Source organism: Ruegeria sp. SATB045 (assembly GCF_059613525.1).
This window is the reverse complement of sequence record NZ_JBXWSR010000020.1, coordinates 1-453,456: the sequence shown is the minus strand read 5'-3', so window position 1 is coordinate 453,456 and position 453,456 is coordinate 1. Positions and strand designations below refer to the sequence as shown.

Genomic DNA, 453,456 nt, shown 5'->3' with positions numbered 1-453,456 from the left:
GGGACAAGACCAGATCAACGAAATTTCAAGATGAGACTCTCGATCAAGAGCCGGTAATCAGCTTCGAATGGCCCTTTCAAGCGTCCGGATGCAGAGACGTACCCAGTATGTGCTCGGAGCGATGGATCACGTGATGTGCCTGCCCGACGATCAGCGGATCCGGGTCGCTTACGATGTCATGGTTCTTACCGGGATAGTCCAGCGTCGACAGGAAGTGGCGCATCGTGTTCAGACGGGCACGTTTCTTGTCGTTGGACTTGATGATCGTCCAGGGCGCATCGGCGGTATCGGTGTAGAAGAACATCGCCTCTTTCGCCTCGGTGTAGTCGTCCCACTTGCTAAGGCTCGCCTTGTCGATCGGTGACAATTTCCACTGTTTCAGCGGGTCGGTTTCACGGCTTTTGAACCGGCGCTGTTGCTCTTCCTGCGTGACTGAGAACCAGTATTTGTAAAGCTGAATGCCAGAGCGCACCAGCATCCGCTCAAAATCCGGGGTCTGGCGCATGAACTCCAGATACTCATTGGGCGAACAAAAGCCCATCACCCGCTCAACGCCCGCGCGGTTGTACCAGGAGCGGTCATAAAAGACCATTTCGCCCACGGTCGGCAGTTCCTGAATATAGCGCTGGTAATACCACTGACCCTTTTCTTCCCAGGTGGGTTTGTTCAACGCGACCACACGGGCCTGACGCGGGTTCAGGTGCTCCATGAACCGTTTGATCGTGCCACCCTTTCCAGCAGCGTCGCGGCCTTCAAACAACAACACAAACCGCTGACCCGTCTCTTGCGCCCACAGCTGAACCTTCAGCAACTCGGCCTGCAACTCGGCCTTTTGCGCCTCATACGTCCTACGCGCCATTTTGCGACCATAGGGGTATTTGCCGCTTTCAAAAGCCAGGCGAATTTTCTCGGGACTGGGCGCTGCAGAGGCGGGCACCACAGTAACGGGCGTTTCTGTCTTTTCTATCTGTGCCGCTGTTTCCATTCAGTTTCTCCTTGCTAAGCTTGTTAGATGAAAGGCTAACAGGGACCGGCACTTCGCGCTTTGATTGGTGTCAAATTGCTGTATCTTAGGTGCTCTGTATTTCGATTTCAGACCATAGGGTTAGCCCCATGAACAGCAGGTTTGTCACACTCGACGGTCAGCCGTTTTTTCTACGCGGCTGGGGTGATCCCAATTTGCACACGCTGCTGCTGCTGCACGGCTTTCCAGAATATGGCGGCGCATGGGCCGATCTGGCACCGTACCTCGCCCAGCACTACCATTGTGTTGCGCCGGATCAGCGCGGTTACGGGCAAAGCTGGGTGCCGGAAAGCGTTGGCCACTACACCCTGTCCAACCTGGTGACGGACATGGCCGCACTGATCGAAACGCAGGGCGGGCCTGTAACGGTTCTGGGTCACGATTGGGGGGCTTCGGTGGCCTATGGCCTGGCTATGTTTCGGCCCGAACTGGTCGACCGCCTGATCATCGCGAACGGAGTTCATCCGGTTCCATTTCAGCGCGCCATGGCGGCCGGAGGAGCGCAGTCCGCAGCCTCGCAATATATCAATGACCTGCGCGCCGAGGACGCAGCCGATCGATTTTCAGCCAATAACTTCGCCCTGCTTGAACGTTTCTTCAGATACGGCATGGGGTTGGATTGGTTGTCTGATCATCAGATGCAAGACTATCGCACCGAATGGGGTCGGCCCGGTCGGTTGAACGCTATGTTGAACTGGTATCGCGCTTCTCCTTTGGTGGTGGCCAAACCGGGCGAGCCTTTGACGGACCTGCCCGAGTTGCCGGTAGAGCGCCTGATGGTCCGATGCCCGCATCTGCTTCTTTGGGGACCGGAAGACAAAGCGCTGCTGCCAGAGGCGACCTCTGGGCTCGAAACCTTCGCGCCCGACCTGAAGCGTGTCGACATTCCCGGTGCCGATCACTGGCTGCATCACCAACGACCTGATGCAATGGCGCAGGCAATTCTGGACTGGAGCGGTGCCTGACGGCCTAGCGATGCCCCCAATCCGCCGGGTCCTCGGAGTTGTTGGGCGATAGTCCCAAAACATCCCCATCGGTGTCGCACCCCAGCCCCAGAACAGTGCGGTTGGCATACGAGAAATAGGCGCAGACCTGATTAATCTCGAGTATCTGGCCGTCATCCCACCCCGCCGCGCGTAACGCGTCGATATCTGCTTCTGTCATATCCGCCGGTGCCTGAGTCAACATGCGCGCATAATGCATCCCAGCGACCTGCGCGGCATCCAAAGGGGCGGTATCTGGCGCTTTGGCCTCAATCGCTGCACGAATAGCTTCTGCGCGTGCAGGATCGTCCAGCAAACGCTGTAGACCACTGAAGTGATGCTCGACACAGTATCCACAACGATTCAACGAACTGACCCAGACGCCCAGAACCTCGAGAAACCATTTCGGAATGGTGTTGGCCGAATGGTGCAACACGTTTTTGTACAACGCCATGTGGCCTTCCATCGAATGCGGGCGCAGGGAATGCACCATCATGATGTTGTCAACGTTGTTCCCCGGCCCGGTGACCCGTTCATACAGTTTCTTCAGTCGACCTGTTGCCTGCTCGAAGGGCACCGTCTTGATCCAACTCATTCCACTTCCTTACGATTTTGGTCGCGTCAATCACAGATTGAGTTGTTACCGGCGATGCCCCAGGAGGCAAGCTTCGATTTCAAAGGTGGGGTTAATCCATTTGTCCGACAAAAGTCGTGGCCGACAAGGGCATCACCATGTCCTCTGACCCAAATCGCTGATCCAATGCCTTTGCCATTTCCACCGCGACCTCCTCGGGATCGGCACCGCCGCGCTCTTTTATTTCGTCCACCAAAGGGTTTCCGAACACCAAAGCGCGCGAGAATGCCGCGGGATCCAGGATCTTTTTACTCAACCGTATCGTCTGGAATGTCACATTGTGCCAACCGGCGGCGGACAAGTCAGCCAATACGGCCTGCGGGTCTCCGTAGTGAAACGGAACTTGGTAAAAACCCGGAGGGTCGTCCGGGAAGACCTGCGCAACAACGTCCTGAGCCATCTGCGAAACCGGGTTTTCAGCCATAGAACTCCAGACATTAAAAACGTAACGCCCTCGGGGTTTCAGCGCTCTCGCGGCCTCACGGAACGAGGCGACTTTGTCGGGAAAAAACATCACGCCAAACTGACACACCATCAAATCGAACTTTGGTGTTTCGAATGGCAGTTCCATCGCGTTGACAACGTCAAAACGAACGTTTTCCGAGCTAGAAAACTTAGTCTTGGCAACATCCAACATAGGCGCGTTCAAATCAGTGACCAGCAGGTTTGCTGTTGCAGGCAACTGATCTCGGAGCATTCTGCTGACTATGCCGGTTCCGGCTGCAAGTTCGACCACTTCGCTAGCGGGTTCGCTGCAACATGTCTCGACCAAGTGTTGTGCGTAATCGACGAAAATATTTGGTCCAAGACCAGTGTCATAATATGTCGGAATGTCACCAATAAACTCTGCGGAATTTGCCGTCATCCAATTGCCCCTAGTTGATAGAAAATACAAACTGCCCCCATCTTAGTCGAAAACAGGCCATATACGAAAACCCGCGTGATCCTCGCATTTTTCTACAACACTTCGCGCCCCTCTTCCCCCGGACCACATCACCTGCCATAATGGATAAAACTCAAAAACAAGAGCAGCACCGATGCCCGACGATCTGTTGACGCCTGAAGCGACTTCCACCTATGACGCCTCCTCGATCGAGGTGCTTGAAGGGCTGGAACCCGTTCGCAAACGCCCCGGCATGTATATCGGCGGCACGGATGAGCGCGCGCTGCATCACATGGTGGCCGAAATCCTCGACAACTCGATGGACGAGGCGGTCGCCGGTCACGCCAACCGGATCGAGGTCGAGCTGCACGCAGATTACGCCCTGACCGTGCGCGACAACGGGCGCGGTATCCCAATTGATCCACATCCGAAATTCCCGGACAAATCCGCGCTTGAAGTCATTCTGTGTACCCTGCACGCGGGTGGTAAATTCTCGGGCAAGGCCTATCAGACCTCGGGCGGTCTGCATGGGGTTGGTGCCTCGGTGGTGAACGCCCTGTCGGACTCGATGGTCGTACAGGTGGCGCGGGACAAGACGCTGTTCGAACAACGGTTCTCACGCGGTATCCCCTTGGGACCGGTCGAGAAAATCGGTGCGGCTCCCAACCGGCGCGGCACCACCGTGACATTCCACGCCGATGCCGAAATCTTTGGCCACCACAAGTTCAAACCGGCGCGGTTGTTCAAATCCATCCGGTCCAAGGCCTATCTGTTCTCGGGCGTGGAAATCCGCTGGAAATCCGCCATCGACGACGGCGAAACGCCGACCGAGGCCACGTTCCATTTCCCCGGCGGCCTGTCGGATTACCTCAAGGAGACGATGAACGGCTCGTCCACCTACGCCGAGCAGCCCTTCGCAGGCACCGTGGACTTCACCGAGAAGTTCGGGACACCGGGCAAGGTCGAATGGGCGATCAACTGGACACCTTCGCGCGATGGGTTCATCCAATCCTACTGTAACACCGTCCCCACCCCCGAAGGCGGAACACACGTGGCGGGATTCTGGGCCGCGATCCTCAAGGGGATCAAGGCTTATGGTGAGCTGATCAACAACAAGAAAGCCGCGCAGATCACCCGCGAAGACCTGATCACCGGCGGCTGCGCGCTGGTGTCCTGCTTTATCCGCGAGCCGGAATTCGTCGGCCAGACCAAAGACCGTCTGGCCACGGTCGAGGCCCAGCGACTGGTTGAGAATTCGGTCCGCGACCATTTCGATAACTGGCTGGCCGCGGACACGAAATCTGCCGGCGCGATCCTCGACTTTGTGATACTCCGAGCCGAGGAACGTCTGCGCCGACGAGCCGAGAAAGAGACACAACGTAAATCCGCCACTAAAAAACTTCGTCTTCCCGGCAAGCTGGTGGACTGTAGTAGTTCAACACGGGACGGCACCGAATTATTCATTGTCGAGGGCGACTCGGCCGGTGGCTCGGCCAAAATGGGGCGTGACCGCAAAACGCAGGCCCTGCTGCCTCTGCGCGGCAAAATCCTGAACGTGCTGGGCGCGGCCAGTTCGAAACTGGGCACCAATGCCGAGATCAACGATCTGACCCAAGCGCTGGGTGTGGGCCTTGGCACCAAGTTCAACGTCGACGACCTACGCTATGACAAGGTCATCATCATGACCGACGCGGATGTGGACGGCGCGCATATTGCGTCCTTGCTGATGACATTCTTCTTCACCCAGATGCGGCCCATGATCGACGCGGGCCACCTGTATCTGGCCTGCCCGCCTCTGTATCGCCTGACCCAAGGCGCCAAACGCGTCTATTGCCTGGACGAGGCCGAGCGCGACGAATGGCTGGAAAAAGGTCTGGGCGGCAAGGGCAAGATCGACGTCTCTCGCTTCAAGGGCTTGGGCGAAATGGACGCCAAAGACCTGAAAGAGACCACGATGGACCCGGCCTCGCGCAAGCTGATCCGCGTCACGATTGACGAGGACGAACCCGGCGAAACCGGCGATCTGGTCGAGCGCCTGATGGGTAAGAAGCCCGAACTGCGGTTCCAGTACATTCAGGAGAACGCGCGGTTTGTTGAGGAGTTGGATGTCTAAGACCAGAAACTTACAGCGAGCGAAGGCCCGCCATCGCCGTATTTTGCCGCAGAAAAAAATTGGTGTTTTCGAAATTGCAATTTCCATTAGCACATTGCTCATTGGCATTGGAAGCTTAGCTACGGCGTTTGTTCAAATTCGCCAGCAAAACGAACACCAATTGAGAAACGAACTTCTTGAAAATCCGAATTTCCAAATTCAGAGCGAACTATGGCCCGGCGTGATCGATATCAGCAGCGGCTGGCTTCCCGAAAACGAGTCAATAACTGTCTGGGGCGACACGCGCCACGCTAGGAATTTTAGTATCCAACATATTTCTGTATTGGAAATTAGACTGCGTGGGAGTGGGGAGAACGATGAATATGCATTTCCAATATCCGACTATTTTTATTTCTGCACTATCTCGGCTTACCCAGAGGAACAAAATAAGATATTCCATTGCCAAGGTCAAAGTAACGCGAATTTCAGCAGAAATTTACATGTTGAAAGTAGGTTGAGTGAAGAAACGCAGTATGATTACTTCCAAGTTTCGCACTATTTCCGGATAGACTACGAGAATTTGGCTGGTGCAAAATTTCGGCAATATATTCTTTCTGACCCATTTCGCGTTATTGTAACGGATGATGCACCGATCGTTTTTTCGAAAATGAATGACAAGATCCTGAATGACGAGACTGTGTCTATTAACTATTCTCTAGTGGACATCAAAAATTTAGTTGAAAAGACCAAAGAGCTGGCCTTAGGTGAAATTAACTAACTGCAACTTAATATACACTATCGTCACAGCGGTTAATCCTAAAAGTGTGCAGGCTAGGTGCCGACAATATTTACTCAAAACAACGACAAGAAGTCTGAGGTAGCTATCGTAACAATTCACTTTTTTGAACCAACATTAGAATGTCGGATCCGGCGCGAGCTTTACGCAACGCTCCAAGCATTGGGTATGTGACCAGAACATGTCTGCAAACGCCCTCTACACCCCCTTGCCTAACCCGTTGATCTCGTTCACACTTACCCTCAAAACGTCATTCAAGAGCGATATTTGAGGTTCTCGAGCGTCCAAGACCCAATGAGACCAAGTGATTTTCGAACGGGAGGACGACATGAAGACAGCAACCCTCGGGCTGGCACTGGCATTGCTGGCCAGTCAAGCAACCGCGCAACAAACGCTCAGCACTGCATCGCCAATTCCGGATGGGGCTGAGACCCGGTTTTGCTATTACGCAGGCATGGCCTATTCACAGGACGCTTTTGTCGTGATCTTCGGCGACAATACTGTGACCGACACGATCAGTACCCGTGAAGAGCACCTACTGCGCTGTGTCAAGAACGACGACGGCTCACTCAGCTGGAAACCCCAAAGCAGCTTTCAGATCAGTCGGTGACACCCGGCGTCTGATCCAGCCAATCCGCGATCTGTCCGGCCGGTCCTTCCCAGCCGGGCTCCATAAACAGAAAATGCGCGTGGTTCTCGGCGGGTAGAAAGGTTGCGCGGTCGCCGTAGAGTTTCGCCAACGCGCGGCAGGTGTTGGGGTTCACGGCCCGGTCCTCGGTGCCGGAAACGATCAGGACGGGACAGTCGATCTTGTCGATATCCACCTTCATCGCGTGGTGGTCGTCGAACATCCAAAAGAACATCTCGAACATCACTCGCCCGCTTTCGGGGCCGAGTTGGTCGAACACCTCATGCTGCTGCGCTTCGGGCATTTTATTCAGCGCAAAGGGCGCCATCAGGTCGAAATCAACCCGCATGGGCTGTTTCCAGAATGCCCCTCCCTCCATCAGCGCACGCGGCACGGCGCGCTCATCATCGGTTTCAGGCAACGTCCCCCAGGCAGCGTTCGGGTTGATCAGAACAATGGCACTGGCCAGCCCGCGAGACGCCACCTGCTGCGCCACAACCCCCGCGATGGCGTGGCCGAGCAGCACTGGCTTGCTGTCCAGCCCCTGCACGAATGCGGCGATGTCATCGGCGTAGTCCATGACGCTGGTGTCGGTCAGGCCGGGATCGGGCTCGGCCTTAGGGTCGCCGCCATGGTAGCGCAGCGCAGGGGTGTGAACCGTCCAGCCGCGCGCGCGGAAGAAGCCCGCGTAATCCTCCATACACCACGGCCCGGCAAAGGCCCCGTGGATCAGAACAATCTCTTTGGTCATGAAAATCTCCCTCACCTGCACACAGTATGCGAGGTGAGGGAGCGGGTCTGCAACCCTGTTACAGCGCGGCTTTGAACAGCGCGGTCAGGTTGTCTTCGGTCAGTTCAATCGGGTTGCCGCCACAGGACGGGTCGGTGATCGCGCCTTTGACCAGTTCAGGGATCGACGCTTCGGTCACGCCCAGATCAGAGAGTTTGCGCGGGATGGCAAAGCTGTCGTTGAACTCCTGCACAAAAGCGCGGAAGCCGTCAAAGCCGCCTTCTATGCCCAAATAGGCCGCGGCCTGCTGGAGCCGGTCGGCGATGGCGGGCGCATTGAAGTCCAGCACGGCGGGCATGCAGACCGCGTTGGTGGTGCCGTGATGGGTGTTGAACACCGCGCCAATCGGATGGCTCATCGCGTGGATCGCGCCGAGGCCCTTTTGGAACGCCGTCGCGCCCATTGCCGCTGCGCTCATCATTTGGGCGCGGGCTTCGATGTCGGTGCCATCGGCATAGGCGCGCGGCAGGTAGTCCTTGACCAGCCGCATCCCTTCCAGCGCGATTCCTTGGGACATGGGGTGGTAATGCGGGCTGGAGAACGCCTCAACACAATGGGCAAACGCGTCCAGACCGGTGCCTGCGGTGATGAACTTGGGCATACCCACCGTCAGCTCGGGGTCGCAGATCACGACCGCGGGCAGAACCTTGGGGTGGAAGATGATCTTCTTCGCGTGCGTTTCCGAGTTGGTGATGACGCTGGCGCGACCCACCTCGGACCCCGTCCCGGCGGTGGTCGGCACGGCAATGATCGGTGCGATGGCGTCAGCATCCGCGCGAGTCCACCAGTCGCCGATATCCTCAAAATCCCAAACAGGGCGGGTCTGACCGCACATGAAGGCAACCATCTTGCCAAGATCCAGCCCCGAGCCGCCACCAAAGGCAATCACCCCGTCATGGCCACCCGCATTATAGGCGGCAACCCCGGCTTCGAGGTTCTTTTCATTAGGGTTCGGGTCTACTTCGCTGAACAGCCCTCGTCCCAGCCCTGCGGCCTCGAGGATATCCAGAGTGGCCGTGGTGATCGGCAGATCGGCCAACCCCTTGTCAGTCACCAGTAGTGGGTGTTTCATCCCGGCAGCCGCGCAGGCCTCGGGCAATTCCTTGATCCGGCCAGCGCCGAACTTGATCGCGGTCGGGTAAGACCAGTTTCCAACAAGGCTCATGATGTCACCTTTTTCAGATGGTAGGATTTGGGACGTGTGAGGTTGTGATAGCCGATGACCGACAATCCGCCCCCGCGCCCGGTATTCTTGCAGCCGGTCCAGCACAGGCCCGGGTCCAGGTAATCTGCGCGGTTCATGAACACGGTACCGGTTTCGATCTGGTCCCCCACCCGCGCCGCACGATCCACGTCGCGGGTCCATAGGCTGGCGGTCAGGCCAAACTCGCTGTCATTCATCAGCGCGATGGCTTCTTCGTCCGAGGACACTTTCATGATGCCCACAACCGGGCCAAAGCTCTCATCCCGCATCACGCGCATGTCATGGGTGACATTCGTCAGGATCTGCGGCGTCAGGTAGGCACCGCCATCATCCTCGGCAAAGGTCTTGATATGGGCGACGGCACCTGCCGCGACCGCATCAGAAATCTGCGCGCGTACCTCATCAGCAAAACGAACATTGGCCATCGGGCCGATCGTCGTTTCAGTGTCTAGCGGGTTGCCCAGCTTATAACCCTTTACGACCTCCACCGCCTTGGCGACGAAATCGTCGAACAGGCTCTCATGCACATAAATCCGCTCGATCCCACAGCAGCACTGGCCCGAATTGAACATGGCCCCGTCGATCAACGTATCGACCGCCGCATCCAGATCGGCGTCGTCCATGACATAGCCCGGATCCTTGCCACCCAACTCGGTGCCAACGCCAGTAAATGTGCCTGCCGCTGCGCGTTCCATCGCCTGCCCGCCCCCGACTGAGCCGGTGAAGTTTACGAAATCAAACGCCTTGCCCGCGATCAGATCATTGGTCACGTCATGGCTTAGGAAGACTTTCTGGAACACATCCGCGGGCACTCCCGACGCATGGAACGCCTGCGCCATACGCTCACCCACCAGCAAGGTCTGCGTGGCGTGTTTCAACACCACCGCATTGCCCGCGATCAGCGCAGGCGCAACCGTGTTGATCGCCGTCATGTAGGGGTAATTCCAGGGTGCCACCACAAACACGACCCCGTGCGGGATGCGCTTGATATAGCGTTTAAAGGTCTCATCCTCACCCACGGCGATATCGGCCAGAGCGTCTGAGGCAATTTCGGCCATATGACTGGCGCGCTCATTGAACCCGCCAAACTCACCGCCATAGCGCACCGGTCGGCCCATCATATGCGCAAGCTCTGGAACGATCTCATCATTCATCGCGCCCACAGCAGCCACACCTGCCATCACAAGATCAACCCGCTCCTGCAATGGGCGCGCCGCCCATTCCCCCTGCGCCGCACGCGCCCGCGCGGCGGACTTGAAAGCCGCTTCTGCCGACAGCACTTCACGCTCTGCATAAACCGATCCATCAATCGGCGAGACACATTTCAACATCTGCCCCATCTTCACTCCATTTCCGAAAGAAACAGGATCCCTGCTTCATCTGGCCAAAAATACCTCGGGGAGCGCGAGGGGCTGGCCCCTCGCTTCCACCGCTAAGCCCGCTCAAACCCGCGCGCAATTTCCCAATCGGTCACCACACGCTCGAACTCTTCAATCTCGACCTCTGCCGCGCGGGCGTAGTGATCGACCACGTCATCCCCCAGAGCCGCGCGCAACATGGCCGACCCATGCAACGCATCCCGCGCCGCACCCAGATTGCCGGGGATCATGCCTGTTTCCCCCTGGTAGACGTCGCCCTGTGTCGGAGGCTGCAATTCCAGCGCTTCCTCGATCCCGGCAATCCCTGCAGCCAGCATCCCGGCCATCGCCAAATAGGGGTTCATGTCCGAACCCGGAATCCGGCACTCCACCCGAACCGCCTTGGTGCCATCGCCGCAAAGACGGAACCCCGCCGTGCGATTGTCCACCGACCAGATGATCCGCGTCGGCGCAAAAGTACCCTTCATGAACCGCTTATAGCTGTTGATATAGGGGGCCATAAAATAGGTGTAATCAGCGGCGTATTTCAGCAAACCCGCCATATAGCTTTTCATGATACCCGACATGCCCAGCGGATCTTTTTCATCAAAAAAGGCTGGCACCCCGTCCGCCCAAAGCGACTGATGCACGTGGGACGAGCTGCCGACTTTCTCATGATGCCATTTCGGCAGGAACGTCGCCGCGTGGCCGTGCTGCCAGGCAATCTCTTTCACCGCGTTCTTGGCGATCGAGTGATACTCGGCCGTCTCCATCGCGGGGGCGTATTTGATGTTTAGCTCTTCCTGCCCGGTCTCAGCCTCACCTTTCGAGTTCTCGACCGGAATCCCCGCGTTCCACAGATGGTTGCGGATCGGGCGCATCACATGCTCTTCCTTGGTGGTCTGCAGGATGTGATAGTCTTCGTTATAGCCCGAGATCGGCTCCAGATCGCGAAACCTTTCCTTGCGGATCTGGTCAAAGCTCTTCTCGAACAGGAAAAACTCCAGCTCGGTGGCGCACATGGCGTCATAGCCCATGGCCTTCAGCCGGTTCACCTGCTTTTTCAGGATGGACCGAGGTGCGTGGGGTACTTCCTCATGCGTATGGTGATCCAACACATCGCACATCACCATGGCGGTGCCCTCAAGCCACGGAACCGGGCGCAGAGTGCTTAGGTCAGGCTTCATCACATAGTCGCCGTATCCGCGTTCCCAGCTGGTGGCAGCATAGCCATCGGGCGTCGCCATCTCGAGGTCGGTGGCCAACAGATAGTTGCAGCAATGGGTCTCTTCCCACGCGCCCGCCACGAAATGCCCCGCGTGGAACCGCTTGCCCATAAGACGCCCCTGCATGTCGACCATGCAGACCAGCACGGTATCGACCTCACCGGCTTCGACCTTGGTTTTCAGGTCGTTCAAACGTGCTTCATTGCCCATCCCGTTCATCCTTTGTCACTTTCCGGGACTGTTGTCCCAAGCTCTTGCCCTCGGCCTTAGTCCTCGACCGTTTCGTTATCCATTTCCATCACCAGACGTGTCTCCAGCACCTGCCCGCTTTGGTAGAGGATCGGATAGGCGATGGCGGCGATATGCCCGTGCAGGTCGCGCATGGCGCGCAACGTCTCAAGATGTAGATCACTTGAGGCAAAGCTTTCGGTCTGCCCCCTCTCAAGCCGCTTCAAATGCGCCTTTCGGCTGTTCCGCGACAGGCGCTTAACCTCGGCTTTGTCAAGCACCAAACGGCGGGCGCAATCCATGTCATCCACCAGCAGCACATGACGAGCCAGAGAGAAACTGGCCAGCACCGCCGCGTGCAAATCCTTGAGTTCCTTCCAGCCCTGTGCCGAAAAATCGGTGCGTTCGGTGTGTTTGATCTGCGCAGTTCGGGTCATGCGGTTCGACACCACGTCGCCCGCCGCCTCAAGCCGGATCGCGTATTCGACCAGGCCGCGCGCCGCCTTGATCTGCGCTTTGTTCATGTTCTGGCGCGGCAGTCGGGCAACAAAGCGTCGGATTTCGGTCAGCTGCGCGTTCACCCTCTCATCCTGCTGCCACAGGGCCGAGATCGCATCGCTGTCATCCTGCTCGTAGATATCCAGAACCGGGCGGAACATGCGCTCAACCTGTGTGACCATCTGCAACAGCTCATGCCGGACCGAGGACATCGCAACATTCGCCCCCGAAGCGCTGGGATCGTTCAGTGGGCTAAGCGCGTCCGAGAAGTGGTCCATCGCGTGCGCCTTAACCTCGGGCTCGGGCAGCAGCAGCGCCATCGGTCGCTCCATCCAGTTCACGAACCCTGTGGCCAGCACAAAAACGGCGAGGTTGAATCCGATATGAGCCAGGATCAACGACTGCCCTGCCCACGCGACCATCAACGTCTGATGCGTGCCGGTCACGTTGACCACAATCAGCATCACCAGCGCAGCGCTGCCGCGTAGCAGAAGGTTGGCCAGTGGAATACGACGCGCGGAAACGGTCAGGTCACGGGTCAGCCAGATCGGAATAAAGGCCGAGCCCAGATTGGCCCCAAGAACCAGCGACAGCCCGGCAGCAAAAGGGATGGCTCCAATCTGAACCAGTGTCACGCACATCAGGATCGTCGCAACCGAACTGTGCATGACAAAGGCCAGTACCGCGCCCACGATAAAGGCGCTGAAATAGTCGCTTTCCAGATAGCCCGCGATGGCGGGCAAAAAGGCGCTCTCGCGGATCGGATCAACCGCATCGCGCAAGAACTGCAATGAAACCAGAATGAACGCGATGCCCAGAACAATGCGCCCGATCAGCCGCACATTGGCGCGGTCGGACTTGAGATACAGCCACCCGCCCAGCGCCAACAGCACGGGCTGCAGCCAGCCCAGATCATAAGACAGAACCTGAATGACAAGCGCTGCACCCAGATCCGCGCCCAGCACCCCGGCCAATGCAAGGCCAAAGCTGACCATGCCTGCCGCAGCAAAACCGGTCAGCAAAACTGTAACCGCAGCCGAGCTTTGCAGGATCGTTGCCAGAACCATGCCGGCGCCACCGGCAACAAACGTGTTGGAATGACGCGTCAGCAGCGACTGGAACAATGCGCCAAAACGTCTTTCGATGCCCGTACGGACCAGCCGCACTGCAAACAGCAGCAACATGGTCGCCGCAAAAATCTCGATCAGGAACCCAGCTATCGCCATTGGCCTATACCCCCCTCGCCCGGTTCACGCCAACGCGCGACCAGAATGTTTTTGTCTGTTTCAGAGGCAAGCGTAGCATCAGGGATCGGGGGTCCAGAGGTCCAATACCGGCACGCGACCGAGGCCGCGCGCCGAAATTGTATGGAATTTAGCCGTAGCGATAAGGCCGTCCGGCCTTGAGCATATCGGCGTTATACTGCTTGAAGATTTCGACAACCTTGGCCTTGGTTTCGGATTCAGCCGCGATCTCATCCCAGAAGGCAACGGCGGCCTCTTCGACCTGCGCCCATTCTTCATCGGGGATCGTGGTCAGCTGCATCTTGTCGCCATTGACACGCAGGCTGGCCTCGCCGCCCCAATACCACCACTGACGATAGTAGTGCGACTGGTCACAGCATACGCGGAACAGGGTCTGCAGGTCTTCGGGCAGCTCGTTCCAGCGGTCCATATTGGCAAAGAACGACCCGGCCCATGCACCTGAGATATTGTTAGTCAGGAAATAGTTGGTCACATCGGCCCAACCCACGGTGTAGTCCTCGGTGATGCCCGACCACGCGATGCCGTCCAACTCGCCGGTTTGCACTGCGACCTCGATGTCTTCCCACGGCAGAGTGACTGGCACAACACCGAACTGCGACAGGAAGCGGCCCGCTGTCGGGAAGGTGAAGACGCGCTTGCCCTGCAGGTCGGCCAGGCTGTTGATCGGATCTTTGGTGGCAAAGTGGCACGGATCCCAAGCACCCGCGCTGATGTGCTTGACGCCGACCTTGGAATATTCCTCATCCCAGATCTCGTTCAAGCCGTATTGGTTGAACAGCACCGGCACGTCCAGCGAGTAGCGCGAGGCAAATGGGAAATAGCCGCCGAACACGGTCACATCGGTGGGCGAAGCCATCGAGTCGTCATCTGACTGAACCGCATCAATCGTGCCTTTCTGCATGGCGCGGAACAGTTCTCCGGTGGGAACCAGCTGATCAGCATAGAACAGCTCGATCTGCATCCGGTCACCAGCGATCTTGTTGAACATCTCGATCGCGGGGTCGATCACATGAGCAGCCAGCGCAGGACCGGCATAGGTTTGCATCCGCCATGTGATCGTGCTTTGCGCCAATGCCGGCGCGGCCAGAGGGGCAGCGGCAACGCCGACCCCGGCTGTTTTCAGAAACTTACGTCTTGTTGTCATGTCATTTCCTCTCTGTTGCAGGTTTGCGTGCCTCTTGAGCGGGCATTCTTGTTAATTTCCGTAGACATATCCGGGCAGCCACAGGGCCAGTTCCGGGAAGATCATGATTATCGTCAGCGCCAGCACCATCACCGCCACGAACGGGAAGATCGAGCGATAGATGTCGCGCAGCGTGATCTCGGGCGGGGCCATCGCGCGCATCAGGAACAGGTTATAGCCGAAGGGCGGCGTCATATAGGCGATCTGGGTGGTGATCGTATAAAGCACCCCGTACCAGATCAGGTCAAATCCGAGCACGCCCACCAAAGGCACATAGAGCGGCGCCACGATGACCAGCATTGCTGTGTCGTCCAGAAACGTACCCATGACGATAAAGCTGAGCTGCATCAGGATCAGGATCACCCAGGGCGACAGGCCAAGCTGTTCGGTGAACAGGTTGTCGATGGCTTTCACCGCACCCAGCCCGTCGAACACCGCGCCAAAGCCAAGAGCCGCAAGGATGATCCACATAAACATGCACGAAATCGCCAGTGTCTGCTTGGTGCAGTCTTCGAAAATCTTCCACGTCATGCGGCGTTTCACGACTGACACCACCAGCGCCGTCAGCGCCCCGATGGCCGAGCTTTCCACCAGCGAGGTCCAGCCATTCACAAAGGGCACCATCATAGCGGCAAAGATGATCAGCGGCAGTGCGCCCGCGCCTAGCAGCCGCAGCTTTTCCGCGCGTGGCACTTCATGGGCGTCTTTCATCGCGGGGCCAAGCTCGGGCTGAATGCGACAACGGATCCAGATATAGAGGATGAACATACCCGCCATCAGCAGCCCCGGCACGATCCCCGCCAGCCACAGTTGCCCCACCGGTTGCCGCGCAATCATCGCATAGAGAACCAGCACGACCGAGGGCGGTACAAGGATGCCCAGGCTGGACCCCGCCTGAATGACACCCGTGACCATCGTCTTGTCATAGCCCCGCCGTAGCAGTTCCGGCAGCGCAATGGTCGCGCCAATGGCCATCCCCGCGACGCTCAGCCCGTTCATGGCCGATACCAGCACCATCAGGCCAATCGTGCCAATCGCGAGCCCGCCATTCACCGGACCCATCCAGACATGGAACATCCGGTACAGGTCATCGGCCAGACGGCTTTCCGACAGCACGTAGCCCATGAAAATGAACATCGGTAGCGTCAGCAGCGGATACCACTTCATCAGCTTCATCGCGGCCGAGAACGTGATGTCCTGCCCGCCTGTGCCCCACAGGGCCAGCGCCGCAACAGTGGCGACCGCACCAATCGCGCCAAACACACGCTGACCTGTGAACAGCATCAGCATCATCGACGCGAACATGAAAATGGCGATGTATTCCTGGCTCATGCCCGAGCGACCCCGATTTCCTGCCCGTTGATCCGGGCAATGTCTTTGAAAAATTCCGAAATTGCCTGCAGCAGCATCAGGAAGAAGCCCAGCACCATGATCGCCTTGATCGGCCAGATGTAAGGCCGCCATGCGGTGGACGAGCGTTCTAGCCGCCCGATCTCTTCACTGCCGGTCAACAGACCAGTGAAGTACGAGATCGGGGAATCCCCCCAATATCCAAGGCTATAGGCGGTGGACCCCAGCCCGCCGTAAAACAGCACGCCCAAATACAGGATCAACAGCAGAACGGTGAAGGCGTCGAACCACGCTTTTTTCTTGTGGCTCCAGTTGTGATAGAACAGGTCCATCCGCACGTTCGAGCCCAGCTGGATCGAATACGGCCCGCCCATGATGTAATAGGTCACCATGGCAAACTGCGCCATTTCCAAGGTCCATAGCGATGGCAGGAAGAAGGTTTTCGAGACCGACGACCACAGCAGGATGCCCATCATAACGAACAGACCCCACATCATCACCCGTCCGATCCTGTAATTGACCGCGTCAACAACACGGACATATACGCGCATGGCCCGGATCATTCTGCCGCCCTTTCTTCAAACCCCGAAAGGGTTCGCGATATCCAAGGAACAAGGCAGCCCGCGACCGCATTTTGCTGCTCGGACGTGCGGATCAGATCGTTTCGAACCTCGATCATCACGTTCAGCAAACCATTCGGCAAAGCCTGCGCATCCAGAGTGTGTGCAACACCATCAGCGGCCGAGTATGGCTCGTTCAACATCGTAACATAAGGGTTTTCAACCGCCTTATGCGCCATCATCGCTGCTGCAAACCGGTCATCGGCGCCGTGCAGGATACCCAGTTCGACCTGTCGGCGCTTGCCCAAATAGACCGGAGTGAAACTGTGGACCGTCACCATCAGCTCAAGCGTTCCCCGGTGCTGCAGGATCAGCTTGGAGAGGGCTTGGCGAAACGGTTCGTAGACGCCCTCAATCCGCGCCTGCCGTTGATCCTGCGTCATCCGAGTATTTGCGGGTATGTCGATATCTTCACTGCGCGACGGCATAGCGCCTTTTGCCTCGGGCGGCCGGTTGCAATCATAGACCAACCGGGACACACCACCATGTACCAGCGGTGCGGCCATTTGCACCGACATCCGCTTGGCCACCGCCAAAGCTCCGGGATCCCATGCGATGTGGCTTTCACGTGCCTCAGCACTTAGCCCCATATCCCCCAGAAACGCCGGGATCCGGTTCGACGCGTGCTCGCAGACAAGAACGACTTTTGGCGCACCGTCTGCCATATCCGTGTGAACGACTGTTCCGAAATCCAACCTACTGCCCTGCGATTCCCAAAATCCTCATTGCGGAAAAATTTCCACACAGTCCGATCACCTGTCAATAATTTTCCTGTATAATTTTCTCCACACTTGATCTTGATGAAAAATTATTCACATTATGCCTTTGTCGCATACAGGAGGATCGTTCAGTGCGGGTGACGGACAGGCTGCTGGCCCATCGGGACAAGATGACGCCCTCGGAACGGCAACTGGTCAGTGTTCTGCTGGATGACTATCCAATGGCCGGGCTGGGCAGCATTACCGAATTGGCCAGCACCGCCTCGGTTTCGACCACCACAGTTGCGCGGATGTTGCAAAAGACCGGGTTTGACGGCTATCCGCAATTTCAGGCCGCCCTGCGGGGCGAAGTGAAAGAGATGATCTCGGGGCCCATAGCCAAGCGCGACGTCTGGCAAAACGACTTGCCCGAGGAACACATACTCAACCGCTACTCCCAGCAATCCCTCGCCAATCAAAAGCGCACGATTGATGAGGTCGACCCAGAAGAATTCGACAGTTTTTGCAACCTGTTATCTGATCCCGATCGGCGCATTTTCATCACTGGGGGGCGCATCACGGGTACAATGGCGCAGTACCTGTACCTGCATTTGCAAATGATCCGTCCCGACGTCCGAATGCTACCGGTGGCTGCGTCGTGGACCCATGATCTGCTGGATGTACGCAAAGATGATGTCCTGATCGCGCTGGACGTGCGACGATATGAAAACTCGACCATGTTGATCGGTCAGCTCTGCCAGGAACGCGGGGCCGAGATTGTGCTGTTCACAGACCAGTGGCGTTCCCCCATTCACCGGCTGGCCAAACATACCTTTGCCGCACGGATCGCGGTGCCGTCCGCTTGGGATTCGATGGCGTCAATCCTGACACTGATGGAATGCGCCATCGCCGAGGTTCAAGAACGCCTTTGGGACTCAGTCAAGAACCGCACCGACGAGCTTGAGGCCGCTTTTGACCGCACCAAGCTGTTTCGTAAATTCGGCCAAAGCTCGGGTTCTTAACATCTGAATTTGCTATAATTTACAACTGCCCGTGATCAGTGTTGCCACTTGGGGGCCGCGCGTTCACTTTATGGGCATGAGCTTTATCGCCGATAACCAACTGCCGCTTCTGATCCTGTTCTTTCTGGTCGGACTCGTGGGCACCGGGTTTCTGTTCCGCAAACCTGCGGGGCATCGGGCGTGGAAACTGGCCGATCTGGTTTGGGTCGTGTTGGGCGGTATCGGTGCGTTGGTTGCCGTTTTGGCCGGTCTTTACACCGCCGACAGTTCTCGGTTGGACCGGCAGATCGACGTAGCCTATGCCGCAACCCTGGCCTTTGACCGAGACGCTGCCCGCTTTCGCCTGCGGTTTTGCGATCCGGCCTATGATGATGACATTGGCGTTCTATGCGAAAAGGTGGAGTTCCTATCGGCCTCAACCGCCAGCAACGCTGACCTGCCCCTGTTTATCGCCGTGACCAACGAAGTCGCGCCGCTGCAAGGATTGCACTTCCTATTCGGACGTCAGGCAAAAGACGATATGGACGACGCACGCGCGATGGCCGCAAAGGCCAACGCTTTCGACATTGACCAGTTTCTTGTCTTTACGACCGTTGACGACAAGACCCAGATTGCCATCGACAATATGCGCCGCAAGGTGCCTGCGATAGCCGGTGACTATCTGATCCTTGCCCGAAGCTATGAGGATCTGATTGCGCAGGTCGGAAAGCTGAAGGACGAATGGGAATACCTGCAGGCCAACGCACATATCCTGGTGCTGCAGATTATCGCTTTGTGCCTTGTCAGCTTCGCCGCCCCGTTCCGATTGGGCAAGTCGATCGTAGAATTGCGCACTGCCTTCAGCGCCGATACGCCCGCGCCAGTTTTGCAGGATCTGCCCCCAGAAAATACCGCAACAGAGTCCACAGATTCCGCGCCCCTCGGCGCATCCACCCCGCCTTCTGGTATCGATCCGCGCTCGTAAACGCACGAGAAGGCAATAACGCGACGCCCCGCACCCGGCGCATAAGTGCAACGTCTTCCATGAGGGGTTGATCCGGGAACCCTCCGGCCTGTTCATAAGTCCGTCGCGGGATCAGCAACCCCTGATCCCCATAGGGTAACCCCAACACCCGGCTGCGCAGATTGGCCCATCCAGCAACCCAACCGGGCGCAAATCCCACAGCGCGAAACGCCAGTCGGAAAACCGCTGGCTTGCCTGATCGAAGGTGATCGCCGACAGCTTTGGTCCAACCATCCTCGAGAACCGTGTCGGCATGCAGAACCAGCAGCCACTCGCCTCTCGCCTGTTTGCACCCGCGACGCAACTGCCCGCCACGCGACGCGGCGCCGGTGACGATCTCGGCCCCGGCCTCATCCGCAATCTCCAGAGTTTGGTCGGTGGATCCGCCATCCGTAACGATCAATTCGCGGATCAGCCCGGTGTGCAGTCCTTCCATCAATGCCTGAAGGGTCGCAGGCAAGGTCTCGGCCGCGTTCAAAGTCGGAATGACAATCGAGATCGGTGCTGGCACGTGGATTACCCTCTGGTCTTGTCGGCGCGAACTCCTATATCACGGGACCGAGGGAAAGCACGAGGATACCCCCATGCCCAATCGCCGCATCCTGCGCCTGAGCGGCGCAGACACTGACAGTTTCCTGCAAGGGCTGGTGACAAATGACATCGGCGGGCTTCAGGATGGTCTGGTCTATGCTGCGCTTTTGACTCCGCAAGGCAAATATCTTGCCGATTTCTTCCTCAAGCGCGAAGACGATGCGGTACTGCTGGATGTGGCCGAGATTTTGGCCGAAGGGCTGGTCAAACGTCTTGGGATGTACAAGCTGCGTGCGGACGTCACCATCGAGGAAAGTGGGCTGAACCTGCAGCGAGGCACCGGCCCGGCACCACAAGGTGCCTTACCTGACCCGCGTCACGCTGACATGGGCTGGCGGGCCTACACCGCAGCACCCGAAAGCGATGATGACTCCGATTGGGATGACATCCGCGTTCGCCATTGCATCCCGGAAACAGGCATCGAGCTGACCCCAGAAAGCTATATCCTTGAATCCGGGTTCGAACTGCTGAACGGTGTCGATTTCAAAAAAGGCTGCTATGTCGGGCAAGAGGTTACAGCTCGGATGAAGCACAAAACCGAGCTGCGCAAGGGACTGCGCCACGTGACGGTAGATGGAAGCGCGCCGGTCGGGACTGAAATCTTTGCAAACGGCAAGCCAGTGGGAACCTTGTTCACCCAATCTGGCGGCGCCGGAATTGCCTATCTGCGACTGGACCGCGCCACAGGGGATATGCAGGCCGATCTGGCCAACGTTCGTCTAAGCGATTGAATTGTTGCACAAGCGGCACGGCTGAACTGCGGCACAGCGCGTATAGATTGCACCCCCTACCCTGGCCCTGTCACAATACGGGCAGGTCACAAGACGGGTGCGGGCATGTTCAAACTATATAGGGCAATCTGGCGTGCCAGTGCCGGACGGCAGATCATCCTTATCATTCTTTCGATCGCCGTGGCCGCTCTGGCGGCTGTGCCGCTTGAATTTCAGCGCGACATTATCAATCACCTTACAACCGAAGATGTGAAGGCTGACCGCCTGTTATGGCTAGGGGCCGGTATGATGGCGGTCATTCTGCTAAGCCTCGGCCTGAAATGGGTTCTGGGTTACCGCGCCGGAACACTGGGCGAAGACATGGTCCGCCTGATCCGCCAACGGCTGTTGTTGCGTTCGGCCGATCTGAATGAAACCGGCGAAGATGTGCGTAAGGGCACCATGACCACCGCCATTTCCGCCGAGGCCGAAGAGCTTGGCAAATTCGCAGGTGGTGCCTTTTCTGACCCCGTCGTGCAGATCGGGACGTTGATCAGCGTGATCGGCTATATCTCATCGACGCAACCGGGGCTGGGGCTGATCGCGTTCTCGATGATCGTTCCGCAGATCGTCATCGTGCTGGTTTCACAGCGCAAGGTGAACGTCTTTGTCGCCGAACGAGTCCGCATCCTGCGCAATGCAACCGACCGACTGACCACTGAGCAGATCGAGGAAACCTCGCGCGAGATCGAGACTGAATTCGATTCAATCTATGAAACTCGGCGCAAAATGTTCATCTGGAAACTATCCGCCAAATTCCTGCTGAGCGTCATCAATGGCGCAGGTACTGTTGGCATATTGATGCTGGGTGGCTGGCTGGTCCTAGAAGGCCGCACAGATGTTGGCACTGTGGTCGCTGCGACAAGCGGGTTGGCCCGGATACAGGGACCGACCGCGTTTCTGATCGCCTTCTACCGACAGGTCAGCGCCAACCGCATCAAGTATGAGCTGATGTTGGAACTGTTCGGCCCCAACCCCGAGCAATACCGCCGCATCAAGCGCCGCACATAAAAAAGGCCGCGTATCGTTGCTGACGCGGCCTCTTGGTGATTTCAACGCGGATCAGGCGCGTTCGGAATATTCCATGGTCTCAGTGTTCACCACGATCATCTCATCCTGACCAACAAAGGGGGGAACCATGACCTTGATGCCATTGTCCAGAATGGCCGGCTTGAACGAGTTCGCCGCGGTCTGACCTTTTACGACCGGTTCGGTTTCAACGATCTTGCAGGTCACCTTTTGGGGCAACGAGGCGTTCAGCGCCTCGGATTCGTAGAACTCGACAACAATTGTCATGCCGTCCTGCAGAAAAGGGCGACGCTCACCCAACAGGTCCGATGGCAGTTCGATCTGCTCATAGGTCTCGGAGTCCATGAACACCAGCATCCCGTCGGATTCGTAGAGGAACTGCTGATCCTTCTGTTCCAGCCGCACCCGCTCCACCTTGTCCGCCGAGCGGAACCGTTCGTTCAGTTTCGAGCCGTTGCGCAGGTTGCGCAGTTCGACCTGAGCAAAAGCGCCGCCTTTTCCGGGCTTTACGTGATCAACTTTGACAGCGGCCCAAAGACCGTCATTATGCTCAAGCACATTGCCGGGGCGAATTTCGTTCCCATTTATCTTGGGCATGACATAAATCCTTCACAAACGGTTGATGCGTCAGTTGCGCTTCCTATATCTGGCGGGACAACACGTGGCAAGACAACGAAACCTTGTGTTGCAGGTGCAGCGAGCCATGCAGATGACGCAACGCAACTATGCATATTAGCTGTATCCGAATCACACTTTATCGGTCATAAGGACCGTCACGCCGAAAATGCAAGAGCAAGAACAACAAGGAAAACGAGATGAGAGATTTCGTTGACGGCACCGCCTTTAACAACGAACAAGGCAACCGTGCGCGCAAACTTTTTGCAGCCGTTGTGTTGGCTGCGCTGGATGATGCTATTGCCGATGACAAGAAATATGGCAATGGCCCCGAACAAATTGCCCGCTGGGCACGTTCGCGCGACGGCCGCGAAGTGCTGTCCTGCGCCGGTATCGACCCGAACGAACGGGTTGTGAGCGGCTTAATGGATTTCGTTGGCCGTGGTGTGCGCACCTCGGTTGCACTGTCGCGTGAAGAAAGCGAACGCCGTAACGCTGCTCAGCAGGCCGAAGCCGCCTGACCTAAGCCGCTGTTTCCAAGAAAAAGCGCGCTCGTGCATTGCAGAGCGCGCTTTTCTTTTGGACAGTGGCTATCTCAGAAAAACATCAGCCATTGCCGCGCGACCCATATTTCCGCTCCAAGCAACACCCCAAAGAACATCTTGGTCGAAGCGTCTAACCCGCGCCGCCAGAGTATCACGTAGGATGCCGCACACGCCGTGATCGAGACGGGAACAACCCATTGCGCATGATGGGCACTGTCCCAATAGCTGACCGGGCTATGAAAAACCCAGTTGCTTATCGGCCAAAACTGCGGCCGCCCATCCCCGGCATGCAATACAAAGTCGGTTATCAAATGCAGTAACCCGGCCGAGGCCCCAAGGACCACAGGTCGCGCGCCCACCCACAGCGCCACGACTAAAGCCAACCCCCAAACCAGAAACGAATTGTCGATGGCGAACACTGTTTGCCATGCATCGGAATAGTACAGTTGCCCGAAGACCACCTGCTCGGGGATACCCAGAATGAACAGCGACACACCAGCCATCAGGTAAAGGGACAGATCCGGCAAAACTGATCCGATCAACACTGCGCGCAGAATGCGCCCTTGCGGCGGGCGGGCAAAGAGGGCGGCCCCGATCAAAAGATGGGCAGGTGTGTTCATCCGGTCTTTTCCTCTGCCGTCAAATCGGGTCATGTGCCCGTCAGGTTATAGGAGATCAATCATGGTTCGCGCCATCATGATTCAAGGTACTGGCAGCAATGTGGGCAAATCGGTTCTCGTGGCCGGCCTGGCACGCGCTTATTCACGGCGTGGGCTTAGAGTGGCTCCGTTCAAGCCGCAGAACATGTCGAACAACGCAGCCGTAACCGAAAACGGAGGTGAGATCGGGCGTGCGCAGGCGCTGCAGGCGTGGGCTGCGAACAGGCCAACTCACACCGACATGAACCCGATCCTGCTGAAGCCCGAAACCGACACCGGTGCTCAAATCATCGTTCAGGGTCAAAGGGCGGGCACGATGAAGGCGGGTGACTACCGCAAGGACAAATTCAAGCTGTTGAGCGCCGCGCTGGAAAGCTTTGACCGTTTGTGCGGTGATGCCGACCTTGTCCTGGTCGAGGGCGCAGGCAGTCCGGCTGAAACCAACCTGCGCAAGGGTGATATTGCCAATATGGGATTTGCTTGCGCTGCAGGCGTACCCGTAGTGCTGGTCGGCGACATTCACCGCGGCGGCGTGATCGCGCAGATCGTGGGCACGCAGGCTGTGCTGGATGCCGGTGACCTTGCGATGATCAAGGGCTTTGCAGTGAACCGATTCAAGGGCGATGTGTCCCTGTTCGACGAGGGGCGCGATGACATCGCCGCACGTACCGGTTGGCCATGCCTGGGCGTCGTGCCGTGGTTCCAAGACGCCTGGAAGCTGCCCGCCGAAGACATGATGGACATCCGCTCTCACACCGGTGGGGCATGCAAAGTTGTAGTCCCGCAACTGGAACGCATGGCAAACTTCGACGATCTGGACCCGCTGTCTGCCGAGCCCGGCGTCACGGTCGAGGTCATTCCAGCTGGTCGCCCCCTACCCGGTGACGCGAACCTCGTGCTTTTGCCCGGCAGCAAATCCACCATCGGTGATCTGACCTATTTCCGCGCACAGGGTTGGGACGTTGACCTTTATGCCCATGTGCGGCGCGGGGGGCATGTGCTGGGTCTGTGCGGCGGCTACCAGATGCTTGGCAAGACCATCTCTGACCCCGAGGGCGTGGATGGGCGACCCGGTACTGTCGAAGGTTTGGGTCTTTTGAATGTTGAGACCGTCATGGTCGGACAGAAAAAAGTGACACTCCGAACGGCGCGCGCCCTACCGGGACACGAGCCGGTAACTGGATACGAAATCCACATGGGTCGCACGGATGGCCCCGATTGCGCGCGTGCCTGGCTCGAGGTTGCAGGCCGCGCCGAAGGTGCCACTGATACAACCGGACGCATCCGCGGCAGCTACCTGCACGGCATATTCTCATCAGATGCGTTCCGCGCGCGGTATTTGTCGGAACTAGGCGTAACTTCCGATCTGTCCTATGAGGACGGTGTCGACAAGACATTGGACGCACTGGCCGATCATTTGGAACAGAACATGGACTTGGACCGACTGCTTTCGCTGGCCGAAACACCCCGCAGGGCGTGAGCGTTAGTCGGGCTTGTGTTCCGCCAGCGCGCGGTAGATTTCGCGCCGCACCAGTTTGCGAACGTTGCGCGTGATCCGCTCACCCAATACGCCCTGCAGTTCTTCGCGAACCACCTGTGCGATCAAGTCCCGGAGCGCGTCTTCATCCAGCGGTGTGTGCTCCGTTTTAACGTCTTGCACCGGGTCAGCCTTCGCCGTCACCTTCGGGTCGCGGATGAAAGTGGCTTTGGTTTCCGAGACGAGCGGTGCGTCAGCGGCAATTGCTTCGTCTTCGTCGGCCTCGGCCTGCCAACTCAACGACTGAGTCAAGGTCCCAGCATAGGCATCTTGACCTTCACCGTCAGGTTCCCACTGATCCTCTGTCTTGGCGATCGCCGCCTCCAGCGCTTCGATCTTCGAGCTCAGGCTTTCAACAGGATCGTTTACGTGTTCTGTTGGCTCTTCAATGCGTGGCTCGTTTTCTTTCACTGCGTCGGACGCCCGCAGAACCATGGGCTTCACAGAGACCTCGGCCGCATAGCCTGATACCACCGTATCAGACGGAGTTTCCTTATCGCCTTGGGATTCGCTTACGCGCAAGGAATCGGTCAGAACCAACCGGCCAGGCTTACGCGCACGAGTGGATTGCATGATATCCGGGATTTTGCGGCCTTCTTCGCTTACCAACCGCTTAATAGAGGACAGGACGTCCTCTACATTCCCGTTTGCGACATTGTCCGACATTCTTGAATACCACTCTTTCCTCAGGATTGAGTGTAGCCAAACACTTTCAACCTCACAACAGATAGTCGCGGCGTTTAATCACGCCGCAATGCTTTGAGGACGCGATCCAGATCCTTGCTCTGCCTGCTAACCTGTGCTGGGGCTTTCTTCACCAGATTGTAATAAAGCGTCGGATCATAAATCTGCACCGCAAGACCCAGGCGTTCAGCGGTAAGCAAGCCTTGCGCTTGCAGCAGCTGATATGCCGCCCGCGACCGTTCAGTGCGCGAAGCAACTTCGTTCAACTGCGCATCCAGCAGATCTTGCTGCGCATTAAGCACGTCCAGCGTGGTCCGAGCACCCAATGTTGCTTCTTCGCGGATGCCATCAAAGGCAACTTGCGAGGCCCGAACCTGTTCTGTCGAGGCCCGGAGGCTAGCCGCTGCAGCCTGAAAGTTGGCGTAAGATGCCGAAACACCCTGAGTGATATCCTTTTGGACGTTTAGCAAGTTGGCGCGGGTTGCATCACGTGTCGCCATAGCGCGGCGGACCTGAGCGGCCAACGCACCGCCAGCGTAAATAGGTTGGTTGAAGTTCAACGCGATCCTTGCATCTTCGAGGTCATCATCATTGTCAAAGCTTTCGGTGATACCAGCATCGGCGTTCAGTGACACGTTCGGACCCAAATTGGCCCTTTGCTGCTGAACCAGCAGATCAAAAGCGCGCACTTCATGCTGCGAGGACAAGATCGCCGGGTGGTTGCGTTGCGCAAAAGCAATGGCCTCAGATTCTGAATTGGGAAGGCTCGGCAAATTGGGCTGACCCGCCGTAGCGCCGGGGGCATTACCAACAGCGTTCACATATTCGGCCTGCGCGGTGCTGAGGTTACCGCGCGCGACCGCCAGTTCTGCCTGTGCACTGGCAAGCTGTGCTTCGGACAGCGCCACGTCAGTACGAGTTACTTCACCAACGTCAAATCGGTCCTGCGACGCACGCAGTTCTTCGGCCGAGACTTCGACATCGTTTAACTGAATTTGGACGGTTTCTTCTTGAAGAACTACATCCAGATAAGCGTTCACAGCCCGGAACAAAACGGCTTGTTCGATATCAATCAGATTTTGACGCGTGGACAGAACGATTTCTTGCGCAGACTGTTTGCCCAGCACCGAAAAACCACCATCATAGATCAATTGGCTCAACGTCAGGCCGGTAAAGAAGTTAGTCGGTTCCTGACGGTTCACAACGTCATCAACAGTCGAGCGAGTGTAGTCTTGACTGATTTGCACGGTCCAGTTGATGATCGGCCGCAAAGCTGCCAGCGCAATCGCAACGTCTTCGTCAGCAGCACGCAGCAAAGCCCGGTTCTGCTCGAGCAACCCGCTCGTATTGTATGCCCCGATGAACGCATCCGTCAGATTATCCGCCCAGGCGAACCGCCCGGGTAAAACACTAAGCGCAATTCCGGCCGTCAGCGCCATCGCCTTGACCAGTTTACCTCCCGCTTTGGAACTCATCACGAAATCCTCTCAAATCAAAAATTACGCTGCCCTGTCGACAGTTTGCGTGTTTGTTTTCAACTAATCAAGGCGACAGAAAAAACTATCACGGAATTATAGCGAAAATACACTTTCTGTGGAAAATGCCGCCAAAACCGGTGCATTGGCGTTGAACGCATGACGCCAGGTCACACGGCCATTCGACTTATGACCGATCCGAACGGTGCCCAGTGCACCTTCCATGAACACGCACGCAATTCGACCGTGGTCTTTCAACTGATCAATCAGCCTGTCCGGAATCTGCTCGACCCCTCCTTGCACCATGATCACGTCGTATGGCCCATGCTCGGTCGCGCCTTGCTCGAGCGGCCCGACATGGACGATGGCATTGTCGGCGTCTGCGTCCATAAGAATGGTCTGAGCCTCTGCTGCCAGGTCTTCGTCGTCTTCCACGGCCACGACCAATTCGGCCATCCGCGCTGCAATTGCTGTCGAATACCCCATGGCCGGAGCAATATCCAACACGGCTTCATCATTAGAAATATTCAACACATCCAGCATCTTAGCCAGAGTTCTGGGTTCAAGCATACAGCGACCGTTCCCGAGGTCGATCAGCTCCTCGACATACGCCGCCTCGCGCTGCGAATCCGGGACGAAATTCTCGCGCCGGACGGTAAGCATCGCGTCGATGATAGGAAATTTCGTGACGTCAGAGGGTCGGATTTGCGTGTCAACCATTGTACGGCGACGGGCTGCGAAATCTGTCATTGGATCGCTCGTTCTGTTCCCTAGTGTGCGTGGCTTGTGCCATATCCAGAAGAAACCGGCAACGCCTCAGTGCCTTCAAACTTACGATATCAGGCAATAATTCAGGACAAGAGCACTGCTGTGACAAATAAGCAGACTGAAATTTGCGCCCACCCCTCTGGACGCCCCAGACGAAAGCTGCTAAAACGCCGGTCACACCACGACAAGTATTTGATTTTACTTGAAAAGGCGAGTTGGCGGAGTGGTGACGCAGCGGATTGCAAATCCGTGTACACCGGTTCGATTCCGGTACTCGCCTCCAATAAAATCAATGACTTGCGTCATCCTTACTCTCCTTCACTGCCATTTTTGAAACAACCGTTGAAACTTTCACGTTTCGGTCTTGCTTCGTTCCATTTGATTTCTTGCCTCTTGAGCGCGCTTCGCGAGCTCTCTTTGCCGGATCGGCCCACCGTACTTTTTCAGCATTTCAACGCCTGAATGGCCGGTGACCGCCTTGACCATTTCGTCATCACATCCAGCCAGATAAAGCTCGATCGTCGCATTTTTCCTGAGCCCGTGCGTTTTGTAGTAGCTCGCCTTCTCGTGCTTCATCTTCTTTTTGATAGTGCGCATTTCCTCCGCAACGATCCGGTAACTCACTGGTCGCCCCTTGGCGTCGGTTACAACAGTGCCGTCCGTTCGTGCGAGCCCGTCGAGATGGGTTTTCAGGCGGTCTGTAAGCGGAATCCACAGCGGCTTGTCGGTTTTACCCTGCGTGAAATCGAAACCTTCATCGGAAAAGTGCGCCCACTTCATCTTCACGACATCGCCGATCCGCTGGCCAGTTCCAACGCAAAGTTCATAGACCAGCCGAGCACGATTTGAAGCCAGCGCTTCGAACTCGGCACGAACGTCATCGGGCCAAGGTTCCCAGCCATCGCTTTGCTGCTTGAAAAGCGGTATGCCCTTTGCCGGATTGCCGTGCTCTTTCTTGATGAAGCCGATCAACCGGGCGTGATTCATCAAGACGACCATGACCTGGACAAGATAGTTGGCTTGCCGCCAATGATCCGCATTTGCCCGGTGCAATTCATAAATGTGATGGGTTTCGATCCTGGCCGGGTCTTTGTCGGCCCAGATCTCGCGAATGTGGCTGATATACCGCCGATAGTCGGATCTCGTCCGAGGCTTCAGCTTCTTGTAGGCGTCGCTCTCGTAGTAGCTAAGGATCAACGCCTCAAAATTGCGCTTCACCGGCGCTGGAGCAGGCTTTCCTTTCAGCAGGCGATTGTAGTGATCCCAAAATTCCGGCGTGCCCGCGTCCTCGTGCATCATGACCGAGATACCGCGCGAACGCCGGATGAACCGGAGATACCCCCGGTCATTGTAGACGTATTTGGGCAAGCTCTTGCGAGTCATTCGCCCATTCTCAGATTATTGTTGAGAAAGTCGTCTGCCGCCTCTGGCGCGACCATGTTGGCATCGACGATGACACTGCCATCCGGCTTGATCTCAAATTTTGCCCTCTGCCAACCTGCCTCCCGCGCCTCACGGATGAAGGCGGAGGCTGCCTGTCTCGCCTTTGTCTGTACACTTGCTTTGGTCATATGATCGACACCTCTCTTAATCGTTAACAACGCGCACTATCACCCTGATCCATATTGATATTTCCAACTGATCCGAGTGCGGACCTCCTGTCTTTCGCCGCGCGAATGGCGCGGATCACTTCTGAATTTTGGGAGTTTCCATTGCGATCTGACTCCGCCTTGATCCACTCCTTGAGCTCTTGCGGAAGCCGAAGTTGCATTGGTTTACGACTTTTCATGAAACGCCTCCAGGTTGAAACCACAATCTGTTAGTGGCACTTAGCCACTATTGCGTCAATTGCTTTTTATGGCACAGTGCCACCATGCCAGAACAAAGCTCTCAAAATCAGGATAAATTCATCGTGCGTCTGCCAGACGGCCTGCGCGATCGAATACGCCTCGCGGCCGAGGCCAACCATCGCAGCATGAATGCTGAGGTCGTTGCCCTCCTCGAAGAAAACTATCCGGCCCCTGTACCGGAAAACGTCACCGATCCTGCTGCAAGGCTTCTTTTTTGGCTTGCCAAAAGAATACGACGCAGAACGCCTAAACCGGGCTCAGCGAGAGAGCGCCAAGCGGCGCTGTACGAGAGCATCGCGAGCGACATTACCGCTCGGATGGAGGCGATTCATCAGAGCAATCAGAAAGGCGGCAATGGTTAGCGAATTGAACGTTTAACCTCTAGAATCTGCCGAGAAAAAAATGCCCAAAACACTTTGGCAGCGCACGAAACACGTTGCCTCAACCTATACTTGGACCTTCATAGTTGTGATGGTCCTCAATCAACTGCTATTCTTCGGCTTTTGCCTAAATCCAATTTGTTTGATCGCGGCTATGCCGCATGTTCTTGCTATCACAGTGGCGTTGGGTAGCTGGTTCAACAAAATCAATGGCTGGGGCGGTGGCGACCAAGAAGTGGAGCGATCCCCCCCTTCAACGAGGGTCGTTCCAAAAAGAGTCCCAGCAATTGGGCCCAGTTCAGAGTATTCAGATTGGCGCAGCGCTTGGTCAACATCCATTGAACCGAACAGATGGATCCCCAAAGGTGAAGCCGAGAACATTGTCCGACGCTTTCCACCATTTAAGAACGGGAGCGAAGAAGCTGAACCCACTTCGCAGTATCCGCATTTCCAGAAGGCTCTTGCAAAGGAGTTTGATGCGGCTAACGCCGCTTTTGGGAAAAAACAGAAAGAACGGTTGAGCGATTTTTTTTCGTCAATCGAGCGGAACCCGCTCACCGATGAGCAAATGGATTGCTGTATCTGCATGGACAACGCGCTTCAAATCGTTGCCGCCGCAGGATCCGGTAAAACATCAACTATCGTTGCACGTGTCGGGTATGCCCTAAAGGAAGGCTTGGTCCCACCTCAGGAGATTTTGATTCTTGCGTTCAACCGATCTGTAAAGGACGAACTGGAAGCTCGTATCAAAGAACGCCTTGGTGATTTTCCCAATGTTAATCGCATTAATGTAAAGACATTCAACGCTTTCGGCCTGGAGGTAATCGGAAAGAGCATCGGGCGAAAGCCAAGGTTGGCTGACTGGGTTGAACCAGGCAAAGACATTCAAGCCATCTCAGAAATTGTAGAAGATCTTCGCCAACGCGATCCCCGCTTCCGGCTTGACTGGGATCTATTCAGAACGGTCTACGGTCGCGGCATTGATGAGTGGGACAACCTCAAACAACCGCAAACCGACGTCATAGGTAAAGGCAGCATTCCAACTGCAGACGGGAAACTGGTTAAGAGCCAAGAAGAGCGCATGATCTGCGATTTTCTCTTCTACCACGGCGTGCCGTATGAATACGAAAGAGCATACGAACACGACACTGCCACAGAAGATCACTCCCAATACCATCCTGACTTTTATTACCCCCGCTTGCACCTCTACCACGAGCATTTTGCGCTAGACGCGGATGGCAAGGCACCGGCCCATTTTTCCGGCGATTATGTTTCGGGTGTCCTCTGGAAAAGGGAGCTACACGACGAAAAAGGAACCCAGCTATTCGAAACCACCTCGCATGGCTTGCGAAACGGGAACGACCTAGATCGGCTGAAATCCGAACTGGAGAAACACGGCGAAGTTCTAGTGTTCGACGAAAACCGAAAATCCACCGGCCAAGAGCCAATTCCAACCAAGCAACTAGCCACGACGATCCGTGCTTTCCAGCAGCATGTCAAAAGCAATGGACTGAGCCCAAGGGACTTGCACCAGAAGATTGCTGATCATGAACGTGGTCACCGCGACCGGCTAACGCGCTTCGTTAAACTCTACGAAAGAGTCGCCGAGGAATGGCAGCGGCGTCTTGCTGTCGAAAACTACATCGATTTCGATGACATGTTGCTCGATGCGATCAAGCACCTGAATGAAGGGACATATCAAAGCCCCTTCAACATGGTTCTTGCGGACGAGTTTCAGGATGTTTCTCAGGCTAAGTTGCGTTTACTCAAAGCCCTCATAGAAAGCGCAGGGACTTCGGCAAGCTTGTGCGTTGTTGGCGACGACTGGCAAGGGATCAATCGTTTCGCTGGTGCCGATATTTCCGTAATGACCGGTTTCGCCCAAACATTCCCGAACGCTACACAGCTCACACTAAGCAAAACGTTCCGATGCCCTCAGGTTTTGTGCGAAGCATCCAGCGACTTCATCCAGAAGAATCCCATCCAAATAAGAAAGACCGTTGAAACCACCAACACGTATGAAAGAGCCGGACTTCATACATTTGCAGCTGAGACGATGAGTGGCGCTCTTGCGCGCATCGAGAAAGATCTTAGGCAGCTGCATGGTGCCGCCATAAAAGGCCAGCTTGACGTTCCCGACGGCAACAAAATCACCATCATGCTCTTGGGCCGTTATCACAAGGATAAGCCCGCCAGCTTCAACAGTTGGAAGCGCGCCTATGGCGATCAACTTGAGCTCAGTTATTCTACTGCCCATGCCGCAAAAGGCCTCGAGGCTGACTATGTGATGCTTCTCAATGTCACCGAAGGCTTGATGGGTTTTCCAAGTCAAATCGTTGACGACCCTGCATTGCAGCTCGCGATGCCAGAGCCCGATGACTTCCCACTGGCTGAGGAGCGCCGCCTTTTCTATGTTGCCCTGACACGCGCCCGCCGACAAACGCGCATCTACACATTGCAGGACAAGCCTTCGAGATTTGTCGTCGAGCTAGCCAAAGACGGGCATACCGAGATTAAAAGTGAAAAGGCTACGTTGAAGGTTTGCCCAAAATGCGGGGCTGGCACGCTGAGCCAAAAGAACGGACGATTTGGGCCGTTTGAAGCGTGCAGCGCGCATCCAGAATGTGATTATACCAAACGACTACTTTCGGTTGGTAGAGGCGGCGCTTCTGCGGCGAAATCCATTCGACTAAAAGACCCCATAGCTGAAGGGGCCAAATGTCCTACATGCAATCAAGGCACCATGGTTCTCCGAATGGGGCCAGACGAGAAACCGTTCCTTGGGTGCTCTTCCTTCCCTCGTTGTCGAACAACAGCACAGGTTACCAAACTGCAAAACGGAAACGGAAAAAGGGGCACTGGGCACTAGTAGGCCACCCACTCATATCCATGGTTGCCTTCGTGATCTTCCCATTCGACACCGACCCCGCGCCGCCAATTTGATGACGAACAGCGTCGCGTCGGCAGAACCCATTGTGGGGCGGCGGCTGGTGTCGTGCGTTGCCAGTTGAACTCGCCCTGCGTACCGTAGCTCCCGAGACGCATGTTGTAGCTCTCCGAGCAATCATCGTCGCGACCGCGCTCGCGATGGCTGTAGTGCCGCACATCCCAGACACGGATCGAGCGGACAAAATCGAATTCCAGACCGCTGATGTCGATATCTGCACCGCCTTCAGTTACCTGAGCCTGAATAACTTTGGCGAGTGCCTGGCCATTGTGATTGCTGGCCTCCCGGATCTTCGGGACCGTGCTTTGCAAAGGCGCGCGCACAGAAACGCCCATAGGGCAGCGCCAGATTTGCAAAGGCGGCTCAATCGGCCAAGGCGTGATCCTGCGGATAAACACGGCACGGGCATGGGCACATTCTGCTGACGCAGGCCACCCACCAGCCAGGCAAAGCAGAATTGCGCAGTCAACCTGATAGGCCTTAGCCGCCTGCGGAGCCACGGCTGAGAGCAGAGCCACGACAGCTCCAAGGCTCCAAGTTCTGAAAAGTCTGCACCACATATCAATAAATGCCTTATGATCACATTACTGCATTATTGATACATTACCTCCAACCCTGACCCTCACACCATATGCGAGGTTAGTGTTTGTTAAGCTCGCGCGCTTTTTGTGGAATATATTCCGTAGAGCGGTTCCTATGATCTGGCCGAATACAGGCCATGAAATTGAGGGAACAAGTAGGGCTAAACATCCGGAATCTAAGAAATTCCAAAGGTATGAGCCAAGAACAACTAGCTTTGGCTGCGGACGTGGACCGCAGCTACATCAGCGAGATCGAACTCGCCAAGAATTCAGCATCAATCGATATTCTGGAGCAAATTGCGCTTGCCCTCGATGTTGCCCCAAAGGAATTGTTTAACGAGAGGGGCTAGTTTTGCCCGAACTTGAGAGTGTTCGCACGACGGCCGAAGCCATCGGTCGCATTACGTGTATCAAGACTGGCGAAGAAATCGGTCTGTTGTATCAGTGGGATAACGGCGAGACGCAGGCAGCGTTATACGATGGCGGCCATCCTAAAACACCACTCTGCTCGGATCATTCCACTGAACCGGACCTTGGCGCAAAACGCAGCTAACGGCCGGAACGAGCCCAAATTGCGTATTTCTGCGCGATGAATGAAGGTCTGCAATGCCGTGCTTCACGCCGGTTGCGCGATCCGGGCAATGCGTTGGAACTTCTTGCGATAGGCAGCGGGTGTCATGCCAGTACCGCGTTTGAAAACCCGTCGAAAGGACGCCGGATCGTCATAGCCGATGGCGGCACCCACGTCGTCATTGCTGATCTGGTCCATCTCGAGCATCTGCTTGGCTTCTTCAACCCGCAGCGCCTGCACGTATTCGATTGGGGTAAAGCCCGTGGCCGTTCGGAAGCGCCTTGAAAACGTGCGCGGGTTGAGGCCGGATCGTTCAACCATCTTCTCTACCGGGTTGGCGGTGGCATAATGTTCGGCAATCCATTCCTGACTGTCGGTGATCGGGCCGTCGTTCGATTCCATGGACCGGGTCATCACCGCATAGGGCGACTGGCCCTCGGCATGTCCCCCGATCAGGAACACCTTAGCGGTTTCAATCGCAACCTGATAGCCACAGAAGCGTGCAATCAAGTAGACTACCAAATCATGCCAGGCGCTTACGCCCCCGGCGGTGACGATCCGGTCTTCCTCCGCCGCCAGACACAGCACTGATTCCGTCTGGAACGAAATTTTGGGGAAATGCCGCTGGAACATGTCACGATAGGCCCAATGCGCCGTGGCGCGATGGCCATCCAGCAAGCCTCCCTCGGCCAAGAGCAGCGATCCCGAGCAGACCGACGACAACAGCGCCCCGCCCGCATGCATGGCCTTCAGCCAGGCAATCTCACGCGGGTAGCGTCCGTGCGGCACATCGTAGATCGTAGTGTACATGTCACAGACAATCACCGCATCAGGGTTCTCAACATCGCCGATGGCGGCATGTGGCTCCACCGGGATATTACCAATACAACGGAAAGGCTTTCCATTGGCGGTGACAATCTTCACGTCCAGCAACTCATCCCCCGGTTTGCCAATCACCATATCCAGATAAACAGCCCCCGCCGACAGCAACACATCATAAAGCCCATAAAGCACCGAAGCCGAAGTCTCGGGCGCGGCCAACAACAAGATCTGCGGTTTTTTTGCCATTTTCTCGAATTCCCCCTTTACGCACAAATGTCCAAAATGGCCCGGTTCTGGCCTATCTTCCATAATCATTTGTCCAGTATGCCGCTAAACTGGCAAAATTGCCACTGATCACGCCAAGCCCGATGCGCTACCCTTTCTAAAAATGAAGGAAAGGATTTGATCATGAGCACCCCAGACACACATATTTCCGGCTTTGACGGTGAGCTTCTGACAGCAGGAGCAGACGGCTATGACGCGGCCCGTAGCGTCTGGAACGCGATGATCGACAGGCGGCCCTCGCTGATTGCACGGTGTCGGAATACGCAGGATGTGATTGCAGCTGTGCGCCACGCCGCAGCCCATGATTTGGGCATTTCAATCCGCGCAGGTGGCCATAACGTGGCGGGCCATGCGGTGTGTGACGATGGATTAATGATTGATCTGACGCAAATGCGCGGTGTCAGCGTTGATGCCGACCGGCGCATCGCTTCGGTGGAGGGCGGCGCCCTCTGGGGGGACGTGGACGAGGCCACCCAGGTCCATGGGCTGGCTACTCCTGGGGGATTGATCTCTGATACCGGCGTGGCGGGGCTGACGCTCTCGGGCGGGATCGGTTGGCTACGCGCCAAACACGGGCTGTCGATTGACAACCTTGTGGCGGCGGATGTGGTCACCGCTGATGGCCAACTGGTGCACACTAGCGCAGAAGAGAACCCGGAACTTCTCTGGGCACTCAGGGGCGGCGGCGGCAATTTCGGTGTGGTGACCCGGTTTGAATTCTCCCTGCATCCGACCGGACCCGAAGTGATGTTCGCCGCCCCGATCTATGCCGTGGAAGACGGCTCCGGCCCGATCCGCGCCTGGCGCGATTTCATGCTTAAGCACGACGGGCTGATCGGGTCGCTGTGCGAATTTTCCACCGCAGGCGGCGAGGATTTCCCCGAAGAAAGCTGGGGCAAGCGCGTCTATACACTAGCCTGCGTTTACAACGGCGACGCAGCTGAAGGTGAGGCGCTGATGCAGCCGCTGAGAGAGCTGGGCGACATGGTCACCGATTTCTCGGGTCGGATGGACTATTGCGAGGTCCAGAAGCTATTTGACACGCTGATGCCTGCCGGCGATTTCCGTTGCTACTGGAAGGCGCGCTACCTGACTGACCTGTCCGATGAGATGATTGACCTGGCCATGGCAAATGCCGAGACCGCACCTTCTGAAAACTCAATCTCGTCACTGTGGAATTTTGGCGGGGCTACTGCGCAGGTACCTGCCGATGCCACCGCCTTTGGCGACCGAACCTTTGGCTGGATGTATTCGCTCGATGGTGTCTGGCCCAATGCCGCGGACGACGCCGCCAACATTGCCTGGGCGCGCGATGGCTGGGACAGCGCCGCGCGTTTCGGGCATGAAGGGCGCGCCTATCTCAACTTCCCGGGCCATGGCGAAGACAATGACGCGCTAACCCGTACCACCTTCGGGGCAAACTACCAAAGGCTAGTCAAAGTCAAAACCAAATACGATCCGCAGAACCTTTTCCGGTTTAATCAGAACATCAAGCCGGAGGCATAAGGCATGGGCCGCCCCAACCCGACCCCTGCCACTGACACCGGCACAATTTTCTTAACCGAAGGAGGCACCGAAACTGAAATCATGTATCGCCACGGGTTCGAACTGCCTGAGTTCGCCATGTTCCCGCTGCTGGAAAACCGAAAGGCCGTAGCCGCCATGCGGCAAGTCATGTCAGATATGCTGGACGTCGCCGCCGAATTTGGCCTGTCGTTCATGCTGACCGGGTTGGATTACCGCGCCAGTCCCGATTGGGGGGAAAAGCTGGGCTATTCACCCGCTGGTCTGGCCGAGGCCAATATCGCCAGCATCGAGTTCCTGCGTGATATCGCAAAGCCCTATGCTGGCCAGATCCCGCAACTGCTGATCGGCGGCTGCATCGGGCCGCGTGGCGATGCCTATGGGTTGAACACCGAAATTACCGCCGAAAGCGCTGAAGACTATCATTCGGTGCAACTGGAAACGCTGAAAGCGGCAAACGTGGATTTTGCCTGCGCGGCAACCTTCAACAACATCCCCGAGGCTGTCGGCGTATCCCGTGCTGCAGCGAGGATAGGCGTTCCGCTGACCGTTTCACTGACGCTGGACAGTTCTCATCGGCTACGCTCCGGGCCGACACTGGCGGAAGCCATCCCTGAGATTGACCGTCAGGCCGGGGGCGCCGCGCCGGATTATTACCTACTCAACTGCTCGCACCCGTTGGAATACGAACCAGCATTGACCGAGGGCAACTGGATAAATCGCCTGCGCGGCGTGCGGCCCAATGCTTCCAAGATGGAGAAAATCGCATTGTGCAAACTGGGCCATATCGAAGATGGCAACCCTGTGGAGCTTGGCCAGCAACTGGTCGACCTGCGGGCGCGCTATCCGCATATGGACATCTTTGGCGGCTGCTGCGGCACTGGCCACGTCCACCTTCGCGAGATTGCCCGCGCGCTGGTTTAGGCGGATGAGAAAGCGGCAACGCGGAACAAACCTGCCGTTCGGGCTATAGATTCCGATGACCGGATCGTCCCGCGTTGGCGACCTTCGCGGCAGCTTTGTTGAACGGCAGCTTTCTCTACTTGAGGACGTGTATCATTTCCTCATATCGTTCAGGAAATCCATAACGCGCGCATAGTCCTCGCTGACCTCGCGCGCTTGTTCGAAGACCTCTCGCCGTTGCTGATACATGCAACGGAAGTACCGCTCGACATCGGTAAAATACGTCTCTGCATCGCGCTTCAACAGGTCCGCGTAGGCCTGCACGTCATCGGCATCGGTCGGCATCCAGGGCGGCGCAGGCGGAAGGCAACTGCTCGCGATCGCGGCAGATCCCCAGCTCACAACGACCATAACCGCCCATGTTTGTTTCAAAAGCGCCATATTATCTTGGCTCAGCCACTCCGTTGCAGTAAATTTGTTTCAACGCATGAAGGGAGCAATACTGCAAATTGCACCTATTGATTGCAAGATTATAATATTGTATCGGTTGGGTAGTCCATGAGGGACTGCCGGGCCAATGCACAATTCGGCAAGGCTCGATCCTATGAATTTGATGCAAGACGCCCCCAATGTTGTCAGTGAAGACGGGCTGCGCACGCTGCTTGCCGAGGGTCATTCGGCAGACGTTGTGTGCCGAGTTACGCCCACACGCACAGGTGCTCAGTGGTCCGGAGTTTGGACCGTACATTGCGTCTCGCCAGACGGCGAGACACGCCGCCTGCTCGTCACCGCGCGCAACAACATGGCCGCTCGGGAGTTCAAGACAATCAACGGCTTATCCAGTTTCCTTGCCGGGCTTGGCGTTTCGATCATTTCTATCCCGATGTTCGAAGGCAAGGTCGCCTCGCACACCGTGGACGACGCGAGCTAAGCCACTTGCCGTCCTCGCAGCATTCCTTGCTGCACCCGCCTATTCTGAAGGTTTCGTTCTTTCTATGCGGGCCAATGGCCAGCTGGAGGCCAAAACACCCCAATCAGGTTTTGCGCAAAGCTATGTCGATGGGATCGGCGCGAACCCACCCGAACTGATCGTTTTCGCAGCACCTGAGCCTGAAGTGCCGCGAACTGCACCCGCTCCGGCACTCCCTCGCCCCGAAATCCTCGCATCCCTCGAAAGCACCGCGCATCGATATGGCGGGCACCCCGCGTTGCGTCGCGCGGGTCTATCGGTGACGGAATGGCAGGCCCTCTTCCAAGCCAATATCGAGATCGAAAGCGCCTATCGCCCGAATGCGCGCAGCTCTGCAGGAGCAATCGGCCTCGGGCAGTTGATGCCTGCGACGGCCGCGCAGCTTGGTGTGGATCCGCATGACTGGCAGGCCAACCTCGATGGCTCCGCCCGCTACCTTTTGATGATGCTGGCGCAGTTCGGCACGCCCGAACTCGCGCTTGCCGCCTACAACGCGGGGCCTGACGCGGTCGCGCGCTACGGCGGCATTCCCCCTTACCGAGAAACCCAAAACCACGTGCGCCGCGTCATGGCCGTACGTGATCGACTGACTGGAGCCTCCTGATGCACACACAATTCCGCACGATCCTGTCGCTGGCTCTAGCCAGCTTTATGATTGCCAATCCCGCCTTTGCGCAGAGCATCGACCTCTCGCCGGTGCAGAACCTTCTGCAAGGCATCGTCGACACAATCACCGGCCCCCTGGGTATTGTCATTGGCACTCTGGCTCTGATCGGAGTGTTCCTCTCTTGGCTCTTTGGCATCCTCGACTTCCGCCAAGCCCTCTGGGTACTGGTTGCCATTGCAGGCATCGCAGCTGCGCCGACCATCGTGACCGCGATCTGGGGCGCGTAAAATCGGCATGGCAACGCAAACCCGCCTCTTCCTGGGCCTGATCCGGTCACCGAAGCTCATTGGCTTGCCAATCATGTATGCCATGGCCTGGCTCTTCGGGTTTGTGTTGCTGTTTCTGTGGGTCCAGAGCTGGCCGGTGATCCTTATCGCCGCTCTGGCCTATCCTGCTTTGTGGAGGGCGGCGGATTGGGATCCGGCCTTTCTTGAGGTGATGGTTACAGCGCTGCAGGAGACGCCACCAACCCCGAACCGCAAGATCTATTCGGGGGACAGCTATGCTCCGTGATCCGTCGGATGATCTTGCGATGCTGCCGGATTGGGCGCGCAAAGAACGGCCTATGGCCAGCATGCTGCCCTATGTCAGCCTCGTGAATGACGTAACGATCCGCACGCGCGGCAATGCTTTGTTCCAGTGTATCCGCCTTGATGGCGTCAACAGCATGACCAGTGATGACGCGCATTTGGAGAAGATCCGCGCACTTTTCGCGGCGATCATCGCGCAGATCGGGCCGGAGTACAGTTTCTACGTTCACAAGGTCTCCAAGGCGATTGAGACCGCCTTGCCAACGGTGTCCGAAGAAGGGTTTGCTCAAGCGCTGGACAGCCGTTGGCAAACGGCCATGGCGCGGGCGGGCCTGCGGGACAAAACCCTCACTCTTACTGTGCTGAAGCGTCCTCCCCTCGGCGCGCGGCTGCGCCTGAAGCGCGCAGACTCAATCGCACAGCTGAAGGACCAGACAGCCAAGCAACTTCGCAAGCTCGGGGAGGTCGTTGGGTTTATGCTATCGTCCTTTGCAGAGATGAAACCGCGCCTCCTTGGGGCTGAAAACGGCGAGCTTCTGGGGTTCCTCGGGTCGCTCAACATCGGCCAGGAACGACAGCTCTTCGCAAAATCCCGCTTTGGAATCATTGCCGAGGATGTGGCCAACACCCGCGTCACGTTTCAGGGGCGAGGTTTTGCGCTGGACGATGGGACGGCGGGCAAGCGGTTTGGCACAAGCTTTGCGATCAAGACTTACCCGGCCAAAACCAGCTGCACCATGTTCGATGAGCTGAACCTGCCTGTCGATATGGTGGTCACGCATTCTTTCACGCCGATCAACAGCAATATCATGGCCAGTCGGATCAAGCGCCAACAGCGTCTGATGAAGGCCAGTGATGATGGGGCGATTTCCCTTGCTGAAGAACTGGTAGACGCATTGGACGATCTGGAATCCAAGCGGCTCAGCTTCGGCGATCATCACATGACCGTTACGGTTTTCGCCGAGACCGAAGAAAAGCTGGAAGCAATCGCCGCCGAGGTGCGCAACATCGCGGCCAGTGAAGGGGTTAATCTGGTGAATGAGAGCTTTGCGGCTCGGACCCATTATTTCGCGCAGCATCCGGGCAACGGACAGATGCGCAGCCGCAAGGCCGCCATCACCAACACGAACTTTGCTGATCTCGCGGCGCTACATCGCGGTCAACTGGGCAAGCCGGGTGATAGAGTGCCTTGGGGCAAACCGATAACCCTGTTCCCGACACCTGAACGTTCGGGCTTCCTGTTCAACTATCACGAGACAGGTCAGCCGGACAAAGAACCGACCGGCGGGCATACTTTGATCCTAGGTCGCCCTGGTTCCGGCAAGTCGGTCTTGTCGGCCTTCCTCATGACCCAAGCCCGTCGCTGCGAGGCACGGGTGTTTGTCTTTGATTATCGCATGGGCATGGAAATGGCTGTGCGCGCAAACGGCGGTTGCTACAGCGCGATCACGGCAGGCGAAGCAACAGGTCTCAACCCGCTGCGCACCGAAATCGACGGGCGCGGGCAAGCCTGGCTTTCTGATTGGCTGGCCACGCTGCTGCATCGCGCCGACAAGCCCCTGAGCCCGGTCCAGATCAACCGCATTCAGGAAGTGGTACGCCAGAACGCCGGAGCGAGCGATGCCGCCCTGCGCAACTGGCAGGATTTGGCCTCCCTCTTTGTGGCCGGGGCGGATGAAGGGGATCTGTTTGAGCGGATCCAGGAATGGACCGCAGATGGTCGCTATGGCTGGATCTTCGGGCAAAGCGCTGAGGATACCTTCTCGCTCGATGGAGATGTCGTGGGCTTCGACCTGACCGGCATTCTCGACAGCGAAAGCGAGAAAGAGCGCATGGCAGTGCTGTCCTACCTGTTCCGGCGGGTGGAGCGTGTAATCGAGGACCGCAAGCCGACATTAATCATCATCGATGAGGCCTGGAAAGCACTCGACAACCCGTATTTTGCGGACCGGCTGAGCAACTGGCTGGTAACGGCGCGCAAACAGAACGCGGTTGTCGTGATGATGACCCAATACGCAAGCCAGCTTGAGAAAACCCGCACCGGCAAAACGATTGTCGAGGCCGTGCCGACGCAGCTCCTTCTGCCCAACATCCGCGCCTCGGCCAGCGACTACACCATGCTGGGCCTCACTGAAAAAGAGCTGAGCGTCTTGCTCGGCACAGGCAGTAGTTCCCGTCTGGCGCTGGTGCGCGATGATCAAGGCTCGGTGGTGATCGACGCCGATCTCAGCGCCCTTGGCCCTTACCTCACGATCCTTGGCGGCATGGAAAAAGGCGAAGCGCTGGTTGGTGCGGATTACCGCCAGAACCTCGATTTTTGGAGACAGATTGATGCGTAGACTTTGCGTTCTTACCCTCACCCTTTTGACGCTGACAGCCTGCGCGGAATACCGGCCGTCGGAAGCAAAATGCTTCAATTCGTTTGCCGAAGTCAGCCGCAGCAACTGCAATTTCGAGCTGCTCGGACCGATTGGTGGTCTCGGTGACTAAGCACTGCCTGCATATCTTTGCAGGCTTGGTGTCGCTCGCCGCGCCATTTGCGTTTGCCCAAGGCGTGCCGACCCTTGATGCGGGCATGTTCTTGCAGCGCGAGCGCGTGCTGCAGCAGGGCGAACAAGATCTGGCTCTGCAGCGAGATCGGCTGACCAAAGGAGAAGAGCTTGAAGAGCTCGAGCAAGAACAACTTCAAGCGCTGGAAGACATCCTCAATGCCGCGACGCTGGCCAGCGGGGATACAGGCGCACTGGTCGCAAGCCTGGAAGCTGGTTCATCACCTGAAAGCGCCGCAGACACGCTCTATGGTTCGGTCGACCCGAACCCCGGCGCGGGCCAGATGTTCGGTGATGCCTCGGGATCAATTGAAGAGCTGATCATTCGTGCCGCGCAAGAAACGCACCACATGTCTGGCGTGCGCGCGGCGGGTCTATCGCCCAAGCAGTGGCGCTGCCTCCTGCAGGCGCTGATATGGCAAGAAAGCCGCTTCACCGTCGGAGCGCGGTCCCCTGTCGGCGCGTTCGGCTTGACCCAGATCATGCCCGGCACGGCGCAGGATCTCGGGATCTATCCGGCCTACTATGAAAACCCCTACATCCAGGTCACCGGCGGCGCGCGTTACCTGGCGCAGATGCTGGCCATGTTCGACGGCAACATCATTCACGGGCTGGCCGCCTACAATGCAGGTCCCGGCAACGTGCAGCGCTACGGCGGCGTGCCGCCCTTTGCTGAGACCCAGCATTACGTTCAGGTCATCCCTGAACGCTACAATCTCTACCTTGCCCGCGTGGGCGGCGTCGACGCGCTTGGCACCATTGATCCGGTTTTGCTCGCCAACTCCACGATGAGCCTGACCTCCTTCGGCGCAGGTGTCTATGGCGACTACTCACTGGTCTCGGTGCAAGCGGCCGCCCTGCGCGTGCAGGACATCATCACCCGCATTGGCGAAACCGACGACATTCACGCGGCCATGTCGCTCAACACCTATGCGCGGGCCGAACTCGCCCGCCTAATCGCCATCCGCACGCGCCTCAAGGCCGCCCATACCCGCCCGCTCAGCGCGGCAGAGCTGGCCATGGCGGCCGCGCAGGCCCGCGAAAAAGACTTCATGCAATTCGATCTGGAGGTCCTACGATGATCCGCTTTCTTTCTGTCATCTCCACTTGTGCCCTCTTGGTTGCGTCACCTGCGTCTGCCCAAGGTGTTCCGACAGTCGACACGCGCAACATCGCACAGGAAATTCGCCAGCTGCAGCAGATGCTGGAGGATTTCGGGATCCAGACCGACCAGCTCGACACGCTTCTCGAACAACTCGATCTAGTGCAGCAGCAACTCGACACGCTCAACGAGACCTACGCCGCGCTGACCGGCGCGACGGATATCATCGAAATGGCCATGGGTGGTGATCTCGACGGGCTGCTCGATCAGGAATTCGGAGATCTTCTTGGCACCATCCGGCAAATCCAGAGCGGCGATTTCAGCGGGCTCATCGGCAATGCCGCCCCTCAGATGGAAGGCCGCATGACGCAAGCCCTCGAAGATGCGGGGTTCGACCAAGATACCCTCTCTGACATGGCCAGCAGCGGCAATCCGGGGGCTGAGCGCATTGCCAGCCAGGCGGGCACCGGGGCAGTGATGTCGGCGGCCGCTGAGAACAGCTATGACGAGGCCGCGCAATCCCTCGAACGGGTCGAACAGCTAGTCTCATTGATCCCGGACATGGAAACGCTCAAGGAGGCTGTCGATCACAACACACGCGTTACAGCCGAACTGGCGATTGCCATGACGCGCATGTGGGAACTCGAAGCCATTCAGACCGTCGGCGCGGGCCAGTCCGGCGTGGTGGATGCCGCCACGCTGGCCAAAGAGCGCCGCTACATGGACTTCACCCTGCCAGAGCTGCGCGCGGACTGATCCTATGAACAGTGAGGCAGAAATCATCGAAGAAGAGCTCGTCTACGGCGCACGACGACGCGAGCTCTTGTGGCAGAAACTGGGGCTGACAGGCATGGCGTTTGGCATGGCAGGTTGCCTCGCCGCTGCCCTCGTGGCCCTGTTCGATGTGGACCCGCCGCCCATGATCGTGCCCTTTGATAGCGAAACCGGCATGGCCCTCCCCAATGCCATGGTTGAAGCGGTCTCACTCACGGAACGCCCCGCTATCATCGAAGCACAGGTCTACCGCTATGTCATAGATCGAGAGACATACAACCAGCTCGACAATGATGTGCGTGTGCGGCGGGTCCTGGACCAGTCGGACGGCGCGGCCGCTACAGGACTGCGCGCGCTTTGGACCAGCGGCCATGAGGCCTATCCGCCCGACAGCTACGGCACAGATGCCCGCCTTGAAGTCGAGGTTCTGTCGATCACCCATATCAGCACCAATCGTGCCCAGGTGCGCCTGCGCAAGTGGCTCAACTCGCCGCGCGGCAGTCAAAACGGGCTCTTCACCGCAACGCTTATGTTTGAGTTTCGGCCCGAGAATAGCCGGTCAATTGACGACGTCTGGCAGAACCCCTTCGGCTTCACCGTCACCGAATATGCGATCCGTTCGGATCGTTTGGAGTAACCCATGCGCCGCCTGTTCTTGATCCTCGCCCTCGTTGCACCGCTTGCTGGCACCGCCAATGCCGAAACCCAGCCCCGACAAGGCCCCTATGATGCCCGGGTCAGGCTCGCCACGTATCAAGATGGGCAGGTCTACCGCATCCGCACCAGCCTGACCCACGTGACCAGCATTGAATTCGGCCCAGGCGAGACCATCCGCTCGATCATTGCGGGCGACACCGAGGGCTTCCTTCTGGACGGCGTGCCTGGTGGCCAGGCCTTTGCAATCAAGCCCGTCACACGCGGCGCGCATACAAACATCACCGTCTACACCAACCGGCGAAGCTATTATTTCAACGTCACTGAGGCGAGCTCGCCGACCTTTTACGTTATCCGTTTCACCTATCCTGAGTCCGCTCCCCAACAATCCCGAGTGGCGGCAAGCCAACCTGCAAACCATGCCTATGGCGTCAGCGCACGATCTGAGATCACCCCACGGGAAATCTGGGATGACGGCGCATTCACCTACTTCCGCTTTGCAGCGAATGCGCCGTTGCCCGCGATTTTTCGTTGGTCAAACGGCAATGAGCGCAGCGTGAATGCGCTCGCGCGACCGGATGGAGTGATCCGCGTGTCAGGTGTCAGCGATCGATGGGTTCTCAGGCTTGGCGAGGACGAGATCTGCGTCCAAGAGATGAGCGAGGCAAATCAGAATGAGTGAAACAGCAAATCTTAAGAAACGCCTCGAAGCACCTGAAGGAAAACCACAAAACCGAAAATCGCGACCGTCATTTTTCGCTATCGCCCTAGGCATCGGGGCAATCGCGGCCCTTGGTGGCCTCTTGCTGCTGTTCTCTGGCAGCTCTGAACCCGACAGCCTGGAAACCGCGTCCCCTGATGAGTTCCAAGCGGCCGGACCGGGCTTTGGTGCGCTCGAGCCCGCGCCTGCACCAATTGACACATCCCCACCGCCAGAGCCGGAACCGGCCAGCGACACAGAAGAGCTGCGCGCCCAAATGGACGCTATGCGGGAAGAGCTTGAAGCCCTGCGCAACGCACCTGCACTTGAAGCGCCAACTGTCGACCTCGAGGCACTGGATACCTTGAGCGCAGAGATCGATGCCCTGCGCAGCGAAGCGGCAGCAACGCAAGCCGCTCTGCGCGAAGAGTTGGAAGAACGTGCCCGACAAATCCAGCGACTGCAGAACGATCTTGAGCTCGCACGCCTGGAAACACCGCGCACGCCCGCACCAACCGGCCCCACGGCCGAGGAACTGCGTCTTCAAGAGCTCGAGCGGCGGCGGCAAGCCGAACTTGAGGAACTCCAAGCCCGTATCGCCAGCCCAATCATCGCCTTTGGCGGTTCGGGCAACGGCAACAATGAAACCGCCGCGCAGCAGCGGCGACTTGATGGCGACACAGACTTTATCCGCAACGGCGCTGAACCTGCTGAGGTGACGCAAGCCCAAGTGATCGTGAACCCGTCAAACACGGTTGTTCAGGGCACGATGATCCAGGCTGTGCTTGAGACAGCAATCGACAGCTCGCTCGCCGGTCAGGTCCGCGCGATGGTGTCTGAAGATGTCCACGCCTATGACGGCTCGCGGATCCTGATCCCGCGCGGCGCACGCCTCATCGGGCGGTATCAATCTGGCCTCGATACTGCGCAGCAACGCGTGACCATCGCATGGGACCGGATCATTCTGCCCAGCAACCAGACCGTTGAAATCAGCGCTTTCGGTGGTGATGAACTGGGGCGCTCCGGCACAACTGGTTTCGTCGACAGCCGTTTTGGCACACGGTTCGGATCCGCCGCGCTGATATCTCTGATCAGAGCCTTGCCTGCAGTGGCAGCCCAAAACACCGAAGACGAGATCACCTCTGATGTGCTCGAGAGCATAGGCGAAGACCTGCAAGACAGCGCGCAAAGCGTGATTGGCGAATACCTCTCCGTCTCGCCCGTGATTCATGTCGACCAAGGTGCCCGCGTCACCGTGATGGTCGACCGCGATCTGGAGATTTTCTGATCATGACGGCCAGCTATCTGCAAAGCTCGATGGACAAGATCCCCGAGGCGCGTGATTCAAAGCTGATCGAGCTTTGCATCAACCCCGACGGCACGCTTTGGGCCGAGTTTCGGGGGGATCACTTTATGCGGTCCGTCAATCGACGGCTCTCGCCCAATGAGATCAAAGACCTGGGCAATCAGATTGCTTCCGCCGCGAACACCACGCTCAGCCGGACCAAGCCCATCGTGTCGGTCAGCATCGCCTACCGTGACCGCCCAATCCGAGCGCAGGTCATCCAGCCCCCCGCCGTTGATGGTGGCTATGCGATTTCGCTGCGGTTCTTTGCGGACCTGCCATTGGATCAGATCAAGCTGTCCTACCTGTTCGGCAAAGAACGCAGCAACGAGGGAGCAAGACGGAAGCGCAATGCCGAGCTGCGAGATGTCGTGGCCACCGGCGACATCGACGCCGCGATCAAATTCTGCGTCACCCACAAGCTCAACATGATCGTGTCCGGCGGCACCTCGACTGGCAAGACCGTCACAGCGCGCAAGATCCTCTCCTTCGTGCCCGCCGACGAGCGCATTATCACCATCGAAGAGGCTGCAGAACTGCGTCCAATGCAGCCCAATGTTGTCACACTGATGTCAGACCGCGACGAAGCCACGCGCAGCGCTGATGTCCTGCTGACCTCCACCCTGCGCATGCGGCCGGACCGTATCGTCCTGGGCGAAGTACGCGGCAAAGAGGCCATGACCTTCCTCGAGGCGATCAACACCGGCCATGGTGGCTCACTCACCACGCTGCACGCTGAAACGCCTCAGCTGGCCGTGCAGCGCCTCGCCATCGCCGCCCTGAAAACCGATGTGCCCATGACCTACCAGGACATGAATGACTACATCACCCGCTCGATCGATGTGATCATCCAGGCTGGTCGCCATGAAGGCGCACGAGGCATCACCGAATTCTACCTGCCGGTCGATCCGGCCCATTCAAAGGAAACAGCCCATGTTTGAATACAAGATTGAGCAGATCAACACCGCCAAGACAAAGCCGCCAAAGATCGAAGCGCAGCTGACGGCTCTTGGCCAAGACGGCTGGGAACTGGTATCCGTCGTGCCGGATTTCGACGGCGAACATATCCTGAAGGCCTTCATGAAACGTCGCGTTGGCGCTAGCGCCTAAAGCAGACCGAGGAAGTTCCGATGGGCGTCGTCACCTGGATGGTAGAGACAACCGACAACTTTCTGGAAGACGCGGCCCAAACCACTTTTGGCAACGTTGCCGGTCAGCTTGGCGGCGTAATCGTCGTGGCCTCAACACTCGCTGTGATCGGCGTCTTCCTCAACATGGTGTTGCAGTACAAATCCATGGATGGGCGGACTGCCTTTTGGTTTGCCCTCAAGCTCATGCTCATCTCTCTGTTTGCGATGAACTGGATCCAATTCAACTCGGTGGCCAGCGCACTCATCAATGGACTCGACCAACTCGCGGGCGGCATGGTGGCAGGGCTTGGCGGCGGCGGTGCAGGTGCGTCCTACTTTGCCGAGGCCTTCGACGATCTCATCGAAGAGTTCGGCGACTACCTGAACGCGGCTGGTGACAACATGCATTGGATGGCCGGAGCCCTGATCGGCGCAATAGGTGCATTCCTTCTGGGTGTCATCGGCGCGCTCTGCGGCCTTGTTCTGATTTTCGCGAAGATCATGCTGGCGTTCATGATCGGCATCGCCCCAATCATGATCGCGCTTTCGCTCTTTGATGTCAGCAAGGACTATTTCCATCGCTGGCTGTCGAGCACAGTATCCTACGCGCTCTACCCCCTCGTGATCGCCGGGGTTTTTTCCACCGTTGTCGGCATGTCGCGCTCGCTCATGACCGAGCTCGGAGATCCTTCCGGAGCCAGCAATATCGGCGCGCTGGTGCCCTTCTTCATGATGATGTTCCTCGCAGGCGGCATGATTATCGCCACCCCGCTGATCGTCCGCTCAATCTCAGGCAACTTCATGATGGCCGGACCGCCGAGCATTCCCGGACCGGGCGGCTTCGCCAAAGGCTTAATCGGCACCAAGGGGTCACGGGCGCGGGCACGGTTTGGGACCAGGTCAAATGCCGAGATCGCTGGGGCGGGAATGCGGCAGGCGGGCGGAGCTAGTGTTTTACTGGTTCAAAGGCTTGCTGATAGGGCGAAGCGGTTGGAATGAATCCGGCCCTACGCGGTCATTCGAGTCTGGCCCGACGCATGACCGGTCCCTGCCCAGAGCAGACACCCGATCCACACCTCGGGCGGTCATTCGCTGGATAGGTCTGCAGGACCGAGATAGGCGATGTCAATGCGCCCTTCCTCTTGTGCGACCTGAGCCCGCAACAGCCCGACCCGCCCAGGATTGAGCGCGGCCTTCACTGTGCCAAGCAACTCTCCATCTGGGGCAAATATTTGCGGCTGGCCTGCAATGTGATGGATCTGAACGGGCGAACCAGTAACGGGTTGGACACCATGCCACTCAACGTTCGCCCAGTACCGACGATCGTTCCAGACCAAGCTTTCTGAAGGAGCGAAGCTCTTTGTGAACGCCAGCCAGATATCCCTGGTGTCGGGCGTCGGCCAATCAGGTTGCGCGCTCCACGCGGTGACAGCTTCAGAGTTCAACCATTGGCGAAGCTCTGCACCGGTCAGGAAATTGGTGCCCGTGTCTGTCACGGCTTTGATCGCTGCTAACCGTGAGTTGAAACCGGCTTGAATAAGAATGGCTGCAGATCGGTTGACAGTACCGGTCTCAATCGCTGCAACGGCGTATCCGAGCTCATGATCATCCAAAGCCAACCCAAAATCGCCGACTGTATCGCCGTTAGCAGAGGCGCGAACACGAATGGCTTCCATCGCCCAGGACAGCCGATAGACCAGCACTCCTTCGACGAATTGAAGAGTTTCAGTTTCTTGGCCAACAGCCGTCGCCGCCAGACGTTCGCCTAGAAGCCACGCACGAAGGATGTCACGCCAATTGTCAGGCATCTGTTCCGGCACAAACGGTTGGATTGCGAACACTAGCTCGGCCAGTGCTGTGATGGCCACAATCGCCTCCTCAGATTCACCGCTCAACAAGGCCCCGTTGGCTTGGATAAGCAGGAGGTTCGCATCTGCAGCGATCGCGTCCAGGGCGAGCCCTGTCGAAAGGCCGACACCGGCTAGAAAGTACCCGCGGCGTCCCTGCGCTGTTGATTGGTTCCAGATGAATTGGCTTCGCGACACAAGGCCTGCCCTAAGCACCCGTTGCACATCTTCGTTCTGGCGCAAGAGGCGACGGTGCCAGAGCGAGGACTGGAGAATTGTATCGAGCGCGACTTCGATCTCGGCGTCCGCAATGTCGTCTTCCCCTATCAGGCTGAGGATCGCCGTATCGAGACTGGCGACATGTCTCTCCCAGTCAGCCAGCGCGCGTTCTCGATCCTCCGGGTCTTCATTTGGCACCTCCGGAAAAGTCCAAGCCGCTGCATTGTTGGTTACGTACTCGACGAGCTGGTCGATCTCGCCCCCAACCCGCGCATACATTCGTGTCAACAATGTCCAAACCAAGAGCGCAAGCCCGCTCTCCATGTTGCGAGCGCCCAGATCGTTGATCAGCGCTTCCCAATCTCGTCGCTTCTTGGCGATTCCGTCGAACATCGGAAAGAGGACGACGCCTTCCACATCGACGTAGGCCCGCCCAGCTCGGCCGATAACGTTCTTGAACTCAGAAACATCGATCCGTTCGCGATTGCGGTGCAAAGAATGCATCACGACGGCCGTTGCAGAGAGGTTAAGGCCTTGCGCCAGAGTTGGGGACGAGATTGTCACCTTGAGAACGCCTTCGCGCAGCAGGCGTTCAACTTCCTTTCGGTAAGCGGTGGGGAGTGCGCCATGATGGAGAGCCACTCCCAGGCGCAAGCATTTCAGGATTGCGCTATCGGGTCCCAACCACTCCTCGCCCAAGGCTATCGCTGTGTTCAATGTGCCCGGATCGGCCTCGAAGAGGGATCGAAGTGCACCGCGTTCATGCAGGTCTACGATAACATCGGCGAAAGGCTCGACGCTGCGCCGAATGGGGCAAAAGATCAGAACCGTTTGCCCATCGTCGACCAAGCGCCAGGCCGTCGCCAAACAAAGCTCGCGTTGATTATCGGGAAACAAGCGTGTGCGCCGACGCTTGGGGGGGACCCAGTTTGGTGGGGCTTCCCCTACAATGAAGCGCTGAACCCAAGGTCGTTCTTCGCCAACGCGCAGGTTCAGGCGCGCTGTCGGTGATGACCAGACCACCTCACCAAACCGCAACCTGGTCGGGCGCCATTCGTGCTTGATCACACCGCCCGGTTGGTCACGCCGTAGCCAATCAGAAAAGTCCTCAAGTTGATCTCCGTCCGGTAGGATTGCCGAGAGGCAGACAATTCTCCGCTGATCAGCATCCGGACGCCTAAGGAGCCGTTGGATCTGGACCTCATACCGCACCTCCCGCTCGTTGATGCCAATCATGTGCCCTTCATCAAAGACTAGTAGGCCGACATCATCCAGAAGGGAGGGATCGTTGCGCAAAGCGAAGTCGAGTTTCTCAGGCGTCGCAACCACAATATCGCGTTCACGGATCGCATCTTCGTCAAATCCGCTGACCCCGACACTGCCATACAGGGCCGAGATAGTCTTGCCCAAAGGGCCGAACGTCCTTTGTAGCGTAGTCTCTGTTTGGGCCGAAAGCGCACGCAACGGAGTGACACAGACCACCCTTCGTCCGGAAGCGAGGCAACGCAGTATGCAAAGCTCTGCGATCCGCGTCTTTCCGGCGCTTGTCGGCAGAGACACCACAAGATCATCGGATTGGTCAACTGCTCGGGTGGCTGCCTCGATTTGCGATGGCCAGAGGTCGATCTCGGATTTTGGTCGCTGTTGAAGCGATGCTATGAACAACTCTCGGAGATCTCGCCAATGAACCGCTTCCCCACCCACCGGTTGGATTGGCACTCTCTCGTGAAAGGTGTTCGACCAAAGATCTGTCAGAAGATGAATGGCGATGCGGTGAGACCACCATTGGGGTAGGAGGTTCAATTCGGAGCAGATTGACAGGCTGCCCTCGAGCCTTTCAATTGCCTGATCCAAGAGCGGCTTTTCGCCTCGCTCAATGGCAAGAAGATAAGACGACATCGAGGAAAAGAAGTTGTCGATCAATGCGGTGTCGAGCGCCTCGAAAAGAAAATCGTCACCACCATCAACGAGAAGGTCGGCTGCCTCTTTCTGATCAAGTTGGGCCTGAAGCGCTGCCGCAATGCTGGCATCACTGCCCGAGCCTGAAGCACGGTAATCGAAAACGCTGGTACGCAATGCAGTGAAATCTCGGCGCATCAGCAGAGCAAGGGCGCGTTCAAGAGGCGAAAAGTTCTCGTCGCTCTCAACGATGGTGAGAAGCGAGTACGCCCGCGCCGAAAGGTGGGCGAGATGGTAGCTCGCTGCCGCCATGACGAAATGGAAGTTGCGATTGCTTTCGTTGGGGTCGCCCTTGGCGATGACCGCCTCAAGTGCCGTTGCCGCTTGCTCAAATGCGAGACGCGCCTGTGAAGCGTCCCCTTCAAGTTCACGAAGGCGTAGACCAAGACCTAGAAGGGCATAGCCATATGAGCTCAGATCATAGCTCAAGCGGCTATCGAAGTTGGGCGAGTCTGGCGGTAGAATGCCATTGCGCCAAATAATTGCTCGCGCCTGCCCGCGCGCGATCAGACTGCCGCGAAATCCTGCAGTTGTGGCCTCTGCAATGTCAGCAATGATTGCTTCAGGGGTTGTTGGCATTGGCAATCACCTGATCATAGATAGCACCAATGAACGCCCCGTGACCCTCGACACGCAGGCCAACCCCCCACTGGTTTACTTCCCCAGGATAAGCCTTCAGCGCTGCCGTCAGAAGGGCATTGGGGGCGTTCCCGGAAAACGTGAATAGGAGATGCCGGACATTTCCCAAGGGGATGCCGTGCTTTAGCAGCGCATCGTCGATTGCATCGGCCATTGGCAACTCGTTCAGTTCCAGCAATCGTGCAGAAATGAACGACAATGCGTGCGGGGATGGTAGCCCGCCATCTTTGTCCAGTCCCGTGCGTGCATCATTGAGGACCTGGGCAGTAAGTGCGGCCCTGCTTTTTGCTTCGGTCTTCAGAAAATGAAGGCGCAGGCTTTGGGGATCTTGCAACATCCCAATCACGTCTTCGCCGCGCATAGCCATATTTCGGTGATCTTTCCACCGCAGGCGCTTGATGGGGGCCCTATAGCCACCGCTATGGGCATCAATCCATTCCGTTGCGTATATCTCGCCAAGGTCGCCTGAGCGGATCGCCTTTGTGGTCGGAAGCTTTGCCTCAATCAGCGCGGCGGCCTCCGGTTTGCCAAGCCGCCTCAGGGCACGCGCGACATGTTCTTCTGAGGCATAGTGACATGGCACAATCGTTGCGGTTGCCTGAATGCCCGCATCAAAATGTGCGGCCTGACCCGTCATCACCCTCAGGAAGTGCTCTCCCACTGGAGCGTCCACATGATCGCACCACCCATCAAATAGCGGCATTCGCAACTCACCCTCTAAAATGCGGTATGTATCTAAAAAATCTTACCCGGAACCTTAGCGCAACTCTGTGGGGAACGCCATCCTATCGAAGACAATGATCAGCTGTTTTGACGGCTGAATCGAAGCATCAAAATCTGCATCTGGAAGTGTGCTTCAGCCCCTTGGTCAAATGTTGCAATGATCGCTGTCTACGCATTGCTGCCTTTCATGACTGACGCGGCGAATGGCAGTACACCACCAATTCATCCCCGAGCTGCCTCCTCCATAAATCTCTCCACCCGTGCAGCTCCTGCTTGATACTCGCCCAAACCAGGCTTTTCGCCTGACGCCGGACCCCGCTCTTCATTGGCCAAAGCATCGATCTCTTCGCGCCGTTTCTCACCACCTCCAGAGCCGTCCCCTGAAAACGCTTTCGGCATTTCAAGCGCTCCAATCTTAGCCTCCAGCGCCTTAATCTGTCCTTGCAGGCCGCGCATCTGATCTCCCGCCGAGGGATATGGCAGATCGCCGGTCTGCTTTTCGAAGATCTGTTTGAAGAACCGATCCCCATAGTATTTGATCCGCTTGGCCCGCACGGGCATCTGCGCGTCGACCACCAGAACGATGTCATCAAGATCCATGCGCCGCGCCTCATCCTCGGGCAGCAACGCGGTTTCTTCCGTTCGTTCAGACATGCTGCGCCCAGCAAAAGGGTTGCGACCGACCGAGCGCGAGCGAGTCACAACACGCTTGGTGGTTTTGCCGACGGCTTTGCTGAGCTCTTCGATGGTCTTTTCATCTGAGGGCGTGAGATAGAGCTTGATGCCCGCGTTGCCCTGCAAGGCGCGGCGGGCGTTTTCACCGTAGATCTCATCCAACGCTGGGATCGTCTGCGTTACGATCGCAAGGTTTGCGCGGTAAGATCGCAGGGTTTCGATGCTGTCGAGCACGATCGGCATTTTGCCTAGACGGTTGAACTCATCAAGCATGATCATCACCGGCCAAGGCTCGTCCTTGCCGGGTTCGTGGTCTTGAAGGGATGCGAGCAAGTCCGAGAAGAACAAGCGGATCAGTGGTGCGAGCGGTTTTACCATCAGCGGTTCGACCACGAGATAAACCGAAAACGGCGATTTTCGGATGTCGCGAAAATCGAAGTCTGACGTTGCGGTCGCCCGATCGATGGCGGGGTTGGACCATTGTTTGAGGCCAGATGTCATCAAGAGCGAAAGGTAAGAGGTCAGCGTGTCGTTGTTTGTCGAGGCCATGCGCATGAAAATCAGCTTGGCGGCTGGATTGACCACCTCGTCTGCACGGCGGCGGTACTCTTTCTGCTTGTCTCCGCCTGAAGCGGTGATGCGGTAGATCTCGCCCAGGGTCGGCCGCTTTCGCTCGAAAGCTAAAAGCCCTGCCGCCACGAACAGATCGATGCCGCCATCAAGGAGCCCCTGCACCCGGTCGTTATCAGCTTGCAAGAACAGCGAGGCCAGAAGTTGCAGTTCCATCTGCTGACGGTCGACATTTTCCAGCGCCGATATTCGCAGCACGGGATTGTAGCGGTGCGAGCGGCCGTCCTTCCAATCAGTGGGCGCAAACCGGAACACCTTGTCGCCCTGCGCGGCCCTGTGGCGCGCCGTCGCCTCGAAATTTTCGCCCTTCACGTCCAGCACCACGGCACTGCCCTGATAGGTCAAAAGGTTCGGGATGACGAACCCCGTCGTTTTGCCGCGTCCAGTCGGGGCGACGATCAGGGCATGTGGGAAAACCTTGGACATGACAAAGGGCTTTCGACTCTTCGGCTTGCCCATTTTGCCGAGGACAAAACCATGACCAGGCTTGCCGAAAAAGCCGTTTCGTTTCATCTCAGACATCTGCTGCCAGTGGGTTTCACCGAATTTGGTCAGCGCATCGTTCATCAAAACTGCGCTAAGCAAAACACCTCCCCCGGTGCAGATCCCGACAAGCAAGTGAACGATCTGCATATCGCCTGGATGGGTCGTTCGGAGAACCCCATAGCTGCGCGCCAGCATCAGGAAATCGATATCGGCCCCGACCCCGAACCAGCGGAAGGTCAGAAAGGCCGACGACAGAACATACCCGAACACCGCGCCGAGAAAAGCAAAGCTTATGACGCCGAGTGCGATCCGCGTCTTACCCATGCGTCAGACCCTTTTCGCCGTCGGCATCGACTTGCCGCTCGCGTTGAACATCAATTTCTTCATTGGCGATCTCGTCGAGGACGTGCTCCATGGCCACGCTGTTCGCCAGAGCTGCGTCGCTCTGCAGATAGGCTTTAGCCGCATAGAGCCGGTCCAGGCGGTCTTCGATATGTTCCTCCAGCGCAGTCTCATCGCCAATTGCCAAGTCTGGGGTGTTTTCTTCACCGGCCAGATCCTCCAGTTCGGCCCTCAAGGTCTCGCGCTCCAGATCGCTGCGGAATGGATCTGCGGTTGGGTCGTCCCTCATACGGCTCAGGACTTCAGCAGTGATCGGCGGAAGCCGGTCGGTGATGGCTTCCTGCCGGTCAGACTCCACCGACCCACTATCCTTGAGAACGTCAGCATCGGCCAACAAACGACCCAGATCACTGTGCACCTGGTCAAGGCGGTCGATCGCTTTCTCGAGCTCATCAGCGCGTGACAGGTCAAAGCCTTCCTTGTCGGCAATCGCATTCAAGTCCTGTCCGAGCCATTGCCGCTCCAGCGCGGCATTGCCAGCGCCGATTTCGACACGACGTGTCACCTCCTGCTCGTCAATGCCGGTGCCTCTCAAAGCCTGCTGAAGACGTTCGGCAAGGGCTGGATCCTGCAAAGCGCTTTGGGCGTCGGCCTGAATGTTCGCGGCGGAATAGATCCCACTTTTGGACGCGTCTTCGAGCAAGGTGTGGGACTGCGTCCCCATTGGGCTCAGATGCGACAGTGAACGATAAATGTCGTTCAGCTCATGCTCCAGCGCCGCGCGCCGCTCCAATGGGGCGTCCGCTACGATGCGTTCAGCTTGGTTGATCTTGTCGTGGAAGGCATCCACGACCTCATCAAACGAATGCTGTTCTTCGGCCATGCCATATACCTTTCCATCTGCTTCAATCGGTTTTCCCTGTGCCAAAAGCGTCGCGGCCTTGTCCAAGGCTGCTGCAATGTCGTGCTGGTTCTCGCGCGTGGCTTCGGCCGCTAGACCCCGATAGAGCTGCGCGTTCTGCGCTATTTCTGCCAAGGCACGGTCAAGCTCTGGCCCCACGCGCTCACGCTCGGTCAGCTTCTGGCCGGTGGATTCCGCGCGACGCTGCTCTAAATCGCTTGGCCTCTGCGTCGTGACCCCGCGCTCAAGCTTTCGGGTCGCTTCAAGGCGCAGCCCATAGCGGTCCGACACCTCGACCATAGCCTCGCGAAAACCGTCGTAGTTGAAGTGGTGGCCTTCCTTCAGAAAGAAGAACTCCCCATCCTTGCTGCGCCGGTTCAAAACGATATGCGCGTGCGGGTGATCCCGATCCTCGTGCACGGTCGCGATGTAGTCGAAGTGGCTGCCTTCGCCTTGAAAGAACCGCTCGCAGATCTCGCGCGTGATATCGGCGACATCCTCGCCGTGCGTGCCAATTGGGAAAGCCATCAAGAGATGTGAGGTATGTCCCAGCTTCGGGTGGAACCCCTCATTCCACTGCGCTGAAAACCGGCGCGTGACCTGCTCGATCTCTTTGACTGACAGAACGCTTTGGCCGTCATAGGTGCCACGGCTGTCAATGATGAAGCTCGACTTAGTGGTCAGGTATTCCAACTGGTTGCGCAGCTGCGCTTTGTTGTGTGTGCCGCCATCGCGAATGGCTTTAAAGATCGCGGGTGAATGCCCCATGGCCGCGCGCGCCATCTGCTTTGCGCGGGCGCGCGGGACGCTGCCGCGAATGCGGCTCCAGTCCCGATCGAAGAAGGCCTCCTGCGCGGCGACTACAGCGCTATTCCGGGCCATCGGCAAAGCCCCCCAGAACGCGGGCAACTTCGCCGGACAAAGCGCTGCGTCGCCGCTGCGCCATGTCCTGAACCTGGTCCGCTATGTCGAAGATCAGCCCTGCCAATGCGCGGACCTGACCATGGGCAGAATTGCCATAGGGCGGCGTCTTGCCCTGGCGCTTTGCCTCGTTCAAGCGCTGTGCAATCTGGTTGATGTTGTTGCCAGTGCGATTGAGCGAGGCCGACAGCCCTTGCATCTGATTGGCCAGTTCATCGTCGGGAACGAAGAGATCGTTTGAGGCATGGATCAAACGCCGAAGCCCCTCGGCGCGGCTGGTGATATCATGCCGCGTCAGCACCGCATCAAAGCCTGCCAGCTCCTTTGGCGTGAGCCGGACATTCACCAGTTCGGAGCGCACGCGCGCATCAAGCTTGCGGCTTTGATCGGCCTTCAGGGTGTAGAAGATGCTGCGGGTCGTCACGCCGAATTCACGGGCCAGATCCTCGATTGGCACCCCTTCGGCACGCTTGCGCACGATGGCAAAACGCTGGTTTTGCGTCAGTCGCTTGTGCCGTGGTGCGCGCGGTCGGCCCATGTGAAGTAATCACCCCTATTTCTTGCCAGCATCATACAGGCAGCCCTGTTATGGCATTTCGCCATAATTGATTCAATATTATAATATTGCATCAACTGCCTGTATTCCGTTTGGAGCAGCCATCGGCTGCAACCGCCGGGCAAAGCCCGGCCGCATGCGCAAGGCATGGCACCACTAATCGTGGTTCCACGCCTCAGCATCGCCAAGCAATTGCAGCGCTATTGCGCGGGCCGCGCCTTCGGCTCTGGCATAGGTTTGATGATCGGGCAGCTCGTGCAGATCAAAGGGCTGTTGCGGGTCGTCCGGGGTCTCAACTCGGACATAGATCGCCCAGCCATCGATCAGTGCCGGATCGTCACAATACTCCTCCCCGCCATCGGGCAGAATGCAAAACCCATGTAGGTGCACGCTGGCGCGGCCCTCTCGGGCCGCCTGCCTGATGTCAGAATACTTCATGGCAATCCTCGGCGTGTTCCTCGACGAAAAATTCGTCAGGCTGGCCGTTCAAGCGGGTGCCATCCCGACTGGTCAATCCGATAGCTGACCCATTCCGCGTGAAGGTGATGAGGTATTGCCCGAGGTCATCACGCGTCACCAAATATCCGCTGTTGATCCAGTGAACGCGGTTGCCCGCGTCCAGTGCTGCTTTGATCTCTTCCAAGGTCATCGCAACGCCTCCTCAAGGATTGCGAGAGCCCCAAGACAATCGTCGATATAGGGCTGCTCTTCACCTTCCAGATCGTTCAGCTCCAGCCGGTTCAACACCGCGTAAAGCGTGGCGCGGGCCTCACGGGCAGCGCTACGCAAGCTGACGGTGTCTTCCAGACGTGCCGTCGCAAAATCATCGCTGTGATAGTCAGGTGTCATCGGATTTCTCCCGCCTTGTGCTTCCAACGCGGAGCGATGTCTTTGAACGGCACCATGAAGGGCGGCAGCGCGTCAAAGCCGTTCGAGCATTTGACCACCTTCACCTTGGCGCAATCATCCTCGACGCTGAGGATATCGACGCAGAACACGCCGCCCAAACCCGACGGAACAACGATCTCCTTCAGCTCGTGCCGATGCTTCCCGCAATAGACGCAGGTGCTATAGAGCCCGTCGATGATGTGACCGCCGGTCGCGCGATCACAGTCGCAGGTCCAGAATTTCGGGGGCTGATATTTGTGAGCCATTTGTGGCCTCCTCTTGGGTGCTGCGGTTGGGGCTTGGCTCCCCTTCCGCCGATGGGCTGCACACCGGCCAATCTGATCTGACCGAATACGCATGTATTCGGCGGAACAGAGTGGGTGGGGGCACAGCCCGACCCACGGCCCAGGAGCGGCCAGTCAATGGGTCAAAGCCAGCAACTGGTGCGGCCCGCAGCGCGCCCCGCGCGAGGACACGGGTTGCAGGCTTTGACGACGCGCCCGCGCGGCGCTTGCCCATTGACGGGACGTGACAGGGATGTTGGGCGGACCAATCAAATTGAAAGAAGCCTGAAGGAGGTGAGCGGGCTGAAAGCCAGTCGATCCTCCGCACAGTCCGTTTCTCAGGTCGGCCCGTGCGCAGCAGCACGGGCCACAATTTCTCATCTCGTTAAAGATGCCCGCGCCCCGCCACATGAGGCGGGGCGCAGGTGCTCAAAGCTCAACACCGGCTTTTTGGTTTCCGTCCGGGTCCAGCCAGGAACGGGCCTCGGCGCAATCCGAGCAAATACAGGTGCAACTGCCTTTCACGATAACCGGCGCAAGAAAGATCACCGGATTTGACACGCCGCATTTGCGGCACGTCATCGGAGGCAGGATTGCGGGGCCGCTCATGCTGCGGCCGCTTTCGATTGTCCTGCGGCAGCTAGGACAAAATCGGCTGCCTTCTGCGCCTCGGACGCCGCTCGAAAAATCGCCCGCTTGTCCTCTTTGAGCGCTTTCAACCACCCTTCAACATAGGCGGCGCTTTGGTCGAATTCCGGCGTGACCCCAATCTGCGCACCAAGGAAACAAGCACCGATTTCCGCCACCAGTTCTTCAAAGGCATAGGCCTCACAGTTCGCAAATTTCTTGATCCGCTCCAGCCGCTTTTCGCTACCGGTCCAGTGGATCACCTCATGGGCCAACGTCCCATAATAGCCTGCCGCATTGTGAAACGTGGCAATCGGCGGCATGTGGATGTGGTCTTTGGCGGGGCTGTAAAAGGCGCGCGGGTCGTCGCTGGTGAGGATCTCTGCCCCCGTTCGGCTGAACAACGCCTCAAGCTCAGGATCTTCGACCGTGCCAAGATCTCGCGGGGCCTCGGGCCGGATGTAGTAGTCCTCCGGCAAACCCTCGATCTGATCGGCATTGAACACACGATAGGCGCGCGCATAGGGCAGTTCTTCCTCAATGCCCAATTCGTTCTCTCGGGTGAACGTCCCGTATTTGACCACGGTCGACGACGTTTCACCTTTGCGGACTTGGCCGCTCAGTTCCTGCGCCTGTTTGTAGGTCATCCAGCGGCTGGAAACATACCCGTACTTGGCCGCCATAACCCAGAGCATCAGGATGTTAATCCCGCGATACTCCTCGCCGTTGTGTCGGGCCGGCAGGGCAATACCGGACGCGCTCCCTGTCCACGGCTTGCGCCATGGCGGCGTGCCTGCCTCGATCTCTGCAATAATGGTGTCGGTGACATGGGCATAAACATCAAACTTCGGTGCCATTTGTGGCCTCCTCGATCAAAGTGACGCGGGTGAGGCTGCGCGCCCCCTTCCGCCGATGGGCTGCGCCTCGGCCACCTGATCTGACCGAATACGCATGTATTCGGCGGAACAGAGTGGGAGAGGGCAAAGCCCGACCCACGGCCCTGAACGGGGCTGTCAATCGGCCACATTTGCGAAGAAAATGTCTGCTCCAAAATCAGACACCAATTTGCCGCGCGAGGAATGGCTCGCCTGCGAGACAGGGGAAATTGGTGGCTGAATTTGGGGATGGACTAAGGTTGACCGCCACGGTCAGGGATGTTGGGCGGACCAAACAAAAGTAATGATGTCTGGATCGGGGTGAGCGGGCCCTCGGCCCGTTGAGCCCTGATGCAGTCCGTTTGCAAAAGCCGTCCTCACGGGACGACAATCATGTAATTTCGTGGTTAGAGTGTGCTGTGCAAGAAACTATTAGAATCATGTTTTCAAGGAATAAATCGTGCAAACAGAGGGCTCATTCGGTCGGACAATCCAGCTTTTCCTCGTAGACGGAAAGCCAACCGGGCTGCGAAAAGCGACAATCCATGGTTGGACAGGTTTGCTTTTTGTAAGTGGCGCTTCAGCTTTCGGCGACCTGACCGCTCGTGATGAAGTTGATCGGACCGGCATCTATATCCTATCGGGCCCTGATCCGGAGAAAGCCGGTGCTACCCGCACCTATATTGGCTCCGGAAATTCAGTGGCCGAGAGGATCAAGCAAAGCGCGATCAAAAGAGATTTCTGGGAAACGGCTATCACCATCACCACAAGTGACGATGACCTTTCCAAAGGGCACGCGGAATATCTGGAGGCGCGACTCATAGAGCAAGCCGCCCAGGCAGGCCGCGTCACGTTGGATAACGGCACGCAGCCGGACACCAGCAGGCGGCGACTGCCAGAGGCCGACGTGGCCAACATGGAGCAGTTTCTATCAAACCTACGCATCATCCTGCCCGTAATCGGTCTGGATATGCTCAAGCCACAACCGCGCGCGGTAACACAGACGGCGAAGCCTGTTGACGAGCGGACCGAGGGCGAAGTGCAATTCGAGATCCGCCACAAGAGCGGCGTCAAAGCGACCGCTGTCGAAGAAGATGGTGAATTCGTTGTACTGGAAGGGTCTGAGGCGCTCACCGATACCGGCTATGTCCAACAAAGCTACGGCAGCTTGAAGGAAAAGCTCATTTCCGACGGCACTCTGGTCGCCGACGGCAATCAAAAACTCCGCTTCACGAAACCTTGGTCATTCAACAGTCCTTCAGCCGCCGCTGCTGTCGTCCTGGACCGAAACAGCAACGGACGCCTGGAGTGGAAGGTCAAGGGATCGAAGCAGACGTATCACGACTGGCAACAAGCAGAAGCAAAACAGCCATCGTAGAGCACCCCAACGTCTTGGCTAGACCTGCCCGCCAACACCTTTGAATTTTTCGACAAAAGCTGCAATCTTCTCGAAAACCGTCGTCTTCTTGGTCCGAAACTGCGGATTTAGCGGGCTCATTTTGGGGAGTATGGCATTGAGGTCAGCACCGTTTTCACTTGCAAATTCGCGTTTTATGGAAGCAGAAATATAGCGCCTTGCTGCATCAGAATTTAGATCTTCCGATCTGATAAGCTCTTCTACCTCTTTGCGCTGCTCTGCCTGAGCAAAAGAGAAAAATGCATCGATCACGCCTGCCTTATCATCAATCTGATCAAGATCAGTCTGGTTGATAAAGTCCACAATCAGGCTCTCTTTGGCTCGATTTCCAAGGCTACCGCGAATGACGCGGCGAGCATCCTCAATCAGATCCCCTTTACTCTTCACTTTTTTGTTTTTCTCAAAGATGAGCTCGAGGATGTAGTCGAGGTTGATTTCCTGCGATTTCAGAAGGTCCACTTCGAAAACGACATCATCCCACTCGATGTTGCTTTGTTCTTGCTCTGCCGAAGACTTTTCCCGGCGCAGCCAATCGCGAATGTCGTTGTATGTTGATCTGTAGTCTTGAACTGCTCGGTCTGAAGGCAGTTCTATTACCTCCAGGTCGCGTAGGTCCTCGTCGCGCAAATAGTGCTTTTGCTTGAACTCCTCAACGGCAGCGGCATCCGCTAAATCTAGGCCCTGGTAGGCTTTCAATGCTGAAAACTCGTCGTAATTTCTGAGCACATTCTCAACTCTCAGATACTCACCAAAGAGCTTCGCAAACTCCTTTTTGTCTACTTCTTTGACAATCTCGTCTGGCTTTGGAAAGCGCTCGGTCAACTCCTTCACAACATCAATGAACCCGCGTCGCGCCGCGCCGGTTTCCTGATCAACGAAACCATTCATGTACTCGTCGTAGCTCTTCTCAAGCACGACGTTCTTTGTGTTCTTGTCACCGAACAGCGTGATCGCATCAACGGTCGCTTGCTCAAGGTCCCTGAACGCCACGATATTGCCGAAGGTCTTGGTCGCATCGTAAATCCGGTTGGTTCTGGAAAACGCCTGCATCAAGCCATGGAAGCGAAGGTTTTTGTCGACAAACAAGGTGTTTAGCGTTGGCGCGTCAAAGCCTGTAAGGAACATGCCGACGACAATCAGTAAGTCGATTTCTTTCGAGCGAACCCGGCTGGCAAGATCGCGGTAGTAGTTTTGAAAGCCATTGCTATCGACACCAAAGTTCGTTTTGAAAAAGGAATTGTAATCTTTGACTGCGGCACTCAGGAACTCCTTGGCGCTGCTATTCATCGCTGACACATCGAAGCTCTCGTCTTGAATGTCACCGATCGCATCTTGCTGTTCGTTGGCCGCAAACGAGAAGATCGTGGCGATCTTCAGCGGCTTTTCACTGCCCCCCTGCAGATCGTTCAAGGTTTCATAGTAGAGCTTCGCGGCATCCACACTGCTGACAGCAAACATGGCATTGAACCCACTGCTACCCGCTTGCATCCGGTGGGTTTTTTGACGGAAGTTGTTCAGAATATACTGAGAGACTTCCCGAATACGTTCTGGATGAAGTAGCGCTTGCTTGTTTTCAGCCGCGCTGAGCTTCTTTTCGTCTTGCTCAGTCTCGATGGCTTTGAACCGGGGACGCACATCATTGTAGTCGACCTTGAACTTCAGAACCTTTTCGTCGCGAATAGCATCGGTGATCACATAAGAATGCAGCTCGCGCCCAAACACCCCCGCGGTCGTTTCAGCCCCTAGCGCATTCTCAGGAAAGATCGGCGTTCCGGTAAAGCCAAACTGGTAAAACCGTTTGAACTTCTTCTTCAGATTCTTCTGCGCCTCGCCAAACTGGCTGCGATGACACTCATCGAAAATGAAGACCACCTGCTGGTCATATACCGGCAGGTCACCCTCTGACTTCATCAGGTTGTTCAGCTTTTGGATCGTCGTGACGATGATTTTGTTATCGTCCTTGCCTAAGTTGCGCTTCAACCCGGCCGTGCTGTCGGAACCGTTGACACTGTCAGGGGAAAACCTCTGGTATTCCTTCATGGTCTGGTAGTCGAGGTCCTTACGGTCCACGACGAAGAAGACTTTGTCGATGAAATCCAGCTCGGTAGCCAACCGTGCCGCCTTGAAACTGGTCAACGTTTTGCCGGAACCCGTGGTGTGCCAGATGAAACCACCGCCCTCAGGCTTCCTCCAGTTTTTGGCTTCATATGAGCTTTTGATCTTCCAAAGGATGCGTTCAGTCGCCGCAATCTGGTAAGGCCGCATGATCAGCAAAGTGTCGCTGACATCGAAAACAGAATACTGCAACAGAACGTTCAGCAGCGTACGCTTCTGAAGGAAAGTTGCGGTGAAATCCTTGAGATCTTTGATCAGCTCATTGTCGGACTTTGCCCAGTTCATGGTGAAGTCGAAGCTGTTCTTGTTACGCTTGGTCGTGTTGGCGAAATACCGGGTGTCGGTGCCATTCGAAATCACGAAGAGCTGCAGAAACTTGAACAGGGAATGCTCGCTGTTGAAGCTCTCCTTGCTGTAGCGGTGAATCTGATTGAAGGCCTCCCGGATCGCCACGCCGCGCTTCTTCAGCTCGATCTGCACCAATGGTAACCCGTTGACCAGGATCGTCACGTCATAACGATTGGCGTGGGTGCCGACCTGCTCGAACTGCTTGATCACCTGCAGCTTGTTGCGGGCCATGTTCTTCTTGTCGAAGAGGTAAATGTTCTGGATGCGCCCGTCATCAAAGACGAAATCGTGGATGTAGTCGTCGTGGATTTTGCGGGTTTTGTCGACGATGTTGTCGCTTGGCTTGTCGAGGTAGATCTCGACAAAACGCTTCCATTCATCATCTGAAAACGTGACGTTGTTCAACTGCTCCAGCTGCACGCGGACATTGGCAAGCATGGCATCTGGAGTCGTCAGAGCAGGCAGGAACTCATAGCCCTGATTGACCAGATCCTGCACCAGCTCGCGCTCCAGATCGTCTTCGCTCTGGTAGCGATCGGTAGCGTCCCACTCCCTGGTGTACTTGTCGAGGACGATGTAGTTCTTCGTTTCCGCGATGGTCTTCGTTTTCTCAACCATTTTGTTCATCCTGTTGCCAATAGGCGTAATTGTTCACCAGGTTATCCAATAAGAGCTTCACGGTGTTTTTCTCTGCAGGTGAAGGATCCCTGACCTGCTCATTCGAAAGCGCCGAGTGCGTGAAAGTGTTGATTGCCCTTACGTAGGCATCTTTGCTGCCTTCCACCGTGTCGAGCAGATCGCTCCACCGTGCATAACCCAGGAATCCAGCTGTTTTCTCATAGAGGTTTCGAAGCAGCGTAAAATGGTATCGCTCGACAGCGTTACCAGCGATCGCCTCCTCCAACACCTTCTTCAAATGTAAATGATAGGAAAAACTCTTGTTCGCATCGCCGTATTTGACATTCAGATTGAAGCTCCCGTCTTCCAACCGCTCAAGCAGATAGCAACCTTCCTTTTTGCCCTTCTGTTTGAGATCGAGCTCGTTGTGCAAAACGTTGTAGAACAGAGGGCTATGGGTGGTGATCACGAATTTCAGCTGGGACGGCGCAGCCTTGATCAGCTCCGCCAGGTTCACCGCCAGTTCGATCAAGTGGTTTTCATCAAGCGAGCTGACTGGGTCATCAACAAAAACGTACTGCAGCCCATTGAACTGATCTGTTGGTCGATCACCGACTTCGGCAATGCTGAGAACCGATACCACTTCTTCAAGGAGGGTGAAAAATATGCTCCAGATGAAATTGCTTTCTTCACCCTTGGATATCTTGAAGTTACCGGTTTCCTCATCCCCACCAGCTTCGACCGAGAATGTAACTTCAGAGAAAGCCTTAATAACGATCTCTTTGTCTTGCCCAAGCTCATCTTTGGTTTGAACTGTATATTCTTGGTTGAACGTGGGCGTCAGCTTGTCATTGGCGTATCGCTGAAAGTTCCTGGTGATATTTGGCTCTTGCCCTTGCTCGGCCAAGATCCATTCAGTGAACGTGTTCGGCTGGATCACCAATTTGGCGTTTCCATTGCCTTCCAAGTCATTGTCCCAATAGAACAGGTCCTCGGTGAAAGCGTTGTAATAAAGTATTTTCTCACGCGAGAGCTCGCCTTCCTGACCGTCTTCAGCCTTGGGAGCAATCAGATTTTTTAGGGCACGGGATAACCTGGTTTTTCCGGTGCCATTGAAGGCATAGATCAACTGCACCTTCTTATCGGCTGCATGCAGCTGTTGTGCGATCTCCTCGAGGGTCTGGCTCATCTATGCGGCCTCCTCAGGCTTAGGGAAGCTCAAGAGCAGGTCGCGGTAGTGTTCGTATTGCTGCTGACGTAACTTGATCTCACGCGGCAGGCCTTCGCTCAGCGAAGCGGTCAGCGTGTTGAACTTGTCGAGGATGTTGACGACGCGGTCTTGCTCTTCGGCAGAGGGAACAGGGATCAATATCTTGGCGAGGTTGTCGGCATTAACGCGTCTAACCTTTGCGCCGGTAATGTGAATCCGTTTTTGTTTTTGAAACTGCTCCGTTTGGAAGAAGTAAGCGACAAATTTGGGGTTTAACTTGTGTGAGTAGAAGCATGCGTCGCTGCTAACCGCGATATCCTCATCGCCAAGCCAAGCCACGGCCTTGCAGACGTCTTCATCGTTTTCGCTCGTTGTCGCAATCACCAAATCGCCCGGCTTTGCCATGCGAGCTTTCTTCGCAAACTCTTCTGAAACAAAGCTTTTTGTTGTGTGGGCATAGGTCCCGTAGTGGGTGTAAACCTGACCGTAGTGAATGCAGCCCACTCCGGACTCTGCGAAGTCTTTCTTTTGAAGGCCGCCGCCGCGCGTAAAGGATCCCACCCGCTCGTCACCCATCGGCAAATGCTCAACGTCTTGGCCCTCATAGTCTAGCAATTGCTCTCGATAGTGGTTGTATTGCTGCTTACGGGCCTTAAGCTCGGCTGTCAGCTCGGCTGTCAGCTCGGCTGTCAGCTCGGTGAAGCTATCCAGAATCCGAACAATCTCCGCTTGGATCGCGCGCGATTTCTCTGTGTTCTCGGGGCAAGGGATAGGTATCAGGATCTTAGCCAAGTCTTTTGCAGAGACGTCAATAACCTTTGTTCCCTTCGCATACTTGCGCTTTTCTTTCTCGAAAGCAGGCGTTTGAGTGAAATACGCGAAATACTTCCCCAGCACCGACCTGTTGGGTTTGAATATTGTTGCATGCCCGCCGGTTACGGCCTGCTGTTTTCCAAAATAGACCAGTGGCGTTCCTACATCTTCGAAATTTTCGCTGGTATTGGTAATTACCACATCGCCCGTATCCACTTTTTTCAGGCTTGCAGCGGTCTCCGGTGAAACAAACGAGACGGTTTTTTCAGTTGAAAGCCCATAAAAAGTATAGATTTGGCCGTAGTGGATCGCGGGTACGCCAGTTTCGGTGAAGTCAGACTTCGGCAAACCGTTTCCACGAACCAAATCACCCAGTTCTCCCAACGGCGTCCAGTTGACAGAAGCTCCATCAAGCAGGTTTTCCAGAAAACCCAGCTTGCTCATGCCTCAATCTCCGCGACAATGGCGTCGATGTCTGAGCGCAGCAGATCAATCCTGGCGACCGTGGTCGCAATCTTGGAATTCAGCTCTCTGATATCGACGACTTCGCGGGTATCCTTGGGCTCTACAAATGCGCTGACAGACAGGTTGTATTCTGCTTCAACAATCTTGTCATAGCTCACAGTCTCCGCAACGTGTGGCACGTTCTCCTTGCTGTCGAACATCCTCATGATCTCGGCAATATGCCGGTCTTCCATGATGTTGATGTTCACACCTTTGCGGTAGAACTTCTCACCCGTCGCATCGATGAACTGAACGGCCGTGTCCGTCTTGTTCTTGGCCAGCACCAGGATGTTCACCGCGATGGTCGTACCGAAAAACAGGTTCGGCGCGAGGGCGATCACCGTTTCGACGAAGTTGTTATCGACCAGATACTTGCGGATCTTCTGCTCTGCCCCGCCACGGTAGAAGATGCCAGGGAAGCAAACGATGGCAGCCCGCCCTTTGGCCGACAGGTAGTGCAGCGCATGAAGGACAAAGGCAAAATCGGCCTTCGACTTCGGGGCCAGAACCCCTGCGGGCGCAAAGCGCTCGTCATTGATCAGCGTCGGGTCATCCGCGCCTTTCCATTTCACCGAATAGGGCGGGTTCGACACGATGGCATCAAAGGGCTTGTCATCCTGGAAGTGCGGGTCCTCGAGCGTGTTGCCGTACTGGATGTTGAACTTGTCGTAGTTGATGTTGTGCAGGAACATGTTCATGCGGGCGAGGTTGTAGGTGGTGTAGTTGATTTCCTGCCCGAAGAAGCCGTCTTCGATGATATGTTTCTCGAACTCTTCCTTGGCCTGCAGAAGCAGCGACCCTGACCCCGCCGCCGGATCGTAGATCTTGTTGACGCTGGTCTGCTTGTGCATGGCCAGTTTGGCGATGAGTTTGGACACATGGGTCGGCGTGAAGAATTCACCGCCGGATTTGCCCGCGTTGGCGGCGTAGTTCGAGATCAGGAATTCATAGGCGTCACCGAACAAGTCGCCTTCGTTGTCATCGAACTTCAATGGCAAGCCAGCCACGCCTTTGAGGACCTCAGCCAGTCTTTCGTTCTTCTGTTTGACCGTGCTGCCCAGGCGGTTGCTGGTGGTGTCGAAATCAGCAAAGAGACCATTGATGTCTTGCTCGGACGGGTAGCCACTGGCCGACGCCTCGATCGCTGAAAAGATCTCGGCAAGATCGGTGTTCAGGCTGTCGTTCTTGCTCGCGGTTTTCACCACGTTTTGAAATAGTTGGCTAGGATATATGAAGTAGCCCTTGGTCTTGACTGCATCGACTTTAGCTTCGTCGGGGATGTCTGCGTCGGACATACCCGCATAGTTGATGCTGTCGTCGCCACCTTCGATGTAGTTGGTGAAGTTCTCGCTGATGAAGCGATAGAACAAAGCACCCAGGACAAACTGCTTGAAGTCCCAGCCGTCGACTGCACCACGTACACGGTTTGCTATGCTCCAGATTTCGCGGCGCAATGCCTCAGCCTGTTGTTGCCCGGTCATTTTTGCTCCCCTTCTTGTTTTTGTTCCTGCTCGGTAATCCAGCGGTCGATCTCGCTTTTGCGAAATCGCCACGCGCTTCCCACCTTGAACCCGGGAACCTTGCCCTCAGATGCGAACCGATATGCCGTTTTCTCAGCGATCTTGAGATACTCAGCGAGCTCTTTCACGGTCAAAATGTCTTCGTTGGGCATTTCGAAAATGTCCTCTCTGAGGGATATGGGTTGAAACTAGTTGAAAGGAGGAGAAGCGGCAAGCTTGGCTTCCTAGAGGCCGTCGAGTTCAGCGTGAAGCAGCTCCAGGGCTGCGTTCCAGGGCGGAGAACCCGCCCTGGTGCTGAAGTCATTCGGTCACCGGGTCTTCATCGCGGCGAGGGAAGGCGACCATTTCGACATCGGGGAACATGCTGTGTTTGACGTTGATCGACGTGATTTTGCCGCTGTCGTCGGTGTTGACGAAGAGGACGCCGCAGCGATCCCAGAAGTTCTTGCCGTCTTTTTCACCGGATTTGACGTTCAGTTTCAGAGTTTGAGTAGCCATTTTTTTGATCCTCACTTTGAGTGTTTCGATGAACATGATCAAAGCTGGCACCAAGGGGCTGTCAGCGAGAAAGTTGCCTCGCGAGGAATGCGCTGGCGCAGGGGAAATTTCTTGTTGAAGCGGGGCTTGCACCGCGCCTGCTACGGCTGCCCGCTTATGTTCAGCAATCAGAAACACGGCGTTGAGGATCTGAGTTCGGCACTCCAAAATCGACTGCCACGTCGTAACGCATCAGAATGGCCAAGGACCTCAAAGTCTCGCTGCAGCCGAACGGCTTTCGGTCAATCCAATTCAACAGCGGCCCCAGTTCACGTGCGCGCCAGATCCGCTTCCTCGTGCTCGAAGGCTGTCGCCATCTCCCTGATCTCCCGCTCCGGAGCCCCGAGGGCACGCGCAACTTCACGCCAAGCCATAGTCGCTTCGGTCACCTCGGCAATGATACGATCTGCCTCGCCGCGCTCGAGAAGATAGGAGTCATGCTGCGCGCGGTGCAGGGCGATACTGGCATCCGGATTGTCGTCATCAACGTAGCTCTTGAGCACGCGTGGTTGGTTCGGCACGGGGTTGATGTCGTAGGCTGGTGAAAGGTGCCAGCCGCCACGCCCACGCAGAAATCCGTGATTGCGCATATGGTCATCGAGGTTCGTCACGAGAATGGAAAAGGCAACCCGCCGGTAGAGCTCTTCGCGGTCTTGATCGGGAGTGACGCTTTCTGAGGTGATGATATCGGCCAGGTCCAAATAGCTGTAGCTTTCGCCATCCTTGCCGCCCAGCATCGCCATAGCTGAGATAAACGGGATCCTGCCGTCCTCGTTCCGGTCAAACCGATGGGACAGGAAAACAGGCTTGTCGCCAGCCATCTCAAGCGTGTGATCAGAAACCGTGATTCCGGCGCGCCTTGCGAGCTCCAGTGCGATGGCTTCCCAGCGTTCTACGCAATAAGTGTCCGTCTCTTTCGGGAACTTGGCGACAGAAAGACGGCCGTGCTGGTCAAGGATGCTGGCCTTCGGCCGTGCGCCACCTAGCGAGCTTCCCGGAGCAAACAGCATTTTGAGGTCCTCTGCGGTCTCCTCCCCGCGCAGAACGCGCTGAGACGCATGAAGCAAATCTCCGAGGCTCACCAGCGCAGGCACGCCAATGCCCTCGCGGGCTTGAAACACTCCTTCAACCTTGAAACGCAGCGCACCCAAACGGGTCTCATCATTCACCCCAAGCAGGTAGTCGGTTTCTTGCAGCACTCTCGGACGTCGCCCTTCGGCCTCTGCCATGCGCCCCTCATAGCGCCGCATCACCGTTCTGCCCCAGGTGTCCGGGGCAGAATCCCCGAGTGGCGCAAGCATATCCTGCCCCGCTTCCGGCACGAATTGCCCTCTGACGAGTGGCATGTCCGGCGAAAGCCCGAAGGCATTTTCGTCGGCAAGCCAATCGTCATGATAGGTAAAGGAGACCCGCTCTCGGCCCCGCCCAGCTGTACGGTGGAGCATACCAACCCGTTTCAGCCCCTTCCAGTCGATCCAGACCTCAACCATTTTTTAGTCTCGCACGCTGCGGAAGGTCATCCAAGGCCATCTGCTCACCGACCGGGTCATCCAGATCCCCCCAGCCTTTCAAGAGGCCGAGCGCCTGCAATACGGCAACGTAGGTGCCGATCTTGACTGCAGGGTTACCGCTTTCGATCTTGGCGATGGTCTGCCGCGTTGTGCCAGCACGCTGCGCAACAATCTCAGCGGTCAGTTTGCGGCGCAGTCGTGCAACGCGAATGTTTTCCCCAAGTGTCACGAGCTCCTTACGCGCCGCTCTGGGCATTTTGATCGAAACAGCCATAATGATATCTCCAAGAAACACTAAGCCCCAACTTGTTACACTGAGAAAACATTAATGTCAATTTTCGCCGCTTAACCTGACGATCCAACACCCCAGCTCGCACCAAGGTTTATGTTATCTCTACATAACATCGAGAGAATTAAGGTTACCAGTACGAAACATGGCCTCGTTACCTCACCGCACTCATACAACTCGTCTGCTCGAACGAAACCATTGCGTTGCCTTCCTTCGAAAGTCATGCCTGCAGCCCCGCCGCGCGCACCTGCTCGGGCGTCACCAGTTTTGACGCAATCAAATCTTCGATCTGCCGGTTGGTGATGTGGCGGCACAGGGGATGGCGCTCATGGATCCACTCGGCGAGGCTGGCGCGTCCTTTGGCTTCGGACACTCGCGCTTTCTCACGATCCGCTTGTATCTGGGCCAGTCCCTTCTCCCATCGGCGCATCTTGAACCAGTTGTCTGAGAAGCAGACCTTGCTGCGTGTGTAGCCTTCGCTTTCCTTGGCATAGGCTTTGACCGCCAGCAGAAGGTCATCGGGCTCCACACCGGCTTTCAATGCTGCAGCGATCAAGCGCAGAGTAGTTCGTTTGTCTCGGATCCTGTCTTCGGGATAGGCCGCCAAGATCTTCTCAGATTCAAGATCTTCAACCTCCTCCGCCGCCTCGCGCCTGCGCGTAGGTGGTTTATGGATGGTTTTAGGATGGTTTGGGGTCCACCGTGAACCCCGTACCCCGTTCACCGTGGACCCCGTACCGGGTTCAGGCTGGACGGGGTTCACAGTGACCCCCGTGTCGATGTCGGGCTCAGCCGTGGGCTCGAGCGCGGCCACGCGCTCAAGAACGATGCGGTAAATGACGGTGTAGCCATTCTTGCAGTGCCGCCGCCCCGTCTCGATCAGAATGCCTTCGCGCAGGAAGTCGATGATGGTGCGCTTGACCGTGCTCTCGCTGAGCTCTGTGTGGCGCTGGATCGTCCCTTTGGAACACCAGATGCCAGAGCCGTCATCGCTCGCCTTGTCGGCCAAGAACATGATGATCTGCTTGCGCGCGGCGCTGCCAAAGCGACGCTCGGCGCATTCATTTGCGATGCGCCAGCTCATGATCTCACCGCCATTTGGGTTGAGGTCAGACCGGAAATGCCATATGTTTGGAGACGGAAATATTCTTCTATGCCGTTGAGGTGGGTGGCCGCCCCCTCAGCGGTTTTTCTTTGCCCTTTCGCCAGAGCGGGAGACTGTGAAAAACCGTTTACTTGGGCCTCGTAACCTATTGAAAAGTGACCCTGAACGAAACGAGTCCGTTTACAATTTTCCCCTTTGAAATCAACAAAATTTTCCGGATTGCAAATCCGTGTACACCGGTTCGATTCCGGTACTCGCCTCCATTTAAAAACAATCACTTAGCCGAATTCTTGTAGCTATACGTGAATTTCAAACACGGATATTTGAAATTATAGCGCCGAGCCGCCCCTGCCGCTCTAACTCGCAACGAAAGCGCATGTGTGAAAAATCGAGGCTATTGCCTTCTCTTGACGGGCAAACAAAGGACCAACACACAGACTTCTTAAGCAATATCTCAGCATCCCTGCCGTTGATCGAGAAACAAACGAATGTCCGGTGCAGGACAAACCTGCCATCAGGGAAGCTCCATTGGCCCGACATTTGATTCAAAGCAATGCACGGCGCTGCCTGTCGTGATAGAATTGTAACCTCCACAACGTTATCCCTTTCATTTTTTTGGGATTTTTCGAAGGACGCCAAAATGCATATCGAAGTCAGTACAGATAACAGCATCAAGGGGAGTGAAGCCATCACGGCCCAAATTACGGGATTGGTACAGAACGACCTGGCCTACCTTGCAGAACATATAACCAGAATCGAGGTCCATCTCAGTGATGCCAGCGCCGACAAGTCCGGCCCAGATGATATAAAATGTGTTCTGGAAGCACGGCTCAAAGGCCAGCAGCCTATGGCCGTCACGGATTCGGCCTCGAGTTTAGAACAGGCAACGAGGGGCGCAGCCGGCAAGATGAAAAGCGCACTAGAAAGCACTCTCGGGAAACTAACGGACCGTCGCTAACATATTCGGCATCAATCTTTCATTTCACCGATCGATCTACACCCTCGGGCAATAAGGCATCTGACAATGATGGAGTTAGATTATGACAGACGAAGACAAGCTTTGGGCACTTGAAGAGCGGTTTTGGACGGAAGGCGCTGACAATGCGCGGAAGATGACGACAAAGGGCGCCGTATTTGTTCTCCCTTATCCGCCGGGAATACTTCAAGGCGACACTGTGTGGCGCGAGAGCTTAGTCGCGCAGAGGTGGCGGTCCGTCGTATTTTCGGAGCGCTACTATAAACAAGAAAAGAATGTTACCGTTTTGGCCTACCGTGTCTCAGCAGAACGCGGGGACACACCGATCTACGAAGCCCTTTGCACTTCCACCTACCTGCGGGATGAAGGCAAATGGCTTCGAGTTTTGCACCAACAAAGCCCCATAGCATAACTGTTCCACGGCCGCTGTACAGGCTTGCTGTGCGACTGCGACGTTCCGAACGGTCAACGTCCGATTAGGGCACAGGACGAAGACTTGCTGCCGGTTGAGTACTTCCACGTGGTCTTCACTCTCCCATAGCCGACGTCCCTGTCGGTCGTGGAGGCATGCCCTCGTTTTCAGCAGCATGGATTGACGCCATGTCACGTGCACCTAGACGCGCCGGGTTCCGGTCCAGGACATCCCTGTCAGACTGGGGCGTACCGTGCCCCGAATAGAGATGCCGCATATGTGCTGCAGAGACCCCGTCGGCCTCCATCACGAGGCGCACCATCGGATCAGCCAGTATTTCCTCAAGGAAGAAGTCGGTCAACGCTGTGCCTGTCAGCTTGTCCCTGGCGCGTGCATGGTCCAGGTCGGCAAGGGAAACGGTCAGAGTTCGCGCAAGCCCCGGATGCGATATCCGGGGATGAAGTTTCACCAGGACGGAGGCTTTCCAGGCTGCGGGATCTCGCTGATCCGGAGGTGAAACCAATTCCGTTTCGATCTCGTACTCTCCCGCCGGGAGCGTCTCGTCAAAGCCTGGAACCCTGAACGGCCGGGAAAAAACCGCAACGGTCTTGCTCGTCAATTCTTCCATTAGTATGGTCCTTTGCCTTGTTACTGCGAGTGGTCCGCGCGCCCGTTAAGAATGGGGCGCGTGGCCGGTGCAAATCTCAAGATGTCTTGGATTTCGCTGGTGCTTCCGTGCCGAGGGCCTTGGACTCGTTCTTTTTGGCAGGGGTCTTCGCAGGCTTCGGCTTCATTGCGGCCACAGCCCTGGCAGTCAGGTCCTTGAAGGACATGTCATCGATCCTTTGATTGGCCGACGCCAACTCCCCGTCCATGACGGACCAGGATACCTGGCGCCAGCACTACCTATATGGGGATTGGCGACCCCATTTACGATGGTGCGTCAAAAAGGAAGCCAAGGTCGGTCAAGCCAATTCATCCGTCCAGACCTTGAATTCCGTCAAAGTGTTCTGACCGAAGGTCTGGGTCAGAGGGACATCGGCAGCATCGCGACCGCGCGCGATCAGAATTCTGGCAAACCGCGGCTTGTTATTCCGCGGGTCGAACATGTGCCATTCACCAGCGAGAAAAACCTCCATCCACGCCGCAAAGTCCCCGGACGGATGAGGCAAAGGCTCCCCGATGTCGCTCAGATATCCGGTGCAGTAGCGGGCCGGAATGTTCATGCAGCGACACAAAGCGATGGCAAGATGTGCAAAGTCGCGGCAGACACCCTGTCGCTCGGCCATTGACTGCGATGCGGTGCGCGTCGCTTTCGCCTGCATGTAGTCGAAGCGGACATGCCCATGCACGAAATCGCAGATCGCCTGGACGCGTGACCATCCGGGGTCCGTGGTCTCGAACAGGCGCCACGCCTCTTCCGACAGAAGGTCGGTATCGCAATACCGGCTGCCCTGCAGAAACAAGAGGGTCTCGAACGGCAGATCCTGAACCGCGTGCTGCCGCGCGCCGGGCATGGAGGGATCAGGCTGGCCCGTGTCGCGGAAGATGCCATCCGTCGACAGGCAGAAGTCGCCCTCCGGGGCCACCATCCGCGTACACCAGTTGCCGAAGCCGTCGCGGTAGCTTTCGAGCGGCACGCTCGGCGACGTCACGAGATAATCGGCGCGATCCAGATCGCCAAAACGCGAGTAGTGGACGTTCAGCAGCGCGATCAGCGGCGTCGGCTGAGGGAAGCTGTATCGCAGACGACACCCTATGCTGACGCGCATGCCGGACACACGGCCGCGCCTGGTCATGTCATGATTATCTTGCAAGAATGAGCGTTCCGAGGCATCGGGCCGGTGCATCCTGCGCAAGGACGGGGAAGGCCAGGGACACTATCACTCCAGCCACGATGGCCAGCCTCGAGATCAACCTTGCCAGCGGGTGTCTCATCGCCGCTTGCTCCTTGGCGGACCAGAGTCCGCCGGTTGCCGCGCGAGCCTTCGATAGCCCAAGCGTGAGCGTTCCGGTCAGCCGTCGCGTGGGCGCGGGCGGCGGCGGGGAGCCCCTGGAATTCGATCTGGATGGCATGCCTTCGTTCTCGGCCACCTGGATCGCGAAATCCTGCGGGACTGTCGGACGAGAGCTACCGGTCATCGGGGCGACAATCTGTGCAAGGCCGCAGCGGCAAGAGCATGTTCCTTCTGGTGGTAGTCGCCGCGGAACTTGCCATCGACCTGTACCTCCCAGATGCCGTTCCTTTCGCGCACCTGAACTCCACCGCGCTGCGGTGGCCGGTTCATGGAAGAATCCTGTGCTCCTCTGCCTTTCGGTGACACGGGTTTCTTGTCGGTCAATTTCGGCTCCTTCGCGATGGGCGCGCGCTCCTCTCCGAGAAGCATCACGGCGCGAATGAATTCTTCCGCGTAGTCGTCGGTTTCGCGGTGGTCGTGCTCGCGCTGGGTCAATCTCATCGGTTCCACGAACCGTTCTCTCAAATGATCGATGAACCGCGGCTCCGTACGGGCCATGTAGGCGATCAGAGCTTGCAGGATCCGTTCATGGGCCAGTACACGACGTTCAAGATCGGTTGTCTCTGCTGCCGTCCTGGTAAGATGTTTCACTGATGTCATAGCGTATTGTCCTCCTCGCTGCGTGGTGTGACGCTGGATGTCGTGTGTTCGAGCGAGGCAGGCAGTCCTTCGCCTCGTCGCGATCCAACTCTTGCCATACACCTACCAGCCAAGCGCAAATCGTGTGCTGACGCAGATTAGGGGCACGGAAATTAAGTGGGTGTGTCTCGCTTGGAAGCGGAAAAAAAGCCTGGGCAATCCACGTGCCATGACCAAGAAACTATTGCCCCAGCTCGACATCTGTGCGTGTCACGATTGGCGTCGAGGGGTCTTGCGCTGGTCGGGCCCTGCCGGTTGATGCCACGCCACCGTCGTCCGGGACGCTGCCCGGATCGCGGATTGGGTCTGCCTCGCCCTGCATGCCGCGCAGGAACTGGAACAGATCGCTGTCCGTCGTCAGGACAAGCGTCGTGTCGTCGGAGATCATGTCGCCGTAGGCCTGCATGGTTCGGGTGAAATCGTAGAATTCGACCGAAACGGCATCGACATTGTAGGCGCCCGCATAGATTGCTGCTGCTGCGGCATCGGCGGCACCGCGGATTTCCTCGACGGCGCGATAGGCTTCGGACTGGATCTTGTACAGATCCCGCACCCTGTTGCCTTGAATACGGGCCGCTTCACCGTTGCCTTCGGACAGGAATCTTTCGGCGATCTGCCGGCGCTCCGAGATCATGCGGTCATAGATCTTGGGTCGCACGCTCTCATTGTAGTTTATGCGCTTGAAACGAATGTCGAGAAGCTCAATCCCGAAGACGCGCACCTTCTCCGCCGCCGCCTCGAAGATCTGCTGCTCGACCAGCGCCCGCCCCTTCGTGATGGGAACCAGTGCGCCAATGTCCTGCGCAAGCTCCTGATCAGTCAGAAGCGTGTCCCGAAGCGGCGTCCGGCCCCTGGTCGTGCGCACAATCTCGATGAGTTCGTGCTTGGCGACGGCATTCCGCGTCTCGCTACCGAGGATATCATCGAGGCGCGACTGGGCGCTGCGCTCGTCGCGCAGGCGCAGAAAGTACTGCAGAGGATCGGTGATCTTCCAGCGCGCGAAGAGATCGACCGAGATATAGAGCTTGTCTTTGGTGGGCATGTCCGATGGCGAGCCGTCCCACTCCAGAACCCGGCTGTCGATCCGGTTAACCTCCTGAACGAAGGGGAGTTTTATCTTGAGACCGGCCTCGGTGATCGGCGCGCCGACCGGTTTGCCGAACTGGGTGATGATGGCTTGCTCCACCTCCCCGACCGTGTAGATCGCGGATGACGCAGCGACGACCCCGGCAACCGCGATCCCCGAGGCGATAAGCGAAAGGGTCTTCATGGTTGCTCTCCTGTCTGTCGATCCAGGTTCAAAAGCGGCAGGATGCTTGCCGTGGACCCGTCGACAATGATCTTGGAGCCAATTCCCGGCAGAACATCCTGCAGGGTTTCGATGTAGATCCGGCGCCGGGTAACTTCGGGCGCCAGACGGTATTCCGTCAGGAGCGCCGTGAAGCGTGCCGCATCGCCCTCGGCTTCATTGATCCTCCTCAAGCGATAGCCATCGGCTTCGCGGATCCGCTGGTCCTTTTCGCCTTCGGCTAGAGGTATGACGCGGTTGTATTCGCGGCGGGCCTCGTTGATGATCCGCTCCTTCTCTTGTTGTGCCTGGTTGACCTCGTTGAACGAGGCTTGAACCGGCTGGGGCGGATTGATGTTCTTCAGCTGTACCTGATCGATGCTGATGCCCATCGCGTATTTGGTCGCGAGCGCCTGCATCTTCATCAGGGCTTCGCTTTCGATTTCCTGGCGCCCGACGGTGATCACCTCGTCGACTGTGCGGTCTCCCACAACTTCGCGCATGACGGACTCCGAGACGTAACGCAGGGTCGCGCTCGGCTCACGCACCTCGAACAGAAATTTCCGAGGTTCGGAAATCCGGTACTGCACCACCCACTCCACGAGCGCGGCGTTGAGATCGCCAGTCACCATCTCGGTCTCGCGGCGACCGTCCGTCGGGCTCTGATAGGGATCGGAGGCACCCGGAGTCGTGAACCCGAACTCTTGTTTCAACTGGCGCTTGACCGGGACCAACGTGGTCACGTCGATCCCGAACGGGATCTTGAAGTGCAGCCCTGGAGGGACCTCGGCCGCGTACTTCCCGAACCGTTGGACAATCGCAACGGAGTCGCTCGGCACCGTGTAATATGAGGACCACGCCCCAAATGCCGCAAGCGCAATGGCGGCCCCGATTGCAAGACGCTTCACCGGTGGCAGACCGTCCGGCAGGATGCCGTGCAGCCGATCCCGACCCCGCCTGAGAATTGCGTCAACCTCAGGGGGAACGCGGGTCTGCTTGTTTTTCCAAGGTCCGCGATCTTCCGGTCTATAGTTATCAGAAGGCATCGTAATCTCCTATCTCGGTTTTGGCACTCGGGGCGATGCCTGGCTCGCGCGATTGACGGTGCGACCTGTTTTGCGCCGTCACATCGTCGGCTCTGAACAGCATGCCCTCAGAGGTCCAGTTCCTTCAGGCAGGCTTGCGCAATGTCTCGGTCTGGGGCATCGGATCCTGGCATCGTCGCCCAGCCGGCTGTCATGAGAGCGTCGCGCCTCTGGTAGGTTGAGGCTGCCCGGATCGTTGCAAGCTTGTCCGCCCGAGCCGGGTCTGACCGCGCCATGTCGAGGCAGACCGGTACCATGGAGGCAACGACATCGTCTCGGGACATCGCCATCGCCCTGTCATTCGCTGTTCCGCCGGTCACCCAGCCACCCCACGTGAATCCGACGACACCGACAAAGACAGCACCGATCACGGCACCATAGATGCCGGGTTTGAGCCATTCGGGAGTATTCATGTTCTATCCTCCTGCGGGGAAAGCGCCGCTTCGCTGTGATTGTTCGTTTCGGTTTTGGCCGCATCCCGGCCCAGCGCCTCTTTCAGGTCGCTGTCGGAAATCGCCCGTAACTCTGTACGTCCCGCATGACCGCCCCTTCCGCGCACCGTCAGGTAGGTCGCCGTCCGTCTATAGGCCTCGAAGCTCAGCTCCTGGAGAAGCTCCTCTTCGACGAGAACATCATAGTCTCCCGAAGGCAGATCGCCCGGGTATCCCGGCAAGGTGAACGGGTTTGAAAACGTCACCGTCGATCTGGTCGACCGCATGTTCATCTCTGGTCTCCGCGATGTTGGCAGATCCGTCGCTCACCACTGTTGACGGCCCCTTGGAATGCGGGACGGACCAGTCGAACGATTGAGTGTCTTGTACCTCGGGATCGTCCGACTGGTGCTGACGCATGTTAGTCCCGGGCACCGAACCGGCTGCGACCCCGTCCATTGGGCAGTCGCCCACACTGATCTGAGTAAGGGCGGCGAGACCGACCCGCGCGTATTCTTTGGGAAACAGGAGCGATCTGCGTTCCTGCAACCCTTGAAAGGATTGGCGATGGCCGACAACAATGTTCTCAACCCGCACCCGCCCGAGTTTGATCGGTTTCTCCATGCTACCGTCGGGGAGGACCGGAACGGCTATGCCGTGACTGTGCTCTCCACGCTCGCGCGGCTCGGTCTCGATCCATGGAACGAAACCGCTGAACTGGTCACGCTAGGACACGACGGCGCGCGCGCGCGGTTGGGAACGCTGCTTGCCCGGTTTCAGGATGTTCCCACGCTCGCAAGCGATCATGGCAGGGTCGCACGAGACTTGAGCCAGCTGCTTCCCGAAGGCCGGGCGTCAGGTAGCCTGAAGCGAGCTACCTCGACGGTGACCGGCGACCGCCCGGGGACAAGCGGAGCGATCTGGGCGGTGCTCGCGATTATCGTCCTTCTATTTCAGATGTTCATGGTTGGCGGGTCGGGGTCAGGCGAATGACCGTATCAACCGCGACCGCGAGGAGACCGGCCCATGCGGCACACAAGTCCGGTACGCTTTCTCCACACGAACAGGGCATACTCTGGGACATGGAGGAACAGTTCTGGACCAGCGGTGATGATAGTGCGCGGGCGACGACAGCGACCAACGCAGTCATGGTCTTCCCCTATCCACCCGGCATCCTTCAGGGTGACCAGATCTGGCCCCATCTTCGCGAAAGGACCGGCTGGCATTCCGTTGTCATGGCCGAACGGCGCGTCATGCGGTGTCGTGATATCGCCATTCTCACCTATCGCGTCTCGGCGGAAAAACCCGATGTGCCGATCTACAAGGCCCTCTGTGCCTCAACCTACCTCAACGATGACGACAGATGGCTGAGGATTTCCCACCAGCAAACTGCTTTGGATTGAGACGCGCATGGGCAACCGACCTGCCGCAGGCGTCGAGGCTAACATGCGTCAGTGCGGCGGGGTGCCGACTCCGTTTACGTTAGATGTGCCGCCGAACATTCGGTGGTGCATTTTTCCGAGTACCCCAGAAGCGTGTGGGCGTGTCGATTTCCAAAGCACGGCATGTCGACACGCTTCTTATTCTCGGAACGTCCAGGAAAGGACAATTCCAATGACTCCCGAACAGAACAAGACTGCCGAGAAGATGACCTCCGTAAAAGCCGCGTGGGACAAGGCGCCCGCTGGTCCGAACAAGGACGCGGCGCTCAAGCACTACGAGGCAGCCGAGAAGGCGAACACGGCGAAGAACGACGCCGAGACCAACAAGGAACTTGATGCGGCGAGCGAGAAGCTTTCGTGACATCCGACAACTGATGCAAACCTTGGCCGCCCCTCGCTTTGCGAAGGGCGGCCTTCTCATTTCAGGAGCGGGCCGCTCTGATCCAGATACGCCGGATCGAACTCGGCAAGGTCCACCAGCCCGGCATAGTCGTGAAACGTCACGCGGCCGTCCCGAAAGGTCACCAGTCCGTTCTCGCGAAGCTGCCGCAGGACGCGGTTCACGTGAATCGCACTAAGCCCCAAGGCATCTGCCAGGTGATACTGCGTCAGCGGGCAATCATACCCATCCTCAGTCCCCATTCCTACCAGCGCAAGCCGCGATCCCAGTTCCAGCAGGAAGTGCGCCATGCGGGCGTCAGCATCGCGTCTGCCGATCCCGACGAGATGTTCCACCACCATCGCCTCATCCCTTGACGCCGCCCAGAGTATGGCGGTCGCCAAGCGAGGGGTCTGCGCGAACGCATTAAGAAGGTCGCTCTTCAACACTTCAGCGGCCTCAATTTCCACGATAGGTTCGAAGCTGTGATCCGAGGTGCGCAACAGCAAGCTGCGCAAGCCGAGGAAATCTCCGGGCACCTGAAAATCGACAATCTGGCGTGTCCCGCCAGGCTGGAGCTTGTAGGAACAGACCCAACCTGCGGATAGAATATAGGCGGCCTGAGTCGACTGGCCCTGATGCACCATATCACGCCCCGCAACGAAGGAGCGGCGACGTTGGTGCAGGCGCTCGAGCACATCCAATTCCGCCTTTGACAAAGCGACAAAGGCCGAGAGCTTGCGGGTCAGGGGGCTGTGTTCAACTGATGTCATGTGGCCTCCCGGCGTGTCGTGACCCAAGACGTGACCCAAGAGCAGAAATCGGCTCGGACACTGCTCTGGATCAGTCCAGCATAGAGCAATTCCTGCGAGAAGTATCGATGTATTTGAACCTCACATTCCCGAGGGTTCACGATATCAAGGAAGGAAACCCGGATGTCCACCGCGAGCGAACATGCAGGTCGGGCCGCCCTGTCAATCTGCGAAGCGCTCCTGCTTGCCATGAACGATCTCGGGTTGCTGCCGGAGCACGAGATTGTGGCGGTTCTTCGCGACGCCGCGGCGACCCATGAGAATGCCGTTGGCACTGAACTCGAAATAGAAAGCCACCGGGCCGTCGCCGAATTGATCAACGCGATCATCGCTGGCGGAAACTCGGTTCGACGCTCGTGATGCAATACCGCGGCGGTCTTGATCCGCAATCTCGAAGAATAGCCCCATCAGGTTGTCGCCGCCTTGCACGCATCCAAGCCGGGCATTCGAACAAGGTACTTACGCCCGACAATCCTCGACAAGGAGCACGTCGATGTCATTCACTCCCCTCCACGACCGGGTCCTCGTTCGCCGCATTGAAGGCGACGAGACGACCAAGGGCGGCCTCATCATTCCCGATACTGCCAAGGAGAAGCCTCAAGAAGGCGAAGTTGTCTCCGTTGGTGCGGGGGGAAGGCGCGAGGACGGCGAGCGTAACCCGATGGACGTCAAAGCCGGCGACCGGATCCTCTTTGGAAAATGGTCCGGCTCCGAGATCAAACTCGATGGCGAAGACCTTCTGATCATGAAGGAGAGCGACATTCTCGGCGTGATCGCCTGAGTCCGAAACCTTCCACGTCAACCTCAATCTCAGGAACTCACACCATGTCCGCCAAGGAAGTTCGATTCAGTAACGACGCCCGCGACCGAATGCTGAAAGGCATCAACACGCTGGCAAATGCCGTCAAGATCACCCTCGGCCCCAAGGGCCGAAACGTCATTCTCGATAAATCCTGGGGTGCGCCGCGCATCACCAAGGACGGTGTGACCGTCGCCAAGGAGATCGAGCTGTCGGACCATTTCGAGAATATGGGTGCCCAGATGGTCAAGGAGGTCGCGCAGCGCACGAACGACGAGGCTGGCGACGGAACCACCACCGCAACCGTACTCGCCTATGCGATTGTCCTTGAGGGCATGAAATCGGTTGCGGCCGGCATGAACCCGATGGATCTCAAGCGCGGGATCGACAAAGCCGTCGCTGCGGTCGTGGCCGAGATCAAGACCATGTCCCGACCGGTGGGCGACAGCGACGAGATCGCCAAGGTCGGGGCCATCTCGGCCAACGGGGAAGCCGAGATCGGTCGGCAGATCGCCGACGCGATGGCCAAGGTCGGCAAGGAAGGCGTGATCACCGTCGAGGAAAACAAAGGGTTGGAGACCGAGACCGAAGTGGTCGAAGGCATGCAGTTCGACCGCGGCTATCTGAGCCCCTATTTCATCACGAATGCTCAGAAAATGATCGTCGAGCTGGATGATTGCGTCGTCTTGCTTCACGAGAAGAAGCTGACCTCTCTTGCGTCCATGGTGCCGCTGCTGGAGGCGGTCATCCAAGCCGACAAGCAGCTTCTGATCGTCGCCGAGGACATCGAGGGCGAGGCATTGGCCACCCTGGTCGTCAACAAGCTCCGTGGCGGCCTGAAAGTTGCGGCCGTCAAGGCGCCGGGCTTCGGGGATCGCCGAAAGGCGATGCTTGAGGATCTGGCAGTCCTGACCGGTGGACAACTCATTTCGGCCGAACTCGGGACGAAGCTGGAAACCGTCACGCTGGACATGCTCGGTGCCGCCCAGAAAATCGTTCTCACCAAGGATCACACCACGGTCATCGATGGTGCGGGCGACAAGGCCGGGATCGCTTCTCGTGTCACTCAGATCCGCAGCCAGATCGAGGACACCACCTCCGACTACGACAAGGAAAAGCTGCAGGAACGTCTGGCCAAACTGTCGGGAGGCGTTGCCGTCATCCGGGTCGGCGGGGCAACCGAGATCGAGGTGAAGGAGCGCAAGGACAGGGTCGACGATGCGCTGAACGCCACCCGCGCTGCGGTTCAGGAAGGTGTCGTGCCCGGCGGCGGCGTGGCCCTGGTTCATGCCGGCAAGGTGCTGGCGACGCTGAAGGGCGAGAACGGCGATCAGAATGCCGGCATCAAGATCGTCCGGCGCGCGATCCAGGCACCATTGCGCCAGATTGCCGGAAATGCCGGGGTCGACGGATCGGTCGTCGTTGGCAAGGTCATCGAGAACGACAGCCGGAGCTTCGGTTTCGATGCGCAAGCCGAAGAATACGGCGACATGCTGAAGGCTGGTGTTATCGATCCGACGAAAGTCGTCCGGATCGCACTGGAAAACGCCGCGTCTATTGCCGGGCTATTGATCACGACCGAAGCGATGGTCGCGCAAAAGCCCAAAGAGGGCGGCGCCGGTAACGAAATGGCCGATATGGGTGGAATGGGCGGAATGATGTGAATGGGCGGGGCCTGTGCGCAGGAGCCTCGGGACGAGAAATCACATTCCCGATGGACATGAACGCCGATCTAGTCGGCACAATATTTCACAATAGGAGAAACGGAAATGACCAAAGGTAACAAGAAACGTGGCAACCGCGAAGCAAAGAAACCTAAGAAGGTGAAGGAAAAGGTCGTTGCAACAGCCGACTTCACGAAGGGCAAAACCTTGACCAATCTAGGCGAGCACAAGAAGAAATAGGTAGAGGGCCAAGTGATTGGCTATCACTGAATACGGAGCCTGATGGCGGCAGGAGACGACGCGAATAACACTTTGGCAGAGCTTCCGCTGCGCAAGGCTGCACCTATGAGACGAGAAGCACCGGAGATTTCTTTTTTTTCGCGGAGGCCCGGACGCTTGCCGCCTGAGCCGTCCGGTACGCGGCTGAGGCGCCGACAACTGCTTCTCGTGGTCAACGCATCCGCGTTGCGATGGCATAGGTTCTCACTACCCGAAAAGGTATGCTTCTCCCGTGATCGATACTCATCAAGGCCTGCCCCATGAGGCCGCCGACAGCATAACGAAACCCTTCGCACGCTTCCTGAAGATCGAAGCGGCAGCTGGTAGCCTCCTGCTCCTGGCTGTTCTGCTGGCTTTGGGGCTCGCCAACTCGCCGTGGCAAGAAGGCTTTCTTCGTTTCTGGGAGACCCCCATCGGCCTCACAATTGGCTCGGTGGATTTCACCCGCTCTCTGCGGCACTGGATCAACGACGGTCTGATGACCCTTTTCTTCTTCGTGCTTTCTCTGGAACTCAAGCGCGAGTTGGTGCTGGGCGAATTGCGAAACCCTCGACAGGCAGCCCTGCCGTTCGCAGGCGCCCTGGGTGGCATGGTCGTGCCAGTCTCTCTGTATCTTGTGCTGATGTCCGGCCAGCCCGGCATACATGGCTGGGGAACCGTGATGGCAACCGATACGGCCTTCGTGATCGGGTGCCTGGCGCTCTTCAGAAGCCGGATCCCCTCCACCTTGCGATTGTTCCTGCTGTCTCTGGCCATCTTTGACGACGTCGGTGCAATCCTTGTGGTCGCCTTCGGTTACGGTGAGGCGTTGAACTGGTCGGCTCTCGGATTGGGCTTTCTGGGGATTGGTATCGTCGCAGGCGCGTCGCGCCTCGGGATCAGAAGCGTACCGGTCTATTTCCTTCTGGGAGCGGCAGTCTGGTTATGCTTCGACGCTTCCGGCGTCCACGCGACTATTGCAGGCGTCATTCTGGGCCTGATGACGCCAACGCGCATATGGGTGAGCGATGCCCGCCTGCGTGAGATCCTTGGGCCAGTACTCGCCGTTCCGACCGGCGAACGTCGACAAGGAGATGCCGCAAGCCACCACGACCTGCGTCAAGCCGGCAGAGCGGTCACTGAGTCGCTCTCCCCAGTCGAACGGCTCGAGATGATGCTGCACCCCTGGGTCGGCTTTGCAATCATGCCGATCTTCGCACTGGCAAATGCCGGCATCACGATTCAGGGTGTCGATTTCGTACAACAGGTCTCGCTGGCGATCATTGTCGGCCTCGTGTTGGGAAAACCGATCGGCGTCCTCGGGTTCAGCTGGTTTGCCGTACGATCCGGCCTGGCGCTACTCGCGCCGGGCTTGTCGTGGCCCTTCATTCTGGCCGGCTCTTTTCTGACGGGGATCGGCTTCACGATGTCGTTGTTCATCGCAGGCCTCGCATTCGACAGTTCTGCCCTCAATGCGGCAAAGTTGGGTATTCTCGGCGGATCGGCGCTCTCGGCGATACTCGGCATCTCGCTGCTGATTTGGCACACATTGCGAATGAGGTGACGAAAACACACAGCCGATGCGCTGCGCGACCTCGTTCATGTACCGTTATTGTCCATCGTCGATGTCGACGCCGATCAGTTCTGAGATGCTTTACTGCCCATTGTTGCTGCAACAGCCGACGACGCAGCGCAACGTGCAGCAACTGCCCGTAGGGAAGGGAACACGAATTGGAACGACACGGGAACCGGTATGGGCCTTGGCTGGCTCCGCAGCCTGCTGATCCTCGTATTGGTGGTCTTGGCCATAGAGGCACCGATCAAACATCTTCGACAATTGGCGGAAGCCGGAAAGGGCGCCCCGCCGCCCAGACACCGATCCTATGCTATACTGCGCATGCAGTAGTGAGGGCTGTTTATTGGGCGACCCTTAGGGGTGCAACCTAGGAGGACGAGAATATGAATTGGAACGACATGGGCTTCGGAATGGGTTTCGGGATGGGGTTTGGCTGGCTGTTCGGCCTGTTGATCCTTGTGCTGGTTGTTTTGGCCATAGCGGCACTGATCAAATATCTTCGGAAATAGGAAAAAGGACTTCGCAATGAGCTACACGATCAATCGCGTGATCTCCGGCGCAGGTATCGACGATATTGACTCTCGTGCGCGCACGGCGCTGGCGGATCAGGGTTTCGGCGTGCTGATCGAGATCGAAGTCAAGGCGACGATGAAGAAGAAGCTGGATGTCGAGATGCCTGCCTATCGCATCCTCGGCGCCTGCAATCCGAAGATGGCGCATCACGCCATCGGGATCGAGCCGCGTGTGGGTGCGATGCTGCCGTGCAACGTCATCCTGCGCGAGGCCGAAGATGGCGTCGAGGTCAGCGCCATCGAACCGGTGGCGTCGATGCAGGCGATCGAGAACCGCGAACTTACGGCTGTTGCGGGCCAGGTCCGAGACCTTCTCGCGAAGGCCGTTGCCTCGATCTGAGGTGGGGTTGCGCGCAATCATCCTCGTGGTGATGGCGATCCTCGGGATCGCCGTGCTCGGTGCCTGGCTATTCGCGCCTTCTGCTTTCGACCAAGCACGCGGCCTGATGGACGGCGAGCGTCTGGAAATGCTGGTGGCGCGCGCCGGGATCTGGGGGCCGGTTCTGATCGTCACGCTCATGACCCTCGCAGTCGTAGCCAGCCCGATCCCGAGTGCGCCCATCGCGCTGGCCGCCGGTGCGGCCTACGGGCATGTCTGGGGAACGGTGCAGGTCGTGATCGGCGCCGAACTCGGGGCACTGATCGCGTTCGGCCTCGCGAGAGTTCTGGGGCACGATGTCCTGCGACGGGTCTTTGGTGACCGCGTCGATGCCGGGCTGCTCGGCTCGCAGACCGCGTTGACCGCGACGGTCTTCGCCAGCCGCCTGATGCCGTTCGTGTCTTTCGATATGATCAGCTACGCTGCGGGGCTCAGTCGCCTGCACGCCTGGCGGTTCGCCCTCGCGACGCTGGCCGGCATCATCCCGGCCAGCTTTCTGCTCGCCCATTTCGGCGGCGAGGCGGTCAGCGGAGACTTTGGCCGGGCGACCTGGGCAGTGCTCGGTCTCGGCCTCGTGACGGGCTTACCGCTGCTCTGGGTGGCGATGCGGAAAAAGCCTGAAGAGAGCGTTCGCGACCAAGATTGAATAGGGCTTGACCTTCAAACCGCTGAAGGTCGCAAGCTGAGAAAAAACCGAAAGGCGGACAGACCATGGAACACGATCACCACCACGCGGCACCCGACATGCCATCGGGGGCCGAGACGGCGAAGGACCCGGTCTGCGGGATGACGGTTGCAGTCAGGCCCGATGGACGTCACGCCGAGTTCCAGGGCGAGCCCTTCCATTTTTGTTCGGAGAAATGCCAGACGAAGTTCACGGCGGATCCGTGGTTCTATGCCTCGGGAAGGGCCGCCGGACAAAAGAAGGCCGCACCGGCCAACGTCCAGTACACCTGTCCGATGCACCCCGAGATTGTTCGGGATGCGCCGGGGTCATGCCCGATCTGCGGCATGGCGTTGGAACCGATGGTGCCCTCCGACGAGCCCAGCGAGGAGCTGACAGACTTCACACGCCGGATGTGGATCTCGGCTGCCGCCGCGGTGCCGCTTATTGTCCTGACGATGGGTGAACTGGTGGCGCTGCCGGTGCGCGACTGGATCGGGCACCGGGTTGCGGGCTATCTGGAATTCCTGCTGGCAACACCGATCGTGCTGTGGGCGGCGCTGCCGTTCTTCAAGCGCGGCTGGGACTCGATCGTGAACCGAAGCCCCAACATGTGGACGCTGATCAGCCTCGGCGTGGCGGCGGCCTACCTCTACTCGATTGTTGCTACCTTCCTGCCAGGCGTCTTTCCGGAACAGTATCGGATGGGGCACGGCGTGGGGACGTATTTCGAGGCGGCGGTTGTGATCGTGACGCTAGTCTTCGTGGGCCAGGTTCTCGAACTGCGCGCGCGCGAGCGCACCGGGGATGCGATCCGCGCGCTCCTCAATCTCGCCCCAAAGACTGCGCGGCGTATCCTGCCAGACGGTACCGAATATGACGCGCCGCTGGAAAACATCATGGAGGGAGACCGGCTGCGCGTGCGACCCGGTGATGCGGTCCCGGTCGATGGGACGGTGATCGAGGGCCGGTCGTCGCTTGACGAGAGTATGCTGACGGGTGAGTCGATGCCCGTCGAGAAAGGCCCGGGCGATGCGGTGACCGGAGCGACGATCAACAAGAATGGCTCTCTGGTTATGGAGGCGGGAAAGGTCGGATCCGACACCGTGCTGGCGCAGATCGTCGCGATGGTGTCGAACGCGCGCCGCTCGCGCGCGCCGATCCAGGGTCTGGCTGACCGGGTGTCGGCGGTATTCGTGCCGACCGTGGTCGCCATAGCCGTCGTCGCCTTCATCGTCTGGCTGACCGTCGGCCCCGAGCCCGCGCTGGTCTTCGCGATCGCTTCGGCGGTGTCCGTCCTGATCATCGCCTGTCCCTGCGCGCTTGGGCTTGCGACGCCGATCTCGATCACAACGGCAGCAGGACGCGGGGCGCAGGCGGGCGTGCTGATCAAGGACGCCGAGGCGCTGGAACGCATGGCGGGTGTCGATACGCTCATCGTCGACAAGACCGGCACTCTGACCATGGGTAAGCCGAAGCTGACGGACCTTATGGCGCTTGGCGACATCGCCGAGACCGACCTGCTGTCGCTGGCCGCAGCGCTGGAGCGCGGCTCGGAGCACCCTTTGGCCGAAGCGATCGTCGAGGGAGCCGAGACGCAGAGTGCCCCGCGTCAGGAGGCCACGGACTTCGGTGCCGTCACCGGCAAGGGCGTACAGGGCAGCGTCGGTGGGCTTGCGGTGGCGCTCGGCAACGCGGCGATGATGCGGGAGATGGGTCTGGACACGGGTGCGGCCGACGCGCGCGCCGACACCCTGCGCGCCGAGGGCAAGACGGCGATGTTCGTCGCTTTCGATGGCGCGCTCGTCGGCATCGTGGCGGTCGCCGACCCAATCAAGGACTCGACCGCACAGGCGATCCGCGAACTTCATGCCCAGGGTCTGCGGGTCATTATGGCGACCGGCGACAACGAGCGCACGGCGCAGGCGGTGGCGGGCAAACTCGGGATCGACGAGGTGCGCTCGGGCGTGCTGCCCGAAGCCAAGAAAGACCTGATCGACCAGTTGCGTCGAGAGGGCCACAAGATCGCGATGGCGGGCGACGGGGTGAACGACGCGCCCGCGCTAGCCGCCGCGGACGTCGGCATCGCCATGGGCACGGGCGCGGATGTGGCGATGGAAAGCGCCGGAATCACCTTGCTGGGCGGTGACCTGATGGGCATCGTCCGGGCGCGCAAGCTCGCGCGCGCCACCATGCGCAACATCAAGCAGAACCTGTTCTTCGCCTTCGCCTACAACGCGCTTGGAGTCCCCATCGCAGCAGGACTGCTCTACCCCGTCACCGGCCTTCTGCTCTCGCCGATGATCGCGGCGGCGGCCATGAGCCTGTCCTCCGTCTCGGTGATCACCAACGCCCTACGGCTCAGGCGGGTCGATCTCTGACCCACGCGTCCAAACATGGCACCTCGAAAGGAAAATCCGATGAACCAAGACGCTTTTTCCCGCCGCACGCTCCTGGTCGGCGGAGCTGCACTGGCGGCTGCGCCGCCCTTGAGAGCCCTGGCGCAAGGCGCCGGGCCGGCGATCCACGTGATGGAAGACCCCAGCCGCGGCTGCTGCTCGGCCTGGATCGGGATCCTCGAAAACGACGGTTTCATCGTCACGACCGAAGCGAGCGCCGGTACGCTTCTGATGCGCTACAAGCTGGACAACGGCATCCCGCAGGAGATGGTCTCCTGCCATATGGGTCGCGTGAATGGCTACATGATCGAGGGCCACGTCCCTGTTGCCGACATTCGCCGTCTGCTGGTGGAACGCCCCGACGCGGTCGGCCTCGCAGTGCCCGGCATGCCCTACGGCTCGCTCGGGATGGGGCCGGAAAGCGAGCGCGAGGCCTATGACGTGTTGCTGATCCAGCGCGACGGATCGACCGAGGTGTTCACCAGCTACGCTGCCGCGTGACCTTGAGGCTGCGATTCCGCTTCTGATCAGGGACGAGAACACCGGCGCGCCTGCTCCCGCATCACGGCGTGGTCGCTCAGAATCTCGGCGTGGCGGATCCGTCCGGCAGCAAAGCCAACTCCTTGGTCATTGCTCGTCCCCGATGAACACTATGAGGCCCCGAAGAGTCCAATCTCTGCCAGCGCATCGAAATACCCGCTACGCAGTTCGAAATCACGCGATCTAAACATGAACACACACTGCACACGACACTGATATTCTACCGGAATTGCCACCATCGATCACTGAACAGGCGCATAGCACGTCTTCGAACGACCGCTTCGAACCGGACTACAGACCTTGGTGCAGAGCGCAGCATTCGGCAGTATGGGCTCTCACTTAGCCTTCGCGGCAATCCACCTTAAGGTCCGCATTGCCGCCCATCACATGGAAAATCCGCTGCATCGAATAGAGTGGGGCCTCTGCGACCTGACAATAGCGGCGTTCCCTGGATCCACATACGTGTTGTTGCAGGAACTCGGCCTGCCACTCGATATGATCTACCGACCATAAAACGGAAATATGATCTGCGGATCATACGGCATGAAAGGCAATCGCCCGACGTCGTATGCCAGCAGCAATGGCATCTGCCAATGGCTGTGGAAACCCATCCGGCAAGCCTGCGAGCGTCTTGTCCAAGGCGGGTTCAAGCTCTGTCGCGACGTTCGACAAGACCTCTTCCGCCAGCGCCACACCAAAGCCTGCCGCCTTCGCAGCCTGTAGGAAATGACGCGGCACCACCTCGTTGATCCGGTAGTGTCCGTCGACGGCCATCGCGAGGCGCATCCGGTTCAGGCGGATTTGACCGTCATCCACGGCTTTCTGAGCGCTCAGCACATCGTAGAGTGGGGTCATACGGAACCCGCCAGGGCGCAATGCGATGCTGAAATTCTTTGCGTGCCCGTCTGTCGCTCTCAAAAGCCAAAACAGCACCTGCGCGCGGAAAAACACGCGTCGATCTGCCTCGGGGTCATCACTGCCAGTCAGCAATCCGATCCCTTCGGTGATCCCCGGCCCGCCATCCATTTGGTATTTCTGGCTGGGTGGGACCGATAGTGCCTGACAAAAATCTTCCTGCGGGAGGCGGATTAAGCGGCCATCTTTGGTCCAGCGCCGATCAAACCGCGTCACAACAAGGCTCCGCACGTCTTCGAAGTCGGCGATCTCGACCTGCGCCACATCCAAACCCATGGCGTGGCAGAAGCTCATGCAGAAAAACTCATTCTCAACACTGTCGGACAAATCGATCCCTGCGGGCAGAACGCCGAGTTGGGTCTTGAGAATATGGGTCGTAGGAGTGAGCCCCGATGGACGGATCCACGCGCCCTCATGGCGCAGCAGCGCCGTTTTCTCCTGCGCCCCTGCGATAGAAATGCGGAAGTCGTCTTCCTCGTCTAAGCCAAGGGGGGCATTTGCGAGGTTGCGTAACATATCCGCAATCTGTGCCTCAGATACGGGCTCTCCCTCGAGCACGGCAAACTCTGGAATCTCACCTGAGACGAATTGCAAGGCCCCCACGCAATCGCGGCCGATCTTCTCCAGCATGTGCCACGCGTCCGTGCCGCCCGCACGCACCCGTGCAGCAACGCGTTCTCGTATCGCCTGATTGTCCGGCAGCAGGTTTTCCAAGTAGGCGATAACAGGGCCGCCCTGGTGTGCCTCTTCACTCAAAGGCAGCGAAAGCGAAATGGGCATGGCATGTTCCCATGCCAACCATTCTGGATCATAGGTAAAGCTGATCGCGCCTGAACCAGCGAGACGCAAAGCCCCCACCGTCCGTCCGTTCAGAAGCACTTGCATCGTGCCGCTACGCCCGCGTTTCGCCATCAGAAGATATCCTCGAGCTCAAGCGAGCCACCGCGTTCCACCAATCGGAACTCAAGTCCAAGTGCCGCCATGACAGCGAGCACCGTTGCGAGCTTGGTTCCCGCGTCACCGTTTTCCAGCGACGAAATCGTCGCGACGCGCAAATTCGTGCGCGCGCTGATGTCGCTTTGGGTCCAGCCGCGCGCTTTGCGCGTCCGGCGGAGTGCCTCGCCGATCTGCTCGGCCGTTCGTGCTGTGAGGTCCATGATGCGGCTCCTTTTACGGCACAGCGTAAATGAAAACAAATTACGCTGCAACGTAAATATCTACTTTTTACGCCATGACGTAACAATCGAGCCGCACTTATGCCTGCAGCCCCGCAGCGCGCACCTGCTCGGGCGTCACCAGCTTTGACGCGATCAAGCCCTCAATCTGCCGGTTTGTAATGTGGCGGCAAAGGGGGTGGCGTTCACGGATCCACTCGGCGAGGCTAGCGCGACCTTTGGCTTCGGCCTCTCGCGCATTCTCGCGGTCGGCCTGGATCTGGGCCAGGCCCTTCTCCCACCGGCGCATCTTGAACCAGTTGTCCGAGAAACAGACCTTGCTGCGCGTGTAGCCCTCGCTTTCCTTCGCATAGGCTTTGACCGCTTGCAGAAGGTCATCGGGCTTTACCCCGGCCTTCACGGCGCCTGCCATCAGGCGCAACGTAGTTAGTCGGTCTCGGATCCTGTCTTCGGGATAGGCCGCCAAGATCTTCTCAGATTCAAGATCTTCAACCTCCTCCGCCGCCTCGCGCCTGCGCGTAGGTGGTTTATGGATGGTTTTAGGATGGTTTGGGGTCCACCGTGAACCCCGTACCCCGTTCACCGTGGACCCCGTACCGGGTTCAGGCTGGACGGGGTTCACAGTGACCCCCGTGTCGATGTCGGGCTCAGCCGTGGGTTCGAGCGCGGCCACGCGCTCCAGAACGATACGGTAAATGACCGTATAGCCGTTCTTGCAGTGCCGCCGCCCCGTCTCGATCAGAATGCCTTCGCGCAGGAAGTCGATGATGGTGCGCTTGACCGTGCTCTCGCTGAGCTCTGTGTGGCGCTGGATCGTCCCCTTGGAGCACCAGATGCCCGAGCCATCATCGCTCGCCTTGTCGGCCAGAAACATGATGATCTGCTTGCGCGCGGCGCTGCCAAAGCGGCGCTCGGCGCATTCATTTGCAACCGCCCAACTCATCGAATTATCCCAAGGTTAGAAACGATTTTGTGAGCATTCTGGCACGCAAACAGCGTTGAAACTTTCGCTTTTTGTTCACTTTTTGTCAGGAGGTGTTTTGCACCCATAAGCCGTTGTTTTTGCGACCGTTCTTTCTGGATTGCAAATCCGTGTACACCGGTTCGATTCCGGTACTCGCCTCCATTTTATTCTAAATCATTGACTTAGCCCTGTGGTGCTCGGGTGTGACACAAAGTGGGACACACCTACGATGAAATTGTCATCCTATCTAACCCTCTCAAGACATGGCGTTTATTACTCCCGGTGGCCAATCCCTCCGTCCATAGAACAAAAGCGAACATCTGTAAAAATATCGCTGCTTTAGCGAAAACTACTGGGTTGCCCTCTGCAACGCCCACGTCCTCCGGGATGGATTAAAAACCATAAGTGACAATCTGGATAGCCGAGTGCGCCATTGAACTCAGGGCAACGCTGCGCGCGTTGGCGTGCGCCGATTGATGTTAGGCTTACCGCTTTCAAGCGAAAGTCACAAATACGGTCTTTGATCTGAAAAAAGGACGCTGACTTTCACTAAGACACAAGCGTTTTTCGATGTGCGACTGGAAAAAAGCAACTTGGCATACATGCTTGCACGACCTTGTAGTCGCGAAGTAAGCAGGCGAAATCCTACTGAACGCATAGGCATGAACCAAGCGGGCAGTACCGGATCTACGGAAAACGGGCGGCTCGCGGGAGTGCAAGCTCGTAACTTGCGACATGATTGGCACTTAGTATCTGAACAGGTTTTCCTAGGGTTTGTCTATTGACGATACTTAGGTTTATCCGCACACAAATTGACTGTTGCCCAGGTGGTTCAGGTAGTTCAGTGGCCTGAAAAAGTGGCAGCGAGCCCAACACTCGCCGCCTCTTTTCCAAGCCGGGCAAAGCGTTTTCGCGCAGTGCAATTGCGTCATTCGGCCCGACGTCCCTGAGGAATAACCTCGTATCCGGACGCTTCCGGCTCGTAGTCTTCCATTTCGGACGGGAAGCCGGGGGCCGTGATATCCAGCCCGGTGGCCTCTTCCAACCGCTTGATAATATTAGGTGATAACTCTCGGTCGCCATAGCGGGCGATGCCGTCGTCAAAGATACGCATCATCACCGGGTTGATCTCGAGCGGCACCCCCGCCCGGTCCGCCACATCCTGAAACAGGCCAATGTCCTTTTTCACCAAATCCATCGTGAACGAAATGTCCCGCGAGCCGTTCAGAATGACTTGGCTTTCGGTTTCATGCACGAAGGATGTCCCGGATGAGATCTTGATTGCCTCGTATGTGGTGTTCAGATCCATCCCGGCGGCTTTGGCGGTCACAAGTGCTTCTGCGCAGGTGATCAGGTTGGCGGTGGCGAGGTAATTGGTCAGCACTTTCAACACCGAAGCGGTACCTAGGTCACCGGTATGCAGAACCCGTCGGCCCATGGTGGTCAGAAAGGGCAGTATGCGCTCGAATGTGGCCCGGTCGCAGCCCGCGAAGATCGAGATATTGCCCGTCGCGGCGCGATGACAGCCACCCGATACAGGACAGTCTACCGCTGCGCCGCCACGTTCGATCACCTGGGCGCCCAATCGCTTGACTTCAGCTTCATCAGTGGTGGACATCTCCATCCAGATTTTGCCGGGGCTGACCTCAGGCAGCATCTCCTGCATCACCGCGTCCGATGCGGCAGGTGATGGCAGGCAGGTAATAACCGCGTCGCAATCGCGCATCAGCTGGGCCGGGCTTTCGGCGGCCTTGGCCCCCTGTGACACGAAGCCGTCGACGAGGTCAGAGTTCAAATCATGTACCGTCAGTTCGATCCCGTTGCGCAGCAAAGACCCTGACAGTTTGCCGCCCACATTGCCCAAGCCGATAAAGCCCACCTTCATGCGATACACCTCCTTTTTTGGCGTCGTTTTGTTCATGGCACCATGCCGCCCCACCCAAAGTCATGCCGCCCAGCGACGCTGTCAGGTCGCTTTTAACCCGAGGTGCGAAAGATGTTTGCGACTCGCTTGACAAGGGCCTGCCCGGTGCCGCATGTCCGATCCGTTGGTGTCCATCTGCAGATGGATGAAAAGGGAATGCGTCAGCGGGTCATCCGTCAAACGCAGCCGCCCCCGCGACCGTGACCGGAGAGGGTGCCCAAGCCACTGGCCAGCAAGGCCGGGAAGGCGGGTCATCCGACAGGGCAACCGCCCTGAAATCCGCAAGCCGGGAGACCTGCCAGCACCCGCGATTGAAACCGGACGGGGTGTTCCGGTGCCGGGTCACGCACGACCCGCATGAAACCCCGTCCCCCACGATGAGGATTTAGGGGGATGAGAGACATGACCGAAACCGCTCCGGTCGAGCTGCTGGTTTGCACCACCTGCCGCCGCGGCCTACCCATTGAAGATGACGCCCAACGCCCAGGCACGTTGCTGCACAAGGCATTGGAACAGGCTGAACTGCCCGAGGGCGTGGCGCTGAAGGCTGTTGAATGCCTGTCGAATTGCGATCAGGGCTGTTCCATCGTGCTGCGCGGCGGGCCGGAACGCTGGACCTTTGTCTATGAGAACCTGAACGAAGTCGATCATGTCGACGTGATCGTAGACGGTGCCACCAAGTATCTGGCCACCGAAGACGGTCTGGTCAAATGGCGCGAGCGCCCCGAACATTTCCGCAAAAACTGCGCCTCGCGCATTCCCCCGATTGGAGCCTGACATGTCCACTTTGGAAAAACTCCCCGTTACTGTGATCACCGGCTTTTTGGGTTCGGGCAAGACCACGCTGGTGCGACACCTGATGCAGAACCCGCAGGGCAAGCGTCTGGCCGTTGTGGTCAACGAGTTTGGCGATGTCGGCGTGGACGGCGATATCCTGAAATCCTGCGCCATCCCCGATTGCCCGGCCGAGAACATCATGGAACTGGCCAATGGCTGTATCTGCTGCACCGTGGCCGATGATTTCATCCCCACGATCGAGGCGCTGATGGCGCTGGAGCCGCGCCCCGAGCATATCCTGATCGAAACCTCCGGTCTGGCGCTGCCCAAGCCGCTGCTGAAAGCGTTCGACTGGCCCGATATCCGATCCAAGATCACCGTTGACGGCGTGATCGCGCTGGCCGACGCCGAGGCCGTTGCCGCCGGTCGCTTTGCCCCGAATGTCGCGGCGGTGGATGCCCAGCGTCTGGCCGACGACTCCATCGACCACGAAACGCCTCTGTCCGAGGTGTTCGAGGATCAGATCTCCTGCGCCGACATCATCCTGCTGACCAAGCCTGATCTGGCCGGCCCCGAAGGTGTCGCCAAAGCCAAAGAGATCATCGCCGCAGAGGCCCCGCGCCCTCTGCCGGTCGTCGAAGTGGCCGAAGGCGTTGTGGACGTGCGCGTCGTGCTGGGTCTTGAGGCTGCCGCCGAGGATGACATGGAGGCGCGGCCTTCGCATCATGACGGTCATCACGATCATGAACATGACGATTTCGAAAGCATCATCGTCGAACTGCCGGAACAAACCGACCCGGTGGACCTAGTTGCCAAGATCGAACGTCTGGCCACCGAGCTGAACATCCTGCGCGTCAAGGGCTATGCCGCTGTTCAGGGCAAGCCAATGCGCCTGCTGGTTCAGGCCGTCGGCGCGCGGGTGCGTCACCAGTATGACCGTCCGTGGCAGCCCGGCGAAGAGCGCCGTTCGCGCCTGGTGGTGATTGCCGAGCATGACGACATCAAAGAGGCTGAAATCCGCGACATCCTCGTGGGCGTCACCGAGGCTGCCGAGTAAACCATGCACGTCGTCTTCCGCGAAAGCCACGGGTTAGAGGAATCCGAAACCCCAACCGATCTGGGCCAGAGCCCGGCGGATTTGGTGGTGCTGTCGTTCTCAGACAGCGACCTTGGTGCTTTCGCGGCAGGCTGGCATCGCGGCGGAGGGCCCGAGGGCCGGATGCCGACCCTACGGCTGGCCAATCTGACGGCACTGAAACATCCCCTCTCGGTGGATACCTATGTCGAGCAGACGTTGGAGGGCTCCAAGGGCATCCTGATCCGACTAATCGGCGGGGTGCCCTATTGGTCCTACGGACTGCAGCAGGTTCTATCGCTTGCGCAGACCAAAGGGATTGCTGTGGCCGTGCTGCCCGCCGACGGGCGCGAGGATACGCGGCTGGATGACTATTCGACCCTGCCCGTCTCCACCCTGCGCCGCTTGGCGCATCTTTGCGACACCGGTGGCGAGGTTGCAGCACAAGCCGCTTTGGCGCAGATGGCATTGGCAGCCGGTCTGTATGCGGGCCCGGTGATGGGCGCCAAGTCCTTGCCCGACTGCGGCGCATGGTGCCCGGACCGCGGCGTGATCCCGGCGGAACAGGCGTTTTCCGGGGATGCGAAACGCATCCTCGTCACCTTCTACCGCGCTTATCTGACATCCGCCGACACCGCCCCCGTGGCCGCCCTAATCCGCAGTCTGCGCGCACGTGGATTTGAAGCCGTGGGGCTCTTCGCCCCTTCGCTAAAGACCCCGGCAGCTGCGGACTGGCTGCGCAACACCGTCACCGCGTTGACCCCATCCGCGATCATCAACGCCACCTCCTTCTCGGGTAAAAGCGCATCTGGCACCTCGCCCTTGGACGCCGCCAATGTACCCGTCTTCCAAGTCGCACTGGCCACCTCGCGCCGCAAAGCCTGGGCCGAAGCGGAACGCGGTCTCTCGCCCGCCGACCTCGCCATGCATGTGGTGCTGCCCGAGGTGGACGGGCGGATTTCAGCAGGCATCGCCTCGTTCAAGGAGCCGGGCAAGCGCGACCAGCATCTGGAATATTCCCGCTTTGCCCACCGGGCCGAGGAGGAACGGATCGAGGCCATCCTTGACCGTGTTACCGGCTGGCTGAACTTGCAAGACAAACCCAAATCCGATCAGGTGCCCGCGCTGGTTCTGTCCACCTATCCCGGCAAAGACTGGCAGATGGCCCATGCGGTCGGTCTGGACGCGCTGGCCTCGGCCGAGGCAATGCTGTCCGACCTACAGGCCGAAGGCTATGACACCGCCCCCGCCGAGCCAATTTCTGACGCACTGTTTGACGCGCGGATTGCATGGCCCCTTGCCGACTATCAGGCCGCGCTGGCCGACCTACCCGAACAGCTACGCACCGACCTGCAAACCGTCTGGGGTGCGCCCGAGAGTGATCCCGCTTTCGCGGATGGTGCCTTCCACTTCACCGCGCTGCGCCGGAGCAAAGTTCTGGTCGCACTGCAACCCGAGCGCGGCGCGCCCGAGCTGCGCGATGACGACTATCACGACCTGTCACGCACCCCGCGCCACAGCTATGTCGCCTTCTACCTCTGGCTGCGCAAAAGCCTGCGCACCGACGCGCTGATCCATATCGGTGCCCATGGCACGTTGGAATGGCTGCCCGGCAAATCCGTCGCGCTCTCAGCCGATTGCTGGCCCGAAGCGCTTATCCGCGATCTGCCGGTGATCTACCCTTTCATCGTCAATGACCCCGGCGAGGCCGCGCAAGCCAAGCGTCGGATCGGAGCCGTCACACTGGGCCACATCCCGCCCGCTTTGAAAGAAAGCGGTACACCGGATCGGATGGTACGGCTGGAGTCCCTGCTGGACGAGTTCTCGAACGCCGATGGTCTGGACCCCAAGCGCCGCGACCGACTGCAAGAGGATATCCGCGACGAGGCACAGGCCATCGGGCTGGAGAGCGATCTGGGTCTGGATCAGGCCACCTGCACCGCCGAGGCGATCACCCGCATCGACCGCTTTGTCTGCGACATCAAGGAAAGCCAGTTCGGCGACGGGCTGCACATCTTTGGCCGGGTGCCCGAGGTCACGGGCAATTTCGACCCCGCGCCCTCGGCCCAGTCTGAACACCGCGCATTGATTGATGCGCTGGCCGGAAAGCGGATTGAGGCCGGGCCGTCCGGCTCGCCCTATCGTGGCCGCTCGGACGTGCTGCCGACGGGACGGAACCTTTATACCACCGACCCGCGATCCGTGCCCACGCGCGCTGCCTATACGCAAGGGGTGAAACTGGCCGAAGAACTGGTGCGGCGGCATCTGCAAGAGGAAGGCGATTATCCCAAGGGCCTGATTGTCGACCTCTGGGGCTCGGCCACCATGCGCACGGCGGGTGAGGAATTCGCCATGGCGCTGCACCTGCTGGGCGTCAAACCGGTCTGGGACAAAGGGTCCGAGCGGGTCTCGGGCATTGAGGTTCTGCCGATCACCGATCTCAGCCGCCCACGTTTGGATGTAACGCTGCGTGTTTCGGGCCTGTTCCGCGACGTGTTCCCGACGCTCTCGGCGCTGTACGGTCAGGCGATCCGGGCCTTGTCGGCGCGCGATGAGGCGGCCGACTGGAACCCCTATGCCGGTCAGGAACCCGTTGCTCGCGTCTATGGTCCTGCCCCCGGCAGCTATGGCGTGAACATGACGCAATTGTCGGAAGTCTACACCGACGAGGCGCGCGCGCAGGCGGGTGAAGCATGGCTGGATGCCAGCTCTTACGCGTTGGAGGGCGAGCACATCGCGCAGGACAAGGACGGCATCACCCAGCGCGTCGCCAATGCCGACAGTTTCGTCCACCTGCAGGATCTGACCGAGACCGACCTGCTACTGGCCAATGATTACGCCACGCATGAGGCCGGATTTGCCGCCGCCAAAAAGATCACCGGCGGCACAGCGCAGCTCTATCATCTGGACAACACCAACCCCGACACCCCGCGCGCGCGGACCCTGCCCGAAGAGATCAGCCGCGTGGTCCACGCCCGCGCCGCCAATCCGGGTTGGATCGCCGGGATGCAACGCCACGGGTTCCGGGGCGCAGCCGAGATCGCCGCGACGCTGGATCATATGGCCTCATTCGCGCATCTATCTGGCACAGTCGCGCCGCATCTGTTCGACCTTTACCACGATGCCACGTTGGGCAACGAAGACGTCGACGCTTTTCTGGCCGAGGTCAACCCGAAGGCCCATCAGGCCATGCAGGACCGGTTCCGCGCCTTGCTTGAGGCGGGGCTTTGGAACACACGCCGCAACTCGATTCGCGCCGATCTGGAGGAGCTGGGATGAGCGCTCCCATCGTCCAGGGCTGGTGTCCCGGTGCGCACCGTCCGATGATGTCGGGCGATGGGCTGGTGGTCCGGGTGCGGCCGCGACTGGCCCGTCTGGATGCAACGCAGGCCATGGGTCTGTGCGATCTGGCGGAACGCTTCGGCAATGGCACCATCGACCTGACCAACCGCGCTAACCTGCAGCTGCGGGGTGTGTCCGAGACGAATCATCAATCCCTGCTGGCCGAACTGGCCGCGCTGAACCTGCTGGACGCCGAGCCGGGGATCGAGGTGCGCCGCAACATTCTGGTCTCACCTCTGTACAAAGCCGGAGACCTGACCGCCCGGCTGGCGCAAGAGCTTATTGACCGGCTGGCGGAACTGCCCGCCCTGCCCGCCAAGTTCGGCTTTGCCATCGACACCGGACCTGAGCGCCTGCTGGCTGGGAATTCAGCCGATATCCGGCTGGAAACAGCTCCGGATGGCCTGATCCTGCGCGCCGATGGGGCCGAGACCGGACGTCTGGTCCGAGAACCCGAGGCCATCGACCAACTGATCGCCCTGGCCGCATGGTTCGCCCAAACCTACACGCCCGAGACGCGACGCATGTCACGCGTGGTCTCGGTTCTGCCACCGGAGTGGCAGGGCGCAGCTCCGGGATCTATTGGGCCTCCGTTGCGACCCGGCCCCTGCGATCCGGGAAAGCTCTATGGTGCGGCCTTCGGGCAATTGCCTGCGCACGCACTGAAGGACCTGATCGCGCAAAGCGGGGCCGTTGCCTTACGCGTCACCCCGTGGCGGTTGATCCTGTTGGAGGGCGGGGCGGCGATACCCGCCCCAGCCTTTGTCACAGATGGCACCGACCCGCTGATGATCACCGACGCCTGCCCCGGCGCGCCATATTGCCCGCAGGCACAGGTGGAAACCCGCGACATCGCGCGCGCTTTGGCGGCACGCGTACCGGGCAGCCTGCATGTCTCGGGCTGCGCCAAGGGATGCGCGCGCATAGGCCCGGCCGATGTGACCCTGATCGGCAATGCCGGAAGATTTGATCTTGTCAAACAAGGCTGCGCGGGGGATGAGCCCTGCCAGACCGGCCTGACCGAAGAAACACTTATGAATATGGACTTCACCTGATGCCCTATACTTATGAAACCGATGGCGCGGCGATCTATAAGGAGAGCTTTGCCACCATCCGGTCCGAGGCTGATCTGGCTCGGTTCGACGCCGACGAAGAACAGGTCGCTGTCCGCATGATCCACGCCGCTGGCATGGTGGGGCTGGAGGAGTTCGTGCATTTCTCGCCCGGGTTTGTGGCCGCCGCCCGCGCGGCAATGGAAAACGGCGCACCGATCCTATGTGACGCGCGCATGGTCAGCGAGGGCGTGACCCGGTTCCGTCTGCCCGCCGACAATGAGGTTATCTGCACACTGCATGACGAACGCGTGCGCCCCTTGGCCGCCGAGATGAGCAACACGCGTTCGGCGGCCGCGCTGGAACTGTGGCGCCCACATCTGGACGGTGCCGTTGTCGCCATCGGCAATGCCCCTACTGCCCTGTTCCATCTGCTGAACATGCTGGAAGACACCGACTGCCCACGCCCCGCCGCGATCATCGGCTGTCCCGTGGGCTTTGTCGGCGCGGTCGAATCCAAAGACGCCTTGTGGGAGGCACAGCCGGTACCGTCCTGCATCGTGAAGGGTCGTCTGGGCGGCAGCGCCATCACCGTCGCCGCCATCAACGCCATCGCGAGCCGCGCGGAATGAGCGGCACCATCTATGGCGTGGGTCTCGGCCCCGGCGATCCCGACCTGATGAGCGTGCGGGCTGATCGCCTGCTGCGCAATGCGCGCCATGTGGCGTTTTTCCGCAAGCCAGGTCGCAGTGGGCAGGCGCGCAAAATCGTCAATGGGATGATCCCCGAAAACGCCGTTGAATTCCCGATGGAATACCCGGTCACGACCGAAATCCCATTGACCGATCCGCGCTATAACGAACTGCTTGCAGCGTTCTACGAAGACTGCGCCGCGCATCTGAAGGCGCTGTCTGATAATGGCGAGGATGTGGTGGTTCTGTGCGAGGGCGATCCGTTCTTCTACGGCTCTTTCATGCACCTTTACAATCGCTTGCGCGATAAAACTGATGTTGAAGTCGTACCTGCCATCACTGGCATGTCCGGCGCGTGGACAGCGACAGGTGACCCGATCACATGGGGCGATGACATCCTGACTGTTCTGGCAGGCACGTTGTCCGAAGACGTTCTGGCCCAACAGATGGCGCAGACCGACGCGCTGGTCGTGATGAAGATCGGCCGCAATATTGACAAAGTGAAACGCGCGCTGAAAACGGCAGGGCTGTATGACCGGGCGTGGATCGTCGAATATGCCCAGATGCCCAATCAACGCGTCTGCAAGCTGTCTGAAAACTGCGACGGCATCACTCCCTATTTCTCGATCATCATCGTGCATGGACAGGGGCGCAGACCATGAGCGGCTGGGTCAAGATCGCCGGTCTTGGACCGGGGGATGAGGCGCTAGTGACGCCCGAGGTGACCGCTGCTTTGGCCGAGGCCACGGACGTGGTCGGCTATATTCCGTACGTGGCACGCGTGGCCGAACGCGAAGGACTGACGCTGCACGCCAGTGACAACCGGGTTGAGATCGACCGCTCGCAGCACGCGTTGCAGATGGCTGCGGAGGGCAAACGCGTGGTCGTTGTGTCCTCGGGCGATCCCGGTGTGTTTGCAATGGCGTCGGCAGTGTTTGAGGCGCTGGAGAATGGCCCGTCCGAGTGGCGTAATATCCAGATTGACGTGCTGCCGGGGATTACGGCGATGTTGGCGGCCTCGGCCCGTGCGGGCGCGCCAATGGGGCATGATTTCTGCGCCATCAACCTGAGTGACAACCTCAAGCCGTGGTCCTTGATCGAAAAGCGCCTGCGGCTGGCCGCGCAGGCAGATTTCTCGATGGCGTTTTACAATCCGCGCTCGAAGTCCCGCCCTGAAGGCTTTGTAAAGACGCTGGAAATCCTGCGTGAAGAATGCGAGCCCGAACGGCTGATCCTGTTCGCCCGCGCCGTATCGCGCGCGGATGAGGCCATTCGGATTTCGACACTGGCCGACGCCACACCCGAGATGGCAGATATGCAGACGGTGGTCATCGTCGGCTCGTCCCGCACTCGCGTGATCGAGCGTGACGGCGCGCCGATCGTCTACACCCCGAGGTTCACGCCAGAATGAGCCAGCCAGTCCAGAACCTGAGCGACGCTCGACAGTTCGACCCGCTGCGGCAGGGCCGGACGGTCGATCATCAGCACTGGCAGGCCCAGCGCCCGCGCCGCGTCCAGCTTGGCGCGCGCGCCAAGGCCGCCTGCGTTCTTGGACACGACCAACTGGATCTCATGACGCTGCATCAACGCCTGATCATCGGCCAGAGTGAACGGCCCGCGCGAAACAACCACATCGCAATTAGGCAACGGCAGAGTACCCGGTTCATCGACCAGCCTCAGCAAGTAGCGATGCTGAGGCTGTGTGGCGAACTCCTCAAGATGCATTCGGCCCACGGCCAGAAACACCCGCTGCGGTGCGCCGGACAGGGCGGCCACTGCGCCGTCGATATCCGGAACATGTTGCCAGCGGTCTCCATCCTGTTCCACCCACGCCGGGCGGGTCAGCGCAGCCAGAGGCACCTCGGCCTGATGGCAGGCGGCCACCGCGTTGGCGCTCATCAGCGCGGCAAAAGGGTGCGTGGCGTCGATCACATGGGTTACAGTATGGTCGCGCAGATAGGCGGCCAGACCGGCAACGCCTCCGAACCCGCCCACGCGGACCGGCACCGGTTGCGGGCGCGGATTGTCGACGCGACCAGCATAGGAGTAGGTCGCTGGGATGCCCAGCTCGGCCACGGTTTTGGCCAAGGCGTTGGCCTCGGTGGTGCCGCCAAGGATCAGGAGATGTGTCATGCATGAAGCTCCGTGGCTGACCGTTCTGGGCCTGGGTGAGGATGGGCTTGATGGCCTGTCGCCCGCAAGCCGTCAAGTGCTGGACCGCGCCGAAATCATCATGGGCCCGCCGCGCCACCTGTCGCTGATCCCCGACAGCCAGGCCCAGCGGGTCGAATGGCCGGTGCCTTTTGCCGACGGGCTGCCCGTGCTGACGGGGTTCCGGGGGCGGCCCACCGTGGTGCTGGCCTCGGGCGATCCGTTCTGGTTTGGCGCGGGGTCTGTCATCGCGCGCAATTTCGAAGCCGGGGAATGGACTGCCCTGCCCGGCCAATCGACGTTTTCGCTGGCCGCCGCCCGGCTGGGCTGGCCGCTGGAGGCAACACTGACTTTTGGCCTGCACGCCGCCCCCCTGACCCGGCTGCGCCCACACCTGTCGCCGGGCCTGCGCGCCATCCTGCTGCTGCGCAACGGGGCTGCGGTGACGGAACTGGCGACTTACCTGACCGAGACCGGTTTTGCTGACACCCGCCTGCATGTGATGGAGGCGCTCGGCGGCCCTCGTGAGCGTTCCCGCAGTGTGTCCCTGACCGAGGCGCTGCTGGGCGGGTTCGATCACCCGGTCTGCGTCGCGCTAGAGGTCGCGGGTGATGGGCGCGCACTGCCGAAATCTTCGGGCAAGCCGGATGAGATATTCGAGACTGATGGACAGATCACCAAACGCCCCATCCGCGCCCTGACCCTGTCTGCGCTGGCCCCACAGCGCGGCGAGCATTTGTGGGATATCGGCGGTGGCACCGGCTCGATCAGCATAGAATGGCTTATGTGTGATCCGACACTGACGGCCACCACGATCGAGCCGCGCGCAGATCGTGCCGAGCGTATTCGCCGCAATGCGGATGCGCTGGGACAGGATCGGCTGAGTGTAGTCCACGGCACTGCCCCAGATGACTTGACCGGGCTTGCGTTGCCCGATGTGGTGTTTATCGGCGGCGGATTGAACGCAAACCTTCTGGCATGGTTGCGCGATGCGCTGCCTGAAGGCACGCGGTTGGTCGCTAATGCGGTGACGCTGGAAAGCGAAACGTTACTGGCGCAATGGCACGACGCATTAGGCGGCGACCTTCTGCGGATCGAACTGGCTCAGGCTGCGCCTTTGGGCCCCCGACGCGGTTGGAAATCTGCCTATCCAGTGGTTCAGTGGAGCGTCACGCTATGATCGTCGCCGGCCTTGGCTTTTCCTCAGCCGCGACCGCGGACAGCCTGCGCGCGGCCTTTACGGCTGCCGCCGCACTCCACCCCGTCAGCGCCTTGGCGACCGTCGCGGACAAGGAAGGTCACGCCGCGCTTGCAGAATTCGCCGCCGAAACCGCCCTGCCCCTGCATTTCATCGCACCCGCCGATTTGGCCGGGCAGCGCACGCTCTCTTGCTCGCCCCGCAGCCGCGCCAGTTACGGCACCGGCAGCGTGGCCGAAGCGTCCGCCCTTGCCGCCGCCGGACTGGGCGCGCGGCTGCTTTCACCCCGACAGATATCAGACGACCGGCTGGCCACCTGCGCCATCGCCATCGGAGGACAGACATGACCGTTCATTTCATCGGCGCCGGACCGGGCGCTGCCGACCTGTTGACCCTGCGCGGGCGCGATATCATCGCGTCCTGCCCCGTGTGTTTGTACGCGGGTTCGCTGGTTCCCGAAGAGATCCTGAACCACTGCCCCGAGGGGGCCAAGATCATCAACACCGCGCCGATGGATCTGGATCAGATCATGGCCGAGATCGAAGCCGCGCATAAGGCTGGACAGGATGTGGCCCGACTGCATTCAGGCGATTTGTCGGTCTGGTCCGCCATGGGTGAGCAAATCCGCCGGTTGAAAGAAATGGGTATCCCGGTCAGCGTCACGCCCGGCGTTCCCTCTTTCGCTGCGGCGGCCGCCGCTCTGGGGACCGAACTGACCCTGCCCGGCCTTGCGCAATCGGTGGTGCTGACCCGCACGCCGGGCCGCGCGTCTTCGATGCCCGAGGGTGAGACGCTTGAGAACTTCGCCCGCACCGGCGCTACGCTGGCCATTCACCTGTCCATCGGCAATTTGGACAAGGTCATTGCCGACCTGACCCCGGCCTATGGGGCTGATTGCCCGGTGGCCGTGGTCTATCGCGCCAGTTGGCCCGATGAGCGCATCATCCGTGCCACTTTGGACACCCTGAAAGACGCGTTGGATGAAAGCATCGCACGCACCGCCCTGATCATGGTCGGCCCCGCGCTGGCAGGCGAAGGGTTCGACGAAAGCTGCCTGTATGCCAAGGATTATGACCGCCGCTATCGCCCGCAAAGCGCCGACAGCCCGTGGTCCAGTTGGAGCCCCGAGGATGAATGACGCGATGACTAACCCTCCGGGCCTTTTGATTTCCGCGCCGTCCTCGGGAACGGGCAAGACCACGGTCATGCTGGGCTTGTTACGTGCGCTGGCCGAGGATGGTCTGACCGTTCAACCCTTCAAAAGCGGACCGGATTATATCGACCCAGCCTTTCACCGGGCGGCGGCGGGGCGGGCCTCGTTCAATCTGGACAGCTGGGCCATGGGTGAGCCTCTATTGGACGCGATTTCAGCGCAGGCTGAGGGCGCGGATATTGTGGTCGCCGAGGGTTCGATGGGGTTGTTCGACGGCGTCGCCAAGCCCGGTGAACTGGGTCATGGGTCCAGTGCGGAAACCGCGTTACGGATGGGCTGGCCGGTGGTGCTGGTGCTGGATGTGGGCGGTCAGGCGCAATCGGCGGCGGCGACGGCTTTGGGGTTCAAGATGTATAACCCCGATCTGCCCTTTGCGGGCGTGATTCTGAACCGCTGCGCCAGCCCCCGGCACGAGCGGTTGACGCGGTTGGGAATGGAACGCGCGGGCCTGCCGGTTCTGGGCGTGCTGCCCCGTCGTGGAGACCTGGCCCTGCCCGAGCGGCATCTGGGCCTGATCCAGGCGGTTGAACATCCCGATCTGGAAAGCGCAATTGTGGGCTATGCCGCGTTTCTGCGCGAACATGTCGATCTTGAGGCGATCAAGCGGGCGGCGTCCTCAGGCCCGAGTGGGCCATCGTCCGCCGCGCTGCCGCGGCCCCCGGCGCAACGGATCGCGCTGGCCCGTGATTCTGCGTTTTCGTTTACCTATCCGCATTTGTTGGAAGGCTGGCGCGCGGCTGGGGCCGAGGTGTTGCCGTTCTCGCCCTTGGCCAATGAAGCCCCAGCGGCGGATGCCGATCTGGTTTGGTTGCCGGGTGGATATCCCGAGTTGCATGCAGGCACTCTGGCCGCTGCATCAGTCTTTCAGGAGGGGCTACGGAAACATGCGCGGACCAAGCCCGTTCATGGAGAGTGCGGGGGGTACATGGCGCTGGGACAGGCTCTGATCGATAAAGAGGGTATTTCGCATCAGATGGCGGGGTTGTTGGGGCTGGTGACGTCCTATGAAAAGCGCAAGTTCAATCTGGGCTATCGCCGCGCCGAACTGCTGGCCCCGATGCCCGGCTTTGCCGTAGGCACGGGCCTGCGGGGGCATGAGTTCCACTATTCCTCGATCATCGAGCAACCTGACGCGCCTTTGGCCCGTGTGTTTGACGCAGAAGGGGCCGAAGGGCCGCAGACCGGATCGGTGCGTGGCAACGTGACCGGCACGTTCTTTCACCTGATCGCGGAGGCCTCAGCATGAGTGGGTTTGTTTCGTTCATTGGCTCAGGCCCCGGCGACCCGGAGCTGTTGACGCTGAAGGCTGTGGACCGGATGCAGAAGGCGGATGCGGTGCTGTTTGATGACCTCAGCAGCGGGCCGATCCTGACCCATGCGCGCGACGATGCCGATCTGGTAGGCGTGGGCAAACGGGCGGGCCGCCCCTCGCCCAAGCAGGACCATGTCAGCCGGTTGCTGGTGGATTACGCCCTGACCGGGCAGCGGGTCGTGCGGTTGAAATCCGGCGATGGCGGCATGTTCGGGCGTCTGGAAGAAGAACTGGTGGCCCTGCGCGCGGCTGGGATCGATTACGAGATCATACCCGGCATCCCCTCGGCCGTGGCGGCAGCGGCGGCGGCGGGCATCCCGCTGACCCGCAGGCTGACCGCGCGGCGAGTACAGTTTGTCACTGGTCATGATGTCAGCGGCAAATTGCCCGAGGACCTGAACCTGCCCGCTTTGGCCGACCCGGATGCGACCACCGTCGTCTTCATGGGCAAGCGGACTTTTCCTCTGCTGGTCGAAACGCTGAACGCCCACGGTCTGCCGCTGGAGACGCCAGCACTAATGGCCGAATCCGTCTCGACCCCCGAACAAAAGCTGCATCGCAGTACTGTAGGCGCGCTGTCCGAAAAACTGGCGGACGAGATAGGCACCGCCCCGGCGCTGATCCTTTATGGCCCGCTGGCAGAGTTTGACGATGTTTGACCTGACCTTGATCGGCATCGGCACCGGGAACCCTGACCACGTGACCTTTCAGGGCGCGCAGGCGATCCGCTCGGCGGACCTGATCCTGATCCCCCGCAAGGGCGAGAATAAGGCCGATCTGGCCGGGCTGCGCGAAAAGGTCATTGCGCAGGTGACCGACACGCCGCCGCAGATCGCCTATTTCGACATCCCCAAGCGCCGCTCGGAAGACGGGTATCTGCGCGGGGTGGACGAATGGCACGACGCGATTGCGCTGCGCTGGCGCGAGGCGATTGCCGCCCATCCCGGCGCACTGCACGTGGCGCTGCTGATCTGGGGCGATCCGTCGCTATACGACAGCTCACTGCGAATCGCGGCGCGGTTGGACCCTCAACCGACGACGCGGGTGATCCCTGGCATTACAGCGCTACAGGCGTTGACGGCGGCCCACGCGATTCCGATCAACGATCTGGGTGCCCCCTACATCGTGACCACGGGGCGGCGGATTCGCGACGAAGGGTGGCCGGACGGTGCATCAAACGTGGCGGTCATGTTGGATGGTGAGTGCTCGTTCCAACATCTTCAGATGGCAGATTATGACATCTGGTGGGGGGCTTATGTGGGCATGACTGAAGAAATCCTGATCAACGGCCCTCTGATCGATGTTGCACAGTCGATTCTGGACACCCGAGCGACTGCGCGCGCTGATCATGGGTGGATCATGGATATTTATCTTCTCAAAAAGCGCGTGATCTGACCTAAAACGTCGCAAATGGCGATTGCGCGACAGCAGATGTAACGGCTAAATGAACCTGTCTGGTCCTGTCGGCAATACCGGCAAGCTAAGAGGGAATGTGGTGAGACCGCGCGCGATCGAATCCACAGCCGCCCCCGCGACTGTAAGCGGTGAGCCCTGTTCAACCAGCCACTCCTGAGTTTCAGGGGGAAGGCGAACAGAGGCATCGACCCGCGAGCCAGGAGACCTGCCAGGCACGAATGAAAACACCAACCGTCGGGTGCGACGGTAAAGGAGAACTAAAAATGGCAACTCAAGCAACAACCGCTTCGACCTCACGCGTTGGTATCCTGCCGGTTATGTTCGCTGTGGTTCTGGGCCTTGGTGTCATCACGCTGACCGGCCACGTTCAGGCCGCGGCCCTGCATGACGCAGCCCACGATGTGCGCCACGCGACCGGCTTCCCCTGCCACTAAACCCATGTTAAGCCGTATCCTGACCAGCGCCTTGTTCGCTGGTGCTGCAGCGGGGCTGATTGCCGCCTTGCTGCAGTTGGTCTTTGTGCAACCTGTGTTGCTGCACGCGGAACTGTATGAATCAGGCGAATTGGTCCATTTCGGCGGTGACGTCGTAAGTGCTCACCCCGAGCTGCCGGGAATGTTCTCGGACCTGTTCCGCGATGCGCTAAGCGTCATTTTCACGATGCTTACCTATACCGGTTATGCGCTGATGATGATTGCGCTGATGTCCGTGGCTGAGGGCAACGGCCACAAGATTGACGGGCGCACCGGCGTTTTGTGGGGGCTTGCGGGGTTCATTGCCGTGCACCTCGCACCCGGATTCTCGCTCGCGCCAGAAGTGCCCGGCGTGGCAGCAGCCGATGTCGCTGCGCGTCAGATCTGGTGGTTTGCGACCGTCGCCGCAGCAGGTGTTGCCATGTGGCTGATTGCCTTTGGCGGCACCCTGATCAGCTATGTGATCGCAGCCGCCCTGCTGTTGGCCCCACATCTGATCGGCGCGCCCGAGCCGGACGTGTTTACCGGCCCCGTTCCGACCGAGATCGGCGCGCTGTTTGCCGCACGCGCCTTTGGCATCGGACTGGTAGCCTGGGTTTTGGTCGGGGCATTCGCCGGATACTTCTGGCGACATGAAAGCCAGCGTGCCGAAGCTGCGGCCTGACCAGCACGCTTATGAACACGCCGAGACCAGCTCGGCGTGTTTCTACTACCATCAAGGAACATAAAATGGCACGCTCACTTGCCCTGTTTGCAATCGGCATAGTTTTTGGCAGTGGTGCAGGATTTGTGGTTGCGGCTGCAAATGGCGTCACTTTCGACGGCCATGACCATGGCGATCCCGCACATCACAGTTCGTCTCACGCCGAGGCAGCCGCACACGATCATTCGACTGCCATCAACCTGCCTGCTGGCGCTGATGCTCCGGGGCTTGAGATCGCTCTTACGCCCGATCCTATGGCGGGCTGGAACCTGCATGTCATGCCGCAGAACTTTCGGTTCTCACCACAAAATGCCTCAAAGACCGATGTCGACGGCGAGGGGCATGCACATGTCTACGTAAATGGAGAGAAACTGGCCCGGCTGTACGGTAACTGGATGCATATCGACCATCTGCCGCAGGGCGAGGTCGAAGTCTCGGTCTCTCTGAACGCAAACAGCCACAGCCCGCTGATGGTCGACAACATCCCCGTCAGCGCGGCGGTCACACTACAGGTCGACTAAAGCGCCGGGATACGCGCCCGCAAACACATCCGGAGCCGCCCGCAAGGCCGGGCGTCTTCGATCCAGCCTTTGGGGCTTTCCAGATAGGTCCGGCAGGTCGCCACGATATCATCGGCGTCCGAAGCGACATCGACCCCTGAAAACACATATGACGCCCCGCCATCGGCCTGCAGCGCGATGGCCACGGGTTCAGAGCATCCGCTGAAACAGGCGTGCTGATCGACCGAAACCCTTCCCTCAATCCCCGCGCGGGTCAGGGCGAATTCGACAGCTTTGACCTCAGCCCCGCAATCGCGGGCACCGGCACAGGACGAACATATCAACAGGCGCATCTGATCCAATTCGGACCTCATCGGGTGGCATTTGCCTGTTTCTGGGGGTTTCCGGCCACAGGCGCAATCGGGAAAACGCACAAGATTGTGAGTGCGCCCTGTCCCGCTTTCTGGCATCACAGTCTCAACCCCGTAACAGGAGGCCCCGATGAAAGCCCTTTGGACTGCGATAGCCCTGATAGCGACCCCTGCTTTGGCAGAAGAGCCCCTTTCGGGCTGGGCCAGCTATGCAACCGACAAAAGTTATGACGCGTTGGTTGCCGACACCAAGGATGCCATCAAGGCCAATGGTCTGATCGTGGTCACGCAGGCAGGCCCGACCAAGGCCGCCGCATCGCGCGGGATCACCATCCCCGGCAATCGGGTTATCGGGGCCTTCAACAACGACTACGCCGTGCGCGTGCTGGAAACCTCGGTGAACGCGATGATCGAGGCACCGATCCGCTTTTATGTCACCGAGAATGAGGACGGCACCGCCACCCTGTCCTACAAGACTCCCAGTTTTGTCTTCGCGCCCTACGTTTCTGAGGGCGGAGCCCCCTTACGTGAGATCTCCGAGGAACTAGATGGCAAGTTTCAAGCTGTCGCTGAAACAGCAGTCAAATAGTCACACTGGCGTGATCCGCCTTGCGTCTGGGGCCGTCCTCCGCAATCTGCTGTGAAACAGTTTTTCGGAGCATGACTTATGCAAGACCTCTCGCCCCGCGCAGCGGACCTTCTGGCCCAACGTTTGTACGAGGCCGGATGTCGCCACGCCTTTGGAATGCCCGGTGGTGAGGTTCTGACCCTTGTCGATGCGCTGGAACAGGCCGGGATCACCTTTCATCTGACCAAGCATGAAAACGCCGCCGGTTTCATGGCCGAGGCCGTGCATCACCGCGATGGCGCGCCCGCCATTCTGGTCGCCACCCTTGGCCCCGGTGCGATGAACGGGATCAACGTGGTCGCCAATGCTTTGCAAGACCGTGTGCCCATGATCGTTCTGACCGGATGCGTCGATGCCGATGAAGCGCTGACCTACACCCATCAGGTGATGGATCACGCGCAGGTCTATCGCTCGATCACCAAAGGGACGTTTACACTGACCGCCAAAGGCGCAGACATTATTGCCGATAAGGCGGTTACGTTGGCCAATCAGCCGCGCCCCGGTCCCGTGCATATCGACGTGCCGATCTCGGTCGCGGATACCCGCGTGTCGGGCGTGAAACCGCGCCGCCGCGCCAAGATTGCCTCTGTATCCCCTGCGGGCGACTGCGTCGAGAAAGCCCGCCGATGGGTGTCGCAGGCCGAACGGCCCATCGCAATTGTCGGGCTGGATGTTCTCTATGACGACTCGCGCAACGTGGTGCAGGCATTTCTGGAGCATTTCGACATCCCCTTCGTGACGACATACAAGGCCAAGGGCGTCGTGCCTGAGGATCATCCTCTGTGCCTAGGTGGCGCGGGCCTTTCGCCGCTGGCTGACAAACATCTGGTTCCGCTGGTCGAACAGGCCGATTTGGTGCTGTGTCTGGGCTATGACCCGATCGAAATGCGCCCCGGCTGGCGTGAGATCTGGGACCCAGCGAAAAAGCGCGTGATCGACGTCTCGGCTGTGCCCAATGACCACTACATGCATCAGGCGGGGCTGAATTTGGTGGCCCATACCGGCGAGACGCTGGAGGCCATCGCCAAAGGCACCCCGTCGCGCAAGACATGGCTGGGTGGCGAACCCTCGCAAGTCAAAGCCGCTTTGGCGCAGGCGTTTCCCACGGATGACGACTGGGGGCCCGCGGCGGTTATCGCTGAAACCCGCGCTGCCCTGCCCGCCAACACTCTGGCGACCGCCGACAGCGGCGCGCATCGCATCCTGCTGAGCCAAATGTGGGATTGCTCTGAGGAACGCGGGCTGATCCAGTCCTCGGCCCTGTGCACCATGGGCTGCGCGGTCCCGATGGCGATTGGTCTGAAACTGGCCGAACCCGACCGCCCGGTAATCAGTTTCTCGGGCGATGCAGGGTTCCTGATGGTCGCCGGAGAGCTGTCGACCGCTGCCGAGATGGGGGGAAACCCAATCTTTCTGGTCTTTGTTGATGCCAGCCTTGCGCTGATTGAGCTGAAACAGCGCCAGCGCCAGATGGGCAACACAGGCGTAGATTTCGACCGCCACGACTTTGCCGCCATGGGTCGCGCGTTCGGCGGTAACGGCCACACGGTGCGCAACCGCGAGGAACTGCGCGAGGCGCTGGATGCGGCGGTCAAGGCCGATTGCTTTACCGTCATCGCAGCCGAGATCGACCGTGGAGGTTATGATGGCCGGATCTGAAGGGCCGCTGAAAGGCGTCAAAGTTTTGGACCTGTCCCGTATTCTGGCAGGACCGACCTGCACGCAATTGCTGGGCGATCTGGGCGCCAATGTGATCAAGATCGAAAACCCCGCAACCGGCGGCGATGACACGCGCCAGTGGGGTCCTCCGTATGTGACTGACGCTGATGGCAATGCATCTGATCTGAGCGCCTACTTCATGTCGGCCAACCGTAACAAGAAATCAGTGGCAATCGACATCACAACAGCCGAGGGTCAGGCGGACATCCGACGTCTCGCCTCGCATGCCGATATCCTGATCGAGAATTTCAAACCCGGCGGGTTGGCGAAGTACGGGCTGGACTATGCAACCCTGTCGCAGGAATTTCCCAGCCTCGTTTATTGCTCGATCTCAGGCTACGGACAGGACGGACCAAACGGTTCGAAGCCCGGATATGACCTGATGGCACAGGGTTACGGCGGGATCATGTCTCTGACCGGTGATCCCGAGGGCGCGCCCATGAAAGTGGGCGTTGGCATCGCTGACGTGATGTGCGGCATGTACGCGACCGTCGGCATTCTGGCGGCGCTACGCCACCGGGATCAAACAGGCGAGGGCCAGCAGATCGACCTTGCGCTGGTTGACGCGCAAATTGCATGGCTGATCAATGAGGGCGTAAATTATCTGACTTCGGGCAATGTCCCTCAACGGCGCGGAAACGGGCACCCGAATATCGTACCCTATGACGTCTACCAGACGGCAGACGGGCACGTGATCCTGGCCGTTGGCAACGACAGCCAGTTCAGACGGTTTTGTGACTTCATCGGACAGCCTGACCTGGCGGACGACCCCCGTTTTGCAACCAACCCATCACGTCTGGAACATCGTGATGCGCTGAACGCAATTCTGCGCCCAGCCGTGCAAAACTATGACACTGAAACCGTCATTGCCGAGCTTGAGGCGCGCAAAGTGCCTGTGGGCCCGGTGCAGACGTTGGATCAGGTTTTTGCCACCGATCAGGTCGCCGCAAGGCAGATGCAGATCGCCATGCAAGCCGACCCGGCACAGGTGAATCTGATCGGAAATCCACTGAAACTGTCCAAAACGCCTGTAACATATCGCAGTGCTCCACCGACCTTTGGCGCGGACACTCAGGCCGTTCTGAACGCCGAAAACCCGTTTGAAGACTGAAACACAATGCCTAATTCGGCGGCATGTTGCTGAAACATGCCGTTGAATCGGCGGTTTTTTTCACGTTTTGCACACACAGCATTTCACCAATTCGAGAGGTCGGTCGATACTGATACGACCCCGCTAGAGTCTCTGATAAGTCGAATAATGTACTAGTTCTCAACGGATCGGACCACGAGCATGAAACAAGACGTTTTCGGACAGATGAACACCCTGAGCCATTCGGCAAGCGCCGAGGCATGGGATGGCGTGCTGCTTGGGTTCATGGCGCATGCGGCGGTGACGCCTCAGCATCTGGGAAAAGTCTTGGAGCTTGAGCCGGATTTTGCCCTGGGCCATGCGATCAAAGGTCTGTTCATGGTTCTGCTGGGCCGCCGCGAGATGATGCCAGTCGCCGTCGATGCTCTGGCCGCCGCCAATGCCGCGATGGAGCGTCAACCGGTAACCGCACGCGAACGCCTTTATGTACAAGCGCTGGAGCTGTATCTGTCCGATCTGCCCTCGCAAGCCGTTCAGAAGTTCGAGGAAATCCTGTGCGCCCATCCGCAAGACTCGCTGGCGATGAAGCTTAGCCATGCCACCCGCTTTGTTCTGGGCGACGCCGAAGGCATGCGTCGCTCGATCGAACGTGTGATGCCGGCTTATGAGCCCGATCATGCGGGCCGTGGATATCTGTTGGGCTGCCATTCTTTCGCGCTGGAAGAAACCGGTGCCTATGAAAAAGCCGAGATTGCAGGCCGTCAGGCGCTGTGGATGGTGTCAGATGACGCATGGGGCCTGCACGCGGTGGCCCACGTGCATGAAATGACCGGCAACGCACAGCTGGGTCTGGATTGGCTGGCCGGGCGCGAGGACGCTTGGGCGCATTGTAACAACTTCCGCTATCACGTCTGGTGGCACAAGGCGCTGATGCACCTGGATCTGGGCCAGGTCGATCAGGTGATGGAGTTGTATGACAACTACATCCGTCAGGACAAAACCGACGATTACCGCGATATCTCGAACGCAACCTCGTTGTTGTCCCGTCTGGAACTTGAGGGCGTAAACGTCGGCAATCGCTGGGAAGAACTGGCTGACCTGAGCGCCAATCGCACCGAAGACGGCTGCCTGATCTTTGCCGACCTGCACTATTTGCTGGCTCTGACTGGCGATAACCGGGACGAAGCAACCGGAAAGATGCTGAAACGCATCCAGAAAGACGCCCAACGCAATCAGGGCGACACCCCGATCCGAATGTCCGATCCGGGCATCGCGGCAGCTAAAGGGTTGGAAGCCTTTGGCGACGGCCTATACGGCCAAGCCTTTGATTTCCTTTCGACGGCACGTGACGGAATGCAGATGGTAGGTGGCAGTCACGCGCAACGTGATGTATTCGAGCGCATCACAATTGATTCCGGCCTGCGCGCCGGGCGTCTGGATGCGGTCGAGCGCATCCTAGATGATCGCCGCGCAAAACGGGCCGGTGGCGAGGACAATTACGCCCTTGCGCGCCGCGCATTGATCGACGCGGCACGCGATGACCGGGATGCACAAAGCGTTCCGGCTGAATAACAAAAATAAAAAGACCAAAGAAGGACAGAACACGTATGGCGACAGCATCGCCCGCTTCTGATTTTGCGCCTGTGGCGGCCCAAGCAGCCGCCCCTGCCCGCGTGCGCGACCCGCGGCTGGATTTCTATCGCGGCATCGCGATGTTCATCATCCTGATCGCACACATCCCGAACGACCCTTGGGCCAGATGGATTCCGGCGCGGTTCGGTTATTCAGATGCAACCGAGATTTTCGTGTTCTGCTCGGGCATGGCCTCGGCCATTGCGTTCGGCGGGGCTTTTGCCCGCAAGGGTTGGTGGATGGGGACGGCTCGCGTGGCGTTCCGCATCTGGCAGGTCTACTGGGCGCATATCTGCCTGTTCTTCTTTGTGGCCATGTCGATGGCGGCGCTGGACCAGACAGGTTTCTTCGAGAAAACATACATTTCCTCACTGAACCTCCAGCACTTCTTCAACGATCCTGCGCCACAGATGGTCGGTCTGTTCACGTTGACCTATGTGCCGAACTACTTTGACATCCTACCGATGTATCTGGTGGTTCTGGCGCTGATGCCTGTTTACATGGGCCTGTATCGCATTGGGTTCTGGGCCGTGGCCGCCACGTCGATTGCGATTTGGCTGGTGGCACAAACCGGTGCGCTGGCCCTGCCAGCCGAGCCTTGGTCAGACCGTCAGTGGTTCTTCAACCCCTTCGGCTGGCAGTTGCTGTTCTTTACCGGCTTTGCCTTCATGCGCGGGTGGATCCCTGCCCCCCCTGTATCGAAAACCCTGATCTGGGCTGCCGTACTGTTCCTGATCCTGTCGGCCCCGTTTGGATCGTGGAAGGTCTTCACCTGGATCAACAATGCCGCGCCGGAATTGGGTGCCGTGCTGCGCAAGGGCTGGCCCTTGACCTCGGAACTGCGGGGCAAGACCGAGTTTGGCCTGCTGCGCTATGTTCACTTCCTCTCACTGGCCTATCTGGGCTGGGTCGTCGCGGGTGAGCATGGCCATCGCCTGATCGCAACCGGTCAGGGTGCAGCCGCGAAAGTTTGGGAGTTCCTGCTGACCGTCATCACCAAGGTCGGGCAGCAATCCTTGGCGGTCTTCGTCTTTTCCATGGCAGCAGCGCGCCTGATCGGCGTTGGGCTGGACCTGAGTGGGCGGGATGTTGCCAGCGTCTTCATCGCCAACATGATTGGCTTTGCCATGATCATCGGCGTGGCCTATCTGGCCGGTTGGTTCAAGTCACAGCCCTGGAAGTCAAAAAAATGAATTTCACACGTCGCGCTTTTTTGGCCTCAACTTCGGCGCTTGCTTTCGCTCCGGCCACCTTTGCTGCCGGTGGCGAGGTCCCCTTTGACCGCAATGACGTGATCGCACTGGCCCGTGAACTGGCCAGCCAACCCTATGCCGAGCGTGAAATGGTTCCGCAGGAATGGCAGGACTTGACATATCAACAGTATCGCTCGATCCGGTTCCGGCTGGACCGTGCGCTGTGGTATGAAACCCAGACGCCGTTCAACGTAGATTTCTTTACGCCAGGCCTGTATTTCCCGCGCACTGTTAAGGTTTCAACGGTCGAGGACGGTATGACCACCCCGGTGACGTTCGATCTGTCGATGTTCGACAAATCCGAAGATGTGCCGACCCTGCCCATCGACGACACGCTGGGGTTCTCGGGCCTGCGCCTGCGCACCGAAATGCACCGCCCCGGTAAGACCGATGAGTTCTGCGTCTGGCAAGGCGCCAGCTATTTCCGCGCCATTGGTCTGCACGAGGTTTACGGGCTGTCCGCGCGTGGTCTGGCCCTGAAAACCGGCGATCCGGATGGGGAGGAGTTCCCGGAGTTTATCCGCTTCTGGCTGGAACGCCCCAAACCCGGCCAGCGAAACATGGTCGTGCATGCGCTGATGGACAGCCCCAGCGTGACCGGGGCCTATCGGTTCAACGTCACCGCCGGGGCCGACTGCATCATGGATGTCGAAGCAACGCTCTTCCCCCGCGAAGAGCTGCCCCATGTGGGCATCGCGCCCGGCACCTCGATGTTCCTGTTCGACCAGACCAACCACAGCCGGTTTGACGACTTCCGCCCCGCCGTTCATGACAGCGATGGCTTGATGGTTCGCAATGGCGCCGGTGAGGTGCTGTGGCGGCCTTTGGCCAATCCCACCCGCCTGCAGATTTCGTCGTTCGTGGATACGAACCCACGGGGCTTTGGCCTGATGCAGCGCAAACGCAAGTTCTCGGACTATGCGGATCTTGAGGCGAATTACCACAAGCGCCCCGGCCTGTGGGTCGAACCCAAGGGCGATTGGGGTAAAGGCACCGTGACGCTGGTCGAGATTCCGGCGGATCAGGAGATCTATGACAACATCGTCGCCTATTGGCGCCCGGCCGAGCCCTATGCCGCCGGCAGCCAGATCGACATATCCTATCGTTTGATCTGGGGCGAAGAACCCCAGCGCACGCCCATGCCACGCGTGATCAACACCGCGATGGGCGACAATACCTTCGGCGAAGGACGTCTGGCAGTGATCGATTTTGAGGCCTCGGACCTGTTCGATGACCCCGATGCGATGACCATCTTTGTTGACTCGCCCCATGCCGAAACCTCGGACGGCGTGCTGCAACGTAACCCCGATACCGGCGGCTTGCGGCTGGCCTTCTCGTTTCAGCCGGGCGAGCGGAACCACGTAGAGCTGCGCGCGCAGCTTCTGAAGGACAAACAGCCCGCCTCTGAGGTTTGGCTCTACCGTTGGACCACATGAGCCGCGATCTGCATATCATGCCGCCCGAGGCCCCTCTGGCGATGCCCGCGCAGGATTTCAGCGCCGGGTTTCGGGATGCGCAGGTGCCGAATGGCAAGCGCGCCTCGGCCGGGTTCTGGCGTGCGCTGGCCTTTTCGCCTGCGATGGCGGCCACTCTGGGGCTGCTTTGGGTGATGTCCGACTGGTTCGGGGCCGAAGGGATCAACCTGATCGAAGGCATCCTGCTGACGTTGATCTCGTTTAACTTCTTCTGGATTTCTTTCACGGTCTGCACCGTGCTGCTGGGCATGGTGTCCCTATCGCGGCAGGAACAGCCCAAACGCGAAGGCCGCCCTCAGCCCCTGCGCGTCGCCCTGTTGACCCCGGTCTACAACGAGGTGCCGTGGAACGTGCTGGGCAATGCCCGCACCATGCTGGAGGATCTGAGTAAGCGCGGTGGTCAGCATCACTATGCCATGTTCATCCTGTCCGACACGCGCGACCCCGAGATCGCGGCGCAGGAACAGGCCAGTGTCGAGGCGCTGCGCACGACCCTAGCGCCGGGTCTTGAGCTGTATTACCGCCGTCGTCCTGAAAACACTGACCGCAAGGTGGGCAATATCGCCGATTGGGTCAGCCGCTGGGGGGCTGATTGGGACGCCATGCTGGTGCTGGATGCTGACAGTCTGATGACCGGTCGCGCCATCACCCGCCTGACCGACACTTTGGCACGCGACCCCGGAGCCGGTCTGATCCAGAGCTATCCGCAGCTGATCGGCGCGCAATCGGTCTTTGCCCGGATGCAGCAATTTGCCAACGGCGTGTACGGCATCGCCTTTGCCGAAGGACTGGCCCGTTGGTGCGGGCAAGAAGGCAATTATTGGGGCCACAACGCCATCATCCGCACGCGCGCCTTTGCCTCAAGCGCGGGCCTGCCCAAACTGCGCGCCTTTAATGGTCAGGAAAAGCTGATCATGAGCCACGATTTCGTCGAAGCAGGCCTGCTGCGCCGTGCCGGATGGGCCGTGCGCTTTCTACCCCGTATTCGTGGGTCGTATGAAGAGACGCCCCCTACGCTGATCGACCACGCACTGAGGGATCGGCGCTGGTGTCAGGGCAACCTGCAACACCTGAAATTGCTGGGCTCGACCGGGTTCCGCGCGGTGTCCCGCTTCCACATGTTCCACGGCGCAGTCGGTTATCTGATGTCGCCGCTGTGGTTTGCCCTGCTGGTGATGTGGGCGCTGATCGGTCAGGGTGAGGACGCGTCGGTCCTGTATTACTTTAGCCCCGACAACCCTCTGTTCCCGCAATGGCCCGAGATGTCGGAAACCCGCCATGTGCTGATAATCCTAGTCATGTACGCCATGCTGCTGGCGCCCAAGGTGCTGGGCGTTCTGGCCCTGCCGCTGAGCGGTGTGCGATATGCCGAGTTCGGCGGTGGCTTGAAATTCGTCACCTCGTTTCTTGCCGAAGTGGTGCTGTCAATCCTCTATGCACCCATCCTGATGGTACAGCAGATGATTGCCGTCTTCCGCACCGCCTTCGGTGTTCAAAAGGGGTGGTCTCCGCAGACGCGCGATGGCGGCAGCTATGGCTTGCGCACATTGGTCCTGTGTCACGCACTGGAAACGGTAAGTGGCATTGCGTTGAGTGTGGGCATTCTGTCGGGCCTGGTGTCCATCTGGCTGGCCCCGATAGCGATCAGCCTGGCCTTTGCGATCCCGCTGTCTGCGCTCAGCGGGGTATCTTCGGCCTCTGCGCGCCGCATGGTCGGGATGAGAGAAGACGTCAAGGAACCCGCGATCACCCGGTCTGCCCGCCGTCACAGAGACGAGTTGAAGCGCGTGATCGAGGGCAAAGGCGTGATGACCCCGGCAGAATGATCACCCGCCGGGCAAGCCCTCGTACCAATCCACCATCATATCGGCCCAGCCTTTAGGTACGGTATGTCCGCCTGGGAACAACGCAAATTCCAGCGCGCTGCCATCTACACAACCGCTCCAATAGCGGCGCATAAAGGGGCCCGTGGTCGAAAAACCGCTGGGTTTGGTATCAACGCAGCCATTGGCCAAGCGCCAGATTTCCAGCCCAGCAAAGATATCGCCCTGATGGAACCGGCCCCCACCCAGCAGCCGCCCTTCCAGCGGCACCACATTGTCAATCCAGCCATGGGTATGGAACAGGCGCACCGGACCTTCGCAAGTTTCAGGATGCGGCCGCCAGAACCCGCCTGACACGGGCACGTAGGCCGAAAACGTCTCAGGTGCATCGCAAGCCAGATAATTGACCATGAACCCGCCAGCCGAGAATCCGCCCAAAATTACGCGGTCCCTGTCGATACCAAATCGTTCGGCAGCGTCATCTACCACTTCGGTCAGAAAGGCGGTCTCGTCCCGGTCACCGAAACCGGGATAGAAATTCCAGCTTTTGATTCCGGGGCGGCTTGGTCGTTCCAACCCTTCGGGCGCCATCACGGCATATCCCCGTGCAAGCAGGGGCTTGACCATGCTGCGGTTCTTCATGGTGCCAGTACCGCTGCCCCCGTACCCGTGCAGAAACACGACCAGAGGTGGGTTGTCTGCTTTGGGCAGTTCGATGTGATACGCACCCGAGTCGGTCTGACACGCCCCATCCTGATCCGCGCAAGCGGCATAACTGGCCTGCCCCGCAAATACAGCGGCCACCGCCATCGCGACAGCGCGGATCATTGGCCTGCCTCGTGATATGCGCCGACGGGCAGCCCCGTACGTACCCAACCCGGCCCGGCTGCGGAGCCCAGCATACCTTCCGGCACGTCGATAATATTGGTGAACCCCGCCTCGCTGAGCTTGTTGCTGAGCCGCGCAGACCGCACTCCGCGCGCGCAAATCAGCGCAACCGGCGCGTTCTTGTTCCCGTCGGTCAATTGATCCAACGCTGCAACGAAATCGTCACGACGCATGTCCAGCGGATGGGCCCCTTCGCCCACGCCCGTCGCCTGCCATTCCCGAGGCGTTCGGATGTCCAGCAGCAAAATGTCGCCAGACAGGGCTTGCTGGTGCGCGGCTTCGACACTGAGATGTCCGCCAGCATAGCTGGGCGGGATCAACCGGTATTCCCGGATTGCGAAACCGGTGGCGACGAGCGCACCACCGCCAACCAATACCCACCTGCGGTTTTTGACTGTTTTGTCTGTCACGTCCGACCCTCCTGAACGGTCTTCGACGTTCTATCACACAGAGACAGTCAATTCCGCGCAGAATTTGCGAGTAGGGATCAAGTTCTTGTCAGAGATTTTTTCAAAAAATGCATTTGATTGCGCCCCTAGAACGAAGTGAAAAACTTGCAATAGCTGGACAGTCGAAAAATTTCCCTTACAAAAACAGTAATACATTGACCGCCAAGACCGGAGTATCGCACTTGTCCCTATTCCTCATCGCGGCCCTTCCCTTTCTCGGCGCTGTGTTTCCAGCCCTGCTGATCAGGGCAGGACGAAATGCAGCAGCCTCGGCCGCGGGTTTGACCACGTTTCTGGCCCTTGCTGGTCTGCTGATCCACATTCCGTCTGTTATGCGCGGGGATGTCGTAACCGCTCGGTTCGATTGGATACCCCTTCTGGGCCTGAACGCGAATTTCATGCTGGATGGGCTTGGTTTCCTGTTTGCTCTGCTGATTCTTGGCATTGGTCTGCTGATCATTCTCTATGCGCGGTTCTATCTCTCGCGTGAGGACCCAATGGGTCAGTTCTACACCTATCTGCTGCTGTTTCAGGGCGCGATGGTCGGAATCGTCCTCTCCGACAACATTCTTCTTTTGCTTATCTTCTGGGAGCTTACGTCTTTAAGCTCATTCCTTTTGATCGGTTATTGGAAACATCTGCCCGAAGGCCGTCAGGGCGCACGAATGGCATTGGCTGTCACCGGTTCGGGCGGTCTGGCGATGATCGCCGGGATGCTGATTTTGGGCAATATCGTCGGGTCGTATGACCTGAGCGTGATCCTTCAGAACAAAGAGCTGGTCCAAGCCTCACCCTATTACCTGCCGGCGTTGATCCTGATCCTTCTGGGGTGTTTCACCAAATCGGCGCAGTTCCCGTTCCATTTCTGGCTGCCCCACGCGATGGCCGCCCCGACGCCTGTTTCGGCCTATCTGCACTCGGCCACGATGGTTAAGGCGGGGCTGTTCCTGATGGCGCGGATGTGGCCGGTTCTGGCCGGGACCGATGCGTGGTTCTATATCGTGGCCACCACCGGGCTGGTGACGATGCTGATGGGCGCGGTGATTGCGCTGTTCAAGGATGACCTAAAGGCATTGCTGGCCTTTTCGACCGTGTCGCATCTGGGTCTGATCACCATGCTACTGGGCTTTGGCACCAAATTTGCTGCCGTGGCTGCCGTATTCCACATCATCAACCACGCCACGTTCAAAGCCGCGCTGTTCATGACCGCCGGGATCGTCGATCATGAAACTGGCACGCGCGACGTAAAGCGGCTGGGCGGGTTGCGTCACCTGATGCCAATCACTTTCACGATTGGCACCATAGCGGCCCTGTCTATGGCCGGTCTGCCACCGTTGAACGGTTTCCTGTCGAAAGAAATGATGCTGGAGGAAACCGTCCACACCACCTGGCTGCATTCGCACTACCTGGTGCCTGGGCTGGCCCTTCTGGCGGCGCTGTTTTCGGCAGCCTACTCCTTCCGCTTTGTCAGCCATGTGTTCCTGGGTCCAAAACGCGACGACTATCCTGCGCATCCGCATGATCCACCTGTAGGTCTTTGGCTGGCCCCTGCGTTTTTGATTGTTTTGGTCGTTCTGATCGGCCTGTATTCTGCAGCGATTGTTGGCCCATTGGTCGCCGTGGTTTCCAGCGCGGTGATTGGCGGTGAAAAACTTCCCTACTATTCGCTGAAACTGTGGCACGGATTCACGCCTGCGCTTTACATGTCAGTCGTCGCAACCTTGGGCGGCTTGTTCCTGCTGTCGCAGCATCGCCGGGCGGAAAGCCTTTGGAACGCCCTGCCCCGCCCCGAGGCCAAGGTGATCTTTGAAGCTGTGATCGCAGCGTTGACTGCGCTTAGCCGCCGGATCACGGACTCACTGCATAATGGCGTGATCAGCCGCTATGCCATGATCCTGATCGTGTTCACCGTGGGTTTGGGATACTATGCCTATGCCACAGGCACGATCGGTCCGGTCACCCGCGAACCGCTTAAGCTTGAGATCATTCCGGTCGTCGGCTGGATCTGTCTGGTCACCGCGACACTGGCTATCATGTGGTTCCACCGCAACCGCCTGCTTTCGCTGGTTCTGATCGGCGTCGTTGGTCTGATTGTTTCGATGGCGTTCAACTATCTGTCGGCACCTGACCTTGCGCTGACTCAGATCTCGGTCGAAGTGGTGACAATGATCCTGCTTTTGTTGTCCCTGAACTTCCTGCCCACGGACACACCATGGGATAGCAGCGCGGCGCGGCGGTGGCGCGATGCAGCAATCTCGGTCGGGGCCGGGATCGGTACAGGCGCTCTGGTCTATGCACTGATGTTGCGAGACTTTGCCTTTCCCACAATCTCAGAGTTCCATCTGGCCAATTCCTACAAAGGTGGCGGGGGAACCAATGTGGTCAACGTGATCCTCGTGGACTTCCGAGGGTTTGATACGTTCGGAGAGATCATCGTGCTGGGCATTGCCGCTTTGATCATCTTTGCGCTGACGGAATCCGTTCTAGCGACCAACGTTCGGGCCTATCTGCTGAACCGCAAGCCGCACTGGCCTCAATCCGGGGATTCACATCCTTTGATGATGGTAGTGGTGACGCGTATGATGATGCCCATTGCCCTGATGGTGGGTGCCTACATCTTTTTCCGCGGTCACAACCAGCCTGGTGGAGGGTTCATCGCCGGCCTGATCGTGGCAATCGCCTTCCTGATGCAGTACATGGCCAGCGGCTATACTTGGGCGATCGAGCGTCAGCGGTTCTACTACCACGGCACAATCGGTTGGGGTGTTCTGATCGCTGCGGCAACAGGCATCGGCGCCTGGTTCAATGAACGGCCGTTCCTGACCAGCGACTTCGGCTATATTCACTGGCCCCCGCTCGAAGAGTTCGAGTGGGCAACAGCAATCCTGTTTGATACGGGCGTTTTCCTGGCGGTTTTGGGTGCGGTCATGCTGGCACTGGACAGCCTGTCTCGTTTTGCGTGGCAGCCGGGTATGGCGCAGGAATTCCCAATGGATATCAACCCGCTGCGTGACGATCCGCCAGAAGAAGAACAAGAGAAGGAGCAGGTCTGATGGAAGCGCTGGTTGCCTCTGCCGTAGGCGTCATGACCACTGCCGGGATTTTCCTGATCCTGCGTCGTCGTACATTCCCGGTTATTCTGGGCCTGTCGCTGATCACCTATGCAGTGAACGTGTTTCTGTTTGCCACTGGTCGGTTGGCGCTGAACGCGCCTGCGGTGCTGAACAAATACGAAGATGTCCCTTACACCGATCCACTGCCGCAAGCGCTGGTGTTGACGGCAATCGTCATTTCTTTTGGCATGACAGCGGTGATCGTCATGATCTCGTTATCCGCCTATCTGTCGGCGCGCAATGACCACATCGACATGACCGCGCAAGACAATACCGACCCGGCAGGAGATGACGCATGAACCACTGGATCGTAGCGCCGATCGTCCTGCCCGCGATCCTGGCCCCATTCATCATCATGGTCCTGCGCTACCACCTTGACCTGCAGCGCATCTTCTCTGTCGCTGGAGTGGTGGGCCTGCTGGGGATCGCTCTGACCATCACAGCGCAAGCTGCAGGCGGTGATATCCAGGTTTATGAACTGGGCAATTGGCCTGCACCCTTCGGTATCATTCTTGTGCTGGATAGGCTGTCAGCCATGATGGTCCTGCTGACCGCGCTGCTGGCCCTGCCTATCGTGCTATATGCCATCGCCTCAGGTTGGGACGACAGGGGCAAGCATTTTCACGCGTTGTTTCACTTTCAGCTCATGGGCGTGTGTGGCGCTTTCCTGACGGGTGATGCTTTCAACCTTTTCGTGTTCTTCGAGGTCCTTCTGATCGCGTCCTATGGCCTGATGACCCATGGCGGCGGCGCGGTTCGCCTTAAGGCAGGGGTGCAATACGTCGCCTATAACCTGCTGGGCTCGACCCTGTTCCTGTTCGCGCTGGGCACGCTTTATGCGGTGACAGGCACGCTGAACATGGCAGATATGGCGGTGCGCGTTGCGGAATTGCCTGCCGAGGATACTGCTCTGTTGCGTGTGGGCGCGGTGCTGCTGTTGCTGGTCTTCTGTATCAAAGCCGCTGTTCTGCCACTGCATTTCTGGCTGCCCGCCAGCTATGCCAACGCGCCACTGCCGGTCGCGGCCTTGTTTGCGATCATGACCAAAGTCGGGGCCTATTCGATCCTGCGGATGTATACGCTTGGCTTTGGCCCCGAGGTCGAAGCCACGCAGGGCCTGGTCGGGACTTGGTTGCAACCCGCCGCACTGGTGACGCTGGCCGTCGGAGCGATTGGTATCCTTGGCGCGCAGCACATCGCCCGGATGGTGGCCTTCTGCGCCATCGCCTCGATGGGGACGCTGCTGGTCGCTATCTCGTTGTTCACCGAAGCGGCAACTGGCGCGGCTCTCTACTACGTCTATCACTCGACACTGGCGACCGCCCTAATGTTCCTGGTGGCCGATCTGGTCGTCGAACGTCGCGGCGGGGCGATCGCCCCGACCGCCCCAATGCCGCAAAGCGGGCTGGTCTCGGCCCTGTTCTTCGTCGGTGCGATTGCGTTGGCTGGCATGCCGCCCTTGTCCGGGTTTATCGGCAAGCTGCTGGTACTGGACGCAGCACGGGACGCACCGGACGCAAACGCCATCTGGGCCGTCGTGCTGATCGGGTCCTTCGTGACGATTGTCGGACTGGCCCGTGCCGGGACGCTGATCTTCTGGAAAAGCCACGATGCGCAGCATATCGGCGATGGCAGCCAGGGTGACGTGGCCGAGCAGCCAGCCCCCGAACCCAATCCTGCTCTTGCTCTGACCTCGGTTTTCGGGCTGGTTTTGGGTTTGGTTCTGCTTACTCTTTTTGCCGGCCCTGCCCTGACCTATGCCACGAAAACGGCCGAGCAGCTTTACACGCCTGACGCCTACATCTCAGCTGTATTGGGAGGAGAAGAATGATCAGACTTCTGCGCCGGATTTTCCCCCACCCGCACCTGACGTTTCTTCTGACGGTCGTCTGGGTGTTACTTGCCAACACGGGTTCGTTGAACTCCTTCGTGTTTGGCCTGCTGTTGGGAATTATTATCCCCTTCATCACGCAACCTTATTGGCCCGACCGCCCGAAACTGCGCAACTGGCCAATGATCGCAGAATATATGCTGATTGTGCTGTGGGATATCGTTGTTGCCAACGTCACAGTGGCCATGATCATCCTGTTTAAACGTGACGCGGACCGGAAACCGTGCTGGATCAGTGTCCCGCTGGAGTTGCGCACACCCGAAGCGATCACTGTGCTGGCCGGCACCATCACGATGACCCCAGGAACCGTCAGCAGCGACCTGTCCGCTCAGGGTCACTGTCTTCTGGTTCATTGCCTGGATGCGCCAGACCCGGACGCGGTTCGCGACCAGATCAAACAACGTTACGAGCGGCGGCTGAAGGAGATTTTCGAATGATCGACTTGGCGATACAATTTGCCTTTGTCTGTTTCGGGGCCGCAATCATGATGTGTCTTTGGCGGATCATCACTGCTGATGGCGTGGGTACCCGGGTTCTGGCCTTGGATACGATGGTGATCAATACGATCGCTTTGATTGTGCTTTACGGCCTGTATCTCGGCACCGAGATCTTTTTCGAAGCCGCCATGATCATCGCCATGCTCGGCTTTGTCTCAACCGTGGCCTACGCACGCTTTATGCTGCGCGGCAACATTATTGAATGAGGGCGGAATGACATTCATTTTCGAACTGTTGATCGCCTTCTTTCTGGTTATCTCGGGCATCTTTGGATTTGTCGGCTCGTTTGGGATGATCAAGTTAAAAGACCCGATGTCGCGCCTGCATGCACCGACCAAGGCGACCACTTTGGGGGTGGGCGGCGTTTTGCTGGCCTCAATCTGCCACTCGGTACTTCTGGAAGGCAAGCTGTCCCTTCATGAACTGCTGATCACTCTGTTTTTGTTCCTGACTGCCCCGATCACGGCCCTGTTTATTGCCAAATGGCATATTCACCGCCATGAAAAGCCTGACGATCTGCCGGATGCTGGCGAGGATGAGCTTTGGGCCACCCACGCGGTCGAACAGGTCGAAGACGTCCCGGACCACAGCAAGACCTGATAACCATGCACATGCCTCCGCTGCCCCTGACCCGTGATCTGGTTCTCATTGGCGGAGGCCACACGCATGCGCTGCTACTGCGCATGTGGGGGATGAACCCCCTGCCCGGCGCGCGCGTCACCGTGATCAACCCCGGCCCGACTGCGCCATATTCCGGCATGCTGCCGGGGTTTGTCGCCGGTCACTATGAGCGTTGGGAACTGGATATCGATCTTGTTAAACTGGCCCGTTTCGCAGGCGCGCGAGTTATATTGGGGGCCGTTCAGGGCATCGACAGCAAAAACCGTACCGTCCATGTCCCCGGACGTCCTCCGGTCGCGTTCGATGTGGCGTCGGTGAATGTAGGGATCACCTCTGACATGCCGGCACTGCCCGGTTTTGCCGAACACGCCATCCCCGCGAAACCGCTTGGCCCCTTTGCTGCACAATGGGCGGCCTATCTGGACGGCACCGGCCCTGCCGCTGTTACCGTGATCGGAGGCGGCGTCGCAGGGGTCGAACTGATCATGGCAATGGCCCACGCCCTAAAGGCCAAAGGTCGAACGGCGCAGGTCACTCTGATCGACAATGCGAAAGCTCTGACCGCGACTGGGGAAAAGGCAGCCGCCACTATCCGCCATACCATGGCTGAGCTTGGCGTCGACGTGATCGAAGACGCCGAAATCGACAGGATCGCAAACGATCATGTCGCACTGAAAGACGGGCGCACTGTTCCCGCAGGTTTCGTGACCGGCGCAGCAGGCGCACGCCCTTACAGCTGGATCGCCGACACAGAGCTTGATCTGCAAGACGGGTTCATTTCCGTAAACGGCCAGTTGCAATCCAGCGATCCGGCTATTTTTGCGGCCGGGGATTGCGCCCATCTGTCCGAAAACCCCCGCCCCAAGGCAGGTGTTTATGCAGTCCGCGAGGCGCCAATCCTGTTCAACAACCTCCGAGCCGCGCTTGGGGCCGGAAAAATGCGCCGCTATGCACCCCAAAAAGACTATTTGAAACTAATCTCGTTGGGCGGAAAATCCGCACTGGGGGAGAGGTTGGGAACATCGTTCAGCGGCCCGTTGATGTGGCGTTGGAAAAACCACATCGACCAGTCTTTTATGAACAAATTCCGCAACCTGCCTGAAATGACACAGACTGCTCTACCGGCACAGCACGCGGCTGGACTTGCCGAAGCCGCTGGTGACAAACCCATGTGCGGTGGTTGTGGAGCCAAGGTTGGTCGTGGCGCATTGCGGTCTGCCCTGTCGGCGCTGCCCCGATCGGAAAGGCCAGACGTCTTATCGCTGCCCGGCGACGACGCCGCAATTCTGACAACCGGTGGCACGCGCCAGGTGATGACCTCGGATCATCTGCGGGCTGTGACCGATGATCCGGTAATGATGACCCGTATCGCCGCAGTTCACGCGTTGGGGGATATCTGGGCGATGGGGGCCGCGCCGCAGGCCGCGACGGCAACGCTTATTCTGCCTCGTATGTCTGCTGACCTGCAGCACCGCACGATGGCCGAGATCATGACGACCGCCCATAAAGTGATGCGACAGGCCGGCGCCGAGATCGTTGGCGGGCACAGCTCGATGGGGGATGAAATGACCATCGGCTTCACGTTGACAGGGCTGTGCGAGCGCGATCCGATCACTCTGTCCGGCGCCCGCGCGCAAGACGCCTTGATCCTGACCAAGCCACTGGGCAGTGGTGTCATCATGGCCGCGGAAATGGCGGGGGTGGCCAAAGGTGAATGGGTGGCGCAAGCCTTTGACCAAATGGTTCATCCGCAGGGTGAGGCCGCCCGGCTTCTGGCCGACGCCCATGCAATGACCGATGTGACGGGGTTTGGGCTGGCCGGGCATCTGCTGGGCATGTGCGAGGCCTCGGGGTGTGGCGCGACACTGGATTTGGACGCAATTCCCTTGATGAAAGGCGCGCTGGAACTGACCCGGACCGGCGTGCGCTCGACCCTGTTTGCAGATAACCGAGTCGCGGCTCCGGATTTGCCCGAAGGCGGCAAGGCCGACCTGCTTTTTGATCCGCAAACCGCCGGAGGCTTATTGGCCGCCGTCCGCGCCGAGCACGCCCATGGAATTTGCGAGCGCCTGCGCGCGGCAGGGTATCCAGCTGTGGTGATCGGACAGATTACGGAAACGGCCGGCGTGCGGCTTTCATAGCTGGTCCAAAACCGCTTTGATCTGATCCGCGGCATTGCTCAGACCAACAGCGTCCAATGACGCAGCATCGATACTTGCGATCACGTTCGACACCCGAGTACGGCTGGACTTGGTATAGGCCGGGTCATAGTGCTGCTGCATCAAAGCGCTGGTCAAAGCACGCTTGTCTCCGGCCTCGATCAGTTTGATCCAACCATCGACCACGTCATGGCCCCGGTGGAACCGCAATGGCGACAGGCGATCTTTGAGCCGTTCGGTATCTGCTAGGACATCCTCATAGGCGGACACAAGATAATCCGACCGGGCCGCGATCGATGCCCGCACAAGTATGCGCGATGCATTGCGCAAAGCAGACCAGACCGAGGGCGGCAGGATCAGAGTTCCGATTTTAGACGATTCCGCCTCAACAACGACCGGGCGGCTTGGATCCAGATTGCACAGAGCACAGGCCAGCGCGGATTCGAAGGCCTTTTGACTGGGTTGTCCTCCGGGCATCTCGCCCAGCAAAGATCCTCGATGATTGGCCAAGCCTTCAAGGTCCAGCACTTGAACGCCCTGGGCCTTGAGAAGCGTAAGTAGCTCTGTCTTGGCAGTTCCGGTATAGCCATCCAGCGCATATAGGCAGTGGGGCAACGGATCATCATAGAGGTACCGCTTCACCAGCCTGCGATATGTCCGATAGCCGCCCTCAACCACCTCAGCCCGCCAACCGATCTGTTGCAACATCCAAGTAAACGACCCGGATCGTTGACCGCCGCGCCAGCAATAGACCAGCGGCTTCCAACCGCCTTCGTGATGCGACAGGCTGTTTTCGATATGATTTGCGGCATTTCGGAAGACCAGGGCCGCCCCCAGCTTACGCGCCAGAAATGGGCTTTGCTGAACGTAAATTGTACCGACCCGCGCGCGCTCATCATTGTCCAGAACGGGAAGGCTGATGGCGCCCGGCAGGTGATCCTCGGCGAATTCAGCGGGGCTGCGCACGTCGATCACAGTGTCGAATTCGTGCGCGTAGAGATCGGGCAAACTGTTAAATGTCAAAGCCATGCCAACGATCTATCTTGCGCAAGCGGGCTTGAAAAGGACGGCCGTCATTCGACCAGAGGCTCGATCAGTGACGACCCGCTGGCTCGGTTCGAATTCACGACCGGGTCAACGCGGTGGTATGTCAGGACATCTTCGGCACCCGGCGTCATAAGTCGCGCGGCCCCTTTCCCGGTCTCACCCAGCCACATTGGCCAGTCCTGTTGTTCAAGGATCAATGGCATACGGTGATGAATGGCCCCAAGACGCGTGTTGGCGGGCGTGGTCACGATGGCGCATGTCCCTTGTCGGTTCTCGTCAGAGCCCCAATTCTGCCAGACCCCCGCAAAAGCAATCGGCGCTTGATCCTGACGATGGATATACCATGGCAGGCGGTCACCGTTTGAAGTTTTCGTCCATTCGTAAAACCCTGTCGCTACAATCAGACACCGCCTCTCACGGCAGGCTGCGCGATAGGCAGGTTTTTCAGCCAGGGTTTCTGACCGGGCATTGATTAGCAACGGCCCGGCCGTTTCAGTTTTGTACCAGTGCGGGATAAAACCCCAGCGCAAGGGATCAAGGGTGCGCCCGTCCTGATCCGAGCGGACCACATGCACTTGATTTGTCGGGCAAACGTTAAAGTTGGGCACTGCGGGCAACGTATTCGCGGGCCGCGCTGAAAACAGCTGCGCCATAGCGTCGTTTGGAAGAGTTATTGCAAACCGTCCGCACATAGGAGATGAACCATCAATATTCGTTTCGTTCGGGCAAAGGTTCTCACGGGGTCTCATGCAAAATCAAACAGCGAAAACCATAAAAGGCAAGGCTGTGGCCGCTTTAGAGGCTGGCAAGCTTCAACAGGCACTGAAAAAGGCGCAGTTGGGCCTGAAGAAATTTCCAGCTGACACGGATTTTCACGCCATTTCCGGGTTTGTCCTGACCGAGTTGAAACAGTATCGAAAATCCATTCCACATTTCGTTGAGGCATCCAAACGAAAGCCAAACGATCCCCAGTTTGCGGAAAACCTTGCAAACGCTTTGATGCAGACCGGGCAAATTCCAAAAGCATTGGAGTATGCCGAGCAAAAACTGCAGAAATTTCCCAATAACAAAGAGCTGAGCCGGGTTATTGACGAAATTGAGCTTAAAGGCAGCAACTGGCGTGCCATCATCGACAACGCAACCAAGAAGCTAGAGAGCGACCCGGACAATGCCAGCCTGTTGTCGTCTCGCGCCAGAGCTTATGGGCGCATTGGCTTTGTTGAAGAAAATACGCGCGACATTGCCCGAGCTTTCGAGCTTGCTCCGGACGACGAGAGCATCGCGTTCCAAAAGGCAATCAATTTGCACCAGAGCGGCGACAAGGAAACCGCCGGTGAAATCCTGCGTAAGATTACAGCACAAAACCCCGAGCACGTTTTTTCACTTCTTCAGTTGTCGACAATGGCCAACAAGGACAGTGCGCCCGACTTAATCGAGAAGGTTGAGACAGCCATTGCAAATAGCGAACACAAGCTGTCCGAGCTTGAATTTGCGAAGGCACATTTGCTGTCCAAAACTCAGGGGCTTAACGCTGCGCTGCCTCAATTCGAGCGCGCGAACGCAATTCAACACGAAACAATCCCGTACGATTTCGCGGCAGAAGAGCAAAAGTTCGAAGTGATCACCGGGCAGTTCCGTGAAAACACCGATCTTCCATCCTCTGATATAAGCGAAAGCCCTGTACCAATCTTCGTTCTGGGACAGCCCCGTTCGGGTACGACCTTGATGGAGATGATGCTCAGTTCTGCCCCCGGGGTTGCAGGATGTGGCGAGCTGACGGTGGCCGCCGATCTCTCGCGTGATTTTGAGCAGGCGTCTCATGCTTTCAGCTCGCAAAATGCAAGCGAGTTCGCACAGGACTTTCGCGCCCTGATGCCCCCAATCCCAGAAGGATCGGTCGCGTTTGTCGACAAGATGCCACACAATTTCCAGCGAATTGGATTCTTGCTAGCAGCTTTTCCGAACGCAAAGATCATTAACATGCTTCGGGATCCGCGGGACGTCGGTTTGTCAAAATGGATCAGGCGCTTTCCAGCGGGTGGAATGCGGTATGCTTCAAACCAAAAGGCGATCGCTCATACCGCGAATATGTATCGACGCTACATGACGCATTGGAACACGGTGTTTGGCGACCGAATACTGACAGTCCAATACGAAAAACTGGTCGAAGACCCAAAGACTTACAGCCAACAGGTTGCTGCGTTCTGTGACCTCGAGTGGACCGAGACGATGATGCATCCGGAAGAAAACACCAAGCAGGTCAGGACGGCTAGCATCGATCAGGTGCGTAAGAAGATTTCAACTAAGTCGATCGGCGGTTGGCGCAGCGTATCCGACCACCTTCAGCCGATGTTGCAGGGCCTCGATCCCGAGCTTTGGCCAGAATACGATTTTGACTGACCAAAAAAGGCCGCGCAGCATGGCGCGGCCTTTTCCAATAGTATAACGGGTTACTTCTGCTTGATGCGCCCGTCCAGGTACGGCGTGTAAGGCGCGTTTTCCGCAAGATATTCAGCAGTTACATCCGCCAGGTCCGGGCCATAATCATAGGCGTTCTTGTCATCGCCTTCGAACATGTCATAGCCGTCGCCGCCATTACGGACATAGTTGTTGGTCACGACAAGATAGGTCGCCGCCGGGTCAATCGGGACAAAGCCCCCGTCCTTGGCTACCATCACATCGCTGATACGCCCTTCGTTCGGCGCAACCGCAGGATCCCATGTGAAAGTCATACCGGCCACTTGCGGGAAACGGCCCTTGACCTCTTCTACCTGGCTCACACCGTTTTCCAGCGCATCAATGACGCCCTGACCGCTGATCTGGAAGGTTGAGAGCGTGTTCTGGAACGGCAGCACGGTCAGCACTTCGCCCATGGTCACGTCACCCGGATCAATCGAGGCACGCAAACCACCCGAGTTTGCAATTGCAATCTGCACACCCTGATCGGCAACACGGGCCAGCATGGCATCGGCTACAAGATTGCCCATCTGGCATTCTTGCACTCGGCAGACAGCGCGGTCGCCCTCAATCGCGTCAGCAGCACTTGCCACAACCTTGTTGCGAATCTCGTCCAGCGGCACGGCCAGTTCCGCGATGCGATCCAGCGCCGACTGATCCTCGGTCACAGTGTTGTCCATGATCAGCGGCTCGCCCGCGGCTTCGACCACATTGCCATCGTCGTCAAAGGTCACGTTCAGCTCACCCAGGAATTTGCCATAGGCATAGGCCTGAACGATCTGGACCCCGTTCACCACGGTTGGATAGGGACCCGCCGCCTTGTCCGAGACGTTGGACAGATACGTGTTGGAATGTCCCCCCACGATTACATCGACACCGGTTGTTTCACTGGCTACGCGTTGGTCCACGCCAAAGCCCGAATGGCTGAGTACGATGATCTTGTCCACCCCCTCTCCGGTCAGTCTGTCAACTTCGGCCTGCACCGCCGGGACCGGATCCGAGAAGGTTATGTTCGGGCCGGGTGAGGCCAGATCATGGGTGTCTTCCGGAGTCAGGCCGATCAGGCCGATTTTCTCCCCGCCCACTTCAATCACGGTCGATTTCTTGATCTTGTCGGTCAGCAGCTCTTCGTCTTTGACATCGGCGTTCGACATCAGCACTGGAAAATCGACCGAGTCGATGAAACCACGCAGAACCTCGGGCCCGTCGTCGAATTCGTGGTTGCCCACGGTCATCGCGTCATAACTCAGTTTGTTCATGAACTCAGCCGCGACCTTGCCCTTGTAATAGGTATAGAACAGGGACCCCTGAAATTGGTCTCCGCCATCCACAAGGATCGAGTTCTCGGCACGGCCACGGGCATCGTTCACTGCCGTTACCAAACGGGCCGAGCCACCAAAGCACTCGCCTTCGGCATTGTCTTCGGCGCTGCAGCCGCTGTCATATTTGTTGATGGGTTCGAACCGGGCGTGGAAATCGTTGGTATGCAGGATCGTCAGCTTATATTCGGCTGCTGCCATGCCTGCTGTCAGGCCCAGAACGGCGACCGATGTCAGTAAGCGGGTGAACATGTTCAAACTCCCAATTGTTATTTGTCGTGATCGTGCGCCGTGCCGCGCAAAGAGTCAAAGGGGGAAATCCAGCTTGATTCTACCCGCCGTGCGAGGCATCACGGCCCCATGCTGATTTACAAGATTTTCCGGGCCGACGAATGGGCCGCTTTGCAGTCCGATGGGGCGACGGACGGTGCTCCGATTGATGTCGCAGACGGCTATGTCCATTTCTCGACGGCCGAGCAAGCAGCCGAGACAGCGGCCAAGCATTTCGCCGGGATCGACGGTCTGACCCTGTTGGCCTGCGACGCCGGCGCGATGGGTGACGACCTGAAATGGGAGGTCTCGCGCGGGGGCGCGCTGTTTCCGCATCTCTACCGGCAGATCAGGATGACGGATGTGCATTGGGTCAAGCCTTTGCCTTTTGACGGGCAGGCCCACCAGTTCCCCGAGGAGATGGAATGACCCGCTACGTCGACCCCGAGCGCGCTCAGTTCGAGGCGTTCAAGAATCTGGACCGTGATCATCCGATCGAGATGCTCAATCTGGTGAAATTCCGCGCCAAGGCCGCGTACCCGGATGACCATGATCTGGCCGATGCCGGTCTGACCGGCGCGCAGGCCTATCGCAACTACGGGGCCGAGACGGCCCCGATCATCGCTCGTATCGGCGCGCATATTCTATGGAGCGGCGCGTTTCAAACAACCCTGATCGGCCCGCAGGACGAGGTTTGGGACGCAGTCTTTATTGCCAGCTATCCCTCCGCCCATGCGTTCATGGAAATGGTCACGGACCCGGATTACCAAAAAGCGGTCGTGCATCGTCAGGCGGCGGTGGACACGTCGCGCCTGATCCGTTGCGCTCCGACCCAAAGCAGAGAGAGCTTCGGATGAAACTGACCGAGAAACTGGGCCTTGCCGCCCTGCACCGGATGGATCCGGAAGCCGCGCATGGGATGTCGATAAAGGCGTTGAAAGCGGGCCTTGCCCCTGCGCCCGGTCCTGTGACCTCGTCCCGATTGCGCACGCAGGTGGCTGGGCTTGACCTGCCCAACCCGGTCGGGCTGGCCGCTGGTTTCGACAAGAACGGCGAGGTTCTGACACCCCTGTCTCGCGTGGGCTTCGGGTTTATCGAGGTCGGCGCCGTGACCCCGCGCCCGCAGCCCGGCAACCCCAAACCCCGCCTGTTTCGCCTGAGCGAAGACAAGGCCGCCATCAACCGCTTTGGCTTCAACAACGAAGGCATGGAGGTCATGGCCCAACGTCTGGCGGATCGTCCCAAAGACGCGGTGATCGGCCTGAACCTGGGTGCGAACAAGGACAGCGACGACCGCCCCGGCGATTTTGCCAAGGTGCTGGCCCATTGCGCGGCACATCTGGATTTTGCGACGGTCAATGTTTCGTCCCCCAATACCGAGAAACTGCGCGACCTGCAGGGCAAGGCCGCGCTAAGCGCGTTGCTGGCGGGAGTGATCGAGACCCGCGATGCTCTACCGCGCATCCTGCCTGTGTTCCTGAAGATCGCCCCCGATCTGACCGAAGACGAGCTGCAGGATATCGCCGAGGTCGCTCGCGAAACCGGCGTGGATGCGGTGATCGCCACCAATACCACCCTGTCCCGCGACGGTCTGCGCAGTGTTGACAAGGATCAAGCCGGAGGTCTGTCCGGAGCACCTCTGTTCGACAAATCCACCCGCGTATTGGCGAGATTGAGCCAGTTGACCGACGGCCAGATCCCCCTGATCGGTGTTGGCGGGATCAGCACGGCGGAACAGGCCTATGCCAAGATTTGCGCCGGAGCCTCTGCCGTGCAGTTCTACACGGCGATGGTTTATGGCGGCATTTCACTGGCCGCTGAGATCGCGCAAGGGTTGGACAAACTTCTGGCGCGCGACGGGTTCGACACGGTCGCACAGGCTATGGGCAGCAAACGTGAGGACTGGCTATGATCGAATATTGGCACAACCCCCGCTGTTCCAAATCCCGCGCAGGGCTGGCGTTGCTTGAGGAAAAAGGCGCGCAGGTCGAGGTGCGGAAATACCTTGAAGACGCGCCCTCGGCGGATGAGTTGCGCGCAACACTGGCCCTTTTGAACGTACCCGCCATCGACATGATGCGGACGGGCGAGAAACAGTTCAAGGAACTCGGGCTGACCAAAACCACGTCAGAGGACGCATTGATCGCGGCCATGGCGAAGCACCCGATCCTGATCGAGCGTCCTCTGGCGATCAATGGCGACAAGGCCGCCATCGGCCGCCCGCCCGAGAACCTGCTGGACCTGCTTTAAGCGATCTGCGCCTCAAGCCGGGGATAGCGCCAGCCCAAGGTCAATCCCCGCGCGATGTTCAGAACCATCAACGCGGCCCAAAGGCCGTGATTGCCCAGAGTCGGCACCAGTACGAACAGGACAACCACGTAGATTGCAACCGACTGGATCATCGCGTTGCGCATATCCCGCGTCCAGGTTGCCCCGATATAGATGCCGTCGAACATCCAGCTAGCCACTCCGATCACCGGGGCCAGCGCCGCCCAGATCAGGTATTCTCGCGCGGCCAGACGGACCTCGGGAGAGGTAGACATAAGGTCGATCAGCGCAGGCCCGGCAAGGTAGAATACCGCGCCCAGCGCGAAAGCACCCCCTACCCCCCATTGAGACGCCATGACCGAAGCCCGCCGCAACTGATACCGGTTCCGCGCCCCCACTGCGCCGCCCACCAGTGCCTCGGCTGAAAAGGCAAAGCCGTCCAGCGCAAAGGCGGTGATCTCAAGAAACTGCAGAAGGACCTGATTGGCCGCCAGATTGACGTCGCCCAGATCCGAGCCCACGAACAGAAAGGTGGTGAAAGAGCCCGTCAACAGGACCGACCGGATCATGATATCGGTATTCACCTGCACCATCCGACGCAAACGCGCGGCGTTGAATATGCGGGGCCAGTCGCGCCACTGATTGCCGCCGAACGCGCTGCGACACAGCCACAGACCCAACGCCAGACCGGTCCACTCGGCGATGAGGGTCGCAACAGCGACACCTTCGACACCCCAGCCCAGCCCAAGAACGAACCATAGGTCCAACAGAATGTTCAGCCCGTTCATCCAGATCTGAAGAAGGAACACGCCACGGGTGCGCTCGATAGCAATCAACCAGCCGGTCACGGCATAAAGCGCAATCGTCGCGGGCGCACCCCAGATACGAATTTCAAGGTATGCGCGGGTCAGGGACTCGACCTCGGGACTGGCCGGGGACAGCGCGAAGGCCCCCCAGAACACCCACACTTGCGTAACGATAAAGACAAGACCCGCCGCACCGCCCAGAAGCAGGCCGCGCATCAACAGCGCTCCGGTCTCGGCCGTGTCGCCCGCCCCGCGCGCCTGCGCTGCAAGGCCGGTGGTCCCCATGCGCAAAAACCCGAAGATCCAATAGATCGCAGACAGGATGACAGCACCCATGCCGACGGCTCCGATGGGGGCCGCCTGCCCCATCTGACCCACAACGCCGGTATCGACCGCGCCCAAAATCGGAACGGTTGCGTTTGACAACACGATAGGAAGGGCAATCTTCAGCACCCGTCCATGCGTTATAGGTGCCGAAGCGTCCTGCATGGTGTTCTAGCTATCCTTGGCCTTAGGTTGCGGCATCAGGAAATGCCCCGATGCCTGCGCATAGGGACGCGCGTGGTTGTCCTGCCACGCTTCGACCCTAACCGATGCATAACGCCGCCCCGATCGGCTGACAAAAGCACGGGCATAGGCGTCGCGTGGCAAACCCGATCGCAAATAGTCGACCGTGAAGTCGACCGTTTTTGGAAACCGGATCGACTCGTCCTTGACGATTGCATCGGCGTCCAATTCACCGCTTTCGATACTGGGCAGGAAGTACTCCCAACTCAGCGTGATGACGGCCGTCACTTCGAGAAAAGCGGCAGTGACCCCGCCGTGCAGGGCTGGAAGCAGGGGATTTCCGATCAACTTTTCGTCAAAATTCAGCACTCCGGTCAGCTCGTCCCCGCGCCGGTCGAAGGCAATATTGAGGAACCGAATAAAGGGGACACCATCGACGATCGCGTTCAGTGCCGCATCGCGCCTGTGCTTGACCACCTGCATGGGTTCGGGACGTTGCCGCGCCATCACAAACCCTCCACCGTGAAAGACCCCGAGGCTGTGGCAACAGGCAACTCCTGATCCTCGTCCATCGCGGTCGCGCGCACAAAGGCGACATTGCGGGTCAAGTGGTAGCATGTGGCGTGGGTCGTGATGCTCTGACCCGGCGTCGCAGCCCTCATATAGTCTATTCTCAGGTCAATCGTAGCCGTACCGCCGGGGGCGGCAGGATGGCTCATGACGGCGGCTCCGCAGCACGTGTCTAGTACCGCAAAGACCGCACCTCCGTGAATGACGCCAGTGCGCGGATCGCCGACCAGTTCGGCATTATACGGCATCGTTATTTCAGCCTCGCCATTCCCGATTTTGTTCAGCTTCATACCCAACGCGCGAGCATGCGGAATCGCTTCGATGAACTGGCGCGCGATAGCGGCTTTGTCGACCATCTGCTTGTGTCCTCTTGATTTATCCCTTTATGAGCGTGTGACCCGCAAAAGAGCAAGCCCGCCTGTTGCGCTTGAAGCCGACAGGTCATAGGCTGCCGCAGAGGAGATCAGGAATGTCCGACGACCGTTTGTCATTCAAAGAGATGTGTGCCGAGTTCGATGTGACCCCGCGCACCCTGCGTTACTATGAATATATCGAGCTTTTGCAGCCCGATCGTGAAGGCCGCTCGCGGTTTTACGGTCCGCGCGAATGTGCGCGTATGACGTTGATCATGCGGGGGCGCAAATACGGGTTCCCTCTGGAAGACATCCGGCAGTGGTTGCTGATCTATGAAGATCAGGGGAATCAGGCGCAGATGAAGACGTTTGTCGAGATGGCTGACCTTCAACTGATCGAGCTGAATTCACAGAAACAACAGCTTGACGATGCGATCGACGCCTTGAAACAGATGCGCGATCAGACCGCGAAATCCCTGAACTGATCGCGGCCACCCAGCCCTTCGATATAGTGCTATTCCTTTCGACCCTGCTGTCGCGCTGTTGACTGGCAGGGTTATTTTGTTGCGCCTCCACGCCCCAATCTGGTTGTTTCCGACACTATTCGTGACGTGACGTTACGGCCGCCCAGCCTCAAATCCACTTGACGCAAACGGAAGTTACGTCAACTTATTTGTGACGTAGCGTTTGGATTACGCGAACGCCATCTCCGTGTTGTAAGTGGCGCACAAACTGCGCAACTGAACCACATCAACGCCAGTGAACAAGAGTGCTGAAGCCATGACCGAAGATCTGATGACCATTCGTGAAATGTGCGAGACTTATGATGTCACGCCGCGAACTTTGCGGTTTTACGAGGCCAAGGAACTGCTGTTCCCGATCCGTGAAGGACAGAAACGTCTGTTCACCAAACGTGACCGCGCCCGTCTGAAACTGATCCTGCGCGGCAAGCGTTTTGGGTTCAGCCTCGAGGAAATCCGGCAGTTGCTGGACCTTTATCATGTGGGTGATCAGCAGATGACCCAGATGACCCGCACATTTGAGATCGCCCGTGAACGCTTAGCCGACATGGAAGCACGCCGGGAAGAACTGACCCAGGCGATCGACGATCTGAAAGAACAGTTGCGTTGGGGCGAGAAAGTGATCGCCTCGATGAAAAACGACAAAAAGGCCGCCGAGTAAATCCCGGCGGTCCCAATCACCGGACATTCGAATTTTAAAGGGAGCTTCAAATGCCCGTCTACAACGCGCCAACCAAAGACATGCAATTCATCCTGCACGAAGTGCTGAACGTATCGGGATCGGACATTCCCGGTTACGACGAACTGGACGCGGATTTCACCGCTGCCGTGCTGGAAGAAGCAGGCAAGATTTCATCAAACGTTCTGCATCCGCTGAACGTGGTTGGCGATACTGAAGGCGTTCGCCACGAAAATGGTGTCGTTTATACCCCTACAGGGTTCAAAGACGCTTTCGAGCAAGTCAAAGAAGGTGGCTGGACCGGTCTGGACATGCCCGAAGAGTTCGGCGGCCAGAACATGCCCTACGTGATCGGCAGTGCGGTGGGTGAGATGTTCTCATCCTCGAACCAGGCGTTCACCATGTATCAGGGCCTGACCCATGGCGCGGCCTCGGCCATTCTGGCCCACGGCACCGACGAGCAGAAAGCCACCTACCTGCCCAACATGGTCAGCTGCGAGTGGACCGGCACCATGAACCTGACCGAACCGCATTGCGGCACCGATCTGGGCCTGATGCGCACCAAAGCTGAACCGCAGGACGATGGCAGCTATAAGGTGTCGGGTCAGAAGATCTTTATCTCGGCCGGTGACCACGACTTGGCCGACAATATCATCCATCTGGTTCTGGCCAAAATCCCCGGCGGCCCCGAGGGCATCAAGGGCGTATCGCTGTTCATCGTGCCCAAGTTCATCGTCAACGAAGACGGCTCGCTGGGCGAACGCAACGGCGTTTCGGTCGGCAAAGTCGAAGAGAAAATGGGCATCCACGGCAACTCGACCTGTGTGATGAACTATGACGAAGCCACCGGCTTCCTGCTGGGCGACCTGCACAAAGGTATGCGTGCCATGTTCACAATGATGAACGAAGCGCGTCTGGGTGTGGGTATGCAGGGCCTGGCACAGGCCGAGGCTGCCTATCAGAACGCGGTAGAATATGCCAAGGACCGTCTGCAGGGTCGTGATGTAACCGGCGCCAAGAACCCCGATGGTCCGGCCGATCCACTGATCGTCCACCCCGACATCCGCCGCAGCCTGATGGATCAGAAAAGCTTTACCGAAGGCGCGCGTGCGTTTGCCCTGTGGGGTGCCACGATGATCGACAAGGCGCATCGCGCGCATGACAAAGATGCGGACGGCCTGATCTCGCTGCTGACGCCGGTCATCAAGGGTTTCCTGACCGACGAAGGCTATGACATGACCGTCAAGGCACAGCAGGTTTACGGCGGCCACGGTTATATCGAGGAATGGGGCATGTCGCAGTATACCCGCGACGCCCGCATCGCTATGATCTACGAAGGTGCAAACGGCGTTCAGGCGCTGGACCTTGTGGGTCGTAAGCTGGCCACGGATGGCGGCAAGCACGTGATGGCCTTCTTCGAGATGGTCAAGAATTTCTGCAAGGAAAACGGTGGCCAGAACGAAGCGCTGGACAAGGCGTTCATCGAACCGCTCAAGGCGGCCTCGAAGGATCTGCAGGCGGCCGGCATGTACTTCATGCAGAACGGCGCCAAGAACCCGAACCACGCGCTGGCCGGTTCGAACGACTTCATGCACATGTTCGGCCATGTCTGCCTGGGCCTGATGTGGGCACAAATGGCAAAAGCGGCTTATGCAGCCCTTGACGGCGGCACCTCGGATACCGAGTTCTACCAGACCAAGATTGCCACCGGTCAGTTCTACATGGCCCGTCGCCTGCCGGCTACTGCGCTGCACCTTGCACGCATTCAGACCGGTGCCGACACCGTCATGGCGCTCGAGGCGGCAAGCTTCTGATCTGAAACCGGCTGCGGGGCTGTTCCCGCAGCCGGGTTTTCGAAAGGATAGACATGCCGAAACGTTTTCGACTGACCCGCCGTTTCCCGGTTGCCATGACCGAAGATGGATATCGCCGCCTCAGGGCCTTTTCCCGCGAGGCCGGTCTGGACGAAGGCGAAGCACTGTCTTTCCTGTTTGAAAACTTCAACAGCGTCATTCACGAGGAGAACCTGACGCACCGCTTGCGTATCTTCAATTCGGAACTCGAAGCGCGCAAACGTTAAAGAACCGCAACCGCCCGACACAGGGCGGGCGAAAGCCAACGGCACCACTCGGTCGGGCATACGTTAAGGGAGGCTAAGAATGACCATCAAACTGCACTGTTTCAGCGTCAGCGGAAACTCGTACAAGGCTGCGCTGGCTTTGGAGATGTCCGGGTTGGACTGGGAGCCAATCGAAGTTGATTTCTTTAACGGCCAGACCCGCACACCGGAATACAGGGCGAATGTCAACGCGATGGGCGAAGCGCCCGTCTTGGTGGACGGTGATTTCAGCACCAGCCAGTCTGGTGCCATTCAAGCGTATGTGACCGAAAAGACCGGAAAGTTTGGTGGTAATTCTCGCGCGGAGCGGTACGAAGTTCTGCGCTGGGTTTTGTGGGACAATCACAAGCTCAGCTCAGGAGCTGGAATGACACGATTTTTGATGAATTTCCTTCCCGCAGAGCATCGGAATGCTGACGTCATTGCCTTTAATCAGGGCCGTTTGAAGTCGGCCTATCAAATTCTGAACGCACATCTGGATGGCCGCGACTGGATCGTGGGCGACGGCGTGACCAACGCCGATCTCAGCTGCTGCGGATACCTGTATTACCCCGAGCCCTTCGGCTTTGACCGTTCCGAATGGCCCAATATCGACAAATGGCTGACGCGGCTGTCTGAACAGCCGGGTTGGCAACACCCCTACGACCTGATGCCCGGCCAAGTGCCGGATCGAGCTTAAGGAGAGCATCATGACCGAAGCTTACATCTACGACGCCCTGCGCACACCGCGCGGAAAGGGCCGCAAGGATGGCAGCCTGCACGAGGTAACCTCGGTGCGACTGTCCGCCGTCGCCCTTAACGCCATGAAAGAGCGTAACAACCTGGAAGGCCACGCCGTCGAAGACGTGATCTGGGGCAACGTTACGCAGGTGATGGAACAGGGCGGCTGTCTGGCCCGTTCTGCGGTTCTGGCCTCGGATTTGGATGAATCGATCCCCGGTCTGGCCATCAACCGCTTCTGCGCCTCGGGCATGGAAGCTGTGAATCTGGCCGCCAACCAGATCAAAGGCGGTGCCGGTGACGGCTACATCGCCGGCGGCGTCGAGATGATGGGCCGCGTGGCCATGGGGTCGGACGGTGCGGCGATTGCCGTTGATCCGTCGCTGGCGATGGACACGTATTTCGTGCCGCAGGGGATTTCCTCGGACATCATCGCGACCGAATACGGCTTCAGCCGCGATCAGGCAGACCAGCTGGCGATGGAGTCGCAGCGCCGCGCCGCGCAGGCGTGGGAAGAAGGCCGCTTCGCCAAGTCGATTGTCCCCGTCAAAGACCGCAACGGTCTGACCATTCTGGACCATGACGAATACATGCGCCCCGGCACTGACATGCAGAGCCTCGGCAGCCTGAACCCAGCCTTCCAGATGATGGGCGAGCAGATGCCGGGCTTCGACAAGGTCGCCCTGCTGAAATACCCGCACCTGGAAAAGATCAACCACATCCACCACGCGGGCAACAGCTCGGGCATCGTGGACGGGGCTGCTGCCGTTCTGATCGGCAACAAGGAATTCGGTGAAAAGCACGGCATCAAACCGCGCGCACGGATCAAGGCCACTGCCAAGATCGGTCTGGACCCAACCATCATGCTGACGGGTCCGGTTCCGGTGACCCAGAAAATTCTGGCCGACAATGGCATGCAGATTTCGGACTTCGACCTGTTCGAAGTGAACGAAGCCTTCGCTTCGGTCGTGTTGCGGTTCCAGCAGGCATTTGATGTGGACCCAGAGCTGGTTAACGTCAATGGCGGCTCGATTGCGATGGGTCACCCGCTGGGTGCAACTGGCGCGATGATCATCGGTACTCTGTTGGACGAGCTGGAGCGGCAGGACAAAGAAACCGGTCTGGCCACGCTCTGCATTGCGTCGGGCATGGGTGCCGCGACCATCATCGAGCGGGTCTGATGCCCAAGCTGGATCTCTCTCAGATCCCGTTTATTGGGGGATCGTCCTATCCTGGCAAGCTGGCCGAGGCGACCGCAGGTCGTTTCGTTCAGCGGCTGGGGGATGCGGGCGGTCTGACCCAATATGGGGTCAACATCGTGCGGTTGGAGCCTGCGGGGATGTCCTCGCTGCGGCACTACCACATGGAGCAGGACGAGTTCGCCATTGTGCTTTCCGGCATCTGCACCCTGATCGACGACGATGGTGAGCATGAGATGCAGCCCGGTGATTGTGCGGCCTGGCCCGCAGGTGAGCCCAACGGCCACCACCTTGTAAACAAAACCGATGCGCCCGCGACCTTTCTGGTGGTGGGCACGCGGACCCCGACCGAGACCGGCTTTTATAGCGATATCGACATGATGGTGAAGGACGACGCAGATGGCGAATCCTTCACCCGGAAAGACGGCAGCCCGCTGACGGCTGACCAGATTGGAGACGACGGATGACCGAGTTTACCCTGACCAAAGACGCCGACGGCGTCGGCACGATTACCTGGGATGTTCCCGGCAAATCAATGAACGTGATGTCCTTTGACGGACTGACGCAACTGGACGCCTGTATCGATCAGGCGCTGGCCGATGACGAGATCAAAGGCATCATCATCACCTCGGGCAAGAAGGGTTCCTTTGCCGGCGGCATGGACCTGAACCTGTTGGCCGTGATGAAGGAAGAGGCCGGTGACGATCCCGCCAAAGGCCTGTTCGAAGGCACGATGAAAATTCATGCCCTGCTGCGTAAGATTGAATTGGCAGGCATGGACTTCAAAACCAAGAAGGGCGGCAAGCCGATTTCAGCCGTTCTGCCCGGCACCGCCGCCGGGATCGGCATGGAACTGCCCCTGTCGACCCACCGCATCTTTGCCGGTGAAGATCCCAAAGCCAAATACGGCCTGCCGGAAATCATGGTCGGCATCTTCCCCGGCGCAGGCGGCACCACGCGCATGATCCGCAAGATGGGTACGATTGCTGCAGCGCCGCTGTTGCTGGAAGGCAAGATGCTGGACGTCAAAAAAGCCAAAGGTGCTGGCTATATCGACGAGATCGCCGCCGACCCCATGGCCGCCGCGAAAGAGTGGGTTCTGAACGCCAAGGAGACTGATCTGGTCAAACCTTGGGACGCCAAAGGGTACAAGATGCCCGGTGGTGCCCCCTACCACCCAGCCGGTTTCATGAACTTCGTCGGTGCCTCTGCGATGGTGCACGGCAAAACTCAGGGTGCTTACCCAGCAGCCAAGGCTTTGCTGAGCGCGGTTTATGAAGGCGCGCTGGTCGATTTCGACACCGCCCTGCGGATCGAGGCTCGCTGGTTCACCACTGTGCTGATGAACCCGTCATCAGGTGCAATGATCCGCTCGCTGTTCCTGAACAAAGAGGCACTGGACAAAGGCGCCGTGCGCCCTGCCGGAATCCCCGATCAGTCGGTCAGGAAAGTCGGTGTTCTGGGTGCAGGCATGATGGGGGCCGGTATCGCGCTGGTCTCGATCCAAGCCGGTATGGAGGTTGTCCTGATTGACCGCGATCAGGCTGCCGCGGACAAAGGGAAAGCGTATTCCGAGACCTATCTGGACAAGTCGGTCAAGCGGGGGAAGATCTCAGAAGACAAGAAAGACGTCATGCTGGGCCTGATCACTCCGACACCTGATCTGGAAGAGTTGAAAGGCTGCGATCTGATCATCGAAGCCGTGTTCGAAGACCCCGCCGTCAAAGCCGACATGACCAAAAAGGTCGAGGCGATTATCTCGGACGAATGCATCTTTGCGTCGAACACATCGACTCTGCCGATCACCGATTTGGCCAAGGCCAGCGTGCGCCCTGATCAGTTCATTGGTATCCACTTCTTCTCGCCGGTCGAGAAGATGCTGCTGGTCGAGATCATTAAGGGCAAGGAAACTGGTGATCGTGCGGTTGCCAAAGCGCTGGATTATGTGCGCCAGATCCGCAAAACGCCCATCGTGGTCAACGACGCGCGGTTCTTCTACTGCAACCGTTGCATCATCCCCTACCTGAACGAAGGCGCCCGTATGGTGACCGAAGGTGTCAGCCCCGTGCTGGTCGACAACGCCGCACGTCAGCTGGGCTTCCCGGTGGGACCAATTACCCTGACCGATGAAACCTCGATCGATCTGGGCGCCAAGATCGCCCGCGCCACCAAGGCCGCGATGGGCAATGCCTATCCGGCAAGCAGCGCCGACGATCTGATCTTCTGGATGGAAGAACAGGGGCGTCTGGGCCGCAAGTCCAAGGCCGGTTTCTTTGACTATGACGAAAAGGGCAAGCGTCAGGGATACTGGAAAGGTCTGCAGGACAAATTCCCGCTGGCCGAGGACCAGCCCGATCTGATCGAAGTTCAGGAACGCCTGATGTTCGCTCAGGTTCTGGAAGCCGTCCGTGCGCTGGAAGAAGGCGTAGTGGAAGACATCCGCGAGGCCGATGTTGGCGCGATCCTGGCTTGGGGCTTTGCGCCCTGGTCCGGTGGTCCGCTCAGCTGGGTTGACATCATCGGCGCACCTTATGCGGCCGAGCGTTGCGACCAACTGACGGCGAAATACGGTGATCGGTTCGCCTGCCCGCCGCTACTGCGCGAGATGGCCGAGAAAGGCCAGACCTTCTACGGCCGCTTCGACCCCGAAGCGAAAGCAGCCTGAACTAAAAAACTGGCGCATGTTCTGCATGCGCCAGTTTTCCTGTCTGCGGGTTGGCGCAATGTTGACGTCAAATCAACCCGTGATCATATCCCGAAATCATCAAAGCCGTAGCCGAACTTTTCGATATCTTCGGCACACGCCGCAGCAACAGCAGCGCGCGTCTTTGGCGTGAAATAACCTCGGTAGTCTGCCACACGGTCGGAACGGTTCGATTGTGGCAGCGACAGCCTGAACCCGAGATGTTCGAACAAAGGCTCGGCGTCTTTCTCGAACTGTTCCAAACGGATATACGCGCTGCAGTGCTCGACCCCGTTCGCCAGTGCCATATAGCGTCGCGCCGGGTTGGCTGCGAAAGACCGCGCTGTATCGGCGTGCAGAACGAACTCTGTGAACGGCAGTTTGCGAGCCAGCCCGACCGCAGGGTGCTCGAAGGTTTGGCGCTTTAACCAGTGATAGTAGCTGACCATCCGGTCCCAAGGATTCCGAACCAGAGTGAAGGTGAACATCGACCGAAGTTCGTCCGCGGATACTATCCCGTCGATATCAGACAAAACGCCGTGTTTCCTGAGACGTTCTGCGCCCGTCATCGCCTTTAACCGCTTGCGGCGTCGCAGCGCATTGGGTGTATCGCCCACAAGGATATCATCTTTCATAGCCCGGTCTTCCAAAGCCAAAGACAGCGATGTCCCTCCGCTTTTGGGGATATGAACAAACACGTATCGCCGACCCGTGGAAATGATCATGCGATGGCGTTCTCGGGGGATGTGCGCCCGGCTCTCCAGCCCAATACGGCGCCCGCCGTCGCGATCAGCGCAATCCCTGCGATCTGCATGACGCCGATCGACTGGCCAAAGACAACCCAGGCGAACAGGGGGCCAAAAATCATGACCGAGTATTCGAATACCGCGACATAGGACGGCTCTCCGATCTGATAGGCTTTGATCAGCATGAAAACGGCGATTGTCGATCCAACGGCCTGAACGACGATCCAGGGGATCGCCGGTTGCATCTGCCAAACCCAACCGCGCGTGACGAACCCCGCAGGCCCCTCGGGCGATGTCAGCGGAAACACCGTCAAGGCGATCACACCCGTTGCCCCCGCCAACCCCAAAGTGATGACCATGGCCGCTAAAAGAGCGACGGTGCTTTCCCCTGCGCAGTGACTGCGCGTGATAACAGCGCTCAGCGCATAGAACAGCCCCCCGGCGACAGGTAACAGCGTCTTTACATCGAACTCATACGGGTTCGGTTGCAGTACGCATAAAATGCCGGTGAACCCCAGAAAAACAGCGAAAATACGCCAGGGCCCGATCTTTTGCCCCAGCGCCAGCGTCGATATCAGAAGCACAAAGATCGGCGAGGTAAACAGCCCCGCCAAGGCCTGCGCAATGGGCATCAGGGCCAACGCGCCAAAATAGAACAACATCGCCAACGTGATCAGCACACTGCGCAACATCACAGGCCCCAGACGATTTGGGCGCAACTGCCCGAAACCCAATAGCGACAATCCTACGATCAGCGGCAGCATCAACGCGGCGCGGCTTAGGTGGAACTGCCAAAGGCCGATCGTCTCGGCCAACAAGATCACCACATTATCCACCACCCCAATGATCGCCATCGAGCTTATCATCAGGATCGAGGCCAAGATCGGTGAGGTCTGCGTGTCGGGCGACATGGTATGCCTTGTTGTTAAACCAATAAAGCCTTGCCCCCAAGGCCCTGCACCATCCAGCACATTTACAGAACCAGGCGCAACAGGTTTGCACCACTGGATTTTTGCGTGCTAAACTGACCTCAATCAATAATGAGCAGTTCTCACCGTGATGACGGCCCTGAAACAGTACCAACGGATCGAGGCCACCGGTCTGTGGCGTCCTTCGCCCGACGTTCAACGGCGCGAGGTCGTGGTTTCCATCGGCGAAGCCACACTGACGATCTCGGATTTCAATGACAAGGCGCTGACACATTGGTCCCTGGCGGCGCTGGAACGGCAGAATCCGGGTGGTTATCCGGCGGTCTTCAACCCCGATGGCGACCCGGACGAGACGCTGGAGCTGGAAGAAACCGAAACCACCATGATCGAGGCGATAGACCGTTTGCAACGCGCCATCGACCGCGCGCGCCCGCATCCCGGGCGTTTGCGGTGGCTCAGCGTTGCGGGTGTCATTGTCGCTGTTCTGGCCTTGCTTTTGCTTTGGGTTCCGGTTGCGCTTCAGAACCACGTGGTCTCGGTTGTTCCCGATATCAAACGGCAAGATATCGGTGGTGCAATCCTTGACCGGATCGAGCGCGTATCCGGGCGGGCCTGCACGTCCGAAGATGCGCAAGAGGCGTTAGATCAACTGGCCGCACGCACAGGTGTACGCGAAGTCGTCATCCTTCCGGCGGGCGTGCAAAGCAGTCTCAGCCTGCCGGGCGGGATCGTGTTGTTAAACCGGGCGCTAGTCGAAGATCACGAGGATCCCTCGGTTGCCGCCGGGTACATCATTGCAGAACGCGCACGAACGCAGGCGCAGGATCCACTTGAGGATCTGCTGGACCGCACCGGAGCGGGCACTGCCTTTAGACTGCTGACAACCGGCGAACTGACCCCAGACATCGTGGATGCCTATACCGAAGAGGTCCTGTCAGAGCCCCGCCCTTCCCTGCCGGATGATGACCTGCTGGAGGTCTTTGCCCAAGCCGCTCTGCCCTCGACACCTTTTGCTTATGCCAAGGATGTAACCGGTGAGACGGTGTTGGGCCTGATCGAGGCTGACCCAATGGCAGGCCGTCCCCAACAGCAGGTCCTGCCGGACCGCGATTGGGTCCGGCTGCAGAATATCTGCGGCGGATGATCCGACTTACTTGGTTCCGAACATCCGGTCGCCCGCGTCGCCGAGGCCGGGCATGATATAGCCTTTTGAATTCAGCTCTCGGTCCAGTGACGCCGTTACGATGTGCACGTCCGGATGCGCCTCTTTCATCCGCGCAACGCCTTCGGGGGCAGCCAGCAGGCACAGGAATCGGATATCGGTGGCACCCGCCTCTTTCAGCAGATCAATCGCCGCGGCCGAACTGTTACCGGTGGCCAGCATCGGATCAACCGCGATGACCAGACGGTCTTTCAGCCCCTCGGGCGCTTTGAAATAGTACTGAACGGGTTTCAGCGTTTCCTCATCGCGGTAGAGGCCGACAAAACCCACGCGGGCCGAGGGCACCAGCTCCAGCACCCCATCCAGCATCCCGTTTCCGGCCCGCAGGATCGACACCAGCGCCAGCTTTTTACCAGCCAGGATGGGGGCGTCCATCTCCTCCATCGGAGTTTCGATATGGCGGGTGGTCAGCGGCATCTCACGCGTGACCTCATAGGCAAGCAGCTGAGTGATCTCGCGCAGCAACTGCCTGAAGCTGGCGGTCGAGGTGCCCTTGTCCCGCATGAGCGTCAGTTTGTGCTGCACCAGCGGGTGGTCAACGACGGTCAGGTGTTCGCTCATGTTCTCTCCAGTCTTGTCTTGACCCGCGCGCGGGTCTCTTCATCGCAAAAAGCCGCGTTCAGTGCGGTTTCGTTCAGCGCGGCAAAAACTTCAGCATCCCAGCCGAACGCCTTGCTCAACATCTCATATTCACGCCGCATTGTGGTGTGGAAAAACGGCGGATCGTCCGTGGAAATTGTGACCTTCACACCCGCATCGCGCAATTTGGCAATTGGATGCGCGGCGAAATCGGGGAAAAGCCCCAGTACCACGTTCGAGCCAGGGCAGACCTCAAGCGTGATGTCGCGGTCCACAATCTCGCGGATCAGGTCTGGGTCTTCGGCGGCGCGTACGCCGTGGCCCACACGTTCCACACGCAAGTCTCGAATAGCATCACGCACGCTTTCGGGGCCACCAAACTCTCCGGCATGCGTGGTCAGGCGCAGACCAGCCTCGCGGGCGCAGTCAAAGGACCACTTATAGTCCCCCTGAGCTCCCATAGCCTCATTCCCGCCCATACCAAAGCCAGTGATCCAATCACCAGCGGTTTCCGCTGCACAATGGGCGCTGAGCTTTGCTTTTTCAGGACCGAAATGGCGCACGCAGGTCACGACCCCGCGCAGGGTGATGTCGTATTTGCGCTCGGCCTCATCCGCCGCGTCCTGGATGGCGGTCAGGTAGTCGCGCCAGGCATGCAGGTCTCCGCCGCCGCAGAAATCGGGGCTGAGGAAGGTTTCCGAATAAACCACTCCGTTCGCCGCGCTTTCTTCGAGGATGGCCAGTGTCAGGCGGCGGAAATCCTCGGGCGATTTCAGCACTTCGCAGGCGGCCTCATACACGCTGAGGAAATGGGCGAAATCGCGGAAATCATAGCTGCCGTCGGGTTTGAAAATCCCGCTCAGGTCGATGCGCTTTTCATGGGCCAACTGCCGGATAAAGGCGGGCGGGGCCGCGCCTTCGTGGTGCAGGTGCAATTCGATTTTGGGAAGGTCTGCGACGCTCATAGAAAACTCCGCCCCGGCCCCTGCGCCGGGATGTTCAGGTGGTGTGCGATGCTAGCGGCAATATCGGTGAAATTCACCGCGCCGATCTGGCCCGCGCCTCGCCCGGCGATCAGAACGGGCACCTGTTCGCGCGTATGGTCGGTGCCGATCCAGCTGGGGTCATTGCCGTGGTCGGCGGTCAGCAGCATCAAGTCTCCAGGCCGCAGACGGGCGATGATTGCGCCGATTTCACGGTCAAACCATTCCAACGCGCGGGCATAGCCGCTGATGTCGCGGCGATGGCCGTACAGGCTGTCGAACTCGACAAAATTGGCGAAGGTCAGGCTGCCCTCTTCCGCCTCATCGACCAGATCGGAGAGGTGACGCATCAGCTCGGCGTCCGAGCCTTTGCGCAGCGTGTCGATCCCCTGCATCGAGAAGATATCACCGATCTTGCCGACCGCATGCACGCGCCGCCCGGAATCCTGCGCCCAGTTGGTCAGAACCGGCGCAGGCGGCAGGATGGCGAAATCCTTGCGGTTGGTGGTGCGGGTGAAGCCCTGTTCCGGCGTTCCCACGAATGGTCGCGCGATGACCCGGCCCACTTTCATCTCGTGCAAGCGCGGGGCCAGAGTTCGGCACATTTCCAGCAATCGGTCTAGGCCGAAATGCTCCTCATGCGCGGCGATCTGGAACACGCTGTCAGCCGAGGTATAGCAGATCGGCCAGCCGGTGCGCAGATGTTCGGCGCCCAGGTCTGCAATGATCGCCGTACCCGAGGCGTGGCAATCGCCCAATATGCCGTCGGTTCCTGCAGCCTCGGCGGCGGCCCGGCTGAGGTCGGCGGGAAAGGCTGGTTGCGTATCCGGGAAATAGTGCCAGTCCCAAGGCACCGGCAGCCCGGCCAGTTCCCAATGGCCCGAGGGCGTGTCCTTACCCGGCGAATGTTCCCGCGCGCAGCCCCACAGGCCGGTCGGTTCCGCCCGCAGCCCCGGCGTGTCTGCGCCCGAGGCCAGACGGGTCGCCGCCCCCAGCCCCAACGCATCCAGATGAGGCAAATGCAGCGGGCCCGAGCGCCCATCCTCGGCCCGCCCCTCGGCGCAGGCCTGCGCGATGTGTGCCAGCGTGTTGGCCCCGGTATCGGGCCGATCGCCGTTGAAAAAGTGATCCGCATCCGGCGCGCCACCGATACCGACCGAGTCCATCACGACCAGAAACGCGCGGGTCATGCGGTGATCCTTTCATGCACGATCCCCGGCAGCGAGGGGCTGTCCGGCCCGAGGCTGATCGCTTGCAAGACGGCTTGCGCCGCCTGTTGCGCCGCGTCCTCGCGGGCGGCGTGGATCACGGCCAACGGCGCACCCTTGTCCAGCTTAGCACCCAGCCGGACGATATCGGAAATCCCCACGGCGGGGTCGATCACGTCGCTTTCAACTTGCCGCCCGCCGCCTAGCGCGACGACGGCCAAGCCCAGCGCTTCGCCATCCATCGCAGTGACATAGCCCGTGCTTGGCGCAGGAACTTCAAGAATCACGCTGACCTCGGGCAAGTACCGCGACCAGTTGTCGACGAAATGCAGTGGCGCGCCGACGGCGGCCATCATGCGCCCGAACCTTTCGGCCGCGCGGCCAGAGCGGATAATTTCGGCCAGTTTCTCGCGCCCCTCATCCAAGGTTGCGCACATCCCGGCATCCACCAGCAGCACGCCGCCCAACTCGGCCGAGATTTCGGCCAAGGGCGTATTGCGCCCGCCGGTCATGGCTTTCATGACCTCGCAGATCTCTAACGCGTTGCCCAGCGCCGGTGCCAGAGGTTGGTTCATATCCGTGATCACCGCCGAGGTGCGGCATCCCGCGGCATTCGCGGTCTGGGTCAGGGCCTGTGCCAGATTGCGCGCATCCTCGTGGGTTTTCATGAACGCGCCGCTGCCCACCTTGACGTCCAGCACCAGTGCATCCGGGCTGGCGGCCAGCTTCTTGGACAGGATCGACGCGGTGATCAGGTCGAGGCTTTCCACCGTCGCCGTCACATCGCGGATTGCATAGAGCCGCTTGTCCGCAGGGGCGATCTGCCCCGTTGCACCAACTATGGCCGCGCCGGTTTCGCGCAAAATCTGCGCCAGACGATCTTCGCTGATCTGAGTGGTCACGCCCGGAATCGACTCGAGCTTGTCCAGCGTCCCACCGGTATGGCCCAACCCACGACCCGAGATCATCGGGACATAGGCCCCCATCTCAGCCAGTGCAGGTGCAAGCACCAGACTGACGCTGTCCCCCACCCCTCCGGTCGAGTGCTTGTCGATCACCGGGCCATCCACGTCCCATGTCAGAACGTCGCCGCTGTCGCGCATTGCAACCGTCAGGTCAGCGCGGCCCTGCGCGCCCAGACCGCCCATACAGACGGCCATCGCAAAAGCCCCAGCCTGCGCATCACTGACGCCACCATCAGCCAGACCTTGCGCGAACCAGCGCAGTTCCTCGGCCGTGGGCACCTGACCGCGGCGCAGCTTGGCGTTGATCGAACGGGCGTCCATGGCTCACTCCATATGCGAGGCGCCAAAGGCCCCCGGCAGCAGATCGCCGATGGTGGTTTCCATCTCAGACCCTTCGACCGACGCCAGCGTCACCTTGACTTCGCGCTTGCCGAACTCGGCCAGTTTCTGACGGCACCCCCCGCAGGGCGGCACGGGCTGAGGCGATGAGGCAACCACATAAACCTCGGTCAGTTCCTGCTCGCCTGCGGCAACCATGGCGGCAATCGCCCCTGCTTCAGCGCAGGTGCCTTCGGGATAAGCCACGTTTTCGACATTGCATCCGGAATAAATCACGCCCGAGGCAGATCGGATCGCCGCTCCGACCTTGAAATTGGAATAGGGTGCATAGGCGTTTTCGCGGACTAAGAGGGCTGCGTCTTTCAGGCTCATGGCGATTCCCCAATTTTTGATCATCTGGTCAGAAAAATACTGTTCTAGTGAAACGGCGCGCCAAGGTGAAGCCCCGCGCGCCGCAATTCTTACCCCAGCCGTGTGTTGAACGTGCCGGGCAGCGTTACTTCAAGCAGTTCCACATCATCCGACGGGTCCGACAGGCGCGTCCGCATCCCCGGAGGGATCACAAACGCGTCGCCCTGTTCCAGCGGGTATGGCTCGCGCCCTTCACCCTCTAACGTGACCGCGCCGTTCATTACAAAGGTGAAATGGATATCTGTGTCATGGGCAGCCCATTGCGGATCACCCTGCCCTTTGCGCACGACCTGCACCCCGGCCACGCCCTTGGTGTTTTCCGCAATCGTGGTGTCGCGGCAGATATAGCCCGGCAGGCGAAACGGCACCCAATCCGCGCCCTCGGCCTGATTGAAGACGAACTTCTGCCCCTGCCATTCACGATCGGGGCGGTAGTGCGGGGTGGGTAGGTCCATATCGTGATCGATCTCGGTGACGTGCTCGGCAGGCACGCCGATCTCGATCACCTGCACATTGTCCGAGGCCTCAAGCACGCGGTGACGGATTTCGGGCGGTTGGATAAAGCAATCGCCAGCAGTCAGGCGCATCTTGTCGCCCTGATCCTCGTAGACCACATCCACCCAGCCGTGGATGCAGAAGATCAGTTGGAATCCGACCTTGTGGAAATGCACCATGTCCGGCACCGGTCCACCGTCGGGAATGCGGATATGGCTAGCAATGATGGACCCGCCCAGCCGGTCGGGCACCAGATCACGATAGTGCATCCCGGCGCGACCAATGATCCAAGGGGCCTGATCCTTGAGCCTGCGCACAACGAAAGAATGCACCGTGTCCGGCATGACCATGGGCGGATTCAGCTCATCAATCTCGACCTTTGTTCCGTTCGGGGCCAGTAGGCTGCGCTGTCCGTCGGCAAAGCTGTCGGGGTCATCGGTCAGGATGCGCAACGTGCCGGGGCTTTCCGGCGCGTCCTTTTCAATCCGCAGCCGCAGCCCGTGGCCGGAAAACACCGCCACCCGAGGGTCATCGGCGGGATAGATCATATCCATCCGCATCCCCAGCACCTTGGTAAAAAAGGGGATATCGTCGCGCAGCTCCTGCGTGGGCAGACGAATCTCAGCTTTGGTCTGGTTGTTGGTCATTCACTGTCTCTTCGGTCTTGGCTTTCGGCCATCCGATCAGAACAGCGGCCAGAATGCCAATCGAAAAGAACATCTCAAGCGTTTCTTCCAGCACAAACAGGCGCAGTATCATGGTTTGCGAAATATCCGCGCCCATCATCCCGGACACCTCTTCCAGCAGTTGCGCGACCACTGCCGACATGCCCGCCAGGAAAAACACCAGCAAAAACGGCGCGCGTGCCTTCAAAGCACGCCAACCCGTCGGGACACCGTGCCAGATCAACCCACCCAACACGATCACCGCCAGCACTATGCGCACGGCAGTCATGTCCAGCATCACGTCCAAACCACTGAGGATCGTATGAGGAAAGGTTCCAACCGAGTAGACATCCGCTTCAAGCTCGCGCTCGGCCAACAGAAGACACACGACGCCGATGTACAGGCGCTTGACGCCGGGAAAGCGGTAAAACGCTGCAAAGCCCGCCGCCAGCAAAGCAAAAGCCGAGCCAGTCTCGATCAAGCCGCCCTCTTGGTTGAAACGCGATGCCTGTTCCGGCCAGATAGAGATAACGACCAACACAAGCGCCATTGCGGCCAGAGCAGCAGGAAGCCCAAAGTAAATATGCCCTTTGGAACCAGTCCGGAGATCCTCATTAAAGCTCATGTCTGGCCTTTGTTCTTGCGTCTGAAAGACAGGTTTTCGAAGATGCTCGAAACTAGTTACTTTGAATTGAAATGCAACTCACGCGCTCATGTCGCCGAAAACATGCTGCAAAATGACGTGACGTAGCCAAGCCGGAAAAAATGGTTTAACGGTCAATCAAATTTCGGAACGGAGATAAATCGCCAATGTCTGACACCCCCAGCCTGCGGCAGGCCGCGCTTGACTACCACGCCCACCCAAAGCCCGGAAAGCTAGAGATCAAAGCCACTAAGCCGATGGCCAACGGTCGCGACTTGGCGCGCGCCTACTCACCCGGCGTGGCCGAAGCGAGCCTTGAAATTAAGGCCGACCCCCAAAATGCCGAGCTTTATACGGCGCGCGGCAACCTTGTGGCGGTGGTCTCAAACGGGACGGCGGTTTTGGGACTGGGCAACATCGGTGCGCTGGCCTCAAAACCAGTGATGGAAGGCAAGGCCGTTCTGTTCAAGAAATTCGCTAATATCGACTGTTTCGATATCGAGGTCGATCAGCCCGATCCCGAAAAGCTGGCTGATATCGTCTGCGCGTTAGAGCCCACTTTTGGTGCGATCAACCTAGAAGACATCAAAGCCCCCGACTGCTTCGTCGTCGAGAAAATCTGCCGCGAGCGGATGAATATCCCCGTTTTTCACGACGACCAGCACGGCACTGCCATCGTTGTGGGGGCGGCCGCCAAGAACGCGCTGCACGTTGCCGGCAAATCGTTCGAAGACATCAAAGTCGTCTCGACCGGCGGCGGGGCGGCGGGGATTGCCTGCCTGTCCATGTTGGTCAAGCTAGGCGTCAAGCGCGAGAATATCTGGCTGTGCGATATTCACGGTCTGGTCTACGAAGGCCGCGCCGAGGATATGAATCCGCACAAGGACCAGTTCGCACAGAAATCCGATCTGCGCACGCTGGATGACGTGATCGGGGATGCGGACCTGTTCCTTGGCCTAAGCGGGCCGAATGTGCTCAAGCCCGAGATGGTCGCGAAAATGGCCAGCCGCCCGATCATCTTTGCGCTGGCCAACCCGAACCCGGAAATTCTGCCCGATGCCGCGCGCGAGGTTGCGCCGGATGCAATCATCGCCACGGGCCGCAGCGACTTTCCCAATCAGGTGAACAACGTCCTGTGCTTTCCCTTCATCTTCCGCGGCGCGCTGGATGTTGGCGCAACCGAGATCAACGATGAGATGCAGATCGCCTGTGTCGACGGTATCGCCGAAATGGCCCGCGCCACCACCAGCGCCGAGGCTGCTGCCGCCTACAAGGGTGAACAACTGACCTTCGGTCCCGACTATCTGATCCCCAAACCCTTTGACCCGCGCCTTGTGGGCGTGGTGTCATCCTCGGTGGCTAAGGCCGCTATGGCGAGCGGTGTGGCCAAACGCCCGATTGCCGATATCGAAGCGTATAAAGAACAGCTCAACCAAACCGTTTTCAAATCGGCGCTGATCATGCGACCGGTGTTCGAGGCCGCCTCGGCCGCGTCCCGCAAGATCGTCTTTGCCGAGGGCGAAGACGAGCGCGTCCTGCGCGCAGCCCAAGCTATTTTGGAAGAAACCACCGAGACCCCGATTCTGATCGGTCGTCCCGATGTAATCGATGCCCGATGCGAAAGGCTGGGTCTGACCGTCCGGCCGGGTGAGGATTTCCAGATCGTAAACCCGCAAGACGACCCGCGCTATTATGATTATTGGAATACATATCACGGACTGATGCAGCGCCGTGGCGTTACGCCTGATCTGGCCAAGGCGATCATGCGGACCAACAACACTGCTATTGCCTCGATTGCCGTGCATCGGGGCGATGCAGACAGTATGATCTGCGGAACCTTTGGCGAGTACCGCTGGCACTTGAACTATGTGCAACAAATTTTGAGCGATGGAGACTTACGTCCGCACGGCGCGCTGTCGCTGATGATCCTGGAAGACGGGCCGTTGTTTATTGCTGACACCCATGTTCGGCAACTGCCCTCCCCCGAGGAACTGGCCGAAAGCACAATCGGGGCAGCGCGTCACGTGCGCCGCTTTGGGCTTGAACCCAAAATCGCCTTTTGCTCGCAATCCCAGTTTGGCAATCAGGCGGAAGGGTCAGGCAAACGTCTGCGGGCGGCGCTGGATATTCTGGACTCGGAGCCACGTGACTTTACCTATGAGGGCGAGATGAATCTTGACCTTGCGCTGGACCCCGAGCTGCGCTCGCGCATCTTCCCGAATTCCCGCATGGAGGGTGCAGCGAATGTGTTGATCTTCGCGCATTCCGACGCGGCCAGCGGCGTGCGAAACATTCTGAAAATGAAGGCGGACGGGCTGGAGGTTGGGCCGATCCTGATGGGAATGGGCAACAAGGCGCATATCGTGACGCCATCAATCACCGCGCGTGGGTTGCTGAACATGGCCGCAATAGCGGGTACGCCCGTTACCCACTACGGGTAGTCGTGTAACCTGATCTGTCAATAATTCGAACCGGGCGCCAGCTAAGGCGCCCGGTATGATTCTGAGACTTGTTTGCTCAGCCCTCTTTGCAACTTTGCAAAAATTCCCCACGATACCCACCTTACTGCGCCCAAAAAGTGCATTTGCAAAAATTTGCACCTCTACTTCCAAAGATATGCAAATATTTTGCGATAAAGTGACGCTCCGACTTAAGCGTCGCTTGTCCGTTACCCTTCGGCCACTTTACACAAAGCGCACTGAACTATCGGAGGAGATTATCGTGGCTTACCAGGACGTTTTCGACAGCTGGAAATCCAACCCAGAGGAATTTTGGATGGAGGCCGCCAAAAGCATCGACTGGGTGCGTCCACCGACCAAAGCCCTGTTCGACGACAATGCTCCGCTCTACGAATGGTTCTCGGACGCCCAAGTCAACACATGCTGGAACGCAGTGGATCGCCACGTGGAAAACGGACGCGCCGAGCAGACCGCGATTATCTACGACAGTCCTATCACTCACACCAAGCGCGAGATCTCGTATGTCGAGCTGCGCAATCGCGTCGCGATGCTGGCCGGTGCATTGCGGGCCAAGGGCGTGGAAAAAGGCGACCGGGTCATTATCTACATGCCCATGATCCCCGAAGCGTTGGAGGCCATGCTAGCCTGCGCCCGTCTTGGGGCCGTACATTCGGTGGTCTTTGGAGGCTTTGCCAGCAACGAGTTGGCTGTTCGGATCGACGATGCGAAACCCAAAGCAATCATCGCCGCCTCGTGCGGGATGGAGCCCGGGCGCGTTGTCCACTACAAACCCCTATTGGACGGGGCCATCGATTTGGCCGAGCACAAACCCGATTTCTGCGTTATTTTCCAACGCGAGCAAGAGGTTGCACAACTGATTGAAGGTCGCGACTTCAACTGGCATGGCTTCCAATACGGTGTCGAACCGGCCGAGTGTGTTCCGGTCGCCGGCAACGACCCGGCCTATATCCTCTACACCTCGGGTACGACAGGTGCGCCCAAAGGTGTCGTTCGCCCCACCGCAGGCCATTTGGTGGCGCTGAACTGGACGATGAAGAATATCTACAATGTGGACCCCGGTGACGTGTTCTGGGCAGCATCCGACGTGGGGTGGGTCGTGGGTCACTCTTACATTTGTTACGCGCCGTTGATCCACGGAAACACCACGATCGTGTTCGAAGGCAAGCCGGTGGGCACACCCGACGCCGGTACGTTCTGGCGCGTTATTTCCGAACACAAGGTCAAAAGCTTTTTCACCGCACCAACAGCGATCCGTGCGGTCAAACGCGAGGACCCGCAAGGTGAACTGATCAACAACTACGACATGTCCCATTTGGGCGCGCTTTACCTGGCCGGTGAGCGGGCTGACCCGGACACGATCGTCTGGGCGCAGGATGCACTGAAAGTACCGGTGATCGATCATTGGTGGCAAACTGAAACCGGCTGGCCCATCGCAGGAAACCCGCTTGGGATCGAGGAACTGCCGATCAAACTTGGGTCACCCGCCAAGCCGATGCCTGGTTATGACGTGCAGATCCTGGACGAAGGCGGCCACCCCATGAAAGCCGGAGAGTTGGGCGCAATCGCAGTAAAGCTTCCCCTTCCCCCCGGGACTTTGCCGACACTGTGGAATGCTGAAGAACGGTTCAAAAGCGCGTATCTTGAGCATTTCCCCGGCTACTATGAAACCGGCGACGCGGGCATGATCGATGAGGACGGGTACCTATACATCATGGCCCGCACCGATGACGTGATCAACGTCGCGGGTCACCGCCTGTCTACTGGCGGTATGGAAGAGGTTCTGGCCTCTCACCCCGACGTAGCGGAATGCGCCGTGATCGGCGTAACCGATCAGTTGAAGGGCCAGATGCCGGTTGGCTTCCTTTGCCTGAATGCAGGTTGTGATCGTGACCACGGTGAGGTCGTGCAGGATGTGGTTAAGCTGGTACGCGACAAGATCGGCCCAGTCGCAGCCTTCAAACAGGCTGTTGTGGTGGATCGCCTGCCCAAGACGCGGTCGGGCAAGATCTTGCGCGGGACGATGGTGTCGATTGCCGACAGCAAGGACTACAAAACGCCCGCAACCATCGACGATCCGGCCATTCTGGACGAGATCACAGACGCCCTGAAAACACTCGGCTACGCCCAGAAATAGAGCACAGTGCAGCGCTGCTGCACCCCTGCCCTTGCAACCCGCCTTGGGGCCTCTACAGTCTGACTAAGACAGTGAGGCCCCATGACAATACGTGACTTATGGCGTCTGAACGCCACCGACCTGACGAACCTGACCCGCAAGGGCGAGATCAGCGCGGAAGACGCTATAAAATCCTCGATCGACAGGTTGCATCAGGTCAATCCCGACCTCAATGCCGTCGTCGAAGACCTTAGTACCGAGGCCGTCAGCCATGCGCGTGAACTGGACAATGCAGTCGCCGGGGGCGCGGAACCCGGCCCACTGCACGGCGTGCCTGTCACCATAAAGATCAACGTCGATCAAAGAGGGCATGCAACCACGAACGGCGTCGTTGCTTTAAAGGATGTGATTGCACCCGATGATGCCCCGGTCGTCAGAAATCTGCAAAACGCAGGTGCTATTGTGATCGGCCGTACCAATACACCCGAATTCTCGTTTCGTGCCGACACGGATAACGACCTGCACGGCCGCACGTATAACCCGTGGGGGCGGCATATCTCGCCGGGTGGATCTTCGGGTGGTGCCGGTGCGGCGGTGATGGCGGGGATCGGGGCCTTGGCGCATGGCAATGATATCGGCGGCAGCCTGCGGTTTCCAGCGGCCGCCAACGGCGCGGTGACCGTGAAGCCAGGTCTGGGCCGCGTACCCGCGTTTAACCCAAGTCAAAAGGTTGAGCGTGGCTTGCTGGCGCAATCCATGTCAGTGCAAGGGCTGATCACCCGTTCGGCTGCGGATTTGCACCTGTCGATGCCCAGCCTGATCGCGGCTGATCCCCGCGATCCGTTTCATGTTGCCGTGTCGTGGCGCGGGGATAAGACCGACGGGCCCATCAAGGTTGCCTTTACCAAGAACACCTACGGCTATGATTTACACCCCGAGGTCGACAAAGCGCTGGACACCGCCCGTGACGCGCTGATGGACGCGGGGTATGACGTGCAAGAGGTGAACACACCCGACGTGTTCGAATGCGGGCGCGGTGGGTATCGCGCGTTGATGGGTGAAGTTCTGACCTTGTTGAAAACAGATATCGAGGCCGCCGGATCGCAAACCATCCGCGATATCTTTGAAGTATACTTCCAGGAATTTCCGCCCATCACCGGAACCGAGTTGATCGGTATGTTGGCCAAGCGAACACAGTACGCGCGTGAATGGGCACTATTCATGCTGGATTATCCGCTGATTCTGTCGCCGTTCCTGCCGCAACCCTTTTTCGGCCCCGACCGTGACACCGAAGGCCCCGAAGGCGTCCACGAAGTTCTGGGCTGCGCGGTCTATTCCTACGCGATGAATTTCCTTGGCCTTCCCGCCGCCAGTGTTCCAGCGCGTCTGGCCGATCTACCAAACGGGCCACAACCGATAAACGTCCAGATTGCTGCAGCGCGCTGGCGCGAGGATATGGCCGTAGATGCCGCCGCCGCGATCGAAGCACGTGTAGGACAGATGTGCCTGCCGCTGTGGGAAAGGATGGATCAGGTCAACTGACCCTTGCCAAAAGAAATTGACCCCGGGGTTTTGTACCCGGGGCCCACTTTCTAAAATATGCCCGGAGATCCGATAACAAGCGTAGCACCACCTACCCTTGCCAGCGCGAAAACTGCGCGTTCATTTCGAAAACACCGTTGGCGGCCACTCACTCCCGCCGTTGATGTGTCTCCGGGCAAGTTCACATTAATCCATGGTTAATCAATCTCCTGTGAACTGGTTCACACAAGAGTGAGAAAATTGCCAACAGCACGCAAAATCAGGTGAATTGCTCCGAGATCAGCCGCTCTTCCAGCCCATGACCGGGGTCGAAAAGGATGCGATGCTGGATCGAAGGCTCGGACCTGATCTCGACCCAGTCGATATCCGGGAACGAGATAGAATCGGCGTCCGCCATGACCGGGCGTTTATCCGCGTCCAGCACATCAAACCGAACCTTGGCGATCTTGGGCAACAAAGCGCCCCGCCACCTGCGCGGGCGAAACGCGGCGATCGCGGTCAGGGCCAGAACATCGGACCCAATCGGCAGAATCGGACCATGGGCCGAGTAATTATAGGCCGTGGACCCCGCAGGCGTGGACAACAGCGCCCCGTCACAGACCAACTCGTCCATGCGAACCCGTCCGTCCACACTGATCTTGAGGCGTGCGGCCTGCGGACCGGCCCGCAGCAGCGATACCTCGTTGATCGCAAGCGCCTCATGCATCTTGCCGGACTGGTCCATCGCGCGCATAGCCAGTGGATTGATGACCTCTTCTATCGCTACATCAAGGCGTTCCATCAGGTCAGTCTCATGGAACTCGTTCATCAGAAATCCGATGGTTCCACGGTTCATGCCGTAAACAGGTGTATCCAGATGCTGCATGTTGTGCAGCGTGTGCAGCATGAAGCCATCGCCGCCCAGCGCAACGACCACATCGGCATCACGCGGCGCTGCGTTACCATAACGCCTGACCAGCGTGTCGCGCGCGGTTTGCGCCACTTTCGCGTCGCTGGCAAGAAAAGCGATTCTCTGAATCATCTGTTGCGGTTTCCGGTGCTGCACATTTGGTTCCGAAACAACCATACCTTTCCCCGATAGGCCAGTCTTGACGCCGCAGTTGGCCAAATCGTCGCTTTAAGCCTTTTGCCGCTGGCCAGTTTCCGATAGGAAATCCGCAAATTACCCCCCAGTATGTGGAGCCCCCATGAACGCCAATCTTCGTGATAACGGATTTTTCACCCAATCCCTCGCTGACCGTGATCCCGAGCTGTTCGGCTCGATAACATCCGAGCTGGGACGTCAGCGCGACGAGATCGAACTGATCGCATCCGAGAACATCGTGTCTGCCGCGGTGATGGAAGCGCAGGGTTCGGTGATGACCAACAAATATGCCGAAGGCTATCCGGGTCGTCGTTATTATGGCGGTTGCCAGTTCGTTGATGTCGCCGAAAATCTGGCCATCGATCGCGCCAAAGAACTGTTTGGCTGCGGATTTGCCAACGTTCAGCCGAACTCGGGCAGCCAAGCCAACCAGGGTGTGTTCCAGGCGCTGATCCAGCCCGGCGACACCATTCTGGGCATGAGCCTGGACGCAGGTGGCCACCTGACCCATGGCGCAGCCCCCAACCAGTCCGGCAAGTGGTTCAAGGCTGTTCAATACGGCGTGCGCCAGCAGGACAACATGCTGGACTATGATCAGGTCGAGGCGCTGGCGAAAGAGCACCAGCCCAAGCTGATCATCGCAGGTGGCTCGGCCATCCCGCGCCAGATCGACTTTGCCCGCATGCGCGAGATTGCCGATATGGTCGGCGCTTACCTGCACGTGGATATGGCGCACTTTGCCGGTCTGGTTGCAGCAGGCGAGCATCCGAGTCCCTTCCCGCATGCGCATGTGGCCACCACCACCACCCACAAGACCCTGCGCGGTCCCCGCGGTGGCATGATCCTGACCAATGACGAGGCGATCGCCAAGAAAGTGAACTCGGCCATCTTCCCCGGCATTCAGGGCGGCCCGCTGATGCACGTCATCGCTGGTAAAGCTGTCGCCTTTGGTGAGGCGCTGCGCCCCGAGTTCAAAACCTACATCCAACAGGTCGTGACCAACGCGCAGGCGCTGTCGGACCAGCTGATCAAAGGCGGTCTGGACACGGTCACCCACGGCACCGACACCCATGTGGTTCTGGTCGACCTGCGCCCCAAAGGCGTAAAGGGCAACGCGACCGAGAAAGCCTTGGGTCGTGCGCACATCACCTGCAACAAGAACGGCGTTCCGTTCGACCCCGAAAAGCCAACCATCACGTCGGGCATTCGCCTGGGCTCGCCTGCAGGAACCACTCGTGGGTTTGGTGAGGTCGAGTTCCGCCAGATCGCGGATTGGATCATCGAAGTGGTCGACGGTCTGGCCGCTAATGGCGAAGAAGGTAACGGCGCGGTCGAAGCCAAGGTCAAGGCCGAAGTGGCCGAACTGTGCGCGCGCTTCCCGATTTATCCGAACCTGTAAAGTGTCAGGATATCAAAAAGTTGAACGGCGCCCCAGCGGCGCCGTTTTTCATATGAAGCCCTGCCACCGCAGAAACACAAGCAGCAGAACCGACAGGGCCAACAAGTTGAAAGCCAACCCACCCAGCATTCCCAGAAACCAGCCCAGCCTGCGGTCGGCCAGATTTATGCCGGTCAGATGATCCTGCACCTCATCTGACGCGCGGGCCAGTTTGGGCGTGTCCAGCACCAGCCTCAGCTTGGGATGGGCCGCCATCTGCTCGGCATCGGCCAAAAGCAGCGCCTGTTTGTAAATGCGCCGGGGCAATTGACGTTTGGCTTTTCTGACCGAGGCCGTCAGGGTCTTGTCCTGCACACCCAACTTGTCGCGCAACAACTGCACGGTCTGCGCGATTTGAGTTTGGATGTCGGGGTTTTGCGCCATATCGGGACCTCCTGCCGCGGCACTGTATCCGGGCCGGACACGCGCCACAATGGGGCTGGCTGTTTGTGGACACGACAGGTATCACACGGACATGCTGAACACGATCATCCATGGTGAACCGACTTCAAACCCGCCTTTTCTGATTGCCCATGGGCTATATGGCTCGGGTCGAAACTGGGGTGTCATTGCACGCAGACTGTCTGATGAGCGACAGGTCGTGGCCGTCGACATGAGAAACCACTCCAACAGTGAATGGACGACACGACATGACTACCCGAGCATGGCCGATGACCTGGCAGAGGTGATTGATCATTTTGGTGGACAGGCGGATGTGCTCGGTCATTCGATGGGCGGCAAGGCGGCCATGACGCTGGCCTTGCTGCATGGCGAGAAGCTGCGCAAGCTGGTGGTCGCTGACATCGCGCCCGTTACTTATACGCATAGCCAGATCCAGTTCATCGAGGCAATGCGCGCCGTTGACCTGTCATCTGTCACGCGTCGGTCAGATGCCGAACAGCAACTGGCCGAACAAGGTGTCGAGAAAGCCTTACAGAGCTTTTTCACACAGTCGCTGGACATCAAGGGTCAACGGTGGTTGCTGAATCTGGATACTCTGTCTGCCGAGATGCCGAAAATCATGGGCTTTCCCGAGCTGACAGGCACATGGGACAAGCCGACCCTGTTTCTGTCCGGGGCTGAATCTGACTATGTGCTGCCCGAATACCGCCCCGCGATCCGGGCGCTGTTTCCAACTGCGCGCTTCGCCAAAATACCCGGTGCGGGACATTGGTTGCACGCCGAAAAACCGCGTGAATTCGAGGCTTCGGTTCGGGCCTTCCTGAACGCTTAGGAGAAAGTCCGCAAAAGCGACCGGCGCGGCTGCTACCGCGTCGATCCTTTAACATTCAGCTTCAAGTCATTCGCTTCAGGAGCCCGCGACGTCGCCGCCACCTTCAACCCAGTCTTTGAATCCACCCAGGTTATAAACCTGCGCGTATCCCATATCCTTTAACAACTTGCCCGCCAGCGCCGCGCGCCCTCCGGCTGCGCAATACAGAACAATGGGACGATCCTTACGCAGCTCGGGGTCATGAGATTGCAACGCATCGTCGGCATGAAACTCCAACATCCCCCTTGAGATGTGATGCGCGCCTGCAGCCCGACCCGTTTTCATCAATTCAGCCCCATCACGTACGTCCAGTAGTAAACCACCCTGCCCCAGAACCTCGGCCGCGCGGGCCATATCTATCCGTTCAACAGCGGCGTTCGCGGCTTCCATCATCTCTTTCACGGTTAAGGACATAGGCGTTTCTCCTGTTGGTGTTCCCAACAAGATAACATGCGAAAACTGGAAGGTGTAGGTTGAAGACCCTACACCCGTGATCAATGTTCGCGGAAGGCACGCGACATACTGTCCGTCACCGGTTTGGCGATATAAGCCGCAAAAGTGCGTTCTTCGGTTTGAATCATGATCTCGGCAGGCATACCTGGAGTGGGGATAAAGCCCCGTACCCGGTCAATCTCGTCCGGGGCCAGTGAAATCCGGGCCAAGTATACTTCTTGAGGCGTTCCTGACGAGTCTTCGACCAGAGCATCCGCCGAGACATAGAACACCTCACCGCTTAGTACTGGCGTCGTGCGTTGGTTCAGCGCCACCAAACGCACTGTAGCGTTCTGGCCCTTGCCCACACTGTCAATTTCGGTTCGGGGAATTTGCGCCTCGATGATAAGGGGCGCATCGGCAGGTAGGATTTCAGCAATAGGCTCGCCAGTTTCGATCACGCCCCCAGGTGTATGATAGTGAAGCCTTACAACAGTCCCAGTGACTGGTGCGCGAACAACGGCACGATCCAGAACACTACGCGCCTGACGTGCCTTTTCGCGGACACTTTCCAGATCGGCTGCAATCACACCCAACTCATCCAACGCGGCTTCGCGATAGGCCGAACGTGTCCGCGTGATCTGTTCGTCATACTTCAGCAACATCTGGTTGATTTCCGCCGTCTCAGCCGCCAGCCTCGCCTGCTGTCCCTCCGCCTCAGCCTGCACGCGACGGATCGTGTTCAAATCTCCCTTTCGAACCAAACCTTTGTCAAACAACGCCTTTTTGGTTTCAAATTCTTCCTGCAGGATTTCCGCGCGACGTTTCATACTGTCCAGTTGCGCCTCGAACCCGCTGGACCTGATCCTGAGGGCCTCCATGTTGCGTTCCAACAATGCGATATCATTCAGCAGGGTTTTGCGGGATACTTCGAAGCTGATCTTCTGGCCATCAAGAATGGTCATGACTTCGACATCATCAGTGGCTGAAAGCAACTCGGCGGAAAACTCCAACTGATCCATCTCATTGTGTTCGGCCTCAAGACGTTCAGACATGGCTTGCAAGCGGATTTTGCGAATGAACAGTTCTCGTTCATTGGCCTCGGCCGAAGTTTGGTCCAGCGTCATCAACACTTCCCCCGCCTGAACCGACTGACCTTCAATCACTTTGATGTTTTCAATGATCCCGCCCTCAAGATGCTGTACGATCTTGTTGCGACCAGTGGCCACGAAACTTCCCTGCGCAATCACCGCAGCAGCTAGCGGTGCGCTGAAAGACCAGACGCCAAAGCCGCCAAAGCAGACGACCAGCATAACTAAACCAACTACGACCAACCGGTTGATCGAGCGCGGTACTTCAGCGTACCAGACAGTTTGGTCTTTGGGGTCATTATTGACCGGCACGAGATCATTCATTACGCATCCCCTTTCTGCTGGCCTTCAATCCCAGCCTGTTTGCGCGGGCCGTTCAATTGTTGCAGCACCTGTTCACGCTGCCCGAACAAAGCAACACGTCCATCCGTCAGCAGCATGATCTTATCGACCACGTTCAACAGCGTTGGCTTCTGCGTAATCACCACGACCGTAATCTTGTTTTCCTTGGCCTGCGCGATGGCCCGTGCCAGCGCCTGATCTCCGGCCACATCAAGGTTCGAGTTCGGCTCATCCAGAACCACAAGCCGCGGATTTCCAAAGAAGGCACGCGCAAGGGCAATCCGCTGCTTTTGACCGCCGGACAATGGCGAGCCATCGGCGGCCACAACAGTCTCATACCCTTGGGGCAACGTGGCGATCATGTTGTGGACATCGGCTAGAACGGCAGCATCGTGGATCTGTTCGTCCGTTGCATCTTCGCGCATACGGCCAATGTTGTCCTTGATGGTGCCCGGAAACAGCTGCACATCCTGCGGCAGATAGCCGATGCTTTCGCCGAATTGGCGCGGATCCCAGTTGCGGATATCCATCAGGTCCAGGCGCACGCTGCCGGATGTCGGCAAAATCGATCCGACCAGTGTTTTGCCCAACGTGGTCTTACCCGCGCCCGAGTTGCCAATGATCGCCAGAGTCTCGCCCGGATTCAGCGCAAAGCTGATCCCATTCAATACAACGCGCTTGGTGCCGCCGGGAACAAAAAGCAGCCGTTCCACATCCAACCGCCCTTCTGGCCGCGGCAAGCGCAGTTTCTCGAACTGAAGCGCCGAGTTGGACAGCAAGTTCTTGATCCGCCCGTAAGCCCCACGTGTCAGCAGGAAACCGTTCCACCCTTCGATGGAGCCTTCGATGGGTGCAAAAGCCCGCCCGGCAATGATCGACGCCGCGATCACCATCCCGCCCGTGATTTCGCCCTGCAGGGCCAGGAATGCCCCCCACCCCAGAATGGCTATCTGTGTCAGCAAACGCACCGCTCGCGAAATAGCGGCGAAAATAACGTTCCGGTCCTGTGCCCGCACTTGCCACGTCAGTGACTGCGCAGTGTCTCGGCCCCAAATACGCACGGCCTCGGGGATCATGGCCAGAGCATTTATAATCTGGCTGTTGCGCGACATCGAATCCAGATGCTGGTTGGCCATGGATTGCGCCCGGTTGGCCTCGGCAAAAGGTCCGGCAGTCATACGTTGGTTGATAAGGGCAATGACCATCAACAACAGCGCTGTGACGATCACGATCATACCCAGCTGGGGATGAACCAGAAAGATCATAAGGATGAACAACGGTGCAAATGGCACGTCCAGAAACGAGATCAAAGTCCCCGATACTAGAAAACCTCGTACCTGCTGAAGATCACCCAATGTCTGATATTCGCGCCCTGTGCCATGCAACGAAGCATGAGCGGCCGCGCTGAGGATCGGAGCACCCAGCCGTGCATTAACCTCGACCGCGGTTCGCATCAGCATGAAGCGACGCACCGCATCGAAGGCCGACTGAAAGATGACAGCGCCAGCCACGATCGCGGTCAGCATGATCAACGTATCCAACGATCGACTGGTAAGCACGCGGTCACTGATCTGAAACAGGTAAATCGGGATCGCCAGAATAAGGATATTCGTCGCACAGGTCAGGACCAGTACAAAGGCAAGGTTGCGCAGAATCGCACGCAGCGAGACTTGCAGGGTACGCTGAAAATCCTCGGGCGGGGTGCGTTTGTGAAAGGTCTGGGGTGGCCCATTACCATCTCCGCCGCCGCTTTTCTTCAACGGCAATGGTTGGTTCGCCTTGGCCTCGATAGTGGTGCCAATACTCGCACCGCCTTTGGAGCGCGACAGGGGGGGGACCCGCGCGGTCTCCTTTCTGGCGGTTTCAGGACCGAGCCCTTCAGCATCGGCCACCCCAGCATCGCAGCCCTTAGTACCGTGACCTTGATCAGGCTGCGACGTAGCGCGCCGAAGGGAATATTCAGCGCGTTTCTGAATTTCGTCAGTTTCGGACCTTTGATCGGGGTCCAATCTGATTTTGTTTGCTTCCGGTTTTTCGGGCCCTTTTTTCAAAGGCCGCACACGCATGTCTTCGCTTAATCGTAATTCGGGCAATATGCCGGACGCCCTCGCCGTTCGTGCGGCAACTGATTTGACTGGATTGGCCCCACCCCCGCCGTCCATAGGACTTGCAAAGAGAGAGCGACGCGACGAAAACGTTCTCGACATACTCAGACTTTCGGTTCACTCGTAAAAAAAACTGGGAAATTAAGCTAACATTGAGGACAGCGCATCATCCACGCTGGCCATTTCAGAGGGCGTCAGTTTGTTGTGCCCCGGGGCAAGGTCTGACTTACCCGGTCCAGATGTTTCCTGCATCAGGATCGCGATGGCTTCATTGGCCAGCTCTGTACCCAGATCTTCGTCTTGGGTGTCAATCAGGCTCGCCTGATGCAGAACGACGTCCGAATATTCGCCTTCCGATGCCATAACGACCGAGTCCACTCCGATGGTCGAGATACTCGCCGCATTCAGCACCGCATTTCCAGCACCCAGCGCTGAAGCGATGGCACCATTCCCTCCTTGTACGTGAATATCATCCTGGTCCTGCAGGGTAGTCACCTGTTCGACGACGTTGACCTGCACCAGATCACCTTCGATTTTCAGAACCCGCACCTGCTCCATCCCCGCAAATTGAGGATCGTTCAGCAGTGCATCTTCCAAAGCGTCGGTATCCATCTCCTGCAGAGGTAAAACTTCGGCCAGCGTTTCCGACAACTCTTCATGAGTGTCTTCCCCAATGGTCGTCAGTTCTACGTGGTTCATGACAAGGTTGTCATTGTCTTCCTCGGCGATCACCCCCGAGACTACATCGTCATCCACCAACGCAATCGTCTGATGGACAAAATCCACCGAAACCATGTCTCCGCCGATTAAAACCAGATCGTAATAGCTGCCGAGCTGAACGACGCTGACCTCATTCACCAGATCGTTGTCACCCAACACAAACAGGCTGGTCGTGGCGTCGATCTGGGTTTCAATATGGTCGATATCAGTGGCGTTGATTTCTTGTTTCACGAAATTTGTGACGAACAGATCACCCGAAATCCAGGTGATCGCGACAAGAGGATCTTGTCCCTCTTCCGAGACATTATCATCAAGCCAGGACGCCTCATTGGATTCCACTGCAATACTTGACGACTGAACCACCGTGGTTTCGCTTTGACTATCCTCGGGCCCTTCGTCGACATCCGAGACAATCGCCACCTGGCTTACAACGGTTAGGTTGACCGACTGCCCACCGACCGCAATTACCGGAGCATCGACCCAACCGACTGTAATGGCCACCTCGTTTATCGCTAGGTTGCCCCCCGCGATAACGGTGTGACCATCGCCAAAATCTGCATCGTCTGACTGATCCCACTCAGTTGGCAACAAATCAGGGTGGTCACTGTCATCTTCTTCATCAGGAAGATGGTGACTTGGCACCAATTCCAGAAAATCCGGAAGTTCCTCGACATGTTCACCGTTCACAATCGTTCCTATGGCTTCATCGCCTTGAAACTGGTGGACAGTCACATCCTCAGACGGGGCTTCGAACGGGGCCTCCATCTCGGCAACAATCGATTCGAGATGCTCGATCGACTGATAATCGGAAATACTAAAGGATGGGGACGATACCGCGTGTAGAGAAAGCGCAACATCAGCCAGTTCCTGACCTTGCTGCACCAATGAGTCCACATCGCGGAAATCCCCCTGACCGATGGTGTCGTTGTCGTTCAGGTCCAATGTCTGAATCGCATAGGTGACAGCCGAGCCGATCAGTTCGGGGATCAAAACCGGTTTTGCGACTAAGATCGGTATCGAGGTCGACGCGATCGCCGCATCGGGAAGCACTTGATCGGGACCCGGGCCAGTCTGCAATGGACCATCGGGAACCGGCCCCAACGGTTGAGGGTTTGGAGCCAACGGAATGTCAGTGTGACTAACCGATGGCGCATAGGGCAAAGCGTCGTATTTTCCGGGGTCAAGGTTAAGGTCTGCCCGTACTTTCACGGCAGCACCTTCTTCCAGCTCTTCCATCTCAGCCTTGCGCCTGAGAGCAGTAAATTCCTGATATTGATCTCGCAACCGAGCTTGCTCGGTCGTCAGATCAAAAGTTCCGATGAAATGGGCAATCGTCTCACTGATACTATCAAACGACATTTCAATTTCCTTTCCCGCGGCGTTCAAAATCAACTGCCTTGGGTTAAGTTGAGTCGGGGCCATCTGTCCTTGGCCCCGACAATTTTTCAGAAGTGGTCAGAGCCTGGAAACCCAAGCTCTGACCCGGCCACCACGCAAGTTACGCGTCGGCGTCGTCGCTGGCGAAGCTGGAGGTCATCGAGCCACCGACCATGGTTGTGTCGACCGAGTTGCCAAGAACGTTGGCGCCCATGACAATCGACTGGTTGAACGCCGAAGTGTCGACCACCGCAGCCGCCGAGGCATAGGACTCGCCGTTCACAATGCCGTCTCCGCCGTTGCCGGAGCCCCACTCGCCTGCATGGCCACCGGTCCCGCCAGCACCCGAATAGGCACCCGCAGCGTCACCGCCGTTGACCATTGCGCCGGTCGTCGCACCCGAGGTCGCAGTGCCGATCGCGTCGCCACTGGTTCCGCCGTTACCAGCACCAGCGCCGCCGCCGCCACCAAAGCCGGACATGGCCGACCCGGTCGCGCTGCCCGCGCCCGTCGAGGTTGCGTCATTGTCGGACATCGCGTCACCGCCATACCCTGCAATGGCACTTGCCAGACTGTCTGCAGACCCGTCCGTATCCGCGACCGAGAACAGACCAGAGTCGCCGCCCTCGCCTGCGGTGTTGGTTGCATCAGCAGACCCTGCACCTGTACCGCTGGACATCGCATCCTGCTGGATCGCGCCGCCACCGCCACCGAAACCATCGGCAGTCGCGGTTCCGGTACCGGTACCTGTTGCGGACCCGTCGGTGGTGTTGCTACCGGCCGCGCCACCGTCACCGCTGTTGTTCTGCGGCAGGCTCGCGGTTCCGTTCACATCGCCGGGCGATTGGGTGACGTTCGGGCCAGTCGTGGTTTGATCGCCAACGCCTTGCGCGCCAGAAGTCGCACCCGCGGTACCTCCGGTTGCCATTCCGCCCGAGCCATCGCCGCCCGAACCAACGCCACCGGTCCCGTCACCGCCACCAGCGCCACCGCCAGTTCCGTCGCCACCCGAACCGAAGGCACCTGTGCCATCGCCGCCAGAGCCGACTGCGCCCGAACCAACGCCACCGGTGCCCGGATTACCATGATTTGTGTCTCCGCCACCATTGCTGGCATCAGCATGACCAGCATTCAGTCCAATCAGACCATTCTGCTGATTCAAAGCTGCCAGAGCTGCGTCAACCTGACCCGAGTCACCACCGGTACCCGCGCCGCCAGTTCCGGCGCCGCCAGTTCCAGCTGCACCATTACCGCTGCCGCCCGTTCCGGTTGCACCGTTGCCGTTGCCGCCGGTACCGCCACTGCCGTTACCGTTGCCACCGGTGCCACTTGCACCTGTGCCATTCCCGGTATCCGCATCGGCCGCACTGCCAGCCAGGCTTCCTGCAAGCCCAAGGCCCAGATTGCCGGCGTCTGCGTCATTGGCCTCGGTCTCGCTGCTTCCGGCGTTGATCGCGACACCATCGGTGTCGGCATAACCGTCGCCACCATTTGCACCGTTTGCGTCAGAGTCATTGGTCCCCTGACCAGCACCCAGCGCACCAGCATGCGATACGTTATCTCCGCCGCTGGACAGACCGCCGTTCTCGGCACCCGAGAGCCCCAAGCCCAGGCCCAAGCCGACGGATCCGGCATTACCGCCTTCTCCGGCTACGCTGGTGCCATCGGAAACCGAAGCGCCGCTGTTATGCGCGGCCGAGTCACTGATAGCTTGACCACCTGCGCCTGCACTGCTGCTGCCGTTGGACTCCGCACCAGACAAGCCCACGCCCAAACCGACATTAGACGCATCACCCGCGTTACCACCGTCACCACCGACACCGGTACCATCGGCATCACCGGTGTGACCGCCCAGTGCGTATGCATCGCCGCCAGTCGTATTGCCCGAGGCATTCCCCGCATGGGTGCTGCCACCTTGGCCCGAATTGCCGCCGTCGGAATGCGTGCTGATGCCCTCATCGGCTGTCGCGGAGCCGCCGCGCGCGTTACCGTTCTGGTCAAAGCTACCGGTATTGGTTACCGCAGCCGATCCCAGATGATCATCGTCGCTGAGGTTGGCGTACTGGTAGTTGATGGCGGACATGTCGTTGCCCTCACCACTCAGGTCAATATCCAGGTTCAAATCGTCGCCCGGATCGTAGTCGAAATCGTTTCCAACAGTGATCACATCATCAATCGACGACCCGCCGGATACGTCGACGTCGACCAGATCGTCGTCACGGCCCAAAGGCTCGGCATCGCCAAAGTCGATGTTGACCCAGTTCGAATTGTCATTGTTGCCATTGGTCTGGCTTTGACCCTGGCCCTGATCCTGACCTTGACCCTGGTCTTGGCCTTGGCCCTGATCCTGGCCCTGTCCCTGATCCTGACCCTGTCCATTCTCGACCACGGTCGCCTGACCCTGGATTTGATCCTGGCCTTGACCCTGTTCATTTTCGACATTGGTGTCCTGATCAGTCAGATCAGCTTCAATATAGGCGTCATCAACGTGAACATCTGCGTCCACGGGAACATATGCCGTACCGATGTTAACTTCATCAATGTCTGTGATGCTGTTATGCGGTTGTTGACGTTTACTCATATCAATAATTCCACTTACTGAGCGCACGGACCGTCATTCATCTCCAAAACGGTGACTGGCGCGTTGAAACAATGAGGCACGCAAGCGCAAACCGCGCATGGGTGCGTGTCTTTTCAGTGATTCCTCTCCCACCCTCCTTTCTCGGCCAAGCCGAAACTACGTCTGAAGAAAAACGTCGCGAAAATGCGCGATGAGCAGACGCAATAGGAACTTCAACTCCGCAAATTGGAGTGCAATCATGGTTGCAGCAGTAAGGTGATCTGGATAGCTAGCCGTAAGCGCTAGAACGGTTAACTCTATATTTTATATTGCAAAAATTTCGATCGGCCATTAGCGAGTGGTCGAGACGAAACAAAAAATTGGTTTAAAACCTGCAAGTTACTTCCCGCAACTATCCAGATTTTACTTGGAAAATCGCACCGATGACGCCTATCCGAAAGTTTTAGAACTCTTCACAATTGAACGACCGGACACGGAAGAAAATTCTACTTTCTTCTATGGCCATCTACTCAAGTGCGTTAATATTCAGTTAATATTAATCTAATGTTCAGTTAATGATTTCGCCGCTTGTGTGGCGTGGTAGTGATAAGGGGGAGGTTATGAACATTCCGCTTCAGGATAATACCCTGAATAGTCAATATTTATTGGAAGAGTTCTCAATCAATTTCATCGGCAAGGAGCTGTTTTATTCAGAGCAGACCATCGAAAGTGTTCAATCTGAATTTGGTGTCTCTACGCATCGCTTCGAATCGATTGCGTCCCTGCCAATTTACGGCGCGGAAAACAATGGTCCCGGAAGAATTCTGATTGTTGACCAGATGTTGACAGAAGATTTTCTAGCCCGCCCGCGACACTATAAGGACAGTGCAGGGCTAGGTAGCCTCGTATTTGCATATCGCAAGGAAGATGCGGCTCGGTTTGTATTTGACCGTTGGGATCCCGGTGCACATGGGGACATAGGTTACCTTCCGATGAATATTGCACCCGACGCGTGGCGGTCGATCCTTCGCCTTCTCTTACATGAAGAGCTTTATCTTCCCAGTTTTCTCGCCAACTCAGTGTGCAACACAACCTCTCCAACGCAGAAACATTCGGTTGAGTCGACAGACCCGCACCCGCTTTATTCCAAACTGACGCGAAGGGAAAAGCAGGTGTTGCGATTGGTCTCAAAAGGTCAAAGCAACAAGATTATTGCATCAAATCTAGGGATCACTGAACATACGGTGAAGTTGCATATACACAATGTCGCGGGAAAAATCGGTGTAAGCAATCGAACCGCGGCGGCACAGTTCTTTTTTGAGGTCGCCCCGCAAGAGGCGCAGCACACGACAATTGACTGAAGATTTTGAAGCCCGTTTCGATCGTCTCATCCTGCTTGTCGGCAGGCTGAATTATATGTGGACCAACACCGAAAGCCTTTTGATCCATTTAATCGCCGGCCTGTCCGGCACGCCCAAAGACACAGCCGTCATCATCTTTTTAACCTTGAATACAACAAGGGCGCGCATCGACCTTGTAGAACGTCTGGCCAAAATGGAAGGGCGACCTGCCGAAATACGGGACCCGATACTCGAGCACACACACCGCCTGTCTAAACTGTCTGGCATCCGGAATCGGTATAATCACTGCATATATTCCTTCGATCCAGACAGCGGGAATCCAAAAACGATTCTTATGCGCATCGCTGACCGAAAAACCGACATCAGACTGGGACGTGAAGACACAGTCGATGACGAGGCCATGCGGGAAATTGAAAAAGTTGTCACCCAATTATCCGAAGCCAACCGCGATATCTGGCGACTTATTGGGCAGCTTGGCTTTCCGGTATGACAAATGGTGCGGATGGCTGGGATCGAACCCGAAAGCCTTAGGGCGATGTATTTTAAGTCTCTGTTTTGAAAAAATTTATTACTTAATAGCACCTGCTGAAGATCCGCACAGTCAAGAAAACAAAACTGGTCGTCTCATAGCACGTCATGAGGTCTCTCAGGATCCAATCGAAACATGGCCTATAGCGGCGATCAAAGATGACCACGAAACTCACTCAGGCGACAGTGCACCGGCTGGCCGAGGACCATCCATCGGGCACCCAGATTTACGACAGCGAGGCGAAAGGCCTCAGGCTATTCTGAGGCATGCGCAAATCTTACTGTCGCCTAAGAAGTTGGTACCCGCGGCCGGACTCGAACCGGCACGGCCTTCCGGCCCAGAGATTTTAAGTCTCTTGTGTCTACCATTCCACCACGCGGGCGAGCGTGTCGGGCCTAACTCGGTCCTGAAAATCTCAATACGGCCACAAGGCTATGAGTACAATGCGCTTTCGGCGACCTGAAGTGTTAAAAGACGCAACCTCAAGAATATTGCTTTAAACATCTCGCAATCTGAATCGATTTGACTAGGCAAAGAATTTCAAGTTGCGCACTCGAACAGACCGCTCTCTTCGTTTGCTAACGCCCTTTGTGCTGTCCATCTCGGCAAATGAATCTCGGTTTAGAGATGAAACTCCACTTACGAAGACCACAAACCTGATCTTCGGTCGACGGACTAAGCACGCCCACAATCCATGGATGGCAACATAGACGAGGCATTGATCGGGGCGCAGTCGGCGACGCACTGAAAACAAGCCTTAGATGCCCACTGTGCCCGAGAGCTTCACAGTCTCTCTCAGGGGCGGTGGGTTTTCCCCAGCTTAACCGCCCAAGGCAACCCTCAAACGGTGCTTCCTGGGCCGATCCTCACTCTGAACCCGCAAGTGGGACCCGTACTCGTCCAGTTGTTCCGCAGCCCGTCTTTCACGTTGGGTTGCCACTGAAGCCGACCGGATTCCCACAGAGTAGGTGGTTTTCGGTGAGTCACAGTGGTGTGAGAGGTCCTGTGGCACTCCTCGATCGGAATAGTATGTGCCGTTCTTTTTGAAACAGAAGGGCACTGAAATGTCCGTTGCCTGCACAGCTTTCTAAAGAAGCCAATGTGCATCAATGAGTTGACAAGGGAAGTGGTGCCCCCACACGCCCCCGAACGCGCCCCTACTGTGAAAAACTATCAGTGATGCCAACCAGTTACCCTATAGGTCGCCGTGCGGTCGCATACAAAAGTGTGTCGTAAGGGCCACGTTTTGTGTGTCGTGAACACGCCAGTTCGCCTTCGACCTTTTGGGGCTGACCCAGATTAATAATTCGCATGTGGAGCATATCTGTGTTCGGCCCCCGCCAGCGATAATACAAGCGGGGACCACAAGGTCTTCTCAATTTTGCAAGGGGAGCGCTTTGTTCCTTGCTCCATCAACTCGTTAGGCAGCTTCGAGTAGTTCGGCATCTTCTTCCGCGCCGTCCAACCAGCCCACAAAGATATCACGCATACGATCATCCGGTATGGCCACAGTAATCGGCAAGCCGTCACGGACACGCGTTCTCCATATCCACTGAACCATCTCGGCCAACGCATACTCATCGGCGAAACGCTGACCAGAGACCCCTAGAAAGTTTTGAACCATGGGGTTCGGTGACATCGAATAGAGGTAGATCGCATGGGTGGCATGCTTGAAGTCGTTAGTCCCCCGCGTCTTGTTGGGGAGCCATTGCACACCACATTTGCCATAGTCTCTCCCAAACAGCCGGGAATACTTGGCCCACTCTCCAGCGTATCGACCTTTGCGATCATCGAACCACTTACCTCGAGCACAAGTGAGAATGATGTTGCTCCGCTCGACACCTTTCCAACGCCGATAAAGGAGGTTCTTTAATGCACCACCGATGGACCTGCATGTTTTCTCCGTAGAACGCCGTGTCTGTTTTGAGAACGACAAGTTGACGTGCTTTGGCAAGGCCAACTCTTCCACAGTGACCAAGTCTCTTGCTTGCGTGAGCCAGTCAGCGGGCGTTTCTTCGATCACCGTGAAGGCTGCCTTCGGGTGCGACCGAGCGAGCATGTTGAGGTAGGCGCGGATGTATGTGCCTTCACTGAGGAACGTCATTACCGTTAGCGAACGACCAGAAAGCAGCACTTGGTTGGGTGTTGCCACCGCGAAGATACCATTCTCGTCTACATGAAGCTGACCCTGAATGGCCGGTTTGTAGATTTCAGGGTGCAGGCCGTTTGAGTATGTCGGCTCACCATTATGATCGAACCTCTCGCGCTGCCATTTGATCCACTCACTCGTAGGCTGAACTTGACCCGTGTCGGGACAGACGGTGGCATATCCACATCCAACTACAGCCTCGTTGAATGCATCAGCGTCGATGGTGTTGATGCTGGTAACGGGGTTGGGGGCCTCATCTATGATGATCTCGTAATCGGCCATCAAGTCGGATAGTCGGAGCGTCATGAAGAACAGCTTGTGCGTGATTGCCGCAGACTTTCCCTCTTGCAATAAGTTCTCGAGCTGGATGAGTTTCGGACCTTTTCCTTCTTTGGGTGCTATGATTTCAACACCATCGGGTGCGTCCTTTACGAAACGGTCGATCTCCGTGAGCGACGGCGTGACCAGCAGATATTTCCGCTCAGGTTGTAGTGAAGCCAGCATTTCGGAGGTCTTTCCGGTGCCGCATGCGCGGTCAATGATGACGGTGTGTGTTGAGCGATTGGGATAGAGCATGTGATAGCTTTCTGTTTGGAGCCTCTTGGTGAGGTGGTTCATGGGCCATGAGGGCCGGGATTGCGGGATGCAAAGGAGAGGTGCGCACAGCACATTTGTCTCAATATTAAGTGAGGAGAGGCTTAAGTAGCTGAATATAAATAATAAATCAGTACTTTTTAGCGCCCTGCCGTAAACCTGTTGTCTGTGAAAGGGACACCCTAAAGGGTGTCTGACGTCAGCACCAATGGGACAGTTTAGGTCGATTTGATAGGAGAGGGTTTCTGGCTCATCGTAACCACCAAGGAGTGGAGATGAGAAAGAAACCCGGAACCAAGCAGAGCCACGGCGAGAAAGTTGTCAAAGACATCCGCCGCGCGACGCGCAAGCAATATACAGCTGAAGAGAAGATCAGGATCGTGCTGGACGGCCTAAAAGGCGAGGACAGCATTGCGGAGCTGTGCCGTCGAGAGGGCATCGCGCAGAGTCTGTACTACAGCTGGTCCAAGGATTTTCTGGAAGCCGGCAAGAAACGTCTGGCAGGCGACACGGCACGTGCTGCGACATCGACCGAGGTCAAAGGCCTGCGCCGTGAGGCCCGCGATCTGAAAGAAGTTGTGGCAGAACAGGCCCTGGAACTGCGCCTGCTCAAAAAAAGCATGATCGCGGATGGGGGCGACGACGAATGAGGTATCCCGCATCCGAAAAACTGGAGATCATTCGCCTCGTCGAAGGTTCGCATCTCCCGACCAAGCGCACTTTGGAAAAGTTGAGCATCCCGAAGACCACCTTCTATCGCTGGTATGACCGGTATCTGTCGGGTGGTCCTGAGGCGCTTGAGGATCGTAGTCCCAAGCCATCACGGGTCTGGAACCGCATTCCCACGCCAGTGCGCGAGAAGATCAAGGACCTGGCTCTGAAGGAAAGCGATCTGTCGCCACGTGAGTTGGCCGTGCAGTTCACCGACGCTCAAATCTCACGAGATGTGCAAGGCATCCGAGGTCGTCTGAATGCCTTCTACTCAGCAGTCATGTTTGTGGCAGTCATACTTGTGATCTCTCAGGTGATTGGCTGGCTCGGATTTTGACAATTCGCCAGCACTAAATTCCAACCACCTTATGTGGAACTCAAACAGAGAAGTGGTCGATAGCTATGGGAAGAAATACAAGAACCACACTCGCCGCAATGCTTCTTCCAACTATGGTGTCAGCACAACAAGAAGTTTGCACAGTCGAGTGGATAGCAAGCGGCCTCAAGTCATCTGAGATCATTATTACTGGAGACACGTTGATCACCGTTGGTGAAGACGAAGTCTATCAGCGAAATGAGCGCAGACCGAACGAGTTTGTGTGGCTGGAAGTCGATAAATCGCACGAACACTACAATTGGGCGGATACTAGGATTTGGACCAACCATGGCTTTGGGTTTTGGACTATTACCACTGCGTACACAGATAGTGACTTTTCTCCGTTCGTATTGACCACGTTAGGTAAAGCAATCTGCGAAAAGTAATTAACATGTATGAAGCGGCAGTGACTTCTCACCAATCCGCTCAACAGCACGCTTCATCATCCCCGATAGGCGGCACGGGGCTTTACTCGAAACAGATTCGTAATTTCCGCAAAAAGGTAGCCCCACGGTAGCCCTAGAGACGCCTAGAAAAATATCCGTTTTTCGACATCGGCTAAGCGTTTGATATTTAGGAATAAATGGTGCCCCCACACGGACTCGAACCGCGGACCTACTGATTACAAATCAGTTGCTCTACCAGCTGAGCTATAGGGGCATTGAGTGTCGATTAATGGCTCTGGCGAGGGACTGCAAGCCTCAAATTTCATCCTTGCTTAAGGAAAGTCCGATTTCTTCTTGTCCAATTGGGCAAGCGCTTTGTAATAGCCCGGGTTTGACTGTACCACGCTCAGACTGTAATCCAGCAGACAAGGCCAAAGACGTAAGGACGTATACCAACGATGCAGGTTGCCATCCACGCCGGTGCTGCTTTTACCGACGAAGGCCGGCTACTCACGTCTTTACAGACCAACAATACAACTCTGTCCCAAACAGGAACCCGATTTTTTGGCCCCAGAAGATTTCGGCAAGTTTTTAATCCGGTGTTTCAGGCGTTGCACTCGGGCTCTTTGACCCCAAAAGGCGAGGATCGGTTGCGAAATGTGCTGCCCTCGGACGAAAACGCTCAACGCGCGATCTTCCTGAGCAACGAGTTCGCTGGTGATCGCGGAGCAACTCTTTTGGACGGGCAGCTTTACCCACGCGCGGGCGAAAGAATGGCCCTGCTCGAGCACGCGTTTCATGGCCATCAGGTCGAGATCTTTTTGGCCCTAAAAAACCTTGGGAGCTTCATCCCCAAGTTGTTAATGTCATTGCCAGAAGCGGAACGCGCGGCGGTTATCGACAACACTGACCTGAGCTGTCTCAGCTGGATCGGTATGATTGACGATATTCGCGACCTTGCCCCCAACGTGAAAATAACGCTTTGGTGCAACGAAGACACGCCGTTCATTTGGGGCGACATTATCCGCGCGATTGCGGATCTGCCGGACGATACTCCGATCAACAAGGAATTCGATCTGCTTCTGTCTTTGCTGACGGACGAAGGAAAGCAGAAGGCAGCAGATTTAACGCAGCCAGATTCAAACCTGACTCGCGGTGAGGTCACGGACGCCCTTGCACTGATTCTGACAGAGAATGCGCAGCCGGACAAAATCGAAGAAGAACTCGACCTTTCTGGCTGGAATTCGGATATTGTGGACGCGTTTTCAGAGCTTTACGAACAGGATATCGACCGGTTGGAGACCACAACCGGCGTCCGCTTTCTTCGACCGTAGACAAGAAAATCGATAAACGCATTCTTTGCACCTCAATGATCGAGATGCCACCTCTACTGCCCCTACAATTTCGGTCAAATAGGGACCTGTCGCCCGCTAAATTAGGCTGTAAGTTTCCCGGACTTACTCAGTTCATGCCCAGCGCTTCTTTGTACATTTCAAGTACAGCTTCTTCCTCGGCAATATCATCCTGGTCACGCTTGCGAAGAGCGATAACCTTACGCATGACCTTGGTGTCGTAGCCGCGCGCCTTGGCCTCGGCCATGACCTCTTTTTGCTGCTCAGCAATGTCTTTTTTCTCAGCGTCCAATCGCTCGAAGCGTTCAATGAACTGGCGCAATTCACCCGCTGTCACACGATAGTTGGCGGTGGCCTGATCTTCGGTCATATCTTCCATTTTCGTCTCTCTCAGCGATTGCGGTTTGATGCTGTAACAGCGGCTTTCGCGGGATACCTTGCCTCTGCACCTACCGCAAGCGCACAATCCATGGTCAGGCTTGTGTGACGCAGTACGATCCGATAAGCGCTGAGGAAATCAGTGAACCGTTTGTGGGGAACCATGTTTCAAATCATCACATGGGGCGGTGCTGCCCTCTCGCTCGCAGGCCTTCTGGGATTGGTCTGGTGCATTTTACGGGTGATGAAGGCGCGCAAGTCCGGTTTGTCGGATGATGAGTTGCGCGCCGTTGTTCAGGGCGTTCTGCCTTGGAACCTGGGTTCGCTTTTCCTGTCGGTTCTCGGGCTGATGCTTGTGATACTTGGAATTTCGTTCAGTTGAGAATGTGCCTTAGACTGGCAGATTATCAAATCGCGCTTCCATTGCGTCTTCGCACAACGCCGCATCCAAACGCCGCAACCGCGATGGGATGTGGACACCTTGCTGACGCATACGCTCGATGATTTTGGTCACGCTGGGTTGAAGAGCCAGCCGCGTCTCAAGACAGGCACCCTGCAACTTCGCTTCAAGCTGCTCAGCTTCGGAATACAAATTGCTTGTAGACATGTTCATCCTCCCAAATGCTGTCTGATTAACCTCATATAGGTAACCGTTTTAAGACTTGCCGATCTTAGCCCGCATACGGGCGAAAACTCGCCTGCCAAGTGCCCGGTCATCGCGTGGTTTTGCGGATTGTTTAAATTCTATGCCAATCCAGCCTAAGCTGCCTTGACAGACATCAAGTCACGAACTGTTGATTGCCTTATATTCCGCAATTAATATATGAATACTGAGGCACGTACGGAGAGCAAAATGACACCTAAGGTGAAAGCGTTTTTTGATACAGATACATTCACAGTGTCCTACCTGGTTCAGGAACCCGAAGGTCAAGCTTGTGCGATCGTCGACAGCGTTCTGGATTTCGACCATGCCTCGGGGCGGACAAACACCAACTCGGCCGACATGATCATAGACTTCGTCCGAAAGCACGACCTCAAGGTAGAATGGATCTTGGAAAGCCACGTGCACGCCGATCACCTTTCGGCCGCTCCATATTTACAGCAGGAACTTGGTGGCAAAATCGGCATCGGCGACCAAATCGTGACCATTCAGGAAACCTTCGGCAAGATCTTCAACGAAGGAACCGAGTTTCAGCGCGATGGCAGCCAATTTGATGCCTTGTTCCGCGAAGGTGACAGCTTTCACGTTGGCCAGATGCGCGGAGATGTGTTGCACACACCGGGCCATACACCAGCCTGCCTGACCTATGTGATTGGAGACGCGGCCTTTGTCGGCGACACATTGTTCATGCCGGATTTCGGCACCGCGCGGTGTGATTTCCCTGGGGGGTCTTCTGAGATGCTGTATGCATCGATCCAAAAAATATTGTCTCTGCCGGATGAAACCCGAGTGTTCGTCGGCCATGACTACAAAGCACCCGGTCGGGACGAATACGCGTGGGAGACAACAGTGGGCGAGCAAAAAGCTCTGAATGTGCATATTGGTCAGGGACGACCGGTCGAGGAATTCGTCGAGATGCGCGACGCGCGTGATGCGACCCTTGGTATGCCACGCCTGATCCTGCCGTCTCTGCAGGTCAACATGCGTGCAGGTCAGATGCCGCCTGCGGACGAAAAAGGTGATGTTTTTCTGAAGCTTCCCATCAACAAGCTTTAGCGCCGAAAGGGGGCGAACAATGCAAGTCGCGTGGATTTGGGGATTGGCAGGGGGCCTACTGATCGGCTTGGGCGCCGCAGTTTACCTGCTTGGGAACGGTCGCATAATGGGGGCCAGCGGAATTCTCGGGGGGCTGGTCGACAGCACGGATCGCACCGCCGAGCGGCTGGCTTTTGTCGCGGGGCTGATCGGAATGCCCCTGGTGCTGTGGCTGTTCATGTCCCCTGCCCCGCAAACTCATCTGACCGGCAATCTGCCTGTCGTTATAATCGCAGGAGTCCTGGTTGGTGTCGGAACCCGGATCGCGAATGGCTGCACCTCGGGGCACGGAGTTTGCGGTATATCGCGGTTCTCGCTTCGCGGTATCGTGGCAACGCTTATCTATATCGGTTCAGGTGCTGTAACTCTGTACCTGCTGCGACACATGTTGGGATGGGTTTGATGCGGGTTCTGATCTCTTTGCTAGCTGGGTCGCTGTTCGGAGCGGGTTTGTTGATTTCGGGTATGACCGATACAACGAAGGTGCAGGGCTGGCTGGATGTGTTCGGCAACTGGGACCCGACGCTTGCCTTCGTAATGGGCGGGGCGATCCTGCCGATGTTGATCGCCTGGAAAATCGCCGCGCGCGGTCAACCATTGACAGGGGGCAAGTATCCGCAAGCGTCCCGGCCCGAGCTGGATCGTCGACTGGTCGTAGGTTCCGTGATGTTCGGTATGGGATGGGGTCTGTCCGGCTTATGCCCCGGCCCCGCGATTGCCTCTGTCACCTATGGTGGCATCGGTGGAGTGGTGTTCCTGATCGCCATGATTGCTGGGATGTTCGCCGCACCCGTCGTCGGGGCGCAACTGGACAGAGCCGCAAACCCGGCCTAATCAATTGTCATGGAGATTCGACCAATTACCCCCCGCTACGCTGTCTCGCCGCAAATTTCGGTCGAGGACGTTCAGACCATTGCTGATTTAGGCTTTGTTCGGGTTATCTGCAACCGACCTAACAGTGAAGTTCCGATGGACCTGCAATCTGACGCGATTGGACAGGCGGTTCGCGCGGCTGGAATGGAATACGAAGTGCTGGAACTGACTCACCAGACGATGACGCCGGAAAACGTCGCCCTTCAGCGCGAACTTGCCGAACGCTGCAGCGGCCCGGTTCTGGCCTATTGCGCCTCGGGAACGCGCTGTTCGGTTGTCTGGGCCCTTGGGCAATGTGACCGGATGAGCACAGATGACATTCTGGATGCAACCACCAAAGCCGGTTACGCGCTTGAGAACCTCAGACCGGCGCTGGATCAACTTCGCAGCGTGAGCGACTAGGCAGCATTAGTCAGGTTTGCCATCCAGCCCAGCAAGCTTTGAAATCTCGGCTGCAATCTGATCTGAATCGCCCAGGGTCAACTCACCCTCAATCGTTTCCAGTGCCTTTCGGGTGATCGGAACAATATCTGTTTCAAGATCATGCTCGGGTTTGGATTGCGCCGTTGGCGACCGGGCTTCAAGAAACTCATGCTCAGCCGCGTTTAGCGGGCTGGGTATAGTTTCGTGTTCGTTCAATCGCACCGCGCGCATTCCGCCACATTGGCCCAAGCGACCCACAGCAGCCCGTGATCGGTCAATCGTCAAGACTTCAGCCTTGTCTACACGCGCCCCGACCAGCGGAAGAACATCACCTTCCGATAACCCAGACAATGACGCAAAGGGCAACGACATACGGCAGATCACCGTGTTCAGCTCCGCTCGCAATACGCCCGACGACTGCTCGAGATTGGGGCCTGCGACCTGTTCGTCGGGGTCATCAAGGTCACCATCTTTTTGACGATCCGGCAGAAACAGGGAAATCTGTCCCTGTCGCACACCTCCGCCAAGCTCGACCGTCAGTTCGTATACGTCATAAATATCTTCGACCATAGCCAGTGTCAGCGTGCGCTTGTCCGGCAAACGCGCCTTGTATTCATACCCCGTCAAACCGGCCTGATCGCCCGAGGATTCGACTATACGGGATGCGCGGGTCAGTACCTCTTCGATCAGAGGTGCGACCATAGCCGCATCCGTATCCGTGCACACGCGCGCGGAAGGCGGGTCCGACATGACCTGCCCAAGTGTCTGCACCTGAACGATTGCAGACATTGCGCCAGGATCAAGGCACACGGCCGCTGAAACACCATCCCCATTTCCCAGCAGCACGAAAAGCCAGTCATCCTTGGCAACTTCAGCCAATGTATCCACCGGTCGACATGATTGTTTTGCGCCGATCACCGTCATGGGCAGCTTCATCACATCCCCTGCCGCTCGTGCGAATGCCAATCGCAGAGCCCGCAGAACAGAGCGCGGTTTGTCACCCCGCTCCTCCCGACTTGCCGAGAGCTTGCGCGCCAAAGCCGTGCCGACCGGTTGCGTCATTCCCAAAACCGCCCTTCGTTCCTGTGCCTGACATCCGGTCTAACCCAGCTGAGGTTACGAATGTCTTTACGCGCCCACTACTGAGCGGCCTGACGGTAGGCCAATGGAACGCGAACCCGGAACGCAGCGCCGCCCTGACCGGGAAGATAGGTGATCTCACCCCCCAGCCGCTGCATGATCTCGCGGCAAATTGCCAGGCCCAAGCCCGCGCCTCCGGCCTTTTCACCGCTCACACGGGCAAATTTCTCGAACACCATTGAACGAGCTTCCGGAGGGATGCCGCTGCCATTATCGGCAAAATCAACCACCACTTGCCCACCAACGTCATGAGCCGAGATGGTCAGCACAGGTTCATCCGCGTCGCAGTATTTTTGCGCATTCGAGATTAGGTTGATAAAGACTTGCCCCAACCGATCCAGGTCGGTGTGAAGCGGAATACGTTCGGCCGACTTGGATCGCCGCACCTCGATACCAGTGCTTGATCCCGCCAGGGCGCTTGAGACGGCCCGGTCCAAAACCGAGCGCAGCGTATCGCCCCCCATGTTCAGGTTCACCCTGCCACTTTCCAAGACGCTCAGGTCCAGCAGATCATCCAACAGGCGAGTCAATCGGAGCGCCTCATCGTGGATGATCGCAGCATAGCGCGTCTGTTCCTCGGGACTTAATCCGTCAGTGTCGCGCATGATTTCGGAAAAAGCCCGAATTGAGGTCATAGGCGTGCGCAATTCATGGCTGACCTGGCCCAAAAAATTGTCTTTTTGCTCAGAAATTTGAGTCAGTTTTGTGTTCGCATCCCGCAACTGGCGCGCCGTCCGGGTCAGCTCGGCCGACTTTGTCTCCAACTGGCTGGAGTATTCCAACAGTTGCGCCGATTCATCGGCCACAGCCAGCAGGTCTTCGACCGAGACCGACGAGCCGCCCACAATCTGCCCAATCATCGCATGCGCCGTCGCCGCGCCGACAGATCCGCTGAGCTCTCGCTCCAGCCGTTCCAGAAAGGCAGGTGTCGGCTCTGGCAGACTGGAACGTCCACCTTGCCGTTCCGACTCGGCCTGAAAGAAGTCCTGCGCCGGACCCGCGCCCAGGATACGCTGGGTCATGATCATCAGATCTTCGCTCTGCGCCACAAAGCCGCTCCAGCCCCGAGGCGCTACGGAATGGTCGAACACATTGACGAACTGCGCACCCTGCAAGCGCTCCAGCGGGCTGGGAAAACTAAGCAACGAGGCCACGCAGAACGCCACCGTGTTCAGAGACAGTGACCACATGACCGAATGCACGATCGGGTCCATATCTTCGATCCCGAACAGCGCCTGAGGTCGCAGCCACTCCAAACCGAATGGACCGTTCTGAATGATGGTACCAGACATGAACCCGCCACCCATCTCCGGCAGCAACAAGGTGTAAATCCACAACACAAACCCAACGGTCAACCCGACAAGAGCCCCTGTCCGGGTCGCCCCGCGCCAGAACAAACCACCCACAAGGGCCGGCAAAATCTGGGAAATTCCGGCAAAAGCTATAAAGCCAATAGACGCCAGGGCCGCTCCGCCACCGGACAAACGGTAGTAAAAGAACCCAAGCGCCATGACGACTGCAATGGATATCCGCCGCGCCATAAGAACAACATGCCGGACATCCCCCGAGACCGATCCTGCCCCCCCTTGCGTGCTAAGCCAGATCGGCATGACAACATGGTTCGACACCATCGTCGACAACGCCATGGCAGTGACAATCACCATGGATGTAGCGGACGAGAACCCGCCGATGAACGAGAGCATCGCCAGCCACTCATTCCCTTGAGACAGAGGCACGGTGAGTACGAAAAGGTCAGGGTTGGATCCTTCGGGCAAAAGGTCCAACCCCACAACTGCGATGGGCACGACAAACAAACTCATTAGCAGCAGGTACAGAGGAAATGCCCATGCGGCTGTCCTCAGATGCGCTTCGTCCGAATTTTCGACCACCATGACCTGAAACATCCGAGGCAAGCAGACGAAACATGCGGCCGACAGAAACACAAAAGTAGTCCAGCGCCCCGCATCCACGTTCCATTGACCGATTTCGGACGAATCGATCTGGTCCAACATGGGACCAAGCCCGCCCGCGACGCCCCAAACCACAAAGATCCCAACAGCCAGAAGGGCAAAGAGCTTGACCACCGACTCCAGCGCGATGGCGGTCACAACCCCGTGGTGCCGTTCATTGGCGTCAAGGTTCCGTGTTCCGAACAGAATCGCGAAGACTGCCAATCCAGCAGCGACCCAAAACACACTGGATCCTTCGCGATAAAGACCTGTTGGATCGGCCTCGGCGAAAATCGAGAAAGACAGGGTGATGGACTGAAGCTGCAAGGCGATGTAGGGCGTGCCCCCCAGAACGGCCAACACGGTCACACAAATAGCCAGGGTGTTGGATTTTCCGTAACGCGAAGAAATAAGGTCTGCGATCGAGGTCACCCTCTGGCTGCGCCCCACCCTTACCAGTTTGCGAAGGCCCCACCACCAGCTGATCATGACCAGCGTGGGACCAAGGTAGATCGTCACGAATTCCAACCCCGATCGCGCAGCGTTCCCGACCGCGCCATAGAATGTCCAGGCGGTGCAGTAGATTGACAGCGACAGCGTATAGAACAAGGGGGATCGCAGCCACGCCCCACGGCCTGCAGCTGCCAGCCTGTCAGCCGCAAAGGCTACACCGAACAACAGTACAACATAGCCCAAACACACCAGAATCAGGACGTTCAGCGTTGCCATCAGTCTGGTCTCTGATCGGTTTCGTCTTGAGTGGCCATACGTCTGGCCGCAAAACCAAAAACCAAACTGATGCCAATCAGAACGGCCCAGCATACGAAGATATAAAGGATGGCAGACGATAGCCGAATGCCGTCTCCTGCCTCATCAGACCCCGGCCACAGCAATGGGATGGCAAACAAAGCGGCGCCTAGAATCGGCAAAAAGCGAGCGGCATCCGACAGCCGGCGACGGCGATAGCTTTGACGTTCCAAAAACAGCGAAGGCCGAACACCCTGAGGCCGTCGATCTTCGCTAATGCTCATGACCGCGTAGCCTGAGCGTGCAAATCCCGCACCGCGGTCAAAACCTCGGCATTCGAGAACGGTTTGGTCATGAAACGACTGACACCGGCATTTTCGGCCATCTCGCGATCCCGCAGCTGTCCGCGCGCGGTCAGCATCAGAACCGGCAAGGTCTTCAAGTCTTCAAGCTCGCGCAGGTCGCGCAGGATTTCCATCCCGCTCTTGCCCGGCAACATGACATCCAGAATAACCAGATCAGGGTCGGCGCTTTGGATAACCCGCAATGCGTCCAACCCTTCGGCATGCGTTTCAACCTGCCAACCCTCGCGCGTCAGCAAAAACCGAATAGCCTCGGCAATGTTCGGCTCATCCTCAATTAACAGAACCTTACGGCTCATTTGTAGTATTCCTCCCCGTGACGGGCTACCCATCCGTAAACCTGTCTAGGCCAGCTTACGCCGTCTGTCAGGAAACTGTCAAAAACCTTCGCTCAGAATTGACGGTTCACGACGAGATTCACATTCAGCGTTCGGACACACGCGACAGCTGGGGCCAACACGAGCCACATTCTGCGTATCCTGAGGGCCTTCATCCACTGATCGCACCAACATCACAGAACGATACACTGGTGCGTCATCATAGCCCAAAGCCGCTTGCGGCCATGCATAGGCAAAACAGTCAAATTCGGCCGCTGAACGCCCCAACTGAACAATCCGCTTTCGGATGGGCACAAGAGGTCTGTTTAATGCCTGAAACAAGGGCCACAACGGGCACGCCTCGCCAAAGCGTGGCATCGCAAAGCCCGGCACCGCCTTGGTGAACAGAATACTGCCTGAGGCATCACATATCACCAACCCAGTCGGTCGCGACAGAACGCCCGGCGGCAAAGCAGCCAACCGGCGCAAGACGGTCGCGATATCCACCGAAAACTGCCGCGACAGCTGCAGCGGGTCAGGTTCAGACCCTTTAAGTGCAGCCTTTACAGCCTCCAACGGCATCGCCAGCGCATCCTGTGCATACACGTCCAGAAACGCGCGGGTCACGCTTTTTACCGCGGCGGAATCAAGCGCCTCAAGATCGACTTCGCTACTGCTGCCGCCGCTTTCGATTTCAGGAAAATGGTGGCTGCGCGCCTCGAAAAAAGCCTCCGCCTCCTCCAGTGGTACGCCGCGTCGGTCATCCGCCGAGTCAGCATCGTCCAGATAAGTCACCAACGATTTCGAACTGTCTGCAAGCCGTTCTGCATCCTGGTGCAGGTTGCGGTGAAAACGGTCCTGCCATTCCGGCTCGATTTCCTGAGTTTCAGCCAGAATTGCAGCGGTCGAACGAATGGCGGCGGCGGTCGACAAGACCTCATGCATCGAAGCCGCAAGATGCGGATCATGGGTTAGACGGTCCGACAGCGTTTCGACTGTGCGCTCCAGAGAGACTACGCGACGATGCATCTGTGCTAGCACACCTGCCCAACCGGAGAACCGCCCCGCGAACTCCTCAACCGCATCGATTTCAGCGTTTTGTCCGATTGCGTCCGCCGCCGCTTCCCGCAATGCCGAGATCAAGGTGGCTTCGACCCCCTGCGTCAGCACCGAAGGTTCGACAGCAAGAGCCGATGCAATGTCAACAAGCAGCTTGCCCCCGATCCTTCGGCGATTATGCTCGATAAGGTTCAAATAAGACGCTGATATCCCGACCTTTCGGGCCAATTCCGCCTGCCGCAACCCCGCGATCAGACGCCGCTCGCGAATTCGGCTACCTGTCAGTGTATCGCGCATGTTTTGGCCCCTCCCCAAAGGCATATTCCGCAATTAACCTACCTTCTATTTTCAGAACTATTCAATAAATACTTTTACTTAAGGACTAGTTTTCAATCTCTATTTACATAGTTAACAATTCTGACAGAACGCACGCTCGCGCCCGAAACGTCAGTTTCTGAGCCCAACCCCTTCAATTCCGTGTCAATTCCCGGCACGATGCAAGCATGAGTGACCCTGCGTTCGAATACGCCCCCATTGGCCTTGTAGAGCTGGAGAACCGGATCATCCGGCGCTGCAACCTGCAATTCGCGCGTACGTTTGGCGGGGAAGAAACAGAGTACCGCAATATGCCGCTGCTGCACCTTTACCCATCAGTCGCGGATTGGGAGAGGATCGGCGCGCGCAGCCTGCAGGTGATGCGCGGCACAGGCTACTACACGGATGAACGAGTCATGCGTCGACGCAATGGCGATCTGTTCTGGTGCCGCGCGCGTGGACGATCCTTGACCCCTGACGACCCGTTCCGACACGGCATCTGGAGCTTTTCCGACATCTCCGAGGAACGCCCTCTGGTCGAACTAACTCAGCGCGAACGCGAGGTTGCTATTCTTTCATGCCGCGGCTTATCCGCCAAGGAAATCGGCGTCGAACTGGGCCTGAGTTACCGCACTATCGAAGCCTACCGCGCTCGCCTGCTTGAGAAATTCGGCGCCCGAAAACTATCTGAACTTGTGGCGAAACTCTCTGGAATGCCGCTTTAGCGACTTTTTGCTTGAATTACTCGACCAAAACCGCACCGCGACAGGTCGAGACGCGCTTTTCATGGCAGTGCGCTTGGCTTATAACGCTGCGTAATCAGACCAAAGCCCGCAACGCACAGACGGGCCAAAGGGGAACCGTCGAGGACACTCATGACAGACACCAAACACGAAGCGGACGTGGCATTCATCAAAGCTCTGGCTGAACTGCTGCGCGAAAATGACCTGACCGAATTGCAGGTCAAACGCGAGTATGGCGAAGAAGACAGCCTGAACGTCCGCGTCAGCCGTATGACCCAGGCTGCGGCCGCGCCGGTTCAGATGGCCGTTCCCGCTGCTGCACCCGTAGCAGCCCCTGCAGCAGCAGCCCCTGCTGCACCCGAGGCCCCCGCAGCGCAGGAAGATCCGGCCAGCCATCCCGGTGCTGTGACCTCGCCTATGGTGGGCACCGTCTATATGCAGCCCGAACCGGGCGCGCCTTCGTTCATCTCGGTCGGCGCATCGGTGTCAGAAGGCGACACGTTGCTGATCGTCGAAGCGATGAAAACTATGAACCACATCCACGCGCCCAAATCGGGCACCATCAAGCGTATTCTGGTCGGTGACGGCGACGCTGTGGAATTCGGCACCCCTCTGGTCATCGTTGAGTAAGGCGGGCCCATGTTCGACAAAATCCTGATTGCCAACCGAGGCGAGATCGCCCTGCGCGTCATCCGCGCCGCGCGCGAGATGGGGATTAAAACGGTCGCCGTGCATTCAACAGCCGACAGTGACGCGATGCATGTGCGCATGGCGGACGAATCGGTGTGCATCGGCCCTCCGCCCAGCCCGCAAAGCTACCTGTCCGTGCCCGCCATCATCTCGGCCTGCGAGATCACCGGCGCACAGGCGATCCACCCCGGCTATGGCTTTCTGTCCGAGAATGCCGAGTTCGTGCAGATCGTCGAAGACCACGGCATAACCTTCATCGGCCCCACCGCTGAACATATTCGCGTGATGGGTGACAAGATCACCGCCAAGGACACGATGAAAGCCCTTGGTGTTCCTTGTGTTCCCGGCTCCGACGGCGGCGTTCCGACGCTGGAAGACGCCAAGCGCATTGGTGAAGAATTCGGCTATCCCGTCATTATCAAGGCCACTGCCGGTGGTGGTGGGCGCGGCATGAAAGTCGCGCAGACGGCGGATGAGATGGAAAGCGCCTTCATGACCGCTCGCGCCGAAGGCAAAGCCGCCTTTGGCAATGACGAGGTCTATATCGAGAAGTACCTGACCACGCCGCGCCATATCGAAATTCAGGTCTTTGGCGACGGTAAAGGCAAAGCCGTTCATCTGGGTGAGCGCGACTGCTCGCTGCAACGTCGCCATCAGAAGGTATTTGAAGAGGCCCCTGGCCCCTGCATCACCCCCGAAGAACGCGCGAAGATCGGCAAGATCTGTGCCGATGCAGTCGCCAAGATCAACTATATCGGCGCGGGCACCATCGAGTTCCTGTATGAAAACGGCGAGTTCTATTTCATCGAAATGAACACCCGTCTACAGGTGGAACACCCGGTGACCGAAGGCATCTTCGGCGTCGATCTGGTGCGCGAACAAATCCGCGTGGCCGCTGGCGAGGACATGTCCTTCGGCCAGGACGATCTGGAAATCAACGGCCACGCCATCGAGGTTCGGATCAACGCGGAAAAATTGCCCAACTTCTCACCCTGCCCTGGCAAGATCACGGCCTATCACGCGCCCGGCGGTCTGGGCGTGCGGATGGATTCGGCGCTCTATGACGGATACTCGATCCCGCCCTATTACGACTCACTTATTGCCAAGCTGATCGTACAGGGTCGCGACCGGGCCGAGGCGCTGGCGCGGCTGGAACGTGCCTTGGGCGAGCTGATCGTGGATGGTATCGACACCACCGTGCCTCTGTTCCACGCCCTGCTGCAAGAGCCTGATCTTCACAGCGGTGACTACAACATCCATTGGCTGGAAAAGTGGCTTGCCGAGAACATGGCAGACTAACATACTAAGGGCGAAGGGTTTTTACCTTTCGCCCTTTGAGACTCCAGTATGAGCCTGACCCCCGACCTCTTACTGCATGGCTACTCCATCGGCATTTTCCCGATGGCTGAGCACCGCGATGACCCCGAGTTGTTCTGGGTCGACCCCAAATTTCGCGGTGTGTTCCCGCTGGACGGATTCCACATTTCCCGCAGTTTGGCGCGGCGCATACGCAACTGCGGGTTCTCCATCACGATTAACCGGGACTTCGCTGGGGTCGTCGATGGCTGCGCCGACCGCGCCGACACGTGGATCAATGACGAGTTGCGCAACCTGTACCAACACCTACATCACACGGGCCATGCACACTCGCTGGAAGTTTGGGAGGAATCGGCTCTGATAGGCGGCGTCTATGGCGTTTGCCTTGGGGCCGCGTTTTTCGGCGAAAGCATGTTTTCGCGACGAACGGATGCGTCAAAGATCGCATTGGCCTATCTGACAGACAGGCTTCGCAGAACAGGATTTCATCTGTTCGACACCCAATTTCTGACAGCGCATCTGGCTTCCTTGGGTGCGATAGAAATACCCCGCACGCAATATCGGCAAGAACTGGAAGAGGCGATCAGCGCCAGCGCGGATTTTACCGCCGACTTAACTCAATCGCCGGATGGCGTTATACAACGAATAACCCAAACGTCGTAGCGCGAATGGTCCAGTGCATTCAGCGCCGGTGACGTGGCGATCATCCAACCGTCAAACAGTTGGTCAGTCTTGCCATTTTCCCAAATCGTGAGATAGGCAAAAGCATCACCTGTCGGGTTCTCGGCCGGATAGCGGCAATCGCCCAACGCGACGTCCAGACCAAAAACGGGCTGTGTTTCACCGTTCCGCATCTCGACGTCAACGGTTTGGCCGCTGACCTTGTCCAACCCACGCAGCATCGCACCCGGCCCCGACTGGACTTTTTGCTGCGCCGATGCGCCCGTGGCGGCCAGCATGGCAAGCACAATGGCGAGACGCCGCATTAGCTGCCATCCCCGGCGACAAACTTGACCAGAAGCGAAATCAGACTAACCGCGCCCTGGGTATCAGTGACCTGATCCCCAGGCTCGAAATAGAAAGGCGAGCCGCCCGGCATCACTTCAACGAAGTTACCGCCCAACAATCCCTCGGACGAAATTACAATCGCGCTGTCATCCGGAACCAGAATACCGTCCGAGATCGAAAACGTCGTATCCGCCCGGTAGGTTTCGGAGTTGAGCGTTACATCCGTTACAGTACCGATCTTGACCCCGGCCAATCGCACATCTGTTCCAACACCGACGCCTTCAAGCGACCGGAAAGATGCGCCCAGTTCATAACCCGTACCACCTTGCGACAGGCCGGTGGACTGGCTGGCATAGACCCCAAAAGCAACGGCACAGGCCAACACGGCGCCGCCAACCAGGACTTCGGAAACATTGTAGCTCGACATAATTTGCCTCGTTTATTCGGGGCTCCAAGCCTCGTAATCGGAACGTTCAATCGGGTCCGGGCGACGCAGGGACCCTGCAGGAGTATAGGCAAGCGCCGAACCGGTCAGGTTTTCCTGATGTGGTTTTTCCCACGATTTGTGCGGCAATGGTTTGTCAGTCGGGGGCTCGTCCCATGTACGGTGCAGCCAACCATGCCAGTCAGGATCGACACGGCTCGCCTCGGCTTCGCCATTGAAAATGACCCAGCGCTTGCTGTCATCCGCACTGCGGTAGAACACATTGCCCTGGTTGTCCTCGCCGACCTTTTCACCCTTGCGCGCAGTGTAAATCTGCGTGTTCAGAGTGGCCCCGTTCCACCAGGTCACGGCTCGCAAAAGACTGTTCAGGATCCCCATGGGCTGCCTCCGGCAATTCTGTTTCCGCAGATATGGACCAAAGGCGCGCCAAGGTCCAGTGTCACAAGGACCGCACCCCCTATTCCGGCAAATACGCGGTCACTTCTATTTCAATTCGGTATTTCGGGTCGATCAAATCGCATTCGATCATTGTTGCGACCGGAGGATTCGCACCAAATGTCTCGCTCAAAATTGGCCAGCATGGCTCAAACTCAGCCTTGTCGGGTAACATGTAAGTTACACGAACGACGTCTGAAAAGCCTGCACCAGCTTCGGTCAGTGCCTTTTCAATCACCGTCAGTGCCGAACGGCACTGCTCAACCACGGTATCACCCTGCCCGACAGTACCAGAGACGTGCACCCAACCTCCGGCAACCACGGCGCGGCAATACCCTAGCTTAGGTTCAAATTCGCCACCTGATGAGATGCGCTTGATCATTTCAGTATCCTCATAAGAAAACGGCGCGGAGAACCGCGCCGCATGGATCAGATATGTAAGGTCTTAACCCGCCGAAGCAGATTCGGCCGCATCCGCATAAATGATTAGAGGCTGCGATTCAGATGTCACGGCCTCTTCGTTGACCACAACTTCGGTCACGTTTTTCAGACCCGGAAGCTCGAACATCGTATCCAGCAGGATGTCTTCCAGAATCGAACGCAAACCACGTGCCCCGGTTTTCCGTTCGATGGCTTTCTTGGCAATCGCCTTGAGCGCATCATCGGTAAAGGCCAGCTCGGCATCTTCCAGTTCAAACAGGCGCTGATATTGCTTGACCAGCGCGTTCTTGGGCTTGGTCAGGATCGTGACCAGAGCATCCTCGTCCAGATCCTCAAGCGTTGCCAGAACCGGCAGACGTCCAACAAATTCAGGGATCAGGCCAAATTTCAACAGATCCTCAGGTTCCAGATCCTTGAAAATCTCACCGACGCCGCGCTCATCATTGTCACGCACGTCTGCCCCGAAACCCATGGCCGAGCCCTTGCCACGCTGTGCAATGATCCTGTCCAGACCGGCAAATGCACCGCCGCATATAAACAGGATGTTGGTCGTGTCCACCTGCAGGAACTCCTGCTGCGGATGCTTACGCCCGCCCTGCGGCGGAACGCTGGCCACGGTGCCTTCCATCAGTTTCAGCAGCGCCTGCTGTACACCCTCACCCGATACGTCGCGCGTGATCGACGGGTTTTCAGATTTGCGCGTAATCTTGTCGACCTCGTCGATATAGACGATGCCGCGCTGCGCACGTTCGACATTGTATTCGGACGCCTGCAGCAGTTTCAGAATGATGTTTTCGACGTCCTCACCCACGTATCCCGCTTCAGTCAGAGTCGTCGCATCCGCCATGGTGAACGGCACATCCAGAATTCGCGCCAGAGTTTGGGCCAGCAGCGTCTTGCCGCACCCCGTGGGGCCAATCAGAAGGATGTTGGACTTGGCAAGCTCAATATCGCTGCCCGCCTTCTGCGCGTGGTTCAGACGCTTGTAGTGGTTGTGCACGGCCACCGACAGGACCCGCTTGGCCGTGGCCTGACCGATCACGTAATCGTCCAGCACTTCGCAGATATCCTTGGGTGTCGGCACTCCGTCGCTGGATTTCAGGCCGCTGGCCTTTGTCTCTTCGCGGATGATGTCCATGCACAGTTCGACGCATTCGTCACAGATAAACACTGTGGGTCCGGCAATCAGCTTGCGCACCTCATGCTGGCTCTTGCCGCAGAAGCTACAGTAGAGCGTGTTTTTGCCGTCACCGCCTGAATTCGTCGCCATGTTCTACCTTTCGGGCTTCGTCCCTGCGGCCCCGCCCGGGGCCGCGCTTGCCGCATGTTGCTGCAGCTTAGGCCACCACTGAGGCGGCTACAATCTCAAAAATGTACCTCGCGCACGTGACGCGAGGACTTATTCTCAGCTCTCTTCGCCGTCCATTTTCGCACGGTTTTCGACGATTTCGTCGATATGACCCCAGTCTTTTGCTTCTTCCGGGCTCATGAAGTTGTCGCGATCCAGTGCTTTCTCAACAGCCTTTTTTGTCTGCCCTGTATGACGCACATAGATGTCATACAGTCGATCTTTCAGCTTTTGCGTCTCGGCGGCGTGGATCATGATATCGCTCGCCTGCCCCTGATATCCGCCGCTGGGCTGGTGCACCATGATACGGCTGTTGGGCAGCGAAAAGCGCATTCCTTTCTCGCCCCCGGCCAACAGAACCGACCCCATCGAGGCCGCCTGACCGATCACCAATGTCGAACACTTAGGTTTAATATACTGCATTGTGTCGTAAATCGACAAACCGCTTGTCACGACACCGCCAGGCGAATTGATGTAGATTGAGATTTCTTTGTTAGGATTCTCGGCCTCAAGATGCAGCAACTGAGCCACCACCAGATGGCTCATTCCGTCATGGATCGGGCCATTGATAAAAATGATCCGCTCTTTCAACAGGCGCGAGAAAATATCATAGGCGCGCTCACCCCGGCTGGTCTGCTCAACGACCATGGGGACGAGCGTATTCATGTAGGTATCAACGGGATCAAACATTAGGAACCTGCCTGCTTTGCTATGGATCGGGACTTTACCCGAAGAAACGTTACCTGAGTCTTAGTGTTGCCATAGAGGGGCTGCAAGGGGGGCCGGAGACTTCTGATCAACACATTGCTTTTTGTCGGCCATCGGCAGTTGTTTCTGCGTGGCGCGACACCGCCACTGCCCGTTTTCAACTAGGGGCTTCTTTTGTCTGCGGATGCTCTCTTTCCCATCACGTCATTTTGATTCATGCATATGGACAGATTTGGTCAGTATGTGCACTTAAGCGGCTCGAGTAACCGAGTCCGGATTTTACGTAGACCATCGCCCGACTGGGCATAAAGGACAAGATAATGGCACTGGCGCAGGTTAAGCAGGACATACCAAACGATAACATCGAGCTCATTGCAGGAAGCGCGACGCGGGCTTCGAATTTTCTGAAGGCGATCAGCCACGAAGGACGGCTGATGATCCTATGTCATCTTATATCCGGCGAAAAATCTGTGACAGAGCTAGAAGAGTTGCTGTCAGCGCGTCAGGCTGCTGTGTCACAACAGTTGTCACGACTTCGCCTTGAAGGGCTTGTTATGCCGCGCCGCGAGGGCAAGGCGATCTATTACCGCCTTGCTGATGACCGCCCCAAACGCATGCTCGAAGTGGTCTATGAATTGTTTTGTGAGGAACAGACAGCCTGAGCCGAACTGTTAAAATCACGACCCGTTTGCGCAAACCAGAAAGCTCTGTGCCATAGCCTGCAGCAACGTGGGATAGAGCTTCGGACCTGGATCAACAGCGATTCCGACAGGGTCCAGATCAAGGATCGTGGCGCCTGACCCCTCAATCGCGGTCTCTACCAGCCGGGTGTCGTATTGAGGCTCGGCAAAAGCGCAGTCTATTTGATCTTCTGAAACTTTTTCCCGAAGCGTTGCCAAGCGCGCGGGACCGGGGTTGGCCGCGTCCCCCAAGCTGACAGAGCCTGATGTTTCCAACCCAAAACGCTTTTCGAAATACTGATAGGCGTCGTGGAACGTGATGAAACGATGCGCCTTCATGTCGGCCAAATCTGCGTTGATCTGGTCGCCAAGCAGAGTCAATTCATTGTCGAACGCTTTGGCATTGTCTTGGTATGCCTGCGCATTTTCGATGTCGACCTCGGCAAGAATATTGGCAATCGCAAAAGCCCATGTCCGCGCATTCTCCGGATCAAGCCACGCATGTGGGTCTGTTCCGTCGTGGTCATGAGCATGATCTTCATGACCATGGTCGTCGTGGTCCTTGTGACCAGCATGGTCATCATGATCCGCGTGGTCCTCATGACCATGGTCTTCGTGGTCCTTGTGACCAGCATGGTCGTCGTGATCCGTGTGGTCGTCATGACCACTCTCTTCAACAACATCGCGGTATTCATGCAGGATCGTACCGTCAACCTCCAGCAAAGAAATCTTTTTTGACCCTGCCGACAAAGTGCTCAGCGGCTTGTCCATCCAAGGCGTCAATTCCTCACCAACCCAAAAGACAATGTCAGCAGATTGCAACGCGCGCGCCTCGGACGGGCGCATCGCGTGGCTGTGAGGCGACGCCCCAGGCGGCACGATCAGTACCGGCTCCGCGACACCATCCATAACGCGCGCAACAAGCGAATGAACCGGCGCAATATCAGCAACTACTTTGGGGGGCTCCGCAACAACCTGACTAGCCATAACAACGCCAAGAACGCATACCGTGGAACGCAGCATAATGCCTCCTGAATGATATGTTATTACATTTACTGGTCGCTTGATATGCCCCACGTTATAACATATCAAGCCACAAAATGACGGAGCCCCTAATGAGTACAGTCGGTTTCAGGCAACATGATCACACGCATTGCGTTCAGACTGCCCTCGCGCAAGCCGAGGCAAAATGCAAAGCGAAACGCTTGCAATTTACGCCTGTCAGGCGGCGCGTCCTAGAGATCCTGCTTGAAAAACATAAGGCCATGGGAGCCTATGAAATTCTTGCAGTGTTATCCACCGAAGGGATGGGGTCGCAACCGCCTGTCGCGTATCGAGCCCTGGATTTTCTGGTTCAAAACGGGTTTGTCCACCGGATCGAACAACTTAATGCATATGCTGCCTGCGCACATCCGACACACGACCATGTACCGGCCTTCCTGATATGCCGGGCGTGCAAGGCCGTCGCGGAAACAGAAACTGAACTGACTCAGGGCAGGCTGGGCGCTGCCGCGAACACTTCGGGCTTCCAGATCGAACGCGTCGTTGTCGAAGCCGAGGGTCTGTGCCCCGAATGCATAGGATTGCAGGCGTGAAAAGAACTCTGATTACGCTGAAAGACCTGTCGATCCGCGCGGACGGCAGAACTATCCTTGAACATGTGAACGCAACTGTCTCGGAAGGTGAGATCGTAACGATTGTCGGGCCAAACGGATCAGGTAAGTCCACGTTACTACGCGCGATGATCGGGGCGGCTTTGCCCGCACATGGGACTGTCAAACAGGCCAAAAACCTGCGGATTGGTTATGTTCCGCAAAAGCTGGCACTGGACGCGGCTTTGCCCATGACGGTTCAACGGTTCCTCAGCCTGCCCCGCCGCGTTTCCGCACGTGACGCCATAACCGCGTTGGACCATGCGGGTGTACCTGACTTGCGAAACCGTCAGATGACCAAGCTGTCCGGCGGCCAGTTTCAGCGTGTCCTTTTGGCGCGCGCGTTGCTGGAGAAGCCGCAATTGCTTCTTCTGGACGAGGCAACCCAGGGGCTAGACCAGCCGGGTGCCGCCGCGTTTTATCAACGTATCGAGCAGGTTAGACACGATCTGGGATGCGCGATCGTAATGGTCAGCCACGACTTGCATGTCGTTATGGCGGCCTCAGACCGTGTGTTGTGTCTGAACGGGCATATCTGCTGCGAGGGCTCTCCGCGCTCGGTCGCAGACGCACCGGAATACCGCGCCTTGTTCGGAAGTGGGACGAAGGGAACAATGGCGCTTTACCAACACCAACATAGTCATTCACACGACCATGATCACGGCTCGACACTCTCGCAGGAAAAGGCAGACTGATGCTGGATGACTTTATGGTACGCGCGGCCCTCGCTGGTGTCGGAGTAGCCATCGCAGCCGCTCCGCTTGGATGTTTCGTGGTTTGGCGCCGCATGGCTTACTTGGGCGAAGCAACCGCGCACGCATCTGTGTTGGGAATTGCTCTGGCCCTCGCATTTTCCCTGCCAATTTTGCCCGCGATCATCGTTTCGGCCCTTACAATGGGACTAACCGTAACGCTGCTGAGGGGAAAAGGCTTCGCGATGGATACTCTGTTAGGAGTCATCGCCCACACCGCACTGGCGGCCGGACTGGTGAGCGTCGCACTTCTGTCGGACGTCCGGCTTGATCTGGATGCCTTTCTATTCGGCGACATTTTGGCCGTGGCAAAAACAGACTTGGTGACGATCTGGGTCGGTGGCGCTCTTATTCTGGCCGTGATGGTTCAGAGATGGTCTGCCCTGCTGGTTTCCACACTTAATCCAGACTTGGCCTATGCGTCTGGTATTGATCCCAAACGCGAGGAACTTTGGCTGACATTGGCTATGGCCCTGGCTGTGGCCGTGGCGATCAAAGTCGTGGGTATTCTGCTGATTGCGGCGCTTCTGGTCATCCCTGCAGCGGCTGCGCGATCTTTGGTCCGAACCCCCGAAGCCATGGCTGTCTGCGCCGCGATCCTTGGCTCTTTGGCGGCGTTGGGTGGGTTGGCGGGGGCTTATATGGCCGATACGCCCGCCGGTCCCAGCATTGTCTGCGCCGCGGCCCTGGTGTTTCTGGTAACCGGGGTCAGCGGCCCCTACCTTTACCGAAACTGAAACCGCCCAAACCGCTGGTTACATACGGGAAAAACTGCTACGACGCTCAGAGAACAAAACCTATGGAGCAAACGATGATCCGCACTCTACTAATTGGGGCCGCCCTATTGACTTTGACAGCGTGTGAAACGGCAAAAGGTGTCGGGAAAGACATCGGCAAAGCTGGCGACGCGATTAGCAACACTGCAAGTGACGTACAGCAGGCTATTTAACGACTGCGGCATGTGACCTGAAGCCGGTGATACAGCAGCGCATTCTCTACACTCGGTGACGCGATCACCGGGTCAACCAAAAATCTGGCGAACGCGCAGCCACACCATTTTCAGGATTTTCAACAAGTTGGGTCGGACAACGGCTTCGTTTCGCCACACGAGGCTGCGCTGAAGGTCCGCACGGGTCAGGAAACCGATGCCGGGAACACATTCCGACATCGGGCCATCCTGCCCTTATCGCGAGCGATCCAGCCACCGCCCGACCCGTCTCCTCCCTGTGGAGACCAATTTGAGAAGCGCTCCGACCCGGCCGGAATTACCCACTAAGCGCTGCAGATTAACTACAGCCGGTACCCCCTACAGCCCAACCGGACCGGAAACGCTTCAGTTCACCTGACGTTCCAGAACGGTGCTGTAGGTCGTTCCGCGACGCAGGCTACGGAAATCCGCATAAATCTTGCCGTCCTCATACCGGGCATCAATCAGCGCATTCACACCGATCTCGGGATTGGCCGAGCTTTCGACGATGCTGATCCGGGTCGGGTCGTCCAGGCTGATGGTCCCGGTGGCATCCAGCATTCGCCAGTCCTGAGCGGCACTTGACCGCCACTTGCTGGGCCCCCAGAACACATTGTCTTGCTGTTTTTGGATATCCAGCACCCACTCGGCGTTGTTGAACCGGGGCACATCGCCGGTCGTTGTCCGGTTCGGGCCGACGGCAGTATAGCTGCCCACCCACGTCCCGCGCAGGTCGGGCGTGTCGGCCATGGCTGTCGTTGCAAGAGTAAGGCTCGTGGCCAGAGCGGCTGCTCCGGCAGTCATAAATCTGGTCATTGTCTCTTCCTCCGTTTTGTCCAGGCCGGTGCTGGCCTGCTGAACAGATTGGGAGGGTGCAGACGCGTTACAACATTTGTGAAGGAAGCTTCATGAAGGGTTCAGATTGCGGTTAATCAGGCCCACGCCAAGGCGGTTCCGGCGACAACCAAGGCAATCCCGATCCCTTCCCGCATCGAGAAGTCTTCACCGAACAAGAAGAACGAGGCAATGGCGATCAGCACAACCTCGGCCCCCAGAATGCCGGTATAGATGATGCCCAACCGCTCCTCGCGCAGCGCGGCAAGCTCCAGCGTTGCGGCGGCCAGCAGGGTTGCCACGATCAACAGGCTAAGGCCGAGGCCGGGGATTTTCCACCAGAACTTCATCGAGATCATGGCAATGGAATAGAGACCTGCCGATCCGAGGGCGATTATGGGGACCATGGACATAGGGGCCTCCTACCGAAGTTGCCGCTCGGTCAACACTAACAAGTTTCAAAAAGTTGGGCTGTGAGGAGGATCACATATTTGGATATCCTGTTTGGCTTTCGAGTGATTTTACTCAGCCCTCCAGCTTGAAGTGCATAAGAATCCCGTCGAATATTCATATATTCTGATTCGAATTTCAGAAGAGGGGGAGCCATGACGACGTTTCACGAAATCGGTCTAACCGGGGTGCGAATTCCTCGAATTGGTTTTGGGTCAACAGGAATAGGTAGCATTCCGCAAATCTATGGTTACGAAGTTGATGAGAATAGGGCGCGAGAAACCTTGCGCACAATACTTACCCGCCCCGACGGGTTTATCGATACCGCCCGCGGCTATGCTATGGGCCGAAGTGAAGACCGCATTGGGAGCGTAATTCGTGAACTCGGTGGTTTGCCAGAAGGCTGTGTATTGTCCACGAAAATCGACCGCGACATGGAGACGAGCGTGTTCGACGCTACCCAAGCGAGGCGGTCTTTAGAACAAAGCCTGAAGGCACTCGGCGTAGACAGCGTCGACATCCTTCACCTCCACGACCCGGAATACGCTGGTGATATGTCAGAGATCACGCGCAGCGGAGGTGCGCTGGACGAATTGTTCAAAATCAAAGAGGAAGGCCTTGCAACTGCCGTTGGTTTGGCCGGCGGACGGCTGGACGTCTTGTCGCCTCTGTTGCGCGACTGGGACTTCGATGTTGTGATGACGCATAACCGGCACACACTTGTAAACGTGAATGCTTCGCCCCTAATCGAACAAGCCGTTTCCAAGGGTGTCACCGTCTTAAATGCAGCACCCTACGCGGGAGGAATTCTGGCAAGAGGTAGCGCGGTTCACCACTTTTACGTTTACCGGCCAGCAACAGAAGAAATGCTCGCGCCTGTGCGCGCGGTCGAAGATATCTGTGCCCGATACGACATTCCAATGGGCGCGCTAGCGCTGCAATTCTCGCTTCGAGATGCAAACATTGCTTCAACAGTTTGCGGGGTGACGTGGCCCCAGCATGTAAACCAAACGCTTGAGTGGGCCGATTGGGACATACCTGAGGCGGTCTGGACTGAACTCACCGACCTCGGACAATCGGACGCCGATCCAGAATCCGCGTAAACTTGGACAAACCAAGAGGAAGAAATGGACAGCCTTAGCTGTCCATTTTGAGCGCTGAAATAAACGCCTCTTGCGGGATATCGACCTTCCCGAACTGGCGCATCTTCTTTTTCCCCGCCTTCTGCTTATCCAGCAGTTTGCGTTTCCGGGTGGCGTCGCCTCCGTAACACTTGGCGGTCACGTCCTTGCGCAGGGCCGAGAGGGTCTCGCGGGCGATGACCTTGCCTCCGATGGCGGCTTGGATCGGGATTTTGAACATGTGGCGCGGGATCAGGTCTTTGAGCTTTTCACACATCGCCCGGCCCCGCATCTCGGCCCGATCGCGGTGGACCATGGTCGAGAGCGCATCGACGGGTTCGTCATTCACCAGCACCGACATCTTGACCAGATTGTCCTCTGTATAGCCGGTCATCTGATAGTCGAACGAGGCATAGCCTTTGGTCACCGATTTCAGGCGGTCGTAGAAGTCAAAGACGACCTCATTCAGCGGCAGGTCATAGACGACCATGGCGCGGCTGCCGGCATAGGTCAGGTCCAACTGGATGCCGCGGCGGTCCTGACAGAGTTTCAGCACGTCGCCGAGGTATTCGTCGGGCACCAGAATGGTCGCCTTGATGCGCGGCTCCTCGATATGGTCGACCTTGGAGGGGTCGGGCATGTCGGCGGGGTTGTGCAGCTCAATCATCTCGCCGTCCTTCATGTAGACGTGATAGATCACCGACGGCGCGGTGGTGATGAGCTCGATATCATATTCGCGTTCGATGCGGTCTCGAATGACCTCAAGGTGCAACAGCCCAAGGAAGCCGCAGCGGAAGCCAAAACCAAGTGCCGCCGAGGTTTCCATTTCGAACGAGAACGACGCGTCGTTCAGGGCCAGTTTGTCGATCGCATCCCGCAGGTCTTCGAATTCGGAACTGTCGACGGGGAAGAGGCCACAAAACACCACCGGCTGCGCGGGTTTGAAGCCGTCCAGCGCGTCCTCGGTGCCGTTGCGGTCATTGGTGATCGTGTCGCCCACGCGCGTGTCGCGGACCTGTTTGATTGAAGCGGTCAGAAAGCCAATCTCACCGGGTCCGAGGCTGTCGACCATTTCCATCTCGGGGCGGAAGACGCCGACGCGGTCCACATGATGGAGGGTCCCGTTCGACATGAACTTGACCCGCATCCCCTTTTTCAGCGTGCCGTCCATGATGCGGACCAGAACGATCACGCCCAGATAGGCGTCGTACCAAGAATCCACCAGCATCGCCTTGAGCGGCGCGTCGAGGTTGCCCTGCGGTGCGGGCAGTTGCTGCACGATGGCTTCCAGCGTCTCGTGGATACCCTGCCCCGTTTTGGCCGAAACCTGAATGGCGTCGGTCGCGTCGATGCCGATCACATCCTCAATCTGTTCTGCCACACGGTCACAGTCGGACGCGGGCAGGTCGATCTTGTTCAGCACCGGCACGATCTCATGATCAGCGTCGATGGCTTGGTATACATTTGCCAGCGTCTGCGCCTCGACCCCCTGGGTCGAGTCCACGACCAGCAGAGAGCCCTCGACCGCGCGCATCGACCGGCTGACCTCATAGGCGAAATCCACGTGGCCGGGGGTGTCGATCAGGTTCAGCACATATGCCTCGCCATTGTCGGCGGTATAGTCGATGCGGACCGTGTTGGCCTTGATTGTGATGCCGCGTTCACGCTCGATATCCATGCTGTCGAGCAGCTGTTCCTTCATGTCGCGATCCTTGACCGTTCCGGTCTCTTGGATGAGCCGGTCAGCAAGGGTGGATTTGCCATGGTCGATATGCGCGACGATGGAGAAATTGCGGATATGAGCGAGGTCTGTCATAGCGACGGGATATGGTTCGAAAACAGTCGCTGGTCAAGGTGGGACAGCCCCATGCGAACGCCTTTGTTCGCGCGGCTTGTCGGATGTCATGCAAGCTCGTTTTTGATCAGTTCAGCATTCATCCAATGCGTGTCGCTTTGCACATGATCTTCGCGCACATACTTGGCCAGGCGGGTTGGCATATCCTGTTCCGAAAATGCAGCCATATCACGAACCACGAAACCCTCTTGCCTATCGAGATCTAGGTTGGAAAGAACAGTGCTAACAACCTGATCCGAAAACGGCCCGCGATGCAGTTCTGGTACCGGCGCGATCCCAAGTTCGGCAAAGCGAAAGAGAGTCGCGTCCCAGGCCTGAACCTCCTCTTGTTTGATCCATACAAAACCCAGAAAACAGGATGGTAAAGCGCGATACACGATAGAGTGGCGTGCAAAGAGATGCTCGCCAACAATACGCTCATTCTCGGCCAGTTGAGGTGAGATGCCAGCCGCAAAAGCTTTCATCCAATCGCGCGACGGATGGTATCGGGCATCAAGGCTGCGTGGATGGCAGCCCTGGTTGTGAATAGTCGTATTCTCACCGTCCATTTTCTCGGTGAAGACCACCTCATCGGCGGCAACCAGCCCGTCGACACTGCGCATGATTTTGTCATCGCTGGTAGCCCCAGGGGATTGTGGCAAATGGAATGTGCGGCCGTATTTCTTAAGCATTTTGTTTTCAAATTCGTTGGTTTGCCTAAGCAAATGCGACTTTGCTCCACTGCCCAATCACATTTTCGCACCCCCCGATTGATCCCGAAACCAGTTTGATTCATACTCCGCGAAAGGCCGAGAGGGGCGCAAGATCCCTCCGGGCAGGCAAAAACGAGGCTCGAGCATGAAAAAGTTCCTCTTAATAGCATTCTGTGCTGCGTCTGTGGCAAGTTCTCCATTGGCGGTTGAGGCCGCGCAAATCAAGCGGGCATGTCTGGCGTCGGACCGGTCGGCTGCGACGCGGGATCGGTGCAGTTGCATTCAACGTGTGGCCGATCAGGCGCTGACGCGCAGCGACCAAAAGACCGTCTCGAAATGGTTCGCTGACCCCCATCAGGCGCAGGAGCTGAAAATGTCACGCACCGCGCGGGATGATGCGCTATGGGATCGATATCAGAATTTTGGCCAGATGGCGCAGGCGATCTGTAGCTAAATACCTCAGCATCCTTGACCTGACCCGTCCTGCGCCCCAGAAAAGGCGCAGCAAAAGGGGTGTGCGATGGTGATGAAAGGGCTGACTTTGCGGGGCCTTGAAGTGTTCGAGGCCTTAGCGCGCACCGGTTCGGTTGCGCAGGCGGCCGAGATCACCGGGCTCAGCCAGCCATCGGTCAGCCAGCAATTGCGCAATCTGGAAAACGCGTTGGGCACCGAACTGGTCGACCACGGACGCCGCCCAATGCGGCTGACCCAGGCCGGGCGCAGCTTTCTGGCCCGCGCTGAGACGGTTTTGGCCGAACTGCAAATGGCCCAGAGCGAATTAACCGTGATGGATCTGGGTCATCTGACTACCCTGTCCATCGGGCTGATCGACGATTTCGACAATGACCTGACGCCCCGGTTGGCGACATTGCTGGCCGACAGCCTAACGCGTTCGAAATTCAAGCTGATCACCCTGCCCAGCCTGGATCTGTTTGCCGATCTCGAGGCACAGCGCCTGCACATGGCCGTATCAGCCCATTCAGGTGAAGTGCTTGAAGGCGTTGCCGAATACCCGCTGGTGCAGGACCCGTTCATTCTGGTTACCCCTAAAGGAGCGCAGGATGCAGTGCAGACCCTACCCTTTCTGCGTTATGCCCGTGAACAGCTTATCAGCCGCCAGATCGAGGCACATCTGGCCCGCCAGAAACTAGAGTTCGAGGAACGGTTCGAGATCGGTTCGCACCTTGCGTTGATGGCGATGGTCGCGCGCGGCCTTGGCTGGGCTATCACCACGCCCTTGGGTTTCATGCGCGCCGCCCGGTTCCACGACGGGCTTGAGGCGCACCCTGCCCCGTTTGGGGACTTTTCTCGAATGATCTCGCTGTTCACCCGCACCGACTGGTCCGATCAGGTTCCGCAAGAGGTGGCCGATATGATGCGCCGACTGATGCGCAGCCAGATCGTGGACCCGGCCTTGACGCAACTGCCTTGGCTGGACGGTCGGCTTAAGGTGATGGCCTAACCACGCAGATGAGCGGCGAGGCCTTCCACAGCGGCCTCGATCAAGTCCAAAGCTCCGTCAAAATCACGGGTGTAATAGGGGTCGGGCACATGGTCCGCGCCGGTTTCTGGGGCAAAATCGGTCAGCAAGCGGACCGGAGTGTCGCTGCCCTCGGGGCGCAGATCCTCAATATTGGCGATGTTGTCGGCATCCATGCCAAGGATCAAATCAAACCGGTTGAAATCCTCCGCCACAAATTTCCGGGCGCGCAAATCGCCCAGTGCTACCCCCCGTACCATTGCTGCCTTCTGCATCGGCCCATAGGGCGGGTCGCCGACATGCCAGCCCGAGGTCCCGGCGCTATCAGTCGTATGATGTGGTGCACGGGCGCGAAACACGCCCTCGGCAGCGGGTGAACGGCAGATATTGCCCAAACAGACAAACAGGATACGGTGGCTCATGCACCAAGGTGTAACGTGTGAGGTAGGAATGGAAAAGATTGTCATCCTGACCGGAGCCGGAATCTCGGCCGAAAGCGGGTTGGGCACATTTCGGGACGAAGGCGGGCTTTGGTCTCAGCATCGGATAGAAGATGTCGCTACACCCGAAGGGTTTGCGCGTGACCCGGCCTTGGTACAGGGGTTCTACAATGCCCGCCGCACACAGGCGGCGAACGCGCAACCCAATCCGGCCCATCAAGCGCTGACCCGGTTGCAACGCAACTGGCCCGGTGATGTTGTGATCGTGACCCAAAACGTAGATAGCCTGCACGAAGCCGGCGGGGCCAAAAACGTTCTTCATATGCACGGAACTCTTGCAGGGGCGCTTTGCGCCGCGTGCGACCACCGCTGGGTTGCCCCCCCGGAGATGTCCGTGGGTGAATCCTGTCCCGCATGTGCCGCACCGTCTGCCAGACCCGACGTAGTTTGGTTCGGAGAGATGCCTTATCACATGGAAACCATCTACGATCACCTTTCCGAGGCTGCGATCTTTGCTTCGATCGGAACTTCTGGGCAGGTCTATCCGGCCGCCGCTTTCGTGCACGAGGCTGCCAATGCTGGTGCACGGACCGTCGAATTAAACCTTGAACCCTCGGATGGCGCGTCCAGCTTTGAAACGGTCATCCTCGGCCCGGCGTCGGAAACAGTCCCACGCTGGGTCGACGACCTGCTGGGGCAACAATAGACGTCAGATACAAAAGAGATTTATTGTATACTGAACCCGCGACCACAACCGGAGGCCCACATGACCGACCCTCATACGCCGCACGAAGAAATCCTTGATAGCCACAGCCTGGACGGTCGCGAAGCGATGGGAGAGCAGCTGGCCAATCTGTGGTGGACTTTTTTGTTGCGCGGCATTCTCGCCGGTGTGTTGGGGGTTGCAGCGTTGTTCTGGCCGACGGGCAGCATTTCGCTTCTGTTGCGTCTAGTCGGTCTGCTACTGGTGCTTGACGGCGGCGTCACCCTGTTTGGGTTCGGTCGACGCGGCCTGATCGGAGGATTCGGAATAGGCGCTTTGCTTATTGGGCTGGTCCTTCTGATCTGGCCCGAGGGCGTGGCGCGACTGACCTTCTTCCTTTTGGGTGCATGGGCCCTGATTGTTGGCGTCGGTTCGCTGGCAGCGTGGCGACAAATACCGGATCAGCATCCAGATTCGGCAACCTTCCGCAATTCAGGGATCGTCGCGTTGCTGATTGGGCTGGTTCTGATGTTCTGGCCAGGCAGCGGAATGGTGGCACTGGGCTGGGCCATTGCGTTCTCGGCGCTGGCCTTCTCGGGGGTCATGATCTTCCTCGCATTGCGTTTCAAATCCGCCCGCGACCGCGTTTCGATGCGCGTCGTCAACCGCTAGACTCGACGCAAACAGGCCGGGCTCAGCCCGGCCTGACGCGTGGATGACCGCCGCAAAGCGGCGCGAAGACGCGCGTAGCTTCAGTGCGAATGCGACCCGTGCCCACCAGCGTCGTGACGCTTCAGATCAACCGGAATGTCGACCTCGACCTCGCCTGCCTTTTCGAAGATCAAAGTGACGGGGACAGTGGATCCTTCTTCGAAAGGCGCCATCAGCCCCATGAACATGACGTGGTCCCCTCCGCGTTTCAGCGCACGAGCTTCACCCGCCGGTATCACGAACCCTTCCTCGACATGGATCATCTTGGCAACGCCGTTGGCATCAACCTCATGCGTGTGCAGTTCAACCCGCGCCGCAGCCTCAGATTCAACGGCGATCAACCGGTCATCTGCGTCACCGGTGTTTTCGATCATCATGAACGCCGCACCGGCTTTGGCAGTCTTGCCGGACGAACGCGCATAAGCATCTTCGACTGCAATCGAATCCTGTGCCACTGCGGCGGTTGCAATGGTGGCGGCGGCCAGAGTGGCCAATAGTTTGAATGAAAAGCGCATCTGGCTTCTCCTGCTTTAAGTGTCTGAGAATAAGTTGATTGTCAGAACACGACAGGAGGAGCCCGCGCAGGGTGATGTGGAATTGGTGCCGCAATCAGGTTGCGGCGTGTCCGTGCGGGTTGAACCTGATCGGGCTTTGGCGCTTCGGGCACGCGGGACGAAACATCAAGGACCGCCCCAAGCAACGTCATCGCATAGTCCGGACAGAAATGCGGAGGCTGCGTGGGTTGTCCATCCGCATCCGTATAGACGACCACAGGGCCGTCTCCGGTACACAAGACCATCTGCCCAACGGCAGTTTCCATGCCCCTAGACGCGGCTACTCCTTGCCCGGTGAGCAAGACAAGCAGCGACAATACAAAAGGCAACGTCTTATGCAGAACAGCTTTCATTTCGCCTTTGATATAGGCCGGACGTTAAGAGGGCTTCAAGCGCAATCGAATACGCTTGAAGCCCGTGGGTCAGGAGGAAAGTATCAACCGTCCCGTTCGGTACGCTTGACAGACCCTTTGGTCAGGCTTGTATGCAACCTGTTCACCTGACGTTGCATCCGAAAACATGTCCCAAAGGTTTTGCCGAAAAAAGCGGCCAACAGGGAGAAAGATTCGAGAGATTTGAAAGACATGAGAATGATCTCCGTCGGATGAATATGCTTAAACATAACGTCATTCAGAGCGGAGGTATGTGAACAAAATCACTCCATATCCACGGATTGTCACCAAATCGCGCTTTTTGGCTTTGATGCAATAGAAAAGGCCCTGCGCCATCATGGGTACAGGGCCGAATATTTTACATGTGAAAAAGGCTTAGGCCGAGGCTTGTGCCTTGGCGATTTCCTTTTTCACTTTCAGCGCGTTAGCCGACAGTTCGTCGTCCTTGGCTTTGGCCAGGAACGCGTCCAGACCACCGCGGTGGTCGACCGAGCGCAGAGCAGCCGCCGAGATGCGCAGCTTTACGCCACGACCCAGGGTTTCCGACTGCAGGGTAACGTCGTTCAGGTTCGGCAGGAAACGACGACGAGTTCTGTTTTTGGCGTGGCTGACATTGTTGCCAGTCATCGGGCCTTTTCCGGTCAGTTCGCAACGGCGCGACATGGTTTCTTCCTTTGTTTCTGGAGGCCCGGCATAACACCTCGGCCAAATCACAAGGGGCGCAACCCGAAGTCGCGCCCGAAAACTGGTTGGATGCGTGTAGTGGGAATCGACGGAAGGGTCAAGACGGATCGCGCGGATTCTTTACGCCAACTTTGTTTGTTCAGCCAGCAGGTCCCGATTGCGACCACAAAAGCGGTTTACCGTTTTTAAGATGGCGTTCCAACAACCGGGCTTGCTGCCGTGCCTCAGGTATCAATCTGGCGGTTTCTCGCGTGGGAAGACCCTTGGCCAAGTCTGGGAAAATCTCGAAAATCTCACGCCGCGCATTGGGGTCCAACGCCCGCAACGCCTCAACACCGGTGAAAAGGCTTTCAGTCGGCGCTCCTCCGGCAAAAACAACCTGATGCGCATCAAACAGCAGGTGGAAATACTCCACCTCATCCACGTTCTCGTCAACGAAAATGCCGGGCGTATCAACAAGTCTGATCGCGGCAACAAGAACTTCAGGCGCACCAAACATTCGCTGCGCGATCCGGGACCGCACTAGCATTCGATGCTGTCGCGATACCAAAAGGTCTTCGTGCGGCAGGCCATCACCAAGCGCCCCTGCTGATATACGAACTGGTCGCAGACGAGGGTTGGCCTGTAAATCTGCCTTGAAAATGCTGCGTCGCCCAATCCATCGCAGCGCTTGCACGCCTTGTCCCAGCGTCAGAACTTCGTCCCCAACCTTCAGCGTCTGGATGCAACGGTCACCTTTGGTCGTCAAAATCTTGGTGTCTCGAGTAAAGCACGGCACGCCCGACCCGTTTTCGAAAGCACTGTATGTGACGGTTGCGCCCGACGGCAGCGTGAACGTGCCACTGGACACCGAATAGGCAACCCCGGCCTCAACCGTGACCGTACCGAATGTGGCGTCGTTAACGACCGTGCCTTCCGGTAGGTTCAGCGTGTCTGTACCGCTTCCGCCGACGACGTCATCGTTGACGGTCGTACTGCTGAAATTGAGCGTGTCATTACCCGCCCCAAGCCTGATAGAGCCGACATCAGACCCGCTGACTGTTATCGTATCGGAATTTGCACCGCCCGAGACTCGTCCAATCACAGTACTATTGGAAATGACGATGTTGTCGTTACCCGTATTCCCAACCACGTTGTCGGAAATCGTGCTGTCCGTGACCGTGATATCGTCATCGCCGCCTCGACCGCGAATGTTATCAATAGGAGACCCTTGGGGAGTGCCGTTCAGCGTCCCGCTGTCGTTTGTGACGTCAATATCATCGCCACTGTTGGTCCCATTGATACGAGGCATAGTCTCAGGTCCTGCGATTTATACGATCACAATACCATCTTTACGCGCACTCGACAGCCCCCCGCACGCAGTACGGGAAACTCGGTTCACATCACGCAATTCTTGTCTTCAGGAGTATCCCTGGCCTGGCATCAGGTTCGATAACAGTGTTTCTGCCGCCACTGACGGGCTTAGTCCCTCTTCTCGAACCGCGTTGCCCAGCCGTTCCATCTCGGCGCGGGCCTGTGGGGTCGCAAGCCGCGACAAGAGCGCATTGCGCACTTCCTGTTCAAACCAGAACTGCGCCTGCTCCGCTCTGTTCGTGGACCAATAACCGCTTTCCTTGCGCCAATTTGTTAAAGAGCGCATTTCGTCCCAGGATTGCTCAAGCCCATGCTCTTCAACCGCAGAGACCGTCATGGCCTTGGGGAATCCTTCAGGGTCCTGCGGGCGCTTTCTCAGCAAACGCAGCGCTCCTGCATAGTCGGCACAGGTCCGTGTGGCCGTTGCCTTGAGATCTCCATCCGCCTTGTTGACAAGAATAATGTCGGCCATCTCCATAATACCGCGCTTGACCCCTTGCAGCTCGTCCCCACCTGCAGGGGCCAGCAGCAAAAGAAACAGGTCTGACATCTCGGACACCACGGTTTCCGACTGCCCTACTCCAACCGTTTCAATCAAAACCACGTCAAACCCAGCTGCCTCGCACAGGGCGATGGCTTCGCGCGTTCGACGCGCAACACCGCCCAAATGGCTTTGGCTGGGGGAAGGTCGGATAAAGGCGGCAGGTTCCCGGCTTAGGCGCTCCATCCGGGTCTTGTCGCCCAAAATCGAGCCCCCAGAACGGGTCGAACTGGGATCGACGGCCAAAACCGCCACGCGCAATCCCTGACCGATCAGCATCATGCCAAAGCTTTCGATGAACGTGGATTTACCGACGCCCGGCGTACCTGACAGCCCAATCCGCAATGCCTGTCTCCCCGCGCCTGCGAGACGCGCCAGCAATTCACTGGCCTGCGCTCGATGATCGGTGCGGCCGCTTTCTACCAAGGTTATTGCACGGGCCAGCGCGCGCCGATCCCCTTTTAAAATCCTGTCACTCAGGCTGTCTATTTCCATTTTAACCCCGATCTTTTGCGGCACGACTACTTGCCGTCGCTGAAGCCGATTTGTCCAGACCGGACTGCGCCGGAATCCGTTTGGATGTAAGCAGGTCGTCACCTGCAAACCACAGAACTGGACGCGGCCCGATGCTTGGCGGATAAAGCCCGCATGACTCGCCTGCCCATTGAAGACGCCATCCCCGATCTGCTGGACGCCCTACGAGCTTCGGGGCGCGCCGTGCTGCAAGCGCCCCCGGGCGCGGGCAAGACGACTCGTGTGCCTTTAGCAATGCTCGAGGCAGGGCTGTGCGCTGACAAGATCGTGATGCTGGAACCCCGTCGGCTGGCTGCCCGTGCCGCAGCGGAACGCATGGCCGAAACGCTGGGCGAGCGCGTGGGGGAGACTATCGGCTACCGGGTGCGTGGCGAGGCAAAAGTGTCCAAATCCACCCGGATCGAGGTTGTGACCGAAGGCATTCTGACCCGGATGCTGCAATCTGACCCCGACCTGCCCGGCGTCAGCGCAGTGATCTTTGATGAATTCCACGAACGGTCCTTGAATGCCGATCTAGGGCTGGCGCTTTGCCTCGAAGTGATGGGCGCGCTGCGCGACGATCTGATCCTGCTGGCAATGTCCGCGACATTGGACGCTGAACCGGTCGGACATTTGATGGGCGCTCCGCTAGTGACGTCTGCGGGCCGCAGTTTTCCGGTCGAGACACGCTGGCTGGACCGCCCGCTTGGTCCGCAAGCACGGCGGTTGGATGCGTTGGTCGATCTGGTGGTTCAGGCCGAGCGTGAAACGGCAGGTGGGATGCTTGTGTTCCTGCCCGGGGAAGGTGAAATTCGCCGCGCCGAGGCCGCTTTGGCCGGACGCTTGCCTAACAGATGCACGCTGCGCCCCCTGTTCGGCGCAATGCCCTTTGCAGCACAACGCAAGGCCATAGCTCCGATTGAGGAGGGGCGTAAGATCGTTCTTGCCACGTCGATTGCCGAAACCTCTCTGACCATTCCAGATATTCGTGTTGTGGTCGATATGGGGCAGGCGCGACGCGCGCGGTTTGATCCGGGCTCGGGGATGTCCAGGTTGGTCACCGAACGCGTCACACGTGCCGAGGCTACCCAGCGCGCAGGCCGCGCGGGGCGCGTGGCAGAAGGGGTCTGCTATCGCCTTTGGTCCAAAGGAGAAGAGGGCGCGCTCGCGGCCTACCCCCCAGCCGAGATCGAAGCCGCCGACCTAACCGGTCTGGCGCTGGAGCTTGCGCTTTGGGGGGCTGAATCAAACGACCTCGCTTTTCTGACCCCTCCGCCCGAAGGCACCATGGCCGAAGCCCGCAGCTTGTTGACCATGTTGGGCGCTTTGGACGGCAAGGGGCGGATCACCGATCACGGACGCGCCCTTTCGGCCCTGCCCCTGCATCCCCGGTTAGGCCACATGCTAGAGCGTGCCGGGTCGGACGCATCCTCTCTGGCCGCGCTGATGGCCGAACGAGACCCGCTGCGCGGCGCGCCGACCGATATGTTGCTGCGGCTAGAAGCACTACGCGATCTGCGCGCTTTTCAGCGCAATCGCATCTGGCAAGTGAATTCGGGGGCAATTGACCGCATAAAGGCCGAAGCCAAGCGGCTGCGCCGAAATGGAAAGCCATCTGATCTGAGCCCCGCAGCCATGGCTGCGCTGGCCTACCCCGACCGTATCGGCCAGCGTCGCAAGGGTGACGATCCGCGATATGTTTTGTCTGGCGGAAAAGGTGTGGTGTTGGACAGTGCCGACACTTTGGCAGCGAGCCCTTATCTGGTTGTCACAGACACCGACGGCAACCCACGTGAGGCGCGTGTGCGCATGGCCGCGCAAATATCCGAGCGCGAAATTCGCGATCTGTTCGCGGATCAGATCGACTGGGTTGATAGCTGCGTCTGGTCCAAACGGGACCGCCGCGTTGTTGCGCGTCGGCAAGAGCGGCTGGGTACCATAACTCTGGACGACCGCATTTGGAAAGACGTGCCCGAAGACATACTGGCTATGGCAATGCTGGACGGAGTGCGCGATCTGGGTCTGCGGCTGAACGGCGCATCGGCGCGTCTGGCCGCGCGGGTCGAATTGGTCAGGGCCGAGGGCGTTGACCTGCCCGATTTCTCACCTGACGGGCTGGCTGCGTCGTTAGAGGACTGGTTGCTTCCGATGCTCTCGGGCGTGCGATCGGCTGACGACTGGAAAAAGTTCGACCTGCTACCTGCATTGCGCGCCCGGTTGGATTGGAACCAGACAAAGGAACTGGACCGGCGCGCACCCGGATCATTCGAAACACCTTTGGGTCGGAAAGTGCCGATTGACTACGGCGGTGCGGCCCCCGAAATCTCGGTCCGGTTGCAGGAGCTGTTCGGAGTAACCCGCCATCCGATCGTGGGCGGCGAGCCCCTCAAGATCACTCTGCTGTCCCCCGCCCAGCGCCCAATCCAGATCACAAGGGACTTACCGGGGTTCTGGGCCGGCTCATACGCAGACGTTCGCAAAGATATGCGCGCCCAATATCCCAAACACCCGTGGCCAGAGGATCCAACCCAAGCTGATCCGACACTGCGCGCAAAACGCCGACGTTGATCCGCTTGTGACAGTCTGATCCTTTTCCGGGCACAAAGACCGCCAACACGGATCAAACCTTCACCCGTTCATTGAACATATACCATTTCGTTGTTATGTGCTGCGCTGAGGAGGCGCCCTGACCACAGGGCGTAAGAGCATGACAAAATGGCTGCACAATATTTGGGAAGAGGTCGCAAGACCTCTGATCCTGCGCCCGCGCAGGGTGCAATTTGCCGCGTTATGCACTCGGAATACAAACGAAGGCGTGCAGGTTCTGCTGATTACAAGCCGCGATACCGGACGTTGGATCATACCAAAAGGTTGGCCGATTGACGGGCTCAATGGTGCACAGACCGCAAGACAGGAAGCCTGGGAAGAAGCCGGGGTAAGGGCGCGAACCGTTCAGGAAAAACCCATCGGGCAATTTGCATATGAGAAAATCCTCAAGGATGGCTCGGCACAACCCGTTCTGACGACTGTTTTCCGCATCGAGGTTCAGGACCTGGCCGAAGACTACCCAGAAAAAGATCAGCGCACACGCGCGTGGGTATCGCCCACGACCGCAGCCGAGAGGGTGCACGAGCCCGAGCTGCGTGACTTGCTGAGACGATTGTAACAATTAAGCGACAAATTGATGACAACGGTGTTGTCCCTGAACCGGAAACCGGATAGCGGCATGCGTCGATCCGATTTTCGGTATGAAACACTATGTCAGACCAAAGCTCAAAAACCCGATGGCAAACGCTGGACAGCGATCTGAATCGTATCTCACGCGTTGAAACCGCGAATGTCCACGTGGCACGCCCCATGCTGGCACCGGGGATTGCGCTGGCCTTTATTGCCCTTGCCGGTTTGTCGGCGGCAGTTCTGTTTGGCCAGGCAGATGGTGGACTAATCGTAGTCGCAGCAGCCGCGTTCGGCGCATACATGGCAATCAACATCGGCGCCAATGACGTGGCCAACAACATGGGCCCAGCCGTCGGCGCCAATGCGCTGTCCATGGGTGGCGCCATTGTTATCGCAGCGATTGCCGAAAGCGCTGGAGCATTGCTCGCAGGAGGAGACGTGGTTTCCACGATTTCGAAAGGCATCATCGACCCGGCCTCGGTTCAGACAAGCAACGTGTTTATCTGGGCTATGATGGCTGCGCTGATATCTTCGGCGATGTGGGTTAACCTTGCCACTTGGGTTGGCGCTCCGGTTTCGACCACACATTCGGTCGTGGGTGGAGTTATGGGCGCAGGTATTGCCGCAGCCGGTCTAAGCGCCGTCAACTGGACAACCATGAGCGCCATTGCGACAAGCTGGGTCATCTCTCCGGTATTGGGTGGGGTGATTGCTGCGGGTTTCCTTGGGTTGATCAAGGCCAAAATTCAATATCAGGATGACAAGATCGCTGCTGCACGGCGATGGGTTCCCATTCTGGTCGGCGTCATGGCCGGAGCATTCGCAACATATTTGGCCGTTAAAGGGCTGAAGCGGATCGTGAAAGTCGATCTGGAAATCGCACTGCTGGTTGGGCTGCTGTCAGGAATTTTGGCGTGGTCGGCAACTATTCCATGGGTGCGCCGCAAATCCGAAGGGCTGGAAAACCGGACCAAATCACTGAAGTCGTTGTTCGGTTTGCCGCTGGTCATCTCGGCTACATTCCTGAGCTTCGCCCACGGCGCCAACGATGTCGCCAACGCAGTCGGCCCCTTGGCCGCAATCGTGCACGCGGCCGAGTTCGGTGACTTTGCTTCGAAAGTTGCGATTCCGACATGGGTTATGGTGATCGGGGCCTTCGGGATATCTTTCGGCTTGTTCCTGTTCGGGCCAAAACTGATCCGCATGGTTGGCAGCCAAATCACCAAACTGAACCCGATGCGTGCCTTTTGCGTGGCTCTGTCGGCTGCGATTACCGTGATCGTGGCAAGCTGGCTGGGTCTGCCCGTCAGTTCGACACATATCGCTGTTGGCGCCGTGTTCGGCGTTGGTTTTTATCGTGAATGGCATTCAGATCGCCGCTGGAAAGCCTCGAACCAGCAGCGACCGCCCCAGCGTCGTTTGGCGCGGGAAGAGCACAAGCGGCGTAAACTGGTGCGGCGTTCGCATTTCATGACCATTATCGCGGCATGGGTTGTTACGGTTCCGGCTGCTGCTGCTATGTCAGCCGTGATCTTCTGGATGCTGACGGCCTTTCAATAAAACAATGCTCAACCCCTAATTTGCCGCGGCGTCATCGAAGTGGTGGGTCGACCTTCGATAAGGTCGCGAACCTTCTGGCAAATCGGCGCAGCCCGGCCTTGGACAGCCGCGAGGCGAATGATCTCACCTTGCAGGCTGTCAATCTCGGTTGGCCTACCGTCCATCAGATCATAGGCCATGGATGTGCGCGCCGAAGGATCAATCGTCAACATCCGGGCGGCTATTCGACTAAACAGCAGGGTCGGCAGGCGCAGGATGAAAGGCGTCATCCAAGCCGGAAGCGGTGTGGTCGAGGCCACGGAAAGACCTGCTGATTTCAGAACCGCATGGGCTTCGGCCATCTGATCGGCCATCAGCTTGCGCCATTCCCGATCCAAAAGCTGGTCCTTCAACGTCAGTCCCGACAAGGCATTCAGCGCATTATTGAGGTTGATCAGCAACTTGCCCCATTGCACCGCCTCGATCTGATCGCTTTCAACAACTGGCAGGTTCGGACTGCTCAGCTTTTGCCCCAGCGCGCCGGCACCGCTCTCGATCACAATCTCTCCCGAAGTCGCCCGGTGGAAACTGCCGGGGTTGGTCGGGACCACATTGAACGGAACCATCCCGGCCCGCACATCCCGCCCCGGCAGGGCCGCGCGCAAAGTCCGGGTGTTTTCCATCCCATTCTGCCATGACAATATTGGCGCTGACGACGGTGCGTATCGCGCGATCAATTCAGCCATCTCGGCCGTCGCCGGGGTTTTGACAGCCACGATGACGGCTTCGGCATCTGCAAGGCAGGCTGGAACCTCGGACAGGGTCAGGTCCGAGACATGTTGCTGCAGACCCGAGAAGTCGGTGACCGTCAGACCTCGGTCCTTGATCGGGGCAAAGATCCGCGCGCGTCCTAGCAGTGTGACATCGTGGCCGCCCTGAGACAGCAAAGCCCCGCAATAACACCCGATACTGCCCGCGCCAGCGATCACGATTTTCATGGCGACCCTCCCCTTTCGGTAAAGATCGCCGGGATCGGAGTCGTGGACAAGACCCCCTGACGCCTCGTCAGCGCGCAAGCCTTGGGCGGGTGCGTTCCAGTTCTGCCGAGATCGGAATGTATTCTTGATCATCGCCGGGCGGCAGGTGGAACGCCCCGTTCGCCCAATCTGCCGTTTTCCATTCCCGTGTTGCGACCTCGATCTTTTCTTTCGAGGACGACACGAAGTTCCACCAGATGTAACGATCCTCGTTCAGCGTTGCACCCCCCAGCAGCATCAGGCGCGCGCCGGTCGGGCCGGCCTTCACAGACAACCGGTCGCCGGGGCGGAACACCATCATGCGGCCCGCATCAAATGTATCGCCTGCGATCTCGACCGCGCCTTGGGTGACATAAACCCCTCGGTCCTCATGATCATCTGGCAAGGGAAAGGACGCGCCCGGATCAAGCTGCACATCCAGATAAAACGTTTCGGACAGCATCGTCACAGGGCTGGTCTCGCCATAGGCCGAACCCAGAATCAAGCGGGCGGACACGCCGTGATCCTGGATATGGGGCAGCGCGCCTTGCTTGTGATGTTCAAAATCCGGGGCCATATCCTCGTGTTGTTCAGGCAAGGCGATCCAGGTCTGGATGCCGAACAGGCTGTGACGTGTACCGCGAGTCTGGTCGCTTGTCCGCTCGGAATGGGTCACGCCGCGCCCGGCCACCATCCAGTTGACCTCACCGGGATAGATCATCTGATGGGTGCCCAGACTGTCGCGATGTTCAAATTCTCCCTGATACAGATAGGTCACAGTGCCCAACCCGATATGAGGGTGCGGACGCACATCGATGCCGCCATCGGTTATGAATTCAGCCGGGCCCATCTGATCGAAGAATATGAACGGCCCCACGAGCTGCCGCTCGACTGAGGGCAAAGCCCGGCGCACCTCGAACCCGCCCAGATCACGCGCGCGAGGAATGATCAACGTCTCAAGAGAGGTGTTTTCGGACATGCATTCGGGGCTGTGGGTCGGGTTCCAACTCATTGCTATGCTCCTGCGATCTGAGTTTCGTGCATTTTTGCAATGTACGGCACATTGATCGGCAATAATATCATCATATACGCACACCACCAGTGCGCTGGCCCCCAACCCAGTTGATGAGATCAGCTAGCCTGACGAGGCCACAACTGCGGAAAAAACGGCCCCGCGATGCGATCACCCTCGCGATATCCTGCGGCCTCGAACTGTGCGCGTTCGCCTTTGGCCCAGTCCCCACGATACCGGAGCACCCCGTCCGGTGCCGTCATTCGCAAAGTAAACCGCCGAACCGTCTGGGTTGGTGTGACCGAGGACAGCCCACCATGCAGAGTTCGCATGTCAAAAAAGATACAATCCCCAAGCGCCATATCCCATTGCAACAGTTCAAAGGCATCTGGGTCCGCGTTTACGTCGGGCGGTGGATGATATGTACGCCCGGCAACTTCGGTCGGTTCATAACTTGGGTGGCCATCAGCAAAACGAACGCGCATGAACAGTTTGTCCCATAAATGCGAGCCTTTGACGAAGGCAATCCCGTTTTCCTTGGTGACGGGTTCAAGCGGCAGCCACAAAACGCACATTGTCCCTTCGAAATCGAAATAGGACAAATCCTGATGAAACGGTGGGCGCGAGGTGGATCCCGCCTCTCGCAGGAACCAGTTGTCCATGACCAGATTGATCGCTTCGGCGTCCAAAAGCTGTGCAGCAAGCGACGCACAGGGCGAGTTATGGACGAAATCCCGGAATTGAGGAATCTTGTTCCAAGCCCAGTAATCCTCGAAATACGCGGGCGCGCGCAGGTCTTTGGTATGACGGGCAAAATTGTCGGTCGGGTTGGCCAGATCGGCATCGATCCCGGCGCGCAAAAGATCAAGCCAATTAGTCGAGAACTTGGATCTAAGAACAACTGCCCCATCGCGCTGAAAAGCGGCAATTTCGTCTGGGGTGATGCGATCTGTTTGGGTCATGTGGCGGGCCTCATGGGCAACAACGTCCTGTAGGTCAGGATTGCAGCCGACTGGCCATCCGTCAAAGGAATTCACAATTCGCAAACACCCCTCGGAATGGATGGCAAGCGTGCTATCTATTACATGGTTGCTGGCTTCAGGAGGTTTCCATGACCCGTTCATCACTCAACCGTCGCTCTCTAATCGTGGGCGGAGGGGCCGTGTTGGCCTCGGGTCTGTTTGTGCCTGCTCGGGCAAAGGGCTTGGCGGCAACACCCTCCATGAGGGGCGGATCCAACAACTATCGCGCGGGCGCGCCGATCGTTGAACGGATCGGAGGCGGCGGGTTCTGGATGACCGGAACTGTACGCCGCGCCGGCGATGGAGCGCCACTGCCCGGTCAGCGCATCCAGATCTGGGCTCATACAACCGAAGGCCATGAACGCGACCCTCAAAGCCACGGGGCCACGTTGACAGATGCCAACGGGGAGTTTCGGCTGGAGATGCCGCAGATTGTGCCTGCATTTGGCCAACCGCATGGCCATCTTGCCTATGACAGCGGCGAATTCAAAACGGTGTTCCTGCGCCCGGTGATGTCCAGTGTGAGGGACAAAACACTTGCCGCACATTTCGTACTTCAACCTGCCTGATACATGCGTCAGATCACGGCGATTTGGGCGGTTCTGATCGCAGTCGTTTTGATCCCGGTCATTGCCGCTGGGTTCAGCCCATACCTCGCGTGGCGGGATCCGGTCTATATCGCGGCGGGTTTTGCGGGTGTCGCCTGCCTGAGCCTTTTGTTGTTGCAGCCACTATTGGCCGCAAAAGACTTGCCCGGTCTTACGCCTGTTTTCAGCCGCCATCTGCATCGCTGGGTTGGGATGGCATTGGTGGGCGCGATTGTGATCCACGTCGGAGGATTATGGATCACCAGCCCGCCGGACGTCGTTGATGCCCTCACCTTCACGTCGCCTACGCCATTCTCGGCTTGGGGCGTGATCGCGATGTGGACGGCGTTCGCGGCCGCTGCGTTGGGGATATTGCGTCAGCGCACAGCCCTTCGATTTCGAGTCTGACGATTGACACACACCACGCTGGCATCAGTAACTATCGCAGGCAGCATCATCCACGCGCTACTGATCGAAGGCACGATGGAGATCATGAGCAAGATCATACTCTGTGTTTTGATCTTACTGACGAGCGCGCGAACGCTCGTCAGATTACGCGTCTGGGATGTTTCCAGACGTTAAACGCCCAGACACCAGCGCATGACTGCCTTTTGCGCGTGCAGGCGATTCTCGGCCTCGTCGAAAATCACCGAATTCGGGCCGTCCATGACCTCGGACGTGGCTTCTTCCTCGCGGTGGGCAGGCAGGCAGTGCATGAAAAGTGCATCGGGCTTGGCATGGGACATCAGTTCGGGATTGACTTGATAGGGGCGCAGCAGATTGTGGCGACGCTCCTTGGCGGATTGGCTGTCATGCATCGAGACCCAAGTGTCAGCTACGACCAGATCGGCCCCCTCAACTGCTTTGAACGGATCACGTTCCACAACGATCCGCGACCCCTTCTGACGGGCAAATCCCATAAATTCTTCCTCGGGATCGAACTGCGCAGGGCCAGTGAAGGTCAGGTTGAAGCCGAATTGACCCGCCGCGTGCAGGAACGATGCGCAGACGTTATTGCCGTCGCCGGTCCAGACCACTTTTTTACCCGCAATGGGGCCACGGTGTTCCTCAAACGTCAGGACGTCGGCCATGATCTGGCAGGGGTGGGTACGATCGGTCAGGCCGTTGATAACGGGCACGTCCGAATATTCGGCCATTTCGGTCAGGATCGTCTCGTCAAATGTACGGATCATGATCATGTCCACATAGCGCGACAGCACGCGGGCGGTGTCAGCGATCGTTTCGCCATGGCCCAGCTGCATATCCTTTCCGGACAGCACCATTGTCTGCCCGCCCATCTGGCGCACGCCCACATCAAAAGACACACGTGTCCGGGTCGAAGGTTTCTCAAAGATCAGCGCGACCATATGGTCTTTGAGCGGTTGTTCATCGTCCAGCGCCGCTTTGGGCTGCCCAAGGCGCGCCTGTTTCATCGCGCTGGCCTGATCAATCATGCCACGCAGCGCGGCGGCGTCGGTTTTGTGGATATCAAGGAAGTGGTTCATATCATGTCACTTTTTATTCAAGTATCTCTCAGGCCGAGGCCATGTTTGCAGCAACCTGCGCGGCCGCTTTTTCCAGACGGATCACGGCCTGCGCGATGTCGTCCTCGGTCAGGGTCAGCGGTGGCAACAGGCGGATCACGTTGTCGGCGGCAGGCACGGTGATAACTTCGTTGTCATAACCTGCGTTCACCACGTCGATATTGGTGGGCTTACACTTCAGACCCAACATCAGGCCGGCGCCACGCACCTCTTCGAATACATCAGGATGATCGGCGATCAGACCTTCCAGCTTTTGCCGCAGCAGGCCCGCCTTGCGGTTCACACCCTCAAGAAATGCAGGTGTCGATACTTGGTCAATCACCGCGCACCCCACGGCGCAGCCCAGTGGGTTGCCGCCATAGGTCGACCCATGCGTGCCCGCAGTCATGCCATTGGCCGCATCCTCGGTGGCCAGAACGGCACCCAAGGGGAAGCCTCCGCCAATGCCTTTGGCGACCATCATGATATCCGGCGTCACACCTGCCCATTCATGGGCGAACAGCTTGCCGGTGCGGCCAACACCGCATTGCACTTCGTCAAAGATCAGCAACAGGCCGTTGTCGTTGCAAATCTGGCGCAGGGCTTTTAGTTCTGCATCTGGCACTGGACGAATACCGCCCTCACCCTGCACCGGCTCGATCATGATCGCAGCAGTTTGGGCGGTGATTGCGTTGGTCACACCGTCGAGATCGCCGAACGTGACATGTACGAAACCGGGCAGCAGAGGGCCAAAGCCCTTGGTCATCTTCTCGGACCCGGCCGCTGCGATCCCGGCCGAAGACCGACCGTGGAACGAGCCGTCAAAGGTGATGATCTCGACCCGCTCGGGCTGGCCTTTGTCGTAGAAATGCTTGCGCGCCATTTTTACGGCCAACTCGCACGATTCCGTCCCGGAATTGGTGAAGAACACCGTATTGGCAAAGGTATGTTCAACCAGCTTGTCGGCCAGCGCCTGCTGTTGCGGGATGTGATAAAGGTTCGAAACATGCCACAGCGCGTGCGCCTGTTCCGTCAGCGCGTTGACCAGTGCCGGATGCGCGTGCCCCAGCGCGTTCACCGCGATCCCGGCGCCCAAGTCCAGAAAACGTCGGCCATCCGCCTCGGTCAGCCAAGCGCCTTCACCCTTCACAAAGGTCAGGGGCGCGCGGTTATAGGTCGGCAGAACGGACGGGATCATCGGATCATCCTTTTCGATATGTTAAGCCCCGTGAGTGATACACGAAGGCCCTAGTCGTCAACTGATTTGGTGAGGTTTGCGCGGATTTACAGCGCAATAGATCAAACTGGCCGGTTACGCAGCGATGCGTCGGCGTCGGAGTTGCAGTATATGCGCGTTTTTGATCATGCCCGTCGTATAGCGGGGCGCACCCGGTCAGGGAACCCCAAAATTGCGCACGGCTCAAAATGCGATTGTTGTGTGAAATTGACACTTGTCATTTGACCAAGAGTGCCCCACCGCTTGAGCATGACACCTGCGCGCCGCAACCCGCCCCTTGCGGCACTTCTGATCCTTGCCGCCAGTGCGCTGTTGGCAGGAACAACCCTCCTGGCCAAAGCTCTTGGAACCGACGAGCTTGGCCCGCCCCTGCACCCGATGCAGATAAGCCACGGCCGCTTTCTGTTCGCATTTCTGGTGATCGCCTGCACAGTTGGCGTTTTGCGTCCGCGCCTCAGTCGTCCACATTGGGGTCTACATATCGGGCGCACCAGCTTTGGGTGGGTCGGCATCACGCTGATGTTTGCTTCCGTTGCGTATATACCAATCTCGGATGCCACGGCGATCTCGTTCCTGAACCCGGTTTTTGCGATGATCCTGGCCATACCACTCCTAAAAGAGAGCATTGGCCCATGGCGCTGGCTCGCCGCCGCCGTCGCTCTGGCCGGGGCTCTCGTTCTGCTGCGCCCTACGCCCGACAGCTTTCAACCTGCGGCCTTGTTGGCGCTGGCAGCTGCTGCATCAATCGGGATGGAACTAATTTTCATTAAAAAACTTGCGGGTCGCGAGGTGCCATTGCAGATCCTGCTGATCAACAACGCGATGGGACTAACGATCGCCTCAGTCGCAGTCAGTTTCGTTTTCCGAACGCCTACATCAGAACAATGGGCAGCATTGGCGGGAATCGGCGTGTTGATGGCCTGCGCGCAAGCGTGCTTCGTCAATGGCATGGCACGCGCCGATGCGTCGTTTGTGGCGCCGATCAGCTATGCCACCCTGGTGTTCGCTGCGCTTTACGATTTTACCGTGTTTCGGGTAGTGCCGGATTATGTCAGCCTGACCGGCTCTGCCATCATCCTGTCCGGTGGACTGGTGCTGGTCTGGCGCGAGGCGCGTACCACCCCCCCGATCACCTCAAGGAAAGATCCAAACCGCTGATATCCGTGGCGCGCGGGCTGAGCCAATGCGCGACCTTAGGTGGGTGGACCGGGTCAATTGCATTGACAACAAACTGGCCAATCTGTGCATCCGGGAAATTGTTTCTTACGTCTGAAAGAGCAACTTCGCGGTATTGGTCAGACAATACCTCAACAATTTTCAGGACTTGAGCGACAGAAATCGCACCATCTTTTCCAATCTTTGCCCAGAACAGATACTCGGGGCCGTGCTCGGCCTCGGCGGCACGTGTATAGGCCTGCTCGATTTCGCCAATGGCGTCCTGGGCCGACATCCTTTGTTTCTCAGCGAGTTTGGCAGCCAAGGTCAGCAGCGTCCGGTCCGTCTCAAGCGTTATCGTGGTGCCGCCTTCGACAAGAGACGATGAGGTCATTGCGCAAGCTCCACCGCCGGTTTCTGGTTTTGCACAAGCCGCAGGCACATCTTTTCGATTAGCTTGCCGCGCGAGTGCAATGGGCGTGCAGGTGTCGGTTGGGTAACGGCCAGATCCGGGAAAAGGAAGGCCAGCTCTTCCAAAGCGTCAGGACCCAGCATCTTTAGCGCTTCGCTTCCGGTGTACAGCGACTCGGTGTAGGCGCGTTCAGCAATGACGATCGAATGCTCTTCAAGGACAAAATGAAAGTATTGGACTTCAGTGCAGTCCGCCTGAACGTCGATATCGGGCAGGTGAGTTAGCTTTTTGGCAGGAACCAGCGCCTCCGCGTCGCCCAAAACCCGTTGAGCCACCTTGGATCGCAGCATCAACCGGTGCTGTGGTGACACTTTCAGATCATGATTGGGCATCCCCTGCCCCAGAGCGCCCTGGCGGATCAGAACCGGACGCATGTTCGGATTGGCCAAAAGATCAAACCGATCCAGGGTTCTAGAGCCAATCCACCGGATCGGTTTTGCTTCACCTTCCAACGTCGAAACAAGATCACCGACCCGCAAGTCTTCGACGTTTACATCACCGCGCGGTGTTTTGATCCGCGTGCCGGCGGCAAAACAGACCATAAGCGAAATATTATCGAGGATGCTGCCAAGGCTGTTGTCATCCCCCCCTTCGGTAAATCGCAAAGTATAGTCGCCTTCGGCGCCAAAATCGAAATTGAACTCTACCCGCGTGAATGACCCGTCAGAAGTGGGCGTCACGGTCTGCGTAAAAATGACGTTGTTATTGGAATCGAGAACTTTGACCAACACAGGATCATCAAAAGGGCCACCGCTGCCGGTTTGACGAGCTGCGATATCAAAGCTCAGTGTTGCGGATTTATTGTCACCAGTGACTGTAAAGGTTTGTTCCGCGACAGAGGTTTCGTTTCGGTTCCCATCCAGTTCCAGAACCAAGTTCGTCGTATCGCCTGTGTTTAGAAACAGGTTTTCGCGGCCAATCTCAATTTCCGTGCCTGTCCATGACCCATAGGATCCGAAAATCTGGAAATTGCTGGCATTCGAAATACCGGGGCTTTCAAAGTCGCCCCCAACAATCAATTCCTGCATGTTCAGCCTTTCAGACCGCGCCTTGTTATCTGCAACGACCGCCTGACACACAAGCCGTTAACATTTAACCAAATTTTCTCACTTTAAAGATTTTCCGCTTCTACGATTTCAATCTGTAGCCTGTCCGCAGCATTGTCCACGCCGAACCGCCAATCACGAGCGTAGCCACACCGCAGATCACCACCCCTACCCATACTGGGCTGTCAGAAACCCCGATCATTCCAAAGCGCAATCCGTCGATCAGGTAGAAAATCGGGTTTGCATGGCTGAGGACATTAAGCACTGGTGGCAATGCCTGAACCGAGTAAAACGTGCCTGACAGGAAGGCCAAAGGCGTCACGATGAAGTTGGTAATCGCGGCCATCTGGTCGAACTTGTTGGCAAAAATCCCAGCCAATAAGCCCAAAGCTCCCATCAATGCTCCACCGAAGACAACAAATACCAGCGCGATCAGAGGATATTTCGGCACGATTCCCAACACCAAAGCCAGCGCAACGGCCACGATCGATGCGATAAGCACCCCGCGCACGATGGCTCCGGCCAGATAGCCCAGAAGGATTTCCAACGGCGACAGAGGCGGCATGAGGGTGTCAACGATGTTGCCCTGTACTTTGGCAACCATCATCGAAGAGGAAGTATTGGCAAACGCGTTCTGGATCACTGTCATCATCATGATCCCTGGCGCCAGAAAAGTTAAAAACGGAACCCCCATCACTGCTGATCGACTGGGGCCGATGGCAATATTGAAGATCAGCATAAACAATCCGGCAGTGACCAACGGGGCAAGTAAAGTCTGGGTCCAAACGGACATGAACCTCAGGGTCTCACGTCTGGACAGCGTGTAAAGACCCATCCAGTTGACCCTGCCAAAGCGACGTTCGGTGTGTTCTGCGGGAATCTGCATGCTCTGCCTCTGACCTGATTCGAAGACCGCTTGTAACTCGGGCGGCAGTGATTAAAATAGGGGGCTGAGACGATTTCCCAAGGCGGCCCGAATCCGGGGCCGCTTTCCGCTTTTGAAAGGCAAATGATGTCCTGGACTGACGAGCGTGTAGAGCTGCTTAAAAAGATGTGGGGCGAGGGCCAGTCGGCCAGCCAGATCGCCAAGGAACTGGGCGGTGTGACCCGCAATGCGGTTATTGGCAAGGTCCACCGTCTGGGTCTGTCGAACCGCGCCACCGGAGCCACCCCCGCCAAGGCCGAGCCCAAGGAAAAAACCGCCCCCGCAGCCCCCAAGGCCGAGGCCAAGCCGAAACCTGCACCAAAGACCGAACCCGCGCGCCCCGCGCCTGCCCCGGCGGCCGAGGCGAAGCCCGCCGTGCCCGCCCGCCGCCAGATCATCCCCGCCGGTCAGCCGCTTCCGCCGCAACCCTCGGCCAACGAAATCAGCCCCGAGGCGCTGGCCAAGGTCAACGAGGTCGAGAAAAAGGCCAAGAAGCTGACGCTGATGGAACTGACCGAGAAAACCTGCAAATGGCCCGTCGGCGACCCCGCGACCGAGGATTTCTGGTTCTGCGGCCTGCCGGTTGAAGCCGGCAAACCCTATTGCGAGGCGCATGTGGGCGTGGCGTTCCAGCCCATGAGTTCACGCCGCGACCGGCGGCGGTGATTGGGAACGACAGAACCCAAATCTGTATTGTGGGATGTGGAAAGGCTTTAGCCGTTTCTCAGACCCTCTTATCGGCAGTTTTGCAAAATCACGGACTCTGACAAGAAAGACGCCCTCGCAGAAAGCTGCGAGGGTGTTGCAAGTCAAGGCGTCGGACGTGCATGACGTAACTGCCGTTACCAAGTTGGGCAAACACGTGAAACTGACCTGTCTGAGGACAGGTCAAGAACGACACCTGGGGATTAGATCAGCGACTTCCAGAAAACGACTTTGTCATCCCCCGCCGCCCAGAAATCCCTGATACGAGCTTCCTCGCTGTAGCCGTTTTTGCGATAGAACGCGCGTGTCTTTGCGAACTCGTCTGAACCCGAAGTGTCGGCTATCAAAATGCGTTGTCCACGCTTCTTGAGTTCGACTTCTAAATGCTTAACGATGGCGCCGCCAAAACCTTTACCCTGCTCGGTTGGCAGAATTGCGATGGCGAGCATGTTCCATGCACCTTCGGCAAGTTCCTCGGGGACAGCATAGCAAAACCCAACAGCCTTACTGTTTTTTTCACATGTCAGCCAAATCTCGAGGCTTTGACCGTCGGATAGAAATCCATCCACCATGTCAGGGAGCTTTTCACTGGGGAAAAGCTCTGTGCCGTTAAGCACCTCCTGCAAGGCAGCGATATCGTTTTGCTTTGTTAGTCGAATTTTCATTGATTTTCCGTCTTTCTTCGTGCCGCCAATCAAGCAAATACGCGTGATGTGACGGGCGCAAAGCTCATGCATCGGTGATGTTAGTTTGAGCGTTCACGAGCCATGCGAAAATGAAAGCCTAACACTTTCGTGCAGGCACGATTTGGCTTGGTCGTCCTGCATTCAGGACTTAGCGGTTTCCCGCAATCGTAAACATGAAATCTCCACTGCCCAGCTTATGTGCCAAGCGTATAGTAAGGATATCAGTACAGTAGCTTACGAGCAAGGCGAAGTAAGATTGGAATAAACCCCGACATTGAGGTTCCGGTAATCTTGGAGGCACTGGCCCACCTTCAACCTCTCACTGCGCCGGATGTGACGGCAAATCCGGAATCGGCACCCACCCCGGCAGATCATCCGGCGAGACCGAGACATGCAGTCGCTCGGACCGGTCGCGCCCCACTTTTCGGTACTTACGCAGCAGGAAAATCTTGCCCCAGCCGCGCCATGTGCCCACCGACCGCGCCGATGTATCGGTCGGGAACCGCTCGCGCCACCCGTCAGGTAGAGGCAGACCGTGCATCTCGGCCTTGTCCAGCATCCAGATCAGGGAAATGTTGCTGAGCGGACGGGCCTTTTCGAACCCGTTCAACTGGCCGCCGACGTCCCCGTGCGTACCGCGGAACCAGACCTGCTCTACATGACCTTTGAAATCGGGGGTACATTTCCACAAAACCGGTTCGAACACCTCGCGGGTCTCATCCAGCGCCATGGCGTGATAGCCGTGGCGCGTGGCGGGGCCGAGCTGATGGTTGTGGAAGGAATGGCGTTCTTCGGCCCAGCGCCACAGCAGCGGCAGGCGCAGGCCCAGCGCTTTTACCGTGTCCCAGACACCAACCATTTCGATCGCCACATCCTCGTGGCAGAAGGCTTGCCGGAATTCAGCCGCCGCCTTGCCGTTGGCGTTGCATTCATAGTGTCGGTAGGCCTGTTTGATGTTCCGCTCGGTCGCGTGTTCGGCCTTGAGCAACCCGATCAAATCGATCACCCCGGCAAGGCTGCGCACGCCGTAGGCTCCGCGCGAATAGCCGATGAAATAAATCCTGTCGCCGGGTTTGTAGCGCGATGCCAGATAGCCATAAGCACGCCTGATCTGGCGGTTGATCCCCCGCCCCATCATCACGTCCAGCGAGGACTTCCAGCTTTCCCACTGCACCCCGGATTCGTAAAAGACAGAAACCTTGCTGCCCATCTCGCAACACAGGCGCAGGGTCTGGCCCGCGTGGGTCTCATACCCCGGTTCCAGCGTCGACATGGTCCCGTCGAGGATAATCACATGGCTGATCGGTTCACGGTGGCGCGACTCGGCTGAGTGTTCGGACCGCAGAGGCCGTCCGAGCCATCCCAGTACCTTTCTACTCAGCCGCGACAGATCCATGCGTCAGCAACTCCCATACTCTTTGAGGTGTGAAAGGCATATCCGCCTGTCGCACCCCGTGATCCCAGAGCGCATCCTGAACCGCATTTGCCACTGCGGCCAGCGCGCCCACGGTGCCTGCCTCACCGCATCCCTTCATACCCATCGGGTTTGAAGTTGACGGAACCGGCGCCGAGGTAAACTTAATCATGGGTATCTCGGCGGCGCGCGGCAAGGCATAGTCCATCAACGAAGCCGTGAGCAGTTGCCCCTGCGCATCATGCACAACACGCTCGGTCAGCGCCTGTCCGATCCCCTGGACCACACCGCCATGTACTTGCCCTTCGGCCAGCATCGGGTTGATAAGGTTACCAAAATCATCGACCACTGTATAGCGGTCGACCCAGGTTTCTCCGGTGTAAGAATCGATGACGATTTCGGCAACATGTGCGCCATTGGGATAGCTGCGCGCATCCAGGTTGGCGCGCGCGTGATGTTGCAGCAGATCAGTACGGCCATCGGCGCGGGCCATATCCGCGGCCTCGGTCAGGGTAGGCGTCAGGTTCGACCCCGACGCGCGAAAGGTTTCGTGATCGAAGGTCACATCGCTCTCCTCCACACCCATCTTATCGGCCAGATAGGGCGTGAATGCGGCGATCATGACGTCGATTGTCGCCAATGTGGCCGTGCTTTGCACCGTAACGGACCGAGACCCACCAGTACCGCCACCATGAGGAAGTTGATCGCTGTCGCCCTGCACCACATTAATCCGGTCCGCCGGAATCCCGGTCTGATCTGACAGGAAATGGGCATAAACCGTCTCGTGCCCCTGCCCGTTCGATTGGGTGCCGACATAGAGGTTCACGGTGCCATCCTCGCAGAACTCCACTTTCGCGTTCTCGGAAGGATCGCCCAAAATACTTTCGATATAGTAACACAGGCCCTGCCCCCGGATCAGGCCGCGTTCGGCATCGGCGGCCTTGCGGGCGGCAAACCCCGCAGTCTGTTCGCCCGCGCGGGACAGGATCATGTTGAAGTCGCCCACATCATAGGTCTCGCCGGTGGCCGAGGTGTAGGGAAACGCCTCGGGGCGGATGAAGTTCTTGCGGCGCAGCTCCCACGGGTCCACGCCCAGTTCGCGCGCGGCGCGGTCCATCACGCGCTCTAGCACATAAATCGCCTCGGGGCGGCCCGCACCGCGATAGGCATCGACCTGTGTGGTGTTGGTAAAGAACCCTTCGACCCGCAGATAGGTCGTCTGGACGTCGTAGACGCCCATCAAAACCTTGCTAAACAGGCTAGTCTGAATCGCCTGCCCGAAATGGCTGTTATAGGCCCCCAGATTGATCTTGCTGTGAACGCGATAGGCCGTGATCCGGTGATCGGCATCAAAGGCCAGTTCGGCCAGCGAGGTCAGGTCGCGGCCATGATGGTCAGACAGCATCGCCTCGGACCGGTCGGAAATCCAGTGCACGGGTTTTCCCAGCTTCTTCGCTGCAACGGCAGTGCAGAAATACTCCGGGTAGGGCATCACCTTCATACCAAAGCCGCCACCTACATCCGGAGTGGTGACGCGGATGTCTTCAGGCTCAATCCGAAGCTTTTGCGCCAGTTGAGCGCGCATGGCCCAAACCCCCTGTCCGCCATAGGCAAAATGCAAGCGACCATCGACCCAGTTGGCCTGACAGCCGCGCGGCTCGATTGAGGCAATGATGACCCGATTGTCCACCACGTTGAGCGATACAGTATGCGCCGCAGCCTGAAACGCGGCCTCGGTCGCGGCCTCGTTGCCCAGACCCCAGTCAAATGCGCGATTATCCGGCGCTTCGGGGTGCAAGGTCTCTCCGCCCGCATCCACGTCCAGCTTGGCGGGGCGTTCGTCAATCTCGACCAAGACCAGTTCGGCGGCGTCACGGGCTTGGGCTTGAGTGTCAGCAATAACCACCGCGATCGGTTCGCCAACAAAGCGCACCCGGTCGGTCGACAGCATGTGACGCGCAGGCGCTGCTGCGGGCGATCCGTCCCGGTTCTTGACCGTCGCCGCATTGATCACGGTGTCGATCTCGGCCTCTTTCAAATCCTCCAGCGTCATCACCAACCGAACCCCATCAGCTGCGCGCGCCGCGTCCAGATCAAGCGCCGTGATCACCCCATGCGCCACCTGCGAGCGGACAAACACGGCGTGCAGGGCACCTTCTGGTACAACATCATCCATGTAGTGCCCCTGCCCGGTCAGAAACCTCTGATCCTCGGTCCGTTTGACGGGCTGGCTTCTGCCGAATTTTTCCATGGGGCGACCCTCCTGCGCGGTTCCGAAGGCGACCCTAGCCCCCGTGTGGGCGATGTCCAGAAAAAGACAGGGGTTTGGACTTTAAGTTCTGCGGGATTCCGATAGCCTCAGACCCCATGACCTGGACACATGATACCGTTTTCCCTTTCTCTGCCGCGATGACGAGCGGAAAGACCGCAACCCATGACGTTTATGCCGGGGGCGAGGGCCCACCCATCCTGATCCTGCAGGAATTGCCCGGGATCGGACCGGAAACGCTGGATCTGGCCAAACGCCTGAACGGGGCGGGGTTTCGTGTCTACCTGCCGCATATGTTCGGCACCTATGGCAAAGTCACAATGGGCCGCAACATGGCCCGCTTGTTTTGCGTCCGGCGCGAGTTCAACATGTTCCTTAAAGGTCGCCAAAGCCCCATCGCAGGCTGGATGCGATCGCTGGCGGCCGAAATCAAGTCCCGCGACAACGCAGCAGGCGTGGGTGTCATCGGTATGTGCCTGACCGGCAGCTTCGCTCTGACCCTGATGGCCGAGGACGCGGTTCTGGGCGGCGTCGCCAGCCAGCCTGCCTTACCGATCTTTGGCGGCGATGAACTGCACATGAGCCCCGATGACGTCGCGCAAGCCCGCGCGGGCATGGCTGCCAAAGGCCCGGGGCTTGCAATGCGTTATGCGGATGACAAGCTGGCCCCGAAACGGCTGATGTGTGCTCTGCAAGACGCCTTTGGTGACGACCTTGAAACGCAGGAATATGAGGGCGAGGATCACTCTCTGCTGACGCTGGATTTCCACGAACCAGCCTATCAGAGGGTGCAGGACTACTTCCACGCCCGTTTTGCACAGGCCGGATAGCACACGCACCCTTCCCCTTCCTGCGCGCATTCGCTATTGCAATCGCTGACCCGAGATTGATGACGCAGGACGCAACCCATGGCGATGGAAAAGACATTCAACGCGGCCGAGGCCGAGGCCCGCATTTACAAGGCCTGGGAACAGGCCGGAGCCTTCAAGGCAGGCGCGAACCGCTCGCGCGACGAAAGTTTTACCATCATGATCCCGCCGCCCAACGTGACGGGCGCTTTGCACGTGGGCCACGCGTTCAACAACACCCTGCAAGACATCCTGACCCGCTGGCACCGGATGCGCGGGTTCGACACGCTGTGGCAGCCTGGTCAGGACCACGCCGGCATCGCCACGCAGATGCAGGTGGAAAAGATGCTGGCCGCCACCCAGCAGCCGGGACGTCGTGAGCTGGGGCGCGAGGCGTTTCTGGACAAGGTCTGGGAATGGAAAGGCGAATATGGCGGCACGATCATCGAACAGCTGAAACGGCTGGGCTCCAGCTGCGACTGGTCGCGCAACGCCTTCACCATGGCGGGCGCGCCGCGTGATCCGCGTACCGGCCACGAAAATTCTGCGAATTTTCACGACGCGGTGATCAAGGTTTTCGTCGATATGTACGAAAAGGGCCTGATCTATCGCGGCAAACGGCTGGTCAACTGGGACCCGCATTTCGAGACTGCGATCTCGGATTTGGAAGTCGAGAATATCGAAACGCCCGGCCACATGTGGCACTTCAAATACCCGCTGGCCGGGGGCGAGACCTATACCTATGTCGAAAAGGACGAGGATGGGAACGTCGTGCTTGAGGAAGAGCGCGACTATATCTCGATCGCCACGACCCGCCCCGAAACCATGCTGGGAGACGGCGCGGTTGCGGTTCATCCGTCGGATGAGCGTTACGCCCCAATCATCGGGAAACTCTGCGAAATCCCGGTTGGCCCGAAAGAACATCGCCGCCAGATTCCGATCATCACCGATGAGTATCCCGATCCCGATTTCGGCTCGGGCGCGGTAAAGATCACCGGCGCGCATGACTTCAACGACAACATGGTTGCCAAGCGCGGCGGCATTCCGATGTACCGCCTGATGGACACCAAAGGCGCGATGCGGGCCGATGGCGCGCCTTATGCCGATGAGGCCGACAAGGCACAGGAATACGCGCGTGGTCGCGAATTCACCGAGAACGAGATCGACGCGATCAACCTGATCCCCGATCACCTGCGCGGCCTCGACCGGTTTGAGGCGCGGGCGAAGGTCGTCGAGGAAATCACTGCCGACGGTCTGGCCGTGATGACCCGCGCGGATGACCCGCGTCTGGGCACCAAGCTGGGCGAGGATGGCGACCCGGCGACGCTGGTGCCGCTGGTCGAAAGTAAACCGATCATGCAGCCCTTCGGTGACCGCTCAAAAGTGGTGATCGAGCCGATGTTCACCGATCAGTGGTTCGTGGACGCCGAAAAAGTCGTCGGCCCCGCGCTGGATGCGGTCAAGGACGGCACGGTCAAGATCATCCCTGAATCGGGCGAAAAGACCTATTACCACTGGCTGGAAAACATTGAGCCCTGGTGCATCTCGCGCCAGCTGTGGTGGGGGCATCAGATTCCGGTTTGGTATGGGCTCGATCTGTCGGCCGAGAACTTCAAGGATGACGAAAACGACGGCAACCTTGATCTGGTCGAATTGGGCCGTTTGCTGAACGAAGGCGGCATGCTGCATCGTGGCAATGTCATGGAATGTGCTGCAAGCCTTGAGGCCGTCACTGAAAAATTCCTCGACGATAACGCTGACATTCCTAGCCCTTTGAGCCACGCGACGGTCATCGAAGTCGCAGACAAGCATGAAGCGATCCATCAGTTCGCTGAAAGCCTTGCCCATTACGCGGTCGAACAAGACCCGACCAAGCTGGTCTATCCGGTGTGGCGCGACCCCGACGTCCTCGACACGTGGTTCTCCTCCGGCCTCTGGCCGATCGGCACGCTCGGCTGGCCCGAGCAAACCGAGGAATTGGAGCGCTACTTCCCCACCGACGTTCTGATCACCGGCGCGGATATCCTGTTTTTCTGGGTCGCCCGTATGATGATGATGCAACTAGCCGTGGTGAACGAAATCCCGTTTCACACCGTCTACCTGCACTCGCTCGTCCGCGACGAGAAGGGCAAGAAAATGTCCAAGACCACCGGCAACGTCATCGACCCGCTAGAGATCGTGGACGAATTCGGTGCCGACGCGCTGCGCTTCACCAACGCCTCGATGGCGGCCATCGGCGGCGTCCTGAAACTGTCCCGCGACCGCATCACCGGCTATCGCAACTTCGGCACCAAGCTGTGGAACGCCGTCCGCTTTGCCGAGATGAACGAGGTCTTCACCGACACCGTCCCGCAACTGGACGTGGCCGACCTGAAACCCAAAGCCGCCGTGAACCGCTGGATCATCGGCGAAACCGCCCGCGTGCGGGCCGAGGTTGACGCGGCACTGGAAAGCTACCGCTTCAACGACGCCGCGAACGGGCTTTATGCCTTTGTCTGGGGCAAGGTCTGCGACTGGTACGTGGAGCTGTCGAAACCCCTGCTGCAAGGCGACGACGCCGAGGCGCAGGCCGAAACCCGCGCCACCATGCGCTGGGTTTTGGATCAGTGCATGGTCCTGCTGCACCCGATCATGCCGTTCATCACCGAGGAACTCTGGGGGCTGACCGCCGACCGCGCGAAAATGGTCGTCCACGCCGACTGGCCGACCTATGGAGCCGAACTGGTCGACGCGGAAGCGGATCGAGAAATGAACTGGGTGATCTCGGTGATCGAAAACACCCGCTCGGCCCGTGCCCAGATGCGGGTTCCGGCAGGGCTTTACGTGCCGATGCTGGTGACGGAAATCGACGCCCATGGCCAAGCCGCATGGGACCGCAACGAGGCGTTGATCAAGCGTCTGGCCCGGATCGACAGCCTGACCAAGGCCGATGAACTGCCCAAAGGCACCATCTCGATCGCCGCTCCCGGGGCCTCTTTCGGCCTACCGTTGGCCGATATCATCGACATTGGTGCCGAAAAGGAACGGCTGGAGAAAGCCAAGGGTAAACTGGCCAAGGAGTTGGGCGGCCTGCGCGGGCGTCTGAACAACCCCAAATTCGTGGCCTCGGCCCCGGAAGAGGTGGTTGAGGAAGCCAAAGCCAACCTAGCCGCCCGCGAGGAAGAAGAGGCAAAGCTGAACGAGGCGCTGGCCCGTCTGGCCGAGATCGCCTGATCTTCAGGCATATACACTAAAGCAGACCCCGCCCCTTTGGCGGGGTTTTCTTTTGCCATCAAAGGGCTTGCCGCGTGGTTCAAAGGCTTGTTAGCTCTGGCACATGACAACGCCCGAGGCCCAGATGACACGCGCAGCCCCTCCGCTCCAGACCGTCTCGACCGGGTTGGTCGTCGCGATTGTCGGCTTTTTCAGTTCCTTCCCAATCGTGCTGCAAGGGCTGGCCGCGATGGGGGCATCGGCGGCGCAATCCGCGTCCGGTTTGATGATGGCGGCGATTGCGATGGGGCTGACGGCAATCGGGTTAAGCCTGTGGTACCGGCAGCCGATCAGCGTAGCCTGGTCCACGCCGGGCGCTGCGCTGCTGGCCGTATCCGCCATGCCCGCCGCCGGATTTGCCGAGGCCACGGGGGCCTTCCTGTGTGCAGGCGCGTTGACGGTACTGGCAGGGCTTTGGAGACCCTTGGGCCGGCTCGCCGCCGCGATCCCCACAACACTGGCGCAGGCGATGCTGGGCGGCGTGTTGCTGCCGTTGTGTATCGTCCCATTCAAAGCCGCTGTCGAGTTGCCCTGGCAGGCGCTGCCCGTGATCCTGACATGGTTCATCGCCGGTCGGATCAACCGCCTGTTTGCCGTGCCGGCAGCTGTGGTGGCCGCAGCGATCATGGTCATCCTGAACGCGGGTGAGGCATCGGTGGCGCCAGCGCAATGGGTGTCGGCCCCGGTGTGGACAATGCCCACAGTCTCGCTGGCCTCGGTCATCGGGATCGGCATCCCGCTGTTCATCGTCACCATGGCCACCCAGAACATCCCCGGTATCGCGGTGATGCGCAGCTTTGGCTATGACCCCGCATCGGGTCGGTTGTTTTCGTCCGTTGGCGCGTCCAGCATCCTGTCGGCGCCGTTTGGCGCTCCGGCCACCTGTCTGGCTGCGATCACCGCTGCAATGTGTTCGAACGAGGACAGTCACCCCGACCCGGCCCAACGCTATTGGTCGGCAGTGATGGCGGGCGTGTTCTATTGCATCTTCGGCGTGTTCGCTGTGGCCATAACCGGCTTTGCCTTACACGCCGATCCGCTGCTGATGGGCACCCTGACCGGAATTGCGCTGATCGGAGTGCTGGCCAACGCCACCGCCGCCGCATTGGAGGTTCCGACCGAGCGCGAGGCCGCTATTCTGACCTTTGCGATCACGGCCTCGGGTATCTCGGTCTTTGGTCTGGGGGCAGCGGTTTGGGGCTTGCTGGCCGGGGGGCTCGCCTATCTGGTGTCGAACCGCATCCGCTAGCGCTTTGCCTTACTCTGACCTATTATCAGCCCATGTTTGGATCGTTTGGAAAACTCATTGAACGCCAGATCAGGAAGGCGCAAGCCGAAGGGCAATTGAAGGGCCTTGAGGGGGAAGGCAAACCTCTGCCTGATCGTTCGTCCGATGCGCAGTGCGATCCAGCCATCGCAGCTGGTCACAGGATTATGGCACAGGCGGGTGTTCTGCCCCAGGAATTTGCGATCAAGAAAGACCTCGATACCGCCCGCAAGGACTATGCCAAGCTGACCGATCCGAAGGCCCGCAAGCGGGCGATGGCGCGCATCGCAGATCTGGAAATGCGCTATAACATGGCCCGCGATGCGCGACGCGCCTTCATGCGGTGATCACTTGAAGACCGGCTTGCGGCCTTGCATCTGGGCTGCGATGACCTCCATCTGCTCAGGCTTGCCGATCAACTCCACCTGTTCTGAGGATTCGGCCAAAAGCACCTCGGCACGTGGTTGAGTTTCGGCCAAGTCGATCAGGCGCTTTGCGGCGCGCACGGCTGAGGGGCTTTGCCCGGCGATGTTTTCAGCCAGCGCAATCGCTTCGGTCAGCGGGTCATCTGAAAGCTTGGTTACCAGTCCCCATTCCTCCGCCTGCGCCGCGCCGATGGGTCGCGCAGTATAGGTCAGCAGGCGCAGCACATCCGTGCGCACCAGTTTGGGCAGCAACACCATCCCCCCCATGTCGGGAATAATGCCCCATTTCATCTCCATCACTGCCAGTTTGGTGTCGGGATGGGCAATCCGGATATCTGCGCCCAGCGCGATCTGCAAACCACCACCATAGGCCACGCCCTGGACCGCACAGATCACCGGCATAGGCAAACGCCGCCAGATCAAAGCGAGTTCCTGCATCTCATTCGCGTCTTCATGGCTGCGTGTCATCAACCATTCCGACGGATCCATATGCGCCATCTTGGCAAAACTGGCCATGTCCAACCCAGCGCAAAAGCTTTTGCCTTCACCCGACAGGACTACCGCCCTCGCGTCCGAGGCGGCCACTTCCTGACCCGCGTTCAGGATGGCTTTGATCATCGCATCATCCAGCGCGTTCATCTTGTCGCCGCGTGTCAGCGTGACGTGGGCGATATGATCTTTGTATTCGACGGATACGCGTGACATGCAGGCCTCTCAATTCAGGTTTGCACAACAATGCCCCGAAGGCTCGTCAAGTTCCAGATCAACGTGGGGGCAGGTCTGACGCAGACATCCGACCGAACCACGGCGAATCCAGCGTCATGACATAAAAATCCTCCCCCACGACCCGGCCACCGGTCGTGATGCCCAGCCGCCCCCCCGGATCTTGTAGGTTCTGAAGGATGTTTCCTTCACCGTCGAACTGAATCAGCATTCCCCTGTGAATCGGTGCCGGCCTTACCATTGGCCCAAGTCGCCAGATCACCTTGCGAAGAAATGGATAAGGCATAAGCGCCTCGGTTGGCACGCGCGGGCTGGCGAACGCCATCCAGTAGGTCCCGTCGCCCTGCGCCTCGATATTGTCCGGATAGCCCGGCAGGTTATCCAACAGAACCTCGCGCTGGCCGGATTTCGGACCCTGTAGCCACAGCTTGTGGACGCGCGCGCGACCGGTTTCGGCGATCAGCAGAAAGTCTTCGTCCGGGGACAGGGCAACCCCGTTGGTATAGACAAACCCCTCAGTCACTTTCTCGGTGCTGCCGTCAGGATCGCGTCGGGCCACATAGCCTGTATCCGACTGCTCCCAGATGGTCAGTACCGAGGTTGGCTTGGTGCCGCCCATTGTCTCGGGGTCGAACCGATCGGAAGAATTCGAGAAATAGACCGTGCCGTCCTGCGCCACATCCAGCTGATTGGCATAAATCACCGGCGCACCCGCAATATCGGAAACCAGCGTTTCCAGCGTACCGGGGCCGGTCCAGCGCATCAGACCACGGAAACTGTCGGCAATGTAAAGCGCCCCATCCGGTCCGGCCTTCAGCCCCAGCGGGCGACCGCCAAGTTCATCCACTTTTTCAGGCGTGTTTCCATCAATGCGGTACAGCGCACCGGACAACGAAGTCGTGTAGATCGCCCCATCTGCCGTGATTGCAAGGTCTTCAGGGCCCTCTGCATCTTCGGGCAGGCGGATCAGCTCCAGCTTGTCCAGCGCGTTATTTTCCGCGAATTCGCCGGAAAATTCCGGGGCTTTTGGGGGCTCCCATGCAACGGGATCAACATCAACCGGCCAGAATACCAGATAGGCAAGCCCGATCAGAATCAGGCCGAATACGATGCGCATGAATGTTCCTCCCGCTGCCTTGCAAGCAGACTGCGCGGCGACGGTTTGGAACACAAGCTTGCCTGACGGGTGACCTTACGTTTATCTGCCCACATGACCCAACCTCGATACACTCCTCTTGCTCTGTCTTTGCCTGCCACAGTGCCGTTCGTCGGCCCCGAAACGCAGGAGCGGCAGCAGGCCGCACCATTTGTGGCCCGATTGGGTGCGAATGAAAGCGTTTTCGGCCCCTCACCACGGGCGATCGAAGCGATGGCCGACACTGGCATCTGGATGTATGGCGATCCCGAGAACTATGATCTGCGTAACGCCTTGGCCGACCATCACGGCGTCGCGCCTGAGAATATCGTAGTGGGGGAAGGAATTGACGGTCTTCTTGGATATCTTGTGCGCTTGTTCGTTGGTCACGGCGATGCGGTGGTGACCTCGGACGGGGCGTATCCGACTTTTAACTATCACGTGGCCGGGTTCGGAGGGATCCTTCACAAGGTACCCTATCGTGGTGACCATGAAGACCTTGACGCGTCGTTTGCAAAGGCGGCAGAGGTTGACGCCAAGTTGGTTTGTTTGGCCAATCCAGACAACCCGATGGGCAGTTGGCACATGGGCGCAGACATCGTTTCTGCAATGGAGAAACTTCCCGCAGGATGCTTATTGGTGCTGGATGAAGCCTACGTAGAATGCGCGCCAGAAGGTACTGCTGCGCCGATTGATGCCGGTGATCCTAGGGTGATCCGAATGCGCACGTTTTCCAAAGTCTATGGCATGGCGGGTGCGCGGGTGGGATATGCGATTGCTGCGCCCGGTTTAATTTCGGCGTTCAACAAGGTTCGCAACCATTTCGGGATGAATCGCGCGGCGCAAGCCGGTGCGCTGGCGGCACTGCAGGATGCCGAATGGTTGGAGCGGGTTCAGGCGAAGATCACCGACGCGCGCGATCGGATTGGACAGATCGCGCGGGACAATGGGTTGGAAGCCTTGCCTTCGGCCACGAATTTCGTGGCAATCGATTGTGGCCGGGACGGGGCTTTTGCCAAGGCTGTGCTGGAGGCACTGGTCGCTCGGGGTATTTTTGTTAGGATGCCATTTGTGGCGCCCCAGAACCGTTGCATTCGGGTCAGCTGTGGTGCGGTTTCTGATCTGGATTTGTTTGCAGCCGCGCTGCCAGAGGCATTGGCTGTAGCGCGGGGCGGCTGATCGCATAGGGGGGGCTGTCTGCCCCCCATCGCGCCGATGCGCGATTCCCCCCGAAGATATTTTTGGCCAGATGAAGAGCGGACCCTCTGTTCACGCGGCCAAGATCGCGGCAGCGGCCTCCAGCGCGCTTGTGCCGCGAGGTATGTTGAGGGCTGCCATGGCCGTTTCCATCCCGCCAAGCATCGCCATCACCATTTGGCCATTTACGTGACCCATATGGCCAAGGCGGAAACAGCCGTCCCAATCCTCCATCCCCAACCCGATTCCAAGGGTGAGGCCAAGTTGGGTTTCGGTGAACTGACGCAGCGGGGTTCCCTGCCCGTCGGTCAGGCGCAGCGCGGTGACGGCATGGCTGCGGTCGGTACGGTCGGCGACGTTGAGGTGGAGGGCTCCACCATCGGCCCATGTCTCGCAGGCCGCCCAAATAGCTGTGGCGAGACGTTCGTGGCGGGCCCAGACATGTTCAATCCCTTCGGCGTGGATCAGGTCGAGCGCAGCCCTCAGCCCATACAAATGATGCGTCGGCGCGGTGCCATTGAAATACTGGTAGAACAGTTCGGGTTGAGTGCGGGGTATCCAGTCCCAGTATTGTGAAACGCGGGGCATTGTGGCGCGTTTGGCAGCGGCTTTTTCATTGAAATAGACAAAACCGATGCCAGCCGGGGTCATCAGCCCTTTCTGGCAGGCGGTGACCATGACATCGACACCCCAGGCGTCCATCTCGAACCTGTCGCAGCCCAGCGATGCGATGCAATCTGCCATCAGCAGCGCCGGGTGGTTCAGGTTATCCAAAAGGGCCCGCAGAGCCGGGATATCATTGCGGATCGAGCTCGACGTATCCACATGCACCGCCAGTACGGCCTTGATCTCATGCGCTTTGTCGGCGCCGAGGGCCTCGGCAATCAGGTCGAAGTCCCACCCCGAGGATGTACCGAAATTGATTACCTGCGCCGTGGCCCCGATCCCTTCGGCCATTTCTGCCCAGCCATAGGTGAACCGACCCGACGCAGGGGCCAGCACCGTTTCGCCGGGGGCGATCACGTTGGACAAGGCTGCCTCCCACGTGCCGTGACCGTTGGCGATGTAAATCGCCACATGGTGGTCGGTTCGGGCCACACGTTTAAGGTCGGCGGTCAGGGTGGGCATCATCTCGATCAGTTCGCCATCGTAGATATTGGGCGAAGGCCGATGCATCGCTTGCAACACTGCGTCGGGCATTACTGAGGGGCCAGGAATGGCCAGATACTCGCGCCCCTGCGCGAGAGAGATGTGGTTTGTCATGGGGTCAACCTGTCTGAATTGACGCCCAATTTAGTGACGTCCGGCGCGGCGTCAATCCATCAGCTGCGACGCTTCACGTGCAAGTTTTTCGATGCCGGTCCAGTCGCCATCCATGACCATTTGTTTGGGCGCGACCCAGCTACCGCCTGCGCAGGCAACATTCGACAAGGACAGGTAATCGCGTGCATTTGACGGAGACACGCCACCTGTCGGGCAGAATGTGATTTGCGGAAGGGGCGCGCCAATAGCCTTAAGCGCCGGGGCGCCCCCGGACGCTTCGGCCGGGAAGAATTTAAGCATGTCGTAGCCCTGTTCCAGCAGACGCATCGCCTCGGACGCAGTGGCAGCGCCGGGGAGTAACGGCAAGCCCTCGGCCTCACACGCTGCGATCAAAGCATCGGTTGCGCCCGGTGAGACACCGAATTGAGCACCTGCCTCTTTCGCGGCGCGGACGTCTTCGGGGGTGATCAGCGTGCCTGCGCCGACCACACCGCCCGGCACCTGCGCCATGGCGCGGATCGCACTGAGCGCCGAGGGGGTGCGCAATGTGACCTCCAGCGCGGGGAGGCCACCTGCGACAAGCGCCTCGGCCAGAGGCCGTGCTTGAGCAGCGTCATCGACGACCAGAACCGGCACGATCGGGGCCAATGCGCAAATCTCGCGGGTGCGTTGGGTTTTGGACATGTTTTACACTCCGAAAATGCTGGCGCCAGTGTCAGCGGACCCGACATTCTGGCGGAAGGCTCCGAACAGGTCGCGCCCCACGCCGTGCTGATTGGCGCTGAGGTCGGCGGTGGCGGGCGGGCGGTTCAACACGCCGATCGTCAGGATTTCCAAATCGCCTTTTACCGCATCAACGTGCAGGATATCGCCGTCTTGCAGGCAGGCGATGGGGCCACCGTCCAGCGCCTCGGGAACCACATGGATCGCAGCGGGGACCTTGCCGGATGCGCCCGACATGCGACCATCTGTGACAAGCGCGACCTTGTGGCCTCGGCCCTGCAGGATCGACAGCATGGGCGTCAGAGAATGAAGTTCAGGCATTCCGTTGGCCTTTGGCCCTTGAAAGCGGACGACTACGATGACATCGCCAGTGAACTCTCCAGCCTTGAACGCGGCTTTCACCTCGTCTTGGTCGTGGAACACGCGGACCGGTGCCTCGACCACCTGATGTTCGGGGGCAACGGCCGAGACTTTCATGACGCCCGTTCCCAGATTGCCCGTCAGGCGTGACAGGCCACCGGTGGGTTGGAACGGGTCGCTGGCCGGACGGAGAATTTTTTCGTTCAGACTTTGGCCCGCGCCTTCTTCCCAGACCAACTCGCCATCTTTCAGCTTGGGTTCTTTGGTGTAATTGTGCAGCCCCTGCCCTGCGACCGTCAGCGTATCGGGGTGCAGCAGGCCGTCCTCCAACAAAGTGCCGATGCAATAGCCAAGCCCGCCTGCGGCGTGGAAATGGTTCACATCAGCCAAACCGTTCGGATAGACCCGCGCGACCAAAGGCACCACGGCGGAAATGTCAGAGAAATCCTGCCAGTCCAGCACGATCCCGCCCGCGCGGGCCATGGCGATCAGGTGGATCAGCAGGTTGGTAGAACCCCCTGTGGCCATCAGGCCGACAATCCCGTTCACAAAAGCGCGTTCGTCGAGGATCTGGCACACGGGCGTATAGTGATTGCCCAGCGCGCTGAGAGACAGGGCGCGGCGCGCGCCTTCCTCGGTCAGGGCATCGCGCAGGGGTGTGTTGGGATTGACGAAGCTGGAGCCCGGCAGGTGCAGGCCCATGAACTCCATCAGCATCTGGTTGGTGTTGGCGGTGCCATAAAAGGTGCAGGTGCCGGGGCCGTGATAGGCGGCCATTTCGGCTTTCATCAGCTCATCGCGGCCGACTTCTCCGGTCGCGAATTTTTGGCGGACCTTGGCCTTTTCATCATTCGGCAGACCGCTGGTCATGGGACCTGCGGGCAGGAAAACAGCGGGAAGATGGCCAAACGCCTGCGCCCCGATGATCAGGCCGGGGACGATCTTGTCGCAGACGCCCAGGAAAACAGCAGCGTCATAGGTGTTGTGGCTGAGTGCCACGCCGGTGGCCAGCGCAATCACATCGCGCGAGAACAGCGACAGCTCCATCCCCGCCTCACCCTGCGTGACGCCATCGCACATGGCGGGAACGCCGCCCGCGACCTGCGCCGTACCACCCGCTGCGCGGATCGCATCGCGGATCAGGGCCGGGTAACGCTCGAACGGCTGGTGCGCCGAGAGCATGTCATTGTAAGCGGTGACGATCCCTAGATTGCCCGCTGTTCCGGTGGCCATTGATTGTTGGTCTTCGCCCGCGCCCGCATAGGCGTGGGCCTGACCGCTACAGGACAGGTGCGCGCGGGCCGGGCCTTTGGACTTGGCCTGTTCCATCCGTTCCAAGTGAGGGCCGCGCAGATCGGCGCTGCGGTCAATGATACGTTGAGTGACGTCGGTGATTACAGAATGAACCATGTTTATCCTCCGATCTGACGCCAACGGCGCCCGTCGCGATGCATTAGCATCAAGGCTTCTTCGGGTCCGGAACTGCCCTGATCATACCGTGCAGGCTGGTCGCCGCGGTCCTCCCAACCCTGAATAATGGGATCAACCCAAGCCCAGGCGGCCTCGGCCTCGTCCCCACGCATGAACAGGGTCTGGTCGCCGCGAATGACGTCCATGACAAGCCGTTCATAGGCGTCCTGCGCCCGTGCATCCGCGCCCAGCGCCTCGGCAAAGCTCATGTCCAGCGCCACGTCGGACAAACGGAACCCACCCGGACCCGGGTCTTTGATCGTGGTGCGCAGGGTGATGCCTTCGTCCGGTTGCAGACGGATCACCAGCACGTTGCCGTGCAGAGGGCCAACATTCGGGAAAATCGTATGCGGCGGGTCGCGAAAGAACACCGCAATCTCGGACTCGCGCGCGCGCAGGCGTTTGCCCGTGCGCAGGTAAAACGGCACGCCGGCCCAGCGCCAGTTGCCGATATGAACCTTCAACGCGATATAGCTTTCGGTGCGGCTGGCCGGATCGCCCACATGATCGACATAGCCGTTTTTACCATCCGAGGCGCGGTACTGACCGCGGGCGATGTCTTTGGGCTCGACCGGTTCCAGCGCCTCGATCACCTTGACCTTCTCGTCGCGCACCGCGTTGGGCGCGAATTTCGAGGGTGGCTCCATCGCGGTCAGACACAACAACTGAACCAGATGGTTCTGGACCATGTCCCGCATTGCACCAGAATGATCGTAGTAGGCCCCCCGCCCCTCGACCCCCACGGTTTCGGCCACGGTGATCTGGACGTGGTCGACATGGGTGGCATTCCACAGCGGCTCGAAAAGGGAATTGGCGAAACGCAAAGCCATCAGGTTCTGCACGGTTTCCTTGCCCAGATAGTGATCGATCCGATAAATCTGATGCTCTTCAAAGCAAGCCCGCAACCCTTCGTTCAGCGCCTTGGCCGAGGCCAAATCATGCCCAAACGGCTTCTCGACCACGATACGGCTGTCCGGCGTCGCAAGTCCGTGATCGTTCAAGCGTTGTGCAATCCCGGAAAACAAGCTGGGCCCGACGGACAGGTAGAACGCGCGCACCACATCGGGGCGCAAGGTCTTGGCCAGATCCGACCACCCCGCATCACCCAAAGCGTCCACCGGCACATATTCGACCTGTGCCAAAAATCGATCCAGGACATCCTTTTTGAACCCGGGTGCGAATTCCTGCATCGACGCTCGAAGCTGCTCGCGGAACCCGTCACTGTCCATGTCAGACCGCGCTGTACCAATCACCCGTGCGTCAGGCGGCATCTGGCCAACCTCGAATCGATGATAAAGTCCGGGCAGAATCTTGCGCTGCGCCAAATCCCCGGTCGCGCCAAAAAGCACCAGATCAAAGGGGTTAACGGGAATAACGCGTGAAACCATCAACGGGCTCCTTCAGATTCAATGGCATCGCCAGACATGTTATCGCTAACATTTACCGTGGAACTAGTCAAAACCGGCGTTAAAATCAACACCAGATTTGAATTATGCCCCCTGCGGCGCTGCGATCACCCCTGATTACGTAGCCATTCCATCACTGCTGGTCGCACGGATTGTTCACCACGGTGCCGGGCATCCGCGATAATCTTGCGCAGCGATTGCAGATCGGCGCGCAACAACACGCTTTTGACTGGACCAATCGAGGCCGGGCGCATCGACAGTGACCTGATGCCCATAGCGGCCAGGCACAAAGCCTCGACCGGGCGACCAGCATCCTCACCGCAAAACGAAAGTGGCGTGTTCGAGATATTGCAGCGCTCGACGATACGCTCGATGAAGCTGAGGAAACTGACGTTCAGAGTATCATAGCGGCGGCGCACCAGCTCGTTTTCGCGGTCAGCGGCGAAGAAGAACTGTTTCAGGTCGTTGCCACCGATCGAGACGAAGTCCACCTCGTCAAAAAATTTCTGCGGCGCAAAAGCCAACGAAGGCGTTTCCAGCATCGCCCCTACTTCGATCTTTTCCGGCAGGACGTGACCCAGACGCTTTTCGCGTTCGATGGTTTTGTTGACCTCCCAACGGGCTTCGCGGAACTCATCCGCCTGTGCAACGAAGGGGAACATGATCGACAACGGGCGGCCGTTGGCGGCGCGCAGCAGCGCTTGCAACTGCATGCGCATCACGCCGCGCTTGTCCAACCCCACTCGGATCGCGCGCCAACCCAGCGCAGGATTGGGCTCGGCCACGTGTTTCATATAGGGCAACACCTTGTCCGAACCGATATCCAACGTTCGGAACACGACCCGCTTTTCGCCCGCCGCATCCAGTACGCGCTGATATTGCGTAACTAATTCGGATCGTTTGGGCATCTGCGTGCGGATCAGGAATTGCAGCTCGGTCCGGAACAGGCCCACACCCTCGGCCCCGGAATTGTTCAACGACGGCAAATCGGCCATCAGTCCCGCGTTCATCACCAGATTGATCCGCTCACCATCGCGGGTTACGCACGGGGTTTCGCGGATCGAGGCATAGCGTTCCTGCGCCTTCGCCTGCATCGCGATCTTATCGCGGAAGGCCGAGACCACCGTATCTTCGGGGCGCAGATGCACGGTGCCGTTGTCGCCGTCGACCAGGATATGATCCCCATTCAGCGCCTCGGTCGTGATGCGGCCCACATGCACCACAAGCGGAATCGCCAGCGCGCGGGCGACGATGGTGGCGTGACTGCCGACCGAGCCTTCCTCAAGCACGATACCCTTAAGTGACCGGCCATATTCCAACAGATCGCCGGGGCCGATATTGCGCGCAATCAGGATAGGATCAGGGGGCAGATCTGTGCCATTTGTATTGCCCTGCCCCGTCAGAATACGCAGCAGACGGTTCGACAGGTCATCCAGATCGGCCAGCCGTTCGCGCAAATAAGGGTCTGTCACTTGGCCCATGCGAGCGCGGGCCTGAGACTGCTCTTTCTCCACGGCGGCCTCGGCGCTGAGGCCACGCGCGATGTCTTCCTCCATCCGGCGCATCCAGCCTTTGGAATTGGCAAACATCCGATAGGCTTCCAAAACCTGCAACTGCTCGGTATCGCCATCCTTGGAAATCTCGAGCATCTTATCGACGCCCACCCGCAATTCATCCACCGCTTCGATCAGGCGTTCACGTTCGCGGTGTGGATCTTCGGCGATCGGGTTGGTGACAACGACACGAGGCTCATGCAACCAGACATGACCCTCGGCAGATCCTTCCTGCGCCGGCCCTCCGGTCAACTGTACAGATTGCTGATGACGGGGCGACAAGGCCGCGCCTTCGCCCACAAAGGCGCCAAGCTCGGCCATTTCGGCCAGAACCATGGCCACCACTTCCAGCGCGTAGACCTCATCGGCTGAGTATTCCCGCGCGTCCCGCGACTGAACCACCAAAACGCCCAGCTTTTCGCCCAGGCGCTGAATCGGGACACCAAGGAAAGACGAAAACCGCTCCTCGCCCGTCTCGGGCATATACCGAAAGCCCTTGGCTGAAGGTGCATCCGCCGTATTGACGATCTGGCCGGATTTGGCGACCCGCCCAACCAGCCCCTCGCCCATGCGCATCCGGGTCTGGTGAACGGCTTCGGGTGCCAGCCCCTCGGTCGCGCACAGTTCAAGCGTGTCTTCATCGCGGAACAGGTAAATCGAGCACACCTCGGCCCTGATGCTATCCGCAATCAGGCTGGTGATCCGGTCAAGACGTTCCTGACCGGCGGCCTCGCTCGCCATCTCTTCGCGCAGCCGCCCCAGCAGCTTACGAGATTCTGTTTCGGTACCGTCCGCCATGGCCCACCCAAATTAGTGCGTCAGGCAAGACCCTTGGCTGAAACGCTCAGGCCGCCTTGTCCAATTCAAAGGCATCATGCAGTGCCTGAACCGCAAGTTCCATGTATTTCCTGTCCACAAGCACGGAAATTTTGATCTCGGAAGTTGTGATGACCTTAATGTTGATCCCCTCATCCGAGAGAATTTTGAACATCTTGGCTGCAACACCCGATTGTGACCGCATGCCGATGCCAACCACCGAAACCTTACAGACGTCTTCGTCAGCGACCAATTCGGCGTAGTTCAGCTCACCAGCATCCTTGATCGCCAACAGGGCTTTTTCAGCGCGTGCCACCTGATCGGTGGGGCAGGAAAAGGTCATGTCCGTGCGCCCCTCGTCCGAGATGTTCTGAACGATCATGTCCACATTCACGCCTTCATCGCTAAGCGCGGTGAAGATGATCGAGGCGATGCCGGGGCGGTCGGCCACGGACACGACGGTCATCTTGGCTTCGTCGCGGGAATAGGCCACACCGGCCACAACATTGGATTCCATGATATCCTCCTCATCGACGACCAGCGTGCCGGCCTCGTCGGATTGTTCTTCGAAACTTGAGAGAACGCGCAGTTTCACCTTGTAGCGCATCGCCAGCTCGACCGAGCGGGTCTGCAGAACCTTGGCCCCCAGCGAGGCCAGTTCGAGCATTTCCTCGAACGAAATCTTGTCCAGCTTGCGCGCCTTTTCACAGATTCGCGGGTCGGTGGTATAGACGCCGTCCACATCCGTATAGATGTCGCACCGCTCGGCACCAAAAGCTGCGGCAAAGGCCACCGCCGTCGTGTCCGAACCGCCGCGGCCCAGCGTGGTGATACGACCCTCGGGGCTGATGCCCTGGAACCCGGCGACCACGGCAACCCGCATGCCTTCGCCGAACTTCTGATTCAGATTGTCGGTCGGGATTTCCTCAATTCGGGCCTGGCTGTGGGCGCTGGTGGTCATCAGCGGCACCTGCCAGCCCTGCCAACTGCGCGCAGGGATATCCATTTCTTGCAGCGTCAACGCCATCAGACCAGCGGTCACATTCTCGCCCGAGGACACAACAGCATCATATTCGCGCGCATCGAACAACGGAGAGGTTTCGTTCACCCAGCCCACCAGCTCGTTGGTTTTGCCGGACATGGCCGAGACGATGACGATTACGTCATAGCCTTTTGCCACTTCAACGCCGATACGCTTGGCCGCACGGCGGATACGGTCCAGGTTGGCGACGGATGTGCCGCCGAATTTCATCACGAGTAAGGGCATGGGGGCAGTCGTCTCCGCGCCTTGGAATTCAGATCCCGTGCGTCTTAAGTCAGGGGGGCGTTAAGGGCAAGTGTTCAAAACCTGTTCGGTCGCGTCGTACGGTCGCTTTACAACCGCTCCTAGCGGTGTCAGCTTGCTCTCATCCGTTATTTCAGGAAATCCAACATGCCCCGTTTTGCTCTTGTCTTTGCTCTATTGTCCACACCAGCGCTGGCCCAGGTTTCAACACTGGCAGGAACAGACGGGAAAAATGCTTTGGGAACTGTCCCTTGCGCAACAAATGCCGGAGAGCCGCTGCGCAGCTGCAATGCCGAGCTGCGCCGCCATGACGATGGGCAAATAACTTTGGCTGTTGGAATGGGCAACGGCGAGGTCCGCAACATCTATTTCACCGATGGCGTGCCGGATTCAACAAATTCAGCCGCGCGCCTTAGCTATGAGACGCAAGGCAATGTCATGGTGATCTTCGTCGATCCCGGCGAAGTTTATGAGATCCCGACGGCTGCCCTGACCGCTCAGTAAGCATGCGCTTGGCCGTCAAAGGTATCAAAGCAGCCCGTATTTTCCAAAGACAGGTCTTTGAACCGATCTATCAGGCCATCCACGGCCTGATCTACGGTGATCTCAGCTGCGGGCCCGCCCATATCTGTCTGAACCCAACCCGGATGATAGATTCCAACAGCAATGCCGTCATGACGAAGGTCCGTTGACAGGTTACGACCCAAATTTAACACAGCCGCCTTTGAAGAGCGGTAAATATAGCTGCCACCCGGCGCCCGCGTATGCGAGGCCATCTGCGAAGACAAGATGGCGATTTTCCCCTTAGCCTTGCGCAGATTGGGTAAAAGCGCCTGAACTGTCAGAAATACTCCGGTCACATTGGACGCAAATGTCTGAGCCCACATTTCGGCTGGGTAACCCGCGATGCTTTCCGACTTATCCAGATAGACACCAGCATTGCAGATCAGCAGATCGACGGCAGTGTCTCTAAGCTGTGACGCCATCGCGCGCTGCTGGTCAGGCTTTGTGACATCCAAAACGATCTCGGCACTGCCATCGCGAGCGGTTCCGGTCACATTATGCCCCTGCGCCCGATAACGATCCGCCAGAGTGCGTCCGATTCCACGGCCTGCTCCGGTGATCACAATATGCATGGGTCAGTTGGTCTTTCGCGTTGGAACAAATGGCAAAGGCGCCACCGGAACGCCGTCATCTATCAGGGCCTTTGCCTCTTCGGGTTTGGCCTCGCCATAGATCGCCCGCTCGGGCGCATCACCCAAATGAATTTTGCGGGCCTCACTGGCAAAGTCCTTGCCGACATAATCCGAGTTCTCTTCGACCTTGCGACGTAGTTCGGCAAGAGCCTGCTCAACATCCGGTGTAGGCGTCGCCATATCCACCGACTTTTCCGAACACTCAGAGGGTTCCGAGCGCGCCTCAATGGTTCGGGCTGGCCGGACACGCGGCGTCATAATCGCTTTTTCGACCTCGCTGTTACCACAAACAGCACAGCACACCATCCCTGCAGCTGCCAGCTTGTCGTAAGCTGCAGCCGATTGAAACCAACTGTCAAAACTGTGACCGTTACTGCATTTCAACGCGTATTGAATCATGATCCGTCCAGACTTCAGATGCGGAATAGATACCGCCCATCAGCGCAATATCAATACCTCTATGGCTGCAGGTAACCGTATGGGCACCGCTGTCGCATCACGGTTAAGCAATGCGCTGTCCAATATCCTACATTCGCGCAGAGAGCTTACGTAAAAGCTGATCATGAGGAATGTCGGCGTCAACGGCAAGGCGGCGCAAGCCAAAATGGACCCGGGCGATTTGTTGGTAATACCGGCTGTACACGAAGTTCGTCCCGCCGCCAGCCAACGCCCCAAGGACAGGAATAGATTGCGTCGCAAGCTTTTGCCCCAGAACCACTGACAGTTTCGGCGCGACGGCAGCAATCAGCTTTTGCATGGCCGGCCCTGTCAGAGTCAGGCGGACCGAGAAAAAGCCCAGATCGGCGCCGTCATCGTATGAAAGTGGCCCGGCAGCCGAAAGAACGCGAACACAATCAAACTTCACTCCGTCCTCTGAAGGATTGAACCCCTCATACGCGGCGGCACCCTGTATCGCACGAAGCAGCATTGTTGTGGTCGCTGGCAGCTCCATCAATGCGGACGACACACCGCCTATCCCACCTGCCGCGCCCATTACTGTGGTCACGGCTGTGTTTACCCATGGCTTTTGATCCGGCACCGCACGGCGCGAACCTTCTGCCGCGTGCATGGCAGCCCATAGTGCCTGTTCAGTCGCGCCTGTCAGCCCCCGCCTGACCGGGTCTGGCAGCTGATCCAGCAAGGTTTCAGCCGATCCGCCAAGACTGTTGAGCAGTTTGACGCCAGCACCCCCTGCAGATTTGTAATGCGCGGCAAGCCGATCCAACTCGGCCTCTGTATCTAGTTTTTCTACAAGAGCGATGTCCTGCATGAAATCCTCCTGACAGAAACATCGGAACTTGTTGTCTGATTTTCAATAGCTCAGCGCGACCATCGGGTCACCGAACCCGTGACTCCAAACCATGCCGCTTCAGTCAGCTCCGCGCCCAAAACCCTATCTGGGTTGGTTGGCGGAGGCATCTTGATGTGTTCCAAACGTGAGAACCCGAACCTTGCGTAATAAGGCGCATCACCAACCAGCATAACGCGCTGCCACCCCTTTTCGCGCCCTGCTTGCAGGCCTTCGTGAATGAGGAATCCGCCCAAACCCTCGCCCTGGTGTGTTGGGTGCACGGCGACGGGCCCTAAAAGCAGGGCATCATGACCCCCGACATGCACGGGCCAGAACCGGATCGCTCCTGCCAAAATCCCTTGCCCATCCCGTGCGACCAATGAAAGCCCGGAAACAGGTGGCACGTCATCACGCAAACGGTACGAGGACAATGCCTCGCGCCCCGGCGCGAAACACAGGTCGTACAAAGCCTCGACCTCCCACCAATCGTCCGGTTCCTCCGGCTTGATCGCGAATTGCTGCACCCCTGCCCTCTTTTCCTTGCTGGAATTCGCCCTAGCACTTCGTTAGGCCTTGGGCAAACGCTTGGAGTACATATGTTCTATCGCCCCGAAGACGGCCACGGTCTGCCGCATAACCCTTTCAACGCCATCATCACGCCACGCCCGATCGGCTGGATCTCGTCCCGCGACAAGGATGGAGTGAACAATCTGGCCCCGTATTCGTTTTTTAACGGCGTCGCATATACTCCTCCGCAGGTTATGTTCGCCACGACGGGCACGAAACCAGATCAGGACGGTGGCAAAGACAGTATCGCCAACATCGAAGCCACAGGTGTTTTTTGTGTGAATGTCGTGGCGCATGCGCATCGGGATGCAATGAACGCAAGTTCTGCGGGATTGCCGAAACACGTGGATGAATTCGACCATGCAGGTTTGACTGCAATAGAGTGTGAAACCATTCCTTGCGCCAGGATTCAGGGGGCGCCTGCTGCCCTTGAATGCAAGCTGACCCAGATCGTGAAGCTGCCCGGAGAAGCAAACCGCGTTGTCTTCGGAGAAGTAACTGGCGTGCATTTAAGAGACGACTGTTTGAAAGACGGTAAATTCGACGTCACCACATTCCAGCCGCTGGCACGGCTAGGGTACCGTGACTACTCCGTGGTCACGGAACTGTTTTCCCTCAACCGTCCCGATGACTGATCGCAAAAAGGGGCTCTGCCCCCGCCGCCCTGCGGGCGTCTCCCCCGAGGTATTTTTAGCCAGATGAAGCTAGGGATCCTATATCCATCTGGCTGTAACAACCCCGGAGCGCGAGGCAGAGCCTCCCTATAGCCTCAGTGGCCACCCAGAATGCCGGTGCGGACAGAGTAGTCCACCGCGATTTCATAATCCGGGTCATCATCACTATCGACCATCAGATGGCCGGCCTTGTTCAGCAGTTTGTGGCAATCGCGGCTCAGGTGGCGCAGCATGACCCGTTTGCCTGCGGCTTCGTATTTTCCAGCGATGTTCTCGATGGCCTGAAGTGCTGATTGATCGACAACCCGGCTTTCGGCGAAATCCACAATTACGGTTTCAGGGTCGTTCAAGACATCGAAGAGTTCGACAAACCCGTCGGACGACCCGAAAAACAGAGGGCCCTGGATTTCATATACCTTAGCGCCTTTCTCGGTCGCCGAGTCACGTGTAATCGCGTGGATGCGTTTTGCGTTGTTCCATGCGTAAGCCAGCGCCGAGACGATCACGCCAACGACAACTGCGACCGCGAGGTCCTCCATCACCGTCACAACCGTCACCAGCACAATGACGAACGCGTCCATCAGAGGCACTTTTCGCATGATGTTAAACGAATTCCAGGCGAAGGTGCCGATCACCACCATGAACATCACTCCGACGAGTGCAGCCAGAGGAATCTGTTCGATCAGTGGTGAGGCAAAAAGGATGAAGATAAGCAGGAATAGCGCAGCGGCGATCCCGGCGATGCGAGTCCGCCCCCCTGATTTCACGTTGATCATCGACTGTCCGATCATCGCACAGCCACCCATGCCACCGAAGAAACCGGTTGCGACGTTGGAAACGCCCTGCGCGATACATTCCTGCGATGCACCGCCGCGTTTGCCCGTTATCTCACCCACAAGATTCAGGGTCAGCAGCGATTCAATCAGGCCGATGGCGGCCAGAATGACGGCGTAGGGCAGGATGATTTCAAATGTTTCCCAGGTCAGCGGCACCATCGGGATGTGGAAGGGCGGCAGGCCACCTTCGATCGAGGCCAGATCACCGACGCGCGGCACGTCCAGGCCAAAGCCGATCACCAGCGCGGCAACGACGACAATCCCGGCCAGTGGGGCCGGAACAACCCGCGTGATGCGCGGCATAACCCAGATCACCGCCATGGTCAGCGCGACCAGCCCCAGCATGGTATAGAGTTGCAGACCCGAGAGCCACTCACCTCCGCCCATGCCATGGCCGGAGTTCTCCATGGTGCCGGGCACCTTGAACTGGCCCAGCTGCGCCAGAAAGATCACGATAGCCAGACCGTTCACAAAGCCCAGCATCACCGGATGAGGCACCAGACGGATGAACCGACCCCAATGCATCGCCCCCGCGATAACCTGCAAAATTCCCATAAGAACGACGGTCGCAAACAGGTACTCGACCCCATGTTCTGCCACCAGCGCCACCATTACCACCGCAAGAGCCCCGGTCGCGCCCGAGATCATACCCGGACGCCCCCCGATCAGCGCCGTGATCAAACCGACCATGAAAGCCGCGTACAACCCCACCAACGGATGCACACCGGCAACAAAGGCAAAGGCCACAGCCTCGGGCACCAGCGCAAGGGCCACGGTCAGGCCGGACAAAAGCTCGATCCGCAGGCGCGAGGCGGTCAACCCCTCATCCGGCACCCAACGCAGGTCGGGTTTGGCGATACGGTTGGCAAAGCTTGCCAGCATGGCTCGGGGCATAAGATGTCCTGTCGGTTGGTGCGCGCGCGAAAGGGGCTTTCTACCCGTCATCGAACCTTGGAGCCACCGCATCAGGTGGGAGGCTGCTATGCAAAAAGCGCATACCGAGCGATCGCAGAGTCGTGAGTTGAACCGGGCGTCACGGATACGCACTTATTGGCCATGCGATGGTTGATCCTTTTCCTACTAGCCCCGATGGCTGCGTTCGCACAGGACCTGCGGGGCAATGACACGGCCAGCAATTGGCGCGTGACCCATTATGAATCGTTCGGCGTATGGAACTCGATCTGCGACGAACGTGAAGAATACGGCGCGCTGAAGCAGCGCTGCTATATTCGCCGGGCCGAGGTCTTCTCGTACCGCCCCAAATTCGGCGCACAATACGTCTTTATTACCCCTGCCCCGACCGGAGTTCAGGTCGAATTCGGAATAGAACCCGGCACCTTGTTCTGGCCGTCCGGCTTCCGCATTGACGGCAGCGACGGCGTTGTCTGGCGCACCCGCAGCCCTGGATGCCTGACCGGCCTTGGTTGCACCTTCGACGGAAGCAGCGCGGATGAGATCATCGCTGCCATGTTGGACGGAGACGCTTATCGCTTTGTTTTCCGTGACCGACATGGACAGGCGCAGGACCTGACATGGCCATTGCAGCAATTTGATGCAGCGTGGAGTGATTTTCAGCAGCAGGCGCAAACCCGTAACCTTTTGACGCTGCAGTAACTCGTATTGACCCTTGTCAAACCCAAAACTGCGGCGCACAAATCCCGGATCAGGCACCAGAACCCGGAGAGAACAAGTGACCCAGACCAAGATTGCGGTTATCGGCGGATCAGGCATCTACGACATTGACGGGCTAGAGAACGCTGAATGGGTTACGGTTGAAACACCATGGGGCGATCCGTCAGATCAAATCCTGACGGGATCACTGAACGGGGTCGAGATGGCGTTCCTGCCGCGCCACGGGCGCGGCCACGTTCATCCCCCGACCGAGGTTCCATATCGCGCGAATATCGATGCGCTGAAACGGCTGGGCGTGAGCGATGTCATCTCGGTCTCGGCCTGCGGGTCATTTCGCGAGCATATGGCGCCGGGTGATTTCGTGATCGTGGATCAATTCATCGACCGTACTTTTGCCCGCGACAAAAGCTTTTTCGGTACTGGCTGTGTAGCCCATGTCAGCGTCGCGCATCCAACGTGCCCCCGCCTGTCGGATGCATGCGAAACCGCTGGCAAGGCGGCAGGGATAAACATACACCGGGGCGGAACCTATCTTGCGATGGAGGGACCGCAATTCTCGACGCTGGCGGAATCCAAAATGTACCGCGAACACTGGGGCTGCGACGTGATCGGAATGACCAACATGCCCGAGGCCAAGCTCGCCCGTGAGGCCGAGCTGTGTTACGCCTCGATCGCGATGGTCACCGACTACGACAGTTGGCACCCGGACCATGGCGAAGTCGACGTGACCGCAATCATTGCAACTCTGACCGGGAATGCCGAGAAAGGGCGCGCACTGGTCAAGGGGTTGCCCGATCTGCTTGGGCCGGACCGTGCGCCTTGTCTTCATGGCTGTGACCGGGCGCTGGAATATGCGATCCTGACCGCGCCTGAAAAACGCGACCCGGCCCTGCTGGCTAAACTGGATGCTGTGGCTGGTCGGGTATTGTAATCCGGCCTACCGCGACAGGGCTGTTTGCACCTCATCCCACAGGCCATGTGACCATAGGTCGTTATGCGTTCCGCCCGGGATGACGAACAACTGAACGGTCTCGCCTGCCAGTGCGGCCAAAGCCTGACCGTGCGCAACCGGAATGGTCTCATCCAGAGTTCCGTGGAAGATCAGAGTCGGCACTTTAACACTCTCAATCAGGTCCCGAGTTCTAAACTGGTCCTTCATCAGGGCAAAGACAGGCAGAAAAGGATAGCGCTCGGCCGCGATGTCCACTGTCGCTGTGTAAGGAGCCTCAAGCACCAGCATTCGGGCATTCGGGCGTTTGGCTGCTACGGCGGCTGCAATTCCTGTCCCTAGGCTTTGACCATGCAAAATGACCGAGGCACCATCGGCCTCTAGCCGGTCATACATCAAAATCGCATCCGCGATCAGCGCCTCCTCTGAAGGTTCGCCGGCACTGCCGGGAAAACCACGGTAACTTGGGGCAAACAGGCCAAACCCACTGTTGAGAATTTCGCGCAACCTGTCGGATCGGTCGCTTAGGTTCCCGCTCTGACCATGAAAGAACAGTACCGTCGGCGCACCTTCTCGCACCGCAGGGGCTGACCATGCTGTGACCAAAGTGCCATCAGCCATGGGCAGTGACACAACCTCCATGTCCGCTAACCCAACTTCTGATGGTTTCGGCAATTCGCCATCGGGTTTGAAAACCAATGATTGCTGGTTGAAATAGATGTACCCAAGCACGCCTGAATAGAGCATTCCGACCAACAGAAAAGCCACTACAAGGCACAGCTTCAGCCGCCCGAACCCGGACCGCGCAGAATTTGTGCGCGCGTTCGTATCGGTCGTCTCAGTCACTATTATCAACTCCTTTGCGCAGCACGTGGTTTCGTCTGAAGTCGTGAATCACGTGCCACGTTTCAAGGCGCAACTCGCGAGTTTAATCCAATCTTTATCTGCGGCGGTGGGGCAGGTCACCTCTTGTGTACCGAACCCAAAATGAACCGTTGCCCGCGCTCGCGATTTGTTTATCCCGCTTGGGAATTTAAGCCGCAGTTGCGCCACAATGGCGTGTCAAACCGCAGTCGAGACCGCATCAGAGGGCAGTATGCAAAGATACGAGGCTTTGGACGCAGCCAGGTTTCTGGCCTATTGCGGCATGGTGTTGGTGAACTTCCGCATTGCAGCACAGGTCGTTCCGGGTCAGGATTGGGCCTCTGGTGTTGTAGACGCTTTAGAAGGGCGCGCGGCGGCCTTGTTTGTCATTTTAGCAGGCATTGGGATCGGATTGGCCCGGCTCTCGGTCAGCTTGGTGCTTCGACGCGCGGCGTTTCTGTTTGTGCTCGGCCTAATCAACATGACGGTGTTTGACGCCGATATCCTGCATTTCTACGCGTTGTATTTCCTGATTGGAGCCGCATTTCTGGCATCCTCTCCACGCGGTTTGTGGCTTGGGGCACTGGGATCGTTGGGCTATCTGTTCTGGCGCACCTGACCTTCGATTATGATCGGGGTTGGGATTGGAGCACGCTGACCTACACCGACCTTTGGACCCTGCCCGGCTTTCTGCGCAACGCTGTTTTCAATGGCTGGCACCCAGTGTTGCCATGGGCTGCTCTCCTTTTGATCGGCATGGCCATCGGGCGGTCGCAACTGCATACGATCTGCATTCAACACCGCCTGATCATGTGGGGATTTGGAGCCGCGGTGTTGGCCCTGTTTCCCAGGATACTGGTCTCGGACCCTTATCTTGGTACCGCGTCGATACCGCCCGGCCCGTTCTATATCCTGGCAGGAACCGGATCATCCTGCGTCGTAATCGGGTTGCTGCTGAAGCTTTGGCCACGCATTCAGCGACTGGGAATTGCTGCAGCCCTAACAGCACCGGGACGCATCAGCCTGACGCTGTATGTGGCGCATATTCTGATTGGCATGGGTATTCTGGACGAAGCCGGATTGCTGAACGGTTCCCTGAGCGCGGTTCAGATTTTAGGGTATGGCGTTGGGTTCTGTGTCGCATCCTCCGGATTTGCACTGGTTTGGCGTCGGAGCTTCTATCGCGGTCCGCTTGAAGCTTTGATGCGCTTCGTGACGGATCGTTCGAGGGCTTGACCTGACGCCAGCGCACAGGCTTTGTGGTGCAAAACGTTTAACAGGATGCCCTATGTCCCTTGATCTCTGGCTTGCCTTTGTGGCTGCTTCGACCGCTTTGCTGCTGATCCCCGGCCCAACCGTTCTGCTGGTTCTCAGCTATGCGTTGTCCAAAGGGCGCAGCGTCGCTGTCGCCTCGGCCACAGGGGTCGCTTTAGGCGATCTGGTCGCGATGACAGCGTCATTGCTTGGGTTGGGGGCGTTGGTTCTGGCATCAGCAACCTTGTTTTCGGTGCTGAAATGGGTAGGCGCGGCTTATCTGATCTGGCTTGGAGTAAAGCTTTTGCGCAGCGCACCCGTGGGCGGCGTAGAGACGGTAGAAACCGGCCGCGATGTTACAACGCGCAGTGTCTTTGGGCACGCTGCGGCTGTCACGGCCCTGAACCCAAAATCCATTGCGTTCTTCATTGCATTTGTCCCGCAGTTCATTCGTCTAACAGACCCCCTGGGCCCGCAATTCGCCATCTTAATCGCGACATTTGTCGGCCTCGCATGGCTGAACGCTCTGGCCTATGCGTTGATGGCTGACAGGTTGCGCATGATGATCGGACGCGCAGGCGTTTTGAATGCCATGACAAAATTCGGAGGGTTGACCCTGATCGGAATGGGCGTGGCGACCGCAGTCCTGCGACGGCCGGCCTAATCCTCGGCGTTTTCCTTCATGAAACCGCGGATGAACCGCCGGATTTCCCGTGCGGCCGAGGTATCGAGTTCTTTGCACAGCTCAACGAAAGCATCACGCTCGTCTTTGTCTAAACGCAGAACCAATTGACTGTTTTTCTTGGTAGAACCTTTACCGTCTTTCTTAGCCACGCGCCCTATCCCTGACAGACCCTTGATTCTTTGTGCGATGCAATGTATATACATAGCATAGAAATTGTAGTTATCGAGCACCTAACAATAAAAAAGGATTATGGCAATGAATCTGCATGCTGCTCAGGCATTTCTTTTGCGAGACCAACGCAATTGGCGCAAACCCCATTTGTCGTGGCTGCCTTCGTCTCTGTACCGATACAAGAGCTTGCCGAACGTTCTTTTGAAACGCCGCAAATAAGATCACACAATCAATCCTTGCATGACTGACCCCAATGGGCCAAACAGCCCAGCGTATTCTGACGCCAAAGGGGTCCGCCATGTCCAGAAACAAGTCGGTCAAGGATTACATCCGCACCATCGTCGACTTCCCACATGAAGGGATCATGTTCCGCGATGTGACCACCCTGTTCGCAGACCCACGTGGGTTTCGCATGGCGATTGATCAGATGCTGCATCCCTATGCGGGCGAACGCATCGACAAGGTCGTGGGCCTAGAGGCACGTGGCTTTATTCTGGGTGGCGCGATTGCTCATCAGCTTAGCGTTGGCTTCGTTCCAATCCGCAAGAAGGGCAAGCTGCCCGGCACCACGATCAGCCAAGACTACAAACTGGAATATGGTGAGGCCATCGTCGAAATCCACGATGACGCGATCCAGCCCGGCGAGAAGATTCTTGTCGTGGATGACTTGCTGGCCACAGGTGGCACCGCAGCGGCTGGCATCAAACTGATCGAACGATTGGGCGGAGAGATCGTGTCCTGCTCGTTCATCATCGACCTGCCCGAGCTAGGCGGCCGCAAAGTTCTGGAAGATCTGGACATGGATGTGCATGTTTTGTGTGAATTCGAAGGTCTTTGAAGGCCCTTCGATCACAAAAACGTGAGTGGAAATTCCAACCCGCGTCGGCTTAGCGCGGGTCACTGCATATTCAATAACAATTTATCGATATATTCAGTGATCTTGTTGTGATTGGGCGCCGTACCCCTTGTCGATGCCACTGACGGCATTCCAACAAGGGAATCTGTTACCATGTTTCGCAAACTCGCTATTGCCGGTGTGTCCGGCGCTCTGATCGCATCGGCTGCATTCGCCGGAGCCAAGAAAGACATCGTGGACACTGCTGTCGGCGCGGGCAGCTTTGAAACTCTGGTCGCCGCCGTTCAAGCCGCCGAGCTGGTTGATACGCTGAAAGGCGATGGCCCGTTCACTGTCTTCGCCCCGACCGACGAAGCCTTCGCAGCACTACCCGAAGGTACTGTCGAAACGCTGTTGAAGCCCGAGAATAAAGATCAATTGATCGCCGTTCTGACCTATCATGTGGTACCGGGCAAGGTGATGTCGGGCGATCTGTCCGATGACATGACGGCTGCAACCGTTCAAGGCGGCGAAGTGACGATTGATCTGGACAATGGCGTGATGGTCAACGACGCGTCTGTCGTTCAGGCAGATATCGAAACAACGAATGGCGTTATCCACGTCATCGACAAAGTGATTCTGCCGGCCTCGTAAAACGGCCACAAGCGGCTCGGGGACACCCGAGCCGCATCTATCACTTCAGAACAGCCCCGGGGTTCATAATACCCTTTGGATCAAGCGCTGACTTGATAGCCCGCATGGCGGCCAGCTTGGCCGGATCCCCATACCTTTCAAGATCATCCGTTTTCAGGCGACCAACCCCATGCTCGGCGCTAACTGACCCGCCGAACTTATCCACCAGATCGTGGATAGCGCTTTTTATTTGTCCGCGCTGCGCATCATAGTCCGACCTTTGGCGCCCGGCCGGAGGGAAAACGTTGTAGTGAAGGTTCCCATCACCCAGATGGCCAAAGCAGTTGATACGGAACGGTCCAATCCGCGCAATTTCGTCCGGACCCTGCCGGATGAACTCGGGAATATCCGAAATCGGCACTGAAATATCATGACTAGAAACCGAGCCGATCAACCGGTTCGCCTCGGGAATGCGCTCGCGTACTGCCCATAAGTCCGCCCGCTGGGCCTCGCTTTGCGCGATCACGGCATCCATGACAAGGCCCCGTGTGTCCGCAGCAGCGTACAGCGTCTCTAGCGCTGTCTGAGGGTCCAATCCGCCGAACAAACCAACCTCGATCAGTACCGACCATTCGGGTGAAATCGCGAAAGGCTGGCGAACGTCCGGCAACACCTCGGACAAAAACTGCAACCCCAGCCTGTGGATCAGTTCGAACGTGCTGACACCATCGCCCAACTGATCCCGCGCCAGAGCCAGCAGATCTATGGCCGCCTCAGGCGACGTAACCTGTACCATCGCCGTTCCGACCCCGGCCGGACGCGGGGACAGCTTGAGAGACGCCGCCGTGATGATGCCCAACGTTCCCTCGGACCCGATCAGCAGATTGCGCAGATCATAGCCGGTATTGTCCTTGCGCAACCGGCTGAGCCCGTGCCAGACCTCACCATTCGGCAAGACCGCCTCAAGCCCCAGGCACAGATCGCGCGCATTGCCATAGCGCAGCACATTGACCCCGCCCGCATTGGTCGCAAGATTGCCGCCTATCCGGCACGATCCTTCTGCAGCCAAGGACAAAGGAAACAGGCGGTTGTTACTCTGGGCGGCGGCCTGCACATCAGCAAGGACAGCGCCTGCTTCGGCAATCAGGATATTCTCCGTCGGATGAACAGCGCGGATCGCGGTCATCCGCTCTAGCGATATCAAAAGGGGCGCAGGTCCGGCGGACATGACTTGTCCTCCAACCAGTCCAGTCCCGCCTCCATAGGGGACAACAGGCACCGACGCGGCAGAAGCCAGCTGCACCAGGGCCGCGACCTCTTCTGTTCTGCGTGGGGCCGTCAATAGGCCGACCTGCCCTGAAAACCTGCGACGCGGCTCCTCAGCATAGCGCGGTTCAGGCTTGCGCAAGACCTCGTCGCCAAGGGCGTCACGGACGGATTGGGCAAAGGCGTCATCAGCGGGATTCAAAGTCATAGGCTTTCCTTGCCCAAGTCCGGCAGACCCGACAAGCTTTATTCGATGTCAATCAGGTATTGAGGCTCCAAAACCACGACCGTTGGCCGGTCCGGAAGGGTGCGAAGCGAAACGACAAACTCAGAAACACCTTCCCGCTCGACTGGAAATTCGTCCCGGATATCGACGAGAAACCGATCCAACGAAAAGCCTGAAAACCAATGCATCGGAATAATGACCGAACTTTTCAACCGTTTCAGCACCTGCACCATCTCGGGCAAAGGCATGGTCGTCCCCCCATCCACGGCTGCCATGACCACATCCAACCGTCCCAAGGCCGCAAACTGCGCATCTGACGGGATATGGTGCAAATGCCCCAGATGCCCGATGCAGAGCCCTTCAATCTCAAAGACAAAAATCGAATTCCCACGCTCTTCGACCCCGCCATAGACAGATCGGATATCGGTCGAGACATTGCGCACCAGCATCTCACCCAGATCCAGATGATGCTCGATCCCTTGCCCGAACTCTCCCCAGCCTGGGAGCACATGGGGAATCGCCGGATCCGGGTTCGCGGTCCAATGGGTGCTGTGTGCATGGTTCATCGTGACCACATCCGGGATCAGGTCCGCACCGCCAATGAAACCCGTGAAGTCCGTAACCGCGTTCAGCCCCCCCTGCGTCTGGATCAGAAACGAAGCATGAGCGACATAGCTGATCCGGACCGAGAACTCAGGCACCGAATCCGTCCAAGCCGCCTTGTGAACATATTCAATGCCGGGCGCCGCATCGGCGATGGCAATACAATGGCTTGGCCGACGCTCCTGCGCCGCAGCCCCGCCCGAGATCAAAACCAATACCGCAACAACCCAGCGCATGAGGGGAGTGTAGCGCAGCGTGTGCGTATGTCACGCCTTCAGATTCATTATTGGGAAAAACAGCGGGTTAGCCTTGGCAGGCGATCAAATCACGATGCACTTGCGCAGTTTGAATGCACGAGAGACCTTCTCGGCCCGCAAGGCTTGTGCCAGCGGATCGCTGACGAAAAAAGCATCTTCTAGCTGAGTATCCATCCAGATGTCCGGCCCATCGAGTGCCGAAGCACTGATAGCTATGTCATTGTCTTGCATTGCTAACGGGGGTTCCCAGATGTCGTGATTTTCATGGGGTTTACGGATACGTGGTGATTGAAATGGCAGCACGGCCGTCTTCTGTGCTCCAAAGTACAAACAGAAGTATTCACCCTCAACCGGAGTGGTACGGTCATGCTGAAAGAGTTTGACAGGATAGAGTTTTCCCTCGCCCAGTTCGAACTGACGCAGAACAGCGGCACAATCAGAAGATACCGTCCAGAAACCTCCGGCCATGAACAGGTCGTGCTGCTTCTTTTCCTTTTTGTCTTTGTATTTCGCGTAAGCTTCTTTTGGGAAAAGTTCGTCTGGCTGAACTTCACCAAGTCTGTTTCGGTTCATCGCTTCGATAGCGCGCTTTCTGTCATTGAGGACGACGTCAGCTTCAAACCCTTTGATGCTCGAAACGCTCATCATCGCATAGCTGATCCAGATCATTGGCCTCTCGCCCCGTGCCATACCCCTAACCGGCGTCCGTCTTGCCCCGCCGGTCGGATCGCAGACAGGCATACAAAACATGCGTCCGCCATCGCCCGTTGATTTGCAAATAGGACTGCGCCACGCCCTCGTATTTGAACGCAGACCGCTCCAACAATCCCCGCGACGCTTTGTTCTCGGGCAGACACGCTGCTTCGATCCGGCTCAGGTCCAGCCGGGTAAAGGCGTGGTGAACAACCGCCCCGATCGCTTCCCGCATATACCCGTTGCGGGCATAGGCCTGACCGGTCCAGTACCCCAGTGTCCCAGCTTGTGCAGGGCCACGTCGGACATTGTCCAAAGTGATCGCGCCAACAAGGGTGTCATCTTCCCGGCGAAACAAAAACAGCGGGATCGCCGTGCCGCTGGCCACCGACCGCTGCGCCCAATAAACCCTGTTGGTAAAGGACTTGCGGCTCAGGTGATCCTTGGCCCAGATCGGCTCCCAGGGGGTCAGGTAGTCTTTCGAGGCCCGCCGCAGAGCCGCCCAATCGTTGAAATCCGAATGCACCGGCGGGCGCAGGCTGAGGCGCGCTGTTTCGAGTTTCAGCTTGCGTCGGCCCAGAAGCATCACGCCGCGCGCCTCTCCTGCAATTCCACCAAAGTGGGCGCGCCCGAGACCGGACCATAAAGCGCCAGCGCCGCCGGGGCCTGCACCGCCATGGTTTCGGCAAAGGCGCGCACGTCCTCGGTGCTGACCGCGTCAATCTTGGCGACCGTATCCTCGAGCGAGGGCACCCGGCCCCAAATCTGCACCAGCCGCGCCAGACGTTCGGCCCGGTTCGATGGGCTCTCCAACCCCATCAGCATCCCGGCCTTCATCTGGGCACGGGCGCGGGCGACTTCTTCCGGGCTCATATCCTCGGCAGCGCGCTTCATCTCGTCGATGGTGATCGTCGCCAGCTCACCCACCTGATCGGCCGAGGTTCCTGCGTAGATCGTCGTCGTGCCGGTATCCGCATAGGCCCCGGTCTGAGCGAAGATTGTATAGCAAAGCCCGCGGCTTTCGCGCACCTCTTGGAACAGGCGCGAGGACATGCCGCCGCCCAAAGCCGTGGAATAAATCTGCGCCGTATAGATCGCATCATCACGATAGCCTGGGCTTTCCAACGCCAGCGCGAAATGCGCCTGTTCTAGCGATTTTTCCTGCCGCGCTTCGCCACCGGTGAACTTCGCGGCCTCAACAATCAACCCTTTACGCGGTTGCAGATGACCGAACATCTCTTCGGCCATTTTCATCAGCGCATCATGATCCACTGCGCCAGCCGCAGATAGGATCATCTGCTCAGGGCCATAGTGTTCAGCCACGAAACCCGACAAGTCCTCGCGCGAAAATGCGCTGACCCGTTCGGACGGCCCCAGAATGGTACGGCCCAGAGGTTGGTCGTGATAGCTCTGCTCTTGCAGCCAATCGAAAATCACGTCGTCGGGCGTGTCATAAGCCTGACCGATCTCTTGCAGGATCACGCCGCGCTCGACCTCGATCTCGCGCGGGTCGAAGATGGGGTTCAGAACGATGTCGCCGATCACGTCCATCGCCAGCGCTACGTCATCTTTCAGAACGCGCGCATAATAGGCCGTCACCTCGCGCGAGGTGTAGGCGTTGATATAGCCGCCCACATCCTCGATCGCCTCGGCGATTTGGAGCGCAGACCGCCGCTCAGTTCCCTTGAACGCCATATGTTCAAGGAAATGCGCGATACCGTTCTGTTCGATCCGCTCATTCCGCGCACCTGCGGTCACCCAGATGCCGATGGCCGCCGATTGCAGCCCCGGCATGTTCTCACTGACGATCCGAAATCCGTTCTTCAGTTGGTCTTGTCTGACAGTCACTCGGCGATATGCCCTTTGATATGATCCTCGAGGGCACCCAGATCATTGGCAATCCGTGTCACCCGTTCCGGACGTTCATACAGATCAGACATGCGGGATGGAAGAGGCGGATGTTCCCCGCTTGCCTTCTCGACCGCTGCAGGGAATTTCGCAGGGTGGGCGGTGGCCAGAGTGATCATCGGCACGTCTGCCGCACGGTGATCCTCACCAACCTTGATCCCGATGGCCGAGTGCGGGCAGACCAGTTCAGCACTGTGGGCCAGCGTGTGTTTGATCGTCTCGAGCGTTTCATCCTCGGACACCCGGCCCGAGTCGAAGCTTTCGCGCAGCGCTTCCATCGCGCCCTGGCTGACGTTGAAGCCACCGCTTTTCAGCTCATCCATCAACTGCGCGACGGCGCTGCCATCCTCGCCATAGGCATAATACAGCGCGCGTTCAAAGTTCGAGCTGACCTGAATATCCATCGACGGGCTGATCGAGGGGATGGTGTCGCCCTTGAAATACCCCTCGCCCGACAGGCAGCGATGCAGAATATCGTTCTGGTTGGTCGCAACGACCAGACGGTCGATTGGCAGACCCATACGCTTGGCCAGATAGCCCGCGAAGATGTCGCCAAAATTGCCGGTCGGCACGGTAAAGCTGACCTTGCGGTGCGGCGCGCCCACACTGACAGCCGCCGAGAAGTAATAGACGATCTGAGCCAGCACCCGCGCAAAGTTGATCGAGTTCACACCGGCCAGTTTCACACCGTCACGGAAATCGAAATCGTTGAACATATCCTTAAGCGCAGCCTGGCAATCGTCGAAATCACCATCCACGGCGAGCGCATGCACATTGCTGTCCGCAGGCGTCGTCATCTGGCGGCGCTGCACCTCGGACACGCGGCCATGCGGAAACAGGATGAACACATCCACCGCGTCCAGTCCGCGAAACGCCTCAATGGCTGCGGAACCCGTGTCGCCACTGGTCGCGCCAACGATGGTCACACGATCATTGCGCCGCTTCAGGGCCACCTGGAAAAGCTGGCCGATCAGCTGCATGGCAAAGTCCTTGAAGGCCAGCGTGGGGCCGTGGAACAGTTCCAGCAGGAAGTGGTTCTCGTTCAGCTGCTTAATCGGCGCGCGGGCGTCATGGCCGAAACCTTCGTAAGCGCGGGCAACGATGTCCTTGAACTCCTGCTCGGTGAACGAGCCGCTGACATAGGGCCACATCACGCGGAACGCGATCTCTTCATAGGGCAGACCAGCCAAAGCGGCGATCTCATCATGGCTCATCACCGGGATCTCGGCGGGCAGGTACAAGCCGCCATCGCGGGCAAGGCCGGTCAGCATCGCCTCTTCAAAGGTCAGTTCCGGCGCTTGGCCACGGGTCGAGATATATTTCATTGCTCTTCACTCTGTGCAGGGGCGCGGTTGCGCCACAGGAAATAACCGGTCATTGCGGCCCAGACCAGAGCCAGACCAAACCATGTGATTGCATATTGTAGGTGATCGTTGGGGATGCCCGCCGTGTCCACCGGCAAAGGTGTGATGCCCGGGTCGGTTTCCGACCGGGCGATCAGCAGGATGGGTTCGGCCCCCAACGCGGCGGCCAGATTGGGCACGTCTCGCGCGAACCAGATGTTGTCGTCGATATCGGGTTCGGGCGTGTAGCTGTCGATCTCATCCGGCCAATGCAGGTTGCCGATCACTGTCATCGAACCGGCGAGACGCTCGGCCTGTTTTGCCGTGGTCGGTACAAAGCCGCGATCCACCAGAATGGTGCGGTCCTCAGTGCTGAAAGACTGGATGATCCGATAGCCCGCGCCAACCTGCTTGACCGAGACCAAAACGTGGATTTCCCCCGGCTCCATATCGCCCGAAATTGTCACGGGCAGGTATTTGTCGCCATCTTCCGATACGCTCTGGGGCAGGCTCACAGGTTCAGCCGCGATACGCGCGTCGATCTCGGCCAGAACACCTTCTTTCCAGGCCAGTCGCTGCACCTGCCAGAGGCCCAGCGAGATCAGCACACCGAGACCGGCAAAGCCAAAGATCAGCAGGAACAGAATGCGGCGCATAGTCAGGTGAAACCTTGTTACAGAAACCGGCGTCTTGTTAAGGGCGGAGCGGCCCCGATTGCAACCGCGCAATTGTATCGGGCGCAATCTTGCGCCCCTGACAGAGAAAAAGCCGCCCCAACGGGCGGCTTTTGCAATTTACCGATCTGAGCGGATCAGAACAGCGGGGCCTGACCCCAGATGTAGACGGCGAAGAACAGGAACAGCCAGACAACGTCGACGAAGTGCCAGTACCATGCAGCCGCCTCAAAACCCACATGTTTCTCAGGCGTGAAATCCCCGCGTAGAGCCCGGATCAGGCAGACCGTCAGGAAGATCGTTCCGATGATCACATGAGCACCATGAAAACCGGTTGCCATGAAGAAGTTCGAATAGAACTGGTCACCACCAAACTCCCAACCTTCATGGGCCAGCAGTTCGTAATATTCGTAGCCCTGCAGCGCAGTGAAGAGGATACCCAGAACGATACCGATGGCCAGACCGTTGATCAGCGCCTTGCGGTCGTTGTCGTGCACCAGCGCGTGGTGCGCCCATGTGATCGCGCAGCCCGACAGCAGCAGGACCAGAGTGTTGATCAGCGGCAGGTGAAACGGGTCAACTGCGTGAATATCGGGCTGGATGTACTCTGTTCCGGCATAGTCGTACATCGGGTACATGCGATGTTTGAAGAACGACCAGAACCAGGCAAAGAAGAACATCACCTCGGACATGACGAACAGGATGAAGCCATAGCGCAGGCCGATGCGCACCACCGGCGTGTGGTCGCCCGCGCGGCTTTCGGCCACGACCTCGGACCACCAGGCGAACATGGTGTAAAGAACGGCGACCAGACCCATCCAGAACATGAACGATGTGACGCCGTGCATCCAAAGGACAGCACCGAACAGCATCACAAAGCCACCAATGGCCCCTATCAGCGGCCATACCGACGGCGGCAGAATATGATAATCGTGGTTTTTAGCGTGTGCCATCAGCGTCCCTCACCTAAAGGCGTTAGTTCGTGTTTGTATTCAGCCTGCGCATCAAGGGCGGCATAGCCCTCGGGCAGGTCAATTTCGTAGAATGTATACGACAGAGTGATCGTATGCACATATTTCGCTTCCAGATCCTCGACCATGTCAGGGTCGACGAAAAAGCTTACCGGCATCTGAACCCGTTCGCCGGGTTGTAGTACCTGTTCTTCAAAGCAAAAACAGGCAATTTTCTGGAAATACCCACCCGCCGAATAAGGCGCGACATTGTACGATGCCTGCCCCGCGATCGGGCGGTCTGTCGGGTTGTACGCCTCGTAGAAAGCCAAGCCAGTCTCGCCGATGCGCACTTCCATTTCGCGTTCGACCGGTTTGAACTCCCACGCCATATCCTTGGCTTTTGACGCGTCAAAACGGACGGTGACAGTGCGGTCCAGAATATCCTCGGGCGCAGTTTCGGCCACGCCAGTCGTGCCGCCGAATCCGGTGACGCGGCAGAACCAATCGTAAAACGGCACAGCCGCCCAGGCGAGGCTGCCCATCAGCACCACGACGCCCACGGTCTGCGCAACCGTCTTTTGAGGACCGGACAGAGCCATCAGTTCTGCACCTCCTGCGGCGCCATGTTGAAATCCGTGCCCGAGACTTTCACGATCGTCAGGCCGAAAATGATCACAATGAACGCAGCCAGCGTCAGGCCCACGCCCAGATTGCGGCTAAAGCGGCGTTCGTGCAGTTCATGGCTTTTGCGCAAGCTCATGACCAACCTCCCAGCCCGTAGGGTTTCAGCAAAGCCTCAACCAGAATCGCGCCGAAATGCAGGAACAGATACAGCAGCGACAGTTTGAAAAAGCTCCGCTCGACCTTGAAGTTGTCCGCCTCGGAATCTTCCTCGGTCCGGCGCGAGATCTGCCACGCGCCGCGCAGGAACAGCGCGTTCATCACCACGGCGACGGTCAGATAGATCGGACCACCAATGCCCGAGAACGCGGTGCCCACGGCCAATGTGGCAAGCAGAGCCGTGTAGACCAGAATATGCCAGCGCGTCGCGCGGCGGCCATGGGTCACGGTCAGCATCGGCACGCCTGCATCGTCGTAGTCCGAGCGCATGAAGAGCGCCAATGCCCAGAAATGTGGCGGGGTCCACATGAAGGTCAGGGCGAACATCAACCAAGGCTCGATCGACATCGTCCCAGTGGCCGCGACCCAACCGATCACCGGAGGGAAGGCCCCTGCCGCACCGCCGATTACGATGTTCTGCGGCGTCGAGCGTTTCAGCCACATCGTGTAGACGACGACGTAAAAGAAGATGGTGAATGCCAGAAACGCACCGGCAAACCAGTTGGTCGCCAGCCCCAGCATGATCACCGACAGGCCCGACAGTGCCAGCCCCAACGACAGCGCCTCGCCTTCCTGCACTTTACCCGCCGGAATCGGTCGGCCCTTGGTGCGCTTCATCACCCGATCAATGTCCGCATCCCACCACATGTTCAGCGCGCCAGACGCGCCGCCGCCGATGGCGATGAACAGAATGGCACAGAACCCGACAAAAGGGTGCACCGGCACCGGCGCGGCCAGCAGACCCACCAAGGCCGTGAACACGACCAGTGACATCACGCGCGGCTTCAGCAGGGCGAAATAATCGCCAAAGCTGGCCTCATCCGCGTGCGCCGGGGCGGTCACTTGGCTGGCATTGATGCTTGCGTCGCTCATGTCGGGTCCTTCTGGGGCAGAAGCTGCGCGCTCCCCGCGCAGCCTGCGTGTTTCAACCTAGGCCGCGAAGGGCTTAGTTCGAGGCAACTTGGTACGAGACAGGCTGACCAGCATACTCTTCCAGAGCACCTTGCAGCCATTCCTCATAGGCTTCTTCGCTGACCACTTTGACGGTGATCGGCATATAGGCGTGATCCTTGCCACACAATTCGGAACACTGACCGAAATAGATGCCTTCTTTATCGGCCTGGAACCACAGTTCGGCCAAACGACCAGGCACACCGTCCTGCTTCACACCGAACGAGGGAATGGTCCACGAGTGAATCACGTCTGAGGCCGTAACCTGCATCACGATCACCTTGCCGACAGGGACGACAACAGCCGTATCGGTTGCCAGCAGCCACTCGTCATCGCTGTAACCCGCGTCAGCCAGTTTGGCGCGCATCGCATCATCCAGAACGAACGGCGTTACATCAGCATCAGCCGGGCGCGCACCTTCGTCCAGTGTCGCAGGATGGCCCAACAGATAGCTATCGAAGGCGAAGTCGTGATCGACATACTCATAGGTCCAGTACCACTGGTTACCCACGACCTTGATGACCACATCGCCTTCGGGAATTTCCTGTTGTTTGAACAGAACCGGCAATGAAAACGCACCGATGAAAACAAGAATCAGAATCGGGCCAAGCGTCCAGGCGATCTCGACCGGAGTGTAATGCGAAAACCGCGCCGGTGTCGGGTTGGCACGTTGATTGTAGCGCACGATGCAGTAAACCAGCAGGCCCGCAACAAAAATACAGATTGCGGTGATGATCACCAAAATCATCCCGTCCAGCCTTTGGATTCCTGTTGCCAAATCCGTCACAGCGGGCTGGAAGCCAACACCGCCTGCGACCGGTTTGCCAATAATCTCAAGCTCCTGAGCCATGGCGGGCAGGCTGGATAGGGCTGTCATAAAGCCCGAAAGCATCAAAGCATTCTTCATATTCTGTCCTGATCGTTTGATCTTTGCGTCCCTGGCGAAAAGGTGTGAATCAGTCGCACCTCTCCCGTTGTCTTTAGCCGCGTTAAAAACCATATTCCGGTGGGTAGATAAAGCAAAATGCTTGCGTCAAACAGACGCTATTTTTGATCTGGATCAAACCCGAAAGGTCCCAACCCATGCCCAACGACCCGTTTCGACCATTTGAAAGCGCTTTACCACACGACGAAGCGCTTGCGGTTTTGCGCTCTGCCACTGCCGGCGCCGAGGACGGAGAATTGTTTGTCGAACGCAGGAAATCCGAGTCGCTGATCTTTGACGACGGGCGTTTGAAAACGGCATCCTACGACGCCTCCGAAGGATTCGGCCTGCGCGCCGTGCAGGGTGAAGTGGCCGGTTACGCCCATTCGACTGATGTCTCGATTGGTGCGTTGAAACGGGCCGCGGAAACGGCTCGCCTGGCGGTTGGCGATGGCGGCGGCACCTTGGCGGATGCGCCTCGGGCCACCAACACGCGGCTTTATACGGACGAAGACCCGATCGAATCCGCCACCTTTCCGGTCAAGATCGAAACGTTGCGCGAGATCGATGCTTTTTCCCGTGATTTGGACACGCGGGTCGTACAGGTCAGCGCCACTATCGCCGCGTCAGTACAAGAAGTCGAGATTCTACGCCCCGACGGCCTGATCGTTCGGGACGTGCGCCCTATGACCCGTCTGAATGTCTCGGTCATCGTGGAACAGAACGGACGGCGCGAAAGCGGCTCGGCGGGCGGAGGAGGTCGCGTGGGCCTGGACGGTCTGATAGACCCCGCCGATTGGCAGGACAAGGCACGCGAAGCGCTGCGGATCGCATTGGTCAATCTGGACGCCGTCCCTGCCCCGGCAGGTGTAATGGAAGTCGCGCTCGGCCCTGGCTGGCCAGGCATCCTGTTGCACGAGGCGATCGGCCATGGACTAGAGGGCGACTTCAACCGCAAGGGCAGCTCGGCTTTTGCCGGGCTGATGGGGCAGCAGATCGCCTCAAAAGGGGTCACGGTTGTGGATGACGGCACGATTGTGGATCGGCGCGGCTCGATCTCGGTTGATGATGAGGGCACGCCCAGTTCGCGCACCGTCCTCATCGAGGACGGCGTCCTGACCGGCTACATGCAGGACCGCCAGAACGCGCGCCTGATGGGGGTTTCGCCAACCGGCAATGGCCGCCGCCAAAGCTATGCACATAAACCTATGCCACGTATGACCAACACTGTGATGCTGGGCGGAAATGCCGACCCCGCATCACTGGTGGCCGAAATCAAAGACGGAATCTGGGCCGTTGGTTTTGGTGGCGGTCAGGTCGACATCACCAATGGCAAATTCGTGTTTTCCTGCACCGAGGCGTATCGGGTGGAAAACGGCAAAATCGGAGCGCCGGTAAAGGGCGCAACCCTGATCGGGGATGGACCATCCGCGCTGAACCGCATTCGAGGGTTGGGCAATGATATGGAATTGGACCCCGGCATGGGAACGTGCGGCAAAGACGGTCAGTGGGTGCCTGTAGGCGTTGGACAGCCGACTGTCTTAATGGATGGGCTAACCGTCGGCGGATCAGCGGCATAGGTCAGAATCAAAACGGTTTTCTCGGGGTGCAGGGTTAACACGGCGCCCCGATGACTGCTTATTGGCTCCAGAAACACTTCGGTTTATCGCGCAGCGCCTCGAAATTTTTCCCCTTATTTTCATAACACTATAGTATCTTCACGACTCAATTCGAAAAAATATTGGGAAAATTTGAAGCGATTCAGAAGCTGTTAACTCCTGCAGTCGTAAACCAGTTCTGCAGTCAGGCGAAGCAACGGATGACCGAAGAGCAGCTTTCTTCCTATCACCCCACACTCCCACCCACCACGGAAGAGGATCGGTTTTCCTGGCTTCGTCTGTTGCGCTCTCGCAAGGTTGGTCCGGCGACGTTTCGTCGGCTGCTGCGGGAACATGGCTCAGCGCAGAATGCGCTGGCCGCGCTGCCCGAAATGGCACGCGCCGCCGGTATTGAAGGGTATGAAACGTGCCCGCCCGGCGTGATTGAGGCGGAACTCAAGGCCGCAAAAGCTGCCAAAGCGCAACTTTTGTGCCTTGGGTCCGCCGATTTTCCTGACGCTTTGAACGATCTCAATGATGCCCCGCCAATGCTGTGGTCCATCGGCGACGTGTCGATATTACACCGCCCTACGGTGGCGATGGTTGGCGCGCGCAATTGCTCGTCACTCGGCGCGCGGATGGCGCGAGGGCTGGCGACGGATCTGGGCAAAAAGGGACATGTCATCGTCTCGGGCCTTGCACGCGGGATCGACACCACGGCGCATATGGCCGCTTTGGATACAGGTACTGTTGCTGTAATGGCCGGTGGCGTCGATGTGATCTATCCCGCCGAGAATACTGATCTCGCCCATAAAATCGCCGAATCCGGGTTGCGTGTATCGGAGCAGCCCATGGGCGTGACACCGCAAGCCCGGCATTTTCCGCGCCGCAACCGGATCATCTCGGGTCTGGCCCAAGCGGTTGTGGTGGTCGAAGCTGCCGCAAAATCCGGCAGCCTGATCACCGCGCGCGACGCGCTGGATCAGGGGCGCGAGGTTCTGGCCGTCCCCGGCCACCCGTTTGATGCCCGCGCGGGCGGTTGCAACCTGTTGATCCGCGATGGCGCAACTTTGGTGCGATCGGCCGAGGATGTGATCGAATCCTTGCCGAAACGCGATCTTCTTACTGCCGACCGACCCAAAGAATCGCCTGTTCAATCGACAACCCCCACGACGGTTGCAGCGTTGCACGAGGCGATTTTAGCATGCCTTGGCCCCTCGCCCATAGCCGAAGATCAACTTATCCGCGATATCGCGGCGACGGCGGGCGAGATCGGGCCCGCGCTTGTCGATCTGGAGTTGGATGGGCGGATACAAAGACAGCCCGGCGGGTTGTTGTCCCTCTCGACCTGACCTGCCGGACGCACCGTTATTCTGTGCGTATCAATTTGAAATTCCCGCCAAATTCCTGTGCCTAAAGGAACGCATTGACAATTCGCTCTTGCCCTCCACATTTTGCACCATCATAGAAGGCGCATAATCCGTCGAGCGAGGTTTCACCTTAAATGCCTGTAGTTGTTGTAGAATCCCCTGCCAAGGCCAAAACGATCAATAAATATCTTGGCCCCGACTACACGGTTCTGGCGTCTTATGGCCATGTGCGCGACCTTCCACCCAAAGATGGATCCGTCGATCCCGAACATGAATTCGAGATGAAATGGGAGGTCGGCAATGACAGCCGCAAGCATGTCAAAGCCATCGCTGACGCGCTGAAAGAAGACAACGCCCTGATCCTCGCCACTGACCCCGATCGCGAGGGCGAGGCGATCAGCTGGCACCTGCAAGAGGCGCTGACCAAGCGCCGCTCGATCAAGAAGGACACGCCCGTCAGCCGTGTAACTTTCAACGCCATCACCAAGGACGCCGTGACCGAAGCGATGCAGAACCCGCGTCAGGTCGATATGCCGCTGGTCGAGGCTTATCTGGCCCGCCGCGCGCTGGACTATCTGGTGGGGTTCAACCTGTCCCCCGTCCTGTGGCGCAAGCTGCCCGGTGCGAAATCGGCAGGACGCGTACAATCCGTCTGCCTGCGCTTGATCGTCGAGCGCGAGATGGAGATCGAGGCGTTCAAACCAGTCGAATACTGGTCGGTCAAAGCTCTGTTCGAAACTCCGCGCGGCCAGACTTATGAGGCGCGTCTGGTCACGCTGGCCGGGAACAAGCTGGACAAGCATGATCTGAAGAACGCTACGCAGGCGGAGCTGGCCGTTCAGGCGATCACCAGCCGCGCGCTAACCGTAACCTCGGTCGAGGCGAGACCGGCGGCTCGGAACCCCAGCGCGCCATTCATGACCTCGACCCTGCAGCAGGAAGCCAGCCGCAAGTTCGGCATGGGCGCGCGTCACGCGATGCAGGTGGCGCAGCGCCTGTATGAGGCAGGCTACATCACTTATATGCGGACTGACGGCATCGACATGGCCCCCGAGGCCGTGGCCGCCACCCGCGATACAATCACCGACCGCTATGGCGCGGATTACGTGCCCGACAGCCCGCGCATCTATAAAAACAAGGCCAAGAACGCGCAGGAAGCGCACGAATGTATCCGCCCCACGGATATGACCCGCGATGCCAGCGACCTGAAGGTCACGGATGAGGATCAGCGCAAGCTTTATGATCTGATTTGGAAACGAACCATTGCCTGTCAGATGGCCGCCGCACGGCTGGAACGCACCACGGTCGAGATCGGCAGCGATGACGGTCAGGTCGGCCTGCGCGCCACTGGTCAGGTGGTCATGTTCGACGGATTCATGCGCGTCTATGAGGAAGGCCGCGACGACGTGGCCGATGACGACGACAAGCGCCTGCCGCAGATCACGCAAGGCGATCCGGCGCGGTTCGCCAAGACCTCGCTGAAGGATCAATTCGTCAAGGCCACCAGCGACGACAAACAGGCCGTGCTGGCCGAGAATGAAGCCGTGCTGGCCCTGCAACACCACACGCAGCCACCCCCGCGCTATACCGAGGCCACTTTGGTCAAACGGATGGAGGAGCTAGGTATCGGGCGCCCGTCCACCTATGCCAGCATCGTGACCACGATTCAGGACCGCGAATATGTGCGCAAGGACAAGAACCGGCTGATCCCCGAGGAAAAGGGCCGGATCGTCACAATCTTTTTGCTGAACTTCTTCCGTCAGTATGTTGGCTATGAGTTCACGGCCAATCTGGAAGGCGAGCTTGACGATGTGAGCGCCGGCGACCGCGACTACAAAGACCTGTTGGGCAAGTTCTGGCGTGATTTCTCGGCCGCGATTGGTGAGACATCCGAGCTGCGGATTTCCGAAGTGCTAGACAAGCTGGATGAGGCATTGACGCCCCAGCTGTATCCACCGCGTGAGGATGGGTCCGACCCGCGCGTTTGTCCGAAATGCGGCGTGGGACAACTGCACCTGAAAACCTCGCGCACCGGTGGGTTTGTGGGCTGTGGCAACTATCCCGAATGCACCTATACCCGCCCCATCGCAGGCGAAGGGGCCGAGGGCGACGAACGTCTGCTGGGCGAAGATGCGGGCGATGAGATCTGGTTGAAATCCGGTCGGTTCGGGCCTTATGTCCAGCGCGGCGAACCCACGCCCGAGAACAAGAAACCGCCCCGTGCGTCCCTGCCTCGCGGCTGGAGCAAGGACGACATGGATCTGGACAAGGCACTGACCCTGCTGTCCCTGCCCCGCCAGATCGGTGAACACCCCGAGGGCGGCATGATCAGCTCGAATTTCGGGCGGTTCGGGCCGTATATCATGCACCAGATGCCGGAAGAGGCTAAGCCGGTCTACGCGAACCTCAAAGACCCCAATGACGTCTTTGAAATTGGTATGAACCGCGCGGTTGAGATGCTGGCTGAAAAACGCGCCAATCCGGGGCGTGGACGGCGGGCGGCGGCCAAGCCGCTGAAAGAGCTGGGTGATCACCCCGATGGCGGCGTGATGCAGGTGCTGGACGGGCGCTATGGGCCTTATGTGAAATGGGAAAAGGTCAACGCGACCATTCCCAAGGACATCAAGCCCGAAGACGTGACACAGGAAATGGCCATCGAACTGGTCAACGAACGCGCGGCCAAGAAAGGCACCAAGAAGAAGGCTACCCCCAAGAAGAAAGCCGCGCCAAAGAAAACCGCAGCCGCCAAAAAGACGACCAACAAGGCGGAATAGGTAGAAATACCACCACCCCCTTGGTTTCATTGACTTCCCCGTGACGTGGCGGCACAACTCGCCCAACACCATGTCATTGGGGGAGTTTTCCATGAAGAAAATCTATGCCAATGCCTCTGAGGCGCTCGACGGAGTGATCTCGGATGGCATGTTGATCGCAGCGGGCGGGTTTGGCCTGTGCGGCATCCCGGAACTTCTGCTTGAGGCGATCAAAGCCTCGGGCGCGAAGGATCTGACCTTTGCCTCGAACAATGCGGGCGTCGACGATTTTGGGATCGGCATTCTGCTGCAAACCCGTCAGGTCAAGAAGATGATCAGCTCGTATGTCGGAGAAAACGCCGAGTTCATGCGTCAGTATCTCAGTGGCGAGCTGGAACTAGAGTTCAACCCGCAAGGCACGCTGGCCGAGCGGATGCGCGCAGGTGGCGCGGGTATTCCCGGTTTCTACACCAAGACAGGCGTAGGCACCGTGATCGCCGAGGGCAAAGAGCATAAGGACTTCAACGGCGAGACATATATCATGGAGGAAGGCATCTTTGCCGACCTCGCCATCGTCAAAGCGTGGAAGGCGGACGAGACCGGCAATCTGGTGTTCCGCAAGACAGCTCGTAATTTCAACGTGCCAGCGGCCACATGTGGCAAAGTCTGTGTGGTCGAAGTCGAAGAGATCGTGCCCACCGGGTCGTTGGACCCCGACAGCATCCACCTGCCCGGCATCTATGTGCACCGCATCATTCAGGGCAGCCACGAAAAGCGCATCGAACAGCGCACCACCCGCAAGAAGGAGGACGCATAATGCCTTGGGATCGTAATCAGATGGCCGCCCGCGCGGCGGATGAGCTGGAAGACGGTATGTATGTGAACCTCGGCATCGGTATCCCGACGCTGGTGGCAAACTATGTGGGTGACAAGGACATTACACTGCAATCCGAGAACGGAATGCTGGGCATGGGCCCCTTCCCTTTTGAGGGCGAGGAAGACCCCGACCTGATCAATGCGGGTAAGCAGACGATAACCGAACTGTCTCGCACCGCTTATTTCGACAGTGCAACCTCATTCGCCATGATCCGCGGCGGCAAGATCGCAGCGGCCATTCTGGGCGCGATGGAGGTGGACGAGAAAGGCGATCTGGCCAACTGGATGATCCCAGGCAAGCTGGTCAAAGGCATGGGCGGCGCGATGGATCTGGTGGCTGGCGTAGGCCGCGTGATCGTCGTTATGGATCACACCAACAAACACGGCGACTCGAAAGTGCTGAAAGAATGCACCCTGCCCCTAACCGGTCAGGGTGTGGTCGATCGCATCATCACCAACCTGGGCGTGTTGGACGTGGTTGAAGGCGGCCTGCGCATCGTCGAACTGGCCGATGGCGTCAGCGAAGACGAGATGCGCGCCGCCACCGAGGCGACAATCGTCGCCTGAACCAAAGAAGGCCCCACCAACCTGCGTGGGCCTTCTTAGTTTGCCGTCTGGAAAACGCACCCGTCCGAGATGAGCTGCGGAGGGGTCAGACACAAAGCCCGCGCGACCTGAAACGCGGCAAGCACTTTGGGCACGTAGTTGCGCGTCTCTTTATAGGGCGGTACCCCGCCATGTTTGCGGACGGCCCCTTCACCTGCATTATAACCAGCCAACACAAGGATCGGGTCGTTTCCGAACTCTTCCATCAACCAGTTTAAATACTTCACCCCGCCCGAGATGTTCTGACCGGGATGGAAGCTGTCCTCAACGCCAAACCGCCTTGCCGTTGCTGGCATCAATTGCATCAACCCCTGAGCACCCGCGTGGCTGACCGCGTCAGCCCGGCCAGCAGATTCAACCGATATCACGGCCAACACCAGCGCAGGCGAAACATTCGTACCAACTGTCGAACGCAGGATATCGACCCCCTGCTGCTGAGCGATGTTCTGCAAAGTCTGCAATCGCGGAGAGGACACGTTGACGGCTGCTAATGCCTGTATCGCTTGATCAAGACGTCCTGCGCCGGCTTGATCTAGCGCGGGCGACACTTCTTCCCAAAAAGCCGTATAGGACCCGGCGGGTTTGTCAGCCCCGCCCGGCAAACTCGGCGGCGCGACTCGTGTACGTGTAATAATCTCGGATTCTTGCAGGTCCGCACCAGTGCTGGGCGCCGAAGGTCGGGCTGCGTGTTCCTCTGGCGATATCTGCACGGTGATCTTGGGCCGCGATCCAGGTTTCGGCGGCTTCACCCTTTTATAGACGCCACGTGGTTCAATTGTCTGAGCAACAACAGAGCCCGGCCCTGTCAACAGCATTGCCACCGCACCGGCGCAGAGTATTGCGTCCCGCAGATTCATTTTGCCCGCCTCATGAATTTTTCTTTTGACTGATTTGAACCAAGAATCTGCGTTCAAAGCCATAAAAACAACGTGAATTGGGGCATTTTCGCCTCATTTGCCGTAAAATTACATCGGAACAGTGAGGTCGACATACGTTTTTCGATTTTTTATTTATTTATTTTCAATGCGTTACCAAAATTCCTGCGAAAAAGTTAAACTTCCGCGAAAAAAAATGTGATTTGGCCCAATTCCTGCCACGCCTGACCGTCAAACATAATGCCATACCGAGACGGTCGAGAGCGGACTGAGAGAGAAAGCTCTGAAAGACGCCAAGGTTTAATTGACTTTTTTGATCCTTTAGGAGGGACGTAACATGATCAAGTTCATCAAGAACTTCCGCAAAGACGAAGACGGCGCAGTAACAGTTGACTGGGTTGTTCTGACCGCAGCCATCGTTGGCCTGGCAGCAGTTGCTTACACCCAGGTTGGTGAAGGTACCAACCAGCTGGCGAACACCGTCGAAGGCGCGCTGTCGGGTACTGCAGTTTCGACTCCGGTGACCACCATCACACCGCAAAGCTAAGTTTAGTACTTAACGTACTTGAAGGGGGCCACGGTTTCAGAGCGTGGCCCTTTTTTTATAAACTTTCTTTTTAAGTTGGGTCTCTCATGATGCACAGAATTGCAAACTTTGCTGCACACGAAGATGGGGCCGTTACCGTTGATTGGGTGGTTCTAACGGCCGGCTTGGTTGGTTTTGGGTCAATCATTTTCCTGAACCTTTCAGATCCGATTCAACACGTTGATTCGGAAACAGGAACTGCGCTTTCTTCGATGGAAGTTCATCAACCTGAATTCAATACCAGCTACTGACTCATCTGTCGGTGACCAAACTCATGATTTGGCACGGACGAAAAAAAAATCAAAGATTGTCCCCCTTTTCGACACAATTCGTCGATAGCTGTGATTGAGATTAGCTGCGCATGACGGCAGCAAAACCAAAACAGAAAAATACGAGGGTACGCAAATGCGCGCAGTATTTGGACTTGTCCTGATTGTCGGGGTCGCTTTGGCCGGTGGCGCTGTTTATCTGGCGCAAGACTACATCGCACAAACTCAAGCCCAGCTTGAACGAGAGAAAAAAGCCGCGCAAGACGCGATGGCAAACGCCACCAACATCGCCACCGTGGACGTTTTTGTATCGAACCGCCCGTTGAAATATGGAGAGCGCCTGGTTCAAGAGGATGTCCGACTTGTCAAATGGCCTGAAGACGCACTTCCAGAAGGTACCTTCCAGGAACTGGCCACATTGTTTCCCGAAGACGCAAAAGGCGACAGGTATATTCTGAGAGCCATGGAGAAAAATGAGGCTCTGCTGGAAGTCAAGGTCACCAAACCCGGAGAATCTGCTGGACTGACCTCGCGCCTTCAAAAGGGAATGCGGGCCTTTGCTATCAGAGTCGATGTTGCTTCAGGAGTATCCGGCTTTTTGCGACCAGGTGACAATGTCGATGTTTACTGGACAGGTTCAGTTTCAGGGGCCCTTACAGGTGAAGGTGGTGAAATCACGCGCCTGATCCAAACCAACGTCGAACTAATTGCCGTCGACCAAACGGCAGGGTCTGATCTGACGGGCGCAAGCATCGCGCGTACGGTGACCGTGGCCGCAACGCCTGAACAGATTGCGTCTCTGGCGCAGGCACAAAACACCGGACGGATGTCTCTGGCCTTGGTGGGTGTTCAGGACGAAACGGTCGCCAGCGCGATTGAGGTTGATCAGCGAAAGCTATTGGGAATCAAGGAAGCCGCGCCTGTCGAGGCAAAGGTGGAAGAGCGCAAGTGCTACACCAATATCCGGCGTGGTGCAGAAATTGTTCAGAGTCAAATTCCCTGTACAAACTAACGTTAAATCAGGGATTTACTGGCACAAGCCGCGCACTCAGCGCGGCTTGTTTCATTTTGGTTGTTGCGAATTGTCCACATAAGGAAAATTCCAGAAACCATTGATTATTGCAATAAATTAGCAATTGACGCAGTGTTATTGCACATAAGGCATTAGCCCTAAAACGAGGCGTGATCGGAGAGGCAGGTCACATGAAAATACATTCTTGGATTAGCGCAACCCTTCTGGGGTTGGCGCTTGTAGTGAGTTCCGTCGGCGATGCCGCCTGGGCTCAAAATCTTCGTGTGGTAAAGAAGGGCACAGCGGAAACGCTGGACGTCCCGATGAACCGCGCAATTGTTGTTGAGAGTGAGGAACCGTTTGCCGAACTCAGCATTGCCAACGCGGGAATCGCTGATATTTCGTCGCTTTCGGACCGTACCATTTATGTATTGGGCAAGGCGCCCGGTCTGACCACTCTGACATTGTTCGACGGTGCTGGCAATTTGCTGGCCAACGTGCGCGTTCGGGTTTCCCCGGATGTATCCGAATTCAAAGAGCGGCTGCGGCAGATCCTGCCGAATGAGCCGATCGAAGTGCGGACCGCAAATGACGGTATTGTACTGTCGGGCACCATCTCTAGCTCAGCCAAACTGGCGCGGGCATTGGAACTTGCCGAGCGCTACGCGCCCGAGCGTGTTTCCAACCTGATGTCGGTCGGCGGCGTCCAGCAGGTTATGCTGAAAGTGCGCTTTGCCGAAATGAGCCGATCAGTGGCAAAAAGCCTGACGGCGTCGCTGGGCTTTGGAGGAAGCGACGTAACCGGGGGTTTCAACACACTTAACTCTGCCGGTGCTTTGGCTAACGCGTTGAATAATAACATTCCTCTGCAACAAACCAACACAGGTGCGATCCTGTTCGGGTTTGGCGCAGGCTCCACACAGGTTCGCTTGTTGCTGGAAGCGCTCGAAGCTAAAGGTTTGGCGCGTAGCCTTGCGGAACCGAACCTGTCCGCGCTGTCGGGTCAGGAAGCAGAATTCCTTGCTGGTGGCGAAGTTCCGATCCCGGTTCCCGCGGATGACGGCAACATCGCGATTGAATACCGCGCATTTGGTGTTCAGATCCTGTTTGTTCCGCGCGTTGTGGACGGCGACTTGATCAACCTGGAAATGGGTACGTCAGTGTCGGCAATCGACAACAGCTCGGACTTCACGATTGCGGGTAACAACGTACCGTCATTTATCACCCGTCGGACCAGAACCACGGTTGAGCTGCGGGATGGTGAGAGCTTTGCGATTGCGGGGCTTATTCAGGATGACTTCAGCGACTTGAACAATCAGGTTCCGTGGCTCGGCGATGTTCCCGTACTGGGTGCGCTGTTCCGCAGTGCTGAATACCAGCGCCAGCAAACGGAACTCGTCGTGATCGTCACCGCGCATCTGGTCTCGCCCACACGTGGTGAAGCGCTGGCTCTGCCGACCGACCGGGTCAAGCCCCCAAGCGAGTTTGATCTGTTCATCAACGGCAAGACAGCACGCACCGAACGTTTAGGATCAGGTGGTGCGTCTGAAGTCGCCAAACAGGATTTTGGTAGCTCCTACGGCTACATCCTGGAATGATTAGGAGGATAGGACCAATGCAGAAGTGGATTATAGCACTGGGTCTTTCGGTCGCTGTCGCCGCTTGTACGCGTGAGGCCGGATATGAAGTCGACCAAGGTGCCTTCGGAAACGCAACTCTGAACAACCAGCAGGTTCTGACAGGTGAACTCACCTATGCTCAGATCCTGGGTCGCAGGTTTGCGGCGGAAGTGCCAACGCAGATCAACTTTGCGTTCGACAGCGCACAGCTTGATGCAAACGCACAGCGTGTACTGTTACGGCAAGCCGATTGGATCAAGCAGTTCCCCGAAGCGCGCTTCCGCGTTTACGGCCATACGGACCGAGTCGGCTCTCAGTCGTATAACCAAAGCCTAGGCCAGCGTCGCGCCAATGCTGCGGTCGCGTTCCTGACACGGCAGGGTATTTCGCGGTCACGGCTAGAAGCTGTTGTTTCCTTCGGTAAAACGCAGCCTCTGATCGACACGCCGAACAGGGATCGACGCAACCGCCGTACGATTACAGAAGTGTCTGGCTTTGTAGATCGCAAACCTCAGTTGCTTGACGGCAAGTACGCGGAAGTCATCTACCGCGAATACGTTGAAAGCGCGACAACCGAGAGCTTCATCGTAGACACAGACGCCGCCGAGGCATCTGAGTAATAATAACGCGAATTGGGCGACATCGTCGCCCAATTCCCAACAATTGGTTCTTTTGCGCCCCATTCTCGCCTAAGTTCCAAGCCAAATTCTCAACAATTGGGTGTAGTGCGGCAAAAAAGGCCGCAACCGGGCATCAGCTCGCCGAGGCAAACCTGAACGGTTCGTCGCGGTTTGCTGCCCTCTGGACGAGGATTTTGTTAATGACGAACGCCACGACAAACGAAGACAACAACGCCATTCTGGCCTGCACGATCAGTCGTGACGTCCAGAACTTTGATCTGCTGATTGAAGATATGGAAGCGGCACTGGGTGAGCGTTGGGGCGATCTGGGATTTGCAGAAGCTCTTGCGTTTTTCGGCCAGCCTGAAGCCGACAGTTTAGAATTCGTGGCCCTAGCTATTGATGGTGAGGACGAAGATGACCTGACCATGATGGGTGAAATCATCTCTCGCGCGAAGGAAAAGAGGATCAAAGTGGTCCTGATCGCCGAGGACGTGACTCCTGCAGCGTTGCACCAACTCTTGCGGAAAGGCGCTGATGAATTCGTCCCCTACCCGCTTCCGGAAGGTGAGTTGCAGGAAGCCATTGCGCGTATGAACAAACCTGATCCCGCGGTTGTGACACAGGAAACGGCCGTGTCTCTGCCCCAAGGGGCATCAAAGGAAGGTGCCTTGTTTGTGGTTCACGGATTGGCCGGTGGAGTCGGATCTACCACCATGGCCGTGAACCTGGCTTGGGAACTTGCGACCACGTCGGACAAGACTTCTCCCAAGGTATGCCTGATCGACCTGGATCTTCAGTTTGGCACGGTCTCGACTTACCTGGATCTACCGCGCCGAGAAACAGTGTTCGAAATGCTGTCTGACACGGCGTCCATGGATGACGACATGTTCGCGCAGGCGCTGCAGTCCTACGAGGACAAGATGGAGGTTCTGACCGCGCCGTCTGATATGGTGCCGTTGGATCTGATCACTCCGGAAGATATCCAGCGCGTTATTGACACTGCACGCAAGCATTTTGACTACGTGATTGTCGATATGCCGTCGACTTTGGTGCAATGGTCTGAGACCATCCTGCAAGCGGCCCATGTGTATTTTGCAGTCATCGAACTCGACATGCGCTCGGCCCAAAACGCCCTGCGTCTGAAGCGCGCTCTTCAGGCGGAAGAGCTACCGTTCAACAAACTGCGTTTCGCGTTGAACCGAGCTCCGAAGTTTACCGATCTGAACGGGAAAAGCCGCGTCAAGCGGATGGGTGAAAGCCTTGGAATATCCATCGACCTGCAACTGCCGGACGGGGGAAAACCCGTCATGCAAAGCGGTGACCATGGTTTGCCGCTGGCAAGTTCAGCCGCCAAAAACCCACTGCGCCGTGAAATCGCAAAGCTGGCAAAATCGCTCCACAGCCTTGGCAGCAGCGACGCAGAAGCTGCGTAAGACAGGTCCGAAAGGGGAACCGCCATGTTTTCAAGATACAAAAAACAGCCCGAAGCGCAGCCTGTTCAGGCCGAGGTCAAGGCGACAACGCCCACCTCTGCAGCCCCACAGGCACCCACAGCAAACGCGATGATCCGCAAGCCTGTGGCAAAAAAGGCCGCTGAGCCGACAGCATCCGATCGCGAGCGCAAGCGCAAAGAGCGGTTGAGCGAGATCAAGATCGAGTTGCACCGTGAACTACTTGAAAACCTGAACCTTGCTGCACTGGAAAACGCCAACGAATCCGACCTTCGCTCAGAAATCAGTGCCATTGCGAGTGAAGTCCTTGAGACCAAGAACATTGTTCTGAATCGGGACGATCGTTTCCAACTGAACAAAGAGCTTTATGACGAAGTTACCGGTCTTGGCCCGCTTGAGACCTTGCTGCAAGACGACACGGTCAACGATATCTTGGTGAACGGTCCGCAGCAGATTTTTGTGGAGCGTGCCGGTAAGCTGGAAATCAGCGACATCACCTTCAAGGACGAAAAGCACCTGATGCGGATCATCGACAAGATCGTATCCGCTGTGGGTCGCCGTGTTGATGAATCCAACCCTTATGTTGACGCCCGCTTGGCAGATGGGTCGCGTTTCAACGCCATGGTGCCGCCGATTGCGGTTGATGGCTCGTTGGTGTCCATTCGTAAGTTCAAAAAGGACAAACTGGGCATCGACGACCTGGTCAATTTTGGTGCGTTCACCGAAGAAATGGCCGCCTATTTGCAAGCTGCGGTGTCGACACGCCTGAACGTGATCGTTTCGGGTGGTACGGGTTCTGGTAAAACGACCACGCTGAACGCTCTGTCCAGCTTTATCGACGATGCCGAACGCATCCTGACCATCGAGGATACGGCGGAACTTCAGTTGCAACAAACCCATGTGGGCCGGATGGAAAGCCGCCCACCAAACGTGGAAGGCAAGGGCGAAGTCAGCCCGCGCGACTGTCTGAAGAACGCCCTGCGTATGCGTCCCGACCGCATCATCGTGGGTGAGACGCGTGGCGCCGAGGTGATCGACATGTTGCAGGCCATGAACACTGGCCACGATGGTTCGATGACGACAATCCACGCCAACTCGGCCCGAGATGGCATTTCGCGTTTGGAAAACATGATCGCAATGGCAGGTATCGAAATGCCGATCAAAGCGGTCCGCAGCCAGATCTCAAGCGCTGTGAACCTGATTGTACAGGCCAGCCGTTTGCAGGATGGTTCACGCCGAATGACCTCGATCACCGAGATCACGGGCATGGAAGGTGATGTTATCTCAATGCAAGAAATCTTTAGATTTCAGCGTGTTGGACTTACACCCGACAACAAGATTATAGGCCATTTCACGGCCACCGGCGTACGCAGCCACTATTCCGAACGCTTCCGGTTGTGGGGCTTTGACCTGCCCGCCGCCATCTATGAACCAACTACGATGTAAGGAGAACCTGAGATGCAACTGCCTATTGAGGCTCTCATATATGTCGTGATCTTCGTCGCCGTTCTGGCTCTGGTCGAAGGTATTTATCTGGTCGCATTCGGCAAATCCATCAGTCTGAACAGCCGCGTAAACCGGCGTTTGGACATGTTGGACAAAGGCGTCGGCCGAGAACAAGTGCTTGAGCAGCTGCGTAAAGAGATGCAGCAGCACATGCAAACGCAGTCCATCCCGCTTTATTCACTGCTCGCGGATAAGGCGCAGAAGGCTGCGATTGCGTTCTCGCCGCGCCAATTGATCATGATAATGGTGCTGGTTTCTGCTTTCGCCTTTGTCGGGCTCAGCATCGGCACCGCCACTGCAACATTTCTGAGGATAGCCATCTCGATCGCTATCGGTGTCGGTGGCGTCTATGCTTGGGTCAATCATAAAGCTTCGAAAAGGATGGCTTTGCTAGAGGAACAACTGCCCGACGCAGTAGAGCTGATGGTTCGTTCTTTGCGGGTGGGCAATCCGTTTGTATCCTCGATCCAGATTGTTGCAAATGAAGTCCAAGATCCCCTGGCAACCGAGTTTGGCGTCATCGCAGATGAGTGCGCCTATGGCCGTGACGTCGGCGAAGCGCTGAAAGACCTGGCGCAGCGGCTGGACATGCAGGACCTTCGCTTCTTGTCTGTTGCGGTCGGCATCCAACAGCAATCCGGTGGTAACCTGGCGGAAATTCTGGCCGGTCTGGCACAGGTGATCCGCGCTCGTTTCCGCCTGTTCCGAAGGGTCAAGGCCATCACCGCCGAGGCCAAATGGTCGGGCAAGTTCCTGTCAGGTTTCCCTGTCTTCTGTCTTGTCTTCATCCTTGTGAAAGACCCCGGTTATTATGACGAGGTGATTGACCATCCGTGGTTCATTCCGGCCTGCTTCTTTGTCGGCATCATGCTGACGTTGAACCTGATCGTTATGCGCATTTTGACAAACATTAAGGTCTGAGGGCAGTGCCATGGAATTTTTGACCCAAATCAACACCTTACTGACTGAAAACCTTGGACAGTTCGGTCCGCTTATTGTCGTCGGTGTCCTCGGCCTGATCATGATCCTGGTCGCGGTTCCTTTGATGATGAACCAACCAGAAGATCCGTTGAAAAAGCTACAGCGTTCAACGGCAGCTCCGAAGAAAACGAAAAAGGGCAAGCAGGATCGCCTGCGCAATGCCGGCCGCAACGAACAGCTTGAAAAGTTTTCTACGTTCCTGGAACCGCAGAACCAAGAAGAGCTGTCAGCGATGCAGCTTAAACTGCGGCAGGCGGGATATCACTCTAAGGACGCGGTACGGTTCTTTCACTTCGCCCAGTTTGCTTTGGGGATGGTCGGTATCGCGATCGGCGTGATGTTGGTGACCGTTTTGGCTGGAGACAACGAGTTTACCGGCCAACAAATGGCGATCCGCATTGGTTTCCCCGCCATCGCCTTATACTTCCTTCCACGGTATTGGATCACCCGCCGTGTAGCAGAACGCGAAGAAGCCATTGTCGCCGGTTTTCCTGATACGCTTGACCTGATGCTTGTCTGTGTTGAGGCGGGCCAGTCTTTGGATCAGGCTATCGTGCGCGTCGCGGCTGAGATGAAGGCTTCCTATCCCGACATTGCGCAGGAATTCGAGGTTGTAGCCCACGAAATGAAAGCTGGTAAGGACAAGGACACTGTTCTTCGGGATTTCGGAACACGTTGCGGCGTTCAGGACGTCAGTTCATTTGTGACCGTTATGATCCAATCGGCCACATTCGGTACTTCGATTGCCGAAGCTCTACGTGTTTATGCCGGCGAAATGCGTGACAAACGCGTGATGCGTGCAGAAGAAGCTGCTAACAAGTTGCCAACGAAAATGACACTTGCCACAATGATGCTGACGGTGCCGCCGTTGCTGGTCATTCTGGTTGGACCTTCGGCAAAAGGTATCGCAGAGTTTGCAGGCGGTAATCCAGGGGGCTGATAGCCTTATGATTTCAACACTCAGGTGTGTCCGGCCAAGGATTCGCCACGTGATCGGGGCCGCCATGGTATGTGCCATGGTGGCCTCTTGCACAGAAAACCTGCCTGGTGATTTGGATGCTCCGGGTATTGATCCACAAGGCCAAGGTCAGGATCCTTTGGTGGTCGGGAACCGACTGCTGCGGGCCGGTGAGTATGACTTGGCACTGGATTCCTTTGCCCGCGCCGCGCTGAACCAGGGCATGACCGCCGAAATCATGGCTGCCATGGGTACTGCCAACCTGGGATTGCGCCAGTTGAAGCCCGCCGAAACTCTGCTGCGTCGCGCCGTTTCCGAGGAACCCGACTGGCCGGTTGCATGGAACAATCTGGGCGTCATTCTGATGGAGAAAGGCGAGTATCCAGAGGCGGCTCAGGTGTTTCGACGGGCTTTTGCATTAGACAATGGCGAAAGTGACGCAATTCGGGACAATCTGCGCTTAGCACTCGCAAAAATGGAAAATTCTGATAATACTGAGGTCGAAGAACAAGAATACACGCTGGAGCAACAAGGCGACGGGCAATTCAAGCTTCGCAAGCTTCAGGAAAACAGGCAAGAGCAGTAAGGGACGCAAAAAATGCGCCAACAATTCTTGATTATGTCATTGGTGACGTGCGGGCTGATCCTGTCCGCCTGCGCGAAAGAAACCGAGGAAGAAAAGGTCGAAAAGACGTTTCAGGAAGTGAACGTTATCGACGAAACCAACCTGAACGAAGTGTTGCTAACAGCAGCCGATCCTAATGAGGCCGTCACCTATTTTCAGGGTGCTGCAGCCAAGAATCCCGGTCGCATTGACCTGCAAAGAGGGCTGGCGATTTCGTTGGCGCGGGCAAAGCGCACCACCGAGGCAGCAGCCGCCTGGAAAAAAGTGACCACCATGAAGGGCTCGGCCAGTGTTGATCGGGTCGAATATGCCGACGCACTGGTTCGCGCAGGAAACTGGACCGAGGCGAAAAAAGTACTGGATTCCGTTCCGCCGACTTTCGAGACCTTCAAAAGGTATCGGTTGGAGGCTGTTGTCGCCGACTCAAACCAGGACTGGAAACGGGCGGATCAATTCTATGAAACGGCGATTGGCCTGACCACGCGGCCTGGCGGCGTGATGAACAACTGGGGCTATTCCAAACTGACACGCGGTCAATACGAAGAAGCCGAGCGCTTGTTCGCTGAAGCCATTCGACAGGACAAGTCTCTGTTCACAGCCAAAAACAACCTCGTTCTTGCCCGCGCGGCGCAAGGCAATTACAGCATGCCGGTCGTGCCGCTGACACAGGCCGAACGGGCCATGCTGTTGAATACTATGGGCATTTCCGCGGTCAAACAGGGCGATGTAACAACTGCAAAGAACCTGTTCCGCGAAGCGATTGCCACGCATCCGCAACATTTCGAAGAAGCCGTCCGCTCGTTGCGCGCGCTCGAGGAAGCCTAAGTTGATGCAAATTCCGGCAGCCGCGGCGGGGTGGTTTTTGCCTTTCGTTCTGCCGATCTGCTTTTATGTCGCGTTCACCGATATGCGCGACATGTTGATCAAGAACCACGCGGTTATTGCCTTGGCCGGAGTATTTGCCTTTGTCGGTCTGATCGTCATCCCGCCATGGACGACCGATTGGTCCGAAGGCTGGATCGGCCCCTTTGCGGTAACGCTTCCGCCCTACCTTTGGCAGTTGCTGCACATTCTTGTCGCTTTAGTAATAGGCATTCTTGCCAACGCCGCCGGGGTCATGGGAGCGGGCGACGCCAAATTTATTGCGGCTGCTTCCGCGTTCGTTTGGGGCGGCGACTATGTGACGATGATGTTCATTCTAATGTCCACAACGCTCGCAGCGTTTGTAACGCACAGGCTGGCCAAAAACACTGCTTTGCGCGCTATCGCACCTAATTGGGAAAGTTGGTCCCGCGACAAACAGTTTCCCATGGGATTTGCACTTGGCGGCAGCCTCGCCATCTACCTGATCCTTGGGACTGTTTACGGCTCGTAAACTATCATTACTCCGCCTTGTCCCCGCCTTGGTGATGCCACAAAGCGGGACCAGATTTTTCGCAAGCGGCCCGAGTGGGCCAATGGCGCGAATACTGGATGGATGAGCACCCCTCATGAATATGCAGACGACCTCGGTAATGGCCCCCCCTGCCCCCAAAGGCTTGGGCGAAATGCAATTGCCCATCGTGATGATGCGGGACATTTTGTTGAAAACCATTTTTCGCAAGAACGTTGATACGGTCTCGGAAGTGGCGGAAGCGATCTGCCTGCCGGGCTCGGTGACTCAAGAACTGATCGATATCTCGCGCGAACAGAAACTGATCGAGGCGACAGGTACCCTGAACGCCAACAGCGGCAACGAGATGGGCTATCAGCTGACAGATGCAGGTAAAGCTCGTGCACTGGACGCGCTCAGCCAGTCGGAATATTTTGGTGCCATGCCGGTTCCACTGGATGTCTACCGCGAACAGGTCAAACGCCAATCCATCCGAAACATTCAGGTCACCCGCGACCAGCTAACCGGGGCAATGGGGCATCTGGTTCTGCCCGACAGTCTTTTGGATCACCTTGGACCTGCAGTAAGCGCAGGCCGTTCGATCCTGATGTATGGTCCTCCGGGCAACGGTAAGTCGTCCATCTCAAACGGTATTCGTGACGCGCTTGGCGACAATGTCTATGTCCCGCGCGCAATTGAATATGCCGGTCAGGTGATCACCGTTTATGATCCGATCGTTCACACAGCCATCGAGCAAGAGGCCGACGACCCCAACAGCCTACGCCGCCGCAAACGGTTCGATTCACGCTATGTACAATGCGAGCGCCCCACCGTTGTGACCGGTGGTGAACTGTCGCTCAGCATGCTGGACTTGGTCTACAACCCCACTGCGCGGACCTATCAGGCGCCACTGCAGCTTAAATCGACGGGCGGCATCTTTATCGTGGACGACCTTGGACGTCAGGCCGAGCCTCCGCAGGCACTGATCAACCGCTGGATCGTTCCGCTGGAAGAAAGCAAGGATATCCTCGGTTTGCAGTCAGGTGAGAAATTCGAGGTGCCTTTTGACACGCTGGTCATCTTCTCGACCAACTTCCACCCGAATGAAATCTTCGACCAAGCGGCCCTGCGTCGGATTTTCTTCAAGATCAAGATCGACGGGCCGAACCAGGAAAACTTCCTGAAAATCTTTGCAATGGTCGCCCGCAAACGCGGGATGCCGCTGGATGAGGCCGCGCTGGTGCATCTGCTGAAGGTCAAGTATCCGACCATTAACAATATCTATGCGAACTATCAGCCGATCTTCCTGATCGACCAGATGATCTCGATCTGCGAATTCGAAGGCATCCCCTACCAGATGAGCCCCGACCTGATCGACCGCGCCTGGGCCAACATGTTCGTGCGCGAAGAAAAGATCGTTCACTAAGCCACTGTCATTTCGATGCCGGGCAGGTAGTCTGCGCCCATGACGCAGATTCCCACCCGGATCACCGACTGGTTCACCGCCAAAGGTTGGTCGATCCACCCTCATCAGCAACAGATGTTCGACCGGGCTGCCGATTCGGCAACGCTGCTGATTGCGCCGACGGGTGGGGGTAAGACCATGGCCGGATTTCTGCCGACTCTGGCGCAGTTGGCCGATGGCGCGCATAGCGGTCTGCACACGATCTATGTCTCGCCCCTAAAAGCGCTGGCCGCCGATATCCGCCGCAACCTGCGCGGCCCTGCTGACGAAATGGGCCTGCCCATCCGGATCGAGGACCGCACTGGCGACACCTCGGCTACGCAGAAGAAACGTCAGCGCGTGGACCCGCCGCATATCTTGCTGACGACGCCGGAAAGTCTTGCTCTGCTGACCTCGTATGAGGACGCGCCGCGCATGTTTGCGGGGGTGCAGCGGGTGATCATCGACGAAATTCACGCGCTGGCCGAAAGCAAGCGCGGTGATCAGTTGATGCTGGCGCTTGCGCGTTTGCAATCATTGTGCCCTGATCTGCGCCGGGTGGGTCTGTCGGCCACGGTCGAAGACCCGCAGGCCATCGCGCGCTTTCTGGCACGCCACCCTGACCCCTGCCAGATCGTGCAGGCCGATCCAGGTCCGGACCCCGACATTCGGATGCTGGAAACGCAGGAGCTGCCGCCTTGGGCCGGGGGCGGTGCCGCCTATGCCATCCCCGCTGTGCTGGAGCAGATCAAACAGCACAAGACCACGCTGATCTTTCACAACACCCGCGCGCAAGCCGAGATATTCTTTCACAATCTCTGGCTGGCCAATGACGATGCGTTGCCCATCGGTATCCATCACGGCAGCCTTGACCGGCAACAGCGCGAGCGGGTCGAGGCCGCCATGGTACGCGGCGATCTGCGCGCCATCGTCTGCACCGGCAGCCTTGATCTGGGCATCGATTGGGGCGACGTGGACCTTGTGATCCAGATCGGTGCGCCGAAGAACGTCAAACGGCTGGTCCAGCGGATCGGGCGGGCCAATCACCGATACAACGCGCCCTCCAAGGCCCTACTGGTGCCGGCCAACCGGTTCGAGGTGGTAGAATGCGTCGCAGCGCTTGAGGCCGCCCGCGCGCATGATCTGGACGGAGAGCCACGCGGCGCAGGCCCCCGTGACGTGCTGTGCCAACATATCCTGATCGCGGCGGCGGCGGGGCCGTTTGATGCGGATACGCTCTATTCCGAAATGACAACCGCCGGGCCTTTTGCCGATCTCAGCCGCATGCAGTTCGATGATTGTCTGGAGTTTTGCGCCACCGGCGGCTACGCCCTGCGCGCCTATGACCGCTGGCAGCGGCTGCAACAGCGCCCTGACGGTCTATGGCAACTGCGTGATCCCCGTGCCGCGCAGCGTATCCGCATGAACCTTGGCACCATTCAGGACACCGATACGCTGAAAGTGCGCCTGAAACGCAGTCGGGGCGGCAGGCCACTGGGCGAGGTCGAAGAGGCCTTTGCCGCCTCGCTGACCCCCGGCGATACCTTCCTGATCGGCGGTCAGATCGTGCGCTATGAGGGGCTGCGCGAGATGACGGTCGAGGTCAGCCGCCGCGCGGACAAAAAGCCCAAGATCGCCACCTTCTCGGGCACCAAATTTGCCACCTCAACCCAGTTGAGCGATCGTATTCTGCGCATGTTCGCGCAACCTGACTGGCCGCAACTGCCCGCGCATACGGCCGAGTGGCTGACGCTCCAGCGGCAGGTCTCGCGCCTGCCCAACCGCGACAGGCTGCTAATCGAAAGCTTTCCCGATAATGGGCGCGAACACCTCTGCGTCTACGGTTTTGCGGGTCGCAACGCGCAGCAAACACTGGGCTTGTTGCTGACAAAACGGATGGAAGAAACCGGCCTTGCCCCCTTGGGCTTCGTCGCGACCGACTACGCAACGTTGATTTGGGGGTTGGATGCCGTAACGGACCCCCGCCCACTGTTTCAACTAGAGGCACTGCGCAATGGGCTTGAAACTTGGTTGGCCGGGAACGCCGTTATGAAGCGAACCTTCCGGGCCTCAGCCACTATTGCAGGGCTAATCGAACGCAACACGGGCGGACAACGCAAAAGCGGTCGTCAGGCAACGTTTTCTTCGGATATTTTGTACGACACATTGCTGAAATACGACCCCGATCACCTGCTGATGCAAATTACCCGTGAAGAAGCCATGCGAGGCCTGGTCGACTTCGGGCGGATCGAAGCCATGATTGCGCGAATCGGCGACCAGATCGACTTGAAACGGCTGAACCGGGTGTCACCCCTTGCGGCACCGCTGTTTCTTGAGGTTGGAAAGGTCCCAGTCAAAGGATCAGCCGAAGAGCGCCTGCTGGCCGAAGAGAGCGCGCGTTTGCTGCAAGAGGCGGGCTTGGAATCACTTGCCTCGGGCGCGTAAACAAGCAAAGAACGTACCATGAACGAATTGTCGTTTTCCTTCGCCGGTCATGACCTGCGCGCACTTGGAACCGGGGCTTTGTGGTGGCCGGAAGAAAGCCTTCTATGCGTTTCGGATTTGCATCTGGGAAAGGCAGAACGCATCGCACGGCGAGGAGGCGCTTCACTACCGCCCTACGACACGCTGGACACGCTGGTACGGTTAGCAAACGATGTGGAATACACCAAAGCAACCACAGTGATTTGCCTTGGTGACAGCTTTGACGACCTAGATGCGGCCTCGGCCCTTGGAAATCGGGAAAAGCTGCAAATCGCGGCGTTGCAAGCCGGTCGGACCTGGATTTGGATCGAAGGCAACCACGACCCCGGCCCGGTCGAATTGGGTGGCAGCCATCTGGCTGAGCACAAGCTGCGATCGCTTGTGTTCCGACACATAGCCCTACCGGACGGTCAAGCAGAGGTTTCCGGTCACTACCACCCCAAGGCACGGTTCCGGCTGCGCGGACGAACAATCACGCGTGCTGCGTTTCTGGTCGACGAAACGCGCCTACTGTTGCCCGCGTATGGTACATACACCGGCGGTCTATACAGCTCTGACGAAGCGCTAAAAGGACTAATGAGCGACCGCGCTATGGCGATTCTAACGGGCCAATCCCCGCAGATGATCCCGATGCCTCGCTGAGGCGTTTAGATCACGCCGTCTTTTTCAAGTATGGGTTTGTACTTGCGACTGACTGGGACCAGTTCGCCATTTGTCAGGCGTAGAAAAGTTTTTCCGTGACTCTTTTCAATCCCGGTCACAGCAGCGTCGACCACCCAGTGCGAGCGGTGGGTGCAATGCCCACGCTCGGGCTCCATCTCGGCAATGGCATCGGTAAACCTTGATCGGATGGTGAAAAGTCCCTCGGTGGTGACGACGTCAACGGAATGATCCCGGACTGCCAAACGCAGAACCTGCCCCGTGAACTCTTGCGGCAATCGTCTGTAAAGTCGTGGCGCAAAGCGGTTGATGTCATGATCCGTAGGAGACTGAACCGGAGCCCGCCGGATGATCAACAACCCGGTCGTAAACAAAGCTCCGTAAGAAACCACTGACAGAACGTCTGGTGCCTGCTGCCCACCAGCCGAGAAGACAAGCAAGGTCATCAACCACAGCGAAGGAACGAACAGCGCAAAAGCAACAAACGTAAAAGCAAGATCCCACCCCGTGAAAGAGGTTTCAGCGAACCATTTCTTCAGCAGTTGTCGCGCCGCCCATGTCACCCCCAAAGCCAAGGCTGTGACCCCGGTCCAAAATATCAGGCGCAAGGAAAAGCTCAGATCCATATTCTGGAACGGTTGAAATGCAATGGCCATTAAGGGCAGGAAAATCGCACCGGCAACCACCCGGCGCATCGTAAACTCGGCAACCAATGAGCTTAGTTTATTCGGCATGACAGCTCAGATACTCTCTCCTGTTTCCAGTCGAGCATGACACTCAAGCGCCTAACTCGCTGAGATCATAGGTTTATCATCGTTCTCGCCATATTCAAACCCTGCCAGATTAAGTTTCGTTGATTGTTCCGTGAAACAATCGGGCCGGTAAGTGTTTCCACTCCCGGCCCGTCGTATTCTTTGGATTGCGCGGATCGTACGCGCTAGACGGTCAGCCCTTCAGGTTCCGGCAGGCTGTTTGCACGGCAGCAGGCGGTCAGGGTGTTGGCCAGCAGGCAGGCGATGGTCATCGGACCGACACCACCCGGAACCGGGGTGATTGCGCCTGCACGCTCGGCCGCACTGGCATAATCCACGTCACCGACCAGCTTGTTCTTACCGTCACGCTCAATCCGGTTGATGCCTACGTCGATTACGGTTGCGCCTTCTTTGATCCAGTCGCCCGGCACCATTTCAGGGCGGCCAACGGCGGCGACGACGATGTCGGCCCGGCGCACAACGTCTGGCAAGTCCTTGGTGCGCGAATGCGCGATGGTCACGGTACAGCTGTCACCCAGCAGCAGCTGCGCCATCGGCTTGCCCACGATATTCGAACGGCCAATAACCACCGCGCCCATCCCCGACAGCGACCCGTGGTAGTCACGCAGCATCATCAGGCAGCCCAGCGGGGTGCAGGGCACCATCGATTTTTGACCGGTGCCTAGCAGACCTACGTTCGAGATATGGAAGCCGTCCACATCCTTGGCCGGGTCGATCGAGTTGATCACAAGGTCTTCATTCAGGTGCTTGGGCAGCGGCAGCTGGACCAGAATACCGTGTACGGCCGGGTCGTTGTTCAGCTTGTCGATCAGCGCCAGCAGATCTTCTTCCGAGGTCTCGACATCCAGCTTATGCTCGTACGAGTTCATGCCGACCTCGACGGTCTGTTTGCCTTTCGAGCGCACATAGACCTGGCTGGCCGGGTCTTCACCAACCAGAACTACGGCCAGACCGGGCGTGATACCACTTTGCTCTTTCAGCTTCGCAACCTGATCCGCCACCTGCGCGCGCACTTTCGCCGCAAAAGCTTTACCGTCGATAACCTCGGCTACCATCCTGTCATCCCTTCTATCAAAAACGGATCAGGCGCCTGAAACGCCCGATCAGTCGGCGCCGAGCACACGTTCCTCGCGTGCGATCGACCAATCAATCAATATGCGCCACAGCCGTTCGGCCAGGTCCGGGTCCATACCCAGATCGTCCGAACTTGCGCGCACGCGCTGCACCACTTCCTCGACACGGTCTGGGATGCGGGCGGGCAGCCCCTCGGCAGGTTTCAACTGCGAGGCGCGGTCGATATATCCCGCACGCATCACCAACATCTCGATCAGTTGGCGGTCCAGCTTGTCGATCTGAACCCGCAGTTCCTGCATTGAATGACAGTCCTGCGGAGGTGTCAGAGTGGGCATGTTCGTCTCCTCATGGCCCGGGGATATCCCCGGACCACGAGATGTCTTATTTGGGGGCTTAGAACAAGCCCTCGATCTCGCCTGCGTCGTTAAGGCAGATGGTTTCCGCGGCCGGTTTGCGGGGCAGACCGGGCATGGTCATGATCTCACCACAGACAACCACGATGAAGCCGGCACCAGCGGACAGGCGGACTTCACGCACCGGGACCGAGTGGCCGGTGGGCGCACCGCGCAGGGTCGGATCGGTCGAGAACGAGTACTGGGTTTTCGCCATGCAGACCGGCAGGTTGCCATAGCCCGCGTCTTCCCACTCGCGCAGTTGGTTACGGATTTTGTTGTCGGCCAGAACCTCATCGGCGCGGTAGATGCGCTTGGCGATGGTTTCAACCTTCTCGAACAGCGGCATGTCATCGGGGTAGATCGGCGCGAAGTTAGCAGTGCCACCTTCAACGATTTCCACGACTTTTTCGGCCAGCGGTGCCGAGCCTTCCGAGCCCAGTTCCCAGTGACGTGACAGAACCGCTTCGACTCCGTGATCGGCGCAATACTTCTTGACCGCATCAACTTCGGCATCAGTGTCGGTGACAAAATGGTTGATGGCGACAACAACAGGCACACCGAAGGATTTCACGTTCTCGATGTGGCGACCCAGGTTAGCGCAGCCGGACTGAACCGCTTCGACGTTTTCTGCGCCCAAGTCAGCCTTGGCGACGCCGCCGTTCATCTTCATCGCGCGTACGGTGGCAACCAGCACCACTGCAGACGGGGCAATTCCCGCCTTGCGGCACTTGATGTTCATGAACTTCTCGGCACCCAGGTCGGCCCCAAAACCTGCTTCGGTGACGACATAGTCAGCCACTTTCAGCGCGGTCTTGGTCGCGATGACCGAGTTACAGCCGTGCGCGATGTTCGCGAAGGGGCCGCCATGGACGAAGGCCGGGTTGTTTTCCAGTGTTTGCACCAGGTTCGGCTGCATCGCGTCTTTCAGCAGAACGGTCATTGCGCCTTCGGCTTTGATGTCGCGGCAGTAAACCGGGGTCTTGTCGCGGCGGTAAGCAACGATGATGTCGCCCAGACGCTTTTCCAGATCTTTCAGGTCGTTGGCCAGGCACAGGATCGCCATAACTTCGGACGCAACGGTGATGTCAAAGCCAGCCTCACGCGGGAAACCGTTCGACACGCCGCCCAGCGAGGCGGTGATCTGACGCAGCGCGCGGTCGTTCATGTCGACCACACGACGCCATGCAACGCGGCGAATGTCGATGTCGCACTCGTTACCCCAATAGATGTGGTTGTCGATCATCGCCGACAGCAGCGAGTGGGCCGAGGTGATGGCATGGAAGTCACCAGTGAAGTGCAGGTTCATCTCTTCCATCGGAACAACCTGTGCGTAACCGCCGCCTGCAGCGCCGCCCTTCATGCCGAAGTTCGGGCCTAGCGAGGCTTCGCGGATACAGATCATCGCGTTCTTGCCAATGCGGTTCAGACCGTCGCCCAGACCAACGGTGGTGGTGGTCTTGCCTTCACCCGCAGGGGTCGGGTTGATCGCGGTGACAAGGATCAGCTTGCCGTCTTCGCGGTCTTGAACCGAGTTGATGAAGTCCTGGCTGACCTTCGCCTTGTCGTGGCCATAGGGCAGCAGATCGGCGGATTCGATGCCGATCTTGGCACCGATTTCCTGAATCGGCTTCTTATTCGCTTCGCGGGCGATTTCGATGTCGGATTTATAGCTCATTGGGCAGGGTCCCTGATTGAATGCCGTGCAAAACCGACGCAGGGCGTCGGCGCTGGTCAACCCATACCGTCGTGTACCGTGGCGACAGATGTGGATTCCGACATAATCATGTCTTGAAACGGCGTAGCGTCACTTACAGGGTGGCGTCACGTAACTTTGATCGTTTCGCATCGGAAAGCCTGTGTCTTAAGGTGCCCAAGCGCGCTGATCGGGAACAAACAACGTCAGGGAATCACCCAAGCTCAGAACTCCGGGGCGTTCGACCCAAGCCGTCACACCGCGCCGTCCCTGCGCGGCAGGCTTGAAAGCGGCACCGTGACCGGGCAGATCGGCTTCGACCTCGCGTCCCGGTATCACACAGGGGCGGTTCTCCATGTCGATCGTGATCGTTACTCCATCAGGCCCTTGCAGGCGCGATGACGGAGGCACATGGGTGAAGTCGGGGATACCCTTCAACAGGATACTGACCCCAAGATAGGACGGATCGAGCGTGTCCAACCCCATCTCGGCCGCAGTTTCCTGCATTTCCTCTTGGGACAACACCGAGAGCTGCCGTACATTTCGGATTTCCGTGCCCTTCGGATAGATGTTTGTCATTCGCACACAGGACGCGCGGTTTTCCCCCTCGTGTCGCTCTCCTGCAACCCCCGCGAACCCAAGAGACAATGAGGCCGCGGCCTCGGCCCTGATGGAGGCCCCAGTCGGCACCTGACCAAGCCAGACAACTTCGGCCGTGAATTCCGTTTTGCGCAAGACCGGCATCGTCTCTCTCCTTCGCTCTGTTCCAGCCGCTACTAGAATGCAGGCACCCGGGAAAGAAAAGAAAAACCCGGGTCTTAGCCCGGGTTTTTGAATTATGCCGTCGGTTCCGGCTCCATCCCGCCATCGGGTGGAGATTTTTTGACCTTGGTCTTTGGGATAGCCGTCACGCTGGGTGCGCTGCCTTCGTCCGGCTTGTCACTTTCGTCATCATCTTCGGTTGGTTTGTCACCGTTCATGACGCGCTTGATCTCATCGCCGGTCAGGGTCTCATACTCCAGCAGACCTTGGGCCAGACGCTCCCATTCCTCGTTCTTGTCGGTCAGGATTTGGTGAGCGCGCTCATACCCTTGCTGGATCAGGCGCTTTACCTCTTCCTCGATCAGCTCTTTGGTATGGGCCGAGACCGAGAAACCTGCGGTGTTGCCCTGATAGCCCTCATGCGCTTCGGCATAGTCGATATTGCCAACCTTGTCCGACATGCCCCAGCGCATCACCATCGCGCGCGCCAATTGACTGGCCTGCATGATGTCGCCGGCAGGGCCGTTCGAGACGTGATCTTCACCATACTTGATGACCTCGGCGGCTTTACCGGCCATGGTCATGGCCAGCTTTTGCTCGCACTCATCGCGGTGATAGTTCAGGCGATCCATTTCCGGCAGCGACACAACCATACCCAGCGCACCACCGCGCGGAATGATCGTCGCCTTATAGACCGGATCGCAAAGCGGCAGTTCCAAACCAACCACAGCGTGGCCGGACTCGTGATACGCGGTCTTTTCCTTCTGGTCCTGCGTCAGCACCATGCTGCGGCGCTCGGCCCCCATCATCACCTTGTCTTTAGCGTTCTCGAAGTCTTCCATGGTGACAAAGCGACGGCCTACACGCGCGGCCATCAGAGCGGCCTCATTCACTAGGTTCGCCAGATCGGCACCCGAGAAACCCGGTGTCCCCCGCGCGATGATGCGCAGATCGACATCGGGGCCCAGAGGCGTCTTGCGCGCATGCACGCCCAAGATCTTCTCCCGGCCTTTAATGTCCGGGTTGCCGACGGTCACGTTGCGGTCAAACCGGCCCGGACGCAGCAGCGCGGGGTCCAACACGTCCTTACGGTTGGTAGCCGCCAGAATGATAACACCTTCGTTGGCCTCGAACCCGTCCATCTCGACCAGCAACTGGTTGAGCGTTTGTTCGCGCTCGTCATTGCCGCCGCCATAACCGGCACCACGATGGCGGCCCACGGCGTCAATCTCGTCGATAAACACGATACAAGGTGCGTTTTTCTTGGCCTGTTCGAACATGTCGCGCACACGGGACGCACCAACACCCACGAACATCTCGACAAAGTCCGAGCCTGAGATGGTGAAGAAGGGCACGCCTGCCTCACCTGCAATCGCACGGGCCAACAGTGTCTTACCAGTACCCGGAGGGCCAACTAGCAGCGCGCCTTTTGGGATCTTGCCGCCCAGACGGCTGAACTTCTGCGGGTTGCGCAGGAATTCTACGATCTCTTCCAGCTCTTCCTTGGCCTCGTCGATACCGGCCACGTCGTCAAAGGTCACGCGGCCATGTTTTTCGGTCAGCATCTTAGCCTTGGACTTGCCAAAGCCCATCGCGCCGCCTTTGCCGCCGCCCTGCATCCGGTTCATGAAGTAGACCCAGACGCCGATCAACAGCAGGAACGGCAGCAGAGTAATCAGGAAGGACTGGAAACCCGACTGCTGCTGTTTGACCGCCTGCACAGGGATGTTTTCATCGATCAGCAGTTTTGTGACTTCGGCGTCAGCTGGCTTGATGGTCACATAATTTGCGCCGCTTTGCGTGGTATAGCGAATCTGTTCACCATCCAGCGTAACGTTTTTGACTTCACCGCTCTGCGCGGCGGCCACGAAATCGGAATAGGTTCTTTCATTGCTCTGAAGCGTTCCACCCGGTCCGCTGAACAAATTGAACAGTGCAAGGATCAGCAAAAACAGAACGACCCAGAAGGCGATGTTACGAGCGTTGCCCAAGGAAAATCTCCCAAAAGATTTCGGCGGATGCGTGTCCGCCGGGTTGCTTCTTAAAATAGAGAGGATTCAAGCAGGTTCAATGCGATAAAAACGAAGAGTGAAAGTCGGGCCATTTCGACACGATTTCTGCGCGCCATCCGTTGCCAAAACCGGCCAATGGGGCCGAAATTAACACATCTTTGTGCCAAATCGCGGGCGAGGCGACTAAAGCCGCACGTGGTTTTCCAAGATCACGCCAACCTGAAACCTGCGCGATGCCATGTTCACCAAGTGGTTTTACTTGCAAATCGCTTCCGGAGGGGCCGGACAGAATCCAGCGTTTATCCCAAGTCTGGTCGGGATCGCATGTTTCGTACGAAATCGCGTTTAGTTCTCGACAAATCCATGTTTTCTGCGCTTTTGTAACAAGAACACAGCCCCCTAGTGTTGCCCCGTTTCGCTGTTTGATCGCATGAAGGGCGACATCTACCGCTGATTGGCGCGGCGGGTAGTCACCTCCCGCAATCCATCGGATGCAGCCAATCAACAAACGGCGCTGAATCTCTTGGGGCAGAGCATCAAAGCCCTCGCGATCCAAACAGACATCACCGGACACCGGAACCAACACCTTGGCAGCGGATTCCTGCGTAAAGTGATCCAAGGCATCACGGGCTTGTGCAAGATTATCAGCAACCCGTGCCAAAGACTCGACCGTTATGCCGATTTCACCAAGCCCGACCAACCCATCACGGGCTTTGACACGATCAAAACGACGATCCTGATTCGAAGGATCTTCGATCCATTCGACCCCGATCTCGGTCAGGTATTCCCGCAGGGTCTGCCGGGTGATCTTCAGCATCGGACGCAACAGGACAAACCCGTCACGATTGCGAACAGTCGACATGCCGGACAGACCGGTAACACCTGCCGCGCGACCCAAACGCATCAGAAAGGTCTCGGCCTGATCATCCGCAGTATGACCCAAAGCAACCGCACCGATCTGGTTTCGCCGCGCCCAGTCCGTCAGCAAATCGTACCGTGCGCGACGCGCTTGATCCTGAAGGTTTCCCGATTTTTTCCAACCGTGCCACTCCAGAATGTCATGCGACACACCCATAGACTTTGCGTGGTCCGAAACCCACAGCGCCTCGGTCGCTGCTTCCGCGCGCAGATGGTGGTTTACTGTCGCCGCACGCAGTTCAATACCTTCGGCATGAGCGAGATCATTCATCAGATGCAACAAGGCGACTGAGTCGCCTCCGCCCGATACGGCAACGCCTAGTCGAGAAGGCAACCGTTCAGGCAAACCTGCACGAATCTCGGATCGTAACCTGTCGGCAAGTGCGCTCAAGGACAGCCCAGCGAGGTCATTTCCTGCGTTGCGCTAGTCGCTGCAGAAGAGGCGGGAAACCGCACCCCGACTTCCCCAAGCGTGATGCACGCCTGATCCCGCTGCCCAAGACGCCCAAGGGCCGAGCCAAGTTCAAACAACGCTTCGGGCGCAAATGCGCCCTCGGAGTCGCCGGTAAAGCTGGCAAGGAAAGCACGCGCAGCTTCACGCGTGTCGCCCAGGCCCTCAAGCGCGTGCCCGCGCTTCAGATTGGCTTCAGGCGCCAGTGGGCTGCCCGGGTAAGAGACGTCAAAATTGGCAAATTGGTCGGCCGCTGCTTGGAAACTACCTTCAGCCAATGCCTGCGCCGCAGCATCAAAATCCGCCCGTTCACCGATTGCCAGCTCTCCCTGATCAATCGCAACCGGTGCGCTGGGCGAGCTCGGGGCCGCGGTAGCAATCTCGGTGTCCCCTCCAAGGCTCGAGGTCTCTCCTAGCGCGCTCAGGTCACCGCCTTCCAGTTCGACCAGACGGAACTCCAGATCGCCGATGCGGTTGGTGCCGTCGGTAACGATATTCTGCACCCGCTGGTTCAACTGCTCGGTCTGGCGGGTCAGGCGCTGCAACTCGGCCTCGATCGCGTCCACACGCTCCAATATCGAACTGCCGGACAGGTTCGGTGCCGGAGAGCCCGTTGTCGAAAACTCACGCTTCAGACGCTGGATTTCCACATGCAACACAGTCAGTTCTTGCCGAATATCCGCCAGAGTCTGCTGATCTTGCGCTTGCGCCACGCTGGCGGTGGTCAGAACCGCCGCCAGAACCCATCCTGCAACTTTCATCGCCTTACCCCAGTGTTGACCCGGTCAGCACAGTAACCGCACGGCGGTTCTTGGAATAGCATTCCTCGGTGCTGCAAATCTCGATCGGGCGTTCCTTGCCAAAGCTGACCGTAGTCAAGCGATTGCCTGCCACCCCGCGCGAGATCAGATATTCCCGTGCCGCATTCGCCCGGCGTGCGCCCAATGCGAGGTTATATTCACGGGTGCCTTGTTCATCCGCGTGACCTTCTATGTTCGCCACGAAATCCGGGTTTGCCAGCAACCAATCCGCCTGCCCTTGCAAAACAGTCTGCGCCTGCGGTGTCAGCGTTGATTGGTCGACCGCAAACAACACACGATCGCCGACGGTCTGCTGGAAATAGGCAGGCGAGCGCGGATCACTTGGTGACCCAGCCGCCAATCCACCACCATTCGCGCCATTGCCAAAGCCCCCGCCCAAATCGGATGGATCGTTGCTGGTACAGGCAGCCAGAATGCCAAGCGCGCCCACTGCTACCACTTTGCCCAATACGTTCATTTCAAGTGCCTCGTTGTTTTATCTGTTTATTGCCGCCTGTGTATCACAGCGCGGGTTTATTGTGAACTTTTCCGACCGCCCCCGCGATCAATTCTGCAAAGGCCCCCAGGATGGATCGCTGCCACCATCCGGCGTGCGCACCGGGCGCAGGTTCCGGCCCGAAATATCCACCGAATACAAAGTCGCCCGACCGCTCGCCCCTTGGGTTTCGCGGGTAAACATGATCACCCGGCCATTGGGCGACCATGTCGGCCCTTCGTCCAGAAAAGACGAGGTCAATAGGCGTTCCTCACTGCCATCGGTGCGCATCACGCCGATATGGAACCGGCCTTTGTTCTGCTTGGTAAACGCGATCAGATCGCCGCGCGGAGACCAGACCGGCGTGCCATAACGCCCCTGACCGAAACTGATCCGCGTCGCCTCACCCCCATTTGCGGGCATGATATACAGTTGCGGCGTGCCCGAGCGGTCGCTTTCGAACACGATTTGCGACCCATCTGGCGAATAGCTGGGCGCGGTCTCAATCGCCGGCGTGTTAGTCAAACGCACGCTTTGCCCCGAGGCCAGATCCATCTTCCAAAGATCGGTATTCCCCCCTTGAATCAGCGAATAGACAATCGAGCGTCCATCCGGCGAGAAGCGCGGCGAAAAGCTCATCGTGCCGCCGGGCGTGTTCAGCTCGGTGCGGCGGACACGGTCCACATCCAGCACATAGATGCGCGGCTGGCCGGTTTCATAGCTGGTATAAAGCAACCGATCCCCCGTCGGCGAAAAGCGCGGGGCCAGCACGATGGCGGCACTGTCGGTCAGGTACTGCACGTTTGCACCATCGTAGTCCATTATCGCCAGACGTTTAAGCCGCTGATTCTTGGGACCGCTTTCCGACACAAAGGCCACTCGGCTGTCGAAGTAACCGCCCTCACCCGTCACGCGACTATAGACCTGATCGGCCACCTTATGCGCCATGCGCCGCCAGCCATCTGTAGTGCCTGCGAACTGCAGACCGTTACCAAGCTCCTGCCCGGAAAAAACGTCCCAGACCCGGAAGCGGACCGTCAGCCGATTGCCCGAAACATTCACCGCCCCGGTAACAAGTGCCTCGGCATTGATCGCCTTCCAGTCGGCAAATTGCAGCGGAGCCTCAAAGCTGCTGACCCGGCTGATAAACGCATCGGATGAGATTTCGCGGAACAGCCCGGTGCCGGTGAGGTCCGCTGCGACAACCCGCGTGATATCCTGCGCGTACTGAGCCGCAGCCGGACCGTCGGGCACGAAACTGGGCACCGCGAAGGGCAAGGGTTCGATGATCCCCTGATCCAGTTCCAAGCGCAGCGGTCCGTTCTGGGCATAAACCGGCGCTGTCAAAAGCGTCAGGCCAAGCAACAGGCTGGTCAGAAATCTTATCATTTGATCCGCATCCTCTCGGGATTGAATGTAATCTCAATATCCTGCCAATGCTCATACTTGTCAGCAGGCAGGTCATATCCTCTGGCTCCACAGCGCAAGATAGCACGCCGGGCGGCTTCGTAGGCCTGTCTTGAAGCGCCGGAAGATCCGCCGGAACTCTCGATCAGGCGCAAGCTGCCGCCCACCACATTGCCATCCGGCGAGAGTGAAAACCCGACGACGACCACAGTCTGCAACGCGTCAGTCGACAACGACCCTACATTCCAACACTTGGACACTGCCAAACGCATCGCATCTTTCTCACCGCTGGTCAGTGGCGGGCCCGAGGGTTCGTTGCCCTGCCCCAACGCTTCAGCCAACGCATCCTCGATGGCGCTTTCATCCGCAGGCTGGGGTGCAGGCGTCTCGGGCTCGGCTTCAGGCGCTTCCGCCACCTCGGGCTGCGCCGGAGGGGTCGGTCGGTTTGGCCGAACCTGTGGCCGCGGAGAACTGCGGGGGGCGTATTCCTTGGCTTCCTCGGCCTCGGTCACGATCTCATCTGTCGCCTCTTCGGGGGCGGTTTGATCCTGCTGTTCCTGCTGAACCTCGGCGCCTTCGTCCAAAGACACAGCGGGTGTTTCGATATCATCCGGTGCGGCCTCGGGCGGAGGCGGCGCGACGGGCTCGGGCGCAACCCTGTCCGCAGGGCGTGGCTGTGCTTCGGGTCCCGGCGGTGTTGGCAAGGCAACTACGTCCGGCTCGGGAGGCTCAAGCGTCGGGGGTTGTTCTATCACAACTGGTTCAGGAGGGGGCTCAACCGCTTCGGGAACCGTATCAGGCTCCGGCTCAGCCGGTTCCGATACCTCTGGCACCGGCTGCTCTTCTTCGACCTGTGCGGGGGGCGTTGCATCTTCGACCGGAGCTTCGGGTTGCTGCAAAGCGGCCGGGGTGGCCACTTCGGGCGCGTCCCGTTGGGCGGTCATTGCCGCAAATTGCTCAGCCGAAATCACAGAGACATCCTGTACGGCCATAGGCAAGGGTTCGGACCGGAACGTGCCGCCGAACAAGGCCCATCCGATCAGACTGACATGGGCAATCGCCGAGATCTTGGTGCCGGTATCCACCGTGCCGCCTCACTCTCCACCTTCGTCAAGCGTCGGGCCGCCGGTGTCAGTCACAAGCCCGACATTGGAAAACCCGCCCGCATTCAACGCACCCATTACCTGCATCACCTGCGCATAAGGGATCGAGCCATCCGCCCGCAAGAACACGCGGTCACTGCTGCGCTCGGACGCGATGGCGCGCAATCTGCCAATCAATTCTTCACGCTGAATGTCAGTGGTTTGGATCTGCACTTGCCCATCGGCGGTCAGCGTCACGGTCAAGGGTTCCTCGTTGTCACCGGGCAATGCGCTTGCCGCCGTCTTGGGCAGATCCACCGGCACCCCGACCGTCAACAAAGGTGCGGCAACCATGAAGATGATCAGCAGCACCAGCATGACGTCCACAAACGGGGTCACGTTAATCTCGGCCATGGGCTGTGCACGACCGCGACGCCGTCCGCGTCTGCGCCCATTCCCGCCCGAGCTTTGCTGAACCGCCGCACCCATCTTAGCTGTCCAACTGGCGCGACAGGATGGTGGCGAACTCGTCGGCAAATGCCTCGTAGCCACCCACGATCCGATCACTATCGGCGCTGAGTTTGTTGTAGAAAATCACCGCCGGGATCGCGGCTAACAGGCCCAGACCGGTCGCCAGCAAAGCCTCGGCGATACCGGGGGCCACAACCGCCAGATTGGTGTTTTGTTGTTCGGCAATCTCGATAAAGGCGTTCATGATGCCCCAAACAGTTCCGAACAGGCCGATAAAGGGTGCGGTCGAGCCTACCGTTGCCAAGACAGGCAAACCTTTTTGCAGAGTCTCAGCCTCTTTCGCGATGGCCACATCCATCGACCGGTCGATCCGGGCCGTTGCGCCGGCAATCAACCCGCCATCCGTACGGTGCGAGCGACGCCACTCGATCATACCCGAGGCGAAGATCTTTTCCGAACTGCCGTCAGGTTGTGTGCCGATCTGCTCGAACAACTCATCCAGGGGGTTTCCGGACCAGAACGCCTCATCAAACACCTGCGCCTCGCGCCGGGCGGCCCGATAGTTGATCATTTTCTGAATGATAATACCCCAAGACCAAACCGACGCACCGATCAGCATCAGCATCACCAATTTTACGATAAAGGTCGCGCGGGCATACAGCCCCCACATGGAGAAGTCGATCTCCTGCGCCAGCGCCAGCGTTTCAGCTTCCATGAACCTGCTCTTTAGTTTTTGCCTGACGGCCGTTTCTTTGGCCTTGTTTTGATGAACGCTAACGCAGTTGGGTATGAAAAGCCAACAGAACCACCCAGGCGGTCAAAATTGTTACATCAATGCGCGAATCTCTGCCGGAAGACGCACCGGTTTGCCCTGCCCATTCATGCAAACTGCCGTGACCGAGGCAGTGAATACCTCGGTTTCCCCTCGCGTCACGCGCTGTGCCATCGTTAATCTGGCACCCGAAAGTGCCGTGATCCAGGTTTCGATCTGCAGCTCATCATCGAATTTGGCTGTGGCCAGGTATTCAGCTTCGATTTTACGCACGACCCAAACAATGCCAGCATCCCGCATCGCGTTCTGGTCGTTACCAATATTGCGTACATAGTCCGACCGGGCACGTTCGATGTATTTCAGATAGTTCGCGTGGTAGACCACGCCGCCCATATCGGTGTCTTCATAATAAACCCGGATCGGGAAAATGTGCTTTTTCAACGCGTCTGAATCTTGGGTCATGATCTGAATTCCGGCCACATAAGGACTTCTGAACAAACGGGGCATCCCCCACTCCAAACAGATGCATGTCCGCCGTGCCACCTGCAATCCCCAAGACCTGTTAATTTTCGTGATCAGGTACAGATGCTCGTATTCCAACGCTCCTCCCGATACACTCTCACTCAAGAAACCGACATTGCATAGGGGGCAACGTGGCAGGTAAAGGCCGAGAAAACAGGGCGCTACCGATTTTTCAGGGCATTCTGCCGCTGAACCTGCCCAGACTGCCGGCCGAGGTTCTGGCAGGGCTGACTTTTGCCTGCCTCGCGATCCCTGAGGTGATGGGATACACCAAAATCGCAGGCACTCCGGTCGTGACTGGCCTGTACACTATCCTCATCCCGATGGCACTGTTCGCAATCTTCGGATCTTCGCGGCATTTGGTGGTGGGCGCAGATTCAGCGACGGCGGCAATTACGGCTTCAGCGCTGGCGGGCATGGCGTTTTCGGGATCCAACGAATATCTGGCCCTTGCCTCACTCCTGGCGTTGATGGCCGGGGTATTGCTGATAGTTGCCCTAGTTATCGGCTTAGGTTTTCTTGCGGATTTCTTGTCCAGAACGGTGCTTGTTGGATTCCTTACCGGCGTCGGTATCCAGGTCGCGTGCGGTGAACTCCCCGGCTTATTGGGGATCGAGACTTCCGGACATGGCACAATCGCAAAGCTGGCAGATGCCGTGCAACAGATTGATCAGATCAGTTCCGGTACGCTACTGGTATCCGCTGCTGTTTTAGTCATCGTCGTCGGCTGCAAACGCTTGTCGAACAAAATTCCGGGGCCTTTGATCGCCATTATCGGCGTCATCCTGTGCAGTTGGGCGTTCCAACTCAGCGCATCAGGAATTGCAGTGCTTGGCCCTGTTCCCAGCGGTTTGCCCTCCTTGTCCATTCCAAATGTCGACTGGAGCTGGAACCTGTTCAAACAATTGCTGCCGACGGCCATTTCGATCTTTGTTGTCATCCTGGCACAAAGCGCAGCAACCTCGCGCGCGTACGCTGCCCGGTATGAAGAGCGCTTCAACGAAAACACTGATTTGATCGGGTTGAGTCTGGCCAATATTGGCGCTGCGTTCAGCGGGACTTTTGTGGTTAACGGTAGCCCCACAAAAACCGAAATGGTCGCAAGCGCGGGTGGGCGCAGTCAGATTGCGCAGCTGACCACCGTGCTGATCGTGCTTATTGTCATTCTGTTCCTGACCGGTCCACTGGCGTATCTGCCTAACGCCGCCCTGTCTGCAATCGTGTTTCTGATCGGACTCAAACTGATCGACGTAAAGGGTCTGATTGCGATCTATCGCCAGGCACGGTCCGAATTCTGGATCGCAGTGGCAACCGCTGCAGTTGTGGTGCTGGTTGGAGTCGAACAAGGGATCATTCTGGCGATGGCCCTATCCCTGATCGACCATACGCGACGCGGCTATCACCCCAGAAACACCGTGATCGTGCGCAATGAAACAGGCGAAGGCTGGCGCGCCAAATCCATCGAGCGCCCCAACCAGTTTGACCCCGGACTGGTGATCTATCGTTTTTCCCACAGCCTGTATTATGCCAACACGCAACGGCTTGCAGATGAGATCCGGGCGATCACGTCGGACCCACGAAACGATATACGCTGGTTCTGCCTTGAAGCATCGGCCGTAGATGACGTGGACTTCTCCGCCGGTTTCACGTTGCGCGACATGGCCCGGGTGCTGGACGCACAGGGCATTCGGTTGGTGTTCTTGCTTGTCTCACCAAAGGTGCGCGCGGAACTGGACAGGTACGGCGTCACCGATCTGGTGGGAGAGGAAGCCTTTTTCACCGACGAGACCGCATTGCTGTCAGCGTTCCACAGCAAAATCCCCTGAGGTTCGACCTAGTGGCTTGCTTGCAGACGCGCGAACAATCGTAAAGCATGTGCAGAATCCTGCGTTGCCCCTGGCAACACGGGGTCGTAAGCGGCCCGGATCAACGCGGCGACATCGGGGCGCAACACTGTTGTTTCACCTGCCACAGCCAACGGTGATTGCGCCCGAAAAGCGGTGTCAGACCAAAGCAGTATTGTCTGCACCACCTGGCTAAGCGCCAGGGTTTCAGCCGGAACTTTCGACAGCTCATTGTCCATGCGCAGAAAGACAAACGCCGCCCGAATTGCACCATCCTCTTCGAACCGGAAAACGCGGTATTGATTGGCATCTGCCGAGACCAGTCGATCCACCAAAGGCGCAAGGTCGGGGATGAGGCGGTCCAGATCGGGAACCTCCAGCAACTCCTTCCAGTCGCGGAAAAAGAAGACCATGCAGTTTGCGCCCAACTCGGGGTCGGTTTCGGCCATCTTGTGCCCGGCCAAGGTTACAACCGCCTCAAACGCGCCTTTGACGGTGGCGAGCGTATCGTCCTGCACCCCAAAAACGATCGGGACGATTGGGCGCCCCCAGCGGGCGAACAGAAACTCTCCGCTTTCGCGGGTGAACAGGGTTTGTATGTCTTCAGGGGTCACACGCAATCCTCGACACTGGGTGGCTGCTATGGCGCACCCATAAAAGTTCTGGTCTCAGGCTTCAACCAAACAGATCGCTTTGCCCCTTGGGCGCGGCCATACCCAGATGCGTCCACGCCTTTTGCGCCAGCATCCGCCCACGGGGCGTTCGTTGGATCAAACCCTGCTGCAACAGGTATGGCTCAATCACCTCTTCCAGCGAATCCCGACTTTCCGACAGCGCCGCCGAGAGCGTTTCGATCCCCACCGGTCCCCCAGCGTAATTTTCGGCAATCAGCTTGAGATAGCGCCGATCCGCACCGTCCAGACCCAGATTGTCCACGCCCAAACGGGTCAGCGCGCCATCGGCCAGTTCCTGCGTGATCCGCCCGTCGCCTTCGACGATGGCGAAATCCACCACCCGACGCAGCAGCCGCCCCGCGATGCGCGGCGTGCCACGCGACCGGCGCGCGATTTCACGCGCGCCAGCGTCATCCGCTGGGGCGCCCAGCTTGCGGGCATTACGGGTGACGATCTCGTGCAGTTCATCGACGGTGTAGAATTGCAGCCTTGTCGGAATGCCGAAACGGTCGCGCAAGGGCGTGGTCAGCAGACCCATTCGCGTGGTCGCTCCGACCAGCGTAAAGGGCTGCAACTCAATCCGAACGGTGCGCGCGGCGGGGCCTTCGCCGATCACCAGATCCAGCTCGAAATCCTCCATCGCCGGGTACAGAACCTCTTCGACGGCGGGGTTCAGGCGGTGGATTTCGTCGATAAATAGAACGTCGCGTGATTCCAGATTGGTCAGGATCGCCGCCAGATCACCCGCCTTGGCCAGCACGGGGCCAGAGGTCATGCGGAAATTCACCCCCAGCTCGCGCGCCATGATCTGTGCCAGCGTCGTCTTGCCAAGGCCCGGAGGGCCATGAAACAGCGTATGGTCCATCGCCTCGCCCCGCTGACGGGCCGATTGGATGAAGATGCGTAGGTTGGCGCGTGCTTCGGCCTGACCGATGAATTCATCCAATCCCTGAGGACGCAGGGCGCGATCGTTATCCTCGGGCAAAGGGTCAGCGCGCAGGGTTGGATCGGCGTCAGTCATTCATTCAGCCTTTCGGAGCCAGCAGTTTCAACGCCGCCCGGATCAACTCGGCCTCGCCCGCATCCGGCAGGCTGGCGGCCGCTTCGGCCACAGCCGAGGCCGCCTCGGACGGGCCGTACCCCAGATTGGACAGCGCCGACAACGCACCAGCCGAGGCCGCCGCATTGCCCGAGGCCGGTTTCGCAGCGCGTTTCGGCGCAGGCGCGGGCTCAACCAATTCGACCGTTTCCAGCACAGGGCCATCCATCGCCTCGGTCACGGTGCCGCCCATGGCCATCACACCCGGCGCTTTGTCTTTCAGGTCCAGAACGATGCGCTGCGCCGTCTTCGGCCCCACGCCCTTGGCCGCCTTGACCGCGCCCCAATCGCCCAAGGCAATCGCGCGACTAACCCCATCCGGCCCCAGCGCCGACAAGATCGCCAAAGACACTTTGGCCCCCACGCCCTGAACGGAACACAGCAGCCGATGCCATTCCTTTTCGACCAGAGACAAGAAACCATACAACTGCATCAGGTCTTCGCGCACGACCATGTCGGTATAGATCGAGACCGCCTCACCCACACCCGGTAGCGCCGCCATGGTCCGGTCCGAGCAATAGACGATGTACCCAACCCCGCGCACGTCGATCAGGACGTGATCCGCCGCGCGGTAATCCAGTCGTCCTGTGAGTTTTCCGATCATGCCCGCACCTCTTTCATCCGCGCCTGCGGCGCCGTGCCGTAGTAGGAATGACAGATCGCAATCGCCAGCGCATCTGCGGCATCCGCGCCTTTGGGCTGACACCCGGGCAGCTGCAGCTTTACCATGTGCAAGACTTGCTCTTTCTCGGCGTGCCCGACACCTACCACCGTTTTCTTGACCCGGTTCGGCGCGTATTCCCCTACTGGCAACCCCGCCTGCGCCAAAGTAAGCAGCGCAACCCCGCGCGCCTGACCCAGTTTCAACGTTCCAGCGCCATCCTTATTCACGAATGTCTGCTCGATCGCGGCTTGATCGGGTGCGTGTTCGACGATCACCTCGACAATCTGGTTGTGCAGAGACAACAGCCGCTCACCCAAATCATCCCCATCCGATTTGCACAGCCCGTTGGCCACATGGCTCAGACGGCTGCCATGCGATTCGATGACGCCCCATCCCAGGGTTCGTAGCCCCGGATCAATGCCCAAAATTCGCATGTTGTGCCCCAGCCTGCTCGGGTTTTTGTGATCTTTCTTACGGGTTAGCACGAAGCGTGAACATTTTCCAAGCGAATTGACGGGCGGGCTAAAAACGACAGACTTGTTTCGCCACCGACAAATCAGTCAATTTACGACAGCGGAAAGCCTGTTTTCGACATGTTTTATGACCGTAAAATGGCCATAATATTAAGGGGTTTTCACAAATTCCGAGACTTGCAAAAAACGCATAGGACACATGCGTTTTCATCACTTGCAGTGTCAGAACGACATCCCTAAATGCCCGTCAAATCGAATGACACTCATGGAACTCTAACCAGAAGGAAACAGGATATGGCTGCACTGGATACCACCCGCGCCACCACTGGCTCATTCGGCCCTGCTGGCCGTATCGGCGGAATTTTTGCATCGGCCGTAAGCGCCGTTATCGAATGGAATGACGCCCGCATGACCCGTAATGCGCTGAGCGGTCTGACAGATCGCGAACTGGAAGATATCGGTCTGTGCCGGGGCGACATCGACGTCGTGGCAGAAGGCCGCCGGTAGGGATTAGCACACCCCCACCACTCACAAGCCCCTTTCTCCCTCGGGGGCAAAGAAGAACGCCGCGCATTCATCTATGCGCGGCGTTTTTCGTCAGAGCAGACGAAACTCAGGGCAAATATTTGGCGACCTGAGTTGAGAGAAACGAAGAAAGCGGATCAATCTGCATGATCCACGCACCAGCTTTTTCGACCTGAGTGCCTTCGGCAAGGCTGTCCACGCGATACTGATACCCGCCAGAACCTAAGCTCGTAAGCAAGAAAGTTTTGAATGCGACAAAGCCCAAAAAAGCCATCACAAGAACTTTGAACGGCACAGCCGACTGAACACGCTGCGGCCTCATAACGACAAGACCATCTTTGCGCATCGTCGCGCGATAGCCTCGGCTGAGTTTTGCGTGCTTTTTGTTCAGGCGATGAATGCGCTGATCAAATTCCAGTTGTTTTCCAGTCATGGCAGCCTCCACAAACCGCCCCCGATATCCATGCTTGAACCGTAAAAAGAGATTGCGCCAAAAAAGTGGCAGGAATCCACAAAACTCCTGTAAATGGCCCGAATTTAGCCCTGTTTGCTTAAGATTAGCGTCGTCCACTCGCCAATCTGAGATCTTTGAGTGAGATTGAACTCGTTTTGAGAATAAACCGAGACCACATCATCGGCCTGTTCGTTCAGAATTCCAGATAGAATCGCATACCCGCCAGCGTTCAGATTCGCCCCGATCTCGGGTGCCAACGCGACTAGAGGGCCTTTCAGGATGTTGGCAAAAATCAGATCGTAGGGCGCATGCGCTTTCAGGTCGGGATGGTCGAACCCCGCCGCCTCGACACACTGCACCTGTCCGGCCATGCCATTGGCTTTCAAGTTCGCCTCGGCCACATCGACGGCCACCTGGTCAATATCGCTGGCGATGATATCACCCCGCCATACCCGCGCTGCGGCCATGGCCAGAACAGCGGTGCCGCAGCCGATATCGGCCACCTTCGTCGCCTCGAACCCCTCATTCAGCAGATGATCCAGCGCCTTGAGGCACCCCAGCGTCGTCCCGTGGTGTCCGGTGCCAAAAGCCATCGCGGCCTCGATCAGCAGGGGAATGCGGCCTTCGGGCAGTTTGTCCGCGTCGTGGCTGCCATAGACAAAGAACCGCCCGGCCTCGACCGGGGCGAGTTCGCGTCGCACATGAGCGACCCAATCGGTTTCGGGCAGTTCCGAGACGACAAAGCGCTTGGCCTCGAATGCGGCGGCCAGAACGGCCAGCGCGGTTTCATCCGGGGTTTCTATGAAATAGCCACCAACTTCCCACAGGCCCGAGCCATCCTCGACCTCGAACACACCAACGCCGGTGGGTTCCGGTTCCAGACGCTCCATTGCTTCGCCCAAGCCTTCGGCGGCTTTCTTGCCCATCAGAGTGGTCAGCGCGGTGAATGTGGGCATGGGGGCCTCCTGTTTGGGTTTCCCCTGCGCCTAGGCCGCCGGGCAGGCAAGGTCAAGCGCTGGCTTATTCCGCAGGGGCCGGGGCGTATTTTGACAGGATGGTTTCATTGCCCGGCTCGGGGTGGCGCGGGATCAGCAACGACAAGGCCAGCGAGATCATCGCCATCGCTGCCGCCAGCGTAAACACCGCGCCGGGCGAGACCACCCACAGCAAACCCAGCAACGCCGGCAGGAACACGGCGGCGATGTGGTTGATCGTGAACGCCACCGCTGCGGTTGGTGCGATATCGGCAGGGTCGGCGATTTTCTGGAAATAGGTTTTCAGCGCCAGCGCCAGCGCGAACAGCACATGGTCAATCACGTAAAGGATCGCGGCCAGCACCACGCCCCAACCGAACCAGTAGATACCGCCATAGGCCGCGAACACGATGGCCAGACCGGCATATTCAAAGATCAGCGTGCGGCGCTCGCCGAACACGGACACGGCTTTGCCCAGCATCGGAGCGGCGGCCATGTTGATCACCAGATTGATCAGATAGAGGCTGGTTAGCTCATGCACCTCGAACCCAAATTTCTCGACCATCATGAAGCCTGCGAAGACGACAAAGATCTGCCGCCGGGCACCGGCCATGAATTGCAGGGCGTAATACAGCCAATAGCGTTTGCGCAGGATCAGTTTCTTGGTCTGCGGCGTCGGCGCATCGAATTGCGGGTAAGCCAGCAGGCAGAACAGCGCCAACAGGGCCGTCACGCCGCCCGCCGCCATGAAGACGAAGTTATAGGACAGATCGAACCGGTCCCATGTCAGTACGATCAAACCGTACACCACTGCTGTCGCCGCTGAGCCCATCGCGACCAGCCAGCCCAACACCTGCGGCGCACGATCCTTGGGCAACCATTGCAGTTGCAGCGACTGGTTTACCGTCTCGTAATAGTGAAACCCGATCGAGCTGAACAGCGTCACGAACAGTAGCCCGCCAAGGCTGGGGAACCACGCAGTGATTGCCGTCGCAACGCCCAGCATCATCAGCGAGATCATCGCCAGCACTTGTTCACGGATAAAGATGATAACCGCAATCACACCAACGGCCAGAAAGCCCGGAATTTCGCGAACGGTGTGCAGCAGACCAATATCCGCTCCGTCGAAATTCGCCACTTCGATGACGAAATTGTTCAGCAGCGCGCTCCATGCGTTGAACGCAATGGGCATCATCAACGCCATCATGAACAAGAGCGTTATGGGACGGCGCCAGAACGGAAGGCTCTGCGCGTCAGAGAGCGGCATGGGTTTCAGCATGACACCGCTCTACGCTCATTTTTACAGTTTGGCGAGGGGGCAGACGCACAAGCGACCTGCACAGGTGCAGAGGTCAGTAAAAACTCTGTGGGTCGATATCGACAGTTAGGCGAATGTCGCCCTTCAGACGCAAGGGTGCGATCCAGCGGGCGATGGCGTCCTGAATGGGCGCTCCCTTGGGGGCTTTGACCAGCAGGCGCACACGATGTCGCCCGCGTATCCGCGCAATCGGCGCGGGCGCAGGACCAAAGACCTGTGCATCAATCGCGCGCAGCGGCGCATCGTTGCGCGCCATCGCGTTACCGATGTCGAAAACCGGCCCGACCTCGGGCCCGGACAACACGATCCCGGCCATGCGCCCATAGGGCGGGACGCCAGCGGCCTGACGCCCGGCGGCCTCGGCCTTCCAGAACCCTTCTTCATCGCCTGACAGAATGGCGCGGATCACCGGGTGTTCAGGCTGAAACGTCTGCAACAGCGCTTGCCCCGGCTTATCCGCCCGTCCCGCCCGGCCTGCAACCTGCCGCATAAGCTGGAATGTGCGCTCCGCTGCCCGCAGGTCGGCCCCGTGCAGCGACAGGTCGGCATCAATCACTCCTACCAAAGTCAGTTTGGGAAAGTTGTGCCCCTTAGCCACCAGTTGCGTGCCGATGACGATATCCGCGTCGCCCTCGGCGATCTCTTCGATCTTGGCCTTCAATGCACGGGCTGAACCGAACAGATCGGAACTCAGCATCGCGATCTTAGCCTCGGGGAAAGTGGCCTCCGCCTCTTCTGCCAGCCGCTCGATCCCCGGCCCGACCGGGGCAAGCTTGCCTTCGACCCCGCATGACGGGCAGGTATCCGGCATGGGCTTTGTCTCACCGCACTGATGGCACATCAGGCGTTTAAGGAACCGGTGTTCCACCATCCGCGCATCGCAATGATCACAGGCAATCTGTTCGCCGCACGCCCGGCACAGCGTCACTGGCGCATAGCCACGGCGGTTGATGAACAGCAGCGATTGTTCCCCGCGTTCGATCCGCTGCCGCACCGCCTGCCGCAGCGACGGCGAAATCCATGTCCCCGGCTGCATCTGCTCGGCGCGCATGTCGATGGGCTTCATCTCGGGCAGCACCGCCGCCCCAAAGCGCGAGGTAAGGTCCAGCCGCTCATATTTTCCGGCCTCGGCATTCGCCCAGCTTTCCAGCGAGGGCGTCGCACTGGCCAGAATCACGCGCGCCCCGCAGACCGAGGACCGCAGCACCGCCATATCCCGCGCGCTGTAATGCACGCCGTCTTCCTGTTTGTAAGAGGTGTCGTGTTCTTCATCGACCACCACCAGCCCCAGATCGCGGAACGGAAGAAACAGCGCCGAACGCGCGCCGACGACCAGTTGCGCTTCCCCCTGCCCGACCATGCGCCAGACCCGCCGGCGTTCGGTCATGGTTGCACCCGAGTGCCATTCGGCAGGCCGCGCGCCGAACCGAACCTCGACCCGCGTCAGGAATTCGGCGGTCAGGGCGATCTCGGGCAGCAGAACCAGCGCTTGCCGCCCCATGCGCAGGGCTTCGGCGACGGCCTCTAGGTAAACCTCGGTCTTGCCCGAGCCGGTGACGCCCTTCAGCAATGTCGTGCCATAGTCGCCGGACCGTTGCCCAGCCTGCAGGCGCGCGACAGCGTCGGCCTGATCCCCGGTCAGCGTCTTGCCCGGCAAGTCCGGATCCAGCCGGGGATAGGGCAAATCACGTGGGCTGTCTTCCTCGCGCACTGCGCCTTGCTTGACCAACCCCTTGACGACCGAGGAAGTCACCCCCGCCTGCTCGGCCAACTCCTTTAACGTGAACGCCAAGCCGCCGTAGTCGCGCAGCACCTCAAGCACGCGGGTCCGCGCATCGGTTATGCGGTCTGGCTCGGCACTGCCCAAACGATAGATTTTCCGCATCGAGGGCGGATCGCCCAGCCCCGGCGCACGGGTCGCCAAGCGCAGCATCGCAGGCATCGGTGTCAGCGTGTAATCGGCCACCTTGCCCAGAAACAACCGCATCTCTTCGCGCATCGGCGCAACCTCGAGCACCCGGATCACGGATCGCGCCTTGGCCAGATCAAAACCGCCCTGCCCCGGCCCCCAAACCACACCCAGAACCTTGCGCGGGCCCAGCGGCACCTCGACAAACGCGCCCAGAAAACACCCGCCCTCGGGCGCTTTGTAATCCAGCGTCCGGTCCAAGGGCTGTGTGGTCAGCACAGCCACCAGCTCACCCTGATCGAAATACTCCTGCGCGCTCACCGCATCTCCTCGGGTCGGGGGTTTCAGCATCGGTGTTATTGGGGTAAAGCCATCCGCAACCAAGGCCAACCCATCAAAGGACTGCCCGCATGAAATTCTTCGTAGACACCGCCGAGATCGACGCCATCGCCGAACTGAACGATCTGGGAATGGTAGACGGTGTGACCACCAACCCCTCGCTGATCCTGAAATCGGGCCGCGATATTCTAGAAGTCACCAAAGAGATCTGTGATCTGGTCGACGGCCCCGTATCCGCCGAAGTCGTCGCGACCGAGGCCGACGACATGATCGCCGAAGGCCGTAAGCTGGCCCAGATCGCGCCGAACATCGCCGTGAAGGTTCCGCTGACATGGGCGGGGCTGAAAACCTGTAAAACCCTGTCCGACGAAGGCCAGATGGTCAACGTCACGCTCTGCTTCTCGGCCAATCAGGCACTGCTCGCCGCCAAGGCGGGCGCGACCTTTATCTCGCCCTTCATCGGCCGTCTGGACGATATCAACCTCGACGGCATGGATCTGATCGCTGATATCCGCCAGATCTATGACAATTACGGATTCGAGACCGAAATTCTGGCCGCCTCGATCCGCACCGTGAACCACGTGACCGACAGCGCTCGCATCGGCGCCGACGTGATCACTGCCCCGCCCGCCGTGATCAAGAAACTGGCCGATCACCCGCTGACCGACAAGGGGCTTGAAACCTTCCTGGCCGACTGGGCCAAGACCGGTCAGAAAATCCTCTGATCCCTGACACTGCCGCGCGGTGCTGCCAGGCACCGCGCCCGGCCCAACTGCCAGCCCTGATCGCAGATCAGGGTCTTGCAGGCGGGAGAGGCCCCGTCGCGCAAATGACGGGAAATCCAACCACAGGCTCACTTTTCCCAAGGCAAATCGGTCCAGCCGTGTTATAAGGCCGCAAAACATAAAAAAGACCGGACGGGACATGAGCAGCAATACCAAACTCAAGGACACTCTCCGCGAGGCGATTCTGGCCGAGCCTGACGCAGTTCTCGACGACAAGGACCTGATGCAGGCGCTTGTCGCCGCCAACGAACGGGCGCGCGGAGACAACATCATCGACCTGCGTGGCATCGCCATGCAACGTCTCGAAGCACGACTGGATCGGCTTGAAGACACGCACCGTTCGGTGATCGCCGCCGCTTACGAAAACCTTGCAGGCACCAATCAGGTCCACCGCGCAATCTTGCGCCTGCTGGAGCCCACAGGGTTCGAAGACTTCCTGCGCACGCTCGGTACGGATGTGGCCGAGATATTGCGCGTTGATCGCATCACTCTGGTGCTGGAAACCACTGCTCTGCAGCAAGACCCGGCTATCGAGAAACTGGGCGGTGCACTGGCCATTGTCGAACCCGGTTTTGTCGACAACTACCTGACATTCGACCGCAGCGGCCCCGCACGTGAGGTCGTGTTGCGTGAAGTCATTCATCCCACCCACCGCATATTCGGCGAGCAAGCCGACCACCTGCGGTCTGAGGCGTGCATGAGACTGGATCTTGGCGAGGGTCGCCTGCCGGGCATGATTATCATGAGCGCGAAGGACCCCAACCATTTCACTCCGCAACTGGGAACAGATCTGCTGACCTTTTTCGCCGGCGTGTTCGAACGTTCCATGCGCAACTGGCTGTCATGAGCCTGATCTCTCCGGCCTGCCGCGACGCGTTGCAGCATTGGCTTGAGGGACTTGTAGCCCTGTCCGGGCGCGCGGAAAATACGCAGGCCGCCTATCGCAGCGACGTGGCCGAATTCTTGTCGTTCATGACTCTGCACCACAGCGAACGCCAGGGGCTGGCCGCTTTGGCGCGAATTACAGTATCCGACATGCGCGCCTGGATGGCCGATCAGCGCAGCTCCGGCGTCGGCGCAAGGTCCTTGGCGCGCAAGCTATCTGCAGTCAAAACCTTTTATCGCTGGCTGGCGGAACGGGAAGGGTTCGAGCCGACAGCCGTTTTGTCAACGCGTGCCCCCAAATTCACCCAAAAGCTACCCCGCCCCGTGGCCGAAGACGCCGCCCGCGCCTTGATAGAAACAGTCGAGCTACAATCGACCAGTGATTGGATTTCGGCTCGCGATGCGGCCGTAGTCACCTTGCTTTATGGCTGCGGCCTACGGATTTCCGAAGCCCTTTCCCTGACTGGTGCCGACGCTCCTCTACCCCAATCGCTGCGAATCGTCGGCAAAGGCAACAAAGAACGGATCGTGCCGGTCTTGCCTGCCGCACGGGCGGCCGTCGATCGTTACGCGATCCTGTGTCCGCATCCGCTGGCCAAAGACAAACCTCTGTTTCGCGGTGTGCGGGGTGGGGTGCTGAACCCTCGCGCCATTCAGGCGGTTATGGCAAAAGCCCGTCAGCAACTTGGGCTACCGGCCACGGCGACCCCGCACGCCATGCGGCACAGCTTTGCAACCCACCTTTTATCCGCTGGAGGGGACCTGCGCGCGATTCAAGAATTGCTGGGTCATGCCTCACTTTCAACCACACAGGCCTATACCGCCGTCGACACAACCCGCCTGATGGAGGTGTACGACCGCACCCATCCCAAGGCATGACGCAATGCATTTTCGCATGTCCCGGCTTTTTGCTTTGCATCTTGGGCACGCTTCGTACATGACACGCGAATGACACTCAGATTCAAAGCTCTATCCGTTCATCTTTTCACTGCAACCGGTGCAGTTTTTGCCATGCTCGCCATGCTGGCCGCCGTCGAGGAAAAGTGGAGCCTGATGTATTTGTGGCTGGTTGTGTCCTTCATCGTGGATGGAATCGATGGCCCTTTGGCGCGGCATTATCACGTCAAGCACAATGCGCCTGAATTCGATGGTGTTCTGCTGGATCTAATCATCGACTACCTGACATATGTTTTCATCCCGGCCTTCGCCCTGTTTAAATCCGGACTGATGGACGGTTGGACCGGCTGGTTCGCCATCATCGTCATCACCTTTGCCAGCGCCATGTATTTCGCGGATACGCGGATGAAGACCAAGGATAACTCGTTCTCCGGCTTTCCCGGCTGCTGGAATATGTTCGTCATCGTGATCTTCGCGCTCGAGCCGAATTTCTGGGTGATCCTGCTGCTGGTCTCGCTGCTGTCGCTGGCGATGTTCCTGCCGCTGAAATTCGTCCACCCCGTCCGCACCGAGCGCTGGCGCAATTTGACCCTCCCAATGGCGCTTGCCTGGACCTTCTTCGCAGGCTGGGCCGCCTGGGTCGATTTCCACCCCGAAAGCTGGGCACACTGGGGGCTCGTGATCACCAGCCTCTACCTGGTGTTTGCAGGGATCGCCCAGCAGGTGATCCCCCAGCGCAAGAGTTAAAGAACCTCCTGCACCTCGAACTCGGTGCCATTATGGGTGAAAACGTCGCCTTCTTGCAGCCCCGTCATCGTTAGATAAATCGGGCTTTGGGTTGAGATGCCCATATAGGTCTTGCCCTCAACCTCGAACCGCGTGGTCGATACACAGACGACAAAGCGCCGATTGTTGAACTTGACCACGGCTCCGGGCTTGACCGTATCAGTCACACTGAAATCGGTGTTCTCGATCACGTCGATCTTGGCGTGATGCGCCTGAACCGGCGCATCAAACGCCGCCGCCAGATCCGCACTTTCCCGAGAGGCCGCAATGTCGTCCTTGTCATGTCCTTCGCGATCATCCAGCTGCGACTCTTTCATGAACGCATCGTAATGGGCCTGAGCGGTTGCCAGTTCCTGTTCTTCCAACGACATCAGGCGGTCAATAATGGCCTTCTTACGAGCGGCAGGGTCTGTATGAGCTGTCATGATCTTTGATCCCTTGAGTTCTCAATATGAGATAAATTGAGCTTCAAGCAACGGGATTGCAACAGAAATCCGCTCCTCAGATCAGCAAACCCGCCGCCCGTTCGTGTCGCAGTAAGGCTACCTTGGTCTCCACACCGCCCTCGCCCGAGAACCCGCCCAGCCCGTTTGCCGCCAACACCCGATGGCACGGGATGATAACGGGAATTGGATTGGCTCCACAGGCTTGTCCTACGAGTTGCGGCGGCTGGCCCAGCTCTTTGGCGATCTCGCCATAGGTCCGCGTTTCACCCAGCGGAATGGCAAACATCAGGTCGCAAACCTGCCGCTGAAACTTCGATCCGGCGATGTGGTATGGCAGATCAAACCGGTCCAACTGCCCCCGGTCATAGGCCCGCAATTGCGCCGCAGCCTCACGCAACAAAGGCGTGACCGGCCCGTCATCCACCCCGTCCCAAACCAGACGCGTCAGCGCCCCATCGGTTTCCTCAACCCCAAGGCGGCCAAACTGAGTATCAACGGCAATCATCGGCATAGAAAAAGGGTTGCAGATGTTTCGCCACACCCGCAACCCCAATCAGAGCGATCCGCCCCTTCATCTGGCCATAAATACCTCGGAGCGCGAGGCAGAGCCTCGCAAAACTCCAAAGCCAGAGACGCTAAGCCAACGCCTCGTCACAGCGCCCGCAGACACCCGCATGGGCGTGAAGACCCACATCCGGCAAGATCTTCCAGCACCGCTGACATTTCTCGCCTTCAGCCTTTTCGAACACCACCGCAACGCCCTCGTTCTCTGGCACACGGAAAGCCTCTGCCGGAGCAGGATCACCACTGACTGTCAGGCCTGAGGTGATGCACATGTCGTCTACATCAAACGTGGCCAGCAGATCGCGGGTCTCCTGATCCTCGACATACACAATCGGAGCAGCCTCAAGGCTGGACCCGATCACTTTGTCCTGACGCTGGATTTCCAGCGCAGCGGTCACGGCGCGGCGCACGCGGCGCACCTTGGCCATGGCGGCCTCAAGCTCGGGATGTCGCCAATCGGCGGGCGTGTCCGGGAAATCTACCAGATGGACGGAACTGTCATCGCCCCGGAACCGCTCCAGCCAGACCTCTTCCATGGTGAAGACCAGAACCGGGGCCAGCCATGTGGTCAAGCGGTGGAAGAGGATATCCAGCACGGTGCGCGCGGCGCGGCGACGCAGGTTGTCGCCATCGCAATAGAGCGCATCCTTGCGTACGTCGAAATAGAACGAGGACAAATCGACCGTGGCAAAGGTGAACACTGCGCTGAACACACCCTGGAAATCGAAGGCGGCATAGCCCTTGCGCACTTGTTCATCCAGATCGGCCAGACGGCTCAGCACCCAACGCTCCAGGCGCGGCATGTCTTCGGGCGCAACCCGGTCGGCCTCGGTGAAATCAGCCAGCGAGCCCAGCATGAACCGCATGGTGTTGCGCAGACGGCGATAGCTGTCGGCAGTGCCCTTCAGGATTTCCGGCCCGATCCGCTGGTCGGCGGTATAGTCGGTCTGAGCCACCCAAAGACGCAGGATATCGGCACCGTATTGCTTGATGACCTCTTCCGGCACGATGGTGTTGCCCAGCGATTTGGACATCTTGTTGCCCTTTGCATCCAGCGTAAAGCCGTGGGTCACAACGTTGCGATACGGCGCACGCCCCTTGGTGCCGCAGGCCTGCAGCATCGAGGAATGGAACCACCCGCGGTGCTGGTCGGTGCCTTCCATATAGACATCCGCAATGCCATCCTCGGTCCCGTCCTCGCGGTCGCGCAGAACAAAGGCGTGGGTCGAGCCACTATCGAACCACACATCCAGCACGTCGAACACCTGATCATATTCATCCGGGTTGGCGATACCGTCCAGGATCTGCTCCTTGAACCCGTCGGTGTACCAGATATCCGCGCCGTTTTCTTCGAACGCAGCCTTGATCCGCGCGTTCAGATCGGCGTTGCGCAGCAGGTAGTCCGCGTCGGTGGGCAAGGCGCCCTTCTTGGTGAAACAGGTCAGAGGAACACCCCAGGCGCGCTGGCGGGACAGCACCCAGTCCGGGCGCGCTTCGATCATCGAATACAGGCGGTTACGACCCGTCTGCGGGGTCCATTTCACCAGTTCATCAATCGAGCGCAGGGCGCGTTCACGGATGGTGTCGCCCATCTCTCCCATGCCATCGTCCAGCTTGCGGTCCACGGATGCAAACCACTGCGGCGTGTTGCGATAGATGATCGGAGCCTTCGAGCGCCACGAATGGGGGTAGCTGTGCTTGATCTTGCCGCGCGCCAACAGCCCGCCGACCTCGACCAGCTTGTCGATGACGGCTTTGTTTGCATCACCTTCGCCACCTTTGCGGGACAGAATGTATTTGCCGCCAAAGAAAGGCAGATCGGCACGGAACGAGCCGTCGTCCATCACGTTATAGGTGATGACCTGCTCGAGCATGCCCAGATCGCGGTACAGCTCAAATTCTTCCATACCGTGGGACGGCGCGCAGTGGACGAACCCCGTACCTTCAGTATCGGTCACAAACTCAGCGGCGCGGAAGTCGCGGATGTCGTCCCATTCGCCATTGCCGCCCTCGGCCCCGGCCAGCGGGTGGGTCAGTTGCACACCTGCCAGCTCATCCGCGGTCACGTCGCGGACACGGGTCCACTGGTCGTCGTTCAAACGGGCACGGCCTAGCACATCAGCAGCCAGATTATCGGCCAGCAGGAACTTGTCACCCACAGCGGCCCAGCATTCCTCGGGCGCTCCGACGACTTCGTAGAGGCCATACGAGATATCCTTGCCGTACACGACCGCCTTGTTCGATGGCATGGTCCATGGAGTCGTCGTCCAGATCACCACAAACGCGTCATCCAGATCACCCGCATTCACGACCTTGAACTTCACCCAGATGGTGAAGCTTTCCTTGTCGTGATACTCGACCTCGGCCTCGGCCAGCGCGGTTTTCTCGATGGGCGACCACATCACGGGCTTGGAACCCTGATACAAAGTCCCGTTCATCAGGAACTTCATGAACTCATCCGCGATCACCGCCTCGGCGTGGTAGTCCATGGTGATGTAGGGATCGGGCCAGTTGCCGGTGATGCCAAGGCGCTTGAACTCTTCGCGCTGGATGTCGATCCAGCCCTCGGCGAATTTGCGGCATTCCTGACGGAAGTCGACGATGTTCACCTCGTCCTTGTTCTTGCCCTTCTTGCGGTACTGCTCCTCGATCTTCCACTCGATGGGCAAGCCGTGGCAGTCCCAGCCGGGAACATAACGCGCGTCGTGGCCCATCATCTGATGGCTCCGCACGATCATGTCCTTGATGGTTTTATTCAGCGCGTGTCCGATATGCAGGTGGCCGTTCGCGTAGGGAGGGCCATCGTGCAAAGTAAAGGGCGTGCGGCCTTCCTTCTCGCGCAGGCGGTCATAGACGCCGATGGTTTCCCAACGCTCCAGCCATGCGGGTTCGCGCTTGGGCAGGCCAGCGCGCATGGGGAAATCGGTTTTGGGCAGGTTCAGCGTGTCTTTGTAATCAGGTGTTTCGGCGCACATTGGGAGCGTCCTTTGGATGATCTGGTCGTGTGGATCGAAGCGGTCGGTGCGAGGTCTCAAACACCTTTGCCCGGCGTCTCAGGATGTCAGAGCGCCGGGGATATAATTCGAATAATGATGGCCATCCGGTCATACATGGCCGCGCTTATAGGACGCCCGCCCTCAATGGTCCAGAGGTTCCGGCCCATGCGGCGAATGGCGCAACTGCGCCCAGCGGTTAAGCCACGCCAGACCCGCCAAAGCCAACCCTAAAGCCAGCAACGAGAACACCCGGATCAGTCCGCCAAGCCCGGCGATATCGATCAGGAACACCTTGGCCACCGCCAGCCCAATCACCGCCAGCCCGGCTTTGCGCATCAGGTCGGATCGGCGCGCCAGCGACTGGTAGAAAACCACCGCCCCGATTACCAGAAGAGCAATGGTGTAAGTGTAAAGCTCGGGCTGGGTCACGCCGTTGCCCTCATACATGCCGGCCGCGCCCTGCCAAACATGACGGATCATCAGCCCTAACCAGACAGCCGTCAATCCACTGCTCAAGCCCCAACTGGCGCGCTTCAGCCACAGCGGAGTCGCATGAATCCTCCAGACCGAGAGCCCGACTGCCAGTGCAGGCAACAAGTAAGCGACCGCAAGCGTGTTCAATAACGGCAGACCCAGAACCGGTGACGCAACCTTGTTAAGCAACGGGTTCGCATCAACCAACGCCTGAACCAATCGGAAAAGACCATGCCCAGCAAAAAACGCCGCAAGCAAATAGCGAGCATAGTTCAGCTTTCCGCCCAGTTCGAACCGCTGAACCTGCGCAAAGGCCAGAAGCAACCAGATTATCGCCAGTAAGCCCAGCCCCCAGTGGCTATTAGTGGCGTTGCCCTCGCCAAAACTCTGCAACCAGCGTTCCAGCAGCAAAGACAGCAATATACCCCCGGTGGCCCAGGTGGCGCTCTCTAGCAATAGAGTTGCAACAGGCCGATTCAGTGAGCGGATCAGCAACCAACCCGACAGGAAACCAAGAGTAGCGACTGCGTAGACCAACGTCATTTCAAGGATCGCGGCGGTACCGGCCCAGTCAAGCCCCGGGTTCAACACCAGCCGCACCGTGACTGTGAAGACACCAGCCCAGATGAACCAGCTCATCGGCGGCAGGTTGAATTTGCGATCCAGCGCGGCGGCCACGACTACCATCGCGACCAGAGCAATGGTCAGCGCCGCAGAACTCAGGACAATGACGCAGGCAAAGGTCAAACAGGATAAAGCCGAGAGCGTCGCCAGCGACGCGCGCATACGTTGATCTCCGTCAACGCGCGAAAAACGCTCGGCAAAGATAACCATCAACGCACCCAATGCGATACAATGCAGTGCCCACGGGTAGGCTCCGATCACAGTCGCAGGGTGCCAGCCGACCTCAAGAGCGATGGCCAACGCAGGCGCAAAGACCGCAGCTGCGCCAGCCCACCCGGCCGCATATTTGTGCGCATGCATCGAGCGCCAGACCGCAGTGACGGAAATCACCCCACCCACAATGATCAAGACTGTGACCACCCAGGGGTAGTCCGCTTCGGCGGTTGCGGCATAGGTCTCAGCGAAGTGGCGCAGAACGATGCCGTTATCCCAGCCATGCATCAGAACGAACCAGACAAGGCCCAGCGCTGGCAATATCGTCGCATCCTGCAATGCCTCCGCCCGCCTACCCCACAGCATCAATACAAGCGCCAGCCCCGCCAGCAAGGTAACGCCCAGCCAGAACTCCGCCGGGCTATCAGCCCAATGCACCGAAAGAATCGCGGAACTAACGGCGACCGCGCCAAAGGCAACCCGCGTGGGAAATTCGGGCCATGCATCGCCCGTTTTGCGACTGATGATCTGGCTGATCATCGCGCCCTCATGATCGGGCCAGACACGCCGAATTGGTATGGCAATGGAAATCACGGCCAACGCTGTGACGCAGATCAGGTAATACGGTTCTGTCAGCGGTGAGGACAGCACCAGCAGCAGGCAAGCGGCATAGGCACCAAACAGAGTCAGGACGGATATCCACGCCCAGCGGCGCACTGTGTCGATCCCCAATCCCAAAACGGCGATCACAAAGAAATAGGCATATAGCCAGCCCGGATCCTTGGACGTGCCGCCAACAACAAAGGGGGCTGCAAAGGCCCCGATCAGACCGACAGCAGCCAGCAAGGGGCCGTGGAACCAGCCAAGGATCAATCCCAACAGGGCAACAACGACCATTGCAATCAACGCGCTTTCGGGGCCGATCAAGTCGTAGAGCTGCCTAGCAGCCAGAATACCTCCGAACAGGGTAACCAGACCGGCGCCCGAGAAAACCGAGGGCAAATATGCGGTGGCCGAGGCTTCATCATCTCCAAACCTGCGGCGGATCACTTCTCCGGCCACGATCAACACCACACCGAAACTCAACGCGGCAATCACACGGGCGGACGGAGGCAACATCCCATTTTCGACACCGTATTGAACCAAGAATATCCCTGCCAACGCCAGTGAAAGGGCGGACACCACATAAAACCAGTTCTCTCGCAACCAGGTCGAAAGCGCGGTAAACCGGTCCTCACGAAACACTACGGCGGCAGGCGGTGTCTGCTCGGCAGCGGGTTGGGGTGTCTGCGCCTTAGACCACGGGGCGGGTTTCAGCGCTTTGTCCGGTTTTTCGGTCGGCTTGCGCGGTTCGGGTCGGGGTGGTGCATCGCTGGTTTTGGAAACATCCCCACCCAGCGCGCGAAGATCCTGCTCTAACTGCTCAACCCGACGGCGCAGGCGGGTGTGACTTACAATCAGAAAAACGATGCCTACCGGGATGGCCAGCACGATCAATCCAACAAGAACAAGCAAGGATTCCAATGGGCTCTCCGGTTGGGTTCACCGTCAGGCTACCCGAGACGCCCGTTGGGCAACAGTCAGAAAATCCGCCAGTTCGCAGGTATAACTCACGGCTAAATGCAGCCAGACGTGAGGCGCGGGATTAACTGCCCGAAGATGATCTGCACCACCGCAATCGCCGGAAACCCGCAATTAAAGTAGTTGCTGGACAGGCAATGAAAGGCCCGAGTTTATTTTTGTTACCTTCAACAACCACCTGCGCCAAGCTGGATCAATCTAGCCCGTCAAGGATGAAACAGCGACCCGACTAGATACGCGATCAAGGCAGCAGCACCACCGATCAACAACGTCTCGCCCCCGGATCGCCACCAAGGTGCCAGCGACCACCGGCTTTTGAGTGCACCGATGGCAAAAAACACGGCCATCGTCATCCAGGCGGAAATGGTAAAAGCCTGATCCACCCCGGCGAGGAAGGGCAACAGCGGCACCATCCCCGCGATCAGGAATGCCCAAAAGGTCGCCATCGCAGCCTTGAGAGGATGAGGGTCGACACTGCCCAGCCCGTATTCCCCTTCGATCATCAGATCGATCCAGTTGTCGTGGTTTGCAGTGATTGCGTCGGTCGCCTCGTCCAGCACCCGCCCCGACAGACCTTTCTGCGCCAAAATCTCGCGCACTTCCTCTCGCTCGCCGTCGGGGTACAGGTGGATATGCCGTTCCTCGATCGCGCGGATGCGGCGAATGTTGTCCAATTCAGCTTTTGTGCCAGAGTAATTGCCCGCCGCCATCGAGAAGCCATCTGCCAAAACATTGGCCAGCCCCAACGCCACGATAATGAACGGCGAAAGGCCAGCCCCAGCAACCCCGGCCACGATCGCAAAGGTGGTCACTGATCCGTCGATGCCCCCATAAACGACATCGCGCAACACGCCGCGGCCGGGTGGTGCGTTGATACGCTCGGCTATTTCCTGTTGGCTGTGTCCGTGCTCGGTCATGGCTGGCTCCGGGTCTGGTATGCCATCCAGTGGACGTCAGCACCTTGCGGCAGGTCAAGTTTTAGAAAACAACCCCGCCAAGGCCCGCTTGATCATTCCCCTTGTCGAGGGTTTGTGACGGTCAGAGAAGGGCAAAGGTCGACAAACCTCCATTGCGGCCACACCGACACGGGCACTGAGCGCCCCATTGACCAGACCTTCGCCGAATCTTCTGGACAGTTTGCTAAGAACCGAGCCGCCCAAAACGGGCTCCAGCAGGTCATCGCCAACCGCGACTGCTCCGGTTGCGACCAGATGAACAAAAACCGCACGGGTCAGCCGCCAACTCCCCAGAAACCCGGCGCGACCGCCATAGATTTCAGCAACGCGCCGGATCATCCGAAGCGACGCAGCCAAAGCGGTGGCGACATCTGCCAACGCCAAAGGCACCAGGGCCGTAACAGTGGCCACCTGACGGGCGGCCGCTTCGACCTCGCGGCTGGCGGCGGCGTCCAATGGGGCAAGCAATTCATTTTCGGCCAAGGTCAGCAGCCCCGAGGCGTCGAACTGTTCCCCCATACGTTCGGTCAGCTTGTCACGACCCCATTTGGTTTCATCCCGACCCTTGTAAAAAGCAATAAGCTTGGTCGTAACCGCGCGTGCCTGTGCCAGATCATCCTCGGCCAGCGCAGTGTCCACCGCTTGCCTTATCCCGTCAACACGAGACAAACGTGCGATTGCCGCCAATTCACGCAGCGCGATGATCAGGGCGACCAACACCAGCGCTGCAAAAAGCCCCGTCACGACCCAACCCAAAACCGGCGCACGCAGCAAAAGCCCGTTCACAAAGTCCCACGCCGCGATGGACACAACTGCGCCAACAGCAGCTAAGGCCAGCCCCCAGAACCAACGCGCCAACCGCGAGGGCCCGCGAGCCGCAAGCCGGACCACGCCCTGCATCGCCTGCCCTTGAGGTTGCCCGATCTCAGGCACCGGCGGCGCCTGCGCCACGTCCACGGTGGGCTCGTCCGCTTCGAGGTCGATCAGCACGGGACCTTTAGCCATTTTCTGCCCCCTCTCGTATCCAGACATATTTAATATCCGGCAGGTTTTCATCGTTATCGGCCCCATCGCTACGCGCAACTTCGACAAACCCGTTATGTTCGTAGAACCGCCGCGCGGGCAGATTGGCTTGAAACGCGAACAGCGAAAGCTGCGTGCGCTGGGATTTGGCATGGTCCAGCAGGTGTCGTCCGATGCCTTGCCGTCGGGCAGAGGCTTTTAGGTACAAGGAATGGATTTCCGTCCCGTTCAAAGCCAGAAAACCCACCACGCGGGCGTCCAGTTCAGCCACTGTGACCCAATCCTGATCTATCATACGGCCACAGAACGCGATGGTCTCGGCCTGAGTGTGTAGCTCTGGCATCCAGTCGTTCTCGCGCGCAAAACCGTGCAGAATCTCTCCGGTCGCACCAGCATCGGTGCTGCGAGCCGGGCGCAGAGTTGCGATCACAGGCGATCTCCGATCAGAAACTGCGCTGCGCGATCCAGCCTAATATGGGGCGGTCCATCTCCGGGGCGCAGGGTCAGTTTGGCAGGGGCGAAGGACATGAAGCCGTATTCGGCGTCAAGCCAACCTGCGGCCCCATTGCGCGCCGCCCCCAACAGTTTCAAAGGGTCATCCGGCAATTCGCCCGGGAAAAACGCCGCCTGCTTGCCATCCATCAACGTTCCTCGAACGCAGGGCAATTCTACCCCATCATGCAAACGCATTTCCTCGGTTGTCGCGCGCAATGAGGCCATCGATAAGGCCGTCGTGTCCGCCCCGGCAAAGCTGGCCCTGTCGCGGGCGTCACGAATTAGCGCCTCCATGATATGGGTCAGACGTTGATGTTGTTGGTGGTGCAGGTGGTCGGCCTTGGTGGCGGCAAACAGAATGCGCTCGACCCGTTTTCCAAGCAGCAAACGGCTTAGCCAGGCGTTTCGGCCGGGACGGAATGCGGACAGGATATCAGCCATCGCGCGGCGCATATCTTCGACCGCTTGCGGACCCTTATGAATCGCGCCCAGCGCATCCACCAGAACGACCTGCCGGTCGATCCGCGCGAAGTGATCCCGAAAGAACGGCTTAACGACCTGCGACTTATATGCCTCGAACCTCCTGGCCATTTCGCGGTGCAGGCTGCGCCGGGGCGCAGGTCCATCAACCGGCAGCGGCGCGAATGTCAACACCGGCGAACCAGCCAGGTCACCGGGCAACAAAAAACGCCCCGGTGTGCAATCATAGAACCCCGCATCACGGGCCGCGTTCAGATACTCTGCAAACGCTTTCGCAAGCGCCTGAGCGGTGGGTTCGTCATGCGTGTCCGCCGGATCGGCAGCATTAGCCTGAGTGAGAAACGTGGCAGCCTGTGGACGCGCGGTAATGCGTTCGAGCGTCTCTGCCGACCAAGCCTCATAGGTTTTGTCCAACAAAGCCAGATCCAGCAGCCATTCACCCGGATAGTCGACAATATCCAGATGCACAGTGCGTGGTCCCTGCAAACCCGACAAAAGCCCGGATGGACGTGCTTTGAAGGACAAGCGCAACTCGGACACGGCGCGGGTACTGTCTGGCCAGTGTGGCTGAGGCCCGGTCAACGCCGCAAGGTGGTTTTCATAATCGAACCGAGGCACGGTGTCGTCGGGTTGCGGCTGCAGGTAAACCGCATTGATCCGCCCCTCTTGCTGCGCCACCAATCCGGGCATTCGCCCACGGTCCAGCAGGTTTGCCACCAGTGACGTGATGAATACCGTTTTGCCGGACCGCGCCAAACCGGTCACGCCCAGCCGGATCGCTGGTTCAAAAAAGGCTTCTGACACGGTATCGCCCACGGACTCGACGCCGCGCACCACACTGTCTGACAGGGAAGAGATGACCAAACCGTCGCCCCGCTTTTACTGTTTCGCTCAAGATAGGTAGCCACCGCCTGACATGCCAGCGCTTTCCCGCTCTTGCCCGTGGCGGCGCGTCGCGCTACCAGCGGCCCATGCCAAGATACGCGTTGAAAGTCGAATACCAAGGAGAGCCGTTTGCCGGATGGCAGCGGCAAAAGGATCAGCCATCCGTGCAAGGGGCGATCGAAGAGGCCCTGTCGCGCATCCAACCCGGCGCGCATACCATCGCAGCTGCCGGCCGCACCGATGCAGGCGTTCACGCACTGGGACAGGTCGCCCATTGTGATCTGATCAAGGACTGGGATCCGTTCCGTCTATCCGAAGCATTGAATTATCACCTTAAACCCCACCCTGTGGCGATTGTGCAGGCGGCGCAGGTCGATGACGACTGGCACGCCCGGTTTTCGGCGGTCGAACGGCAGTACCTGTTCCGTATCCTGATGCGTCGTGCGCCAGCCACACATGATGCTGGGCAGGTTTGGCAGATAAATCATCGCTTGGACGTGCAGGCGATGCAGGCCGGTGCGGATACGCTGATTGGGCGGCATGATTTTACCACCTTCCGGTCCTCGATCTGTCAGGCGGCCAGCCCGGTCAAAACACTGGATGAATTGCGGGTGGAACAAACCGACGGGTTCTCGGGCCCAGAGGTGCATTTCCACGTTCGCGCCCGCTCTTTTCTGCACAATCAGGTGCGCAGCTTTGTTGGCACTTTAGAAAGGGTCGGCGCAGGCGCTTGGACACCTGAGGATGTGCAAGACGCGCTTGCGGCCCAGAACCGCGCCGCCTGCGGGCCAGTTTGTCCGCCGCAAGGTCTGTATCTGGCGCGGGTTGGATATCCTCAGCCGGTATTCGACTAAATCGCGCGCAGCAGCAGCCCGCTGGCAATAACGGCGATCACCAGACCCGCGACGAGTTCGATCGTTGGCGCCAGAACCTGCGCAAAGCGGGTGGCCGAGGCCGAGGCCAGCAACCCGCCGCGCAAACCAAATGAGGTCCAACCGACCAGTGTTGTCACTGTCGCCGTGCCCAGTGCCATTGCAAAAGCACCGGCGATTCCAACCATCGCGATGCCCATTTGCCACGTCAGGATCAAAACAAATAGCGCCCCGGTGCAGGGACGCGCAGCGATGCCCACAATCAGCAGGGCAGCCTCTTTCCAATTCCCGATCTGCGCAACTTCTTCCGCCGTCGGACCGTGCCGATGCCCGCAATCCGAACAAACCTCGTGGTCATGACCGTGATGATGATCGTGGCCGTCATGATGATGATGGTGATGATGCACCTGTGTCCGATCCGCCCGGTACCGCCTGGCGAAACTGCGTAACGCCCGGAACACCAGCCAAAGGCCAATTGCAGCGATGGCGCCATAGCTTACGGGCGCCATGACCTGCTCGGTTGTGCCAACCAAACTGTCCCGCGACATCTGGAACACCAGAACCCCGGCATACACCAGAACCACTGCAGTGACGGCCTGCCCCAGACTGGACAGCACGCTGATCGCGGACAAACGCCAAAAGGCCACCTTGCGCCCCAGCCCGTACCCTCCGATCAAGACTTTGCCGTGACCCGGGCCTACGGCGTGGAAAAATCCGTAAGCGAAACAAACAGTTAAAAGGGTCGCGACAGCTTCGGGTTGTTCCGCGCGGGCGGCGCGCAGGGATCGGGCGATCTGGTTCTGGAACTCGCGCTGTTCGCCAGCGGCCCAGGCAGCAAGGTTGTCAAATCCTCCGCTGCCCCAGAACCACAGCAGCAGGCCAAACGACAGGAGGACAGGGATAATCAGGTACTTGGACATGAAACGCGGATCTCGGTCGCAAAGCTTTCACCAACCAGCGGGATGTCGTTCTCCTCAAGATCATAATTGGCATCAAGGGTCAGCAAGAACGCCCGCATCTGGGCGAGCTGGCCGTCAATATCGGGATCCGTCCGCTCTATCTGGCAGGTCAGGTTACTGGACACTGTTACCGGGCGCGTAACCTCGTATGCTGTGTAGTAGGTTTCATCGAACGCCTTCGCTGACAAAGCCGCCGCTGCGACCGGTTCGCCCTCAACAGCCCTCAGATGGGTCGAGACAATGCGGCCGTTATAAGTGGTGGCCGTAGGTTCCATCGGACCAGACAGAGGGATGATCTGGCCATCTGCACGCACCACCAGATCGCCGTTATACCCTTCGATCCACTGCGCGTCGAACCCGGCCAGAAAGGCCTGTTCGCTCTCGCTCAGAATACCGTCGCCATCCTGATCAAGTTTTCTGTCCTCAAGCTCGAAAAGCGAATACAGCTCATCATAAGCCCAGGTTACCCGCACATGTGTCAGATTGCCTGCGTCATCGACGATGAACTCCAGCCCCGTGTCGATGAACACGTGGGGATGAGCCAAGACCGGGACTGGCAAGCAAAAGGTGAAAAGGGTCAATATCCAGCGCATGTGAGAAAGATAGGGTTTCGGCCCCGCAGCGACAACGCACTTTTGAGACAGCACGCAGAATCCGGCCAACCGTTTAATCCGGCGGAAATAAGACAAGCGTTTGCAGCGCCGTCGCGACCGGACCCTCTGTGTCATAAAGTACGGACTGAGACATCCCGATGCCCGAGGGTTGCCAATGGCACAATGACTCTGACGCCAACCAGTCCGAGACCGGCTCGCGGTGAACTTGCACTGTCAGGTCGGTGTTCATGAACCCCATCTCGGTGGTGGGCGCGTTCCACGAGATACCATTCCCGCAATCTGCCAGCGGACACAGGGCCTGTATCGGCGACTGTGCCTCATCGGCCAAAAGCGGCGGCGTGCGCATCCAAACGGTTTTCGGACCGGCTGCCTGATTTCCGCCTTTGGGATACAGAATGTCCGAATGGTTGGCGAAGCCCGGCAGATCGTGACGTGTTTCGCCAATCGGAAAAGGACCCGTGACCGCATCATCCAACCGAGGGGGCTGCATCGTCACGTTTGGCACTGGCCCAAGATCACGGCGCACCAGATGCATCGTCGTTGCAACAGCGCAAAGCGTGTCATCCAAATCGTGCACGGTCACCCGCGTTGTCGCCAATGTCTTTGTATGGCGCGTGGTTTCGGCAGCGACTCGCAATCCGGCCAAAGGCAATGGCCGCAATAAATCCACCGTCAGCCGGGTTAACATCTTCTCGGGCCCGACTTCGGTTTCCGCCGCGCGCACGACCAACCCGCTGACCGGCCCGGCATGACAGTGCACGGCCGACCACGGGCCGCGCGCGGGGTCATTACCCACAAACGCACCGTCCGGTCGATTGTGGAAATAGGATTGCGCCTTCACGTCCGGATTGGAGACCATGGCCTTGCTCAGACTTTTTCCTGCGTGTGTTTCTTCAGCTCAGCCCGCGCGACCTGACGGCGGTGCACCGCATCGGGCCCATCGGCCAACCGCAAAGTCCGCACATGGGTCCAGGCCGTGGCAAGCGGTGTGTCCTGACTGATCCCCTGCGCACCAAACATCTGCACCGCCTCGTCAATCACCTTTAAGGCTACGCGCGGGGCCACAACCTTGATCTGGCTGATCCACGGTGCTGCCGCGCGTGCATCGCCCTGATCCATATACCACGCAGCCTTGAGGCACAGCAGGCGCGCCATCTCAATCTCCATCCTGCATTCGGCGATGATGTCGAAATTCGCCCCAAGCTGGGCCAGCTTCTTACCGAACGCCTCGCGTTGCAGGGACCGTTTGCACATCTGATCCAGCGCGCTTTCGGCCTGCCCGATGGCGCGCATGCAATGGTGAATACGCCCCGGCCCAAGGCGACCCTGAGCGATTTCGAAGCCACGACCCTCACCCAACAGTATATTTTCAGCCGGAACGCGCACGTTGGTGAACCGGATATGCATATGCCCATGCGGCGCGTCGTCATGGCCATAGACCTCCATCGGGCGCAGAATTTCGACACCCGGTGTGTCGGCCGGCACGACGATCATCGACTGCCGCTGGTGTTTAGGCTGCTCTTCCCCGGCGGTTTTGACCATCACGATATAGACCTTGCATCGCGGATCACCGGCCCCCGACGACCACCATTTTTCGCCGTTCAGGACATAGTCATCGCCGTCCCGCACGCAAGACATCGACACATTCGTCGCATCCGACGAGGCCACATCCGGTTCGGTCATAAGATAGGCCGAGCGGATTTCACCTTCGAGCAGCGGTTTCAACCACTGCTCTTTCATCTTTTCGGTTCCGTAGCGTTCGAAGACCTCCATGTTGCCGGTATCTGGGGCGGAACAGTTGAAGACTTCGGCGCCCAATGGGGTCTTGCCCATCTCTTCGGCGAAATAAGCGTATTCCACGGTGGAAAGACCAAAGCCTTTGTCGCTGTCGGTCAGCCAGAAATTCCAAAGCCCCGCAGCCTTGGCCTTGGCCTTCAGGCCCTCAAGGATTTCGGCCTGACGTTCTGTATATTGCCAACGATCCCCTTTGCCGATCTCTGCGTGATACTCTGCCTCCAGCGGCATGATCTCATCGCGGATCATGTCTGCCACACGTTGTAACAGTTGAGCGTTCTCATCACGCAGGCCGAATGACATGTTCATGGGTTTTCCTCCTCCGACCCGGTGACCGGGCTTTACCTTTGGCCCGAGAATGACTTAGCTGCCGTCAAGATGTCCAGCTAGGACGGGACGTCAAGTCAATCAAACTGTTCGGGGGAGTTTAAAATGGCATTGTTGATAGAGACAGGTCTGTCCGATTGGATGAGCGACAGCGATATCGCGCGGGATGTTCGGGCACTGAAGCCCGGTCTGGACGTACGCACCCCTGCCACGATCGGAGACCCCAGCGACATTACAATGATCGCATTGGCAGGACTCAGCGATGATCAACTTGCCCGCCTGCCCAATCTGCAGCTTGTGCAAAAACTGGGCGCAGGCGTCGAAACGATTGTCGGCAACCCCAACCTGCCCGACCATGTGCGTGTTACGCGCCTGAAACCTGACGCGCCTGCGCAAGGCATCGCCGAGTGGTTCGTGGCCTACATCCTGCGTCAACAGCGCAACATGCCCTTTCACGAGGCTGCGCAGGACCGATCGGAATGGTCCCCGAAGGCGCCGCTCTATTCGCCGGACACAGTGGTCGGAGTGCTGGGTTTGGGTCATATTGGCGCCCGCAGCGCAAAGATGCTGCGCGCGGTTGGGTTTCAGGTCATGGGCTGGAGCCGCTCACCCAAGCAGATTGACGGTGTCACATGCCTGCATGGCGAGGACGCCCTGCCCGATCTTTTGTCTGCATGTGACCATGTCTGTGCCATTCTGCCATCGACCCGGCAAACGGTCGGCTTGTTCGGACCCGATATGCTGGCGGCCATGAAACCCGGCAGCCAGTTGCTGAATGCCGGACGCGGAGATTTGATTGACGAGGCCGCGTTGATCACGGCTTTGGATCAGGGAAGGCCCGGTCGTGCCGTTCTGGACGTCACCCGAACCGAACCCTTACCCGCAGACAGCCCTTTGTGGACACATCCGGGTGTAACAATCACCCCGCACGTTTCTGGCTGGCATCTGGGCGACGCTCTGCGCGATGTGGCCGAGAATTTCGAGCGCCTCAACAGTGGCGCGCCCTTGTTGCACGAAGTGGACCGGGCGCGCGGATACTAGCGCTCTTTAAGGCGTGAGAATCCAATTGCCGCCCGCGTCGCGGCAACGTCGCGTTCTGACCTCACGTATCTGATCGGTATTGGCCGGTTCAATCAAGTGCTGCAAATGCACGCAATTGCCGCGGACATCCCGCACGGTGACGGTACCCTTTGCGTCGGTTTCCGTGCTGGCCCACGTAGCTTCTGAACCAACCTGTGGCGTACTGCCCTGAAACAATCCGTCTGCCGCGGCCGTCAGCAGTGTGAAATCGTCCGGGCTCAACCCCGATTCTGCGATGATCCGCGACAATGGCTTGGCCTGCGCAGTAACGCTGAGGCCAATTATCACAGCGCCTGCTGCTGTAAGAGAGAAAAGAGAATTCATGGGGCCTCACAATTTTGAAATGCACTTTCATTCAAGGATAGACATGTGAACCCGCATGGCCAACCCCAAGAGGTTTCAACCTTCAAATATTCCCGAACAAACCTATTGCGATCGCGCCGCTATAAGCGCCTGTCTAATCCCCCCATAGTGCGAGAAACCTGAACCAGAGACATCAAATGGCACAGCCCACCTATTATGCGCCGTCAGGCGGACATCCCGGACAAGACCAGCTTTTGACTGACCGCGCCATGTTTACTGACGCCTATGCGGTGATCCCCAAAGGGACGATGCGTGACATCGTCACCAGTTACCTGCCTTTTTGGCAGGACACCCGGCTTTGGGTTCTGTCCCGCCCGCTGAGTGGTTTTGCCGAAACATTCTCGCAATATATCATGGAGGTTCAGCCCGGTGGTGGCAGCGACCGCCCCGAAACCGACCCGAACGCACAGGCCGTAGTGTTCGTGGTCGAAGGCTCGGCAACCCTGACGCTGAACGGCAATGTTCATGTGTTGGAGACAGGGGGTTATGCTTATATCCCAGCCGGGTCCGAATGGACCCTGCACAATCGCGGCAAAGATACTGCCCGGTTTCACTGGATCCGCAAAGTTTATGAAGCCGTTCCCGGCCTGCCCGCCCCTGATCCGATCATCACCAATGAACGCGACATCGCCCCAACTCCGATGCCCGGCACCGAGGGGCGTTGGGCCACAACCCGTTTCGCCGATCCGCAAGACCTGCGCCACGACATGCATGTCAACATCGTCACGTTCGAGCCCGGCGGCGTGATCCCGTTTGCCGAAACCCATGTGATGGAACACGGGCTTTACGTGCTTGAAGGTAAAGCCGTCTATCGGCTAAATCAGGACTGGGTCGAGGTCGAAGCCGGCGACTATATGTGGTTGCGCGCTTTCTGCCCGCAAGCCTGTTATGCCGGTGGACCGGGGCGGTTTCGTTATCTTCTTTACAAGGATGTGAACCGTCACATGCCCCTAACCCTGTCTAAACGCTGAGTTTCCGGTGGGTTTCTTGGGCTCGGGGCTTCACAGGACCGGTTGAATCTGATGAAATACCCGCAGTTTTTAGCACTGGAGATTGTTCAATGGTACTGCGTGGATCAATGTTGGCGCTGGCCGCCGTCATCGGCCTTACGGCTATTAACGCGACCCCTGTGGTCGCCAAGGAACCGACCAAATCGGTTTCGGTCTTCAGCCGGACCTGGGCGATCACGCAGGTCTCGGATGCTCCGGTCGTGTATCGCGCGACGCGGGACAACAACAACCTCAACCCTTTTGGGCCGCCGCCGCGCCTGCGCACCCTTCAGGCCATCGCAGCGATCCAGCAGGCCACCGGGTGCACCCCCATCCGAGGCAGCATGTACCAGAATATCTCGGGCCAGTTCTTTTCGCAGGTCAGTTGCAACTGACCCCAAGGCGAAACGGGCATTGAGGTCAGCGCAGCCCGCTGCCATAGCTTGCGCATGAAACTTGCGATTAACGGATTCGGCCGGATCGGCCGCACGATCCTGCGGCAGCTTCTGGCCATGCCGCAGGACAGTGGTATCCAACTGGTGCTGATCAACGACATTGCACCGCTGGAAACCTGCACCTACCTGTTCAAATACGACAGCACATTCGGTCCCTATGCGGGCGATGTTAAACACTCTGCTGACGAATTGATCGTCGACGGGATGGCGATACCAGTGACCCACAGTGCGGATTTGTCTCGTGTGGATCTGACCGGCGTCGATGTCCTGATGGACTGCACGGGCGTTGCACGCACATCAGATGTCGCCAGCCAGGGCCTGACGGCGGGTGCGGGGAAAGTGCTGATTTCCGGCCCGTCTCCGGCGACCGAGGTTACCGTTGTACTGGGCGCAAACGAAGACCAGCTGGGCGATGCGCGCATCGTGTCGAACGCCTCGTGCACGACGAACGGTCTGGCGCCTTTGGTCAAGGTTCTGGATGGAATCGGAGGCCTGGTATCGGGCCACATGACGACCATCCACTGTTATACGAACAGCCAGCCAATGGTGGACGCACCGCGCGGAGATCTGGCCCGATCCCGCGCGGGCGCACTTTCGATGGTTCCCACCACCACCAGCGCCATGCACCTGATTGACGAGGTTTTGCCTCATCTGGCCGGTCGCGTCTCGGGCGCGGCGGTGCGGGTTCCCACGGCCAGCGTCTCGGCGGTTGACCTGATCGTGACGCTTGAACACCCAGTGTCTGCGGATTTGTTCGAGGCCAACCTGCGTCAGGCCGTTGCGCAATCACCTGTTCTGGGTTGGACGGACGAGCCCTTGGTGTCGTCCGATTTGCGGACCCGCCCCGAGTCGCTTGTCATCGCAAGCCCAGAGACGCGGCAGATCGGCGAACATCAGGTCCGCATCTTTGGCTGGTACGACAACGAATGGGGCTTCTCGGCCCGGATGCTGGATGTCGCCCGACTGATGGTTGGCCGCTGATTGGCGACGTCAGCGGGCGACAATTTCATAAGGCGTGTCGAACCAGTGTTCTTCAAGGTTCGCCCCGACACCGATGCGGTCAACTACCGCGAACAGACCCGGACCATGCAGCGGCGTTAAGACACCATGCCATGTGCCCCGATGATAGTTTACGGCCTGACCGGGTGACGTCAGGAAGGCAACGGGCTGGCCGGGCATTCCATTGGCATCTGGTGCGACCAAGACCAGAAACGGTTGATATGTCATCGGTATAAAGGCTTGGCTGCCTTCGGGATGCCGCTCGACCATATGCAACACATAGGGGAAAGCGCGCGGATTGGCGTTAAACAGGCTGATACCCGCGCGTCCGTCAGCGAAATCCATCTGGGCACGGTCATGGAAACGGCCGCATTGTCCTTGGTTTATGATTTTGTCTGGCTGACCCGCAGCCTCAATCACGTCTCCGTACGGCGCAAAGGCTTGAGCGGTCAGCGGACGGGCGACGATCTGCATCATGACGGAAGAATGTCCCGCAGCCGAAACTCGGCAATGCGTTCAACCTGACGGCAGGCCTCGCGGAATTCCGTTTCGCGATCCTGCTCAATCCGCCGCTGAAACGCCTGCAGGATCGAGGCCTTGTCGTGATCCCGCACCGCGATGATGAAAGGGAACCCAAACCTCTCGGTGTAACGAGTATTCAGGTCCGTGAACCCCGCGCGCTCGGCGTCTGTCAACGCATCCAACCCGGCTGATGCCTGTTCAGACGTGCTTTCCTGTGTCAGACGTTTCGCCTGCGCCAGTTTGCCGGCCAAATCCGGGTGCGCGGTCAGAACGCTCAGTCTTTCGTGATCCGAGGCAGACCGGAACATACGCGTCAGCGCATTGTGCAATCCACCCGCAGTGTCATGAGCCGGGCCAAGCTCTAGCTCGAACGCGCGCTCGGCAATCCAGGCTGAATGTTCAAAGATGCCGCCATAAGTGCCGACGAATGTTGCGCGGTCCATCTGGGACGGTTTCGGATGGCGGCTCGGCGGGTGATGTGCGGCCCAATGCTGTGCGATTTGCAAGCGGGTGGCGAACCATACGTCCTCAAAACTCTGCGCATAGTCGAGAAACCGTTTCAATGCCATAACCCGGCCGGGACGCCCGATCAGCCTGCAATGCAGCCCGATTGACAACATCTTGGGCGCCCCCTCTTGGCCTTCGGCATAGAGCGCGTCAAAACTGTCCTTGAGATAGGAATAAAACTGGTCGCCCGCGTTAAAACCCTGCGGGGTGGCAAAGCGCATGTCGTTGCAATCCAAGGTATATGGAACGATCAGCTGATCCCCTTCGCCTGCGTGGATCCAGTAGGGAAGATCATCCGCATAGGTGTCAGCGACATAGTCAAACCCGCCCTCTTCAGCGACCAATCGAACCGTATTTTCGGAACAGCGCCCCGTGTACCAGCCGCGCGGACGATGGCCGACGACTTCGGTATGCAGGCGGATCGCTTCGGTAATCTGGGCGCGTTCCTCTGCCTCGGGCATATCCTTGTGCTCAACCCATTTCAGACCGTGGCTGGCGATCTCCCATCCCGCAGACTTCATTGCATCAACTTGGTCTGGGGACCGGACCAGCGCGGTCGCGACACCATAGACCGTAATTGGCAGGTCTTTCATAAGCCGGTGCAACCGCCAGAACCCGGCGCGTGCGCCGTATTCGTAAATCGACTCCATGTTCCAATGCCGCTGACCCGGCCATTGCGCGGCCCCGACGATTTCAGACAGAAAAGCTTCGGAGGCCGCATCGCCGTGAAGTATGTTGTTTTCCCCGCCTTCTTCGTAATTCAGCACGATTTGAACCGCGATCTTGGCACCGTCGGGCCATTGAGCGTCGGGCGGTGTCAAACCGTATCCGATCATGTCGCGAGGATAACGAGGGGGCTGCATATGGGTGTCCGTTCTTTTGTTTGTCCTCAGCCATAGCCCAGAAACAGCCGGATGATTATCAAACTAATCCGAACGCAGTTTCCGGTTCTTTTGGCATTTCCATATTTTAGAACTTTGCGCCAGACTGTGGCAAAGCAAATTGCAGATCACAGGAGAATGCCGTGGCAGGCTATCTGACAACGCACGTTCTGGACACCGCGCGCGGCTGTCCGGCCCAAGGGTTGAACATCACGCTCTACAGCGTAGCGGGTGAGGCGCGCCATATCCTCGCCCAGATGACAACAAACGCTGACGGCCGAACGGATAGTCCCATTTTGCCAAAGGACGCCTTTGCGATCGGTACATACGAATTGGTGTTTGACGCTGGCGATTATCTGCGGACAACGGGGCAATCGGCAGAAGATCCGCTGTTTCTGGACAAGATCCCAATACGTTTCGGCATGTCAGATCCTGATGCGCACTATCACGTACCGCTGCTGCTTTCACCTTTTGGCTATTCGACCTATCGCGGCAGTTAACACAGATCCCCTCCCACCCGTCGATCACCCTGCCGGGTTCCTCCCGTTGGGCCGGGCGCCGCACCTTTCAGGTACGGCGCGGTTTCTCCTGATCTAGGCGTTCCGCAACTCAAGGGCGTTCCCACGCTGCGGCCATGCCGCAGCGCCGGGCCCAACGCTGTGCAGCGCCCGAAGGGCGCGAACAGTGGCGGGAGCCCCTATCAACCCCCTTCGCCCAACGCGTTGACGATCTTACCAATTCTCGCGATCATAAAATCCATAAACAGACGTGCCTTCGGGTCCTGATGGCGCCTATGCGTGTAAAGGCAGGCCATTTGCACCGCGACCGGGGGCGTCTCGACAGCAACTGGAACAAGTTGACCTGTTTTCAGGTGTTCGGCGACTTCGAACACCGGTTTCATTGCAATACCCTGCCCAGACAAGGCCCAATCCGTCAGAACGTCGCCATCGTCGCATTCGAACCGTCCGGAAACCGCAAACCGCCGAGGACCGTCTTGCGTTTCCAGCAGCCACTGGAACTCGGTCGCGCCCGGAAACCGCAGGTTCAGGCATTCATGTTTGTCCGAAACAAGATCAGCACCGGTGCGCGGCATCCCCCGTCGAGAGACATATTCCGGCGCGGCGCACAGAACACGCGGGCAGTCTGCGATCTTGCGGATACGCAATGTGCTGTCTTCGGGCTGACCAATAAAGAACGCCAGATCCAAGCCTTCAGTCGTCAGGTCAACCGATCGATCCGTTAAACGCAGCCGAACGTCAATCTCGGGGTATTCTGACAGGAAATCAGGCACATGCGGGGCCAACAATCGCCGCCCCACCCCTAACGGAGCAGCAACGAAAAGCGACCCGCGCGGTGCTTCGGTCAGATGCACCACCTGCGCCTCGGCTTCATCCACTGCGTCAAGAACGGCCACTGCGCCTGGATAGAACGCCCGGCCCTGCTCGGTTGGGGAAAGGTTGCGTGTGGTGCGCTGGAACAGGCGCACGCCTAGGTGATCTTCAAGTTGCGATATCCGCGCCGAAGTCACCGCTGGGGAAATACGCAAATCCCGACCAGCTGCAGACATACTGCCTAAATCATAGACGCGGACGAAGGTTCGGATATTGTCGAGATAGGACATCTTATCGTTTTTTTTGATACAGTTTGGCAATATACGGGAATACCGAATAAAAAGCGGTTTGCCTAGTGTGGCCCTAACCAATCGGAGAGACCCCACATGTTCGAATTTGCCGTGTTCTGGGATTGGATGGCATTCGCCGTGCGCTGGTTGCACGTGATCACCGCCATTGCCTGGATCGGATCGTCTTTTTACTTCATCGCACTGGACCTTGGCCTGAACCGCGACATTTCAGGCCCGGCAGATGGTGAGGAGTGGCAGGTACATGGCGGCGGCTTCTATCACATCCAGAAATATCTGGTCGCGCCCGAGCGGATGCCCGATCACCTGACCTGGTTCAAATGGGAAAGCTATGCCACCTGGCTGAGCGGCGCGGCGCTGCTGATGATCGTCTATTGGGTCGGCGGAGAGCTGTATCTGATTGATGCGCAAAAGGCCGATCTGGCGCTGTGGCAAGGCATTGCGATTTCGGCGGCTTCGCTGACTGTGGGTTGGCTGATCTATGACCTTTTATGCAAATCCAAGCTGGGGCAGCGTCCCACCCTGCTGATGGTGCTGTTGTTCGCGCTGCTGGTGGCGATGGGCTGGGCATACAACCAGATTTTCACGGGCCGCGCGATGATGCTGCATCTGGGGGCGTTCACCGCAACGATCATGACAGCGAATGTGTTCTTCATCATCATGCCCAACCAGCGCATCGTGGTCGATGATCTGAAGAATGGCCGAACGCCGGACCCGAAATACGGCAAGATCGCCAAGCTGCGGTCGACGCACAACAACTACCTGACGCTTCCTGTTGTATTTCTGATGCTGTCGAACCATTACCCGCTGGCCTTTGCGACTCAATATAACTGGATCATTGCGGCGTTGGTTTTCCTGATAGGCGTTACCATCCGGCACTATTTCAACACGCGCCACGCACGCGCCGGAAACCCGACGTGGACATGGCTAGCCACAGCGCTGCTTTTCATCGGGATCATGTGGCTGTCGACTGCGCCGATGTACAAACCTGTGGAAGATGCCGAAGCGCAACCCCTTACGCGATATGAACAGAAATTCGCCGCGGCAGAGGGTTTTGAGGAGGCACATGACGTCGTTCTGGGAAGATGCTCTATGTGCCACGCGCGCGAACCGGTCTGGGAGGGTATCCAATGGGCTCCGAAGGGTGTTTTGCTTGAAACCGAAGGCGACATTGCCCGCAACGCCAGGCAAATCTACTTGCAGGCTGGTGTCAGCCACGCCATGCCTCCGGCCAACGTCACTTATATGGAACCCGAAGATCGCGAAGCCATCATTCGCTGGTTCCGCAGTGTGGGGTCCTGATCCAGCGACTCTCTGATCACACAACCCGCTAATTTCTGGTCTGTTTCGATTATTTTTCCCCCTGACCGGCGATGAATGCTCTAACATGAATGTCATGACGCGCCGCTTCTTCGATGACGGCGAAAACTGATTTCAACTTGGGGCAGTTGAGGCCAATTGATGCAGAAGACCGGACCGCGCGCTTGTGTGAGAACTTGCCTGTTTGGCCTGCTGGCTGCGGTTCTGCCCACTTCGCTAATTGCGCTAGAGACAACTCTGACCGCTCCAGGCGCGCCCAAAGCTCTGATCGAGCGTCTTGAAGAGACCTCATCCGTTGCCACCGCCGAGTCGCGCGGACTGGGCACACCACTGGAAATTTTATCGGCCGCGTTGTCGGATTATCGGACCATTGTTCAGATTCTATACGACGAGGGGTATTTCAGCCCAGTCGTCAGCATCAAGCTGGACGGTCAGGAAGCGGCCGAACTGAGTTCCCTGAGCGTACCGACGCAGATCAACCGCGCCGCCATCACTGTGCAGACCGGACCTAAGTTCCGGTTTGGTGAAGCGATCGTACAGCCTTTGGCCCCACAGACCGTCCTGCCCGAAGAATTCGCGATCGGCGAACTGGCCACCACCGGGGCGATTCAGCGTGCCGGTTCCGCAGGGGTCCAAGGCTGGCGCAATGCAGGCCATGCCAAAGCCGATATTCAAGGTCAAAGAGTCATCGCCCGACACGCGCAGGCCCAGTTGGACGCTCAGATTGATCTGGCTCCGGGGCCGCGCTTGACGTTCGGGAAAATGATCATCTCGGGCGATACGGATGTGAAACACTCGTCGATCGAAAAGATCGCGGGCTTCCCAGAGGGCGAGGTTTATTCCCCCGAGGACATCCAAAAGGTCGGGACCCGTCTGCGCAGGACCGGAACTTTTAACGTTGTCGCGCTTGAAGAACGCGAGACCCCGAACCCTGATGGCACGCTGGATTTCGACGCCTATTTCGAAGATCTGCCCAAACGCCGCCTGACTTTCGGATTCGAGATTGCCTCTCGGGATGGGATCGATCTGACCGCAACCTGGACCCATCGCAACGTGTTTCGGCGGGCAGAACGGCTGCGGTTCGAAGCAGCGCTGCGCAATATCGGCGGCGCCGAGGATCTGGACGGGCGCATCGGTCTTCGACTGGACCAGCCAGATCGGCTGGGACCAGATGACAACACGTTCTGGAACGCCCTGCTGGAACGCCGCAACACCGACAATTACAACGTTACTATAACATCGCTGGCGTATGGTGCGCGACGTACTTTCTCGGATCGGCTATACGCCGAAGCTTCGGCCGGGTTTCAATGGTCCGACGCGGATGACGCGTTCGGCGACGGGCGCAAGTTCCGATACTTTATTGTCCCCACCCGCACCGAGTGGGATCAGCGCGACAGCAAGGTCAGTGCGACGAAAGGGTTTTATCTGGACGCACAGATCATGCCCTTTCTGGGAATTTCAGAAACTGAGACCGGCATCAGGTTCTTTGCTGACGCGCGCACCTATACCAGCCTGGGAACTGGCGGGCGCATTGTACTTGCTGGGCGGGTGCAAGCGGGTTCAGTCCTGGGGCCGTCACTGAACGCAGTTACCCCAGACTTCCTGTTTTTTTCCGGTGGCGCCGGCACCGTACGTGGGCAACCGTTCGAAAGCCTCGGCATTCCGGTCGGAGACGAAATTGCCGGCGGCAAATCCTTCCTTGGCCTCTCCGGAGAAGTCAGGGGCAAGATAAACGATGCGATATCGCTGGTCGGGTTCTATGATTACGGCGTGGTGGATTCGTCCTCATTCGTCACCAGCGCCGCGGCGTCCCATTCTGGCGCAGGTCTAGGCGTCAGATACGATTTGGGTGGCTTTGGCCCATTGCGTCTTGACCTCGCCGTTCCCGTTCAGGGCGACACCGGCGATGGACTGCAGTTCTACATCGGGATCGGACAGGCATTTTGATAAGGCGATATTCATATACAGTCCTGACCGCTACGCTGGTCCTCTATGCCCCTCCTCTGGCCGCGCAGGAAGACAGCGGTGGCAGTATGCTTGAGAATTTCCTGCAAGATACGCTGTCGGGTGACAATCAGAACGTTACGGTCAAGGGTCTGCAAGGCGCCCTGAGCGCGCGCGCCACCATCGAGGAAATCACAGTCGCGGATGATGAAGGCGTCTGGTTGACCATCAAGGACGCGCAACTGGACTGGAACCGCCTGGCGCTGATCCGAGGCAGATTCTCGGTTAACGCGCTGACAGCGCAGGAAATCGACATCGCTCGCGCGCCCGGCGCGACAACCGCACCGGGCGAACCTGCACCTTCTGCCGAAACTCAGCCATTTCAACTTCCTGAACTGCCCGTTTCCATCGAGATCGGCGAAATTCGTATAGACGAGATTTCCCTGGGCGAGCCGTTGATAGGCGTGGCCGCAGACCTGTCGGTTACCGGCAATCTTTCCCTGGCCGACGGAACGTTGGACACCAATCTCGATATCACCCGGCTGGACCGCGCGGGCGACGAAATCACTCTGACCGCCGGGTTCCAGAACGCCACCAGCGAGATCACCCTTGATCTGAATGTGACCGAAGCATCCGGCGGTCTGATTTCTACCGCCCTGAACATTCCCGACAGCCCACCTATCGGATTATCCGCCAAAGGGTCCGGCCCGCTGACGGATTTCAGCGCCGATATCGGCCTGAGCAGCGACAACCAGCAACGCGTGACCGGTCAGGTTCGCCTGCGCGCGGCCACCGAAGGAGCATCAGAAGGCATTGCGTTTACCACCGACCTCAGTGGTGATCTGACCCCATTTCTATCAGCCGATATCGATCCGTTCTTTGGCACCCAGACACGACTTTTCGTAAACGGCCAAACCAAACCCGAAGGGGCGCTGGATGTCTCGGACCTGGAACTGACCACGCAAGCGTTGGACTTGAAGGGCGAGTTGCAACTGGCCCAAGGTGGAACACTGGCACTTGCGGCTTTGCAGGGACGTATCACGCCTCCAGACGGTCAGGCTGTGATCCTGCCTGTGGCTGGCGGGGATACATCCCTTCAGGCCGCACAAATTTCCGCACTTTTCGATCAGAAAAACGGCAACCTTTGGGACCTGAGCCTGACGGCGAACGGCTTTAAATCCCCTCAAGCCAACCTGCAAAACGCCCGGATTACGGCGCAAGGAGTTCTGGATCAGGCCGAAACCCTGTCAGTAAGTGGCGACCTTCAAGCCAGCGTCACCGGTGTTGATTTGACTGATCCTGCTTTGAACTCGGCCATCGGCCAACGCATCACGCTGGACGGCCAGTTTGACTATGGCAGTGATCAGTCGCTGAACCTATCGGGGTTCGAACTGGTCGGATCGGATTATACGCTTGCGCTGGATGCTTTGGTCGATGGCCTGAACAGTGGTTTGAACGTGGACGGTTCAGCTACGCTCGAAGCGTCTGACTTGGCCCGATTTTCGGACCTCGCACAAATGGACCTTGAGGGGCGGGTCTCGGCCAGAATTGATGGGTCGGGATCGCCACTGGAAGGCAGCTTTGACGGCAAGCTGGCTGTCGAGGGCAGCGACCTGTCAACCGGGCGCGACGACATCGACCCGGTCATCACTGGCGAAACGACAATCACGCTGGATGCCAAACGTGATTCAGACGGCATTACCATCCGCGCCTTCGATCTGAACAGCGAAGCTGCGCAGGCTCAGGCAAGCGGCGATGTGACCACACCCGATGGCAATCTGACCATCGACGGGCAAGCGCGGGTAAATGCGGCGGACTTGTCGGTGTTCTCGGGCTTGGCGCAGCGTGAGCTGGGGGGCTCTGTACGGGCAGAAGTCAGCGGCACGGGGACAGTACAAACGTTGGAGTTTGACGGCACCGCCAATGTCGTCGGTCGAAACATACGAACGGGCATGGCGGATATTGATCCCCTGTTGACCGGTCAGACCACAATCCAGTGGGATGGTGCACGGACCGCAGATGCCATTGATATACGAAGTGCAAAAATCAACGCCCAAGCCCTGAGCGCGCAGGTTCAGGCCACGATAAATGACCCGACCGAAGAACCCTCGGGCCAGGGTCAGGCGCGTTTGACCGTGCCTGACCTGTCGCTTTTTTCGGGACTGGCCGGCCGAGATCTGGCCGGGTCGGTGAACGCCAACCTACAGGGCAGCGGCGACCTCGCCACGCGCGCTTTTGACGTTCAAGGGAACGTGGACGCCAACAACATTCGGGCCGGGATCGAGGTGCTCGACAAACTGATTGAGGGGCGTGCAACCCTGACCATAGACGCTGAAAACGGCGACGAGGGTCTGGATGTTCGCACGTTCCGACTGACAGGAACGGCAATCTCTGCAAACGCCTCGGGCAAGGTCTCGCGCGAGGCCGGAGGGCTGGATTACTCGGTGACACTGGACGACGTCGCCCGTGTGACCCGGACTCTGTCTGGCCCCCTGACTTTGGAAGGCAACGTGGCACCAACTCGGACCGGGTTGGAAGGAACTGCAAATTTAAGCGGGCCTGACAGTTCTTATGCCAATCTGAAAGGGACAGTCGAAACAGACGGCGACGCAGATGTGGAATTTGACGCCAAGTTCAATCGCATTGAACGATTTGCACCCGACTTCCCCGGCACCATCGCTGCCACGGGAACTGCGCAACGCAAAAGTGGCATCTGGACCATCGACACCAGCGCCGAAGGCCCCGCGCAGATTAACAGCGACGTTTCGGGTACGTTTGACGAAAGTACGGGTGAAGCGGATCTGAAGGCTGTGGGCGGTTTGAACATAGGAATTGCCAACCTGTTCATTTCACCCAATAAAATCGACGGAACTGCCCGGTATGACGTTACTCTTAAGGGCAAGCCAGCGCTTGATGCCCTTAGCGGGTCGATCACCACCTCTGGCACATCGCTGGCCATTCCGGGCGCCGCGCAAACAATCACTGGCATCAGCGGGTCAGTCGATCTGTCGCAGAGCCGAGCCACGGTTTCCATTTCCGGCGGCACCCGCGCCGGTGGATCGTTCTCGGTCGCCGGGCCGGTTGACCTGACCCCGCCCTTCAACGCGAATATCGTAACGACTTTGAATAACCTGGTTCTGACGGACCAGCTTTTGTATGAGACCACACTGGCTGGACAAATTGCCATGACCGGAGCGTTGGCAGGAAACAGCTCGGTTTCAGGGCAGATCAATTTCGTTGAAACAAACATCAACCTAGCAGCCGCCTCTGGCGCGGTAGGGGCGGCGGCGATCCCCGACATCCAGCATGTTGGCGAAAGTGCTGCAGAACTGCTGACACGGGAACGCGCCGGTCTGGTTAAGGACGAAGAGACCACACAAAGCGACTCGCGCATTGCTTTGGATATCGCATTGCTGGCCCCGAAAGAGGTCTTTGTGCGCGGTCGCGGCGTGAACGCGGAACTGGGTGGGCGGCTGTTTATCGGCGGGACCACATCATCCGTCATCCCGTCAGGGCAGATAGAATTGATCCGCGGTCACTTTGATATTCTGGGGCGTCGATTGGCGTTGACCAAGGGTATCGTAACGCTGCAAGGCGACCTCACACCGTATATCGAGTTCGAATCTTCAACCAGCACCTCGGACGGTACTGCTACGATCGAAATCGCCGGGCCGCTGGATTCACCCGAAGTCGACGTATTCTCTGACCCGGAACGCCCCGCCGAAGAGGCTCTGGCCATGTTGTTGTTTGGCAACCGGTTCTCGGAACTGTCGCCCTTTGTGATTGCCCAGATGGCGGCGTCGCTGGCACAACTTAGCGGCGCAGGTGGTGATGCCACCAAGGGGCTGCGTGACAGCACAGGGGTAGACACGGTCGATATAGGCGCGACGGAAGGCGGAGCGGGACGCTTGGGCGCGGGCGCTTACCTGAGCGACAACCTCTACACCGATTTCACCGTCAACACAGAAGGCGACACCGAAGTGAACCTGAACCTTGACGTCACCGATAACTTCACCGTCCGGGGCACTGTCGATGGCCGGGGCGAGACTGGGCTGGGTGTGTTCTTTGAACGCAATTACTGACGCCGGATCGCAATCGGTTGACCGATCTGAGGCGCCGGCTCAAGCTCTGCATGATCACGCGCCATCCGCGCCAACCGGGCTGCAGCCCAAACTGGATACGCAACAGATCGACCTGTTGTATGGCTGACATTCATGAAAAGCGCTTCTTGTGTAGCGCACACCTCGCCTGAAGCCGAAAGCATCTGGGCAAAATAGTGCCCGCGTTTGTGATCGGCATCCAACATACGAAAGCGAAAGGTCAACGACTGACCCTCGAGAACTTCGCGCAGGAAAGACATTTGCGATTGCAGGACGTAAGGCCCCTGCCCCAACGCGCCGACCTGAACTTCGCCCAGTCCCAGATGATCAACCATCAACCGTTCCAGCGCCATATCAAATGCCACTCCGTAATAGCCCACATTCATGTGGCCATTATAGTCGATCCATTCCGGCAGAACCTTGAATCCGTGAATTTCGACAGGTGCGTCATAGGGGCCATCATGGCCGCCCAATGGTTCAGTCATCTGCATCATCCTCAAATATGGCGACGGCGCGCGTGAATCCCGCCGAAGCGCCTTTGATCTTGAACGGAAAACACGAGATTTCGAAACCGGTCGGCGGCAGGCTTTCCAGATTGGTCAGTTTTTCCATGTGGCAATACCCAATGTCTATCGAAGCACGGTGGCCTTCCCAGATAATTGAGGCATCTTGTGTCTCGGCGTATTCCTGAGCGGTCAGGGCAAAAGGGGCATCCCAGCTCCAGGCATCGGTGCCGGTGACGCGCACACCGCGCTCGGTCAGATACAGCGTCGCTGCGCGGCCCATGCCGCAACCTTTCATCAGATAATCAGGTTGCCCATAATGCGTGCCTGCGGACGTGTTGACGACCACAATGTCCAATGGCCGCAACGTATGGCCGATGCGTTTCAATTCAGCCTCAACATCTGCGGCCGTCACCACATAGCCATCATCAAAATGGCGAAAATCCAGTTTCACACCGGGATTCATGCACCATTCCAGCGGCACCTCGTCTATGGTGATCGCGCGTTCTCCTCGATTCATGGTCGAGTGATGATGGTACGGCGCATCCAGATGAGTGCCGTTATGGGTCGCGATCTGCAAACGTTCTATGGCCCAGCCCTCACCGCCCGGTAGATCGTCCTTCTGCAGGCCGGGAAAGAAAGACATGACCTGTTCTGCAGTCTGATCATGGGTCAGGTATTCGATTTCAGGCAGCATGATCGGCGGGTCGGATATGATCCCGGTTTCCAGCGGAACGGACAAATCGACAAAGCGGCGCGCCATGGAACCCTCCACCACCAAAAGCGGTGACAGGTTTGGCCGTCAATAAATCTCTGTCAAGAAAAGAAAAAGGCGACCCGCAAGGGCCGCCTTTCCAAGATGAGTGGTGGTCGGCTATTCCGCCGCGATGGCGTCTTCGATCTTTTCAACCCTGATGGCCGAGAACTTGAACTCGGGGATCTTGCCATACGGGTCGATGGCCGAGTTGGTCAGGATATTCGCTGCTGCCTCAACATAGGCAAACGGAATGAACACCATATCCTCGGCAATCGCCCGGTCGGCGCGCACCATAATGTCGATCGAGCCGCGCCGGGTGGTCAGGCGGATCGTCTCACCCGGCTCAATCCCCATCAGTTTGAGGGTCCGCGGGTTCATCGAACAGTTCGCCTCGGGCTCGACGGCATCCAGAACGTTGGACCGGCGGGTCATCGACCCGGTGTGCCAATGTTCCAGCTGACGACCTGTTGTGGCGATCATCGGATAATCGGCATCTGGGGCCTCATCCGGCGGGATGACGCTGGCGGGCGTGAATTTGGCTTTGCCATCAGCCCGGGGGAATCCGTCGCCGAACACGATGGACTGACCCGGATCGGTTTCGGACAGGGACGGGTAGGTGATCGTTTCGTTTTCCAGACGTTCCCACGTGATGTTGTCCAGCGACTCCATGGTCAGCTTCATCTCAGCAAAGACCTGAGACACATCCGTGTAATCCCAGTTGAGACCGATGCGCTGCGCCAATTCCACAGTGATCGCCCAGTCTTCACGCGCCTCACCCGGAGGAGCGACAGCCGGGCGCACCCGCTGCACCTGACGGTTGGTGTTCGACACGGTGCCGTTCTTTTCATAAAGCGCCGAGGCCGGCAGAATGATATCGGCGTAGTTTGCCGTCTCGGTCAGGAAGATGTCCTGAACGATCATCAGGTCCAGCTTTGCCAGCGCTGCGCGGGCATGGTTCACGTCCGGGTCAGACATGGCCGGATTTTCGCCCAGAATATACATGCCCTTGATGTTTCCGGCGTAAATCTGGTCGATGATTTCAGTGACCGTCAGGCCCTTTTCGTTCGAGAAATCCTCTGATCCCCAAACATCGGCGAACTTCGCCCGGATGTTGTCGTCTGTGACCGTTTTGTAGTCCGGCAGGAACATCGGGATCAGACCAGCATCCGAGGCGCCCTGAACGTTGTTCTGACCACGCAACGGGTGCAGACCCGCGCCCGGTTTACCAACATTCCCGGTCATCAGTGCAAGGCTGATCAGACAACGCGAGTTATCCGTTCCATGGATATGCTGACTGACCCCCATGCCCCAGAAGATCAGGCCCGCCTTGGCCTGTGCAAAGGTACGGGCCACCCGGCGGATCTGATCCGGTTCAATACCGCAGATCGGAGCCATCGCTTCGGGCGTGAACTGGCGCAGGTGTTCTTTTTCAGCCTCCCAGTTCTCGGTCCACCGATGGATGTATTGGCTGTCATAGAGCTCCTCTTCGACGATCACGTTCATGATCGCGTTCAGCATCGACACATCCGCTCCCGGTCGGAACTGCAGCATTTCATCGGCGAACTTACGCATCCCGACACCGCGCGGGTCCATTACGATCAGCTTGCCACCGCGTTTGGTAAACTGCTTGAAATAGGTCGCGGCAACCGGGTGGTTCTCGATAGGGTTGGCCCCGATGATGATCGCCACATCCGCGTCTTTGATGTCGTTGAACGCAGCCGTAACCGCACCCGATCCAACGTTTTCAATCAGCGCGGCCACCGACGACGCGTGGCACAGACGGGTGCAGTGGTCGACGTTGTTGTGGCGGAAACCCTGACGGATGAACTTCTGGAACAGATAGGCTTCTTCATTCGTGCACTTGGCCGAGCCAAAACCAGCGACATTGCGCGGATCATCGTCGCGCAGTTCCTTCAGCTTGGTCGCGGCCAGATCCATCGCCTCTTCCCAGGTCGCTTCGCGGAAATGGGTCGACAAGTTCGAAGGATCGACGTTCAAGCCCTTGGCAGGTGCGTCCTCGCGCCGGATCAGCGGCTTGGTCAAACGGTGCGGGTGGTGGATGTAGTCAAAGCCGAACCGGCCTTTGACGCACAGGCGACCTTCGTTAGCCGGACCGTTGATGCCTTCGACATACTTGACCTTGCCGTCCTTGACCTTCAGCGAAACTTTACAGCCCACGCCGCAGAACGGGCAGACGCTTTCGGTCTCAGAGTCGTAATCTTTGCTGTCACCCTTCTGCTGGTCATCCAGCACGGTCGCAGGCATCAGCGCGCCGGTCGGGCAAGCCTGAACGCATTCACCACAGGCGACACAAGTTGAATCGCCCATCGGGTCGTTCTGGTCGAAAACCACCTGCGCTGTGTGGCCACGACCAGCCATGCCAATTACATCGTTCACCTGCACGTCGCGGCAGGCGCGCACGCAGAGATTGCAGTTGATGCAGGCATCCAGATTGACGCGCATCGCAACGTGGCTGTCATCCAGCAGCGGGATTTTCTCGGCCTCTTTCGCCGGGAACCGGCTGTCGCTGACATCATTCAGCTTGGCCATGTCCCAGAAGTGGCTGGACGCGTCATGTGCCTCCTCCGGCTGGTCAGCGACCAGCAGTTCCATGACCATGGCGCGCGATTTCTCGGCGCGGTCGCTGTCTGTCTTGACTACCATACCATCCGCTGCGGGTCGGATGCACGAAGCGACCAGTGTGCGTTCGCCCTCCACCTCGACCATACAGGCGCGGCAGTTGCCGTCGGGTTTGTAGCCCGGCTGCGGTTTGTGGCACAGGTGCGGAATGGTGAACCCTTGGCCTTTGGCGGCTTCCCAGATGGTCCAACCCTCGGGCACGGTGACATCTTCGCCGTTCAGGTTGAAGGTGACGGTCTTGTTTGGGCTTGCGTCTAGCATGGCTCTGTCTCCCCTCAGATTTCGTCAGCGAAGTGTTTCATGACCAGGCGGATCGGGTTCGGGGCCGCCTGCCCTAGACCGCAGATCGAGGCATCGCCCATGACCTGGCACAGATCTTCCAGCAGATCGGTGTCCCACTTGTCGGCCTGCATCAGCTTAACCGCCTTTTCGCAGCCAGCACGACACGGCGTACACTGGCCGCAGCTTTCATCCTCGAAAAACCGCAGCATATTCAGCGCCGCATCACGCGCCGTGTCCTGATCGGACAAAACGACCACGGCAGCGGACCCGATGAAGGTGCCATGCGGTTGCAGCGTGTCGAAATCCAGCGGGATATCATCCATAGATGCGGGCAACAGCCCCGAAGACGGACCGCCCGGCTGGTAGGCCTTGAAGGTCTGACCTTCGGCCATCCCTCCGGCCGCTTCGATCACGTCCAGAATGGTCGAACCGGCGGGCAGTAGATAGACGCCCGGCTTTGCCACACGCCCCGAGACCGAATAGCTGCGCAGGCCCTTGCGGCCGTTCTTTTCGGTGCTGTTGAGGCATTCCGGCCCCTCGCGACACACCTTAGTGACCCAATACAGCGTCTCGACATTGTGCACCAAGGTCGGGCGGTTAAACACGCCGACCTGCGCCACGAACGGAGGACGGTGACGCGGCAGGCCCTTTTTGCCCTCGATCGATTCAATCATCGCGGATTCTTCGCCGCAGATATAGGCACCGGCCCCCCGGCGCAGGTCGATATAGCCAGGCGCGACGATCCCGGCCCGTTCCAGCGCGGCAATCTCACGGCGCAGAATTTCCAGAACCGCTGGGTATTCGTCGCGCATGTAGATAAAGCAGGTCTCGGCCTCAACCGCCCATGCGGCGATCAGCATGCCCTCAAGGAAGACATGCGGCGTGCGCTCCAGATAGTAGCGGTCTTTGAACGTGCCGGGTTCGCCCTCGTCGCCGTTCACGGCCAGATAGCGGGTGCCTTCGTTCATACGAACAAAGCCCCATTTTTTGCCCGACGGGAAGCCCGCACCGCCCAGACCACGCAGGCCCGAGGACAGGATGTCTTCCTGAACTTGTTCCCAATCGCCACCGTCGCGCAGCTCTTTCAGCTTGGCATAGCCGCCGTCCGCCTCATAAGCAGCAAAGGCTTCGTAGTCGGGCAGATGCGCGTGGGTGTCATCAGCCACAATCGCAGCCTGCACCTTTTCGGGGGTCGCATGATCGATATGGTTGTGACCGATCTCAAGCACCGGCGCAGTATCGCAGCGGCCCATGCAGGGCGCACGCACGACGCGAACCTCCGACGCATCCAGACCGTCCTCCAGCGCCTTTTGCAGCTGCTGGGCACCGGCCATTTCGCAGGACAGGGAATCACAGACACGGATGGTCAGCGCGGGCGGAGGCGTCTCATCCTCTTTCACCACATCGAAATGGGCATAAAAGGTGGCGGTCTCATAGATCTCGGCCTGACCGATGCGCATCTCAACCGCCAGAGCGGCGATGTGGTCGGCGCTGATATGGCCGTGTTCGTCTTGAATCAAATGCAGGAATTCGATCAGCAGATCGCGGCGGCGCGGGCGGTCGCCCAGCAGGCGTGCGATTTTAGCCTGCGCCTCATCCGTGAACTGACGGCCTTTGGGCGTGTGCCGCCCTTTGCCTTTACCTGACTTCCAGACGCCCTTGGGTGCGCCTGATGGCTTGGTGTCTAATGGTGCCATGATGCCCTCCGATTAAGGCCCCGTGTCTCATCAGACTAGCATATCGTCAAATCGCATATTTCAATCGCACGATAACGACTCCTTATCACCGTAAGGAGGCGACAACCGCCCGTAGCGCCTCAACCGTTGGCAATTCCGGATCACGGCTGAGCGTGGCGAGGCAAATCGGCTTGCTGACGACCGGATCGACCAGAGCCAGCACTTTCGTCCCCTTCAACTCGCCCAGCGCCCGTACCAGCACGCGGGGAACAACCGTGGCCGCCAACCCCTCGCGCGCCATGACCATCGAAGCGGTGAAGCCGCTGGTTTCGGCCACCACATGCGGGTGCAGGCCCTGTTCAGCGAAAATCCGGTCCAGAATACGCCGGTTCTGCATCTGCGGCTCAAGCAGGCTGATCGGAAACTCAGCCACCTGCGCCCACGGGATCGGCCCGGTTTCATCAGTCATATGCGCAGGAACCAGCAGCACATAGGTTTCTTCGTACAAGGGCTGAACCTGCCGCAGATCGGTGCCGATGCTGTCACCATAGGTGATGCCCGCATCCAGACTGCCCTCATCCAACCGGTGCTGAATGGCGGTGGCCGACATGGTTTCGATCCGCGACAGGATGCGCGGGTGGGCCTGCTGCAACCGTTTGATCAGACGTCCGGTAAAGGCAATTGCGGTGGGGATCACGCCCAGGATCAGCGTCCCCGTGATCTCACCCTTGGACGCCTGCACCTGCTGTTCCAACGCCTTGGTCTCATCCAGAATACGCCGCGCCCGCTGGACGATCATCTCGCCTTCTTCGGTGAGGCCCTGAAACCGGTTGGCACGGCGGACGATCGAGACGCCAAGCCTGTCCTCAAGGTTGCGGATGCGCATGGAAAAGGCGGGCTGCGAAATCCCGCATTCCTCGGCCGCTTTGGCAAAATGCTGGTGCCGCGCAAGGGCGCTAAGGAGTTGGAGGTCGCGGATTTCGATCATCTGGAATTGTTTCAACTGATGGTTTGACGAAAGATCAAAGTTTATTACTCAGCTCAGATATGCGCTTCGCCTAAGACCTGTACATAGTTTCTTTTTGGACCCGGCATCGATATTGTGAAATTCAGATCAACTACGGGTTTTGTAATGGCCAGTGGCAAGTTTCTTGACGATCTGAAAGTAGGAGACACCTTTGAGACCGGAGGTGTCACACTGACTGAGGGCGGGGTTGTCGACTTTGCGCTGGTACATGATCCGCAACCCTTTCACATCGACAAGGTGGCTGCGACAGAGTCGATCTTCGGCGGCCTTATCGCAAGCGGGTTTCAAACGATTGCGCTTACTTTCAGACTGTTCCGTGACACTGGCATGCTAAACGGCACAAATCTTGGCGGCCATGGCATGGACGAGGTTCGATGGCTTGCACCGGTCTTTGCCGGCGACACAATCCGCGCACGTGTCACGGTTGAAGCAATCACGCCATCACGCTCGAAAAGCGACCGGGGTACGGTTCGATTTCGCTATCGTACGTTCAACCAAGACGACACGGAAGTACTCAGCCTGATCATCGACCACGTCATGGCTCGGCGAAATCCCGTTGTTTCAGTCTGACCCCAAAGAAAAGCAACAGGCACAAGATGACAGCGATCCTGAAATTTCAGAAACTGTTCGATGGCTATACCGCGTGTTACCGGAGCAGAGACTCGGCAGGTTGCGCGTCATTCTTCACCGATGACGCACAACTATTTTCGCCCTACGGTCCTGCAACCAACGGTCGAAAGGCTATCGAAGCGACCCATGCTGAATGGGTTGAGGAAGGTGGCGAGGACAAAATCGTTACGGTTGTTCAGGCCGGCATCGACGGTCAAATCGGCTGGTGCCTTGTCCACTTTAGTGAAGGGACGACCGGTCACGGGACATCCCTTAACGTTTTGCACCGGCAACCTGACGGCGGGTGGCTGATCAGCCATTGCAGCCTGAACGAAAAGCTCTGATACAGACGTTTGCCAGACGGGCTCAGTTGTTAAACAAGAAGTGCATCACATCGCCATCCTTGACGATGTAACCCTTGCCCTCAGCCCGCATTTTACCCGCCTCTTTCGCGCCCTGCTCACCATTGGCGGCGATGTAGTCGTCATAGGCGATGGTCTCGGCCCGAATGAAGCCCTTTTCGAAATCACCATGGATCACGCCAGCCGCCTGCGGTGCCGCGGTGCCGGTGCGTATGGTCCAGGCGCGGGCTTCTTTCGGGCCGACGGTGAAATAGGTTTCCAGTTTCAACAGGTCGTAGCCCGCGCGGATTAGACGGTCGAGGCCGGGTTCTTCCAGGCCCATCTCGCTCAAGAACATTTCGGCTTCGTCCGCTTCCAGCAGGCTAATCTCTTCTTCGATCTTGGCGCTGATGATGACGTGAGAATTGCCCTGCGCGGCAGCCATTTCAGCGACCTTGGCGGAATATTCATTGCCCTCGGCGGCTTCTTCTTCGGACACGTTGCAGACATACAGAACCGGTTTGGTGGTCAGCAGTTGCAGCATCTTCCACGCCTTGGCGTCCTCGGCCGTAACCTCAACCAGCCGCGCGGGTTTACCGCTTTCCAGCATAGCTTGCGCTTCGGCCAGCAGGCGGTCTTGTTGCTGCGCCTCTTTGTCGTTGCCCTTCAGCTTGCGCACCAGATTGGCGCGGCGCTTTTCGATGCTTTCCAGATCGGCCAGCATCAGTTCGGTCTCGATCGTGTCAGCATCAGCCACCGGGTCAACGCGGCCATCCACATGGGTCACATCACCGTCTTCGAAACAGCGCAGAACATGGGCAATCGCGTCGGTTTCACGGATATTGGCCAGAAACTGATTGCCCAGCCCCTCGCCCTTTGACGCCCCCTTCACCAGACCGGCGATGTCCACGAAGGTCATGCGCGTCGGGATGATTTGCTTCGAGGACGCAATTGCCGCCAGCTTGTCCAAACGCTCGTCCGGCACGGCCACGTCGCCCACATTCGGCTCGATGGTGCAGAACGGGAAATTCGCCGCTTGTGCCGCGGCAGTCTTGGTCAGCGCGTTGAACAGAGTCGACTTGCCTACATTCGGCAGACCCACGATTCCCATTTTAAAGCCCATTGCGGCCTCCTGAAGCGATGTGACGGCGTCTTCTAGGCAGGTTGTGGAAAATGCGCAACCCAACCGGTGCAACCGGCAGATGGCCACCGCAGCTTCACTAAACCGTTACGGTATTTGTACTTGCGTGAGTTGAACCGCGCGGGTCATGGTCCCCAAGTAGGAATTCACACACAATTAATTGACGAAGAACCCAATGAAAGCGTTACTTACTTCTGTCGCCTTGCTCGTGGCTGCAACCTCGGCACAGGCCCAATCTGTCATCTTTGGCGCGGGTTTTGCGGATTTTTCTAACGGCAACGGCGACGATCAGGGCGTGTTTTCACTGGAATACCAGCACCGTCCGTTTCACGAAGCAACGCGCTTCAGCGCTGGTCTGGGTGCGGCGCTGACCGTCGACACCGACGGAGACACGCATATCGGCGCAGGTTTGGTGGGCATCTATTCCTTTTCGGATCGCTGGTTCGCTGAGTTGAGTGTGATGCCAGGCTATTTTAACGCCTCTAATGGCGACAATGACTTGGGTGGTGGCTTTCAGATTCGCAGCCTCTTGGGTCTTGGCTATACCTTGGACAGCGGCAACGCCATTTCGCTGGCAGTCACTCACAAATCGAACGCCAGTACCGAAAGCTTTAACCCCGGCGTGAATGCGCTGCTCTTACGCTATCACCTGGGGTTCTAGGTCAATCTGGTCAGTCGGGATTGATTTCCGGCCAAAGTTTCTGCACATCAGGATCAAACCTGAATGCAAGGATCGCAGATGACCCGTATCGACGCCAAATTCGCCGCCCTCAAGGCCGAAGGTAAAAAGGCATTCGTTGCCTACATCATGGCCGGAGATCCAGATTTCAACACCTCGCTTGAGATCGTTAAGGGCCTTCCGGCAGCGGGCGTCGACGTGATCGAGCTTGGTTTGCCCTTTACCGACCCCATGGCCGACGGGCCAACCATTCAGGCCGCCGGCCAACGCGCGTTGGATGGCGGTATGACCTTGCAGCGCACGCTGGATTTGGCCCGCAGCTTTCGCGAAACCGACGACACGACACCGATCGTTCTGATGGGATACTACAATCCGATTTACAGCCGCGGCGTCGACAGCTTCCTGAAGGACGCAAAGTCCGCAGGCATCGATGGCTTGATCGTTGTCGACCTTCCGCCAGAAGAAGATGACGAGCTGTGCCTGCCCGCGCAAGCCGCCGGATTAAACTTCATCCGATTGGCCACCCCGACGACCGATGACAAACGTCTGCCCCGTGTGCTACAGAACACCTCGGGCTTTGTCTATTACGTATCGATTACCGGAATTACCGGCGCGGCCGAGGCGCAAGCCACTAATGTCGGCCCCGAAGTCGCCCGCATTAAGGCCGCCACCGACCTGCCGGTCATCGTTGGGTTTGGGATCAATACACCCGAAAAATCGAAGGCCATCGCCAGCGTGGCAGACGGCGCAGTGGTCGGCTCGGCTATCGTCAGTCAGATCGCAAAGGGCCAGCCCGTCGCCGAGGTACTCGACTTCGTCAAGACGCTCTCAGATGGGGCACATTCCGCCTGAGACGGCTTGCGACCACTTAATCGCTTTGAAACCGCAGTTGGCCTATGCCGCTGCGGTTTTTCTTTGAACAATCCAGTCACCTACCAACACCAAATGCAGCGTTGCGACGCGGGTCAGGTATTGGTAAACAATTTATACCAATCCTTCGAAAGCTGACCTCATGCCCGTCATCACGAATATTGAAGATCTCAAACGCATCTATGAACGGCGTGTCCCGCGCATGTTCTATGACTACGCAGAAAGCGGAAGCTGGACCGAACAGACCTTTCGCGACAACAGCTCGGATTTCGAAGATATTCGGCTACGCCAACGGGTGGCTGTTGACATGTCTGGGCGGTCAACTGCGTCCAAAATGATCGGGCAGGATGTGACAATGCCCGTCGCGCTGGCTCCGGTTGGCCTGACCGGTATGCAACACGCAGACGGAGAGATGAAGGCCGCCAAAGCCGCCGAAGATTTCGGAGTGCCTTTCACTCTGTCCACCATGTCCATCAACTCGATCGAAGATGTGGCAGAACACACTTCGGCACCATTCTGGTTCCAGCTTTACACCATGAAGGATCAGGATTACGTCAGCCGACTGATCCAACGGGCCAAAGACGCCAAGTGTTCCGCTTTGGTCATCACGCTGGACCTGCAGATTCTGGGGCAGCGCCACAAGGACCTGAAAAACGGCCTGTCCGCGCCGCCAAAGCTGACCCCCAAAACCATCGCGAACCTGATGACCAAATGGTCCTGGGGGATCGAAATGCTGCGCGCCAAACGGCGGGAATTCGGCAATATCGTTGGCCATGTGGACGGTATCTCGGACGCGTCGTCGCTGGGCGCGTGGACGGCCGAACAATTCGACCCCAGCCTCGACTGGAAAAAAGTCGAAAAGCTGATGGAACAATGGGGCGGCAAGGTCATCCTCAAGGGTATCCTGGATGCAGACGACGCCCGGATGGCGGCCAAACTTGGGGCTGATGCCATCGTGGTATCCAATCACGGTGGACGGCAACTGGACGGTGCTCTCAGCTCGATCCGTGTTCTGCCCGAGATCATGGACGCGGTCGGAGGCGATATTGAGGTCCATCTGGACAGCGGCATCCGGTCCGGTCAGGACGTTTTGAAAGCAGTGGCCCTGGGTGCGCAAGGCACCTATATCGGCCGAGCGTTTGTCTATGGTCTGGGGGCGATGGGACAAAAAGGTGTGACCACCGCGCTGGACGTCATCCAAAAGGAATTCGACACAACCATGGCACTGTGTGGTGAAAGAAAAGTCACCGACCTGGGCCGGCACAATCTATTGGTGCCCGAAGATTTCGGCGGGCGTTGGCGCAAGTGATCAGGGCGTCAGGGGGCTCTGCCCCCGCGCCGCCCGTTCCGGGCGACTCCCCCGAGATATTTGTGGCCAGATCAAGCAAGGGATCCGCACTTCATCTGGCTGAAAATACCTCGGAGCGCGAGGCAGAGCCTCGCAAATGGTTGAACCTGTAAAAACCCCTTTCCAAAACAGATGAATCAAGCTAAGGACGCGGCTTCACGCGGGCATACAGCCTTGGAGGATGCCCGCCCTAACATTTGGAGAATTATCATGGCTGGAGAGATTCCTGATCTCGTAGCTCTGGAACGGACGGGGACAGGCAAGGGCGCCGCTCGTCAGACCCGCCGCGAAGGCATGGTTCCGGGCGTTGTATTCGGTGGCGACAAAGACCCACTGGCAATCAAGATCCCGTTCAACGAACTGTTCAAGCGTCTGAAAGCAGGCCGGTTCAAGTCCACTCTGTGGAACCTGAAGGTTGAAGGCCACGAAGACGTCCGCGTCATCTGCCGCGACGTTCAGCGTGACGTTGTCAAAGACCTGCCGACCCACCTGGACCTGATGCGCCTGCGTCGGACCACCAAGATTGCGCTGTTCATCCCCGTTGAGTTCGTCAACGAAGAAGCAGCCCCCGGCATCAAGAAGGGTGGCGTTCTGACTGTTGTGCGTCCTGAGGTTGAGCTGGTCTGCACCGCCGGTGACATCCCCGAGAAGATCACAATTGATCTGACCGGTCTGAACATCAACGATGTTGTCACCATCTCGGCCGTGGATCTACCTGCAGGCACCAAGCCCACCATCGACCGTGACTTCGTGATCGCGAACATCTCGGCACCGACCGGTCTGTCGACCAGCGACGACGAAGAAGGTGAAGAAGTGGCCGCAGACGAGGTTGAAGTCGTCGGTCAGGAAGAAGAATAAGTCCAGACGCTTGAGTGACTGGATTGGAAACGGGGTCCGGATGGGCCCCGTTTTCTTTTGCAGGGTTGGGGTGGAAAACCGGTCGCGATCCGTGCCATCAACCTTGTGCAAAGCAACGGGGACGAGATCATGAAGCTGTTCGTCGGTTTGGGGAATCCGGGGGCGAAATATGCCCGCAACCGCCACAATATTGGCTTTATGGCTGTAGACAGGATCTCCCAAGATCACAGCTTTGGCCCTTGGAAGTCCAAGTTTCAGGCCGAGATCGCCGAAGGGCGGCTGGGTCGCGAAAAAGTGCTGTTGATCAAGCCGCAGACTTTCATGAACCGCTCGGGTCAATCTGTTGGCGAAGCGATGCGGTTCTACAAATTAGACTCGACTGATGTGACCGTCTTTCATGATGAGCTTGACCTCGCTCCCGGTAAGGTTCGGGTCAAGGCGGGCGGTGGTCACGCCGGTCACAATGGGCTGCGATCCATCCACGAACATATCAGCCCCGCCTATGATCGTGTGCGACTAGGGATCGGGCATCCGGGGCGCAAAGAGATGGTCTCTCCTTACGTTCTGGGCGACTTTGCCAAGGCTGACTCGGACTGGCTGGAGGACGTGCTGCGCGGCGTATCAGATGGGGCCGCGCATCTTGCCGATAACGAAAGCGGCAAGTTCATGAATGCGGTTGCCCTACGGACTGCGCCACCGAGATCGTCAAAAACGCCTCAACCGTCCCAATCGGCACCAAAGCCCGCGCCTGAGCCCGAGGTCGATGAACGATCGGCCATGCAAAAACTGCTGGATAAGTTCAAATAGACTCATAGGTCTTGCCGTAACGTCCTGATTGCAGATCGCATCGGGGCGCGGTCCAATACAGCACGCATATGGGAGGAGACATATGAGAACGCTGTTGAAGTGGGTGCTGCGCATCACATTGATGCTGGTACTGGCCGCCGTGGTTGTTGGCTTCTGGAAACGCGAAGAAATTCAGCGACTTATGGCAGTGAATTCGCTATTCAGCGAAGACAAGATTGTCCATAACTTCTCGCATATGGATCAGGCGTTCCTGACGGTCGACCTGCCGCGCGGTGACGGCCCCACCTGGGACCTGCCCTATGGCACTGGCTTTGATCTACCCGAAGGCACCGATCAGTGGATCGAAGACCGGGCTGTGACGTCTCTTCTGGTGATGCAGGATGGTCAGATCCGGTTCGAGGAGTATTACCTGGGCACCACGCCGGAAGACCGCCGGATTTCCTGGTCGGTCGCCAAAAGCTACCTTTCGGCTCTGTTCGGTATCCTACTGGAGGAAAGCGCGATCACCTCATTGGATGATCAGGTGGTTCAATACGCCCCGCAACTGAAGGGTACGGCCTATGACGGCGCGACCCTGCGCAATGTGCTGAATATGGCCAGCGGCGTCACATTCAACGAGGATTATTTTGACCCCAAGTCAGACATCAACCGTATGGGGCGTGTCGTGGCGTTGGGTGGAAAGCTGGACGATTTTGCAGCCTCGCTGCAAGACAATTTCACAAAACCGGGTGAGACCTGGCAGTATGTCTCGATCGACACCCATGTGATTGGAATGGTGATCCGAGGCGCAACCGGGCGCAGCGTCACTGACTTGCTGACCGAAAAGATCATTCAGCCGCTGGGTCTGGAATACGACGGCTATTACGTGACTGACGGTGCCGGGGTTGCCTTTGTTCTAGGTGGCTTGAACTTCACAACTCGGGATTTTGCCCGGTTCGGTCAAATGATCCTGCAGAATGGGCAGCACAACGATCAGCAACTCGTACCTGCGGATTGGGTCGCCGAATCCGTCCTGCCCAGCGCTCCGACCGAGGCCGGGAAGATCGGTTATGGCTACCAATGGTGGATTCCGGTAGGTGCGCATGAGGGCGAGTTTCTCGCACGGGGCGTTTACGGTCAGTATATCTATTTCGACCAACCCCGCGGCGTTTTGATCGTGACGACCGGAGCGGATCGCAAGTTCCGCGACGATGGCGTAAACGAAGCCAATGTCGAAATGTTTCGCAGTATTGCGCAAAGCCTGTAGGGTGTCGCCATGCAAAAACAGGACAGCATCAACGTGCTGGGGGGCGTTCTGGCCCCCTGCTCCCAAGACCCTCTGACCGGGTTCTTTCGTGACGGGGCCTGCAATACGTGCCCCGAAGATCAGGGCAGCCATACGGTCTGCGCCGTGATGACGGCCGAGTTTCTGGCCTTTTCCAAGTATGTCGGCAACGACCTCAGCACACCGCGCCCCGAGTTCAACTTTCCCGGCCTCAACCCCGGAGACAGTTGGTGCCTTTGCGCCAGCCGTTTTCTACAGGCCCATGACGAAGGGTGTGCACCCAAAGTGCACCTTGAAGCAACCCATCAGCGCGCTTTGGACATCGTCTCTCTGGCGATTCTGACAGAGCATTCCAACGCAGATTAAGCAGGTGGGCGGACAAAAAAGGCGCGCTCAAGCAGGCGCGCCTTTTGTGGTTTTCGCAATCGGGTTTAGTCGGCGCTGCGGCCTTCTGTATCCGACATGTCAAAGTTCAGATACTTGGCTACGGTCTGCACGTCCTTATCGCCCCGTCCACACATGTTCATACAGATCAGGTGATCTTTGGGAAGTTCGGGCGCAATTTTCATAACGTGAGCCAGTGCGTGGCTGGGCTCCAGCGCGGGGATGATGCCTTCGGTGGCGCAGCACAGCTGGAACGCCTCCAGCGCCTCTTTGTCGGTGATCGACACATATTGCGCGCGGCCGATGTCGTGCAGCCAGGAATGCTCGGGCCCGATGCCCGGATAGTCCAGACCGGCAGAGATCGAGTAGCCCTCAAGAATCTGCCCATCATCATCCTGCAGCAGATAGGTGCGGTTGCCGTGCAACACGCCGGGTCGCCCGCCGGTCAATGATGCGCAATGCTCCATCTTCTCGTTCACACCTTTGCCACCGGCCTCGACACCGATGATATTCACCGATTTGTCGTCAAGGAACGGGTAGAACAGGCCCATCGCGTTTGAACCACCACCGATGGCGGCAATGATAGTGTCGGGCAGACGGCCTTCGGCCTTCATCATCTGCTCTTTCGCTTCCTTGCCGATGATCGACTGGAAATCGCGGACCATCGCCGGGTACGGGTGCGGCCCGGCCACGGTGCCGATGCAATAGAACGTGTCGCGCACATTGGTCACCCAGTCGCGCAGCGCATCGTTCATCGCGTCTTTCAGCGTGCCTCGGCCGGACGTGACCGGAATCACCTCGGCCCCCAGCAGGCGCATACGGAACACGTTGGGGGCCTGACGCTGCACATCATGGGCGCCCATGTAGACGATGCATTTCAGGCCGAACTTGGCGCAAACGGTGGCTGTGGCCACGCCGTGCTGCCCTGCGCCGGTCTCGGCGATGATCCGGGTCTTGCCCATACGGCGCGCCAGAATGATCTGCCCCAGCACGTTGTTGATCTTATGCGCACCGGTGTGGTTCAGCTCATCACGTTTCAGGTAAATCTTCGCGCCGCCCAAGTGTTCGGTCAGACGTTCCGCGTAATACAGCGGTGAGGGGCGGCCCACATAGTTCGCCCACAGATCATCCATCTCGGCCCAGAAAGTCGGATCGTCTTTGGCCTTCTCGTATTCCTCTTCCAGCGACAGGATCAGCGGCATCAGGGTCTCGCTGACAAACCGTCCGCCGAAGATGCCAAAACGGCCCTGCTCATCGGGGCCGGACATGAAGGAATTGAAAAGATCGTTGGCCATGGCTGTCTCCGTCATCTTACCTGTCGTTCATAGGAGGTAGCGGCGGGATTTGCCATGGCAAAACGCACTCGCTCGATGCTTTGCCAGACGCGTCAACCGGTCGCGTTTGCCGCAGCGATAAAGGCTCGCATCAGATCGGCATCCTTGATACCCGGCGCGCTCTCCACACCCGAGGCAACGTCCACCTGACGTGCACCGGTCATCCGGATCGCCTCGGCCACGTTATCGGGGTTCAAGCCACCGGCCAGCATCCAAGGCTTGCGCCAGTATTTACGCCCAGCCAGCAAACGCCAATCAAAGGCCAACCCGTTTCCACCTGGCAAGACCGCGTTTTTAGGGGCCTTGGCATCAACCAGCAACTGGTCGGCAACATCACTGTAGGTGTCTATTGCTTGCAGGTCTTTGGCATCGGCCACGCCAACCACCTTTATGACGGGCAGACCGTAACGCGCTTTGACTTCCTGCACACGTTCTACGCTTTCCGACCCGTGTAGCTGTAACATGTCGAACGGGGCAGCTGCGGTAATGCTGTCCAGCAACGTATCAGATGCGTTCACCACCAAGGCCACTTTTGCCACACCGACAGGGACGTGATCCGTTAGTTGGGCGGCTTGCTCCGGCGAGACATAGCGCGGTGATTTCGGAAAGAAGTTGAACCCTAGATACCGCGCGCCTGCGTCCGCTGCGGCGCGCACTTGGTCAGCGGCGGTCAGGCCGCAAATTTTGACCGCTACATCGGACATGTTAGCTTAGCTGGCCTCGTCCAGAATGGCGAGGACCTCATCCTTGCCTTCGTGCTGCTTTTTCTTGAGCTTTTTGACTTCGCGTTCAAGTTTGCGAACTTCACCGGTTTTGGCCGACGCATCTGCACGGTGCTTATGCTCACGCAGCCATTCCCAGAGGAACCCGATAACCAGGCCCGCAACAACGCTGCCCAGAACCACAAGGAACAAGGGCAGAGAGGTGCTGATATTGAACCCAATCAGATCGGCAATCGCCTGAGGCATCAGTGTCAGCTCAACGGCTTCGCGGTTGGCCAGCGAAACCGAGATCAGAACGATCGCGAGGATCGCCAAAAAAGCATATCTAACGTAGCGCATCATGCCTTAGGCTTTACCGTTCAAACGATCCCTTAGCAACTTGCCAGTCTTGAAAAACGGAACACTTTTTTCTTCGACCTGAACGGTCTCGCCGGTACGGGGGTTTCGACCCACCCGCGCGTCGCGCTGTTTGACCGAAAATGCACCAAAGCCACGCAGTTCAACCCGATCACCACGGGCCATGGCATCGGTCAGTTCTTCGAACACAGTATTCACGATCCGCTCGACATCGCGTTGGTAAAGATGTGGGTTCTCGTCGGCGATTTTCTGAATCAGTTCTGAACGGATCATATGCGTTACCCTCCCAGGCGACCGGATTACCATGTCTATTAATCTGAACAGTATAGGAAAAAACTTAGTTCGGGGGAACGTTGACTCTGTCTGCTAAGCCTTGATTCTGCCTCAAACTCACGCGATTTTTTGCCCGTTCACGGGAGTTGACCCCCTAAAGCATGAACAGCAGGTGAATATAGCTCAAAATTCAGAACATATTGATTCGCAACAAAAACGGCCCCGCACTCTTGTACGGGGCCGTAAAACTGTTTGGACTGAGGTCCGGACTTAGTCGCCCGACTTCAGCGCTGCGCCCAGGATATCGCCCAGCGACGCGCCCGAGTCGGAAGAACCGTACTGTTCCACGGCCTCTTTCTCTTCGGCGATTTCGCGTGCTTTGATCGACAGGCCCAGACGGCGAGTCTTGCTGTCGACATTGGTGACGCGGACGTCGACCTTGTCGCCAGTGTTGAAACGCTCGGGGCGCTGCTCGGCACGGTCACGCGAAAGGTCCGAACGGCGGATGAAGGACTTCATGCCTTCGTATTCCACCTCGATACCACCATCTTCGATCGCGGTGACCTCAACGGTGATAACCGAACCACGCTTCACGCCGCCCACGGCTTCGGCGAACTTGTCACCGCCCAGGGCTTTGATCGACAGCGAGATACGCTCTTTTTCGACGTCAACTTCCGAAACGACGGCCGAAACCATGTCGCCTTTGCGGTAGTTCTGGATCGCATCCTCGCCACGCTCGTCCCAGGACAGGTCCGACAGGTGAACCATGCCGTCGATGTCGCCTTCGAGGCCAATGAACAGACCGAATTCGGTGATGTTCTTGACTTCGCCTTCGACCTCGGTGCCCTCGGGGTGTGTTTCTGCAAACACTTCCCACGGGTTGCGCTGAGTCTGCTTCAGGCCCAGAGACACGCGACGCTTGGCGCCGTCGATTTCCAGAACCATGACGTCGACTTCCTGGCTGGTCGAAACGATCTTGCCGGGGTGGACGTTTTTCTTGGTCCAGGACATCTCGGATACGTGCACCAGACCTTCGACACCGGCTTCCAGCTCGACGAACGCGCCGTAGTCGGTGATGTTGGTGACACGACCCTGATGGACCGAGCCCAGCGGGTATTTCGCAGCAACCAGATCCCACGGATCTTCTTGCAGCTGCTTCATGCCAAGGCTGATGCGGTGGGTCTCTTTGTTGATCTTGATGACCTGAACCTTGATGGTTTCGCCGATCGTCAGGATCTCGGACGGGTGGTTCACACGGCGCCATGCCATGTCGGTGACGTGCAGCAGGCCGTCAACGCCGCCCAGGTCAACGAATGCACCGTATTCGGTGATGTTTTTGACAACACCCTCGACGGTCTGACCTTCGGACAGGTTGCCGATAACTTCGGCGCGCTGTTCGGCACGCGATTCTTCCAGGATTGCGCGACGCGAGACAACGATGTTGCCACGGCGGCGGTCCATTTTCAGAATCTGGAACGGCTGCTTCAGACCCATCAGCGGGCCAGCGTCGCGCACGGGGCGCACGTCAACCTGCGAGCCGGGCAGGAACGCAACTGCGCCACCCAGATCGACGGTGAAGCCACCTTTGACGCGGCCAAAGATTGCACCTTCGACGCGCTGGTCGTCGGCATATGCTTTTTCCAGACGGTCCCATGCCTCTTCACGGCGGGCCATCTCGCGCGAGATGACAGCTTCGCCACGGGCGTTTTCTGCGGCGCGCAGGTAAACTTCGACCTCATCACCAACAGCGATTTCAGGGGCTTCGCCGGGATTTGCGAATTCTTTCAGATCAACGCGGCCTTCCATTTTGTAGCCTACGTCGATGATGGCCTGGCCGGCTTCGATCGCCAGAACCTTGCCTTTGACAACAGAGCCCTCTTCGGGCGTGTCCATTTCGAAGCTTTCGTTCAGGAGGGCTTCGAATTCCTCCATGGATGTATCAGCCATGTGGCAGTGTTTTCCTTTACAAGTGTTTTTTCTGGCCGAGCGGTTGTCTCCGCCGGTCTTGTTTCATGGTGCCTTGCAAGCGTAATCCGGTGCGCATCTGACTACACAAACACAAAGGGCCGAGGTAACCCGGCCCTGCTCAGATACGTCATCCGGACGTTGACCGCCCGTGTTAAGACAGCGCGCGTATAGGCCGATTTCAGACAATGCGCAAGAGCAAAGCCCTTAATTGCCAGCTTACGCGCATTCTTTGCCCGTCCAGACAACCGAGTCCCTTCTCAACATGGACTGCTCGATTGCATCAAGCCGGGACAAGGCCTCGGCGGCATTTGCCGATCCACCCGAACGATTCCAGATTTTCAGGGCCGAGGAAGGGCTCCAGGGCAAGCACGCTTCTGCCAGCCAGGCGCGTAATTCAGAGGGCAACGAGTCGTATGCCTGCATCGGGCACGTGCACCGCCGCCGGCGTTTCAGATTACTGCGCAGGTTACGGCCGCTTCGCCTGACCGTCCCACGCTTAAAATGTGTATCATCTTCAAAATGCACCGTTGGCCTCATCACAATTTGTGATGTTATTACATACCATATTGCGACCAACAAGAGTCCCCTTCAAAGAAAAGGGGCAGGATTTTGCCCTGCCCCCAAGTTTGGTCTGAACACTTTTTGCACCGCGCAAGGTGCTGCTAAAAGAGTTGCAAATCCTTTGCGCCGCTTTGAATTTCAGCAAAGTTCGGCATGTTCTGGACGGCCAAAGGCGCCGGTTTTACGCCTGGCATCGCCACTGTCGGCCTTGCCGGCTTACCGAAGGCCGGTTTTTCCAATTCACCGCGAATGTCGCGTAGCAATGTCTTATGATCTGGCATGGACTTAAGAATCTGAGCCAGATCCACCTTCGCACCCTTCCACCATTGGAACCAAATCGGTTTTTTCAACGGACGAACGCGGTCGCGAATACCAGTTCCATAGCCGGTGTCGTAGACCTGTTTGCCTAGTAACACTGTTTGGAAAACGCGATGGTCGAACAGAGTGGCAAACTCGACATCGTGCTGCATAGGCAAACGGTGCTGCCAAAGCTCAAGGTTCTCAGCCAACCGGTCAGGAATTTTCATCTCGGTCCGGGCGTCGATCCAATATTGATCATCCGTGCGGTTGCCCAGCCGGTAATGCAGACAAATGAATTCAAGCACCTCATCATAGAGCTTGTCCATCTGCCGGTTGTAGCGCGCGCGTAGTGACGGCTCGATATCACGCGTCGGCAGGTGTTCGGCAAACCAGCGGATCGCATGGTCGATCATGTGGATCGCAGTGCTCTCCAACGGTTCGATGAAACCGCCAGACAGGCCGATGGCGACGCAGTTCTTTACCCAGGCGTTTCGCACCCGCCCAACGCGCATCGGGATAACGCGCGGCGTCAGTCCCTTGCCGCTGTCTCCCAACCATTCAAGATACTCGTCCGCCGCCTGATCATCCGTTCGATGCGCCGAGGAATACACATAGCCGGTGCCCACTCGGTTAAACAAAGGCACGCGCCACGTCCAACCGGCCCCCAGGGCCGTGGACCGTGTTGCACTCTCGATCTTGTCCGGATCAGGATGTTCGATCTGCAATGCCATCGCCCGGTCATTGGGCAGATAGTCCGAGTAATCCATGAACGGCTCACCCAGAGCCTGATTGATGATTAACCCACGGAACCCGGTGCAATCCACAACCATCTCGATGTCATGGCGACCTTTACGCTCTAACATCAGGTGGCTGACATTGCCTTGTTCGTCCAATTCAACCGACTGGACCTCATCCTGAATGTGCTCGACACCGCGCTGGGTGCAAACCCTGGTCAGCATCCCTGCGAATTTCACCGCATCCAGATGATACGCATAGCCAAACCGCTGCTCGAATTCCGGTGCGCCCAGCGGTCGCGCGCCTTTGCAGAGACGGGCCAAATCGTCATGCGGAGCGATCGATTGCGTGAAATCCCGATCCCCATTGCCAAATCGCAAGTAATACTCGGCCGCTTCAAGCCCTTCCAGCATTTGGCCATGAGCAAATGGGTTCATATAATCGATACGGTTACCTTTGGCGTCCTTGTTCCAGTTGCAGAACTTCACACCCAGCTTGAAGGAAGCGTTGGTTTCGCGAAAGAAATCCCGTTCAGCTATTCCAGCCTGCCGGAGCGTCACCGGCATACGAGGAACCGTTGCTTCGCCCACACCCACAGTCGAGATATTCGGGCTTTCGATCAGACATATCCGCGGTCGATCTTTTGGCGCCGATGTCCGGGACAACACCATCTCAAGGATAAGTGCGGTCATCCACCCGGCTGTACCGCCACCCACAATGGTGATTTTGCGCAATCGATTGTTCATTCTGCTCTGCTCCCCCCTTTTTATTTTGGGGAACTATAACAGTTTTCCCGCACCGGGCCAGAGCCTATGACATAGGCGTTGAGCGCGCCAAAACGGCGTGTCAGACAAGCATCAGAACGCGCATAGTTGCGCCTGCCTCAGATCTCTTCGCCTTTCTTCAAAAGCTCATCAATCAATTCGCGCTGTAGGCCCTGACTGTCACCACCACCGAATTCTGCAGCACCGCCGGAATAGAGGGTGCCGTATGTCTTGGCGATGTTAACCGTTTGGGCCAGACCCGAGATCAGCTGGTCTTTTTCCAACGTGGACAACGGATGAATATAGGCCGCCCACAAGGTACCGTTGGCGATCGCATAACGCGCATCTAGCGTACTGTCGAAATTCGCCTGCATCATGCGCTGCAGGTCCGCGGGTGACAGATCAGCCGCGCTGCTAATCGACACCATGGCCCGCATCCGATCGGCGTTCACATCCGTGATGACCAGAACCGGAGTATCCCCGACCGTCAGCTGAAAACCAGGCCCCTGCGGCAGCGCCTCCGGGTCCAAAGCGAACAGAATTTTTCCTAGCCGCTCATAGGTCATGGGCGGTTCCAACTCAGGAGCGTCCTGCGCCTCTTGAGCGGCCAGACCTGTGGCCAGAACTATCAGAAAAAGGGCTAGTCGGATCATCGCATCGCTCCTGCAGGTTGCCCATTGAACATATGTGGATCAAACGACACTGGCCAAACAAAGCTTGGTGAGGAGAACCTTCCAAACGATCCGAGTATCGGACGATCTGCAATGTTTTCAAGCTCATCAATCATAGTCCGTTCAACTCCTGACGCCTAGGTTTGTTTCAGCGGCGGGCAATCCGGCCGCGCCCAGCTTAAATGATGAAAGGAAACGCAATGAAATCCCTGGTTCTGACCACTCTGATCGCCACCCTGCCCCTGATCGCCGCCCCGGCCTTTGCCGCAGATGAAATCAACGTCTCGAACGGTATCTCGGCGGCGGGCGCTCCTCTGGCCGCACATGGGGTCGATCTGGTGGCACTGGTCAATGACGGCAATCCGGTCGATGGTTTTGCCACCCATTCGGCCACCTATGACGGTGCCTCCTACTATTTCACCACCGCCGAGAACCTTGCCACGTTCGAGGCCAACCCTGCCGCCTATCTGCCGCAGCATGGTGGGTTCTGCTCGTTCGGGGTGTCGGTTGGCAAGAAATTCGACGGTGACCCAGATCAGTATCTGGTCGCAGACGGCAAACTGTACCTCTTTCTGAACGCCGAAACCCGTGCCGCGTTTTTGAAAGACGTACCCGGCACGGCAAAAACCGCTGATGGCAAATGGTCAAAGATCAAAAGCGTCGCAGTCGGCGAGCTTTAACCCACCTCCAAGCGAAAGCTCGCGGCGTTACGGCGTCGCGGGCTTTTTCTGTTCGATTAGCTCGATGGCCTGCGCCAAAGCGTCCTCGATGCTCAGATGCGATGTGTCCAGTTGCACCGCATCCTCGGCCGGTTTCATCGGGGCCGTGCTGCGTTCTGCATCCCGCGCATCGCGTTCGCGCACATCGGCCAGAACCTGATCGCGCGTGACATTGGCCCCCTTGGCACTCAATTCAAGGTAACGCCGCTCAGCCCGGACCTCGGCACTGGCGGTTACGAACAACTTCGCCTCGGCATTGGGGCAAATGACAGTGCCAATATCGCGCCCGTCCAGAACCGCACCCCCGACCCGCCGCGCAAAGGCGCGCTGGAAATCGACCAGAGCCGCGCGGACCTCGGAGATCACCGCCACTTTCGAGGCCGCCTGCGCGATCTCGGCCGTACGCAGGTCACCCTGTTGCAATTCTTCGGCTGTCAGGGCCTGCGCCGCTGCGATCGGGTCCATCCCCTCAAGCGTTCGCCGCCCCACCGCGCGGTAGAGCAACCCGGTATCCAGATGGGCAAAGCCGAAATGCGCCGCGACGGCCTTAGAGATCGTGCCCTTCCCTGCAGCCGCTGGCCCGTCTATGGCAACCGTGAAACTCACGCGCGTTCGACCTTGGCGCCCAGCGTCGCCATCAGCGGTTCAAAGATCGGGAACGAGGTTGCAATCGGAGCGCCATCATCAACCGAGACCGGCGTTTTCGCTCCCATTCCCATCACCATGAACGACATGGCGATGCGGTGATCCAAAAAGCTCTCGCAGGTACCGCCGCCGGGAACATTTCCGATGCCCAGACCGTCAACCGACCACCATTCTTCACCCTCTTCCACGGTCACACCATTGGCGCGCAACCCGCGGGCCATTGCGTCGATCCGGTCGCTTTCCTTGACGCGCAGCTCTTTCACGCCGCCCATCATCGTGGTGCCGGTGGCATTGGCCGCAACCACGGACAGCACCGGGTATTCGTCAATCATCGAGGCCGCTCGTTCCGGCGGCACGTTGATGCCCTTCATGTTAGGCGAGTATTTCGCCCGCAGATCGGCAACGGGCTCGCCGCCTTCTTCGCGTTCGTTTTCATAAGTCAGGTCCGCGCCCATCTCGCGCAGCGTGGCAAACAGCCCCGCGCGGGTCGGGTTCAGGCCAATGCCCGGCACCAACACATCCGAACCGGGCGTGATCAGCGCTGCGCAAACCGGAAACGCCGCGCTGGACGGGTCGCGCGGAACGGCAATAACCTGGGGCTTCAACTCGGGGCGACCGGTCAGGGTGATCACCCGGCCCTCATCTGTATCCTCAACGGTGATCTCTGCGCCGAACCCGGCCAGCATCCGTTCCGAATGGTCGCGGGTGGCCTCTTTTTCAACGACAACAGTTTTGCCCGGTGCGTTCAGACCTGCCAGCAGCACAGCAGATTTCACCTGCGCTGACGGCACCGGCACCTCATAGCGTACCGGAACGGGTTCGGCCGCGCCCACGATGGTCATCGGTAAACGCCCACCCGAGCGACCAACCGATTGCGCCCCAAACAGCGCCAGCGGGTCCGTCACCCGCGCCATGGGACGCTTGTTCAGGCTGGCATCCCCAGTAAACGTGGCTGAGATCGGGCAGGTCGCCATCGCACCCATGATCAGTCGCACACCCGTGCCAGAATTGCCGCAATCAATCACCTGATCCGGCTCGGCAAAGCCACCGACGCCGACGCCATGCACGGTCCATTCCCCTCCGCCGTGATCCGTGACCTCGGCACCAAAGGCGCGCATGGCCTTGGCAGTGTCCAGAACATCCTCACCTTCCAGCAGGCCGGAAATCTTCGTCTCACCCACCGCCATCGCGCCCAAAATCAGCGACCTGTGCGAGATCGACTTGTCGCCGGGCACCTCTGCCGTTCCGGTCAGCGGACCGCAGGGATATGAGGTCATCGGGATGGGCGTGCCGTGTCCGGACATGGGGGCTCCTGTTTTCGCTATCAGTGCCTTAGCCGCTTAGCGAATTGGGGCCGGTTGGTCCAGCGGCAATCAGCCTGTGCGGCGGAAGGTCAGGTAATGCGGCGTGCGCCCTTCGCGCAGAGCCTTCTGTTCGTAACGGGTGGAAATCCAATCGTCCCATGGTTCGCGCCAGTCAGCCGGGCGCTCGGCCAGCCACTCGAACCCGGCGCGTGGCACTTCCTCAAGCGTTTGGCGAACATAGTCGGGAATATCAGTCGCGACCCGAAAGATCGAACCCGGTTTCAGCGCCCGCGCCAGCGGTTGCAGATGTTCCTGTGTCACAAAGCGGCGACGATGGTGCCGCGTCTTGGGCCACGGATCGGGATAGAGCAGGAATGCACGCGAGATGCTGGCCTCGGGCAAAACATCGAACAGGTCGCGCGCATCGCCAGGATGCACAGCGAGGTTCTCGACCCCAGCCTGCCGGATCTTGCCCAGCAACATGGCGACGCCGTTGATGTAGGGTTCGGCCCCGATGATGCCGATATCGGGGTTGTTCGCCGCCTGATGCACCAGATGCTCACCGCCGCCAAAGCCAACCTCAAGCCAGACATCCCGCCCGCCAAACAGCGCCTGCAGGTCCAGCGGCGCGCGTTCGGGGTTACTCTCCCAATCGACCGCACCGGGGGACAGCGCATCGAGGTCTTCGCTCAGATACGTCTTTTGACTGGGCTTCAGGGTTTTGCCTTTGAAGCGGCCATAAAAGTTCCGGCGGGGGCGTTGGGGGATCTCGGTGCTCATGGGCCGAGCCCATACTGTGCCGAAACCACGGACGCAAGAGGGCGACCGGTCCACTCAACAGACCTGCCGCCCCCAAAAAGCACCAGAATAGAGCGCGCCCGAATGGGCGCACCTTTGGTCTAAGATCAGACCGCCGCTTTCAGCGCGTCCGCCAGATCAGTGCTTTCCCAGCTGAAGCCGCCATCGGCATCGGGTTCGCGGCCGAAGTGGCCGTAGGCTGCAGTGCGCTGGTAGATCGGCTTGTTCAGTTGCAGATGCTCGCGGATGCCGCGCGGGGTCAGGTCCATTACCTGGCCCACGGCTTTTTCGATCGCCGCATCTGCGATCTGGCCCGTGCCATGCGTATCCGCATAGATCGATAGAGGCTTGGACACGCCAATCGCATAGCTGAGCTGGATCGTGCAACGCTCAGCCATACCGGCAGCCACTACATTCTTTGCCAGATAGCGTGCGGCATAGGCGGCCGAACGATCCACTTTGGTCGGGTCTTTACCCGAGAACGCGCCACCACCGTGAGGTGCTGCACCCCCATAGGTGTCGACGATGATCTTGCGACCAGTCAGGCCAGCATCGCCATCAGGGCCGCCGATCACAAATTTACCGGTCGGGTTTACGTGCCATTCGGTCTCGGCGGACAGCCAACCTTCGGGCAGAGTCTCGCGGATATAAGGCTCGACAATGGCACGGATGTCATCCGAGCTCAGCGCCGCGTCCAGATGCTGGGTCGACAGCACGATCGAGCTGACGCCGACGGGTTTTCCGTCACGGTAGACAACCGAAAGCTGCGACTTGGCATCGGGGCCCAGCGCAGGCTCGGATCCGTTCTTGCGCACTTCAGCCAGCCGACGCAGGATCGCGTGGGAATACTGGATCGGAGCCGGCATCAACGCAGGCGTTTCGGTCGTGGCATAGCCGAACATGATCCCCTGATCGCCTGCCCCTTCGTCCTTGTCATCGGCGGCATCGACACCCTGCGCGATATGGGCGGATTGTTCGTGCAGCAGGTTCGTCACTTCGACGGTTTCGTGGTGGAACTTGTCCTGCTCGTAGCCGATATCCTTGATACAGGCGCGCGCGATGTCGTCGATATGCGCCATGTAGTCGTGCAACTTGTCCTGATCCGACAGGCCAACTTCGCCACCGATGACAACCCGGTTGGTCGTGGCAAAAGTTTCACACGCCACGCGCGCTTCAGGTTCTTCGTTCAGAAATGCGTCAAGTACCGCATCCGAAATCCGGTCACAGACCTTGTCGGGGTGCCCTTCGGATACGGACTCCGAAGTGAAAGTATAGTTCTGTCGGGACATAAAAGTGCTCCATTAAGATTTCCCCATCACGCCAGGAAGCCGTTGTGACGGGCACATGGGGGATACGCTCAGAGTGTTAAAGCGTCAATCAGTAATTGCTATCACGTCCGTCGGCCAGGTCGCCACAGTGCGATCGTGGCGAAAAACAGTGCAAGGAAAAGAGGATAGTCGCCAAGCCTGGAATAAAGGGGCGCTGCCAAAGGCGCAGGAAGCTCAGCGTCTATGAAACCCGCGTTGCCCAGCGCCAAAGACTGCGTCACCTGACCCAGCGGGTCGATCATAGCGGACACACCAGTATTAGCGGCACGCATCATCGGAAGACCCTGTTCAACAGCGCGCATCTGCGCCTGCGCAAGGTGCTGATATGGTCCCGAACGGGTTCCAAACCAGGCATCATTTGTGATCTGAAGCAAAAAATCAGCCCGCGCCGGAGCCGATAGAACATCTTGCGTGAAGACGGCCTCATAACAAATCAATGGCAGTGCTTTGCCCAGCTTGCCCGCCTCGAACAGTGCGGCCCCTGGTCCTGCACTGAATCCATGTCCCGTTGTAGTCGCCATCCCGTAAACACCGAAACGCGCCATTAAATCGCCAAAAGGAACATATTCGCCAAACGGGGCAAGGTGATGTTTGTCATACAACGCGTCTTGCTGGCCATTTTCGCCCAGATAGACCAATGAGTTGTAGATCCGAGGCCCCTCGCCTCTTTGTATCCCAAAGACAACTGGCACACCCTTGGCTGCATCCGCGATTGCATCCAGATAGGGTTGCGCGCTACCCAACCAAGCCGGGACAGAGGTTTCAGGCCAAACAATCATATCCGGTCGGGGCTGCGCTGCTGAAAACTCCAACTGTCGTGCAAAGAAAAGCGGGGCGTAGTCAGGGTCCCATTTCTGGTGTTGCGGCGCATTGGGCTGCACAATTCGGACAACATGACCGGTATAGGTCACTGCAGGCACAGACAACGCACTAGCCACTACCAGCCCGATAGCACCAACAGACAACGTGGCTGCCGCCCCGATCCTTGAGCGCTGCACCAACGCCGCCCCGAGAGGTAACGTTGCCAACAAGGTCACGGCGCCCAACCCATAAGGGCCGATCAACGCCAGAACATGGACCACCGGAGTGTCAACCCATATTTGCGCCAATCCAGCCCATGGAAATCCCGTCAGAACATACCCCCGCGCCCCCTCGGCAAGCGAAACCGCCAATGCAAGCAAGACAGCCTGACCAAGTGCAGACGCGCTCGGACGGCGCACCAGCCAAAAAGCGCAGGTCCAGAATAGCGCGAGCCCTCCGGCCATGAAAATCAGGGCAAATGGCGCCATCCAGGCGTGACGCTCGGCATCGACCAGAAAGGGCTCGACAATCCAGCTGAGAGCATGCGCAAAATACCCGGTGGCAAATGCCCAGCCGATCCAGGCCGCGCGTGACCGAGAAGGCGCAGTGACGAACAACGGCCCAAGACCAAGCAGCGCGGCCACAGTTGCAAACCAATAACCGAATGGCGCTAGCCCAAACGCCGCAATGGCGCCCAGAAACGCTGCCAAACCAAAAGTCATCCAGAATGGCCACCTCGCGGCAGGGTTCATGCAACGAGATCCGGCAACATGACCCGCAGTCTTTTGATCCGGCGCGGATCGGCATCTATGACTTCGAACTCGGGCCCCTCGGGATGCAAGACTACTTCGCCACGGGCAGGAACGCGCCCCGAGAGCATGAAGACAAGCCCGCCCAGGGTATCGATTTCCTCTTCGTCGACGTCCTCATGGCTGGTCAAGGAACGTCCGATCTCGGCCTCGAAATCCTCGAGCGGTACGCGGGCCTGAACGATATAGCAACCCGGCTTTTCCTGCAGCCAAAGCTGGCTTTCATCGGCGTCATGCTCATCCGCAATTTCGCCTACAACCTGTTCGATCAAATCTTCGATCGTTACCAAACCGTCGACGCCCCCATATTCGTCGATCACCAACGCCATGTGTCTGCGCTCGGTCTGCATTTTTGTCATCAGAACGCCGATTGGCATCGAGGGTGGCACGAACAGCAAAGTGCGCAACATTGAGATTAGGTCGAATGTGGATGAGGTTCCGTTAAACCCATGGGTCAGCGCGAAATCCTTGAGATGCACAAACCCTAAAGGCGTATCTAGAGTGCCGTCATAGACCGGGATACGTGACAGGCCGCTTTCGCGAAACACCTGCGCAAGTTCGTCCTTGGTTATGGTTGATGGGACCGACACGATTTCTGCTGTCGGGATCGCAACATCCTCGACTCGCATTCTGCGCAGATTGATCATGCCACGTGGTTGCGTTTTGTCGGTTTCATGCCCATTGGCGCCCGAAACCTGCTCATCATCTTGCGACGAGAATGCATCCACTATTCGAGAGAAAAACCCAGCTTTCTCTTTGATGTTTTCTGTGCCTTCCTTTGGTTGCGCGCTTTGCGCTGCCATAGAACTGCCGTCTGTATCGCCCATTATCCCATTCCAAATGATCGGCCAAAATGGCCCCTATTAAACAGTATATGGGTCATCAATACCCAATTTGCCAAGTATCTCGACTTCGACCCCCTCCATCAAAGTGGCGTCCGGGTCACGGATGTGATCGTATCCCAACAAATGCAACATTCCGTGAATGATCAGATGTGTGACATGATCATCCATGGCTTTTCCTGCCTCAGCCGCTTCACGTGCACAGGTGTCAAATGAGATCGCGATATCCCCCAAAGCTGTCTCTCCGGTAAAATCCGGGGTCGGAGATAACGGCGGCTGACCTGCGATGTCCGCGGCCAAATCTTCGGCAGGCCAACTCAGTACATTAGTCGCCGAGGGTTTTTCCCGGAATTCAGCGTTCAGATCCGCGATACGGACATCGTCGCAGGCCAATAGGCTGATTTCACAGTCTTCTTGAAGGTTACAATGGTCCATAACCGCCTGAATGGCGCGGCGTGCCAAGGGCTCCAGCCCCTGCCAGCGGGTGTCTTCCACCGTCAGTTCAAGGTTCATGTCTGTCGTCCAAAGCCCCGGGCATCGTAGCCTGAAACCTCTCAGGTTTCACGGCCCGCGTCGGCCTCATACGCCTCGATGATCGCGGCGACAAGCGGATGGCGCACGACGTCTTTCGACGTGAAATAGTTGAAGCTGATATTCGGGATCGTCTTAAGCAACCGTTCCGCATCGGCCAGACCTGACTGAACCCCGCGCGGCAAATCCACCTGCGAGCGGTCACCGGTGATCACCATTCGGCTACCCTCGCCCAAACGCGTCAGGAACATCTTCATCTGCATAGTCGTGGCATTCTGTGCCTCGTCCAAGACAACAAACGCATTTGCCAAAGTTCGACCGCGCATAAAGGCCAAGGGCGCAATTTCGATTCGCTTTTCCTCGATCAGCTTGGCCAACTGTTTACCCGGAAGGAAATCGTTCAACGCATCGTACAGCGGTTGCATATAAGGATCGACCTTGTCCTTCATGTCACCCGGCAGATAGCCCAGTTTTTCACCGGCTTCGACCGCAGGGCGGCTCAGGATTATACGGTCCACATGTCCGCCAATAAACATCGACACACCAACAGCGACAGCCAGATAGGTTTTGCCCGTACCCGCTGGTCCGATGCCAAAGGCCAGTTCATTGTTGAACAGCGACTGGACATAGGCTTTTTGGGCATCTGTGCGCGGTTCGACCAATTTCTTTCTGGTTTTGATCTCGACCATTCCGCCCTTGAACATCTCGAGCTGATCACCTTCGCGACTTCCCGTTCCCTTCTCGGACCCGCCCATGCGCAATTCGCGATCCACGTCGGCGGCTTCGACATCCTTGCCAGTTTCCAGTCTTGTATAAAGCGCCTGTAACACTTCGATCGCTTGTTTCTGGGCGTCTTCGTCGCCCATGACCACAAGCTGGTTGCCACGGCGCACAATCTGCACCGAGAGTTTTTGTTCGATGTCGGTCAGATTACGGTCATATTCGCCGCACAAATCAATCAACAACCGGTTGTCGGGAAATTCAACAAACGCCTCACGCTGGGGCATTTCATCTTGCGGTGGGGTAAGGGCACCGATGGCCAATCCGTTCTCCTGTCTTGGCGTTTCTCCCCGAGCGTGACAACAATTGCCGGTGGGCGCAAGCCACAGATTCAAATTTTCGCAAACGAATGACAAAACCGCCGATTGCACTCGAGTATATCGAACCGACTTCAGGTCCAAAGGCCACCAGACTTAAGGAGGTCAGAAGGTGTAGTTCAAACCAAACCGAAGACTGCGATACTCAGGCGTCGAACGAGTCGAAAACCCGCTGCCAAATTCGACATCCTTGCCCTCAAACTGAACATACTCGTATTCACCAGTGATCGACCAATCGTCGTTCAGGCTATGCTCAGCTCCGATACTGACAGAAAAACCATTCCTGCTGTCGGATTCCTGGAAGGACTGGGCTGTCGGGCCAAACGTAAGGCTGTTCGTCGTTTCGACATCTCCGCGAACATAACCAGCAGACACAAAATACAAAATACTGCCGCTTTTGTTCGTTAGGCCACTGCGAAACCGTACAGAAAATATATCAGACACCTCGGAGCCGCCGGTAACAGATACGCCATTGACCGAGGTGGTGACTTCATCATCTATCGAGCCGAACTCGTACCCAATCTCTAGCCCATATACGTAGTCGCGCCCACTTCGCGCAGGAAGCACTCCACGCCAACCTGCGCGAACACCGCCGAATGACCCCTTCAGATCCAAGTCTCCAACGGGAAATGTGGCCCCGGGCGTTGCCAACCCAAACTCATCTGTTCCTCCGAGAGAATATCCACCGGTAACGCCCAGGTAAAATGCACTTATGTCGCCGTTAGAACGCTTGGGGTTGACAACTGGCGGATCGGTGAGGCCAGGTTCTGGATTCCCGGCCAAAGTGCAGGACCCGAAGACAATGGAAGTAAGTAGCCCCCAGAACAGACGCAAACCAGAGCTTTTCAGAACCGTCAATTCAAACACTCGCACTCTCCGACATCTCGACACACTGATCTGCCTAGGAGACTAGAACTCCTGATACGTATGGAACCCTAGACCCCTAAAAAATCTAGCATTTCTCCGAGCATAGATCGAAGTCATAAATCAAGTGTTAATTTTCGGTTCAGAATCAGGCGTTGGTGTTTTCACCACAGTTTCAGCCAGGTTCAGAGCAGCTCGCCCGCAAGCGAATTTGCCCCCGACGCGGTGATGCGAACGTCGCGCAACTCACCCACCTCGACATTGGGGCCCGAGACGTGAACCGAATGAAGATACTCGGATTTTCCGACCATTTGGCCAGGCAGGCGACCGGGCTTTTCGAACAGAACACGGACATTCCGGCCCACCATTGCATCCTGAATTTCGCGCTGATGACGGGTGATCACAGCCTGCAGGCGCTGTAGGCGGTCATCCGCCACCTCAGGATCAACCTGAGACCGTTCGGCCGCCGGCGTTCCCGGACGGGTCGAATACTTGAACGAATACGCGTACCCGTACCTCACCTGCTCCACCAGATCCAACGTGGCCTGAAAGTCCTCTTCTGTCTCCTCGGGGAAGCCCACGATGAAGTCGCCCGACATCATGATATCGGGCCGTGCTTCACGGATGCGTTCGATCAGGCGCAGATAGCTGTCCGCCGTGTGGCTGCGATTCATCCGTTTCAGAATCCGGTCCGAGCCCGACTGAACCGGCAGGTGCAGATAGGGCATCAGCTTGTCGCAGGTTCCGTGCGCTTCGATCAGGTCATCGGCCATGTCGTTGGGGTGCGACGTGGTGAATCGGATACGTTCCAGCCCGTCAACCTTGTTCAACTCCCAGATCAACCCCGCCAGCGTCGTGTCACCGTTCGGGCCAGCCCCGTGATAGGCGTTGACGTTCTGACCCAGCAAAGTGATTTCGCGCACGCCGCGTTCGACCAGATCCTGCGCCTCGCGGATGATGCGATCCGCCGGGCGGCTGACTTCGGCCCCGCGGGTATAGGGCACAACACAGAAGGCACAGAATTTGTCGCAACCTTCCTGAACGGTCAAAAACGCCGTGGGGCCGCGCTTGGCTTTGGGTCGGTTCTTGAGCTTTTCGAACTTGTCTTCTTCCGGGAAATCGGTGTCCAGCGCCTTCGCGCCTTCGCGGGTCTTGGCCTCCATCTCGGGCAGACGGTGATAGCTTTGCGGGCCGACCACCAGATCGACCAGAGGCTGGCGGCGCATGATCTCTTCGCCCTCGGCCTGTGCAACACAACCGGCCACCCCGATCTTAAGATCAGGCTTTTCCGCCTTCAGACCTTTGAAGCGACCCAACTCGGAATAGACCTTTTCAGCGGCCTTTTCCCGGATATGGCAGGTGTTCAGCAGTATCATATCCGCGTCGTCGGGGCTTTTTGTCTCTACATATCCCTGACCGCCGAGCGTTTCGGCCATACGTTCGCTGTCATAGACGTTCATCTGGCAACCATAGGTCTTGATGTACAGCTTTTTAGGTTCCGACATGGGTAGGGCCTTTTGCGTTCGCGGGATCGGCGTCATCTATACCTTACGAACGCCGCTTGCAATGCCCGCGCGATTACCCGATTTTGACCCAAAACACCAGCAAGACGAGCGCGAACAGGCCATGCAGTACGACTCTGTAAACTCTTTCCTGCAATCCGGCACGGATGCGCTGAAAAAGGGGCCGATTGCCCTGATCTTTGCCGAGGATGATGTCGAACTTGAAAGTACAATACGCCATCACCTGAAACTTGGGTTTACCAATCTGATCGCCTTCATGCCCGCAGAATTCACACTGCCGGAGGAATTGACAAAACGTATCCACCGGGTTGCGTTGACCTGCGCACCGCGGACCGTCGTTTTCGACACGATTAACAAGGTGATTGAAGCCGCTCCATCCAATTGGATGTATTACTGCTACAACGCCGAATACCTGTTTTTCCCCTTCTGCGAGACCCGCGCCATCGGTGAGATGCTAGCCTTTCACACCGAAGAACGCCGCGATGCGATGTTGACCCATGTGGTCGATCTGTATGCCGATGACCTTACGGCTTTCCCCAACGGAGTGGCTCCGGATCGTGCTATGCTGGACCGCATTGGATACTATGCCCACACTCGCCACACTCCTGACGGTCAGCCGCTAGAGCGCCAGCTGGACATGTCCGGAGGTTTGCGCTGGAGGTTCGAAGACCACATCCCCTATGAACGCCGCCGCATCGATAGGATTGGCCTGTTCAAGCCCCGCAAAAATCTGCGCCTGTTGCCCGATCACACCTTTAGCGAACCAGAATATAACACGTATTCCTGCCCCTGGCACCACAACCTGACCGCAGCGATCTGCTCTTTCCGTGCGGCTAAAGCACTGAAATCAAACGCCGGGTCGACCTTCGACATCCCAAGCTTCAAGTGGCGGAACTCGGTCGCGTTCGAATGGAACTCGACCCAATTGCTGGATTTGGGCCTGATCGAATCCGGTCAGTGGTTCTGATCCAACCTTCATCTGGCCAAAAATATCCCTGGAGAGGTGCGGCCCCGCCGCGCCGGGGGCAGAGCCCCCTATCGTGGCCACACCATCGGAAACCAATCCTCACGCAGACGCTGCCCGGGCACCATGTCATGGCCCGGAAACGGCGGTGAGGTTCGACCGGGTCGCTCTACATAGCGCGCGTCATCGCCCACCAGACGCAGTGAAAACGCACGACGGCGGCTGTCAGAGTGATTCCCGCGCGCGCCGTGCAGCGTGTGATAGTTGAACGCTACCGCGTCACCTGGCTGCATCTCGAACTCGACCACGCGCATCCCTTCAGCATCCGGGTCAGGGACAGGAATGTATTGGCCCTCATCGGGAAAGAACCCTTCTTCGGACACCCAGCGAGTCGGTAGAACCTCTTTCTCCCACTTGTGCGATCCGGCCACGCAGCGCAAGGTCGCTTTTGTCACAGGATCAAGCGGCGACCAGAAACTGATCGTCTGCTGGCCTTCAACAAAATAATACGGCCCATCCTGATGCCACGGCGTTGCCATCGAGGTGCCCGGTTCCTTCACCAGGACGTGGTCGTGAAACATCTGAACAGTTTGTGACTGCATCAGATCGGCGGCAACCTCAGCTGCCGGAGAGTTGTGGATCACATCTTGAAACTGTTTGACCCTCGTCCAATTGCAATAATCGTCAAAAAACAGTCCGGTCTCGCCCTGTTTCTTATTGTCCGAAGCGTATGGGCCAGGCTCAGCCATGTTCGCCGCAACCCCATCGCGCAAGGTTTCCACATAATCGGCAAACAGTCTCCGGATCAGAACAACACCGTCGCGCTGATAGGTGTCGATCATGTCTTGCGTCACAAGGGGATGGGTCATGTCAGTCTCCGTGCCGATTGCGTTGTGATCTGCGCATGGCATTGGTCTCTGTTCAAGTCATATCTTTTGAAGCTAAATATAAAACCATGTTATACCTTTCACTTAGACAATACGAATATGTCTGCGCCATTGGACGATACGGCGGCCTGTCCGCGGCGGCCCAACATCTGAATGTTTCGCAACCGGCTTTGTCCAACGCCCTAACACGGGTCGAAGACCAACTGGGGTACCCATTATTCACACGAAAGCGCGGTGCTGCGATGACCGTGACCCCGCAAGGGCGCTCATTCATCGAACAGGCCGAGGCATTGCTGTCGCGCGCCGCGAAACTGGAAAACGCAACCTCCACGGGGCCTGCAGCGGCTCGTTTGCGATTGGGATGTTTCGACGATCTTGCCCCCTTCCTGCTCGCCTGCGCCTTGCGCCTGTTGCGAGAGGGCCTTCCAGATGTCCATGTGACTTACCGGGTAGATAATTTCCAAGGTTTAATCTCAGGCTTAGTTCAGGGTGAGATCGACTTTGCGATTACCTATGGGCTGACGCTGGATGCCGGGTTCACGACCACGTCGCTCTGCATCACATGCCCGAACGCGGTGATATCTCCGGATCATCCGCTTGCGGAGCACAGGCATCTCTCGTTGAAGGAAATCGCGGCGTATCCCTTGATCCTGTCGGACGAAGGACTTTCTGCCCAACATTTTCTGACTTTGTTTCGCAAAGCTGGGCAGACACCCAATGTCGCACACCGCGCTGCATCACTTGAAATCCAACGCAGCCTGGCCGCAAACAATGAAGGAGTCGCTATGACCTATGCGAATATCCCCGCTGCAGTTAGCTACGATGGGATGCCACTGGTTAGTCGACCTGTCACCGATGATTTCGCAGCCGAGCCCGTCGTGCTCGCGCGGCATGGAACGGGTCCAATGGACACCCTCTTGGACAGAGCGCAAGATATCCTGTCGGAATTAACGACGTAAGGTTACTTCTTTCGCAACCGGATCACGACATCGACCGAAGCGATCTCGACCCCTTCGGGTGCTTCGGGCAGGCGCTGGATCACAAGCTGTTCGGATGGTGCATCGCTCAGGCGCCCTTCATCCTCCCAGAAAAAATGCGGGTGATCATGCGTGTTGGTGTCGAAATAGCTTTTCGACCCGTCTACGGTGATTTCCTGCAGAACGCCCGCGTCGCAGAATGCCCGCAGAGTGTTGTATACAGTCGCTAAAGACACGGCATCGCCGTTCTTTTTAGCTGATTCAAACAGACTTTCCGCTGTCACATGACGGTGCTTTCCGTCCCCGACCAAAAGCTCGGCCAGGGCCACACGCTGACGCGTCGGGCGCAGTCCGGCGTGAACCAACCAGTTCGTGGCTATGCTCTGGCTTTCTGGTGTCATGAATCCGATACCGTTTTGTTGCTGAAGTATATATAGGTGCTGAAGTCAGGTAATTTCAAATGAAATTCATTCGCAAAGAACGGACAGAACACCGCATGATGTTGGCCACCGCTCTTGCAGGACCTTGCATACGGGTGCTAGACGAGGCCAGATTGAATGAACAGACCCCTGGCAGGAGAGGCGGCAAGAATGGCCCAATTCCCGAGCAGCTTTGACAAGGATGATCTGCTGAAATGCGCCCGTGGCGAATTATTCGGCCCCGGTAACGCGCAGTTGCCTGCCCCGCCGATGCTGATGATGGACCGGATTACCGATATCTCAGCCGATGGTGGCGCGCATGGCAAAGGTCATGTTTTGGCGGAATTCGACATTACTCCGGACCTGTGGTTCTTTGACTGCCACTTCCCCGGGAACCCGATCATGCCTGGCTGTTTGGGGCTGGATGGCCTGTGGCAGCTGACCGGCTTTAACCTCGGCTGGCGCGGCTGGCAGGGGCGTGGCATGGCTGTTGGCGTGGGCGAGGTCAAGCTGACCGGCATGGTCCGCCCCGACCGCAAGATGCTGACTTACAAAATTGATTTCAAAAAGGCGATCCAGACCCGCCGCCTGACTATGGGTGTGGCGGATGGTATCGTCGAAGCGGACGGTGAAATGATTTACGACGTCAAGGACATGAAAGTCGTCCTGTCCGAAGCCTGAGCCTGATCGGCCCGAAATAAGGAGCACGCATATGCGTCGAGTAGTTGTCACCGGTTTGGGGATTGTCTCCTCCATCGGGAACAATGCCCAAGAGGTTCTGGCCTCACTCAAAGCTGGCAAGTCCGGCATTGAGGCCAATGACCAGATGGTCGAACACGGTTTTCGCAGCCAGATTGCCGGCTCGCTGAAGATCAACGTGACAGAGCATGTGGACAAGCGCACCTTGCGTTTCATGGGGCCCGGCGCGGCTTATGCCCATATCGCGATGAGCCAGGCGATCGCAGATTCCGGTCTGACCGAAGATCAGGTGGTGAACCCGCGCACAGGTCTGGTGGCAGGCTCGGGTGGCCCCTCGACCAGCGCCATGCTGACAGCGCATCAGACCGTGCTGAAAAACGGCGCGACCAAGCGGATCGGGCCGTTCGCGGTGCCGAAATGCATGTGCTCGACGATTTCGGCCAACCTTGCAACGGCGTTCAAGATCAAGGGCATCAACTACTCAATTACCTCGGCCTGCTCGACCTCGCTGCATTGCATCGGCAACGCGGCGGAACAGATCATGCTGGGCAAGCAGGATGTGATGTTTGCAGGCGGCGGTGAAGAACTGGACTGGACGCTGTCCTGCCTGTTCGACGCGATGGGCGCGATGTCGTCGAAATACAACGACACGCCGGACAAAGCCTCGCGCGCCTTTGATCAGAATCGCGACGGGTTCGTGATTTCCGGTGGCGGCGGCATCGTCGTGCTGGAAGACCTTGATCACGCATTGGCGCGCGGTGCCAAGATCTATGCCGAAGTTACCGGCTATGCCGCAACCTCGGACGGGCATGACATGGTGGCCCCTTCGGGTGAAGGCGGCGAACGCGCGATGCGTCTGGCCCTGTCCACCCTGCCCGAAGGCCGCAAGGTTGGATACATCAACGCCCACGGGACCTCGACCCCGGTCGGCGATGTGGGCGAGGTTGAAGCCGTGCGCCGCATCTTTGGCGAAGGCAACGTGCCGCCGATTTCGTCGACCAAGTCGATGACCGGCCACGCGCAAGGCGCTGCGGGCGCATTGGAGGCGATCTTCTGCCTGCTGATGCTGGACAATGATTTCATTACACCGTCGATCAATGTCGAAACGCTCGCCGAAGGCATCCAGCCCGGTGAAATTGCAACGCAAGTCGTTGAAAATGCGGGACTCGACTCGGTGATGACCAACAGCTTCGGCTTTGGCGGCACCAACGGATCCATGGTTCTTTCAAAGTATAACGGGTGAATGTGATGTCGGATCTTCTTAAAGGCAAACGCGGCCTTATCATGGGCGTGGCCAATGACCGCTCGATCGCGTGGGGCATCGCCAAGGCCATGCACGAAGCGGGCGCCGAACTGGCTTTCACCTATCAGGGCGAAGCATTCGGAAAGCGGCTGGAGCCCTTGGCGCAAAGCCTCGGCAGCGACTTCATGGTCGACGCGGATGTGACCGACGACGAATCGCTGGATCGCGCCTTTGACGAACTAGCCCAGCGTTGGCCGACGATTGATTTCGTGGTCCACGCAATCGCCTATTCGGACAAGTCGGAACTGACCGGCCGGTTCCTGAACACAACGCGGGCGAACTTTAAACATTCGATGGATGTATCGGCCTACTCCTTTATCGAGGTCGCCCGCCGCGCCTATCCCATGATGAAGGACAATGGTGGCACTTTGCTGACGCTGACCTATCAGGGCTCGAATCGCGTGGTTCCGAACTACAACGTGATGGGTGTCGCCAAAGCGGCGCTGGAATCGGCTACACGCTATCTGGCCAATGATCTAGGCCCCGAAGGCATTCGCGTGAACGCCATCTCGCCCGGTCCGATGAAAACACTGGCCGGTGCGGCCATCGGTGGCGCACGCAAGACCTACAAGTTCTGCGACCAGAATGCGCCCATGCGCTCGAACGCGACGCTGGAGGCCGTGGGCGGCACTGCTGTGTACTTGGCATCAGAAGCCGGAGCCTGCACCTCGGGCGAGATTATCAAGGTAGATGGCGGGTTCCACGTACTGGGCATGCCGCAGCCAGACTTTATGTGACCCGAGTTTTCCCTGCCGGTGCCAAGATTTGACCATCTTTCACCGGCAAAACAGGCGGCATGAGCAAAGCTGATCATATTGTTGCAAGCAACGCGCGCTCCTCTAGGTCCCGTCGTAAATCGGGTTTTCTAGGGGTACGCGGGCGGATTGCATTGCTGGGCCTGACAACATTGTTAATGTTGTTTGTGTTTTTCACGCAGCCGCAGGTTCGTGCTGAGTTCGAATCCTGGACCAGCCTGATTACAGGCTGATCCTCTCTGCTACGATAGGTCAGTTGACCGAAATAACCTCGACGTCGAAAATCAGATCCTGACCAGCCAATGGATGATTTGCATCCAGCGTCACTGTTGCGTCGTCAGCCTCGACCACCGTGACTGGCAGCACCTGACCTTCAGGCGTCTGCATCTGCAGTTGTGATCCTGGTGTCAGGGGAATGTCATCCGGGATACCTTCGCGGGGGATACTTTGCCGCATTTCTGGATTTATCGGTCCATAGGCATCAACGCAGGCAATCTCGACTCGCTTCTTTTCGCCAACCGTCAGACCCGGCATCGCACTGTCCAGACCCGGGATGATCTGGCCCGAGCCTACCACGAACTCCAACGGGTCGCGCCCGTCCGAACTGTCAAAGACGTTTCCGTCCAACAGCGTACCGGTGTAGTGAATGCGAACAGTGTCGCCCTGTTTGATTGCGGTCATTCTGGCCTCCGGCCGTTAAAGAGTTGAACGGCCAACCCTAGGGGCTGACACGTCATTGTAAGCCCTTCCCCCTTTCAAGCGACCACCTGTTGTGCAAACCTTCGCCGGATGGATGGAGGGGACACGATGCCGATCACAACATGCGTTTTCGACGCCTATGGCACGCTTTTTGATGTCGCGGCTGCGGCACGACAGGCCGCGGCAGAACCGGGCTTTGAATCATTGCAGGAAAAGTGGCCCGATCTGGCGAATTACTGGCGGCTGAAACAGTTGCAATACACATGGCTGCGCGCCGTTGCCGACGCTCATGCTGATTTCTGGGACGTGACCCAAGATGGGTTGGACTGGGCGCTGGAGGCCACTGGTCTGGACGGCAACGCGACCTTGCGACAGCGCTTGCTGGACCTGTATTGGGAATTGCAGGCTTACCCCGAGGTTCCCGCCATGCTAGCCGCTCTGAAAGCCGGCGGCCTTCAGACTGCAATACTGTCGAACGGCTCCCCTCCGATGCTGGACGGAGCGGTCCAATCGGCCGGCATCGGCGATGTACTAGACGATGTTCTGTCGGTCGAAAGTGTCGGCGTCTTCAAACCGCATTCCAAAGTCTATGATCTGGTTCAACAACGCTTTGGATGCGCGCGGGACGAGGTTCTGTTTGTCAGTTCAAACGGGTGGGACGCCGCGGGGGCCAGCGGGTACGGCTTCGTGACCACTTGGGTCAACCGGGCACAGGAGCCGATGGATCGCTTGCCATGGAAGCCTGCGCATGTACTGTCCGACCTGACGACCATTCCCCAAATCGCAGGACTGTAATGCCCTTTTTCACGACCACTGACGGCAAGAAACTATATTTCGAGGACACCGGGTCCGGCGCGCCTGTTTTCTGTCTTGCAGGGCTGACCCGTAACACGCAGGATTTTTCGTTTCTGGCGCCACATATGGCCGATCATCGAATGATCGCGATGGATTACCGGGGGCGTGGACAATCGGATTATGACCCCGACCATGGAAACTACAACGTCTTGCGCGAAGCGCATGACGCCATTGAGTTGCTGGATCACCTTGGCCTTGAGCGGGTATCAGTGATCGGAACGTCACGCGGGGGTCTAATCGCCATGGCACTGGCTGCCAGCCACCCGGAGCGTCTGGCCGCAGTTGTGCTTAACGATATTGGCCCTGTCATCGATACATCGGGTATCGCCAAGATCATGGACTATGTCGGCAAACAACCCGTATCAAAGACCTATGACGATGCGGCGCGTGCCCTGCAGCACATGATGGAGGCGCATTTCCCCGGTGTCCCCCTGCAAAGGTGGCGACAAATGGCTGAGTTCCAGAACGAGGAAACCCCGCAAGGTTTGAAACTGCGCTATGACCCAAGCCTGCGCACCGCTCTTCTGGATCAGGCAGCGGCAGGCGCGATACCGGACATGTGGCTGTTTTTTGAAGCTCTGCGAAACATCCCGACCGGTGTTATTCGCGGCGAAAACTCGGACGTGCTAAGCGAGCAGACCCTGGCCGAGATGCATGATCGACATCCGGGGCTGGTCTCTGTCTCGGTTCCAGACCGGGGCCATGCGCCTTTTCTGGATGAACCTGAGTCGCTTGATCTGATCCGAAAAACACTGGACGCCCTATGAGCACATTGCAAATGATCGAAGCCGCCTCTGAGCGGCTGAAAGGACATGTGCGGGAAACGCCGCTGCTGTCTTCTCCGTTCATTGATGAACTTGCCGGCCGTCGGGTTCTGGTTAAACCCGAGTGCCTGCAGCACACGGGCAGTTTCAAGTTTCGAGGGGCTTGGTCGGCCATCTCCGCATTGGGTGAAGCCGAGCGCCAGAGCGGTGTGATCGCCTATTCGTCGGGTAACCACGCACAGGGGGTAGCGTATGCCGCCGCACAACACGGCATATCCTCCGTCATCATCATGCCCTCGGACGCGCCTCAGCTGAAAATCAACAACACCCGCGCTTTGGGCGGAGAAGTGGTGTTGTACGATCGCGCTAGTGAAAGCCGTGAAGAGATCGGCGAAGCCCTTGCAGCCGAGCGTGGCTTGACGCTGATCCGACCCTATGACGAACCACAGGTTATAGCGGGTCAGGGCACGACGGGATTGGAGATCGCCCGGCAAGCCACTGCCCTCGGCGTCACCCAAGCCGACGTTCTTGTCTGCTGCGGCGGAGGCGGGCTGACGTCTGGAATCGCGCTGGCATTGGAGGGTCACGCTCCGGGGCTTCGCCCCCGCCCGTGTGAGCCCGAAGGATTTGACGATGTGAAACGCTCATTGGCGACCGGGCAGATTCAGGCGAACAAGTCGACATCCGGCAATCTTTGCGACGCGATCCTGACACCGCAGCCCGGCGACCTCACCTTTCCCATCCTGAACCGCTTGTGCGGTCCGGGCCTTTCGGTCACGGAAGAGGAAGCCCTTCGCGCCATGGCCCAAGCGTTTTTGCGATTGAAAATAGTGTTGGAGCCAGGCGGCGCTGTGTCGTTGGCGGCCGCTTTGTACCGTGGCGCCGAAATTGAAGGCGACACTGTTATCGTAGTGGCATCTGGCGGCAACGCTGACCCGGAAGTCTTTGGAAAAGCGCTGGAATTCCTGACCTGACAACACAGGACCGATAAGGCAGGGTGCTGGCTTAACGTATGACGAACGGGGATTATGTCATGCAAATTGCAGATTTCGGGGACATAAAGCTCCATTACCGTGAGGATGGCGATCCAAGCGGGGCACCGGTAGTGTTCGCCAATTCGCTGGGCACGGATATGCGGCTTTGGGACGCCGTATTGCCTCTTCTGCCGGCCGGGCTTCGTCTGATCCGGTATGACAAACGGGGGCACGGGCTGTCTTCTGCACCACCCGCTCCGTATTCTATGGGGGCGCTGGTTCGAGATGCAGAATCCCTGCTGGATCACCTCGAAATCCGGGATTGTGTGTTCGTGGGCCTTTCGATTGGCGGGCTGATCGCACAAGGGTTGGCCGTCAAACGGTTGGACTTGATCCGGGGGTTGGTCTTGTCGAATACCGCGGCCAAAATCGGCACCCCAGCGATGTGGAACCAGCGTATGGACGTCATTCGTGAGGGTGGGATCGAAGCGCTGGCAGACGCCACAATGGAACGCTGGTTCTCAAAAGCCTTTCGGGCGACGCCAGATCACCTGTTATGGCGCAACATGATGGCGCGACAACCCGAGGACGGATTCTTGGGATGTTGCGCGGCGATTTCAGGCACGGATTTCTATACGCCAACCAGCGGCTTAAGATTGCCTACACTGGGCATTGCCGGCAGCGAGGATGGCTCAACTCCGCCTGATCTGGTACGGGAAACCATTGATCTTGTCCCCGGCTCTCGTTTTGAACTGATGCGCCGAGCCGGGCATCTGCCCTGTGTCGAGCAACCCCAGGAATACGCAGCGATTCTAAGCCGTTTCCTGGCGGATATCGGGCATATCTGAAGGAGAACAGCATTGGCAGATTTCCTTCTGGTCCATGGGTCATGCCACGGTGCGTGGTGCTGGCGCGATCTGATCCCCGAACTTGCCGCCTTGGGGCATACGGCACGCGCAATCGACATGCCTAGCCACGGTGCTGATCCGACACCGGTTTCCGAGGTCACATTGCAGGGATGCCGCGACGCGGTACTCAAGGCGTGTTCGCCGCAGACGATTGTCGTCGGGCATTCATGGGGCGGCTACCCGATCAGCGCCGCGGCCGAGGCCCAACCGACGAGGATGCGCGCCTTGGTGTATTTGTGCGCCTACCTTCCCAAAGACGGGATGTCGATGATCGAGATGCGCCGACAGTCCCCTCGTCAGACCATCGGAGATGCGGTGGATAAATCGGCAGATGGTCTATCCTACACGGTCAAGCCCGAGCGGGTTCAGGATCTGTTTTATTACGACTGCCCGGCTGAAACCGTACCCTATGCGCTTTCGCGGCTATGTCCTCAGGCCATTGCGCCGCAAGATACGCCCCTGCCGCTCAGCGATGCATTCGCGCGCGTATCCAAGGCTTATATCCAAGCCACCGACGACCGCACGATCCCGCCCGAGTATCAAAAGCAGATGAGTTTCGGCGTTCCCGAAGCCATGCGGCATAGCATCGACAGCTCTCACTCTCCGTTCTTTTCCCATCCGGGTCAGCTGGCCGAAATATTGGACAGTATCGCAATTGACTTGCCCAACGAGGGCGGGGCGTAAGCCACTTTTCAGCGATAAACTCTGTGGCTAGAGTGCCGGAGTATTCACTCAGCGGTCTCCATGCGTCTTCCCTTTCTCTTTGTCCTGCTCACAGTCATGATCGACGCAATGGGCATTGGGCTGGTTCTGCCGATCATGCCCGAACTCATCGTCGAAGTTCAGGGCGGTACGCTGGCCGGTGCAGCAGTTTGGGGAGGTGTTCTCAGCACTGCATTTGCAGCAATGCAATTCGTCTTCGGCCCCATCCTAGGCAATCTTTCAGACGCCTATGGGCGCAGAGCAGTTCTGCTGGTGTCGCTGTTCGTTATGTCGTTGGACTATGTGGTGATGGCATTGGCGGGCAGTATATGGCTGCTATTGGTTGGGCGGATTGTCGGTGGTGTCACAGCGGCCACCCACGCCACTGCAGCAGCCTTTATGGCAGATGTTTCCAAACCCGCAGAAAAGGCGGCCAATTTCGGTCTGCTCGGCGCAGCTTTCGGCGTCGGGTTCGTTTTGGGCCCCGTGATCGGCGGCCTGCTGAGCGAATACGGGACCCGTGCCCCCTTCTGGGCGGCCGCTGCATTGTCATTGGTGACCTTTGCAATTGGTCTTTTCGTAATGCCCGAAACCGTGACCGACAAAACGCGCAGAGCTTTCAATCTGCGCCGCGCAAACCCAATCAATTCCCTCCGCGCCATTGCGGGATTGCCCGGCATTCGCCCGATGCTGTGGGTATATTTCCTCTATTCGATCTCAATTTACGTATACCCTGCCATCTGGGCTTATTTCACCACCGAACGGTTTGGGTGGTCCCCCCAGATGATCGGCTTGTCCCTTGGTGTTTATGGAATTGGCATGGCTGCCGTTCAAGGCGGGTTGATCCGGCCAGCTACCCGGTATCTGGGCGAAAGAGGAACGATCATCTACGGCATGGTCATCGAGATTATCAGCTTCGCTATTCTGGCGTTTCTGACAAGTGGTCCGATCGCATTGCTGCTGATCCCTCTCACCGCGCTGGGTGCGGTTGTGACCCCCGCCTTGCAAGCGATGATGTCCAAGGCTACGCCGGACAGCCAGCAAGGCGAGTTGCAGGGCGTCCTTACCTCACTGCATGCCCTATCGATGGTGATTTCCCCCTTGCTGATGACCAGCGTCTTTGCGCAGTTTGCCAGACCAGATACGGGACTTTATCTGCCGGGTGCCCCTTTCCTGCTGGCCATGGTCTTGATGGTCCTCGGCTTTGCAGCCTTTCTGAAAGCAAAACCCAAAAAAGTGTAACAGCGACACCGCTGTGACGGATTCCACCTTGCAGCCTGCAATCCGGCGCGCCACCGTGGCCCAAAGGAAATGAGGGAAGAGATGCAAACAATCAAAGCCGCCGTCTGCCGGGCCTTCGGCGACCCCTTGGTCATCGAGGACATCCAAATCGCGCCACCTCAAACGGGCGAGGTCGAAGTCACTCTGGACGCGGTCGCGATCTGCCACTCGGATATATCCTACGCAAGCGGTGCCTGGGGTGGGTTCCTGCCTGCCGTTTACGGGCACGAGGCCGCGGGCGTCATTACTGCGGTTGGTCCGGCAGTTGGGGACTTTGCCATCGGCGACCCGGTTGTCGTCACCCTCATCCGCGCCTGCGGATCCTGCCCGTCTTGTGCAGGCGGTAACCCAACGATTTGCGAAACGCCATATGACACCGTTAAAGGGCCGCTGCGCACGGCCGACGGTGGACCGCTGGAACAGGCCATGGCCTGCGGTGCCTTTGCCGAAAAAGTTGTGGTCAGCCACCGTCAGATTGTGAAAATCCCGGCAGACATGCCCAAGGATGTAGCCAGCCTATTGTCCTGCGGTGTGATCACCGGCGTGGGGGCCGCGGTGAACGCCGCCGGTCTGCGTCCAGGGCAGGACGTGGTCGTGATCGGCGCTGGCGGCGTGGGGCTAAACGCCATTCAGGGCGCACGTATCGCCGGAGCGCGGCGCATTGTGGCCGTCGATATGACCGAAGATAAGTTGGACATCGCTGCAGAGTTCGGTGCGACGCATGGTGTTTTGGCGACGTCGAAGTCACCATGGAAGGACGCCTACAAAGCCTTGGGCGGGCGTGGGGCCGACGCTGTGCTGATCACGGTAGGCGCCATCCCGGCCTATGATCAGGCACCCCGATATCTTGGGCCCGGTGGGAAGGCTGTCATGATCGGGATGCCTCATTCTGGTGATCAGTCAAGCTATGAACCCGTTATCCTTGCAGCGCTAGGGCAAGGCCTGATCGGATCGAAAATGGGCGACGTGGTCATACAGCGCGATATTCCCTGGATGATTGACTTGTATGAACAGGGGCGGCTGAAGCTGGACGAGCTGATCTCGGGCCGGTGGTCGTTGTCGCAGATCAACGAGGCGATCGCAGACACCAAAACCGGCTCGGCCAAGCGAAACGTGATCATGTTCGACAAAGCCTAAGGCAAACGACCGGAGGAGACGCCATGAAGCTGCAGGACCTCGACATCATTGTGACCGCTCCGCCGGCACCCGGTTGGGGCGGGCGCTATTGGATATTGGTCAAAGTCACGACCGACACGGGTATAACCGGTTGGGGCGAATGCTATGCTTCATCTGTAGGCCCTGATGCTATGCGCCACGTCATTCGGGACGTCTTTGAGCGTCACATGCAGGGCGAAAACCCCGAAAACATCGAGCTTATGTTCCGCCGCGCCTATTCCAGCGGCTTTACACAACGACCCGATCTGACAGTCATGGGCGCGTTTTCGGGGCTTGAGATCGCGTGCTGGGACATTCTGGGCAAAGATCGCGACCGTCCCGTCTACGCTCTGCTGGGTGGGCTGGTGAATGATCGGATCCGCGCCTATACCTATCTGTACCCCCTACCCCAGCATAATCTTAACGACTTTTGGACTGCACCTGATCAGGCAGCTGAATGCGCTGCTGAAATGGTCCGGCGCGGCTTTACAGCGGTCAAGTTCGACCCTGCCGGGCCTTATACAATACGCGGCGGGCATATGCCTGCAATGTCCGATATCTCGATGTCTGTCGCCTTCTGCAAGGCCATCCGTGAGGCCGTGGGCGACAAGGCAGATCTGCTGTTCGGCACCCACGGCCAATTCAACACCGCCGGTGCGATCCGCTTGGGTCAGGCGCTAGAACCATATTCGCCACTCTGGTTCGAAGAACCCACACCCCCCGACATGATCGAGGACATGGCCCGTGTTGCCCGCAATGTCCGAATTCCTGTTGCAACAGGCGAACGGATGACCACGAAGGCCGAGTTCGGAGCCGTCCTGCGCGCTGGCGCAGCCGAGATTCTTCAACCTGCACTGGGCCGCGCCGGTGGCATCTGGGAAATGAAGAAAGTCGCTGCCATGGCCGAGGTCTTTAACGTACAAATGGCTCCGCACTTATACGCGGGACCGGTGGAATGGGCCGCGAATATTCATCTGGCGGCTTCGATCCCAAATCTGCTTTTGCTGGAAACGATCGAGACCCCATTTCACGACGCCCTGATCAAAAGCACGTTGCGCGTTGAAAACGGCTTTGTAACGGCACCTACGGCTGCAGGGTTGGGCATCGATGTCGACGAAGACCTGGCGCGGGCGCATCCTTTCATGGGTGACGGATTACACCTTCAGATGCAGGAAGAGCCCTGCAATTACGTCGACGGCAATGCGTTTCAGGGCGGTGCCCCTGCAACCGAGGGGTGACAAACTGCTGCGGTTTGGGGCATATTACCTTGACCCCCTATCACAAGCAGGCCCCTACGTGACACTTAAGGAAAAAGACGCTCAGGATCAGGACAGCGCCCTTTCAGATATGCAAGAGAGCGCCGCGCACGCCGCTGCGTTCCTGAAAATTCTTGCCCATGAAGGCCGCCTGATGATCCTTTGCCATTTGGGTGAAGGTGAGAAATCAGTGGGTGAGCTTGAGAACCTGCTGAATATCCGACAAGCCGCCGTCAGCCAGATGCTGGCGCGATTGCGCGGCGAGGGGCTGGTGTCGACCCGGCGCGAGGGGAAAACGATCTACTATTCGTTGCAGGACGGAAACACGGCCCAAATGATTGGTTTGCTTTACGACCTGTTCTGTAAACCGCAAGACTAGTTTGACACATACCCTGCAATCACCTGCATCAGCTTAAAGGCCGTGGCGGCATCGTTTTCGACAACGGCCAAAAACTCTTCTTCCCCGATCCGCAGGCAGGACAGGTTCGTCTCGGCCAGCATGCTCAGTGCGCGCGGCTCTTTGCGGATCAGGCCCAGCTCACCGACTAGCGCTCCTGCACCAACTTTTGTGATCAACTGATCCGGTCCGTCAGGTTGTGGCAGATACAGACCCGCCTCGCCTTCCAACACCACATAGGCCCCATCTGTGGGTTGGTCGTCCTTGAGGAACACAACCTCGCCAGGCTTGGCGTCAAACCAGCGGGCACCAAAGGCCAAAAGGCGCAGCTGACGACGGTCAAGACCCGAAAACAGCGGCGTCTGCTCAAGCGCGCGCAGCTTGCGCGCCAAGTCGGCCGAGGCTGCACTGTCTTCTTCCACGTCCGCAGGTCCTTCATCTGAAACCACCCGACCCTGCCGGATTTCGACATACATGTCGAATACATCCGGATTGTCATACTGATCGTTCAGATAAATGACGGTCGTCTCAGGCAGCAAAGAGCGTATATTCTTATAGACCGCCACCTGCGTGGCCATGTCATAGCTGGCCAGCGCATTATCCAAAATCAGGATATCCGGTTTCTTGATCGTCGCGCGCGTGAACGAGAGCGGCTCGGCAAAAACCGCCGGCAGATTCTGACCACCCAGCGCCACCGGAACGTCATAGATCAATTCGACCACCTGTGGCCGTGCCCCGTTGCGGTCAAGAACATCCACGATCAGTTTGCGCACCTCGTCCGAGCGCGCACCCCCAATCTGGCTGACCTTGCCGAACAGCGCATTCTCCATCACCGTCAGGCCGGGCGCAAATTCTTCGGCATTCAGTGGCACAAACACGTCGTGCAAAGTCTCAAGCAGTTTATGCGAATGACTGTGGCGCAGTTCAAGAATGCGGTTCTTCAGTTCATCTGAAAATGCCGGGCCGATTTGCTCGGCCGAAATCACAACGGGAACGGCAAGCAGGTTAGCGAGCTGTTCGTCATTCAGACCCGAGACCCCCTCATCCCGCGTCTGCTCCAGCAATTCTATCGCGCTTTCATAAGTCTGTGCTTCAAGGCCCAGCTTTCGAAACAGCGGATGGTCTGTGCCGTCCAGACCAAAGATCTGCCGCAGCATATCCACCACATCGCGCGTCAGGTTGACCAGTGTCTCGTCCAGGCCCAGTTCTCGCAGCTCTCCCAAAAAGACAGGTTGGCGGGCCAGCAAGTCCTGCGTCACAGGCACACGCGGGGTCGCGAACAGCAGGTTTTCGGCAACGGGTAAGGCAGGATTGTAGCAGCACCAGTCGAAGATCAGGGCCTGCTGTTCAAGCCCGGCATCTCGCACCGCCTGCTGTACGAGGGGTCGCAATTCAATAAGCTTCCGGGCCAGATCCTGGTGTTCGCCCGGTTCAAAGACCTGTTCTGCCCCACGTTGAAAAAGCGCCGCGCCCGAGCCCATGCCGTCGATCAGATGCAGCCACCAGTCGCGCAGAGATTCGGCGTTTTCAACACCAGCCCGCGAAGGGTCAAGCCATTCGGCTCTGTAGGGATCGTCACTATTCCCTGCCCGCCGGGTCTCTGCAAAGTCATGATCTTCGACCCCGCCTGTCACCGGCTTGAACCGCATCGGCATCATAACGTTGTCGCCCAACGAGCCTTGAAACATCACCGGGCGCGAAGACGCATATCCAACTCGTGCAGCAACGACGCCTTGGTGCAGGTCGGCCATGTTTTCCGCCCCGATTTCAACCCGACCGGACGAAGGCATGATCTCGCGCGTCAGCAATTCTGCCAGGGCGCGCCGATCTTCTTCGCTGGGGGCTGCGACGCCGATGGTTTTTCCACCGGGAAAGGTCAGGTTTAGGTCATCAAGAACCTGATTGCCGTCCATATCCCGGACCGAGACGTGATCCAGTGTTATATCGCCGTTCAGGCGCGGCGTGCTGTCTGGTTCGCCTTCGAACAGTTTTTCGTCAACCATTCCCGCGGGTGCAAACCGTTCAACCACTACATCCCAGCGCAATGACATGTCCTGAGTCTGATTGTAGTAGGTCAGCAGCTCTTTCCACGGAGAGCTCAGGTCCTTGTAGGCCGCCAGCGCCGCGACAAGCGCACCCAGCGAGACTGAGCCCTGTAGAACCAGCAAACCGCCAACCAGATAAAACAAGAACGGCGTCAGTTGCGAAATGAAGTTGTTGATGAACTTCATAAAGAACTTTTTCTGGTAAATTTCGAAACGGATGCTGAACAGCCGCCCCAGCTGGTCCGAGATCATCGCACGACGGTACCGCCACCCCCCATTCGTGCGCAGCGTCGACGCGCCCGCCGCGTTTTCCCCAATCTGAGCGGCCAGAATACGGACTTCTTGAATCCGGCTTTTGTTCAGCAGGTTGATCTGACGTTGCAGCTTGGGGATCAACCAGGCCTGCACTGGGATTAAGGCAACTGCGGCAAGGCCGAACCAGACACTTTGCAGAAACAGGAAAGACAGGATGGTGATCATCTGCCCGGCCTGCAGCACGGGTTGGCTGATCGCGTCCCCCATCAACCCACCCATCGGCTCGCTTTCGGCAGTGATCATCGAGACCATCTCACCCTGGCTGACGCGCTCGAAATAAGGTTGGGGAAAGCGCAGCGCGCGACTGATTAGTTGATACCGGAAACGACGCAGCATCCGCTCGCTCAGAACGCCTTTCATCGTGTTGATCCGCATTTTCATCAGGCCGTGGGCCAGAACCGCAGCCAGAAACGCGAAACACAGGATGATCAGGAAGGTGGTCTGCGGCAACTGATAGCCCATCACGTTCACCACCGAGCTTCCGGCCCCGATCGCATCGTTGATGATCCGTTTTGGCAATTCCAGCGTCAGGTAAAGCAGCGGAAACAGCGTCGCAGTCACGGCCAGCAAGATCAACTGATCGCGTTTGGAGTATTTCCAAATAAAGCGGAAAATCGTGCGTTCTATGGAACCTGCCCCTGTTGCGGATCACTGACCCGATCTTGGCGACATTGTCGCAAATCCAATGGTTTGAATTTACCGCAATCGTGGCCAGCGACGCAAACAGTTTCCAATTTGATCAGATTTTCGCCGAATGTGAACAAGTTCATTTGCGCAACCACAAGTTACCGCCTAGTGTTTAAATCAGGACGATGTCGGGAGGATTCATTTGCCTGCCAATTTAGGCGCAGTGTTTTTGATGCTCTGCTTATTGCAGATCAAACATATGTTTGCGGACTATTACCTCCAAACGCCGAAAATGCTGGCGGGACGCGGGGAATATTTTCATATGGGACGCGCACAACATGCGGCAGTGCATGTTGCGGGGTCCGTCATTGTTTTCCTACTATTTGGCTCGCCTTGGGCATTTATTCTTATCATCGCCGCGCTGGAATGGATCGTTCATTTCAATATTGATTTCGCAAAGGCCAGCTATTCCGACAAAAAGCAACTAATGCCAACGCAAGCGGCCTTTTGGCGCGCGGCCGGGCTGGATCAGTGCCTGCACAATCTAACCTATGTCGCAATGGTCTGGGCCTGGGTGAAATTCGCAGCTTAGGCGACCTTACCCAACGCACTCTGCCGGTAAGCTGACAGCCACATCTTGTCCAATTCATCTATTCGGTCGGTGTCAAACGCATCCGAATGCTCCCAATAGCGACCCGACGGCACGTAGTAACCAAGCTCTTTTTCACGCTGCAATGCCGCACTCATCCCATGCGTGCACGGCAGATCGACCGAACCAAGCGATGTCGAAGCGACCGAAGGATAGATCAGCCTGCTTTCCCCGTTGGAAAGCCGCACGATCCGACATCCCTGAGCAGCACCGAACAACCCAAGCCGAGCCGATTTTGCTTCAAGTGACCTGGGCGTAACGTCAGCACGTAAAGGATCGGCCGCCCCGGTTCCATAGAAATGTGTCTTTCCAGCGCTGGGGTAGACCATGTCACAGCCGAAATATGCCAACACAGAGGGGCGAAGCGCAGCCCGTACCCAGTACCCTGCGGTAAAGGCCATCGTGCCGCCCGCGTAGACGAACCCACCATAGCCATTTTGCAAAGGTACGTAGTCTGCGGCACCAACAATGGATTGACTGCTAAGCGTCGCGGCGGGTCGGTTCTCGACCGGGAAGTCCTCGGGGTGGATCAGTACATCCCAATCATTACGAATACGCCAGGCGTTGTTGATCGCGACTATGTGCGTAAATGGCGAACGCTCCCAATCCTTCGCTGCAACGGCAGCCGGCGCGCTTCCAAGAATCAAAACTCGGGTCTGAGTATCGGTCATTCTGGGGTCCTGCCTTGTTGCAGTCCCCAGAAAGGTTAGAGCGTTTTGCGCGTCAAACTACCCCAAAACTGAAAAACTGCTTTCCTCGTTGATCGGGCGCTTCCGGGAATAGAACCCCACGTCGATCACGCGATTGATATAGGGCAACGTAAACTGCAGCGGTTGGGCGTCATGATCAGCGCCACCTTCGACATAGTCTATCAGAGCAGCCATTATCTTGCCGGCAATCGGCGCATTCTTGTATTGGTTCCCGCTTGTGCCGCAGGCCATGTAGAACCCCGGCAGGCTGGATTTGTCATAGATCGGAATCCAGTCGGTCGAGGCGTCATATAGGTCCACCACACCACGCGTCTTAGACGGGATGCCCAGGCTAGGAACCCGCTGGGCATAGCGCATCGCCTGCGTGGTCCATTGGTCGGTGAAATCACGGTTGTAGTTGACATCATCCTCGCACCACTGATGCGGATCGCACTCCGGGTCTTCCGAGCCCACAAGGATGTGGTTGCCATGCTCGGGGCGGCAATACAGCGCGATGTCGCTGTCCGAGACGATGGTGCCATCGTTTTCAAAATCGAACCCTTCGGGCGCAGGCACATGCACGACTTCTTGCCGAAGAGGGCGCGTCTCGATGGTCATATCATCCAGCACCCCTGCCATACCGTTGATGATGGCCGACCCCGGCCCGGCCACATTCACCACCACCTTGGCACGAATCTCCTCACCATTGGCCAGCTTGACCCCGGCTACGCGCCCGGCCTCTGTCAGAATTTCAACCACCTCGGCCCCTGTTCGCACCTCGGCCCCGTGCTGTTTGGCGGCATCCATCAGGTTCTGCGCCGACAATGCCGGATCAGTCACATAGCCTGCCTGTGGCCAGAACACTCCGCCTTGCATCTTCCGTCCGTTGGACTGGCCAAACTCAGGATCGTCCATGCGTTTTGGCGGTGTGAAACTGTCCATGGAATAGACGGGCAAGCGCTCGGTGATCTTCTCGGGTGTCCATTCCTCGAACGGGCAATCCAGATCCGCGCTGTTAACCATGTGTTTTTCCAACATCCCGTTGGCCTCGGTCTTCATCACCAGGCACCCGGTCTCGCGGAACTGCGCCAGATTAGCGTTTTCTGGCAAGCCCAGATACGCGGCCCAGTCGCGCCAATAGTGATAGCCCTCCCACGCAAAAGCAGTGCCATCAAAGGTGGAGTAATGCATCCGAATAATCGCGCATGACCCTGCGGTTGAGCCATGCCCCACTTGGGTATTGCGATCCAGTGACAAGGTTTTCCACCCGGCCTTGGCCATCTCGAACGCGATAGCTGCGCCGATCACGCCCGTTCCGATGATGATTGCGTCTGGTTGGGTCATGACGGATCTCCTGTCCAGTAGCGCCGGGAATAGGCGCTGAATTCCTCAATCTCTTCACGGCGCGGCTCAACCCCGGTGAAGACAAACAAATAGTGCGGCACCATGGCGATCCGCACAGACATGGGTTCGTTCAGTTGCGCCAGATCGTATCCGATCTGCATGTAATACAGCACGCGGGCTCGGGTCTCGGCCTCGACCTCGGGATAGCCATAGCGCGCGAACATGGCGTGCAAAGCCTCTAGCCGCCGCGCATCCGACTGATCCAGCGCACGGCGCACCTTGCCCGATTTACGCGCCCAGTCGCGTATGGCGAAATCCAACGCGGTGTCGAACAGATCGGTGTTCACCACGCAGCGATGCACATTGCACACCGCGCCCGTGATAGTGTCTGCCGGGGCCTCGGCCTGACGGATCAACCCGGCGGTGTTGGTCGCCTGCCAGCGTGCCAACAACGCGTCCAGCAGCTCTTGCCGCGATTTGAAATACCAATAGAACGAAGACCGCGACACCGCCATCCGCTCGGCCAGATTCAGCACCTTGATCTGGTCGATCCCGTCCGAGATCAGGACGTCCATCGCCACGTTCAACCAGTCGTCGCGCGTGACCTTTATGTTACCCACCAGAGGCTCGGCCTCGGGGTCGTCGCGGTGCAGGATCGGTTTGCTCATTCAACTCTCGGGCGGCGCACCGCCCTCCTCTGTGCGTCGGGCAATGAAGTCGTGCAGATCGCCCAGCCGGTCAGAGTTCTGAACGGGGGATTCGAAATTGGCAAGGATGTCCTTCCAGACCCCGGTCGCGCGATGGTTGGCATCGACCGATCCGCGTTCCGTCCACGTGCCGAAATTGGCATAGTCGTGCAGATGGGGTTGGTAGAACTCGGTGTTATAGCGCTCCATTGTCTGACTGGTGGCAAAGAAATGTCCGCTGGGGTCGACCTCGCGCAGCGCGCTATCGAACCCGATCTCGGAGGCGCCGGCCTGCGCGCCATTGCACAGCTCGGCCACCATGTTCAGCACTTCGGCATCGCTAACCAGTTTTTCGTAGGATACGGTCAAGCCGCCTTCGAGCCACCCGGCCGAATGGATGATCACGGTTGCCCCGGCCATCAGACAGCCCCACAGGCCGAACTGGTTTTCATTCGCCGCCTGCACGTCATTGATGTTCGAGGCCGAGCCTGCAGCCGACCGCCACGGCAGGCCCAGATGCCGCGCCAACTGCCCCGCCGCCGAGGACGCCTGAAAGTGCGAAGGTGTCCCGAAGGCAGGCGCGCCCGATTTCATGTCTACGTTACTTGTGAACGTCCCATAACACACCGGCGCGCCGGGGTTGGCCAGCTGCGTCAGGGTCAACGCGGCCAGCGCCTCGGCATGGGACAGAGTGATAGCACCCGCCACGGTGATCGGAGCCATCGCGCCCATTAGCGTGAACGGTGTGATGATCGAGATTTGGCCGTGCCGCGCAAAGTCGATCAACCCTTGCGCCATCGGAATATCCAGCGTGCGCGGGCTGTTGGTGTTGATGATCGTATAACAATGCGCGTCCGCGCGGAATGCGTCATCCGAAAGCCCTCGTGCGATAGACAGCATCTCAAAACTGTCCAAAACCTGCGGTTTCCCACGTGAGAAGAAGAAAGGGAACTTGTCCGTCAGCTCCATCTGCGCGCGCGTCGTGAAGTAGTGTCGCACGTTGGTCGGAACATCCTGCGGTTCGACCAAAGGCGAGATCATCTGGAACACGTCGAAATGATGGGTGAGCTTCAGGAATTCCAGATAGTCGCGTCCCGATCCCGGCCGCCGCCCGCGTTCAAGGTCGGTGGCGTTGGGGGCCGCAGCACCAGGTTGAAAGACCAAGGATCCCAATTCCAGCGTGAAATCCCGATGCCGCGCCCCTGCCCGACAAGCGATGGATTTGGGGGCCGAGGCGACAGCAGCCTCGACCATATCCTTGCCAATAAACACCATCTCGGTGTCTTCATCGACCTTGGCCTCAGCCTTGGCGAACAACGACCGCGCTTCGGGCAGCAGCACCTTGATGCCCAGTTCCTGCAACAGACGTAAGGACGACGCGTGCATGTCGGCGATCTGATCCGACGAGAACACCTCCATCGGCGGAAACGGGTTTCTGAGCTGGCGGTAATTCACATCCCGTTTGGGTGCGGGGGCGGCTTCGGCCCCACGTCCCCGCCTGCGTCTGCCACGTTGAGCTTCCATGTTCAGCCTCGCATCGCTTTGCCTTGTGGGTCGTACGGTGATGGCGCAACGATCCGTGCAGAGCGTTCGACACCGACCACATGCACTGACAACTCGGTCCCCGGCTCGGCCTTGTCTCGGTTGACCAGCGCCATTGCCAGCGATTTGCCGGTATAGTGGCCGTACCCGCCCGAGGTCACAAAGCCCACGCGTTCGCCGTCCGCCCAGATGGGCTCGTACCCGCTGGCGTCAGCGTCCAATGCGTCGACCTCCAGCGTGACCTGCACTTGGGCCGGTCCGTTGCCGTCGCGTTCCGCCAAGGCAGCCTCTTTGCCGACAAAGGATTTGTCCCAGTCGATCCAGCGATCCATCCCGGTCATGCCCGGCGTATAAAGCTGCGTGAATTCCGCCGACCAGATGCCAAAGCTCTTTTCAAGCCGCGTGGACAGCATCGCGTTGAAGCCACATTCGCGGATACCTTCGTCGGCCCCGGCTTCCAGCAAAATCCGACGCAGTTTGATGTGGTCGCCATAGCGGCAGTTGATCTCATAGCCCTTCTCGCCGGTCACAGACATACGGGCCACGCGGGCGCGGACCAAACCAATATCGAACTCGCCGCAGCCCATAAATTTCAGGCCCGAGATATCCTGCTCGGCCAGCTTCTCGACCACCGCCTGCGATTTCGGGCCAACCACCGCAAACCCGCAATATTCTTCGCCCAGATCGCGGACCGAGACACCGTCGATCATGTGGTCATCGAACCACCGCATGTGCCAGGCGCGCAGGTAATAACTGCCCATGATCCACCACGTCCCGTCGCCCCAGTTCAGAACGGTCAGGTCACCCTTCAGCCGCCCGTTCTCACCCAGCATCGGGGCCAGCTTGGCACGCCCCGGCGCAGGCAGTTTCGAAGCCATCACCCTGTCCAGCCAAACCTGCGCGTTGGGGCCGCTGACTTCGAACCGCGAGAAGCCGGTAATATCCATCAAACCGACACCCTCACGGATCACCTTGCACTCCTCAGCCACGATGTCATGCGCGTTTGACCGTTTCAGGGTTGGCGTTTCCTCGAACCCTTTCGGCGCAAAATAGAGTGGCACTTCCAGATCCCAGCTGACGCCCCACTTACACCCGGCTTCGGTCATAGCATCATGCGCCGGGGCCATTTTCAGAGGACGCCCCGCAGGCAATTGCTCGTTCGGATAGGTCATCACGAAGCGGCGTGAATAGAACTGCCCCGTGGTTTCGCGGATATAGCGTTTGTTTTGCGCAAAATCGCCAAAGCGGGCCACGTCCATCGGCCACGCGTCGGCTTCGGGCTCGCCATGGATCATCCACTCGGCCAGCGTTTTACCGACGCCACCGCCCTGCAGGAACCCGGCCATCACAGCACAGGCTGACCAATAGCCACGCTTGCCCGGCACCGGCCCGACCAGAGGGTTGCCGTCCGGCGCAAAAGTGAATGCGCCGTTCACCCAAGTCTTGATACCCACATTCTGGATCGAGGGGTAGCGTTCGAAACCCAGCGTCAGCTCATTCTCGATCCGATCCAGCTGTTCTTGAAACAGTTCCTCGCCATAGCTCCACGGCGCGCCATCCATGGCCCAGTGTTCATGCTCAACTTCATAAATACCGACCAGAACGCCTTTCTGGTCCTGCCGCATATAAGTGAAGCCTTCGAGGTCCACGGTCATCGGCATCTCGAAATCCGCTTGCGCGACCTCGGGCACCGTGTCGGTGATCAGGTAATGGTGTTTCAGCGGCGAGACCGGCAATTCGACTCCGGCCATGCGCCCCACCTGTTTGGCCCAGAGCCCCGCCGCGTTGACCACATGCTCGCAGGTGATGGTTCCCTTATCGGTCACAACCTCCCACCCATCGGCCGTCTGCGTCAGGCTTTCGACCTTGGTTTCCTCATAGTATTCCGCACCGCGCTTTTTCGCCGCCGTCGCGTAGGCCTGGACCGTACCGGTCGTGTCGATATAGCCTTCGCGATCAGCCCACATCGCGCCCAAGACGCCATCGGTGGACATGATCGGGCAGCGTTTCTGCGCCTCTTCCGGCGACAACAATTCGCAGTCATCAATGCCGATGGACTGGAAAATACGGTAATTCGCCTGCAACCACTCCCACCGTTCGGGCGTACCTGCCAATGTCAAACCACCAGTCATGTGCAAACCGATATTCTGGCCTGATTCTTTCTCGATCTCACTCAGTAGGTCGATCGTATAGGCTTGCAGCGCCGCCATGTTCGGATCGGCATTCAGCGCGTGAATACCGCCCGCTGCGTGCCACGATGACCCCGAGGCCAGCCGTCGTCGCTCAAGCATCACCACATCCGACCAGCCGAACTTGGCCAGATGATACAAAACCGAAGCGCCTACGACCCCGCCTCCGATAACCACAACGCGATACTGAGACTTCATCCCGCTCTCCCTGCATGACTTACACGGGACGCTAGACGCACTGTTCACTTCTGTCTAGACATTTATGTACAGTTCGTGATGGCGATTTGTTTTGGTTGAATTCAACGAAATTAAAGTTGGGCGCTGGGGCGCGCTGCGACCTTATCGAACCATGCCTGAGTCGCTTTGTTTTCTTGCGGAATTCGCATTTTTATGACGCGGGCAAAATCTACAAATACAAAGGCCGAGATATCAGCCAGGGTAAACTCCGGACCTGCGACATAGGCACTTTCCGCTAAGCGCCCTTCGAGCATGTCGAGGAATCGCCTCACCCTTTCGATCCCGCGTTGGGCCAATTCCGGGATTTGCGCATAATTCGCCGGGCCGGGAATCGCGCGACCTTCGAAAACGGGATGGGTATTGCGCAGCGCCTCGGCGACCGGCGCACCGCCTTGCTGTTCGACAATACTGTTCCACATCAGAACCAACCCCTTTTCGTCAGAGGTACGGCCCATCAGCGGCGGTTCGGGGAAGCGGGCTTCGAGGTATGCCGCGATGCCAAGGTTTTCGGTCAACGCGGTCCCCTCATCTGTGACCAGTACGGGAATAGTGCCATTTGGATTGACCGCAAGGAATTCATTGCTCAACTGCTCGCCTTTGGCGATCGAGATGTCACGCGTCTCAATTTCAAGCCCTTTTTCAGCTAAGAACATCCGCGCACGGCGCGGATTAGGTGCGGTCGAGCAATCATAAAACAGCATTGGCCTCCCCTTCAGCGGCGATAGACGAAACAGCGCCCCGCGACGGCCCCGTCGGGCAAAGGCAACTCGGTCAATCCGTCAAAATACATGCGGTCGCTAGACACCATCAGTCCGCCCTCGGCCAGCAACGGCTCGATCAAAGGGGATACAAACCGCGCGAAAGCGTCGTTCTTTTCGCGGTTATGCCCGCCAAGGTCAGCATGAATCAGGCTGGCGGTTGCGCCAAAACGGTCCAGCGATGCCGGCAACGTCTCGCGGACATCCCCCAGAATCACCAGATCGTCCGGAGGTGTCGAGTCCGGGTGTGACGCGACCGCGCGTTCGAACACATAGACCGGTCGGTTCCGCACATACTGCACCATGTGATGATAGGTGCGACCATTGCCCAGCCCCAATTCGAACACCGGTCCCGGCATGTCCTGGGTCTGGTCAATGGCAAAGTCCAGACAAGCCCTTTGCGAGACCATACGGTCGATAAACAGATCAAGACGACTTTGGGGATCGGACACTGGGAAATCTCTCCTTGATAGTTGCCGACGCATAACAAGGCAACGACACCGCCTGTGATGACAAATCATCAAGGGTTTGTGTAGGCAATTTCGCCGCAGTTTCATATTTCCGCGACATTTCAACACAAGAACGGGTTTGACTAAACAGGGGCAACCGCGCGAAACTGCGTCAAAAAACACGGGGAGTTGATCAAGCCTATGCCGAGTGACGGCCGAACGGGTGGAAAACCCGCATGACTGCGTTGTTGTCTGTCAGGGATCTTAGCATCGGGTTCGGTGCTGGTGAGGCCGTTGTTCAAGGTGTCAGTTTTGACGTCGAGGCCGGGCAGACTTTGGCACTGGTGGGCGAGTCCGGCTCTGGCAAAACCATCTCGTGCCGCGCAGCACTTCGGATCCTCCCACGCACGGCGCAAATTCGCAGCGGGACCATTACTCTGAATGATTCCAAAGGCATGGAGAACCTGACCGCGATCAGCGAGCGCCAGATGCGCGACATTCGCGGCAATCGGGTCTCGATGATCTTTCAGGAACCGATGCGGTCGCTGTCGCCGCTGCACAAGATCGGCAATCAGGTCAGCGAAGTTCTGTGGTTGCATCGCGGCGCATCTGAGGCGCAAGCCCGTAAAGAGGTTCTGACCCAATTCGAACGCGTTGGGTTCCCCGATCCGCAGCGCGCCTATGATTCTTATCCGTTCGAGCTGTCCGGCGGGATGCGGCAACGCGCGATGATCGCGATGGCGATGGTCGCCAAGCCAGAGCTGCTGATCGCGGATGAGCCGACCACCGCGTTGGACGTGACCACTCAGGCGCAGGTGCTGGGGCTAATCAAGGAGCTGCAGCGCGAGACGGGCATGGCGCTTATCCTTGTGACACACGATCTGGGCGTGGTGGCGAACATGGCCGAACAAGTGGTCGTCATGCACAAAGGCCGCGTCATGGAGGCCGGCGCTGCTGCGCCAATTCTGACCGCGCCAGCGCATCCATACACGCAGCAATTGTTCAATGCCGCGCCCGCGATTCCTGAAAAGGACGCAGTAGGGCTGCCCATGCCCCATGAGGACCTCATCCTGCAAATGAAGGATGTGTCCAAAACCTATACGATGCGCTCCAGCAAGGGTTGGCAGGGCGATCGAATGATCTACGCGTGTCGGGGCGTCGATCTGAATCTGGCGCGCGGCAAGACACTGGCCATCGTCGGTGAAAGCGGATCGGGCAAAACCACCGCAGCCCGTATTGCACTAGGGGCCGAGCCCCCCGATCCGGGCGGCGAGGTGCTGTTTCGCACCGCGCCCGACGCCGATCCGATCACGGTCCATAAAATGACCCGCGCCCAGCGCACCGCGTTTCAGCGCAAGGCTCAGATGGTGTTTCAGGACCCTTACAGCTCACTCAGCCCGCGCATGCGCATTCAGGACGCCATGACCGAGCCGCTTGAGATTCACAATATCGGCTCACCAGCTGAACAACGTGACAAAGCGGCAGACATGTTGAAACGCGTCGGTTTGAACGCCGACATGCTAAAGCGCTACCCGCATGCGTTCTCGGGCGGCCAGAGACAGCGTCTGTCGATCGCACGGGCAATGATGCTGGACCCACAGCTGATTGTCTGCGACGAGCCGACCTCGGCATTGGACGTTTCTGTGCAAGAGCAGATCCTGACCTTGCTGGAAAACCTGCAGGACAGCCTGAACCTGTCTTACTTCTTTATTTCTCACGACCTTGCTGTCGTGGCCCGCATTGCCGACGAAGTCGCGGTGATGCGCCGGGGTCTTGTGGTGGAACAAGCGCCGCCCGAGACCCTGTTCTACAACCCGCACCACCCCTACACAAAGGCGCTGATTGCCGCTCAACCGGAACCCGACATCAACCGGCCCATTGACCTGAATTTGGTTGCTTTGGGCGCCGGTTCCCCCGACAGTTGGGAAGACGCCTTCCGATTTACGGACTCCGTGATACCTTCGTTGGTAGAGATGGAGCCCGGCCATAAGGTACGATGCCATGTTTAAGACCCCTCGCCCCCTGATCCTGGCAGCCGCCCTGTCTGCGTTTTGGTTTCCGCCCGTCGTGGCCGAGACACCCACCCCGCAGGAAAGCGCTTTCTGGCAAGCCGAAGTGGCTGCCGGGAACCTCCCCCCTGTGCAAGAACGCCTACCCGCCGAACCACTGATCGTCGATCTGAACGCCAAGGGGCGCGAATTCGGCACTCCGGGAGGAACCTTGCGAACCATGGTTACCCGTTCGAAGGACATCCGGCAGATGGTCGTCTATGGCTACGCCCGGCTGGTAGGGTTCGATGAGAACTACGAAATCGTGCCCGATCTGCTGGAATCCTTTGACACCGAAGACAACCGGAAATTCACTCTGAACCTACGCGAAGGCCACAAATGGTCGGATGGATCCCCCTTCACATCCGAGGATTTCCGGTATTGGTGGGAGGACGTGGCAAACAATGAATTGCTCAGCCCGTCGGGACCACCAGATTTTCTGATCGTCGAAGGCAAGACACCGACCGTCACCTTCCCGGATGAAACGACCGTTGTTTTTGAATGGGAAGACCCAAACCCGGATTTCCTGCAGTCGCTTGCTCAGGCGCGCCCGCCGTTTATCTACCGCCCATCTGAGTTTTTGAAACAATATCACGAGAAGTTCGCAGATGCAGAGGAGCTGGCCTTTTACGTCGAGGACGCCCGCGTCAAAAGCTGGGCTGCACTGCACAACAAACTCGACAACCTCTATAAGTTCGACAATCACGAGTTGCCGACGCTGCAACCCTGGCTGAACGCCAGCTCAGGTAAAAAGATCCGGCACAATTTCGTGCGCAATCCTTACTACCACCGTATCGACAGCAAGGGCGTCCAACTGCCCTATATCGACGTGGTCGAGATGGAGATCGTGGCACCCGGTCTGGTTGCCGCAAAAACCAACGCAGGCGAGACCGATCTTCAAGGTCGCGGGCTGGCGTTCCGGGATGCGTCGATCCTGAAAAAAGGTGAAGCCGGCGGGGACTACAAGACACTGCTTTGGAAAACTGGTGTTGCGTCCCAGATCGCGATTTATCCCAACTTGAACTATTCCGATGAAGGCTGGCGTGATGTACTGCGTGACGTGCGCGTACGGCGCGCGCTTTCGCTGGCCATCGACCGCAAGACGATAAATCAGGCGCTATATTTCAAACTGGCACAGCCGGGCGCGATGTCGGTCCTGCCGGCCTCTCCTTTCTACAACGAAGAAAACGCCAAGGCCTGGGCGCAGTATGATATCGACACGGCCAACGCATTGCTGGATGAAGCCGGGCTGAACAAACGCGACAAGAACGGTGTTCGCCTTCTGCCTGACGGTCGCCCGATGGAGCTGATCATCGAAACCGCAGGCGAGCGTCAGGAGGTCGAGAATGCCCTGCAGATCGTGACAGATACGTGGCGTGAGATTGGTGTTGATCTGGTAATGCGCCCGCTGGACCGCGACATCCTGCGCAACCGAGTATTTGCGGGCAACACCATGGCCTCGGTCTGGTTCGGCTGGGATGACGGCATTCCGCAAGCCCACACATCACCTGCCTATCTGGCCCCAACGGATCAGGTGTTTCTGGCTTGGCCGAAATGGGGTCAATATTATCAAACCGGTGGTGATGTAGGGGAAGCCCCTGATATGCCTGAAGCCGCACGGCTGATGGAACTGGCTCATGACTGGGAAATCGCGACCACAGATGATGAGCGCAAAGCCGTGTGGACCGAGATGCTGAAGATCCACGCTGACCAGCTTTATGCGATTGGTATCCTGAATGGTGCCCCACAACCCGTCGTAGTATCGAACCGTCTGCGCAACGTACCCGAACAGGCCATGTGGGCATGGGAACCCGGCGCGCATTTTGGTATTCACCGACCCGACGAGTTCTTCTTCGCCGACTGACAGGAGCAGCTAAATGGTAATGCTGCGCTACGTGGTGTATCGCTTTTTCACGATGCTGCTGACGCTGCTTGTGGTGTCAGTGCTGATCTTCGTGATCATCAACCTGCCGCCCGGAGATTACCTCAGCAACCAGATCGCAGAGCTTCAGGCATCGGGTCAGTCTGCAGGTGTAGCCAAGGCGGAATTTCTACGCACAGAATACGCTCTGGACCGTCCGATGTGGGAACAATACCTGATCTGGATGGGGTTCTGGACCGGGCCACATGGGTTTGAAGGCCTGATACAAGGCAACTACGGCTGGTCCTTCGAGTTCGATCGTCCCGTAGCCGAGATCGTGGGCGACACCCTGTGGCTGACCGTTGTGGTGAACCTTGCCGCGATCCTGTTTGTTTATGCCGTCGCCCTGCCGCTGGGTGTGCTCGCGGCGGCGCGGTCACGGACCTGGATCGACTATACCTCGGCTTTCGTAGGGTATCTGGGTCTGGCCACGCCAAACTTTCTGCTGGCGTTGATCTTGTTCTACTACGGTCACCAATATTTCAACCTACCCATCGGGGGTTTGATGGATCCGATCTACGAGGGGCAGCCGATGAGCTGGGACAAGCTGAAGTCCATCCTGATCCACCTGATTGTTCCAACCTTCGTGATCGGCACTTCGGGCGCGTCCGCGATGATGCAGCGGCTACGCGCGAACATGCTGGACGAGCTGGGCAAACCCTATGTGGAAACCGCCATCGCGAAGGGTATGGCACCGTCGCGGATGTTGACCAAGTATCCCCTGCGCGTGGCCTTCAACCCGTTTGTGGCCGATATCGGCAACCTGCTTCCCTCTATGGTGTCGGGGTCGGTCCTGGTCTCGGTGGTGCTGGGTTTGCAGACCATTGGCCCGACCCTGCTGACGGCGCTCAAGACGCAGGATCAGTTCCTGTCGGCCTTTATCCTGATGTTTGTGGCCCTGCTGACGCTGATTGGAACCATGATCTCAGACATCTTGCTGGTCATGCTGGACCCGCGAATTCGGTATGAGGGGCGTGAAGCATGACCAAACGCTCTGACGGTCGCTATGTCGACGATGCCCCCTTCGATCCAGACGCCGCCCTGCAACAGCTTGAGCGCGCCGATCTGGACGCCCCCAACTGGCTGCTGGTCTGGCGCAAATTCCGCACCCACAAACTGGGCCTGATTTCGGGCATCTTCCTGCTGCTGTGCTACCTGATGCTGCCCTTTGCTGGGTTCATTGCCCCCTATGGTGCGAATGAACGCAATGACGAGCATCTTTATGCCCCGCCCCAAAGCGTCAACTGGTTCCACGAAGGCGAATTCGTCGGTCCGTTTGTCTACCCGACGGTGATCGAGGCCGACCTTGAGACCTTCCAGTGGAAAGCTGTGACCGACACCAGCGATCCGCGCCCGCTTCAGTTCTTCTGTGAAGGGGCCGAATACAAGCTGGCGGGGCTGATCAAGTCGGACACGCATTTGTTCTGTGCGCCCGAAGGCGCAACGCTGTTCCTGTGGGGGTCCGACCGTCTGGGTCGGGATGTCTTCAGCCGCATTCTCTATGGCGCGCAACTGTCGCTGACGGTGGGTCTGATCGGTATCTCGGTGTCGTTCTTCCTGGGCATCCTGTTCGGGTCGATGGCGGGCTATTTCGGCGGCAAGATCGACTGGGTCATCAACCGCGTCATCGAGATTCTACGGTCACTGCCCGAACTGCCGTTGTGGCTGGCCTTGTCTGCGGCGGTGCCCTCGAACTGGAGCCCCGTGGCTGTGTTCTTCATCATCTCGATCATTCTTGGGATATTAGACTGGCCTGGCCTTGCGCGATCCGTGCGCGCCAAGTTCCTGTCGCTGCGCGAAGAAGAATACGTCCGCGCTGCCGAGATGATGGGCGCAAGTTCGGGCCGCGTGATCCGCAAGCACCTGCTGCCGAACTTCATGTCCCATCTGATCGCCTCGGCCACGCTGTCGATACCTGCAATGATCCTTGGGGAAACAGCACTGTCCTTCCTTGGACTTGGTTTGCGGGCTCCAGCCGTCAGTTGGGGCGTAATGTTGAACGATGCCCAGAACCTCGCTTCGATCGAGATCTACCCGTGGACAGCAATTCCGATGCTACCAATCATCGTGGTGGTTCTGGCCTTCAACTTCCTTGGCGACGGGCTGCGTGACAGTCTGGACCCCTATCAACAATGACCCTGCTCTCTGCGCTTCCCGCTTCCGACAGCTACCGCGTGACCGGCAGCGGGGCGCGGCCCAGCGCTTTTGCCGTGTCCGAGCTGGCAACCGCGAGCTTTGCGGCCGTCGGTCAGGAACTCATCCGATTGATGAAGTCGCTGAACCTTGTCAGCGACGCGCCCGAATTAACGGTTGATCACCGTTTGGCCTCGCTGTGGTACGGTTTCTCGTTCAAACCGGAAGGGTGGGAAATGCCCAGCCTCTGGGACGCCATCGCCGGAGACTATCAGGCATCCGACGGTTGGATCAGGTTGCATACGAACCTACCCGCCCATCGGCAGGCCGCCCTGAAAGTTCTCAAGGTCAAGCCTGACAGGGATGCCGTGGCCCAAGCAGTCAGAACATGGTCTATCGTCGATTTAGAAGCAGCCATAGTGGCCGAGGGAGGAGCAACAGCCGCAATGCGCAGCCGCTCGGAATGGCTGGAACATCCACAGGGCCGGGCTGTCTCCCGCGATCCGTTGATCGGCTGGCACAATCCGCGTCAAGTTACGTTACGCGACCGACCGCAAGCGACAGCCGAACGTCCGTTGGCAGGGTTACGCGTTCTGGACATGACCCGCGTACTTGCAGGCCCGATTGCGACGCGCACGCTGGCGGGGTTTGGCGCCGAAGTTCTACGCATCGACCCCCCTGGCTGGGACGAACCCGGCGTGATCCCCGATGTTTCGCTGGGCAAGCGTTGCGCCTATCTGGATATGAAAACACCCGCCGGCCTTGAAGCCGTGCAAGACCTTCTCTCTCAGACGGATGTGTTCGTGCATGGTTATCGCCCTGGCGCACTGGACGCGCTTGGCCTGACACAGACGAAACGGGATGCGCTGGCACCCAACCGCATTGAAGTCACCTTGAATGCCTATGGCTGGTTGGGACCTTGGTCCAATCGGCGCGGTTTTGACAGCCTTGTGCAGATGAGCGCGGGCATCGCGGATGCCGGGCGCAGCTGGGCCAAAGCAGATAGACCAACGCCGCTGCCGGTACAGGCGTTGGATCACGCGACCGGCTATCTGATGGCCGCCGCAGCGCTGTCGGCGTTGTCCGAGGCGGCCGTCGGCAACTCGATCATGCAGGCGCGACTGTCTCTGGCCCGAACGGCCGAGTTGCTGGCCGTGTTGGGTAAAGCCGAAACCTCAAATGAAATCACCCGCGCCAACCCAACCGATTATGCGCAGGCCCCTGAGAAATCCGACTGGGGTGTCGGCCATCGCCTCAAACCAGCCCTTCGCGTGGGTGGCACGGATATGATCTGGTCCCGGCCTGCCTCCAAACTGGGAACGTCTGATCCCATCTGGCCTTCGCTTAAGCCATAGCGCAACCGCCGCGCGGAACGCGCGGCCCGGCCCAACGCTTTTGAGTGCGTCTCGTCAGAGACGTGTCCAAAAGAGGCGGGAGCGCGCCCTACCTGTCATCCCCTCCACCAGGGCCGATATCGTCCAGATAGTCCTCGTCAATCGCGGCCTGAACAGCGCCCGTTACTGCCTCGCGCTGTTTCGGCGTCAGATCTTCGGTAGCTTTTTCATCGGCCAAGCGCACTGTCACTTCTCGATGGGCGAAGCGGATACCTTCGCGCGCGAACAGTTCGCGAATTTCCTGATAAACCTTCTTGCGTACCAGCCACTGATCGCCAGGCTTGGTCATGAACTTGACGCGGATGATCATCGCTGAATCCTGCATCTCGATCACACCCTGAGACTTGAGCGGCTGAATGAAATTGTCGCCGATCACAGGGTCACTCAGCAATTGCTGACCCAGCTTCTTGATCAGCTTACGCACCTTCTCGACATCGGTGTCATAGGTCACCCGCAAGGGCAGCTTCATAATCACCCAGTCACGAGAATAGTTCGTCAGCACTTTGATCTCGCCAAAGGGGATGGTGTTCAGCGCACCCAAGTGGTGGCGCAACTGGAACGACCGGACCGAAATCTTTTCGACCGTGCCTTTCACATCGCCGATGTCGATATATTCCCCTTTGCGAAACGCGTCATCCATTAGGAAGAATGCCCCCGAGAAGATATCCCTCACAAGGGTCTGAGAGCCAAATCCCACGGCCAGACCAACGACACCCGCGCCAGCAAATAGCGGGCTGACATTGATGCCCAGCTCCATCAGTGCGATCAGGACAATGGTGACAACGACCACAGCCAATATGGCCCCCCGGAACAGGGGTAGCAAAGTGGCAAGGCGGCTCTGCCCACCTTCACCTCCTTCATCACCCAACTCGGCCTCGGCACCGCCATCGTCAATCTCTTCTGCGATCTTCGTATCGATCCAGATGCGGAAGAAATGGAACAGGATATAGCCGATGAACATGATGACCATCACATCCAGGAACCGTTCGATGGGCAGTTCCTCGCTCCAGCTGGCATCCGGGTTCCAGATGACAACCAGCGCATAAAGGCCCACCACAAAGGCCAGGATACCCGCGACACGACGGGCCAGATCTTCATAGGTCACGATCGAATGCGCACGTTTTTCGGCCAGAGGGGTCTCTATAACCTCTTCCACTGGGCCGATCTCACCCTCGGCGTTCATTTCTTCTATCTGACGGTTTCGGTCAAAATACCGTTCGAGCAGATAGTTCATTGCGCCATAAGCAATCACGACCGACATGAAGATGGCATAGCTGCTGGCAACGATAGGGATCGAGTTTTCATTCTCCAGCACCAGATCGACGGCCAGTTTGAACCAGCTGAAAACGATATACAGGATCAAAACTGGCGCCCACGCCAAAGAGATAAAGCGCAGTATCCACGACACTTGTTCTTTGGCTCGCCCGCCCCGGATGGCATTGGAAATTGCGCGGCCGTTGAACAGGATCATCAGAACATTGCCCAACGCGCCCAGCATAGTCAGACCGCCATAGACCATGGCATAGACGTTGTAGTTCAACCCGAAATCCGCAACCCATGTCGAAAACATCACGACCGAAATGTCGTAAGTCGCGATCGCCGATGCCCAGATATAAAGCCGCTTGGCGTCCCGGTCGGAAAAGGGCGGCAGCCGGTACTGGCTGAGATAAGGTGACAATACCATGCGCCAAAGATCAGAGACCGTGCGCGACAGGAAGAAGGCCGCGAAAATCGCGGTTACCGTAAACTGGATCGAGATGTCCTCAGCCTCGCCAAAGAACAGGAACCCGACGATCAGGGCCATCAGCATGGCAAAGATCGTGCCCCCGATCCCCATAAGGAAGCGGAACACCAGAAACGGCATTTTTTCGCGATAACCTTGCGGGTTTTCCTTGGACCGCGCGACGACAATCCCTTTGGCAATGCGCTTGCCGTAAATCTCGGTTGAGAGCCAACGCCCGAGCAGCAGGAACAGGATGTTCCAGAACAGCACCTCGACATAGGTCTGTATCCGACCATCGGGGCTGGTCTGACGCAGGACGTATTTGACCTCGAAGATCGAATAAGGAAGCGCCTCGAGCCGGGATTGCATCGACTCGCGGAACTTAGAGAACCTTTCCTGCGCTTTCATAAGTTGAGAGCCATCAGACATCGGGTCTGAAGGGCCCGCACCGTCAGCCGATACTGTTTGTTGACCCGAAGACACGACTTTGCCCGCACTGTCGATAACGATGACACTGGCTCCGGCCTCGGTGGCCGACCGGATAGCAGTAGCCAGGTCGCCTTCTTCGGTCGTAGATGCCGCAGTATCAGAGTTCGTTGTATAACCGGGTATAAGCGAGGTCTGCGCTGTGGCCCCGACTGCAAACACCAAAGTGGTCGCCCAGATCAACAGGGCAAGGATGGCACCAAATCTTGGTTTCATAGGGGATTCTATCCAGTTCGACATTTGCAACGCACAATACAAAAGCACATTTGCGTGTTCAAATCATCAACCGCTTGTTTTCGGGAACGGTTTTTTACTGGGTGCGCGGTACAATAGGCACGTGTCGAGTGTTTCCAATCTGACAAAAACTGAATATGAGGAGCGGGGTGCGTTGCAAGGCTTAGATGGTCGTATCCATTGGTGGAAAACACGGCGAACCACAGAAAGGATCTACAACATGTAGCCAATTCGCCATGTTTGTCGGTTTCGGCAGGTCAAAGCAGAGTTTTTTACAAGCAGCCGAAAAACAAATACGATAGACGTGCAAGCGCGCGGAGTTGCACTCAGACACTAAGACGGGCGAAAGAATGAGCCTAGGAAAACAAAACGACAAAACCGGCCGTGCGCCTCGCATCCTGTTCTACAGCCATGATACGTTCGGATTGGGGCATTTGCGCAGATCCCGTGCTTTGGCAGCTGCAATAACTCAGGCTGATCCTTCGGCTTCGGCGTTGATCTTGACCGGGTCTCCAGTTGCAGGCCGCTTCACCTTTCCCCGTCGCGTCGACCACGTACGCCTGCCGGGGGTTACCAAGCGCGCCGACGGGTCTTATGCCTCGCAGACGATGGGGATGGGGATTGAAGACGTGACGGAGTTGCGCTCGAGCCTTATCCAAACTGCCGTTCAGCAATTCGATCCTGATGTTCTGATCGTTGACAAAGAACCCACCGGATTTCGCGGGGAACTTTTGCCAACGCTGGACTGCCTTTTGAAAACCAAACGAACCCAGATCGTCCTGGGCTTGCGTGACGTGTTAGACGAGCCCGAAGTGCTGGCCGCTGAATGGGACCGAAAAGAAGCCCTGGACGCCACCGAGACCTATTATGATGAGATTTGGGTCTATGGGTTGCGGTCGATCTATGATCCAACACAGGGGTTGCCTCTTAGCCCTGCCACCCAAGCGCGTATGCACTGGACCGGATATTTGCGCCGCGATCTGGGACCGGTCGCAGAACCGCCCGAGCAGCCTTACATCCTGATCACGCCCGGCGGCGGTGGCGATGGCAAGGCGATGGTAAACCTTGTGTTGTCCGCCTACGAGCACGACCCGACGCTTTCGCCTCGGGCTGTTCTGGTTTACGGCCCCTTCCTGTCAGGAGAACTGCGCGAAGAGTTTGAAACGCGCGTCGCAGCCCTGAACGGTCGCGTAACGGCCGTCGGATTTGAATCCCAGATCGAAACCCTGTTTGCCGGTGCGGCGGGTGTGGTCTGTATGGGCGGCTACAACACGTTTTGCGAGGTGCTGTCATTTGACAAGCGTGCCGTGATCGTGCCCCGCACCACGCCCCGGCTGGAACAATGGATCCGGGCCTCGCGCGCCGAAGAACTGGGCCTTGTTCGAATGCTCGACGAAAGCCGCGATGGGTTGACGACCGATGCGATGATCAATGCCATCCGAGCATTGCCCAATCAGTCCCTTCCATCCGAGGTCATCTGCGATGGGCTGCTGGACGGTCTGGACTATGTCACAAGTCGAGTACACGCCTTGCTGACCGGAGAGCAGGAACGGGCCACCGGATGAGCCTTACACAACCGAAACTAGCGGTGCTGGTCAAAGGATGGCCGCGCCTGTCGGAAACGTTTATCGCGCAAGAATTGGTGGCATTGCAGGATGCAGGCCATCGGTTTGACATCTGGTCGCTTCGCCATCCTACTGACGTCAAACGTCATCCCCTGCATGAAAGGTTCACAGGGCAGGTCCATTACCTGCCCGAATACCTATATCAGGAACCCCAGCGCGTTTGGGCCGCCCGCGCTGTTGCACGCGCCATGCCCGGCTATGGCGAAGCATACCGAATCTGGCGCGCTGATCTGCGCCGCGACCCCACACATAACCGCATCCGACGCTTTGGGCAGGCGTGCGTTCTGGCCGCCGAACTGCCGCAGGAAACGCGTGTCCTGTATGCGCATTTTATGCACACCCCGTCTTCGGTCGCACGTTATGCCGCCATCATGCGGGGACTACCGTGGAGCTTTTCCGCCCATGCCAAAGACATCTGGACCTCGCCCGAATGGGAAAAGGCCGAGAAACTGCACGCTGAAACGCATGGTGCAGCTTTTGGCGCCACATGCACCGCCGTTGGCGCAGACCATCTGCGCAGCCTTGCCGATGACCCCACGCGCGTTGATCTGATCTATCACGGGTTGGACCTGAGCCGTTTTCCGTCTCCTCCGAAACGTACCCCACGCGCACCCAACGCACCCTTCCACATGCTCTCCGTAGGGCGTCTGGTCGAGAAAAAGGGCTTTGACCGCCTGCTCCACGCTTGTGCCTTGTTGCCCACAACCCTGGACTGGAACTGGACCCATATCGGCGGCGGCGCTTTGGGGGACGCGCTACGCACCCTCGCACAAGATTTAGGGGTCGCGGACCGCCTGTCTTGGAAAGGCGCGTGCGACCAACCCGAGGTGATTGTCGCCATGCGCGAGGCGGACCTGTTTGTGCTGCCCAGCCGCATTGCCACGGACGGAGATCGCGACGGGTTGCCCAATGTGCTGATGGAGGCTGCGTCTCAGCGGCTGCCGATCCTGTCGACCCCGGTCTCGGCCATTCCCGAATTCATCGAAACAGGAACCCACGGTGTGCTGTCCAGTGATGACCCCACCGCGCTGGCGGCGGCCATTTCCAGCATGGCAGCCGACCCTGGATCAACTGAAAACATGGCGAAAGCGGCCTATGACAGGTTGATCGCTGACTTCCGTATGGACCCCGGAATCGCACTTTTGTCCAAACGTCTGACCGCTCTGGGGGCGGACAGGGGCTGATGGCGCGGGTTGCGTTCTACGCTCCGATGAAATCCCCGGACAGCCCGGTGCCGTCCGGCGATAGGGAAATGGCCCGGAACTTGATGACCGCAATCGCCGCGCAGGGTGATACGGTCGAGCTGGCCTCGTCCCTTCGCCTTTACGACAAAACCGGGGACACGCGGGTTCAGACGCAGCTGCACGAAGCCGCGGAACGCGAAGCAGAGCGTCTTGTAACAGAATTGCCCACAAACACCGCGCTTTGGGTGACCTACCACAACTATTACAAGGCCCCCGATTTGCTGGGTCCACGTGTCAGTTCCGCCCGAGGAATTCCCTATGTTCAGTTGGAAAGCACGCGCGCGACCAGCCGCTTGACCGGCCCTTGGGCGGGTTTCGCCAAAGCCGCACACAATGCTTGTGACGCGGCCGACGTGATCTTTTATCACACCGCGAACGACCTGATTACCCTAGAGCGCGAAAGGTTCGGCTCGCAGAAACTGATCGAGCTGCCGCCGTTCCTGCCCGCAGAAGACTTGCCAGAGGCGTCTTCATGTGATGGGCCGATGTTGACGGTCGCGATGATGCGCCACGGCGACAAGCTGGCTTCTTACGACATACTGGCCCAAACATTGGCGCATCTGAAAGGCCAATGGGCTTTGAACATTGTCGGCGATGGGCCCGTCAGACCCGAAGTTGAGGCCATGATGGCCCGGTTCGGGTCCAAAGTGCGCTTTCTGGGGCAACTTGACCGTGCTGCAGTTCAGATGTGCTATGACACCGCGTCGGTCCTGCTCTGGCCGGGCGTGAATGAGGCGTATGGTATGATCTACCTTGAGGCGCAGGCCAGTGGTATTCCAGTTGTTGCGCAGGATAGACCCGGCGTGCGGGATGTATTGCTACCCTCGACCTACCCCACGACCGAGACAGGGCCAGCAGGGCTAGCGGCACATTTACAAAGCCTGCTGCGTGACCACACGCAGCGCCTGAAAACCGGAACCGAGGCGCGCGCCTACGTCGCTGCCCGTCACCTTTTACCGAACGCAACCGAGACTTTTTGGAAAGCTGTCCGCCCCTTGATCGAGGGTCGGGGATGACGAGACTTGCGCTGCTCCGCCACGGTCATACACCCTGGAACCGCGCAGGCCGGATTCAGGGACGCAGTGATATTCCGTTGGACGATGATGCCCGTCAGGATCTTGCGGGTTATGCGTTGCCCGAACCCTGGGATCAGGCCGAGCTCTGGTCCAGCCCGCTGCAACGCGCAGTTGAAACAGCGCGTCTGGTCTCTGGGCGCACCCCAGACACCCACGACGCTTTGACTGAGATGAACTGGGGCGAATGGGAAGGGTTGCGCGGGGTCGACCTGATCGCGGACCCCAACAGCGGTTATCGCCACATCGAGGATTGGAGCTGGCAGTTTCGCCCACCCGGCGGAGAAAGCCCCGCAGAGCTTTGGCACCGCGTGCGCCCCTGGCTTGACGGCTTACAGGCCGGTACGGTGGCCGTCTGTCACATAGGCATCATGCGTGTCATTCTGGCCAGTGCATGGGATTGGAATTTCGACGGGCCGCCCCCCTTTAAAATCAAGCGCAACAGACTGTATATCGTTGAAACACAACCTCTGCGCGCGTGGCCTGAGCCCGTGCGCCTGATCCGCTCGGAGCCCGTCGCATGAAAGTGATGATCGTGGTCACCCACCTGCTGGGCACCGGACATTTGAGTCGCGCCTTGACCCTTGGACGCGCTTTTGTGCAAGCGGGGCACGAAGTTCTGACAGTATCTGGTGGCATGCCTGCGCCCCAACTGGACAGTTCTGGTATGTCTTTGCTGGGGCTGCCCCCACTGCGGTCAGACGGTACCAACTTTACGCGCCTGCTGACGCAATCAGGTGAGGTGGCAGATGCGGATTACATGTCCGCTCGTAGTGTTGCCCTGACCGAAGCTGTCAGAAGCTTCTCACCGGACGTACTGATCACCGAGTTGTACCCGTTCGGGCGCAGGTCGTTGTCGGCCGAGTTCACCGCCGCCTTGGACGCGGCCCGTGCGTTGCCCCGACCTCCTGTCATCTTGGGATCGGTCCGAGACATTCTTGCGCCGCCCTCGAAGCCCTCCAAGGCTGAACGGACAGATCAGATCATATCCGAACACTACGACGGTGTCCTTGTGCATTCGGATCAAACAGTCATCCCGCTTGAGGTCAGCTGGCCGGTTTCCGAGCAACTTCAGAAGCGGTTGCACTATACCGGGTTCGTTGCGCCTGACGCGCCGACCGCACACGCACAGCGCACCGGTGAAGGTGAAATCCTTGTCAGCGCAGGCGGAGGGTCGGTTGGACAGCCGATCTTTCAGACAGCCATCGAGGCTGCCCGAAAGATGCCCAACAGGCGCTGGCGCCTGCTGGTCGGAGGCCAGGATGCCCAAGCGCGCATCAAGCAGCTGACGCCTTTGGTCAAGGATGCGTCGGTTGCGTTAGAACCGGTGAGGCCCGATTTTCGGCAAATGCTGCCAATCGCAGCCGCATCGGTCAGCATGTGTGGATACAACACCGCCCTGGATATTCTGCAGACCGGAACCCCATCCGTGTTCGTCCCTTTCGACGACGGCAGCGAAGTTGAGCAGACACTGCGCGCGCGAACACTGGCCGCCCTTCCAGCCATCGAAGTCATTCCAAGCCAGATGCTAGATGCAGAACTGCTGGCTCGGGCGATAGAAAGTGCGACATCGGGCCCTGAACGAACCGTTCCCGACCGTGGGTTTGACGGGGCTGCCAAAACCGTCGAGATCGCGAAGACGCTGTTGGAGGGCCGTATATGATACCCAACTGGCGCCCACTACAGGACGAATTGGCCGTGTGGGAACAGCACAGACTGTCTTTGCCCCTATGGTGGCGTGACGATGATGCTATCTCCGCAACGCCGCAGCTTGACCGACTGATCGCCCTGTCGGATACACTTGGGGTACCAGTTCACCTGGCTGTCATTCCAAAGACCTGCGACACAAGCCTTGTCGCCCGGGTCGACAGCAGCACCCTGATCCCCGTCGTCCATGGATGGGCGCATCTGAACCACGCGCCCAAGCAGGAAAAGAAATCCGAGTTTCGGATGCACCGGTCGATGCCAACGATCATTGGCGACGCACGGCAGGGGTTGGACCGGCTGCAAGAGCTGTACGGCGACCGTTTCGCGCCTATGTTCGTGCCGCCCTGGAACCGTATCGCGCCCGAGGTCGTCGCGGAACTGCCTGCACTGGGCTATCGCATTTTGTCCACGGCCACGCCTCGGGCCACGCCCACCGCCGCGCCCGGGTTGCACCTGGTCAACACGCATCTTGATCCGATAGATTGGCGCGGCTCGCGGGGGCTAGTGTCGCCCGAGCGTCTGATTGACACGACAACCGCGTTATTGCGAGATCGACGAGAAGGCCGCAGCGATAATTCCGAACCCTTCGGCATTCTGACCCACCACCTCGCGCATGATGACGCGATCTGGGCCTTTACCCACGACCTTTTGCACCTTCTTCTGGATGGACCCGGCGTCCCCTGGGTCGCGACCAACGAAATACGGAGACCCGAATGAGCCGACTGGATTCAATGCTGCGCCGCCTGACCGCCCAACGCGATGGGCTGAACTGGGCCGTAGAACAGATCGCGGATCACCCCGGCGACGTTCTGGACATGGGCCTGGGCAATGGCCGCACCTATGACCACCTGCGCGAGATCCTGTCCGACCGGCGCATCTGGGTGATGGACCGGGTGCTACAATGCCATCCCTCCAGCACTCCGCCGGCCGAGGATTTCCTGCAAGGCGAGGCCGAGCCGATGTTGGAAAAGCTGGCGCAAGGCGGCCCCAAGATTGCGTTGGCACATTATGATTTCGGGCGTGGCATCAAGGAAGACGATGTGGCCGAGGCAGCCCGCCTCAGCCCGCTGATCGCGCAGGTCATGCTGCCCGGAGGGCTATTGATATCGGGTCAGCCACTGGTTGGTTTTGATCAGTTTGCAGGGCCGGAAACCATTGCACCGGACCGATATCTTTTCTACCGAACCTAATTGGTAGTGATTTAACGCGCCCTATCAGGCGACACGCCGCCCGCGCGACCATACCCCGTTCAGCGCTGGTGCCCCTTCGCGGATACGAAAGCGGATAACATCGGCGCGGGTGCCCGAACGCAGCTCGCCCCGGTCGCCCAGACCGACCACCTGAGCCGGCGTCTGGGTAACGGTGCGCAGGCCACGCGCCATATTGCCCCACATATCTCCCAGGCGGGTTGCCGACAGCAGCAGCGCGGCGGGCACGTAGTCTGACGACAGAATATCCAGATGGCCCAGATCAGCCAGTTCCTGCGCCGCGACATTTCCGGAATGAGACCCGCCACGGATCACATTGGGTGCCCCCATCATAACCTTGATTCCGTGATCGTGGCAGGCCCGGGCGGCCTCGACCGTGGTGGGGAATTCGGCCAGCGTGATGCCATGCCCCGCCGAAACGGCCACCTGATCCTGCGTCGTGTCATCGTGGCTGGCCAGCATCGCCCCGAACCGTTTGGCGGCCTTGACCGTCTCAACCTCGTGCTGATCGCCAAACCGATCGCGCAACGCCTTCAGTTGTGCCACGTGCTGCAGGAAGTCATCATCGTTCATGCCATGCTTGCCCTTCATATAGGCCTCAAGCTGGGTCATGTCGCGGAATTGCCGCTGGCCGGGCGTGTGATCCATCAGCGACACCAAACCGACGCGATCCTCGGGGCCGAACTCGTCCAGCTCGGCCACGAGGGTTTCCGAGCAGACCTCGGCCCGCAGGTGCAGAAAATGGCTGATCTTCAGCGCATCCTGTTCGCGCAGATCCCAAAGCTCGCGCGACAGCTCGCGGGCGTATTTCTTGTAGCGGTTGCTCGACGGGATCGAACCGATGCGCATCGCATCGAATACGGTGGTAATGCCGGTGCTGGCCAGTTCCGCATCGTGGGCCAGAATCGCCGCCGCGTGGGGCCAGTCGACTTTGGGGCGCGGCTGAATGTGGCGTTCCAGATTGTCAGTGTGCAGCTCGACCAGACCGGGGCAGACATAGTCGCCGCCGCAATCCACTGCGCCGGGCGGCACGGTGCCGCCCGTGGCGATCTCGGCGATGGTTTCGCCGGTGATGCGGATGCTACCTGTGACCGTTTCATCGGGCAGAACCAGCGTGGCATTGGCAAGGATCATTTCTTCTGTCATCTGAACTTCACACGGTCTGAGCTATTGGGTAGGCCACGCATAGGAGGCCAATGTGACATTCACGCGATACGCGATCTATTTTGCGCCACCCGCCGGGGCCGAGTGGACCCGGTTTGGCACAAGCTGGCTGGGCTGGGACGTTGAGACAGGCGCGGCGGTCGAACATCCCGATATCCCCGGCGTGGATGTGGCCGCCGTCACGCAGGTCCCGCGCAAATACGGGCTGCACGCGACGATGAAACCTCCGTTCCGCCTGCGCGACGGGCAGACGGTTGAGGCGCTGCGTGAGGCTTGCGCCCAGATGGCTGCTGCACAGGCTCCGGTCACGTTGGAGGGGCTTGAGATCGCACGTCTGGGCCGGTTCCTGGCCCTGCGTCCCAAAGGTGACGAGACGGCGCTGAACGCACTGGCCGCCGCCTGCGTGCGTGATTTGGATGACTTCCGCGCACCCGCATCCGAGGCCGAATTGCAGCGTCGTCGTGGCACCGGGCTGTCGCCCGCGCATGAGGCCAATCTTGTGCAATGGGGATACCCTTACGTGATGGACTCGTTCCGCTTTCACATCACCCTCAGCGGCAAGTTGGACAAACCCACGCTGGCCACCGTTCAGGATGCGCTGGACACGCGGCTTGCACCCCTGCTGCCCGCACCGTTCCACATCACGGATCTGGCGCTGATGGGCGAGGCCGAGGACGGGCGGTTTCACCTGATCCATCGCTATGCACTTTCCGGCTGAAGCTTGGTCAGGATGGTGTTGACCGTCTGGTCCAGCGGACCGGAATTGTCGATCTGCACCACCCGGCGCAATCCATCGGGCAGCGTAGTCTGCGCGCGTTCAAGCCGCCGTGCCTGATCCGTCGCACTTTCGCGCCCACGCGCCGACAAGCGCTGCGCCAGCACCTGCGGGTCGGCGGTCAGCGAGATCACAACCAGATCGCCAAATACCTCTTGCGCGCGCAAAAGCACGGATCGGGACAGGTTCACCAAAACTGCATCCGCCTGGCCCCGCAGCTGCTGGATGCTTTGGGGCACCCCATACAGCAACCCATGGGCGGGCCAGTGCAGGGCAAAGGCATCCTCATCCACCATCTGCTGAAATGTGCCTTCGGAGACCCGGTCGAAATCCTCACCCTCTTCGCCCTCGGGGCGGGTGATCACCCGGCGCATCCGGTGAATACGTGCGGAGCGCGCCTCCAGCGCCTCGATCACGCTGTCCTTGCCAACGCCCGAGGGTCCGACAACCGCGATGATCGGCGCAAGGGTCATGCGGCCATCCCCGGCGTGAAATCCGAGACGTTGATCTCACGATCGCATACACGCTCTCGCGCGTCGACATCGTGGAAAATGCCGATGATGGCCGCACCGCGCGCTTTGGCCTCTTCGATCAGGCTCAGCACGGTTTCACGGTTCTGCACGTCCAGAGAGGCGGTGGGCTCATCCAGCAGCATCGCCGGATAGTCGTGCGCAAAGCCCCGCGCGATGTTCACGCGCTGCTGCTCACCGCCCGAAAAGGTCGTGGGGCTGAGCGTCCAGAGGCGTTGGGGAATATTCAGCCGGGCCAGCAACCCCGCCGCCTTGTCCAGCGCCTCCTGACGGCCACATCCGACGGCCAGCAGAGGCTCGGCCACCACCTCAAGCGTCGGCACGCGCGGTACCACCCGCAGGAACTGGCTGACATAGCCCAGAGTGTCCCGCCGCAGGGCCAGAATCTCGCGCGGTTCAGCCTGCGCCACATCCACGCCGCCCACAATGACTTGCCCCGAGGCGGCCAGATAGTTGCCGTAGATCACCCGCATCAGGGTGGATTTGCCCGCCCCGGACGCGCCGGTCAAAGCCACGCATTCACCGGGGGCCACGCTGAGCGTCGCGCCCTCCATCACAGGGATCACCGCACTGCCCTGATTGTGCAGGGTAAAGCTTTTGCTGACGTTGTTCAGTTCAATCATCTATCACACCTGCAACACGCTTGAGACCAGCAACTGCGTGTACGCATGTTGCGGATCGTCCAGCACCTGATCGGTCAGGCCGGATTCGACCACATGACCGTCTTTCATCACCATCAACCGGTCCGCCAACAGGCGCACCACGGCCAGATCATGCGTGACGATGATGGCGCTCAGCCCCATCTCGCGCACCAGCCCGCGCAGCAAATCCAGCAGACGCGCCTGAACCGAGACATCCAGCCCGCCCGTCGGCTCATCCATGAACACCAGCCGAGGCCCGGTCACCAGATTGCGGGCGATCTGCAGGCGTTGCTGCATCCCACCAGAGAAGGCGGTGGGGCGGTCATCAACTCGGTTCGCTTCGATCTCGACCCGGCCCAGCCAGTCGATGGCCTTGTCGAGGATGTCACCATAGTGACGGTCGCCCACAGCCATCAGACGCTCGCCAATATTGCCGCCCGCGCTGACCGACATGCGCAGCCCGTCGCGGGCGTGCTGGTGGACAAAGGCCCAGTCGGTGCGACCCAGCATCCGGCGCTCGGGTTCGGACATAGTCACCGTATCCACTGGCCCGTCGGTTCGTGTATCGAAAACAACCCGCCCCTCGTCCGGTTCCAGATGACCAGCCAGACAATTCAGCAACGTCGACTTGCCCGAGCCGCTTTCGCCTACAATCCCCATCACCTCACCGGGATAGAGATCAAAGCTAACGCCGGTACAGCCAATCCGGGTGCCATAGGTTTTGCGGATGTCCTGAACGCTTAACAGCGGGGTCATGGGGCTACCTCGGATCATAGGCAAATTCGATCCGATTGCCGCCCGGCTCTCGGATCATGAAATGGATTTTTGGCCCGGCACCTGAAGGTTCAGGCGCAAACTCCACCTGAACACCCGGCCAGTCTTTCACAGCGGCAAACACCACATCCAAAGACTCGCGCGATGGGATTTTGAACGCCACATGGTGCAGTCCGACATTGGCGTGACGATCGAAGCCGTGCTGATCTTCGCCCTTTTGCTGCCACAGCGTCAGAACCGCCGAGCCGTTGCTGATAAAGGCCGAGGGGTATTCGGGCCGTCCACCGACCACATCCCAGCCCAGCGCCTCGACAAAGAACGCCTTGGTCGCCTCAAGGTCCGAAACCGTCAGGCCCAGATGATCAATTCCCAGTACGTGTTCACGCATCATGCTGCATCCTCCTTGGCCAAACGCCCTTCGTGCCCGGCAGCGCGGCGCGAGCGGCAGTAATCGGTGTCGGAGCAGACAAACATCCGGTTGCCCGCGTCATCCATGATCACCTCGTCCAGATAGCTGTCTTCGGCCCCGCACAGGTCGCAGGGATGGTCTGCCTTGGTCGCCTCGAACGGATAGTCCTCGAAGTCGAGGCTGACGACCTTGGTGTGCGGCGGCACCGCATAGATGCGCTGCTCGCGCCCCGCGCCGAACAGCTGGATCGCGTCCATTTCCAGCTTGGGGTTATCGAATTTAGGGATCGGAGACGGATCCATCACATAGCGTCCGGACACTTTTACCGGATAGGCATACGAGGTCGAAATCGCGCCGTGCTGGCTGATATCTTCATACAGTTTCACATGCATCAGCCCGTATTCTTCAAGCGCGTGCATCTTGCGCGTTTCCGTCTCACGCGGTTCCAGAAAGCGCAGAGGCTCCGGGATAGGCACCTGATAGACGAGGATTTGATCCTCGGTCAATTCCGCCTCGGGGATCCGGTGGCGGGTCTGGATGACAGTGGCCTTTTCGGTTTCTTCGGTGGTCGCGACCCCGGCGGTGTTCTCAAAGAACTTACGGATCGAGACCGCGTTGGTCGTGTCATCCGCGCCCTGATCAATCACCTTGAACGTATCATCCGGCGTCAGCGTCGCGGCCGAGACCTGCACCCCACCGGTGCCCCAACCATAAGGCATCGGCATTTCACGGCTGGCAAAAGGCACCTGATATCCGGGTACCGCCAGTCCTTTGAGGATCGCCCGCCGGATCATCCGCTTAGTTTGCTCGTCGAGATAGGCGAAATTGTACTCGCTCATAGTATTCCCCTCTCGGACAATTCGGCTTCCAGTGCTCGGGCGCCGACAAAATGAATAGCGTCCATTCCCACAGCACGCGCACCTTCGACATTGTGCAAACCATCGTCGATAAACACGCAGTCTTGGGGCTGAACAGCGGCACGTTCGCACAGAAGTTTGAAAATACGCGGGTCGGGCTTCATTACGCCTTCCTGACCGGACACCACCAACGTTCCGAACACCTCACCCAACCGGGGGTGCACCTTTAGACCCTCTGGCCAGGTTTCAGCCGACCAATTGGTGATGGCGTGGACGGGGGTTCCATTTGCCTTGAGGCGATCGAGGATATCCCAAGTGCCGTTAACCGCGTTCTGAACAGTGAGTGTATATCGCTCCACGTAGGAGGCAAACAGGTTCTGATCCTCCGGGTCCGCCAACTCTTTGGCCATATCGGAGAACAGCTCGCCATTGTCTCCCCGCGCGTTTTTCGCTTTGAACCCGGTGCGTTCGATAAAAGCATGGGCGGCGTCCTCGGACCCCAGATCGTCAACCCAGGCAAGATGGGGGTGCCAATCAACCAATACGCCGCCGATATCGAATACAACGACCTTCATTCCGCAGCCTCCTTTGGCGCGATCCGTTCCTCAGCCTCGCGGCGTAGTTTTCGGACCAGTTCCAGTTCGGACTGGAAATCCACGTAATGAGGCAGTTTGATGTGTTCCAAGAAACCGGTGGCCTGAATGTTGTCGGCATGGCTTAGGACAAATTCCTCATCCTGTGCAGGCGCGCCCAAATTGTCCTCGCCCAGCTCCTTCCAACGCAGCGCGCGATCGACCAGAGCCATGGCGATAGACTTGCGCTCGGACTGACCAAAGACCAGACCATAGCCACGGGTGAACTGCGGCGGTTCGGTTTTCGAGCCCTTGAACTGGTTGACTGTCTCGCATTCGGTTAGTTCAACCTCACCAATCTCAATGGCAAAGCCCAGCTCGGGAATGTCCATTTCGACGGCGACTTTTCCGATCCGCAACTCTCCCACAAAAGCGTGGTTGCGGGCGTATCCGCGCTGGGTTGAGTAGGCCATGCCTAGCACGAACCCCTCATCGCCGCGTGTCAGTGATTGCAAGCGCAGCGGGCGGGTGGAGGGAAACTCCATCGGTTCGCGGGTCAAGTCGCCCGGCAGGTCGTCGCTAGTGGGTTCGTCCTGAATGATATTTTCACCCTTTAGGAACTCGGCAATGTGAGGCGTAGGCTCAGTACGCGGCCCGGCCATGGGTGCAACCGTGTCGTTGCCATCTGCAGCTAGTTTGAAATCCAGCAGCCGGTGGGTGTAGTCAAAAGTCGGCCCCAGCACCTGCCCGCCCGGAGCGTCCTTGAACGTGGCCGAGATTCTGCGGTCGCAGGCCATATCGCCGGTATCAACCGGGTTGGAATAGCCAAATCGCGGCAACGTGGTGCGATAGGCGCGGATCAGAAAGATCGCCTCGATCAGGTCGCCGCGCGCCTGTTTGATCGCTAGCGCGGCCAGATCGGGATCGAACAGAGAGCCCTCGGCCATGACCCGATTTACCGCAAGGCTCAACTGTTCTCGGATCTGGGCGATCGACAGTTCGGCGATATCCGTTGATCCCCGCCGCTCCTCTGCTAACCAGGAATGCGCGTTGTCGATGGCTTTTTCGCCGCCCTTGACTGCTACGTACATTCTTATGATCCCGCCGTTATTTGCGTGCTGCGCGGCAAGGCCGCGACTTTGTCTCTGCAGGTGAAAAAGAAATCACATCCCAGAGGATAGAGATCCGAATTGCCCTGAAAGACCGCGACATCCGGTAAAGGCAATTGTGATCGGTTCCGAATACCCGGCCCTGTCAGCGTTGCCCCGTTCTGCGCAAGCGTTTCACACTCGATAATCAGAGTAGCCGAGCGGTCAGGATATTCCGGTGTGCCTATGCGATAGTTGGAATTGCGTTGCAGGTCCGCCCATGTCCCTACTGCGAAATCCGCGCTGGACGCTTTGACAATCGGCGCGCCGGTGTGAAAGGTCAGCCATTGGCGCACTGCGTCAGTATCTGCTGCGCCTGCGAGAAAGACCCTTGTATCCGGGTCACACAAGGTCAGCAACAAAGTACCCGCTGCTTGGGACAATGGCTCGGGTGGGCGCGCGCCCGCAATTGATCGGATTTCGCCAGGTCGCGCCATGACCGTCATTGCGGCCCGAAAGGCGTGGGCCGCCTCGATCGGGGCATTTGCAAAACCACCTGAGAATTGAGGATGCGCGCTCATCAGTCTTCTCCTCGGACCAGAGTAAAGAATTCGACCTTTGTCGCCGCCGCCTTGGCCGCCCGCTTGGCTCGCGCGTCCTGCAACTGCCGTGACAGGGGGGAAATGATTTCGGCGCGGATGGCGTCGGCTGCTTTTGTCTGCATCAGCGCATCAACAAGGGCAGCGACTTCGGCTTTGGGCTTCGACCGGCCCTGAACATAGCCATGACCGACGGCACCGCCCTGCAACACCAGCGAACACCGGGTTACGGTCATTTCACCAAGATTGAACGGCGCCCCCGTGCTGCCGGTGCGCCCCCGGACCATCACCCCACCAATCTCGGGCGCGCGTAGCCATTCAAATGTCGGGCGCAGTTGGACTTTGTCCCAAAGGGCCATCAGCGCGTCCTCGGGCGCGCGGGCCAACACGCCCATCCATTGCCGACGTTCTGCATCCGTTGGTTTATCGAGATCTGCCATCAAACCCTCTTGGCTGGGTTGTCTATTTGAACTATACAACTAGACAAATAATACATCTTAACCCGGCGGGCCGCAATCCGCCTACTTGTGAAGATTTAGTGACATGGGCAAATCACCAGTTTGGAAAAGCATCGCTCTTGGCCTGACAACCGACATTGCAGAAGGCCGCTATAACACTGGTGATCGCCTGCCGACCGAAGCGCAGCTGGCTGCCAAATACGGGGTCAATCGCCATACGGTTCGCAGGGCTTTGTCAGATCTGTCCGACCAGGGCTTGGTACGCTCGAGACGAGGAGCCGGAGTTTTCGTGACGGCGCGCCCGACGGATTACCCCATCGGGAAACGCGTACGTTACCACAAGAGCATTTCGGCCAGTGGCAAGATTCCTGGCAAGAAAATCCTTACCCTCACCACTCGAACGGCTGATGTGGCCGAAGCTGATGCTTTGGAACTGTCCGAAGGTGAAGCCGTTCATGTCTACGATGGTCTTTCCCTGGCCGACGGTCAGCCGATCGGGCTTTTTCAAAGCGTCTTTCCAGCTGGGCGTCTGCCGGGCGTTCTTGCCGCACTGGTAGAGACCCGGTCGGTGACCAAAGCGCTGCAGCACTGCGGGGTCGAGGATTACGTTCGTGTGTCGACGCGGCTGACGGCCCGCGCCGCGACGCCAACACAAGCGCTGCATCTGCAACTCAGCGAAGGCGCTCCGGTCCTGTACTCAGTGGGCGTAAACGCAGATACGAACGGAATTCCCGTTGAATTCGGACGCACCTATTTTGCCGGCGAAAGAGTCACACTAACGATGGACAATGAGTAGGGACCAGAACGCTCCCGCCCGTCTTCGCCCTCCTTCCGGAGGTCTCGTCCCGTTGGGCGCAGCGCCGCGCAAAGCGCGGCGCCCGGCCCAAGGCCGCCAGAGCGCGTCGGCGAAGCCGATGCGCACGCGGGCGCGAGAGCACATGTCAAACAGGTCCTCGGCCTATTCGTACTTCTCCAAAAAGGCTTCGGCATCGAGCATTCGAAAGTCCGGCAAGGCGGCTCGTAAACGCGCGTTGTCCCAATCCCACCACGCCAAAGTCAACATACGCTCTGCTACGCCATCCGGGTAGCGTGGACGGATCAGACCGGCCGTAACCCCACCCACAATGCTGTAAGGCGCAACGTCCTTGGTGACGACCGCACCAGAAGCAATGATTGCTCCGTGACCCACGGTAACTTCGGGCTTGATAATAGCTGCATGGCCAATCCATGTGTCATGGCCAATTTCCGTCACCCGGCTTGCGCGATGCTGGAACCAATCCGCGTCATCTTCGGCGTCATCCCAGTAGTCTGCTGAGCGGTACAAAAAATGATGCAAGGAAGCCTTGGCATACGGATGATCCGTCGCACCGATCCGGGTATAGCTGGCTATGTTCGCAAACTTGCCGATCCGCGCATTTGCAATGTCACACGTTCGGTCGCAATACGAATAATCCCCGAAGATCGCGTTTGCCAAGCGCGTCCCGGCACCTATTTCGACGTATTCCCCAAACGCGCTGTTGGTGATCGCACAATCGGGATGGATGAATGGCTGATCCGCTCGCAGTCTTGGCATGAAAGTTCCTCTGGACCAACACTCAGGCGGTCTTGGTTTTTACCCGTTTGGATTTCGTTTCGCCCTGGATCAATCGGCGGCGCAACCAGCCCGAGAACCAATCCATCAGCATCACCATCAGGATGATCAGAACGATGTAGTAGGCAACCTCTTCCCAGTCTTTCTGGGTGATGATGGCCTGCGTCAGCAGCAAGCCGATCCCACCGCCCGTAATCGCACCAATCACAGTGGCGCTGCGTGTGTTGGATTCGAGGAAATAGAGCAACTGGCTGAGCAGCACCGGCGTCACCTGCGGGATCACCCCGAACCGATAACGTTGCGGCGCATTGGCTCCGGTCGATTGGACGCCCTCGATCTGTTTTTGATCCACATTCTCCAGCGCTTCCGAAAAAATCTTGCCGAACGTCCCCGTGTCTGTCACCAGAATGGCCAGCGCACCCGTCAGCGGACCGGGTCCAAAAGCCCGCGCCAGAACGACGGTCCAGATCAGAGCGTCCACACCACGCACAAAATCAAACACACGGCGCGTGAGAAACCGTACCGAACGCAACGGGTTGAAGTTACGGGTCGCAAGGAAAGCCAGTGGCAGTGCCACCATGCCCGCCCCCAATGTCCCGAGGAAGGCCATCAGGATCGTCTCGAAAATGGCCCAGGCCACGTCCTGATGGCGCCACATCTTGTTGGTCCAGAAATCATTCAGGATCGCGCCCGCCTCACCATTTGCGGCCAGCCCCATGAGTTGCGGGAACGACTTGCCATAGTAGGGGCTATCGAGGGTGAAGAAGAACAGCTCCCACCCGTTGAAATAGCGGAACACCTCGGATCGGTTGCGCGTCACGGTCAGTCGACCCGCATCCGTGGTGATCGCCATCCGGTTCTTTGAGACATTGATCCAGTCGGGCACGTCGCCTGCGGGCAGCTCGGCCTGAACGCCCGCCGAACGGGTCGGCGTTGCACGCACCGTGCCATAACCGGGGATGTCATATTCCACCGTCTCGGGGCCGAACCGCACGATATGGCCGTCTTTCAGATCAATCACCGTAGTCTCGCCCAGAGCGACCCAATCCGGCGCTTGGCCTTCGGGATATGCACCCTTGCGCTCACCTTCGATAGCGGCCGAGACTTCACCTGTGCGATTGTCACGCTCGATGTGGGTTTTGTAACTGTAGCTGTCAGCCACAAGCGTCTTGCCGTTTTCCCAGTTGGCGCGTCCGGCCAATCCGGGCACGTCGAAAGCGAAAAACACATAGGTCAGATAGACCAGCACCAACGCAGGCAATCCAAAATTGATCAGGCGCTTTCGGCTGAACAGACGATCAGCCTCGGCCTTCAACTCATCAAGGGTGAGGTCAGTGGCGAAGGTGCTCATGCCCGCGCTCCTTTCTCGGATCCGTGGGTCAGGCGATCACGCAGATGGCCCGAGATTTGGTCGACCACAACGATGGTGACGAACAACAGCAAGAAAATCGCGGCAGCCTGATCGTACTTGCCCTGCCCCCAGGACATCGAGTTGCGCAGCTCATAGCCAAGACCACCTGCACCGACGAAACCCAGAATGGCCGAGGCGCGAATGTTGATCTCGAACCGCAGCAGCGCGTAGCTGACATAGTTCGGCCCAACCTGCGGGATTACGCCCAGATACATGCGCTGCGACCAGTTTGCGCCGACCGAAGCCAAACCCTCGACCGGTTTCAATGAGGCGTTTTCATTCACCTCAGAAAACAACTTGCCCAGTGCGCCAGCCGTATGGATTGCAATGGCGATCATCGCCGGAACCGGGCCGCCACCCAGAATAAAGATCAGGACCAGAGCGATCACGATTTCAGGGATTGCGCGGCAGATATCGGCGATACGCCGAAACAGGGGGATCAGCGCAGGCCAAAGCGCCATTCCGCGTGTGGACATCAGCGCCAGGAATGTACCCGCTATGGTGCCGATCAGTGTGGACGCAGCGGCGATGTTGATCGTCTCGACCAGCGCCGGGAAAAACTTGACCAGATTAGCAGGCAGCGCGTCGATCTTTTCCCAGGCTTCGGACAGCACCTCTGCCGGGTAGTCAAAGATACGGTGCCAACCATCCGCGAAACTGCCCGCGTTGCGGTCATCCGCAGTGCGGAACCCGGCGGCCATCAAGGCCACGAAAACGATCAGAAGAATACCACCATAGACCCGCTTGCGTCGTGTCATCTCGGTATAGTCGGCCCGGATCTGGTCGACGGTCAGGGACCCTGCGGTCAGGTCTGTCATGGAATGCTCCTGAGTGGAAAACGGGGCCCGGCTTGGAACACCGGACCCCGGTCTTAGGGGTGTGCAGGCTTAATTGGACTTCAGCTTGCGTGCTTCGATAATGACTTCGTAGGCTTCGTGGGTGATCGGCTCGAACGCGCGGGCTTCACCAGCAGCAACGCCGTAGAAGCATTCACGGTCTTTCTCAGCCAGACCAGCCATCAGAGCGGTCATTTTCTCTTTTACATCTGCAGGCAGCGCGGTGCGCAGAACAACCGGGCCTTCGGGGATCGGCTTGGATTTCCAAATCTGGACCATGTCGTTCATGTCGACCAGACCGGCATCAACAGCGCGACGCAGCGCGCCCGACTGATACCCATCTTCCCAATCGCCCAGGCCGTCAGCCCAAGTCACGCCACCATCGACGTCACCGTTGTTCACGGCAACGATGGTCTGCTCGTGGCCACCGGTGAATTTCACCTCACCGAAATAGTCGCCCGATTCCATGGTGGAACCCGTTGCCGCAGGGATTTCGATCGACGGGATCAGGTAGCCCGAGGTCGAGTTCGGATCGCCAAAACCAAAGGTCTTGCCCTTCATGTCTTCCAGCGAGGTGATGCCGCTGTCTTTGCGGGCAAAACCGATCGAGAAATAGCCGTAACCGCCATCGGTGTTGACCTTGACCAGAACCGGCTCGACCGCTTCGGGATCAGACAGGTAGGTTTTCGCATAACCCGAAGCACCCAGCCACGCCATGTCGATGGTGCCGCCCAGCAGGCCTTGGATCACGCCGTCATAGTCAGCCGGTGCGAACAGCTTGGTTTCAACACCCAGTGTTTCCTCGGTGTATTCGCGCAGGCATTCGTTGTTGTTCAGACGGTCCTGAGCGTTCTCACCGCCCAGAATGCCGATGCGGAATTCGTTGATATCCGCGGCCAGGGCCGGCGCGGCCATTGCAGTTGTGGCCACCAGGGCTGCCATCAGTTTTTTCATCTGTCTCTCTCCGGTTTGATATGCCGGCCTTTCATCGGCCGGTCGATGAAAGGGGTGGTTGGCTTAGATGGTTGCTTCCGCTTCCATCAGGGCCTTCTGAGTCGCATCCAGCGTCTCAATCTCGGTCGATGTCGCCTCTTCCGAGAAGCTGGCATCAGCGCCATAGATCTCGCGGGCGACGCCGGTTGTCAGTTGCTCGGGCAGGCCGTCGAACACGATGCGACCGTCACGCATACCGACAACGCGGTCGCAATAGCGACGAGCCGTATCCAGCGTGTGCAGGTTGGCGATTACTGTGCGGCCGTCTTCTTCATGGATGCGGCGCAGTGCCTGCATGACGACCTGCGCATTCATCGGATCCAGCGAGGCAATGGGTTCGTCCGCCAGAATGATGCTTGGGTCCTGCATCAGCGCGCGCGCGATGGCGACCCGCTGTTGCTGCCCACCTGAAAGCGCCTCGGCGCGTTTAGGCGCGTGTTCTGCAATGCCCAGACGGTCCAGAATGTCGATGGCGCGGTGGATATCGGCCATAGGAAACAGGTTGAACATGGTCGCCAGCGTAGAATGGCGGTTCAACGTACCGTGCAAAACGTTTGATACCACGTCCATGCGCGGCACCAGATTGAATTGTTGGAAGATCATCGCGCAATCGGCCTGCCAGGCACGCTTGTCGCGGCCCTTCAGCTTGGTGACATCACGGCCACCGAAAAGGATTTCTCCGTCGCTCGCGTCGGTCAGACGGTTGATCATCCGCAGCAGGGTCGACTTCCCTGCCCCCGAACGACCGATGATGCCAATCATGCAGGGTTTATCTATTTCCAACGTGGCTGAATCGACTGCGACGTTTTCACCGAAGCGCTTGGTCAGTTTCTTGATGTGCAGCACAGGCCACCCCCAGTTCGTGTTGGCGGTCTGCTAAAGGCAATCTTCAACGGCTATGTGTAACTTGGGTGAAAGTTTTGTAACGCAGCGCCAAAGATCGATGGCTCTACACTTCTGCGCCTACCGCAGGTATATGCGGGCCGACTCTTAGACATTGAAACGAGGCCACACATGTCCTTTGACCGCAGCATCAAGATCGCACCGTCGATCCTCTCCGCCGATTTCGCCAATTTCGGCGCCGAGATTCAGGCGATCGAAGCGCAGGGGGCCGATTGGGTCCATGTGGACGTGATGGACGGCCATTTCGTTCCGAACCTGACCTTCGGCCCGCCTGCGGTCAAAGCCTTTCGCCCACACGTGAAGACGGTGATGGACGTCCATCTGATGATCGCTCCGGTCGACCCTTATATTCAAGCCTATGCCGACGCCGGGGCCGATATCCTGACCGCGCATGTTGAGGCAGGGCCGCACACTCACCGAACCCTGCAAGCGATCCGCGCTGCTGGCATGAAGGCTGGTGTTGCCCTGAACCCCGGTACCCCGGCCGAAGCGGTCGAACACCTGTTGGACCTGACCGATCTGGTCTGCGTCATGACGGTGAACCCCGGTTTTGGTGGTCAAAAATTCATTGATATGACAGCCAAAGTTCGCCGCCTGCGCCAGATGATCGGCGATCGACCTGTCCATATCGAGATTGATGGAGGCGTCGACCCAAACACCGCACCGTTGGTAGCAGCCGCAGGCGCGGATGTTCTGGTCGCTGGCTCGGCAGTATTCAAGGGTGGCTCGGTTTCCAACCCTGAAGTCTATGGCGAAAACATCCGCAATGTGCGCGCGGCAGCAGAGTCAGCGCTCTAACAAGGCGCTTCATTGCGCGTGCTGCACATCGGATATGAACAATCCGGACTACCTGAGCATCCTTCAATCGTTTAGATGCCGAAGGCCCATTTCAAAACCTGCGATACACGTCCATGGCTAAAACAACCACACCCCGCCCGTATACCGCCTACCCGGTCGGGTTTGTCGGCATCCTGCCCCAAAAACTGCGCATGTTACAGAACCGGGTCGCCACGGCCCGGTCTTCAGTGCGCCGAATTCGCGCATATTGGTTGATGAACGACGACGAGTTGCGCGCACGCGGCCTGAAACGCGAAGACATCATTCGTCTGGTGCTGGCTGACGTCATCTAGCACAGCACCAGTCCTTGGCCGGGGCAGACCGGATTTTGATAGTCAGGTAGAATATCCACACCCTGCCCGGTCGAGTGTTCTTGGTTTACTTGCTTTTCTGAACGATGCGCGAAAGCTTGGCGTCTCGATAATCAAATCTCGGGCCTTCAAACGGTGCGAAGATTGCATCGCAGTCGGTCGCCTCGGGCGAAGGTGGCCGAATAAAATCGTGTAGTTCAAATCCATGCGCAGCCATAACGGCTACAAAATCACTGAACTTATAGCCACCTTCATAACGGCGCCGGACCGAGACCTCGGCCAAGACAAAGGCGCAGTTTTTCAGCATTTCTGAAGCGCCCTTGATCACCTCGACTTCGAAACCCTCGGTATCAATCTTCAACCCGTAGGGCCCCTGATAGTCCACGGCGATGTCGTCCAACGTCCGAACCGGGACCTGACGTTCTTCGATGGCCTTAGTATGGGCACGCGCAGCCTCGTCAAACGTCATCATGGTAGCTCTCGTGCCCATGGAACGATGGCCGACTGTTGGAATACGCAGCGTCGTTTGCCCGGCCTGGGAGCCGACTCCGCAGGCATGAAAGTCAAAGTCGATCTTGTCGCTCCAATTTCGTCTCAGCTTGTCCTCATACTCAGAGATCGGCTCGATCAACACGAATTTTGTCGTCGGAAAAGCCTCGTACAGGTGCGCGGTCCCACCGGCGACACCGACATCGAAAACTGTCGCAACATCGAACCCCAGACCTGCGATGTAACTGCCTGTCTCTTTGTCAGGGGAAACTTGGTACCCTCGACGTTTCAGACGGCGGGTCAAGCGTATTTCGATGTTGTCCATTCTTAAGCTCTCCTATGCGCGGGGAAGGCATCCCATGCGACAGCACGGCTAAAGAAACACCATGACTGACAAAGCACAATCGGGAATCTCGTTGGTGGAATGGAATATGCGTTCCCAAATAACCTATTTGCAAAACGCAGCATTATAAGCGGTTGAATCAACATCAGGGCCTGAGATTATTCGGCGATTAATCCCATCCGCGCCGCCGCATACTCAAGACCACTACAAGCAATACGGGCGCTGTCGAAATGACTTCCTTCGCCCGTCATCGCAATGAGAGCACCATAAAGTCTTGCCCTGCAACCAGACTCGAGTTGACGCCTCTGCAGTTAAACCGATCAACCATACCTTAGTTCTTTACAAGCCAAGGCTCTTCGACCTTCAGACCTTGATAGACTGCGTGCATGAAAAGATGGGCAATGACAGGGTCTGTTGAAAACGGGAAAAACTGCAGTTTGCCTTCTTCGACGCCTTCCTCAGCCTCGTAGACAATCTCGTCCCCCTTGACGGTTACAAGCACTTTGAGGCCCGCCAAAGTCTCTGGATTCACAGACGTGGGATCGTCGGACAAGATCACAAAATCCGCAACTTTTCCGACCTCAATTGAGCCCTTGCTGTCCTCTTCAAAGTGCTGCCACGCGGGCCAGATCGTCATCGCCTTCAAAGCGGTCATGACATCAACCCGCTGATGCGGCCCAAGAATATCACCCGATCTGGTGCGGCGGGTCACCGTTGCCGCAAGAACACGCATACTGTCTGGAAAGGCGACGGGCGCGTCGTGATGCGTGCCAAAAATCATATCCCGTTCGCGGAGCCATCCAGTGGGCGAGATATTGTCGGCGTTCACTGGTCCAACAGTATGATCACGGTGCCAGTCGCCCCAATAGAAAGTGTGCATCGGGAAAAGTGATGGAAAGACCCCGAGGCGCTTGAAGCTGGCCACTTGATCTTCCCGCAGAAACTGCCCGTGCACCAGAACCGGGCGGTTGCCCGGATCGCCATATTTGAGTTGCGCTTCTTCCAGTGCGGCAATCAGCATGTCCGACGCGCCTTCTCCGTTTGAATGCACGAGGATCTGGAACCCATTCTCATAACACCAGTTCACAGCGTCCTGCAGTTGATCCATTGTTATTGCAGCATATCCTGCGTAGCCGGCATCATAGGTGCCGACTGGATCATAGTAGGGACGATCCCGCAAAGCAGTAAAACCCTGCGGTGACCCGTCGATTGTAAGTTTGCAGCCGCCGACCCGAACCCGGTCGACGTAGTCCGCAGAGGTGTTATCGCGAATATAATCCCGGGCCTCCAATACGTCAGGAAACGCGACAACGTCGATGGGAAGTCCTTCCGTGGCACCGACCTTTCTTAGTACCTCTACGATCTCACCAGAAGATCGCCCCTCTTGTCCGGTCGTATATCCAAACTTGGCCCAAAGGTCGGCTCCGGCGCGGGCGAAGGCCACCAGACCTTCCTCACCCAGATTTCCCAGCATCGGCACAAGAACCGAGAAAAAAGCATATTCCTCCAGAACACCGTTAGGTTCGCCTTCTTCATCGCGCTGAATCACGCCACCCGGAGGAGCTTCTGAAGCGGCTGTAATGCCAGCCAACTCCAAAGCCCTTGTGTTCGCGACTCCCAGATGCCCGGACTGATGGATAATTATGACGGGCAAGTCCCTGGAAACTACATCAAGGTCTTCTCGAGTGGGATGACGCAGCTCTTGCAGTTGAGCGTTGTCGTATCCAAAACCAACGATCATTTTCACCTGTTCGACGACCTCTGAATTTTCTTCTGCCCAATTCGACAATGTAGCTTGCAGGCTGGCGATATCCGTGACTTCTCCGTCAGGCGGCGAAAGCAGGTTGGCCGACAATGCCTGCAGCCCGCCCATCACAACATGTCCATGACTGTCAACAAAGCCCGGAAGAAGTGCGCGCCCATTCAGATCGAAAGTTTGTGTGCCCTCACCTTCATGCACAGAGAGATCAGACAGAGATCCAACCGCCAGAATACGACCGTTCTTGACCGCGACCGCTTGGACGGAAGGGAGTGCATCATTCATCGTTATAATAGGGCCGCCTGAATAAATACGATCGGCAATTTGTTGTGTTAACGCACAAGTGGCTGAAAAAGAAATTGCAGCGGCAAAACAAAGCGAACGTATTGCTAAAGGCATCCTAAGGTTCCTTTTCAATCCAAATATTTCAATGTGATATATTTTAGCATCAATTTGAGCCTCGCCAAAAACGAAAAAGGCCGCCCCTTTTGGGACGGCCTTCATTCGTTCAACGATGTGCCGGGCTGAAGCCTG

At 58.3% G+C, this 453,456-nt stretch carries 450 protein-coding genes, 3 tRNA genes, 2 pseudogenes and 3 riboswitches; of the genes and pseudogenes, 214 read left to right on the top strand and 241 right to left on the bottom strand.

Annotated features, from left to right (window positions below; translation table 11 throughout):
• Window positions 1–76: 76 nt before the first annotated feature.
• Window positions 77–985: a polyphosphate kinase 2 gene (gene ppk2 / locus AC2FNR_RS09800; protein WP_170354636.1), complete on the bottom strand. Its 909-nt coding sequence runs from the start codon at window positions 983–985 to the stop codon at window positions 77–79.
• Window positions 986–1,113: 128 nt separating this feature from the next.
• On the opposite strand from ppk2, the gene AC2FNR_RS09795 reads away from it, so the two are divergent.
• A complete protein-coding gene (locus AC2FNR_RS09795; protein WP_496848929.1) occupies window positions 1,114–1,989 on the top strand; it encodes an alpha/beta fold hydrolase in 876 nt (291 codons plus the stop codon).
• Window positions 1,990–1,993: 4 nt separating this feature from the next.
• Here AC2FNR_RS09795 and AC2FNR_RS09790 read toward each other — a convergent pair whose 3' ends face one another.
• Window positions 1,994–2,602 carry a carboxymuconolactone decarboxylase family protein gene (locus tag AC2FNR_RS09790; RefSeq protein ID WP_170354638.1) on the bottom strand — a complete coding sequence of 203 codons (609 nt, stop codon included), beginning with the start codon at window positions 2,600–2,602 and terminating at the stop codon, window positions 1,994–1,996.
• Window positions 2,603–2,693: 91 nt separating this feature from the next.
• On the bottom strand, window positions 2,694–3,506 hold the full coding sequence (locus tag AC2FNR_RS09785; RefSeq protein WP_496848928.1) for a class I SAM-dependent methyltransferase: 813 nt from the start codon (window positions 3,504–3,506) through the stop codon (window positions 2,694–2,696).
• A gap of 172 nt (window positions 3,507–3,678) precedes the next feature.
• Between AC2FNR_RS09785 and parE the strand changes: the two genes are divergently transcribed.
• From parE to AC2FNR_RS09770, 3 genes are all read left to right on the top strand, one after another.
• Window positions 3,679–5,637 carry a DNA topoisomerase IV subunit B gene (gene parE, locus AC2FNR_RS09780; protein WP_170354640.1) on the top strand — a complete coding sequence of 653 codons (1,959 nt, stop codon included), beginning with the start codon at window positions 3,679–3,681 and terminating at the stop codon, window positions 5,635–5,637.
• The gene (locus tag AC2FNR_RS09775) at window positions 5,630–6,394 is read left to right on the top strand and encodes a hypothetical protein (RefSeq protein WP_496848927.1); all 765 of its coding nucleotides are present in this window, start codon (window positions 5,630–5,632) and stop codon (window positions 6,392–6,394) included. Before parE ends, AC2FNR_RS09775 begins: the two co-directional genes overlap by 8 nt.
• Window positions 6,395–6,740: 346 nt before the next feature.
• Window positions 6,741–7,022, top strand: coding sequence for a hypothetical protein (locus AC2FNR_RS09770; protein ID WP_496848926.1), 282 nt, complete (start codon window positions 6,741–6,743; stop codon window positions 7,020–7,022).
• On the opposite strand, the gene AC2FNR_RS09765 is transcribed toward AC2FNR_RS09770, so the two are convergent.
• The 9 genes from AC2FNR_RS09765 to AC2FNR_RS09725 form a co-directional block, all read right to left on the bottom strand.
• Window positions 7,012–7,791, bottom strand: a complete 780-nt coding sequence (locus tag AC2FNR_RS09765) for an alpha/beta hydrolase (protein ID WP_496848925.1) — start codon at window positions 7,789–7,791, stop codon at window positions 7,012–7,014. The genes AC2FNR_RS09770 and AC2FNR_RS09765 overlap by 11 nt on opposite strands.
• Before the next feature lie 58 nt (window positions 7,792–7,849).
• Window positions 7,850–8,995 (bottom strand): iron-containing alcohol dehydrogenase, encoded by a 1,146-nt coding sequence (locus AC2FNR_RS09760; RefSeq protein WP_496848924.1) that lies wholly within the window; start codon window positions 8,993–8,995, stop codon window positions 7,850–7,852.
• Entirely contained in the window at window positions 8,992–10,374 is a 1,383-nt protein-coding gene (locus AC2FNR_RS09755; RefSeq protein WP_496848923.1) for an aldehyde dehydrogenase family protein, read from the bottom strand. The genes AC2FNR_RS09760 and AC2FNR_RS09755 overlap by 4 nt, the downstream gene beginning before the upstream one ends.
• Before the next feature lie 92 nt (window positions 10,375–10,466).
• Window positions 10,467–11,828 carry a glutamine synthetase family protein gene (locus AC2FNR_RS09750; protein WP_496848922.1) on the bottom strand — a complete coding sequence of 454 codons (1,362 nt, stop codon included), beginning with the start codon at window positions 11,826–11,828 and terminating at the stop codon, window positions 10,467–10,469.
• Between the two features lie 56 nt (window positions 11,829–11,884).
• Window positions 11,885–13,570, bottom strand: coding sequence for a Na/Pi cotransporter family protein (locus tag AC2FNR_RS09745; protein ID WP_496848921.1), 1,686 nt, complete (start codon window positions 13,568–13,570; stop codon window positions 11,885–11,887).
• Between the two features lie 148 nt (window positions 13,571–13,718).
• On the bottom strand, window positions 13,719–14,753 hold the full coding sequence (locus tag AC2FNR_RS09740) for a TRAP transporter substrate-binding protein (RefSeq protein ID WP_170752398.1): 1,035 nt from the start codon (window positions 14,751–14,753) through the stop codon (window positions 13,719–13,721).
• A gap of 51 nt (window positions 14,754–14,804) precedes the next feature.
• Entirely contained in the window at window positions 14,805–16,124 is a 1,320-nt protein-coding gene (locus AC2FNR_RS09735) for a TRAP transporter large permease (protein WP_170354649.1), read from the bottom strand.
• The gene (locus AC2FNR_RS09730) at window positions 16,121–16,705 is read right to left on the bottom strand and encodes a TRAP transporter small permease subunit (RefSeq protein WP_170752394.1); all 585 of its coding nucleotides are present in this window, start codon (window positions 16,703–16,705) and stop codon (window positions 16,121–16,123) included. Before AC2FNR_RS09730 ends, AC2FNR_RS09735 begins: the two co-directional genes overlap by 4 nt.
• Window positions 16,702–17,457 carry an N-formylglutamate amidohydrolase gene (locus AC2FNR_RS09725; protein WP_496848920.1) on the bottom strand — a complete coding sequence of 252 codons (756 nt, stop codon included), beginning with the start codon at window positions 17,455–17,457 and terminating at the stop codon, window positions 16,702–16,704. Before AC2FNR_RS09725 ends, AC2FNR_RS09730 begins: the two co-directional genes overlap by 4 nt.
• A gap of 155 nt (window positions 17,458–17,612) precedes the next feature.
• Here AC2FNR_RS09725 and AC2FNR_RS09720 point away from each other — a divergent pair, with 155 nt between their 5' ends.
• Window positions 17,613–18,482, top strand: a complete 870-nt coding sequence (locus tag AC2FNR_RS09720; protein WP_170752392.1) for a MurR/RpiR family transcriptional regulator — start codon at window positions 17,613–17,615, stop codon at window positions 18,480–18,482.
• 76 nt (window positions 18,483–18,558) lie between these two features.
• Window positions 18,559–19,314, top strand: a pseudogene (locus tag AC2FNR_RS09715) (hypothetical protein); the annotation flags it as partial.
• Between the two features lie 7 nt (window positions 19,315–19,321).
• Here the strand turns inward: AC2FNR_RS09715 and AC2FNR_RS09710 are convergent.
• Window positions 19,322–19,996, bottom strand: a complete 675-nt coding sequence (locus tag AC2FNR_RS09710; RefSeq protein WP_170354652.1) for a TIGR04283 family arsenosugar biosynthesis glycosyltransferase — start codon at window positions 19,994–19,996, stop codon at window positions 19,322–19,324.
• Window positions 19,997–20,069: 73 nt separating this feature from the next.
• Between AC2FNR_RS09710 and ygfZ the strand changes: the two genes are divergently transcribed.
• Together ygfZ and AC2FNR_RS09700 are read left to right on the top strand one after the other, a co-directional pair.
• Entirely contained in the window at window positions 20,070–20,807 is a 738-nt protein-coding gene (gene ygfZ, locus AC2FNR_RS09705; protein WP_496848919.1) for a CAF17-like 4Fe-4S cluster assembly/insertion protein YgfZ, read from the top strand.
• Window positions 20,808–20,912: 105 nt separating this feature from the next.
• Window positions 20,913–21,857, top strand: a complete 945-nt coding sequence (locus tag AC2FNR_RS09700; RefSeq protein WP_496848918.1) for an ABC transporter transmembrane domain-containing protein — start codon at window positions 20,913–20,915, stop codon at window positions 21,855–21,857.
• A 51-nt stretch (window positions 21,858–21,908) separates the two neighbouring features.
• Here AC2FNR_RS09700 and efp read toward each other — a convergent pair whose 3' ends face one another.
• Window positions 21,909–22,472: an elongation factor P gene (gene efp, locus AC2FNR_RS09695; RefSeq protein ID WP_170354655.1), complete on the bottom strand. Its 564-nt coding sequence runs from the start codon at window positions 22,470–22,472 to the stop codon at window positions 21,909–21,911.
• Window positions 22,473–22,690: 218 nt separating this feature from the next.
• On the opposite strand from efp, the gene AC2FNR_RS09690 reads away from it, so the two are divergent.
• Entirely contained in the window at window positions 22,691–23,011 is a 321-nt protein-coding gene (locus AC2FNR_RS09690; protein WP_108785849.1) for a DUF6280 family protein, read from the top strand.
• A gap of 74 nt (window positions 23,012–23,085) precedes the next feature.
• Here the strand turns inward: AC2FNR_RS09690 and AC2FNR_RS09685 are convergent, their stop codons facing one another.
• Window positions 23,086–23,655 (bottom strand): cobalamin biosynthesis protein CobQ, encoded by a 570-nt coding sequence (locus AC2FNR_RS09685; protein ID WP_496848917.1) that lies wholly within the window; start codon window positions 23,653–23,655, stop codon window positions 23,086–23,088.
• A 61-nt stretch (window positions 23,656–23,716) separates the two neighbouring features.
• On the opposite strand from AC2FNR_RS09685, the gene AC2FNR_RS09680 reads away from it, so the two are divergent.
• Window positions 23,717–25,174, top strand: coding sequence for a cobyric acid synthase (locus tag AC2FNR_RS09680; protein ID WP_496848916.1), 1,458 nt, complete (start codon window positions 23,717–23,719; stop codon window positions 25,172–25,174).
• Between the two features lie 3 nt (window positions 25,175–25,177).
• On the opposite strand, the gene AC2FNR_RS09675 is transcribed toward AC2FNR_RS09680, so the two are convergent.
• The 3 genes from AC2FNR_RS09675 to AC2FNR_RS09665 all read right to left on the bottom strand — a co-directional run bounded on the left by AC2FNR_RS09675 (window position 25,178) and on the right by AC2FNR_RS09665 (window position 28,140).
• Window positions 25,178–25,897, bottom strand: a complete 720-nt coding sequence (locus AC2FNR_RS09675) for a hypothetical protein (RefSeq protein WP_496848915.1) — start codon at window positions 25,895–25,897, stop codon at window positions 25,178–25,180.
• Between the two features lie 74 nt (window positions 25,898–25,971).
• A complete protein-coding gene (locus AC2FNR_RS09670) occupies window positions 25,972–27,390 on the bottom strand; it encodes a TolC family outer membrane protein (protein ID WP_353390433.1) in 1,419 nt (472 codons plus the stop codon).
• Window positions 27,391–27,486: 96 nt separating this feature from the next.
• The gene (locus AC2FNR_RS09665; RefSeq protein WP_496848914.1) at window positions 27,487–28,140 is read right to left on the bottom strand and encodes a protein-L-isoaspartate O-methyltransferase family protein; all 654 of its coding nucleotides are present in this window, start codon (window positions 28,138–28,140) and stop codon (window positions 27,487–27,489) included.
• 227 nt (window positions 28,141–28,367) lie between these two features.
• Here AC2FNR_RS09665 and AC2FNR_RS09660 point away from each other — a divergent pair.
• A tRNA-Cys gene (locus tag AC2FNR_RS09660) sits at window positions 28,368–28,441 on the top strand.
• 68 nt (window positions 28,442–28,509) lie between these two features.
• Here AC2FNR_RS09660 and AC2FNR_RS09655 read toward each other — a convergent pair.
• Genes AC2FNR_RS09655 through AC2FNR_RS09645 form a run of 3 tightly spaced genes read right to left on the bottom strand, consistent with a single transcriptional unit; the run spans window position 28,510 to window position 29,947 of the window.
• The gene (locus AC2FNR_RS09655) at window positions 28,510–29,541 is read right to left on the bottom strand and encodes a site-specific integrase (RefSeq protein WP_496848913.1); all 1,032 of its coding nucleotides are present in this window, start codon (window positions 29,539–29,541) and stop codon (window positions 28,510–28,512) included.
• Window positions 29,538–29,729 carry a hypothetical protein gene (locus tag AC2FNR_RS09650; protein ID WP_496848912.1) on the bottom strand — a complete coding sequence of 64 codons (192 nt, stop codon included), beginning with the start codon at window positions 29,727–29,729 and terminating at the stop codon, window positions 29,538–29,540. Before AC2FNR_RS09650 ends, AC2FNR_RS09655 begins: the two co-directional genes overlap by 4 nt.
• Before the next feature lie 23 nt (window positions 29,730–29,752).
• Window positions 29,753–29,947 (bottom strand): Arc family DNA-binding protein, encoded by a 195-nt coding sequence (locus tag AC2FNR_RS09645; RefSeq protein WP_496848911.1) that lies wholly within the window; start codon window positions 29,945–29,947, stop codon window positions 29,753–29,755.
• 84 nt (window positions 29,948–30,031) lie between these two features.
• Here AC2FNR_RS09645 and AC2FNR_RS09640 point away from each other — a divergent pair, with 84 nt between their 5' ends.
• Together AC2FNR_RS09640 and AC2FNR_RS09635 are read left to right on the top strand one after the other, a co-directional pair.
• On the top strand, window positions 30,032–30,370 hold the full coding sequence (locus AC2FNR_RS09640) for an Arc family DNA-binding protein (protein ID WP_065270821.1): 339 nt from the start codon (window positions 30,032–30,034) through the stop codon (window positions 30,368–30,370).
• A 40-nt stretch (window positions 30,371–30,410) separates the two neighbouring features.
• Window positions 30,411–33,257, top strand: coding sequence for a UvrD-helicase domain-containing protein (locus tag AC2FNR_RS09635; protein WP_496848910.1), 2,847 nt, complete (start codon window positions 30,411–30,413; stop codon window positions 33,255–33,257).
• Here the strand turns inward: AC2FNR_RS09635 and AC2FNR_RS09630 are convergent.
• Complete coding sequence (locus AC2FNR_RS09630; RefSeq protein WP_496848909.1) at window positions 33,254–33,895, bottom strand: hypothetical protein; 642 nt, start codon at window positions 33,893–33,895, stop codon at window positions 33,254–33,256. The two genes, AC2FNR_RS09635 and AC2FNR_RS09630, sit on opposite strands and share 4 nt — an antisense overlap.
• A 158-nt stretch (window positions 33,896–34,053) precedes the next feature.
• Between AC2FNR_RS09630 and AC2FNR_RS09625 the strand changes: the two genes are divergently transcribed.
• Both AC2FNR_RS09625 and AC2FNR_RS09620 read left to right on the top strand, forming a co-directional pair.
• Complete coding sequence (locus AC2FNR_RS09625; RefSeq protein WP_035920163.1) at window positions 34,054–34,266, top strand: helix-turn-helix domain-containing protein; 213 nt, start codon at window positions 34,054–34,056, stop codon at window positions 34,264–34,266.
• A gap of 2 nt (window positions 34,267–34,268) precedes the next feature.
• Window positions 34,269–34,469 (top strand): hypothetical protein, encoded by a 201-nt coding sequence (locus AC2FNR_RS09620; RefSeq protein ID WP_496848908.1) that lies wholly within the window; start codon window positions 34,269–34,271, stop codon window positions 34,467–34,469.
• Between the two features lie 63 nt (window positions 34,470–34,532).
• On the opposite strand, the gene AC2FNR_RS09615 is transcribed toward AC2FNR_RS09620, so the two are convergent.
• Window positions 34,533–35,555 (bottom strand): GlxA family transcriptional regulator, encoded by a 1,023-nt coding sequence (locus AC2FNR_RS09615; protein WP_496848907.1) that lies wholly within the window; start codon window positions 35,553–35,555, stop codon window positions 34,533–34,535.
• Between the two features lie 162 nt (window positions 35,556–35,717).
• Between AC2FNR_RS09615 and AC2FNR_RS09610 the strand changes: the two genes are divergently transcribed.
• Window positions 35,718–37,100, top strand: coding sequence for an FAD-binding oxidoreductase (locus AC2FNR_RS09610; protein ID WP_496848906.1), 1,383 nt, complete (start codon window positions 35,718–35,720; stop codon window positions 37,098–37,100).
• Between the two features lie 3 nt (window positions 37,101–37,103).
• Window positions 37,104–38,042: a homocysteine S-methyltransferase family protein gene (locus tag AC2FNR_RS09605; RefSeq protein ID WP_496848905.1), complete on the top strand. Its 939-nt coding sequence runs from the start codon at window positions 37,104–37,106 to the stop codon at window positions 38,040–38,042.
• A 132-nt stretch (window positions 38,043–38,174) separates the two neighbouring features.
• Here the strand turns inward: AC2FNR_RS09605 and AC2FNR_RS09600 are convergent, their stop codons facing one another.
• A complete protein-coding gene (locus tag AC2FNR_RS09600) occupies window positions 38,175–38,462 on the bottom strand; it encodes a hypothetical protein (protein WP_496848904.1) in 288 nt (95 codons plus the stop codon).
• A 163-nt stretch (window positions 38,463–38,625) separates the two neighbouring features.
• Between AC2FNR_RS09600 and AC2FNR_RS09595 the strand changes: the two genes are divergently transcribed.
• The 13 genes from AC2FNR_RS09595 to AC2FNR_RS09535 all read left to right on the top strand — a co-directional run bounded on the left by AC2FNR_RS09595 (window position 38,626) and on the right by AC2FNR_RS09535 (window position 49,441).
• Window positions 38,626–38,952 carry a hypothetical protein gene (locus AC2FNR_RS09595; protein ID WP_496848903.1) on the top strand — a complete coding sequence of 109 codons (327 nt, stop codon included), beginning with the start codon at window positions 38,626–38,628 and terminating at the stop codon, window positions 38,950–38,952.
• A gap of 64 nt (window positions 38,953–39,016) precedes the next feature.
• Entirely contained in the window at window positions 39,017–39,595 is a 579-nt protein-coding gene (locus AC2FNR_RS09590) for a lytic transglycosylase domain-containing protein (RefSeq protein WP_496848902.1), read from the top strand.
• Window positions 39,595–39,885 carry a TrbC/VirB2 family protein gene (locus tag AC2FNR_RS09585; protein WP_496848901.1) on the top strand — a complete coding sequence of 97 codons (291 nt, stop codon included), beginning with the start codon at window positions 39,595–39,597 and terminating at the stop codon, window positions 39,883–39,885. The genes AC2FNR_RS09590 and AC2FNR_RS09585 overlap by 1 nt, the downstream gene beginning before the upstream one ends.
• Window positions 39,886–39,892: 7 nt before the next feature.
• Window positions 39,893–40,171 (top strand): VirB3 family type IV secretion system protein, encoded by a 279-nt coding sequence (locus AC2FNR_RS09580; RefSeq protein ID WP_496848900.1) that lies wholly within the window; start codon window positions 39,893–39,895, stop codon window positions 40,169–40,171.
• The gene (locus AC2FNR_RS09575) at window positions 40,161–42,527 is read left to right on the top strand and encodes a VirB4 family type IV secretion/conjugal transfer ATPase (RefSeq protein ID WP_496848899.1); all 2,367 of its coding nucleotides are present in this window, start codon (window positions 40,161–40,163) and stop codon (window positions 42,525–42,527) included. Before AC2FNR_RS09580 ends, AC2FNR_RS09575 begins: the two co-directional genes overlap by 11 nt.
• Window positions 42,528–42,670: 143 nt before the next feature.
• Window positions 42,671–43,819 carry a lytic transglycosylase domain-containing protein gene (locus tag AC2FNR_RS09570; RefSeq protein ID WP_496848898.1) on the top strand — a complete coding sequence of 383 codons (1,149 nt, stop codon included), beginning with the start codon at window positions 42,671–42,673 and terminating at the stop codon, window positions 43,817–43,819.
• A complete protein-coding gene (locus tag AC2FNR_RS09565) occupies window positions 43,816–44,595 on the top strand; it encodes a type IV secretion system protein (protein WP_496848897.1) in 780 nt (259 codons plus the stop codon). The genes AC2FNR_RS09570 and AC2FNR_RS09565 overlap by 4 nt, the downstream gene beginning before the upstream one ends.
• A 4-nt stretch (window positions 44,596–44,599) precedes the next feature.
• The gene (locus tag AC2FNR_RS09560) at window positions 44,600–45,250 is read left to right on the top strand and encodes a VirB8 family type IV secretion system protein (protein ID WP_496848896.1); all 651 of its coding nucleotides are present in this window, start codon (window positions 44,600–44,602) and stop codon (window positions 45,248–45,250) included.
• 3 nt (window positions 45,251–45,253) lie between these two features.
• Window positions 45,254–45,949: a TrbG/VirB9 family P-type conjugative transfer protein gene (locus tag AC2FNR_RS09555; protein WP_496848895.1), complete on the top strand. Its 696-nt coding sequence runs from the start codon at window positions 45,254–45,256 to the stop codon at window positions 45,947–45,949.
• Window positions 45,942–47,255, top strand: coding sequence for a TraB/TrbI/VirB10 family type IV secretion system protein (locus AC2FNR_RS09550; RefSeq protein ID WP_496848894.1), 1,314 nt, complete (start codon window positions 45,942–45,944; stop codon window positions 47,253–47,255). Before AC2FNR_RS09555 ends, AC2FNR_RS09550 begins: the two co-directional genes overlap by 8 nt.
• 2 nt (window positions 47,256–47,257) lie before the next feature.
• Window positions 47,258–48,253, top strand: coding sequence for an ATPase, T2SS/T4P/T4SS family (locus AC2FNR_RS09545; RefSeq protein ID WP_496848893.1), 996 nt, complete (start codon window positions 47,258–47,260; stop codon window positions 48,251–48,253).
• Window positions 48,246–48,422: a DUF4177 domain-containing protein gene (locus AC2FNR_RS09540; protein WP_260100786.1), complete on the top strand. Its 177-nt coding sequence runs from the start codon at window positions 48,246–48,248 to the stop codon at window positions 48,420–48,422. The genes AC2FNR_RS09545 and AC2FNR_RS09540 overlap by 8 nt, the downstream gene beginning before the upstream one ends.
• Window positions 48,423–48,442: 20 nt before the next feature.
• The gene (locus AC2FNR_RS09535) at window positions 48,443–49,441 is read left to right on the top strand and encodes a TrbL/VirB6 family protein (RefSeq protein WP_496848892.1); all 999 of its coding nucleotides are present in this window, start codon (window positions 48,443–48,445) and stop codon (window positions 49,439–49,441) included.
• An 86-nt stretch (window positions 49,442–49,527) separates the two neighbouring features.
• On the opposite strand, the gene AC2FNR_RS09530 is transcribed toward AC2FNR_RS09535, so the two are convergent.
• The 11 genes from AC2FNR_RS09530 to AC2FNR_RS09480 form a co-directional block, all read right to left on the bottom strand.
• Window positions 49,528–53,046, bottom strand: a complete 3,519-nt coding sequence (locus AC2FNR_RS09530; protein WP_496848891.1) for a DEAD/DEAH box helicase — start codon at window positions 53,044–53,046, stop codon at window positions 49,528–49,530.
• On the bottom strand, window positions 53,030–53,809 hold the full coding sequence (locus tag AC2FNR_RS09525) for a Hachiman antiphage defense system protein HamA (protein ID WP_496848890.1): 780 nt from the start codon (window positions 53,807–53,809) through the stop codon (window positions 53,030–53,032). Before AC2FNR_RS09525 ends, AC2FNR_RS09530 begins: the two co-directional genes overlap by 17 nt.
• A gap of 242 nt (window positions 53,810–54,051) precedes the next feature.
• Entirely contained in the window at window positions 54,052–55,944 is a 1,893-nt protein-coding gene (locus tag AC2FNR_RS09520) for a type IV secretory system conjugative DNA transfer family protein (RefSeq protein WP_496848889.1), read from the bottom strand.
• Window positions 55,937–57,745, bottom strand: a complete 1,809-nt coding sequence (locus tag AC2FNR_RS09515; RefSeq protein ID WP_496848888.1) for a relaxase/mobilization nuclease domain-containing protein — start codon at window positions 57,743–57,745, stop codon at window positions 55,937–55,939. Before AC2FNR_RS09515 ends, AC2FNR_RS09520 begins: the two co-directional genes overlap by 8 nt.
• A complete protein-coding gene (locus AC2FNR_RS09510) occupies window positions 57,732–58,322 on the bottom strand; it encodes a hypothetical protein (RefSeq protein WP_496713594.1) in 591 nt (196 codons plus the stop codon). Before AC2FNR_RS09510 ends, AC2FNR_RS09515 begins: the two co-directional genes overlap by 14 nt.
• A gap of 174 nt (window positions 58,323–58,496) precedes the next feature.
• Window positions 58,497–58,778 (bottom strand): hypothetical protein, encoded by a 282-nt coding sequence (locus tag AC2FNR_RS09505; RefSeq protein ID WP_496848887.1) that lies wholly within the window; start codon window positions 58,776–58,778, stop codon window positions 58,497–58,499.
• Window positions 58,765–58,989: a hypothetical protein gene (locus AC2FNR_RS09500; protein WP_496713598.1), complete on the bottom strand. Its 225-nt coding sequence runs from the start codon at window positions 58,987–58,989 to the stop codon at window positions 58,765–58,767. The genes AC2FNR_RS09505 and AC2FNR_RS09500 overlap by 14 nt, the downstream gene beginning before the upstream one ends.
• Entirely contained in the window at window positions 58,986–59,189 is a 204-nt protein-coding gene (locus AC2FNR_RS09495) for a hypothetical protein (protein ID WP_055190657.1), read from the bottom strand. The genes AC2FNR_RS09500 and AC2FNR_RS09495 overlap by 4 nt, the downstream gene beginning before the upstream one ends.
• Window positions 59,186–59,494 (bottom strand): hypothetical protein, encoded by a 309-nt coding sequence (locus tag AC2FNR_RS09490; protein ID WP_496848886.1) that lies wholly within the window; start codon window positions 59,492–59,494, stop codon window positions 59,186–59,188. Before AC2FNR_RS09490 ends, AC2FNR_RS09495 begins: the two co-directional genes overlap by 4 nt.
• Before the next feature lie 447 nt (window positions 59,495–59,941).
• Window positions 59,942–60,121 (bottom strand): hypothetical protein, encoded by a 180-nt coding sequence (locus tag AC2FNR_RS09485; protein WP_496848885.1) that lies wholly within the window; start codon window positions 60,119–60,121, stop codon window positions 59,942–59,944.
• Window positions 60,118–60,996 (bottom strand): ArdC family protein, encoded by an 879-nt coding sequence (locus tag AC2FNR_RS09480; protein ID WP_496848884.1) that lies wholly within the window; start codon window positions 60,994–60,996, stop codon window positions 60,118–60,120. Before AC2FNR_RS09480 ends, AC2FNR_RS09485 begins: the two co-directional genes overlap by 4 nt.
• Before the next feature lie 478 nt (window positions 60,997–61,474).
• On the opposite strand from AC2FNR_RS09480, the gene AC2FNR_RS09475 reads away from it, so the two are divergent.
• A complete protein-coding gene (locus AC2FNR_RS09475; RefSeq protein WP_496848883.1) occupies window positions 61,475–62,392 on the top strand; it encodes a GIY-YIG nuclease family protein in 918 nt (305 codons plus the stop codon).
• An 18-nt stretch (window positions 62,393–62,410) separates the two neighbouring features.
• Here AC2FNR_RS09475 and AC2FNR_RS09470 read toward each other — a convergent pair whose 3' ends face one another.
• The 9 genes from AC2FNR_RS09470 to AC2FNR_RS09430 form a co-directional block, all read right to left on the bottom strand.
• On the bottom strand, window positions 62,411–65,512 hold the full coding sequence (locus AC2FNR_RS09470; protein ID WP_496848882.1) for an HsdR family type I site-specific deoxyribonuclease: 3,102 nt from the start codon (window positions 65,510–65,512) through the stop codon (window positions 62,411–62,413).
• On the bottom strand, window positions 65,505–66,701 hold the full coding sequence (locus AC2FNR_RS09465) for an AAA family ATPase (RefSeq protein WP_496848881.1): 1,197 nt from the start codon (window positions 66,699–66,701) through the stop codon (window positions 65,505–65,507). Before AC2FNR_RS09465 ends, AC2FNR_RS09470 begins: the two co-directional genes overlap by 8 nt.
• Window positions 66,702–67,979, bottom strand: coding sequence for a restriction endonuclease subunit S (locus AC2FNR_RS09460; protein WP_496848880.1), 1,278 nt, complete (start codon window positions 67,977–67,979; stop codon window positions 66,702–66,704). It lies immediately after the preceding gene.
• Window positions 67,976–69,520, bottom strand: coding sequence for a type I restriction-modification system subunit M (locus tag AC2FNR_RS09455; protein WP_496848879.1), 1,545 nt, complete (start codon window positions 69,518–69,520; stop codon window positions 67,976–67,978). Before AC2FNR_RS09455 ends, AC2FNR_RS09460 begins: the two co-directional genes overlap by 4 nt.
• The gene (mads1, locus tag AC2FNR_RS09450) at window positions 69,517–69,711 is read right to left on the bottom strand and encodes a methylation-associated defense system helix-turn-helix domain-containing protein MAD1 (protein ID WP_480458000.1); all 195 of its coding nucleotides are present in this window, start codon (window positions 69,709–69,711) and stop codon (window positions 69,517–69,519) included. The genes AC2FNR_RS09455 and mads1 overlap by 4 nt, the downstream gene beginning before the upstream one ends.
• 148 nt (window positions 69,712–69,859) lie before the next feature.
• Complete coding sequence (locus AC2FNR_RS09445) at window positions 69,860–70,057, bottom strand: hypothetical protein (protein WP_480457998.1); 198 nt, start codon at window positions 70,055–70,057, stop codon at window positions 69,860–69,862.
• 308 nt (window positions 70,058–70,365) lie between these two features.
• On the bottom strand, window positions 70,366–71,586 hold the full coding sequence (locus AC2FNR_RS09440) for a type II toxin-antitoxin system HipA family toxin (protein ID WP_496848878.1): 1,221 nt from the start codon (window positions 71,584–71,586) through the stop codon (window positions 70,366–70,368).
• A complete protein-coding gene (locus AC2FNR_RS09435; protein WP_321831838.1) occupies window positions 71,579–71,881 on the bottom strand; it encodes a helix-turn-helix transcriptional regulator in 303 nt (100 codons plus the stop codon). Before AC2FNR_RS09435 ends, AC2FNR_RS09440 begins: the two co-directional genes overlap by 8 nt.
• Window positions 71,882–72,116: 235 nt before the next feature.
• Complete coding sequence (locus AC2FNR_RS09430; protein WP_496848877.1) at window positions 72,117–72,980, bottom strand: hypothetical protein; 864 nt, start codon at window positions 72,978–72,980, stop codon at window positions 72,117–72,119.
• A gap of 661 nt (window positions 72,981–73,641) precedes the next feature.
• Between AC2FNR_RS09430 and AC2FNR_RS09425 the strand changes: the two genes are divergently transcribed.
• The gene (locus AC2FNR_RS09425; protein WP_496848876.1) at window positions 73,642–73,959 is read left to right on the top strand and encodes an HPF/RaiA family ribosome-associated protein; all 318 of its coding nucleotides are present in this window, start codon (window positions 73,642–73,644) and stop codon (window positions 73,957–73,959) included.
• Between the two features lie 82 nt (window positions 73,960–74,041).
• Window positions 74,042–74,389: a hypothetical protein gene (locus AC2FNR_RS09420; RefSeq protein ID WP_157707882.1), complete on the top strand. Its 348-nt coding sequence runs from the start codon at window positions 74,042–74,044 to the stop codon at window positions 74,387–74,389.
• A gap of 115 nt (window positions 74,390–74,504) precedes the next feature.
• On the opposite strand, the gene AC2FNR_RS09415 is transcribed toward AC2FNR_RS09420, so the two are convergent.
• From AC2FNR_RS09415 to AC2FNR_RS09385, 7 genes are all read right to left on the bottom strand, one after another.
• Window positions 74,505–75,017: a hypothetical protein gene (locus AC2FNR_RS09415; protein WP_496848875.1), complete on the bottom strand. Its 513-nt coding sequence runs from the start codon at window positions 75,015–75,017 to the stop codon at window positions 74,505–74,507.
• A 337-nt stretch (window positions 75,018–75,354) separates the two neighbouring features.
• Window positions 75,355–76,161: a transglutaminase-like domain-containing protein gene (locus tag AC2FNR_RS09410; RefSeq protein WP_496849124.1), complete on the bottom strand. Its 807-nt coding sequence runs from the start codon at window positions 76,159–76,161 to the stop codon at window positions 75,355–75,357.
• 366 nt (window positions 76,162–76,527) lie between these two features.
• Window positions 76,528–77,007, bottom strand: a complete 480-nt coding sequence (locus AC2FNR_RS09405; protein WP_496848874.1) for a hypothetical protein — start codon at window positions 77,005–77,007, stop codon at window positions 76,528–76,530.
• A 220-nt stretch (window positions 77,008–77,227) separates the two neighbouring features.
• On the bottom strand, window positions 77,228–78,316 hold the full coding sequence (hflC, locus tag AC2FNR_RS09400; RefSeq protein ID WP_496848873.1) for a protease modulator HflC: 1,089 nt from the start codon (window positions 78,314–78,316) through the stop codon (window positions 77,228–77,230).
• A complete protein-coding gene (gene hflK, locus AC2FNR_RS09395; protein ID WP_496848872.1) occupies window positions 78,313–79,380 on the bottom strand; it encodes an FtsH protease activity modulator HflK in 1,068 nt (355 codons plus the stop codon). Before hflK ends, hflC begins: the two co-directional genes overlap by 4 nt.
• A 107-nt stretch (window positions 79,381–79,487) precedes the next feature.
• Entirely contained in the window at window positions 79,488–79,832 is a 345-nt protein-coding gene (locus AC2FNR_RS09390; protein ID WP_496806034.1) for a hypothetical protein, read from the bottom strand.
• Window positions 79,829–80,137: a hypothetical protein gene (locus AC2FNR_RS09385; RefSeq protein ID WP_496848871.1), complete on the bottom strand. Its 309-nt coding sequence runs from the start codon at window positions 80,135–80,137 to the stop codon at window positions 79,829–79,831. Before AC2FNR_RS09385 ends, AC2FNR_RS09390 begins: the two co-directional genes overlap by 4 nt.
• A 280-nt stretch (window positions 80,138–80,417) precedes the next feature.
• Between AC2FNR_RS09385 and AC2FNR_RS09380 the strand changes: the two genes are divergently transcribed.
• The 3 genes from AC2FNR_RS09380 to AC2FNR_RS09370 all read left to right on the top strand — a co-directional run bounded on the left by AC2FNR_RS09380 (window position 80,418) and on the right by AC2FNR_RS09370 (window position 81,653).
• On the top strand, window positions 80,418–80,843 hold the full coding sequence (locus tag AC2FNR_RS09380; RefSeq protein WP_496848870.1) for a hypothetical protein: 426 nt from the start codon (window positions 80,418–80,420) through the stop codon (window positions 80,841–80,843).
• Window positions 80,840–81,253 carry a hypothetical protein gene (locus tag AC2FNR_RS09375; protein WP_496848869.1) on the top strand — a complete coding sequence of 138 codons (414 nt, stop codon included), beginning with the start codon at window positions 80,840–80,842 and terminating at the stop codon, window positions 81,251–81,253. The genes AC2FNR_RS09380 and AC2FNR_RS09375 overlap by 4 nt, the downstream gene beginning before the upstream one ends.
• Before the next feature lie 211 nt (window positions 81,254–81,464).
• Window positions 81,465–81,653 carry a hypothetical protein gene (locus AC2FNR_RS09370; protein WP_496848868.1) on the top strand — a complete coding sequence of 63 codons (189 nt, stop codon included), beginning with the start codon at window positions 81,465–81,467 and terminating at the stop codon, window positions 81,651–81,653.
• A gap of 56 nt (window positions 81,654–81,709) precedes the next feature.
• On the opposite strand, the gene AC2FNR_RS09365 is transcribed toward AC2FNR_RS09370, so the two are convergent.
• Complete coding sequence (locus AC2FNR_RS09365) at window positions 81,710–82,444, bottom strand: Crp/Fnr family transcriptional regulator (RefSeq protein ID WP_496848867.1); 735 nt, start codon at window positions 82,442–82,444, stop codon at window positions 81,710–81,712.
• 162 nt (window positions 82,445–82,606) lie between these two features.
• Between AC2FNR_RS09365 and AC2FNR_RS09360 the strand changes: the two genes are divergently transcribed.
• The 10 genes from AC2FNR_RS09360 (at window position 82,607) to AC2FNR_RS09315 (ending at window position 91,295) form a co-directional block, all read left to right on the top strand.
• Window positions 82,607–82,843, top strand: a complete 237-nt coding sequence (locus AC2FNR_RS09360; RefSeq protein WP_496806040.1) for a hypothetical protein — start codon at window positions 82,607–82,609, stop codon at window positions 82,841–82,843.
• A 133-nt stretch (window positions 82,844–82,976) separates the two neighbouring features.
• Window positions 82,977–83,264, top strand: coding sequence for a co-chaperone GroES (locus AC2FNR_RS09355; RefSeq protein ID WP_496806041.1), 288 nt, complete (start codon window positions 82,977–82,979; stop codon window positions 83,262–83,264).
• A 44-nt stretch (window positions 83,265–83,308) separates the two neighbouring features.
• Window positions 83,309–84,946 (top strand): chaperonin GroEL, encoded by a 1,638-nt coding sequence (gene groL, locus AC2FNR_RS09350; RefSeq protein ID WP_496848866.1) that lies wholly within the window; start codon window positions 83,309–83,311, stop codon window positions 84,944–84,946.
• A 105-nt stretch (window positions 84,947–85,051) separates the two neighbouring features.
• Complete coding sequence (locus tag AC2FNR_RS09345; RefSeq protein ID WP_496848865.1) at window positions 85,052–85,186, top strand: hypothetical protein; 135 nt, start codon at window positions 85,052–85,054, stop codon at window positions 85,184–85,186.
• Between the two features lie 271 nt (window positions 85,187–85,457).
• Window positions 85,458–86,768, top strand: a complete 1,311-nt coding sequence (gene nhaA, locus AC2FNR_RS09340) for a Na+/H+ antiporter NhaA (RefSeq protein WP_496848864.1) — start codon at window positions 85,458–85,460, stop codon at window positions 86,766–86,768.
• A gap of 395 nt (window positions 86,769–87,163) precedes the next feature.
• Window positions 87,164–87,289: a hypothetical protein gene (locus AC2FNR_RS09335; RefSeq protein ID WP_268888901.1), complete on the top strand. Its 126-nt coding sequence runs from the start codon at window positions 87,164–87,166 to the stop codon at window positions 87,287–87,289.
• 16 nt (window positions 87,290–87,305) lie between these two features.
• The gene (locus AC2FNR_RS09330) at window positions 87,306–87,692 is read left to right on the top strand and encodes a DUF302 domain-containing protein (protein WP_496848863.1); all 387 of its coding nucleotides are present in this window, start codon (window positions 87,306–87,308) and stop codon (window positions 87,690–87,692) included.
• A gap of 1 nt (window position 87,693) precedes the next feature.
• Window positions 87,694–88,377, top strand: coding sequence for a TVP38/TMEM64 family protein (locus AC2FNR_RS09325; protein WP_496848862.1), 684 nt, complete (start codon window positions 87,694–87,696; stop codon window positions 88,375–88,377).
• Window positions 88,378–88,442: 65 nt separating this feature from the next.
• A complete protein-coding gene (locus tag AC2FNR_RS09320; RefSeq protein WP_496848861.1) occupies window positions 88,443–90,776 on the top strand; it encodes a heavy metal translocating P-type ATPase in 2,334 nt (777 codons plus the stop codon).
• Window positions 90,777–90,815: 39 nt separating this feature from the next.
• Entirely contained in the window at window positions 90,816–91,295 is a 480-nt protein-coding gene (locus AC2FNR_RS09315) for a DUF411 domain-containing protein (protein ID WP_496848860.1), read from the top strand.
• A 573-nt stretch (window positions 91,296–91,868) separates the two neighbouring features.
• Here the strand turns inward: AC2FNR_RS09315 and AC2FNR_RS09310 are convergent.
• The 4 genes from AC2FNR_RS09310 to AC2FNR_RS09295 form a co-directional block, all read right to left on the bottom strand.
• Window positions 91,869–93,161 carry a type II toxin-antitoxin system HipA family toxin gene (locus tag AC2FNR_RS09310; RefSeq protein ID WP_496848859.1) on the bottom strand — a complete coding sequence of 431 codons (1,293 nt, stop codon included), beginning with the start codon at window positions 93,159–93,161 and terminating at the stop codon, window positions 91,869–91,871.
• Window positions 93,161–93,406: a helix-turn-helix domain-containing protein gene (locus AC2FNR_RS09305; RefSeq protein WP_496848858.1), complete on the bottom strand. Its 246-nt coding sequence runs from the start codon at window positions 93,404–93,406 to the stop codon at window positions 93,161–93,163. Before AC2FNR_RS09305 ends, AC2FNR_RS09310 begins: the two co-directional genes overlap by 1 nt.
• Window positions 93,407–93,503: 97 nt before the next feature.
• Window positions 93,504–94,367 carry a hypothetical protein gene (locus AC2FNR_RS09300; RefSeq protein WP_496848857.1) on the bottom strand — a complete coding sequence of 288 codons (864 nt, stop codon included), beginning with the start codon at window positions 94,365–94,367 and terminating at the stop codon, window positions 93,504–93,506.
• Between the two features lie 949 nt (window positions 94,368–95,316).
• Window positions 95,317–96,309 (bottom strand): NAD(P)-dependent oxidoreductase, encoded by a 993-nt coding sequence (locus AC2FNR_RS09295; RefSeq protein WP_170752378.1) that lies wholly within the window; start codon window positions 96,307–96,309, stop codon window positions 95,317–95,319.
• Between the two features lie 111 nt (window positions 96,310–96,420).
• Window positions 96,421–96,629: riboswitch (cobalamin riboswitch) on the top strand.
• A gap of 85 nt (window positions 96,630–96,714) precedes the next feature.
• On the opposite strand from AC2FNR_RS09295, the gene AC2FNR_RS09290 reads away from it, so the two are divergent.
• Genes AC2FNR_RS09290 through cobJ form a run of 7 tightly spaced genes read left to right on the top strand, consistent with a single transcriptional unit; the run spans window position 96,715 to window position 104,661 of the window.
• The gene (locus tag AC2FNR_RS09290) at window positions 96,715–97,089 is read left to right on the top strand and encodes a DUF1636 family protein (RefSeq protein ID WP_170354662.1); all 375 of its coding nucleotides are present in this window, start codon (window positions 96,715–96,717) and stop codon (window positions 97,087–97,089) included.
• A gap of 1 nt (window position 97,090) precedes the next feature.
• Window positions 97,091–98,146 (top strand): cobalamin biosynthesis protein CobW, encoded by a 1,056-nt coding sequence (cobW, locus tag AC2FNR_RS09285; protein ID WP_496848856.1) that lies wholly within the window; start codon window positions 97,091–97,093, stop codon window positions 98,144–98,146.
• A gap of 3 nt (window positions 98,147–98,149) precedes the next feature.
• Window positions 98,150–101,443: a cobaltochelatase subunit CobN gene (gene cobN, locus AC2FNR_RS09280; protein WP_496848855.1), complete on the top strand. Its 3,294-nt coding sequence runs from the start codon at window positions 98,150–98,152 to the stop codon at window positions 101,441–101,443.
• A complete protein-coding gene (locus tag AC2FNR_RS09275; RefSeq protein WP_496848854.1) occupies window positions 101,440–102,561 on the top strand; it encodes a ferredoxin-like domain-containing protein in 1,122 nt (373 codons plus the stop codon). The genes cobN and AC2FNR_RS09275 overlap by 4 nt, the downstream gene beginning before the upstream one ends.
• On the top strand, window positions 102,561–103,190 hold the full coding sequence (locus tag AC2FNR_RS09270; RefSeq protein WP_496848853.1) for a precorrin-8X methylmutase: 630 nt from the start codon (window positions 102,561–102,563) through the stop codon (window positions 103,188–103,190). The genes AC2FNR_RS09275 and AC2FNR_RS09270 overlap by 1 nt, the downstream gene beginning before the upstream one ends.
• Window positions 103,187–103,912 (top strand): precorrin-2 C(20)-methyltransferase, encoded by a 726-nt coding sequence (locus AC2FNR_RS09265; RefSeq protein WP_170354667.1) that lies wholly within the window; start codon window positions 103,187–103,189, stop codon window positions 103,910–103,912. The genes AC2FNR_RS09270 and AC2FNR_RS09265 overlap by 4 nt, the downstream gene beginning before the upstream one ends.
• A complete protein-coding gene (gene cobJ, locus AC2FNR_RS09260; RefSeq protein WP_480865963.1) occupies window positions 103,909–104,661 on the top strand; it encodes a precorrin-3B C(17)-methyltransferase in 753 nt (250 codons plus the stop codon). Before AC2FNR_RS09265 ends, cobJ begins: the two co-directional genes overlap by 4 nt.
• On the opposite strand, the gene AC2FNR_RS09255 is transcribed toward cobJ, so the two are convergent.
• Window positions 104,634–105,383 (bottom strand): cobalt-precorrin-6A reductase, encoded by a 750-nt coding sequence (locus tag AC2FNR_RS09255; RefSeq protein ID WP_496848852.1) that lies wholly within the window; start codon window positions 105,381–105,383, stop codon window positions 104,634–104,636. The genes cobJ and AC2FNR_RS09255 overlap by 28 nt on opposite strands.
• Between AC2FNR_RS09255 and cbiE the strand changes: the two genes are divergently transcribed.
• The 9 genes from cbiE (at window position 105,382) to AC2FNR_RS09210 (ending at window position 112,237) form a co-directional block, all read left to right on the top strand.
• Window positions 105,382–106,581, top strand: coding sequence for a precorrin-6y C5,15-methyltransferase (decarboxylating) subunit CbiE (gene cbiE, locus AC2FNR_RS09250; protein ID WP_170752366.1), 1,200 nt, complete (start codon window positions 105,382–105,384; stop codon window positions 106,579–106,581). The two genes, AC2FNR_RS09255 and cbiE, sit on opposite strands and share 2 nt — an antisense overlap.
• Window positions 106,578–106,946 carry a cobalamin biosynthesis protein gene (locus AC2FNR_RS09245; RefSeq protein WP_170752984.1) on the top strand — a complete coding sequence of 123 codons (369 nt, stop codon included), beginning with the start codon at window positions 106,578–106,580 and terminating at the stop codon, window positions 106,944–106,946. The genes cbiE and AC2FNR_RS09245 overlap by 4 nt, the downstream gene beginning before the upstream one ends.
• Window positions 106,943–107,737, top strand: coding sequence for a precorrin-4 C(11)-methyltransferase (cobM, locus tag AC2FNR_RS09240; protein ID WP_170752364.1), 795 nt, complete (start codon window positions 106,943–106,945; stop codon window positions 107,735–107,737). The genes AC2FNR_RS09245 and cobM overlap by 4 nt, the downstream gene beginning before the upstream one ends.
• Window positions 107,730–109,058, top strand: coding sequence for a cobyrinic acid a,c-diamide synthase CobB (locus tag AC2FNR_RS09235; protein WP_170752362.1), 1,329 nt, complete (start codon window positions 107,730–107,732; stop codon window positions 109,056–109,058). Before cobM ends, AC2FNR_RS09235 begins: the two co-directional genes overlap by 8 nt.
• A complete protein-coding gene (gene cobA / locus AC2FNR_RS09230; protein ID WP_496848851.1) occupies window positions 109,055–109,783 on the top strand; it encodes a uroporphyrinogen-III C-methyltransferase in 729 nt (242 codons plus the stop codon). The genes AC2FNR_RS09235 and cobA overlap by 4 nt, the downstream gene beginning before the upstream one ends.
• The gene (cobF, locus tag AC2FNR_RS09225; protein WP_496848850.1) at window positions 109,776–110,519 is read left to right on the top strand and encodes a precorrin-6A synthase (deacetylating); all 744 of its coding nucleotides are present in this window, start codon (window positions 109,776–109,778) and stop codon (window positions 110,517–110,519) included. Before cobA ends, cobF begins: the two co-directional genes overlap by 8 nt.
• A gap of 43 nt (window positions 110,520–110,562) precedes the next feature.
• A riboswitch (cobalamin riboswitch) is annotated at window positions 110,563–110,767 on the top strand.
• 36 nt (window positions 110,768–110,803) lie between these two features.
• Window positions 110,804–110,974, top strand: coding sequence for a CbtB domain-containing protein (locus AC2FNR_RS09220; RefSeq protein WP_170354675.1), 171 nt, complete (start codon window positions 110,804–110,806; stop codon window positions 110,972–110,974).
• A 4-nt stretch (window positions 110,975–110,978) separates the two neighbouring features.
• A complete protein-coding gene (locus AC2FNR_RS09215) occupies window positions 110,979–111,677 on the top strand; it encodes a CbtA family protein (protein ID WP_496848849.1) in 699 nt (232 codons plus the stop codon).
• Between the two features lie 65 nt (window positions 111,678–111,742).
• Window positions 111,743–112,237, top strand: coding sequence for a hypothetical protein (locus AC2FNR_RS09210; protein WP_170752354.1), 495 nt, complete (start codon window positions 111,743–111,745; stop codon window positions 112,235–112,237).
• Here the strand turns inward: AC2FNR_RS09210 and AC2FNR_RS09205 are convergent.
• On the bottom strand, window positions 112,234–112,590 hold the full coding sequence (locus tag AC2FNR_RS09205; RefSeq protein ID WP_496848848.1) for a DUF1636 family protein: 357 nt from the start codon (window positions 112,588–112,590) through the stop codon (window positions 112,234–112,236). The genes AC2FNR_RS09210 and AC2FNR_RS09205 overlap by 4 nt on opposite strands.
• A gap of 127 nt (window positions 112,591–112,717) precedes the next feature.
• Between AC2FNR_RS09205 and AC2FNR_RS09200 the strand changes: the two genes are divergently transcribed.
• The 7 genes from AC2FNR_RS09200 (at window position 112,718) to mdoH (ending at window position 122,210) form a co-directional block, all read left to right on the top strand.
• On the top strand, window positions 112,718–113,176 hold the full coding sequence (locus AC2FNR_RS09200) for a DUF302 domain-containing protein (RefSeq protein ID WP_496848847.1): 459 nt from the start codon (window positions 112,718–112,720) through the stop codon (window positions 113,174–113,176).
• Window positions 113,177–113,254: 78 nt separating this feature from the next.
• Window positions 113,255–114,874 (top strand): thiamine pyrophosphate-binding protein, encoded by a 1,620-nt coding sequence (locus AC2FNR_RS09195; protein WP_496848846.1) that lies wholly within the window; start codon window positions 113,255–113,257, stop codon window positions 114,872–114,874.
• Complete coding sequence (locus tag AC2FNR_RS09190; protein ID WP_496848845.1) at window positions 114,861–116,045, top strand: CaiB/BaiF CoA transferase family protein; 1,185 nt, start codon at window positions 114,861–114,863, stop codon at window positions 116,043–116,045. The genes AC2FNR_RS09195 and AC2FNR_RS09190 overlap by 14 nt, the downstream gene beginning before the upstream one ends.
• A gap of 180 nt (window positions 116,046–116,225) precedes the next feature.
• A complete protein-coding gene (locus AC2FNR_RS09185; RefSeq protein ID WP_496848844.1) occupies window positions 116,226–117,596 on the top strand; it encodes a tetratricopeptide repeat protein in 1,371 nt (456 codons plus the stop codon).
• 35 nt (window positions 117,597–117,631) lie between these two features.
• On the top strand, window positions 117,632–118,849 hold the full coding sequence (locus tag AC2FNR_RS09180) for an OpgC family protein (protein ID WP_170354682.1): 1,218 nt from the start codon (window positions 117,632–117,634) through the stop codon (window positions 118,847–118,849).
• Complete coding sequence (locus tag AC2FNR_RS09175) at window positions 118,846–120,345, top strand: OpgD/OpgG family glucan biosynthesis protein (RefSeq protein ID WP_496848843.1); 1,500 nt, start codon at window positions 118,846–118,848, stop codon at window positions 120,343–120,345. The genes AC2FNR_RS09180 and AC2FNR_RS09175 overlap by 4 nt, the downstream gene beginning before the upstream one ends.
• Window positions 120,342–122,210, top strand: a complete 1,869-nt coding sequence (gene mdoH / locus AC2FNR_RS09170; RefSeq protein ID WP_496848842.1) for a glucans biosynthesis glucosyltransferase MdoH — start codon at window positions 120,342–120,344, stop codon at window positions 122,208–122,210. The genes AC2FNR_RS09175 and mdoH overlap by 4 nt, the downstream gene beginning before the upstream one ends.
• Here the strand turns inward: mdoH and AC2FNR_RS09165 are convergent, their stop codons facing one another.
• Together AC2FNR_RS09165 and AC2FNR_RS09160 are read right to left on the bottom strand one after the other, a co-directional pair.
• The gene (locus AC2FNR_RS09165) at window positions 122,211–123,035 is read right to left on the bottom strand and encodes a CE1 family esterase (protein WP_496848841.1); all 825 of its coding nucleotides are present in this window, start codon (window positions 123,033–123,035) and stop codon (window positions 122,211–122,213) included.
• Window positions 123,032–123,505, bottom strand: a complete 474-nt coding sequence (locus tag AC2FNR_RS09160) for a rhodanese-like domain-containing protein (RefSeq protein WP_496848840.1) — start codon at window positions 123,503–123,505, stop codon at window positions 123,032–123,034. Before AC2FNR_RS09160 ends, AC2FNR_RS09165 begins: the two co-directional genes overlap by 4 nt.
• A gap of 221 nt (window positions 123,506–123,726) precedes the next feature.
• On the opposite strand from AC2FNR_RS09160, the gene AC2FNR_RS09155 reads away from it, so the two are divergent.
• Genes AC2FNR_RS09155 through selD form a run of 7 tightly spaced genes read left to right on the top strand, consistent with a single transcriptional unit; the run spans window position 123,727 to window position 131,807 of the window.
• On the top strand, window positions 123,727–126,597 hold the full coding sequence (locus tag AC2FNR_RS09155) for a monovalent cation/H+ antiporter subunit A (RefSeq protein ID WP_496848839.1): 2,871 nt from the start codon (window positions 123,727–123,729) through the stop codon (window positions 126,595–126,597).
• On the top strand, window positions 126,597–126,956 hold the full coding sequence (locus tag AC2FNR_RS09150) for a Na+/H+ antiporter subunit C (RefSeq protein ID WP_209194186.1): 360 nt from the start codon (window positions 126,597–126,599) through the stop codon (window positions 126,954–126,956). The genes AC2FNR_RS09155 and AC2FNR_RS09150 overlap by 1 nt, the downstream gene beginning before the upstream one ends.
• Window positions 126,953–128,488, top strand: coding sequence for a monovalent cation/H+ antiporter subunit D (locus AC2FNR_RS09145; protein ID WP_496848838.1), 1,536 nt, complete (start codon window positions 126,953–126,955; stop codon window positions 128,486–128,488). The genes AC2FNR_RS09150 and AC2FNR_RS09145 overlap by 4 nt, the downstream gene beginning before the upstream one ends.
• Window positions 128,485–128,985: a Na+/H+ antiporter subunit E gene (locus AC2FNR_RS09140; RefSeq protein WP_496848837.1), complete on the top strand. Its 501-nt coding sequence runs from the start codon at window positions 128,485–128,487 to the stop codon at window positions 128,983–128,985. Before AC2FNR_RS09145 ends, AC2FNR_RS09140 begins: the two co-directional genes overlap by 4 nt.
• Window positions 128,982–129,251, top strand: coding sequence for a K+/H+ antiporter subunit F (locus tag AC2FNR_RS09135; RefSeq protein WP_170354690.1), 270 nt, complete (start codon window positions 128,982–128,984; stop codon window positions 129,249–129,251). Before AC2FNR_RS09140 ends, AC2FNR_RS09135 begins: the two co-directional genes overlap by 4 nt.
• Window positions 129,252–129,258: 7 nt before the next feature.
• Complete coding sequence (locus AC2FNR_RS09130) at window positions 129,259–129,645, top strand: Na+/H+ antiporter subunit G (RefSeq protein ID WP_170354691.1); 387 nt, start codon at window positions 129,259–129,261, stop codon at window positions 129,643–129,645.
• 5 nt (window positions 129,646–129,650) lie between these two features.
• Window positions 129,651–131,807, top strand: a complete 2,157-nt coding sequence (selD, locus tag AC2FNR_RS09125) for a selenide, water dikinase SelD (RefSeq protein ID WP_496848836.1) — start codon at window positions 129,651–129,653, stop codon at window positions 131,805–131,807.
• Here the strand turns inward: selD and mnmH are convergent.
• A complete protein-coding gene (mnmH, locus tag AC2FNR_RS09120; protein ID WP_496848834.1) occupies window positions 131,802–132,854 on the bottom strand; it encodes a tRNA 2-selenouridine(34) synthase MnmH in 1,053 nt (350 codons plus the stop codon). The two genes, selD and mnmH, sit on opposite strands and share 6 nt — an antisense overlap.
• Before the next feature lie 44 nt (window positions 132,855–132,898).
• On the bottom strand, window positions 132,899–133,564 hold the full coding sequence (locus AC2FNR_RS09115; RefSeq protein WP_496848833.1) for an SOS response-associated peptidase: 666 nt from the start codon (window positions 133,562–133,564) through the stop codon (window positions 132,899–132,901).
• On the opposite strand from AC2FNR_RS09115, the gene AC2FNR_RS09110 reads away from it, so the two are divergent.
• Window positions 133,473–135,272 carry a tetratricopeptide repeat-containing sulfotransferase family protein gene (locus tag AC2FNR_RS09110; RefSeq protein WP_496848831.1) on the top strand — a complete coding sequence of 600 codons (1,800 nt, stop codon included), beginning with the start codon at window positions 133,473–133,475 and terminating at the stop codon, window positions 135,270–135,272. The two genes, AC2FNR_RS09115 and AC2FNR_RS09110, sit on opposite strands and share 92 nt — an antisense overlap.
• A gap of 50 nt (window positions 135,273–135,322) precedes the next feature.
• Here the strand turns inward: AC2FNR_RS09110 and AC2FNR_RS09105 are convergent, their stop codons facing one another.
• Complete coding sequence (locus tag AC2FNR_RS09105) at window positions 135,323–136,900, bottom strand: bifunctional metallophosphatase/5'-nucleotidase (protein ID WP_496848829.1); 1,578 nt, start codon at window positions 136,898–136,900, stop codon at window positions 135,323–135,325.
• A 108-nt stretch (window positions 136,901–137,008) separates the two neighbouring features.
• Between AC2FNR_RS09105 and AC2FNR_RS09100 the strand changes: the two genes are divergently transcribed.
• Genes AC2FNR_RS09100 through arsC form a run of 4 tightly spaced genes read left to right on the top strand, consistent with a single transcriptional unit; the run spans window position 137,009 to window position 139,168 of the window.
• Entirely contained in the window at window positions 137,009–137,347 is a 339-nt protein-coding gene (locus tag AC2FNR_RS09100) for a DUF952 domain-containing protein (protein ID WP_496848828.1), read from the top strand.
• Window positions 137,344–137,775 (top strand): DUF1330 domain-containing protein, encoded by a 432-nt coding sequence (locus AC2FNR_RS09095; RefSeq protein WP_496848826.1) that lies wholly within the window; start codon window positions 137,344–137,346, stop codon window positions 137,773–137,775. The genes AC2FNR_RS09100 and AC2FNR_RS09095 overlap by 4 nt, the downstream gene beginning before the upstream one ends.
• On the top strand, window positions 137,772–138,830 hold the full coding sequence (locus AC2FNR_RS09090) for a quinone-dependent dihydroorotate dehydrogenase (protein ID WP_496848825.1): 1,059 nt from the start codon (window positions 137,772–137,774) through the stop codon (window positions 138,828–138,830). The genes AC2FNR_RS09095 and AC2FNR_RS09090 overlap by 4 nt, the downstream gene beginning before the upstream one ends.
• Complete coding sequence (gene arsC, locus AC2FNR_RS09085) at window positions 138,827–139,168, top strand: arsenate reductase (glutaredoxin) (RefSeq protein ID WP_170752315.1); 342 nt, start codon at window positions 138,827–138,829, stop codon at window positions 139,166–139,168. Before AC2FNR_RS09090 ends, arsC begins: the two co-directional genes overlap by 4 nt.
• Here arsC and AC2FNR_RS09080 read toward each other — a convergent pair.
• The 3 genes from AC2FNR_RS09080 to AC2FNR_RS09070 are packed head-to-tail and all read right to left on the bottom strand — an operon-like array spanning window position 139,165 to window position 141,425.
• Entirely contained in the window at window positions 139,165–140,481 is a 1,317-nt protein-coding gene (locus tag AC2FNR_RS09080) for an MATE family efflux transporter (protein ID WP_496848824.1), read from the bottom strand. The genes arsC and AC2FNR_RS09080 overlap by 4 nt on opposite strands.
• 6 nt (window positions 140,482–140,487) lie before the next feature.
• Window positions 140,488–141,006: a PaaI family thioesterase gene (locus AC2FNR_RS09075; RefSeq protein ID WP_170752311.1), complete on the bottom strand. Its 519-nt coding sequence runs from the start codon at window positions 141,004–141,006 to the stop codon at window positions 140,488–140,490.
• Entirely contained in the window at window positions 141,006–141,425 is a 420-nt protein-coding gene (locus tag AC2FNR_RS09070; protein ID WP_170354702.1) for a PaaI family thioesterase, read from the bottom strand. Before AC2FNR_RS09070 ends, AC2FNR_RS09075 begins: the two co-directional genes overlap by 1 nt.
• Window positions 141,426–141,538: 113 nt before the next feature.
• On the opposite strand from AC2FNR_RS09070, the gene AC2FNR_RS09065 reads away from it, so the two are divergent.
• From AC2FNR_RS09065 to AC2FNR_RS09030, 8 genes are all read left to right on the top strand, one after another.
• Window positions 141,539–141,907, top strand: a complete 369-nt coding sequence (locus AC2FNR_RS09065; protein WP_170354703.1) for a MerR family transcriptional regulator — start codon at window positions 141,539–141,541, stop codon at window positions 141,905–141,907.
• 295 nt (window positions 141,908–142,202) lie between these two features.
• Complete coding sequence (locus AC2FNR_RS09060) at window positions 142,203–142,604, top strand: MerR family transcriptional regulator (RefSeq protein WP_170354704.1); 402 nt, start codon at window positions 142,203–142,205, stop codon at window positions 142,602–142,604.
• Window positions 142,605–142,654: 50 nt separating this feature from the next.
• A complete protein-coding gene (locus tag AC2FNR_RS09055) occupies window positions 142,655–144,436 on the top strand; it encodes an acyl-CoA dehydrogenase C-terminal domain-containing protein (RefSeq protein ID WP_496848822.1) in 1,782 nt (593 codons plus the stop codon).
• 53 nt (window positions 144,437–144,489) lie between these two features.
• Window positions 144,490–144,702: a hypothetical protein gene (locus AC2FNR_RS09050; protein ID WP_170354706.1), complete on the top strand. Its 213-nt coding sequence runs from the start codon at window positions 144,490–144,492 to the stop codon at window positions 144,700–144,702.
• A gap of 79 nt (window positions 144,703–144,781) precedes the next feature.
• The gene (locus tag AC2FNR_RS09045; protein ID WP_496848820.1) at window positions 144,782–145,420 is read left to right on the top strand and encodes a glutathione S-transferase family protein; all 639 of its coding nucleotides are present in this window, start codon (window positions 144,782–144,784) and stop codon (window positions 145,418–145,420) included.
• Window positions 145,421–145,430: 10 nt separating this feature from the next.
• Entirely contained in the window at window positions 145,431–146,642 is a 1,212-nt protein-coding gene (locus tag AC2FNR_RS09040; protein ID WP_496848818.1) for an acetyl-CoA C-acetyltransferase, read from the top strand.
• A complete protein-coding gene (locus tag AC2FNR_RS09035) occupies window positions 146,642–147,127 on the top strand; it encodes a cupin domain-containing protein (RefSeq protein ID WP_170354709.1) in 486 nt (161 codons plus the stop codon). The genes AC2FNR_RS09040 and AC2FNR_RS09035 overlap by 1 nt, the downstream gene beginning before the upstream one ends.
• Entirely contained in the window at window positions 147,124–149,325 is a 2,202-nt protein-coding gene (locus AC2FNR_RS09030) for a 3-hydroxyacyl-CoA dehydrogenase NAD-binding domain-containing protein (protein WP_496848816.1), read from the top strand. The genes AC2FNR_RS09035 and AC2FNR_RS09030 overlap by 4 nt, the downstream gene beginning before the upstream one ends.
• 83 nt (window positions 149,326–149,408) lie before the next feature.
• Here the strand turns inward: AC2FNR_RS09030 and AC2FNR_RS09025 are convergent, their stop codons facing one another.
• Both AC2FNR_RS09025 and AC2FNR_RS09020 read right to left on the bottom strand, forming a co-directional pair.
• Window positions 149,409–150,068: a sulfotransferase family 2 domain-containing protein gene (locus AC2FNR_RS09025; RefSeq protein WP_496848814.1), complete on the bottom strand. Its 660-nt coding sequence runs from the start codon at window positions 150,066–150,068 to the stop codon at window positions 149,409–149,411.
• The gene (locus AC2FNR_RS09020) at window positions 150,065–151,000 is read right to left on the bottom strand and encodes a DMT family transporter (protein WP_496848812.1); all 936 of its coding nucleotides are present in this window, start codon (window positions 150,998–151,000) and stop codon (window positions 150,065–150,067) included. The genes AC2FNR_RS09025 and AC2FNR_RS09020 overlap by 4 nt, the downstream gene beginning before the upstream one ends.
• Before the next feature lie 148 nt (window positions 151,001–151,148).
• On the opposite strand from AC2FNR_RS09020, the gene AC2FNR_RS09015 reads away from it, so the two are divergent.
• Window positions 151,149–152,162 carry a hypothetical protein gene (locus AC2FNR_RS09015; protein WP_496848811.1) on the top strand — a complete coding sequence of 338 codons (1,014 nt, stop codon included), beginning with the start codon at window positions 151,149–151,151 and terminating at the stop codon, window positions 152,160–152,162.
• Window positions 152,163–152,168: 6 nt separating this feature from the next.
• Here AC2FNR_RS09015 and upp read toward each other — a convergent pair whose 3' ends face one another.
• From upp to AC2FNR_RS08980, 7 genes are all read right to left on the bottom strand, one after another.
• Complete coding sequence (upp, locus tag AC2FNR_RS09010; protein ID WP_170354714.1) at window positions 152,169–152,801, bottom strand: uracil phosphoribosyltransferase; 633 nt, start codon at window positions 152,799–152,801, stop codon at window positions 152,169–152,171.
• Window positions 152,798–153,784, bottom strand: a complete 987-nt coding sequence (locus AC2FNR_RS09005) for an adenosine deaminase (RefSeq protein WP_496848809.1) — start codon at window positions 153,782–153,784, stop codon at window positions 152,798–152,800. The genes upp and AC2FNR_RS09005 overlap by 4 nt, the downstream gene beginning before the upstream one ends.
• Window positions 153,781–154,992 carry a phosphopentomutase gene (locus tag AC2FNR_RS09000; protein WP_496848807.1) on the bottom strand — a complete coding sequence of 404 codons (1,212 nt, stop codon included), beginning with the start codon at window positions 154,990–154,992 and terminating at the stop codon, window positions 153,781–153,783. The genes AC2FNR_RS09005 and AC2FNR_RS09000 overlap by 4 nt, the downstream gene beginning before the upstream one ends.
• Window positions 154,989–156,296, bottom strand: coding sequence for a thymidine phosphorylase (locus AC2FNR_RS08995; protein WP_496848806.1), 1,308 nt, complete (start codon window positions 156,294–156,296; stop codon window positions 154,989–154,991). The genes AC2FNR_RS09000 and AC2FNR_RS08995 overlap by 4 nt, the downstream gene beginning before the upstream one ends.
• Window positions 156,297–156,299: 3 nt before the next feature.
• The gene (locus AC2FNR_RS08990; RefSeq protein WP_496848804.1) at window positions 156,300–156,686 is read right to left on the bottom strand and encodes a cytidine deaminase; all 387 of its coding nucleotides are present in this window, start codon (window positions 156,684–156,686) and stop codon (window positions 156,300–156,302) included.
• Window positions 156,687–156,775: 89 nt separating this feature from the next.
• Window positions 156,776–157,867, bottom strand: a complete 1,092-nt coding sequence (locus AC2FNR_RS08985; protein WP_496848803.1) for a cupin domain-containing protein — start codon at window positions 157,865–157,867, stop codon at window positions 156,776–156,778.
• Window positions 157,842–158,510 (bottom strand): hypothetical protein, encoded by a 669-nt coding sequence (locus AC2FNR_RS08980; RefSeq protein ID WP_496848801.1) that lies wholly within the window; start codon window positions 158,508–158,510, stop codon window positions 157,842–157,844. The genes AC2FNR_RS08985 and AC2FNR_RS08980 overlap by 26 nt, the downstream gene beginning before the upstream one ends.
• Window positions 158,511–158,695: 185 nt before the next feature.
• On the opposite strand from AC2FNR_RS08980, the gene AC2FNR_RS08975 reads away from it, so the two are divergent.
• The 3 genes from AC2FNR_RS08975 (at window position 158,696) to AC2FNR_RS08965 (ending at window position 164,663) form a co-directional block, all read left to right on the top strand.
• Window positions 158,696–160,969: an NADP-dependent malic enzyme gene (locus AC2FNR_RS08975; protein ID WP_353390519.1), complete on the top strand. Its 2,274-nt coding sequence runs from the start codon at window positions 158,696–158,698 to the stop codon at window positions 160,967–160,969.
• Between the two features lie 280 nt (window positions 160,970–161,249).
• On the top strand, window positions 161,250–163,142 hold the full coding sequence (gene prpE, locus AC2FNR_RS08970) for a propionate-CoA ligase PrpE (protein WP_170752286.1): 1,893 nt from the start codon (window positions 161,250–161,252) through the stop codon (window positions 163,140–163,142).
• An 81-nt stretch (window positions 163,143–163,223) separates the two neighbouring features.
• Complete coding sequence (locus AC2FNR_RS08965; protein ID WP_496848799.1) at window positions 163,224–164,663, top strand: amidase family protein; 1,440 nt, start codon at window positions 163,224–163,226, stop codon at window positions 164,661–164,663.
• A 259-nt stretch (window positions 164,664–164,922) separates the two neighbouring features.
• On the opposite strand, the gene AC2FNR_RS08960 is transcribed toward AC2FNR_RS08965, so the two are convergent.
• Window positions 164,923–165,684, bottom strand: a complete 762-nt coding sequence (locus AC2FNR_RS08960) for an NAD kinase (RefSeq protein ID WP_234899338.1) — start codon at window positions 165,682–165,684, stop codon at window positions 164,923–164,925.
• A gap of 166 nt (window positions 165,685–165,850) precedes the next feature.
• Here AC2FNR_RS08960 and glyA point away from each other — a divergent pair, with 166 nt between their 5' ends.
• A complete protein-coding gene (glyA, locus tag AC2FNR_RS08955; protein ID WP_496848796.1) occupies window positions 165,851–167,146 on the top strand; it encodes a serine hydroxymethyltransferase in 1,296 nt (431 codons plus the stop codon).
• Window positions 167,147–167,194: 48 nt separating this feature from the next.
• Here glyA and AC2FNR_RS08950 read toward each other — a convergent pair whose 3' ends face one another.
• Window positions 167,195–167,569 (bottom strand): hypothetical protein, encoded by a 375-nt coding sequence (locus AC2FNR_RS08950; RefSeq protein WP_480866043.1) that lies wholly within the window; start codon window positions 167,567–167,569, stop codon window positions 167,195–167,197.
• A gap of 91 nt (window positions 167,570–167,660) precedes the next feature.
• Here AC2FNR_RS08950 and AC2FNR_RS08945 point away from each other — a divergent pair, with 91 nt between their 5' ends.
• Entirely contained in the window at window positions 167,661–168,419 is a 759-nt protein-coding gene (locus AC2FNR_RS08945) for an alpha/beta fold hydrolase (protein WP_496848794.1), read from the top strand.
• A 75-nt stretch (window positions 168,420–168,494) separates the two neighbouring features.
• Here AC2FNR_RS08945 and AC2FNR_RS08940 read toward each other — a convergent pair whose 3' ends face one another.
• The 5 genes from AC2FNR_RS08940 to AC2FNR_RS08920 all read right to left on the bottom strand — a co-directional run bounded on the left by AC2FNR_RS08940 (window position 168,495) and on the right by AC2FNR_RS08920 (window position 177,106).
• The gene (locus AC2FNR_RS08940; RefSeq protein ID WP_480866046.1) at window positions 168,495–168,872 is read right to left on the bottom strand and encodes a rhodanese-like domain-containing protein; all 378 of its coding nucleotides are present in this window, start codon (window positions 168,870–168,872) and stop codon (window positions 168,495–168,497) included.
• Between the two features lie 80 nt (window positions 168,873–168,952).
• The gene (locus tag AC2FNR_RS08935) at window positions 168,953–170,305 is read right to left on the bottom strand and encodes an HlyD family type I secretion periplasmic adaptor subunit (protein ID WP_496848791.1); all 1,353 of its coding nucleotides are present in this window, start codon (window positions 170,303–170,305) and stop codon (window positions 168,953–168,955) included.
• Window positions 170,305–172,389: a type I secretion system permease/ATPase gene (locus tag AC2FNR_RS08930; protein WP_414478907.1), complete on the bottom strand. Its 2,085-nt coding sequence runs from the start codon at window positions 172,387–172,389 to the stop codon at window positions 170,305–170,307. Before AC2FNR_RS08930 ends, AC2FNR_RS08935 begins: the two co-directional genes overlap by 1 nt.
• A 180-nt stretch (window positions 172,390–172,569) precedes the next feature.
• Window positions 172,570–174,507 carry a type I secretion protein gene (locus AC2FNR_RS08925; protein ID WP_480866051.1) on the bottom strand — a complete coding sequence of 646 codons (1,938 nt, stop codon included), beginning with the start codon at window positions 174,505–174,507 and terminating at the stop codon, window positions 172,570–172,572.
• A 139-nt stretch (window positions 174,508–174,646) separates the two neighbouring features.
• The gene (locus AC2FNR_RS08920; protein ID WP_496848789.1) at window positions 174,647–177,106 is read right to left on the bottom strand and encodes a beta strand repeat-containing protein; all 2,460 of its coding nucleotides are present in this window, start codon (window positions 177,104–177,106) and stop codon (window positions 174,647–174,649) included.
• A gap of 599 nt (window positions 177,107–177,705) precedes the next feature.
• Here AC2FNR_RS08920 and AC2FNR_RS08915 point away from each other — a divergent pair.
• Complete coding sequence (locus AC2FNR_RS08915; protein ID WP_170354736.1) at window positions 177,706–178,446, top strand: helix-turn-helix transcriptional regulator; 741 nt, start codon at window positions 177,706–177,708, stop codon at window positions 178,444–178,446.
• The gene (locus AC2FNR_RS08910; protein ID WP_170752270.1) at window positions 178,439–178,936 is read left to right on the top strand and encodes a hypothetical protein; all 498 of its coding nucleotides are present in this window, start codon (window positions 178,439–178,441) and stop codon (window positions 178,934–178,936) included. Before AC2FNR_RS08915 ends, AC2FNR_RS08910 begins: the two co-directional genes overlap by 8 nt.
• Window positions 178,937–179,271: 335 nt before the next feature.
• Here AC2FNR_RS08910 and AC2FNR_RS08905 read toward each other — a convergent pair.
• The 3 genes from AC2FNR_RS08905 to AC2FNR_RS08895 all read right to left on the bottom strand — a co-directional run bounded on the left by AC2FNR_RS08905 (window position 179,272) and on the right by AC2FNR_RS08895 (window position 181,742).
• A tRNA-Leu gene (locus tag AC2FNR_RS08905) sits at window positions 179,272–179,357 on the bottom strand.
• 438 nt (window positions 179,358–179,795) lie between these two features.
• Window positions 179,796–180,035 carry a DUF6538 domain-containing protein gene (locus AC2FNR_RS08900; protein ID WP_496848786.1) on the bottom strand — a complete coding sequence of 80 codons (240 nt, stop codon included), beginning with the start codon at window positions 180,033–180,035 and terminating at the stop codon, window positions 179,796–179,798.
• 360 nt (window positions 180,036–180,395) lie between these two features.
• Window positions 180,396–181,742, bottom strand: a complete 1,347-nt coding sequence (locus AC2FNR_RS08895) for a YonV C-terminus-related protein (RefSeq protein WP_496848784.1) — start codon at window positions 181,740–181,742, stop codon at window positions 180,396–180,398.
• 251 nt (window positions 181,743–181,993) lie between these two features.
• On the opposite strand from AC2FNR_RS08895, the pseudogene AC2FNR_RS08890 reads away from it, so the two are divergent.
• Window positions 181,994–182,646: pseudogene (locus tag AC2FNR_RS08890) on the top strand (transposase); the annotation flags it as partial.
• Between the two features lie 743 nt (window positions 182,647–183,389).
• Here AC2FNR_RS08890 and AC2FNR_RS08885 read toward each other — a convergent pair.
• A tRNA-Thr gene (locus tag AC2FNR_RS08885) sits at window positions 183,390–183,465 on the bottom strand.
• A 184-nt stretch (window positions 183,466–183,649) separates the two neighbouring features.
• Between AC2FNR_RS08885 and AC2FNR_RS08880 the strand changes: the two genes are divergently transcribed.
• Window positions 183,650–184,525 (top strand): hypothetical protein, encoded by an 876-nt coding sequence (locus tag AC2FNR_RS08880; RefSeq protein ID WP_353390536.1) that lies wholly within the window; start codon window positions 183,650–183,652, stop codon window positions 184,523–184,525.
• Between the two features lie 127 nt (window positions 184,526–184,652).
• On the opposite strand, the gene AC2FNR_RS08875 is transcribed toward AC2FNR_RS08880, so the two are convergent.
• Window positions 184,653–184,922: a DUF2312 domain-containing protein gene (locus tag AC2FNR_RS08875; protein WP_170355037.1), complete on the bottom strand. Its 270-nt coding sequence runs from the start codon at window positions 184,920–184,922 to the stop codon at window positions 184,653–184,655.
• Window positions 184,923–185,084: 162 nt separating this feature from the next.
• Here AC2FNR_RS08875 and AC2FNR_RS08870 point away from each other — a divergent pair, with 162 nt between their 5' ends.
• Entirely contained in the window at window positions 185,085–185,303 is a 219-nt protein-coding gene (locus tag AC2FNR_RS08870) for a hypothetical protein (RefSeq protein WP_170355036.1), read from the top strand.
• Window positions 185,304–185,312: 9 nt separating this feature from the next.
• Here the strand turns inward: AC2FNR_RS08870 and AC2FNR_RS08865 are convergent, their stop codons facing one another.
• Entirely contained in the window at window positions 185,313–185,528 is a 216-nt protein-coding gene (locus AC2FNR_RS08865) for a hypothetical protein (RefSeq protein ID WP_170355035.1), read from the bottom strand.
• 246 nt (window positions 185,529–185,774) lie between these two features.
• On the opposite strand from AC2FNR_RS08865, the gene AC2FNR_RS08860 reads away from it, so the two are divergent.
• The 4 genes from AC2FNR_RS08860 to AC2FNR_RS08845 are packed head-to-tail and all read left to right on the top strand — an operon-like array spanning window position 185,775 to window position 187,952.
• Window positions 185,775–186,638, top strand: coding sequence for an MBL fold metallo-hydrolase (locus AC2FNR_RS08860; protein WP_170355034.1), 864 nt, complete (start codon window positions 185,775–185,777; stop codon window positions 186,636–186,638).
• 19 nt (window positions 186,639–186,657) lie between these two features.
• Complete coding sequence (locus AC2FNR_RS08855) at window positions 186,658–187,080, top strand: YeeE/YedE family protein (protein ID WP_170753912.1); 423 nt, start codon at window positions 186,658–186,660, stop codon at window positions 187,078–187,080.
• A complete protein-coding gene (locus tag AC2FNR_RS08850; RefSeq protein ID WP_170753910.1) occupies window positions 187,080–187,511 on the top strand; it encodes a DUF6691 family protein in 432 nt (143 codons plus the stop codon). Before AC2FNR_RS08855 ends, AC2FNR_RS08850 begins: the two co-directional genes overlap by 1 nt.
• A gap of 9 nt (window positions 187,512–187,520) precedes the next feature.
• A complete protein-coding gene (locus AC2FNR_RS08845; RefSeq protein WP_170753907.1) occupies window positions 187,521–187,952 on the top strand; it encodes a protein tyrosine phosphatase family protein in 432 nt (143 codons plus the stop codon).
• A gap of 6 nt (window positions 187,953–187,958) precedes the next feature.
• On the opposite strand, the gene AC2FNR_RS08840 is transcribed toward AC2FNR_RS08845, so the two are convergent.
• The 5 genes from AC2FNR_RS08840 to AC2FNR_RS08820 form a co-directional block, all read right to left on the bottom strand.
• Window positions 187,959–189,035: a FliM/FliN family flagellar motor C-terminal domain-containing protein gene (locus AC2FNR_RS08840; RefSeq protein WP_496848780.1), complete on the bottom strand. Its 1,077-nt coding sequence runs from the start codon at window positions 189,033–189,035 to the stop codon at window positions 187,959–187,961.
• A 77-nt stretch (window positions 189,036–189,112) separates the two neighbouring features.
• Window positions 189,113–191,791, bottom strand: coding sequence for an ATP-binding protein (locus tag AC2FNR_RS08835; protein ID WP_496848778.1), 2,679 nt, complete (start codon window positions 191,789–191,791; stop codon window positions 189,113–189,115).
• Window positions 191,791–192,093 carry a hypothetical protein gene (locus AC2FNR_RS08830; RefSeq protein ID WP_170355028.1) on the bottom strand — a complete coding sequence of 101 codons (303 nt, stop codon included), beginning with the start codon at window positions 192,091–192,093 and terminating at the stop codon, window positions 191,791–191,793. The genes AC2FNR_RS08835 and AC2FNR_RS08830 overlap by 1 nt, the downstream gene beginning before the upstream one ends.
• Window positions 192,090–192,470: a response regulator transcription factor gene (locus tag AC2FNR_RS08825; RefSeq protein WP_170355027.1), complete on the bottom strand. Its 381-nt coding sequence runs from the start codon at window positions 192,468–192,470 to the stop codon at window positions 192,090–192,092. Before AC2FNR_RS08825 ends, AC2FNR_RS08830 begins: the two co-directional genes overlap by 4 nt.
• Window positions 192,471–192,548: 78 nt before the next feature.
• The gene (locus tag AC2FNR_RS08820; RefSeq protein ID WP_170753900.1) at window positions 192,549–193,844 is read right to left on the bottom strand and encodes a helix-turn-helix domain-containing protein; all 1,296 of its coding nucleotides are present in this window, start codon (window positions 193,842–193,844) and stop codon (window positions 192,549–192,551) included.
• A 206-nt stretch (window positions 193,845–194,050) separates the two neighbouring features.
• Here AC2FNR_RS08820 and AC2FNR_RS08815 point away from each other — a divergent pair, with 206 nt between their 5' ends.
• The 4 genes from AC2FNR_RS08815 (at window position 194,051) to aat (ending at window position 197,275) form a co-directional block, all read left to right on the top strand.
• Window positions 194,051–194,587 carry a LuxR C-terminal-related transcriptional regulator gene (locus AC2FNR_RS08815; RefSeq protein ID WP_496848775.1) on the top strand — a complete coding sequence of 179 codons (537 nt, stop codon included), beginning with the start codon at window positions 194,051–194,053 and terminating at the stop codon, window positions 194,585–194,587.
• Between the two features lie 150 nt (window positions 194,588–194,737).
• Window positions 194,738–195,235, top strand: coding sequence for an acetyl-CoA carboxylase biotin carboxyl carrier protein (accB, locus tag AC2FNR_RS08810; RefSeq protein WP_170355024.1), 498 nt, complete (start codon window positions 194,738–194,740; stop codon window positions 195,233–195,235).
• A gap of 9 nt (window positions 195,236–195,244) precedes the next feature.
• Entirely contained in the window at window positions 195,245–196,594 is a 1,350-nt protein-coding gene (accC, locus tag AC2FNR_RS08805) for an acetyl-CoA carboxylase biotin carboxylase subunit (RefSeq protein ID WP_353390546.1), read from the top strand.
• Window positions 196,595–196,642: 48 nt separating this feature from the next.
• The gene (gene aat / locus AC2FNR_RS08800) at window positions 196,643–197,275 is read left to right on the top strand and encodes a leucyl/phenylalanyl-tRNA--protein transferase (RefSeq protein ID WP_209194136.1); all 633 of its coding nucleotides are present in this window, start codon (window positions 196,643–196,645) and stop codon (window positions 197,273–197,275) included.
• Here the strand turns inward: aat and AC2FNR_RS08795 are convergent.
• The 6 genes from AC2FNR_RS08795 to AC2FNR_RS08770 all read right to left on the bottom strand — a co-directional run bounded on the left by AC2FNR_RS08795 (window position 197,230) and on the right by AC2FNR_RS08770 (window position 200,979).
• Window positions 197,230–197,598 carry a DUF2155 domain-containing protein gene (locus tag AC2FNR_RS08795; RefSeq protein ID WP_170753893.1) on the bottom strand — a complete coding sequence of 123 codons (369 nt, stop codon included), beginning with the start codon at window positions 197,596–197,598 and terminating at the stop codon, window positions 197,230–197,232. The genes aat and AC2FNR_RS08795 overlap by 46 nt on opposite strands.
• Window positions 197,598–198,047: an outer membrane lipid asymmetry maintenance protein MlaD gene (mlaD, locus tag AC2FNR_RS08790; RefSeq protein ID WP_170753891.1), complete on the bottom strand. Its 450-nt coding sequence runs from the start codon at window positions 198,045–198,047 to the stop codon at window positions 197,598–197,600. The genes AC2FNR_RS08795 and mlaD overlap by 1 nt, the downstream gene beginning before the upstream one ends.
• A 12-nt stretch (window positions 198,048–198,059) precedes the next feature.
• A complete protein-coding gene (locus tag AC2FNR_RS08785) occupies window positions 198,060–198,443 on the bottom strand; it encodes an NADH:ubiquinone oxidoreductase subunit NDUFA12 (RefSeq protein WP_496848772.1) in 384 nt (127 codons plus the stop codon).
• Between the two features lie 79 nt (window positions 198,444–198,522).
• Window positions 198,523–198,882, bottom strand: a complete 360-nt coding sequence (locus tag AC2FNR_RS08780; protein ID WP_496848770.1) for a RidA family protein — start codon at window positions 198,880–198,882, stop codon at window positions 198,523–198,525.
• 63 nt (window positions 198,883–198,945) lie between these two features.
• Window positions 198,946–200,211: an ATP-dependent Clp protease ATP-binding subunit ClpX gene (clpX, locus tag AC2FNR_RS08775; RefSeq protein ID WP_170355017.1), complete on the bottom strand. Its 1,266-nt coding sequence runs from the start codon at window positions 200,209–200,211 to the stop codon at window positions 198,946–198,948.
• Between the two features lie 135 nt (window positions 200,212–200,346).
• Window positions 200,347–200,979, bottom strand: coding sequence for an ATP-dependent Clp protease proteolytic subunit (locus tag AC2FNR_RS08770; RefSeq protein WP_170753885.1), 633 nt, complete (start codon window positions 200,977–200,979; stop codon window positions 200,347–200,349).
• Between the two features lie 338 nt (window positions 200,980–201,317).
• Between AC2FNR_RS08770 and AC2FNR_RS08765 the strand changes: the two genes are divergently transcribed.
• Window positions 201,318–201,659: an ArsR/SmtB family transcription factor gene (locus AC2FNR_RS08765; RefSeq protein ID WP_170355015.1), complete on the top strand. Its 342-nt coding sequence runs from the start codon at window positions 201,318–201,320 to the stop codon at window positions 201,657–201,659.
• 15 nt (window positions 201,660–201,674) lie between these two features.
• Here AC2FNR_RS08765 and AC2FNR_RS08760 read toward each other — a convergent pair whose 3' ends face one another.
• A complete protein-coding gene (locus AC2FNR_RS08760) occupies window positions 201,675–202,700 on the bottom strand; it encodes a zinc ABC transporter substrate-binding protein (protein ID WP_496848769.1) in 1,026 nt (341 codons plus the stop codon).
• A 92-nt stretch (window positions 202,701–202,792) separates the two neighbouring features.
• Here AC2FNR_RS08760 and AC2FNR_RS08755 point away from each other — a divergent pair, with 92 nt between their 5' ends.
• The 4 genes from AC2FNR_RS08755 (at window position 202,793) to AC2FNR_RS08740 (ending at window position 205,030) form a co-directional block, all read left to right on the top strand.
• Window positions 202,793–203,272: a Fur family transcriptional regulator gene (locus tag AC2FNR_RS08755; RefSeq protein WP_170355013.1), complete on the top strand. Its 480-nt coding sequence runs from the start codon at window positions 202,793–202,795 to the stop codon at window positions 203,270–203,272.
• The gene (locus AC2FNR_RS08750; RefSeq protein WP_331251797.1) at window positions 203,269–204,024 is read left to right on the top strand and encodes an ATP-binding cassette domain-containing protein; all 756 of its coding nucleotides are present in this window, start codon (window positions 203,269–203,271) and stop codon (window positions 204,022–204,024) included. Before AC2FNR_RS08755 ends, AC2FNR_RS08750 begins: the two co-directional genes overlap by 4 nt.
• Window positions 204,024–204,818 (top strand): metal ABC transporter permease, encoded by a 795-nt coding sequence (locus AC2FNR_RS08745; protein ID WP_170355011.1) that lies wholly within the window; start codon window positions 204,024–204,026, stop codon window positions 204,816–204,818. The genes AC2FNR_RS08750 and AC2FNR_RS08745 overlap by 1 nt, the downstream gene beginning before the upstream one ends.
• Window positions 204,819–204,892: 74 nt before the next feature.
• The gene (locus AC2FNR_RS08740) at window positions 204,893–205,030 is read left to right on the top strand and encodes an entericidin A/B family lipoprotein (protein WP_209194128.1); all 138 of its coding nucleotides are present in this window, start codon (window positions 204,893–204,895) and stop codon (window positions 205,028–205,030) included.
• A 72-nt stretch (window positions 205,031–205,102) separates the two neighbouring features.
• Here the strand turns inward: AC2FNR_RS08740 and AC2FNR_RS08735 are convergent, their stop codons facing one another.
• From AC2FNR_RS08735 to AC2FNR_RS08725, 3 genes are all read right to left on the bottom strand, one after another.
• On the bottom strand, window positions 205,103–205,249 hold the full coding sequence (locus AC2FNR_RS08735) for a hypothetical protein (RefSeq protein WP_480866075.1): 147 nt from the start codon (window positions 205,247–205,249) through the stop codon (window positions 205,103–205,105).
• A gap of 165 nt (window positions 205,250–205,414) precedes the next feature.
• Complete coding sequence (locus AC2FNR_RS08730; RefSeq protein WP_234899443.1) at window positions 205,415–205,864, bottom strand: hypothetical protein; 450 nt, start codon at window positions 205,862–205,864, stop codon at window positions 205,415–205,417.
• 116 nt (window positions 205,865–205,980) lie between these two features.
• On the bottom strand, window positions 205,981–206,295 hold the full coding sequence (locus AC2FNR_RS08725; RefSeq protein WP_234899444.1) for a hypothetical protein: 315 nt from the start codon (window positions 206,293–206,295) through the stop codon (window positions 205,981–205,983).
• A 192-nt stretch (window positions 206,296–206,487) separates the two neighbouring features.
• Between AC2FNR_RS08725 and AC2FNR_RS08720 the strand changes: the two genes are divergently transcribed.
• Window positions 206,488–207,435, top strand: a complete 948-nt coding sequence (locus tag AC2FNR_RS08720; RefSeq protein WP_496848767.1) for an aldo/keto reductase — start codon at window positions 206,488–206,490, stop codon at window positions 207,433–207,435.
• 34 nt (window positions 207,436–207,469) lie between these two features.
• On the opposite strand, the gene lepA is transcribed toward AC2FNR_RS08720, so the two are convergent.
• Both lepA and AC2FNR_RS08710 read right to left on the bottom strand, forming a co-directional pair.
• Complete coding sequence (gene lepA, locus AC2FNR_RS08715; RefSeq protein ID WP_170355008.1) at window positions 207,470–209,269, bottom strand: translation elongation factor 4; 1,800 nt, start codon at window positions 209,267–209,269, stop codon at window positions 207,470–207,472.
• Window positions 209,270–209,355: 86 nt separating this feature from the next.
• Complete coding sequence (locus AC2FNR_RS08710) at window positions 209,356–209,910, bottom strand: RNA ligase family protein (protein ID WP_496848765.1); 555 nt, start codon at window positions 209,908–209,910, stop codon at window positions 209,356–209,358.
• 235 nt (window positions 209,911–210,145) lie between these two features.
• On the opposite strand from AC2FNR_RS08710, the gene AC2FNR_RS08705 reads away from it, so the two are divergent.
• Both AC2FNR_RS08705 and AC2FNR_RS08700 read left to right on the top strand, forming a co-directional pair.
• A complete protein-coding gene (locus AC2FNR_RS08705) occupies window positions 210,146–210,454 on the top strand; it encodes a hypothetical protein (RefSeq protein WP_170753872.1) in 309 nt (102 codons plus the stop codon).
• A 66-nt stretch (window positions 210,455–210,520) separates the two neighbouring features.
• Complete coding sequence (locus AC2FNR_RS08700) at window positions 210,521–211,462, top strand: LysR family transcriptional regulator (protein WP_496848763.1); 942 nt, start codon at window positions 210,521–210,523, stop codon at window positions 211,460–211,462.
• On the opposite strand, the gene AC2FNR_RS08695 is transcribed toward AC2FNR_RS08700, so the two are convergent.
• Window positions 211,459–211,902, bottom strand: a complete 444-nt coding sequence (locus tag AC2FNR_RS08695) for a low molecular weight protein-tyrosine-phosphatase (RefSeq protein ID WP_170355005.1) — start codon at window positions 211,900–211,902, stop codon at window positions 211,459–211,461. The two genes, AC2FNR_RS08700 and AC2FNR_RS08695, sit on opposite strands and share 4 nt — an antisense overlap.
• Before the next feature lie 28 nt (window positions 211,903–211,930).
• Between AC2FNR_RS08695 and AC2FNR_RS08690 the strand changes: the two genes are divergently transcribed.
• Window positions 211,931–212,626, top strand: coding sequence for an NAD-dependent deacylase (locus AC2FNR_RS08690; protein ID WP_480866085.1), 696 nt, complete (start codon window positions 211,931–211,933; stop codon window positions 212,624–212,626).
• Window positions 212,627–212,686: 60 nt separating this feature from the next.
• Complete coding sequence (locus tag AC2FNR_RS08685) at window positions 212,687–213,295, top strand: HdeD family acid-resistance protein (protein ID WP_170753866.1); 609 nt, start codon at window positions 212,687–212,689, stop codon at window positions 213,293–213,295.
• Window positions 213,296–213,375: 80 nt separating this feature from the next.
• Here the strand turns inward: AC2FNR_RS08685 and AC2FNR_RS08680 are convergent, their stop codons facing one another.
• The 5 genes from AC2FNR_RS08680 to meaB all read right to left on the bottom strand — a co-directional run bounded on the left by AC2FNR_RS08680 (window position 213,376) and on the right by meaB (window position 217,353).
• Entirely contained in the window at window positions 213,376–213,849 is a 474-nt protein-coding gene (locus AC2FNR_RS08680) for a copper chaperone PCu(A)C (protein WP_496848762.1), read from the bottom strand.
• A gap of 41 nt (window positions 213,850–213,890) precedes the next feature.
• The gene (locus tag AC2FNR_RS08675; protein ID WP_170355001.1) at window positions 213,891–214,241 is read right to left on the bottom strand and encodes a hypothetical protein; all 351 of its coding nucleotides are present in this window, start codon (window positions 214,239–214,241) and stop codon (window positions 213,891–213,893) included.
• A 414-nt stretch (window positions 214,242–214,655) separates the two neighbouring features.
• Window positions 214,656–214,943 carry a 50S ribosomal protein L28 gene (gene rpmB / locus AC2FNR_RS08670; protein ID WP_008756960.1) on the bottom strand — a complete coding sequence of 96 codons (288 nt, stop codon included), beginning with the start codon at window positions 214,941–214,943 and terminating at the stop codon, window positions 214,656–214,658.
• A gap of 160 nt (window positions 214,944–215,103) precedes the next feature.
• Window positions 215,104–216,255: a Hint domain-containing protein gene (locus AC2FNR_RS08665; protein ID WP_496848761.1), complete on the bottom strand. Its 1,152-nt coding sequence runs from the start codon at window positions 216,253–216,255 to the stop codon at window positions 215,104–215,106.
• Between the two features lie 108 nt (window positions 216,256–216,363).
• Window positions 216,364–217,353, bottom strand: coding sequence for a methylmalonyl Co-A mutase-associated GTPase MeaB (meaB, locus tag AC2FNR_RS08660; protein ID WP_496848759.1), 990 nt, complete (start codon window positions 217,351–217,353; stop codon window positions 216,364–216,366).
• Between the two features lie 153 nt (window positions 217,354–217,506).
• On the opposite strand from meaB, the gene hrpB reads away from it, so the two are divergent.
• From hrpB to AC2FNR_RS08645, 3 genes are all read left to right on the top strand, one after another.
• The gene (hrpB, locus tag AC2FNR_RS08655) at window positions 217,507–219,939 is read left to right on the top strand and encodes an ATP-dependent helicase HrpB (RefSeq protein WP_496848758.1); all 2,433 of its coding nucleotides are present in this window, start codon (window positions 217,507–217,509) and stop codon (window positions 219,937–219,939) included.
• 139 nt (window positions 219,940–220,078) lie between these two features.
• Window positions 220,079–220,537, top strand: a complete 459-nt coding sequence (locus AC2FNR_RS08650; RefSeq protein ID WP_496848757.1) for an NUDIX hydrolase — start codon at window positions 220,079–220,081, stop codon at window positions 220,535–220,537.
• A gap of 92 nt (window positions 220,538–220,629) precedes the next feature.
• Complete coding sequence (locus AC2FNR_RS08645; RefSeq protein WP_496848755.1) at window positions 220,630–222,108, top strand: inorganic phosphate transporter; 1,479 nt, start codon at window positions 220,630–220,632, stop codon at window positions 222,106–222,108.
• An 8-nt stretch (window positions 222,109–222,116) separates the two neighbouring features.
• On the opposite strand, the gene AC2FNR_RS08640 is transcribed toward AC2FNR_RS08645, so the two are convergent.
• From AC2FNR_RS08640 to AC2FNR_RS08630, 3 genes are all read right to left on the bottom strand, one after another.
• Window positions 222,117–223,085 carry a 2-dehydropantoate 2-reductase gene (locus AC2FNR_RS08640; protein WP_496848754.1) on the bottom strand — a complete coding sequence of 323 codons (969 nt, stop codon included), beginning with the start codon at window positions 223,083–223,085 and terminating at the stop codon, window positions 222,117–222,119.
• A gap of 67 nt (window positions 223,086–223,152) precedes the next feature.
• On the bottom strand, window positions 223,153–224,115 hold the full coding sequence (locus AC2FNR_RS08635; RefSeq protein WP_480866100.1) for a pirin family protein: 963 nt from the start codon (window positions 224,113–224,115) through the stop codon (window positions 223,153–223,155).
• 119 nt (window positions 224,116–224,234) lie between these two features.
• Window positions 224,235–225,077 carry a phytanoyl-CoA dioxygenase family protein gene (locus AC2FNR_RS08630; RefSeq protein WP_496848753.1) on the bottom strand — a complete coding sequence of 281 codons (843 nt, stop codon included), beginning with the start codon at window positions 225,075–225,077 and terminating at the stop codon, window positions 224,235–224,237.
• A 149-nt stretch (window positions 225,078–225,226) separates the two neighbouring features.
• On the opposite strand from AC2FNR_RS08630, the gene AC2FNR_RS08625 reads away from it, so the two are divergent.
• Window positions 225,227–225,706, top strand: a complete 480-nt coding sequence (locus AC2FNR_RS08625; protein ID WP_496848752.1) for a twin-arginine translocation pathway signal — start codon at window positions 225,227–225,229, stop codon at window positions 225,704–225,706.
• 3 nt (window positions 225,707–225,709) lie between these two features.
• On the top strand, window positions 225,710–226,132 hold the full coding sequence (locus tag AC2FNR_RS08620; protein WP_496848750.1) for a ferric reductase-like transmembrane domain-containing protein: 423 nt from the start codon (window positions 225,710–225,712) through the stop codon (window positions 226,130–226,132).
• A gap of 170 nt (window positions 226,133–226,302) precedes the next feature.
• On the opposite strand, the gene argF is transcribed toward AC2FNR_RS08620, so the two are convergent.
• Together argF and AC2FNR_RS08610 are read right to left on the bottom strand one after the other, a co-directional pair.
• Window positions 226,303–227,229, bottom strand: a complete 927-nt coding sequence (argF, locus tag AC2FNR_RS08615; protein WP_496848748.1) for an ornithine carbamoyltransferase — start codon at window positions 227,227–227,229, stop codon at window positions 226,303–226,305.
• Window positions 227,230–227,257: 28 nt separating this feature from the next.
• Entirely contained in the window at window positions 227,258–228,445 is a 1,188-nt protein-coding gene (locus AC2FNR_RS08610) for an aspartate aminotransferase family protein (RefSeq protein ID WP_496848746.1), read from the bottom strand.
• A 288-nt stretch (window positions 228,446–228,733) separates the two neighbouring features.
• Here AC2FNR_RS08610 and AC2FNR_RS08605 point away from each other — a divergent pair, with 288 nt between their 5' ends.
• Window positions 228,734–229,642 (top strand): DMT family transporter, encoded by a 909-nt coding sequence (locus tag AC2FNR_RS08605; RefSeq protein ID WP_496849123.1) that lies wholly within the window; start codon window positions 228,734–228,736, stop codon window positions 229,640–229,642.
• Here AC2FNR_RS08605 and AC2FNR_RS08600 read toward each other — a convergent pair.
• The 3 genes from AC2FNR_RS08600 to AC2FNR_RS08590 form a co-directional block, all read right to left on the bottom strand.
• Window positions 229,614–230,033 carry a NusA N-terminal domain-containing protein gene (locus AC2FNR_RS08600; protein ID WP_496848745.1) on the bottom strand — a complete coding sequence of 140 codons (420 nt, stop codon included), beginning with the start codon at window positions 230,031–230,033 and terminating at the stop codon, window positions 229,614–229,616. The two genes, AC2FNR_RS08605 and AC2FNR_RS08600, sit on opposite strands and share 29 nt — an antisense overlap.
• A complete protein-coding gene (locus AC2FNR_RS08595; RefSeq protein WP_496848744.1) occupies window positions 230,030–231,139 on the bottom strand; it encodes a Hint domain-containing protein in 1,110 nt (369 codons plus the stop codon). Before AC2FNR_RS08595 ends, AC2FNR_RS08600 begins: the two co-directional genes overlap by 4 nt.
• Before the next feature lie 100 nt (window positions 231,140–231,239).
• Window positions 231,240–232,043: an ABC transporter permease gene (locus tag AC2FNR_RS08590; RefSeq protein WP_496848742.1), complete on the bottom strand. Its 804-nt coding sequence runs from the start codon at window positions 232,041–232,043 to the stop codon at window positions 231,240–231,242.
• A 126-nt stretch (window positions 232,044–232,169) separates the two neighbouring features.
• Between AC2FNR_RS08590 and AC2FNR_RS08585 the strand changes: the two genes are divergently transcribed.
• Window positions 232,170–232,748 carry a GcrA family cell cycle regulator gene (locus AC2FNR_RS08585; protein WP_496849122.1) on the top strand — a complete coding sequence of 193 codons (579 nt, stop codon included), beginning with the start codon at window positions 232,170–232,172 and terminating at the stop codon, window positions 232,746–232,748.
• A 242-nt stretch (window positions 232,749–232,990) separates the two neighbouring features.
• On the opposite strand, the gene AC2FNR_RS08580 is transcribed toward AC2FNR_RS08585, so the two are convergent.
• From AC2FNR_RS08580 to AC2FNR_RS08570, 3 genes are all read right to left on the bottom strand, one after another.
• On the bottom strand, window positions 232,991–233,485 hold the full coding sequence (locus AC2FNR_RS08580) for a GNAT family N-acetyltransferase (protein ID WP_496848740.1): 495 nt from the start codon (window positions 233,483–233,485) through the stop codon (window positions 232,991–232,993).
• 307 nt (window positions 233,486–233,792) lie between these two features.
• On the bottom strand, window positions 233,793–234,869 hold the full coding sequence (locus AC2FNR_RS08575; protein WP_496848738.1) for a T6SS phospholipase effector Tle1-like catalytic domain-containing protein: 1,077 nt from the start codon (window positions 234,867–234,869) through the stop codon (window positions 233,793–233,795).
• Window positions 234,847–237,138: a xanthine dehydrogenase family protein molybdopterin-binding subunit gene (locus AC2FNR_RS08570; protein WP_496848736.1), complete on the bottom strand. Its 2,292-nt coding sequence runs from the start codon at window positions 237,136–237,138 to the stop codon at window positions 234,847–234,849. The genes AC2FNR_RS08575 and AC2FNR_RS08570 overlap by 23 nt, the downstream gene beginning before the upstream one ends.
• Window positions 237,139–237,254: 116 nt before the next feature.
• Here AC2FNR_RS08570 and AC2FNR_RS08565 point away from each other — a divergent pair, with 116 nt between their 5' ends.
• The 4 genes from AC2FNR_RS08565 to AC2FNR_RS08550 all read left to right on the top strand — a co-directional run bounded on the left by AC2FNR_RS08565 (window position 237,255) and on the right by AC2FNR_RS08550 (window position 242,870).
• The gene (locus AC2FNR_RS08565) at window positions 237,255–237,986 is read left to right on the top strand and encodes a dienelactone hydrolase family protein (RefSeq protein WP_496848735.1); all 732 of its coding nucleotides are present in this window, start codon (window positions 237,255–237,257) and stop codon (window positions 237,984–237,986) included.
• Between the two features lie 78 nt (window positions 237,987–238,064).
• Window positions 238,065–241,217: a valine--tRNA ligase gene (locus AC2FNR_RS08560; RefSeq protein WP_496848734.1), complete on the top strand. Its 3,153-nt coding sequence runs from the start codon at window positions 238,065–238,067 to the stop codon at window positions 241,215–241,217.
• Window positions 241,218–241,341: 124 nt separating this feature from the next.
• Window positions 241,342–242,505, top strand: a complete 1,164-nt coding sequence (locus AC2FNR_RS08555; protein WP_496848733.1) for a benzoate/H(+) symporter BenE family transporter — start codon at window positions 241,342–241,344, stop codon at window positions 242,503–242,505.
• Between the two features lie 32 nt (window positions 242,506–242,537).
• Window positions 242,538–242,870 carry a DnaJ family domain-containing protein gene (locus AC2FNR_RS08550; RefSeq protein WP_496848732.1) on the top strand — a complete coding sequence of 111 codons (333 nt, stop codon included), beginning with the start codon at window positions 242,538–242,540 and terminating at the stop codon, window positions 242,868–242,870.
• Here AC2FNR_RS08550 and AC2FNR_RS08545 read toward each other — a convergent pair whose 3' ends face one another.
• Entirely contained in the window at window positions 242,871–243,653 is a 783-nt protein-coding gene (locus AC2FNR_RS08545; RefSeq protein ID WP_170354981.1) for a crotonase/enoyl-CoA hydratase family protein, read from the bottom strand. It lies immediately after the preceding gene.
• Window positions 243,654–243,711: 58 nt separating this feature from the next.
• Window positions 243,712–244,788, bottom strand: a complete 1,077-nt coding sequence (locus AC2FNR_RS08540) for an SMP-30/gluconolactonase/LRE family protein (protein ID WP_496848730.1) — start codon at window positions 244,786–244,788, stop codon at window positions 243,712–243,714.
• A gap of 93 nt (window positions 244,789–244,881) precedes the next feature.
• Between AC2FNR_RS08540 and AC2FNR_RS08535 the strand changes: the two genes are divergently transcribed.
• Complete coding sequence (locus tag AC2FNR_RS08535) at window positions 244,882–245,985, top strand: pyridoxal phosphate-dependent aminotransferase (protein WP_496848729.1); 1,104 nt, start codon at window positions 244,882–244,884, stop codon at window positions 245,983–245,985.
• A gap of 90 nt (window positions 245,986–246,075) precedes the next feature.
• Here AC2FNR_RS08535 and AC2FNR_RS08530 read toward each other — a convergent pair whose 3' ends face one another.
• The 6 genes from AC2FNR_RS08530 to AC2FNR_RS08505 all read right to left on the bottom strand — a co-directional run bounded on the left by AC2FNR_RS08530 (window position 246,076) and on the right by AC2FNR_RS08505 (window position 254,861).
• Window positions 246,076–247,266: a pyridoxal-phosphate-dependent aminotransferase family protein gene (locus AC2FNR_RS08530; protein WP_496848727.1), complete on the bottom strand. Its 1,191-nt coding sequence runs from the start codon at window positions 247,264–247,266 to the stop codon at window positions 246,076–246,078.
• 51 nt (window positions 247,267–247,317) lie between these two features.
• Window positions 247,318–247,950 (bottom strand): bifunctional 4-hydroxy-2-oxoglutarate aldolase/2-dehydro-3-deoxy-phosphogluconate aldolase, encoded by a 633-nt coding sequence (locus AC2FNR_RS08525; protein ID WP_170753812.1) that lies wholly within the window; start codon window positions 247,948–247,950, stop codon window positions 247,318–247,320.
• 3 nt (window positions 247,951–247,953) lie between these two features.
• Window positions 247,954–249,759, bottom strand: coding sequence for a phosphogluconate dehydratase (edd, locus tag AC2FNR_RS08520; RefSeq protein ID WP_496848726.1), 1,806 nt, complete (start codon window positions 249,757–249,759; stop codon window positions 247,954–247,956).
• A 2-nt stretch (window positions 249,760–249,761) separates the two neighbouring features.
• The gene (zwf, locus tag AC2FNR_RS08515; protein WP_496848724.1) at window positions 249,762–251,207 is read right to left on the bottom strand and encodes a glucose-6-phosphate dehydrogenase; all 1,446 of its coding nucleotides are present in this window, start codon (window positions 251,205–251,207) and stop codon (window positions 249,762–249,764) included.
• 125 nt (window positions 251,208–251,332) lie between these two features.
• Window positions 251,333–253,576, bottom strand: coding sequence for a phosphoenolpyruvate--protein phosphotransferase (ptsP, locus tag AC2FNR_RS08510; RefSeq protein WP_480866135.1), 2,244 nt, complete (start codon window positions 253,574–253,576; stop codon window positions 251,333–251,335).
• 46 nt (window positions 253,577–253,622) lie between these two features.
• Window positions 253,623–254,861: an aspartate kinase gene (locus AC2FNR_RS08505; protein WP_170354973.1), complete on the bottom strand. Its 1,239-nt coding sequence runs from the start codon at window positions 254,859–254,861 to the stop codon at window positions 253,623–253,625.
• A gap of 165 nt (window positions 254,862–255,026) precedes the next feature.
• Here AC2FNR_RS08505 and AC2FNR_RS08500 point away from each other — a divergent pair, with 165 nt between their 5' ends.
• Window positions 255,027–255,383 carry a hypothetical protein gene (locus AC2FNR_RS08500; RefSeq protein WP_496848722.1) on the top strand — a complete coding sequence of 119 codons (357 nt, stop codon included), beginning with the start codon at window positions 255,027–255,029 and terminating at the stop codon, window positions 255,381–255,383.
• Here AC2FNR_RS08500 and AC2FNR_RS08495 read toward each other — a convergent pair.
• The 4 genes from AC2FNR_RS08495 to AC2FNR_RS08480 all read right to left on the bottom strand — a co-directional run bounded on the left by AC2FNR_RS08495 (window position 255,377) and on the right by AC2FNR_RS08480 (window position 257,890).
• Window positions 255,377–256,015: an SDR family NAD(P)-dependent oxidoreductase gene (locus AC2FNR_RS08495; protein ID WP_480866138.1), complete on the bottom strand. Its 639-nt coding sequence runs from the start codon at window positions 256,013–256,015 to the stop codon at window positions 255,377–255,379. The genes AC2FNR_RS08500 and AC2FNR_RS08495 overlap by 7 nt on opposite strands.
• Before the next feature lie 3 nt (window positions 256,016–256,018).
• The gene (locus AC2FNR_RS08490; RefSeq protein WP_480866140.1) at window positions 256,019–256,474 is read right to left on the bottom strand and encodes a DUF1178 family protein; all 456 of its coding nucleotides are present in this window, start codon (window positions 256,472–256,474) and stop codon (window positions 256,019–256,021) included.
• Window positions 256,475–256,601: 127 nt separating this feature from the next.
• Window positions 256,602–257,345, bottom strand: a complete 744-nt coding sequence (locus tag AC2FNR_RS08485) for an EcsC family protein (RefSeq protein WP_170753797.1) — start codon at window positions 257,343–257,345, stop codon at window positions 256,602–256,604.
• 50 nt (window positions 257,346–257,395) lie between these two features.
• The gene (locus AC2FNR_RS08480) at window positions 257,396–257,890 is read right to left on the bottom strand and encodes a GNAT family N-acetyltransferase (protein WP_170354968.1); all 495 of its coding nucleotides are present in this window, start codon (window positions 257,888–257,890) and stop codon (window positions 257,396–257,398) included.
• Between the two features lie 72 nt (window positions 257,891–257,962).
• Here AC2FNR_RS08480 and AC2FNR_RS08475 point away from each other — a divergent pair, with 72 nt between their 5' ends.
• Window positions 257,963–258,568 carry a flavin reductase family protein gene (locus tag AC2FNR_RS08475; protein WP_496848720.1) on the top strand — a complete coding sequence of 202 codons (606 nt, stop codon included), beginning with the start codon at window positions 257,963–257,965 and terminating at the stop codon, window positions 258,566–258,568.
• Window positions 258,569–258,702: 134 nt separating this feature from the next.
• On the opposite strand, the gene AC2FNR_RS08470 is transcribed toward AC2FNR_RS08475, so the two are convergent.
• Complete coding sequence (locus AC2FNR_RS08470) at window positions 258,703–260,337, bottom strand: SulP family inorganic anion transporter (RefSeq protein ID WP_496848719.1); 1,635 nt, start codon at window positions 260,335–260,337, stop codon at window positions 258,703–258,705.
• 162 nt (window positions 260,338–260,499) lie between these two features.
• Here AC2FNR_RS08470 and AC2FNR_RS08465 point away from each other — a divergent pair, with 162 nt between their 5' ends.
• Window positions 260,500–261,057 carry a hypothetical protein gene (locus AC2FNR_RS08465; RefSeq protein WP_496848718.1) on the top strand — a complete coding sequence of 186 codons (558 nt, stop codon included), beginning with the start codon at window positions 260,500–260,502 and terminating at the stop codon, window positions 261,055–261,057.
• 76 nt (window positions 261,058–261,133) lie between these two features.
• The gene (locus AC2FNR_RS08460) at window positions 261,134–262,006 is read left to right on the top strand and encodes an S-methyl-5'-thioadenosine phosphorylase (RefSeq protein WP_496848717.1); all 873 of its coding nucleotides are present in this window, start codon (window positions 261,134–261,136) and stop codon (window positions 262,004–262,006) included.
• Between the two features lie 6 nt (window positions 262,007–262,012).
• Here AC2FNR_RS08460 and AC2FNR_RS08455 read toward each other — a convergent pair whose 3' ends face one another.
• Complete coding sequence (locus AC2FNR_RS08455; RefSeq protein WP_496848716.1) at window positions 262,013–262,870, bottom strand: alpha/beta hydrolase; 858 nt, start codon at window positions 262,868–262,870, stop codon at window positions 262,013–262,015.
• 250 nt (window positions 262,871–263,120) lie between these two features.
• Here AC2FNR_RS08455 and AC2FNR_RS08450 point away from each other — a divergent pair, with 250 nt between their 5' ends.
• From AC2FNR_RS08450 to AC2FNR_RS08440, 3 genes are read left to right on the top strand one after another with little or no spacing between them, the layout of a single operon-like run.
• Complete coding sequence (locus tag AC2FNR_RS08450; RefSeq protein WP_496848715.1) at window positions 263,121–263,507, top strand: heparan-alpha-glucosaminide N-acetyltransferase domain-containing protein; 387 nt, start codon at window positions 263,121–263,123, stop codon at window positions 263,505–263,507.
• Window positions 263,459–264,124, top strand: a complete 666-nt coding sequence (locus AC2FNR_RS08445; protein ID WP_496848714.1) for a DUF418 domain-containing protein — start codon at window positions 263,459–263,461, stop codon at window positions 264,122–264,124. The genes AC2FNR_RS08450 and AC2FNR_RS08445 overlap by 49 nt, the downstream gene beginning before the upstream one ends.
• A gap of 52 nt (window positions 264,125–264,176) precedes the next feature.
• Window positions 264,177–264,806 carry a LysE family translocator gene (locus AC2FNR_RS08440; protein ID WP_496848712.1) on the top strand — a complete coding sequence of 210 codons (630 nt, stop codon included), beginning with the start codon at window positions 264,177–264,179 and terminating at the stop codon, window positions 264,804–264,806.
• On the opposite strand, the gene AC2FNR_RS08435 is transcribed toward AC2FNR_RS08440, so the two are convergent.
• Window positions 264,803–264,976 (bottom strand): hypothetical protein, encoded by a 174-nt coding sequence (locus AC2FNR_RS08435; protein ID WP_170354960.1) that lies wholly within the window; start codon window positions 264,974–264,976, stop codon window positions 264,803–264,805. The genes AC2FNR_RS08440 and AC2FNR_RS08435 overlap by 4 nt on opposite strands.
• 320 nt (window positions 264,977–265,296) lie before the next feature.
• On the opposite strand from AC2FNR_RS08435, the gene AC2FNR_RS08430 reads away from it, so the two are divergent.
• Both AC2FNR_RS08430 and AC2FNR_RS08425 read left to right on the top strand, forming a co-directional pair.
• Window positions 265,297–265,836 carry an adenine phosphoribosyltransferase gene (locus AC2FNR_RS08430; RefSeq protein WP_170354959.1) on the top strand — a complete coding sequence of 180 codons (540 nt, stop codon included), beginning with the start codon at window positions 265,297–265,299 and terminating at the stop codon, window positions 265,834–265,836.
• A 171-nt stretch (window positions 265,837–266,007) separates the two neighbouring features.
• Complete coding sequence (locus tag AC2FNR_RS08425; protein ID WP_170354958.1) at window positions 266,008–266,487, top strand: fasciclin domain-containing protein; 480 nt, start codon at window positions 266,008–266,010, stop codon at window positions 266,485–266,487.
• 40 nt (window positions 266,488–266,527) lie between these two features.
• On the opposite strand, the gene AC2FNR_RS08420 is transcribed toward AC2FNR_RS08425, so the two are convergent.
• The 12 genes from AC2FNR_RS08420 to coxB form a co-directional block, all read right to left on the bottom strand.
• A complete protein-coding gene (locus tag AC2FNR_RS08420) occupies window positions 266,528–267,940 on the bottom strand; it encodes an FAD-binding oxidoreductase (protein WP_496848710.1) in 1,413 nt (470 codons plus the stop codon).
• Window positions 267,941–267,978: 38 nt separating this feature from the next.
• Window positions 267,979–268,797 (bottom strand): MBL fold metallo-hydrolase, encoded by an 819-nt coding sequence (locus AC2FNR_RS08415; protein WP_496848709.1) that lies wholly within the window; start codon window positions 268,795–268,797, stop codon window positions 267,979–267,981.
• A gap of 84 nt (window positions 268,798–268,881) precedes the next feature.
• Window positions 268,882–269,487 (bottom strand): hypothetical protein, encoded by a 606-nt coding sequence (locus AC2FNR_RS08410; RefSeq protein WP_496848708.1) that lies wholly within the window; start codon window positions 269,485–269,487, stop codon window positions 268,882–268,884.
• Window positions 269,488–269,512: 25 nt separating this feature from the next.
• Entirely contained in the window at window positions 269,513–270,097 is a 585-nt protein-coding gene (locus tag AC2FNR_RS08405) for a GNAT family N-acetyltransferase (protein ID WP_496849121.1), read from the bottom strand.
• The gene (locus AC2FNR_RS08400) at window positions 270,097–271,359 is read right to left on the bottom strand and encodes a M16 family metallopeptidase (RefSeq protein ID WP_496848707.1); all 1,263 of its coding nucleotides are present in this window, start codon (window positions 271,357–271,359) and stop codon (window positions 270,097–270,099) included. Before AC2FNR_RS08400 ends, AC2FNR_RS08405 begins: the two co-directional genes overlap by 1 nt.
• On the bottom strand, window positions 271,356–272,744 hold the full coding sequence (gene thrC / locus AC2FNR_RS08395; RefSeq protein ID WP_496848705.1) for a threonine synthase: 1,389 nt from the start codon (window positions 272,742–272,744) through the stop codon (window positions 271,356–271,358). Before thrC ends, AC2FNR_RS08400 begins: the two co-directional genes overlap by 4 nt.
• Complete coding sequence (locus AC2FNR_RS08390) at window positions 272,741–273,418, bottom strand: SURF1 family protein (protein WP_496848704.1); 678 nt, start codon at window positions 273,416–273,418, stop codon at window positions 272,741–272,743. Before AC2FNR_RS08390 ends, thrC begins: the two co-directional genes overlap by 4 nt.
• Window positions 273,419–273,573: 155 nt before the next feature.
• Window positions 273,574–274,389, bottom strand: coding sequence for a cytochrome c oxidase subunit 3 (locus AC2FNR_RS08385; RefSeq protein ID WP_170354950.1), 816 nt, complete (start codon window positions 274,387–274,389; stop codon window positions 273,574–273,576).
• Window positions 274,389–274,988, bottom strand: a complete 600-nt coding sequence (locus AC2FNR_RS08380) for a cytochrome c oxidase assembly protein (protein ID WP_496848703.1) — start codon at window positions 274,986–274,988, stop codon at window positions 274,389–274,391. The genes AC2FNR_RS08385 and AC2FNR_RS08380 overlap by 1 nt, the downstream gene beginning before the upstream one ends.
• Complete coding sequence (locus AC2FNR_RS08375) at window positions 274,988–275,149, bottom strand: cytochrome c oxidase system small membrane protein (protein ID WP_209194069.1); 162 nt, start codon at window positions 275,147–275,149, stop codon at window positions 274,988–274,990. Before AC2FNR_RS08375 ends, AC2FNR_RS08380 begins: the two co-directional genes overlap by 1 nt.
• Window positions 275,146–276,102, bottom strand: coding sequence for a heme o synthase (cyoE, locus tag AC2FNR_RS08370; RefSeq protein WP_170354947.1), 957 nt, complete (start codon window positions 276,100–276,102; stop codon window positions 275,146–275,148). Before cyoE ends, AC2FNR_RS08375 begins: the two co-directional genes overlap by 4 nt.
• A 73-nt stretch (window positions 276,103–276,175) precedes the next feature.
• Window positions 276,176–277,087: a cytochrome c oxidase subunit II gene (coxB, locus tag AC2FNR_RS08365; protein ID WP_170354946.1), complete on the bottom strand. Its 912-nt coding sequence runs from the start codon at window positions 277,085–277,087 to the stop codon at window positions 276,176–276,178.
• A 176-nt stretch (window positions 277,088–277,263) separates the two neighbouring features.
• On the opposite strand from coxB, the gene tldD reads away from it, so the two are divergent.
• From tldD to AC2FNR_RS08340, 5 genes are all read left to right on the top strand, one after another.
• The gene (gene tldD / locus AC2FNR_RS08360) at window positions 277,264–278,685 is read left to right on the top strand and encodes a metalloprotease TldD (RefSeq protein WP_480866166.1); all 1,422 of its coding nucleotides are present in this window, start codon (window positions 277,264–277,266) and stop codon (window positions 278,683–278,685) included.
• Between the two features lie 239 nt (window positions 278,686–278,924).
• On the top strand, window positions 278,925–280,055 hold the full coding sequence (dprA, locus tag AC2FNR_RS08355) for a DNA-processing protein DprA (RefSeq protein ID WP_496848702.1): 1,131 nt from the start codon (window positions 278,925–278,927) through the stop codon (window positions 280,053–280,055).
• A 152-nt stretch (window positions 280,056–280,207) separates the two neighbouring features.
• Window positions 280,208–282,847, top strand: a complete 2,640-nt coding sequence (topA, locus tag AC2FNR_RS08350) for a type I DNA topoisomerase (protein WP_496848700.1) — start codon at window positions 280,208–280,210, stop codon at window positions 282,845–282,847.
• Between the two features lie 91 nt (window positions 282,848–282,938).
• Window positions 282,939–283,643: a CoA transferase subunit A gene (locus AC2FNR_RS08345; RefSeq protein ID WP_170354942.1), complete on the top strand. Its 705-nt coding sequence runs from the start codon at window positions 282,939–282,941 to the stop codon at window positions 283,641–283,643.
• The gene (locus AC2FNR_RS08340; protein ID WP_170354941.1) at window positions 283,643–284,269 is read left to right on the top strand and encodes a 3-oxoacid CoA-transferase subunit B; all 627 of its coding nucleotides are present in this window, start codon (window positions 283,643–283,645) and stop codon (window positions 284,267–284,269) included. The genes AC2FNR_RS08345 and AC2FNR_RS08340 overlap by 1 nt, the downstream gene beginning before the upstream one ends.
• Window positions 284,270–284,304: 35 nt before the next feature.
• Here AC2FNR_RS08340 and AC2FNR_RS08335 read toward each other — a convergent pair whose 3' ends face one another.
• On the bottom strand, window positions 284,305–285,165 hold the full coding sequence (locus AC2FNR_RS08335) for a lytic transglycosylase domain-containing protein (RefSeq protein ID WP_170753761.1): 861 nt from the start codon (window positions 285,163–285,165) through the stop codon (window positions 284,305–284,307).
• A 355-nt stretch (window positions 285,166–285,520) separates the two neighbouring features.
• Between AC2FNR_RS08335 and AC2FNR_RS08330 the strand changes: the two genes are divergently transcribed.
• The 14 genes from AC2FNR_RS08330 (at window position 285,521) to pdeM (ending at window position 300,755) form a co-directional block, all read left to right on the top strand.
• On the top strand, window positions 285,521–285,730 hold the full coding sequence (locus AC2FNR_RS08330; protein WP_170354939.1) for a Flp family type IVb pilin: 210 nt from the start codon (window positions 285,521–285,523) through the stop codon (window positions 285,728–285,730).
• Window positions 285,731–286,174: 444 nt separating this feature from the next.
• Window positions 286,175–287,050 (top strand): Flp pilus assembly protein CpaB, encoded by an 876-nt coding sequence (gene cpaB, locus AC2FNR_RS08325; RefSeq protein WP_170354937.1) that lies wholly within the window; start codon window positions 286,175–286,177, stop codon window positions 287,048–287,050.
• 191 nt (window positions 287,051–287,241) lie between these two features.
• On the top strand, window positions 287,242–288,648 hold the full coding sequence (locus AC2FNR_RS08320) for a type II and III secretion system protein family protein (protein WP_496848696.1): 1,407 nt from the start codon (window positions 287,242–287,244) through the stop codon (window positions 288,646–288,648).
• Window positions 288,649–288,665: 17 nt separating this feature from the next.
• Entirely contained in the window at window positions 288,666–289,289 is a 624-nt protein-coding gene (locus tag AC2FNR_RS08315; RefSeq protein ID WP_170753751.1) for an OmpA family protein, read from the top strand.
• A gap of 200 nt (window positions 289,290–289,489) precedes the next feature.
• Window positions 289,490–290,725, top strand: coding sequence for a CpaE/TadZ family protein (locus tag AC2FNR_RS08310; protein WP_496848695.1), 1,236 nt, complete (start codon window positions 289,490–289,492; stop codon window positions 290,723–290,725).
• A gap of 24 nt (window positions 290,726–290,749) precedes the next feature.
• Window positions 290,750–292,189, top strand: coding sequence for a TadA family conjugal transfer-associated ATPase (locus AC2FNR_RS08305; RefSeq protein ID WP_480866178.1), 1,440 nt, complete (start codon window positions 290,750–290,752; stop codon window positions 292,187–292,189).
• 12 nt (window positions 292,190–292,201) lie between these two features.
• Window positions 292,202–293,170, top strand: coding sequence for a type II secretion system F family protein (locus AC2FNR_RS08300; RefSeq protein ID WP_170354932.1), 969 nt, complete (start codon window positions 292,202–292,204; stop codon window positions 293,168–293,170).
• Window positions 293,171–293,180: 10 nt separating this feature from the next.
• On the top strand, window positions 293,181–294,170 hold the full coding sequence (locus AC2FNR_RS08295) for a type II secretion system F family protein (RefSeq protein WP_496848693.1): 990 nt from the start codon (window positions 293,181–293,183) through the stop codon (window positions 294,168–294,170).
• Between the two features lie 49 nt (window positions 294,171–294,219).
• Entirely contained in the window at window positions 294,220–294,774 is a 555-nt protein-coding gene (locus AC2FNR_RS08290) for a tetratricopeptide repeat protein (RefSeq protein WP_496848691.1), read from the top strand.
• 12 nt (window positions 294,775–294,786) lie between these two features.
• Window positions 294,787–295,638 carry a tetratricopeptide repeat protein gene (locus tag AC2FNR_RS08285; RefSeq protein ID WP_170753748.1) on the top strand — a complete coding sequence of 284 codons (852 nt, stop codon included), beginning with the start codon at window positions 294,787–294,789 and terminating at the stop codon, window positions 295,636–295,638.
• Between the two features lie 4 nt (window positions 295,639–295,642).
• A complete protein-coding gene (locus AC2FNR_RS08280; RefSeq protein WP_496848690.1) occupies window positions 295,643–296,188 on the top strand; it encodes a prepilin peptidase in 546 nt (181 codons plus the stop codon).
• Between the two features lie 115 nt (window positions 296,189–296,303).
• Window positions 296,304–297,611 (top strand): DUF8689 domain-containing protein, encoded by a 1,308-nt coding sequence (locus tag AC2FNR_RS08275; RefSeq protein ID WP_170724506.1) that lies wholly within the window; start codon window positions 296,304–296,306, stop codon window positions 297,609–297,611.
• A gap of 39 nt (window positions 297,612–297,650) precedes the next feature.
• On the top strand, window positions 297,651–300,074 hold the full coding sequence (locus AC2FNR_RS08270) for a ligase-associated DNA damage response DEXH box helicase (protein ID WP_496848689.1): 2,424 nt from the start codon (window positions 297,651–297,653) through the stop codon (window positions 300,072–300,074).
• Between the two features lie 18 nt (window positions 300,075–300,092).
• Window positions 300,093–300,755: a ligase-associated DNA damage response endonuclease PdeM gene (pdeM, locus tag AC2FNR_RS08265; RefSeq protein WP_496848688.1), complete on the top strand. Its 663-nt coding sequence runs from the start codon at window positions 300,093–300,095 to the stop codon at window positions 300,753–300,755.
• A 5-nt stretch (window positions 300,756–300,760) separates the two neighbouring features.
• Here the strand turns inward: pdeM and AC2FNR_RS08260 are convergent, their stop codons facing one another.
• The 14 genes from AC2FNR_RS08260 to ybgC form a co-directional block, all read right to left on the bottom strand.
• Complete coding sequence (locus tag AC2FNR_RS08260) at window positions 300,761–301,507, bottom strand: LytTR family DNA-binding domain-containing protein (RefSeq protein WP_480494299.1); 747 nt, start codon at window positions 301,505–301,507, stop codon at window positions 300,761–300,763.
• A 203-nt stretch (window positions 301,508–301,710) separates the two neighbouring features.
• Window positions 301,711–302,601, bottom strand: a complete 891-nt coding sequence (gene folD, locus AC2FNR_RS08255) for a bifunctional methylenetetrahydrofolate dehydrogenase/methenyltetrahydrofolate cyclohydrolase FolD (RefSeq protein WP_496848686.1) — start codon at window positions 302,599–302,601, stop codon at window positions 301,711–301,713.
• Window positions 302,602–302,649: 48 nt separating this feature from the next.
• The gene (locus AC2FNR_RS08250) at window positions 302,650–302,955 is read right to left on the bottom strand and encodes a chorismate mutase (RefSeq protein WP_170354923.1); all 306 of its coding nucleotides are present in this window, start codon (window positions 302,953–302,955) and stop codon (window positions 302,650–302,652) included.
• Window positions 302,956–303,013: 58 nt separating this feature from the next.
• Window positions 303,014–304,690: a formate--tetrahydrofolate ligase gene (locus AC2FNR_RS08245; protein WP_496848684.1), complete on the bottom strand. Its 1,677-nt coding sequence runs from the start codon at window positions 304,688–304,690 to the stop codon at window positions 303,014–303,016.
• A 186-nt stretch (window positions 304,691–304,876) separates the two neighbouring features.
• A complete protein-coding gene (locus tag AC2FNR_RS08240) occupies window positions 304,877–305,452 on the bottom strand; it encodes an MOSC domain-containing protein (protein ID WP_496848682.1) in 576 nt (191 codons plus the stop codon).
• A 92-nt stretch (window positions 305,453–305,544) separates the two neighbouring features.
• The gene (gene ftsH, locus AC2FNR_RS08235; RefSeq protein WP_170354920.1) at window positions 305,545–307,461 is read right to left on the bottom strand and encodes an ATP-dependent zinc metalloprotease FtsH; all 1,917 of its coding nucleotides are present in this window, start codon (window positions 307,459–307,461) and stop codon (window positions 305,545–305,547) included.
• A 76-nt stretch (window positions 307,462–307,537) separates the two neighbouring features.
• Window positions 307,538–308,791, bottom strand: coding sequence for a tRNA lysidine(34) synthetase TilS (gene tilS, locus AC2FNR_RS08230; RefSeq protein WP_496848680.1), 1,254 nt, complete (start codon window positions 308,789–308,791; stop codon window positions 307,538–307,540).
• A complete protein-coding gene (gene ybgF, locus AC2FNR_RS08225) occupies window positions 308,788–309,612 on the bottom strand; it encodes a tol-pal system protein YbgF (RefSeq protein ID WP_496848678.1) in 825 nt (274 codons plus the stop codon). The genes tilS and ybgF overlap by 4 nt, the downstream gene beginning before the upstream one ends.
• A gap of 4 nt (window positions 309,613–309,616) precedes the next feature.
• A complete protein-coding gene (gene pal / locus AC2FNR_RS08220) occupies window positions 309,617–310,129 on the bottom strand; it encodes a peptidoglycan-associated lipoprotein Pal (protein WP_170753731.1) in 513 nt (170 codons plus the stop codon).
• An 87-nt stretch (window positions 310,130–310,216) separates the two neighbouring features.
• Window positions 310,217–311,536, bottom strand: a complete 1,320-nt coding sequence (gene tolB, locus AC2FNR_RS08215; RefSeq protein WP_496848676.1) for a Tol-Pal system beta propeller repeat protein TolB — start codon at window positions 311,534–311,536, stop codon at window positions 310,217–310,219.
• Window positions 311,533–312,639, bottom strand: coding sequence for a cell envelope integrity protein TolA (gene tolA / locus AC2FNR_RS08210; RefSeq protein WP_496848675.1), 1,107 nt, complete (start codon window positions 312,637–312,639; stop codon window positions 311,533–311,535). Before tolA ends, tolB begins: the two co-directional genes overlap by 4 nt.
• 9 nt (window positions 312,640–312,648) lie before the next feature.
• Window positions 312,649–313,125, bottom strand: a complete 477-nt coding sequence (gene tolR / locus AC2FNR_RS08205) for a protein TolR (RefSeq protein WP_170753725.1) — start codon at window positions 313,123–313,125, stop codon at window positions 312,649–312,651.
• Window position 313,126: 1 nt separating this feature from the next.
• Window positions 313,127–313,822, bottom strand: coding sequence for a protein TolQ (tolQ, locus tag AC2FNR_RS08200; protein WP_496848673.1), 696 nt, complete (start codon window positions 313,820–313,822; stop codon window positions 313,127–313,129).
• A gap of 111 nt (window positions 313,823–313,933) precedes the next feature.
• Window positions 313,934–314,341 (bottom strand): tol-pal system-associated acyl-CoA thioesterase, encoded by a 408-nt coding sequence (gene ybgC / locus AC2FNR_RS08195; RefSeq protein WP_170753724.1) that lies wholly within the window; start codon window positions 314,339–314,341, stop codon window positions 313,934–313,936.
• 191 nt (window positions 314,342–314,532) lie between these two features.
• Between ybgC and AC2FNR_RS08190 the strand changes: the two genes are divergently transcribed.
• Window positions 314,533–316,227 (top strand): SulP family inorganic anion transporter, encoded by a 1,695-nt coding sequence (locus AC2FNR_RS08190; RefSeq protein WP_496848671.1) that lies wholly within the window; start codon window positions 314,533–314,535, stop codon window positions 316,225–316,227.
• Window positions 316,228–316,235: 8 nt separating this feature from the next.
• On the opposite strand, the gene AC2FNR_RS08185 is transcribed toward AC2FNR_RS08190, so the two are convergent.
• The 4 genes from AC2FNR_RS08185 to ruvC all read right to left on the bottom strand — a co-directional run bounded on the left by AC2FNR_RS08185 (window position 316,236) and on the right by ruvC (window position 319,116).
• Window positions 316,236–316,859, bottom strand: a complete 624-nt coding sequence (locus AC2FNR_RS08185; RefSeq protein ID WP_496848670.1) for a hypothetical protein — start codon at window positions 316,857–316,859, stop codon at window positions 316,236–316,238.
• A 61-nt stretch (window positions 316,860–316,920) separates the two neighbouring features.
• On the bottom strand, window positions 316,921–317,940 hold the full coding sequence (gene ruvB / locus AC2FNR_RS08180; protein ID WP_480866206.1) for a Holliday junction branch migration DNA helicase RuvB: 1,020 nt from the start codon (window positions 317,938–317,940) through the stop codon (window positions 316,921–316,923).
• Window positions 317,941–317,944: 4 nt separating this feature from the next.
• A complete protein-coding gene (gene ruvA / locus AC2FNR_RS08175; RefSeq protein WP_170354910.1) occupies window positions 317,945–318,622 on the bottom strand; it encodes a Holliday junction branch migration protein RuvA in 678 nt (225 codons plus the stop codon).
• Entirely contained in the window at window positions 318,619–319,116 is a 498-nt protein-coding gene (ruvC, locus tag AC2FNR_RS08170) for a crossover junction endodeoxyribonuclease RuvC (RefSeq protein ID WP_496848667.1), read from the bottom strand. The genes ruvA and ruvC overlap by 4 nt, the downstream gene beginning before the upstream one ends.
• Before the next feature lie 333 nt (window positions 319,117–319,449).
• On the opposite strand from ruvC, the gene AC2FNR_RS08165 reads away from it, so the two are divergent.
• On the top strand, window positions 319,450–319,662 hold the full coding sequence (locus AC2FNR_RS08165) for a DUF1127 domain-containing protein (RefSeq protein WP_480866211.1): 213 nt from the start codon (window positions 319,450–319,452) through the stop codon (window positions 319,660–319,662).
• Between the two features lie 106 nt (window positions 319,663–319,768).
• On the opposite strand, the gene AC2FNR_RS08160 is transcribed toward AC2FNR_RS08165, so the two are convergent.
• The 4 genes from AC2FNR_RS08160 to AC2FNR_RS08145 all read right to left on the bottom strand — a co-directional run bounded on the left by AC2FNR_RS08160 (window position 319,769) and on the right by AC2FNR_RS08145 (window position 324,686).
• The gene (locus tag AC2FNR_RS08160; RefSeq protein ID WP_496848666.1) at window positions 319,769–320,251 is read right to left on the bottom strand and encodes a hypothetical protein; all 483 of its coding nucleotides are present in this window, start codon (window positions 320,249–320,251) and stop codon (window positions 319,769–319,771) included.
• Window positions 320,218–321,090 carry a 50S ribosomal protein L11 methyltransferase gene (locus AC2FNR_RS08155; RefSeq protein ID WP_496848665.1) on the bottom strand — a complete coding sequence of 291 codons (873 nt, stop codon included), beginning with the start codon at window positions 321,088–321,090 and terminating at the stop codon, window positions 320,218–320,220. Before AC2FNR_RS08155 ends, AC2FNR_RS08160 begins: the two co-directional genes overlap by 34 nt.
• 64 nt (window positions 321,091–321,154) lie before the next feature.
• Window positions 321,155–322,387: an MFS transporter gene (locus AC2FNR_RS08150; RefSeq protein WP_170769953.1), complete on the bottom strand. Its 1,233-nt coding sequence runs from the start codon at window positions 322,385–322,387 to the stop codon at window positions 321,155–321,157.
• 73 nt (window positions 322,388–322,460) lie between these two features.
• Complete coding sequence (locus AC2FNR_RS08145; protein WP_496848664.1) at window positions 322,461–324,686, bottom strand: primosomal protein N'; 2,226 nt, start codon at window positions 324,684–324,686, stop codon at window positions 322,461–322,463.
• 59 nt (window positions 324,687–324,745) lie between these two features.
• Here AC2FNR_RS08145 and fsa point away from each other — a divergent pair, with 59 nt between their 5' ends.
• From fsa to AC2FNR_RS08125, 4 genes are all read left to right on the top strand, one after another.
• Window positions 324,746–325,399 (top strand): fructose-6-phosphate aldolase, encoded by a 654-nt coding sequence (gene fsa / locus AC2FNR_RS08140; RefSeq protein ID WP_170354905.1) that lies wholly within the window; start codon window positions 324,746–324,748, stop codon window positions 325,397–325,399.
• Window positions 325,400–325,598: 199 nt separating this feature from the next.
• On the top strand, window positions 325,599–326,306 hold the full coding sequence (locus AC2FNR_RS08135) for a DUF484 family protein (RefSeq protein WP_480866218.1): 708 nt from the start codon (window positions 325,599–325,601) through the stop codon (window positions 326,304–326,306).
• Complete coding sequence (locus AC2FNR_RS08130) at window positions 326,303–327,223, top strand: tyrosine recombinase XerC (RefSeq protein ID WP_496848663.1); 921 nt, start codon at window positions 326,303–326,305, stop codon at window positions 327,221–327,223. Before AC2FNR_RS08135 ends, AC2FNR_RS08130 begins: the two co-directional genes overlap by 4 nt.
• 69 nt (window positions 327,224–327,292) lie before the next feature.
• Window positions 327,293–327,988, top strand: a complete 696-nt coding sequence (locus AC2FNR_RS08125) for a CDP-alcohol phosphatidyltransferase family protein (RefSeq protein ID WP_170354902.1) — start codon at window positions 327,293–327,295, stop codon at window positions 327,986–327,988.
• Here the strand turns inward: AC2FNR_RS08125 and AC2FNR_RS08120 are convergent.
• The 8 genes from AC2FNR_RS08120 to AC2FNR_RS08085 all read right to left on the bottom strand — a co-directional run bounded on the left by AC2FNR_RS08120 (window position 327,985) and on the right by AC2FNR_RS08085 (window position 338,743).
• Complete coding sequence (locus tag AC2FNR_RS08120; RefSeq protein WP_170354901.1) at window positions 327,985–328,452, bottom strand: hypothetical protein; 468 nt, start codon at window positions 328,450–328,452, stop codon at window positions 327,985–327,987. The two genes, AC2FNR_RS08125 and AC2FNR_RS08120, sit on opposite strands and share 4 nt — an antisense overlap.
• Before the next feature lie 76 nt (window positions 328,453–328,528).
• Window positions 328,529–328,984: a methylated-DNA--[protein]-cysteine S-methyltransferase gene (locus AC2FNR_RS08115; RefSeq protein WP_496848661.1), complete on the bottom strand. Its 456-nt coding sequence runs from the start codon at window positions 328,982–328,984 to the stop codon at window positions 328,529–328,531.
• 124 nt (window positions 328,985–329,108) lie between these two features.
• Window positions 329,109–332,012, bottom strand: a complete 2,904-nt coding sequence (gene ileS, locus AC2FNR_RS08110) for an isoleucine--tRNA ligase (RefSeq protein WP_496848660.1) — start codon at window positions 332,010–332,012, stop codon at window positions 329,109–329,111.
• 162 nt (window positions 332,013–332,174) lie between these two features.
• Window positions 332,175–334,868: a DUF2339 domain-containing protein gene (locus tag AC2FNR_RS08105; RefSeq protein WP_496848658.1), complete on the bottom strand. Its 2,694-nt coding sequence runs from the start codon at window positions 334,866–334,868 to the stop codon at window positions 332,175–332,177.
• Between the two features lie 263 nt (window positions 334,869–335,131).
• Window positions 335,132–335,842: a VIT1/CCC1 transporter family protein gene (locus tag AC2FNR_RS08100; protein ID WP_353390645.1), complete on the bottom strand. Its 711-nt coding sequence runs from the start codon at window positions 335,840–335,842 to the stop codon at window positions 335,132–335,134.
• Window positions 335,843–335,896: 54 nt separating this feature from the next.
• Window positions 335,897–336,886: a YcjF family protein gene (locus AC2FNR_RS08095; RefSeq protein WP_496848657.1), complete on the bottom strand. Its 990-nt coding sequence runs from the start codon at window positions 336,884–336,886 to the stop codon at window positions 335,897–335,899.
• Entirely contained in the window at window positions 336,879–337,334 is a 456-nt protein-coding gene (locus AC2FNR_RS08090; protein ID WP_496848655.1) for a GNAT family N-acetyltransferase, read from the bottom strand. Before AC2FNR_RS08090 ends, AC2FNR_RS08095 begins: the two co-directional genes overlap by 8 nt.
• Window positions 337,331–338,743 (bottom strand): YcjX family GTP-binding protein, encoded by a 1,413-nt coding sequence (locus tag AC2FNR_RS08085; protein ID WP_496848654.1) that lies wholly within the window; start codon window positions 338,741–338,743, stop codon window positions 337,331–337,333. The genes AC2FNR_RS08090 and AC2FNR_RS08085 overlap by 4 nt, the downstream gene beginning before the upstream one ends.
• Before the next feature lie 107 nt (window positions 338,744–338,850).
• Here AC2FNR_RS08085 and truA point away from each other — a divergent pair, with 107 nt between their 5' ends.
• Window positions 338,851–339,618, top strand: coding sequence for a tRNA pseudouridine(38-40) synthase TruA (gene truA / locus AC2FNR_RS08080; RefSeq protein WP_480494244.1), 768 nt, complete (start codon window positions 338,851–338,853; stop codon window positions 339,616–339,618).
• Here the strand turns inward: truA and AC2FNR_RS08075 are convergent.
• The 4 genes from AC2FNR_RS08075 to AC2FNR_RS08060 are packed head-to-tail and all read right to left on the bottom strand — an operon-like array spanning window position 339,615 to window position 343,312.
• Window positions 339,615–340,556: a nickel/cobalt transporter gene (locus AC2FNR_RS08075; protein ID WP_496848652.1), complete on the bottom strand. Its 942-nt coding sequence runs from the start codon at window positions 340,554–340,556 to the stop codon at window positions 339,615–339,617. The two genes, truA and AC2FNR_RS08075, sit on opposite strands and share 4 nt — an antisense overlap.
• A complete protein-coding gene (locus tag AC2FNR_RS08070; protein WP_496848651.1) occupies window positions 340,541–341,242 on the bottom strand; it encodes a DUF1007 family protein in 702 nt (233 codons plus the stop codon). The genes AC2FNR_RS08075 and AC2FNR_RS08070 overlap by 16 nt, the downstream gene beginning before the upstream one ends.
• A gap of 19 nt (window positions 341,243–341,261) precedes the next feature.
• Window positions 341,262–342,068: a thioesterase family protein gene (locus AC2FNR_RS08065; protein ID WP_496848649.1), complete on the bottom strand. Its 807-nt coding sequence runs from the start codon at window positions 342,066–342,068 to the stop codon at window positions 341,262–341,264.
• 8 nt (window positions 342,069–342,076) lie between these two features.
• On the bottom strand, window positions 342,077–343,312 hold the full coding sequence (locus AC2FNR_RS08060; RefSeq protein WP_170354889.1) for an acyl-CoA dehydrogenase family protein: 1,236 nt from the start codon (window positions 343,310–343,312) through the stop codon (window positions 342,077–342,079).
• A 123-nt stretch (window positions 343,313–343,435) separates the two neighbouring features.
• On the opposite strand from AC2FNR_RS08060, the gene AC2FNR_RS08055 reads away from it, so the two are divergent.
• Window positions 343,436–344,371 (top strand): 2-hydroxyacid dehydrogenase, encoded by a 936-nt coding sequence (locus tag AC2FNR_RS08055; RefSeq protein WP_496848647.1) that lies wholly within the window; start codon window positions 343,436–343,438, stop codon window positions 344,369–344,371.
• A gap of 6 nt (window positions 344,372–344,377) precedes the next feature.
• On the opposite strand, the gene AC2FNR_RS08050 is transcribed toward AC2FNR_RS08055, so the two are convergent.
• Window positions 344,378–344,734, bottom strand: a complete 357-nt coding sequence (locus tag AC2FNR_RS08050; RefSeq protein ID WP_170753687.1) for a hypothetical protein — start codon at window positions 344,732–344,734, stop codon at window positions 344,378–344,380.
• A gap of 176 nt (window positions 344,735–344,910) precedes the next feature.
• On the opposite strand from AC2FNR_RS08050, the gene AC2FNR_RS08045 reads away from it, so the two are divergent.
• The 3 genes from AC2FNR_RS08045 to AC2FNR_RS08035 all read left to right on the top strand — a co-directional run bounded on the left by AC2FNR_RS08045 (window position 344,911) and on the right by AC2FNR_RS08035 (window position 347,198).
• Window positions 344,911–345,744: a bifunctional allantoicase/(S)-ureidoglycine aminohydrolase gene (locus tag AC2FNR_RS08045; RefSeq protein ID WP_480866238.1), complete on the top strand. Its 834-nt coding sequence runs from the start codon at window positions 344,911–344,913 to the stop codon at window positions 345,742–345,744.
• Between the two features lie 89 nt (window positions 345,745–345,833).
• The gene (locus AC2FNR_RS08040) at window positions 345,834–346,157 is read left to right on the top strand and encodes a hypothetical protein (RefSeq protein WP_170354885.1); all 324 of its coding nucleotides are present in this window, start codon (window positions 345,834–345,836) and stop codon (window positions 346,155–346,157) included.
• A 54-nt stretch (window positions 346,158–346,211) separates the two neighbouring features.
• Window positions 346,212–347,198, top strand: coding sequence for a type I glyceraldehyde-3-phosphate dehydrogenase (locus tag AC2FNR_RS08035; RefSeq protein ID WP_496848645.1), 987 nt, complete (start codon window positions 346,212–346,214; stop codon window positions 347,196–347,198).
• A gap of 9 nt (window positions 347,199–347,207) precedes the next feature.
• On the opposite strand, the gene AC2FNR_RS08030 is transcribed toward AC2FNR_RS08035, so the two are convergent.
• Window positions 347,208–347,693, bottom strand: a complete 486-nt coding sequence (locus AC2FNR_RS08030) for an ureidoglycolate lyase (protein WP_496848644.1) — start codon at window positions 347,691–347,693, stop codon at window positions 347,208–347,210.
• Entirely contained in the window at window positions 347,690–349,108 is a 1,419-nt protein-coding gene (gene puuE, locus AC2FNR_RS08025; protein ID WP_496848643.1) for an allantoinase PuuE, read from the bottom strand. The genes AC2FNR_RS08030 and puuE overlap by 4 nt, the downstream gene beginning before the upstream one ends.
• 161 nt (window positions 349,109–349,269) lie before the next feature.
• On the opposite strand from puuE, the gene uraH reads away from it, so the two are divergent.
• A complete protein-coding gene (gene uraH / locus AC2FNR_RS08020; RefSeq protein WP_170354881.1) occupies window positions 349,270–349,626 on the top strand; it encodes a hydroxyisourate hydrolase in 357 nt (118 codons plus the stop codon).
• Window positions 349,627–349,826: 200 nt separating this feature from the next.
• Here uraH and AC2FNR_RS08015 read toward each other — a convergent pair whose 3' ends face one another.
• Window positions 349,827–350,747 (bottom strand): LysR family transcriptional regulator, encoded by a 921-nt coding sequence (locus AC2FNR_RS08015; RefSeq protein ID WP_496848642.1) that lies wholly within the window; start codon window positions 350,745–350,747, stop codon window positions 349,827–349,829.
• A gap of 96 nt (window positions 350,748–350,843) precedes the next feature.
• Here AC2FNR_RS08015 and AC2FNR_RS08010 point away from each other — a divergent pair, with 96 nt between their 5' ends.
• The 3 genes from AC2FNR_RS08010 (at window position 350,844) to AC2FNR_RS08000 (ending at window position 358,111) form a co-directional block, all read left to right on the top strand.
• The gene (locus AC2FNR_RS08010) at window positions 350,844–352,067 is read left to right on the top strand and encodes a urate hydroxylase PuuD (RefSeq protein WP_496848641.1); all 1,224 of its coding nucleotides are present in this window, start codon (window positions 350,844–350,846) and stop codon (window positions 352,065–352,067) included.
• A 159-nt stretch (window positions 352,068–352,226) separates the two neighbouring features.
• Entirely contained in the window at window positions 352,227–354,032 is a 1,806-nt protein-coding gene (locus AC2FNR_RS08005) for an autotransporter assembly complex protein TamA (RefSeq protein WP_353390668.1), read from the top strand.
• Window positions 354,029–358,111 (top strand): translocation/assembly module TamB domain-containing protein, encoded by a 4,083-nt coding sequence (locus AC2FNR_RS08000; protein WP_496848640.1) that lies wholly within the window; start codon window positions 354,029–354,031, stop codon window positions 358,109–358,111. The genes AC2FNR_RS08005 and AC2FNR_RS08000 overlap by 4 nt, the downstream gene beginning before the upstream one ends.
• On the opposite strand, the gene AC2FNR_RS07995 is transcribed toward AC2FNR_RS08000, so the two are convergent.
• From AC2FNR_RS07995 to AC2FNR_RS07975, 5 genes are all read right to left on the bottom strand, one after another.
• Window positions 358,105–358,614 (bottom strand): thioesterase family protein, encoded by a 510-nt coding sequence (locus AC2FNR_RS07995; RefSeq protein WP_496848639.1) that lies wholly within the window; start codon window positions 358,612–358,614, stop codon window positions 358,105–358,107. The genes AC2FNR_RS08000 and AC2FNR_RS07995 overlap by 7 nt on opposite strands.
• Window positions 358,607–359,395: a cyclase family protein gene (locus tag AC2FNR_RS07990; RefSeq protein WP_496848637.1), complete on the bottom strand. Its 789-nt coding sequence runs from the start codon at window positions 359,393–359,395 to the stop codon at window positions 358,607–358,609. Before AC2FNR_RS07990 ends, AC2FNR_RS07995 begins: the two co-directional genes overlap by 8 nt.
• Window positions 359,396–359,506: 111 nt before the next feature.
• Window positions 359,507–362,290 carry a formate dehydrogenase subunit alpha gene (gene fdhF / locus AC2FNR_RS07985; RefSeq protein WP_496848635.1) on the bottom strand — a complete coding sequence of 928 codons (2,784 nt, stop codon included), beginning with the start codon at window positions 362,288–362,290 and terminating at the stop codon, window positions 359,507–359,509.
• 14 nt (window positions 362,291–362,304) lie between these two features.
• Window positions 362,305–364,008: an NAD(P)H-dependent oxidoreductase subunit E gene (locus tag AC2FNR_RS07980; RefSeq protein WP_496848634.1), complete on the bottom strand. Its 1,704-nt coding sequence runs from the start codon at window positions 364,006–364,008 to the stop codon at window positions 362,305–362,307.
• Window positions 364,009–364,093: 85 nt separating this feature from the next.
• A complete protein-coding gene (locus tag AC2FNR_RS07975; RefSeq protein ID WP_496848632.1) occupies window positions 364,094–364,975 on the bottom strand; it encodes a LysR family transcriptional regulator in 882 nt (293 codons plus the stop codon).
• 144 nt (window positions 364,976–365,119) lie between these two features.
• Here AC2FNR_RS07975 and AC2FNR_RS07970 point away from each other — a divergent pair, with 144 nt between their 5' ends.
• Both AC2FNR_RS07970 and AC2FNR_RS07965 read left to right on the top strand, forming a co-directional pair.
• Entirely contained in the window at window positions 365,120–365,584 is a 465-nt protein-coding gene (locus AC2FNR_RS07970) for a MaoC family dehydratase (RefSeq protein ID WP_496848631.1), read from the top strand.
• A gap of 26 nt (window positions 365,585–365,610) precedes the next feature.
• Window positions 365,611–365,967, top strand: a complete 357-nt coding sequence (locus AC2FNR_RS07965; protein ID WP_496848629.1) for a YybH family protein — start codon at window positions 365,611–365,613, stop codon at window positions 365,965–365,967.
• Between the two features lie 22 nt (window positions 365,968–365,989).
• On the opposite strand, the gene ychF is transcribed toward AC2FNR_RS07965, so the two are convergent.
• Window positions 365,990–367,087 (bottom strand): redox-regulated ATPase YchF, encoded by a 1,098-nt coding sequence (gene ychF, locus AC2FNR_RS07960; RefSeq protein ID WP_170354871.1) that lies wholly within the window; start codon window positions 367,085–367,087, stop codon window positions 365,990–365,992.
• A 193-nt stretch (window positions 367,088–367,280) separates the two neighbouring features.
• On the opposite strand from ychF, the gene AC2FNR_RS07955 reads away from it, so the two are divergent.
• The 7 genes from AC2FNR_RS07955 (at window position 367,281) to AC2FNR_RS07925 (ending at window position 373,297) form a co-directional block, all read left to right on the top strand.
• Window positions 367,281–367,766, top strand: coding sequence for an acyloxyacyl hydrolase (locus AC2FNR_RS07955; protein WP_480866261.1), 486 nt, complete (start codon window positions 367,281–367,283; stop codon window positions 367,764–367,766).
• A 78-nt stretch (window positions 367,767–367,844) separates the two neighbouring features.
• A complete protein-coding gene (gene trpA / locus AC2FNR_RS07950) occupies window positions 367,845–368,636 on the top strand; it encodes a tryptophan synthase subunit alpha (RefSeq protein ID WP_496848628.1) in 792 nt (263 codons plus the stop codon).
• 160 nt (window positions 368,637–368,796) lie between these two features.
• A complete protein-coding gene (locus AC2FNR_RS07945) occupies window positions 368,797–369,963 on the top strand; it encodes an alpha-hydroxy acid oxidase (RefSeq protein WP_170354869.1) in 1,167 nt (388 codons plus the stop codon).
• Between the two features lie 249 nt (window positions 369,964–370,212).
• Window positions 370,213–370,860, top strand: a complete 648-nt coding sequence (locus AC2FNR_RS07940) for a 50S ribosomal protein L25/general stress protein Ctc (protein WP_170354868.1) — start codon at window positions 370,213–370,215, stop codon at window positions 370,858–370,860.
• A gap of 129 nt (window positions 370,861–370,989) precedes the next feature.
• Complete coding sequence (pth, locus tag AC2FNR_RS07935; RefSeq protein WP_480866263.1) at window positions 370,990–371,667, top strand: aminoacyl-tRNA hydrolase; 678 nt, start codon at window positions 370,990–370,992, stop codon at window positions 371,665–371,667.
• Between the two features lie 82 nt (window positions 371,668–371,749).
• Window positions 371,750–372,913 (top strand): serine hydrolase domain-containing protein, encoded by a 1,164-nt coding sequence (locus AC2FNR_RS07930; protein WP_496848625.1) that lies wholly within the window; start codon window positions 371,750–371,752, stop codon window positions 372,911–372,913.
• A 9-nt stretch (window positions 372,914–372,922) separates the two neighbouring features.
• On the top strand, window positions 372,923–373,297 hold the full coding sequence (locus tag AC2FNR_RS07925) for a DUF2237 family protein (protein ID WP_480866267.1): 375 nt from the start codon (window positions 372,923–372,925) through the stop codon (window positions 373,295–373,297).
• 65 nt (window positions 373,298–373,362) lie between these two features.
• Here the strand turns inward: AC2FNR_RS07925 and trpB are convergent, their stop codons facing one another.
• The 8 genes from trpB to AC2FNR_RS07885 form a co-directional block, all read right to left on the bottom strand.
• Window positions 373,363–374,610, bottom strand: a complete 1,248-nt coding sequence (gene trpB, locus AC2FNR_RS07920; RefSeq protein ID WP_170354864.1) for a tryptophan synthase subunit beta — start codon at window positions 374,608–374,610, stop codon at window positions 373,363–373,365.
• A gap of 92 nt (window positions 374,611–374,702) precedes the next feature.
• Window positions 374,703–375,353, bottom strand: coding sequence for a phosphoribosylanthranilate isomerase (locus AC2FNR_RS07915; RefSeq protein ID WP_170753650.1), 651 nt, complete (start codon window positions 375,351–375,353; stop codon window positions 374,703–374,705).
• Between the two features lie 6 nt (window positions 375,354–375,359).
• Complete coding sequence (locus AC2FNR_RS07910) at window positions 375,360–375,710, bottom strand: lipopolysaccharide assembly protein LapA domain-containing protein (RefSeq protein ID WP_496849120.1); 351 nt, start codon at window positions 375,708–375,710, stop codon at window positions 375,360–375,362.
• 6 nt (window positions 375,711–375,716) lie between these two features.
• Window positions 375,717–376,001 carry an integration host factor subunit beta gene (gene ihfB, locus AC2FNR_RS07905; RefSeq protein ID WP_496848623.1) on the bottom strand — a complete coding sequence of 95 codons (285 nt, stop codon included), beginning with the start codon at window positions 375,999–376,001 and terminating at the stop codon, window positions 375,717–375,719.
• A 270-nt stretch (window positions 376,002–376,271) separates the two neighbouring features.
• Window positions 376,272–377,948 (bottom strand): 30S ribosomal protein S1, encoded by a 1,677-nt coding sequence (gene rpsA / locus AC2FNR_RS07900; protein WP_170354861.1) that lies wholly within the window; start codon window positions 377,946–377,948, stop codon window positions 376,272–376,274.
• Window positions 377,949–378,185: 237 nt separating this feature from the next.
• On the bottom strand, window positions 378,186–378,506 hold the full coding sequence (locus tag AC2FNR_RS07895) for a DUF6525 family protein (protein WP_269149597.1): 321 nt from the start codon (window positions 378,504–378,506) through the stop codon (window positions 378,186–378,188).
• 125 nt (window positions 378,507–378,631) lie between these two features.
• Window positions 378,632–380,311, bottom strand: a complete 1,680-nt coding sequence (locus tag AC2FNR_RS07890; RefSeq protein ID WP_480866270.1) for a tryptophan halogenase family protein — start codon at window positions 380,309–380,311, stop codon at window positions 378,632–378,634.
• Between the two features lie 137 nt (window positions 380,312–380,448).
• Entirely contained in the window at window positions 380,449–380,982 is a 534-nt protein-coding gene (locus tag AC2FNR_RS07885) for a hypothetical protein (RefSeq protein ID WP_170354858.1), read from the bottom strand.
• Window positions 380,983–381,200: 218 nt separating this feature from the next.
• On the opposite strand from AC2FNR_RS07885, the gene AC2FNR_RS07880 reads away from it, so the two are divergent.
• Entirely contained in the window at window positions 381,201–381,680 is a 480-nt protein-coding gene (locus AC2FNR_RS07880) for a YHS domain-containing (seleno)protein (protein ID WP_496848621.1), read from the top strand.
• Window positions 381,681–381,707: 27 nt separating this feature from the next.
• Here the strand turns inward: AC2FNR_RS07880 and cmk are convergent, their stop codons facing one another.
• The 10 genes from cmk to miaB form a co-directional block, all read right to left on the bottom strand.
• On the bottom strand, window positions 381,708–382,325 hold the full coding sequence (cmk, locus tag AC2FNR_RS07875) for a (d)CMP kinase (protein WP_496848620.1): 618 nt from the start codon (window positions 382,323–382,325) through the stop codon (window positions 381,708–381,710).
• Window positions 382,322–383,668 carry a 3-phosphoshikimate 1-carboxyvinyltransferase gene (gene aroA, locus AC2FNR_RS07870; RefSeq protein ID WP_496848619.1) on the bottom strand — a complete coding sequence of 449 codons (1,347 nt, stop codon included), beginning with the start codon at window positions 383,666–383,668 and terminating at the stop codon, window positions 382,322–382,324. Before aroA ends, cmk begins: the two co-directional genes overlap by 4 nt.
• 69 nt (window positions 383,669–383,737) lie before the next feature.
• Window positions 383,738–384,448 (bottom strand): tRNA (guanine(46)-N(7))-methyltransferase TrmB, encoded by a 711-nt coding sequence (gene trmB, locus AC2FNR_RS07865; RefSeq protein WP_496848618.1) that lies wholly within the window; start codon window positions 384,446–384,448, stop codon window positions 383,738–383,740.
• Window positions 384,449–384,573: 125 nt separating this feature from the next.
• The gene (metK, locus tag AC2FNR_RS07860; protein WP_170782922.1) at window positions 384,574–385,755 is read right to left on the bottom strand and encodes a methionine adenosyltransferase; all 1,182 of its coding nucleotides are present in this window, start codon (window positions 385,753–385,755) and stop codon (window positions 384,574–384,576) included.
• A 5-nt stretch (window positions 385,756–385,760) separates the two neighbouring features.
• Window positions 385,761–385,809, bottom strand: a riboswitch (SAM-SAH riboswitch).
• A gap of 47 nt (window positions 385,810–385,856) precedes the next feature.
• A complete protein-coding gene (gene lnt / locus AC2FNR_RS07855; RefSeq protein ID WP_496848617.1) occupies window positions 385,857–387,317 on the bottom strand; it encodes an apolipoprotein N-acyltransferase in 1,461 nt (486 codons plus the stop codon).
• Between the two features lie 26 nt (window positions 387,318–387,343).
• Complete coding sequence (locus AC2FNR_RS07850) at window positions 387,344–388,231, bottom strand: hemolysin family protein (protein WP_480866281.1); 888 nt, start codon at window positions 388,229–388,231, stop codon at window positions 387,344–387,346.
• Between the two features lie 36 nt (window positions 388,232–388,267).
• A complete protein-coding gene (ybeY, locus tag AC2FNR_RS07845; protein WP_480866283.1) occupies window positions 388,268–388,759 on the bottom strand; it encodes an rRNA maturation RNase YbeY in 492 nt (163 codons plus the stop codon).
• A gap of 41 nt (window positions 388,760–388,800) precedes the next feature.
• Entirely contained in the window at window positions 388,801–389,820 is a 1,020-nt protein-coding gene (locus AC2FNR_RS07840; RefSeq protein WP_496848616.1) for a PhoH family protein, read from the bottom strand.
• 159 nt (window positions 389,821–389,979) lie between these two features.
• Window positions 389,980–390,741, bottom strand: coding sequence for an outer membrane protein (locus AC2FNR_RS07835; protein ID WP_496848614.1), 762 nt, complete (start codon window positions 390,739–390,741; stop codon window positions 389,980–389,982).
• A gap of 182 nt (window positions 390,742–390,923) precedes the next feature.
• The gene (miaB, locus tag AC2FNR_RS07830) at window positions 390,924–392,243 is read right to left on the bottom strand and encodes a tRNA (N6-isopentenyl adenosine(37)-C2)-methylthiotransferase MiaB (RefSeq protein ID WP_496848613.1); all 1,320 of its coding nucleotides are present in this window, start codon (window positions 392,241–392,243) and stop codon (window positions 390,924–390,926) included.
• Between the two features lie 61 nt (window positions 392,244–392,304).
• Between miaB and AC2FNR_RS07825 the strand changes: the two genes are divergently transcribed.
• The gene (locus AC2FNR_RS07825; protein WP_496848612.1) at window positions 392,305–393,228 is read left to right on the top strand and encodes a hypothetical protein; all 924 of its coding nucleotides are present in this window, start codon (window positions 392,305–392,307) and stop codon (window positions 393,226–393,228) included.
• 68 nt (window positions 393,229–393,296) lie between these two features.
• Here AC2FNR_RS07825 and AC2FNR_RS07820 read toward each other — a convergent pair whose 3' ends face one another.
• Window positions 393,297–394,094 carry a phytanoyl-CoA dioxygenase family protein gene (locus tag AC2FNR_RS07820; RefSeq protein WP_496848610.1) on the bottom strand — a complete coding sequence of 266 codons (798 nt, stop codon included), beginning with the start codon at window positions 394,092–394,094 and terminating at the stop codon, window positions 393,297–393,299.
• Window positions 394,095–394,180: 86 nt separating this feature from the next.
• Here AC2FNR_RS07820 and AC2FNR_RS07815 point away from each other — a divergent pair, with 86 nt between their 5' ends.
• Complete coding sequence (locus AC2FNR_RS07815; protein WP_496848608.1) at window positions 394,181–395,071, top strand: LysR family transcriptional regulator; 891 nt, start codon at window positions 394,181–394,183, stop codon at window positions 395,069–395,071.
• A gap of 2 nt (window positions 395,072–395,073) precedes the next feature.
• Here AC2FNR_RS07815 and irrA read toward each other — a convergent pair whose 3' ends face one another.
• Window positions 395,074–395,490 (bottom strand): iron response transcriptional regulator IrrA, encoded by a 417-nt coding sequence (gene irrA, locus AC2FNR_RS07810; protein ID WP_170354845.1) that lies wholly within the window; start codon window positions 395,488–395,490, stop codon window positions 395,074–395,076.
• 189 nt (window positions 395,491–395,679) lie between these two features.
• Between irrA and fabA the strand changes: the two genes are divergently transcribed.
• The 3 genes from fabA to AC2FNR_RS07795 are packed head-to-tail and all read left to right on the top strand — an operon-like array spanning window position 395,680 to window position 398,247.
• Entirely contained in the window at window positions 395,680–396,189 is a 510-nt protein-coding gene (gene fabA / locus AC2FNR_RS07805) for a bifunctional 3-hydroxydecanoyl-ACP dehydratase/trans-2-decenoyl-ACP isomerase (RefSeq protein ID WP_170326986.1), read from the top strand.
• Window positions 396,190–396,220: 31 nt separating this feature from the next.
• Window positions 396,221–397,450 (top strand): beta-ketoacyl-ACP synthase I, encoded by a 1,230-nt coding sequence (gene fabB, locus AC2FNR_RS07800; RefSeq protein ID WP_480866291.1) that lies wholly within the window; start codon window positions 396,221–396,223, stop codon window positions 397,448–397,450.
• Window positions 397,451–397,455: 5 nt separating this feature from the next.
• A complete protein-coding gene (locus tag AC2FNR_RS07795) occupies window positions 397,456–398,247 on the top strand; it encodes an enoyl-ACP reductase FabI (RefSeq protein ID WP_480494153.1) in 792 nt (263 codons plus the stop codon).
• Between the two features lie 270 nt (window positions 398,248–398,517).
• Here AC2FNR_RS07795 and AC2FNR_RS07790 read toward each other — a convergent pair whose 3' ends face one another.
• The gene (locus tag AC2FNR_RS07790) at window positions 398,518–398,946 is read right to left on the bottom strand and encodes an FKBP-type peptidyl-prolyl cis-trans isomerase (protein WP_170354841.1); all 429 of its coding nucleotides are present in this window, start codon (window positions 398,944–398,946) and stop codon (window positions 398,518–398,520) included.
• Between the two features lie 126 nt (window positions 398,947–399,072).
• Between AC2FNR_RS07790 and AC2FNR_RS07785 the strand changes: the two genes are divergently transcribed.
• The 9 genes from AC2FNR_RS07785 to AC2FNR_RS07745 all read left to right on the top strand — a co-directional run bounded on the left by AC2FNR_RS07785 (window position 399,073) and on the right by AC2FNR_RS07745 (window position 407,238).
• The gene (locus AC2FNR_RS07785) at window positions 399,073–399,759 is read left to right on the top strand and encodes a haloacid dehalogenase type II (RefSeq protein WP_170354840.1); all 687 of its coding nucleotides are present in this window, start codon (window positions 399,073–399,075) and stop codon (window positions 399,757–399,759) included.
• The gene (locus AC2FNR_RS07780) at window positions 399,759–400,586 is read left to right on the top strand and encodes an alpha/beta fold hydrolase (RefSeq protein WP_496848606.1); all 828 of its coding nucleotides are present in this window, start codon (window positions 399,759–399,761) and stop codon (window positions 400,584–400,586) included. Before AC2FNR_RS07785 ends, AC2FNR_RS07780 begins: the two co-directional genes overlap by 1 nt.
• The gene (locus tag AC2FNR_RS07775) at window positions 400,583–401,557 is read left to right on the top strand and encodes a threonine ammonia-lyase (RefSeq protein ID WP_496848605.1); all 975 of its coding nucleotides are present in this window, start codon (window positions 400,583–400,585) and stop codon (window positions 401,555–401,557) included. Before AC2FNR_RS07780 ends, AC2FNR_RS07775 begins: the two co-directional genes overlap by 4 nt.
• Window positions 401,558–401,616: 59 nt before the next feature.
• Entirely contained in the window at window positions 401,617–402,405 is a 789-nt protein-coding gene (gene pcaD, locus AC2FNR_RS07770; RefSeq protein ID WP_496848603.1) for a 3-oxoadipate enol-lactonase, read from the top strand.
• Between the two features lie 12 nt (window positions 402,406–402,417).
• Window positions 402,418–403,149 (top strand): alpha/beta fold hydrolase, encoded by a 732-nt coding sequence (locus AC2FNR_RS07765; RefSeq protein WP_496848602.1) that lies wholly within the window; start codon window positions 402,418–402,420, stop codon window positions 403,147–403,149.
• Between the two features lie 60 nt (window positions 403,150–403,209).
• Entirely contained in the window at window positions 403,210–404,409 is a 1,200-nt protein-coding gene (locus AC2FNR_RS07760) for a TCR/Tet family MFS transporter (RefSeq protein ID WP_496848601.1), read from the top strand.
• A gap of 81 nt (window positions 404,410–404,490) precedes the next feature.
• Window positions 404,491–405,585, top strand: a complete 1,095-nt coding sequence (locus tag AC2FNR_RS07755) for a Zn-dependent alcohol dehydrogenase (RefSeq protein ID WP_496848600.1) — start codon at window positions 404,491–404,493, stop codon at window positions 405,583–405,585.
• 23 nt (window positions 405,586–405,608) lie between these two features.
• Window positions 405,609–406,841, top strand: a complete 1,233-nt coding sequence (locus AC2FNR_RS07750) for a mandelate racemase/muconate lactonizing enzyme family protein (RefSeq protein ID WP_496848598.1) — start codon at window positions 405,609–405,611, stop codon at window positions 406,839–406,841.
• A 109-nt stretch (window positions 406,842–406,950) separates the two neighbouring features.
• On the top strand, window positions 406,951–407,238 hold the full coding sequence (locus AC2FNR_RS07745; protein WP_170355056.1) for an ArsR/SmtB family transcription factor: 288 nt from the start codon (window positions 406,951–406,953) through the stop codon (window positions 407,236–407,238).
• Here the strand turns inward: AC2FNR_RS07745 and AC2FNR_RS07740 are convergent.
• The gene (locus tag AC2FNR_RS07740) at window positions 407,235–410,231 is read right to left on the bottom strand and encodes a cyclic nucleotide-binding domain-containing protein (protein WP_170753941.1); all 2,997 of its coding nucleotides are present in this window, start codon (window positions 410,229–410,231) and stop codon (window positions 407,235–407,237) included. The genes AC2FNR_RS07745 and AC2FNR_RS07740 overlap by 4 nt on opposite strands.
• Window positions 410,232–410,475: 244 nt before the next feature.
• On the opposite strand from AC2FNR_RS07740, the gene AC2FNR_RS07735 reads away from it, so the two are divergent.
• A complete protein-coding gene (locus AC2FNR_RS07735; protein WP_496849119.1) occupies window positions 410,476–410,835 on the top strand; it encodes a DUF3307 domain-containing protein in 360 nt (119 codons plus the stop codon).
• Here the strand turns inward: AC2FNR_RS07735 and AC2FNR_RS07730 are convergent.
• From AC2FNR_RS07730 to AC2FNR_RS07700, 7 genes are all read right to left on the bottom strand, one after another.
• Entirely contained in the window at window positions 410,832–411,563 is a 732-nt protein-coding gene (locus tag AC2FNR_RS07730; RefSeq protein WP_496848596.1) for a hypothetical protein, read from the bottom strand. The two genes, AC2FNR_RS07735 and AC2FNR_RS07730, sit on opposite strands and share 4 nt — an antisense overlap.
• Window positions 411,564–411,620: 57 nt before the next feature.
• Window positions 411,621–412,925 carry an NAD(P)/FAD-dependent oxidoreductase gene (locus tag AC2FNR_RS07725; RefSeq protein WP_496848595.1) on the bottom strand — a complete coding sequence of 435 codons (1,305 nt, stop codon included), beginning with the start codon at window positions 412,923–412,925 and terminating at the stop codon, window positions 411,621–411,623.
• Window positions 412,922–413,593 (bottom strand): TetR/AcrR family transcriptional regulator, encoded by a 672-nt coding sequence (locus AC2FNR_RS07720; RefSeq protein ID WP_170354830.1) that lies wholly within the window; start codon window positions 413,591–413,593, stop codon window positions 412,922–412,924. Before AC2FNR_RS07720 ends, AC2FNR_RS07725 begins: the two co-directional genes overlap by 4 nt.
• Window positions 413,594–415,135 (bottom strand): trimethylamine methyltransferase family protein, encoded by a 1,542-nt coding sequence (locus AC2FNR_RS07715; RefSeq protein ID WP_496848594.1) that lies wholly within the window; start codon window positions 415,133–415,135, stop codon window positions 413,594–413,596.
• A 2-nt stretch (window positions 415,136–415,137) separates the two neighbouring features.
• Window positions 415,138–417,540 (bottom strand): GcvT family protein, encoded by a 2,403-nt coding sequence (locus tag AC2FNR_RS07710; RefSeq protein WP_496848593.1) that lies wholly within the window; start codon window positions 417,538–417,540, stop codon window positions 415,138–415,140.
• 110 nt (window positions 417,541–417,650) lie between these two features.
• Window positions 417,651–418,280: a glutathione S-transferase family protein gene (locus tag AC2FNR_RS07705; RefSeq protein ID WP_480866316.1), complete on the bottom strand. Its 630-nt coding sequence runs from the start codon at window positions 418,278–418,280 to the stop codon at window positions 417,651–417,653.
• A gap of 11 nt (window positions 418,281–418,291) precedes the next feature.
• Window positions 418,292–418,822: a class I SAM-dependent methyltransferase gene (locus tag AC2FNR_RS07700; protein ID WP_170753598.1), complete on the bottom strand. Its 531-nt coding sequence runs from the start codon at window positions 418,820–418,822 to the stop codon at window positions 418,292–418,294.
• A gap of 200 nt (window positions 418,823–419,022) precedes the next feature.
• On the opposite strand from AC2FNR_RS07700, the gene AC2FNR_RS07695 reads away from it, so the two are divergent.
• The 5 genes from AC2FNR_RS07695 to AC2FNR_RS07675 are packed head-to-tail and all read left to right on the top strand — an operon-like array spanning window position 419,023 to window position 426,243.
• Window positions 419,023–420,795: an ABC transporter ATP-binding protein gene (locus AC2FNR_RS07695; RefSeq protein ID WP_170354825.1), complete on the top strand. Its 1,773-nt coding sequence runs from the start codon at window positions 419,023–419,025 to the stop codon at window positions 420,793–420,795.
• The gene (locus AC2FNR_RS07690) at window positions 420,788–422,698 is read left to right on the top strand and encodes an ABC transporter substrate-binding protein (protein ID WP_496848592.1); all 1,911 of its coding nucleotides are present in this window, start codon (window positions 420,788–420,790) and stop codon (window positions 422,696–422,698) included. The genes AC2FNR_RS07695 and AC2FNR_RS07690 overlap by 8 nt, the downstream gene beginning before the upstream one ends.
• 13 nt (window positions 422,699–422,711) lie before the next feature.
• Window positions 422,712–423,740: an ABC transporter permease gene (locus AC2FNR_RS07685; RefSeq protein ID WP_496848591.1), complete on the top strand. Its 1,029-nt coding sequence runs from the start codon at window positions 422,712–422,714 to the stop codon at window positions 423,738–423,740.
• Window positions 423,737–424,891 (top strand): ABC transporter permease, encoded by a 1,155-nt coding sequence (locus tag AC2FNR_RS07680; RefSeq protein ID WP_170769880.1) that lies wholly within the window; start codon window positions 423,737–423,739, stop codon window positions 424,889–424,891. Before AC2FNR_RS07685 ends, AC2FNR_RS07680 begins: the two co-directional genes overlap by 4 nt.
• The gene (locus AC2FNR_RS07675; protein ID WP_496848590.1) at window positions 424,888–426,243 is read left to right on the top strand and encodes a CoA transferase; all 1,356 of its coding nucleotides are present in this window, start codon (window positions 424,888–424,890) and stop codon (window positions 426,241–426,243) included. The genes AC2FNR_RS07680 and AC2FNR_RS07675 overlap by 4 nt, the downstream gene beginning before the upstream one ends.
• Window positions 426,244–426,331: 88 nt before the next feature.
• On the opposite strand, the gene AC2FNR_RS07670 is transcribed toward AC2FNR_RS07675, so the two are convergent.
• Window positions 426,332–428,707 (bottom strand): mechanosensitive ion channel domain-containing protein, encoded by a 2,376-nt coding sequence (locus AC2FNR_RS07670; RefSeq protein WP_496848589.1) that lies wholly within the window; start codon window positions 428,705–428,707, stop codon window positions 426,332–426,334.
• A gap of 368 nt (window positions 428,708–429,075) precedes the next feature.
• Between AC2FNR_RS07670 and AC2FNR_RS07665 the strand changes: the two genes are divergently transcribed.
• From AC2FNR_RS07665 to AC2FNR_RS07635, 7 genes are read left to right on the top strand one after another with little or no spacing between them, the layout of a single operon-like run.
• Entirely contained in the window at window positions 429,076–430,290 is a 1,215-nt protein-coding gene (locus AC2FNR_RS07665; protein ID WP_170354819.1) for a glycosyltransferase family protein, read from the top strand.
• Complete coding sequence (locus tag AC2FNR_RS07660) at window positions 430,287–431,534, top strand: glycosyltransferase (RefSeq protein WP_496848588.1); 1,248 nt, start codon at window positions 430,287–430,289, stop codon at window positions 431,532–431,534. Before AC2FNR_RS07665 ends, AC2FNR_RS07660 begins: the two co-directional genes overlap by 4 nt.
• Window positions 431,534–432,610 (top strand): glycosyltransferase family 4 protein, encoded by a 1,077-nt coding sequence (locus AC2FNR_RS07655; protein ID WP_496848587.1) that lies wholly within the window; start codon window positions 431,534–431,536, stop codon window positions 432,608–432,610. The genes AC2FNR_RS07660 and AC2FNR_RS07655 overlap by 1 nt, the downstream gene beginning before the upstream one ends.
• Window positions 432,607–433,191 carry a histidine phosphatase family protein gene (locus AC2FNR_RS07650; RefSeq protein WP_496848586.1) on the top strand — a complete coding sequence of 195 codons (585 nt, stop codon included), beginning with the start codon at window positions 432,607–432,609 and terminating at the stop codon, window positions 433,189–433,191. Before AC2FNR_RS07655 ends, AC2FNR_RS07650 begins: the two co-directional genes overlap by 4 nt.
• A complete protein-coding gene (locus AC2FNR_RS07645; RefSeq protein WP_496848585.1) occupies window positions 433,188–434,330 on the top strand; it encodes a glycosyltransferase family protein in 1,143 nt (380 codons plus the stop codon). Before AC2FNR_RS07650 ends, AC2FNR_RS07645 begins: the two co-directional genes overlap by 4 nt.
• Window positions 434,327–435,091, top strand: a complete 765-nt coding sequence (locus AC2FNR_RS07640; RefSeq protein ID WP_496848584.1) for a polysaccharide deacetylase family protein — start codon at window positions 434,327–434,329, stop codon at window positions 435,089–435,091. Before AC2FNR_RS07645 ends, AC2FNR_RS07640 begins: the two co-directional genes overlap by 4 nt.
• A complete protein-coding gene (locus AC2FNR_RS07635; RefSeq protein ID WP_496848583.1) occupies window positions 435,088–435,564 on the top strand; it encodes a class I SAM-dependent methyltransferase in 477 nt (158 codons plus the stop codon). Before AC2FNR_RS07640 ends, AC2FNR_RS07635 begins: the two co-directional genes overlap by 4 nt.
• 24 nt (window positions 435,565–435,588) lie before the next feature.
• Here AC2FNR_RS07635 and AC2FNR_RS07630 read toward each other — a convergent pair whose 3' ends face one another.
• Window positions 435,589–436,728 (bottom strand): alpha-D-ribose 1-methylphosphonate 5-triphosphate diphosphatase, encoded by a 1,140-nt coding sequence (locus tag AC2FNR_RS07630; RefSeq protein ID WP_496848582.1) that lies wholly within the window; start codon window positions 436,726–436,728, stop codon window positions 435,589–435,591.
• A gap of 52 nt (window positions 436,729–436,780) precedes the next feature.
• Between AC2FNR_RS07630 and AC2FNR_RS07625 the strand changes: the two genes are divergently transcribed.
• On the top strand, window positions 436,781–437,464 hold the full coding sequence (locus tag AC2FNR_RS07625; RefSeq protein ID WP_496848581.1) for a DUF1045 domain-containing protein: 684 nt from the start codon (window positions 436,781–436,783) through the stop codon (window positions 437,462–437,464).
• Here the strand turns inward: AC2FNR_RS07625 and phnN are convergent.
• The 9 genes from phnN to phnG are packed head-to-tail and all read right to left on the bottom strand — an operon-like array spanning window position 437,446 to window position 443,431.
• Entirely contained in the window at window positions 437,446–437,994 is a 549-nt protein-coding gene (gene phnN / locus AC2FNR_RS07620) for a phosphonate metabolism protein/1,5-bisphosphokinase (PRPP-forming) PhnN (RefSeq protein ID WP_480866334.1), read from the bottom strand. The genes AC2FNR_RS07625 and phnN overlap by 19 nt on opposite strands.
• Entirely contained in the window at window positions 437,991–438,674 is a 684-nt protein-coding gene (phnL, locus tag AC2FNR_RS07615; RefSeq protein WP_496848580.1) for a phosphonate C-P lyase system protein PhnL, read from the bottom strand. Before phnL ends, phnN begins: the two co-directional genes overlap by 4 nt.
• Window positions 438,675–438,677: 3 nt before the next feature.
• Window positions 438,678–439,448 (bottom strand): phosphonate C-P lyase system protein PhnK, encoded by a 771-nt coding sequence (gene phnK / locus AC2FNR_RS07610; protein ID WP_496848579.1) that lies wholly within the window; start codon window positions 439,446–439,448, stop codon window positions 438,678–438,680.
• Between the two features lie 4 nt (window positions 439,449–439,452).
• The gene (locus tag AC2FNR_RS07605) at window positions 439,453–439,857 is read right to left on the bottom strand and encodes a VOC family protein (protein WP_480866338.1); all 405 of its coding nucleotides are present in this window, start codon (window positions 439,855–439,857) and stop codon (window positions 439,453–439,455) included.
• Window positions 439,854–440,714 (bottom strand): alpha-D-ribose 1-methylphosphonate 5-phosphate C-P-lyase PhnJ, encoded by an 861-nt coding sequence (locus AC2FNR_RS07600; protein WP_170354806.1) that lies wholly within the window; start codon window positions 440,712–440,714, stop codon window positions 439,854–439,856. The genes AC2FNR_RS07605 and AC2FNR_RS07600 overlap by 4 nt, the downstream gene beginning before the upstream one ends.
• Complete coding sequence (locus AC2FNR_RS07595) at window positions 440,711–441,307, bottom strand: HAD family hydrolase (protein WP_480866342.1); 597 nt, start codon at window positions 441,305–441,307, stop codon at window positions 440,711–440,713. The genes AC2FNR_RS07600 and AC2FNR_RS07595 overlap by 4 nt, the downstream gene beginning before the upstream one ends.
• Window positions 441,304–442,395, bottom strand: a complete 1,092-nt coding sequence (locus AC2FNR_RS07590) for a carbon-phosphorus lyase complex subunit (protein ID WP_480866344.1) — start codon at window positions 442,393–442,395, stop codon at window positions 441,304–441,306. Before AC2FNR_RS07590 ends, AC2FNR_RS07595 begins: the two co-directional genes overlap by 4 nt.
• A gap of 2 nt (window positions 442,396–442,397) precedes the next feature.
• Window positions 442,398–442,973, bottom strand: a complete 576-nt coding sequence (phnH, locus tag AC2FNR_RS07585; RefSeq protein WP_496848578.1) for a phosphonate C-P lyase system protein PhnH — start codon at window positions 442,971–442,973, stop codon at window positions 442,398–442,400.
• The gene (gene phnG, locus AC2FNR_RS07580) at window positions 442,973–443,431 is read right to left on the bottom strand and encodes a phosphonate C-P lyase system protein PhnG (RefSeq protein WP_496848577.1); all 459 of its coding nucleotides are present in this window, start codon (window positions 443,429–443,431) and stop codon (window positions 442,973–442,975) included. Before phnG ends, phnH begins: the two co-directional genes overlap by 1 nt.
• Before the next feature lie 103 nt (window positions 443,432–443,534).
• Here phnG and phnF point away from each other — a divergent pair, with 103 nt between their 5' ends.
• Window positions 443,535–444,245, top strand: coding sequence for a phosphonate metabolism transcriptional regulator PhnF (gene phnF, locus AC2FNR_RS07575; RefSeq protein ID WP_496848576.1), 711 nt, complete (start codon window positions 443,535–443,537; stop codon window positions 444,243–444,245).
• Between the two features lie 162 nt (window positions 444,246–444,407).
• Here the strand turns inward: phnF and AC2FNR_RS07570 are convergent, their stop codons facing one another.
• The 5 genes from AC2FNR_RS07570 to phnC form a co-directional block, all read right to left on the bottom strand.
• Complete coding sequence (locus tag AC2FNR_RS07570) at window positions 444,408–445,022, bottom strand: LbetaH domain-containing protein (RefSeq protein ID WP_496848575.1); 615 nt, start codon at window positions 445,020–445,022, stop codon at window positions 444,408–444,410.
• A gap of 22 nt (window positions 445,023–445,044) precedes the next feature.
• Entirely contained in the window at window positions 445,045–446,391 is a 1,347-nt protein-coding gene (gene phnE, locus AC2FNR_RS07565) for a phosphonate ABC transporter, permease protein PhnE (RefSeq protein ID WP_496848574.1), read from the bottom strand.
• Complete coding sequence (gene phnE, locus AC2FNR_RS07560; protein ID WP_170769857.1) at window positions 446,388–447,269, bottom strand: phosphonate ABC transporter, permease protein PhnE; 882 nt, start codon at window positions 447,267–447,269, stop codon at window positions 446,388–446,390. Before phnE (AC2FNR_RS07560) ends, phnE (AC2FNR_RS07565) begins: the two co-directional genes overlap by 4 nt.
• A gap of 69 nt (window positions 447,270–447,338) precedes the next feature.
• Entirely contained in the window at window positions 447,339–448,241 is a 903-nt protein-coding gene (gene phnD, locus AC2FNR_RS07555) for a phosphonate ABC transporter substrate-binding protein (protein ID WP_480494071.1), read from the bottom strand.
• Window positions 448,242–448,304: 63 nt separating this feature from the next.
• On the bottom strand, window positions 448,305–449,126 hold the full coding sequence (gene phnC, locus AC2FNR_RS07550; RefSeq protein ID WP_209193932.1) for a phosphonate ABC transporter ATP-binding protein: 822 nt from the start codon (window positions 449,124–449,126) through the stop codon (window positions 448,305–448,307).
• Between the two features lie 168 nt (window positions 449,127–449,294).
• Here phnC and rpe point away from each other — a divergent pair, with 168 nt between their 5' ends.
• Complete coding sequence (gene rpe, locus AC2FNR_RS07545; RefSeq protein WP_170753549.1) at window positions 449,295–449,981, top strand: ribulose-phosphate 3-epimerase; 687 nt, start codon at window positions 449,295–449,297, stop codon at window positions 449,979–449,981.
• Between the two features lie 113 nt (window positions 449,982–450,094).
• Window positions 450,095–450,313: a hypothetical protein gene (locus AC2FNR_RS07540; RefSeq protein ID WP_496848573.1), complete on the top strand. Its 219-nt coding sequence runs from the start codon at window positions 450,095–450,097 to the stop codon at window positions 450,311–450,313.
• Window positions 450,314–450,398: 85 nt separating this feature from the next.
• Here the strand turns inward: AC2FNR_RS07540 and AC2FNR_RS07535 are convergent, their stop codons facing one another.
• Both AC2FNR_RS07535 and AC2FNR_RS07530 read right to left on the bottom strand, forming a co-directional pair.
• Complete coding sequence (locus AC2FNR_RS07535; protein WP_496848572.1) at window positions 450,399–451,145, bottom strand: FkbM family methyltransferase; 747 nt, start codon at window positions 451,143–451,145, stop codon at window positions 450,399–450,401.
• 349 nt (window positions 451,146–451,494) lie between these two features.
• Complete coding sequence (locus tag AC2FNR_RS07530; protein ID WP_496848571.1) at window positions 451,495–453,207, bottom strand: amidohydrolase; 1,713 nt, start codon at window positions 453,205–453,207, stop codon at window positions 451,495–451,497.
• Window positions 453,208–453,456 lie beyond the last annotated feature (249 nt).

Coding starts and splice junctions, on each gene's coding strand:
- AC2FNR_RS08870 (WP_170355036.1), top strand. CDS start 185,085: ATGTTTCAAATCATCACATGGGGCGGTGCTGCCCTCTCGCTCGCAGGC.
- AC2FNR_RS09355 (WP_496806041.1), top strand. CDS start 82,977: ATGTCATTCACTCCCCTCCACGACCGGGTCCTCGTTCGCCGCATTGAA.
- puuE (WP_496848643.1), bottom strand. CDS start 349,108: ATGCAGCCCCCTCGTTATCCTCGCGACATGATCGGATACGGTTTGACA.
- accC (WP_353390546.1), top strand. CDS start 195,245: ATGTTCGACAAAATCCTGATTGCCAACCGAGGCGAGATCGCCCTGCGC.
- tolB (WP_496848676.1), bottom strand. CDS start 311,536: ATGATAAGATTTCTGACCAGCCTGTTGCTTGGCCTGACGCTTTTGACA.
- phnD (WP_480494071.1), bottom strand. CDS start 448,241: ATGAAAAAACTGATGGCAGCCCTGGTGGCCACAACTGCAATGGCCGCG.
- AC2FNR_RS09505 (WP_496848887.1), bottom strand. CDS start 58,778: ATGAAGTATTCTGACATCAGGCAGGCGGCCCGAGAGGGCCGCGCCAGC.
- AC2FNR_RS08760 (WP_496848769.1), bottom strand. CDS start 202,700: ATGCTGCGTTCCACGGTATGCGTTCTTGGCGTTGTTATGGCTAGTCAG.
- AC2FNR_RS08385 (WP_170354950.1), bottom strand. CDS start 274,389: ATGGCACACGCTAAAAACCACGATTATCATATTCTGCCGCCGTCGGTA.
- AC2FNR_RS08975 (WP_353390519.1), top strand. CDS start 158,696: ATGTCTGACACCCCCAGCCTGCGGCAGGCCGCGCTTGACTACCACGCC.
- AC2FNR_RS08495 (WP_480866138.1), bottom strand. CDS start 256,015: ATGCATATTGTGATCACCGGAGCAGGCCGTGGAATCGGACGCACTCTG.
- AC2FNR_RS08015 (WP_496848642.1), bottom strand. CDS start 350,747: ATGTCCTATCTCGACAATATCCGAACCTTCGTCCGCGTCTATGATTTA.
- AC2FNR_RS08540 (WP_496848730.1), bottom strand. CDS start 244,788: ATGCGCATCGTATTCGGCCTGATTCTGATCGGGCTTGCCTATCTGGTA.
- AC2FNR_RS08780 (WP_496848770.1), bottom strand. CDS start 198,882: ATGATCAAGCGCATCTCATCAGGTGGCGAATTTGAACCTAAGCTAGGG.
- ptsP (WP_480866135.1), bottom strand. CDS start 253,576: ATGGCGGACGGTACCGAAACAGAATCTCGTAAGCTGCTGGGGCGGCTG.
- AC2FNR_RS08295 (WP_496848693.1), top strand. CDS start 293,181: ATGGAATTTTTGACCCAAATCAACACCTTACTGACTGAAAACCTTGGA.
- upp (WP_170354714.1), bottom strand. CDS start 152,801: ATGAGCGAACACCTGACCGTCGTTGACCACCCGCTGGTGCAGCACAAA.
- AC2FNR_RS08795 (WP_170753893.1), bottom strand. CDS start 197,598: ATGCGGCGTCTCGCCATTGTGCTTGCCATGCTGGCCGCCACGGGCGCA.
- AC2FNR_RS07535 (WP_496848572.1), bottom strand. CDS start 451,145: ATGGACAACATCGAAATACGCTTGACCCGCCGTCTGAAACGTCGAGGG.
- AC2FNR_RS09680 (WP_496848916.1), top strand. CDS start 23,717: ATGGTTCGCGCCATCATGATTCAAGGTACTGGCAGCAATGTGGGCAAA.
- AC2FNR_RS08875 (WP_170355037.1), bottom strand. CDS start 184,922: ATGGAAGATATGACCGAAGATCAGGCCACCGCCAACTATCGTGTGACA.
- ybgC (WP_170753724.1), bottom strand. CDS start 314,341: ATGACCCAAGATTCAGACGCGTTGAAAAAGCACATTTTCCCGATCCGG.
- AC2FNR_RS07955 (WP_480866261.1), top strand. CDS start 367,281: ATGAAAGCGTTACTTACTTCTGTCGCCTTGCTCGTGGCTGCAACCTCG.
- AC2FNR_RS08815 (WP_496848775.1), top strand. CDS start 194,051: ATGAGTGACCCTGCGTTCGAATACGCCCCCATTGGCCTTGTAGAGCTG.
- AC2FNR_RS08640 (WP_496848754.1), bottom strand. CDS start 223,085: ATGAAAATCGTGATCGCTGGCGCGGGCAGTATCGGGTGTTATTGCGGG.
- selD (WP_496848836.1), top strand. CDS start 129,651: ATGCACATGCCTCCGCTGCCCCTGACCCGTGATCTGGTTCTCATTGGC.
- AC2FNR_RS09140 (WP_496848837.1), top strand. CDS start 128,485: ATGATCAGACTTCTGCGCCGGATTTTCCCCCACCCGCACCTGACGTTT.
- AC2FNR_RS08985 (WP_496848803.1), bottom strand. CDS start 157,867: ATGACCAACAACCAGACCAAAGCTGAGATTCGTCTGCCCACGCAGGAG.
- AC2FNR_RS09210 (WP_170752354.1), top strand. CDS start 111,743: ATGGCACGCTCACTTGCCCTGTTTGCAATCGGCATAGTTTTTGGCAGT.
- AC2FNR_RS08045 (WP_480866238.1), top strand. CDS start 344,911: ATGGCACAGCCCACCTATTATGCGCCGTCAGGCGGACATCCCGGACAA.
- cobF (WP_496848850.1), top strand. CDS start 109,776: ATGTTTGACCTGACCTTGATCGGCATCGGCACCGGGAACCCTGACCAC.
- AC2FNR_RS09005 (WP_496848809.1), bottom strand. CDS start 153,784: ATGAGCGTCGCAGACCTTCCCAAAATCGAATTGCACCTGCACCACGAA.
- cobA (WP_496848851.1), top strand. CDS start 109,055: ATGAGTGGGTTTGTTTCGTTCATTGGCTCAGGCCCCGGCGACCCGGAG.
- dprA (WP_496848702.1), top strand. CDS start 278,925: ATGACCGAAGAGCAGCTTTCTTCCTATCACCCCACACTCCCACCCACC.
- AC2FNR_RS08920 (WP_496848789.1), bottom strand. CDS start 177,106: ATGAGTAAACGTCAACAACCGCATAACAGCATCACAGACATTGATGAA.
- AC2FNR_RS09045 (WP_496848820.1), top strand. CDS start 144,782: ATGACCATCAAACTGCACTGTTTCAGCGTCAGCGGAAACTCGTACAAG.
- AC2FNR_RS07995 (WP_496848639.1), bottom strand. CDS start 358,614: ATGACTGAACCATTGGGCGGCCATGATGGCCCCTATGACGCACCTGTC.
- AC2FNR_RS07980 (WP_496848634.1), bottom strand. CDS start 364,008: ATGGCACCATTAGACACCAAGCCATCAGGCGCACCCAAGGGCGTCTGG.
- AC2FNR_RS08625 (WP_496848752.1), top strand. CDS start 225,227: ATGACCCGTTCATCACTCAACCGTCGCTCTCTAATCGTGGGCGGAGGG.
- AC2FNR_RS09220 (WP_170354675.1), top strand. CDS start 110,804: ATGGCAACTCAAGCAACAACCGCTTCGACCTCACGCGTTGGTATCCTG.
- AC2FNR_RS09760 (WP_496848924.1), bottom strand. CDS start 8,995: ATGAGCCTTGTTGGAAACTGGTCTTACCCGACCGCGATCAAGTTCGGC.
- AC2FNR_RS07885 (WP_170354858.1), bottom strand. CDS start 380,982: ATGATCCGACTAGCCCTTTTTCTGATAGTTCTGGCCACAGGTCTGGCC.
- AC2FNR_RS07595 (WP_480866342.1), bottom strand. CDS start 441,307: ATGAAGGTCGTTGTATTCGATATCGGCGGCGTATTGGTTGATTGGCAC.
- AC2FNR_RS08500 (WP_496848722.1), top strand. CDS start 255,027: ATGCCCCGTTTTGCTCTTGTCTTTGCTCTATTGTCCACACCAGCGCTG.
- AC2FNR_RS09585 (WP_496848901.1), top strand. CDS start 39,595: ATGCACACACAATTCCGCACGATCCTGTCGCTGGCTCTAGCCAGCTTT.
- AC2FNR_RS09365 (WP_496848867.1), bottom strand. CDS start 82,444: ATGACATCAGTTGAACACAGCCCCCTGACCCGCAAGCTCTCGGCCTTT.
- AC2FNR_RS08565 (WP_496848735.1), top strand. CDS start 237,255: ATGACCTGGACACATGATACCGTTTTCCCTTTCTCTGCCGCGATGACG.
- ygfZ (WP_496848919.1), top strand. CDS start 20,070: ATGCCCAATCGCCGCATCCTGCGCCTGAGCGGCGCAGACACTGACAGT.
- AC2FNR_RS08065 (WP_496848649.1), bottom strand. CDS start 342,068: ATGGTCTCCAATCCGGACGTGAAGGCGCAATCCTATTTCCACAATCGA.
- AC2FNR_RS09535 (WP_496848892.1), top strand. CDS start 48,443: ATGGGCGTCGTCACCTGGATGGTAGAGACAACCGACAACTTTCTGGAA.
- AC2FNR_RS09180 (WP_170354682.1), top strand. CDS start 117,632: ATGGCGACAGCATCGCCCGCTTCTGATTTTGCGCCTGTGGCGGCCCAA.
- AC2FNR_RS08740 (WP_209194128.1), top strand. CDS start 204,893: ATGATCCGCACTCTACTAATTGGGGCCGCCCTATTGACTTTGACAGCG.
- AC2FNR_RS09575 (WP_496848899.1), top strand. CDS start 40,161: ATGCTCCGTGATCCGTCGGATGATCTTGCGATGCTGCCGGATTGGGCG.
- AC2FNR_RS08860 (WP_170355034.1), top strand. CDS start 185,775: ATGACACCTAAGGTGAAAGCGTTTTTTGATACAGATACATTCACAGTG.
- AC2FNR_RS09490 (WP_496848886.1), bottom strand. CDS start 59,494: ATGGCTCACAAATATCAGCCCCCGAAATTCTGGACCTGCGACTGTGAT.
- AC2FNR_RS08470 (WP_496848719.1), bottom strand. CDS start 260,337: ATGCCCCGAGCCATGCTGGCAAGCTTTGCCAACCGTATCGCCAAACCC.
- AC2FNR_RS09465 (WP_496848881.1), bottom strand. CDS start 66,701: ATGAGCCAGACCCTCGAGGAGATCGCACAACAGCTGCATGCAGCCGAT.
- AC2FNR_RS08930 (WP_414478907.1), bottom strand. CDS start 172,389: ATGCGTGTGCGGCCTTTGAAAAAAGGGCCCGAAAAACCGGAAGCAAAC.
- AC2FNR_RS07970 (WP_496848631.1), top strand. CDS start 365,120: ATGGCCAGTGGCAAGTTTCTTGACGATCTGAAAGTAGGAGACACCTTT.
- AC2FNR_RS08250 (WP_170354923.1), bottom strand. CDS start 302,955: ATGCCCACTCTGACACCTCCGCAGGACTGTCATTCAATGCAGGAACTG.
- AC2FNR_RS08635 (WP_480866100.1), bottom strand. CDS start 224,115: ATGAGTTGGAACCCGACCCACAGCCCCGAATGCATGTCCGAAAACACC.
- AC2FNR_RS09060 (WP_170354704.1), top strand. CDS start 142,203: ATGACCGAAGATCTGATGACCATTCGTGAAATGTGCGAGACTTATGAT.
- AC2FNR_RS08405 (WP_496849121.1), bottom strand. CDS start 270,097: ATGCTTCTGGGCCGACGCAAGCTGAAACTCGAAACAGCGCGCCTCAGC.
- AC2FNR_RS07775 (WP_496848605.1), top strand. CDS start 400,583: ATGAGCACATTGCAAATGATCGAAGCCGCCTCTGAGCGGCTGAAAGGA.
- AC2FNR_RS07600 (WP_170354806.1), bottom strand. CDS start 440,714: ATGAGCGAGTACAATTTCGCCTATCTCGACGAGCAAACTAAGCGGATG.
- ruvA (WP_170354910.1), bottom strand. CDS start 318,622: ATGATCGGAAAACTCACAGGACGACTGGATTACCGCGCGGCGGATCAC.
- AC2FNR_RS08630 (WP_496848753.1), bottom strand. CDS start 225,077: ATGACCCAAACAGATCGCATCACCCCAGACGAAATTGCCGCTTTTCAG.
- tolQ (WP_496848673.1), bottom strand. CDS start 313,822: ATGGAAGCTGAAACGCTGGCGCTGGCGCAGGAGATCGACTTCTCCATG.
- AC2FNR_RS08965 (WP_496848799.1), top strand. CDS start 163,224: ATGACAATACGTGACTTATGGCGTCTGAACGCCACCGACCTGACGAAC.
- AC2FNR_RS08685 (WP_170753866.1), top strand. CDS start 212,687: ATGACCGACCCTCATACGCCGCACGAAGAAATCCTTGATAGCCACAGC.
- AC2FNR_RS08550 (WP_496848732.1), top strand. CDS start 242,538: ATGTTTGGATCGTTTGGAAAACTCATTGAACGCCAGATCAGGAAGGCG.
- lnt (WP_496848617.1), bottom strand. CDS start 387,317: ATGACTTTTGGTTTGGCAGCGTTTCTGGGCGCCATTGCGGCGTTTGGG.
- AC2FNR_RS09530 (WP_496848891.1), bottom strand. CDS start 53,046: ATGCCAACAACCCCTGAAGCAATCATTGCTGACATTGCAGAGGCCACA.
- AC2FNR_RS07700 (WP_170753598.1), bottom strand. CDS start 418,822: ATGCGTCGGCAACTATCAAGGAGAGATTTCCCAGTGTCCGATCCCCAA.
- AC2FNR_RS08575 (WP_496848738.1), bottom strand. CDS start 234,869: ATGGATCTGTCGCGGCTGAGTAGAAAGGTACTGGGATGGCTCGGACGG.
- AC2FNR_RS08125 (WP_170354902.1), top strand. CDS start 327,293: ATGACACTCAGATTCAAAGCTCTATCCGTTCATCTTTTCACTGCAACC.
- AC2FNR_RS09735 (WP_170354649.1), bottom strand. CDS start 16,124: ATGAGCCAGGAATACATCGCCATTTTCATGTTCGCGTCGATGATGCTG.
- AC2FNR_RS08240 (WP_496848682.1), bottom strand. CDS start 305,452: ATGCCGGTCTTGCGCAAAACGGAATTCACGGCCGAAGTTGTCTGGCTT.
- AC2FNR_RS08960 (WP_234899338.1), bottom strand. CDS start 165,684: ATGATTCAGAGAATCGCTTTTCTTGCCAGCGACGCGAAAGTGGCGCAA.
- AC2FNR_RS07635 (WP_496848583.1), top strand. CDS start 435,088: ATGAGCCGACTGGATTCAATGCTGCGCCGCCTGACCGCCCAACGCGAT.
- AC2FNR_RS08430 (WP_170354959.1), top strand. CDS start 265,297: ATGTCCAGAAACAAGTCGGTCAAGGATTACATCCGCACCATCGTCGAC.
- AC2FNR_RS07655 (WP_496848587.1), top strand. CDS start 431,534: ATGGCGCGGGTTGCGTTCTACGCTCCGATGAAATCCCCGGACAGCCCG.
- tolR (WP_170753725.1), bottom strand. CDS start 313,125: ATGGGTGCGGCGGTTCAGCAAAGCTCGGGCGGGAATGGGCGCAGACGC.
- argF (WP_496848748.1), bottom strand. CDS start 227,229: ATGAACCACTTCCTTGATATCCACAAAACCGACGCCGCCGCGCTGCGT.
- AC2FNR_RS09270 (WP_496848853.1), top strand. CDS start 102,561: ATGCCCTATACTTATGAAACCGATGGCGCGGCGATCTATAAGGAGAGC.
- AC2FNR_RS09550 (WP_496848894.1), top strand. CDS start 45,942: ATGAGTGAAACAGCAAATCTTAAGAAACGCCTCGAAGCACCTGAAGGA.
- AC2FNR_RS09445 (WP_480457998.1), bottom strand. CDS start 70,057: ATGGCTACTCAAACTCTGAAACTGAACGTCAAATCCGGTGAAAAAGAC.
- parE (WP_170354640.1), top strand. CDS start 3,679: ATGCCCGACGATCTGTTGACGCCTGAAGCGACTTCCACCTATGACGCC.
- AC2FNR_RS09335 (WP_268888901.1), top strand. CDS start 87,164: ATGAATTGGAACGACATGGGCTTCGGAATGGGTTTCGGGATGGGGTTT.
- AC2FNR_RS09730 (WP_170752394.1), bottom strand. CDS start 16,705: ATGATCCGGGCCATGCGCGTATATGTCCGTGTTGTTGACGCGGTCAAT.
- arsC (WP_170752315.1), top strand. CDS start 138,827: ATGATCGAATATTGGCACAACCCCCGCTGTTCCAAATCCCGCGCAGGG.
- rpsA (WP_170354861.1), bottom strand. CDS start 377,948: ATGGCTGATACATCCATGGAGGAATTCGAAGCCCTCCTGAACGAAAGC.
- AC2FNR_RS08620 (WP_496848750.1), top strand. CDS start 225,710: ATGCGTCAGATCACGGCGATTTGGGCGGTTCTGATCGCAGTCGTTTTG.
- AC2FNR_RS07640 (WP_496848584.1), top strand. CDS start 434,327: ATGATACCCAACTGGCGCCCACTACAGGACGAATTGGCCGTGTGGGAA.
- fdhF (WP_496848635.1), bottom strand. CDS start 362,290: ATGCTAGACGCAAGCCCAAACAAGACCGTCACCTTCAACCTGAACGGC.
- AC2FNR_RS08150 (WP_170769953.1), bottom strand. CDS start 322,387: ATGCTGAAACCCATGCCGCTCTCTGACGCGCAGAGCCTTCCGTTCTGG.
- AC2FNR_RS08855 (WP_170753912.1), top strand. CDS start 186,658: ATGCAAGTCGCGTGGATTTGGGGATTGGCAGGGGGCCTACTGATCGGC.
- AC2FNR_RS08335 (WP_170753761.1), bottom strand. CDS start 285,165: ATGAATCTGCGGGACGCAATACTCTGCGCCGGTGCGGTGGCAATGCTG.
- AC2FNR_RS09255 (WP_496848852.1), bottom strand. CDS start 105,383: ATGACACATCTCCTGATCCTTGGCGGCACCACCGAGGCCAACGCCTTG.
- AC2FNR_RS08055 (WP_496848647.1), top strand. CDS start 343,436: ATGGCATTGTTGATAGAGACAGGTCTGTCCGATTGGATGAGCGACAGC.
- AC2FNR_RS08415 (WP_496848709.1), bottom strand. CDS start 268,797: ATGCGCTGGGTTGTTGCGGTATTGGTTTTGATCTCGGGCGGGGCTGCG.
- AC2FNR_RS07570 (WP_496848575.1), bottom strand. CDS start 445,022: ATGCCAAGACTGCGAGCGGATCAGCCATTCATCCATCCCGATTGTGCG.
- AC2FNR_RS07780 (WP_496848606.1), top strand. CDS start 399,759: ATGCCCTTTTTCACGACCACTGACGGCAAGAAACTATATTTCGAGGAC.
- AC2FNR_RS09495 (WP_055190657.1), bottom strand. CDS start 59,189: ATGACACCTGACTATCACAGCGATGATTTTGCGACGGCACGTCTGGAA.
- AC2FNR_RS07945 (WP_170354869.1), top strand. CDS start 368,797: ATGCCCGTCATCACGAATATTGAAGATCTCAAACGCATCTATGAACGG.
- AC2FNR_RS09420 (WP_157707882.1), top strand. CDS start 74,042: ATGACAGACGAAGACAAGCTTTGGGCACTTGAAGAGCGGTTTTGGACG.
- ppk2 (WP_170354636.1), bottom strand. CDS start 985: ATGGAAACAGCGGCACAGATAGAAAAGACAGAAACGCCCGTTACTGTG.
- AC2FNR_RS07725 (WP_496848595.1), bottom strand. CDS start 412,925: ATGACCCAACCAGACGCAATCATCATCGGAACGGGCGTGATCGGCGCA.
- AC2FNR_RS08390 (WP_496848704.1), bottom strand. CDS start 273,418: ATGCGCCGCATTCTGTTCCTGCTGATCTTTGGCTTTGCCGGTCTCGGT.
- AC2FNR_RS07820 (WP_496848610.1), bottom strand. CDS start 394,094: ATGACCCATCCCCTTGTGACGCAAGACATGATCGACACCTATCAGCGC.
- AC2FNR_RS09630 (WP_496848909.1), bottom strand. CDS start 33,895: ATGTGGTGCAGACTTTTCAGAACTTGGAGCCTTGGAGCTGTCGTGGCT.
- AC2FNR_RS09040 (WP_496848818.1), top strand. CDS start 145,431: ATGACCGAAGCTTACATCTACGACGCCCTGCGCACACCGCGCGGAAAG.
- AC2FNR_RS09185 (WP_496848844.1), top strand. CDS start 116,226: ATGAAACAAGACGTTTTCGGACAGATGAACACCCTGAGCCATTCGGCA.
- AC2FNR_RS09645 (WP_496848911.1), bottom strand. CDS start 29,947: ATGAAAAGTCGTAAACCAATGCAACTTCGGCTTCCGCAAGAGCTCAAG.
- AC2FNR_RS09775 (WP_496848927.1), top strand. CDS start 5,630: ATGTCTAAGACCAGAAACTTACAGCGAGCGAAGGCCCGCCATCGCCGT.
- AC2FNR_RS08915 (WP_170354736.1), top strand. CDS start 177,706: ATGAACATTCCGCTTCAGGATAATACCCTGAATAGTCAATATTTATTG.
- AC2FNR_RS09195 (WP_496848846.1), top strand. CDS start 113,255: ATGCAAGACCTCTCGCCCCGCGCAGCGGACCTTCTGGCCCAACGTTTG.
- AC2FNR_RS08995 (WP_496848806.1), bottom strand. CDS start 156,296: ATGGACGCCCGTTCGATCAACGCCAAGCTGCGCCGCGGTCAGGTGCCC.
- AC2FNR_RS08490 (WP_480866140.1), bottom strand. CDS start 256,474: ATGATTCAATACGCGTTGAAATGCAGTAACGGTCACAGTTTTGACAGT.
- AC2FNR_RS09130 (WP_170354691.1), top strand. CDS start 129,259: ATGACATTCATTTTCGAACTGTTGATCGCCTTCTTTCTGGTTATCTCG.
- AC2FNR_RS09740 (WP_170752398.1), bottom strand. CDS start 14,753: ATGACAACAAGACGTAAGTTTCTGAAAACAGCCGGGGTCGGCGTTGCC.
- AC2FNR_RS09520 (WP_496848889.1), bottom strand. CDS start 55,944: ATGGGTAAGACGCGGATCGCACTCGGCGTCATAAGCTTTGCTTTTCTC.
- hflC (WP_496848873.1), bottom strand. CDS start 78,316: ATGAAGACCCTTTCGCTTATCGCCTCGGGGATCGCGGTTGCCGGGGTC.
- AC2FNR_RS09785 (WP_496848928.1), bottom strand. CDS start 3,506: ATGACGGCAAATTCCGCAGAGTTTATTGGTGACATTCCGACATATTAT.
- AC2FNR_RS09795 (WP_496848929.1), top strand. CDS start 1,114: ATGAACAGCAGGTTTGTCACACTCGACGGTCAGCCGTTTTTTCTACGC.
- AC2FNR_RS09150 (WP_209194186.1), top strand. CDS start 126,597: ATGGAAGCGCTGGTTGCCTCTGCCGTAGGCGTCATGACCACTGCCGGG.
- AC2FNR_RS09370 (WP_496848868.1), top strand. CDS start 81,465: ATGACTCCCGAACAGAACAAGACTGCCGAGAAGATGACCTCCGTAAAA.
- AC2FNR_RS09070 (WP_170354702.1), bottom strand. CDS start 141,425: ATGGTCGACAAAGCCGCTATCGCGCGCCAGTTCATCGAAGCGATTCCG.
- AC2FNR_RS08610 (WP_496848746.1), bottom strand. CDS start 228,445: ATGATCCCGTCCGTTCTGCCGACCTATAACCGCGCGCCCCTGACCTTT.
- AC2FNR_RS09655 (WP_496848913.1), bottom strand. CDS start 29,541: ATGACTCGCAAGAGCTTGCCCAAATACGTCTACAATGACCGGGGGTAT.
- AC2FNR_RS09755 (WP_496848923.1), bottom strand. CDS start 10,374: ATGGGGCAGATGTTGAAATGTGTCTCGCCGATTGATGGATCGGTTTAT.
- AC2FNR_RS09485 (WP_496848885.1), bottom strand. CDS start 60,121: ATGAGCGGCCCCGCAATCCTGCCTCCGATGACGTGCCGCAAATGCGGC.
- AC2FNR_RS09545 (WP_496848893.1), top strand. CDS start 47,258: ATGACGGCCAGCTATCTGCAAAGCTCGATGGACAAGATCCCCGAGGCG.
- phnN (WP_480866334.1), bottom strand. CDS start 437,994: ATGACCCTTGCGCCGATCATCGCGGTTGTCGGACCCTCGGGCGTTGGC.
- AC2FNR_RS08785 (WP_496848772.1), bottom strand. CDS start 198,443: ATGGGGATCCTGAACAGTCTTTTGCGAGCCGTGACCTGGTGGAACGGG.
- AC2FNR_RS09305 (WP_496848858.1), bottom strand. CDS start 93,406: ATGGACCTCACAGCACGAACGGCCGAGCAGATCGGCGAGGCACTCCGC.
- cobN (WP_496848855.1), top strand. CDS start 98,150: ATGCACGTCGTCTTCCGCGAAAGCCACGGGTTAGAGGAATCCGAAACC.
- AC2FNR_RS08095 (WP_496848657.1), bottom strand. CDS start 336,886: ATGGCTAAAGGTCCCGTGCTGATCGACCTCGAAGCGGACGAGCCCACC.
- AC2FNR_RS09610 (WP_496848906.1), top strand. CDS start 35,718: ATGAGCACCCCAGACACACATATTTCCGGCTTTGACGGTGAGCTTCTG.
- AC2FNR_RS07990 (WP_496848637.1), bottom strand. CDS start 359,395: ATGGCGCGCCGCTTTGTCGATTTGTCCGTTCCGCTGGAAACCGGGATC.
- AC2FNR_RS08835 (WP_496848778.1), bottom strand. CDS start 191,791: ATGGCAACGCTGAACGTCCTGATTCTGGTGTGTTTGGGCTATGTTGTA.
- AC2FNR_RS08340 (WP_170354941.1), top strand. CDS start 283,643: ATGCCTTGGGATCGTAATCAGATGGCCGCCCGCGCGGCGGATGAGCTG.
- aat (WP_209194136.1), top strand. CDS start 196,643: ATGAGCCTGACCCCCGACCTCTTACTGCATGGCTACTCCATCGGCATT.
- topA (WP_496848700.1), top strand. CDS start 280,208: ATGCCTGTAGTTGTTGTAGAATCCCCTGCCAAGGCCAAAACGATCAAT.
- AC2FNR_RS08690 (WP_480866085.1), top strand. CDS start 211,931: ATGGAAAAGATTGTCATCCTGACCGGAGCCGGAATCTCGGCCGAAAGC.
- AC2FNR_RS09000 (WP_496848807.1), bottom strand. CDS start 154,992: ATGACCCGCGCGTTTCTGGTCGTGATGGACTCGGTCGGTATCGGTGGC.
- hflK (WP_496848872.1), bottom strand. CDS start 79,380: ATGCCTTCTGATAACTATAGACCGGAAGATCGCGGACCTTGGAAAAAC.
- AC2FNR_RS08840 (WP_496848780.1), bottom strand. CDS start 189,035: ATGACGCAACCGGTCGGCACGGCTTTGGCGCGCAAGCTCTCGGCAAGT.
- AC2FNR_RS09035 (WP_170354709.1), top strand. CDS start 146,642: ATGCCCAAGCTGGATCTCTCTCAGATCCCGTTTATTGGGGGATCGTCC.
- AC2FNR_RS07650 (WP_496848586.1), top strand. CDS start 432,607: ATGACGAGACTTGCGCTGCTCCGCCACGGTCATACACCCTGGAACCGC.
- AC2FNR_RS08950 (WP_480866043.1), bottom strand. CDS start 167,569: ATGGCGCAAAACCCCGACATCCAAACTCAAATCGCGCAGACCGTGCAG.
- AC2FNR_RS09470 (WP_496848882.1), bottom strand. CDS start 65,512: ATGGTTGAGAAAACGAAGACCATCGCGGAAACGAAGAACTACATCGTC.
- trpB (WP_170354864.1), bottom strand. CDS start 374,610: ATGGCCAACGATCTTTTCAATTCCTTCATGTCCGGCCCCGATGAGCAG.
- ileS (WP_496848660.1), bottom strand. CDS start 332,012: ATGTGCGCCGAAACACCTGATTACAAAGACACGCTGAACCTGCCCAAA.
- AC2FNR_RS09405 (WP_496848874.1), bottom strand. CDS start 77,007: ATGACATCAGTGAAACATCTTACCAGGACGGCAGCAGAGACAACCGAT.
- AC2FNR_RS08825 (WP_170355027.1), bottom strand. CDS start 192,470: ATGAGCCGTAAGGTTCTGTTAATTGAGGATGAGCCGAACATTGCCGAG.
- AC2FNR_RS08710 (WP_496848765.1), bottom strand. CDS start 209,910: ATGCGCAGTGTCGACGGGCTGGTTGCCGCCGATGAGGTGGTCTTCACC.
- cobW (WP_496848856.1), top strand. CDS start 97,091: ATGTCCACTTTGGAAAAACTCCCCGTTACTGTGATCACCGGCTTTTTG.
- AC2FNR_RS09330 (WP_496848863.1), top strand. CDS start 87,306: ATGAGCTACACGATCAATCGCGTGATCTCCGGCGCAGGTATCGACGAT.
- AC2FNR_RS09205 (WP_496848848.1), bottom strand. CDS start 112,590: ATGAGGTCCGAATTGGATCAGATGCGCCTGTTGATATGTTCGTCCTGT.
- AC2FNR_RS09360 (WP_496806040.1), top strand. CDS start 82,607: ATGTCCACCGCGAGCGAACATGCAGGTCGGGCCGCCCTGTCAATCTGC.
- AC2FNR_RS08585 (WP_496849122.1), top strand. CDS start 232,170: ATGTCCTGGACTGACGAGCGTGTAGAGCTGCTTAAAAAGATGTGGGGC.
- AC2FNR_RS08040 (WP_170354885.1), top strand. CDS start 345,834: ATGGTACTGCGTGGATCAATGTTGGCGCTGGCCGCCGTCATCGGCCTT.
- AC2FNR_RS07925 (WP_480866267.1), top strand. CDS start 372,923: ATGCAAAAACAGGACAGCATCAACGTGCTGGGGGGCGTTCTGGCCCCC.
- AC2FNR_RS08280 (WP_496848690.1), top strand. CDS start 295,643: ATGCAAATTCCGGCAGCCGCGGCGGGGTGGTTTTTGCCTTTCGTTCTG.
- AC2FNR_RS08845 (WP_170753907.1), top strand. CDS start 187,521: ATGGAGATTCGACCAATTACCCCCCGCTACGCTGTCTCGCCGCAAATT.
- cbiE (WP_170752366.1), top strand. CDS start 105,382: ATGCATGAAGCTCCGTGGCTGACCGTTCTGGGCCTGGGTGAGGATGGG.
- AC2FNR_RS09430 (WP_496848877.1), bottom strand. CDS start 72,980: ATGAGCTGGCGCATCGCAAATGAATGCGCCGAGCGTCGCTTTGGCAGC.
- AC2FNR_RS07895 (WP_269149597.1), bottom strand. CDS start 378,506: ATGAGGCCAACGGTGCATTTTGAAGATGATACACATTTTAAGCGTGGG.
- AC2FNR_RS09525 (WP_496848890.1), bottom strand. CDS start 53,809: ATGCCGCTATTTGATGGGTGGTGCGATCATGTGGACGCTCCAGTGGGA.
- AC2FNR_RS08485 (WP_170753797.1), bottom strand. CDS start 257,345: ATGCAGGACATCGCTCTTGTAGAAAAACTAGATACAGAGGCCGAGTTG.
- AC2FNR_RS09315 (WP_496848860.1), top strand. CDS start 90,816: ATGAACCAAGACGCTTTTTCCCGCCGCACGCTCCTGGTCGGCGGAGCT.
- AC2FNR_RS07825 (WP_496848612.1), top strand. CDS start 392,305: ATGCCCGCGCGATTACCCGATTTTGACCCAAAACACCAGCAAGACGAG.
- AC2FNR_RS09100 (WP_496848828.1), top strand. CDS start 137,009: ATGCTGATTTACAAGATTTTCCGGGCCGACGAATGGGCCGCTTTGCAG.
- AC2FNR_RS08120 (WP_170354901.1), bottom strand. CDS start 328,452: ATGACAGCTCATACAGACCCTGCCGCTCGTAAGAAGGCCATTATTGAC.
- AC2FNR_RS09700 (WP_496848918.1), top strand. CDS start 20,913: ATGTTCAAACTATATAGGGCAATCTGGCGTGCCAGTGCCGGACGGCAG.
- AC2FNR_RS08830 (WP_170355028.1), bottom strand. CDS start 192,093: ATGAGCATTAGCGAAGATCGACGGCCTCAGGGTGTTCGGCCTTCGCTG.
- AC2FNR_RS09510 (WP_496713594.1), bottom strand. CDS start 58,322: ATGGGCCGACCGCGCGCACCACGGCACAAGCGACTGACGCAAAACCAG.
- AC2FNR_RS07675 (WP_496848590.1), top strand. CDS start 424,888: ATGACCCTGCTCTCTGCGCTTCCCGCTTCCGACAGCTACCGCGTGACC.
- AC2FNR_RS08420 (WP_496848710.1), bottom strand. CDS start 267,940: ATGACTTTGAATCCCGCTGATGACGCCTTTGCCCAATCCGTCCGTGAC.
- AC2FNR_RS09565 (WP_496848897.1), top strand. CDS start 43,816: ATGATCCGCTTTCTTTCTGTCATCTCCACTTGTGCCCTCTTGGTTGCG.
- AC2FNR_RS08725 (WP_234899444.1), bottom strand. CDS start 206,295: ATGTCCATGGTCCCCATAATCGCCCTCGGATCGGCAGGTCTCTATTCC.
- ychF (WP_170354871.1), bottom strand. CDS start 367,087: ATGGGCTTTAAAATGGGAATCGTGGGTCTGCCGAATGTAGGCAAGTCG.
- AC2FNR_RS07720 (WP_170354830.1), bottom strand. CDS start 413,593: ATGAGCAAACCGATCCTGCACCGCGACGACCCCGAGGCCGAGCCTCTG.
- AC2FNR_RS07645 (WP_496848585.1), top strand. CDS start 433,188: ATGAAAGTGATGATCGTGGTCACCCACCTGCTGGGCACCGGACATTTG.
- AC2FNR_RS08820 (WP_170753900.1), bottom strand. CDS start 193,844: ATGCGCGATACACTGACAGGTAGCCGAATTCGCGAGCGGCGTCTGATC.
- rpe (WP_170753549.1), top strand. CDS start 449,295: ATGTCCTTTGACCGCAGCATCAAGATCGCACCGTCGATCCTCTCCGCC.
- AC2FNR_RS09165 (WP_496848841.1), bottom strand. CDS start 123,035: ATGATCCGCGCTGTCGCGATGGCGGTGGCCGCTGTATTTGCGGGGCAG.
- AC2FNR_RS08850 (WP_170753910.1), top strand. CDS start 187,080: ATGCGGGTTCTGATCTCTTTGCTAGCTGGGTCGCTGTTCGGAGCGGGT.
- AC2FNR_RS08135 (WP_480866218.1), top strand. CDS start 325,599: ATGAGCAGCAATACCAAACTCAAGGACACTCTCCGCGAGGCGATTCTG.
- AC2FNR_RS08155 (WP_496848665.1), bottom strand. CDS start 321,090: ATGCCCACATTCACCGCGCTGACCACTCTGATGGGCAAGAAAGCCGCC.
- AC2FNR_RS09595 (WP_496848903.1), top strand. CDS start 38,626: ATGAATTTGATGCAAGACGCCCCCAATGTTGTCAGTGAAGACGGGCTG.
- AC2FNR_RS08320 (WP_496848696.1), top strand. CDS start 287,242: ATGAAAATACATTCTTGGATTAGCGCAACCCTTCTGGGGTTGGCGCTT.
- AC2FNR_RS09745 (WP_496848921.1), bottom strand. CDS start 13,570: ATGGCGATAGCTGGGTTCCTGATCGAGATTTTTGCGGCGACCATGTTG.
- AC2FNR_RS08450 (WP_496848715.1), top strand. CDS start 263,121: ATGCAAAGATACGAGGCTTTGGACGCAGCCAGGTTTCTGGCCTATTGC.
- AC2FNR_RS09425 (WP_496848876.1), top strand. CDS start 73,642: ATGCATATCGAAGTCAGTACAGATAACAGCATCAAGGGGAGTGAAGCC.
- AC2FNR_RS07705 (WP_480866316.1), bottom strand. CDS start 418,280: ATGCTGTTTTATGATTGCTCGACCGCACCTAATCCGCGCCGTGCGCGG.
- AC2FNR_RS09480 (WP_496848884.1), bottom strand. CDS start 60,996: ATGGCACCGAAGTTTGATGTTTATGCCCATGTCACCGACACCATTATT.
- AC2FNR_RS08590 (WP_496848742.1), bottom strand. CDS start 232,043: ATGCAGATTCCCGCAGAACACACCGAACGTCGCTTTGGCAGGGTCAAC.
- rpmB (WP_008756960.1), bottom strand. CDS start 214,943: ATGTCGCGCCGTTGCGAACTGACCGGAAAAGGCCCGATGACTGGCAAC.
- AC2FNR_RS07965 (WP_496848629.1), top strand. CDS start 365,611: ATGACAGCGATCCTGAAATTTCAGAAACTGTTCGATGGCTATACCGCG.
- AC2FNR_RS09345 (WP_496848865.1), top strand. CDS start 85,052: ATGACCAAAGGTAACAAGAAACGTGGCAACCGCGAAGCAAAGAAACCT.
- AC2FNR_RS08755 (WP_170355013.1), top strand. CDS start 202,793: ATGAGTACAGTCGGTTTCAGGCAACATGATCACACGCATTGCGTTCAG.
- edd (WP_496848726.1), bottom strand. CDS start 249,759: ATGGTTCATTCTGTAATCACCGACGTCACTCAACGTATCATTGACCGC.
- AC2FNR_RS07880 (WP_496848621.1), top strand. CDS start 381,201: ATGAAATCCCTGGTTCTGACCACTCTGATCGCCACCCTGCCCCTGATC.
- AC2FNR_RS08300 (WP_170354932.1), top strand. CDS start 292,202: ATGCAACTGCCTATTGAGGCTCTCATATATGTCGTGATCTTCGTCGCC.
- AC2FNR_RS07605 (WP_480866338.1), bottom strand. CDS start 439,857: ATGATGCGTGAACACGTACTGGGAATTGATCATCTGGGCCTGACGGTT.
- AC2FNR_RS09665 (WP_496848914.1), bottom strand. CDS start 28,140: ATGACAGATTTCGCAGCCCGTCGCCGTACAATGGTTGACACGCAAATC.
- AC2FNR_RS08035 (WP_496848645.1), top strand. CDS start 346,212: ATGAAACTTGCGATTAACGGATTCGGCCGGATCGGCCGCACGATCCTG.
- trmB (WP_496848618.1), bottom strand. CDS start 384,448: ATGAGCACCGAGATCCCCCAACGCCCCCGCCGGAACTTTTATGGCCGC.
- ruvB (WP_480866206.1), bottom strand. CDS start 317,940: ATGACTGACGCCGATCCAACCCTGCGCGCTGACCCTTTGCCCGAGGAT.
- AC2FNR_RS09020 (WP_496848812.1), bottom strand. CDS start 151,000: ATGTCGCCCGACACGCAGACCTCACCGATCTTGGCCTCGATCCTGATG.
- AC2FNR_RS09765 (WP_496848925.1), bottom strand. CDS start 7,791: ATGACCAAAGAGATTGTTCTGATCCACGGGGCCTTTGCCGGGCCGTGG.
- AC2FNR_RS09245 (WP_170752984.1), top strand. CDS start 106,578: ATGATCGTCGCCGGCCTTGGCTTTTCCTCAGCCGCGACCGCGGACAGC.
- AC2FNR_RS09015 (WP_496848811.1), top strand. CDS start 151,149: ATGACGGCCCTGAAACAGTACCAACGGATCGAGGCCACCGGTCTGTGG.
- AC2FNR_RS07540 (WP_496848573.1), top strand. CDS start 450,095: ATGGCTAAAACAACCACACCCCGCCCGTATACCGCCTACCCGGTCGGG.
- AC2FNR_RS08275 (WP_170724506.1), top strand. CDS start 296,304: ATGAATATGCAGACGACCTCGGTAATGGCCCCCCCTGCCCCCAAAGGC.
- AC2FNR_RS08945 (WP_496848794.1), top strand. CDS start 167,661: ATGCTGAACACGATCATCCATGGTGAACCGACTTCAAACCCGCCTTTT.
- aroA (WP_496848619.1), bottom strand. CDS start 383,668: ATGTCCGGACACGGCACGCCCATCCCGATGACCTCATATCCCTGCGGT.
- phnH (WP_496848578.1), bottom strand. CDS start 442,973: ATGAGCGCGCATCCTCAATTCTCAGGTGGTTTTGCAAATGCCCCGATC.
- AC2FNR_RS09135 (WP_170354690.1), top strand. CDS start 128,982: ATGATCGACTTGGCGATACAATTTGCCTTTGTCTGTTTCGGGGCCGCA.
- AC2FNR_RS08745 (WP_170355011.1), top strand. CDS start 204,024: ATGCTGGATGACTTTATGGTACGCGCGGCCCTCGCTGGTGTCGGAGTA.
- mlaD (WP_170753891.1), bottom strand. CDS start 198,047: ATGTCGAGCTACAATGTTTCCGAAGTCCTGGTTGGCGGCGCCGTGTTG.
- AC2FNR_RS09300 (WP_496848857.1), bottom strand. CDS start 94,367: ATGAGTTGGGCGGTTGCAAATGAATGCGCCGAGCGCCGCTTTGGCAGC.
- AC2FNR_RS08010 (WP_496848641.1), top strand. CDS start 350,844: ATGTTCGAATTTGCCGTGTTCTGGGATTGGATGGCATTCGCCGTGCGC.
- AC2FNR_RS08270 (WP_496848689.1), top strand. CDS start 297,651: ATGACGCAGATTCCCACCCGGATCACCGACTGGTTCACCGCCAAAGGT.
- AC2FNR_RS08005 (WP_353390668.1), top strand. CDS start 352,227: ATGCAGAAGACCGGACCGCGCGCTTGTGTGAGAACTTGCCTGTTTGGC.
- AC2FNR_RS08925 (WP_480866051.1), bottom strand. CDS start 174,507: ATGTCGTTTGATAGTATCAGTGAGACGATTGCCCATTTCATCGGAACT.
- cobJ (WP_480865963.1), top strand. CDS start 103,909: ATGAGCGGCTGGGTCAAGATCGCCGGTCTTGGACCGGGGGATGAGGCG.
- AC2FNR_RS08990 (WP_496848804.1), bottom strand. CDS start 156,686: ATGAGCCTGAAAGACGCAGCCCTCTTAGTCCGCGAAAACGCCTATGCA.
- AC2FNR_RS08770 (WP_170753885.1), bottom strand. CDS start 200,979: ATGTTTGATCCCGTTGATACCTACATGAATACGCTCGTCCCCATGGTC.
- AC2FNR_RS09580 (WP_496848900.1), top strand. CDS start 39,893: ATGGCAACGCAAACCCGCCTCTTCCTGGGCCTGATCCGGTCACCGAAG.
- efp (WP_170354655.1), bottom strand. CDS start 22,472: ATGCCCAAGATAAATGGGAACGAAATTCGCCCCGGCAATGTGCTTGAG.
- AC2FNR_RS08505 (WP_170354973.1), bottom strand. CDS start 254,861: ATGCCCTTACTCGTGATGAAATTCGGCGGCACATCCGTCGCCAACCTG.
- fabA (WP_170326986.1), top strand. CDS start 395,680: ATGGCCCAATTCCCGAGCAGCTTTGACAAGGATGATCTGCTGAAATGC.
- AC2FNR_RS08475 (WP_496848720.1), top strand. CDS start 257,963: ATGTTCTATCGCCCCGAAGACGGCCACGGTCTGCCGCATAACCCTTTC.
- AC2FNR_RS08130 (WP_496848663.1), top strand. CDS start 326,303: ATGAGCCTGATCTCTCCGGCCTGCCGCGACGCGTTGCAGCATTGGCTT.
- AC2FNR_RS09415 (WP_496848875.1), bottom strand. CDS start 75,017: ATGGAAGAATTGACGAGCAAGACCGTTGCGGTTTTTTCCCGGCCGTTC.
- AC2FNR_RS07660 (WP_496848588.1), top strand. CDS start 430,287: ATGAGCCTTACACAACCGAAACTAGCGGTGCTGGTCAAAGGATGGCCG.
- groL (WP_496848866.1), top strand. CDS start 83,309: ATGTCCGCCAAGGAAGTTCGATTCAGTAACGACGCCCGCGACCGAATG.
- AC2FNR_RS07795 (WP_480494153.1), top strand. CDS start 397,456: ATGTCGGATCTTCTTAAAGGCAAACGCGGCCTTATCATGGGCGTGGCC.
- AC2FNR_RS09080 (WP_496848824.1), bottom strand. CDS start 140,481: ATGCAGGACGCTTCGGCACCTATAACGCATGGACGGGTGCTGAAGATT.
- AC2FNR_RS07790 (WP_170354841.1), bottom strand. CDS start 398,946: ATGACCGCAATCAAACAGGGCGACACTGTTCGCATTCACTACACCGGT.
- ybeY (WP_480866283.1), bottom strand. CDS start 388,759: ATGAACCTTGAACTGACGGTGGAAGACACCCGCTGGCAGGGGCTGGAG.
- AC2FNR_RS09275 (WP_496848854.1), top strand. CDS start 101,440: ATGAGCGCTCCCATCGTCCAGGGCTGGTGTCCCGGTGCGCACCGTCCG.
- metK (WP_170782922.1), bottom strand. CDS start 385,755: ATGTCCCGACAGAACTATACTTTCACTTCGGAGTCCGTATCCGAAGGG.
- AC2FNR_RS09295 (WP_170752378.1), bottom strand. CDS start 96,309: ATGAACAAAACGACGCCAAAAAAGGAGGTGTATCGCATGAAGGTGGGC.
- AC2FNR_RS07730 (WP_496848596.1), bottom strand. CDS start 411,563: ATGACCGATACTCAGACCCGAGTTTTGATTCTTGGAAGCGCGCCGGCT.
- AC2FNR_RS08425 (WP_170354958.1), top strand. CDS start 266,008: ATGTTTCGCAAACTCGCTATTGCCGGTGTGTCCGGCGCTCTGATCGCA.
- AC2FNR_RS09500 (WP_496713598.1), bottom strand. CDS start 58,989: ATGACCTTGGAAGAGATCAAAGCAGCACTGGACGCGGGCAACCGCGTT.
- AC2FNR_RS08935 (WP_496848791.1), bottom strand. CDS start 170,305: ATGAATGATCTCGTGCCGGTCAATAATGACCCCAAAGACCAAACTGTC.
- zwf (WP_496848724.1), bottom strand. CDS start 251,207: ATGGTTTCACGCGTTATTCCCGTTAACCCCTTTGATCTGGTGCTTTTT.
- AC2FNR_RS08165 (WP_480866211.1), top strand. CDS start 319,450: ATGGCTGCACTGGATACCACCCGCGCCACCACTGGCTCATTCGGCCCT.
- AC2FNR_RS08075 (WP_496848652.1), bottom strand. CDS start 340,556: ATGTCCAAGTACCTGATTATCCCTGTCCTCCTGTCGTTTGGCCTGCTG.
- AC2FNR_RS07850 (WP_480866281.1), bottom strand. CDS start 388,231: ATGGGCGATACAGACGGCAGTTCTATGGCAGCGCAAAGCGCGCAACCA.
- AC2FNR_RS07685 (WP_496848591.1), top strand. CDS start 422,712: ATGGTAATGCTGCGCTACGTGGTGTATCGCTTTTTCACGATGCTGCTG.
- pcaD (WP_496848603.1), top strand. CDS start 401,617: ATGCAAATTGCAGATTTCGGGGACATAAAGCTCCATTACCGTGAGGAT.
- AC2FNR_RS09200 (WP_496848847.1), top strand. CDS start 112,718: ATGAAAGCCCTTTGGACTGCGATAGCCCTGATAGCGACCCCTGCTTTG.
- AC2FNR_RS09750 (WP_496848922.1), bottom strand. CDS start 11,828: ATGGGCAATGAAGCACGTTTGAACGACCTGAAAACCAAGGTCGAAGCC.
- AC2FNR_RS09090 (WP_496848825.1), top strand. CDS start 137,772: ATGAAACTGACCGAGAAACTGGGCCTTGCCGCCCTGCACCGGATGGAT.
- AC2FNR_RS07710 (WP_496848593.1), bottom strand. CDS start 417,540: ATGAAGTCTCAGTATCGCGTTGTGGTTATCGGAGGCGGGGTCGTAGGC.
- AC2FNR_RS09265 (WP_170354667.1), top strand. CDS start 103,187: ATGAGCGGCACCATCTATGGCGTGGGTCTCGGCCCCGGCGATCCCGAC.
- irrA (WP_170354845.1), bottom strand. CDS start 395,490: ATGACACCAGAAAGCCAGAGCATAGCCACGAACTGGTTGGTTCACGCC.
- AC2FNR_RS08595 (WP_496848744.1), bottom strand. CDS start 231,139: ATGCAGGAATTGATTGTTGGGGGCGACTTTGAAAGCCCCGGTATTTCG.
- AC2FNR_RS07750 (WP_496848598.1), top strand. CDS start 405,609: ATGAAGCTGCAGGACCTCGACATCATTGTGACCGCTCCGCCGGCACCC.
- AC2FNR_RS08305 (WP_480866178.1), top strand. CDS start 290,750: ATGTTTTCAAGATACAAAAAACAGCCCGAAGCGCAGCCTGTTCAGGCC.
- AC2FNR_RS08050 (WP_170753687.1), bottom strand. CDS start 344,734: ATGAATTCTCTTTTCTCTCTTACAGCAGCAGGCGCTGTGATAATTGGC.
- lepA (WP_170355008.1), bottom strand. CDS start 209,269: ATGACAGACCTCGCTCATATCCGCAATTTCTCCATCGTCGCGCATATC.
- AC2FNR_RS09635 (WP_496848910.1), top strand. CDS start 30,411: ATGCCCAAAACACTTTGGCAGCGCACGAAACACGTTGCCTCAACCTAT.
- AC2FNR_RS09440 (WP_496848878.1), bottom strand. CDS start 71,586: ATGGTTGAGGTCTGGATCGACTGGAAGGGGCTGAAACGGGTTGGTATG.
- AC2FNR_RS08245 (WP_496848684.1), bottom strand. CDS start 304,690: ATGAGCTATAAATCCGACATCGAAATCGCCCGCGAAGCGAATAAGAAG.
- phnG (WP_496848577.1), bottom strand. CDS start 443,431: ATGGCAGATCTCGATAAACCAACGGATGCAGAACGTCGGCAATGGATG.
- AC2FNR_RS08310 (WP_496848695.1), top strand. CDS start 289,490: ATGACGAACGCCACGACAAACGAAGACAACAACGCCATTCTGGCCTGC.
- AC2FNR_RS08410 (WP_496848708.1), bottom strand. CDS start 269,487: ATGATCTGGATCAGCTATGCGATGATGAGCGTTTCGAGCATCAAAGGG.
- AC2FNR_RS08700 (WP_496848763.1), top strand. CDS start 210,521: ATGGTGATGAAAGGGCTGACTTTGCGGGGCCTTGAAGTGTTCGAGGCC.
- AC2FNR_RS08650 (WP_496848757.1), top strand. CDS start 220,079: ATGACAAAATGGCTGCACAATATTTGGGAAGAGGTCGCAAGACCTCTG.
- AC2FNR_RS09590 (WP_496848902.1), top strand. CDS start 39,017: ATGCGGGCCAATGGCCAGCTGGAGGCCAAAACACCCCAATCAGGTTTT.
- AC2FNR_RS07940 (WP_170354868.1), top strand. CDS start 370,213: ATGGCTGGAGAGATTCCTGATCTCGTAGCTCTGGAACGGACGGGGACA.
- AC2FNR_RS08330 (WP_170354939.1), top strand. CDS start 285,521: ATGATCAAGTTCATCAAGAACTTCCGCAAAGACGAAGACGGCGCAGTA.
- AC2FNR_RS08545 (WP_170354981.1), bottom strand. CDS start 243,653: ATGTCACGCGTATCCGTCGAATACAAAGATCATATCGCCCACGTCACG.
- AC2FNR_RS08030 (WP_496848644.1), bottom strand. CDS start 347,693: ATGATGCAGATCGTCGCCCGTCCGCTGACCGCTCAAGCCTTTGCGCCG.
- AC2FNR_RS07785 (WP_170354840.1), top strand. CDS start 399,073: ATGCCGATCACAACATGCGTTTTCGACGCCTATGGCACGCTTTTTGAT.
- AC2FNR_RS09215 (WP_496848849.1), top strand. CDS start 110,979: ATGTTAAGCCGTATCCTGACCAGCGCCTTGTTCGCTGGTGCTGCAGCG.
- AC2FNR_RS07680 (WP_170769880.1), top strand. CDS start 423,737: ATGACCAAACGCTCTGACGGTCGCTATGTCGACGATGCCCCCTTCGAT.
- pdeM (WP_496848688.1), top strand. CDS start 300,093: ATGAACGAATTGTCGTTTTCCTTCGCCGGTCATGACCTGCGCGCACTT.
- phnE (WP_496848574.1), bottom strand. CDS start 446,391: ATGAGCACCTTCGCCACTGACCTCACCCTTGATGAGTTGAAGGCCGAG.
- fabB (WP_480866291.1), top strand. CDS start 396,221: ATGCGTCGAGTAGTTGTCACCGGTTTGGGGATTGTCTCCTCCATCGGG.
- phnF (WP_496848576.1), top strand. CDS start 443,535: ATGGGCAAATCACCAGTTTGGAAAAGCATCGCTCTTGGCCTGACAACC.
- AC2FNR_RS07735 (WP_496849119.1), top strand. CDS start 410,476: ATGCTCTGCTTATTGCAGATCAAACATATGTTTGCGGACTATTACCTC.
- AC2FNR_RS08115 (WP_496848661.1), bottom strand. CDS start 328,984: ATGCCGATGATTGCCGTTGATACTCAGTTTGGCCGCCTTGGGGTTGAG.
- AC2FNR_RS09790 (WP_170354638.1), bottom strand. CDS start 2,602: ATGAGTTGGATCAAGACGGTGCCCTTCGAGCAGGCAACAGGTCGACTG.
- AC2FNR_RS08060 (WP_170354889.1), bottom strand. CDS start 343,312: ATGAACATGTCATTCGGCCTGCGTGATGAGAACGCTCAACTGTTACAA.
- pth (WP_480866263.1), top strand. CDS start 370,990: ATGAAGCTGTTCGTCGGTTTGGGGAATCCGGGGGCGAAATATGCCCGC.
- AC2FNR_RS07690 (WP_496848592.1), top strand. CDS start 420,788: ATGTTTAAGACCCCTCGCCCCCTGATCCTGGCAGCCGCCCTGTCTGCG.
- AC2FNR_RS08865 (WP_170355035.1), bottom strand. CDS start 185,528: ATGTCTACAAGCAATTTGTATTCCGAAGCTGAGCAGCTTGAAGCGAAG.
- AC2FNR_RS08895 (WP_496848784.1), bottom strand. CDS start 181,742: ATGAACCACCTCACCAAGAGGCTCCAAACAGAAAGCTATCACATGCTC.
- AC2FNR_RS09025 (WP_496848814.1), bottom strand. CDS start 150,068: ATGATCATTTCCACGGGTCGGCGATACGTGTTTGTTCATATCCCCAAA.
- AC2FNR_RS09435 (WP_321831838.1), bottom strand. CDS start 71,881: ATGGCTGTTTCGATCAAAATGCCCAGAGCGGCGCGTAAGGAGCTCGTG.
- AC2FNR_RS08560 (WP_496848734.1), top strand. CDS start 238,065: ATGGCGATGGAAAAGACATTCAACGCGGCCGAGGCCGAGGCCCGCATT.
- mdoH (WP_496848842.1), top strand. CDS start 120,342: ATGAGCCGCGATCTGCATATCATGCCGCCCGAGGCCCCTCTGGCGATG.
- glyA (WP_496848796.1), top strand. CDS start 165,851: ATGAACGCCAATCTTCGTGATAACGGATTTTTCACCCAATCCCTCGCT.
- AC2FNR_RS09055 (WP_496848822.1), top strand. CDS start 142,655: ATGCCCGTCTACAACGCGCCAACCAAAGACATGCAATTCATCCTGCAC.
- cobM (WP_170752364.1), top strand. CDS start 106,943: ATGACCGTTCATTTCATCGGCGCCGGACCGGGCGCTGCCGACCTGTTG.
- AC2FNR_RS08465 (WP_496848718.1), top strand. CDS start 260,500: ATGCGATGGTTGATCCTTTTCCTACTAGCCCCGATGGCTGCGTTCGCA.
- AC2FNR_RS09670 (WP_353390433.1), bottom strand. CDS start 27,390: ATGAGTTCCAAAGCGGGAGGTAAACTGGTCAAGGCGATGGCGCTGACG.
- AC2FNR_RS07715 (WP_496848594.1), bottom strand. CDS start 415,135: ATGGAAGCTCAACGTGGCAGACGCAGGCGGGGACGTGGGGCCGAAGCC.
- AC2FNR_RS09625 (WP_035920163.1), top strand. CDS start 34,054: ATGAAATTGAGGGAACAAGTAGGGCTAAACATCCGGAATCTAAGAAAT.
- AC2FNR_RS07760 (WP_496848601.1), top strand. CDS start 403,210: ATGCGTCTTCCCTTTCTCTTTGTCCTGCTCACAGTCATGATCGACGCA.
- accB (WP_170355024.1), top strand. CDS start 194,738: ATGACAGACACCAAACACGAAGCGGACGTGGCATTCATCAAAGCTCTG.
- AC2FNR_RS08315 (WP_170753751.1), top strand. CDS start 288,666: ATGCAGAAGTGGATTATAGCACTGGGTCTTTCGGTCGCTGTCGCCGCT.
- AC2FNR_RS07745 (WP_170355056.1), top strand. CDS start 406,951: ATGCAAGAGAGCGCCGCGCACGCCGCTGCGTTCCTGAAAATTCTTGCC.
- ihfB (WP_496848623.1), bottom strand. CDS start 376,001: ATGATCCGTTCAGAACTGATTCAGAAAATCGCCGACGAGAACCCACAT.
- AC2FNR_RS08145 (WP_496848664.1), bottom strand. CDS start 324,686: ATGCTGAAACCCCCGACCCGAGGAGATGCGGTGAGCGCGCAGGAGTAT.
- AC2FNR_RS08880 (WP_353390536.1), top strand. CDS start 183,650: ATGCAGGTTGCCATCCACGCCGGTGCTGCTTTTACCGACGAAGGCCGG.
- AC2FNR_RS09375 (WP_496848869.1), top strand. CDS start 80,840: ATGACCGTATCAACCGCGACCGCGAGGAGACCGGCCCATGCGGCACAC.
- AC2FNR_RS07910 (WP_496849120.1), bottom strand. CDS start 375,710: ATGCGCTACGTTAGATATGCTTTTTTGGCGATCCTCGCGATCGTTCTG.
- AC2FNR_RS09600 (WP_496848904.1), bottom strand. CDS start 38,462: ATGGCGCTTTTGAAACAAACATGGGCGGTTATGGTCGTTGTGAGCTGG.
- AC2FNR_RS09555 (WP_496848895.1), top strand. CDS start 45,254: ATGCGCCGCCTGTTCTTGATCCTCGCCCTCGTTGCACCGCTTGCTGGC.
- AC2FNR_RS08535 (WP_496848729.1), top strand. CDS start 244,882: ATGACCCAACCTCGATACACTCCTCTTGCTCTGTCTTTGCCTGCCACA.
- AC2FNR_RS09235 (WP_170752362.1), top strand. CDS start 107,730: ATGAATGACGCGATGACTAACCCTCCGGGCCTTTTGATTTCCGCGCCG.
- AC2FNR_RS09145 (WP_496848838.1), top strand. CDS start 126,953: ATGAACCACTGGATCGTAGCGCCGATCGTCCTGCCCGCGATCCTGGCC.
- AC2FNR_RS09105 (WP_496848829.1), bottom strand. CDS start 136,900: ATGTTCACCCGCTTACTGACATCGGTCGCCGTTCTGGGCCTGACAGCA.
- AC2FNR_RS07755 (WP_496848600.1), top strand. CDS start 404,491: ATGCAAACAATCAAAGCCGCCGTCTGCCGGGCCTTCGGCGACCCCTTG.
- AC2FNR_RS09515 (WP_496848888.1), bottom strand. CDS start 57,745: ATGGCCCGGAATAGCGCTGTAGTCGCCGCGCAGGAGGCCTTCTTCGAT.
- miaB (WP_496848613.1), bottom strand. CDS start 392,243: ATGTCGGAACCTAAAAAGCTGTACATCAAGACCTATGGTTGCCAGATG.
- AC2FNR_RS08980 (WP_496848801.1), bottom strand. CDS start 158,510: ATGAGCTTTAATGAGGATCTCCGGACTGGTTCCAAAGGGCATATTTAC.
- AC2FNR_RS09075 (WP_170752311.1), bottom strand. CDS start 141,006: ATGGCGCGGCAACGTCCCGAACCCATGCAGGTGGTCAAGCACAGGCGC.
- truA (WP_480494244.1), top strand. CDS start 338,851: ATGCCAAGATACGCGTTGAAAGTCGAATACCAAGGAGAGCCGTTTGCC.
- AC2FNR_RS09380 (WP_496848870.1), top strand. CDS start 80,418: ATGGCCGACAACAATGTTCTCAACCCGCACCCGCCCGAGTTTGATCGG.
- AC2FNR_RS09685 (WP_496848917.1), bottom strand. CDS start 23,655: ATGAACACACCTGCCCATCTTTTGATCGGGGCCGCCCTCTTTGCCCGC.
- phnL (WP_496848580.1), bottom strand. CDS start 438,674: ATGATTGAACTGAACAACGTCAGCAAAAGCTTTACCCTGCACAATCAG.
- AC2FNR_RS07890 (WP_480866270.1), bottom strand. CDS start 380,311: ATGAACAATCGATTGCGCAAAATCACCATTGTGGGTGGCGGTACAGCC.
- AC2FNR_RS08530 (WP_496848727.1), bottom strand. CDS start 247,266: ATGACAAACCACATCTCTCTCGCGCAGGGGCGCGAGTATCTGGCCATT.
- AC2FNR_RS09095 (WP_496848826.1), top strand. CDS start 137,344: ATGACCCGCTACGTCGACCCCGAGCGCGCTCAGTTCGAGGCGTTCAAG.
- folD (WP_496848686.1), bottom strand. CDS start 302,601: ATGGTAGCCGAGGTTATCGACGGTAAAGCTTTTGCGGCGAAAGTGCGC.
- AC2FNR_RS07665 (WP_170354819.1), top strand. CDS start 429,076: ATGAGCCTAGGAAAACAAAACGACAAAACCGGCCGTGCGCCTCGCATC.
- AC2FNR_RS08680 (WP_496848762.1), bottom strand. CDS start 213,849: ATGCGCTTTTCATTCAAACTATTGGCCACTCTGGCCGCCGCCACCATT.
- AC2FNR_RS08645 (WP_496848755.1), top strand. CDS start 220,630: ATGTCAGACCAAAGCTCAAAAACCCGATGGCAAACGCTGGACAGCGAT.
- AC2FNR_RS09410 (WP_496849124.1), bottom strand. CDS start 76,161: ATGCGCGTCAGCATAGGGTGTCGTCTGCGATACAGCTTCCCTCAGCCG.
- AC2FNR_RS08605 (WP_496849123.1), top strand. CDS start 228,734: ATGACACCTGCGCGCCGCAACCCGCCCCTTGCGGCACTTCTGATCCTT.
- coxB (WP_170354946.1), bottom strand. CDS start 277,087: ATGAAGAATGCTTTGATGCTTTCGGGCTTTATGACAGCCCTATCCAGC.
- AC2FNR_RS09390 (WP_496806034.1), bottom strand. CDS start 79,832: ATGAATACTCCCGAATGGCTCAAACCCGGCATCTATGGTGCCGTGATC.
- ruvC (WP_496848667.1), bottom strand. CDS start 319,116: ATGCGAATTTTGGGCATTGATCCGGGGCTACGAACCCTGGGATGGGGC.
- AC2FNR_RS09030 (WP_496848816.1), top strand. CDS start 147,124: ATGACCGAGTTTACCCTGACCAAAGACGCCGACGGCGTCGGCACGATT.
- AC2FNR_RS07815 (WP_496848608.1), top strand. CDS start 394,181: ATGTTATACCTTTCACTTAGACAATACGAATATGTCTGCGCCATTGGA.
- AC2FNR_RS09310 (WP_496848859.1), bottom strand. CDS start 93,161: ATGGCGAAACGCGGGCGTAGCGGCACGATGCAAGTGCTTCTGAACGGA.
- AC2FNR_RS08600 (WP_496848745.1), bottom strand. CDS start 230,033: ATGACCTCATCGTCTCTTGTCGAAGGCGGCACCACGATAACGCTTGAG.
- ybgF (WP_496848678.1), bottom strand. CDS start 309,612: ATGAAAGTTGCAGGATGGGTTCTGGCGGCGGTTCTGACCACCGCCAGC.
- AC2FNR_RS09050 (WP_170354706.1), top strand. CDS start 144,490: ATGCCGAAACGTTTTCGACTGACCCGCCGTTTCCCGGTTGCCATGACC.
- AC2FNR_RS09065 (WP_170354703.1), top strand. CDS start 141,539: ATGTCCGACGACCGTTTGTCATTCAAAGAGATGTGTGCCGAGTTCGAT.
- AC2FNR_RS07930 (WP_496848625.1), top strand. CDS start 371,750: ATGAGAACGCTGTTGAAGTGGGTGCTGCGCATCACATTGATGCTGGTA.
- AC2FNR_RS08375 (WP_209194069.1), bottom strand. CDS start 275,149: ATGAGCTTGCGCAAAAGCCATGAACTGCACGAACGCCGCTTTAGCCGC.
- clpX (WP_170355017.1), bottom strand. CDS start 200,211: ATGGCGACGAATTCAGGCGGTGACGGCAAAAACACGCTCTACTGTAGC.
- AC2FNR_RS08570 (WP_496848736.1), bottom strand. CDS start 237,138: ATGGAAAAATTCGGCAGAAGCCAGCCCGTCAAACGGACCGAGGATCAG.
- AC2FNR_RS09605 (WP_496848905.1), top strand. CDS start 37,104: ATGGGCCGCCCCAACCCGACCCCTGCCACTGACACCGGCACAATTTTC.
- AC2FNR_RS08100 (WP_353390645.1), bottom strand. CDS start 335,842: ATGACCGAGCACGGACACAGCCAACAGGAAATAGCCGAGCGTATCAAC.
- AC2FNR_RS09115 (WP_496848833.1), bottom strand. CDS start 133,564: ATGTGCGGACGGTTTGCAATAACTCTTCCAAACGACGCTATGGCGCAG.
- AC2FNR_RS09675 (WP_496848915.1), bottom strand. CDS start 25,897: ATGTCGGACAATGTCGCAAACGGGAATGTAGAGGACGTCCTGTCCTCT.
- AC2FNR_RS08730 (WP_234899443.1), bottom strand. CDS start 205,864: ATGACCAGATTTATGACTGCCGGAGCAGCCGCTCTGGCCACGAGCCTT.
- AC2FNR_RS07915 (WP_170753650.1), bottom strand. CDS start 375,353: ATGTCCGATGTAGCGGTCAAAATTTGCGGCCTGACCGCCGCTGACCAA.
- AC2FNR_RS09690 (WP_108785849.1), top strand. CDS start 22,691: ATGAGAGATTTCGTTGACGGCACCGCCTTTAACAACGAACAAGGCAAC.
- phnK (WP_496848579.1), bottom strand. CDS start 439,448: ATGACCCCGCTGTTAAGCGTTCAGGACATCCGCAAAACCTATGGCACC.
- mnmH (WP_496848834.1), bottom strand. CDS start 132,854: ATGGCTTTGACATTTAACAGTTTGCCCGATCTCTACGCGCACGAATTC.
- AC2FNR_RS09460 (WP_496848880.1), bottom strand. CDS start 67,979: ATGAGCAAGCTGGGTTTTCTGGAAAACCTGCTTGATGGAGCTTCTGTC.
- trpA (WP_496848628.1), top strand. CDS start 367,845: ATGACCCGTATCGACGCCAAATTCGCCGCCCTCAAGGCCGAAGGTAAA.
- thrC (WP_496848705.1), bottom strand. CDS start 272,744: ATGAAATATATCTCGACCCGTGGCCAAGCGCCGGAACTGACCTTTGAA.
- AC2FNR_RS08380 (WP_496848703.1), bottom strand. CDS start 274,988: ATGGCTCTGTCCGGTCCTCAAAAGACGGTTGCGCAGACCGTGGGCGTC.
- AC2FNR_RS07630 (WP_496848582.1), bottom strand. CDS start 436,728: ATGACAGAAGAAATGATCCTTGCCAATGCCACGCTGGTTCTGCCCGAT.
- AC2FNR_RS08705 (WP_170753872.1), top strand. CDS start 210,146: ATGAAAAAGTTCCTCTTAATAGCATTCTGTGCTGCGTCTGTGGCAAGT.
- AC2FNR_RS09770 (WP_496848926.1), top strand. CDS start 6,741: ATGAAGACAGCAACCCTCGGGCTGGCACTGGCATTGCTGGCCAGTCAA.
- AC2FNR_RS09320 (WP_496848861.1), top strand. CDS start 88,443: ATGGAACACGATCACCACCACGCGGCACCCGACATGCCATCGGGGGCC.
- AC2FNR_RS08260 (WP_480494299.1), bottom strand. CDS start 301,507: ATGCCGAATAAACTAAGCTCATTGGTTGCCGAGTTTACGATGCGCCGG.
- AC2FNR_RS08735 (WP_480866075.1), bottom strand. CDS start 205,249: ATGTCGGAATGTGTTCCCGGCATCGGTTTCCTGACCCGTGCGGACCTT.
- AC2FNR_RS09560 (WP_496848896.1), top strand. CDS start 44,600: ATGAACAGTGAGGCAGAAATCATCGAAGAAGAGCTCGTCTACGGCGCA.
- AC2FNR_RS08765 (WP_170355015.1), top strand. CDS start 201,318: ATGGCACTGGCGCAGGTTAAGCAGGACATACCAAACGATAACATCGAG.
- AC2FNR_RS09385 (WP_496848871.1), bottom strand. CDS start 80,137: ATGCGGTCGACCAGATCGACGGTGACGTTTTCAAACCCGTTCACCTTG.
- AC2FNR_RS08525 (WP_170753812.1), bottom strand. CDS start 247,950: ATGTCCAAAACCCAACGCACCCGCGAGATTTGCGCATTGGCCCCGATC.
- AC2FNR_RS09615 (WP_496848907.1), bottom strand. CDS start 35,555: ATGGCAAAAAAACCGCAGATCTTGTTGTTGGCCGCGCCCGAGACTTCG.
- AC2FNR_RS09190 (WP_496848845.1), top strand. CDS start 114,861: ATGGCCGGATCTGAAGGGCCGCTGAAAGGCGTCAAAGTTTTGGACCTG.
- AC2FNR_RS08665 (WP_496848761.1), bottom strand. CDS start 216,255: ATGCCTCGTATCAATGGGACCAACAGTGGCGATGATATTGACGTCACA.
- AC2FNR_RS09540 (WP_260100786.1), top strand. CDS start 48,246: ATGTTTGAATACAAGATTGAGCAGATCAACACCGCCAAGACAAAGCCG.
- phnE (WP_170769857.1), bottom strand. CDS start 447,269: ATGACAGACCTGACCGCAGGGTCCCTGACCGTCGACCAGATCCGGGCC.
- tldD (WP_480866166.1), top strand. CDS start 277,264: ATGCCCAACGACCCGTTTCGACCATTTGAAAGCGCTTTACCACACGAC.
- AC2FNR_RS09455 (WP_496848879.1), bottom strand. CDS start 69,520: ATGACCGGGCAACAACAGGCTGAGGCATTGCGCCGCGAAATCTGGAGC.
- hrpB (WP_496848758.1), top strand. CDS start 217,507: ATGACTCGCCTGCCCATTGAAGACGCCATCCCCGATCTGCTGGACGCC.
- meaB (WP_496848759.1), bottom strand. CDS start 217,353: ATGGAAATAGACAGCCTGAGTGACAGGATTTTAAAAGGGGATCGGCGC.
- AC2FNR_RS07695 (WP_170354825.1), top strand. CDS start 419,023: ATGACTGCGTTGTTGTCTGTCAGGGATCTTAGCATCGGGTTCGGTGCT.
- AC2FNR_RS08940 (WP_480866046.1), bottom strand. CDS start 168,872: ATGTCCTTAACCGTGAAAGAGATGATGGAAGCCGCGAACGCCGCTGTT.
- AC2FNR_RS09640 (WP_065270821.1), top strand. CDS start 30,032: ATGCCAGAACAAAGCTCTCAAAATCAGGATAAATTCATCGTGCGTCTG.
- AC2FNR_RS07590 (WP_480866344.1), bottom strand. CDS start 442,395: ATGTACGTAGCAGTCAAGGGCGGCGAAAAAGCCATCGACAACGCGCAT.
- AC2FNR_RS08720 (WP_496848767.1), top strand. CDS start 206,488: ATGACGACGTTTCACGAAATCGGTCTAACCGGGGTGCGAATTCCTCGA.
- cyoE (WP_170354947.1), bottom strand. CDS start 276,102: ATGAGCGACGCAAGCATCAATGCCAGCCAAGTGACCGCCCCGGCGCAC.
- AC2FNR_RS08285 (WP_170753748.1), top strand. CDS start 294,787: ATGCGCCAACAATTCTTGATTATGTCATTGGTGACGTGCGGGCTGATC.
- AC2FNR_RS08555 (WP_496848733.1), top strand. CDS start 241,342: ATGACACGCGCAGCCCCTCCGCTCCAGACCGTCTCGACCGGGTTGGTC.
- AC2FNR_RS07670 (WP_496848589.1), bottom strand. CDS start 428,707: ATGAAACCAAGATTTGGTGCCATCCTTGCCCTGTTGATCTGGGCGACC.
- AC2FNR_RS08695 (WP_170355005.1), bottom strand. CDS start 211,902: ATGAGCCACCGTATCCTGTTTGTCTGTTTGGGCAATATCTGCCGTTCA.
- AC2FNR_RS08345 (WP_170354942.1), top strand. CDS start 282,939: ATGAAGAAAATCTATGCCAATGCCTCTGAGGCGCTCGACGGAGTGATC.
- AC2FNR_RS09650 (WP_496848912.1), bottom strand. CDS start 29,729: ATGACCAAAGCAAGTGTACAGACAAAGGCGAGACAGGCAGCCTCCGCC.
- fsa (WP_170354905.1), top strand. CDS start 324,746: ATGAAATTCTTCGTAGACACCGCCGAGATCGACGCCATCGCCGAACTG.
- AC2FNR_RS07975 (WP_496848632.1), bottom strand. CDS start 364,975: ATGATCGAAATCCGCGACCTCCAACTCCTTAGCGCCCTTGCGCGGCAC.
- pal (WP_170753731.1), bottom strand. CDS start 310,129: ATGAACGTATTGGGCAAAGTGGTAGCAGTGGGCGCGCTTGGCATTCTG.
- AC2FNR_RS07530 (WP_496848571.1), bottom strand. CDS start 453,207: ATGAATGATGCACTCCCTTCCGTCCAAGCGGTCGCGGTCAAGAACGGT.
- AC2FNR_RS08675 (WP_170355001.1), bottom strand. CDS start 214,241: ATGAAAGCTGTTCTGCATAAGACGTTGCCTTTTGTATTGTCGCTGCTT.
- AC2FNR_RS08440 (WP_496848712.1), top strand. CDS start 264,177: ATGTCCCTTGATCTCTGGCTTGCCTTTGTGGCTGCTTCGACCGCTTTG.
- AC2FNR_RS09175 (WP_496848843.1), top strand. CDS start 118,846: ATGAATTTCACACGTCGCGCTTTTTTGGCCTCAACTTCGGCGCTTGCT.
- AC2FNR_RS09290 (WP_170354662.1), top strand. CDS start 96,715: ATGACCGAAACCGCTCCGGTCGAGCTGCTGGTTTGCACCACCTGCCGC.
- mads1 (WP_480458000.1), bottom strand. CDS start 69,711: ATGCCCAACGAAGACATTTTGACCGTGAAAGAGCTCGCTGAGTATCTC.
- cpaB (WP_170354937.1), top strand. CDS start 286,175: ATGCGCGCAGTATTTGGACTTGTCCTGATTGTCGGGGTCGCTTTGGCC.